Origin of the sequence: Rhodoferax fermentans (assembly GCF_002017865.1) — a bacterium.
Taxonomy (GTDB): Bacteria; Pseudomonadota; Gammaproteobacteria; order Burkholderiales; family Burkholderiaceae_C; genus Rhodoferax; species Rhodoferax fermentans.
Map to the genome: position 1 here is coordinate 2,852,645 of NZ_MTJN01000002.1, position 461,373 is coordinate 3,314,017.

400 protein-coding genes, 11 tRNA genes, 7 pseudogenes and 3 riboswitches (2 of these 421 only partly in view) are annotated in these 461,373 nt (G+C 59.4%); of the genes and pseudogenes, 219 read left to right on the forward strand and 199 right to left on the reverse strand.

Going from position 1 to position 461,373, the window contains the following annotated elements:
- A protein-coding gene (locus RF819_RS13385) for an ABC transporter substrate-binding protein (protein WP_078365454.1) crosses the window boundary here: on the reverse strand, nt 1-951 show its 5' portion. Its footprint begins 240 nt before the window's first position; only the first 951 of its 1,191 coding nucleotides appear in the window; its start codon is at nt 949-951; its stop codon lies off the left edge, out of view.
- A 42-nt stretch (nt 952-993) separates the two neighbouring features.
- A complete protein-coding gene (locus RF819_RS13390) occupies nt 994-3,849 on the reverse strand; it encodes a vitamin B12 dependent-methionine synthase activation domain-containing protein (RefSeq protein ID WP_078365455.1) in 2,856 nt (951 codons plus the stop codon).
- Nucleotides 3,850-3,874: 25 nt separating this feature from the next.
- Nucleotides 3,875-3,945, reverse strand: a riboswitch (S-adenosyl-L-homocysteine riboswitch).
- 313 nt (nt 3,946-4,258) lie between these two features.
- Here RF819_RS13390 and RF819_RS13395 point away from each other — a divergent pair.
- Nucleotides 4,259-5,953 carry a sensor domain-containing diguanylate cyclase gene (locus tag RF819_RS13395; RefSeq protein WP_211276185.1) on the forward strand — a complete coding sequence of 565 codons (1,695 nt, stop codon included), beginning with the start codon at nt 4,259-4,261 and terminating at the stop codon, nt 5,951-5,953.
- 59 nt (nt 5,954-6,012) lie between these two features.
- Here the strand turns inward: RF819_RS13395 and RF819_RS13400 are convergent, their stop codons facing one another.
- Nucleotides 6,013-7,011 carry a Gfo/Idh/MocA family protein gene (locus RF819_RS13400; protein ID WP_078365457.1) on the reverse strand — a complete coding sequence of 333 codons (999 nt, stop codon included), beginning with the start codon at nt 7,009-7,011 and terminating at the stop codon, nt 6,013-6,015.
- A 381-nt stretch (nt 7,012-7,392) separates the two neighbouring features.
- Here RF819_RS13400 and RF819_RS13405 point away from each other — a divergent pair, with 381 nt between their 5' ends.
- The 7 genes from RF819_RS13405 (at nt 7,393) to btsR (RF819_RS13435) (ending at nt 19,390) form a co-directional block, all read left to right on the forward strand.
- A complete protein-coding gene (locus RF819_RS13405) occupies nt 7,393-9,495 on the forward strand; it encodes an EAL domain-containing protein (protein ID WP_158081282.1) in 2,103 nt (700 codons plus the stop codon).
- A gap of 724 nt (nt 9,496-10,219) precedes the next feature.
- Nucleotides 10,220-12,034 carry a carbon starvation CstA family protein gene (locus RF819_RS13410; RefSeq protein WP_078365459.1) on the forward strand — a complete coding sequence of 605 codons (1,815 nt, stop codon included), beginning with the start codon at nt 10,220-10,222 and terminating at the stop codon, nt 12,032-12,034.
- Between the two features lie 114 nt (nt 12,035-12,148).
- Nucleotides 12,149-14,401, forward strand: a complete 2,253-nt coding sequence (gene pflB / locus RF819_RS13415; RefSeq protein WP_078365460.1) for a formate C-acetyltransferase — start codon at nt 12,149-12,151, stop codon at nt 14,399-14,401.
- Nucleotides 14,402-14,615: 214 nt separating this feature from the next.
- The gene (locus RF819_RS13420) at nt 14,616-15,842 is read left to right on the forward strand and encodes an acetate/propionate family kinase (protein ID WP_244899905.1); all 1,227 of its coding nucleotides are present in this window, start codon (nt 14,616-14,618) and stop codon (nt 15,840-15,842) included.
- Between the two features lie 62 nt (nt 15,843-15,904).
- Nucleotides 15,905-16,870: a formate/nitrite transporter family protein gene (locus tag RF819_RS13425; RefSeq protein ID WP_078365461.1), complete on the forward strand. Its 966-nt coding sequence runs from the start codon at nt 15,905-15,907 to the stop codon at nt 16,868-16,870.
- A gap of 82 nt (nt 16,871-16,952) precedes the next feature.
- Nucleotides 16,953-18,680: a sensor histidine kinase gene (locus RF819_RS13430; protein ID WP_078365462.1), complete on the forward strand. Its 1,728-nt coding sequence runs from the start codon at nt 16,953-16,955 to the stop codon at nt 18,678-18,680.
- A complete protein-coding gene (gene btsR, locus RF819_RS13435; protein ID WP_078365463.1) occupies nt 18,677-19,390 on the forward strand; it encodes a two-component system response regulator BtsR in 714 nt (237 codons plus the stop codon). The genes RF819_RS13430 and btsR (RF819_RS13435) overlap by 4 nt, the downstream gene beginning before the upstream one ends.
- 143 nt (nt 19,391-19,533) lie before the next feature.
- On the opposite strand, the gene RF819_RS13440 is transcribed toward btsR (RF819_RS13435), so the two are convergent.
- Both RF819_RS13440 and RF819_RS13445 read right to left on the reverse strand, forming a co-directional pair.
- On the reverse strand, nt 19,534-20,151 hold the full coding sequence (locus RF819_RS13440) for a DUF2325 domain-containing protein (RefSeq protein WP_078365464.1): 618 nt from the start codon (nt 20,149-20,151) through the stop codon (nt 19,534-19,536).
- Nucleotides 20,152-20,188: 37 nt separating this feature from the next.
- The gene (locus tag RF819_RS13445; RefSeq protein WP_078365465.1) at nt 20,189-21,406 is read right to left on the reverse strand and encodes an MFS transporter; all 1,218 of its coding nucleotides are present in this window, start codon (nt 21,404-21,406) and stop codon (nt 20,189-20,191) included.
- A 276-nt stretch (nt 21,407-21,682) separates the two neighbouring features.
- Between RF819_RS13445 and RF819_RS13450 the strand changes: the two genes are divergently transcribed.
- Nucleotides 21,683-23,623: a RecQ family ATP-dependent DNA helicase gene (locus RF819_RS13450; protein WP_078365466.1), complete on the forward strand. Its 1,941-nt coding sequence runs from the start codon at nt 21,683-21,685 to the stop codon at nt 23,621-23,623.
- 96 nt (nt 23,624-23,719) lie between these two features.
- Here the strand turns inward: RF819_RS13450 and RF819_RS21920 are convergent, their stop codons facing one another.
- The 4 genes from RF819_RS21920 to RF819_RS13470 all read right to left on the reverse strand — a co-directional run bounded on the left by RF819_RS21920 (nt 23,720) and on the right by RF819_RS13470 (nt 31,623).
- Nucleotides 23,720-25,288, reverse strand: coding sequence for a methyl-accepting chemotaxis protein (locus RF819_RS21920; RefSeq protein ID WP_078365467.1), 1,569 nt, complete (start codon nt 25,286-25,288; stop codon nt 23,720-23,722).
- A 103-nt stretch (nt 25,289-25,391) separates the two neighbouring features.
- A complete protein-coding gene (locus RF819_RS13460; protein ID WP_078366942.1) occupies nt 25,392-27,134 on the reverse strand; it encodes a methyl-accepting chemotaxis protein in 1,743 nt (580 codons plus the stop codon).
- A 231-nt stretch (nt 27,135-27,365) separates the two neighbouring features.
- Nucleotides 27,366-29,399, reverse strand: a complete 2,034-nt coding sequence (locus RF819_RS21925) for a methyl-accepting chemotaxis protein (RefSeq protein WP_078365468.1) — start codon at nt 29,397-29,399, stop codon at nt 27,366-27,368.
- Between the two features lie 493 nt (nt 29,400-29,892).
- Nucleotides 29,893-31,623: a methyl-accepting chemotaxis protein gene (locus tag RF819_RS13470; RefSeq protein ID WP_078366943.1), complete on the reverse strand. Its 1,731-nt coding sequence runs from the start codon at nt 31,621-31,623 to the stop codon at nt 29,893-29,895.
- Between the two features lie 357 nt (nt 31,624-31,980).
- On the opposite strand from RF819_RS13470, the gene RF819_RS13475 reads away from it, so the two are divergent.
- The 34 genes from RF819_RS13475 (at nt 31,981) to RF819_RS21435 (ending at nt 61,987) form a co-directional block, all read left to right on the forward strand.
- The gene (locus tag RF819_RS13475; RefSeq protein ID WP_078365469.1) at nt 31,981-33,504 is read left to right on the forward strand and encodes an anthranilate synthase component I family protein; all 1,524 of its coding nucleotides are present in this window, start codon (nt 31,981-31,983) and stop codon (nt 33,502-33,504) included.
- A gap of 3 nt (nt 33,505-33,507) precedes the next feature.
- Nucleotides 33,508-34,122 carry an anthranilate synthase component II gene (locus RF819_RS13480; protein WP_242473288.1) on the forward strand — a complete coding sequence of 205 codons (615 nt, stop codon included), beginning with the start codon at nt 33,508-33,510 and terminating at the stop codon, nt 34,120-34,122.
- Between the two features lie 78 nt (nt 34,123-34,200).
- Entirely contained in the window at nt 34,201-35,310 is a 1,110-nt protein-coding gene (locus RF819_RS13485; RefSeq protein ID WP_078366945.1) for a GntG family PLP-dependent aldolase, read from the forward strand.
- A gap of 9 nt (nt 35,311-35,319) precedes the next feature.
- Nucleotides 35,320-35,976, forward strand: coding sequence for a LysE family translocator (locus tag RF819_RS13490; protein ID WP_078365470.1), 657 nt, complete (start codon nt 35,320-35,322; stop codon nt 35,974-35,976).
- A gap of 30 nt (nt 35,977-36,006) precedes the next feature.
- A complete protein-coding gene (gene trpD, locus RF819_RS13495; RefSeq protein ID WP_078365471.1) occupies nt 36,007-37,056 on the forward strand; it encodes an anthranilate phosphoribosyltransferase in 1,050 nt (349 codons plus the stop codon).
- Nucleotides 37,053-37,220 (forward strand): hypothetical protein, encoded by a 168-nt coding sequence (locus tag RF819_RS21430; protein ID WP_169906440.1) that lies wholly within the window; start codon nt 37,053-37,055, stop codon nt 37,218-37,220. The genes trpD and RF819_RS21430 overlap by 4 nt, the downstream gene beginning before the upstream one ends.
- Nucleotides 37,213-38,001, forward strand: a complete 789-nt coding sequence (gene trpC / locus RF819_RS13500) for an indole-3-glycerol phosphate synthase TrpC (RefSeq protein WP_078365472.1) — start codon at nt 37,213-37,215, stop codon at nt 37,999-38,001. Before RF819_RS21430 ends, trpC begins: the two co-directional genes overlap by 8 nt.
- Before the next feature lie 26 nt (nt 38,002-38,027).
- Nucleotides 38,028-38,735 carry a uracil-DNA glycosylase gene (locus tag RF819_RS13505; RefSeq protein WP_078365473.1) on the forward strand — a complete coding sequence of 236 codons (708 nt, stop codon included), beginning with the start codon at nt 38,028-38,030 and terminating at the stop codon, nt 38,733-38,735.
- Between the two features lie 105 nt (nt 38,736-38,840).
- Nucleotides 38,841-38,926: transfer RNA gene (locus tag RF819_RS13510), tRNA-Tyr, on the forward strand.
- 85 nt (nt 38,927-39,011) lie between these two features.
- Nucleotides 39,012-39,085, forward strand: a tRNA-Gly gene (locus RF819_RS13515).
- Between the two features lie 26 nt (nt 39,086-39,111).
- Nucleotides 39,112-39,186, forward strand: a tRNA-Thr gene (locus RF819_RS13520).
- Between the two features lie 42 nt (nt 39,187-39,228).
- Complete coding sequence (gene tuf, locus RF819_RS13525; RefSeq protein ID WP_078364579.1) at nt 39,229-40,419, forward strand: elongation factor Tu; 1,191 nt, start codon at nt 39,229-39,231, stop codon at nt 40,417-40,419.
- Nucleotides 40,420-40,427: 8 nt separating this feature from the next.
- Nucleotides 40,428-40,503 (forward strand) — tRNA-Trp (locus RF819_RS13530).
- A gap of 110 nt (nt 40,504-40,613) precedes the next feature.
- Nucleotides 40,614-40,997 (forward strand): preprotein translocase subunit SecE, encoded by a 384-nt coding sequence (gene secE / locus RF819_RS13535; protein WP_078365474.1) that lies wholly within the window; start codon nt 40,614-40,616, stop codon nt 40,995-40,997.
- On the forward strand, nt 40,997-41,605 hold the full coding sequence (gene nusG / locus RF819_RS13540) for a transcription termination/antitermination protein NusG (RefSeq protein ID WP_078365475.1): 609 nt from the start codon (nt 40,997-40,999) through the stop codon (nt 41,603-41,605). Before secE ends, nusG begins: the two co-directional genes overlap by 1 nt.
- A 163-nt stretch (nt 41,606-41,768) precedes the next feature.
- Entirely contained in the window at nt 41,769-42,200 is a 432-nt protein-coding gene (rplK, locus tag RF819_RS13545; RefSeq protein ID WP_078365476.1) for a 50S ribosomal protein L11, read from the forward strand.
- Nucleotides 42,201-42,896, forward strand: a complete 696-nt coding sequence (rplA, locus tag RF819_RS13550) for a 50S ribosomal protein L1 (RefSeq protein ID WP_078365477.1) — start codon at nt 42,201-42,203, stop codon at nt 42,894-42,896.
- A gap of 260 nt (nt 42,897-43,156) precedes the next feature.
- Nucleotides 43,157-43,678 (forward strand): 50S ribosomal protein L10, encoded by a 522-nt coding sequence (gene rplJ / locus RF819_RS13555; RefSeq protein ID WP_078365478.1) that lies wholly within the window; start codon nt 43,157-43,159, stop codon nt 43,676-43,678.
- Nucleotides 43,679-43,721: 43 nt separating this feature from the next.
- Nucleotides 43,722-44,096 carry a 50S ribosomal protein L7/L12 gene (gene rplL, locus RF819_RS13560; RefSeq protein ID WP_078365479.1) on the forward strand — a complete coding sequence of 125 codons (375 nt, stop codon included), beginning with the start codon at nt 43,722-43,724 and terminating at the stop codon, nt 44,094-44,096.
- A 282-nt stretch (nt 44,097-44,378) separates the two neighbouring features.
- Nucleotides 44,379-48,491: a DNA-directed RNA polymerase subunit beta gene (gene rpoB / locus RF819_RS13565; RefSeq protein ID WP_078365480.1), complete on the forward strand. Its 4,113-nt coding sequence runs from the start codon at nt 44,379-44,381 to the stop codon at nt 48,489-48,491.
- A gap of 86 nt (nt 48,492-48,577) precedes the next feature.
- Nucleotides 48,578-52,792, forward strand: coding sequence for a DNA-directed RNA polymerase subunit beta' (rpoC, locus tag RF819_RS13570; RefSeq protein ID WP_078365481.1), 4,215 nt, complete (start codon nt 48,578-48,580; stop codon nt 52,790-52,792).
- A gap of 77 nt (nt 52,793-52,869) precedes the next feature.
- Nucleotides 52,870-54,192 carry a 16S rRNA (cytosine(967)-C(5))-methyltransferase RsmB gene (rsmB, locus tag RF819_RS13575; protein ID WP_078365482.1) on the forward strand — a complete coding sequence of 441 codons (1,323 nt, stop codon included), beginning with the start codon at nt 52,870-52,872 and terminating at the stop codon, nt 54,190-54,192.
- Between the two features lie 16 nt (nt 54,193-54,208).
- A complete protein-coding gene (locus RF819_RS13580; protein ID WP_158081283.1) occupies nt 54,209-54,802 on the forward strand; it encodes a DUF4390 domain-containing protein in 594 nt (197 codons plus the stop codon).
- Nucleotides 54,799-57,078, forward strand: a complete 2,280-nt coding sequence (locus RF819_RS13585) for a sensor histidine kinase (protein ID WP_244899906.1) — start codon at nt 54,799-54,801, stop codon at nt 57,076-57,078. The genes RF819_RS13580 and RF819_RS13585 overlap by 4 nt, the downstream gene beginning before the upstream one ends.
- A 39-nt stretch (nt 57,079-57,117) precedes the next feature.
- Nucleotides 57,118-57,798: a response regulator gene (locus RF819_RS13590; protein ID WP_078365483.1), complete on the forward strand. Its 681-nt coding sequence runs from the start codon at nt 57,118-57,120 to the stop codon at nt 57,796-57,798.
- A 55-nt stretch (nt 57,799-57,853) separates the two neighbouring features.
- A tRNA-Phe gene (locus RF819_RS13595) sits at nt 57,854-57,929 on the forward strand.
- Nucleotides 57,930-57,980: 51 nt separating this feature from the next.
- Nucleotides 57,981-58,056: transfer RNA gene (locus RF819_RS13600), tRNA-Asn, on the forward strand.
- Nucleotides 58,057-58,086: 30 nt separating this feature from the next.
- A tRNA-Asp gene (locus RF819_RS13605) sits at nt 58,087-58,163 on the forward strand.
- 12 nt (nt 58,164-58,175) lie between these two features.
- Nucleotides 58,176-58,251: transfer RNA gene (locus tag RF819_RS13610), tRNA-Gly, on the forward strand.
- Nucleotides 58,252-58,485: 234 nt separating this feature from the next.
- The gene (locus tag RF819_RS13615; protein ID WP_078365484.1) at nt 58,486-58,716 is read left to right on the forward strand and encodes a hypothetical protein; all 231 of its coding nucleotides are present in this window, start codon (nt 58,486-58,488) and stop codon (nt 58,714-58,716) included.
- A 111-nt stretch (nt 58,717-58,827) separates the two neighbouring features.
- Nucleotides 58,828-59,052, forward strand: coding sequence for an FmdB family zinc ribbon protein (locus RF819_RS13620; protein ID WP_078365485.1), 225 nt, complete (start codon nt 58,828-58,830; stop codon nt 59,050-59,052).
- 83 nt (nt 59,053-59,135) lie between these two features.
- Nucleotides 59,136-60,182, forward strand: coding sequence for a homocysteine S-methyltransferase family protein (locus RF819_RS13625; protein ID WP_078365486.1), 1,047 nt, complete (start codon nt 59,136-59,138; stop codon nt 60,180-60,182).
- Between the two features lie 149 nt (nt 60,183-60,331).
- Nucleotides 60,332-61,693, forward strand: a complete 1,362-nt coding sequence (locus RF819_RS13630; protein WP_078365487.1) for a PTS transporter subunit IIC — start codon at nt 60,332-60,334, stop codon at nt 61,691-61,693.
- A 126-nt stretch (nt 61,694-61,819) separates the two neighbouring features.
- Entirely contained in the window at nt 61,820-61,987 is a 168-nt protein-coding gene (locus tag RF819_RS21435; RefSeq protein WP_169906443.1) for a hypothetical protein, read from the forward strand.
- A 128-nt stretch (nt 61,988-62,115) separates the two neighbouring features.
- Here RF819_RS21435 and icmF read toward each other — a convergent pair whose 3' ends face one another.
- A complete protein-coding gene (gene icmF / locus RF819_RS13635) occupies nt 62,116-65,520 on the reverse strand; it encodes a fused isobutyryl-CoA mutase/GTPase IcmF (RefSeq protein WP_078365488.1) in 3,405 nt (1,134 codons plus the stop codon).
- Nucleotides 65,521-65,699: 179 nt separating this feature from the next.
- Here icmF and RF819_RS21755 point away from each other — a divergent pair.
- From RF819_RS21755 to RF819_RS13645, 3 genes and pseudogenes are all read left to right on the forward strand, one after another.
- Nucleotides 65,700-66,200, forward strand: a pseudogene (locus tag RF819_RS21755) (MBL fold metallo-hydrolase); the annotation flags it as partial.
- A 120-nt stretch (nt 66,201-66,320) separates the two neighbouring features.
- Nucleotides 66,321-66,812, forward strand: coding sequence for a rhodanese-like domain-containing protein (locus tag RF819_RS21760; RefSeq protein ID WP_420853867.1), 492 nt, complete (start codon nt 66,321-66,323; stop codon nt 66,810-66,812).
- Between the two features lie 137 nt (nt 66,813-66,949).
- Complete coding sequence (locus RF819_RS13645) at nt 66,950-67,717, forward strand: type III pantothenate kinase (protein ID WP_078366949.1); 768 nt, start codon at nt 66,950-66,952, stop codon at nt 67,715-67,717.
- A 36-nt stretch (nt 67,718-67,753) separates the two neighbouring features.
- Here the strand turns inward: RF819_RS13645 and RF819_RS13650 are convergent, their stop codons facing one another.
- Nucleotides 67,754-68,959, reverse strand: a complete 1,206-nt coding sequence (locus tag RF819_RS13650) for a M20 aminoacylase family protein (protein WP_078365489.1) — start codon at nt 68,957-68,959, stop codon at nt 67,754-67,756.
- Nucleotides 68,960-69,469: 510 nt separating this feature from the next.
- Between RF819_RS13650 and RF819_RS13655 the strand changes: the two genes are divergently transcribed.
- A complete protein-coding gene (locus tag RF819_RS13655; protein ID WP_078366950.1) occupies nt 69,470-71,536 on the forward strand; it encodes a molybdopterin-containing oxidoreductase family protein in 2,067 nt (688 codons plus the stop codon).
- Nucleotides 71,537-71,539: 3 nt separating this feature from the next.
- On the opposite strand, the gene RF819_RS13660 is transcribed toward RF819_RS13655, so the two are convergent.
- From RF819_RS13660 to RF819_RS13680, 5 genes are all read right to left on the reverse strand, one after another.
- Nucleotides 71,540-72,136: a LysE/ArgO family amino acid transporter gene (locus RF819_RS13660; protein WP_078365490.1), complete on the reverse strand. Its 597-nt coding sequence runs from the start codon at nt 72,134-72,136 to the stop codon at nt 71,540-71,542.
- Between the two features lie 93 nt (nt 72,137-72,229).
- Nucleotides 72,230-72,919 carry a nucleotide-binding protein gene (locus RF819_RS13665; RefSeq protein WP_200223961.1) on the reverse strand — a complete coding sequence of 230 codons (690 nt, stop codon included), beginning with the start codon at nt 72,917-72,919 and terminating at the stop codon, nt 72,230-72,232.
- A gap of 41 nt (nt 72,920-72,960) precedes the next feature.
- Nucleotides 72,961-73,464, reverse strand: a complete 504-nt coding sequence (locus RF819_RS13670; protein WP_078365491.1) for a CinA family protein — start codon at nt 73,462-73,464, stop codon at nt 72,961-72,963.
- Nucleotides 73,457-74,044, reverse strand: coding sequence for a phosphatidylglycerophosphatase A family protein (locus RF819_RS13675; RefSeq protein WP_078365492.1), 588 nt, complete (start codon nt 74,042-74,044; stop codon nt 73,457-73,459). Before RF819_RS13675 ends, RF819_RS13670 begins: the two co-directional genes overlap by 8 nt.
- A 57-nt stretch (nt 74,045-74,101) precedes the next feature.
- Nucleotides 74,102-75,091, reverse strand: a complete 990-nt coding sequence (locus RF819_RS13680; protein WP_078366952.1) for a helix-turn-helix domain-containing protein — start codon at nt 75,089-75,091, stop codon at nt 74,102-74,104.
- Nucleotides 75,092-75,297: 206 nt separating this feature from the next.
- Between RF819_RS13680 and eat the strand changes: the two genes are divergently transcribed.
- Genes eat through eutC form a run of 3 tightly spaced genes read left to right on the forward strand, consistent with a single transcriptional unit; the run spans nt 75,298 to nt 78,952 of the window.
- Nucleotides 75,298-76,701, forward strand: a complete 1,404-nt coding sequence (gene eat, locus RF819_RS13685; RefSeq protein ID WP_078365493.1) for an ethanolamine permease — start codon at nt 75,298-75,300, stop codon at nt 76,699-76,701.
- Between the two features lie 10 nt (nt 76,702-76,711).
- A complete protein-coding gene (locus tag RF819_RS13690; RefSeq protein ID WP_078365494.1) occupies nt 76,712-78,109 on the forward strand; it encodes an ethanolamine ammonia-lyase subunit EutB in 1,398 nt (465 codons plus the stop codon).
- Nucleotides 78,110-78,121: 12 nt separating this feature from the next.
- On the forward strand, nt 78,122-78,952 hold the full coding sequence (gene eutC, locus RF819_RS13695; protein ID WP_078365495.1) for an ethanolamine ammonia-lyase subunit EutC: 831 nt from the start codon (nt 78,122-78,124) through the stop codon (nt 78,950-78,952).
- Between the two features lie 269 nt (nt 78,953-79,221).
- Here eutC and RF819_RS13700 read toward each other — a convergent pair whose 3' ends face one another.
- Genes RF819_RS13700 through RF819_RS13710 form a run of 3 tightly spaced genes read right to left on the reverse strand, consistent with a single transcriptional unit; the run spans nt 79,222 to nt 80,991 of the window.
- Nucleotides 79,222-79,653, reverse strand: a complete 432-nt coding sequence (locus tag RF819_RS13700; RefSeq protein WP_078365496.1) for a DUF488 domain-containing protein — start codon at nt 79,651-79,653, stop codon at nt 79,222-79,224.
- Nucleotides 79,650-80,291, reverse strand: coding sequence for a DUF488 domain-containing protein (locus tag RF819_RS13705; protein WP_078365497.1), 642 nt, complete (start codon nt 80,289-80,291; stop codon nt 79,650-79,652). The genes RF819_RS13700 and RF819_RS13705 overlap by 4 nt, the downstream gene beginning before the upstream one ends.
- Nucleotides 80,281-80,991 (reverse strand): dual OB domain-containing protein, encoded by a 711-nt coding sequence (locus RF819_RS13710; RefSeq protein ID WP_143541709.1) that lies wholly within the window; start codon nt 80,989-80,991, stop codon nt 80,281-80,283. The genes RF819_RS13705 and RF819_RS13710 overlap by 11 nt, the downstream gene beginning before the upstream one ends.
- A 113-nt stretch (nt 80,992-81,104) precedes the next feature.
- Here RF819_RS13710 and RF819_RS21085 point away from each other — a divergent pair, with 113 nt between their 5' ends.
- From RF819_RS21085 to RF819_RS13725, 3 genes are all read left to right on the forward strand, one after another.
- Nucleotides 81,105-81,344, forward strand: a complete 240-nt coding sequence (locus RF819_RS21085) for a hypothetical protein (protein WP_143541710.1) — start codon at nt 81,105-81,107, stop codon at nt 81,342-81,344.
- Between the two features lie 226 nt (nt 81,345-81,570).
- Entirely contained in the window at nt 81,571-82,608 is a 1,038-nt protein-coding gene (gene galM, locus RF819_RS13720) for a galactose-1-epimerase (RefSeq protein ID WP_078365500.1), read from the forward strand.
- Nucleotides 82,609-82,857: 249 nt separating this feature from the next.
- Nucleotides 82,858-83,589, forward strand: coding sequence for a zf-TFIIB domain-containing protein (locus RF819_RS13725; protein ID WP_078365501.1), 732 nt, complete (start codon nt 82,858-82,860; stop codon nt 83,587-83,589).
- Between the two features lie 18 nt (nt 83,590-83,607).
- Here the strand turns inward: RF819_RS13725 and thiL are convergent, their stop codons facing one another.
- From thiL to RF819_RS13745, 4 genes are all read right to left on the reverse strand, one after another.
- Nucleotides 83,608-84,606, reverse strand: a complete 999-nt coding sequence (gene thiL / locus RF819_RS13730; RefSeq protein ID WP_078365502.1) for a thiamine-phosphate kinase — start codon at nt 84,604-84,606, stop codon at nt 83,608-83,610.
- Nucleotides 84,599-86,728, reverse strand: coding sequence for a site-specific recombinase (locus RF819_RS13735; RefSeq protein WP_078365503.1), 2,130 nt, complete (start codon nt 86,726-86,728; stop codon nt 84,599-84,601). The genes thiL and RF819_RS13735 overlap by 8 nt, the downstream gene beginning before the upstream one ends.
- Nucleotides 86,729-86,734: 6 nt before the next feature.
- The gene (gene apaG, locus RF819_RS13740) at nt 86,735-87,136 is read right to left on the reverse strand and encodes a Co2+/Mg2+ efflux protein ApaG (RefSeq protein WP_078365504.1); all 402 of its coding nucleotides are present in this window, start codon (nt 87,134-87,136) and stop codon (nt 86,735-86,737) included.
- Between the two features lie 121 nt (nt 87,137-87,257).
- Nucleotides 87,258-88,424 (reverse strand): phospholipase A, encoded by a 1,167-nt coding sequence (locus RF819_RS13745; RefSeq protein WP_078365505.1) that lies wholly within the window; start codon nt 88,422-88,424, stop codon nt 87,258-87,260.
- 220 nt (nt 88,425-88,644) lie between these two features.
- On the opposite strand from RF819_RS13745, the gene RF819_RS13750 reads away from it, so the two are divergent.
- Entirely contained in the window at nt 88,645-89,457 is an 813-nt protein-coding gene (locus tag RF819_RS13750; protein WP_078365506.1) for a DODA-type extradiol aromatic ring-opening family dioxygenase, read from the forward strand.
- A 32-nt stretch (nt 89,458-89,489) separates the two neighbouring features.
- On the opposite strand, the gene RF819_RS13755 is transcribed toward RF819_RS13750, so the two are convergent.
- The 3 genes from RF819_RS13755 to RF819_RS13765 all read right to left on the reverse strand — a co-directional run bounded on the left by RF819_RS13755 (nt 89,490) and on the right by RF819_RS13765 (nt 93,130).
- On the reverse strand, nt 89,490-89,870 hold the full coding sequence (locus RF819_RS13755) for a hypothetical protein (protein WP_078365507.1): 381 nt from the start codon (nt 89,868-89,870) through the stop codon (nt 89,490-89,492).
- Nucleotides 89,871-89,916: 46 nt separating this feature from the next.
- The gene (locus RF819_RS13760; RefSeq protein ID WP_078366953.1) at nt 89,917-90,729 is read right to left on the reverse strand and encodes a transglutaminase-like domain-containing protein; all 813 of its coding nucleotides are present in this window, start codon (nt 90,727-90,729) and stop codon (nt 89,917-89,919) included.
- Between the two features lie 244 nt (nt 90,730-90,973).
- Nucleotides 90,974-93,130 carry an ATP-dependent helicase gene (locus tag RF819_RS13765; RefSeq protein ID WP_078365508.1) on the reverse strand — a complete coding sequence of 719 codons (2,157 nt, stop codon included), beginning with the start codon at nt 93,128-93,130 and terminating at the stop codon, nt 90,974-90,976.
- A gap of 230 nt (nt 93,131-93,360) precedes the next feature.
- Here RF819_RS13765 and RF819_RS13770 point away from each other — a divergent pair, with 230 nt between their 5' ends.
- Both RF819_RS13770 and RF819_RS13775 read left to right on the forward strand, forming a co-directional pair.
- Nucleotides 93,361-94,155 carry a class I SAM-dependent methyltransferase gene (locus RF819_RS13770; RefSeq protein WP_078365509.1) on the forward strand — a complete coding sequence of 265 codons (795 nt, stop codon included), beginning with the start codon at nt 93,361-93,363 and terminating at the stop codon, nt 94,153-94,155.
- 124 nt (nt 94,156-94,279) lie between these two features.
- On the forward strand, nt 94,280-94,738 hold the full coding sequence (locus RF819_RS13775) for a GyrI-like domain-containing protein (protein ID WP_143541711.1): 459 nt from the start codon (nt 94,280-94,282) through the stop codon (nt 94,736-94,738).
- A 36-nt stretch (nt 94,739-94,774) separates the two neighbouring features.
- Here RF819_RS13775 and priA read toward each other — a convergent pair whose 3' ends face one another.
- From priA to RF819_RS13810, 7 genes are all read right to left on the reverse strand, one after another.
- Complete coding sequence (gene priA, locus RF819_RS13780) at nt 94,775-96,943, reverse strand: replication restart helicase PriA (protein WP_274610629.1); 2,169 nt, start codon at nt 96,941-96,943, stop codon at nt 94,775-94,777.
- A 330-nt stretch (nt 96,944-97,273) separates the two neighbouring features.
- The gene (gene hemE / locus RF819_RS13785) at nt 97,274-98,386 is read right to left on the reverse strand and encodes a uroporphyrinogen decarboxylase (RefSeq protein ID WP_078365511.1); all 1,113 of its coding nucleotides are present in this window, start codon (nt 98,384-98,386) and stop codon (nt 97,274-97,276) included.
- A 45-nt stretch (nt 98,387-98,431) separates the two neighbouring features.
- Nucleotides 98,432-99,844: an ATP-binding protein gene (locus RF819_RS13790; protein ID WP_078365512.1), complete on the reverse strand. Its 1,413-nt coding sequence runs from the start codon at nt 99,842-99,844 to the stop codon at nt 98,432-98,434.
- The gene (locus RF819_RS13795) at nt 99,841-100,527 is read right to left on the reverse strand and encodes a winged helix-turn-helix domain-containing protein (protein WP_078365513.1); all 687 of its coding nucleotides are present in this window, start codon (nt 100,525-100,527) and stop codon (nt 99,841-99,843) included. The genes RF819_RS13790 and RF819_RS13795 overlap by 4 nt, the downstream gene beginning before the upstream one ends.
- Nucleotides 100,528-100,595: 68 nt before the next feature.
- Nucleotides 100,596-101,768 (reverse strand): cytochrome b/b6 domain-containing protein, encoded by a 1,173-nt coding sequence (locus RF819_RS13800; protein ID WP_078365514.1) that lies wholly within the window; start codon nt 101,766-101,768, stop codon nt 100,596-100,598.
- Nucleotides 101,765-102,256, reverse strand: coding sequence for a diheme cytochrome c (locus tag RF819_RS13805; RefSeq protein ID WP_078365515.1), 492 nt, complete (start codon nt 102,254-102,256; stop codon nt 101,765-101,767). The genes RF819_RS13800 and RF819_RS13805 overlap by 4 nt, the downstream gene beginning before the upstream one ends.
- A 16-nt stretch (nt 102,257-102,272) precedes the next feature.
- Nucleotides 102,273-102,680: a DUF1924 domain-containing protein gene (locus tag RF819_RS13810; RefSeq protein WP_078365516.1), complete on the reverse strand. Its 408-nt coding sequence runs from the start codon at nt 102,678-102,680 to the stop codon at nt 102,273-102,275.
- A gap of 424 nt (nt 102,681-103,104) precedes the next feature.
- On the opposite strand from RF819_RS13810, the gene RF819_RS13815 reads away from it, so the two are divergent.
- Nucleotides 103,105-104,511, forward strand: coding sequence for an SIR2 family protein (locus tag RF819_RS13815; protein WP_078365517.1), 1,407 nt, complete (start codon nt 103,105-103,107; stop codon nt 104,509-104,511).
- A gap of 343 nt (nt 104,512-104,854) precedes the next feature.
- On the opposite strand, the gene RF819_RS13820 is transcribed toward RF819_RS13815, so the two are convergent.
- The 6 genes from RF819_RS13820 to RF819_RS13845 all read right to left on the reverse strand — a co-directional run bounded on the left by RF819_RS13820 (nt 104,855) and on the right by RF819_RS13845 (nt 110,997).
- Nucleotides 104,855-106,120: a D-alanyl-D-alanine carboxypeptidase family protein gene (locus RF819_RS13820; RefSeq protein WP_242473357.1), complete on the reverse strand. Its 1,266-nt coding sequence runs from the start codon at nt 106,118-106,120 to the stop codon at nt 104,855-104,857.
- Nucleotides 106,121-106,363: 243 nt separating this feature from the next.
- Nucleotides 106,364-108,526 carry a protein-disulfide reductase DsbD family protein gene (locus RF819_RS13825; protein ID WP_078365519.1) on the reverse strand — a complete coding sequence of 721 codons (2,163 nt, stop codon included), beginning with the start codon at nt 108,524-108,526 and terminating at the stop codon, nt 106,364-106,366.
- 145 nt (nt 108,527-108,671) lie between these two features.
- A complete protein-coding gene (locus RF819_RS13830; RefSeq protein ID WP_078365520.1) occupies nt 108,672-109,073 on the reverse strand; it encodes a type II toxin-antitoxin system MqsA family antitoxin in 402 nt (133 codons plus the stop codon).
- A 2-nt stretch (nt 109,074-109,075) separates the two neighbouring features.
- A complete protein-coding gene (locus RF819_RS13835; protein ID WP_078365521.1) occupies nt 109,076-109,378 on the reverse strand; it encodes a type II toxin-antitoxin system MqsR family toxin in 303 nt (100 codons plus the stop codon).
- 79 nt (nt 109,379-109,457) lie between these two features.
- Nucleotides 109,458-109,901 (reverse strand): rRNA maturation RNase YbeY, encoded by a 444-nt coding sequence (gene ybeY / locus RF819_RS13840; protein WP_078365522.1) that lies wholly within the window; start codon nt 109,899-109,901, stop codon nt 109,458-109,460.
- Nucleotides 109,902-109,989: 88 nt separating this feature from the next.
- The gene (locus tag RF819_RS13845) at nt 109,990-110,997 is read right to left on the reverse strand and encodes a PhoH family protein (RefSeq protein ID WP_200224549.1); all 1,008 of its coding nucleotides are present in this window, start codon (nt 110,995-110,997) and stop codon (nt 109,990-109,992) included.
- Between the two features lie 149 nt (nt 110,998-111,146).
- Here RF819_RS13845 and ruvA point away from each other — a divergent pair, with 149 nt between their 5' ends.
- Nucleotides 111,147-111,719, forward strand: coding sequence for a Holliday junction branch migration protein RuvA (gene ruvA / locus RF819_RS13850; protein WP_078365524.1), 573 nt, complete (start codon nt 111,147-111,149; stop codon nt 111,717-111,719).
- Between the two features lie 15 nt (nt 111,720-111,734).
- On the opposite strand, the gene RF819_RS13855 is transcribed toward ruvA, so the two are convergent.
- Entirely contained in the window at nt 111,735-113,027 is a 1,293-nt protein-coding gene (locus tag RF819_RS13855) for a carbonic anhydrase (protein ID WP_078365525.1), read from the reverse strand.
- Nucleotides 113,028-113,141: 114 nt separating this feature from the next.
- Here RF819_RS13855 and ruvB point away from each other — a divergent pair, with 114 nt between their 5' ends.
- Nucleotides 113,142-114,209 carry a Holliday junction branch migration DNA helicase RuvB gene (ruvB, locus tag RF819_RS13860; protein ID WP_078365526.1) on the forward strand — a complete coding sequence of 356 codons (1,068 nt, stop codon included), beginning with the start codon at nt 113,142-113,144 and terminating at the stop codon, nt 114,207-114,209.
- Between the two features lie 103 nt (nt 114,210-114,312).
- Here ruvB and RF819_RS13865 read toward each other — a convergent pair whose 3' ends face one another.
- On the reverse strand, nt 114,313-114,777 hold the full coding sequence (locus tag RF819_RS13865; protein ID WP_078365527.1) for an OsmC family protein: 465 nt from the start codon (nt 114,775-114,777) through the stop codon (nt 114,313-114,315).
- A 114-nt stretch (nt 114,778-114,891) separates the two neighbouring features.
- Complete coding sequence (locus RF819_RS13870) at nt 114,892-115,398, reverse strand: hypothetical protein (RefSeq protein ID WP_143541713.1); 507 nt, start codon at nt 115,396-115,398, stop codon at nt 114,892-114,894.
- 296 nt (nt 115,399-115,694) lie between these two features.
- Here RF819_RS13870 and RF819_RS13875 point away from each other — a divergent pair, with 296 nt between their 5' ends.
- Nucleotides 115,695-116,312 carry a DUF6198 family protein gene (locus RF819_RS13875; protein ID WP_078365529.1) on the forward strand — a complete coding sequence of 206 codons (618 nt, stop codon included), beginning with the start codon at nt 115,695-115,697 and terminating at the stop codon, nt 116,310-116,312.
- Between the two features lie 22 nt (nt 116,313-116,334).
- On the opposite strand, the gene RF819_RS13880 is transcribed toward RF819_RS13875, so the two are convergent.
- A complete protein-coding gene (locus RF819_RS13880) occupies nt 116,335-116,790 on the reverse strand; it encodes a histidine phosphatase family protein (protein ID WP_078365530.1) in 456 nt (151 codons plus the stop codon).
- The gene (locus RF819_RS13885; RefSeq protein ID WP_078363112.1) at nt 116,759-117,757 is read right to left on the reverse strand and encodes a DNA-binding protein; all 999 of its coding nucleotides are present in this window, start codon (nt 117,755-117,757) and stop codon (nt 116,759-116,761) included. The genes RF819_RS13880 and RF819_RS13885 overlap by 32 nt, the downstream gene beginning before the upstream one ends.
- A gap of 123 nt (nt 117,758-117,880) precedes the next feature.
- Between RF819_RS13885 and RF819_RS13890 the strand changes: the two genes are divergently transcribed.
- A complete protein-coding gene (locus RF819_RS13890; RefSeq protein ID WP_078363111.1) occupies nt 117,881-118,945 on the forward strand; it encodes a tyrosine-type recombinase/integrase in 1,065 nt (354 codons plus the stop codon).
- 63 nt (nt 118,946-119,008) lie between these two features.
- On the opposite strand, the gene RF819_RS21345 is transcribed toward RF819_RS13890, so the two are convergent.
- The 5 genes from RF819_RS21345 to RF819_RS13910 all read right to left on the reverse strand — a co-directional run bounded on the left by RF819_RS21345 (nt 119,009) and on the right by RF819_RS13910 (nt 122,909).
- Nucleotides 119,009-119,185 (reverse strand): hypothetical protein, encoded by a 177-nt coding sequence (locus RF819_RS21345; protein ID WP_158081204.1) that lies wholly within the window; start codon nt 119,183-119,185, stop codon nt 119,009-119,011.
- An 80-nt stretch (nt 119,186-119,265) separates the two neighbouring features.
- The gene (locus RF819_RS13895; RefSeq protein ID WP_078363110.1) at nt 119,266-120,057 is read right to left on the reverse strand and encodes a VWA domain-containing protein; all 792 of its coding nucleotides are present in this window, start codon (nt 120,055-120,057) and stop codon (nt 119,266-119,268) included.
- Nucleotides 120,058-120,070: 13 nt separating this feature from the next.
- Nucleotides 120,071-121,051 carry a hypothetical protein gene (locus RF819_RS13900; protein WP_078363109.1) on the reverse strand — a complete coding sequence of 327 codons (981 nt, stop codon included), beginning with the start codon at nt 121,049-121,051 and terminating at the stop codon, nt 120,071-120,073.
- Between the two features lie 9 nt (nt 121,052-121,060).
- A complete protein-coding gene (locus RF819_RS13905; protein ID WP_078363108.1) occupies nt 121,061-121,717 on the reverse strand; it encodes a TerD family protein in 657 nt (218 codons plus the stop codon).
- Between the two features lie 19 nt (nt 121,718-121,736).
- Nucleotides 121,737-122,909, reverse strand: a complete 1,173-nt coding sequence (locus RF819_RS13910; protein WP_078366685.1) for a hypothetical protein — start codon at nt 122,907-122,909, stop codon at nt 121,737-121,739.
- 333 nt (nt 122,910-123,242) lie between these two features.
- Here RF819_RS13910 and RF819_RS13915 point away from each other — a divergent pair, with 333 nt between their 5' ends.
- Nucleotides 123,243-123,434 carry a copper-binding protein gene (locus RF819_RS13915; RefSeq protein WP_244899938.1) on the forward strand — a complete coding sequence of 64 codons (192 nt, stop codon included), beginning with the start codon at nt 123,243-123,245 and terminating at the stop codon, nt 123,432-123,434.
- 455 nt (nt 123,435-123,889) lie between these two features.
- Here RF819_RS13915 and RF819_RS13925 read toward each other — a convergent pair whose 3' ends face one another.
- The 3 genes from RF819_RS13925 to RF819_RS13935 are packed head-to-tail and all read right to left on the reverse strand — an operon-like array spanning nt 123,890 to nt 128,581.
- On the reverse strand, nt 123,890-125,557 hold the full coding sequence (locus tag RF819_RS13925) for a phosphoethanolamine transferase (protein WP_158081203.1): 1,668 nt from the start codon (nt 125,555-125,557) through the stop codon (nt 123,890-123,892).
- Nucleotides 125,554-126,222 carry an SIS domain-containing protein gene (locus RF819_RS22035; RefSeq protein ID WP_200224234.1) on the reverse strand — a complete coding sequence of 223 codons (669 nt, stop codon included), beginning with the start codon at nt 126,220-126,222 and terminating at the stop codon, nt 125,554-125,556. Before RF819_RS22035 ends, RF819_RS13925 begins: the two co-directional genes overlap by 4 nt.
- Nucleotides 126,212-128,581: a heavy metal translocating P-type ATPase gene (locus RF819_RS13935; protein WP_078365531.1), complete on the reverse strand. Its 2,370-nt coding sequence runs from the start codon at nt 128,579-128,581 to the stop codon at nt 126,212-126,214. Before RF819_RS13935 ends, RF819_RS22035 begins: the two co-directional genes overlap by 11 nt.
- Before the next feature lie 74 nt (nt 128,582-128,655).
- On the opposite strand from RF819_RS13935, the gene cadR (RF819_RS13940) reads away from it, so the two are divergent.
- The 6 genes from cadR (RF819_RS13940) (at nt 128,656) to RF819_RS13965 (ending at nt 133,820) form a co-directional block, all read left to right on the forward strand.
- A complete protein-coding gene (cadR, locus tag RF819_RS13940; RefSeq protein ID WP_078365532.1) occupies nt 128,656-129,087 on the forward strand; it encodes a Cd(II)/Pb(II)-responsive transcriptional regulator in 432 nt (143 codons plus the stop codon).
- Nucleotides 129,088-129,137: 50 nt separating this feature from the next.
- The gene (locus RF819_RS13945; RefSeq protein WP_078365533.1) at nt 129,138-130,199 is read left to right on the forward strand and encodes a DMT family transporter; all 1,062 of its coding nucleotides are present in this window, start codon (nt 129,138-129,140) and stop codon (nt 130,197-130,199) included.
- A gap of 303 nt (nt 130,200-130,502) precedes the next feature.
- Complete coding sequence (locus RF819_RS13950) at nt 130,503-131,039, forward strand: iron transporter (protein WP_078365534.1); 537 nt, start codon at nt 130,503-130,505, stop codon at nt 131,037-131,039.
- Between the two features lie 38 nt (nt 131,040-131,077).
- The gene (locus RF819_RS13955) at nt 131,078-131,410 is read left to right on the forward strand and encodes a cupredoxin domain-containing protein (protein ID WP_078365535.1); all 333 of its coding nucleotides are present in this window, start codon (nt 131,078-131,080) and stop codon (nt 131,408-131,410) included.
- Nucleotides 131,411-131,420: 10 nt separating this feature from the next.
- Nucleotides 131,421-132,251, forward strand: a complete 831-nt coding sequence (locus tag RF819_RS13960; protein WP_078365536.1) for an FTR1 family iron permease — start codon at nt 131,421-131,423, stop codon at nt 132,249-132,251.
- A 120-nt stretch (nt 132,252-132,371) separates the two neighbouring features.
- Complete coding sequence (locus tag RF819_RS13965; RefSeq protein WP_078365537.1) at nt 132,372-133,820, forward strand: 4Fe-4S binding protein; 1,449 nt, start codon at nt 132,372-132,374, stop codon at nt 133,818-133,820.
- Between the two features lie 94 nt (nt 133,821-133,914).
- Here the strand turns inward: RF819_RS13965 and cadR (RF819_RS13970) are convergent, their stop codons facing one another.
- Entirely contained in the window at nt 133,915-134,355 is a 441-nt protein-coding gene (gene cadR / locus RF819_RS13970; RefSeq protein ID WP_078365538.1) for a Cd(II)/Pb(II)-responsive transcriptional regulator, read from the reverse strand.
- 85 nt (nt 134,356-134,440) lie between these two features.
- Here cadR (RF819_RS13970) and RF819_RS13975 point away from each other — a divergent pair, with 85 nt between their 5' ends.
- The 7 genes from RF819_RS13975 to RF819_RS14005 all read left to right on the forward strand — a co-directional run bounded on the left by RF819_RS13975 (nt 134,441) and on the right by RF819_RS14005 (nt 142,151).
- Nucleotides 134,441-136,846 carry a heavy metal translocating P-type ATPase gene (locus RF819_RS13975; RefSeq protein ID WP_078365539.1) on the forward strand — a complete coding sequence of 802 codons (2,406 nt, stop codon included), beginning with the start codon at nt 134,441-134,443 and terminating at the stop codon, nt 136,844-136,846.
- Nucleotides 136,843-137,922: a signal peptidase II gene (lspA, locus tag RF819_RS13980; protein WP_078365540.1), complete on the forward strand. Its 1,080-nt coding sequence runs from the start codon at nt 136,843-136,845 to the stop codon at nt 137,920-137,922. Before RF819_RS13975 ends, lspA (RF819_RS13980) begins: the two co-directional genes overlap by 4 nt.
- 821 nt (nt 137,923-138,743) lie before the next feature.
- Nucleotides 138,744-139,265 carry a signal peptidase II gene (gene lspA / locus RF819_RS13985; protein ID WP_078365541.1) on the forward strand — a complete coding sequence of 174 codons (522 nt, stop codon included), beginning with the start codon at nt 138,744-138,746 and terminating at the stop codon, nt 139,263-139,265.
- Nucleotides 139,262-139,678, forward strand: coding sequence for a disulfide bond formation protein B (locus RF819_RS13990; RefSeq protein WP_078365542.1), 417 nt, complete (start codon nt 139,262-139,264; stop codon nt 139,676-139,678). Before lspA (RF819_RS13985) ends, RF819_RS13990 begins: the two co-directional genes overlap by 4 nt.
- On the forward strand, nt 139,675-140,331 hold the full coding sequence (locus RF819_RS13995) for a DsbA family protein (RefSeq protein WP_078365543.1): 657 nt from the start codon (nt 139,675-139,677) through the stop codon (nt 140,329-140,331). Before RF819_RS13990 ends, RF819_RS13995 begins: the two co-directional genes overlap by 4 nt.
- A gap of 54 nt (nt 140,332-140,385) precedes the next feature.
- A complete protein-coding gene (locus RF819_RS14000; RefSeq protein WP_078365544.1) occupies nt 140,386-141,645 on the forward strand; it encodes a L,D-transpeptidase family protein in 1,260 nt (419 codons plus the stop codon).
- Nucleotides 141,646-141,701: 56 nt separating this feature from the next.
- Complete coding sequence (locus RF819_RS14005; protein ID WP_078366955.1) at nt 141,702-142,151, forward strand: copper chaperone PCu(A)C; 450 nt, start codon at nt 141,702-141,704, stop codon at nt 142,149-142,151.
- Here RF819_RS14005 and cadR (RF819_RS14010) read toward each other — a convergent pair whose 3' ends face one another.
- Entirely contained in the window at nt 142,152-142,631 is a 480-nt protein-coding gene (cadR, locus tag RF819_RS14010; protein ID WP_078366956.1) for a Cd(II)/Pb(II)-responsive transcriptional regulator, read from the reverse strand.
- Nucleotides 142,632-142,703: 72 nt separating this feature from the next.
- On the opposite strand from cadR (RF819_RS14010), the gene RF819_RS14015 reads away from it, so the two are divergent.
- From RF819_RS14015 to RF819_RS14040, 7 genes are all read left to right on the forward strand, one after another.
- Complete coding sequence (locus RF819_RS14015; protein WP_078365545.1) at nt 142,704-144,959, forward strand: heavy metal translocating P-type ATPase; 2,256 nt, start codon at nt 142,704-142,706, stop codon at nt 144,957-144,959.
- A gap of 50 nt (nt 144,960-145,009) precedes the next feature.
- Nucleotides 145,010-145,183 carry a hypothetical protein gene (locus tag RF819_RS21960; protein WP_242473017.1) on the forward strand — a complete coding sequence of 58 codons (174 nt, stop codon included), beginning with the start codon at nt 145,010-145,012 and terminating at the stop codon, nt 145,181-145,183.
- The gene (locus tag RF819_RS21965) at nt 145,180-145,311 is read left to right on the forward strand and encodes a double zinc ribbon domain-containing protein (RefSeq protein ID WP_242473005.1); all 132 of its coding nucleotides are present in this window, start codon (nt 145,180-145,182) and stop codon (nt 145,309-145,311) included. Before RF819_RS21960 ends, RF819_RS21965 begins: the two co-directional genes overlap by 4 nt.
- A 46-nt stretch (nt 145,312-145,357) precedes the next feature.
- Nucleotides 145,358-146,236 carry a tetratricopeptide repeat protein gene (locus RF819_RS14025; RefSeq protein ID WP_078365547.1) on the forward strand — a complete coding sequence of 293 codons (879 nt, stop codon included), beginning with the start codon at nt 145,358-145,360 and terminating at the stop codon, nt 146,234-146,236.
- Nucleotides 146,237-146,385: 149 nt separating this feature from the next.
- Complete coding sequence (locus RF819_RS14030; protein ID WP_158081284.1) at nt 146,386-146,691, forward strand: thioredoxin domain-containing protein; 306 nt, start codon at nt 146,386-146,388, stop codon at nt 146,689-146,691.
- Nucleotides 146,688-146,984: a TFIIB-type zinc ribbon-containing protein gene (locus tag RF819_RS14035; protein WP_078365549.1), complete on the forward strand. Its 297-nt coding sequence runs from the start codon at nt 146,688-146,690 to the stop codon at nt 146,982-146,984. The genes RF819_RS14030 and RF819_RS14035 overlap by 4 nt, the downstream gene beginning before the upstream one ends.
- 6 nt (nt 146,985-146,990) lie before the next feature.
- Complete coding sequence (locus tag RF819_RS14040; RefSeq protein WP_078365550.1) at nt 146,991-148,322, forward strand: M23 family metallopeptidase; 1,332 nt, start codon at nt 146,991-146,993, stop codon at nt 148,320-148,322.
- A 192-nt stretch (nt 148,323-148,514) separates the two neighbouring features.
- Here the strand turns inward: RF819_RS14040 and RF819_RS14045 are convergent, their stop codons facing one another.
- The gene (locus RF819_RS14045; protein ID WP_078365551.1) at nt 148,515-148,847 is read right to left on the reverse strand and encodes a YnfA family protein; all 333 of its coding nucleotides are present in this window, start codon (nt 148,845-148,847) and stop codon (nt 148,515-148,517) included.
- A gap of 135 nt (nt 148,848-148,982) precedes the next feature.
- On the opposite strand from RF819_RS14045, the pseudogene RF819_RS14050 reads away from it, so the two are divergent.
- From RF819_RS14050 to RF819_RS21970, 3 genes and pseudogenes are all read left to right on the forward strand, one after another.
- Nucleotides 148,983-149,546 (forward strand): annotated as a pseudogene (locus RF819_RS14050) (arsenic resistance protein); the annotation flags it as partial.
- Between the two features lie 43 nt (nt 149,547-149,589).
- Nucleotides 149,590-149,664, forward strand: a pseudogene (locus RF819_RS21770) (arsenate reductase); the annotation flags it as partial.
- A 325-nt stretch (nt 149,665-149,989) separates the two neighbouring features.
- The gene (locus RF819_RS21970) at nt 149,990-150,043 is read left to right on the forward strand and encodes a hypothetical protein (protein WP_342351603.1); all 54 of its coding nucleotides are present in this window, start codon (nt 149,990-149,992) and stop codon (nt 150,041-150,043) included.
- A 170-nt stretch (nt 150,044-150,213) separates the two neighbouring features.
- Here the strand turns inward: RF819_RS21970 and RF819_RS14060 are convergent, their stop codons facing one another.
- The gene (locus RF819_RS14060; protein ID WP_078365552.1) at nt 150,214-151,254 is read right to left on the reverse strand and encodes a DMT family transporter; all 1,041 of its coding nucleotides are present in this window, start codon (nt 151,252-151,254) and stop codon (nt 150,214-150,216) included.
- Nucleotides 151,255-151,410: 156 nt separating this feature from the next.
- Between RF819_RS14060 and RF819_RS14065 the strand changes: the two genes are divergently transcribed.
- From RF819_RS14065 to RF819_RS14130, 14 genes are all read left to right on the forward strand, one after another.
- The gene (locus tag RF819_RS14065; RefSeq protein ID WP_078365553.1) at nt 151,411-154,374 is read left to right on the forward strand and encodes a Tn3 family transposase; all 2,964 of its coding nucleotides are present in this window, start codon (nt 151,411-151,413) and stop codon (nt 154,372-154,374) included.
- On the forward strand, nt 154,371-155,285 hold the full coding sequence (locus RF819_RS14070) for a tyrosine-type recombinase/integrase (protein ID WP_420853880.1): 915 nt from the start codon (nt 154,371-154,373) through the stop codon (nt 155,283-155,285). Before RF819_RS14065 ends, RF819_RS14070 begins: the two co-directional genes overlap by 4 nt.
- A gap of 331 nt (nt 155,286-155,616) precedes the next feature.
- Nucleotides 155,617-156,009, forward strand: coding sequence for a hypothetical protein (locus tag RF819_RS14075; protein WP_143541716.1), 393 nt, complete (start codon nt 155,617-155,619; stop codon nt 156,007-156,009).
- A 262-nt stretch (nt 156,010-156,271) separates the two neighbouring features.
- Nucleotides 156,272-156,472, forward strand: a complete 201-nt coding sequence (locus tag RF819_RS21350) for a hypothetical protein (RefSeq protein ID WP_158081285.1) — start codon at nt 156,272-156,274, stop codon at nt 156,470-156,472.
- Nucleotides 156,473-156,815: 343 nt separating this feature from the next.
- Entirely contained in the window at nt 156,816-157,037 is a 222-nt protein-coding gene (locus tag RF819_RS14085) for a hypothetical protein (RefSeq protein WP_078365557.1), read from the forward strand.
- A 113-nt stretch (nt 157,038-157,150) separates the two neighbouring features.
- Nucleotides 157,151-157,690: a JAB domain-containing protein gene (locus RF819_RS14090; protein ID WP_244899907.1), complete on the forward strand. Its 540-nt coding sequence runs from the start codon at nt 157,151-157,153 to the stop codon at nt 157,688-157,690.
- Between the two features lie 87 nt (nt 157,691-157,777).
- Nucleotides 157,778-158,443 (forward strand): hypothetical protein, encoded by a 666-nt coding sequence (locus RF819_RS14095; RefSeq protein WP_078365559.1) that lies wholly within the window; start codon nt 157,778-157,780, stop codon nt 158,441-158,443.
- Between the two features lie 50 nt (nt 158,444-158,493).
- Complete coding sequence (locus RF819_RS14100) at nt 158,494-158,730, forward strand: helix-turn-helix transcriptional regulator (RefSeq protein ID WP_078365560.1); 237 nt, start codon at nt 158,494-158,496, stop codon at nt 158,728-158,730.
- Nucleotides 158,727-159,077 carry a hypothetical protein gene (locus RF819_RS14105; RefSeq protein WP_078365561.1) on the forward strand — a complete coding sequence of 117 codons (351 nt, stop codon included), beginning with the start codon at nt 158,727-158,729 and terminating at the stop codon, nt 159,075-159,077. Before RF819_RS14100 ends, RF819_RS14105 begins: the two co-directional genes overlap by 4 nt.
- A gap of 10 nt (nt 159,078-159,087) precedes the next feature.
- On the forward strand, nt 159,088-159,366 hold the full coding sequence (locus RF819_RS14110; RefSeq protein ID WP_078365562.1) for a hypothetical protein: 279 nt from the start codon (nt 159,088-159,090) through the stop codon (nt 159,364-159,366).
- 34 nt (nt 159,367-159,400) lie between these two features.
- Nucleotides 159,401-161,542, forward strand: a complete 2,142-nt coding sequence (locus tag RF819_RS14115) for a coiled-coil domain-containing protein (RefSeq protein WP_078365563.1) — start codon at nt 159,401-159,403, stop codon at nt 161,540-161,542.
- A gap of 2 nt (nt 161,543-161,544) precedes the next feature.
- A complete protein-coding gene (locus tag RF819_RS14120; protein WP_158081286.1) occupies nt 161,545-161,850 on the forward strand; it encodes a hypothetical protein in 306 nt (101 codons plus the stop codon).
- 24 nt (nt 161,851-161,874) lie between these two features.
- Nucleotides 161,875-164,799, forward strand: a complete 2,925-nt coding sequence (locus tag RF819_RS14125) for a DUF927 domain-containing protein (RefSeq protein ID WP_078365565.1) — start codon at nt 161,875-161,877, stop codon at nt 164,797-164,799.
- 157 nt (nt 164,800-164,956) lie between these two features.
- Entirely contained in the window at nt 164,957-165,262 is a 306-nt protein-coding gene (locus RF819_RS14130) for a hypothetical protein (RefSeq protein ID WP_143541717.1), read from the forward strand.
- 677 nt (nt 165,263-165,939) lie between these two features.
- On the opposite strand, the gene RF819_RS22040 is transcribed toward RF819_RS14130, so the two are convergent.
- From RF819_RS22040 to RF819_RS14155, 5 genes are all read right to left on the reverse strand, one after another.
- Nucleotides 165,940-166,134: a heme-binding protein gene (locus RF819_RS22040; protein ID WP_158081287.1), complete on the reverse strand. Its 195-nt coding sequence runs from the start codon at nt 166,132-166,134 to the stop codon at nt 165,940-165,942.
- A 29-nt stretch (nt 166,135-166,163) separates the two neighbouring features.
- Entirely contained in the window at nt 166,164-166,559 is a 396-nt protein-coding gene (locus RF819_RS14140) for an SOUL family heme-binding protein (RefSeq protein ID WP_158081288.1), read from the reverse strand.
- A gap of 225 nt (nt 166,560-166,784) precedes the next feature.
- On the reverse strand, nt 166,785-167,615 hold the full coding sequence (locus RF819_RS14145; protein ID WP_078365569.1) for a M90 family metallopeptidase: 831 nt from the start codon (nt 167,613-167,615) through the stop codon (nt 166,785-166,787).
- A gap of 410 nt (nt 167,616-168,025) precedes the next feature.
- The gene (bktB, locus tag RF819_RS14150) at nt 168,026-169,213 is read right to left on the reverse strand and encodes a beta-ketothiolase BktB (RefSeq protein ID WP_078365570.1); all 1,188 of its coding nucleotides are present in this window, start codon (nt 169,211-169,213) and stop codon (nt 168,026-168,028) included.
- A gap of 112 nt (nt 169,214-169,325) precedes the next feature.
- The gene (locus RF819_RS14155) at nt 169,326-170,081 is read right to left on the reverse strand and encodes an SDR family NAD(P)-dependent oxidoreductase (protein ID WP_078365571.1); all 756 of its coding nucleotides are present in this window, start codon (nt 170,079-170,081) and stop codon (nt 169,326-169,328) included.
- A gap of 92 nt (nt 170,082-170,173) precedes the next feature.
- Here RF819_RS14155 and RF819_RS14160 point away from each other — a divergent pair, with 92 nt between their 5' ends.
- Complete coding sequence (locus RF819_RS14160; RefSeq protein WP_078366957.1) at nt 170,174-170,491, forward strand: HPF/RaiA family ribosome-associated protein; 318 nt, start codon at nt 170,174-170,176, stop codon at nt 170,489-170,491.
- Between the two features lies 1 nt (nt 170,492).
- On the opposite strand, the gene RF819_RS14165 is transcribed toward RF819_RS14160, so the two are convergent.
- The 8 genes from RF819_RS14165 to lptF all read right to left on the reverse strand — a co-directional run bounded on the left by RF819_RS14165 (nt 170,493) and on the right by lptF (nt 179,638).
- A complete protein-coding gene (locus RF819_RS14165; RefSeq protein ID WP_242472718.1) occupies nt 170,493-171,158 on the reverse strand; it encodes an RluA family pseudouridine synthase in 666 nt (221 codons plus the stop codon).
- Complete coding sequence (locus RF819_RS14170; RefSeq protein WP_242472720.1) at nt 171,148-173,265, reverse strand: PAS domain-containing hybrid sensor histidine kinase/response regulator; 2,118 nt, start codon at nt 173,263-173,265, stop codon at nt 171,148-171,150. The genes RF819_RS14165 and RF819_RS14170 overlap by 11 nt, the downstream gene beginning before the upstream one ends.
- A gap of 108 nt (nt 173,266-173,373) precedes the next feature.
- The gene (locus RF819_RS21445) at nt 173,374-173,520 is read right to left on the reverse strand and encodes a hypothetical protein (RefSeq protein ID WP_169906446.1); all 147 of its coding nucleotides are present in this window, start codon (nt 173,518-173,520) and stop codon (nt 173,374-173,376) included.
- 55 nt (nt 173,521-173,575) lie between these two features.
- Entirely contained in the window at nt 173,576-175,210 is a 1,635-nt protein-coding gene (gene ushA / locus RF819_RS14175; protein ID WP_078365573.1) for a bifunctional UDP-sugar hydrolase/5'-nucleotidase UshA, read from the reverse strand.
- An 88-nt stretch (nt 175,211-175,298) separates the two neighbouring features.
- Nucleotides 175,299-176,456 (reverse strand): pyridoxal phosphate-dependent aminotransferase, encoded by a 1,158-nt coding sequence (locus RF819_RS14180; RefSeq protein ID WP_078365574.1) that lies wholly within the window; start codon nt 176,454-176,456, stop codon nt 175,299-175,301.
- Between the two features lie 2 nt (nt 176,457-176,458).
- On the reverse strand, nt 176,459-177,412 hold the full coding sequence (locus RF819_RS14185) for a CysB family HTH-type transcriptional regulator (protein WP_078365575.1): 954 nt from the start codon (nt 177,410-177,412) through the stop codon (nt 176,459-176,461).
- A gap of 13 nt (nt 177,413-177,425) precedes the next feature.
- The gene (gene lptG / locus RF819_RS14190; RefSeq protein WP_078365576.1) at nt 177,426-178,532 is read right to left on the reverse strand and encodes an LPS export ABC transporter permease LptG; all 1,107 of its coding nucleotides are present in this window, start codon (nt 178,530-178,532) and stop codon (nt 177,426-177,428) included.
- Nucleotides 178,529-179,638, reverse strand: a complete 1,110-nt coding sequence (gene lptF / locus RF819_RS14195; protein ID WP_078365577.1) for an LPS export ABC transporter permease LptF — start codon at nt 179,636-179,638, stop codon at nt 178,529-178,531. The genes lptG and lptF overlap by 4 nt, the downstream gene beginning before the upstream one ends.
- A gap of 23 nt (nt 179,639-179,661) precedes the next feature.
- Between lptF and RF819_RS14200 the strand changes: the two genes are divergently transcribed.
- From RF819_RS14200 to RF819_RS14220, 5 genes are all read left to right on the forward strand, one after another.
- Nucleotides 179,662-181,116: a leucyl aminopeptidase gene (locus RF819_RS14200; protein WP_078365578.1), complete on the forward strand. Its 1,455-nt coding sequence runs from the start codon at nt 179,662-179,664 to the stop codon at nt 181,114-181,116.
- The gene (locus RF819_RS14205; RefSeq protein WP_078365579.1) at nt 181,113-181,547 is read left to right on the forward strand and encodes a DNA polymerase III subunit chi; all 435 of its coding nucleotides are present in this window, start codon (nt 181,113-181,115) and stop codon (nt 181,545-181,547) included. Before RF819_RS14200 ends, RF819_RS14205 begins: the two co-directional genes overlap by 4 nt.
- Nucleotides 181,544-181,855, forward strand: a complete 312-nt coding sequence (locus tag RF819_RS14210; protein ID WP_078365580.1) for a hypothetical protein — start codon at nt 181,544-181,546, stop codon at nt 181,853-181,855. Before RF819_RS14205 ends, RF819_RS14210 begins: the two co-directional genes overlap by 4 nt.
- 129 nt (nt 181,856-181,984) lie before the next feature.
- Nucleotides 181,985-183,112 carry a branched-chain amino acid ABC transporter substrate-binding protein gene (locus RF819_RS14215; RefSeq protein ID WP_078365581.1) on the forward strand — a complete coding sequence of 376 codons (1,128 nt, stop codon included), beginning with the start codon at nt 181,985-181,987 and terminating at the stop codon, nt 183,110-183,112.
- 103 nt (nt 183,113-183,215) lie between these two features.
- Nucleotides 183,216-183,305: transfer RNA gene (locus RF819_RS14220), tRNA-Ser, on the forward strand.
- 46 nt (nt 183,306-183,351) lie between these two features.
- Here the strand turns inward: RF819_RS14220 and RF819_RS14225 are convergent.
- Nucleotides 183,352-184,515 carry a rhomboid family intramembrane serine protease gene (locus RF819_RS14225; protein ID WP_200224056.1) on the reverse strand — a complete coding sequence of 388 codons (1,164 nt, stop codon included), beginning with the start codon at nt 184,513-184,515 and terminating at the stop codon, nt 183,352-183,354.
- A 72-nt stretch (nt 184,516-184,587) separates the two neighbouring features.
- Nucleotides 184,588-185,382 (reverse strand): XrtB/PEP-CTERM-associated transcriptional regulator EpsA, encoded by a 795-nt coding sequence (gene epsA / locus RF819_RS14230; protein WP_200224058.1) that lies wholly within the window; start codon nt 185,380-185,382, stop codon nt 184,588-184,590.
- A gap of 262 nt (nt 185,383-185,644) precedes the next feature.
- Here epsA (RF819_RS14230) and RF819_RS14235 point away from each other — a divergent pair, with 262 nt between their 5' ends.
- The 29 genes and pseudogenes from RF819_RS14235 to RF819_RS14370 all read left to right on the forward strand — a co-directional run bounded on the left by RF819_RS14235 (nt 185,645) and on the right by RF819_RS14370 (nt 215,873).
- Complete coding sequence (locus tag RF819_RS14235) at nt 185,645-186,172, forward strand: cyclic nucleotide-binding domain-containing protein (protein ID WP_158081289.1); 528 nt, start codon at nt 185,645-185,647, stop codon at nt 186,170-186,172.
- Nucleotides 186,173-186,317: 145 nt separating this feature from the next.
- Nucleotides 186,318-186,854: an FxDxF family PEP-CTERM protein gene (locus tag RF819_RS14240; RefSeq protein ID WP_143541718.1), complete on the forward strand. Its 537-nt coding sequence runs from the start codon at nt 186,318-186,320 to the stop codon at nt 186,852-186,854.
- 339 nt (nt 186,855-187,193) lie between these two features.
- Nucleotides 187,194-187,985: an XrtB/PEP-CTERM-associated transcriptional regulator EpsA gene (gene epsA / locus RF819_RS14245; RefSeq protein WP_078365584.1), complete on the forward strand. Its 792-nt coding sequence runs from the start codon at nt 187,194-187,196 to the stop codon at nt 187,983-187,985.
- Entirely contained in the window at nt 187,978-189,399 is a 1,422-nt protein-coding gene (locus RF819_RS14250; RefSeq protein WP_078365585.1) for an undecaprenyl-phosphate glucose phosphotransferase, read from the forward strand. The genes epsA (RF819_RS14245) and RF819_RS14250 overlap by 8 nt, the downstream gene beginning before the upstream one ends.
- Nucleotides 189,400-189,401: 2 nt before the next feature.
- Nucleotides 189,402-190,628, forward strand: a complete 1,227-nt coding sequence (gene epsL, locus RF819_RS14255; protein ID WP_078365586.1) for an XrtB/PEP-CTERM-associated polysaccharide biosynthesis outer membrane protein EpsL — start codon at nt 189,402-189,404, stop codon at nt 190,626-190,628.
- A gap of 12 nt (nt 190,629-190,640) precedes the next feature.
- Nucleotides 190,641-191,588, forward strand: a complete 948-nt coding sequence (locus tag RF819_RS14260; RefSeq protein ID WP_078365587.1) for an EpsD family peptidyl-prolyl cis-trans isomerase — start codon at nt 190,641-190,643, stop codon at nt 191,586-191,588.
- A 53-nt stretch (nt 191,589-191,641) separates the two neighbouring features.
- On the forward strand, nt 191,642-192,484 hold the full coding sequence (gene epsE / locus RF819_RS14265) for a polysaccharide export protein EpsE (protein ID WP_078365588.1): 843 nt from the start codon (nt 191,642-191,644) through the stop codon (nt 192,482-192,484).
- Nucleotides 192,485-192,486: 2 nt separating this feature from the next.
- A complete protein-coding gene (gene epsF, locus RF819_RS14270; RefSeq protein WP_078365589.1) occupies nt 192,487-193,836 on the forward strand; it encodes a chain length determinant protein EpsF in 1,350 nt (449 codons plus the stop codon).
- Complete coding sequence (gene epsG, locus RF819_RS14275; protein WP_078365590.1) at nt 193,833-194,720, forward strand: chain length determinant protein tyrosine kinase EpsG; 888 nt, start codon at nt 193,833-193,835, stop codon at nt 194,718-194,720. The genes epsF and epsG overlap by 4 nt, the downstream gene beginning before the upstream one ends.
- Before the next feature lie 10 nt (nt 194,721-194,730).
- Entirely contained in the window at nt 194,731-195,630 is a 900-nt protein-coding gene (gene xrtB / locus RF819_RS14280) for an exosortase B (RefSeq protein ID WP_078366961.1), read from the forward strand.
- A gap of 63 nt (nt 195,631-195,693) precedes the next feature.
- Nucleotides 195,694-196,392, forward strand: a complete 699-nt coding sequence (gene epsI / locus RF819_RS14285) for an exosortase-associated protein EpsI, B-type (RefSeq protein WP_078365591.1) — start codon at nt 195,694-195,696, stop codon at nt 196,390-196,392.
- Between the two features lie 11 nt (nt 196,393-196,403).
- A complete protein-coding gene (gene gmd / locus RF819_RS14290; RefSeq protein WP_078365592.1) occupies nt 196,404-197,519 on the forward strand; it encodes a GDP-mannose 4,6-dehydratase in 1,116 nt (371 codons plus the stop codon).
- Between the two features lie 12 nt (nt 197,520-197,531).
- Nucleotides 197,532-198,515, forward strand: a complete 984-nt coding sequence (locus tag RF819_RS14295) for a GDP-L-fucose synthase family protein (RefSeq protein ID WP_078365593.1) — start codon at nt 197,532-197,534, stop codon at nt 198,513-198,515.
- 44 nt (nt 198,516-198,559) lie between these two features.
- On the forward strand, nt 198,560-199,714 hold the full coding sequence (locus tag RF819_RS14300; RefSeq protein ID WP_078365594.1) for a glycosyltransferase family 4 protein: 1,155 nt from the start codon (nt 198,560-198,562) through the stop codon (nt 199,712-199,714).
- Nucleotides 199,708-201,216, forward strand: coding sequence for an oligosaccharide flippase family protein (locus RF819_RS14305; protein ID WP_078365595.1), 1,509 nt, complete (start codon nt 199,708-199,710; stop codon nt 201,214-201,216). The genes RF819_RS14300 and RF819_RS14305 overlap by 7 nt, the downstream gene beginning before the upstream one ends.
- Before the next feature lie 122 nt (nt 201,217-201,338).
- On the forward strand, nt 201,339-202,622 hold the full coding sequence (locus RF819_RS14310) for an O-antigen ligase family protein (RefSeq protein WP_158081290.1): 1,284 nt from the start codon (nt 201,339-201,341) through the stop codon (nt 202,620-202,622).
- Complete coding sequence (locus RF819_RS14315) at nt 202,597-203,364, forward strand: glycosyltransferase (protein ID WP_078365597.1); 768 nt, start codon at nt 202,597-202,599, stop codon at nt 203,362-203,364. The genes RF819_RS14310 and RF819_RS14315 overlap by 26 nt, the downstream gene beginning before the upstream one ends.
- Before the next feature lies 1 nt (nt 203,365).
- A complete protein-coding gene (locus tag RF819_RS14320; protein WP_078365598.1) occupies nt 203,366-204,517 on the forward strand; it encodes a glycosyltransferase in 1,152 nt (383 codons plus the stop codon).
- Nucleotides 204,514-206,514 (forward strand): right-handed parallel beta-helix repeat-containing protein, encoded by a 2,001-nt coding sequence (locus RF819_RS14325; protein ID WP_078365599.1) that lies wholly within the window; start codon nt 204,514-204,516, stop codon nt 206,512-206,514. Before RF819_RS14320 ends, RF819_RS14325 begins: the two co-directional genes overlap by 4 nt.
- 258 nt (nt 206,515-206,772) lie before the next feature.
- Nucleotides 206,773-207,690 (forward strand): glycosyltransferase family 4 protein, encoded by a 918-nt coding sequence (locus RF819_RS14330; protein ID WP_158081291.1) that lies wholly within the window; start codon nt 206,773-206,775, stop codon nt 207,688-207,690.
- The gene (locus RF819_RS14335) at nt 207,683-208,441 is read left to right on the forward strand and encodes a WecB/TagA/CpsF family glycosyltransferase (protein ID WP_078365601.1); all 759 of its coding nucleotides are present in this window, start codon (nt 207,683-207,685) and stop codon (nt 208,439-208,441) included. Before RF819_RS14330 ends, RF819_RS14335 begins: the two co-directional genes overlap by 8 nt.
- Nucleotides 208,442-208,544: 103 nt before the next feature.
- A complete protein-coding gene (locus RF819_RS14340; protein ID WP_078365602.1) occupies nt 208,545-209,867 on the forward strand; it encodes a UDP-glucose dehydrogenase family protein in 1,323 nt (440 codons plus the stop codon).
- A 290-nt stretch (nt 209,868-210,157) separates the two neighbouring features.
- The gene (locus RF819_RS14345; RefSeq protein WP_244899910.1) at nt 210,158-210,712 is read left to right on the forward strand and encodes a PEP-CTERM sorting domain-containing protein; all 555 of its coding nucleotides are present in this window, start codon (nt 210,158-210,160) and stop codon (nt 210,710-210,712) included.
- 125 nt (nt 210,713-210,837) lie between these two features.
- Nucleotides 210,838-211,401, forward strand: coding sequence for a PEP-CTERM sorting domain-containing protein (locus tag RF819_RS14350; protein WP_078365604.1), 564 nt, complete (start codon nt 210,838-210,840; stop codon nt 211,399-211,401).
- A 2-nt stretch (nt 211,402-211,403) separates the two neighbouring features.
- Nucleotides 211,404-211,937, forward strand: coding sequence for an FxDxF family PEP-CTERM protein (locus tag RF819_RS14355; protein WP_158081292.1), 534 nt, complete (start codon nt 211,404-211,406; stop codon nt 211,935-211,937).
- A 59-nt stretch (nt 211,938-211,996) separates the two neighbouring features.
- Nucleotides 211,997-213,448, forward strand: a complete 1,452-nt coding sequence (locus tag RF819_RS14360; protein WP_078365606.1) for a phosphomannomutase — start codon at nt 211,997-211,999, stop codon at nt 213,446-213,448.
- Between the two features lie 101 nt (nt 213,449-213,549).
- A pseudogene (locus RF819_RS21775) lies at nt 213,550-214,407 on the forward strand (SdiA-regulated domain-containing protein); the annotation flags it as partial.
- A 63-nt stretch (nt 214,408-214,470) separates the two neighbouring features.
- A pseudogene (locus RF819_RS22045) lies at nt 214,471-214,578 on the forward strand (PEP-CTERM sorting domain-containing protein); the annotation flags it as partial.
- A gap of 191 nt (nt 214,579-214,769) precedes the next feature.
- Nucleotides 214,770-215,873: a nucleotidyltransferase family protein gene (locus RF819_RS14370; RefSeq protein WP_078365608.1), complete on the forward strand. Its 1,104-nt coding sequence runs from the start codon at nt 214,770-214,772 to the stop codon at nt 215,871-215,873.
- A 25-nt stretch (nt 215,874-215,898) separates the two neighbouring features.
- Here RF819_RS14370 and RF819_RS14375 read toward each other — a convergent pair whose 3' ends face one another.
- A complete protein-coding gene (locus tag RF819_RS14375; protein WP_078365609.1) occupies nt 215,899-216,807 on the reverse strand; it encodes an SPFH domain-containing protein in 909 nt (302 codons plus the stop codon).
- 1 nt (nt 216,808) lies between these two features.
- Nucleotides 216,809-217,255, reverse strand: coding sequence for an NfeD family protein (locus RF819_RS14380; protein WP_078366962.1), 447 nt, complete (start codon nt 217,253-217,255; stop codon nt 216,809-216,811).
- 128 nt (nt 217,256-217,383) lie between these two features.
- Between RF819_RS14380 and RF819_RS14385 the strand changes: the two genes are divergently transcribed.
- Nucleotides 217,384-219,672, forward strand: a complete 2,289-nt coding sequence (locus RF819_RS14385) for an arginine/lysine/ornithine decarboxylase (protein WP_078365610.1) — start codon at nt 217,384-217,386, stop codon at nt 219,670-219,672.
- Between the two features lie 72 nt (nt 219,673-219,744).
- Here RF819_RS14385 and fabI read toward each other — a convergent pair whose 3' ends face one another.
- Nucleotides 219,745-220,539 carry an enoyl-ACP reductase FabI gene (gene fabI / locus RF819_RS14390; protein WP_078365611.1) on the reverse strand — a complete coding sequence of 265 codons (795 nt, stop codon included), beginning with the start codon at nt 220,537-220,539 and terminating at the stop codon, nt 219,745-219,747.
- A 99-nt stretch (nt 220,540-220,638) separates the two neighbouring features.
- On the opposite strand from fabI, the gene RF819_RS14395 reads away from it, so the two are divergent.
- The 13 genes and pseudogenes from RF819_RS14395 (at nt 220,639) to RF819_RS14450 (ending at nt 236,833) form a co-directional block, all read left to right on the forward strand.
- Nucleotides 220,639-222,438, forward strand: coding sequence for an extracellular solute-binding protein (locus RF819_RS14395; protein ID WP_078365612.1), 1,800 nt, complete (start codon nt 220,639-220,641; stop codon nt 222,436-222,438).
- A gap of 141 nt (nt 222,439-222,579) precedes the next feature.
- The gene (locus RF819_RS14400; protein ID WP_078365614.1) at nt 222,580-223,614 is read left to right on the forward strand and encodes a microcin C ABC transporter permease YejB; all 1,035 of its coding nucleotides are present in this window, start codon (nt 222,580-222,582) and stop codon (nt 223,612-223,614) included.
- The gene (locus tag RF819_RS14405; RefSeq protein WP_078365615.1) at nt 223,580-224,650 is read left to right on the forward strand and encodes an ABC transporter permease; all 1,071 of its coding nucleotides are present in this window, start codon (nt 223,580-223,582) and stop codon (nt 224,648-224,650) included. Before RF819_RS14400 ends, RF819_RS14405 begins: the two co-directional genes overlap by 35 nt.
- Nucleotides 224,647-226,260, forward strand: a complete 1,614-nt coding sequence (locus RF819_RS14410) for an ABC transporter ATP-binding protein (protein ID WP_078365616.1) — start codon at nt 224,647-224,649, stop codon at nt 226,258-226,260. The genes RF819_RS14405 and RF819_RS14410 overlap by 4 nt, the downstream gene beginning before the upstream one ends.
- Nucleotides 226,261-226,395: 135 nt before the next feature.
- Complete coding sequence (gene rimP, locus RF819_RS14415) at nt 226,396-227,031, forward strand: ribosome maturation factor RimP (RefSeq protein WP_078366963.1); 636 nt, start codon at nt 226,396-226,398, stop codon at nt 227,029-227,031.
- A gap of 17 nt (nt 227,032-227,048) precedes the next feature.
- The gene (gene nusA / locus RF819_RS14420) at nt 227,049-228,548 is read left to right on the forward strand and encodes a transcription termination factor NusA (RefSeq protein WP_078365617.1); all 1,500 of its coding nucleotides are present in this window, start codon (nt 227,049-227,051) and stop codon (nt 228,546-228,548) included.
- A gap of 79 nt (nt 228,549-228,627) precedes the next feature.
- A pseudogene (locus tag RF819_RS22050) lies at nt 228,628-228,928 on the forward strand (translation initiation factor IF-2 associated domain-containing protein); the annotation flags it as partial.
- Between the two features lie 68 nt (nt 228,929-228,996).
- Nucleotides 228,997-231,555, forward strand: a pseudogene (gene infB / locus RF819_RS14425) (translation initiation factor IF-2); the annotation flags it as partial.
- Between the two features lie 18 nt (nt 231,556-231,573).
- Nucleotides 231,574-231,942 carry a 30S ribosome-binding factor RbfA gene (gene rbfA / locus RF819_RS14430; protein WP_078365619.1) on the forward strand — a complete coding sequence of 123 codons (369 nt, stop codon included), beginning with the start codon at nt 231,574-231,576 and terminating at the stop codon, nt 231,940-231,942.
- A gap of 6 nt (nt 231,943-231,948) precedes the next feature.
- Entirely contained in the window at nt 231,949-232,896 is a 948-nt protein-coding gene (gene truB / locus RF819_RS14435; protein WP_078365621.1) for a tRNA pseudouridine(55) synthase TruB, read from the forward strand.
- Between the two features lie 11 nt (nt 232,897-232,907).
- Nucleotides 232,908-234,740: a translational GTPase TypA gene (gene typA, locus RF819_RS14440; protein WP_078365622.1), complete on the forward strand. Its 1,833-nt coding sequence runs from the start codon at nt 232,908-232,910 to the stop codon at nt 234,738-234,740.
- A gap of 114 nt (nt 234,741-234,854) precedes the next feature.
- Nucleotides 234,855-235,730: a DMT family transporter gene (locus tag RF819_RS14445; protein WP_078365623.1), complete on the forward strand. Its 876-nt coding sequence runs from the start codon at nt 234,855-234,857 to the stop codon at nt 235,728-235,730.
- Nucleotides 235,727-236,833, forward strand: a complete 1,107-nt coding sequence (locus tag RF819_RS14450) for an enoyl-CoA hydratase/isomerase family protein (protein WP_078365624.1) — start codon at nt 235,727-235,729, stop codon at nt 236,831-236,833. The genes RF819_RS14445 and RF819_RS14450 overlap by 4 nt, the downstream gene beginning before the upstream one ends.
- 7 nt (nt 236,834-236,840) lie before the next feature.
- On the opposite strand, the gene RF819_RS14455 is transcribed toward RF819_RS14450, so the two are convergent.
- The 3 genes from RF819_RS14455 to smpB form a co-directional block, all read right to left on the reverse strand.
- Nucleotides 236,841-237,266, reverse strand: a complete 426-nt coding sequence (locus RF819_RS14455; protein ID WP_078365625.1) for an organic hydroperoxide resistance protein — start codon at nt 237,264-237,266, stop codon at nt 236,841-236,843.
- Nucleotides 237,267-237,408: 142 nt separating this feature from the next.
- On the reverse strand, nt 237,409-237,876 hold the full coding sequence (locus RF819_RS14460; RefSeq protein ID WP_078365626.1) for a MarR family winged helix-turn-helix transcriptional regulator: 468 nt from the start codon (nt 237,874-237,876) through the stop codon (nt 237,409-237,411).
- A 128-nt stretch (nt 237,877-238,004) separates the two neighbouring features.
- Nucleotides 238,005-238,478 (reverse strand): SsrA-binding protein SmpB, encoded by a 474-nt coding sequence (gene smpB / locus RF819_RS14465; protein WP_078365627.1) that lies wholly within the window; start codon nt 238,476-238,478, stop codon nt 238,005-238,007.
- Nucleotides 238,479-238,546: 68 nt separating this feature from the next.
- Between smpB and RF819_RS14470 the strand changes: the two genes are divergently transcribed.
- Together RF819_RS14470 and RF819_RS14475 are read left to right on the forward strand one after the other, a co-directional pair.
- The gene (locus RF819_RS14470; RefSeq protein ID WP_078365628.1) at nt 238,547-238,984 is read left to right on the forward strand and encodes a type II toxin-antitoxin system RatA family toxin; all 438 of its coding nucleotides are present in this window, start codon (nt 238,547-238,549) and stop codon (nt 238,982-238,984) included.
- 4 nt (nt 238,985-238,988) lie between these two features.
- Complete coding sequence (locus tag RF819_RS14475; RefSeq protein ID WP_078365629.1) at nt 238,989-239,321, forward strand: RnfH family protein; 333 nt, start codon at nt 238,989-238,991, stop codon at nt 239,319-239,321.
- A 24-nt stretch (nt 239,322-239,345) separates the two neighbouring features.
- Here the strand turns inward: RF819_RS14475 and RF819_RS14480 are convergent, their stop codons facing one another.
- A complete protein-coding gene (locus RF819_RS14480; RefSeq protein WP_078365631.1) occupies nt 239,346-239,861 on the reverse strand; it encodes a DUF4124 domain-containing protein in 516 nt (171 codons plus the stop codon).
- 155 nt (nt 239,862-240,016) lie between these two features.
- Between RF819_RS14480 and guaB the strand changes: the two genes are divergently transcribed.
- The 11 genes from guaB (at nt 240,017) to RF819_RS14530 (ending at nt 250,489) form a co-directional block, all read left to right on the forward strand.
- Nucleotides 240,017-241,486: an IMP dehydrogenase gene (gene guaB, locus RF819_RS14485; protein ID WP_078365632.1), complete on the forward strand. Its 1,470-nt coding sequence runs from the start codon at nt 240,017-240,019 to the stop codon at nt 241,484-241,486.
- 129 nt (nt 241,487-241,615) lie between these two features.
- Nucleotides 241,616-243,232 carry a glutamine-hydrolyzing GMP synthase gene (gene guaA, locus RF819_RS14490; RefSeq protein WP_078365633.1) on the forward strand — a complete coding sequence of 539 codons (1,617 nt, stop codon included), beginning with the start codon at nt 241,616-241,618 and terminating at the stop codon, nt 243,230-243,232.
- A gap of 59 nt (nt 243,233-243,291) precedes the next feature.
- Nucleotides 243,292-243,927 (forward strand): FMN-binding negative transcriptional regulator, encoded by a 636-nt coding sequence (locus tag RF819_RS14495; RefSeq protein ID WP_078365635.1) that lies wholly within the window; start codon nt 243,292-243,294, stop codon nt 243,925-243,927.
- 73 nt (nt 243,928-244,000) lie between these two features.
- Nucleotides 244,001-245,071 carry a tRNA adenosine(34) deaminase TadA gene (gene tadA, locus RF819_RS14500; RefSeq protein WP_078365636.1) on the forward strand — a complete coding sequence of 357 codons (1,071 nt, stop codon included), beginning with the start codon at nt 244,001-244,003 and terminating at the stop codon, nt 245,069-245,071.
- A complete protein-coding gene (locus RF819_RS14505; RefSeq protein ID WP_078365637.1) occupies nt 245,068-246,027 on the forward strand; it encodes an LD-carboxypeptidase in 960 nt (319 codons plus the stop codon). Before tadA ends, RF819_RS14505 begins: the two co-directional genes overlap by 4 nt.
- Before the next feature lie 53 nt (nt 246,028-246,080).
- Complete coding sequence (locus RF819_RS14510; RefSeq protein WP_078365638.1) at nt 246,081-246,995, forward strand: adenylate/guanylate cyclase domain-containing protein; 915 nt, start codon at nt 246,081-246,083, stop codon at nt 246,993-246,995.
- Between the two features lie 115 nt (nt 246,996-247,110).
- Complete coding sequence (locus RF819_RS14515) at nt 247,111-247,959, forward strand: ParB N-terminal domain-containing protein (RefSeq protein WP_078366964.1); 849 nt, start codon at nt 247,111-247,113, stop codon at nt 247,957-247,959.
- A gap of 231 nt (nt 247,960-248,190) precedes the next feature.
- Entirely contained in the window at nt 248,191-248,649 is a 459-nt protein-coding gene (locus RF819_RS14520; RefSeq protein ID WP_078365639.1) for a VC1465 family Xer recombination activation factor, read from the forward strand.
- A 119-nt stretch (nt 248,650-248,768) separates the two neighbouring features.
- Complete coding sequence (locus tag RF819_RS21095) at nt 248,769-248,996, forward strand: hypothetical protein (RefSeq protein WP_143541721.1); 228 nt, start codon at nt 248,769-248,771, stop codon at nt 248,994-248,996.
- Between the two features lie 336 nt (nt 248,997-249,332).
- On the forward strand, nt 249,333-249,905 hold the full coding sequence (locus RF819_RS14525; RefSeq protein WP_078365641.1) for a VC1465 family Xer recombination activation factor: 573 nt from the start codon (nt 249,333-249,335) through the stop codon (nt 249,903-249,905).
- Nucleotides 249,906-250,249: 344 nt separating this feature from the next.
- On the forward strand, nt 250,250-250,489 hold the full coding sequence (locus RF819_RS14530) for a hypothetical protein (RefSeq protein ID WP_078365642.1): 240 nt from the start codon (nt 250,250-250,252) through the stop codon (nt 250,487-250,489).
- A gap of 206 nt (nt 250,490-250,695) precedes the next feature.
- Here RF819_RS14530 and RF819_RS14535 read toward each other — a convergent pair whose 3' ends face one another.
- Genes RF819_RS14535 through mltG form a run of 6 tightly spaced genes read right to left on the reverse strand, consistent with a single transcriptional unit; the run spans nt 250,696 to nt 255,255 of the window.
- Nucleotides 250,696-251,376 carry an ankyrin repeat domain-containing protein gene (locus RF819_RS14535; RefSeq protein ID WP_078365643.1) on the reverse strand — a complete coding sequence of 227 codons (681 nt, stop codon included), beginning with the start codon at nt 251,374-251,376 and terminating at the stop codon, nt 250,696-250,698.
- Entirely contained in the window at nt 251,373-252,170 is a 798-nt protein-coding gene (locus tag RF819_RS14540; RefSeq protein ID WP_078365644.1) for a TatD family hydrolase, read from the reverse strand. Before RF819_RS14540 ends, RF819_RS14535 begins: the two co-directional genes overlap by 4 nt.
- Before the next feature lie 52 nt (nt 252,171-252,222).
- The gene (locus RF819_RS14545; RefSeq protein ID WP_078365645.1) at nt 252,223-252,594 is read right to left on the reverse strand and encodes a PilZ domain-containing protein; all 372 of its coding nucleotides are present in this window, start codon (nt 252,592-252,594) and stop codon (nt 252,223-252,225) included.
- A complete protein-coding gene (locus RF819_RS14550) occupies nt 252,591-253,604 on the reverse strand; it encodes a DNA polymerase III subunit delta' (protein WP_078365646.1) in 1,014 nt (337 codons plus the stop codon). Before RF819_RS14550 ends, RF819_RS14545 begins: the two co-directional genes overlap by 4 nt.
- A complete protein-coding gene (tmk, locus tag RF819_RS14555) occupies nt 253,601-254,248 on the reverse strand; it encodes a dTMP kinase (RefSeq protein WP_078366965.1) in 648 nt (215 codons plus the stop codon). Before tmk ends, RF819_RS14550 begins: the two co-directional genes overlap by 4 nt.
- A gap of 23 nt (nt 254,249-254,271) precedes the next feature.
- Nucleotides 254,272-255,255, reverse strand: a complete 984-nt coding sequence (gene mltG / locus RF819_RS14560) for an endolytic transglycosylase MltG (RefSeq protein ID WP_280522501.1) — start codon at nt 255,253-255,255, stop codon at nt 254,272-254,274.
- Nucleotides 255,256-255,302: 47 nt separating this feature from the next.
- On the opposite strand from mltG, the gene ygfZ reads away from it, so the two are divergent.
- The gene (gene ygfZ / locus RF819_RS14565) at nt 255,303-256,232 is read left to right on the forward strand and encodes a CAF17-like 4Fe-4S cluster assembly/insertion protein YgfZ (RefSeq protein WP_078366966.1); all 930 of its coding nucleotides are present in this window, start codon (nt 255,303-255,305) and stop codon (nt 256,230-256,232) included.
- Here the strand turns inward: ygfZ and RF819_RS14570 are convergent.
- The 4 genes from RF819_RS14570 to RF819_RS14585 form a co-directional block, all read right to left on the reverse strand.
- Nucleotides 256,208-257,536, reverse strand: coding sequence for a sensor histidine kinase (locus RF819_RS14570; RefSeq protein WP_078365648.1), 1,329 nt, complete (start codon nt 257,534-257,536; stop codon nt 256,208-256,210). The genes ygfZ and RF819_RS14570 overlap by 25 nt on opposite strands.
- Nucleotides 257,524-258,201, reverse strand: coding sequence for a response regulator (locus tag RF819_RS14575; RefSeq protein WP_078365649.1), 678 nt, complete (start codon nt 258,199-258,201; stop codon nt 257,524-257,526). Before RF819_RS14575 ends, RF819_RS14570 begins: the two co-directional genes overlap by 13 nt.
- A gap of 113 nt (nt 258,202-258,314) precedes the next feature.
- On the reverse strand, nt 258,315-258,527 hold the full coding sequence (locus RF819_RS14580) for a hypothetical protein (RefSeq protein WP_078365650.1): 213 nt from the start codon (nt 258,525-258,527) through the stop codon (nt 258,315-258,317).
- A gap of 269 nt (nt 258,528-258,796) precedes the next feature.
- Complete coding sequence (locus tag RF819_RS14585; RefSeq protein ID WP_143541722.1) at nt 258,797-259,483, reverse strand: ABC transporter ATP-binding protein; 687 nt, start codon at nt 259,481-259,483, stop codon at nt 258,797-258,799.
- Here RF819_RS14585 and RF819_RS14590 point away from each other — a divergent pair.
- Together RF819_RS14590 and mnmH are read left to right on the forward strand one after the other, a co-directional pair.
- Nucleotides 259,482-260,165, forward strand: coding sequence for an arylesterase (locus tag RF819_RS14590; RefSeq protein ID WP_143541723.1), 684 nt, complete (start codon nt 259,482-259,484; stop codon nt 260,163-260,165). The genes RF819_RS14585 and RF819_RS14590 overlap by 2 nt on opposite strands.
- Nucleotides 260,162-261,220 carry a tRNA 2-selenouridine(34) synthase MnmH gene (gene mnmH, locus RF819_RS14595; RefSeq protein ID WP_078365651.1) on the forward strand — a complete coding sequence of 353 codons (1,059 nt, stop codon included), beginning with the start codon at nt 260,162-260,164 and terminating at the stop codon, nt 261,218-261,220. The genes RF819_RS14590 and mnmH overlap by 4 nt, the downstream gene beginning before the upstream one ends.
- Nucleotides 261,221-261,234: 14 nt before the next feature.
- Here mnmH and RF819_RS21450 read toward each other — a convergent pair whose 3' ends face one another.
- The 22 genes from RF819_RS21450 to RF819_RS14700 all read right to left on the reverse strand — a co-directional run bounded on the left by RF819_RS21450 (nt 261,235) and on the right by RF819_RS14700 (nt 282,234).
- Nucleotides 261,235-261,405, reverse strand: a complete 171-nt coding sequence (locus RF819_RS21450) for a hypothetical protein (protein ID WP_169906453.1) — start codon at nt 261,403-261,405, stop codon at nt 261,235-261,237.
- Between the two features lie 42 nt (nt 261,406-261,447).
- Nucleotides 261,448-262,653, reverse strand: coding sequence for a PLP-dependent transferase (locus RF819_RS14600; protein ID WP_078365652.1), 1,206 nt, complete (start codon nt 262,651-262,653; stop codon nt 261,448-261,450).
- Between the two features lie 50 nt (nt 262,654-262,703).
- Entirely contained in the window at nt 262,704-263,228 is a 525-nt protein-coding gene (locus RF819_RS14605; RefSeq protein WP_078365653.1) for a phosphoribosyltransferase, read from the reverse strand.
- A 100-nt stretch (nt 263,229-263,328) separates the two neighbouring features.
- Nucleotides 263,329-264,705, reverse strand: coding sequence for an adenylosuccinate synthase (locus tag RF819_RS14610; protein ID WP_078366969.1), 1,377 nt, complete (start codon nt 264,703-264,705; stop codon nt 263,329-263,331).
- 20 nt (nt 264,706-264,725) lie between these two features.
- Nucleotides 264,726-265,874 carry an ATP phosphoribosyltransferase regulatory subunit gene (locus RF819_RS14615; RefSeq protein ID WP_078365654.1) on the reverse strand — a complete coding sequence of 383 codons (1,149 nt, stop codon included), beginning with the start codon at nt 265,872-265,874 and terminating at the stop codon, nt 264,726-264,728.
- A 59-nt stretch (nt 265,875-265,933) separates the two neighbouring features.
- Nucleotides 265,934-266,134, reverse strand: coding sequence for a DUF2065 domain-containing protein (locus RF819_RS14620; RefSeq protein ID WP_338109557.1), 201 nt, complete (start codon nt 266,132-266,134; stop codon nt 265,934-265,936).
- 2 nt (nt 266,135-266,136) lie between these two features.
- A complete protein-coding gene (gene hflC / locus RF819_RS14625) occupies nt 266,137-267,039 on the reverse strand; it encodes a protease modulator HflC (protein ID WP_078365655.1) in 903 nt (300 codons plus the stop codon).
- 10 nt (nt 267,040-267,049) lie between these two features.
- Nucleotides 267,050-268,447, reverse strand: coding sequence for an FtsH protease activity modulator HflK (gene hflK, locus RF819_RS14630; RefSeq protein WP_078365656.1), 1,398 nt, complete (start codon nt 268,445-268,447; stop codon nt 267,050-267,052).
- A gap of 39 nt (nt 268,448-268,486) precedes the next feature.
- Nucleotides 268,487-269,662: a GTPase HflX gene (gene hflX / locus RF819_RS14635; protein WP_078365657.1), complete on the reverse strand. Its 1,176-nt coding sequence runs from the start codon at nt 269,660-269,662 to the stop codon at nt 268,487-268,489.
- Nucleotides 269,640-269,888, reverse strand: a complete 249-nt coding sequence (hfq, locus tag RF819_RS14640) for an RNA chaperone Hfq (protein WP_078365658.1) — start codon at nt 269,886-269,888, stop codon at nt 269,640-269,642. The genes hflX and hfq overlap by 23 nt, the downstream gene beginning before the upstream one ends.
- Before the next feature lie 123 nt (nt 269,889-270,011).
- Nucleotides 270,012-271,349, reverse strand: coding sequence for a ribosome biogenesis GTPase Der (gene der, locus RF819_RS14645; RefSeq protein WP_078365659.1), 1,338 nt, complete (start codon nt 271,347-271,349; stop codon nt 270,012-270,014).
- Between the two features lie 27 nt (nt 271,350-271,376).
- Nucleotides 271,377-272,516, reverse strand: a complete 1,140-nt coding sequence (gene bamB / locus RF819_RS14650; protein WP_078365660.1) for an outer membrane protein assembly factor BamB — start codon at nt 272,514-272,516, stop codon at nt 271,377-271,379.
- A gap of 3 nt (nt 272,517-272,519) precedes the next feature.
- The gene (locus RF819_RS14655; RefSeq protein WP_078365661.1) at nt 272,520-273,197 is read right to left on the reverse strand and encodes a YfgM family protein; all 678 of its coding nucleotides are present in this window, start codon (nt 273,195-273,197) and stop codon (nt 272,520-272,522) included.
- An 11-nt stretch (nt 273,198-273,208) separates the two neighbouring features.
- Nucleotides 273,209-274,522, reverse strand: a complete 1,314-nt coding sequence (hisS, locus tag RF819_RS14660; protein WP_207160720.1) for a histidine--tRNA ligase — start codon at nt 274,520-274,522, stop codon at nt 273,209-273,211.
- 11 nt (nt 274,523-274,533) lie between these two features.
- Entirely contained in the window at nt 274,534-275,805 is a 1,272-nt protein-coding gene (gene ispG / locus RF819_RS14665; RefSeq protein ID WP_078365663.1) for a flavodoxin-dependent (E)-4-hydroxy-3-methylbut-2-enyl-diphosphate synthase, read from the reverse strand.
- Entirely contained in the window at nt 275,805-276,749 is a 945-nt protein-coding gene (locus RF819_RS14670) for a helix-turn-helix domain-containing protein (RefSeq protein WP_078365664.1), read from the reverse strand. The genes ispG and RF819_RS14670 overlap by 1 nt, the downstream gene beginning before the upstream one ends.
- The gene (pilW, locus tag RF819_RS14675; protein WP_338109558.1) at nt 276,742-277,578 is read right to left on the reverse strand and encodes a type IV pilus biogenesis/stability protein PilW; all 837 of its coding nucleotides are present in this window, start codon (nt 277,576-277,578) and stop codon (nt 276,742-276,744) included. Before pilW ends, RF819_RS14670 begins: the two co-directional genes overlap by 8 nt.
- A gap of 3 nt (nt 277,579-277,581) precedes the next feature.
- Complete coding sequence (gene rlmN / locus RF819_RS14680; RefSeq protein ID WP_078365665.1) at nt 277,582-278,730, reverse strand: dual-specificity RNA methyltransferase RlmN; 1,149 nt, start codon at nt 278,728-278,730, stop codon at nt 277,582-277,584.
- A gap of 7 nt (nt 278,731-278,737) precedes the next feature.
- The gene (ndk, locus tag RF819_RS14685; protein WP_078365666.1) at nt 278,738-279,163 is read right to left on the reverse strand and encodes a nucleoside-diphosphate kinase; all 426 of its coding nucleotides are present in this window, start codon (nt 279,161-279,163) and stop codon (nt 278,738-278,740) included.
- Nucleotides 279,164-279,259: 96 nt separating this feature from the next.
- Complete coding sequence (locus tag RF819_RS14690) at nt 279,260-280,417, reverse strand: pseudouridine synthase (protein WP_078365667.1); 1,158 nt, start codon at nt 280,415-280,417, stop codon at nt 279,260-279,262.
- Entirely contained in the window at nt 280,414-281,103 is a 690-nt protein-coding gene (scpB, locus tag RF819_RS14695) for an SMC-Scp complex subunit ScpB (RefSeq protein ID WP_078365668.1), read from the reverse strand. The genes RF819_RS14690 and scpB overlap by 4 nt, the downstream gene beginning before the upstream one ends.
- A 114-nt stretch (nt 281,104-281,217) precedes the next feature.
- A complete protein-coding gene (locus RF819_RS14700) occupies nt 281,218-282,234 on the reverse strand; it encodes an RluA family pseudouridine synthase (RefSeq protein WP_207160721.1) in 1,017 nt (338 codons plus the stop codon).
- Nucleotides 282,235-282,248: 14 nt separating this feature from the next.
- On the opposite strand from RF819_RS14700, the gene RF819_RS14705 reads away from it, so the two are divergent.
- Both RF819_RS14705 and RF819_RS14710 read left to right on the forward strand, forming a co-directional pair.
- Entirely contained in the window at nt 282,249-283,055 is an 807-nt protein-coding gene (locus RF819_RS14705) for an outer membrane protein assembly factor BamD (protein WP_078365669.1), read from the forward strand.
- Nucleotides 283,056-283,059: 4 nt separating this feature from the next.
- Nucleotides 283,060-283,824: a PP2C family protein-serine/threonine phosphatase gene (locus tag RF819_RS14710; RefSeq protein WP_078365670.1), complete on the forward strand. Its 765-nt coding sequence runs from the start codon at nt 283,060-283,062 to the stop codon at nt 283,822-283,824.
- A gap of 2 nt (nt 283,825-283,826) precedes the next feature.
- Here RF819_RS14710 and RF819_RS14715 read toward each other — a convergent pair whose 3' ends face one another.
- The 7 genes from RF819_RS14715 to RF819_RS14745 form a co-directional block, all read right to left on the reverse strand.
- Complete coding sequence (locus RF819_RS14715) at nt 283,827-284,204, reverse strand: hypothetical protein (protein ID WP_078365671.1); 378 nt, start codon at nt 284,202-284,204, stop codon at nt 283,827-283,829.
- Entirely contained in the window at nt 284,201-285,298 is a 1,098-nt protein-coding gene (gene zapE, locus RF819_RS14720; RefSeq protein WP_078365672.1) for a cell division protein ZapE, read from the reverse strand. The genes RF819_RS14715 and zapE overlap by 4 nt, the downstream gene beginning before the upstream one ends.
- 75 nt (nt 285,299-285,373) lie before the next feature.
- Nucleotides 285,374-286,801, reverse strand: a complete 1,428-nt coding sequence (gene lpdA / locus RF819_RS14725; protein WP_078365673.1) for a dihydrolipoyl dehydrogenase — start codon at nt 286,799-286,801, stop codon at nt 285,374-285,376.
- A gap of 147 nt (nt 286,802-286,948) precedes the next feature.
- On the reverse strand, nt 286,949-288,223 hold the full coding sequence (gene odhB, locus RF819_RS14730; RefSeq protein ID WP_078365674.1) for a 2-oxoglutarate dehydrogenase complex dihydrolipoyllysine-residue succinyltransferase: 1,275 nt from the start codon (nt 288,221-288,223) through the stop codon (nt 286,949-286,951).
- A 55-nt stretch (nt 288,224-288,278) separates the two neighbouring features.
- Nucleotides 288,279-291,149, reverse strand: a complete 2,871-nt coding sequence (locus RF819_RS14735) for a 2-oxoglutarate dehydrogenase E1 component (RefSeq protein WP_078365675.1) — start codon at nt 291,147-291,149, stop codon at nt 288,279-288,281.
- Nucleotides 291,150-291,331: 182 nt separating this feature from the next.
- Nucleotides 291,332-293,227: a propionate--CoA ligase gene (locus tag RF819_RS14740; protein ID WP_078365676.1), complete on the reverse strand. Its 1,896-nt coding sequence runs from the start codon at nt 293,225-293,227 to the stop codon at nt 291,332-291,334.
- A 157-nt stretch (nt 293,228-293,384) separates the two neighbouring features.
- The gene (locus tag RF819_RS14745) at nt 293,385-293,987 is read right to left on the reverse strand and encodes an isochorismatase family protein (RefSeq protein ID WP_078365677.1); all 603 of its coding nucleotides are present in this window, start codon (nt 293,985-293,987) and stop codon (nt 293,385-293,387) included.
- Nucleotides 293,988-294,214: 227 nt separating this feature from the next.
- Between RF819_RS14745 and RF819_RS14750 the strand changes: the two genes are divergently transcribed.
- Entirely contained in the window at nt 294,215-294,793 is a 579-nt protein-coding gene (locus RF819_RS14750; RefSeq protein WP_078365678.1) for a C40 family peptidase, read from the forward strand.
- A 171-nt stretch (nt 294,794-294,964) separates the two neighbouring features.
- Here RF819_RS14750 and RF819_RS14755 read toward each other — a convergent pair whose 3' ends face one another.
- From RF819_RS14755 to RF819_RS14835, 18 genes are all read right to left on the reverse strand, one after another.
- On the reverse strand, nt 294,965-297,040 hold the full coding sequence (locus RF819_RS14755; RefSeq protein WP_158081293.1) for a diguanylate cyclase domain-containing protein: 2,076 nt from the start codon (nt 297,038-297,040) through the stop codon (nt 294,965-294,967).
- Between the two features lie 309 nt (nt 297,041-297,349).
- Nucleotides 297,350-299,518: a YccS family putative transporter gene (yccS, locus tag RF819_RS14760; protein WP_078365680.1), complete on the reverse strand. Its 2,169-nt coding sequence runs from the start codon at nt 299,516-299,518 to the stop codon at nt 297,350-297,352.
- A gap of 85 nt (nt 299,519-299,603) precedes the next feature.
- The gene (locus tag RF819_RS14765; RefSeq protein ID WP_078365681.1) at nt 299,604-299,933 is read right to left on the reverse strand and encodes a nucleotide pyrophosphohydrolase; all 330 of its coding nucleotides are present in this window, start codon (nt 299,931-299,933) and stop codon (nt 299,604-299,606) included.
- A gap of 18 nt (nt 299,934-299,951) precedes the next feature.
- Nucleotides 299,952-300,950: a 2-hydroxyacid dehydrogenase gene (locus RF819_RS14770; RefSeq protein WP_078365682.1), complete on the reverse strand. Its 999-nt coding sequence runs from the start codon at nt 300,948-300,950 to the stop codon at nt 299,952-299,954.
- Nucleotides 300,951-300,953: 3 nt separating this feature from the next.
- Nucleotides 300,954-301,460, reverse strand: a complete 507-nt coding sequence (locus RF819_RS14775; protein WP_078365683.1) for a DUF1993 domain-containing protein — start codon at nt 301,458-301,460, stop codon at nt 300,954-300,956.
- Between the two features lie 129 nt (nt 301,461-301,589).
- A complete protein-coding gene (locus RF819_RS14780; RefSeq protein WP_143541725.1) occupies nt 301,590-302,780 on the reverse strand; it encodes a hypothetical protein in 1,191 nt (396 codons plus the stop codon).
- A 6-nt stretch (nt 302,781-302,786) separates the two neighbouring features.
- On the reverse strand, nt 302,787-305,618 hold the full coding sequence (locus RF819_RS14785; protein ID WP_078365685.1) for an ATP-binding protein: 2,832 nt from the start codon (nt 305,616-305,618) through the stop codon (nt 302,787-302,789).
- 11 nt (nt 305,619-305,629) lie between these two features.
- Entirely contained in the window at nt 305,630-306,331 is a 702-nt protein-coding gene (locus RF819_RS14790) for a hypothetical protein (RefSeq protein ID WP_078365686.1), read from the reverse strand.
- The gene (locus RF819_RS14795) at nt 306,328-307,677 is read right to left on the reverse strand and encodes a hypothetical protein (RefSeq protein WP_078365687.1); all 1,350 of its coding nucleotides are present in this window, start codon (nt 307,675-307,677) and stop codon (nt 306,328-306,330) included. Before RF819_RS14795 ends, RF819_RS14790 begins: the two co-directional genes overlap by 4 nt.
- A gap of 263 nt (nt 307,678-307,940) precedes the next feature.
- Nucleotides 307,941-309,089: a diguanylate cyclase gene (locus RF819_RS14800; RefSeq protein ID WP_078365688.1), complete on the reverse strand. Its 1,149-nt coding sequence runs from the start codon at nt 309,087-309,089 to the stop codon at nt 307,941-307,943.
- Nucleotides 309,090-309,304: 215 nt separating this feature from the next.
- Complete coding sequence (locus RF819_RS14805) at nt 309,305-310,768, reverse strand: sensor domain-containing diguanylate cyclase (RefSeq protein WP_244899914.1); 1,464 nt, start codon at nt 310,766-310,768, stop codon at nt 309,305-309,307.
- Between the two features lie 148 nt (nt 310,769-310,916).
- Nucleotides 310,917-311,441 (reverse strand): hypothetical protein, encoded by a 525-nt coding sequence (locus tag RF819_RS14810; protein WP_078365689.1) that lies wholly within the window; start codon nt 311,439-311,441, stop codon nt 310,917-310,919.
- 36 nt (nt 311,442-311,477) lie between these two features.
- Nucleotides 311,478-311,855 (reverse strand): hypothetical protein, encoded by a 378-nt coding sequence (locus RF819_RS14815; protein WP_078365690.1) that lies wholly within the window; start codon nt 311,853-311,855, stop codon nt 311,478-311,480.
- Entirely contained in the window at nt 311,852-312,322 is a 471-nt protein-coding gene (locus RF819_RS14820; protein ID WP_078365691.1) for a hypothetical protein, read from the reverse strand. The genes RF819_RS14815 and RF819_RS14820 overlap by 4 nt, the downstream gene beginning before the upstream one ends.
- Entirely contained in the window at nt 312,264-312,569 is a 306-nt protein-coding gene (locus RF819_RS21355) for a hypothetical protein (protein WP_158081294.1), read from the reverse strand. The genes RF819_RS14820 and RF819_RS21355 overlap by 59 nt, the downstream gene beginning before the upstream one ends.
- 305 nt (nt 312,570-312,874) lie before the next feature.
- Nucleotides 312,875-313,666 (reverse strand): ABC transporter ATP-binding protein, encoded by a 792-nt coding sequence (locus RF819_RS14825; RefSeq protein WP_078365692.1) that lies wholly within the window; start codon nt 313,664-313,666, stop codon nt 312,875-312,877.
- Entirely contained in the window at nt 313,659-314,726 is a 1,068-nt protein-coding gene (locus RF819_RS14830) for a FecCD family ABC transporter permease (protein WP_078365693.1), read from the reverse strand. Before RF819_RS14830 ends, RF819_RS14825 begins: the two co-directional genes overlap by 8 nt.
- Nucleotides 314,723-315,829: an ABC transporter substrate-binding protein gene (locus tag RF819_RS14835; protein WP_078365694.1), complete on the reverse strand. Its 1,107-nt coding sequence runs from the start codon at nt 315,827-315,829 to the stop codon at nt 314,723-314,725. The genes RF819_RS14830 and RF819_RS14835 overlap by 4 nt, the downstream gene beginning before the upstream one ends.
- Before the next feature lie 325 nt (nt 315,830-316,154).
- On the opposite strand from RF819_RS14835, the gene RF819_RS14840 reads away from it, so the two are divergent.
- The 3 genes from RF819_RS14840 to RF819_RS14850 all read left to right on the forward strand — a co-directional run bounded on the left by RF819_RS14840 (nt 316,155) and on the right by RF819_RS14850 (nt 320,582).
- Nucleotides 316,155-317,867, forward strand: coding sequence for a sensor histidine kinase (locus RF819_RS14840; RefSeq protein WP_078365695.1), 1,713 nt, complete (start codon nt 316,155-316,157; stop codon nt 317,865-317,867).
- The gene (gene btsR, locus RF819_RS14845) at nt 317,861-318,577 is read left to right on the forward strand and encodes a two-component system response regulator BtsR (RefSeq protein ID WP_078365696.1); all 717 of its coding nucleotides are present in this window, start codon (nt 317,861-317,863) and stop codon (nt 318,575-318,577) included. Before RF819_RS14840 ends, btsR (RF819_RS14845) begins: the two co-directional genes overlap by 7 nt.
- Nucleotides 318,578-318,770: 193 nt before the next feature.
- Entirely contained in the window at nt 318,771-320,582 is a 1,812-nt protein-coding gene (locus tag RF819_RS14850; protein ID WP_078365697.1) for a carbon starvation CstA family protein, read from the forward strand.
- 223 nt (nt 320,583-320,805) lie between these two features.
- Here the strand turns inward: RF819_RS14850 and RF819_RS14855 are convergent, their stop codons facing one another.
- On the reverse strand, nt 320,806-322,446 hold the full coding sequence (locus RF819_RS14855; RefSeq protein WP_078365698.1) for a pectate lyase: 1,641 nt from the start codon (nt 322,444-322,446) through the stop codon (nt 320,806-320,808).
- A gap of 376 nt (nt 322,447-322,822) precedes the next feature.
- On the opposite strand from RF819_RS14855, the gene RF819_RS14860 reads away from it, so the two are divergent.
- Nucleotides 322,823-324,010 carry a radical SAM/SPASM domain-containing protein gene (locus tag RF819_RS14860; RefSeq protein WP_078365699.1) on the forward strand — a complete coding sequence of 396 codons (1,188 nt, stop codon included), beginning with the start codon at nt 322,823-322,825 and terminating at the stop codon, nt 324,008-324,010.
- A gap of 346 nt (nt 324,011-324,356) precedes the next feature.
- Nucleotides 324,357-326,243 (forward strand): hypothetical protein, encoded by a 1,887-nt coding sequence (locus RF819_RS21545; protein ID WP_200224064.1) that lies wholly within the window; start codon nt 324,357-324,359, stop codon nt 326,241-326,243.
- A 70-nt stretch (nt 326,244-326,313) separates the two neighbouring features.
- Here RF819_RS21545 and lpdA (RF819_RS14870) read toward each other — a convergent pair whose 3' ends face one another.
- From lpdA (RF819_RS14870) to aceE, 3 genes are all read right to left on the reverse strand, one after another.
- A complete protein-coding gene (gene lpdA, locus RF819_RS14870) occupies nt 326,314-328,176 on the reverse strand; it encodes a dihydrolipoyl dehydrogenase (protein WP_078365700.1) in 1,863 nt (620 codons plus the stop codon).
- A 65-nt stretch (nt 328,177-328,241) separates the two neighbouring features.
- Nucleotides 328,242-329,939: a dihydrolipoyllysine-residue acetyltransferase gene (gene aceF, locus RF819_RS14875; RefSeq protein ID WP_078365701.1), complete on the reverse strand. Its 1,698-nt coding sequence runs from the start codon at nt 329,937-329,939 to the stop codon at nt 328,242-328,244.
- Nucleotides 329,940-329,956: 17 nt separating this feature from the next.
- Nucleotides 329,957-332,659: a pyruvate dehydrogenase (acetyl-transferring), homodimeric type gene (gene aceE, locus RF819_RS14880; protein ID WP_078365702.1), complete on the reverse strand. Its 2,703-nt coding sequence runs from the start codon at nt 332,657-332,659 to the stop codon at nt 329,957-329,959.
- A 164-nt stretch (nt 332,660-332,823) separates the two neighbouring features.
- Between aceE and RF819_RS14885 the strand changes: the two genes are divergently transcribed.
- From RF819_RS14885 to RF819_RS14910, 6 genes are all read left to right on the forward strand, one after another.
- On the forward strand, nt 332,824-335,379 hold the full coding sequence (locus RF819_RS14885; protein WP_169906456.1) for a PAS domain-containing sensor histidine kinase: 2,556 nt from the start codon (nt 332,824-332,826) through the stop codon (nt 335,377-335,379).
- Nucleotides 335,376-336,002, forward strand: coding sequence for a response regulator transcription factor (locus RF819_RS14890; RefSeq protein ID WP_078365703.1), 627 nt, complete (start codon nt 335,376-335,378; stop codon nt 336,000-336,002). The genes RF819_RS14885 and RF819_RS14890 overlap by 4 nt, the downstream gene beginning before the upstream one ends.
- A gap of 91 nt (nt 336,003-336,093) precedes the next feature.
- The gene (gene folD / locus RF819_RS14895; RefSeq protein ID WP_078365704.1) at nt 336,094-336,960 is read left to right on the forward strand and encodes a bifunctional methylenetetrahydrofolate dehydrogenase/methenyltetrahydrofolate cyclohydrolase FolD; all 867 of its coding nucleotides are present in this window, start codon (nt 336,094-336,096) and stop codon (nt 336,958-336,960) included.
- A gap of 5 nt (nt 336,961-336,965) precedes the next feature.
- Nucleotides 336,966-339,029 (forward strand): M3 family metallopeptidase, encoded by a 2,064-nt coding sequence (locus RF819_RS14900; protein ID WP_078365705.1) that lies wholly within the window; start codon nt 336,966-336,968, stop codon nt 339,027-339,029.
- 106 nt (nt 339,030-339,135) lie between these two features.
- A complete protein-coding gene (locus RF819_RS14905) occupies nt 339,136-339,738 on the forward strand; it encodes a glutaredoxin family protein (protein ID WP_242472722.1) in 603 nt (200 codons plus the stop codon).
- A gap of 193 nt (nt 339,739-339,931) precedes the next feature.
- Nucleotides 339,932-342,184: a penicillin-binding protein 1A gene (locus RF819_RS14910; RefSeq protein ID WP_078365707.1), complete on the forward strand. Its 2,253-nt coding sequence runs from the start codon at nt 339,932-339,934 to the stop codon at nt 342,182-342,184.
- Nucleotides 342,185-342,237: 53 nt separating this feature from the next.
- Here RF819_RS14910 and RF819_RS14915 read toward each other — a convergent pair whose 3' ends face one another.
- Nucleotides 342,238-343,488: a nitronate monooxygenase gene (locus RF819_RS14915; protein ID WP_078365708.1), complete on the reverse strand. Its 1,251-nt coding sequence runs from the start codon at nt 343,486-343,488 to the stop codon at nt 342,238-342,240.
- A 287-nt stretch (nt 343,489-343,775) separates the two neighbouring features.
- On the opposite strand from RF819_RS14915, the gene RF819_RS14920 reads away from it, so the two are divergent.
- A complete protein-coding gene (locus RF819_RS14920) occupies nt 343,776-344,696 on the forward strand; it encodes a CoA transferase (protein WP_078365709.1) in 921 nt (306 codons plus the stop codon).
- Nucleotides 344,697-344,772: 76 nt separating this feature from the next.
- On the opposite strand, the gene RF819_RS14925 is transcribed toward RF819_RS14920, so the two are convergent.
- From RF819_RS14925 to ispD, 5 genes are all read right to left on the reverse strand, one after another.
- Complete coding sequence (locus RF819_RS14925; protein ID WP_078365710.1) at nt 344,773-345,132, reverse strand: phosphate-starvation-inducible protein PsiE; 360 nt, start codon at nt 345,130-345,132, stop codon at nt 344,773-344,775.
- A gap of 114 nt (nt 345,133-345,246) precedes the next feature.
- Entirely contained in the window at nt 345,247-346,104 is an 858-nt protein-coding gene (fghA, locus tag RF819_RS14930) for an S-formylglutathione hydrolase (RefSeq protein WP_078365711.1), read from the reverse strand.
- A gap of 58 nt (nt 346,105-346,162) precedes the next feature.
- Nucleotides 346,163-347,269 (reverse strand): S-(hydroxymethyl)glutathione dehydrogenase/class III alcohol dehydrogenase, encoded by a 1,107-nt coding sequence (locus tag RF819_RS14935; RefSeq protein ID WP_078365712.1) that lies wholly within the window; start codon nt 347,267-347,269, stop codon nt 346,163-346,165.
- Between the two features lie 270 nt (nt 347,270-347,539).
- Nucleotides 347,540-348,022, reverse strand: coding sequence for a 2-C-methyl-D-erythritol 2,4-cyclodiphosphate synthase (ispF, locus tag RF819_RS14940; protein WP_078365713.1), 483 nt, complete (start codon nt 348,020-348,022; stop codon nt 347,540-347,542).
- Nucleotides 348,019-348,768 (reverse strand): 2-C-methyl-D-erythritol 4-phosphate cytidylyltransferase, encoded by a 750-nt coding sequence (gene ispD / locus RF819_RS14945; protein WP_078365714.1) that lies wholly within the window; start codon nt 348,766-348,768, stop codon nt 348,019-348,021. The genes ispF and ispD overlap by 4 nt, the downstream gene beginning before the upstream one ends.
- A gap of 87 nt (nt 348,769-348,855) precedes the next feature.
- Between ispD and mfd the strand changes: the two genes are divergently transcribed.
- Nucleotides 348,856-352,428, forward strand: coding sequence for a transcription-repair coupling factor (mfd, locus tag RF819_RS14950; protein ID WP_078365715.1), 3,573 nt, complete (start codon nt 348,856-348,858; stop codon nt 352,426-352,428).
- A 73-nt stretch (nt 352,429-352,501) separates the two neighbouring features.
- On the opposite strand, the gene cphA is transcribed toward mfd, so the two are convergent.
- Nucleotides 352,502-355,072, reverse strand: coding sequence for a cyanophycin synthetase (gene cphA, locus RF819_RS14955; RefSeq protein ID WP_078365716.1), 2,571 nt, complete (start codon nt 355,070-355,072; stop codon nt 352,502-352,504).
- A complete protein-coding gene (locus tag RF819_RS14960) occupies nt 355,069-357,258 on the reverse strand; it encodes a cyanophycin synthetase (protein WP_078365717.1) in 2,190 nt (729 codons plus the stop codon). Before RF819_RS14960 ends, cphA begins: the two co-directional genes overlap by 4 nt.
- A gap of 195 nt (nt 357,259-357,453) precedes the next feature.
- On the opposite strand from RF819_RS14960, the gene RF819_RS14965 reads away from it, so the two are divergent.
- From RF819_RS14965 to serB, 5 genes are all read left to right on the forward strand, one after another.
- Complete coding sequence (locus tag RF819_RS14965) at nt 357,454-359,748, forward strand: cyanophycin metabolism-associated ABC transporter (RefSeq protein WP_078365718.1); 2,295 nt, start codon at nt 357,454-357,456, stop codon at nt 359,746-359,748.
- Nucleotides 359,745-360,218: a cyanophycin metabolism-associated DUF1854 family protein gene (locus RF819_RS14970; protein ID WP_078365719.1), complete on the forward strand. Its 474-nt coding sequence runs from the start codon at nt 359,745-359,747 to the stop codon at nt 360,216-360,218. The genes RF819_RS14965 and RF819_RS14970 overlap by 4 nt, the downstream gene beginning before the upstream one ends.
- Nucleotides 360,219-360,224: 6 nt before the next feature.
- The gene (locus RF819_RS14975; RefSeq protein WP_078365720.1) at nt 360,225-360,989 is read left to right on the forward strand and encodes an NRDE family protein; all 765 of its coding nucleotides are present in this window, start codon (nt 360,225-360,227) and stop codon (nt 360,987-360,989) included.
- 58 nt (nt 360,990-361,047) lie between these two features.
- Entirely contained in the window at nt 361,048-361,674 is a 627-nt protein-coding gene (locus tag RF819_RS14980) for an energy-coupling factor ABC transporter permease (protein ID WP_078365721.1), read from the forward strand.
- Nucleotides 361,675-361,768: 94 nt separating this feature from the next.
- Nucleotides 361,769-362,482: a phosphoserine phosphatase SerB gene (gene serB, locus RF819_RS14985; protein ID WP_078365723.1), complete on the forward strand. Its 714-nt coding sequence runs from the start codon at nt 361,769-361,771 to the stop codon at nt 362,480-362,482.
- Here the strand turns inward: serB and RF819_RS14990 are convergent.
- Together RF819_RS14990 and RF819_RS14995 are read right to left on the reverse strand one after the other, a co-directional pair.
- Nucleotides 362,479-363,849, reverse strand: a complete 1,371-nt coding sequence (locus tag RF819_RS14990; protein ID WP_078365724.1) for a TrpB-like pyridoxal phosphate-dependent enzyme — start codon at nt 363,847-363,849, stop codon at nt 362,479-362,481. The two genes, serB and RF819_RS14990, sit on opposite strands and share 4 nt — an antisense overlap.
- A gap of 97 nt (nt 363,850-363,946) precedes the next feature.
- Nucleotides 363,947-364,984, reverse strand: coding sequence for an extracellular catalytic domain type 1 short-chain-length polyhydroxyalkanoate depolymerase (locus RF819_RS14995; protein WP_200224208.1), 1,038 nt, complete (start codon nt 364,982-364,984; stop codon nt 363,947-363,949).
- 172 nt (nt 364,985-365,156) lie between these two features.
- Between RF819_RS14995 and RF819_RS15000 the strand changes: the two genes are divergently transcribed.
- The 8 genes from RF819_RS15000 (at nt 365,157) to RF819_RS15035 (ending at nt 372,042) form a co-directional block, all read left to right on the forward strand.
- Entirely contained in the window at nt 365,157-365,675 is a 519-nt protein-coding gene (locus RF819_RS15000) for a DUF4405 domain-containing protein (protein WP_158081295.1), read from the forward strand.
- A 107-nt stretch (nt 365,676-365,782) separates the two neighbouring features.
- Complete coding sequence (gene fdxA / locus RF819_RS15005) at nt 365,783-366,112, forward strand: ferredoxin FdxA (RefSeq protein ID WP_078365727.1); 330 nt, start codon at nt 365,783-365,785, stop codon at nt 366,110-366,112.
- A gap of 23 nt (nt 366,113-366,135) precedes the next feature.
- Complete coding sequence (locus RF819_RS15010; protein ID WP_078365728.1) at nt 366,136-367,182, forward strand: NAD(P)/FAD-dependent oxidoreductase; 1,047 nt, start codon at nt 366,136-366,138, stop codon at nt 367,180-367,182.
- Nucleotides 367,183-367,377: 195 nt separating this feature from the next.
- A riboswitch (TPP riboswitch) is annotated at nt 367,378-367,486 on the forward strand.
- A gap of 77 nt (nt 367,487-367,563) precedes the next feature.
- The gene (locus tag RF819_RS15015; RefSeq protein ID WP_078365729.1) at nt 367,564-368,874 is read left to right on the forward strand and encodes a purine-cytosine permease family protein; all 1,311 of its coding nucleotides are present in this window, start codon (nt 367,564-367,566) and stop codon (nt 368,872-368,874) included.
- Nucleotides 368,871-370,037 (forward strand): FAD-dependent oxidoreductase, encoded by a 1,167-nt coding sequence (locus RF819_RS15020; protein WP_078365730.1) that lies wholly within the window; start codon nt 368,871-368,873, stop codon nt 370,035-370,037. The genes RF819_RS15015 and RF819_RS15020 overlap by 4 nt, the downstream gene beginning before the upstream one ends.
- On the forward strand, nt 370,034-370,231 hold the full coding sequence (thiS, locus tag RF819_RS15025; protein WP_078365732.1) for a sulfur carrier protein ThiS: 198 nt from the start codon (nt 370,034-370,036) through the stop codon (nt 370,229-370,231). The genes RF819_RS15020 and thiS overlap by 4 nt, the downstream gene beginning before the upstream one ends.
- Before the next feature lie 16 nt (nt 370,232-370,247).
- Nucleotides 370,248-371,069 carry a thiazole synthase gene (locus RF819_RS15030; protein ID WP_078365733.1) on the forward strand — a complete coding sequence of 274 codons (822 nt, stop codon included), beginning with the start codon at nt 370,248-370,250 and terminating at the stop codon, nt 371,067-371,069.
- A gap of 10 nt (nt 371,070-371,079) precedes the next feature.
- Complete coding sequence (locus RF819_RS15035) at nt 371,080-372,042, forward strand: thiamine phosphate synthase (RefSeq protein WP_078365734.1); 963 nt, start codon at nt 371,080-371,082, stop codon at nt 372,040-372,042.
- 110 nt (nt 372,043-372,152) lie between these two features.
- On the opposite strand, the gene thiD is transcribed toward RF819_RS15035, so the two are convergent.
- The 3 genes from thiD to thiM form a co-directional block, all read right to left on the reverse strand.
- A complete protein-coding gene (thiD, locus tag RF819_RS15040; protein ID WP_078365736.1) occupies nt 372,153-373,109 on the reverse strand; it encodes a bifunctional hydroxymethylpyrimidine kinase/phosphomethylpyrimidine kinase in 957 nt (318 codons plus the stop codon).
- 161 nt (nt 373,110-373,270) lie between these two features.
- On the reverse strand, nt 373,271-373,936 hold the full coding sequence (gene thiE, locus RF819_RS15045; protein WP_242472949.1) for a thiamine phosphate synthase: 666 nt from the start codon (nt 373,934-373,936) through the stop codon (nt 373,271-373,273).
- Nucleotides 373,937-373,939: 3 nt separating this feature from the next.
- The gene (gene thiM / locus RF819_RS15050; protein WP_078365738.1) at nt 373,940-374,788 is read right to left on the reverse strand and encodes a hydroxyethylthiazole kinase; all 849 of its coding nucleotides are present in this window, start codon (nt 374,786-374,788) and stop codon (nt 373,940-373,942) included.
- A 39-nt stretch (nt 374,789-374,827) separates the two neighbouring features.
- Nucleotides 374,828-374,925: riboswitch (TPP riboswitch) on the reverse strand.
- Nucleotides 374,926-375,155: 230 nt separating this feature from the next.
- Between thiM and RF819_RS15055 the strand changes: the two genes are divergently transcribed.
- Complete coding sequence (locus tag RF819_RS15055; RefSeq protein WP_078365739.1) at nt 375,156-375,947, forward strand: toll/interleukin-1 receptor domain-containing protein; 792 nt, start codon at nt 375,156-375,158, stop codon at nt 375,945-375,947.
- 367 nt (nt 375,948-376,314) lie between these two features.
- On the opposite strand, the gene dnaQ is transcribed toward RF819_RS15055, so the two are convergent.
- From dnaQ to uvrB, 9 genes are all read right to left on the reverse strand, one after another.
- The gene (gene dnaQ, locus RF819_RS15060; protein WP_078365740.1) at nt 376,315-377,034 is read right to left on the reverse strand and encodes a DNA polymerase III subunit epsilon; all 720 of its coding nucleotides are present in this window, start codon (nt 377,032-377,034) and stop codon (nt 376,315-376,317) included.
- 210 nt (nt 377,035-377,244) lie between these two features.
- Entirely contained in the window at nt 377,245-377,583 is a 339-nt protein-coding gene (gene fdx / locus RF819_RS15065) for an ISC system 2Fe-2S type ferredoxin (RefSeq protein ID WP_078365741.1), read from the reverse strand.
- Nucleotides 377,584-377,614: 31 nt separating this feature from the next.
- Nucleotides 377,615-379,555 carry a Fe-S protein assembly chaperone HscA gene (gene hscA, locus RF819_RS15070; RefSeq protein WP_078365742.1) on the reverse strand — a complete coding sequence of 647 codons (1,941 nt, stop codon included), beginning with the start codon at nt 379,553-379,555 and terminating at the stop codon, nt 377,615-377,617.
- A 42-nt stretch (nt 379,556-379,597) separates the two neighbouring features.
- Nucleotides 379,598-380,116, reverse strand: coding sequence for a Fe-S protein assembly co-chaperone HscB (hscB, locus tag RF819_RS15075; protein WP_078365743.1), 519 nt, complete (start codon nt 380,114-380,116; stop codon nt 379,598-379,600).
- Nucleotides 380,113-380,436, reverse strand: a complete 324-nt coding sequence (iscA, locus tag RF819_RS15080; protein WP_078365744.1) for an iron-sulfur cluster assembly protein IscA — start codon at nt 380,434-380,436, stop codon at nt 380,113-380,115. Before iscA ends, hscB begins: the two co-directional genes overlap by 4 nt.
- Before the next feature lie 66 nt (nt 380,437-380,502).
- A complete protein-coding gene (gene iscU / locus RF819_RS15085; RefSeq protein WP_078365745.1) occupies nt 380,503-380,901 on the reverse strand; it encodes a Fe-S cluster assembly scaffold IscU in 399 nt (132 codons plus the stop codon).
- Nucleotides 380,902-381,034: 133 nt separating this feature from the next.
- The gene (locus RF819_RS15090; protein WP_078365746.1) at nt 381,035-382,255 is read right to left on the reverse strand and encodes an IscS subfamily cysteine desulfurase; all 1,221 of its coding nucleotides are present in this window, start codon (nt 382,253-382,255) and stop codon (nt 381,035-381,037) included.
- A 31-nt stretch (nt 382,256-382,286) separates the two neighbouring features.
- Nucleotides 382,287-382,823, reverse strand: a complete 537-nt coding sequence (locus tag RF819_RS15095) for a Fe-S cluster assembly transcription factor (protein ID WP_078365747.1) — start codon at nt 382,821-382,823, stop codon at nt 382,287-382,289.
- Nucleotides 382,824-383,015: 192 nt separating this feature from the next.
- The gene (uvrB, locus tag RF819_RS15100) at nt 383,016-385,145 is read right to left on the reverse strand and encodes an excinuclease ABC subunit UvrB (RefSeq protein ID WP_078365748.1); all 2,130 of its coding nucleotides are present in this window, start codon (nt 385,143-385,145) and stop codon (nt 383,016-383,018) included.
- Nucleotides 385,146-385,367: 222 nt separating this feature from the next.
- Here uvrB and RF819_RS21360 point away from each other — a divergent pair, with 222 nt between their 5' ends.
- From RF819_RS21360 to rsxB, 5 genes are all read left to right on the forward strand, one after another.
- A complete protein-coding gene (locus RF819_RS21360; RefSeq protein WP_158081296.1) occupies nt 385,368-385,541 on the forward strand; it encodes a hypothetical protein in 174 nt (57 codons plus the stop codon).
- Nucleotides 385,542-385,732: 191 nt separating this feature from the next.
- Nucleotides 385,733-386,929: an amino acid aminotransferase gene (locus RF819_RS15105; protein WP_078365749.1), complete on the forward strand. Its 1,197-nt coding sequence runs from the start codon at nt 385,733-385,735 to the stop codon at nt 386,927-386,929.
- Between the two features lie 83 nt (nt 386,930-387,012).
- Nucleotides 387,013-387,831 carry a Rossmann-like and DUF2520 domain-containing protein gene (locus RF819_RS15110; protein WP_078365750.1) on the forward strand — a complete coding sequence of 273 codons (819 nt, stop codon included), beginning with the start codon at nt 387,013-387,015 and terminating at the stop codon, nt 387,829-387,831.
- 129 nt (nt 387,832-387,960) lie between these two features.
- Nucleotides 387,961-389,505: a polyhydroxyalkanoate depolymerase gene (locus RF819_RS15115; protein ID WP_078365751.1), complete on the forward strand. Its 1,545-nt coding sequence runs from the start codon at nt 387,961-387,963 to the stop codon at nt 389,503-389,505.
- Complete coding sequence (rsxB, locus tag RF819_RS15120) at nt 389,502-390,158, forward strand: electron transport complex subunit RsxB (protein WP_078365752.1); 657 nt, start codon at nt 389,502-389,504, stop codon at nt 390,156-390,158. The genes RF819_RS15115 and rsxB overlap by 4 nt, the downstream gene beginning before the upstream one ends.
- A 10-nt stretch (nt 390,159-390,168) precedes the next feature.
- On the opposite strand, the gene RF819_RS15125 is transcribed toward rsxB, so the two are convergent.
- The 6 genes from RF819_RS15125 to scpA form a co-directional block, all read right to left on the reverse strand.
- Complete coding sequence (locus RF819_RS15125; RefSeq protein WP_078365753.1) at nt 390,169-390,651, reverse strand: VOC family protein; 483 nt, start codon at nt 390,649-390,651, stop codon at nt 390,169-390,171.
- A 75-nt stretch (nt 390,652-390,726) separates the two neighbouring features.
- Nucleotides 390,727-392,775, reverse strand: coding sequence for an acetyl-CoA carboxylase biotin carboxylase subunit (locus RF819_RS15130; RefSeq protein ID WP_078365754.1), 2,049 nt, complete (start codon nt 392,773-392,775; stop codon nt 390,727-390,729).
- Nucleotides 392,776-392,795: 20 nt separating this feature from the next.
- A complete protein-coding gene (locus RF819_RS15135; RefSeq protein WP_078365755.1) occupies nt 392,796-394,328 on the reverse strand; it encodes an acyl-CoA carboxylase subunit beta in 1,533 nt (510 codons plus the stop codon).
- Between the two features lie 63 nt (nt 394,329-394,391).
- On the reverse strand, nt 394,392-395,384 hold the full coding sequence (gene meaB, locus RF819_RS15140; RefSeq protein WP_078365756.1) for a methylmalonyl Co-A mutase-associated GTPase MeaB: 993 nt from the start codon (nt 395,382-395,384) through the stop codon (nt 394,392-394,394).
- Nucleotides 395,385-395,401: 17 nt separating this feature from the next.
- Complete coding sequence (locus tag RF819_RS15145) at nt 395,402-395,806, reverse strand: GNAT family N-acetyltransferase (RefSeq protein WP_078365757.1); 405 nt, start codon at nt 395,804-395,806, stop codon at nt 395,402-395,404.
- Between the two features lie 50 nt (nt 395,807-395,856).
- A complete protein-coding gene (gene scpA, locus RF819_RS15150) occupies nt 395,857-398,016 on the reverse strand; it encodes a methylmalonyl-CoA mutase (RefSeq protein ID WP_078365758.1) in 2,160 nt (719 codons plus the stop codon).
- A gap of 141 nt (nt 398,017-398,157) precedes the next feature.
- Between scpA and RF819_RS15155 the strand changes: the two genes are divergently transcribed.
- A complete protein-coding gene (locus tag RF819_RS15155) occupies nt 398,158-398,805 on the forward strand; it encodes a GntR family transcriptional regulator (protein WP_078365759.1) in 648 nt (215 codons plus the stop codon).
- A 31-nt stretch (nt 398,806-398,836) separates the two neighbouring features.
- Here the strand turns inward: RF819_RS15155 and RF819_RS15160 are convergent.
- Nucleotides 398,837-398,913 (reverse strand) — tRNA-Arg (locus tag RF819_RS15160).
- Nucleotides 398,914-398,930: 17 nt separating this feature from the next.
- Nucleotides 398,931-399,007: transfer RNA gene (locus tag RF819_RS15165), tRNA-Pro, on the reverse strand.
- 127 nt (nt 399,008-399,134) lie between these two features.
- Between RF819_RS15165 and aat the strand changes: the two genes are divergently transcribed.
- From aat to RF819_RS15180, 3 genes are read left to right on the forward strand one after another with little or no spacing between them, the layout of a single operon-like run.
- Complete coding sequence (gene aat, locus RF819_RS15170; protein ID WP_078366977.1) at nt 399,135-399,899, forward strand: leucyl/phenylalanyl-tRNA--protein transferase; 765 nt, start codon at nt 399,135-399,137, stop codon at nt 399,897-399,899.
- Nucleotides 399,896-400,642, forward strand: coding sequence for an arginyltransferase (locus RF819_RS15175; RefSeq protein WP_078365760.1), 747 nt, complete (start codon nt 399,896-399,898; stop codon nt 400,640-400,642). The genes aat and RF819_RS15175 overlap by 4 nt, the downstream gene beginning before the upstream one ends.
- A 33-nt stretch (nt 400,643-400,675) precedes the next feature.
- The gene (locus RF819_RS15180; protein WP_078365761.1) at nt 400,676-401,455 is read left to right on the forward strand and encodes an IclR family transcriptional regulator; all 780 of its coding nucleotides are present in this window, start codon (nt 400,676-400,678) and stop codon (nt 401,453-401,455) included.
- 1 nt (nt 401,456) lies between these two features.
- On the opposite strand, the gene pbpG is transcribed toward RF819_RS15180, so the two are convergent.
- The 6 genes from pbpG to RF819_RS15210 all read right to left on the reverse strand — a co-directional run bounded on the left by pbpG (nt 401,457) and on the right by RF819_RS15210 (nt 408,750).
- Entirely contained in the window at nt 401,457-402,551 is a 1,095-nt protein-coding gene (gene pbpG / locus RF819_RS15185) for a D-alanyl-D-alanine endopeptidase (RefSeq protein ID WP_078365762.1), read from the reverse strand.
- Between the two features lie 102 nt (nt 402,552-402,653).
- On the reverse strand, nt 402,654-404,192 hold the full coding sequence (locus tag RF819_RS15190; protein ID WP_078365763.1) for a 2-isopropylmalate synthase: 1,539 nt from the start codon (nt 404,190-404,192) through the stop codon (nt 402,654-402,656).
- A gap of 224 nt (nt 404,193-404,416) precedes the next feature.
- Nucleotides 404,417-405,229: a CDP-diacylglycerol--serine O-phosphatidyltransferase gene (pssA, locus tag RF819_RS15195; RefSeq protein WP_078365764.1), complete on the reverse strand. Its 813-nt coding sequence runs from the start codon at nt 405,227-405,229 to the stop codon at nt 404,417-404,419.
- Between the two features lie 75 nt (nt 405,230-405,304).
- Entirely contained in the window at nt 405,305-406,321 is a 1,017-nt protein-coding gene (ilvC, locus tag RF819_RS15200; protein ID WP_078365765.1) for a ketol-acid reductoisomerase, read from the reverse strand.
- Between the two features lie 22 nt (nt 406,322-406,343).
- Nucleotides 406,344-406,835 (reverse strand): acetolactate synthase small subunit, encoded by a 492-nt coding sequence (gene ilvN, locus RF819_RS15205; RefSeq protein ID WP_078365766.1) that lies wholly within the window; start codon nt 406,833-406,835, stop codon nt 406,344-406,346.
- A 112-nt stretch (nt 406,836-406,947) separates the two neighbouring features.
- On the reverse strand, nt 406,948-408,750 hold the full coding sequence (locus RF819_RS15210; RefSeq protein ID WP_078365767.1) for an acetolactate synthase 3 catalytic subunit: 1,803 nt from the start codon (nt 408,748-408,750) through the stop codon (nt 406,948-406,950).
- Between the two features lie 249 nt (nt 408,751-408,999).
- On the opposite strand from RF819_RS15210, the gene RF819_RS15215 reads away from it, so the two are divergent.
- On the forward strand, nt 409,000-409,521 hold the full coding sequence (locus RF819_RS15215; protein WP_078365768.1) for an RDD family protein: 522 nt from the start codon (nt 409,000-409,002) through the stop codon (nt 409,519-409,521).
- Nucleotides 409,522-409,546: 25 nt separating this feature from the next.
- Here the strand turns inward: RF819_RS15215 and RF819_RS15220 are convergent, their stop codons facing one another.
- Together RF819_RS15220 and RF819_RS15225 are read right to left on the reverse strand one after the other, a co-directional pair.
- Nucleotides 409,547-409,885 carry a P-II family nitrogen regulator gene (locus tag RF819_RS15220; RefSeq protein WP_078365769.1) on the reverse strand — a complete coding sequence of 113 codons (339 nt, stop codon included), beginning with the start codon at nt 409,883-409,885 and terminating at the stop codon, nt 409,547-409,549.
- 98 nt (nt 409,886-409,983) lie between these two features.
- A complete protein-coding gene (locus RF819_RS15225) occupies nt 409,984-411,660 on the reverse strand; it encodes an NAD+ synthase (protein WP_078365770.1) in 1,677 nt (558 codons plus the stop codon).
- A 34-nt stretch (nt 411,661-411,694) separates the two neighbouring features.
- Here RF819_RS15225 and RF819_RS15230 point away from each other — a divergent pair, with 34 nt between their 5' ends.
- A complete protein-coding gene (locus RF819_RS15230; RefSeq protein WP_078365771.1) occupies nt 411,695-412,948 on the forward strand; it encodes a GNAT family N-acetyltransferase in 1,254 nt (417 codons plus the stop codon).
- 690 nt (nt 412,949-413,638) lie between these two features.
- Here the strand turns inward: RF819_RS15230 and RF819_RS15240 are convergent.
- Both RF819_RS15240 and RF819_RS21780 read right to left on the reverse strand, forming a co-directional pair.
- A complete protein-coding gene (locus RF819_RS15240) occupies nt 413,639-414,109 on the reverse strand; it encodes a hypothetical protein (RefSeq protein ID WP_078365772.1) in 471 nt (156 codons plus the stop codon).
- A 190-nt stretch (nt 414,110-414,299) separates the two neighbouring features.
- Nucleotides 414,300-414,623, reverse strand: a complete 324-nt coding sequence (locus RF819_RS21780) for a hypothetical protein (RefSeq protein ID WP_242473342.1) — start codon at nt 414,621-414,623, stop codon at nt 414,300-414,302.
- Nucleotides 414,624-414,625: 2 nt separating this feature from the next.
- Here RF819_RS21780 and RF819_RS15250 point away from each other — a divergent pair, with 2 nt between their 5' ends.
- A complete protein-coding gene (locus RF819_RS15250; protein WP_078365774.1) occupies nt 414,626-418,255 on the forward strand; it encodes a transglutaminase family protein in 3,630 nt (1,209 codons plus the stop codon).
- Between the two features lie 484 nt (nt 418,256-418,739).
- A complete protein-coding gene (locus RF819_RS15260) occupies nt 418,740-420,047 on the forward strand; it encodes a phthiocerol/phthiodiolone dimycocerosyl transferase family protein (protein WP_143541726.1) in 1,308 nt (435 codons plus the stop codon).
- A gap of 33 nt (nt 420,048-420,080) precedes the next feature.
- Here RF819_RS15260 and RF819_RS15265 read toward each other — a convergent pair whose 3' ends face one another.
- The 4 genes from RF819_RS15265 to recD all read right to left on the reverse strand — a co-directional run bounded on the left by RF819_RS15265 (nt 420,081) and on the right by recD (nt 425,982).
- The gene (locus RF819_RS15265) at nt 420,081-421,508 is read right to left on the reverse strand and encodes an MFS transporter (RefSeq protein WP_078365777.1); all 1,428 of its coding nucleotides are present in this window, start codon (nt 421,506-421,508) and stop codon (nt 420,081-420,083) included.
- 34 nt (nt 421,509-421,542) lie between these two features.
- Nucleotides 421,543-422,937, reverse strand: coding sequence for a tetratricopeptide repeat protein (locus tag RF819_RS15270; RefSeq protein ID WP_078365778.1), 1,395 nt, complete (start codon nt 422,935-422,937; stop codon nt 421,543-421,545).
- Between the two features lie 85 nt (nt 422,938-423,022).
- Nucleotides 423,023-424,129, reverse strand: coding sequence for a DUF3616 domain-containing protein (locus tag RF819_RS15275; RefSeq protein WP_078365779.1), 1,107 nt, complete (start codon nt 424,127-424,129; stop codon nt 423,023-423,025).
- Nucleotides 424,126-425,982, reverse strand: coding sequence for an exodeoxyribonuclease V subunit alpha (recD, locus tag RF819_RS15280; RefSeq protein ID WP_158081297.1), 1,857 nt, complete (start codon nt 425,980-425,982; stop codon nt 424,126-424,128). The genes RF819_RS15275 and recD overlap by 4 nt, the downstream gene beginning before the upstream one ends.
- A gap of 297 nt (nt 425,983-426,279) precedes the next feature.
- Between recD and RF819_RS15285 the strand changes: the two genes are divergently transcribed.
- Nucleotides 426,280-426,891 (forward strand): IMPACT family protein, encoded by a 612-nt coding sequence (locus RF819_RS15285; RefSeq protein WP_078365781.1) that lies wholly within the window; start codon nt 426,280-426,282, stop codon nt 426,889-426,891.
- A gap of 67 nt (nt 426,892-426,958) precedes the next feature.
- Here RF819_RS15285 and recB read toward each other — a convergent pair whose 3' ends face one another.
- The 4 genes from recB to RF819_RS15305 form a co-directional block, all read right to left on the reverse strand.
- Nucleotides 426,959-430,582 carry an exodeoxyribonuclease V subunit beta gene (recB, locus tag RF819_RS15290; protein WP_078365782.1) on the reverse strand — a complete coding sequence of 1,208 codons (3,624 nt, stop codon included), beginning with the start codon at nt 430,580-430,582 and terminating at the stop codon, nt 426,959-426,961.
- Entirely contained in the window at nt 430,579-434,085 is a 3,507-nt protein-coding gene (gene recC, locus RF819_RS15295) for an exodeoxyribonuclease V subunit gamma (protein WP_158081298.1), read from the reverse strand. The genes recB and recC overlap by 4 nt, the downstream gene beginning before the upstream one ends.
- 510 nt (nt 434,086-434,595) lie before the next feature.
- Complete coding sequence (locus RF819_RS15300; RefSeq protein ID WP_143541727.1) at nt 434,596-436,038, reverse strand: acyltransferase; 1,443 nt, start codon at nt 436,036-436,038, stop codon at nt 434,596-434,598.
- 530 nt (nt 436,039-436,568) lie between these two features.
- Nucleotides 436,569-437,357, reverse strand: coding sequence for an aspartate dehydrogenase domain-containing protein (locus tag RF819_RS15305; protein ID WP_078366979.1), 789 nt, complete (start codon nt 437,355-437,357; stop codon nt 436,569-436,571).
- 139 nt (nt 437,358-437,496) lie between these two features.
- Here RF819_RS15305 and RF819_RS15310 point away from each other — a divergent pair, with 139 nt between their 5' ends.
- Complete coding sequence (locus RF819_RS15310; RefSeq protein ID WP_078365785.1) at nt 437,497-438,168, forward strand: ABC transporter ATP-binding protein; 672 nt, start codon at nt 437,497-437,499, stop codon at nt 438,166-438,168.
- Between the two features lie 57 nt (nt 438,169-438,225).
- On the opposite strand, the gene RF819_RS15315 is transcribed toward RF819_RS15310, so the two are convergent.
- A complete protein-coding gene (locus RF819_RS15315; RefSeq protein ID WP_078365786.1) occupies nt 438,226-438,789 on the reverse strand; it encodes a TetR/AcrR family transcriptional regulator in 564 nt (187 codons plus the stop codon).
- A 54-nt stretch (nt 438,790-438,843) separates the two neighbouring features.
- Between RF819_RS15315 and RF819_RS15320 the strand changes: the two genes are divergently transcribed.
- The 8 genes from RF819_RS15320 (at nt 438,844) to RF819_RS15355 (ending at nt 447,619) form a co-directional block, all read left to right on the forward strand.
- Nucleotides 438,844-440,355, forward strand: coding sequence for an MFS transporter (locus tag RF819_RS15320; RefSeq protein ID WP_078366980.1), 1,512 nt, complete (start codon nt 438,844-438,846; stop codon nt 440,353-440,355).
- Nucleotides 440,356-440,453: 98 nt separating this feature from the next.
- Entirely contained in the window at nt 440,454-441,590 is a 1,137-nt protein-coding gene (locus RF819_RS15325) for an MFS transporter (RefSeq protein ID WP_242473345.1), read from the forward strand.
- Between the two features lie 141 nt (nt 441,591-441,731).
- Nucleotides 441,732-442,778, forward strand: a complete 1,047-nt coding sequence (locus RF819_RS15330) for an ABC transporter ATP-binding protein (protein ID WP_078365788.1) — start codon at nt 441,732-441,734, stop codon at nt 442,776-442,778.
- A 68-nt stretch (nt 442,779-442,846) separates the two neighbouring features.
- Nucleotides 442,847-444,154 carry an ABC transporter substrate-binding protein gene (locus tag RF819_RS15335; RefSeq protein ID WP_078365789.1) on the forward strand — a complete coding sequence of 436 codons (1,308 nt, stop codon included), beginning with the start codon at nt 442,847-442,849 and terminating at the stop codon, nt 444,152-444,154.
- 218 nt (nt 444,155-444,372) lie between these two features.
- Nucleotides 444,373-445,284: an ABC transporter permease gene (locus tag RF819_RS15340; protein ID WP_078365790.1), complete on the forward strand. Its 912-nt coding sequence runs from the start codon at nt 444,373-444,375 to the stop codon at nt 445,282-445,284.
- 2 nt (nt 445,285-445,286) lie between these two features.
- The gene (locus RF819_RS15345) at nt 445,287-446,165 is read left to right on the forward strand and encodes an ABC transporter permease (protein WP_200224526.1); all 879 of its coding nucleotides are present in this window, start codon (nt 445,287-445,289) and stop codon (nt 446,163-446,165) included.
- 2 nt (nt 446,166-446,167) lie between these two features.
- Nucleotides 446,168-446,875 carry a GntR family transcriptional regulator gene (locus RF819_RS15350; RefSeq protein WP_078365792.1) on the forward strand — a complete coding sequence of 236 codons (708 nt, stop codon included), beginning with the start codon at nt 446,168-446,170 and terminating at the stop codon, nt 446,873-446,875.
- A gap of 6 nt (nt 446,876-446,881) precedes the next feature.
- Nucleotides 446,882-447,619 carry an aspartate/glutamate racemase family protein gene (locus tag RF819_RS15355; RefSeq protein WP_078363101.1) on the forward strand — a complete coding sequence of 246 codons (738 nt, stop codon included), beginning with the start codon at nt 446,882-446,884 and terminating at the stop codon, nt 447,617-447,619.
- A 199-nt stretch (nt 447,620-447,818) separates the two neighbouring features.
- Here the strand turns inward: RF819_RS15355 and RF819_RS15360 are convergent, their stop codons facing one another.
- The 6 genes from RF819_RS15360 to RF819_RS15385 all read right to left on the reverse strand — a co-directional run bounded on the left by RF819_RS15360 (nt 447,819) and on the right by RF819_RS15385 (nt 455,516).
- Entirely contained in the window at nt 447,819-448,325 is a 507-nt protein-coding gene (locus RF819_RS15360) for a GNAT family N-acetyltransferase (protein ID WP_078363104.1), read from the reverse strand.
- Between the two features lie 113 nt (nt 448,326-448,438).
- The gene (locus RF819_RS15365) at nt 448,439-448,807 is read right to left on the reverse strand and encodes a VOC family protein (protein WP_078363100.1); all 369 of its coding nucleotides are present in this window, start codon (nt 448,805-448,807) and stop codon (nt 448,439-448,441) included.
- 523 nt (nt 448,808-449,330) lie between these two features.
- Complete coding sequence (locus tag RF819_RS15370; RefSeq protein ID WP_078365793.1) at nt 449,331-450,146, reverse strand: arginase family protein; 816 nt, start codon at nt 450,144-450,146, stop codon at nt 449,331-449,333.
- Between the two features lie 83 nt (nt 450,147-450,229).
- Nucleotides 450,230-450,991: a hypothetical protein gene (locus tag RF819_RS15375; RefSeq protein WP_078365794.1), complete on the reverse strand. Its 762-nt coding sequence runs from the start codon at nt 450,989-450,991 to the stop codon at nt 450,230-450,232.
- Nucleotides 450,992-451,388: 397 nt separating this feature from the next.
- Nucleotides 451,389-454,730 (reverse strand): PAS domain S-box protein, encoded by a 3,342-nt coding sequence (locus RF819_RS15380; RefSeq protein WP_078363096.1) that lies wholly within the window; start codon nt 454,728-454,730, stop codon nt 451,389-451,391.
- A 402-nt stretch (nt 454,731-455,132) separates the two neighbouring features.
- Nucleotides 455,133-455,516 carry a hypothetical protein gene (locus RF819_RS15385; protein WP_078365795.1) on the reverse strand — a complete coding sequence of 128 codons (384 nt, stop codon included), beginning with the start codon at nt 455,514-455,516 and terminating at the stop codon, nt 455,133-455,135.
- 103 nt (nt 455,517-455,619) lie between these two features.
- Here RF819_RS15385 and RF819_RS15390 point away from each other — a divergent pair, with 103 nt between their 5' ends.
- The gene (locus RF819_RS15390; protein ID WP_143541728.1) at nt 455,620-456,825 is read left to right on the forward strand and encodes a multidrug effflux MFS transporter; all 1,206 of its coding nucleotides are present in this window, start codon (nt 455,620-455,622) and stop codon (nt 456,823-456,825) included.
- Here the strand turns inward: RF819_RS15390 and RF819_RS15395 are convergent.
- From RF819_RS15395 to RF819_RS15415, 5 genes are all read right to left on the reverse strand, one after another.
- Nucleotides 456,822-457,727 (reverse strand): alpha/beta hydrolase, encoded by a 906-nt coding sequence (locus RF819_RS15395; RefSeq protein ID WP_244899846.1) that lies wholly within the window; start codon nt 457,725-457,727, stop codon nt 456,822-456,824. The genes RF819_RS15390 and RF819_RS15395 overlap by 4 nt on opposite strands.
- Nucleotides 457,728-457,808: 81 nt before the next feature.
- Nucleotides 457,809-458,159, reverse strand: coding sequence for a carboxymuconolactone decarboxylase family protein (locus RF819_RS15400; protein ID WP_078363095.1), 351 nt, complete (start codon nt 458,157-458,159; stop codon nt 457,809-457,811).
- 109 nt (nt 458,160-458,268) lie between these two features.
- On the reverse strand, nt 458,269-458,673 hold the full coding sequence (locus RF819_RS15405; RefSeq protein ID WP_078363094.1) for a NifB/NifX family molybdenum-iron cluster-binding protein: 405 nt from the start codon (nt 458,671-458,673) through the stop codon (nt 458,269-458,271).
- A gap of 173 nt (nt 458,674-458,846) precedes the next feature.
- On the reverse strand, nt 458,847-460,214 hold the full coding sequence (locus RF819_RS15410) for an ATP-binding protein (protein ID WP_078363102.1): 1,368 nt from the start codon (nt 460,212-460,214) through the stop codon (nt 458,847-458,849).
- The gene (locus RF819_RS15415; protein ID WP_078365796.1) at nt 460,214-460,945 is read right to left on the reverse strand and encodes a response regulator; all 732 of its coding nucleotides are present in this window, start codon (nt 460,943-460,945) and stop codon (nt 460,214-460,216) included. The genes RF819_RS15410 and RF819_RS15415 overlap by 1 nt, the downstream gene beginning before the upstream one ends.
- 232 nt (nt 460,946-461,177) lie before the next feature.
- On the opposite strand from RF819_RS15415, the gene RF819_RS15420 reads away from it, so the two are divergent.
- Nucleotides 461,178-461,373, forward strand: partial view of a hypothetical protein gene (locus tag RF819_RS15420; RefSeq protein ID WP_078363093.1) — the 5' portion only. It continues 158 nt past the right edge of the window; 196 of the gene's 354 nt are visible here — the first part of the coding sequence; its start codon is at nt 461,178-461,180; the stop codon falls past the right edge of the window.

The window sequence follows — 461,373 nt, forward strand, 5'->3', positions numbered from 1 at the left end:
ACCGGCTTTGGCGCGCGCGTTGGACGGGATGGCCAGGAAATGCACATTGCCAATGGTGCCGCGTGTGAAGCCGAAGCTGTAGGCCGTTGGGGGTAACTGGCGGCTGCTGATCAGGTTGGCGGCTTCGTTGGGGTTGAAGGTCAATGACAGCTTGAGTTCACCATCAGCCAGCATCCGGTGCATGGCCGCCGCACTGGCCGGGAAGCTTTTGCCAGCGCGCCAGGCCAAGCTGTGCAACTCGTCCAGATAGGCCCACAACGCGGGGGTGGCGCTGGCAAAGGCCTGAGGTGTCACAGCCTGTTGCAGCAGCGCCGGGTTGGGGGCGAGCTCCAGCAGCAGCTGTTTGACGAAAGTGGTGCCGTGAAAGTCCGGCGGTTTCGGGTAAGTCACCCGGCCCGGGTTGGCCTTGGCAAAACGCAGCCACTCGGTCGCTGAGCGCGGTGGCGTGGGTGTGACTGCCTTGTCGGAGATGAAGGTCAACTGCGCGGTGCCCCAGGGCGTTTCATACCCCTCTGTGGGCACCGAGAAATCACTGCGAACTGGTTTGTTGAGGTCTACCAGCCCCCAGTTGGGCAAACTCTCTGCCCAAGGGCCATACAGCAGGCCAGCTTGTTTGAGGCTGCGGAAATTCTCGCCGTTGACCCACATCAGGTCCACCGAACCATGGTTGTTGCGACCCGCCGCCACCTCGGTCTGAATCCGCTTCACCACCTCGGCCGCGTCGTTGATCTTGACGTGTTTGACGGTGACGCCATAACGGCTCTGCACCTCTTTGGCCGCCCAGTCGATGTAGCTGTTGATGGCCTCACCACCGCCCCAGGCGTTGAAATACACCGTCTGGCCCTTGGCCTGGGCCTCGGTCTGGGACCAGTCGGCTGCCAACACCGGAGCACACCAACCCAAGCCGAGGGCCAGGGTGCTCAGGGTGGTAGCGAGTTTGGCGAGTGTCATTCTGCGCGGTCCTTCACAAGGCTAGGGGTTTGTGGGCGAGGTTTACAGATTGGGCGCCAGCAGGCGCTGCAGGTCTTTGGCCTCCAGGCCACGGCGCTGTGCCATGTCCTGCAACTGGTCGTCACCGATTTTGCCCACGCTGAAATAACTGGCCTGCGGGTGGCCGATGTAGAAGCCGCTGACACTGGCGGCCGGGCTCATGGCCAGGCTTTCGGTCAGGCTCATGCCAATGTCTTCACATTGCAGCAGCGCAAACATCTCTTTTTTGACGCTGTGGTCGGGGCAGGCCGGGTAACCCGGCGCCGGGCGGATGCCGCTGTATTTTTCGGCAATCAGCTCCTGCGGGCTCAGGGCCTCAGACGGCGCATAACCCCACAAATCGGTGCGCACCCGGTGGTGCAGGTACTCGGCAAAAGCCTCGGCCAGCCGGTCGGCCATGGCCTTGAACAGGATCGCGCTGTAGTCGTCATGGGCGGCGATGAACTGCTGCTCTTTTTTCTCGACACCCAGGCCGGCGGTCACCGCAAACACACCGACATAGTCCTGCAGGTGAGGCGATGTAACACCAGACGATGCTGGGTCTTGTAAGCCTTTTGGGCCTGTAGCCCTCGTATCTTCTGGGTTGGATGCTGCGTTGTCAGTAGCAATGTCTTTGGGGGCCACAAAGTCCGCCAGGCAGCGGTTGGGCAGGTAACTGCCATCGTCTTCCTGCTCGCGGGCGGCTTGCTGGCGCAGTCCGTACCAAGTCAGGGCGACAGTGCTGCGGGTTTCGTCGGTGTAGAGCACGATGTCGTCACCCACCGCGTTGGCCGGGTACAGGCCCACCACCGCGTTGGCGCTGAGCCAGCGGCTTTCGATGATTTTCTTGAGCATGGCCTGGCCGTCGGCGTAGACCTTTTTGGCCTCGACCCCGACCACCTCGTCGTCCAGAATCGCCGGGAACGGCCCGGCCAGGTCCCAGGTCTGGAAGAATGGGCCCCAGTCGATGTAACGGGCCAGTTCCGCCAGATCGAAATTCTTGAACTCACGTCGGCCAATGAACTTCGGCTTTGTTGGCTGGTAGGCCGCCCAGTCGATCGGGGTCTTGTTGGCGCGTGCCTTGGCCAAGGGCCACAACGGTGTCTGTTTTTTGTTGGCGTGTTGCTGGCGCACCTTGTCGTAGTCGGTCTGCAACTCGGCCACAAAGGCGCTGGCTTGTTCACCCAGCAGGCTTTGCGCCACACCCACGCTGCGAGAAGCGTCGGGCACATAAACCACCGGGCCTTCGTAATGTGGCGAGATCTTGACGGCGGTGTGTACTCGGCTGGTGGTGGCGCCGCCAATCAGCAGCGGGATCTTTTTGATGCGGAAGTAGTCGTCCTTCTGCATTTCACCGGCCAGGTACTGCATTTCTTCCAGGCTCGGCGTGATCAGGCCCGATAGACCGATGATGTCGGCCCCCTCGGCCTTGGCGCGCGCCAGGATCTCATGGCAGGGCACCATCACGCCCATGTTGACCACATCAAAGTTGTTGCATTGCAAAACCACGGTGACGATGTTTTTGCCGATGTCGTGCACGTCGCCCTTGACGGTGGCAATCACGATCTTGCCCTTGGTTTGCACGTCGCGGCCAGCGGCCTCGTCGCGGCGTTTTTCTTCTTCAATATAAGGAATCAGGTGCGCTACCGCCGACTTCATGACCCGCGCTGACTTGACCACCTGCGGCAGGAACATCTTGCCCTGGCCAAACAGGTCACCGACGATGCTCATGCCCGCCATCAACGGGCCTTCGATCACATGCAACGGGCGGCCACCTTTGGCGACGATGGCCTGGTAAGCCTCTTCGGTGTCTTCGACGATGAAGTCGGTGATGCCGTGCACCATGGCGTGGCTCAGGCGCTGCTCCACCGTGACCGGCTGCTCCGGTGTGCCGCGCCATTCGAGTTTTTTGCTTTCGTCCTTGGCGCCGCTTTTGGCGGTCTCGGCGATCTCGACCAGGCGCTCACCGGCGTCGGCGCGGCGGTTCAGCACCACGTCTTCGACCCGTTCGCGCAGGATAGGCTCAAGATCGTCGTAGACACCGACCATGCCGGCATTGACGATGCCCATGTCCATGCCCGCTTGGATCGCGTGGTAGAGAAACACGGTGTGGATGGCTTCGCGTACCGGGTCGTTACCGCGGAAGGAAAAGCTCACATTCGAGACGCCACCGCTGACCTTGGCGCCCGGCAGGTTCTGTTTGATCCAGCGGGTGGCTTCGATGAAGTCGACCGCGTAGTTGTTGTGCTCCTCGATGCCGGTGGCAATCGCGAAGATGTTTGGGTCAAAAATGATGTCTTCCGGCGGGAAACCCACCTCGTCCACCAGGATGCGGTAAGCGCGTTCACAGATCTCGATCTTGCGCTCATAGGTATCGGCCTGGCCCTGTTCGTCAAAGGCCATTACCACCGCTGCGGCACCATAACGGCGCAGTAATTTGGCGTGGTGTTTGAAGGCGTCGACACCTTCCTTCATGCTGATCGAGTTGACCACCGCTTTGCCCTGCACGCAGCGCAGGCCGGCCTCGATGACACTCCACTTGCTGGAGTCAATCATGACCGGAACCCTTGATATGTCTGGCTCGGACGCTATTAAATTCAGGAACTTCACCATGGCCGCCTGGCTGTCGAGCATGGCCTCGTCCATGTTGATGTCGATGATCTGGGCGCCGTTTTCCACCTGCTGGCGCGCCACACTCAGTGCCTGGTCGAACTCACCGTTGAGGATCATGCGCGCAAAAGCCTTGGAGCCGGTCACATTGGTGCGCTCACCCACGTTGACAAAGGTGGCGCTTGGCGCCGCGTCAGCCGCTGCGGCGATGCCAATGGTCAGAGGCTCCAGGCCGGACAGTTTGAGGGGGGGGACAACAAAATCGGACATGCAACTCACCTGTGAAATTCATAAAGTCAGGTGAGCGTCGTTGTGTATATCCAAGCCTGACGGGTTGTGTGGCCCGCTGCAACGCTCCTTGGAAGGCGCCGATTTTAGCGGCGAGCTCCTTCACATCACACGCAAGGTGTTGCGGCCCCAAGTTCCGCTCCGGGATGGTCGGGGCGCCCGCCTGTGTGATGGTGCATCAACCCTTGCCAGCCATGGCTTGGTTTGGGCGAACTGAACACAATGGTGCCCCAAAGCGGGTTGGCAGGTAAGATGTGCGCCCTGTCAAACTGCCCGTCCTTGCCCTGAGCCGTGGTGTGGTGTGTGAATGTCTTACCCGGACCTGTGTCCGCTTTGAGAGGCTTGTTGGATGAACTTGTATTCGTCGTTGACGTTGCGTCAGTGGCTGACTGTGCCCTTCACTGTCCTGATGGTCGGTGTGGTGGTGCTGACGGGCGCCTTGTCGTACAGCACCGGCAGCCAGGCGGTGAATACGGTCTCGCAACATCTGCTGCAGGAGATGGTGGCCCGCGTGGGCCAGGCTGTTAACAGGCATGTGGTGGGGTCCGCTGCGGTGCTGGAGGCGGCTTTTCCCACAGGCTTGGAGGTGCCCGATACCATTGACGCCGAGTTGGACACCTTGCGCACCCGGTTCTGGATCGCCACCTCTTTACACACCGACCCCAACAACTTTGTCTATTACGGCAACCAACATGGGCAGGCCATTGGTTTGTTGCGGCTGAGTTCCGACGAGGCAGAGCTGCGCTACAAGTTGCGGGCTGATGAGTTTCGTGGTTTCAGCCGTTTCAGCGGGATCAATGGTGCGTTGGGGCCAAAAACGTTCGAAAAAAAGCTTTTTGATCCGCGCGAACGACCCTGGTACAAGGCAGCAGAGCGCAGTCTGTCGTCGGCCTGGAGCGCGATCTACATCGACTTCACCACCGAAGAGCTGGTGGCCACCCGTGCCCGGCGGGTGCTCGATGCCCAGGGTGAATTGCAAGGGGTGGTGGCCACCGACATCTCGTTGCAGCGGCTGAACCTGTTTGTCAGCAACCTGCCCATCAGCAGCCATGGTGTGGCCTTCATCATCGAGCCCGATGGCAAATTGATAGCCTCCTCCAGCGGACCCAATATCAAACGTCTTCCTGGCGGGGGCAGTGAGCGCCTGATGGCCATCGACAGTGTCAATCCCTTGCAACGGGCGGCCTACCAGCAGGTCCGGGATCGGCTTCAGTCGGCCAGTCTGGGTGTTGGTCCGCGTGCGCTGGCTTTTGACGGGCCGAACGGCGAGACGGTTGAAATGGCGTTTGATCGTGTGCTGGACCAGGCAGGCCTGTACTGGTTGATCGTGGTGGCCGTCCCGCGTAGTGATTTCATGCAGGGCATCACTGCCAATATTTTTCGGACCGCCTTGATCGGATTGCTGGGGGTGATCGCTGCGGTGGTTCTGGGTTGGCGCATTGTGGGTTGGGTGGACCGTGACATCAAACGCCTGACCGAGGCGGCAAAGCTGGTGGGCGAGGGGCGCCTGGGGGCACCGCTGGAGGTGTATCGCAATGACGAAATTGGGGTGCTGGCCAGCACCTTCCGCAAGATGCAGTACCGGCTGCGCACCGATGTGCTGACTGGTCTGAGCAACCGTGAGATGTTGTTGCACAGCATCACACAACGCATTGAGCACAAACGTCGCGAGCGGGACGCCTTGTCGTTTGCCCTGTTGTTTGTGGATCTGAATAACTTCAAGCTGATCAATGACCATCTCGGGCATGACGCCGGTGACCGGGTGCTGATGGAGATTGCCACGCGCCTGAGCAAGGTGGTGCGTCCCGGAGATGTGGTGGCGCGTTACGCCGGGGATGAGTTTGTGCTGCTGATCAATGACATTCCGTCGCGCCAGGTGGCGGATCAGGTGCGTAGGAAGCTGGAGGCGACCCTGCTCGAGCCGGTGCAGCAGGTGGATTTGGGCTCGGTCCCCGATGGCGCCGGATTCGGTGGGGCGGTGGGTCTGGCGATGTACCCGATGGACGGTGACACAGCTGAGCTGTTGATCGCACGGGCTGACCAGGAAATGTACGAACGTAAACGGGCCTGGCGGCTGGACGCCTGACCCGTCTGGGATTGGCTGCGTTTGGGCCGCAGCTAAGCGCGACCCGATTGCTCAGGTGTTCAGACCTGTTCCCACTGCCCGCTCTGGTCCGACTTGAACAGTGCGTCGATGATGCGCATGTTGCAGATCGCGTCATCGAGCCCATAGGGCAGGGGAGTCTCACCACGCACCGCTTGTGAAAACGCGTCCCCTTGCAGGGTGTACATGTCACACGCTGGCAGCGTCTCACGCCGCGCCGACACACCACCGATCTGGCTGCCATCGTCGAGCAACAAGTCTGTCGTGCCGCCCAGGGGGGCGTTGAACGGGATCACCAGCTCCAGGCGCTGTTTGGTGCCAATGGCCTGAACACGCTGGAATGGCACCGATTGGGTCGACACGGTGAAGTCGAGCCGCCGCCCGCCGCCAAAGTCAAGCATCGCGCTGGTGGTGCGGTCGGTCTGGAACTCCGGGTCGCGGTCGATCAGCGTGATCACACGCAGTGGCTCGGCCTCAAACAGAAAACGCCCGGCCACGATGGCGTAACAACCAATGTCATAGAGCGCGCCGCCGCCCACATCGGCGCGGTTGCGGATGTTGTCACTCTGGCGGTTGAAGTACGAGAAAAACGCTTGTACCGTGCGCAGCTCTCCCAAGGCGCCGCTGCGCACCAGCTCGCGCGCACGCTGCCATTGCGGGTGAAAACGCACCATGAAGGCTTCCATGATGTGCACCTGGCCCGCCACCTCGCGTAGTTGCTCGGCTTCCTGTGCGTTCATCGAGAAGGGTTTCTCACACAACACATGTTTGCCTGCACGTGCGGCTGCGAGTGTCCAGGGCACATGCTGGTCGTTGGGCAGCGGGTTGTAGATGGCCTCGATCTCGGGATCGGCCAACAGTTCTTCATACGAACCATAGGCCTTGGGGATACCCAGCTCGGTGGCCACTTTTTGCGCGGCATCCAGCGAGCGCGACGCAATGGCGCCGACCTGACTCCACTGACCTTTTTGCATCGCAGGGATGACTTTTTCGCGACCGATCTTGGCGGTGCTGAGCACGCCCCAGGTAACTTTTTTCATGACAAGACTGACCTTGTGTGGTGGTTGTAGATGCCGCTTTATACCAAGTAAAACCGAGCTCAGATGACATCTGGCAGCCAGACCGCAGCTGCCGTCATGGCGTGCGCAGGCGCATGTCAGATGATGCGAGACAAAGCCCGCCAGCTATTGCAACTTAGCGTGACTTTGTTAACGTTATGTGCTTCTAACCCAAGCTCTGTGTGGGGGTGTTGCTACCTAAAATGACTGTCTGTTGGTGCTTGAGTTGAGGTCGTCGCAGCGGCGGGCGGGGTGTCGTGGTGCTGCGCACTGGCCAAACTCAGTCACTTCACGGCGGCCTGAACAGGCATAACAACAAAACTGTCCGGGCGGTTTAAACGCCACTTTTCCTCTATGCAACCCATGAAACTTGAGCGGGCCAAAACACGTGCCCAGTTGTGGCTGTCGGCCAGCCGGGATGGCATGGTCATGCTGCTTCCCCTTACCTTCATCCGCGTCGTCATCACGATTGTCTTGAACTTTCCATGGAACGACTGGCCCCAGTCATGGGGGATGCGGCCGACAGAGTCCTGGCTGCAGGTGGCCGCCCGGCTGGATGCCTCGTTGGGCGTCATCATGGGGCTTGGCATGGCGCTGTGTGTTGGCAATCGGCTCTATGTGGCATTAAAACGTGTGGAAAGCAGCTGGCTGACGCCCATGCTGGTCAATCTCTTGTGTCTGGTGAATTTTTCTGTGGGCATGTTGTTTCTGGTGGGGGGCCTCGAAGACTCGCTGGGCCAAGCACTGCTGTTGGGGATTCTGACGGGCATCCTCACGGTTGAGGTATTTCATGTCTACATTCGGCTGATGCCTGGTTTCACACGCTTGGTGGGACTGGACGGCAGCCTGCTGTTCAGGCGTTCTTTTCACCAGTTGGGCCCGGCTGCGTTCGTCTGTGTTGTGACGACCCTGGTGATTGCGCTGCTGTCGCAGCTGGGTAGTGGATTCACACATACGCTGCAGATGCTTCCAGCGTTTGAGCTCCTCAGGCAGGGTGGGGCTTATGCACTGAATCTGCTGATTGTTTTTGTCAACCAGCTGCTGTGGTTGCTTGGTTTGCATGGTGGCATCCTGGTGGAAGCCTTTGGCAGTGGCTTGTTGGCCAAACCCGATGTGGTGTTTGATGCCCGCTTGGCTTCTGCTAACTTTGTCAACACCTTTGCTTACCTCGGCGGCTCTGGCGCCACTTATGGTCTGCTGCTGGCGATGTGGCTGGTGTGCAAGGACGCCCAGCTGCGGCGGCTTGGCAAGTACTCGGTCGTGCCTGCGGTATTCAATGTCAATGAAATTCTGGTGTTTGGTCTGCCCATCATCTTCAGCCCGATCCTGCTGATGCCCTTCCTCTTGGCGCCGCTGGCCTGTGCCTCGATCGCTTTGGTGGCACACAGTGCTGGCTGGTTGGTGTTGTCCGGGCATGCCGTGAAATGGAGCACGCCTATCTTCATCTCCGGTTATGTGGTGGCTGGTGGGTTGGCTGGCGTGGTCACACAGCTGGTGGGGGTGTTGGTCAGCACCGCCTTGTATTGGCCTTTTGTCAAGCGACTGCAAGCCGAGCGCAGTCGGGTTCAGGCAGACACGGTGACCCAGGCCTTGGTGCAGTTGTGCCATCTGGAGGCGCCCCGGCGCCAGGTTCTCCACCGATTCGATGAACTGGGCGATTTTGCGCGGGCATTACATGTCGATTTTGAGGCCGCCCTGGGCACGCCGCAGGTGTTTCAGGTGTACCAGCCCAAACATGATGTGCGGGGGAGGGTTTGTGGTGTGGAGGCCTTGCTGCGTTGGAATCACCCTGTGCATGGCGCCATCATGCCAGCGGCGATCATCAATGTGGCGGAAGAGACGCGACTCATCAACCGGATTGGCAACTGGAGTCTGGAGACCGCCTGTGCGGCGCTACAGGATTGGAAAGACCAGGGCGTTGACGGCATTTGTATGTCGGTCAACCTGTCGCCAGTGCAGTTGGATGACGCGAGCTATGCGGCCTTTGTGGGGCAGTGTTTGGCGCGGTTTGACCTGAGCCCGTCCGAGCTGGAGCTGGAGGTCACCGAGGGCCGCACCCTGGCCACCTCACCGCAGGCCGATGCCACACTCAGAAAGCTGAGTGCGCTGGGCGTGCATTTGTCTGTGGATGACTTCGGCATGGGCAGCAGTTCGCTGTTGTACATGCAGCGTTTTGAGGTCAGTGCAATCAAGATTGATGGGAGTCTGACCCGGGACGTGATGAGCAACAGCGTTTCATCGGACATCATTCGGAGCATCGGCATGCTGGGCAAGAAGCAGGGGGTGCGGGTGGTGGCCGAGTTTGTTGAGACCGCAGCGCAGCGTGACAAGCTCGCGCAACTGGGTTGTGACGAGTTTCAGGGTTACCTCTACAGCCCGGCCATCAGTTCAAAGGCGTTTTTGGTCTATTGGCACCAGCATGAAGGCCGCAGGCGTCCAGAGATGCGGCCCCTGTTGTCGGAGTGAGGTCGCGCACCAGCGCGAATGGTGGTCAGCTGTGTCAAACAGCGTCCGCACAATGGCCGCCGGGCGTGTCACTCCCTGCGGCATCTTCTTCACCTGTTCTTGGCTCGTCCCCGCAGGGCTCAGGCAGGTCATGGGATCTGCCGGCAGTGGATGTTGCTGAATGTGTTTGCTGCCAAAAATCGGCTTTTGCAACCATCCTGTGTGGTGATCTGGGCGCCTGTGCCATCACCAGATGCAGCAGCGTCACCTCCCACACTTTGACCTGCACCGCCAGCCACAGGCCAGAGGCTTGACCTCTGCAAAAAAGCAGACCCCCGGCCGCAGAGGGTCATTGATTGGGCTGAACGCCTGGCCCTAAAAGCCGCCTGTTGGCGTTGTTGACGGCCATTCCGGCGCGGGAGTTCGGCGGAGTTCTCTATATCAAAAATGGCTGTAGCCCTTTCATGAAAAGGGTTTATAGATATCAATTAGAGAGCATCTGTCGCATCGGGCCGAGTTTCAGAAAAATACTGTCAGCTTGAGGTAAGATAGTCACATTGTGAAACGGAAATAAAGTTTTTTGAAACAATGTACCGAATCGAAATGCAAGCTTCCGTTCACCCTGTTGTTTTGACCGTTCACCCCCGTCTTTTTACCGCTCTCGGGAAAAGCCCCCAAGGCCATTTGACCCCTCCTAACATGCGCCCCGTGATCAAACACTTAAGCATTTATTGAGGAATTGAAAATGGACCAAGCGATATATTTCGTGATCGTTACAGTCTGCGTCCTTGCCATTGCATACCGCTTTTACGGGGTATTCTTTGTCAACAAGGTCCTGGCTGCCGACGACAGGGATGTGACGCCATCGCACCAGCTGCAAGATGGCAAAAACTACGTGCCCACCAAAAAATGGGTCAATGCCGGTCAACACTTTGCCGCCATTGCGGCGGCTGGACCTCTGGTCGGCCCGGTGCTGGCGGCGCAGTTCGGTTATCTGCCGGGCTTCATCTGGCTGCTGGTGGGGGCGGTGATTGGTGGCGCGGTGCACGACACCGTGGTGCTGTTTGCTTCCATGAAGCATCAGGGCAAGTCGCTCTCGGAAGTCGCCAAAGCCGAGCTCGGCCCGGTGGCTGGCTGGAGCACTGGCCTGGCGATGTTGTGCATCATCACCATCACCATGGCGGGTCTGTCGATCGTGGTGGTCCATGCGCTGGAACGCAACGCCTGGGGCACCTTTGCGGTGTTCATGACGGTGCCAATCGCGATTGCGTTGGGCTTGTTTGAGCGCTACTTTGGCTCTTCCAAATGGGCGACATATCTGGGGTTGGCGGCCATTGTGGCTTCCATTGCCTACGGCCCCCATTTGCAAGGCACGATGGTGGGTGACTGGCTGACGCTGCACAAGACCACCGTGAGCTGGATTCTGCCGATTTACGCCTTCTTTGCGACCGCCTTGCCGGTCTGGATGTTGCTGACACCACGTGGTTACCTGTCGAGCTTCATGAAGATTGGTGTGTTTGCGGCTTTGGTGGTGGGCGTGGTGTTCATCAACCCAACCATCCAATTCCCAGCGGTGACTGAGTTCATCAACGGCGGTGGCCCGATCATCAAGGGCTCGGTCTGGCCGTTCATTTCGATCACCATTGCCTGTGGTGCGATCTCTGGTTTCCATGCCTTCATCGGCTCTGGCACCACACCCAAGTTGGTCGACAAATGGAGCGACATCTTGCCTGTGGCCTTTGGCGCCATGCTGGTGGAATGCCTGGTCGCGGTGATGGCCCTGATTGCTGCAACCTCCCTGCACCCGGCTGACTACTTTGCCATCAACTCCACCCCCGAAGTGTTCAAGACCTTGGGTATGACCGTGGTGGACCTGCCTCGTCTGAGCCAGGAAATGGGCCTTGACCTGGTTGGTCGCACCGGTGGTGCGGTGACGTTGGCTGTGGGCATGGCCTATATCTTCACCAAGTTGTCTTGGTTCACCGATCTGGCGGCTTACTTCTTCCAGTTTGTGATCATGTTCGAGGCGGTGTTCATTCTGACCGCTGTCGATTCCGGCACCCGTGTGTCACGTTATTTGATTCAAGACTTGCTGGGTGATGTGTTCCCGGCCATGAAACGCCTGGACTCCATGCCTGCGGCCATCACCGCCAGTGTCATTGCCTGTGTGTTGTGGGGTTACCTGCTGCTCTCGGGTGACATCAGCTCGGTCTGGGCGCTGTTTGGTGTGTCTAACCAGTTGATGGCTTCGGTGGGTCTGATGATCGGTGCCACCATCATCATGCGCATCTCCAAGAAACGCATTTATGCCCTGACCTGCCTGATTCCTCTGGCTTACCTGTTTGTCACGGTGAACTACGCCGGCTACTGGATGATTGCCAATGTTTATCTGAATGCTGCTGTCAAAGGGTACAGCCTGTTCAATGCGGTGATCGCCTCGGCCATGATGGTCCTGGGCATGGTCATCATGTTTGCCTCACTCAAGCGCTGGGCCGAGTTATGGAAAGCCCGGGGTGAATCTAAAGCGATTCCTCCGAGCATGTTGCCGTCCGCCGCTTGATATGCCATCTACGACAAAGGCCCACCCGGCCTTTGTCGCGATAACAGGATGTCTTGATCTACCAGGTTAATGCATCCAATAGCCACAAGCCAACTTAACCTTATAGGAATGTCAATGAACGCGTTAACAAAAATTGCAAGTCGTCAGGATCCCTGGGCTGGTTTTGCGACCGGTGCTTGGACGGAAAGTGTGGATGTTCGGGGCTTTATCCAGGCCAATTACACGCCGTATCTCGGCGATGCCTCTTTCCTCGAGGGGCCAACAGCTCGTACCACCGCCCTCTGGGCCAAGCTGCAGGAACTGCTGAAACAGGAACAGAAAAAAGGGGTTCTCGATGTGTCCCTGAAACCCTCCAGCATCACCGCACATGACGCTGGCTACATCGATCAAGACTTGGAAATCATCGTTGGCCTGCAAACCGATGCGCCGCTCAAACGCGCCATCATGCCCAACGGTGGTCTGCGCATGGTGGAAGGTGGTCTGAACGCTTTTGGCTTCGAGATGGATCCCGCCGTGTCCGAAACCTGGACCAAGTACCGCAAAGACCACAACAGCGGCGTTTTTGATGTGTACTCACCGGAAATCATGAAGGCCCGCAAATCGGCCATCCTGACCGGTCTGCCAGACGCCTATGGCCGTGGCCGCATCATCGGTGACTACCGCCGCGTGGCTCTGTACGGCGTCGACGCCTTGCGCGCTTTCAAGAAGGCCTCCTTCCACGAACTCGACGGTGTCGAGTTCACTGAAAGTGTGATCCGTTTGCGTGAAGAGCTCTCCGAGCAATTCCGCGCCCTCGACGAACTCAAACAAATGGGCGCCAAGTATGGTTTTGACCTCGGTCGCCCGGCAGAAAATGCCCGCGAAGCGGTGCAATGGACGTATCTGGCTTACCTGGCTGCGGTCAAGGAGCAAAACGGCGCCGCGATGTCGATTGGCCGTATCTCGACCTTCCTCGACATCTATTTCGAACGTGACCTGGCGGTTGGCCTGATCAGCGAAAAAGACGTCCAGGAAATGATGGACGACCTGGTGATCAAACTGCGCATCGTGCGTTTCCTGCGTACACCAGAATACGACCAATTGTTCTCTGGCGACCCAACCTGGGTCACCGAATCCATCGGTGGTGTCGGTGAAGATGGCCGCTCTCTGGTCACCAAAACCAGCTTCCGCGTGCTGCACACCTTGTACAACCTGGGACCGGCACCCGAGCCAAACCTGACCGTGTTGTGGTCCGAGAAACTGCCACAAGGCTTCAAGGAATTCTGTGCCAAGACCTCGATCGACACCTGCTCAGTGCAGTACGAAAACGACGACCTGATGCGCCCCTACTGGGGTGATGACTACGGTATCGCCTGCTGCGTTTCCGCCATGCGGATTGGCAAACAGATGCAGTTTTTTGGTGCCCGCGCCAACTTGGCCAAAGCCATGTTGTACGCCATCAACGGTGGTCGTGACGAGCTCAGTGGTGACCAAGTGGGTCCGAAGTTTGAGCCGATCCTCGGTGACGTGCTCAGCTACGACGAGGTGGTGGCCAAGTTCCTGCCGATGATGGAGTGGCTGTCGGGCGTTTACATGAAGTCGCTCAACGCCATCCACTACATGCACGACAAATACGCCTATGAGCGTATCGAGATGGCGCTGCATGACCGCGACATTCTGCGCACCATGGCTTGCGGTATCGCCGGTCTGTCGGTGGTGGCTGACTCCTTGTCTGCCATGCGTTATGCCAAGGTCTCGGTGGTCCGTGATGAACGTGGCCTGGCGACCGACTTCAAGATTGAAGGCGAGTACCCGGCGTTTGGCAACAACGATGAACGTGTTGACAGCATTGCCACCTGGGCTGTTGAAACCTTCATGGGTTACCTGAAGCAACAACGCGCCTACCGCGACGCCACACCCACCATGTCGGTGCTGACTATCACCTCCAACGTGGTGTATGGCAAGAAGACCGGCAACACACCCGATGGTCGCAAGGCCGGTCAACCGTTTGCACCGGGTGCCAACCCGATGCACGGCCGCGACCAAAAGGGTGCACTGGCGTCGATGTCTTCGGTGTGCAAGCTGCCCTACACCTGCTCGCAGGACGGTATCTCCTACACCTTCACCGTGGTGCCGGGCGCCCTGGGCCGCACCGAAGGTGAACGGGTCAAGAACCTGGCAGGTATGCTGGACGGCTACTTCGAGAGCAATGGCCACCACATCAACGTCAACGTGCTGGACCGTGAAACCCTGTTGCATGCGATGGACCACCCTGAGCTGTACCCGCAACTGACCATCCGGGTGTCCGGTTACGCAGTGAACTTCATCAAGCTGACGCGTGAGCAGCAGCTCGATGTGGTGAACCGCACCTTCCACGCCGGCCACTGAGGCTGGTTGGATCTCATCCGCCGCCACCCCTTTGAGGTGGCGGCAAGTCACGGGCGAGGGTGAGGGTGTGCTTATGCCACCTGGTCACCCAACACATACCAAGGTGCCCGTGAACGCCATGACTGGCTGGGCAGCGCCCAGCCATAGTCGCTTGACCTGTCGGCGTTTACTCGTCCCGGCTGGGTCAATCCCTGTTCACTAAGAGGAAAATCACGTGTTAGCTGATACTGTTTCTGCCAAACAAGCCGCTTACCTGGTGCTCAACGCCGGTTCGTCGAGCTTGAAATTTTCGGCCTTCCGCCAAAACGCACAGGGTAACGACCTGGAAACCCTGTTGTCCGGGCAGATTTCCGGCATCGGCAGCGAGGCCCGCTTCGAAGCCAAGAGTGCCGACCGTCGCCCGCTGGGTGCACACACCTGGGATACCAAAGATTCTGACAACCGCGACATCCTGCTCCAGTATGTGCTGGACTGGCTGGGCACCACCCTGGGCGACTATGACATCGTGGCGGTGGGCCACCGCGTGGTCCATGGCGGCATGAACCTGGGCCAGCCGATGCAAGTCACTCCGAACTTGCTCGACGAACTCGACAGCCTGGTGCCATTGGCCCCGCTGCATCAGCCACACAATGTGGCACCGATCCGTATCCTGGCCAAGAACTTCCCTGATCTGAAACAGGTGGCTTGTTTTGACACCGCTTTCCACAGCACCCAGCCAGCCATGGCGCGCCATTTTGGCCTGCCCCAGGCGCTGACCGACGAAGGTGTCTGCAGCTACGGCTTTCACGGCCTGTCCTACGAATACGTGACCAGCCATTTGCGGGAAACCCGTCCCGATTTGGCCCAGGGCCATGTGGTCATCTGCCATCTGGGCAATGGCTCCAGCCTGTGTGCGGTCAAGGGTGGGCAGAGCATGGACACCTCGATGGGTTTCTCGGTGCTCAACGGCGTGCCAATGGGCACCCGCAGCGGCAGCATCGACCCCGGTGTCTTGTTCTACCTGATGCGTGAGAAGAGCATGGGACTCGAAGCGCTCGAAGACCTGTTGTACCGCCAGTCCGGGTTGCTCGGCATTTCCGGCATTTCGAACGACATGAAGGTGCTGCAAGAGTCGAGTGAGCCAGCTGCTCAGAAGGCCGTGGACTTGTTCTGCTTCCGCGTAGCCAAGGAAGTGGCGGCCATGGCTGCGTCCATGGGCGGGCTCGATGCGCTGGTGTTCACCGCCGGCATTGGTGAAAACTCGCCAGAGATCCGTGCCGCTGTGGTTCAACAGCTGGCCTGGCTGGGTGTCAAGGTGGATGCCGCTGCCAATGCCAAAAAGGCCTATGACATCTCGGCCGCTGATGCCAAGGTGCCGGTGTTCATCGTTCCGACCAACGAAGAAAAAATGATTGCCAAACACACCATCCGGGTGCTGGGGCACACCTTGGGCCAAGCCTGAGTTTTCCACCAAAGAACCCAAGGCCGGGCTGATTTGCCCGGCCTTGTCACCACACGACTGTCATGTTCAAAAACACTGAGGACGGATGCTCTCCCAAGCACCATGCCGAGCACGCCAAAAGTTCGGCCACATCCGGCGCAAACGTCGGTTTTTCCATGGACCCCCTGATGCCCGATGCCGTTGCGCTGGCGGCTGAAGAGGTGGGTGTCAAAAAAGCCAAACTGGCACCCTGGGTGTTGTTTGGTCTGGCGGTCCTGGGCGGGGCTTTTGTGGCCCTGGGGGGCTTGTTTGCCACGGTCACCATCTCTGGTGCGTCTGGCCATTTGCCTTACGGCGTGATGCGCCTGCTGATGGGCGCGACTTTTTCACTCGGGCTGATGCTGGTGGTGATTGCCGGCGCTCAGCTGTTCACCAGCGACGCGCTGATGGTCATGGCCTGGGCCAGTGGGCGTCTGAAAACCGGGCGTATGCTGCGGGTCTGGTGCACCGTCTGGCTCGGCAATTTTGTCGGCGCCTTGGGTGTGGCGGCCTTGGTGTTTCTCTCGGGTCAGTACACCTTTGGCCACGGTGAGGTGGGTGCTTCGGCGCTGTACTTGGCCACCGCCAAAAGCACGCTGGCGCCGGACAAGGCGTTTTTCCTGGGCATTCTCTGTAACGTGTTGGTCTGTCTGGCGGCCTGGGTGGCCATGGCGGCGCGCAGCATCGGCGACAAGATCCTGGCGATGTTTTTCCCGATCGCGGCCTTTGTCGCGGCCGGGTTTGAGCACTGTGTGGCCAACATGTATTTCATTCCACTGGGCCTATTCATCGAATGGTGGGCACCCGAGTCGTTCTGGACGGAGCTGGCCCACAACGGCGTGGCACGGCCAACCATCCCGGTGGACCAGTTTGCCATCAACCTGGCTGCCGTCACCCTGGGCAACTGGGTAGGTGGTGCCTTGCTGGTCGGTGCGGTGTATTGGCTGATCTTCCGCCACGGCCAACCCACCAAGGCCGCAGCAGAAAAAAGCAGCTTCAAGGACGCCTGATCACCGAGCTTGACCAGCACCATCCGGTTGCTGGTCAAGTCGGCCTGGGCGAAGTCAGGCATCTGCCAGTAAAGTTAAGCCCATGAGCCTTGCTTCCATCGAACTGATCCTGACCCTGCTGCAGCAGACCTGTGTTTACCTGGTCATTGCCTACCTGCTGAGTCGCACCCGCATTTTTATCCCGCTGATGCACGTCACCATCCGGCTGCCGCACCGGGTGACCTGTTATGTGGTGTTCTCGCTGTTTTGCATCATGGGCACCTATCTCGGTCACAAGATCGACGATTCGATTGCCAACACGCGCGCCATCGGCGCCGTTCTCGGTGGGGTTTTGGGCGGGCCTTCTGTGGGGTTGATGGTGGGGTTCACCGGTGGCCTGCACCGGTATTCTCTGGGCGGGTCGTCGGCGTTTGCCTGCATGGTCTCTACCGTGGTCGAAGGGCTGATTGGTGGTCTGTTTCACCTGTACATGATCCGGCGCGGGCGCTTTGGCACCCTGTTTCGGCCGGTGCCGATTGCCTTGGTGACCTTGTGTGCCGAAGTGGCGCAGATGCTGATCCTGCTGTGGCTGGTGGAGCCTCCCGAAGTCGCCAGACATCTGGTTGAGCAGATTGCGGTGCCGATGCTGCTGGCCAACTCACTCGGTGCGGGCCTGTTCATGCGTATCTTGCTGGACCGGCGCCAGCTCTACGAGCGCCAGTCGAGCGTGTTTTCGACCAAGGCGCTGGCGATTGCAGCGCGGGTGGAGGGGCTGCTGCGCTCGGGCTTCAACAGCGACACCAGCCACCAGGTGGCCCGCATCATTTACGAAGAAACCGGGGTGGGTGCGGTGGCCATCACCGACACCCAGAACCTGCTGGCCTTCATTGGCATCGGCAGTGACCACCATCTGCCGGGCACACCGATCAATTCGGCGCTGACACAACGGGCCATCGCCAACAACGAGGTGGTCTACGCTGATGGCAACGAAGTGGCCTACCGCTGCTCGATCAACCCCAAATGCCCGCTGGCTGCCTCGCTGATCATCCCGCTGCTCGGTGAGGAAAACCATGTGATTGGCACCGTCAAGCTGTACGAGCCCCGCACCCGCCTGTTTTCCACCATCAACCGCGCCTTGGGTGAAGGCATTGCACGGCTGCTCTCGAACCAGATTCTGGCCGGTCATTACATGCGCCAGCGCGAGTTGCTGGCGCAGTCTGAGATCAAGTTGCTGCACGCCCAGGTCAACCCGCATTTTTTGTTCAACGCGCTCAACACCTTGTCGGCCGTGATCCGGCGTGACTCGGAGCGGGCCTGCCACTTGGTGCTGAACCTTTCGACCTTTTTTCGCAACAACCTCAAACGCCCCAGCGAAGAGGCCAGCCTGAGTGAGGAAGTCCAGCATGTGACCGCTTACCTCGAAATCGAGCAGGCACGCTTTCTCGGCCAGCTGGTGCTGGACTTTGACATACCGGACGGTTTGCGCCATGTTCGTATGCCCGCTTTTTCTCTGCAGCCGATTGTCGAAAACGCCATCAAACACGGCACCTCGCAGTTGCTGGGCATTGGCCGCATCCGCATCTCGGCGCGGGCGCAGGACGAGATGCTGCTGCTCAGTGTCGAGGACAACGCGGGCCTGTATGTGGAGCCCGCGCCAGGCACCGGCAGCGGCCTGGGTATGCACTTGGTGCGTCGGCGGATTGCCACCCGTTATGGCCCGGCCTTCGGGCTGGAGGTGACTTGTGAGCGCGAGGTGTTCACCCGCGTCACCCTGCAACTGCCGTTGGCACCCAGCGAGGTTTCAACCACCATGGAGGTGTACCCGGCATGAAAGTCCTGATCATTGACGACGAGTTGCCCGCGCGCGAGGAAATTGCCCGCCTGTTGGGTCAGGAGACTGACATCGAGATCCTGGGCCAGTGCAGCAACGCCATCGAAGGCATCTCTGCCATCCACCGGCTCAACCCCGAGGTCATCTTCCTCGACATCCAGATGCCGCGCATCAGCGGGCTGGAGATGCTGGGCATGCTGGACCCCGAGAAAATGCCCAGCGTGGTGTTTCTGACCGCGTTCAACGAGTACGCCTTGCAGGCCTTTGACAAAAACGCCTTTGACTACCTGCTCAAACCGATTGACCCGGCGCGCCTGGCGCTCACCTTGCAACGCCTGCGACGTGACCGCAAGCCCAGCGCCGCCCTGTTTACCGCAGCGGCACCGCTCAAACAGATCCCGTGTCCGGGGCATCAGCGGGTGTTGCTGATCAAGATCGACGACATCGAATACGCCACCTCTCGCACCGCCGGTGTGTATGTCACCACGAACGAAGGCACGGAACACTTCACCGAACTGACCCTGCGCACGCTCGAGGAAAAAACCCCGTTTCTGCGCTGCCACCGGCAGTACCTGGTCAACCCAGAGCAGATCCAGGAAATCAGTTTTCTGGAAACTGGCGCGGTCGAAATCCTGACCCGCCACAAACGGCGCATCCCGGTCAGCCGCCGCTTGCTCGGAGAACTCAAGGAAAAACTGGGCCTGCCTTGAGCCGAAGCGGGTGTTGGGGCGCAGACTTTGAGTTATTTTGGCTTATGGCCCTTATTCCGTAAGGGCACATAGCTATCAATTTCTTCAGCAGCCAGGCGTGCCGTTGCCTCCCATGGACGGTCCCTGGTGTGTGGCAGCCTGCGTCATGACGGGCCCATGTCCTGCGAAGACGCTGTGTCGGCTGCCGCTTCGTGCGTCTGCGGGTGGTGGATGTGGACGATGCGCACAGCATCGGGCTGTGCGACCAGCACGCAGGTTTTGCCGGTGCGTTGGCAATGGTCCTGCACGCGCCAGTACGCGCCGTGGCTGAGGCAGCCGGTCTGGCAGATCACCAGATCAGCGGCAACCAGGCTGCTCTCGAGGCTGGCCAAGTCGTCGACGGGTGCGACATCTTCGGGGCGGCCAAGGGCGCTGGCCGCCAAGCGTTGCGCCGGACCTGCTTGCTGCCAGTGAAACCGCTCACGCATCACATCCTGAAGCCGTGCGAGCAGTGTCTCTACCCGCCGGGCCAGAACGACCCGTTTGGGCAGACCGGGAATGCTGGCCTCCAGTTCGGCGCGATCCTCGCGTGCCCATGCCAGCGCGGTGTCGCGCACGATGACTGCCGCGCGCAGACGCATCACTTGGGCCTGCAGCTGCTGGATCGTGGTGGCCTGTGTCTGCACCAGATCGCTGCAGCGTGCCTGAATCTGGCCGCAGTGGCGCAACAGCGCATGGTGTTCGCCAATCACATGGTCCATGTCGCGCGGTGACAAATTCATGGGTAAACAAGGTGTTGGGTCGATGGCATGGTGTTTCTCAAACAGCTACCACAGGTTTGTGGCTGGCGGGACTCGGCCACAGTGCCACACCCATCAACATCAAGGCCACCAGGAGGTAGGGAACCCCAGGGCCGAAGCCATACAACAAAGTGCCGACCAGCGGCCCCAGCACAATGCCCAGCCCTTGGGCCGCACCGACGGAGCCAGCCGCTGCGCCTTGCTCATGGCTGCCCACTGCATTGGCCGCCAACGCGGCAAATGCCGGGAAGATCCAGCCCATGCCCGCCGCCGCGACGAAATAACAAGCCGCCAGCAGGCCCGTCGTGTCCACTGTGGCGGTGGCACCAAACCCTGCCGCTGCCACCACCGCACCGGTGCGGATCAGTCGCATCGGCGGCCAGCTGAGTTTGCGCACCAGCAGTTGCGAGGCAATCAGCCCAATACCAACCGCCGTCAGTGCGAAACCCGCCGCACGTGCAGCCAGTTCGGGCGCCAACTGCAGCCGGTCGATGGCGAAAAAACCCACGGTGATCTGCGCAATGGCCACACAAAACATGGCGATGAAGGCCACGGCCATGGGGCGGCGCAGACGTACATCGTGCAAATGCAAGCTGGATGGTTGGGACTGCACAGGGTGTTCCTGCCGGGGCAGGGCCTTCCAGAGCACCAGCCAGGCGATCACAGGAAGGATCGCCGTGACATACAGCGGCAGGCTCAGGCTATGTTGCGCCAGCATCGCTGCCATGGCTGGCCCGATCACCACCCCCACCGCATTGGCCGCCCCCAAGGACGCCATGGCGCCGGCGCGCCGATCTGCCGCAATGAAGTCCGCCACCAGCGCCTGGCCGGTGGCCGGAATGGCCGCGTAAAACGCACCGATGGCCCCCCGCGTGACCAGCAATCCGACAAACACCCACGTCGCCGCGGGCATGGTTTGCAAGGACAGCACCAACACCGCACACATCGCCCAGTAGGACAGTGCGAAACCACCCACACCAGTCAGCAACACTGCCCGCCGCCCCCGCCGATCACTGGCAACACCCCAAGGGCGTGAGAGCAGCATCCACAACACACCGCCAACCGTGATGGCGGCACCGGCCTGCCATGCAGGCAAGTGCAATTGCCGCGCGATGGGGCCGATGATGGCCACAAACGCCATCATCGCCATGGTGCTGGCCATGTTGGCGACCAGCAGTGGTTTCAGGTTAAAGGTGGCGCTGCTCGGGATCAGATCGGGTGGGGTGGCGTGGGTCATGTTTCGATTCTAAATGACAACAGTTCTCATTTGAAAACATGTTGACCCACCGAGCGAAAGGGTGACTGATCGGCTGTACGCAGCCAACATCGGCGGCGTGATCAGCGGTAAACGGGATGCCCAGGGTTGCGTATGGCGCTGCCGAGCGCGGCAGATGGGACAATAGTGCCGCTCGCCTGCGCTGCACCGGCTGCCGGGATCAAAGTGATAAGCTTTTTTGGTCTCTAGCCCTTGTTTTATAAGGGTGAGTAGCTATCAAAATATAAGCATACCACCTTGTCCATCACCTCCATTCTCCAAGACGTCTTTGGTTACCAGGCGTTCCGTGGGCCCCAACACGAGATCATTGAACACGTCACGCGCGGCGGCGACGCGCTGGTGCTGATGCCCACGGGCGGCGGCAAAAGCCTGTGTTACCAGATCCCGGCGATTGCGCGCCAGCAGGCCGGGCAGGGCATCACGGTGGTGATCTCGCCGCTGATTGCGCTCATGCACGACCAGGTCGGCGCCTTGCACGAGGCCGGTGTCAAGGCTGAGTTTTTGAACTCCACCCTCACGTTTGAGCAGGCCAGCCAGGTCGAGCGCCGTTTGATGCAGGGCGACATCACCTTGCTGTACGCGGCTCCCGAGCGGGTCACCACGCCGCGTTTCCTGGCGCAGCTCGACGCCTTACAAGAGCGCGGGCACTTGAGTCTGTTTGCGATCGACGAGGCGCATTGTGTGAGCCAGTGGGGCCACGACTTCCGGCCCGAATACCGGGCGCTCACCGTGCTGCACGAGCGCTACGCCAGCGTGCCGCGCATTGCCTTGACCGCCACCGCCGACGCGTTGACCCGTGCCGACATCATCGAACGGCTGCAATTGCAGGAAGCCCGCCTGTTCATCAGCAGTTTTGACCGCCCCAACATCCGCTACACCATTGTGGAGAAGCGTGAGGCCAGCCAGCAGCTGCTGCGCTTCATTCGCGACGAACACATGGGTGACGCCGGTGTGGTGTATTGCCAGTCGCGCAAGAAGGTCGAGGACACCGCCGAGCTGTTGTGTGACAACGGCATCGCCGCCTTGCCCTACCACGCCGGGCTGGATGCCAAGGTGCGCCAGGCGAATCAAGACCGGTTTTTGCGGTCTGAGGGCATTGTGATGGTGGCGACCATCGCCTTTGGCATGGGCATCGACAAACCCGATGTGCGTTTTGTGGCGCACCTGGACATGCCCAAAAACATCGAAGGCTACTACCAGGAAACCGGCCGCGCCGGGCGCGACGGTGAGGCGGCAGATGCCTGGATGTGTTACGGCTTGCAGGACGTGGTGAACCAGCGCCGCATGATCGACGAGAGCCCGGCCGAGGAAGAATTCAAACAAGGCCTGCGCGGCAAGCTGGATGCACTCTTGGGCCTGGCCGAAGCCACCGACTGCCGTCGGGTGCGGCTTCTGGCGTACTTTGGGGAGACTTATGCCAAACACGCCGACGCGCCGGGCCGCCCCAAGCTAGGCACGGCTCCCTCGGGGGGCAGCGCAGCACACGAAGTGGCAAGCGTGGGGGCTGGGTGTGGCAACTGCGACAACTGCCTGCAGGCGCCCGAGGTGTGGGATGCCACGGACGCGGCACGCAAACTGCTGTCCACCATCTACCGGGTGCAGCAGATGAGTGGTTTTGGGTTTGGCGCCGGGCACATCATCGACATCCTGCGTGGCAAAGCCACTGAGAAGGTGGTCCAGCGTGGGCATGAAGGCTTGAGCACCTTTGGCATCGGCCTCGACTTGTCCGAGACGCAGTGGCGCGGCGTCTTGCGCCAGCTGTTGGCGATCGGTGCGGTGGCGGTGGACGCGCAGGCCTTCAACACCTTGGCGCTCACCGAAACCTCACGCGCGGTGCTCAAGGGTGAGGTGCCGATCCGCCTGCGCCAGGCGCTGGCGAAGCCTGAGCGCAAGTCGCGCCGCAGCGCCAGCCCCAGCAGCACCGCCAAAACACCCGCGGTGCTGGACGCTGCTCAGCAACAGCGTTATGCCGCACTCAAAACCTGGCGCGCCGAAGTCGCCAAAGAACACAACCTGCCCGCTTATGTGATTTTTCACGATGCCACGCTGGTGGCGATTGCCCAGAGTGCGCCACAGTCGCTGGAACAGTTGCAAGGCATCAGTGGCCTGGGTGTGCGCAAGCTGGAAGCCTATGGCGAGGCGGTGCTGGCGGTGATCGAGGCCCTGGAGGTGGGTTGACCCGGGTTGGGCATCAAAATGCACGCCAGCCCTTTATCTATAAGGGATGGTTACTATCAATAAGGATGCAATCGGTGTGCTCGCTCGGCCCAGAGGTCAGCTGGCAGCGGTGGACAAGGTGAGGCGCGCCGTGGCTGGGGCACTGTCTCCCAAGCGGAAGACCGACACTGTTCTGACCAGATCCTGCGCCTGATTCTTCAGGCTGCCAGCGGCGGCGGCAATTTCCTCCACCATGGCCGCATTTTGCTGGGTGACCTGGTCCATCTGCGCCACAGCTTCACCCACCTGGGACACGCCCAGGCTTTGTTCATCACTGGCTGCGCTGATCTCGCCCATGATCGCGGTCACACGCTGGATGGCGTTGACCACCTCGGCCATGGTGCTGCCCGCCTGGTCCACCAGCGTGGTACCCAGCTCCACCCGTTCGACACTGGCATTGATCAGGGTCTTGATTTCTTTGGCGGCTTCGGCGCTGCGACCCGCCAGGCTGCGCACCTCGCTGGCCACCACCGCAAAACCGCGCCCTTGTTCACCGGCCCGAGCGGCTTCCACCGCGGCGTTCAAAGCGAGGATGTTGGTCTGAAAGGCGATGCCATCGATCACGCTGATGATGTCGCTGATCTTGCGTGAGGCTTCGTTGATGCCGCGCATGGTGTCCACCACCCGGGACACCACCTCCCCACCTTGCTGCGCCACCGAACTGGCGTTGCGTGCGAGCTGGTTGGCTTGGCTGGCATGCTGGGCGTTTTGTTTCACGGTGTCACTGAGTTGATCCATGCTGGTCGAGGTTTGCGCCAGCGCGGTCGCCTGGCTTTCGGTGCGGGCCGACAGGTCGGCATCTCCCTGGGCAATTTCGGAGCTGGCGGTGGCAATGCTGGACGCCGAATCACGCACCTCACTGACCAGTTTTTTTAATGACGCGTCCATCTGGATCATCACCCCCATCAGGCTGTCTTGGCCGCCCTGGTTGTGAATGGGGGTGGACAGATCACCTTTGGCAATCGACTGCAAGGCGCCGCGTGCTGCCGCTGGGTCGCCACCGAGCTCCTGGCGCAAGGTGCTCACCATGCGCAGGCTGAGCACCAAACTCACCAATGTGGCCAGTACGGCCAGTCCGATGGAGACCAACACAGCGCGGCTGACGGTGGCGCTGACGCGGCCATAGGTGTCCTGCGAGGTCTGGGTTGCCGCCTTGCCCTGCTGGAGCAACTCGGCCTTGAGTGCGCGCCAGGCGGGGGTTTCTTCCTTGTTGACGACGTCCTTGGCATCGGCTTGTGCCGCCACCAGTGCCAGCACTTTGTCCTGCGCTTGTTTTTGGGTGGCTCGCAGTGCGGGCAGTTTGGCCAGTGCCGCTTCCAGCTCGCTGGCCTTGGCACTTTGCTGAGCGCGGGCAAAGGCGCTGTCGTAGTCTTTCTCTGCCGCTTTCAGATTGTCAAAAGCCTTGGGGTTCTGCGGGTCCAGAAGGATATTGCGCATGGCTTGCCCCATTTGCAGACCCTGGGCATACATCTCTGCCAGGGATTGCTCCACTGCCTGTTCGGTGCGGATGTAGCGGTCAAATTCACGCTGGGCATTCATCAGTGCGGCAATGCTGCTGATCAGCGCGACAATGAAAATAAAGGCGGGCGTCAGCCCAAATGCCACGATGCGGGAACTGAACTTCATAAGCCTCTCCTGCAACAAGGCCTAAATTCTAGGTCTCATGCTCGGAGCACGCCAGCCTCTTCGGCCTGCAAGTTTGCAGCTCCCGCGCTTGCTGAGGGCTCGTTTAAAAGCTTTCCCAGTCCGAGTCCGATGTGCCGCTGGCGGAGGAGGGCGCCGGTTTTGCCGGGGATGGCACAGCAGAGGATGGGGCCGCAGTCAATCTGGCCGGTGCCGCAGTGTGCGTTGCCAACTTCTTGGGCTCACCGCTGGGCGCTGCTTTCGCCCGCGCCGGGGCGGTGGAGAGGCCGCTCAGACGGCCTTCCCCGTCCCTCAGTTTGAACACGGCAACGGTTTGCACCAGATCCTGCGCCTGGCTCTTGAGGCTGCTGGCCGCCGCCGCCATTTCCTCCACCAGGGCCGCGTTCTGCTGGGTGGCCTGGTCCATTTGTGTCACCGCATCTCCCACCTGGCTCACACCCTGGCTTTGTTCGGTGCTGGCGGCGCTGATCTCGCCCATGATGTCGTTGACCCGGCGAATGGAGGCCACCACCTCGGTCATGGTGGCTCCGGCCTGATCGACCAGGGTCGTGCCTTGTTCGACCCGCTCGACACTGTTGTTGATCAGGGTCTTGATTTCCTTAGCGGCTTCGGCACTGCGGCTGGCCAAGGAGCGCACCTCACTGGCCACCACTGCAAAGCCACGCCCTTGTTCGCCAGCACGGGCTGCTTCGACCGCAGCGTTCAAAGCCAGGATGTTGGTCTGGAAGGCGATGCCATCGATCACACTGATGATGTCGCTGATCTTGCGGGAGGCTTCGTTGATGCCTTTCATGGTATCGACCACCTGGGCGACGACTTCTCCGCCTTTGATGGCCACAGAGCTGGCGCTTTGGGCCAGCTGGTTGGCCTGGCGCGCGTTGTCGGCGTTTTGTCTGACGGTGGAGGAGAGTTCTTCCATGGAGGCTGCGGTTTCCTCCAGGGCACTGGCTTGGGACTCGGTGCGGCTGGAGAGGTCCTGGTTGCCCTGGGCGATCTCGGCACTGGCGGTGGCGACACTATCTGAGCCCTGGCGCACGCGCTGGACCACTGTGGACAAGCTGCTTTGCATGTTCGTGACAGCCCGCAACAAAGCCGAGAGTTCATCTTTGCCAGAGGTGTCGACGGTTTGTGTCAAATCCCCTTGTGCAACAGCTTCGGTCATCACCACCGCGCGACGCAGCGGTACGGTGATGCCGCGCAACAAACTCAGACCAAAGCCGACGGCAAACAGCAAGCCCAGCACTATGGCTGCTATCGACAGAGCTCGGATCGTCTGAAAACTGGCACTGGCTTGATCGAAAGCCTTCTTGGCTTCGTCCACCTGGAGCCTGATCAACGCCCCCGACTGCTCAATCGCGGCATTGAACAAGGGCACGGTTTTCTCGATCCCAATACGTCGAGCACCCTCATAGTCGGCGGCGCGCGCTGCGGCCAGGGACGCGTGCAAACCATCCTTCAGAAGTAGACCGTTGGCCTCCTCAAACTTTTTGGCGATCTGTGACTCTTCGGCCGTCAGGTAGGTGGCCATATAGGCCTGCCACAGCTTGGCGATTTTTTCGGTATTGGCATCGACCAGTTGCGCGTTGCTGTTGGTGGCCTCGGGCGTCTGGACGATCAGCGCGTTGGCCACTGCCAAGCGGTTGCTGACGATCAGGTATTGCACATCGCCCAACTGCTGCATCGGCACCGTGCGGTCCTTGTAAACGCTTTCGAGCGAGGCATTGGTCTGTGTGATGCCATACAGACCAATACCGCCGACGAGCAGCAGCAAGAGTCCCATTGCGGCAATCAGGATGGACAGGCGAGTCGATATCGTCAATCTGTTCATGGTGTTCTCCGCAGTTGGGTTTTTGCAGATTTCATCATAAGTGCGGCTCGTTTTGGCGCCACTGCCGCAGCGTGTGCCTGGTGCGGCCAAAGATCATCCAGCGACCAATTTTCACAGGGCGCTGCGCCTGGGCAGGCTGGTCCCGTCGGGCGCGGGGCACAGCCTCAACCCACCCAAGGTCTTCGGCGTCAGGCCTCGCCACATCGGCGTTGGCAGTTGTTCAAAATAACGCTAGAACGTTTCCCAGTCCGAGTCGGATGTGCCGCTGGTAGCAGAAGGTGCCGGTTTGGCAGGGGCGGCCACGGTAGGTGTTGGGGGCGCCGTCAATCTGGCCGGTGCCGCAGCACGCGGTGCCAACTTCTTGGGTGCACCTGAGTTGGGTCGATCCAGTCGCTTGGGCTGACCGCTGGGCGCTTTCTGCGCGAGCATCGGCGAGGTGTGGATACCCCCATCACCCGCCCCCAGCTTGAACACTGCCACCGTTTGCACCAGATCCTGTGCTTGGCTTTTGAGGCTGCTCGCCGCTGCTGCCATCTCTTCGACCAAAGCAGCGTTTTGCTGGGTGGCCCGATCCATCTGTGTCACCGCCTCACCGACCTGACTCACTCCCAGGCTTTGTTCGTTGCTGGCGGCACTGATCTCGCCCATGATGTCGGTCACCCGTTTGATCGAGTTGACCACTTCGGTCATCGTGCTGCCAGCCTTGTCGACCAAGGCTGTGCCTTGCTCCACACGCTCCACACTGTTGTTGATCAGCAGTTTGATTTCCTTGGCGGCTTCGGCTGAACGGCCTGCCAGGCTGCGCACCTCACTGGCCACCACCGCAAAACCCCGGCCTTGTTCACCGGCACGGGCTGCTTCCACCGCAGCGTTCAAAGCCAGGATGTTGGTCTGGAAGGCGATGCCGTCGATCACGCTGATGATGTCGCTGATCTTGCGTGATGCTTCGTTGATGCCTTTCATGGTGTCCACCACCTGGGCCACGACTTCACCACCTTGCACGGCCACCGTGGAGGCGCTCAAGGCCAGTTGGTTGGCTTGGCGCGCGTTGTCGGCGTTTTGTTTGACGGTGGAGCTGAGTTGCTCCATGCTGGCAGCGGTTTCTTCCAGCGCGCTGGCTTGGGACTCGGTGCGGCTGGAGAGATCCTGGTTGCCTTGCGCGATCTCCGAGCTGGCGGTGGCCACGCCTTCGGCATGTTGGCGCACACTGATGAGCACCGTTTGCACCTTTTCAGCGAACTGGTTGAAGCCTGCGCCGATGGCCGCGAGTTCGTCGTTGCCGCTGACGGGCACGCGGTGTGTCAAGTCCCCATGGCCTGCACCCACGTCGTCCATTGCATCACGCAGGATAGGCAGGCGTTTGAGCAGGCTGCTCAGCAGGGCCGCAATGATCAGCACGGTAACCACGGCCAGCACCAGGCTGCTGACGATGGACGACCACATCATGGTGTTGACACCCGCCAGCGCTTCGCTGGGCTTCAAGGCCACCATCAGAACCCAGTCGGTGCCCGGAATGGCTTGTGCCTGGATCAGCCGCATCTCGTGGTTGATCTCCAGTTCTTGCAAGCCCTCATTCTGGATGAGTGATTCCACGTTCCGGCTGGTCAGCGCTGGCGCCAAATCAGCCAGCGGTTTGAGCAGCAAAGCGCGGTCCTCATGCACCACAATGCGCCCGTCTTTGGACACCACCATGCCGTAGGTGCCCGGTGTCGGGCGAATCGAGGCGATGTTGTGAACCACCGCGTCCATCAGCACATCTGCTGCCGTCACAGCCTGCAACTGGCCGCCAGACTGGATGGCTGATGCAAAGGTGATCAGCAGTTTTTTGCTGGTGGCGCCAATGTAGGGATCGGTCACCACCGGGCCGGTGGCGGCGGATGCTTTTTTATACCAGGGCCGGGCGGTTGGGTCGTATTCAGGGGACTGGACCCGTGAATCAGAAAAAACATAACGTTTGTCGGGGTAGCCGATGTACACCGTGTCCACGTCACCGGCAATTTTGGCGTCTTGCAAGAAGGGAACGGGGTCGGCCTCGGCCACCCGGCCAGCGACAGATTTGACCACCTGGTGCTTGCTTGTTATCCAGTCCGCTACCCCCGCCGCATGGGCATGGGCCAGGGCCCGGGTCTGGTCCGCCAAGGAAGTCAGGGCGTTTTGCCGGGCCATCCACAGATTGCTTGCCGTCAGGACCAGCAGCCCCAAAAGCACCAGGGCGCCAGTGACACCCACCACTTTGCCGCGCAGGGTACGAAAAAAAGAAAACATGTGCTAAACCTCTCCAACTGAGTAAGCCGTCAATGGCGCCGATTGTCCCAAGCCCACATGGCTGTTTTGTTGCAATGCATCAAGGCTTGTTGTCATAAGTGCTTGGTTTCATCTGCAATACCCAGATAACGCAGCGTTATCTGGGTGGAATTGCCCAAGCATCACCCGTGCCAATCAAGTGCCTGGCTGGACTTGGTCCGAGTTCTGCCGTGTGACCACCCGCGCGAGTCTCACCGAAAAGGCCAAACGCGGCCAAGGAGCGGAATGCCGGGTGCGGCCATATTTCTGCGCAACAGCGGTGGATGGAACGAGCCGCTTCAAAGACATATTGGAACCTGCTGTGCTGCCAGAACAGCTTCCACGTAGCGTCGCTGACCGACGCCTCGATTCAATAGACTACCCAGTGTTGCACTTGGATTTGAGAGCGCCCTTATTAAACAAGGGCATTGACGCTATTTATATAGAAGCAATATGGCGTCCCGGGCACCGTGCATCAAAACGTTTCCCAGTCCGAGTCGGAGGTGCTGCTGGCGGCTGTGGCAGGTGCCGAGACCGTGCTGGTGGGGGGGGCAGCATGGCGTATTGCCACGCCAATGGGCTCAACGGGGGCGCGTTGGATCGAAGCCTGTGGCCTGGGCCGCACTGGCGCCGCAGGCCTGCCGCCCAAGTGGCTGCTGTCAGCCGCCCCGAGCTTGAACACCGCCACCGTCTGCACCAGATCCTGCGCCTGGGATTTCAGGCTGCTGGCGGCTGCCGCCATTTCTTCGACCAAGGCCGCATTCTGTTGGGTGACTTGGTCCATCTGCGTCACAGCTTCTCCCACTTGGCCAACCCCCAGGCTTTGCTCATGGCTGGCAGCGCTGATCTCGCCCATGATGTCAGTCACCCGCTTGATCGAGTTGACCACTTCGGTCATCGTGGTGCCCGCCTGGTCGACCAGGGCGGTGCCTTGTTCCACACGCTCCACACTGTTGTTGATCAGGGTCTTGATTTCTTTGGCGGCTTCGGCACTGCGTCCGGCCAGGGAGCGCACCTCGCTGGCCACCACCGCAAAACCGCGTCCCTGCTCACCAGCACGGGCTGCTTCCACGGCGGCGTTGAGCGCCAGGATGTTGGTTTGGAAGGCAATGCCGTCGATCACACTGATGATGTCGCTGATCTTTCTTGAGGCTTCGTTGATACCTTTCATGGTGTCCACCACTTGGGCCACCACCTCGCCACCTTGTACCGCAACGGTGGAGGCGCTAATGGCCAGTTGGTTGGCCTGGCGGGCGTTGTCGGCGTTTTGTTTGACGGTGGAAGATAACTCTTCCATGCTCGCGGCGGTTTGTTCGAGCGCGCTGGCTTGGGATTCGGTGCGGCTGGAGAGGTCGTGGTTGCCTTGCGAGATTTCAGAGCTGGCGGTGGCGACACTATCGCTGCCCAAGCGGACACGCTGCACCACTTTTGACAGGCTGCCTTGCATGTTGGTGACGCCCCGCAGCAGCGCGGCGATTTCATCTTTGCCAGAGGTGTCCACCGTTTGTGTTAAGTCCCCTTGTGCGACGGCTTCGGTCATCTCCACCGCGCGGCGCAGTGGCTTGGTGATGCCTCGCAGCAAGCTCAGGCCAAAGCCAACTGCAAACAGCAGGCCCAGAACCATGGCGGCAACCGACACGGCGCGGATGGTGTGAAAACTGGCGCTGGCGTGATCGAATTCCTTTTTGGCTTCGTTCACCTGGAGTTTGATCAAGGCCGCTGATTGCTCACGGGCGGCATTGAACAGCGGCACGTTTTTTTCAATCACGATGCGCTTCGCACCCTCAAAATCACTCGCTGCAAGTGCAGCCATGGAAGGTCTCAAGCCTTCCTGCAGGAGCTGGTTGCTCACTTGTTCAAACTTTTTGGCAATTTGGGCTTCTTCCGCCGTTGTGCCGGTGGATAGAACCGCTTGCAACAGTTTGGCCATTTTTTCAACGTTGGCTTCAATCAACTGCGAGTTTTGGGTGGTTGTCTCGGGGGTTTGTGTGATCAACGAGTTGGCAACCGCCAATCGGTTGCTGATCATCAAATATTGGACTTCGCTCAACTGCTCCATCGGAACCGCGCGGTTTTTGTACACACCTTCGAGCGCAGCGTCAGTTTGTGTCATGCCGTAGAGACCAATGCCACCGACCAGCAGCAGCACTACCGCCATGGCGCCAATCAGAATGGCCAGGCGAGTCGATATCGTCAACTTGTTCAAAGAGTCCTCCGGGTTCATGTTGTATGCGGGGTACCATCATAAGTAGCCCAGAAGGCCGTTTTGTTGTGCCAGGACGACATTTCAGTTTGATACACTGGCTCGATGTTCATTCACCGCATCTTCCTCACAGGTTGTAGCGACCGGGGAGCCTGGCCCTGGCGTCACTGTGCATGCCTGTCGGCTCTGGCCTGACATTCCCCGGCTGAATGAATCGCAGCGTTCCCGCTGCTTGCTGAATCTCCACTGACTTTCACGGTTTTGCCTTTGGCCTCCAGGCTGTCCTGTGGTGCATGATTTGCCCGACAGCCACCGCCAAAATGTCGCAGGATTCGGCCCTGAATTGAAGGAATCTTCCCCATGATCTCAGACATTGAATTCAATGAGCTCCATGCCCAAGGCTACACCCGTATCCCATTGCAGGCGCAAGCCTTTGCGGACCTGGAGACGCCGCTGTCGCTCTACCTCAAGCTGACCCAGAACCGCCCCTGCAGCTTTTTGCTGGAGTCGGTGGTGGGGGGTGAGCGGTTTGGCCGCTACAGCTTCATTGGTCTGCCCGCACGCACCCTGCTGCGCGCCAGTGGTTTTGGTGCACACGCCCGCACCGAGGTGGTGACCGACGGTGTGGTGGTGGAAACGTCCAACGCCAACCCGCTGGACTTCATTGCCGACTACCAGAAGCGCTTCAAGGTGGCGCTACAGCCCGGCATGCCGCGTTTTTGTGGCGGTTTGGCGGGGTATTTCGGTTATGACGCGGTGCGTTACATCGAGAAAAAGCTGCAGGCGACGTGCCCGCCCGACGAGCTCGGCACCCCCGACATCTTGCTGCTGCAGTGTGAGGAGCTGGCCGTCATCGACAACCTGTCGGGCACCCTGCATTTGATGGTCTATGCCGACCCAGCCCAGGCGGGTGCTTACGAGAAAGCTACAAAAAGGTTAGCGGAATTAAAAATCTTGCTGCGTGGCAGCGTCCAGGCGCCCGAGATTCTGCCCAGTACCAGCCAGAGCGCCGTGCGCGACTTTGCCAAAGCCGACTACATCGCCGCCGTGGAGCGCGCCAAGGAGCTGATTGCTGGTGGCGACTTCATGCAGGTGCAGGTGGGCCAGCGCATCAAAAAGCGTTATACCCAGAGCCCATTGAGCCTGTACCGCGCCCTGCGTTCGCTCAACCCCAGCCCCTATATGTACTACTACAACTTCAGCGGCGCTATCGACGGCGGCGCGGATTTCCATGTGGTGGGGGCCAGCCCGGAGATTCTGGTGCGCCAGGAGCAGGTCACGGTAGGCGGCAAAACCGCCCAGAAAATCACCATTCGCCCGCTGGCGGGCACACGCCCACGCGGTGCCACCCCCGAGCTGGACAAAGCCGCCGAGGTGGAACTCATCAACGACCCCAAAGAACGCGCTGAACACGTCATGCTGATTGACCTGGCGCGCAACGACATTGGCCGCATCGCCCAGATTGGCAGCGTCAAGGTCACCGACGCGTTTTGTGTCGAGCGTTATAGCCATGTGATGCACATCGTCAGCAATGTGGAGGGCACCTTGCTCGACGGCATGAGCAGCATGGACGTGCTCAAGGCCACCTTCCCGGCAGGCACCCTGACCGGCGCGCCCAAGGTGCATGCGATGGAGTTGATCGACCAGCTGGAGCCGATCAAACGCGGCATCTACGGCGGCGCTTGTGGTTACCTGAGTTACGCGGGCGACATGGACGTGGCGATTGCGATTCGCACCGGCATCATCAAGGACCAGATGCTTTATGTGCAGGCGGCAGCCGGTGTGGTCGCCGACTCGGTGCCTGAGCTCGAATGGAAAGAAACCGAAGCCAAGGCGCGCGCCTTGTTACGGGCGGCAGAACTGGTTGAAGAAGGTCTGGAGTAAATCATGAGCAAACCTATCCAACTCCTGATGATCGACAACTACGACAGCTTCACCTACAACATCGTCCAGTACCTGGGCGAGCTGGGGGCGCAGGTGACTGTGGCGCGCAACGACGAGATCACGATCAACGAAATCGACGCGCTGCTGGCGGCGGGCAAACTCGACCGCTTGGTGATCTCGCCCGGCCCATGTTCACCAGCTGAGGCCGGCATCTCGGTCGCGGCGATCCAGCACTTTGCTGGCAAGCTGCCGATTCTGGGCGTCTGCCTGGGCCACCAGGCGATTGGCGCGGCCTTTGGCGGCACCATTATCCGGGCGCAGCAGCTCATGCACGGCAAAACTTCAACGATCAGCACCACGCAGCAAGGTGTGTTTGCAGGCTTGCCCGCGCAGTTCACCGTGAACCGTTACCACTCGCTGGCGATCAAGCGCGACAACTGCCCGGCCTGCCTGACAGTCACCGCCTGGACCGATGACGGCGAAATCATGGGTGTCAAACACAGCACGCTCGACATCGAAGGCGTGCAATTCCACCCGGAAAGCATCCTGACCGAACACGGCCACGCGATGCTGAAGAACTTCCTGGCCCCCCGTCCCGCCGACAGCCAGCGCGCTTGATGCGCGAGCTGCTTCGGTAACCATAGCTTCTAGCCCTTATTGAATAAGGGCTAGAGGCCAAAAAGGCTTGTAAACATGATGAAAACCGTTGACCTCCGCAGTGACACTGTGACCCAGCCCACCGCAGCCATGCGTGCCGCCATGGCCGCCGCACCCGTCGGTGACGATGTGTTTGGTGATGATCCCAGCATCAATAGCCTGCAAGACAAACTGGCAGCGATGCTGGGTTTTGAGGCCGCGTTATTTGTGCCGACCGGCACACAAAGCAACCTGTGTGGCCTGATGGCGCACTGCCAGCGCGGAGACGAATACATCGTGGGCCAGATGGCGCACACCTACCGCTGGGAGGGTGGTGGCGCGGCGGTGCTGGGCAGCATCCAGCCCCAGCCGTTGGAACACCAAGCTGACGGTACATTGGCGCTGGCCGATATCGAAGCGGCCATCAAGCCCGACGACGCCCACTTTGCCAAGACCCGGCTGCTCACGCTGGAGAACACCTTTGGCGGCAAGTTGCTGCCCTTGGACTATGTGCAAGCCGCGACCGACTTGGCCAAAAGCCACGGGCTGTCCCGGCACCTGGATGGTGCACGCCTGTTCAACGCAGCGGTGGCGCAGGCCACGCAGTTGGCCGGAAACAATGTGCCAAATCTGCCTCAGTCCCTTACAGATCAAGGGCAAGCAGCTATCACTTATGAAGCCATTGTCAAAGAGGCATGCCGCATCGCCCAGTGTTTTGACAGTGTGTCGGTGTGTCTGAGCAAAGGCCTGGGTGCACCGATCGGCTCCATCCTGTGCGGCAGCGCCGACTTCATCGCCCGTGCGCACCGCATCCGCAAGATGGTGGGCGGCGGCATGCGTCAGGCTGGCATTCTGGCCGCAGCGGGTAGTCACGCGCTGGACCACCATGTGGCGCGGCTGGCCGACGACCATGGACTGGCACGCCGTCTGGCCGATGGGCTGCAGGGGCTGCCTGGGGTGGTGGTGGAGCCGCCGCAGACCAACATCGTGTTTGTGGATTTGGTGGATGGCGCCAAGGCGCGTGGGGCTGGGCTGATACCGCACCTCAAGTCGCACGGGGTGCTGGCCACCGGCCTGTACCGGTTGCGTTTTGTCACCCACCTGGATGTGGATGCCGCGGGCATCGACCACGCGGTGTCGGTGATACGTGCCTATTTTGAACACCACTGAGCGCGCGCCATGCCCGATACCCACCAACTTCTGCTGTTCATCGCCGCCGGTTGGTTGCTGAACCTGACGCCCGGCCCCGATGTCCTGTACATCGTGACCCATTCGCTGCGCAGTGGTGCGCGCGCGGGGATCGTGGCCGGGCTGGGCATCACCACCGGCTGTTTTGTGCATATCTTTGCCGCAGCGCTGGGGGTGGGGGCCTTGCTGGCGGCCTCGGCCACCGCGTTTAACCTGCTCAAGTGGGCGGGTGCGGCCTACCTGTTGTATGTGGGTGTTCGGCTGCTGTTCTCGCGTGCTCAGGGGAACGTGTTGCCCAGTGCCAGCATCAATGCCGGTGCCCCGCTGTCCGTCGATTTGTGGCGGGTGTACAGCGGTGGTTTCTGGACCAATGTGCTTAACCCCAAGGTGGCGATCTTCTTTCTGGCCTTTGTGCCGCAGTTCATTTCGCCCGGCACGACACAAACCACCTGGGTGTTTCTGGCGCTTGGTGTCTTGTTCAATGTCAACGCCATTCCGGTCAACATCGGCTGGGCACTGGCAGCGGCCTGGATGGCGCGCCGGGCCAGTCTGGTGCAGCGTGGCATGCACTGGCTGGACCGCGTCGCCGGCGCCCTGTTCATCACCTTCGGCCTCAAACTGGCCCTGACCGACAATCCCGTCTCGTAGATTTTTGTATCGACCGCACCAGGAGCGCGTATGACACACACCATCAAAATCACCCCGCAGGAAGCGCTGTTGCGCACCATTGAGCACCGTGAGATTTTTCACGACGAGATGCTCTACATCATGCGCCAGATCATGGCTGGGGAATGGTCCCCGGTGATGCTGGCGGCCTTCATCACCGGCTTGCGTGTCAAGAAAGAAACCATCGGTGAAATCACCGCCGCCGCGCAGGTGATGCGCGAGTTCGCCACCAAGGTCGATGTCACCGACAAAACCCATCTGGTGGACATCGTGGGCACCGGCGGCGACAGCTCTCACACCTTCAACATCTCGACCTGCGCCATGTTTGTGGCGGCAGCCGCAGGTGCCAAGGTCAGCAAACACGGCGGGCGCAGTGTCAGCAGCAAGAGTGGCAGCGCTGACGTGATGGAGTCGCTCGGTGTCAACATCAACCTCAAGCCCGAAGCGATTGCCCAGTGCATCGCGCAGGTGGGGGTGGGCTTCATGTTTGCGCCAAACCACCACCCGGCCATGAAAAACGTGGCGCCGGTGCGTCGCGAGATGGGTGTCAAGACAATTTTTAACCTGCTCGGGCCATTGACCAACCCGGCGGGTGCACCCAATATTTTGATGGGCGTGTTTCACCCTGATCTGGTTGGTATCCAGGTGCGTGCGCTGGAGCGCCTGGGCACCGAACACGCGGTGGTGGTCTACGGCAAGGACGGCCTGGACGAAGTGTCACTGGGCGCCGCCACCTTGGTGGGTGAACTCAAAGACGGCAAGGTCACCGAGTATGAAATCCATCCCGAAGACTTTGGCCTGACCATGGCCAGCACCCGCGCCTTCAAGGTCGAGACACCCGAGCAGTCTCGCGCCATGTTGTTGGGGGTGCTGGACAATGTGGACGGGCCGGCCAAGGAGATTGTGATCTTCAACGCCGGTGTTGCACTGTACGCCGCCAATGTGGTCGATTCGATGGCAGCCGGTATCCAGAAAGCACGGCTTGCTCTTGAATCAGGCGCTGCCAAAGCCAAGCTTGATCAACTGGTGACGGTAGCCCACAGCTTGAGCACTGCCGGATGATGCAGCTGCTCCATACCGACGGCGCCTGGATTGCTATCGGCATTTCGGTCTTTTTCATCGTGGTCGGGGTGCTGATGAAACGTGTATTTGTCAACGTCCTGAAACAGGGTGCCACCCCTGCCGACTCTTTTTCTGCCACCCCTGAGGCTTCCAAACATGACTGATATCCTGAACAACATTGTGGCGGTGAAACACGAAGAAGTGGCCGCCGCCAAAAATCGCAAACCACTCGACGTGGTGCGCGCCGACGCAGAGAGCCGGGTGCTGACCCGTGATTTTGTGGGTGCCCTGCGTACCAAGATCGCCGCAGGCCAGCCGGCGGTGATTGCCGAAATCAAAAAAGCCAGTCCGTCCAAAGGCGTTATCCGTGCCGACTTCATCCCGGCCGACATCGCCCAGAGTTATGCCGAATTTGGCGCCGCCTGCCTGTCGGTGCTGACCGACCAGCAGTTCTTCCAGGGCAGCGTGGACTACCTGAAACAGGCCCGCGCCTCTTGTCAGCTGCCGGTGTTGCGCAAAGACTTTATGGTGGACGCCTACCAAATCTACGAGTCCCGCGCCATGGGGGCCGATGCGGTGTTGCTGATTGCCGCCTGTCTGGACGACGCGCAGATGAAAGAGTTTGAAGCCATCGCTCGTGGCCTGGACATGGCGGTGCTGGTGGAGGTGCATGACGCAGTTGAGTTGCAGCGCGCCCTCAAGCTCAAGACGCCATTGATTGGTGTGAATAACCGCAACCTGAAAACCTTTGAGGTGTCGCTTGACACCACGCTGGCGCTGATCAAAGACATCCCGTCGGATCGCCTACTGGTGTGTGAAAGCGGCATCCACACCCGCGACGATGTGTTGCGCATGGGTGCGGCGGGTGTCAACGCTTTCTTGGTCGGTGAAGCCTTCATGCGGGTGCCTGAGCCGGGTGAGGCACTGGCGGCGTTGTTTGCTTGACCTGATCTCGGGGAGTCTCAGGCGCCATGGTTGAAACGACGCAACTGACATCAGCTGATGCAGAAAATTGGCCTGTAGCCCCCGGTTGGAAAGGGTTGGTAGCTCACTTTTTTGAATCTGACAAGGGCGCGGCTTTGTTGGCGTTTCTGCGTCAGCGCCTGGACAGCGGTGCGGTCGTCTTTCCCCCTGCGCCGCTGCGTGCCCTGGATTTAACCCCGCCCGACGCAGTGCGTGTGGTCATCCTGGGCCAGGACCCGTACCATGGCCGGGGCCAGGCCGAGGGATTGGCGTTCTCTGTTGCCCCTGGCGTGGCCTTGCCGCCATCGCTGCGCAACATCTTCAAGGAGTTGCAGCGTGATCTGGGTGAGCCGCCACCGGCATTTCCCAGTCCAGGGGGCAGTCTGGTGCGCTGGGCGCGCCATGGTGTGTTATTGCTCAACACCTGCCTGACGGTGGAGGAGGGGCAGCCCGCCAGCCATTCGGGCAAAGGCTGGGAGGTGTTGACCGACAGCATCATCCAGGCGGTCTCGCAAAATGCGGCGCCTGTTGTCTTCATGTTGTGGGGCAGCCACGCGCAAAGCAAGCGGGCCTTGATTGATGCCAGGCGCCATCTGGTGTTGTGCGCCAACCACCCCTCACCCTTGTCAGCGCTGCGCCCGCCGGTGCCGTTTATCGGGTGTGGGCATTTTTCGCAAGCCAGGGCCTGGCGTGAAAAGCACCATGGCCTCAAATGAAGACTTGCATCAGTCTTTCCAATGTAATTTTTGAGATTGATGTTAAAAACATTGCAACGTTCGCGACAAAAGCCAAACTACATGGCATAATCTTGTGCTCACCCTGGAGAGGTGGCCGAGTGGTTAATGGCAGCAGACTGTAAATCTGCCCTCTTACGAGTACGATGGTTCGAATCCATCCCTCTCCACCAGTGATAAATTGATTGTTGTGTAGCCGATTGGGGCGCGTGCTCAAGGCAAGGGGTTCTGCAGAAGTTGTTTGTAGGGCTGATTTGTGCGGGGTTCGTATAGTGGTAATACCTTAGCCTTCCAAGCTAAAGCGAGGAGTTCGATTCTCCTACCCCGCTCCACAGTTTGATCGATTTGACAAGATTTCGCCCATTTGGCTCAGTGGCAGAGCACTCCCTTGGTAAGGGAGAGGTCCCGGGTCCGATTCCCGGAATGGGCACCAGATTTTTTAGTTCGACGGTTTTTTACTTTTCGGAGTCACAAAATGGCAAAAGAAAAATTCACACGTACCAAGCCCCACGTCAACGTGGGCACCATTGGTCACGTTGACCACGGCAAAACCACCCTGACTGCGGCCATCACCACCGTGCTGGCGGCTAAATTTGGCGGTCAAGCCAAGGCTTACGACCAGATCGATGCAGCGCCCGAAGAAAAGGCCCGTGGTATCACCATCAACACCGCTCACGTTGAGTACGAAACCGCTGCACGTCACTACGCCCACGTGGATTGCCCTGGACACGCTGACTATGTGAAAAACATGATCACCGGTGCAGCCCAAATGGACGGCGCCATTCTGGTGTGTTCCGCTGCTGACGGTCCCATGCCCCAGACCCGTGAGCACATCCTGCTGGCTCGCCAGGTGGGTGTGCCTTACATCATCGTCTACTTGAACAAGTGCGACATGGTGGATGACGCTGAACTGCTTGAACTCGTTGAAATGGAAGTGCGCGAACTCCTGGACAAGTATGACTTCCCGGGCGACGACACCCCCATCATCCATGGTTCTGCCAAGCTCGCCATGGAAGGCGACAAGGGTGACCTCGGTGAAGGCTCCATCTTCAAGCTCGCTGACGCACTGGACAGCTACATCCCCACGCCTGAGCGCGCTGTGGACGGTGCCTTCCTGATGCCCGTGGAAGACGTGTTCTCCATTTCGGGTCGTGGTACTGTGGTGACCGGTCGTATTGAGCGCGGCATCATCAAAGTCGGCGAAGAAATCGAAATCGTCGGTATCCATGACACCCAGAAGACCACCTGCACCGGTGTTGAAATGTTCCGCAAACTGCTCGACCAAGGTCAAGCGGGCGATAACGTTGGCATCTTGCTGCGCGGTACCAAGCGCGAAGACGTGCAGCGTGGTCAAGTGCTGTGCAAGCCGGGTTCGATCAAGCCGCACACCCACTTCACGGGTGAGGTCTATGTGTTGTCCAAGGATGAAGGTGGCCGTCACACCCCGTTCTTCAGCAACTACCGTCCTCAGTTCTACTTCCGTACGACCGACGTGACTGGTGCCATCGAACTGCCAGAAGGCAAAGAAATGGTGATGCCTGGTGACAACGTGTCGATCACTGTGAAGCTGATTGCCCCGATCGCCATGGAAGAAGGTCTGCGCTTTGCTATCCGTGAAGGTGGCAAGACCGTTGGTGCCGGTGTGGTTGCCAAGATTCTTGCTTGATTGTCTGTAGGGGTATAGCTCAATTGGCAGAGCGTCGGTCTCCAAAACCGAAGGTTGTAGGTTCGATTCCTACTGCCCCTGCCACCTGAATTGGCCAAGAGGTGGCTAAAAAGCCCGCTGTGCAAACGGCGGGCTTGTGCGTCTGGAAAGCACCCGAAAATATGGCTAATTAACATGCTCGACATCAACTGACAATGGCTACTCCTCAAGTTCAAACCGTCAATACCACTGCAGACAAAGCCAAATTGGCGGCGGCTGTTGTCTTGGTAGTTTTGTCGCTGGTTGCTTATTACGTCTTGGCCAAGCAGGGTCCTTTGTTTCAGTGGTTGGGTCTGCTGGCAGGTTTGGCTGTAGCGGTGGTTGTCTTTTTGGCATCTGAGTCTGGCAAGGCCCTGACTGCTTTTGGGCAAGACTCGGTGCGTGAAATCAAGAAGGTGGTTTGGCCGACACGACGTGAAGCCATTCAGATGACCTTGTATGTGTTTGGGTTTGTTTTTGTCATGGCCCTGTTTTTGTGGCTGACAGACAAAACGCTTGAATGGGTGTTTTACGACCTGATCCTTGGATGGAAAAAATAATGAACGATGTTGTAGCAGAACCTGTTCCGGGTTTGCCCACTGCGGCGCAGACCCTGGCTACCGCACCTACCAATCCAGATTTGCGTTGGTATGTTGTTCATGCGTATTCCGGCATGGAAAAGGCTGTTGAGCGCAACATCCTTGAGCGCATCAACCGTGCGGGCATGCAGTCCAAGTTTGGACGCATTCTGGTCCCCATGGAAGAAGTGGTTGAAATCAAGAATGGTCAGAAAAAAACCACCGAGCGCAAATTTTTCCCTGGCTATGTTTTGGTGGAAATGGTCATGGATGATGACACCTGGCACTTGGTGAAGCACACCAACAAGGTGACAGGTTTTGTGGGTGGTGGCAAGACCCGTCCTTCTCCAATTTCTGAAGCTGAGGTTTTGAAAATCGTCAGTCAGATGCAGGAAGGTACAGACAAGCCGCGTCACAAAATTGAATTTGTGGTGGGTGAATTTGTGCGTGTCAAGGAAGGTCCTTTTGCTGACTTCAATGGTTCAGTGGAAGAGGTCAATTACGACAAGAGCAAAGTTCGTGTTGCTGTGACTATTTTTGGCCGGCCGACGCCTGTCGAGCTGGAGTTTTCGCAGGTCGAAAAAACCTGAGTTGAATTGTTGCTGGGCGGATGAGGGGGTTCCTTTGTCTGCTTGGTTGAGGCATTCGCATCTTCCGACTCGGTGCGAATAGTTAAAAGTCGAGTCGTTAATACCGGGGAGCCAGTGTTTGTCAACAACAAACCTCGGCGTTAGTACCCGTCAGGAGTAAACCATGGCGAAAAAAATCGTCGGTTTTGTCAAACTGCAAGTCCCAGCAGGCAAAGCCAATCCTTCCCCTCCCATTGGCCCCGCATTGGGTCAGCGTGGTCTGAACATCATGGAGTTTTGCAAGGCATTTAATGCGCAAACTCAAGGCGTCGAGCCCGGTCTGCCTTTGCCTGTGGTGATTACTGCGTTTGCTGACAAGAGTTTCACTTTTGTCATCAAGTCGCCCCCATCATCCATTTTGATCAAGAAAGCAGTGAAGATCGACAAGGGTTCGGCCAATGCTCTCAAGACCAAGGTCGGCAAGATTACGCGTGCCCAGCTCGAAGAAATCGCCAAGACCAAGATGAAGGACCTTACTGCTGCTGACATGGATGCAGCGGTTCGGACGATTGCTGGCTCAGCTCGCTCGATGGGCGTGAATGTGGAGGGTGTCTAAATGTCACGCTTGACGAAAAAACAAAAGGCCTTCCAAGGTAAGGTTGACAGCAGCAAGCTGTACGCCCTCGGTGATGCGCTTGGTCTGGTGAAAGAATGCGCCAATGCCAAGTTCGACGAATCGATCGACGTGGCCGTTCAACTCGGTATCGACGCTAAGAAGTCTGACCAAGTTGTGCGCGGTGCTGTGGTGCTCCCGAATGGGACCGGTAAAACAAAGCGTGTGGCTGTGTTCGCCCAAGGTGCCAAGGCTGAAGAAGCCAAGGCTGCTGGTGCTGACATCGTGGGTATGGACGATCTGGCCGCCATGGTCAAGGCCGGTGACATGCCGTTTGATGTTGTGATTGCCGCGCCTGACGCCATGCGTATTGTCGGTACTCTGGGGCAGATTCTGGGCCCACGTGGTTTGATGCCTAACCCCAAAGTTGGCACAGTGACGCCTGATGTGGCAACCGCTGTTCGCAACGCCAAGGCAGGTCAGGTGCAGTTCCGTGTGGACAAAGCAGGTATTGTGCATTCCACCATTGGCCGTCGTTCTTTTGACAATGACAAGCTGCAAGGTAACTTGGCAGCATTGGTTGATGCGTTGGCCAAAGCCAAACCTGCAACAAGCAAGGGTCTGTATTTGCGCAAAGTTGCCGTGTCCAGCACGATGGGTGTCGGTGTTCGCGTTGATTTGCAAACAATCACCGCTTGATGTGAAAAATTGGGTGTCTTGAAAAGGATGCCTGGTGTGGTGGGTTGCTGATGTCGCAAGCTGTCAGCAGGCCATCCAAGACCGTTGGTGTGCACAACGTACTTTGTGATGTTTGCGCTTAATGAATAGATCGCCAACGCAGATGGCGACCCCGCTGCTAAAGATTCGTTGGGTTTCTTAACAGTTGGTCGCTGAAATATGGCGTGTCGGGTGGCAATGAGTTGATCTTTGTCCAAAGACACAATTTGAAGGAGTAGACCTTGAGTTTAAATCGCAGTGAGAAAGAAGCGGTCATCAGTGATGTGACTGGCCTCGCCGCTAAAGCTCAAACGCTCGTGATGGCGGAATACCGGGGTATCACGGTTGCCGACATGACCAAATTGCGCTCAACTGCGCGCAGCAATGGCGTTAGCCTGAGTGTGTTGAAAAACACCTTGGCTCGCCGGGCTGTTGCCGGAAGTGGCTTTGAAGTTGTGTCTGACCAGATGACTGGTCCGCTGATCTATGGCTTTTCTGAAGATGCAGTTGCTGCCGCGAAAGTGGTGGCTGATTTCGCGAAGACCAACGCCAAGTTGGTGATTCGTGGTGGTGCATACGGCGGTAAAGCTCTGGACGTCGAGGGTGTGAAGCAGTTGGCCAGTATCCCTTCCAAGGAAGTGTTGTTGGCGCAGTTGTTGGGCTTGATGCAGTCGCCTATTTCGCGCACCGCGCGTGTGTTGGCGGCTCTGGCAGAGCAAAAAGGCGGCGGTGCAGAAGCGCCCGCCGAAGCCGTGGCAGCCTGATCCGCTTTCGGCATTTAGTAATCAATATTGTTAGGAAATCAAAATGGCATTCGATAAAGACGCATTTTTGACCGCGCTCGACAGCATGACGGTCATGGAACTCAACGATCTGGTGAAAGCCATCGAAGAGAAATTTGGTGTGAGCGCAGCCGCTATGGCTGCCCCCGCCGCTGGCGGTGGTGCTGCTGCCGCAGTCGCCGAAGAAAAGACCGAGTTCAACGTTGTTCTGCTGGATGCAGGCGCCCAGAAGGTGTCGGTCATCAAGGCTGTGCGTGAAATCACTGGTCTGGGCCTCAAAGAAGCGAAAGACCTGGTTGACGGCGCTCCGAAGAACGTCAAGGAAGGCGTGGCCAAGGCTGATGCTGATGCCGCTCTGAAGAAATTGATCGAAGCAGGTGCCAAGGCTGAACTCAAGTAATTGAGTTAGGTCAAAGGGCTGGAGTGCTGTCAAAGGCCTCCAGCCTTTGGTGTTTCTAAAGAACACACCGTAAAGCAGTTTTTTGACACATTGGCTAGCTGGAAAGTTAGCTCCAAACCAGGCAAAAAATTGTTTTTCAGTGTCTTCTCATTCCGACAGAAGAAGATGCCTTGGTTCGGGTTGCATGCAAGGTGCAACCGTCCGCCATAGATTGGTAGCGGCCAATCGCCAAGAAAAAAGTCGTCCAGGACCCGCCAGGTTCCTCAGTTGCCCGGAGATTTCATGGCTTACTCATACACCGAACGCAAACGAATTCGTAAAAATTTTGGCAATCGCGACAGCGTGCTTGAAATTCCTTACCTGTTGCAGATGCAAAAGGACGCGTATACCGCGTTCCTGCAAGCTGATGTTGCTCCCAAAAAGCGTTCGACCGAAGGCCTGCAGGCTGCCTTCAGTGCTGCCTTCCCGATCGTCTCGCACAATGGTTTTGTCGAGATGAAGTACCTCGAATACAACCTGGCGAAACCTGCTTTTGATGTGCGCGAGTGCCAAACCCGTGGTTTGACCTACGCATCGGCCGTTCGCGCCAAGGTGCAGTTGATCATTTATGACCGTGAGTCTTCCACGACACAGAACAAGGTCGTTAAAGAGGTCAAGGAGCAAGAGGTGTACATGGGCGAGGTGCCCTTGATGACTGAAAAGGGCTCTTTCGTCATCAATGGAACCGAACGCGTCATCGTGTCGCAGTTGCATCGTTCTCCCGGCGTGTTTTTTGAGCATGACAAGGGCAAAACCCACAGCTCCGGCAAGTTGCTGTTCTCGGCACGCATCATTCCCTACCGCGGTTCCTGGCTGGACTTTGAGTTTGACCCGAAAGACATTCTGTACTTCCGGGTGGACCGTCGCCGCAAGATGCCGGTGACGATCCTGTTGAAAGCCATCGGCTTGAACCACGAATCCATCCTGGCCAACTTCTTCGTCAACGACAACTTCCGCCTGATGGACAGTGGCGCGCAGATGGAGTTCGTGGCCGAACGCCTGCGCGGTGAGGTGGCACGTTTTGACATCACCGACAAAAACGGCAAGGTGGTTGTTGCCAAGGACAAGCGCATCACCGCGCGCCATACACGTGAGATGGAGCAATCTGCTACCACCCATGTGTCCGTGCCTGAGGATTTCCTCATTGGCCGTGTTGTGGCCCGCAATGTGGTGGATGGCGACACCGGTGAAATTCTGGCCAAAGCCAATGAAGAATTGACCGAAGCCTTGCTCAAGAAACTGCGCACCTCTGGTGTGCAGGATCTGGCGTGTATCTACACCAATGAGTTGGATCAAGGCGCATATATCTCTCAGACCTTGCGCACCGACGAAACCGTTGACGAGTTCGCCGCGCGTGTGGCGATCTACCGCATGATGCGCCCTGGCGAGCCGCCAACAGAGGACGCTGTGCAAGCCTTGTTCCAGCGCTTGTTCTACAACCCCGACACCTATGACCTGTCGCGTGTTGGCCGTATGAAGTTCAACGCCAAGATGGGGCGCCCTGAGTCCACCGGCCCGATGGTCTTGACCAATGAAGACATTTTGGCTGTGGTCAAGATCTTGGTCGACTTGCGTAACGGCCATGGCGAAGTGGACGATATCGACCACTTGGGTAACCGCCGTGTGCGTTGTGTGGGTGAGTTGGCCGAAAACCAGTACCGCATGGGCCTGGCCCGTATTGAAAAGGCCGTGAAAGAACGTCTGGGTCAGGCGGAGCAAGAGCCTCTGATGCCGCACGATCTGATCAACAGCAAGCCGATTTCAGCTGCTTTGAAAGAGTTCTTTGGTGCGTCGCAGTTGTCGCAATTCATGGACCAGACCAACCCGCTGTCGGAAATCACCCACAAGCGTCGTGTCTCTGCTCTTGGCCCAGGTGGTTTGACCCGCGAACGTGCAGGTTTTGAAGTGCGTGACGTGCACGTGACCCATTACGGTCGCGTCTGCCCGATTGAAACGCCCGAAGGTCCGAACATCGGTCTGATCAACTCCCTGGCTTTGTACGCACGTCTGAACGAGTATGGGTTCATCGAAACACCTTATCGCCGCGTGGTTGAGGGCAAGGTAACGCTGGACATTGACTATTTGTCGGCCATCGAAGAAGGCAAGTACGTGATCGCCCAGGCCAATGCCGCGCTGGACAAAGAAGGCCGCCTCTCGGGTGACCTGATTTCGGCACGTGAAGCCGGTGAATCCATTTTGGTCGGTGCCGAACGTGTGCAGTACATGGACGTGTCGCCCGCACAGATCGTGTCGGTGGCTGCATCCTTGGTGCCGTTCCTTGAGCACGATGATGCGAACCGCGCTTTGATGGGCGCCAACATGTCGCGTCAGGCTGTGCCGGTGCTGCGTCCGGAAAAACCCATGGTGGGTACCGGTATTGAACGTGTGGCTGCCATTGACTCCGGCACCGTCGTGACAGCAACCCGTGGTGGTGTGGTGGACTATGTCGACGCAACCCGTGTGGTGGTGCGTGTCAACGACGCCGAAGCACAAGCTGGCGAAGTTGGTGTCGACATCTACAACCTGATCAAGTACCAACGCTCCAACCAGAACACCAACATCCACCAGCGTCCGATTGTGAAAAAAGGCGACCGGCTGGCCAAGGGTGACGTGATTGCGGATGGTGCCTCCACCGATCTGGGTGAGTTGGCGCTGGGTCAGAACATGCTGATCGGCTTCATGACCTGGAACGGTTACAACTTCGAAGATTCGATTTTGATCAGCGAACGTGTCGTGGCTGAAGACCGCTACACCTCGATCCACATCGAGGAATTGGTGGTCATGGCGCGCGACACCAAACTGGGTGCCGAAGAAATCACACGCGACATTCCGAACCTGAGTGAGCAACAGCTCAACCGTCTGGACGAATCCGGCATCATCTACGTGGGTGCTGAAGTGCAACCTGGCGATGTGCTGGTGGGCAAGGTCACACCCAAGGGTGAAACCACGCTGACGCCTGAAGAAAAACTGTTGCGCGCCATCTTCGGTGAAAAAGCCAGCGATGTGAAGGACACTTCGCTGCGTGTCGACCAGGGCTCACAAGGCACCGTGATCGACGTGCAGGTCTTCACCCGCGAAGGCATTGTGCGCGACCGTCGTGCCCAGCAGATCATTGACGACGAGCTGAAACGCTTCCGCCTGGACTTGAACGATCAGTTGCGGATTGTGGAAAACGATGCGTTTGACCGGATTGAGAAGCTGCTGGTTGGCAGAGTCGCCAATGGCGGCCCACAGAAGCTGGCCAAAGGCACCAAGATCGACAAAGCGTACTTGGCCTCGGTGGACCGTTACCACTGGTTTGACATCCGTCCGGCTGAAGATGATGTGTCGGTGCAACTGGAGAGCATCAAGAACTCCAACGAACAAACCCGCCACAGTTTTGACCTGGCTTTTGAAGAAAAGCGCAAAAAACTCACCCAGGGCGACGATTTGCCCGCAGGTGTGTTGAAGATGGTCAAGGTGTATGTGGCGGTCAAACGCCACCTGCAACCGGGTGACAAGATGGCCGGCCGTCACGGTAACAAGGGTGTGGTCTCGAAGATCGTTCCGGTGGAAGACATGCCGCACATGGCCGATGGCACCCCGTGTGACATCGTGCTGAACCCGTTGGGTGTGCCGTCACGGATGAACGTGGGGCAGGTGTTGGAAGTTCACTTGGGTTGGGCAGGCAAGGGTATTGGTCAACGCATCGGTGACATGTTGCAAGCCGAGTCGCGTGTGGCCGAACTGCGCACGTTCCTCGAAGAGATCTACAACACAACCGGCCGCAAGGAAGACCTGAGCCAACTCAACGACGACCAGTTGTTGGAGATGGCGCAGAACCTCACCACCGGTATGCCATTCGCCACACCCGTGTTCGACGGTGCAACGGAAGACGAAATCCGTGCCATGTTGAAGCTGGCGTTCCCGGATGACATCGCCAAGCTCAAGGGCTTGACCGAGACCCGTACCCAGGCTTACCTGTACGACGGCCGCACTGGTGACCGCTTTGAGCGGCCCACCACGGTCGGGTACATGCACTACCTGAAGCTGCACCACTTGGTGGATGACAAGATGCACGCCCGTTCGACTGGTCCGTACAGCTTGGTCACGCAACAACCTCTGGGTGGTAAAGCCCAGTTTGGTGGTCAGCGCTTCGGTGAAATGGAAGTGTGGGCACTGGAGGCTTATGGCGCGTCTTACACCTTGCAGGAAATGCTGACGGTCAAGTCGGATGACGTGCAGGGCCGGACCAAGGTCTACGAGAGCATCGTCAAGGGTGAACACTCGATCGAAGCGGGCATGCCCGAGTCGTTCAACGTGCTGGTCAAGGAAATCCGCTCCTTGGGCCTGGATATTGAGCTTGAACGCTCTTAATTGAATAGCGAAAAGTATTGCTGGGCAGCCTCCGCTCCGCTCTGTGAGCGGGAGCTGCTTTCCACCGATTAAAAGGAATTTGTCTCATGAAATCATTACTCGACCTGTTCAAGCAATTCACGCCCGACGAACACTTTGATGCGATCAAGATCGGTATGGCTTCGCCTGAAAAGATCCGCTCCTGGTCTTTTGGCGAGGTGAAAAAGCCCGAAACCATCAACTACCGCACCTTCAAGCCTGAGCGTGATGGTCTGTTTTGCGCCAAGATCTTTGGCCCCATCAAAGACTACGAATGCCTGTGCGGCAAGTACAAACGCCTGAAACATCGCGGTGTGATCTGTGAAAAGTGCGGCGTTGAAGTCACCCAGACCAAGGTGCGTCGTGAACGCATGGGTCACATCGACCTGGCCGCTCCTTGCGCCCACATCTGGTTCCTGAAGTCCCTGCCCAGCCGTTTGGGCTTGGTGCTGGACATGACCCTGCGTGACATCGAACGTGTGTTGTACTTTGAAGCATACGTGGTGACCGACCCCGGCATGACCCCGCTGAAGAAATTCAGCATCATGAGTGAGGACGACTTCGACGCCAAGTTCAAGGAATACGGCGACGAATTCCAGGCCAAGATGGGTGCCGAAGGCGTCAAGGAATTGCTGCAAAACCTCGACATCGAAAGCGAAATCGAGAAGCTGCGCAACGACCCCAGCGGCTCAGAGCTCAAGATCAAGAAGAACACCAAGCGCCTCAAGTTGCTCGAAGCGTTCAAAAAGTCGGGCATCAAGCCCGAGTGGATGGTGCTCGACGTGTTGCCGGTGCTGCCACCCGACCTGCGCCCACTCGTGCCGCTGGACGGTGGCCGCTTCGCCACGTCTGACTTGAACGATCTGTACCGTCGCGTGATCAACCGCAACAGCCGTCTGCGCCGTTTGCTGGAACTCAAAGCACCGGAAATCATTGCCCGCAATGAAAAGCGCATGTTGCAAGAGTCGGTGGACAGCTTGCTGGACAACGGCCGTCGCGGCAAAGCCATGACCGGTGCCAACAAACGTGCCCTGAAGTCGCTGGCCGACATGATCAAGGGCAAGGGTGGTCGTTTCCGTCAGAACTTGCTGGGTAAACGCGTCGACTACTCCGGCCGTTCGGTGATTACCGTGGGCCCGACACTCAAGCTGCACCAGTGTGGTCTGCCCAAGCTGATGGCGCTGGAACTGTTCAAGCCCTTCATCTTCGCGCGCCTGGAAGCCATGGGCATTGCCACCACCATCAAGGCGGCCAAGAAGGAAGTCGAAACCGGTACGCCGGTGGTTTGGGATATTCTGGAAGAGGTCATCAAAGAACACCCGGTGATGTTGAACCGTGCGCCAACCCTGCACCGTTTGGGCATTCAGGCCTTTGAACCTATCCTGATCGAAGGCAAGGCGATCCAGCTGCACCCGCTGGTGTGCGCGGCCTTCAATGCCGACTTTGACGGTGACCAGATGGCTGTCCACGTGCCTTTGTCGGTCGAAGCCCAGATGGAAGCCCGCACCCTGATGCTGGCCTCCAACAACGTGCTGTTCCCGTCCAATGGCGAGCCGTCCATCGTGCCGTCTCAAGACGTGGTGCTGGGTCTGTACTACACCACCCGTGACCGCATCAACGGTAAGGGTGAAGGCCTGATCTTCTCGGACGTGAGCGAAGTCCAACGCGCTTTTGATGCGGGTGAAGTCGAGATGAGTGCACGTATCAATGTGCGCCTGACCGAGTACACCAAGAACAAGGAAACCGGCGAACTGGTGCCTTCGACCAAGCTCTGGGAAACCACCGCTGGCCGTGCCCTGTTGTCCGAAATCCTGCCCAAGGGCTTGCCGTTTGAGTTCATCAACAAGGCGCTCAAGAAGAAGGAAATTTCCCGACTCATCAATGCCTCGTTCCGCAAGTGTGGTCTGAAGGAAACGGTGATTTTTGCCGACAAGCTGTTGCAATACGGCTTCCGTCTGGCAACCCGTGCCGGTATCTCGATCTCGATCGAAGACATGTTGGTGCCCACTGAGAAGCCGGGCATCATCGAACGTGCTGAAGCTGAGGTTAAGGAAATCGCCCAGCAATACACCTCCGGTCTGGTGACTGCTGGTGAGCGCTACAACAAGGTGGTGGACATCTGGGGCAAAGCCGGTGACGAAGTGTCCAAGGTGATGATGGGTCAACTCTCCAAAGAGACCGTCATTGACCGTCATGGCAACAAGGTGCCACAAGAGTCGTTCAACTCCATCTACATGATGGCCGACTCCGGCGCCCGCGGTTCTGCGGCGCAGATTCGCCAGGTGGCCGGTATGCGGGGTCTGATGGCCAAGCCCGATGGCTCGATCATTGAAACGCCCATCACCGCGAACTTCCGCGAAGGTCTGAACGTGTTGGAGTACTTCATCTCCACCCACGGTGCACGTAAGGGTCTGGCCGATACCGCTTTGAAAACCGCCAACTCGGGTTACCTGACCCGTCGTCTGGTGGATGTGACGCAGGATCTGGTGGTGACCGAGCAGGATTGCGGCACCCACGCCGGTTACCTGATGCGCGCCATCGTCGAAGGTGGTGAAACCATCGAGTCTTTGCGTGACCGTATCCTGGGCCGTACCGCTGCCGACGACATCCTGCATCCGGAAAACCGCTCGGTGCTGGCACCTGCGGGCACCATGCTCGATGAAGACATGATCGAGATGCTCGAAGCCGCTGGCGTCGACGAGGTCAAGGTCCGCACCGCGCTGACCTGCGAAACCCGCTTTGGTATTTGCGCCAAGTGCTACGGCCGCGATCTGGGCCGTGGTGGTCTGGTCAACGGCGGTGAAGCCGTGGGCGTGATTGCGGCGCAGTCGATCGGTGAGCCCGGTACCCAGCTGACCATGCGGACTTTCCACATCGGGGGTGCGGCTTCGCGTGCGGCCATCGCGTCCAGCGTGGAAGCAAAGTCCAACGGCAACATCGGTTTCAACGCCACCATGCGTTATGTGACCAACGGCAAGGGCGACCTGGTGGTGATTTCCCGTTCCGGCGAAATCATCATCCAAGACGAACATGGTCGTGAGCGCGAACGTCACAAAGTGCCTTACGGCGCCATTTTGACGATCAAGGCCGACCAGACCATCAAGGCTGGCACGATCCTGGCTAACTGGGACCCGCTGACCCGCCCCATCATCACCGAATTCGCCGGTAAAGCGCACTTCGAGAATGTGGAAGAAGGTCTGACGGTGGCCAAGCAGGTCGATGAAGTGACCGGTTTGTCCACCCTGGTGGTGATCGACCCGAAACGCCGTGGTTCTGCCAAGGTGGTGCGTCCGCAGGTCAAGCTGATCGACGCCAATGGCAACGAAGTCAAGATCCCCGGCACCGACCACTCTGTAACCATCGGTTTCCCGATTGGTGCCCTGGTGCAAGTGCGTGACGGTCAAGACGTGGGTCCCGGCGAAGTGCTGGCACGTATCCCGGTCGAAGGTCAGAAGACCCGCGACATTACCGGCGGTCTGCCGCGTGTGGCTGAGTTGTTTGAAGCCCGTTCACCCAAGGACAAGGGTGTGTTGGCCGAGATGACCGGTACCATTTCTTTCGGCAAGGAAACCAAGGGCAAGATCCGCCTGCAGATCACCGACCCAGAAGGCAAGGTCTGGGAGGAACTCGTGCCCAAGGAAAAGAACATCCTGGTGCACGAAGGTCAGATCGTCAACAAGGGCGAGTCCGTGGTGGACGGCCCAGCCGATCCGCAGGACATCCTGCGCCTGCTGGGTGCCGAAGAACTGGCGCGCTACATCGTCGACGAAGTGCAGGACGTGTACCGCTTGCAGGGCGTGAAGATCAACGACAAACACATTGAAGTGATTGTTCGTCAGATGCTGCGCCGTGTGGTGGTCGAGAGTGCAGGCGACTCCACCTACATCGTGGGTGAGCAAGTTGAGCGTTCTGAGATGCTAAACACCAACGATGCTTTGCGTGCCGAGGGCAAGGTGCCAGCAACCTACACCAACCTGTTGCTGGGTATCACCAAGGCCTCTTTGTCCACCGACTCGTTCATCTCTGCGGCTTCCTTCCAGGAAACCACCCGGGTGTTGACCGAAGCTGCGATCATGGGCAAACGCGACGAGTTGCGTGGCTTGAAGGAAAACGTGATCGTGGGTCGTCTGATCCCGGCCGGTACCGGTATGGCTTACCACGAAGCGCGCAATGTGCGTGAAAACATGGATGATGCCGAGCGTCGTGCCATTGCCGAAGCCGAAGCCGCTGAACTGGCCGGTGAAAGTGAAGCCGAGCTGGGAGAGGGCGCTGCAGCCGAATAAGCTGTTTGCTCTATAAAAATATAGCGCCTCACGCCCGATATATAAGGGCCTGAGGCGTTTTTTATACCTGAAATGTGATGAACGATGAACAGCGATTGCCTTTGTGGCGCCAGTTACAAGCGGTCACCCAGGTGCTGCAGGCCATCCGGCAGGGGCAGTCGGGGACGACTGCTTTGGCCGCGGTGGCGCCTGCGCTGCGGCCCGGTGTCCAGGCGCTGAGTTTTGAGGTGCTGCGCTCTCTGGGGCGCGCTCAGGCGCTGCGCAAGCTGCTGGCATCCCGTACCCCTCCGCCTGCCGTGGATGCCCTGTTGTGTACAGCGCTGGCCTTGTTGTGGCGCCCCCAAAACGCGTCCTACGATGCCTTCACACTGGTCAACCAGACGGTGGAGTGCGCCAAACGCACGCCTGCCCTCAAGGCCCAGGCCTCTTTTGTGAATGCCTGCCTGAGGCGTTTTGTGCGTGAACGTGAGGTCTTGGTGGCGCAGACGGACCAAGACCCGGTGGCGCACTGGAACCATCCGGCCTGGTGGATCAAGCAACTGCAATCCGATTGGCCTGAGCAGTGGCAAGCCATCCTGGCTGCGGCCGACCAGCACGCACCCATGGTGCTGCGTGTGAATGCCCGCCTGGGCACACCGGCCCAGTATCTTGAAAAGCTGTCTGAGGTTGGCATCCCGGGCCGCCTGATCGGGGACTATGGTGTGGTGCTGGCCAGTGCCTGTGCAGTGCAGCACTTGCCCGGTTTTGAGCAAGGCTGGGTGTCGGTGCAGGACAGCGCGGCACAGCTGGCGGCCCCCTTGTTGTTGTCTGGTCTGACGCCGGTGGACGGACTGCGGGTGCTCGATGCCTGCGCCGCACCCGGTGGCAAAACCGCCCATCTGCTGGAGCTGAGCCAGGCCCAGGTCACCGCACTGGACGTGGACCCGCTACGTTGTGAACGTATCCACCAGACCCTGGCCCGCCTAGGCCTGCAGGCTGAGGTAGTCGCGGCAGACGCCGCCGATGTGTCAGCCTGGTGGGATGGCACCCCGTTTGATGCGATTTTGCTGGACGCCCCTTGCTCGGCCGCAGGCATTGTGCGCAGGCATCCGGACATCCGCTGGCTGCGGCGCCAGACCGACATTGCCCAACTGGCCGCCATCCAGGCGCGTTTGCTGCACACGCTGTGGCCCCTGGTGAAACCGGGTGGCCGACTGCTGTATTGCACCTGCTCGGTGTTTCGCCAGGAAGGCGCGCAGCAGGTGGCCGCGTTTCTTGCCAACCACAGTGACGCCAAAATGCTGAGCTCCCCGGGGCATTTGTTGCCTCACGGTGCGCCACAGGGGGCAACACCCGCCGACAATCCCATCGGTGACCATGATGGCTTTTATTACGCGTTATTCGACAAACAAGCGGCCTAGCGGCTGGGCTGGGCTGTTGGCGGCTGTTCTGCTGTGTTGGCTGCAGGCGTGGACGCCTGCGGCCGCTGCAAGCGCCAGTGCCGCAGAGTCAGGCAGTCGACCGTCTTTGACGCTGGAGCGCTCGGACAGCAGCTTGTTGTTGTCGGTCCAGCTCAAGTTTGAGCTGCCTGTGGTGGTGGAAGACGCACTGTACAAAGGGATTCCCATCTACTTTGTGGCGCAGTCCGAACTGCTGCGCGAGCGCTGGTACTGGACCAGCAAGACCATCGCCACGGCGCAGCGGCGCATGCGTTTGGCCTACCATCCCCTGACACGGCGCTGGCGACTCACCATCGGTGCCGCCGACATGAACGAGACCACCCAAGGGCTCACGCTGGGTCAAAGTTTTGAGAGTCTGGACGATGCCATGGCGGTGGTGCGCCGTATCTCGCGTTGGAAGATCGCCGAGGTGCAAGACCTCCCGTCTGGCAACAAATATCTGGTGGATTTCAGCTTTGAACTGGACACCTCACAACTGCCCCGGCCGCTGCAGATTGGCACCCTGGGGCAGTCAGATTGGATGATCGAACTGCGGCAGTCGCAGCCACTTGACCTGGAGCGTGTCAAGTGAGTGCCACTGGCGCTGAGGTCTCCAGAAAATCCAAGGCGCTGCGCTGGACCATTGGCGTTGGCCTGACGGCCATGGTGGCTGTGGGTTTGGTGCTCATGTTTTTATTGACGCAAGCCACCAGCAACCGGGTCTTGTACGAGCGCAACTACCAGGTGCTGTTTGCCGTCAATGTAGTGGTGGCTGTGTTGCTGCTGCTGGCGATTGCCTGGATTGCCTGGCGGCTGGTGAAGCGCTTGCGGCAGAAGAAATTCGGTAGCCGTTTGCTGGTCAAGCTGGCCGCCGTGTTTGCACTGGCCGGGTTTGCGCCGGGTGTGCTGATTTATGTGGTGTCTTACCAGTTTGTGTCGCGTTCCATCGAGAGCTGGTTTGACGTGGAAGTTGAAGGCGCGCTGGCTGCGGGCTTGAATCTGGGGCGCACCACGCTGGAGGCTTTGTCTGCCGACTTGGAGGGTAAAACCCGCACCGCAGCAGCCCAGCTGGCTGACAAGGCTGACGTCACGGTGGCGCTGCCGCTGGAGCGTGCACGCGATGCCATGGGGGCCGATGATCTGCAACTCTGGCGTGCCTCGGGACGTCTGGTGGCTGCGGCGGGTGAATCGCGCTACCAGTTGACCCCGGAGATGCCCACACCCCAGCAGTTTCGAGCCGCACGCAGTCAACGTGCCATCACCTGGATCGAAGGCCTGGATGAGGGCTTGGTGCCCGGTGCAACACCCGCACGGATCAAGGTCCTGGCGCTGGTCAACAGTGCGGCGGTGGGCACACTGGGCGAAGCGCGGTATTTGCTGGCGGGCAAGGTCTTGCCAACCACGCTGGTAGAGAATGCTTTGGCTGTGACCCAGGCCAACCGCGAATACCAGGAGCGGGCCCTGGCGCGTGAAGGCCTGCGTCGTATGTACATCGGCACCTTGACGCTGAGCCTGTTCATGGCGGTTTTTGGGGGGGTGTTGCTGGCGGTGGTGATGGGTAACCAGATTGCCCGACCGCTGCTGGTGCTGGCTGATGGGGTGCGTGAGGTGGCTGCGGGTGACCTCTCGCCCAAGGCCTCCTTGCGCGGCAAGGACGAGCTCGACGGCCTGACCCGCTCTTTTGCCGACATGACCCAGCAGCTGCTGGAAGCACGCCAGGCGGTGCACACCAGCATGGCGCAAACCAACGCCGCACGAGCCCATTTGCAAACCATCCTGGACAACCTGACCACCGGGGTGTTGGTGTTGGCGCCGGACGGTACCATCATCTCGTCCAACCCCGGCGCCACCCGCATTCTGAAGCTGCCGCTGGCGGTTTACGAAGGACGGCGCCTGGTTGACATCGAAGAGCTGGCAGCATTCGGTCAAGCGGTGCAGCAACAGTTCGAAGCTTTTCTGGCCTATGGCCGCGAGCGCAATCTGGACCACTGGCAACAGTCGTTCGAGCTGGGCAACACCAGTCTGGACCCGACGGGCCGCCCCAGCAACACCACTATCACCCTGATTGCGCGTGGTGCCGAACTGCCCAGCAACCAGAATCTGTTGGTATTTGACGACATTTCTGAGGTGGTGTCTGCCCAACGCGCCCAGGCCTGGGGTGAGGTGGCACGGCGCCTGGCCCATGAAATCAAGAACCCCTTGACCCCCATTCAGCTCTCGGCAGAACGCCTGGAGATGAAGCTGACCGGCAAGCTGGCCGCCACAGAACAGACCCTGTTGGCCAAGTCTGTCAAAACCATTGTTGACCAGGTGGAGGCCATGAAACGACTGGTCAACGAGTTTCGCGACTACGCCCGTTTGCCTGCGGCCGAACTCAGAGCTCTTGACCTCAATGCGCTGGTGCAAGAGGTGCTCAACCTGTATGCCCCTGACCATGCCCAGGTTCCCATTCTTGCCGAGCTGGACCCTGCCTGCCTTCCTGTGCTGGGCGACCCTCAGCAGCTGCGCCAGGTGTTGCACAACCTGTTGCAAAACGCGCAGGACGCCACCGTCAGTGCTGGCCGGGCCAGCCCGGAGCACCCGGTCCTGCTCAAAACCCGATGGTTGCCAGGCACGCAACGTGTGCGTCTGAGTGTGCAGGACAGTGGCACCGGTTTTCCCGATCACATCCTCAAACGTGCCTTCGAGCCCTATGTCACCACCAAGGACAAAGGCACCGGTCTGGGGCTGGCTGTCGTGAAAAAGATAGCAGACGAGCACGGCACCCGGGTCGAAATCACCAATCGGCTGCAGGATGGTCAGGTGCTAGGTGCCCAGGTGTCGTTATCATTCAGTGTGGAACGCGCACAGACGCATCAGACGACGTAAGGCTGCAAAAGCAGGCACATTTAAGGGAAACGGCACAACATGGCAAACATTTTGGTGGTGGATGACGAACTGGGGATTCGTGATTTGTTGTGTGACATCCTCAACGACGAGGGCCATACCGTCGAATTGGCTGAAAACGCCGCACAGGCGCGTGCTGCCCGGCACCGTGAGCGACCTGACTTGGTGCTGCTGGACATCTGGATGCCTGATACCGACGGCGTCACCTTGCTCAAGGAGTGGTCTGCCACCGGTGCGCTGACCATGCCGGTGATCATGATGAGTGGTCACGCCACCATCGACACGGCAGTGGAAGCCACACGCATTGGCGCGCTGGCGTTTCTTGAAAAACCCATCACCCTGCAAAAATTGCTCAAAGCGGTGGAGCAGGGCCTGGCGCGCGGCTCTCCACGCAAGCAAGCTGCGCCACTGCCCGGTCTGATGAGCCCACGTGTCGACAGCCTGATCAAGGTCAGCGAGATCGTGGGTGTCAATCATGAGGCGGTGGCTGATCTCGGTCCGCAGTCAACGCAGAACTTCATGCTCGACAAACCCTTGCGCGAAGGCCGAGACGAGTACGAGAAAGCCTACTTTGAGTTCCATCTGACCAAGGAAAACGGCTCCATGACACGTGTCGCGGAAAAGACCGGTCTGGAGCGCACGCACCTGTACCGCAAGCTCAAACAGCTGGGTGTGAATCTGTCGCGCACCAAACGCAACTGAAAATCTGAGTCTTGCCCCAGAACTGCGCATTCAAACTGCTATACTATGAGGCTTAGGCCCGGTAGCTCAGTCGGTAGAGCAGAGGATTGAAAATCCTTGTGTCGGTGGTTCGATTCCGCCCCAGGCCACCAGAAATGGTAAAAGCCCATCCCTGTGATGGGCTTTTCTTTGTGTTGGTTTGTTCCTCGATAGCTCAGTTGGTAGAGCGCCGGACTGTTAATCCGTAGGTCCCTGGTTCGAGCCCAGGTCGAGGAGCCATATTTTTGCGTGATGCAAAAGAAACCGAGTGGAGTGGTAGTTCAGTTGGTTAGAATACCGGCCTGTCACGCCGGGGGTCGCGGGTTCGAGTCCCGTCCACTCCGCCAAAAGTGATAAATGCGGGAATAGCTCAGTTGGTAGAGCGATACCTTGCCAAGGTATAGGTCGAGAGTTCGAACCTCTTTTCCCGCTCCATATGTTTAAAAGCCCGTCTTCATGACGGGCTTTTTGCTTTCTGGCGCCAGACTTCAAAAAGACCCGGCACGGTGTTCGGGCTTGACCCCCTCGCGCGGCCATGCTCAGGGGGTATCTGGAGGGAGACCCGAAGCCGGTCTATCGGCCAAGGCTGTGATCGTGTGTGTGGTGGCGCACTGTTAACCCCAAAACCTCACTCTACGATGGTCTTTTGACCTGTCCTGGAGTGTGCACATGAGCTACGCAGACACAAACGTTCCCCCGGTGTCCATCGTGACCCCGCAGTTTCTCCACCGTGAAGCGGCCGTACAACTGGAAAAAGCCGTCAAGCACCATCGTCAGGCGGCCCTGCTGCACGAAGCCGGAGATGCCAGGCAAGCCGAAACACACGGCAGCATCGCCTACAACCACACGGCGCAGGCGCTGGAGGTGAGTGGACGGGCGCTGAACGTTTTGCTGTGGTAGACCTGCCTGCGCCGTCGCGCACGGTTTGAGCATGTCTTGAATCGGTGTCTGGCTTGGGTGCTCGATGGGCTTTCGGCAGATCGATAATTCCGCACCACACAAGGAGTTGTCATGCCCATCTACGAATATGCCTGCAGCGACTGCGGCCACCAATTTGAAACCCTGGTGCGTTCAGACACCGTGCCTGAATGCCCGAATTGCCAATCCAAAGCGCTCGAGAAACAGCTGTCGGTGTTTGCCACCACAGCCTCCGGCCCAGACATGGCGGCTATGCCGCCGGGCCCGTGTGGTGGCTGCCCGAACGCGGCCGGACCGGGTGGCTGTTCGCTGCATTGAGTCCGCGTCCGCACGTCCATGGGCCAAACGGGGTGAACCACCAGCGCGGAGCCAGATAGCAGACGGCTTTCTACAATAGCGTTATGACACGCCTGACCTATACCCGCGCCCAACAGCTGCCAGCCCTGCTTGAACAACGTATCCTGGTGCTTGATGGCGCCATGGGCACCATGATCCAGCGTTTCAAGCTTGACGAAACCCAATACAGGGGTGCGCGTTTCAAAGACTTCCACAAGGATGTCAAAGGCAACAACGAGCTGTTGAGCCTGACCCGCCCGGACGTGATCACCGACATCCATGAGCGTTATCTCGCCGCAGGGGCCGACATGATCGAGACCAACACCTTTGGCGCCACCCGTATTGCCCAGGCTGACTACGACATGGCGGATCTGGCCTACGAGATGAATTTGGCGTCTGCCAAACTGGCGCGCGCCGCTTGCGACAAATTCTCCACCCCCGAGAAACCGCGTTTTGTGCTGGGTGCGCTCGGCCCCACACCCAAAACCGCGAGCATCAGCCCCGATGTGAACGACCCCGGCGCACGCAATGTGACGTTTGAGGAGCTGCGCGCCTCGTATTACGAACAGGTGGAAGCGCTTGTGCAGGGTGGGGCGGACGTGTTGCTGGTTGAAACCATTTTTGACACCCTCAACGCCAAGGCCGCCCTGTTTGCGATTGACGAGTATTTTGAAGCCAGTGGTGAACGCCTGCCGATCATGATCAGTGGTACCGCGACCGATGCCTCGGGGCGGATTCTGAGCGGCCAGACGGTGACTGCCTTCTGGCACAGCGTGCGCCACGCGCAGCCCCTGGCCATTGGCCTGAACTGTGCCCTGGGTGCCACGCTGATGCGTCCCTATATTCAAGAGCTGAACAAGGCCGCACCCGACACCTTCATCAGCTGCTACCCCAATGCCGGTTTGCCCAACCCGATGAGCGACACCGGCTTTGATGAAACCCCGGATGTGACCAGCCGCCTGGTGGGTGAATTTGCCGCAGAGGGGCTGGTCAACATTGTGGGCGGTTGCTGCGGCACCACACCCGCCCACATTGGCGCCATCCACGACAAGGTGGCGCCCATGGCTGGGCGCACGCTGCAAAAAAACGTGTTTTACAAGGAAGCGGCGTAACACGAATGGCCGCAGGCGGCCACCCCGAAACGCCTTGCTGACATCAATGCTCCCCTGTGGCGAGCTGGGCCAAAGACTCTCTGGTCTGGCCGCCGGTCTGACCAGGCCTGCGCCCGCTCTTTATTTACCTGATTGAACCCAAGCACACCATGCAGTCTCTCCAAGCGTTTTTGACGGCCTTTTTCAGTTTCAAGGCCTATGTGATGCTGCCCATCATCATCTTCTTCATTGCGCTGGCGGTCCGGCTGCCGCTGCGCCAGGTAGTGCTCAGCACGGTCAGCTTGGCGGCCGGGTTTGCCGGGGTGTTCATCGCCTTCAACTTCTTTGTGTCCAACATCAGCCCGGCGGTGCAGCAGCTCACCAGCGTGCGCGGGCTCAATTTCCCGGTGCTGGACGTGGGCTGGCCACCCTTGGCCGCCATCACCTGGGCCTCGCCGCTGGCGGCTATTTCGATCCCGCTGGTGCTGGTGGCCAATCTGCTGATGCTGGCTTTGGGCTGGACCCGCACCATTTACATTGACATCTGGAACTACTGGCACTTTGCGTTGATGGGTGCGCTGGTGATGGCGGTCACTGGCAGCATGGCGCTGGGCTTGTCAGCCGTGTTGGTGATTGCGGTGTTTTGTTTCAAGATGACCGAATGGACCGCGCCCGATGTGGAGCGCGAAACTGGTCTGGTGGGTATTTCGGCCTCCCCTGTCTCGGTCAACGGATTGGTGCCTTACGCCGTGTGTGTGGACTGGCTGCTGGACCGTATTCCGGTGATCAAGCGCTTGAACTACAACCCCCACAGCAAAGGCGATGAGCCGTCGGTGGGCAGTGGTTTTGACCTGCTGGGCGAGCCGATGATCATTGGTGCCGTGATGGGCCTGGTTTTGGCCATGGCTGCGGGTTATGACTTGGGTGCCACGCTGGAATTGGCGGTGCACATTTCAGCGGTGATGTTCTTGCTGCCCAAGAGTGCCGGGCTGATTGGTGACGCGATGATGCCGGTAACCGTGGCCTTGCGCGATCAGGTGACGCGGTTTTTTCCGCATCGCAAAAATCTGATTGTGGCGATGGACACCGGTTTTCTGATGCACCACAAGTCGGTGATGGTCACCGGGCTGATCCTGATGATGCTGGCGGTGCTGATTGCGCTGGTGCTGCCTGGCAACAAAGTCTTGCCGCTGGGCGATTTGCCGAACCTGTTCTCGGTGATGTCTTTGTCTGTGCTGATTTTTCGTGGCAATGTGTTTCGCGCGGTGGTGGCCGGTGTGCCGGTCATCATCACGTTCTTGCTGATTGCTTCCAATATGGCGCCGCTCTACACCAAACTGGCCAGAGAGACACCGTCTTTCGATTCTGCCGGACTGGGCCTGATCACCGCGTTTACCGACGGTGGGCACCAGGTGCGTTTCCTGATTTATTCAATCTACCGGGGCGAGTTGTGGGCGATGCTGTCGCTGCCTTTGTTGTTGGCGGCGATTTATATGGTGTGGTGGCGTTTTCAAAGCAGCACCCCCAAGTAAGGCGCTGATCACGCACCAATCGCCCGCTTTTGGGCGCTTGAGAGGTCTTCGTCTTTGGCTTGGGAACAGCCAATCTAAAAAATAGGATAATCGTCCCTTTTACCAACCTGCCGGAGCCCATTCATCATGGCCAAAGAATTTCGTACAGAAGCTGACCGCAAAGCGACGCCCCGTCCTGTTGCCCCCAAGGGCGTGTGCTACACCGCTGGCCACGGCCAGATGCGCAGCCTGGAGCGCGGCGTTGCCACCAACAACAAGAAAAACCCCGGCAAGCGTTGCAAAAAAGGCGGCTAATCCCTGCTATAGCCGCTTCATGCGGCGCCAAAAAAACGGCCCAAATCGGGCCGTTTTTTTATGCATTTTTAGCCTCTAGCCCTCGTATCAAAAGGGCATCAAGCTATCAAATCCAGAGTGGACTCGCTTCACATGTTACGCCGGTACTGCCCACCTACCTCAAACAAGGCGTTGGTGATCTGACCCAGGGAGCAGCAGCGCACCGCGTCCATCAGCACCTCAAACACATTCTGGTTGTCGATCACGGCTTGTTGCAGTTTCTTCAGCATGGCCGGTGCCTCGGCCGCATGGCGGGTGTGGAAGTCGGCCAGGCGCTGCAACTGGCTTTGTTTTTCTTCGTCGGTGGAGCGTGCCAGTTCCAGCTTGTCATTGACCGGGTCACCATGCGGGTTGCGGAAGGTGTTGACACCGATGATGGGCAACTCACCGGTGTGTTTGAGCATCTCATACGTCATCGACTCGTCCTGGATCTTGCCGCGCTGGTAGCCGGTTTCCATGGCGCCCAGCACACCACCACGCTCGGTGATGCGCTCAAACTCCAGCAACACCGCTTCTTCCACCAGCTCGGTCAGCTCCTCGATGATGAAGGCGCCTTGTGACGGGTTCTCGTTCTTGGCCAGGCCCCATTCGCGGTTGATGATGAGCTGGATGGCCATCGCTCGGCGCACTGAGTCTTCGGTTGGGGTGGTGATGGCCTCGTCGAACGCGTTGGTGTGTAAGCTGTTGCAGTTGTCGTAGACGGCAATCAGTGCCTGCAAGGTGGTGCGGATGTCGTTGAACTGGATCTCCTGCGCGTGCAGGCTGCGCCCGCTGGTCTGGATGTGGTATTTGAGCTTCTGGCTGCGTTCGTTGGCGCCATAGCGCTCTTTCATCGCTACCGCCCAGATGCGCCGCGCCACCCGGCCCATCACGGTGTATTCGGGGTCCATGCCGTTGCTGAAGAAAAAACTCAGATTCGGCGCGAAGTCGTCAATGTGCATGCCGCGCGCCAAATAAGCTTCTACATAGGTGAAACCGTTGGAGAGTGTGAACGCCAGCTGGCTGATCGGGTTGGCACCGGCTTCGGCGATGTGGTAGCCGCTGATGCTCACGCTGTAGAAGTTGCGCACGTTGTGGTGCACAAAATAGCTGGCGATGTCACCCATGACTTTCAGGCTGAACTCGGTGCTGAAGATGCAGGTGTTCTGTCCCTGGTCTTCCTTGAGGATGTCTGCCTGCACCGTGCCGCGCACATTGGCCAGCACCCATTCGCGAATTTTGGCGGCTTCGGTATCGGTGGGTTCACGGCCGTTGTCAGAGGCGAACTTCTCCAGGTTCTGGTCGATGGCTGCGTTCATGAACATGGCCAGGATGCTCGGCGCCGGGCCGTTGATGGTCATGCTCACGCTGGTGTTGGGGCTGCACAAGTCAAAACCGCTGTACAGCACTTTCAGGTCGTCAATCGTTGCAATGCTCACCCCGCTGTTGCCGACCTTGCCATAGATGTCCGGGCGCGGGTCGGGGTCGTTGCCGTAGAGGGTGACGGAGTCAAAAGCGGTCGACAGACGTTTGGCCGCCATGCCTGAGCTGAGCAACTTGAAGCGTTTGTTGGTGCGAAACGGGTCGCCTTCCCCGGCGAACATACGCGTCGGGTCTTCGTTCTCGCGCTTGAAGGCAAAGGTGCCGGCGGTGTAGGGGTAGCTGCCGGGCACGTTGTCGAGCATCAGCCATTTGAGGATCTCGCCATGGTCCTCGTACTGCGGCAGGCAGACCTTGCGGATGGGGGTGCCACTTAGGCTTCTGGTGGTGAGGCTGGTGCGGATTTCCTTGTCGCGGATCTTCACCACATACTCGTCACCCGCGTAGGCGCGCTGCATCTCCGGCCACTGGGCCAGCAGCTTGTGGGCCGCGTGGTCTTGGGTCTGTTCGCGTTGCTGGGCCAGTGTGCTGGCGGCATCGGCAGCCGCGCTGGTGCCGTTGTCTTGCAGCATAGCGGCAGCGGCGCGCAACTGCTGGATCTCCCTCGCCAGCCTGGCTTGGGTACGGGCTTTTTGTTTGTAAGCACGCACCGTGCCGGCAATGTCGGCCAGGTAGCGGGTGCGCGCGGCGGGCACCACCGGGCTCTGGTTGGTGCTGTGGCGCACCATGACCACGGGCAGGTGCGATTCACCCAGTGGCAGACCGAGTTCAGCCAGCCGCACTTTCAAGGCCTGGTACAGCGCGGTCACACCGTCGTCGTTGAAGCGGGCGGCCATGGTGCCAAACACAGGCATCTGATCGGGCGGCACGGTAAAGGTTTCGCGGTTGCGCTGCACCTGTTTGGCCACATCGCGCAGTGCATCCACGGCGCCCTTGCGGTCAAACTTGTTGATCGCCACAAACTCGGCAAAGTCCAGCATGTCGATTTTTTCCAACTGGCTGGCGGCGCCAAACTCGGGCGTCATCACATACAGCGGCACATCCACATGCGGCACGATGGCCGCGTCACCCTGACCAATGCCCGAGGTTTCCACAATGATCAGGTCGAAGCCAGCCACCTTGCAGGCCGCCAGCACATCGGGCAGGGCAGCGCTGATCTCGGAGCCAAAGTCACGGGTGGCCAAGGACCGCATGAAGACCCGGGCGCCGGTATCGCCGCCGGGCCGCCCCAAGGCGATACCAGCCCCCTCGGGGGGCAGCGAACCACACGTCGTGGGGAGCGTGGGGGCATGTGTTGTCCAAGGACTGATGGCGTTCATACGAATGCGGTCACCCAGCAACGCGCCACCACTCTTGCGGCGGCTCGGGTCGATGCTGATCACCGCCACGCGCAAGCTGTCGTTCTGGTCAAGCCGCAGGCGGCGGATCAGCTCGTCGGTCAGGCTCGATTTGCCTGCACCGCCGGTGCCGGTGATGCCCAGGACAGGTATCTTTTTAGTAGCTGCTAGCCCTTGTAAATCGATGGCTAGCGCCTTAAAAGGCACTGAAAACTCGCCTTTGCCTACCCCCGAGGCGTTTTCATTCTCCAGCGCGGTGATGAGCTGCGCCAGCGCGCGCCAGCTCGCGTCGGTGTGGCCCTGGATGGCCTGGATGTCCGTGGGCGCGTAGCCGTAAAGGTCCTGGTCGCAGGACTTCACCATCTCTCCGATCATGCCGGCCAGGCCCATGCGCTGGCCGTCTTCGGGGCTGAAGATGTGTTGCACACCGTAGGCATGCAACTCGGCGATCTCGCTGGGCACTATCACACCGCCACCACCGCCAAACACCTGGATGTGGGCGCCGCCCCGGCTACGGAGCAGATCCACCATGTACTTGAAGTACTCCACATGGCCACCCTGGTAGGAGCTGATGGCAATGCCTTGCACGTCTTCCTGCAGCGCGGCGGTCACCACCTCGTCCACACTGCGGTTGTGGCCCAGGTGGATCACCTCGGCGCCCATGCTCTGCAGGATGCGGCGCATGATGTTGATCGAGGCGTCATGCCCGTCAAACAGGCTGGCCGCAGTGACAAAACGCACTTTGTGGGTCGGGCGGTAGTGGGCCAGGGCCTTGAGGTCGGTGGACAGGTCGGTCATGGTTGTCTCCAGTCGGGTACTTATCGTTGTAAGGTTCAAACCGCGATTTCATCGGTTTGAACTGACTTGACGTTGACGTCAACGTCAATCTGGTGCGCATGGTACTTGAAACGGTGCTTTCGCGTTACATTGCCGTGTGGTCGCCAGCCACTGCCTTGAACACCCTCGGACCTGATGCCATGACACCCATCCAGCTTTTTGACACCGCCTCCAGCACCTACACCTACGTCCTGTTTGACCCGGCCAGCCGTGATGCCGTGATCATCGACCCGGTGGACACCCAGATCGCGCGCGACTTGCAGGTGTTGCGCGAACATGGTCTCAAACTCATCTGGGCACTCGAAACCCATGCCCATGCCGACCACATCACCAGCGCGGGCCAGTTGGCCGAACTGGCTGGCGCCAAAACCACTGCACCGGCAGGCTGTGGTATCAGCACGGCCTCAGTGCAGCTCAAGGACGGTGATGTGCTGGACTTTGGCGCTGAACAAATCCGCGCCCTGCACACGCCGGGCCACACCGCAGGCAGTATGAGTTTTGTCTGGCGCAGCCATGTGTTCACGGGTGACACCTTGCTGATCAACGGCTGTGGCCGCACCGATTTCCAGTCCGGCAGCGCAGTCCAGCTCTACCACAGCCTCACCGAGGTCTTGTTCAAACTGCCCGACGACACCATCGTCTGGCCAGGACATGACTACCAGGGCAAAACCCAGTCCAGCATCGGCCAGGAAAAGGCCAGCAATGCCCGGGTGGCGGGCAAGAGCCAGGCCGAGTTTGTCGCCATCATGGACGCGCTGAAACTGCCGCCGCCCCAACGCATCCAGGAGGCGGTGCCTGCCAACCTGCGCTCTGGTCTGCGCCACGACACCCCAGCGCCCGAGAGCCTGCTGCCGCGCCCGGTCGACGGTTACGCCGGTGACGTGTCGCCCACCCTGGCCTGGCAGTGGTTTGAGGCGGGTGAAGCGGTGCTGGTGGATGTGCGCACCGATGCCGAGCGCGCCTGGGTCGGTTTTGTGCCCGGCGCCATCGCCGTGGCCTGGAAACAATGGCCCGGCATGGCGATGAACCCCGACTTTGATGCGCAGTTGCAAGCCGCTGTGCCCGAAGGCCAAAAAGTGCTATTGTTGTGCCGCAGCGGGGTGCGCTCGGTTGCAGCGGCCCAGCGTGCCACCGAGTTGGGGCTGCAGGCCTACAACATCCTCGAAGGTTTTGAAGGTGACCCGGACGAGCACGCCCAGCGCAACCGGCGCGGTGGCTGGCGCTTTCATGGCCTGCCCTGGCGCCAGGGTTGAGGCCTGCTCACGCCCAGCCATCTGCTCGATGCCCACGGACGCTGTTTTATTGAGCTAGCTCAACTGACACGATGTCAGGGCCTGCTGGCCTGGCTGTCGTGCCGATGGACGGCGGGTTTGTGCTGATAATCCCCGGCATGACTTTTTTGGCAATGGACGTGGGCAATACCCGCCTGAAATGGGCCCTGCATGCTGCACCCAGGCGCGACGCGCCGGTGCTGGCCCAGGGGGTGCAATTCCTCGACAACATCGAAACACTGGCTGAAGGTGACTGGTCACGCATCCCGCCGCCGCAGCATGTGTTGGGTTGCCTGGTGGCCGGTGAGGCGGTCAAACGCCGGGTCGAAGAACAGATGGAGCTGTGGGACGTGTCGGCCCAGTGGGTGGTGGCCAGCAGCGAAGAGGCCGGTGTCACCAACGGCTACGACTACCCGGCGCGCCTGGGGGCCGACCGCTGGGTGGCGATGATCGGCGCCTGGCACCGCGCCCTCAAGTTGGGCCCGGCGCGACCGCTGGTGGTGGTGATGGTCGGCACGGCCGTCACGGTGGATGCGCTGGACGCCACCGGCCGTTTTCTGGGCGGCCTGATCCTGCCCGGCCACGGCATCATGTTGCGCGCCATGGAGTCCGGCACCGCTGGCCTGAGTGTGCCGACCGGCAATGTGGTCGATTTCCCCACCAACACCAGTGACGCCCTCACCAGCGGCGGTACCTACGCGATTGTGGGTGCGGTGGACCGTATGTTGCAGCATGTGCGCCAGCACTGTGGCGCCGAGCCGCTGTGCCTGATGACCGGTGGCGCCGGCTGGAAGGTGGCACCCAGCATGACCAGCACATTCGAGCTGGTCGACAACCTGCTGTTTGACGGCCTGCTGGAGATGGCCAGTCGCCGGTTTGCACAATAAATCAGGATCTGGCCCTTATAAAATAAGGGCTGGTAGCTATTCTTTTTGCTTTGACAACCAGGTCTGTGCCAGCCGCACCCAGTAGGTCGCACCCAGCGGCAGCAGCGCGTCGTTGAAGTCGTAACTGGCGTTGTGCAACACACAGGGGCCCGCACCGTGGCCCAGCTCGCGGTGGCTGCCGTCGCCGTTGGCGATGAAGGCATAACAGCCCGGTTTTTCTTGCAGCATGTACGAGAAATCTTCCGCGCCCATGGTGGGCTCCTGGGTGTGCACCTTGTCGGGGCCCACGATCTCGGCCATCACCTGGCGGCAAAACTCGGCCTCGGCCGCGCTGTTGATGGTGGGCGGGTAGTTGCGGTGGAAGTCAAAGTCCGCACTCAGGCCAAACGCGGCGCACAGCTGCTCGGTCATGTCCTTCATGCGCTGCTCGATCAGGTCCAGCACCTCAAAGGAGAAAGTGCGCACCGTGCCTTGTAATTCACAGCTGTTGGGGATGACGTTGGTGGCTTCACCAGCGTGGATCATGGTGACCGAGATCACGCCGGCATCGATCGGTTTGAGGTTGCGGCTGATGATGCTCTGAAAACCCTGCACCAGTTGACAGGCCACCGGCACCGGGTCGAGCGTGTTGTGCGGGATTGCCGCGTGGCCGCCCTTGCCGCGCACGGTGATCTTGAACTCGTTGCTGGATGCCATCACCGGCCCCGGGCTGGCGGCAAATGTGCCGCTCTCATAACCGGGCCAGTTGTGCAGGCCAAACACGGCCTGCATCGGGAATTGCTTAAACAGGCCGTCCTTGATCATCTCGCGTGCGCCGCCGCCGCCTTCTTCGGCCGGTTGGAAGATCAGGTAGACGGTGCCGTCAAAGTCGCGGTGGCTGCTGAGGTACTGGGCTGCCGCCAGCAGCATCGCGGTGTGGCCGTCGTGGCCGCAGGCGTGCATCTTGCCGGGGTGGGTGCTGGCGTGGGCAAAGGTGTTGAGCTCTTGCATCGGCAGCGCGTCCATGTCGGCACGCAGGCCCAGCGCATGGCCACAGGCGCCGCCGTCGCGCCCGTTCAGGATGCCGACCACACCGGTGGTGCCCAGGCCACGGTGCACCGGGATGCCCCATTCGCTGAGTTTGTTTGCCACCAGCTCGGCGGTGCGGACTTCTTTGAAACACAGCTCGGGGTGGGCGTGGATGTCGCGTCGCAGGGCGGCGATGGCGGGGCTGTTTTGGGTGAGGGTCTCGATGAGTTTCATGTCGGGCAGGGCAGGTTGCGTGTGGGCTGAAGGGCAGTGATGGCATTATGAAGCGGGTGCTGAGTCCTTCTTGCGGGTGATGCTGTTGGTGCTTGTTCCGTTGGTTCTGTTCATCCAGCGGTGTTGGTTGTTCAGCGTGTTGGTGCGCCGGGGCGGGTATGGCCAGGGGCCTCATACTGGGGTACCAGAAATCGGCCCCTGGCCATACCCACCCCGGCTTGAACGGCGGCTTGTGAGCGCCGAGCTGGAAATACAGACAACCACAAAGTCCGTATCGCGCCCGTGTTGCCTCCAGTATGGTCTTGCAACCTTTTGCACACCACCAACGTTTGCAGCATGGAGGTGGACCGGGCTGGGCGCCGATTTCTGGTACCCCAGTATGAGGCGCCCGGCCCGGTCTGCCTCCATGCTACCCACCGCAGCAGGCGCTGGATGGAAGCCGCTTTTTCGGAAGAGGCTTTCCAAAGCCGGATATGCTCTTTCACCCATTTCGCCATTCAGAAGCCTGCCATGCCCCACAGCACCACCGCCCCCCATTCCTTCCAAGTCAGAGGCGCCTGCCCCCACGATTGCCCCGACACCTGTTCCCTGCTGACCACGGTGGAAAATGGTGTGGCGATCAAGGTCCAGGGCAACCCGGCGCACCCGCACACCGGCGGCAGCCTGTGCACCAAGGTGTCGCGTTACACCGAACGCACCTACCACCCGGATCGGCTGCTGCAGCCGATGAAGCGGACCGGTCCCAAAGGCTCGGGCCAGTTTGCGCCGGTGAGCTGGGATGAAGCGCTGGACGACATCGCGGCGCGCCTCAACGTCATTGCCGCGCGTGACCCGCAGGCCATCCTGCCCTACAGCTACGCGGGCACCATGGGTCTGGTGCAGGGCGAGAGCATCGCCGGGCGTTTTTTCAACAAACTCGGCGCGTCCCAGTTGGAGCGCACCATCTGCGCCGCCGCCGGTGGTGTTGGGCTGGTGCACACGCTGGGTGGCAAGGTCGGCATGCGGGTCGAGTTTTTTGCCGAGTCCAAACTGATCCTGATCTGGGGCAGCAACTCGATCACCAGCAACTTGCATTTCTGGCGCTATGCCAGCCAGGCCAAACGCGATGGCGCCAAGCTCATTTGCATTGACCCGCGCAAAAGTGAAACCGCCGACAAATGCCATGAGCATATTGCCCTCTTGCCCGGAACCGACGGGGCTTTGGCGCTAGCCATCATGCAGCAGTTGATTGTTCATGACTGGCTCGACCACAACTACCTGGCGCGTTACACCCTGGGCTGGGAACAGATGCGTGAGCGCGCCCTGCAGTGGCCGCCTGAGCGCGCCGCTGCGGTATGTGGCATCGATGCTTCGCAGATCGAATCGCTGGCGCGGGACTATGGTGCGTTTGCCAACAGCAACCAGGCCGCCGCCATCCGTATGAACTACGGCCTGCAGCGGGTGCATGGTGGTGGCAACGCGGTGCGCCTGATTGCCCTGTTGCCGGCGCTGATTGGTGCCTGGCGCCACCGCGCTGGGGGTGTGTTGCTGAGCAACTCGGGCGCTTTCCCGGTGCAACGCGCGGCGCTGGAGCGGCCTGACCTGCGCGCCGGGCGCGCCTCACGCACCATCAACATGGCGACCATCGGCAACGATTTATTGCGCCCCACCAGCCCCGAATTCGGCCCGGCGGTGGAGGCGCTGATCGTCTACAACAGCAACCCGGTGGCGATTGCACCCGATTCGGCCAAGGTCGTGGCCGGTTTTGCGCGTGAGGATCTGTTCACCGTGGTGCTGGAGCATTTCCAGACCGACACCGCCGACTACGCCGACTATGTCTTGCCCGCCACCACCCAGCTCGAACACTGGGACGTGCATTCCGCCTACGGCCACACCGACGCACTGCTCAATCGCCCGGCAATTGCGCCGGTGGGCCAGGCCTGGCCCAACACCCAGATCTTTCGCGAACTCAGCCGCCGTATGGGTTTCGCCGAGCCCTGTTTCAGTGACAGCGACGAGGACCTGTGCCGCCAAGCCTATGGCGACAAAGTGGACTTCAACACTTTGCTGGACCAGGGTTTTGCCACGCTGCCTGGCCCTGAGGCTCCCTTTGCCCAGGGTGGTTTTCCCACACCGTCGGGCCAATGTGAATTTTTCAGCCAGCGCCTGGCCGATTTGGGCCTGGACGGTCTGCCTGACCATGTGCCCAACCACGAGTCAGCGGGCAGTTCTCAGACCTACCCGCTGGCGATGATCTCGCCGCCAGCGCGCAACTTCCTGAACTCCAGCTTTGTCAACGTGGGCAGCCTGCGCCAAAGTGAAGGGGAGCCGCTGCTGGAAATGCACCCGGCAGATGCCGCAGCACGCCAGCTGCAAGACGGTGCGCTGGTGCGGGTGTTCAACCCGCGCGGTGAACACCGCTGCCGCCTGAGTCTGAACGACCGTGCACGCCCCGGTGTGGTGGTGGGCCTGGGTGTCTGGTGGCGCAAGTTCGGGCTCGATGGCCACAACGTCAACCAGCTCACCAGCCAAGCGCTCACCGATCTGGGCAACGCGCCAACCTTTTACGACTGTCTGGTCGACGTGCAGGCCGCCTGAGCCTTACCCAAGCAGCAGCGTCAGCGCCAGCGTCCCCATCACCAGCGCAATCAGGCCGTCGAGTACACGCCAGGCCAGGGTGGTCTGGAACAGTGGCGCCAGGTAACGCGCGCCAAAACCCAGCGCGGAAAACCAGCAAAAGCTGGCGCTGATGGCCCCGGCGCCAAACCACCAGCGCCCCGGGTCGGGCCGCTGGTTGGCAATCGCACCGAGTAACACCACCGTGTCCAGGTAGACATGTGGGTTCAAAAAGGTGAAACCAAAACAGGCCAGCAGCGCGGTGGCCAGGGTCACTGGCGCGGCGTTGTCCAGGTGCATCTGGCTGCCCAACCAGCTGCGCCGCGCGGCCAGCGCGCCATAACTGGCCAGAAACAACGCGCCGCCATACCGCGCCCCATCCATCAGCAGGGTGTTGCCGCGAATTAACACCCCGGCGCCGCCAATGCCGGCAACGATCAGCAGCGCGTCTGAGAGCGCACAAAACAGCACCAGGGCCAGCACATGCTGGCGCCGGATGCCGCAGCGCAGCACATAGGCATTCTGGGAACCGATGGCCACAATCAGCGCCAGACCGGTGGCAAAACCGCTTACAAAGTCCATGGGAAGAGGGGGCCGAGATGCCCAGGTGTTTTCAATGAAATCAGCATGTAGCCCTTGTATATTGAGGGCTGATAGCTGCTGATAATATAGCAATCAAGGCTTGACCAGCAGCGCGTCTTCCAGCATCACCTTGTAGCTGTAACCCGCAGCAAAGTCCTTGTTGGTGCGCACCGTGCCCGAGACCGTGACCACATCACCGACCTGGGCCGTGGCGCGGCTGGTGACCAGCAGGTCGTGGGTCTGGGCGGCCGCGCTGCCACTGCCGTCCTGCAGGTGAATCCAGTTCTTGCCCATGATCTCGGGGTTGAACTTGACCACCTGGCCACGCAGGGTGACCGCTTTGTCCTTGAGGCTGTTGGCCTGGCTGATCAGCTCGGCCACGGTGTAGGTATTGGCGCCGCTGGCTTTGGCCACCTTGATCGGGCTCAGATTCACGGTGGGCGCGGGCGCCATGTGCATGATGCTGGGGATCTGGACCAGGTTGCCAAACACGATGGTCTTGAAGGTTTTGTGCAGCGCCTTGCTCTCAAAGTTGGCCATCACCATCGGGTTTTCGATGCGCACCTGGCTGCCGGTTTTGACAGCGGCTTTGCCCACGGCCGCCCAGGTTTCACCGTCCTGGGTCTTGAGGCGCAGGTAGGTGTAACTCTCCACGTCTTTCACCTCCAGCACCTCACCGGTCAACAGGTTGGTCGCCGCCGGGCCGGGGCCAGCGGCCCAGGTGGGGCAGAGGGCTGAGGTTGTTATCAGGGTCCACAGGCTCAGGGTTTGGAGGGGTGTCATGGCAGGTTTCCAACAACAAAAAGTGTGAGGTCGAGGGGGCTTTATGTCAGCAGCGCCAGCAGCCGGGTCAGCGCATGCTGCACCGTGGCGGCACGCACGGCGGCGCGGTCACCTGCAAAGTGTTGGCAATCGCTGAACAGCCCGGTGGGTGTGGCCCAGCCAAACCACACGGTGCCGACCGGTTTGTCGGCACTGCCACCACTGGGCCCGGCCACACCGGTCACGGCCACCGCCACTTGGGCGTGTGCATGGGCCAGCGCACCACTGGCCATGGCGCGCGCTACGGGTTCACTCACGGCGCCATGTTGTTCAATCAGCTCGGCAGGCACTCCCAGCAACTCGGTTTTGGCCGCGTTGGAGTAGGTCACAAAACCACGCTCAAACCACAGGCTGGAGCCCGCCAGGTCGGTGCAGGCAGCGGCAATCAAACCACCGGTACAGCTCTCGGCGGTGGCCAGCATCCATTGCTTTTGAGATAAGAAATTGGACACCAGTCCGCATACATGCTGGGCAGATAGCTCTTGATTTGAGAGTAAGTCAGACATACCACACCCGCCACAAAGCAATCACCAGCAGCGTACAACAGGCCGCCACCAGATCGTCGAGCATGATGCCCCAGCCGGCTTTGCGCCAGGCGCCCGGGTCGGTGGCCGGGTCCACGTCATGAAACAGCTGGTCGGCCCAGGCCACCGGGCCGGGTTTGACCGCATCAAAAAACCGGAACAGGGCAAACGCCGCCACCTGCGCCCACCAGCCCATCGGGCTGGCCAGCCACAGCACCAGCCAGAAGGCGACCACCTCGTCCCAGACGATGCTGCCAGGGTCCAGCACCCGCATGTTGCGGGCGGTCACGCTGCAGGCCCACCAGCCCACCAGAGTCCCCAGGCCAATCAGCAGACCCCATTGGGGATCGGTCAGGCGGTTGTGCAGCAGCGCAAAACTGAGCCAGGCCCACAAGGTGCCCGCGGTGCCGGGCGCCTTGGGGCTTAACCCCGAGCCAAAACCGAGCGCCAGCACATGGGCCGGGTGCGCCATCATGAAACGTGCGCTGGGGGCCACGGGTGCACGCGGCGCGGTGTGGTCGCGCCAGGGCGTGTCCTGGGTGTCATCCGGGGTGATCTGCATCACGCGATTATCCCGCGTGTGTTTGGCCCCCGGCCATCACGCAGGCGGGTGTGTCGGTCAATGCATTTGCCGGGACTGCGAGGGTGTCTGCCCAAACAGTTTGCGGTAATCGCAGGAGAACTGGCTGACGTGCCAGAAGCCCAGATCGGTCGCCACATCTTGCACGCTGACGGGCTGGGTATTGCTTTGCCGCAGCCTGCGGCGTGCGGTGTTGAGGCGGACCAGGCGCAGGTACTGCATCGGGCTCATGCCCAACACATCCTCAAAGCAGTATTGCAAGGTGCGGCGGCTGACAAACAGGCGCTCACACAGCTCTGGCACCGTCAGCGTCTCGTCGTGTTGCGACAGCACCAGATCGCGCGCCTTGGCCACGATGCGCTGGCGGCGCTGAAAGCTGTTGCTGACGGCGGGGTCCACCTTGCTGGTGTCCAGCAGTGCCAGCAGCGCGTTGAGCAGAAGCTGCTGGCGCCAGGCCGGGTCCGTGTAGGGGCCGTTCTGCTGCAGCAGCCCGGCCAGCCTTTGCAGCAGGCGCTGGTGAGGGTGGGGCGCCACCTGCATCACTTCGGCCTGGGCCAGCTTGGCCCAGTCGATCAAGCAGCCACCCCGCTCGGCGGCATGCTGCAAGTTGTCCTGGCGCATGACGATGCCGTAGATGACATAGTCAGACGGCGTCTGTAACTCAAACTCGCAGTGGCCCGGGCGCACCATGATGCTATGTGGACCGACCAGTCGGCCATTGATGCGGGTCTGACCCGTCTGCACCGGCAGGCCAAACCAGAAGGTGTCGGGCCAGACACAGCAGGACTGGTGCACCGCCTGGCTGGTGTCCTCACGAAACACCTGCATCTGGGGCAGTTGCAGCTCGGTCAGGCAGCCATGAAAGTGGCCCGGCGTGATCTGGTCGTAACTTTGTTCCCAGTCGGTCAGGTTGTGGGCGTGTTCGTCGGCATCAAAAGCCTGGATGGTGCGAATCTGGTGCGTTTTGCCCGCAATTGGCGCATCAGCGGCCAGGGGGCTGGTGCTTACACAGGAAGAGGCTGAAACCATGGTGTGTGCGTCCTCATGAGTCGGATGGTTGGGGGGCATCCCGGCGCACCGCTGCTGGCAAGACGTGTGAAGTGCATCAAGGCAACTTTGCCGAATTTCGATAACGCCAAAAAGCGGGTCTGGATAAAGATCACCACAAGCAAACCCCATGCCCAAACCCGTCTTCTTCCTGCAAGCACTTTGAACCTGATAGGAGTACCCCAAAAATGAATCCGTTGGACCCGTCTCACCACAGTGGCACCCATGTGCTCAAACCGGTGCTCAGCACCCTGCAACTCTGGGGCATCGCCGTGGGCCTGGTGATCTCTGGCGAGTACTTCGGCTGGAGCTTTGGCTGGGCCTCGGCCGGCACGCTGGGCTTCACCGTGACCTCGCTGTTCATCGCGGCGATGTACGCCACCTTCATCTTCAGTTTCACCGAGCTGACCACCTCGATCCCCCACGCTGGTGGGCCGTTTGCCTACAGCAAACGCGCTTTTGGCCCGGTGGGTGGTTACCTGGCCGGTGCCGCCACGCTGATCGAGTTTGTGTTTGCGCCACCGGCCATTTCACTGGCGATTGGGGCCTACCTGAATGTGCAGTTCCCGGCGCTGGACCCCAAGCTCGCCGCGCTCGGGGCGTATGTGGTGTTCATGACGCTCAACATCATCGGGGTGCAGATTGCCGCCACCTTTGAGCTGGCGGTGACCCTGCTCGCCATTTTTGAGCTGCTGGTGTTCATGGGCGTGGTGTCGCCGGGCTTCTCGATGGCCAACTTCACCAAGGGAGGCTGGTCCGGGCAGGACGGCTTCAGCCTGGCGGCCATTCCCGGCATGTTTGCCGCGATCCCGTTTGCCATCTGGTTCTTCCTGGCGATTGAAGGGGTGGCCATGGCCGCAGAAGAAGCCAAAGACCCCAAGCGCTCGATCCCCATCGCCTACATCGCGGGCATCCTGACCCTGGTGGTGCTGGCCATTGGTGTGATGGTGTTTGCCGGTGGTGCCGGTGACTGGACCAAACTCTCCAATATCAACGACCCACTGCCGCAGGCCATGAAGATGATTGTGGGTGAAAACAGTGGCTGGTTGCACATGCTGGTGTGGCTCGGCCTGTTTGGTCTGGTGGCCTCGTTCCACGGCATCATTCTGGGGTATTCACGCCAGATTTATGCTTTGTCGCGTGAAGGCTATTTGCCACCGTTTTTTGCCAAGTTGCACCCGCGCTTCAAGACACCACACCGCGCCATCCTGGCTGGCGGTGTGATCGGGATTGCCGCCATCTACAGCGACGAGTTGATCAAGATTGGTGGCAACACTTTGACCGCCAACATCGTCACCATGTCGGTGTTTGGCGCGATCCTGATGTACATCATCAGCATGCTGAGCCTGTTCCAACTGCGCCGCAGCGCACCTGACATGGTTCGCCCGTTCAAGGCACCGTTTTACCCGTATTTCCCGGCGTTTGCGTTGCTGGGTGCCGGGGTGTGCATGGCTACAATGATTTATTACAACCCCTTGATTTTTGGTCTTTTTCTGGGCTTTTTGGCCATCGGTTACGGCTATTTCCTGATGACCAGCCACCACCGCAGCAAGGCCATCGCCCTGAACAACCTGGCCGCAGATCCAACCTGAGCTTGTGACCGTGCCAAACCATCAGTACAACCACATCGTCGGAGCCAAAACCTACCGCTTTCGCGATTTGAAGGACCTGATGGCCAAGGCCACACCAGCACGCTCGGGCGACCTGCTGGCCGGTGTGGCCGCCAGCAGTGCGCAGGAGCGGGTCGTGGCCCAAATGGTCCTGGCCGATGTTCCGCTCAAGGCTTTCTTGACCGACGTTCTGGTGCCATATGAAGCCGACGAGATCACGCGCCTGATCATTGACAGCCACGATGCCCAGGCCTTTGCCCCCGTCAGCCACCTGACGGTGGGTGACTTTCGCAACTGGCTGCTGGGTGACGAGGTCGACAGTGCGGTGCTTTCGGCGCTGGCGCCAGGCATCACCCCCGAAATGGCGGCGTCCGTTTCCAAGATCATGCGCAACCAGGACCTGATCCTGGTCGCCAAAAAATGCCGTGTGGTCACCCAATTCCGCAACACCATCGGCCTGCCCGGTCGCATGGCCACGCGTTTGCAACCGAATCACCCGACCGACGACGCCACCGGCATCGCCGCGAGCCTGCTTGACGGTCTGCTGTACGGCAGCGGCGACGCGGTGATTGGCATCAACCCGGCCACCGACAATGTGCCGCAAGTCATCAAGCTGGTGACGATGATGAGCGACATCATTGCGCAGTACCAGATTCCGACCCAGTCCTGCGTGCTCACCCACGTGACCAACACCATCGAGGCGATCCGCCGGGGTGCGCCGGTGGACCTGGTGTTTCAGTCGATTGGTGGCACCGAGGCCACCAACCGCAGTTTTGGTGTGAACCTGGATGTGTTGGCCGAGGCGCGCAGCGCCGCCTTGTCGCTGAATCGCGGTACGGTCGGTGACAACGTGATGTATTTCGAGACCGGCCAGGGCAGTGCCCTGTCGGCCAACGCCCACCATGGTCTGGACCAGCAAACCTGCGAGGCGCGTGCCTATGCGGTGGCGCGGCACTTCAAGCCGCTCTTGGTCAACACCGTGGTCGGCTTCATCGGGCCGGAGTATTTGTTTGACGGCAAACAGATCATGCGCGCCGGGCTCGAAGACCACTTCTGCGCCAAGCTGCTGGGCCTGCCGATGGGTTGTGACGTCTGTTACACCAACCACGCCGAGGCTGACCAGAACGACATGGACGTGTTACTGACCTTGCTGGGTGTGGCCGGCTGCAACTTTGTCATGGGCATTCCCGGCTCGGACGACATCATGCTCAATTACCAGACCACCTCGTTCCACGACGCGCTCTATGTGCGCCGGGTGCTCGGTCTCCAACCCGCGCCCGAGTTCGAGGCCTGGTTGCAGAAGATGCAGATCTTCAGCGCAGATGAGCAGTTTCGGCTCAACGCGACCCTGCCTGCTGCGTTCCAGAAGGCGTTGCTGCGCCTGAACTGAAGCGACCTGACGATGGACGATCCGAAACCACCTGTCACGGCCAACCCCTGGGCCGCACTGCGCCAGTTCACCGATGCGCGTATTGCGCTCGGGCGCGCCGGTGTCAGCCTGCCCACGGCCGCCCACCTAGACTTTCAACTGGCCCACGCCCAGGCCCGTGACGCGGTGCATTTGGCGCTCGATGTGAGCACGCTGGCGCAGACGCTGGATGCCGCGCTGCCTGATCTGCCCGCACCGTGCCTTGCGCTGCACAGCGCCGCCGGTGATCGCAGCGTTTATTTGCAACGCCCCGACCTGGGACGCAGGCTGGATGTGGCCTCGCGCGAGCGCCTGAGCGCCTTGCCACGACCGGCATCCGTGTCACCCGCCGAGCGCCCCTATGACCTCGCGGTGGTGGTGGTGGATGGTTTGTCGGCGCTGGCCATCAGCCAGAACGCTGCGCCTTTTCTGACCCAGTTGTTTGAGCGCCTTGTGCCCCAGCAGCTGACCATCGCCCCGGTGTGTCTCGTCGAGCAGGGCCGCGTCGCAATTGGCGACGAGGTGGGTGAGCTGCTGGGGGCGCAAGCCGTGCTGGTGCTGATTGGTGAACGCCCGGGCCTGAGTTCACCCGACAGCCTGGGTCTGTACCTGACCTGGGCGCCACGCGTCGGCCTGACCGACGCCAACCGCAACTGCATCTCCAACGTGCGCCCGGCTGGTCTGGGTTATGCCGAGGCGGCTCACAAGCTGGTGTATCTGCTGACGCAGGCGCGCCATCGCCAGTTGTCCGGGGTGGACCTCAAGGATGAGACGGGCGGTGGGACGGAGTTGCTGGCTGGGGCTGCCAAGAACTTCTTGCTGTGAGGGGTGGTGTTGTCGATCCGATACCATGGCATCGGATGTGGTGTGCTATGTATGATATAGCAACCTGCCTAGGTACTACATTGGCTACAGGCCAGAAACACTGATGAAAAGAAGAAGAGGGGTATGGCCCCAATGGCACTGCACTGGCTGAACTTGATGCCTTTGAAAGTGGCCCAAGGGACAAGAAATTTCCCACTGTGATGAGTGCATGGCGCCTTGTCTCGGTTACACAATTGCCGACCGTTGCCCGAAACCAATTTGTCAAAACGTCACAAATGAACAATTTCAACATCTGACCATTTGTTGCGAAGATATTCGGCAACAAGTCGCCGATGGCAGTGGTGAGGCTTATCCTCGCTGCAGAGCAGACAGCCGCCATCAAGTTGCTGCCGATCAATATCCTCAATGCGACGTTTGGCCATCAGATCAAGAAATTTATTCTCGTAGATGTCCCACGCACCGCCATTCTTCTTGTACTCATCCAAGATATCCTGAGTCGGCGCCAATTTAGATACATGCTCATAGCCCAGGCCGCAGATCTGCTTGGTGAAATATCGTAAATCGTCCCTTTTCGCAAAACCAGCGAGCTGAGAAATATTGTTGAGACGAACATCAACCAGCTTTGTGGCTCCCGACTTCATTAATCGCGTGAAGAAGCCCTCCGCTGAGGTTTTAGTGAACCCAATCGTATAGATTTTCACTGTTCGTCCTCTTCGTTGTACGCGATTTCAGCGCTCTTTGTTGGCGTTCCGCGATTTGCTTTTCGATCGTAAGCAATCCGCTCAGCTTGTTTTTCATAGGCATCATCGACGGTGAGCTCTTCTGAACGAAACATGTCGGCTTCGCCTAACCCCATTTTTACAATCAATCTGGCGATTGCGTCCCGATGCGCTTCGGTTGAACCATCCTGAAGAATGTGAGTGACATTTGCGCCGCGACTTACAAGTTCTCGGGCAACGAGGATTGTCCGATGGCAATCTAGTGGATCTTTCTCAGCGCACATTAGTGCGATTTTGTGAGTCGCCGCACCCTCGATAACACGAGTGAGACCAGATTGAAAGAGAGGTGTCCGGGCTAGCAATTTAAATTGAACCTTGCCGTCAACGTAACAGCACTCATCATCACTCCTTGCACCCAATTCCTTGCCAAGAAAAGCGTACCGTATTCCGTGCACTTTCAACGCATTGCGGAGTTCTTCCCGATTGAACTGCGGGTTGAACCGACTGTATGGAGCAGACCGAACATCGGCAATGGCAGTCACTCCCTGCTTCTGAAGCAAGCTGAGGAATTTCTCAAATGATTGGGTCGAATGTCCGACCGTGTATATCTCAATGACCATTTATTTGTGCACATCTTTGCGGGGTAATAAGCGAAGCAACTACGCGAAATGCAAAGCCGTTCCATATTTCGACCAAGCTCACGCAAAGCGCTGCTACTCCGATAGGGTACTTTCCATCGCCTCTCACCAAATACGCCTGCTCAATTTCAGGATCTGTAATCGACATGAAATAGGGCGTGTGATTCAACGTAAATCGGGCACGCACGCGTCGTCTTGCTTGGTTCCCTTGAAAACCGTCTTCAACTTGAACCACGACCTCCAAGTCAGAAACTGAAATCAACTTCAGCGAACCTCCTGCCCTCACCACATTCGCCTCGGCAACCTTGTCATTCTGTCCGTGCTGGGTGCATTGCGAATTGGCCCAGAAGGCCGGATCAAACGCATCCACACAGGAAACAACTTGATTCCAATTGGCAGTACCAGTCTTCGTCCAATAAAACTTGTCATCCAAAACGTGGTTTTCAACCTGATGATCAAACGGGGCGACCTGAATCAACGGCACAGACACGATATCAAGGAGCTGCGCTTTGATACCGTTTTCATAACGTCGCTCTTCTTCAGAAACCTCATGACTAGGTCTTGCGCTGACAGGTCGAAGCCACTTGCCTACCTTGTTGCCCTCGAATTCCTTCCCGGCGATGCATCTGCCAGACGGTGGTTTACGTGAGTTTGCAAGGCAAAGAATGGTCTTAAGGTACATCTGGGCTCCTTGAGTAGAATTTTTTTTTAGGTGCTGGTCTTGGATATTGCTCGACTTTATGCACCAGAATTCGTGTCTCACATGGTATCCCAAGCCTCGAGTTAGAAGCGTCAATGACTGTATTGGATGCATTCAACAACAACAGAAAAATGGGCCAGGCTCAAATTAAACTCAGGCCTTCTGGCCACCGATTGCCGGGGGTTGATGAGGTGTATGAGAAACCGGCCGCTACCCCAAGTGATATGGCGGCTATTAGCTATCAAAATGCAAGCTATCAATCTGACCGCTTTGAGCGCGCATTTAAATGGGCCCCGGCCCTATTCGCCGGTATGAAGACGCAGCCTGCAAGCTGAACGAAAACGGGTCCAGACTCGAATTAAAACAACAGCCATTTTTTCAACCCTCGGCAGTAATCTGGCGCAACGCCTGGGCAACCACGGCCACCGGTTGCCAGAAAAAAGGGGCTAAGTCGAATAAGCTGGCCGCCCAAACGGCACAGGTCAACGGCATTTGAATGCACCCAACCCGTGCCATACTTCCCCTCGTCCCAAGCAACACCCCTGTGATCGAGGTCAACCCATGACAAACGCCGACATCCTTTGCCCGGACGGGCAGCCGCTCAAATTGATCCAACTGTCACACGCCTCGGGGCTCAAATTGGACTTGATCGACTGGGGCGCAACCTGGGTTTCCTGCCGGATGCCGGTGGCAGGCGTGGAGCGCGAGACGCTGCTTGGCCATGCCACGCTGGCAGACTACTTCTCTGCGCAAGGCTACCTGGGCGCGACCGTCGGCCGCTTCGCCAACCGGATTGGCAACGCCAGAATCGAGCGTGATGGCCGCGTGTTTAAGCTGACCCCCAACCAGGGTGTTCACCAGCTGCATGGCGGGCCGGACGGGTTTGACCGTCGTCGCTGGAACATCCTCGAACAAAGTGCGGAGCACGTGCTGCTTGGCATCGACTCGCCCGATGGCGACCAAGGCTACCCCGGTAATCTGGCGGCCACGGTGTGTTACCGGCTGGAAGACGGGCTGCGCGTGAGCATGGTCTACACCGCCACCGTGGATGCACCTTGCCCGGTTAACTTGACCAATCACGCCTACTTCAATCTGGATGGCGCGGCCACCGATGTTCGCCAACACGTGTTGACGATTGCCGCGCACGAGTACCTGCCAATCGACAAGGATTCGATTCCTCTGGGCCAGCTGGCACCGGTGGCTGGCACGGGCTTCGATTTCAATGTGCCCAAAAAGATCGGTACCGATTTCCTCGTTGATGCGCAACAGAAGACCGCGCTCGGTTACGACCATGCGTTCCAGCTCAATCCATCCTGCCGGGGCTTGAAAGCGGTGGCCGCGACGCTTGTGTCAGGCGATGGACAGCTGGCCATGGACCTGCTGACCACCAAGCCCGCTGTGCAGTTCTACAGCGGCAATTACCTGGCCGGGATTTCGGCACGAGACGGAGGAACCTATTCGGCGCAACAAGGATTGGCGCTGGAGACCGAGTTTTTGCCGGATTGCCCCAATCATCCCGAGTGGCCGGAAGCCAATAGCTGGCTTCTGCCCGGTGAAACCTACCGCCAAACGACTGTGCTGGTGTTCAGACCAGCTTGACCCTCAAGCTGGGCCGTGGGGTGATGGGCGGCGAGGTGTCCGAATGGCAGGCCGGGTCGCCAATAACGTCCTGCTGTGAGGCGTTGTTCCGCCAGCCCAATGTCACGGTACTGAGAATGACATGCTATTTTTTTCGTAGCTGTTTGCCCAGTTAATACAAGGGCTGCAGGATGATTTGGCAAAGAAGACGCGATCAGGCCCCTGCGAGCGATTAGGATGGCGTGTTTGCCACAGCATTTGCCCTGCACCATGCCCATTTCGCGCGCCTGCCCTTCATGCCACGACCCGATGCACACCCACACTTTGGCCAGTCTGGCCGGTGGTCAGCTGGAGCTGGACCTGTGTTTTGCCTGCCGTGGCCTCTGGTTTGACCCGCAGGAGAACCTCAAACTCAGCCCGGCTGCGGTGGTGGATCTGTTCAAGCTGTTGCACGCGCACCGCCATGAAGGCGCCAAGGCGCTGCCACATCAGCTGAGTTGCCCGCACTGTCGCCGCGCCCTGGTGCAGGGGTTTGATGTGGTCAAAAGTGGCCGCTACATCACCCACCGCTGCCCACAGCGGCATGGCCGCTTCAGCAGCTTTGCAGCGTTCATGATCGAAAAAGGTTTTGTGCGGCAACTCAGCACCGCTGAAATCAATGACATGGCGCAGCGCCTGAAGGTGATCAACTGCAGTAACTGCGGCGCGCCGGTGGACCTGCGCAACGACCACGCCTGCCCGTATTGCCGAAGTGCGTTGTCGCTGCTGGACCCGCAGGCGGTAGAGCGGGCGCTGGTCGGGTATGAATCAGCGGCCCGGGCGCAAGGCGGTATCCAACTGCCGCAGCTGGCCGATGCGCTGGTGATGCTGGAGCGCGACCGCCAGCAGGCCGCACGCGAGGCCAAAGCCAATCAGAGTGGCCGCCTAGTGTTGGGGGAAGACGGCCCATCGCTGGACTTGTGGGCCGCCGGGCTGGCGCTGGTGTGGGCGGTGGTGAACTGACTGAGGCCGGTTGGCCGCTCAGGCAAAGTGGTCAAACGAGGCGTAGTGGTTGGGCAGGGTCTGGCCTTGGCTGTCCACCAGCAGCAAACCCGGCTCTGCACGGATCTGGCCAATGCGGGTCACCGGCGTCTGGCTGGCTTGTCCGGCTTGGGCCACGGCCGCGCGTTGGGAGGCAGGGGCGGTGAACAACAGCTCGTAATCGTCGCCGCCTGCCAGCGCCAAGCTGCGCCATTGTTCTGTCGATAGTTTGAGATCAAATTGGCCTGTAGCCCCTTTGTTATAAGGGTAGGCAGCTACCAATTTGATGGCGGTGTCGGCCTCGATACATGCGCCAACACCAGAGTTTTCCAGGATATGGCCCAGGTCACCAAGCAGGCCGTCGCTGACATCGATGGCAGCGGTGGCCACACCACGCAGCGCCTGGCCCAGCGCCACCCGGGGTGTGGGCGTTTCCAGCCGTTGGCGGCATGACGCCAGCAGCTCGGGTGGCAGGTCAATCTGGCCCAGCAAGGTATTGAGCGCCAGCCGCGCGTCACCCAGGTTGCCGCTCACATAAATGTCGTCACCGGGCTGGGCACCTGAGCGCAGCAGCGCCTGCGAGCGTCCGTTGACCACTGGCACCTCACCAAACACGGTGATGCAGATGTTGAGCGGCCCGGCGGTGGTGTCGCCGCCAACCAGCTCGCAGCCGTGGGTCTCGGCCAGCGCCAACAGGCCTTCGGCAAACGCGGCCAGCCAGGGCTCGTTGACCTCGGGCAAAGACAACGCCAGGGTGAATGCCAGGGGGCGGGCGCCGCAGGCGGCCAGGTCGCTCAGGTTCACCGCCAGGGATTTGTGGCCCAGGGTGCGCGGGTCGACATCGGCAAAAAAGTGGCGGCCTGACACCAGCATGTCACTCGATATCGCCATCTGGGTGCCGGGGCGCGGTTGCAGCAGGGCGCAGTCGTCACCGACACCGAGCACAGCCTGGCGCACCGGGCGCTTGAAATAACGTGCAATCAGGTCGAACTCACCCATGGGCGGAGTCCTGTCCGGATATTTGGGGCGCAGCATGCCCGGGCGACGCGGCTGCAGGCGTCGTGGGCTCGGATGGCGTGCTGGCCACTGGCTCGGGCACGGGCAGGAAAAAACTGCGCAGCTGGTGGCGCAATCTGTGGCGCAGGGCCGCGTAAATGGCGCTGCGTTGCACACCGCTGACGTTGTGTGCCCGCAAGGCCAGCAAAAAGGCCAGGTAAAAACTCACCGCCACATTGAGCACACCGGTACAGGCCACTGCCGCCAGGCACCACCAAAAAGCGGGCATGTAGAAAATGTCCGCGCCCAGGCTGGAGGCCGCAGCGGCCAACTGCCCGGTGGACAGGGTCACGTGGCGCACCTCCAGGCCCAGACCAACAAAGCCAGCAAAGGCCGGCACCAGGCCCAGCATCAGCCCCAACGAGATGTTGGCGGTCAGGCCCGAGATGTTGTTGCGCATGAAACTGGCCCAGCGGTCGGCGCGGGCCACACCCAGCACCGACGTGATGCGGGGGTTGTAACGCAGGGCCGAGTCCAGCCTTTGCAGCACAAACCAGTTCTCGGTCCAGCCCGCGATGATGCTCGACGCAAACAGCAGCACCCCGGTACCCGCCGCAAACAGCGCGGTTGGGCCCAGCAGGGTCAGGTCGTGCAAGACATGTTGGGCGGTGGCCGCATCGATCATCGGTCGGCCCAGGGTGAGCCACAACACGGTGCTGATCAGCAGCACATAAGGTGTCACCATGGCCAGATTGCCCACAATGGCGGCGACCTGTGAGCGCATCAAATGCGCCACCTCGTCAATAAATCGATCAATGGCACCGGGGTGGCCCAGGTCCTTGAGTTTGGCGGCCATGGCAGGTGCCGTCATGGCGGGTTGTTTGGTGGCCACCGTCCAATGCATCAGCTGGATCAGCACAAAACTCAGGGCGTAGTTCATACCCGCAAAAAAGCCACCCCAGAAGGCCGAGAGCCCCATGGAGAGCACCACAAACTTCATCATCGTGGTGATCGACATCACCGCACCGCCACCGGCCGCGTCACGCAGCATTTGGGTGTATTCGGCGCGGGTGCGCGTGATGTAGTGTTCCCCGGTTTCCGAGCTGCGTTCGGCCACCTTGGACGCCAGCATCGAGGAGTTGGCGGCAATCAGCGCGCGCACACTCAGGCGGTCTTGCCCCACACTGACCAGATGCCCCAGCAGCTGGGCCGTGTGTTGTTGGGGTGTGGCTGAAAACAGGCAGTCCAGCAGGGCGCGGATGCGTAGCGCACGTTCGCGCAGCTGGCGCAGCTGGAACACCAGGTTGACCGAGATGCCGTGGGCATCCAGATGGGTGTAGACCGAGGCCGCCGCATGGCGGCATTCATCGAGCTGTTTCTGGAAATGTTGCAGGGCCTGCTGGCAGTTGGCCGTGGCCTGCTGCGGGTTCTGGCGCCAGGTGACTTCCAGTGCCTCCAGGTCGGCGGCCAGGGCGTGGAACGGGCCAGACTGGCGCGCCAGCGCACTCATGCGCAGGCGCAGCTCGGGCGAAAAACCGGTGGCGCGGATTTGCCCGGTGCAAAAATGCAGCGCCTCCATCAGGGTGGCTTGCCAAGCCGTGGGTGCCGGGCTACCGGGCTCCGGGTTGGCAAACAGCGGGTGTTGCCAGGCCGTGCGTTTGGGGGCCGGCTCGGGCCCGGTTTGCAACAGATCGGCCAGGCGCGCCAGCAGATGGGCATCCAGGCTGCTGATCCACTCGGCATCAAAGGGGTGGTGCAGCACCAGTGCAAACAGGGTCGAGGCGTCATTGGTCTCGGGGGTGCCCGGCAGCAACTTCAGGCGCAGGCGCTCGGCCAGTTCGCTGGCAAAAGCGCTGCGGGTGGCAAAGCCGTGGTCGGCCAGCAAGGCGGTGGCGTCGACCGTCTCGAGCAGGGTCTGCCACCACTGTTGCAGCAGCGTCCGCGTGCCCTGGCGCTGTTGCAGCGCATCGAGCAGCAGCGCCAGTCTGGCGTGGGTGGTGGCCACCGAGCTGGCGTCACCCCGCAGCCATTCTGCCAGGCGGATCAGCCACAGGTGGCGTTGGACCAGGGGAACGTTCGGGTCGAGTTGCGCCAGCAGTTCGGGCAGGTCAATCGGGCGTTTCATGGGTGGTCAGTGCAAGGTGCGGCTGTCACCACCCGCACTCAGGGCATCGAGCACAAACATCGGCACGTCCACCTCAAACTTTTCACCATCCTCGGCCACACAAAAAAAGCTGCCGTGCATGGTGCCGGTGGGTGTGTTCAGGCGGGTGCCACTGGTGTATTCAAAAGCCTCACCGGGCTGCAGCAGCGGTTGGCGGCCGACCACCCCCAGGCCTTTGACCTTTTCGTGGTGACCATCGGCGTCGTTCACATTCCAGGTGCGCGAGATCAGCTGCGCGGCCACTGTGCCGGTGTTGCGCACCGCGATGCTGTAGGCAAAAAAGTACAGCCCCTGCTCAGGGTCGGACTGTTCGGGCAGGTAACGTGGCTTGACCTGGACGTGAAACTGGTAGGTGGGTGTGCTGGACATGGTGGGATGCTATCGTGAAATCCAGGCCCCAGCCTGCGGGCCAGGGCTTTCCTCTGTAACGGATTGAAAAACGGGCCTCCAGCCCAATTCAATAAAGGGTGAGTAGCTATTCATTCAGGAGCTACCAGTCGACCAGACTCAAGCCCACACTGAGCACCGTGCGGCGGCGGTTGTAGTCGATCAGCGAGTCGCCGTACCCCGAGAACAGCTGGGTGTGGAAGCGCAGGCCATTGGGCTGGCTGCTGTTGCCGGAGCTGCCTCCCAGGCGGCGCAGCCACTCCAGCTTGACCGAGCCGTTGGCCTGCTCACGCAGCGAGTGGCGCAGTGTCAGTCCAAAGCTGTTGGTCTGATCCGGGCTCCAAAGACCCGTCAATTCAGCGCGGCCAATGGTGTCGCTGATCTCCGGGTTGTCGTCGGAGCTGGCGCTCTCCGGCAGCCGGTACCAGAGTTTGCCCAGCAGCTGGAACTCCGAGCCTTGTTCCAGTCCGGCCATCACAATCGCGCGGTTCCAGCTGCGAGAGAGTGGCAGTGGCTGGCCGTTGGACTGGTGGTTGAGCGACAGCCCGGTGTAACGCAGTCGCCAGCCGCCCGGCAGGTTCAGGTCGGTCGGGTAGATGTAGATCAGCTCGGGCTCGTGGTCGGTGGTGCGAAACGGGCGCGACAGGGTGCCGCTGAAGATCTGCCAGTTGGACTGCTGGCTGTAACCAAACCACAGCGAGTCGCGTTTGAGCGGCTGGTCGTGGGTCAGCAGGCCCTGGGCAATCTTGGTACGGACCGACAGGCTGATGCGCGCTTCGGTGGTGTTGTAGTCGGTGGCGGTGGTGGCGCGGTGGTTGGCCAGCGAGGAATCGGGCTGGGTGTTGACGCTGTTGGCGCCAACCACCGACAGGCTGATGGGTTTGTACCCGCGGATGCCAAAGGTGCCGCAGTCGCTGCCAGTCTCCAGCTCCCAGAAACGCGACAGTTCCGAAAAACGCGTGTTTTTGCAGTTGTGCTCCTCTGGCGCGGTCATGGTGATCTGGACCGTTGGCACGGCTGGTGTGGGTGTGGCGGGCAAGCCGCTGTCTGCCGCCAGCTTGTTGGCGGATGCGGCCTCACTCTGGGGTGTCGGCCCGCTGCCTTGCTGGGCCGCCCAGGTGTCAAAACACTGCAGGCGGGCCGTGCTGTCATCCCGCAGCGCAAGGCAGTGCTGCCAGTCGCGTGCCGGGGGTGGGGCTGCAGTCTGGGCTGTTGCCAGCGTGGAGAGAGCGCTTAACGCGATGAAAGTTGACTTGAACAGAGGGGACATGGCAGACGGCGCTAGGGTTGCTGCGGCAAGGTTGACCACGCGCAGGGGAGGAGAGGAGCAGCCATTTTGCCTTGTGGGGCAAAGCTTGGGTGTGGGGGCGCCCACTTCGCGTGCGCCGCTGCCCCCATCTGTGGCGGCGCCCCAGCTGCTGACTGCGGCCGACACGGCTTTGGCGTAACCTTGACCCCAGCCGACAGGCCCCCATTTCAGGTACACCCTCATGACACATAGCCGACGTTTACCCACTTATTTCATCTCCCACGGCGGTGGCCCCTGGCCGTGGATGGCCGAGCAGCTGCAGGGCCCTTACGGCACGTTGGCGGCATCGCTGCAGGCCATGCCGGGCCAGGTCGGTGTGACACCGAAGGCGGTGCTGGTGATCTCCGGCCACTGGGAAGAGCCCGAGTTCACCCTCATGAGCAGCCCCAGGCCGCCGATGGTGTACGACTACTATGGTTTTCCGCCCCACACCTACCAGATCCAGTACCCGGCACCGGGCGCGCCCGAGCTGGCGCTGCAGGTGCAGGCGCTGATCCAGGGGGCTGGGTTCACCGCCCGGCTGGACCCGCAGCGCGGTTTTGACCACGGCACCTTCACCCCGCTGGCGGTGATCTACCCGAACGCCGATGTGCCGGTGCTGCAGCTGTCGATGCGTGTGGGCTACGACCCGCAGCAACACATCACGCTGGGGCGCGCGCTGGCGCCGCTGCGCGACGAAGGGGTGCTGATCCTGGGCAGTGGCCTGAGCTACCACAACCTGCGTGAGTTGGGGCCGGTGGGCCGGGCACCGTCTGCCACGTTTGACCAGTGGCTGCAGCAGACGCTGGTGGCATCCACCCCGCAAGAGCGTATCCATTGCCTGCTGGACTGGGCGGCTGCGCCCGCAGCGCGCCGGGCCCACCCGCAGGAAGACCACCTGATCCCGCTGATGGTGGCTGTGGGCGCCGCAGGTGACGAGGCGGGCCGCTGCGTCTACCACCAGGATGATTTTTTTGGAGCCATCACCGCATCGAGCTTCATGTTTGGCGGCTGACCCACCGGGCACAGGTGGGCAAGCGGTGCGGATCAGCTGGGCATGGGCGTTTCACCCATGCCATCCGCTTGGACAAAGTATTTGCGCGCAATCACCACCAGCTCGTTTTCAGAGGGATGGCCCACCACCTCGTAACCCGCGATGTGTTGGGCGGTCTGGGGCCGGTGTTTTTCCACAAAATGGCGAAACCCCGCCAGACCCTGGTGGCCACCAGTGATCAGCACCTGGCTGACGCCTTCCAGCGCATCACAGACATCGCCAAAAAACTCGTGCTCCGAGCGCACACCGCTGGCATGCTGGCGTGTCAGGTGCTGATGCTCGTGAATTTTTTGCAGCTGGGTTTGCTCGGCGTCAAACTGCAGCACCTGGGCGTGGTGGTGGTCGACAAAAACCACGGCGTGAAAAAGGCTCATAAACAGGGTGTCCGATCTGGGTAGGTGGGTGGGTATTTGGCAGTGTTCATTGGGGTCTGACCTCGTCGGCCCAGACGGTGAACTTGCTCAAGGTGTTGAGGCCAAAGGTGCTGGCCAGCGCCACATCACAGGCGTCGCGCCCGCGCGCCATCAGCACCCGGCCAATACGTGGTGTGTTGTTGCGGGCATCAAAGGTGTACCACTGGTCCCCCAGGTAGGCCTCGAACCAGCCCGCAAAATCCATCGGGCAGGGAATCGGTGGGATACGGATGTCACCCAGGTAACCGGTGCAATACCTCGCCGGGATGTTCATACAGCGGCAAAAAGTGATGGCCAGGTGGGCATAGTCGCGGCACACGCCCTGGCCTTCGTTGTAGGCCTCCCAGGCGGTGCGGGTGCGCCGGGCGTGGTGGTAGCCAAACTCGATGTGCTGGTGCACAAAGTCACAAATCGCCTGCACCCGCGCCCAGCCCGTGGGGCCATGGCCAAACAGCTGCCAGGCGGTCTCGGACAGTTGATCGGTCTCGCAGTAGCGGCTGCCCAGCAAATACACCAGGGTGGACTCGGGCAACAGCTCCACGGGCGTTTGTATGGCCCACGGGGCCACGATGTCGGGCAGGCCGCTGTCGTTGACAAGGGCGTCGGTGCTCAGCACAAAACGTCCGGGTGGTGCCACGATGCGGCTGCACCAGTTTCCAAACAGGTCGTGGTAGGCGGTGATCGGCACCGCCGGGCTGGTGACCAACAGGTCGGGGCGCACCAGGTCAGGCGCGCGCGAATGGTGGATATTGAGCGCCAGGATCATCGGTGTGGGCGCCGGGCAGTCGTAGACCATTTCAAAACCCACCCGCAACTGCAAAGGGGCCTGGGCAGCGGGTGTTGGGGGGGCGGGCAGCAGGGTGTCAAACGGGGGGTGCTGTTCGTCGGTCATGGGCGTCTTTGCTCAAAGGATGTCGGAAAGGTGAGCCGTGAGCTCAGGATGACACACTGTAAAAAGACCGCAGCTTGCCGTCTGTACGCTGGCGAACAGTGCCAAGACCAGGCTGATCACGCCTTGAAGCTGTTGCTGGGGGCTGGGCCGCCAGCGCCAGCCTGCAACGGAGTTAGCGCGTCTGCGCGCGCGCCGCCGCGCCGTCGGCGGCCTTTTGGGCAAATTCGGCGCGCAGGGCCTTGAGTTTGGCGCGTGGGTCTTCTTTGACGGTGGCCTGGTCCAAGCCCATTTCTTCAATAAACCGGCTGGGTTGGGCCTGCACCATCTCGCGGCCCTTTTTGCGTTTGCGGGTCCAGCTCACCGCCAGGCTGCGCTGGGCGCGGGTGATGCCCACGTACATCAAGCGGCGTTCCTCTTGCAGGTGGGTGGTCAGCGACGCGTTGGCGGCCTCCATCGCCTGGGCTTTCTGCAGCGCGCTGGTTGGCCCGGCCGATTCGGCGTCGGGGTTGTCGCGTAACTTGAAGGGCAACATGCCCTCGGTCACACCCACCAGCATCACATGCGGCCACTCCAGCCCCTTGGAGGCGTGCAGGGTCGAGAGGGTGACCACGTTCTGGTCTTTTTCCTGCTCGGAAATGGTCGACAGCAGTGACACCGTTTGTGCCACCTCCAGCAGCGACTTGACCTCACCGACCGCGTTCACACCTGAGGCGTCGTCAATCTGGCCACCACAACGCCCACTCATCCAGTCGATGAAGTCCAGCACATTGCTCCAGCGTGCGTTGGCCACCTGTTCGCTGTCTTCCCCGTCGTACAGGTATTGCTCGTAACCGATGTCTTTGAGCCAGTCCATCAAAAAGGTTTTGGCGGCCTCGGCACCTAGCGTGTGGCGCGCGCGGAACTCCAGGTCGTTGACCTCGCGGCCAAACTCGTGCAGGCTGCCCAGCGCCTTGCCCGAGATCACGCTGCTCAGGCTCGACGAGAACAAGGCACCAAACATGCTGAGTTTGTAGCGCGACGCAAAGTCGCCCAGGTGCCCCAGCGTCTGGTGGCCAATGCCGCGTTTGGGCGTGGTCACCGCGCGCAAAAAAGCCGGGTCGTCGTTGTTGTTGATCCACAGCCGAAACCAGGCGCACAGGTCTTTCACCTCGGCGCGGTCGAAGAAGCTGGTGCCACCCGACACCTTGTACGGGATCTGTGCTTTGCGCAGTGCTTTCTCGAAGGGTTTGGCCTGGTGGTTGGCGCGGTAGAGCACCGCAAAGTCGCGCCATTCCTTGAACTGCGGCCCGGCCTGGTTCAGGCCGCTTGTGCGCAGGCTCTGGATACGCGCCACCGCGCGTTCGGCCTCGTGTTCTTCGCTGTCGGCATCGACCACCCGCACCGGCTCACCTTCGCCGAGCTCGCTGAACAGCGTCTTGGGGAAGAGCTTGGGGTTGGGGCCGATCACGTTGTTGGCCGCGCGCAGGATGGCGCTGGTAGAGCGGTAGTTTTGCTCCAGCTTGATGACCTTGAGGTTCGGGAAGTCGATCGGCAGTTTTTTGAGGTTGTCCAGCGTGGCACCGCGCCAGCCGTAGATCGACTGGTCATCGTCGCCCACAGCGGTGAAGCGGGCCTGCTCGGGGCCGTTGCCACCCACCAGCAGTTTGAGCATCTCGTACTGCGTGGCATTGGTGTCCTGGTACTCGTCCACCAGAAAATGCCCTGCCAGCCCTTGCCACTTCTGCCTGACCTGCTCGTGTTGTTGTAGCAGTTTGAGCGGCATGCCAATCAGGTCGTCAAAGTCCACCGCCTGAAACGCGGTGAGCCGTTCTTCGTAGTGCGCCATCACACGGGCAATGATGCGCTCGTTGTCGTTGTTGGCGGCGGCCAAGGCACTGGCCGAGTTCATGCCCTGGTTCTTCCACAGGCTGATGGTCCATTGCCAGCTGCGGGCGGTGGCCGCGTCAACACTGCCACCGGCGTCCTTGAGGATGCTGGTGACGTCGTCGCTGTCCAGGATCGAAAAATGCGGCTTGAGGCCCAGCGCCGCACCGTCCTCACGCAGCAGCCGCACACCCAGCGCGTGAAAGGTGCAGATCACCACATCTTTGGCCGCGCGGCCAATCAACCCCTTGGCGCGTTCGCGCATTTCGGCTGCGGCCTTGTTGGTGAAGGTGATCGCAAAAATGCGTTTGGCAGGAATGCCGGACTGGATCAGCCGACCAATCTTGTGGGTGATCACCCGCGTTTTGCCCGAGCCCGCCCCCGCCAGCACCAGGCAGGGGCCGTGCAGGTAGTTCACCGCTTCTTGCTGGGCGAGGTTGAGACCGCTGGGGGTGGGGCTGGACATGGAGGAGGAGATACGCGCAAAGGGGGCGAATCATACCCAGCCGAGGCATGCCCCCGGGTTTTTGGGCCTGTTTGGCCCCGCTGTCAACCGTGTTGGCAGCCAGAGGACGGGTCAGGCGCGTTTTTTTACAGAAGCCTGACAAAGCTCAATTGCGAGTGGCTATCAACCAGCTACCCTTGGCCCTCGATATTTTGAAAAACACACGATCCTTGTGATCGCAAAGGAAAAGCATGCACCCCTGGTTGACGTATACCGTGTTTGGCGTGGTGGCCGCCTTGGCCAGTATTGCGCTGTTCTTTTTCACGCTGACACGAGGGGCGTTGCTGGTGCGGGGTGCCTTGGGGCGCTTGCAACAGGAAGCCGCCCATGTCTACCCGATCTACTCCAACATGCGCCTGATCCGGCTGGTGGACTACCAGCCCATCATTGCTGGCATCCTGCTGTTCCAGTACAGCCGCCTGGTGTCCATCATCACGCACAGCCTCAAACGCACGGATTTGACCGGCCAGCAGGTGCTGATCACCTCCTGCGCCTTTGGCAATGTGATGCCGCGTGTGGTCAAGGCCGCGGTGCAGGCCGGGGCGTCCAAGGTGCTGGTGGCTGACATCATCCAGAACGAACTTGACCACGCCAAAAGCAAGTTGTTGGACTACACCGGCAAGATCACGTACCAGAAGGACGACGCCATCGCCATGAATCAGGCCGACGCCTCGGTCAGCGCCAATGTCATGTTTTTCCTGTTACACGAGCTGCCGCACCACCTCAAGATCGAGGCCTTGGCCGAGGCGATGCGGGTGCTCACCCCTGGTGGCAAGCTCTACCTGGCCGAGTTCCACCGCCCGCGCCCCTGGCTGCTGCGCGCCCTGAGCTGGACCTATTTCAAGGTGTTTGAGCCCTATGGCCTGGCGCTGTGGAGCACCCACGACCCGGTGAACCTGCTGCACGAGATGCCTGGCGTCAGCTGCGAGCGGCATGTGGTGTTTTTTGGCAACTTCCAGGTGATTGTGGCCACCAAAGCCGCCTGAGTCGGGTGCCCATGGGTCTGCTGCCAAGCAGGCCCGTGTTCTTCAGATCGACCCTCCGCAAGGCCTGTTTTTTTGGGGGGACGCCGTCGCGGCGCAGTCCTCATGCCAAAACTAGGAGTTGTGAATGGACAGAAAAACGGTCGAACCCATGACGGTGTTGTACGCAACACAGGAACTCACGATTCCGGAGGTCGGGCGTTACGCAGAGAAGTATCTGCCAGAGCTCATGGCCCAAGCCAAGCAGCGGGATTTGAAGGTTGTGGGGCCGTGGGTGTTCATTTCTTACCAGCTGCCCAAAAACGGCAAGGACCGCTACCGGGTGGAGTTTTGTCTTCCAATTGCACCGGCCGACAACCCGGTGGCGGGTGCGTTTCCCATCAAGTCACTGGGGCAATTTTCTTGCGCCTTTGTCCCTTACCACGGCGGGCTGCGGCAACTGTTTAGCCAAGGCTATCAGCCTTTGGTGCGCGACATGGTGGCGGCGAAGATGGCTTTCACCGGGGAGAGCAGAGAGGTTTATCACGCATGGAACGGACCGAACTCCCCTGACAACCGCGTTGAAATCCAGTTTGGTGTTGCCTGACATCTTTGCTGCGTTATTCCGTTCCCGTCTCTTCTTTTAAATCAGCAGCGGATCGACATCAATCGCCCAGCGCAGCAGGCCTTTGCACTGCGGCTGGCTGCGCATGGCGTGCAGGGTCGGTTGCCAGGCGTTCAAGAAGCGTTGCAAGGCCGCACGCGAGGGGCTCTCCAGCAGCATCTGGGCGCGCTCCACATTGGCCACACGCTGGATACTCATCGGCACCGCCGGGTAGAGCGTGATGTGTTCGCGCCAGGGCGCCAGCTCCGCCAGGCCGTCACAAGCGCTGCTGGCGCTGTTCAAAAAGGCCTGGGCGGCTTCCTGGGTGCGGGCATCTGCGCGCACCAGCGCCTGGAAGCTGAACGGTGGCATACCGGCCTGTTGGCGCTCCACCAGCTGTGAGGCGGCAAAAGCCGGGTAGTCGTGTTGTTTCAGCGTTTCATACAGCGGGTGCGTCGGGTGGAAGGTTTGCACCCACATCTCGCTGCGGCTGGTGTTGCTGGCGTCGCGCCCGGCGCGGCCCGCCGCCTGCATCAGCAGGCCAAACAGGCGCTCGGGCGAGCGGAAGTCGCTCGAGAACAAGGCGCCGTCGGGGTTGATCGCCGCCACCAGGGTGATGCGGCGAAAGTCGTGGCCCTTGGCAATCATCTGGGTGCCCACCAGCACATCGACTTCGCCCGAATGCACCTGCGCCAACTGGCTCTCGAGCGAACCTTTGAGTTTGGTGGTGTCGGCGTCGATGCGGGCAATGCGTACCGCGCTGCCGTCGGGGCGGCTCATGCTGCTAAGCAACAGAGCGAGTTGTTCCTCGAGTCGCTCGGTGCCGCGCCCCACTGGCGCGATGTCCAGGCTGCCGCAGTCCGGGCAGGCGCGTGGCACCCGTTCGGTGAAGCCGCAGTGGTGGCAGCGCAGCGTGCGGTCGATCTTGTGAAAGACGCGAAAGGCGCTGCAGTGTGGGCAATTGCTTTTCCAGTCGCAGTCGGCGCAGCTCAGCACCGGGGCGTAACCGCGCCGGTTCAAGAACACCATGCTTTGTTCACCACGTGTGATGCGCTGGCCAATCGCGTCAAGCAGCGGCGGCGAGATCACTGAGCCCTTGGGCTGGTGGTTCATGTCCACACGCCGCACCAGGGGAAGGATGGCATTGGCACCCACCCGGCTCGGCATCTCCAGCCGCATGTAACGCCCACCCTCGGCCGCCGGGCGGCTGTGGTACCAGCTCTCGAGCGAGGGTGTGGCCGAACCCAGCAGCACCTTGGCGCCCTCCAGCTTGCCGCGGTAGACCGCCAGGTCACGCGCTGAATAGCGGGCACCGTCCTGGCTTTTGTAACTCGGGTCATGTTCCTCGTCGACCACGATCAGTGCCAGATGTGGCATCGAGGCAAACACCGCCATGCGGGTGCCCAGCACAATGCGCGCGTTGCCGCTGTGCGCCGCCAGCCAGCTCGCCAGGCGCTGCGCCGGGGTCAGGCCGCTGTGCATCGACACCACCGCCTCCAAACCGTACTGGGCGCAAAAGCGGGCTTTGAAACGTTCTTCGAGCTGCGGCGTCAGGTTGATTTCGGGCACCATCACCAGCACCTGGCTGCTGTCCGAGCTTGCCAGCACATCGGCGGCGCAGCGCATGAACACCTCGGTCTTGCCACTGCCGGTGGCGCCAAACAGCAAAAACGGCCCAGGATTGTCATCAAATTGGCCGATAGCCCTTGTCTGCTCTGGGGTCAGTGCTACCAATTCAGGAATATCCTGAGGCGGCGTGGCGTCTGTGGCGGGTGCGGCCTGCGCCTTGAGCTGGCTCTTGGCTTTCTTTTTGAGTTTGCGCGCCAGCTGCAGGCTGCTGATGTCACGCAACTGCGGCGGCAGGGCGGCCAGCGCCACCTCTCCGGCCGAGCGCTGGTAATAACTCGCGGCAAAGTGGATCAGGGTGCGCCAGTGGACACTCAAGGGCGCCAGCGCGTCCAGCACCGCGGCCACCGGCCGCAGTTTGCTGGGGTCCATCGGCGGCGTGTCGTCGCTGATGGGCTGCTGCTCCCACACCACCCCAAGCAGCTCACGCTGGCCCAGCGGCACCCGCACCAAGGTGCCCGGGGGCAGGGCATGCTCACTGGTGTAACTCAGGGTACCGGCCATCTGGCTGTGTGCCGGGGTGTGGACCAGCACCGACACCAGGGTGGCGGCGACTGGCTCAGCTTGGGAGGGGGTGTTCAAGTGAACTTGCGAAATTCGCCTTAAGTCGTTGATTCTGCGAGGGTTTGAAGTTCATCCAAGTTTTCTGTGGATAACTTTGTTGATAGCTCGTCGATAGAGGCTGCCGGGCCTTGTAAATCAAGGGTTTTGTTAGCCTGCCCAAAAAACATGCAAAATTCAAAACCCTTTAAAATCAACCACTTACAACTGCTATGCGTTTGATAGTGTACTTGATAGGTGGGCTCGTGACCCGCACTGTGGTTCACCAATTTTGTGCATAAGTGGCAATTTTTTTTGCTGGAAACTGCCAAAAACAGGCCAAAAAGTGCTAGCCAGCCGCCAGCGCCTTAACTAGCAGGCGCCACGCATCAGGCGGGAATGTTTGTGCACCGCTTCAACCAAGGCCGCCACATGTTCGGGCGGGGTGTGCTGGCTGATGCCATGACCCAGGTTGAAGATGTGGGTCGGGCCAAAGCCGGGTCCGCTGTGCGGTGTGCCAAAGGCGTTGAGCACCTTGATGACCTCGGCCTCAATCGTTTCGGGTGGCGCAAACAACACGTTCGGGTCCAGATTGCCTTGCAAGGCCTTGCTGCCACCCGCAATGATGCGGGCCTTGGTCAGGTTGGCGGTCCAGTCCAGGCCAAGTGCGTTGCAGTCCAGCTGTTCCATCTCGTCGAGCCACAGGGCGCCGCCCTTGGTGAACACAATGCTCGGGATGGTGGCGCCCAGCCAGGTTTTGTGTAATTTGGCCAGCACACGGCGGGTATAGGCCAGGCTGAACTCCTGGAACGCGCCGTCGGCCAGCACACCACCCCAACTGTCAAACACCATCACCGCTTGCGCACCGGCTTCGATCTGGGTGTTGAGGTACAGCGCCACTGCGTCGGCGTTGATTTCCAGAATCTTGTGCATCAGGTCCGGGCGGCTGTACATCATGGTCTTGACCAGGCGGTAGTCGTCGCTGCCAGCGCCTTCGACCATGTAACAGGCCAGGGTCCAGGGGCTGCCGGAGAAGCCGATCAGCGGCACCCGGCCGTTGAGCGCCTTGCGGATCGAGGTGACCGCGTCAAACACATACTGCAGCTTGGCCATGTCGGGCACTTCAAGCTTGGCCACGGCGGCTTCGTCACGCACCGAGTGAGCAAACTTGGGGCCTTCACCCATCGCAAACGACAGGCCCAGGCCCATCGCGTCGGGCACGGTCAGGATGTCGCTGAACAAGATGGCCGCATCAATCGGGAACCGGTCGAGCGGCTGCAGCGTGACCTCGGTGGCGTAGTCCACGTTGGTGGCCAGGCCCATGAAACTGCCGGCCTTGGCGCGGGTGGCACGGTATTCCGGCAGGAAACGCCCGGCCTGACGCATCATCCACATGGGCGTGTAGTCAGTCGCCTGGCGCAAACAGGCACGCAAAAAAGTGTCGTTCTGGAGGGGGGCGAAGGAGGGTGTGGATGTGGTAGTCATGCTCGAATTGTCGCATTGTGTCGTGGCAGGTTGACACATGTAAACTCAAATTTGCCTTGATTCTTGATCTGGCGCAAGTGGCCAGCTCACCGTGACACACAGGCCACCCAGGCTCGAGGGCGCGGCCAGAACCTGCGCGCGGTAGACCTCTGCAATCCGCCGCACGATGGACCAGCCCAGCCCGCTGCCCTGTTGTCCGCTGCCCAGCCCCCGGAAAAACCGTTCGCCCAGGCGCGCCAGATCTGCGGGTGGCAGGCCCGGGCCGCTGTCGTTGACTTCCAGGTGCACCTGGCCCGCGCTGGTGTGCACACGCAGGCGGACCTGGGCGCCATCGGGGCTGTAACGCAGCGCGTTGTCGAGCAGGTTGCGGATCAGCACACCGGTGAGCATCTCGTCGGCGCTGATCGGGCCGGTGGCGCTGGTGTCCAGCGTCAGCACCTGCCTGCGGGCCAGTGCGCCGGGGGCCAGATCGGCGGCCACCCGCTGGGCAATCTGGCACACATCCACCCGAACACCCTGCGGCGGGTGGCCGGCGGTTTCCAGGCGGGACAGTGTCAACAACTGGGTCACCAGGTGGGTGGCGCGGTCACACCCGGCCAGTGTCTGGCGCAGCGCCTGGTCCCGCTCGGCCACGTTGGACCCGGCGCCCAGCGCCACCTGGGCCTGGGCGCGGATCGCGGCAATCGGTGTGCGCAACTCATGGGCGGCATCGGCGGTGAAGCGTCGTTCAGCCACCATCATCTGACCAATACGCGCCAGCAAGCTGTTGAGTGAGGACACCACCGGCGCCATCTCGCTGGGGGTGTCGGTGATGACCAGCGGCGCCACGCTCTGCGGCTGGCGCTGGGCGAGCGCCTGGCTCAGGGTGCGCAAGGGGGTCAGGCTGCGGCGTACCGCCAGCCAGCCCAGCAGCGCAAGCACCGGCAGGGCGACCAGCAAGGGCATCAGCAGCGACTGCATCATCGCCCACAGGATCGACCGGCGCGAGCGCAACTGCTCGCCCACAAACACCTGCACATCGCCCTCCTTGCCCTGGGCGCCAAACACGCGCCAAGTGCCCCTGTCGGGCAGTTCCACCGTGGCAAAACCACGCAGCTGCGGCGACATCGGTGTGTCGGGGGCGGTGCCGGAGTGCAGCGTTAACTTGCCATCGTGAAACACCTGGAACGCCACCCGGGTGGCGTATTTGTGCAAGGTGGGGGCGTCCGGGTGCTCGTCATCGCCCAATGTGTGGCGGCGATGGGGTCTGTGGCTGCGCTCAACGGCATCGGCGTCGGTCTGCTGGGCCACCAGCAGCGCGGCTGATTGCGCCAGGTGGGCGTCGAGCAACTCGTCGAGTTCATGGCGGGTATCCACCCAGGTCAACACCGCCGCCGACACCCACACCCCAAAAATCAGCAGCAGCAACAGCACCAGCAGGCGCGCCTGCAAGGAGGCCAGCCGCTTGAACAGGCTCATGCTGCGGGCGCCACCGGCGTGTCTTTGGGGGGCATCAGGGTGTAGCCGACACCACGCACGGTCTGGATCAGGTCGGCCTGCAGCTTCTTGCGCAGGTGGTGGATGTGCACCTCCACCGCGTTGCTTTCCACCTCATAACCCCAGCTGTAGAGCTGCTGCTCCAGCTGTTCGCGCGACATGACCCGTTCGGCGTTGAGCATCAACACATGCAAGAGGTCAAACTCACGCATCGACAAACCCACAGCCTGCCCGGACAACGTGACGGTACGCGCTGCCAGATTCACCTGGAGCGCACCACAGCTCAGCAGGTCTTGTGTGTGGCCGTGGGCGCGGCGCACCAGCGAGCGCAGGCGTGCGCCCAGCTCAAACAGGTCCACCGGTTTGACCACATAGTCGTCGGCGCCGCCGTCCAGCCCCTTGATGCGGTCGGGCACCGCGTCACGCGCGGTCAGGATCAGGATCGGCAGGGTGATCTTCTGGCGCCGCACCGACTGCAGCACCTCCATGCCGTCTTTGAGCGGCAGGCCCAGGTCCAGCACCGCGGCCTGGTGTTTGTCGTAGCCGATCTCGCGCTCGGCGGCCAAGCCGTCACGCACCCAGTCCACCAGAAAACCCTGCTGGCGCAGCCCGGTGCGCAGGCCGTCGCCCAACAGGGGGTCGTCTTCAGCAAGCAGGATACGCATGGTGTGGGTCGGACGTTTGTGGGGCCCCCATCGTAGCCGCTGGGCGTGCAGACGCGGGGGCCTGGTTTTCATGACGGGCGGCTCTTGGTGCTGGGCTGGGGCACTTGCATGGCACCGTCTTCAAACGTGCCTGCGTCGGCATCACTGTGGCAGGCGGCGCAATTGGCTTTGCTTTTGACCAGCGGGTTGGCCCAGTCGGCGGCTGACATCTCACGGTGTTTTCTGATCCAGTAAGGCGTTTCGGTGATGCGCTGCGGGGCTGCCTCGGGCGGGATGGATTGCCCGATCTTGTAGGCGGCTTCGGTTGCCTGCTGCTCGGCGGCGTTGTCCACCATAAATGCCAGCACCGCGCTGATGGTGGCTTCATCCAGCGCCAGGTCGGAGCCAAAGTGCTGGTCCTGCTCGGTCATCATCTTCTGCCAAGAGCGTGCGGGCAAGAGCGAGGGGTGAAACACCTCATGGCAACTGCCACATTCCTCGCGCCACACAGCGTTGTCGGCCAGGGTGGGGCCCACAAACGGCACCTGGCGCACCACGGTCTGGCCGGTCAGTGCCGCCCACTGGTTGTGTAGCGCATACGCAAACCACCAGCCACCAAAACCCAGCACCAGCAGCAACATCACCCAGGCCACCCGCTTGTGTGGCTGGCCCTCCGGGGTGTCCGGGCTGGCCAGCTTGTGGCCGTCGACCATGGATCGCGCCAGGTTCTCCTTGTGCACCCGGCTTTCCATCAGCACACCGGTGATGTGCACACCCACCAGCACCAGCATCACGGTGGCGGCCAGCTCATGCAGTTGCTGGAAACCATCCCCCTGCGCAAACGTGAACCAGCCCGCCGCCGGGCCATGGCGCTCTTGCGCGCCCAGCAGCAAGATGCCGGTCACACCAATCACCAAGGTGAGCGCCAGAAACAGGTAGACCGCCAGGCTGCCGGTCGGGTTGTGGCCCACATAACGGGCCGCGCGGCCCGCCATCACCTCTTTCAGATAGGCCAAGCCACGCGAGGGGCTCAGCGCAAAACTGGCAAAACGTGAAAAGTGCGAACCGGCAAACCCCCACAGCACCCGAAAAGCCACCAGCCCCAGCATCAGGTAACCACAAAACACGTGCACCGCCAGCCAGGGGTCTGACTCGGCGGTGAGCCAGGCCACCGCAAAACTGCCAGCCAGCGTCCAGTGGAACAAACGGGTGGGAAAGTCCCAGATCAGCGTGGGCTGCAAAGGTTTATCAATAGGGCTCATTTGGGAATACGGACGGTGTCCTCGTCAAACTCGCCTTTGTCAGCGTCACGGTGGCAGGCGATGCAGTTGGACCGGCTTTTGACCGAAGCCCGTTTCCACACGGCCGGGTCAATTTCTTTGGCGCGGTGTTTGGAGGTGTACCAGCCGCTCTCTGTGATCTTGAGCGGCGCGGTGTTGGCCGTCCAGCGGTTGGAGGCGTGTTTGACCAGGTAATTGGTGATCTCGGTGGTGTCAGCGGCAGACAACGAGGCGTCGGTGCCAAAGTGTTGGTCCAGCTCGCCCATCATCTTTTGCCAGGACGCTGCGGGCAACAAACCGGGCGGGAACGCCAGGTGGCAGCTGCTGCATTCAGCCTGCCATTTGGCGTTGTTTTGCGCCGGCATCACCGGGCGGCCCCGGTCTTCACCGTTGTATTTGGCCTGGGCGCTCAAGCTGCCAAGCGCCAGCGTGAAGATCGTGGCGAGGGTCCATAGTGGGTGGTGTGACATCGTGCGCCCTTCCTTCTTATTTGACCGACAACACATAACTCATGAAGTCGCCTTTTTCCTGCGTGGTGCAGGCCCGGCCCAGCGCGTCATTGCAGTTGCGTTTGAACCACTTTTCGACCTTGGCCGCGTCGGTGAAACGCTGCGGGTTCACGCTGGGTGCCATCGGTTCGATGACCTTGTTGGACTTGGCGTGTTGACCAGCGTTTTTGGGGGAATCGGAGTGGCAGGACGAACACGCCAACTGGTTCGGCCCTTGTGTTGTGTAGAGCTTTTGCCCGGCAGCGGCGCTGAAGTCCTTGAACGCGGGGTTCTCGGTTTTTGCCTGGGCTTTGTAGCTGTCCAGGATCGGGTTGGCGTTGGCCAGCAGCGGCAGGGCAACTGCCAGGCTGGTGAACAGCGTGCGGAAGTGGTGTTGGAATTTCATGCTTGACCCTCAGTGATGAACTGGGGACAAGCTTAAAAAGGGCGTCTTAAGAAAGTCTTATCGGGCGGGGCGCTGATCGGATCAGGAACATGTAGGAGATATAAAAATCATAGCTGCATTCCCTTTTGATATGAGGGCTGCAGGCTGATTTCTTATGATTGGCGTGATGTGTGCCTGTGCGGCGGCTTGCGATCCAAACAGCGGCTGTCCGTGGGTGTCCTGTCCAAAGCGCGCCAGCAGTTTTGATTCAAATAACTTGGTGTTGAAACAGAGCAGGTATCAACACCTGCAAAATGCTAGTAGCGGCCATTCGTGGCAGGCCTTATGTCTTGTCATTTCTCTACAGAGATGAACGAGCTTAACCTACGTTCCGGGGAAAAATCCGTAGTTCATCGATACTTCGCTTAACAGGAGGAAACGTGCTATGTCAATGGATTACAAGCAGTATCAGGAAGAAGTAACAGCCGACGTTGCGAAGATCATCGCCGATGCGAGTTGCCAACCAATCCTTTTCATCGGTTCCGGGTTCACGAAGCGCTATGCGAAAGGACCAAGCTGGGAAGAGCTTCTTGGAATACTTGCAAAGAAGTGCCCGCAGATCGACAAAGATTTTGCGTACTACAAGCAGTCCCACGGCAACGATCTGATGAAGATTGGTTCAGTGTTCTCACAGCTCTATCACGAATGGGGTTGGAACGCTGGAAAGAAGCATTTCCCACCACAGTACTTCGTAGCAAACGCTCCAAGAGATATTTTCATCAAACACGTGATTGGAGAAATCCTCGCTGGCCTCGGCCCCGACGCCAAAGGTTCGTATGGCTCTGCTGAGCTTGATGCAGAAATTGCCGCTCTTAAGGCGATCAGCGCTCATGCCATCGTGACCACCAACTATGACGAAGTAATCGAACCACTATTTCCCGACTATGAGCGAGTCATCAGCCAACAGATTCTCCGAAAGCCTTTCCTTTCCATCGGCGAGATCTTCAAAATTCACGGCTGCATTTCAGATCCCGAAAGTATCGTTATTAATGAAGCGGACTACGCGCGCTTTGAGGATGACCACAAGTACCTGAGTGCAAAGCTGCTCACCTACTTCATTGAACACCCGTTGGTGTTCATCGGTTATCGAGCCAACGACCCAAACATCAAAAAGATTCTTTCGGACGTGGACAGGATGATCCGGGCACAGGAGTATGAGCTCGTCCCGAATATCTATATTTTGGAATGGGATCCGACTCAGAACGAAGCCTCATACCCACCACGTGACAAGGTCTTGGCTGTCACCGCCGAACGCAACATCCGAATCAAGAGCATCACCGCGAACTCGTTCGAATGGGTCTTCAAAGCGTTCGGTCAGGCTGGCAACCTCGCCAAGATCGACACGAAGCTTTTGCGGGCGTTAATGGCTCGTGCAGTTGATCTGGTCCGATCAGATATCCCGAAAAAGCACGTCGAGATCGACTTCAAGATGCTTGAGCACGCCGTCGAGACAGGTGAAAACTTCGCAAATTTATTTGGGGTCACGTCTGTTGGTGATTCATCAAAGATCAACCTGACACACAAATATGTCATTAGCGAGGTTTACAAAATGCTTGACTTACCAAGCTGGAAACGTGTCAATGATCTCATCAAGAAGATCGAAGACGAGACGGGCATGAATATCAAGAGCTATGACAACAAGTACCATGTGAATGTGAAGTTCGGCGTCGCTGAAACCAGTAAGTCGCATAAATACTCAGATGCCTTCATCGACCTGCTCAGAAAAGTGATTGCGAACCAGCCGTACAAAGTTGATGCCGACGAAATCACGGTCGCTTCTTCCAAAAAGTAGTGACAACAGATGACTGTTAAAGCTGCAATCCCGGCACCCGTTTCAGGCCAACTCTCTTTTTCACTCAATGGGGTTGAATAGGAAAAAACGACAACCCCAGCGGAGCTTTGCATGGTTGGTACATCGCGTACACCGGCACGCCGCTGCGCCTCAGCTCGGTCAACAGTTTGCCCTGCTTGCCGAGTGCCTAGGCTAACCGCCAGCTGTTAGCGTTGGTGCCAACACTAGCGTAGCTGGGCTCTAAAGAGTGCAGCACATTTTGGCCAATAGCCCTCACCAGTAAAGGCGAGATAGCTATGGATAGTGCAGCATGGGGCGGCAGGCTTTCCGCCCCATGCTGGGTTTATTTTCCAAACAACTGGGTAACGTGTTGCCACAAACGCAGCAGCAGGCCCGCGCGTTCCACATCGGTCAGAGCGGTGAGTGGGGCTTCACCGATCGGCTTGCCGTTGGCGGTGGCGACCACCTTACCGACCACAGCGCCCTTGGTCAGCGGTGCCTCCAGGTCCGACTTGAGTTCCACCGCGGTCTGCACTTGCTGGCCGCGCGGCACGGTCAACAGCCACGGTGTGGCCAGGCCTGCGTCGACCGTGTCTGCCTTGCCGAAGCTGAGCTTGGCCTTGGTGACCACGGTGTTGGGTTGAATCGGGGTGGCCTTCTCAAACGTGCTGTAGCCCCAACCCAGCAGCGTGCGCGTCTGATCAGCCCGTGCCTGGGCGCTTTGGGTGTTGAGGATGACCGATATCAGGCGCATGTTGTTGCGCTTGGCTGAGGTGACCAGGCAGTAGCCGGCGGCGTCCGTGTGGCCCGTCTTCAGCCCGTCAACGGACGGGTCGGTGTAGAGCAGGGCGTTGCGGTTGCCTTGTTTGATGCCGTTGTACTTGAACTCGCGTTCCGCGTAGATCGGGTAGTAGTCCACGCTGTCGCGGATGATGGCGCGTGCCAGGATGGCCAGGTCACGCGCCGACGACTTGTGGTCCGGGTCGGGCAGGCCGGTGGGGTTCATGAAATGGGTGTGCGTCATGCCCAGGCGCTGGGCTTCGGCATTCATCAGCTTGGCAAAACCCTCTTCGGAGCCAGCCATGTGCTCGGCAATCGCTTTGGAGGCGTCGTTGCCCGACTGGATGATGATGCCGCGCAGGAGGTCGATCACCGTGGCCTGGCTGTTGAGTGGCAGGTACATACACGACTCGGCGCTGGAGCCTCGGCACCAGGCGTTTTCGCTCACCGAAACCAGGTCGTTTGCTTTGAGTTTGCCGGTGCGTAATGCCTGCTCGACGATGTAGCTGGTCATCATCTTGGTCAGCGAGGCGGGTGGCAGTGCTTCGTCAGCGTTGGCCGAGGCAAGCACCTCGCCGGAGTCGAAGTCCATCAACAGCCAGGCTTTGGCGGGCAGTGCGGGCGGCGTACCTGCCAAGCTGTTGTCTGCAGCCAGTGGCGGCAGGGCGTTGGCGGCAGCGGCGACCTTTTTGGTGGCGGTGGCTTTGGTGGCGTGATGCGCAGGTTTGGTCGCTTTGTGTGTTGCCGCGAAGCTGGCGGAGCCAGGAAACATGGAGCCAGCAGCGATGGCGAGAACGATAGGGAGAAGGGAAAAAGTCTTGTTTTTCATGGTGTTTTCAGGAGGAGCGAGCATTGTCGCGGATCAATGTGAAGCGTTGAGGGGGCACAACGGCCCTCAGGACGGAGGTTTTTGGGGGCTGATCACGGCAAAACAGCAGGGAGAAGGCGCCTGTGAGCGCTGCGCGTGGGGACGAGGGCAGTGCTCAAGCAGGCAGTGTAAAAATTCGTAACATGGGTGTTGTCGTCAAGCGGGCGCTTTCCACAGCTCGGCTGGCGCGTGTGCAGGGGGAGATCACAAGCCCACCATCGCGCCCCGCACATCGGCCACCGACAAGATCTCTGACAGCACCACCGGTGCTTTGCCGGGCTGGTACATCACATACACCGGCACGCCGTTGCGCCCCAGTGCAGCCAGCGCGGTGGTGATGGCCGGGTCGCGGCGGGTCCAGTCGGCGCGTAACAGCACGACTTTTTTGGCGTCCAAGTCGGCCAGTAAGTCGGTGTTGGCCAGGGTGGTTTTTTTGTTGTACTGGCAGGTCACACACCAGGCGGCGGTGAAGTCCACAAACACCGGGGAGCCACTGGCCAGCAGCTCGTCCACCTTGCCGGGCGCCCAAGCCTGCCACCGGCTGTTGGTGCTGGTGCTGGCGGTGCTGTTGGGCTCCGCAAAATGCACAACATTTTTGCCGATAGCCCAGGTCAGTGTTAGCAGGATAGCTATGGATACTGCAGCAACCGGCAGGCGTGTCGCACCACGCAGCGTGAACGCCCAGATCACCAGCGCCAGGCTTACCAGCAGCGCCAGCAGGGCGCCTGCGCCGTCGATGCCAGTTTGTTGACCCAGCACCCACACCAGCCAGACCACGGTGGCAAACATCGGGAAGGCCATGGCGCGGCGGAAGGTGTCCATCCAGGGGCCGGGGCGGGGCAGTTTGCGCGCCAACGCCGGTGACCAGCTTGCCGCCAGATACGGCAGCGCCATACCGACACCCAGCGCCGCAAACAGCAGCAGCGCCTGTAACGGCGGCAAGGCCAGCGCCAGCCCAAGTGATGCACCCATGAATGGCGCGGTGCAGGGCGAAGCAATCGCCACCGCGAGCACGCCCGACAGAAAGGCGTTGACGGCAGGGTTGCTGGACTGCAGCGTGGCCAGGCGGCTGGGCAGCAGCTGGCCAAACTCAAACAGCCCGGCCAGGTTCAGACCGATCAGCGTGAATAGCGCTGCCAGCGCCGCTACCACGGCGGGTGATTGCAGCTGAAAACCCCAGCCCAGTTGTTCACCCGCGCTGCGCAGCACCAGCATCAGTGCACCCAGCGCCAGAAACGACAGCACCACCCCGGCGCTGTAGGCCAGGCCGCTCATACGGTGGCCGTGCCGGTCGTCGGCATGGCGGGTGAAGCCCACCACCTTGATCGCCAGCACCGGGAACACACAGGGCATCAGGTTCAGCAACAGGCCGCCCAGCAGCGCACCAAACAGCGCCAGCCAGAAGCTTGTTGGCACGGCGGGTGCGGCTGGGATGGGTTTCAGTGCCGGATTGAGCTGGGGCTGCGCCACCTCAGCCTGGCCGGGCGGTGGGTTGGCGGGCCAACTGCCGGTGATGGGCGCGGTGGTGACGAAGCCATTGCGTTGCCCGGCCACGTCAGACACCAGCACCACCGGCAGCGCCGTGGGGCTGTCGCTGCGATGCGGTGAGATCGGCAGGCTGGCGGTCCATACCGCGCCTGACCAGGCTTGGGTCCAGGGCGCGCCCGCGTCCACCAGCTCGGTGACTTCTGGGAACAGCTCCAGCTTCTGGCCCTGCAGGGTGGTCGGCAGGCCGCTCACGGTCAGTTTCAGTTGCTGGCCTTCGATGTTGATCTGGCTTTGGCCAGCCAATGGTTTGGGGCTGGCCTGGAAACTGGCCTCAAACACACCTGCGTTAAGCGCTGTAGAGCTTTTGGTGGGCAGACGCAGCACAAATTCACCGTCCTGCGGCACACATTCGAGTTTGCAGACCAGCCAGCTGGCCTGTAACTTGACCTCCAACTCAGAAGACAGCGGTGAGGGTTTGAAGTCGGGCGTGATCGTGAGCGGCACCGGCAGCAGCACCGTGCCGTTGAAGCCATAGGTCACCAGGTTGCCGGTGGGCAGGATCTTGGGCGTGGGCCAGGCAATGTCACCCGCCAACACACCGGTGGGCAAGGTCCAGCTCAGGCTGGTGGGCTGGCCCGAGTCGCCCGAGTTTTTCCAATAGGTGTGCCAGTGTGGCTGGTGGGCCAGTTGCAAGCCAACCCAGACGGTTTTGCCAGGGTCGATGCCGTCTGGCGCGTAGGCCATCAGTTCGGCGCGCACCTGTTCGGTGGTGACCACGTTTGTGATGCTTTTTGGCGCCTGAGCCCAGCTGGATAAAGGGCTGATAGCTATGAATAAAGCAGCAATCAGCCAGCGGGTCAGGTTCTGTGGAAACGTCATAAGACTCTCAGAGTCGGGTGGCGGCGCAGAGTTCCGGGGGGCGTGGTTCTCGCCAACGAAGGTGGGCTGCCAGGTGCCACGCCAGGGGAGTGATCGCGACAACGTTCTCGCTCAGTGCGCCGAGGAAATGTGATTTTCGAGAAGGTCACGCGGCTTTGACCTCGCTCAGCAGATCTGGGTGACGATCCAGTAGCTTGAACAGTTTGACCAATGCCAGCGGCGGCTTGGTTTTGCCGTTCTCATAGCGCGAGAAGGCATTGACACCACCGCCGAATAGTTCGGCGGCCTGCCGTTGGTCAAGGTTGAGTTTTCGGCGTACCTGGGCGATATAGCCGGGATCAATGTAGGCGGCATTCACCTGACGTTGAAACAGGCCGACCAACTCGCTGTAGCGGTCGCCGTGCTCACGGTTCAAGACGACTTCGCCGCACGCGGGGCAATAGTCGCCCGTCACCGCAGGGATCGTGCTTGTTTCACCCTTGTAGATGTAGGGTAGGTCGCGTGTGTCGTGGATGAGTTCCGCCGCACCGCAGCATGGGCATTTCATGGTCACAGCTCCTTAAAAGAAACGATCAACACGTCATCAATGACGGTCAGCTTCAGGTACACCTCAGCGCCGCTTGTTGCCTTGGCGTGGTACACATCCTGCCAAACCGTGTGATCGGCATGGGTGGTCATGCTCTTGTAGAAGTTGGCGGGATGGAGCGCCAAGACAATGGCACACATCCCGGCCAGGTCGTTGATGCCAAGCTCACGCGCCCCGTTGTAGGCGCTGGCTGTCGCCCTGACTTGCCCTGCTTCTACAAAGGCTTTAACAACTGGCAGTTTGCAGTGTGGGGTGCCTTTTTCCATGTGAGCATGATAACCTAATAGGTTAATTTATCCGGTGGCTCAATTCGAACTCCGGCGGTGGATGCGGCAGGGTGCCGGCTCAATACGGGTTCTCAAACCCCAGGCGCGCCATGATTTCGCTTTCGCGCAGCTCCATCACCTGCGCGTCCTCGTCCTCGTCGTGGTCCCAGCCCTGGGCGTGCAAGGTGCCGTGCACCAGCAGGTGGGCGTAGTGTTCTTCCAAGGTTTTGTTTTGCTCTTTGGCCTCTTTGGCGACGACCGGTGCGCACAACACCAGGTCGGCGGTGACGATGGGTTCCTGGGTGTAGTCAAAGGTCAGCACGTTGGTGGCGTAGTCCTTTTGCCGGTAGTCGCGGTTCAGGGCTTGGCCTTCTTCCGCGTCAACGATGCGCACGGTGATTTCGGCGTCGTCCTGCAGCGCGTGGCGAATCCATTTGATGACTTTGTGGCGCGGCAGCGCGGCGCGGTGTAATTCGGCATCTGGCAGTTTGCCAAATTGCAGGGAAAGGGTGAGTTGGTTCATGGTGCGGTCAGACGGGTGTGTATAAGAAATGGGCCTCTAGCCCTCGATTCATAAGGGCTGATAGCTATGAATAATGAAGTGTCCGGGTTCAAGGCGTGGCCTTGCGGCTGCGTACACGTGGCGCCACCGGTGTGGGCATCGGGTCGGCATCCAGGCGCGGGTGCGGGTTGAAGCGGCCCGGCGCGTCGTAGGCGTCCACAATGCGGGCCACCAGCGGGTGGCGCACCACGTCGGCGCTGGTCAGGCGGCACATGGCGATGCCGTCCACACTGCGCAAGACGCGTTCGGCGTCGATCAGGCCGCTGAGCTGGTCGGCGGGCAGGTCGATCTGGCTCACGTCGCCCGTCACCACCGCCTTGGAGCCAAAACCGATACGCGTCAGAAACATCTTCATCTGCTCAGGTGTGGTGTTTTGCGCCTCGTCCAGGATCACAAACGCGGTGTTGAGCGTGCGCCCGCGCATGAAGGCCAGCGGCGCAATCTCAATCGTCTGGCGCTCAAAGGCTTTTTGCACTGCTTCAAAACCCATCAGGTCATAGAGTGCGTCGTAGAGCGGGCGCAGGTAGGGGTCGATCTTTTGCGCCAGGTCACCGGGCAGGTAGCCCAGGCGTTCTCCGGCCTCGACCGCCGGGCGCGTCAGCACAATGCGCTGCACCGTGCTGCGTTGCAGGGCGTCCACGGCCATGGCGACGGCCAAATAGGTTTTGCCAGTGCCAGCCGGGCCAATGCCAAAGGTGATGTCGCAGCTGGCGATGCAGTCCAGGTAATGCGCCTGGTTCATCGAGCGCGGTTTCAGGTCAGCACGACGCGTTTTAAGGGATGGGCCATCGGCGCCATTGACATCACCGTCACCCGAGAGCATCAGCTGCACCGTGCGGGGCTCAATCGGGCGCGCCGCCATCTCGTACAGCGCCTGCAGCATTTCCATGGCGCGCTGGGCGTGGATCTTGAGGCCTTCCACCTTGAATTGCTCGTGCCGGTGTGCAATGCGGACCTGCAGCGCGGTCTCGATGGTGCGCAAATGTGCGTCCATCGGGCCACACAGGTGGCTCAGGCGGGTGTTGTTGGGTGGCGAAAACAGGTGGCGAAGGATCACGTTGATAATTCTCTGAGTAGGGGCGGCGGTTTCACCGTCCAGTGGGGTTGGGCCAACATGCCGTGGCTGGCAGCTGGGTTGTTGGGCCTGCCTGCCTGGGCCGATTTTCCGTCAGACCCAATGACTTCTTGATTGAATAGGTAATAAAGATGATTGGCAAGCTCACCGGTACGCTGGACAACAAAAACCCGCCCGAGGTCATCATCGACTGCCACGGCGTCGGTTACGAGGTGCTGGTGCCAATGAGCACCTTCTACAACCTGCCCGAGATCGGCACCAAGGTCACGCTGTTGACGCACTTTGTGGTGCGTGAAGATGCACAGATTCTGTACGGCTTTGCCAATACGGCCGAGCGTGAGGCGTTCCGCCAGCTGATCAAGATCAGCGGTGTCGGGCCACGCACCGCACTCTCGGTGTTGTCGGGCATGAGTGTGACCGAACTCTCACAAGCCATCACCCTGCAAGAGGCGGGTCGCTTGATCAAGGTGCCCGGCATCGGCAAAAAAACCGCCGAACGCCTGCTGCTCGAACTCAAAGGCAAACTTGGGCCAGACATTGGTGTGGTGGCCAGCGTGGCCAGCGACGCCCAGGCCGACATCCTGCAGGCCCTGCTGGCGCTGGGCTACAGCGACCGCGAAGCCGCCGCCGCCCTCAAAGCCCTGCCGCAGGACGTGGGCGTGAGCGACGGCATCAAGCTGGCCCTTAAGAGCCTGGCGAAATAAACCCGTCAGCCCGCGCTACTGTGCGCTGCGCACCGGCCGGTTGTTGAGCGGCTGCACCGGGCGGGCGTTGTTGGGGTAGAGCTGCTGGAACAGGCGCAGCTGCGCCTGACTGATCTGGGTGGGTTGTTTGAGCACCATCCACAACACGCCTTCGGTACACGGTGGCGTGGTCAGTGAGCCCATGAACTGGTAATAACGCTGGTCTTTGGGCAGCAGCTCACTCAGGTCGATCAGCCCGGCCGGGGTGCGCACCGTGTCATTCACATCCAGCGGCATGTAGGTCCAGACCTTGTCGATCAGGGTATTGGCCACGCCCGGCTCCAGCAGCACCGCCACCACCGCCAGTTGGCCTTCGGCATTGCGGTGCACCAGGTGGGCCACCATCGCAAAGTTGCGGTAGTTGACCTGTTCTTCAGACGGGGTGTGGAAGTGGAACTGCAGCAGCGCATAGGTGCTGCCGCGCACGGTGAGGGTGTTGTTGCCCTGCAGATTGACCTGGATGGTGTGGCCGTTGTTGACCACCACACCGTTGGAGGGTTGGTAGTTGAATTGCAGGGCCTCGGCCGGGCCTTGCAGCGTGGTGGTGTCGTCGATGTTGATCGGTGACTGGCGCTGGCCCGCCGCGCAGGTGCTGAACTCTGGCTGCAGCTTGCTCCAGGCCTGTGGCCCGGTGGTGCCCGAATAACTCCAGTGCACCTCACCATGGCCGCTGTCAGCTTTGTCGTGTGCAGCTGCTGGCGCTGTGTGGCCGGTCATCGCGGCGGCCTTGGCCCGGATGTACTCGCGGCTGTCGCGTGGGTTGATCACCGGCCCGTGCGCGACCGGGGCGGGGCGTCCGACCACAGCGGGTGGGCGCACCACGGCAGCTGGTGCGGCGGCGGGCTCGGGCATGACCACTTCTTCTGCTTTGGCGCGGCTGCTGGCCGGAGCAGGTGTTGTTGATCGGCTGGGGCTGCTGGTTTTGGGCGCGGGTTCGGGTTTGTCCGAGATCACCAGGGTGAGTTTTTTGCGGTCGATCAGTTTGTCGCGCAGGGCTTTTTTGATGTCCTGTCCCAGGTCAACCGGTTCGGCCTCGGTGGCTGCTTCCACCGGGGCCGAGGCTTTTTTGGCCGGGGGCTTGGCAGCGGTGCTTGGTTTGGCGCTGTGGTCAGCGGTATCGGCCGCGTGGCTTACCGACCAGCCACCGGCACACATCAAGCCACCGAGCATCAGCGCCCAGGCCAGGCGCGACCCACGGGCGTGAAACCGGCTGGCGGCCAACACCAGGCTGTGTGGTCTGGGCTGCTGCAGGGTGGGGGGTGTGTTCATGTCAAGTCCCGGGCTGATTGACGGCGGTGAAAAGGGGGCATGGCATGTTATCGGCAAAACTGGCCGGTGTATTGAGCGCTATAGTGCCTGTTTTGCCCAGAAACCGAGCCCGCAGTGAGTATCCAAACCGACGATTTTGCCCCGGCGCCCGCCAAACGGGTGGTGTCCAACGCACCCGCCTCGCCCAACGAGGAGGCGATTGAGCGCGCCCTGCGCCCCAAGTTGCTGGACGACTATGTGGGCCAGGTCAAGGCACGCGAGCAGCTGGAGATTTTCATCAGCGCCGCCAAAAAACGCGACGAAGCGCTGGACCATGTGCTGCTGTTTGGCCCGCCCGGTCTGGGCAAAACCACGCTGAGCCACATCATCGCCGCCGAACTTGGCGTGAATTTGCGCCAGACCAGCGGCCCGGTGTTGGAGAAACCCAAGGATCTGGCGGCACTGCTGACCAATCTGGAAAAAAACGATGTGTTGTTCATCGACGAAATCCACCGCCTGAGCCCGGTGGTGGAGGAAATCCTCTACCCCGCGCTGGAGGACTACAAGATCGACATCATGATTGGGGAAGGCCCGGCGGCGCGTTCCATCAAGCTTGATTTGCAGCCTTTCACCCTGGTGGGCGCCACTACCCGTGCGGGCATGTTGACCAACCCGCTACGCGACCGTTTTGGCATCGTGGCGCGTCTGGAGTTCTACACGCCCGAGGAGCTGGCGCGCATTGTCAAACGCAGCGCCGGTCTGCTGAATGTGCCGACCAACCCCGAAGGCGGTTTCGAGATCGCCCGGCGCAGCCGTGGCACACCACGCATCGCCAACCGGCTGCTGCGTCGGGTGCGCGACTATGCGGATGTCAAAGGCATCGGTGAAATCACGCTGGACATCGCCAACCGCGCACTGGCCATGCTCGACGTGGACCCGCAAGGCTTCGATTTGATGGACCGAAAGTTGTTGGAGGCCGTGATCCACCGCTTTGACGGCGGCCCGGTTGGCCTGGACAACATCGCCGCCAGCATCGGTGAAGAGCGTGAAACGATTGAGGACGTGATCGAACCCTACCTGATCCAGCAGGGTTACCTGCAACGCACCCCGCGCGGCCGTATTGCCACCCTGGCCGCCTACCGGCACCTAGGTGTGACGCCGCCCGCGAACCAGGCCGGTGGGGTGGACCTGTTCAGTGTCTGAGTTGGGCTGGTTTGTCTGCGGGTTTTATAGAAGAAATGGGCCTCTAGCCCTTTTGGAACATGGGCTGGCAGCTATTGATTGAATAGTTTCTGTGGTGTCCGGTTCAGACCACGGGCTCACAACGGACCTCGGTCTTCACCGAGTTGGCGATGTAACAAGCCTCGTGTGCCTCATGGTGCAAGGCTTCAATCTGCGCGCGGGTTGGTTGTTTCTCGCCAGAAAAGCTGACGGCCGGGCGCAAGGTCACCACCGTCATGGCCAACTTGCCTTGGTCGTTTTTGGCCATGACACCCACGGCTGAGTCCTGGTAGCGGTCCACACAGAAGCGCTGTTTGGCCGCGATCGACAGAAACCACAACATGTGGCAGCTCGCCAGCGAGGCGACAAAAGCCTCTTCCGGGTCGATGGCCGCTGCATCCGACATCGGTAGTGGCACCACATGGGGCGAGGATGACCCCGCTACTTCCACGCCGCCATCAAAACGCAGCAGGTGTTTGCGGCTGTAGCGGTTGTCCAGGAAGTCCTGGCCCTCGCGCTGCCACACGATCTCGGCGGTGTACTGTGCCATGTGAGATTCTCCTGGTGCTGCTGAAAAAAGGTGTCCAAAAAGCCGGTGAGATTGTCCACAACGGGTGCACAACGTCAGCGTGCCGTGGCCGGTGGGGCGCACCAACCACGGGGCTCAATGCTGATGCATCGCCTCCTTGGGCATCTCCGAGTGGTCCGACGTCTTGTGGCCTGCCACCACCGGCTTGGCCTGTAGACGTGTGAATCGGGTCTGCACCCCGGTTTGTCCGGGCACCGGGGTAATCGATACCACCGCCTGTGTGCCCGGTTTGGGGCGCTGCGCCAGGCTGCCTGCCAGGGCGTTGTCGCCCTGGGGGCTCAGGCTGACCTGGGTGCGGTGGGTGCCGCTCACGAAGCTGACCGAGCCGCTGGCCTGAGCGGTGTTGATCTTCTGGCCCAGGTGGTCGGTCACATACACCTGAACCGGCACCCCCTGGCCAGCCACGGCGGCAGGCGCTACCACCAGTTCAAAGTGGTAGATGCCTGCCATGCGCAACTGGCCACCGTGGGCAGAGACCATCGCGTCCAGCGTGGCCTCGTCATGGGCCCAGGCGGGGCTGACAAGGGTGCTGGCGGCCCACACCGCCGCGACGCACAAGGGGGCAAATCTGGAAAGCTGCATGGTCGGGTCCTTGGTTCACAAAGAAGGGTGGAGTCTGGCCAGGTTCAATGAGTTCCGTGTCAGCCTGTTGCTGGGCCAGGCTGCTTTGCCGGTTTGTATCAGGATTTGGCCTTCAGCCCAGATCCTTCCTGGGGTTGCAGCTATGGTTTTAGTGGTTTTCAGGTGGCGCCGTTGTGGCGTTTGGTGTGGGTTGCCGCGCTGCCTCATGTTCACGTTCAGGTTCCGGGCCGCCCCTTGGCAGGTTTTCGCACCGACACTATCCCCCTTTTTGGCACAAATCATGCAAGACCTCACCCATGGACACGCCCCACCCACAACCCCCTGAGCGCCACACTGTGTTTGATGACACACAAGGCATTTTTACCGGCACCCTGTTTGTGTCACTCGCCTTGTTGATGTTCAACCAGGCCGGTTTGCTGACCGGTGGCACGGCCGGTCTGGCCTTTGTGCTGCATTACGCCACCGGCGTGAGTTTTGGCAAACTGTTTTTTGTGGTGAACCTGCCTTTTTACTGGTTTTCCTGGACGCGGATGGGGCGTGAGTTCACGCTCAAGACCTTTCTGGCGATTACCCTGTTGTCGCTGATGACCGAGTGGTCGCCCCAGGTGTTTGAGATTAGCCAGATCCACCCTTTGTACGCGGCCATTGTGGGTGGTTTGCTGCTGGGCTCGGGCTGCCTGTTTCTGGCGCGCCACCGGGCCAGTCTGGGTGGCGCCACCATCGTCACGCTGTACCTGCAAAAAGCTCATGGCATCCGCGCGGGCAAGGTGCAAATGATCGTGGACTCGGTGGTGGTGCTGCTGGCGCTGTTGGTGGTGACGCCGCAGCGGGTGGCCTACTCCATCCTGGCGGCGGTGCTGATGAGCCTGTTTTTATGGGTCAACCACAAGCCGGGGCGCTATTCGGTGACCTGAGCGCAATCACCTTGGGGGGAGGTCAGCTGATGCTTTCGTCACGCACGGCCTGATCCAGGTGGCTGGTGTCGGCCCAGCCCACCAGGGTGAGCCCGTCGGGTGTCCACAGCAGTCGGTTGATGGCGGCGTTGCCCAGTTCCCAGGCGCGCGGGGCTTGCAGGCCCTGCCCGGTGGCCAGCCGGTACAACATGTCCATCACCCCGCCGTGTGCCACCACAATGATCTGCCCGCCGATGTGTTGTGCTGCCAGGCCGCTGACCGTGGCCACCACCCGCTCGCGCAGCGCCACCAGGGATTCACCGCCGGGGGGTGCCCACAGCGGTTCGCGTTGGCGCCATTGCCGCGACATGTCGGGCCAGCTGGCCTCGATCTCGGCATAGGTCAGACCTTCAAACTGGCCAAACCGAGGGTCGGCCGTGATTCCTGAAAAGTTCGCAGAATCACACCTAACTGCTTGTTTTATATGATTTTCTCTGATCTTTGGCTTGGCTTTTGATTCGGTGCTTGAACTGAGTGGTTGCTGGCGGCCTGGTTTGAGCTGCCATCATGGCTTGCAACTGCTTCAAGACATCGGCATTTGCGTCTACCTGGGCATTGAGCAAGGTACGCAGTTCGTCGGCACGTTCATTGGCCGTAGCCAAAGCTTGATGCGCGATGCGCAGTTCTTCGTCGGCATTTCGCAACCTTTGCGTTAACTCGTTTGTCCTCGTCTCCAAAGCGTTGGTGGCGTCTAGGGCACGCTGCTGCAACTCAGTTGCCTGAGCCTTTGCCCGTTTTACATCCTGTCGCTCTCGGTCGATCTCCGCCATCAGACGACGCTCATTGGCGAGCGCCCGCTCGTCAGAACGCAAGCGTTCCTCTGCGTGATGTTTGGATTTTTCGTCAAATGCCTGGCGCTCGGCTTCCCGTTGTTGCTCGACGGTCGACAGCCTGGCTTGGACTTCTAAGATCTTGTTGTCTCGCTCTGCAAGTGCCGTTTGCAAATGCCGCAACTGGTTCTCCAGCGCACTGATTTGCTTTTGAGAAACCTCGTGCGCCCGATCAGCCGCTGCCAGGCGCTCCACCAGGACGGCTTCCTGTTGTGTGAGTGCTGAAGCCTGAATCTCGACAGCGGCGCGTTCAGCCGCCAATGCCTCACGGTCCTTCGTAAATGAACTTTCAGCATCCTGGCGGGCTTGAGAAAGTGCTATTTCCCAGAGCTTTGCGGCGCTTGACTGTACTGCCACAGGTAGCCCCGGCATGTCCTTTTTTGCCCCACTTACGCCGAGGCGCGGCCCCAAAGTGGCGAACCAAGCCTCCAGCATCGGGCTGACGGTGTTGGGAGAGCCGCTTCCAATTTTCTGGCGAACCCGCTCAATCGTCGGGCGCAGACCTTCGGCGATCAAAGCATCTGCCGCCGCCCACACATCGTCTTGCTGGACACCTCGCGTACTTTTCATTTGCATCGCTCTACTCCGACTGTTATATTTACCGACGATAAGAGATTGTTATCGTGATCTATTGTGTATTTGCGTAACACATCATACATAACATGTATGAATTAGTCATAACTCTGCCTGGATTCAACCATGCGTTTGCCTGCTCTTCAGAAAATTCCGGCTTTACAGCCCACCGAGCTCAGCGATGTGACCCAACGCGCCGTCGAAGAGTTGCTGCGCGAAGGTGAGTCGCAAAACACCCTGATGAGCTATCGCAGTGCTTTGCGTTACTGGGCCGCCTGGTACGGCCTGCGTTATGGCGTGATGGTTCAGTTGCCGGTGGCCACGCCCTGCGTGCTGCAATTCATCGTCGACCATGCCGAGCGCACCACGCCCAAAGGGCTGGTTTCGGAATTGCCCGCCGAGATTGACCAGGCGCTGGTCCAGGGTGGCTACAAAGGCAAGCTCGGTGCCATGGCGCACAACACCCTCGTGCACCGCATCGCCGTGCTGTCAAAGGCCCATCAACTGCGACAGCTCAAAAATCCATGCCATGACCCCAAGGTGCGCGAATTGCTGTCGCGTACTCGCAAGGCTTACGCCAAGCGTGGGGCTATGCCGCAACGCAAAGACGCCCTGACAAAGGAGCCGTTGCAGGCGCTGCTGGCTACCTGCGACGATACTTTGCGCGGTAAGCGTGACCGCGCCTTGCTGCTTTTTGCCTGGGCCAGCGGTGGACGCAGGCGTTCGGAGGTGACAAGTGCCGAAATTCAGTTTTTGAAGCGCGTGGGACCGACCGACTTCATCTACACCTTAGCCTATTCCAAGACCAATCAATCCGGTACAGATTTGCCGGAAAACAGCAAACCGATAGTAGGAGCTGCGGGCAAAGCGCTTGACGACTGGCTGCAGACCAGCAAGATTGCAGAAGGTTTTATTTTCAGGAGAATCCGAAAAGGCGGACACCTTGGTGAAGCGCTCTCCCCGGCTGCAGTGCGCGCCGTCGTCAAGGATCGATGTGCCTTGGCGGGGATTGAAGGTGACTTCTCTGCCCACTCGTTACGATCTGGCTTTGTGACAGAAGCTGGACGCCAGAACATACCACTGGCTGAAACCATGACGATGACAGGTCATCACAGTGTGACCACTGTGTTGAGCTATTTCAGGGCACAGTCGACTCTATTGAGTGATGCGGCCAATTTGCTTGATCTGTGACCGAACAATCTGAGCACATTGGGGTCAATCACGGTCTGAAAGTGCGCAAAGATGGTTGTTGAGTCAGAGTCCTGTGAACGCGACAACAGCCATCAAGATAGGAAGCAGTGCCCCAGCAAAATGCTCCCCCGCGTCAATCGATTCATCCGCAAAGCCTGTGTAGTCGTCCTGAGGCTGGGCAGTAGCGGCGCCGACGAGTTGAACCGTTATGCCTAAGGCAAGCGCCTGTAGTAGTTCCATGAGGCTCCATCCTGCAGGCGACGGTCGGGACTCTGGTCTTGCGCGCACTCGAAAAAGCAAACCGGTGCGAGCCCTGCGGCCTACGACTTGAGCCATTCGACAAGCTCCGGGCCGAGCAGCGTGGCGTTGAGTTCCTCGTCCGACTGCGCCACGAAGGCTTCAAGATCGCGGATCACCACCACGCCGGTGTTCCTGAACCGGCGCGCGATCTTCTGCACAAATTCGAACGTCACGCCCTTGTCTTCGCAGGCGCCGATAAACAGGAAGTAGACTTGGTCGCCGCGCTGCTGCGATTCCTCGAGGACGCGCATGGTGCGCCCCTCGTCGCTGCCGTCGTTTTCGCCATCGGTGATGAAGAGCACGAGCGAGCGCCTCTTCTCGTGCATGTGCTGGGTGCCGTGCTCGTGCCCGCTAGGCGACCAACCGAACAGGCGGCTAAGAAAGCCGGCGCCCTGGGATGAGCGGTGTGCCTCCTCGCACGCCTTCCATCCGAAGTGCTCGAGCGCGCGCTCGAGCACGAAGCTGTAGGTCGTGCCGCCATTCCAGCCCGGTACCTGATCGACGATGTTGCGCGTGACGTAGTCGCGTGCGTCGTCCGGCGTCACCGCGCCCACGTAGTGGGCGTTGCGTTCGCCAGCGCTGAAGGTGAAGACATCCATCTTGCGGTCCGGGTCGAGCACCATGCAGTAGGGTACGAGCCGCTCGATCAGGATGCTGGTCGTGCCCTCCTCGTGTTCGTGCTCGAACGAGCCGGAGACGTCGATGATCGCGGCGGTTTCCGCCTTCACGTTCGCCACCACGCCAGCCTTGTCGAGCGCGAGGCGCAGCGCGTTGGCCGACTTGTCCAGATTCAGTGTGAGTTTGCTGTTCATGTTTGCTCCTGGTTCAGGGTTTCAACTGGCTGATGATGTCCCGCAGCCGATAGGCCAGTTCGCCGGCTTCGGTCGGCGAGATCGTTGTCTTGCTGGCGCTGAGGGTGGCGATGGACGCGATGCTGCCGATGAACGCCGGCATCACGACCAGCGCAACGTTCTGGATGGCGCCGATCAGGCGGATCGGCTGCTCGATCTGTATTTCTCGCGTGGAGCCGGCTTGCCGCATTTGCACCAGGGTCTGCGTCAGACTCGTGCTGCGCTCCACGAAGCACTGCGCCAGTGCGGCGTCGCCCTGACGAAGGCGCTCCGACAGGAACAGGGTGCCGATGGCGGAAGCTTCGACCTGTGCCGCGGTCCCCTCCATCGACCTGGACAGGCGCAGCAGCCGGTCCTTCAGATCCAGCAGGGGGTCGAGTGCGCCACCCATGAGTGCCAGCAACTGCTCCAGCTCGGCCTGGGCCTGGGCAAGTTCGCCCGGCGTGTCGATCCGGCTGTTGATGCCTTGGAACAGCCGGCCCACGAGACTGTCGCCGCCATGTCCGCAGACGGCCATGATGTCGATCGATCCCAGAATGTCCATCATTCGCGCGAGGTAGCCTTCCACATGACGCAGCACAGGGCTGCGCGCAAGGGCAAGCATCTCGGTGACGAGGTCGCCGTGCACCTGCTGCAGGTTGTGGCCCCACAGGATCGCCTTGCGCTGCGAAGCCTTGTCGACGACGAATGCGCCGACCAGTGCTCGCGCCTGCTCGTATACCCCGGCAGCTGCGCCTGGCGACAACGCTTGAAAATCCGACACAGCCACTTCGATCCGCTTTCGTTCGGCACCCGGGATGGCCGTCGGTTGCCGCACCACCGGCGTGGCAGCGGGGACACGACGCGCCGGCGACAGGACGTCCTGCGCTTCGCTGCGCACCCCTGCGGGGGTGCGCAGCGAAGCGCCCGGGGCGCCGATGACCGTCGGGCGCAACTTGTCCTTCGTGGGCGGCACAGCAGGCCTTCAGGAGAAGTGGCCCAGAACGTCGTTGAACGTTCCCGTAAAGCCGCGGCCGACAGGCGCGTACTCCCAGCCGTTGTCGCCGTGCATGATGCTGCCCAACTGCACCACGTTGAACTCGCCGAATTCCTTGGACAGCTGGTAGGCGCCCAGCTCGCGCCCGCTCTCGTCGGCGATGGTGACGGTGCAGACCTCAATGTCAGCGAAGGCCGCCTCGTCCTCGGCCGCGGAGCCCTCGTCGTGCCCCGCGGTGTGTTCGGCCTTGTGGACGGTGGCGAAGAGGGGGATCTCGTTCACGTCCGCAGGAAGTTTCGAGCCATCGATGACGATGTTTTCGGTGTTGCCCTGGACTCGGACGTCGCCAGAGTGCCGCAGCCCGCCCGTGGGCGTGGCGAAGGAGCCGTCGGCCGCGGTTGGCAGCACGCCGGTCTTCGGGCTCATCTTCGTCGTGTTGTAGGTAGACAGGATCTCTTCGAGCACCGTGACCTTCGCGCCATTGCCGCCGTTGCATGCCTCGAGCGCATGGATGTCGATGTCATCCTGATGGCGGGCGTCGCACTGCCATGCGATGGTCACCTTGAACGCAGCGCCCTTGTTGAGCGAGAGTTGCAGCTTGCGGGCCGGCGCGGCACCGGGCTTGTCAAGGGTTAGTGTGAGCATGGGTTTCTCCGGGTTGTTGTCATGCCTTGCGCAGCGCCGCGAGCTCGGCTCGCGACTGCTCGAACATCTGCTGCGCCGCCTCGAACTTCGCTTCAGTTTCCTGCTTTGCGGTTTCGACCAGCTCGTGGATCTCGCGCGTCTGCGTGATGATCGCGGCGATTTGCTGCGCCTGCGCGACACGGTTGTCACCGGGTGCCTTGGCCGCGGCGATTGCCACGTCCTTGGTGGCCTGGCCGCGCAGTTGCGTCAATTGCTGGTCGAGGCGTGCTTGTCGCTCGGCGATCTGCTGCACCGACTTGACCGCGAATGCACCGTGGATAGCCAGCAAGGTCATCTTGATCGACGCGAAGCGCGAGGACACCGTTGTGGCGGTCTCCTGCAGCGTCGCGATTCCGGCGGCCTCGATCTGTTGGATCACCATCTGGTCGGCCGGCAGGCGCGTATAGGTGCCTTCGAGCGCAAGGGCCCGACTTTCCAGCAGGCCGAGCTTGTCCTGCAGCTCACGCAACCGTGCCTGGGCGGACACGTCGGCAGGGTCCGCTGCCACAGTCTGCTGCGCTACGTACTGCCGGGCCTTTTCGAGAAACGCCCGCGCCACTGCAGCATCGACGGTGAAGCTGGCGAAGTGCGTGCCGTACGATTGCTTGAGGCTCTCCAGCGCCTGCAGTTCGCCGAACAGCGTCTTCATTTCCTTGGACAGTTCGCCCTCCAGGCGGACCATCTTGTCGGCCAGCGTCTGCGTCCGGATCGAGATCAACTCGCCGATCTCCTGCATGAACTCGCGAAAGGCTTCCTCGGGCTTGCGGCCGGTGAGCTTGGCGAACAGGCCGGCGAAGAACCCCGGGGCTTCACCCTGTTGGATCCTCTCCAGGATTTCAGGCAGCTTGGCGTCATCGACACCTTTTTCCAGGCGCTCGAAGAGGGCGAACACCTTGGACGCCGTCTTCTTGTCGAGCCGCGCGAGAAAGCCGTCAAGCGTCTTCTGCAACGCCTGTTCCGCACCGAGACCGATCTTGATGATGTCGCCGGATGGAACGTCCGCGAAGTCCAGCGCGGCAAGTGCCTGCTCGGCTTGCGGCACCTGCTCCGGCCGGAGCACGATGGATCCGGTCTCCAAGGAATCTTGCACGAGCGAGGCCTGCGCTGGCGAGGGCGCGGGCACTACTACTGTCGGGAAAATGCTGCGTTCCATTAGTTTCTCCTCTGCGGTTTGATCGGGATGTCGCCGCCCCGCCCGCAGGGTACGATTGTGTGGTATCCGGGACCCGTTCGCTGAGGCAAGCCGCTGCAAGGTGCCATCCTTGGCTGTCGGGCCGATACCGGAAGCGTGCGTCGCATCATCAGCAAGGGGAATGACACTCCGCAATGCGCTGCAAGCAGACATTGCGATTCTACGATACCTGCATTTCGAGAATGCTGCGCCCAAGACAACATAAGGGGTATTTACATGAACTGCGATTCAAGCTCCGCTTGCAGGCCGTCAAGATGCTCCCGCTGGGCACTGCTTGTCGCCGCGTCCTTGCTCGTGCCCGGCACATGCCTGTTCGCGCAGCCTTCGGCAAATGACTTCATTGCTGGCCGGATCGTCAACATCGACGCCGAAGGCGGCAGAATCACCTTGCGGCATGACCATATTCCCCATCTCCACCTCCCCGCCGGGACAACGACCTTCCGTTATGTGGAAGCGCGCTGGATCATTGGCCGTGCGCCAGGTTGAAAGGGCCTCTGCGCATCTCACTGTCAAGAAGGGGACGTCGCATGATGACTGCTACCTGCCGGGTGTTGCTGGTCTTGCTGTGCGGCGTCGCCTAGGGCGCCGCAGCCAATGAGCAAATCGTGCACCGGTCGATAATGCCGGTACCTTGAAGCGGATGAACCCCGGAATCGCCTCGAATGACCTCACGACCTACACCTTGGCGGAGAAGGGTCGCAGCCTGAAAGTGATATGGAACTCCATGTTGAAACTGCCTACGCTGGGGGAATCCACAGTCGGAACTTCCCAACGCCATACCGTGATCCAAGTGCAGGGAATCTCGCCATCACGTCCCTGGGATGGATTACAGCGGTTCGCGCAGAAAGAGTACTCAGACTACCTGGACTGAAAGCGCATCCGCGCTCATCTGGATGACGAGAAAGCCACGGCAGGTAGACGTCGGGCGTCGAACCCGCCGCTCATGGCGTGCCGGCCCCCTGCGTGGCGGCGCGCCGAGCCATCGCCGTCAGGTCGAGCGCAGACCGGACGGCGCTCGTGCGCACGCCGAACAGTCCGAGCAGAGTGGGCGACAGATTGTCGTGCGAGAGCGGCTGCGCGGCGAGCTGCCGCAGCGCGGCCTCGTTCACGCCCAGACGTTGCCAGGCACCGGGCGACAGCCAGGCCAGCATCGGCACCTGCGTCTGCTCGCGCGGCGCGAGCACCTTGGGCAGGCCGTGCAGATAGATGTTGCGCTCACCGAGCGACTCGCCGTGATCCGAGATGTAGAGCAACACGCTGTCGACGCGCCCGGCTTGTGCGGCCAGCAGGTCGATCTGCTTCGCCAGCACCTCGCTGGTGTAGGCGATGCCGTTGTCGTAGGTGTTGCGCAGCGCCTCGACGCTGCAGCGCTGGATATCGTTGGTGTCGCAGGTCGGCTCGAAGCGCCGGCTCACCGCCGGGTACCGCTTGTAGTAGGCCGGTCCGTGGCTGCCCATCAAGTGCAGCACCATCAGGTTGTCCGACGTCGCCGCAGCCAGGCCGTCACGCAGCCCCTGCAGCAGCACGCCATCGAGGCATTCGCCGCCGGCGCACAGCGCCGGATCGTTGGTGCGAGACAGGTCCGACCACAGGATGCGGTCGCACACACCCTTGCAGCCAGAGTTGTTGTTCAGCCAGCGCACCCCGACGCCGGCACGGGCGAGGATGTCGAGCACGTTCTCGCGGGCACCCGCCTCGGCGGCCTCGAACTTGCCGGCGCCGAGATCCGAGAACATGCACGGCAGCGAGGTCGCGGTGTCGGTGCCACAGGAGGTCACGTCGCCGAAGTAGACGACGCCCTTGCCGGCCAGGGCCTGGTTGGTCGGGCGGGCGTAGCCGCCGAGCGAGAAGTTGGCCGCACGCGCGGTCTCGCCGACGACCAGCACCACCAGCAGCGGCTTCGCTCCGGCGTTGGCCGGATCGCGACGTGCATCCTCGCCGACGCGGACCAGCTGACGGTTGGCACGCGAGTGCTCCTTCCAGAGGCCCGCCAGGCCGTTGAACACGTTGGTCGGTGTCAGCAGGTGGCGGAGCTCGCGGTGGTTGCGGGCCGCCGAGGCATAGTCGGCGTAGAAGACCGTGAGGCAACTAACGGCCAGGACCGCGAACAGCAGCGCGCTACGGGCAATGCCGGCCAGAGCCTGGCGCCAGCCCGGATGGGCCACGCGCACGCTCAGCACCAGCGCCGCCGGCAGCAGACCGCGCCACGCGAAGTCCAGCAACAGCGGCAGCGACAGCAGGTCGGCCGTCTCCCGCAAGTCGGTCTGCAGCACGTTGCGCATCATCCCCCTGTCGATGAGGATGCCGTAGCTGCCGATGAAGTAGGCGGCCAGCGCAGCCACCGCCAACAGCAGGGCGATCATCGGTTTGCCCACGCGCGGCCAGCACAGCAACCGCGCCAGCAGGGTGAACAGCGACCACAGCACCAAGGCCAAGCCGGCAACGGCCAGCGCGGCGCGCAGTGAGGAAGGGTCGCGAGCCGCCCACAGGTCGCGCCAAAACGCGAGGTTGTCGAAGGCGATCAGCCACAAGCCCGACGCGCACGCCATCGCGGCGGGCGAAGCGGCCTGTGATCGAAACGCTGCAAACAGATGCTTCACGCCGTTCATGCGCTCGTGCTCGGCGGTCTCGCGTCTGCAGTGCTGGCTGCGGGGTCGCAGCCTCCGCATGTGTTGTCGCAAGGTGATCGGCCGTTGTCTTCTGAAGGTAAAGCGTGGCTGTGGGACGCGCTCATGTGGGCTTGGCCGACCCGGCGGGAGTCGCGTCGTAGTGCTCCGGGAAGACGTGGCGCTCGATCAGCTCGATGAGGATATGGATGACCTTGATGTGAAGTTCCGGGGCACGATCGGCGAACGCGCAGCCGGGGGTGGCGATGCAGACATCGGACAGCGTGGGCAGCGGAGGTGCTGGGCCGACCCGTCAGGCCGAGCACTGTCATCTGCAGCTCTTTGCAGTAACCGCCGCGTTGATGACGTTGGCGCTGGTGCTGATGGCGAGCAGACAGTCGCCCGGGCCTGCGCGGGCAATCCGGCCGGTTCTGCCTGAACCGTCCGGTCAATTCCTCGGCGAAGTGCATTGCATTGCTCATGGAGCCACCGTTGCCGCAGGCATAGACGCGACCGCCTTGCTCAAACGTATGGATCAGCATCGTCGCGCCATATTCTGTCGCTTCCACCACGGATGAATCCTGACCCAACTGGTCCAGGGCCCGCCGCGCATCGGCCAGCGCTTCGCCGATATGCCGGCGGGGTGAGTTGGGCGTCTCAGTGGGCATGAGCGTGAACGGTTTTGGGTTGCGAGGCCGGCTTCACCGAGGGCTCGAATTTGGTCCCCCGCAGCAGACGCAGCCCATTGCCGACCACCAGCAAGCTCGCCCCCACATCCGCAAAAACGGCCATCCACATCGTGCCCGCCCCTGTGAGGGTCAGGACCAGAAACACAGCCTTGATGCCGAGTGCCAGAACGATGTTCTGTACTAGAAGCGCATGGGTGCTACGGGAGAGGCGCACAAAACGGGGAAGTTTGCGCAGGTCGTCGTCCATCAAGGCCACATCGGCAGTTTCAATGGCGGTGCCCGTACCGGCGGCGCCCATGGCAAAGCCGATGTCCGCACGGGCCAGGGCGGGTGCATCGTTGATGCCATCGCCCACCATACCAACCGCGCCCCCTTGACCGATCTTGCTTTCGATCACCTTGAGCTTGTCCTCTGGCAGCAGGTCACCACGTGCCTCGTCGATGCCCACCTGGGTCGCTATGGCTTTGGCAGTGTGCGCGTTGTCTCCGGTCAGCATGACCGTCTTGATACCCAAGGCATGCAATTCGGCAATGGCTTGCCGGCTGCTGTCTTTGACCGTATCGGCCACAGCAAACATTCCGTGCACCTCCTGGTCATCAGCCAGAAGAATGACCGTTTTGCCTTGCACTTCCAGGGCCGACAAGCGGGCTTCCAGGGCGTCGGAGCAGCGACCTTGCTCGTGAATCAGGCGGTGATTGCCCAAATAGAAGGGCTTTCCGTCGATGACGCCCTTGGTGCCACGTCCAGGCAGGGCTTCAAATGCATCAACATTGCGCAGGGCAACGTTGTCGCGCTTGGCAGCCTCTGTCAGCGCCTTGGACACGGGGTGATCCGAGCGACCGGCCAGACTGGCTGCAAGACTGCGCAATTCGGTCTCATTCATCCCACTGAGCACCACAAAGTCCGTCTGCGCAGGCTTGCCGTGCGTGATGGTTCCAGTCTTGTCGAGTGCCAGCCACTTCAGCTTGCGTCCTTCTTCGAGATAGACGCCACCTTTCACGAGAATGCCCTGGCGTGCCGCGGCAGCCAGACCGCTGACGATGGTGACCGGGGTGGAGATGACCAGGGCGCAGGGGCAAGCGATCACCAGCAAAACCAGCGCCTTATAAATCCAGGTGAACCAATCTCCCCCCATCAGCAGTGGCGGCAAGATGGCGACAGCCAAGGCAATGGCGAATACCACTGGTGTGTAGATTCGGGCGAATTGATCGACAAAGCGCTGCGTCGGCGCACGCGCGCCTTGCGCCTCTTCCACTGCGTGGATGATGCGGGCCAGCGTGCTGTCATTGGCAGCAGCAGTCACTTTGTACTCAAACGAACCCGATTCGTTGATGGTGCCGGCAAACACCGGGTCACCCTCGGCTTTTTCTACAGGGAGGCTTTCACCGGTAATAGGGGCTTGGTTGATCGCCGAGCGACCACTGACGATTTTTCCATCCAAGGCGATACGCTCACCAGGTTTGATCCGGACCCGTGTGTCGACGGTGACTGATTTGGCCTCCACATCCTGCCAAGTGCCATCTGCCTGCAGGACGGTTGCGCGCTCGGGGGCGAGTTGCATCAGCCCGCGAATTGCATTGCGCGCCCGATCCAGCGATTTCGCTTCGATCAACTCGGCAATCGTGAACAACACCATCACCATGGCCGCCTCGGGCCACTGCCCCAGCAAAAGTGCACCTGTTACAGCGATGCTCATGAGTGCGTTGATATTGAGATTGCCATTGCGAATGGCAATCCAGCCTTTCTTGTAGGTGGTGATTCCGCAGGCCAGAACAGCCACCAGAGCCAAAGCGGCCGCCATCCATGTGGGCATGCCGGTCCATTCAACCGCCTCAGAGGCAATTGCTGCAGCCCCTGCAAGCGCCAAGGGCCACCACGGTTTGGCAGGTTCGGGCGTGGGCTCCTCCTGGGATGCCTCGCTGTTGGCTATCTCGGGAGCGAAGCCCAGCGATCGCACAGCGGCCAGAATCGATTCAATTTCCTTGGGAGCATGGGTCACCGTCAGTACGCGTTGCATCAGGTTGAACTCCAGCCCTGTCACACCTGGCATGCCACCCAGCTTCTTGCGCAACAGTCCCTCTTCCGTGGGGCAGTCCATTTGCATGATGCGAATGGGCGTCTGAACACCATCAGTACTAGTGGTGGGTCTAGCGAGTTGCTCCGAAGGTTGAATGTCCGGCACAGTATGCGTGCCGCAACAAGCTGCGGCAGGGGCTACCGATTGCGCGGGTTCAGCGGGCGCACAGCAGGAATCATTTGCATGCGCGTGGCTATGGGAATGGTCGTGGTCGTGGTCGTGGTTGTGACCATGGGAATCGTGTTTGTGGGCGTCTGACATGGGCTATTCCAATGAAGTTGCCCAATTACACAACCTGAAGTTACTATAGAGTCAAGACATTTCTGGAGTTCGTCATGAAAATCGGTGAATTAGCCTTGGTGGCGCAGTGCACGGTGGAAACGGTGCGCTATTACGAGAAAGCCGGCCTGCTTCCCGAGCCGGCACGCACGTCGGGGAACTTCCGGGTGTATGGGCCCAAACACGTTGAACGCCTCCGTTTCATACGCAATTGCCGTGCACTGGACATGAGCCAGGAAGAGATCCATACGCTGCTCGATCTGGCGGACCAACCTGCAGAAGGTTGTGGTGCCATCAATGCGGTCTTTGACCAACACATTGCCCACGTCGATGAACGTATTCGAGAACTCACTCATCTCAAAAAACAATTGGGAGCGCTTCGGCAGCGGTGTGTTTCGGAGCAGGCGGTCGATGCCTGCGGAATCATGCAAAGTCTGGCTACCATGGAGACGGAAGCCAAAGTCGAACGTCACACCCATCTCGGTTGAGACGACGCCTTCCGAAGAAGGTCGAATCACACGCATCGAAAAATACACGAATGAACTATCTACACCGTGCGGCGCTACCTGCCTTGGGTGCCGCAATTTTGTTCGGGGCCAGCACACCGTTTGCAAAACAGCTGATCGGTGAGGGATTTTCCGCTTTCTCGCCGTTTCTATTGGCTGGACTGCTGTATTTGGGAAGTGGATCGGGTCTGTCCATGATCCGCTTGATTCGCGATCGTGGATGGAAATCCAGCGGTCTACCTAGGCAGGAGTGGCCTTGGTTGTTGGGTGCAATCACATTTGGAGGTGTAGTTGGCCCATTGCTACTGATGGTGGGGCTCACGCACACTGCCGCAGCAACCACCTCACTCTTCTTAAATCTGGAATCCGTGCTCACCGCAGTACTTGCGTGGGTGGCGTTTCGGGAGCAAACGGATCGTCGCATTGTGTTTGGCATGCTGCTGATCGTTCTAGGTGGTGTGGTACTGGCCTGGTCCGGCAGCGAAAGCGCGACCTCTGTCATTGGACCGCTGGCCTTGGTCGGTGCCTGCATGGCATGGGCGATTGACAACAACCTCACGCGCAAAGTCTCGGCGTCCGATGCGCTTTTTATTGCGGGCAGCAAAGGCCTAGTAGCGGGCTGCGTCAACATCGTCCTGGGCGTGTCGTTGGGAGCAGCGTTTCCCTCAGCAGGCCATATTTCAGCGGCCATGGTGATCGGCTTTTTTGGCTATGGCCTGAGCCTGGTGCTATTCGTCTTAGCCCTGCGCGGGTTGGGAACCGCTCGCACAGGCGCTTACTTTTCGACGGCACCTTTTGTGGGCGCAGCGCTCTCTATTGCGATGCTTGGTGAGCCCACCAGTTTTGCGTTTTGGCTGGCAACAGGACTGATGGCTGCGGGGGTCTGGTTACACCTCACCGAACGCCACGTCCATGAGCATCAGCACACCTCGCTGAACCACGGGCACAAGCATCGGAACGATGAACACCACCAGCACAACCACGATTTCGAGTGGGATGGGGTGGAGCCCCATTCGCATGAGCATCAACATACTGAAATCCGGCACAGTCACGGGCATTTTCCGGATATTCACCACCGCCACGCGCATCGCTAATTTCAGTTGCCGTGTTCGGAGGATTGCCGGTTTCGAATGTGATCGAGTCGATCCGCTATTTGAAAGCCCGGGCCAAATGTATGCAGGCCCGAATTTGGACGAAAGTCATTGAGGCTGAGTCTCTGCAGCATGCCACCCTGTCGACCGAGACGGTACTGCATGCGAAGTTCCTTCACCGGAGAAATTTCGACTCTAACTCTTATCCTAATTCATCAATTTAGTTGATAATAGTTAGCATTCGCAATAAAGATAATTCTGGTTGCGAGGCATCAATTCAAACTCACACTTCCAAGGAAAGTAGACATGTACACCCGTCATTTCGTAATGGCCACGGCCTTCCTCGCGTCCTCTGTTCTGGTTCAAGCGGCAGAAACACCCATTGGCAAACATCAGATCATGAATAACATGGAAATCGGTGCGGTGTATTTGCAGCCGATCAAAATGGAGCCAGCAGGGATGATGCTGGATGCCGCAGCGGCTGACATTCATCTGGAAGCTGATATTCACGCTACCAAGGGCAACAAGAACGGTTTTGCTGAAGGCGACTGGATTCCTGATCTGGTTGTGAAATACGAACTTGAGAAGGTCGGCGGACAAAAAGTCGCCGGTGACATGATGCCGATGGTGGCCAGCGATGGTCCGCACTACGGCGATAACGTCAAGCTCACAGGCCCCGGAAAATACAAACTCAAACTCTCAGTCTTCCCGCAATCGTCCAACAAGGGCGCCATGTTCGGCCGCCATACGGATAAGGAAACCGGCGTGGGTCCGTGGTTTCAGCAGTTCGACCTCAACTATGAATTCTCTTATGTCGGTACGGGCAAAAAGGGTGGCTACTAGTCACGCATGATCTGCCGCTGTCTCGATAAGGAATTGCCATGCGACCAGCCACTCTCTGGGGATTGTTTTTTGCAGGGTTGCTGACCCTGCCTGCGTATGGCGTGGAGGAAACCACCGTGCAACTCGTTGCACGTGATGGGAAGTTCTTCCCGGCTGAGCTCATTGTCCCGCAAGGACGAAAAATTCGTATCGAGATTCGTAACGAAGGTAAAGATCCCGTCGAATTCGAGAGCATGGAACTGCGCAAAGAAAAAGTGCTGGCACCTGACTCGAAATCCGTTGTTGTGATCGTGCCCCAGCAACCGGGCAGTTATAAATTCTTTGATGATTTTCATCCGAAAACGGGGCAAGGCGTGCTGGTCGTGAAATAAGGAAAGACAAATGCAAGGTCAGGTACTCTTTATTGTCTGGCGTGAAAGTGTCGAAGCCCTGTTGGTGGTTGGCATCATTGCCGCGTGGCTGCGCGCTCATCCCGAGGCAGTCACTGGTCGGAAATACATGTGGGCCGGCATTGCGATCGGTTTGTTGGCGGCGTTTGGGCTCGGCGCGGCCATCCTTGGTCTATCTGAGTATTTTGAAGGTGAGCAGCAGGACTACTTCCAACTGGCAATGACCAGCATGGCCGCTGCATTGATCGTGCAGATGGTGTTCTGGATGCGTAAACACGGTCGGACACTGAAGCGCGATATAGAGAATGGACTTTCTTCAAACGCCTCCCAGGCGAATTGGTTGGGCATGTTGGTGCTGATTGCTGTGGCTATTGCGCGCGAAGGTAGTGAAACAGTCGTATTTCTTTACGGTCTCGGCCTTTCACAACAAGGCGAACACCTCGTTTCATTTTTCCTTTCAGCCTCGCTGGGTTTCGCTCTGGCCTTTGCGACGTTCGGGCTTCTTCAACTCGGGGGGCGACTATTTTCGTGGCGCGCGTTTTTCAGGTTTACCGAAATTCTGTTGCTGTTACTGGCTGGGGCCATGTTGATCTCCACTGTGGAAAAGCTGATTGGCCTTGGGTGGCTACCGCCGTTACTGGATCCTGTCTGGAATAGCTCGGCCCTGCTCGACGATTCAGCGACCGCAGGAAGTTTGGTGGCGTCTCTGACGGGATACCGCGCGCACCCGGCGCTGACGATGGTTCTGGCATTTGTTCTCTATTGGCTGGGAATCATGTATGGCCTTAGAAGAGCCTCGCCTGTTCCGAAACCAGTCGCGTAATTGTTGGAGTGAGGGAGCATCTCCCGATGCAAACTCAGGGCCGCTTCTCGAACACCAATGTTGCACTGAATCTCCTTGCCATAGGTTTGTCTCGTTTCTTGCATTGCCGAAAGTACCTCCATGTCTCAGAGTCAGCACGTCATCATCCCGATTCTGCCCATCGCTGATCACGCCGCCGAGGACCGACCCAAACCGGTTAAACCGATTCGCGATGCTGTCGAAGGGTTTTTCGTGCGCCACCGCCATCAATTGGTCTGGGTGCACACCGCGGCCTTCGTGGCTTTTGTGGCAATCATCGTTCTTCCCCTGTTTCTTTCCGAGGCCCCGGACACGGCGACTCCGTTCACCCATTTCACTACGTTCGCGAATTATGTGATGTGGGGACTTTGGTTTCCGCTTGTGTTTCTGTCTGTCATTTTTACCGGTCGCTCTTGGTGTGGACTGTTTTGTCCTATGGGGGCCGCTTCCGAGTGGTTGAACAAGATTGGGCCGCAACGCCCAATCCCGGCCTGGCTACGCTGGGAAGGCACGCCTGCGGTCAGCTTTGTGTTGACCACAATACTTGGGCAGACCGTCGGCGTGCGTGACCATCCGGAAGCGGCCGCAGAAATCTTCGGCGGCACGATGTTGGCGGCCTTACTGATTGGCTTTTTCTTTGGCCGCAATAAGCGCGCTTGGTGCCGACACCTTTGCCCTATCGGTCGCCTGCTTGGCCTGTATTCGCGGCTCGGCGCCATTGAGTTTGCCCCGCAGGTAAGGCGCCCGGGTCGAGATGCCTACAGTCAAAAGGGCGCTTGTCCGACCATGATCGATCTCGTGGGGAAAAACGAATCGCGTCACTGCATTGAGTGCTTCCGCTGCGTCAATCCGACGGCCAAGGGAAGCATTCGCATGGAATTTCGCCGTCCGGGCGTAGAGATCGAAAACATTCGCGACAATCGTGCCAACCCGGCCGAAGCCTGGTTCCTCTTCCTCGACACCGGTGTGGCGCTCGGCGCTTTCCTGTGGCTGGTGCTGCCTCAGTATCAGTTCCTACGCCAGCGTCTTGGAACCTGGGCGCTGGAACACGACTGGACTTGGTTACTTGAAACGGGTCCATCCTGGCTGGTCAGCGTCCATCCGCAACGTAGCGAGGTGTTCCTGTGGCTCGATTTCTTCACCATCAGCGGCTTCATGGTCACCTGGATGATAGCCGTGACCGCGTTACTGGCCGCGACCACGAGTGCCGCCGCACATCTGTCCGGACGGGTCGGCGGCGACGGCAGGTTTGGACGACGCTTCAGTGAACTGGGTTATCAATACGCGCCGGTCGCGATGGTTTCTCTGGTCATCGGTCTGGGGGCCATGCTGTTCGACCCCATTAAATTTACGCCACTTGGCCCCGTAGGAGTGCAACTGATCAAGGGCGGGTTGTACCTGATGGGCGTTGCGTGGAGTGTCTGGCTTAGCCAGAAAATTTTGGCTCGCCAGGGCGTGCCAGCATCAAAGCGCTGGCTACCCATTCTTCCCGGAATCGCGGGAAGCATTGTCATCGGAGCGTGCTGGTGGCCGGTAATCTTTGGTGCATAGCCGAGGTCTTAGGGCGCGAATGTCGCTGAAAGTTACTAGGTAACTTTTGGGGGTCGCCTCAGAAAACGGAAAATAAAGCACGCGAAGCCCTTACTTACCCAGATGTTTGACTGTTCGTGGCACTTTCATCATGGCAATTGCAATTGCCCAACCCTTGCAAAATGCCGCACGCCTCTACAGATCGAGAGCCAGAACACTTCTCGCGCAAATCAACCAAGTGCCGCTTTAACTGCAACAGCGCGGACACACGCATTTCCACCTGTTGAATATGGGCCTCCAGCAGCGTGTTGACCTCCCCACAGTCCTGCATCGGGTTGTCTCTCAGACCTAACAATGCCCGAATCTCGCTCAACGTCATGTCGAGCGAACGGCAATGACGGATGAATTGCAAACGCTCGATGTGAGCATCACCGTACAGCCGGAAGTTGCCGCCGCTGCGCGCTGGTTTCGGTAATAGTCCTTCCTTCTCGTAGTAGCGGATGGTCACGACCTCGCACTCAGCGCGCTTGGCGAGATCACCAATTCTGATTTCCATGCCTCAATCTCCATTTATTACTTGACTCTATAGTTACTATAGGGTTTTTAATGGAGGTTGTACAGACGATTTAAAGGAGTTATCCATGAGCGAATGCGCTTCAAAAGGGTGTGGCTGCTCGGCTGGGCCGATCATCCAACCCCCGACACAAGCCCCGCAGACAACCGAATCGGCTCAAGCGGTGTACCGCATCGAGAACATGGATTGCCCCACGGAAGAGGCGCTGATCCGAAGCAAGCTGGCCGGGCTGGCGGGTGTGGCAGGTCTTGAATTCAACCTGATGCAGCGTACTTTGGCCGTTCGGCACGAACTGCCTTCGCTGTCACCCGTTGAGCAGGCGCTAGCCGCCATCGGCATGCAAGCCGTGCGCATGGATCAAGCATCGACCGAAAAAACGACCAAGCTGTCCATTGCCAAGATGGATTGCCCGACCGAAGAGGCGTTGATCCGCAACAAGCTCGGCACAGTCGCCGGGGTTGCCGATCTCGATTTCAACCTGATGCAACGCACGCTGTCGGTGCGTCATGCCGATCAGGTTCTGCCCAACGTGCTCGCGGCATTGCAAGCGCTTGGATTTGAGGCGCAGGTGATGGACACCGCAGAGTCCGCATCGCCATCCGCTTCCCCCGTGATCACGCCGACCAACTGGTGGCCGCTAGGCATCTCCTTGCTCACTGCATTGGCAGCCGAGGCGGTCTACTGGCTCCACAACGGCAATCATTGGTCGGTTGTCGTTCTGGCGCTCGTTTCGGTCTTCACAGGTGGCCTCTCCACCTACAAAAAGGGTTGGATCGCGCTCAAGAACCTTAATCTCAACATGAACGCCCTGATGTCGATTGCCGTCACGGGTGCCATGTTGATCGGTCACTGGCCCGAAGCGGCGATGGTGATGGTGCTCTTCGCGCTGGCCGAAGTGATCGAAGCCAAGTCGCTGGATCGCGCTCGCAACGCAATCCGTGGCCTGCTCGACATGACCCCGGAACAGGCCACAGTGCAACAGGCTGACGGCACATGGCGCGAGGTGAGCGCAAAGCAAATCGCCATTGGCAGCCGCGTCCGGGTCAAACCGGGTGAGCGCATCGCGCTCGATGGTGAGGTGCTTGAAGGCCGTTCTACCGTCAACCAAGCCCCGATCACGGGCGAAAGCCTCCCGGTCGAAAAATCCCCCGGTGACCCGGTGTTCGCAGGCACCATCAACGAATCCGGGTCATTCGAGTATCGCGTCACCGCCGTGGCCAGCAACTCCACACTGGCCCGCATCATTCACGCCGTAGAGGCTGCTCAGGGGAGCCGTGCGCCGACTCAGCGTTTTGTCGATCAGTTCGCCCGCTGGTACACACCCATCGTGTTCGCCCTAGCCATCGCCGTCGCGTTGTTGCCGCCGCTGTTCATGGGTGCGGCATGGCTCGACTGGATCTACCGTGCATTGGTTCTGCTGGTGGTCGCCTGTCCCTGCGCGCTGGTGATCTCTACGCCGGTCAGTATCGTCAGCGGCTTGGCCGCCGCCGCCCGCCACGGCATCCTCATCAAGGGCGGCGTCTATCTGGAAGAAGGCCGCAAGCTGCGTTGGCTGGCTCTGGACAAGACCGGCACGATCACGCACGGCAAGCCCGCACAGACCGATTTTGTCACCTGGGGCAATGCACTCGCCTCAGACAGCCGCAGCATCGCTGCCAGTCTGGCGGCCCGCTCGGACCATCCTGTATCCAAGGCGGTGGCACAGGCCGCGCAGACGGACGGGGTTGCCTTGCTCGACGTGGCCGAATTCAACGCGCTGCCCGGTCGGGGTGTGCAAGGCCAAATCAACGGTGCGACCTACCATCTGGGCAACCACCGGATGCTCGAAGAGCTGGGGCAGTGCACACCAGAGCTGGAGCAGCGCATCGCTGCGCTGGAAACCGCTGGCAAGACCGTCGTGATGTTGGTAGGCGCAAAGGCGGTACATGCCTTATTCGCCGTAGCGGACACCATCAAGGAAAGCAGCAGGAACGCCATCGCCGAACTGCACGCACTGGGCATCAACACCATGATGCTGACCGGCGACAACTCCCATACGGCACAGGCCATTGCCGCACAAGCCGGGATCGACCGTGCGCAAGGCAATCTGCTCCCAGACGACAAACTGCGCGAAGTTGAAAAACTGGCCCAAAGCGGCAAGGTCGGCATGGTCGGTGATGGCATCAACGATGCCCCGGCCTTGGCGCGTGCGGACATCGGCTTTGCCATGGGAGCGGCTGGCACAGATACCGCCATCGAGACCGCTGACGTGGCCCTGATGGACGACAACCTGGGCAAGATTCCGACCTTCGTGCGCCTGTCGCGTGCGACGGCGCAGGTGCTGATGCAAAACATTGTGCTGGCCCTTGGCATCAAGGCAGTATTTCTGGTGCTGACCTTCACGGGTCAAGCGACCATGTGGATGGCGGTGTTTGCTGATATGGGGGCCAGCTTGCTCGTCGTTGGCAATGGCTTGAGGCTGTTGCGCAAATGAGCTGGAAATTCTTTCTCTACGACTGGGGTGGTCTGAACATCGCGTTGTTCCAAGCCATCAACATGAGCACACCTGCAGCGCTGGAACCGCTGGCATCGTTCTTCAACCTTGTGATAGGCAACTACTGGACTGCACCACTGATGCTCTTGGCGATGTGGGGATGGTCAAAGTCGGCACCTGACCCAACGCGGGCCGATGCCATCCGGTACAGACTCAGAGTCTTTAGCGTGGCCTTTGCGTTGGCATTTCTCGTCGCCACCATCTTGAAGCTATGGATCGACTTTCCACGCCCGCCTGCCGTTTTTGGCGACATGGTGCGCGTTATCGGGGGCATCGAACGACACTACAGCCTGCCCAGCGGGCATGCCACCTATGCCGCGCTGGTGGTCGGCGCGCTCTGGCCTTTGATAGGCCGTCGTGGCCGCATCGGCTTGGTGTTGTACGCCGCATTGGTCGGTTGGTCACGCATCGCAGCCGGAATGCACTTTCCTGCCGATGTGCTGGCGGGGTGGGTACTTGGATTGAGTTGCACGGCGCTCGCCGGGTGGCTGATGCCGCTGGCCGCCCCTGTGTGGCAATCGGCTCGCCGCACATCGACTTGGGTCTGGTTCGCAGTGGCCGCCAGTGCTGTCATGACCGATCAGCTCGCGAAGTTCGCCATCACCCGCACGTTTGCCTACGGTGAACAGGTCGAAGTCAGCACCTTCTTCAACATTGTCCATGTCCTGAATCCCGGCGCGGCATTCAGCTTTCTGGCGAACGCTGGCGGCTGGCAACGTTACTTTTTCATCACGCTGGGCCTGGTCGTTTCTGCTTGGCTGGGACGCATGCTGTGCCAGCAGCGGCCACGCCTCGAAGCGGTGGGCTACAGCCTGATCCTTGGTGGTGCGCTCGGCAATGTCGTGGATCGTGTGCTGCGTGGATCGGTTGTCGATTTCCTCGACTTCCATTGGCAGCTTGTGCACTGGCCCGCCTTCAACCTCGCTGATGTGGCGATAACTATCGGAGCGCTCTGCCTGTTCTTGACGGTTGTACCGAAAAGCAGTAAAGGCACAGCGGCCGAGGTGTCCGGTTAAGCTATACATCAACCTGACCGGCGACTACCTCTGGCGCAACAGCGCCAAGATCGGCGCGGGCAAGTTCAGGCCGCTACGACCATTGCAACCGGCTTAGCGTGCTTTATTTTCCGTTTTCTGAGACGACCTCTTTTGGAAATCGGAAGATTTCTCAATCAGAGTGGCTTGTGAAACCACTGGAGTTGGCCAAGCGGGGAAAGTCGGATCTCCACACCCTTCATAAACCAATCCAGTAGTGCGTTCAATTTCTAAGCGTGACATTGCACCGCAATCAACTGCAAAATCCACCCTTTCATGGATTACCAGAGGTTTTTGGTGGACGCGTAAGTCTTAACGCTAAAGCTACTACAATGTTGAGATGCGTTTTTGGTGGATCGTCCTTTTAACTATTTTGATGCCGTTGCAGCTATCCTGGGCCGCAACTGGGCGATATTGTCAGCACGCAAGCGATGTTTCAAGCAAGCACGTTGGCCATCATATACACCAACATCAAACCACTGAACGCACAGAGTCCGGTGGCGATTTTGCAAAGGCGATGACAGTCGATATGGATTGCGGCACCTGCCATGCTGGCTGTTCGATGGCTATCCAAGAATCCAGTGTCGTCAAGAACGTTACGCTGACTTTGATGTTTTCGTCACGACTCAGCGTGCAGTCAAGCCCTGGCCTCGTAGATCGTCCAGAACGGCCACAGTGGGTTGCCCTGACCTGATCAGGGCATCGATCTACGCAAAAGCTTTAAACGCTTCGAGAAATCGAACCCTGTCAATCGCGTCAGCACTCAATGCTGATTTGATCAACAGTTTTCGGGATTTCTCTTCATGATTCTTTTCCACTGGCGCCAACGCCCGCGCGTACTTTGGGTCATTTTGGTCGGGGCACTTATTTGTCTGGATCAACTGGCCAAGACTTACTTTGCAAACACGATTGCACTGGGTAAAGCAGTTGTTGTAACGGATTGGTTCAATTTCGTTCACGTGCTAAACAGAGGTGCAGCCTTTTCATTTCTCGCTAACGCTGATGGCTGGCAACGACCATTGTTGATTGGCGTGAGCCTCCTCGTTGTAGTACCTGTAACCCTGGTCTGCATGTACAAAAACATGGAACCAGTTGAGCGTTGGTTGGGTGGCTTGGTTGTGGCTGGCGGCGCAAGCAATCTGATTGATCGAATCCAAGCTGGTGCAGTAGTGGACTTCCTCGATGTCCATTGGCGTGAATGGCATTGGCCAGCGTTCAACTTAGCTGACAGCTACATTGTCTGTGCCGTATGTGTATGGATCTTGCTCTACAGGAACAGCTCACCTGCGCATTCAACGTCAACAAAAGCCGACGCTAAAGTATGAAGCGCAATTGGAACTTGCTTGTTTTCGCTTGGCTGATTGCAGCCACTGCAACGGCCAGCGCTCTGTTCATTGGCGAGGTCATGGGAATGGCACCGTGTGTGCTGTGTTGGTACCAACGAATTTTCATGTTCCCCTTAGCTGTCGTGCTGGGCCTTGCCTGCTACAGCAACGATCGACGCGGAGCAATTTACGGGCTGGCTCTGGCGTTGGGTGGGGTCATGGTGGCTGGATACCACACCCTATTGATTGCCGGTTTTGTATCAAAGGCCTGGATTCCCTGCGGTTTAGGCGTGTCTTGTACTGAACAAAAGCTGGAAATCCTCAATGGATTGCAGATTCCCTGGCTTTCGCTGACCGCCTTTCTCACCGTCACCTTATTGCTTTTTCTATACATCAAGAGGACTTCAAAATGAATTCAAAAAAAATGACTGTCGCAGTTCTGCTAGGCATTGTGGTTGCGGTATTTTTATTGGGAATGAATTTCTATCAAAAACGTGTCCAAAATTCCCAGACGGAAAAGGTCAGTAAGGCCGAAAACCGAATGGTTCGTTTCCATTCCCCATCATTGGGGCCAAGTGACGCACCAGTGACTATCGTTGAGTTCTTTGATCCAGCATGTGAAACCTGTCGGGACTTCTATCCAATTGTCAAAAATTTGATGAAGCAGTACCCCAAGGATGTTCGCTTGGTTCTCAGATATGCCCCATTCCATGCTGGCTCAGACAAAGTTGTTAAGTTGTTGGAGGCATCCAAGAGACAGGATAAATATTGGCAAACGCTTGAGACAATTCTGGCTGCACAGCCGTCGTGGGCCAGTCATGGCTCGCCCAACCTTGATGTAGCCTATCAAGCTGCTGCCCAGACAGGTCTGGATATAAAGAAAGCGTTGGATGATGCGCAAGCAGCAGAAGTCGAGGCTGTGTTGAAACAAGACGTTGAGGACTTGACTGCGCTGGAAGTGAAAAAGACCCCAACATTTTTTGTCAACGGCCGAGGACTACCCAGCTTCGGTCCCGATCAACTTGCCTCTTTGGTCGCTGAAGAAGTCGCCAAAAACAAGAAATGACTAACCAGTCTTGCAATTCGGATTGCCAACGACAACCACTGCAATCAACCGGCCATGTCGTTTAAACAAGCAAAAAATTGTCTCTGGGCAACTGTATTGGCGATTTTCTTGGGTGTTTCCGCTGATTTTTCGATCAGTGCAACTCAGGAGGCCAATCCCAAGTCCAAGCTTAAGTTGAAGGAAAAGGCACGTACAACAAGCCGTGTTGACGGTGAGGCTGAGGCACGGCTAATTGAAGTCTATCGAATGATCGGCGCGGCAAACAGTCGGGATGCCTTACGCAAAGCGGAGAAGTTGGTTGAAGACTATCCAAATTTTCAGCTGGCACAACTTGTGTACGGCGACTTACTTGCAGCCCGTTCGAGGCCGCTTCAGACTATCGGAGACGTCCCTTCTGATATGGCGAAGATTGGAGCGCAGAATTTGATGAATCTGCGTGCGGAATCACAACTACGTCTTGCTGCGATCAAACAAATTCCGCCACCAGATGCTATACCGTCCCAATTCGTTTCACTTTCCAGCCGCAACAAACACGCCATCGCAGTGGACACAGAAAAGGCCCGTCTTTATCTTTTTGAAAATACAACGACAGGGACGCGTCTTCTTGCCAACTACTATATTTCAGTCGGAAAAGCCGGGGTTGGAAAAACAGTGGAGGGCGACCGGCGAACACCGCTGGGTGTCTACTTCATCACCAGTAACCTTGACCCCAAGACCCTGAAGGACTTGTATGGATCAGGCGCATTGCCCGTCAATTACCCCAACGTTCTAGATCAGCGGCGTGGGAAAACTGGCGGTGGCATATGGTTGCACGGCACACCTTCGAGTCAATTTACCAGGGCCCCGCAGGCTACAGACGGTTGTGTGGCTGTTGCCAATCCTGATCTGGAAAGAATCCTCAGGACAGTAGAGGTTCGGACAACACCAGTGCTTATTGAGAAAAATCTGAACTGGGTTCGCCCTGACAAATTGGCGAGTCAAAGGCAGCAATTTTCAGAGACTCTGCAGACTTGGGCCAATGCCAAAAGAAACGGTCGTGAAAGCGAACTTTTGCAGTTCTATGCCAATGACTTCAGCGCAGAAGGCAAGGATTTAACGTCATTCAGCATGAGTCTGCGTGCAGAACTAAAAAAGTTGGGCAACAAGCCAGCGAGCCTCAAAGACATCTCCCTGATTCTATGGTCGGACGAAGCAGAAACCATGGTTGCGACCTTTGGTGAAGTCCTGGACGGCGAAAAGGTAGGGCGCACCGTCCGTCAATATTGGCAGCACCGCCCTGGCGGCTGGAAGATCATCTTTGAAGGATTGGTTTGATGACAACGTAGTCTTGGAACACCAGGCAAATTTAACTCCACTTAGAAAGTATGTATATGAAAAATCACCAAATCCCCCTTGCACTTTTAGCCGCGTGTTTAACCATGGCAACATCAGTCAGTCACGCTGAAGTTGTCGTCACCGGAGCGTGGGTTCGGGCTACAGTACCCAATCAACAGGCGACAGGAGCCTTCATGCAACTGTTATCAAAGACGGACACGACGCTGGTCTCTGCGCGTTCCGACATTGCTGGTGTTGTGGAAGTCCATGAGATGAAAATGGAAAACGATGTCATGCGGATGCGCGCAGTTGACGGGCTAAAGCTGCCTGCAAATCAGCCAGTGGAACTCAAGTCGGGCGGATACCACTTAATGATGATGGACCTCAAGAAACAGCTGAAGGCCGGCAGAGAAGCGCAAATAACATTGACTTTCAAAAATGCCAATGGCGAAAGTGAAACTACCTATGTTCATGCACCTGTGGCATTAACAAAGCCAAAACGATGATCAATCCAGGGGTTTGCGAGTCCTCACACCTGGATGTGCACCCTGCACATGACCCGACATATCAACCGAAGAAGTCGTTTGTTTTTGCGCCATGACGTTGAGTTCATTGAGAATTCCACAGTGCTCAGCATCCTGCGCGCTACGGCACGTCTCACGAAGCCCCTTGAGCTGCGTTTCCAATTGCCGCAGTTCTTTGACCCGAAGCGCAACGTGTCCTATGTGTTCGTCCAAAAGCGCGTTGACTTCGCCGCAATTTCCAGTGGGTGCGTCCCTGAAACGGAGCAAGACACGGATTTCATCCAAGGTCATGTCCAGGCTGCGGCAGTGGCGGATGAACGACAGGCGCTGTCCATGTGATTCGTCATAGACGCGGTAGTTTCCTTCAGATCGCTTGGTGTGCGGCAACAAACCCTCGCGCTCGTAGTGCCGAATAGTCTCCACTTGTACACCCGTCAGATTGGCTAGTTCACCGATTTTCATGTCCGCAATCATAACTGCTTGACTCTTTAGTGGCTACAGGGTTTCTAATTGCCGCTCAACTAGGAATTGACAATGATCACGACACCTCCAAAACCATCATCAACGCCGACATGCGGATGTAGCAGTGCATGTGCAACCTCAATTTCTGATTCGTCTCAGGCATTGCCGCAAAGTAAAAAAGCAGGCGTTCCTGTTTTTCGAATCCCAACCATGGATTGCTCCTCTGAGGAGGGGGAAATTCGCCATGCAGTGGCCAATATTCCCGGTGTGCGCAGCCTTCAATTCCAACTTGCAGTTCGGACGCTTTCGATTGATGCCGAGGCTGAATCATTGCCACTCGTTTTGGCTGCGATTCGCAAAGCTGGATTCAAGCCTACGCCACTAAGCAGCAATGCGTCTGAGAAGGATTCAGATGGCCACGACCACGGACACGAGGGACATGATCATGACCATAACAATGCCAGCTTTCCAAGCGGAATTCAAAAATATGTGCTGGCCCTAGCGCTGGCAGTAGGTGCAGAGTCCATTGCATTCTTTGCTCCAGATACACGCATTTTCCAAGGACTGGGAATGGTGCTTTCTGTGGGTGCAATTGCACTTGCTGGTTTCTCCACTTACGTCAAGGGCTTGGCCGCCCTGCGCAATTTTCGACTCAATATCAACGCGTTGATGACCGTCGCGGTCACCGGTGCATTTGTGATCGGTCAGTGGCCAGAGGCTGCCATGGTTATGGCACTCTATGCCATCGCTGAGTTGATTGAAGCGCGTGCAGTGGACAGGGCCAGAGGTGCCATCAAGAGCCTGCTGGATCTGACCCCTGAGACTGCGGAGATTCGTCAGTCCGATGGATCGTGGCAAATGTTTCCGGTGGGTAGTGTTGTGCTGGATGCCGTTGTGCGCATCAAACCTGGCGCACGCATTCCTGTTGACGGGGTTATTGCCATTGGCAGCACATCCGTAGATCAAGCGTCTGTGACGGGTGAGAGCATTCCAGTGGACAAGGCTCCAGGTGATGCTGTATTCGCCGGGACGATCAATGCCACAGCCACTATTGAAGTGCGCGTAACCGCCTTACCCAGTAACTCAGTGCTTTCCCGCATCATCCACGCAGTAGAACAGGCGCAAGGTTCACGAGCACCCACACAGCAGTTTGTTGACAAATTTGCCGCCATCTACACACCCGCTGTGTTCGTCCTGGCTCTGGGGGTCGCTTTACTTACACCCTGGCTCATGGATTGGACCTGGACTCAAGCAGTCTACAAAGCGTTGGTTCTGCTGGTGATTGCATGCCCGTGTGCTTTGGTGATTTCTACGCCAGTCACGGTGGTCAGTGGTCTGGCTGCCGCTGCCAGACGCGGCATTTTGATTAAAGGTGGTGTTCACCTCGAAGGCGCCCGAAAAATCAAGGCACTTGCGCTGGACAAGACGGGAACAATCACCGAGGGCAAGCCTGTTTTGGTGGATTCCGAGTTTGTTAAATCAGAAGTACCTGAGTGGCAGGTTTTACGTTGGGCAGGCGATCTTTCAGCGCATTCTGATCACCCGGTATCTAAAGCCATCGCGAAAAGTCTCAACCATGGAAATAGTGTTCTCCAAGACTTCAAGGTGGTTGCAGGAAGGGGGGTAGAAGCCCTTGTTGATGGGCAATTATTGATACTCGGCAATCACCGCTTGATGGAAGATCGAAAACTATGTAGCAGCAGCATCGAAGCACGATTGGCGGAACATGAAGCGCTGGGGCGCACGGTCACCATGCTGGCATCGCAAACCCAGGTGCTGGCCATTTTTGCAGTAGCCGACACCATTAAAGAAACGTCACGAGAAGCTTTGGCCCAATTGCACGCACTGGGTGTCACTTCCGTCATGTTAACGGGTGACAACGAGGCAACCGCAAAGACCATTGCCAAGCAGGCTGGCATTGATGATGCGCGTGGAAACTTGCTGCCAGAAGACAAACTGACTGCTATCGAAGAGCTTCAAAAACGATACGGTTTGACTGCAATGACCGGCGACGGTATCAACGATGCGCCTGCATTGGCGCGTTCAGACATTGGTTTTGCCATGGGTGTTGCGGGCACGGATACGGCCATGGAGGCCGCCGATGTTGTCATCATGAATGATGACTTGCGGCGTATCCCAGAAACCATTGTGTTATCGCGCAAAACGCAAGCCATTCTTTGGCAAAACATTACTCTGGCTCTTGGTATCAAGGCAGTTTTTCTGATGCTGGCATTGTTCAATGGCGCATCGATGTGGATGGCGGTGTTTGCGGATATGGGGGCAAGTTTATTGGTCGTTGGTAACGGCCTGCGTTTACTGAAGAAGTAACTCAAGGCGGCAAAAAGTTTTTAAATGAAAGAGTGAAATCATGAGCATTTTTGACAATCTATTTGGACGTCACGGCGGTGGACATGGTGGTGGACATGGTGGTCACCATGATGATCACCATGGGGGCCACTATCGAGGCCCGACCGGTGGAGGTTACGGACCATCAAGTCCGTCCGGACCGGCAAATCCAGTTGGCGCGAGTTGCCCTGGCTGCAATGCATTGAACCCGATAGCGGCAAGATTCTGCGTTCAATGCGGCGGATCAATGCAACCAGCGCGATGCACTCAATGTGGGACGACGCTTGCTGCCGCTGCCAAGTTCTGTGGTCAATGCGGTAAACAATCCGTTTGAAACGCGAATTAAAACTGACCTGGAAGACTTTTAACAAGGAACTTAAATGCTGTCGATTTTCAAAATTTACACAAAGCTGGTCATTGTGGTATCGATCATGTTTGCGGGCCTGGCTATGGCGCAAACAGGTCCCAGTATGAGTGAAATTTATGCGAAGGCACAGGCAGGGAAACTGGATGAAGCGCAAGTAATGGTGCAGCAGGTGTTGATCTCTCATCCCAGCAGCGCCAAAGCCTTCTTTGTCCAAGCAGAACTGTACTCTCGTCAAGGCCAGCTTGACCGCGCTCGGGAATCATTGGCAACCGCTGAAAAATATGCGCCTGGACTCCCATTTATAAAACCTGAAGCATTGCGGACACTGCGCGCGCAGCTTGCTGCCAAACCACCATTGAAATCTACATCCAGCTTGCCCACAAACTTCAAGGCACAACAAACACAGACACCTGCAGCTTGGCTCATGCCTCTGCTTCTCACCGGTGGTGTGATTGCTGCTGCTTTTTTCTTTTTCCGCAGGCGCAAGGTCAACACTTGCACTCAACAATCTGCACTCATCCAACAAAGTGGATTAAGCGGACCACAGATGTTCGGTTCAGGCGGTGGTGTCATGCAACCCGCATATCCGCAGCCCGGATACCAACCCGGCTACCCACAACCGCATTCTGAACCCGGTTTGGGAAGTCGAATTGCAGGCGGAGTTGCTACAGGGCTGGCAGTGGGTGCTGGGGTTATGGCAGCTCAAGCAATCGGTCGTAACCTCATGGGTGATCAAAGTCGTTCGTCCGTTCAATCTGACTCGTTAAGCGATAACAAGTTTGAACCAATACCCACAAACTCAGATATGGGTGGGACGAACTTCGGAATGAACGACACCACTTGGGATGATGGCGGTGCAGGAATCGGAAGTGGTGGCGAGTGGGAAAACTGATATTGACAAGAAAGTCGTAAAAAGTTGGATTTACCCGTACTCCGATTTCCCTCCAAGATTTAACACAATTGCATCAATGTCAATTCGATATCGGCAGTCTTGTCTTATCAACATAAAAATCGATGCAAATGCATCTTTATCAAAGAACTTTGAATAATGAAAAAATCGCTGATCGGTCAAATTTGCCAAAACAAAAACAATCCCCATCGTTAGGACTGGACTACAAGGATAAAGAAGCCGACGGCCTGAAGTTGCTAGCAAGTTACGGATATTCCTATGACATGACAATCTCCGACAAAGACGGACGCACCGGTATTGACTTTGGGGTGTATGGTGTACCCGAGAGCCTTTTAATCCACAAAGGAGGGATTATTCGATACAAGAAAATTGGACCAATCACTAATGAAGCACTGCGCGACGAAATAATCCCTTTAATAGGAGAATTGCAAAAATGAAATGTCCTCAATGTACGGAAACCACGCTAGTCATGACTGAGCGCCAGGGTATCGAGATTGACTACTGTCCATCATGCCGAGGGGTGTGGCTGGACCGTGGTGAACTTGACAAGCTGATTGAGCGCAGCGCTCAGGCCATGCCAACTCAGCCCCCCCTATCAGCTCAACCAGTTCAGTCGCACTACGAGCCAACGACTCGCCGACCGGACTTTGTGGACTCGGACTATAAACACAATTCTGGCCACGGCGGTTATCGCAAACGCAAGTCGTGGTTAAGTGAGTTGTTTGACTAAATTGTCATGAGACGATTTTTCAGTCCACTTTCCTCTGCATTGAATGACAACCCGCATCATCGTCGCCTGACGATAGGGCTGGTAGTATTGTTATTGGCATCAGGAGTCACGGCTTACAGCATTGCACCGCTGTCACCTGCTGACTCAACATTGCCCGTTCGACAGCTAATCGAAGCTGTAACCCCCACCGCAACAACTGCACCAATTGACCAAGAAGCAGTTGTACCGATGGTGCTTTACCGCAGCGAATTCACTCGTACTTCAGATTCAGCTAACACCCTGTTGCAGCGATTGGGGGTCAGCGATAACGCGGCAACAAAATTTCTGGTCAACGATAAGGCATCGCGTACGCTGCTGGCAGGCACCCCAGGGAAATTTGTCTCGATTGAGGCAGACGGTCAGCAGCGACTGCTGCGATTGAAAGCCCTCTGGCCAAATGCGGATGGAGTTCAATTTTCTCGTCTGGTGGTCGAGCGGGGTGCCAATGGATACACCTCCCGGGTGGAAATGGAGCAACTACAAAGCTCGGTGCGACTCGCCAGCGCTACTGTACGCAATTCGTTGAACGCTGCAGCGGCGCAAGCCAAGCTGCCCGGTACCATTGCTACGCAACTAGTCAGTGTTTATTCAAGAGTGGCCGACTTTCGAGATGTATTGAGGGCCGGTGATAGCTTTCGCGTCGTCTATGAGATCCTAGAGGCTGATGGCGAAGTGTTGCGCGTTGGCAAGTTGTTGGGAGCTGAATTTGTCAAAAAGGATAGGCGATACCAAGTTATGTGGTTCGAGCAGGCCGGTCAAAAAGGCGGTTTTTATACACTGGACGGGCAAAGCATTGATCGCAAGGCAATGAAGCTACCACTGGATGCATCTGTAAGTAGTGATTACGGGATGCGAATCCACCCTGTCTTTGGTAAACCCAAGACTCATGAGGGGATTGACTTTGCTGTAGCTTCGGGCACGCCGATACGCAGTGCAGCCGATGGCATTGTGTCATTTGCTGGCTGGCAAAAGGGCTACGGAAAATTTGTACTTGTGAAACACCGCGACCAAAAGGCCACGGCTTACGCTCACTTGAGCCGCATTCAAGTCCGAAAGGGCCAGCGCGTGGTCTTGGGTGAGTTGCTGGGGTCAGTGGGGCAAACCGGCACAGCCACTGGACCGAACCTGCACTTTGAATATTTAGTGAAAGACCGCCCGCAAGACCCAGACAACATTGCGCGCCAACCGGCTGATATATCGATATCTTCAACGAATAGCAGCGAATTCAAACGCATGGCGTTGGCCATGCGTCGGCACCTTGAGGTGGCCCCGCTTGTGGCAATGACTACTGTTGAATAAGGGGATGACTAAGTGGGTTATGACTCAGCGCTACCAGCAAATCGACTTATGCAACGTGAATAGCAAACCATTTGAGTACGACGACATCGGTGGGCTCGATACGTTTGCTGTGCTACGCCAGCGCATGAACGGGCACAAACACTCATCGGCACATGCAGCAACTACTCATCTCGGTTGAAATGGAGCTCGCTGTTAGGAGTTGGCGGGTTGCAAAACAATAACGGCCATTCCCACCAACGCAATGCCAGCTCCAGCAATGTCCCATCGAGTCAGCCTCACACCGTCTACCAGGTAGAGCCACACCAGGGCCACCGCAATGTAAACCCCCCCGTAAGCGGCATACGTTCTTCCAGCCGCACTGGGATGGAGCGTCAACAGCCAGGCGAATAGTCCCAGCGATAACGCTGCAGGAGCCAGCAGCCACGCGGTTTTGTCCTGTTTGAGAACCAGCCATGGCAGGTAGCACCCCACGATTTCAGCAAGAGCGGCGGCCACGAAGAGCAAAACGATTTTTGCGAGATCCACGATGTTTCTACCGGAAGTGAGGGGGGATCATATTGGCATACTGCTGGAACACCCAAACGGATGGCCCTGTGCATCGTGGTGGGTATTGCGCTGGGCCAGTGGCTACCCGATGTGTTCCAGGCCATTGGCCGACTGGAGGTGGCGCTCAACGACAGCATCATGGTTGTTGCCTTTGCCCCGTTGGTGGCGTTTTTGCAGGGCCTGTCCAGCATCACCATGCCGTGGGACACGCTGCTGATCTCGGTGGCGCTGTACATCGTGATCCCGGTGATCCTGGCGCAGCTATTGCGCAAGTCTCTGCTGCAAAAAGGTCAGGCCGCTTTTGATGCCACCATGGAAAAGATCGACCCCTGGTCTATCACCGCACTGCTGGCTACTCTGGTGCTTTTGTTTGCGTTTCAAGGTGAGGCCATCCTCAAACAACCGCTGGTGTTTGCACTATTGGCGGTACCGATTTTGGTTCAAGTGGCTTTCAACTCGGGCCTGGCCTATTTTTTGAACCGCGCAGTGGGCGAAAAACACGCCATTGCCTGCCCGTCGGCGCTAATCGGTGCCAGCAACTTTTTCGAACTGGCTGTTGCGGCGGCCATCAGCCTGTTTGGCTTCAACTCCGGCGCCGCCCTGGCCACGGTGGTGGGGGTGTTGATCGAGGTGCCAGTGATGCTGCTGGTGGTCAACATCGTGAACCGCTCCAAGGGGGGTACGAGCAAGGTGCAGTTACCAACGACGCAGGAGCAAAAATATGACCAACATTACGATCTATCACAACCCCGCTTGCGGCACCTCCCGCAACACCCTGGCCCTGATGCAACGGTCCAAAGTGTCAGGGTGCTCAAGGAGACGCAGGAAGAGCCCCTCGGCTAATTTTTACATTTTCGGGGGTTGGGCAAAAATAGCCATGTTGCGTTTGTCGGTCGGCCTGGAAGATGCCGACGATTTGATCGCTGATCTGGAGCAGGCCCTGGGTTAGGCGATTCGAGCAGGGTCTGCTTTGAGTCCTGCCGATTCATGCATGGTATGACAGCCCCCGTGGGGGCTGGATCGGCGGCACTGAATATCGCCTGTTGTCGAGAGAACTGGCTCTTCCATCGAAGGGCCGGATACTCGATGTTGGATGCGGAACCTGTTGGTTTACCAGGCAGTTGGCAAGTCTTCCGGGCCAACACGTAACCGGTATTGATCTCAACGCGGAGTGAAGTGTCGCTGTAGCTCCAAAACCAGGTCAAGGCGGTCCGGGTCGGCTTTGATGGTATGCAGCAGCAGGGCTGCTTTCACCATGTCTGTGGTTTGCCGGTCAAGCATGCCGTCCTCCTATTCGTGTTGATCCGATGATTCCCAATCTCGCCTGGGGCACGCCTGATTGCAATCAGTGTCCATGCCGATGGTGAATGTCCGGGAAGTGCCCATGGCTGTGGCGGATGACAACATGCTTGTGGGGGTGTACATGGGCACCTTCACCATTCCAATCAGAATCGTGGGTGTGTTGATGGTGCGCGTCATGGTTATGCGGGTGCACATGCTCCAGCGGTTCATGGTCATGCTCGTGTTCATGGGTCTCCGTCAGGTGCAGCCAAACCCCTAGACCCATGAGCGCTGCCGCCACCCAAAACGCCAGCCCGGTGGATTCCCCAAACACCAGCAATGCAATGGCGGCTCCGATGAATGGTGCGGTCGAAAAATACGCGCCTGTGCGTGCCGTCCCCAGACCTCGCAATGCCAGGACGAACATCACCAAGCTGAACCCGTAGCCCAGCAGGCCTACAGCCATCGTCGCGGTGACGGTTGCCATGCTTGGTAGTTGCGCTCCCAGCGCTACGGCCAATGTACTGTTGACCAGTCCCGCCACAATGCCCTTGCTACCGGCAATAAACAATGCATCCGATGCTGAAACCTTGCGGGTCAGGTTGTTGTCAATTGCCCAGCACAGGCATGCCACGCCCACCAGAACGGGACCCACCCAGTCCGCTGAGCTGGTACTTTGGCTAGGCCAAGACAGCACCACACCCCCGGCCACGATGGCCACCATACCCAACACAATGCGCTTGTCGGCGTTCTCCTTGAACACCAGCCAGGCAATGGCGGCAGTCAATACAGCTTCCAGGTTCAGCAGCAGTGAGGCACTCGATCCGCTGGTACTTGTCAATCCAAACATCAGGGCAAGGGGACCCAAGACACCACCAAATAGGATGGCCCCCAGCAACCAGGGCCATTCCGCCCGGGGCAATCCAGATGCGTGCCAACCGCGATCCCGTACCAAGCGGATCAGGGTCAGGCCCACACCACTACCCAGGTAGAGTAGACCGGCGAGCAGAACTGGGGACATGTCACCGACTAGCAGCTTGGCAAACGGTGTGCTCGCGCCAAATAAGGCAGCGGCAGACAGTGCAAAGAGGACATTACGGTTCATGTGCTGATTGTCCAGCACATATTTGGCTAAAGTTCGGCAATTCAAATGACTAAAGTTCGGTATGAAATTCGTTATGACGGCATTTACGAACTGCCGCAGGAGCCGCAGCTCAGCCGCAGCGCCCCCACGTAACAGGCCAATCAGATATCAAGTCCGATGAGCAGCATCAACGAAACGGCCTACCCCCAACTGAGTTCGGAGATTGTCGAGAAAGAGCTGCTCGCTTTTTTTACGCCGACGCAGCAGGAACTTGGCTTCATTGCTGACGCATACCGCAGGACCACGACCCAGGCATTGATCGCCATCCAGCTCAAGGTGCTGCAGCGACTGGGCTATTTCATCACGCTCGTCAATGTCCCCAGGAACATCATTGAGCATGTCTGCAAGCACCTGCGCATCCCGGCGTTCCAGTCTCATTTATTGCGGAACTACGATTCGTCTGGCAGTAAGTCGATCCACCAGCGCCTGCTGCGGGAATATGTTGGGGTTCGTACTTTGGGTTCTGAGGGGCAGGCCTGGCTGGATGAGCAAGCATCCAAGGCAGCCAAGACCAAACAGGAGTTGCCAGACATCATCAATGTGCTTCTGGAGGAATTGCTCCATCACCGTTACGAATTGCCCGGCTTCGTGACATTGTCGCGCGCTGCAAACCGAGCCAGAACCAAGGTAAACGATGACATACACCGCCAAATCACGTCCACGCTGAATGACCAGCAACGTGGGCAAATTGATCGTCTGTTCATGACGCAAGCAGGGCGCAGCCAATGGGAACAGCTCAAACGCGAGCCCAAGCAACCAAATGTTCGAGAGGTTGTGAGCTTTCTGACGCATATTGAAGCCGTCCGCAAATTGGCCGACAGTCTGCCCAAGCCCGAGGATATCCCGGTCTCCAAGAGAACACAGTTCGTGCTCGAAGCCAGGGCCCTGAATGTGCGCGAGATGATGGCACTCAAGCCAATAAAGCGCTATGCACTGGCCGTCTTGCTCATTCACGCTCAGCTGCAAAAAGCCGTTGATGACATCGCGGATATCTTTATTCGATCCGTACGCAATATGCACAACGTTTCGCGGGAGCGTCTGAAAGAGTATCAGCTGGAACATGTCGCACAAGGGGAGTTGTTGATTGCACAGTTTCGCGACATGCTGACGGTCTTTGACGATGAAGCAGATGAGCCTGAATGCATTCAAAAAATGCGCACCGTGCTGGGCGATGATCCGGTCAAATGGATTGAGCGCTGCGATGAGCACATTGCTTTTGCTGGCAACAATTACTACCCCTTCATGCTCCAGCCATACCGCAGCAAACGGGCCTTGCTGTTCCAGTGCCTGGATGCGATGAAACTGAAGTCTTCGTCGACGGACGATAGTCTGTTAAGGGCCATCGCATGGGTTGCGCAATTTCGCTCCAGTCACAAGGAACACATACCTGCAAGCGTCGGGGCAGATTCAGTCAACCTTGATTGGCTGGTTGACAAGAAGTGGCGAACCTTAATTGAGGGCAAAGGTGCCCAACTCGGTCTGATGCATCGCAAGTATCTTGAGCTGTGCATATTTTCCCATGTGATGGAGGAACTGAAATCTGGTGACTTATATGTCCAAAACAGTGACCAGTTCGACGACTACCGGGAACACCTGGTGAGCTGGACGCAGTTCGAGGCGGAGGTGGCTGATTACGCAAGCATGGTTGGGCTACCGGTCGAGGGCGATGCACTTGTGACACAGCTCAAACAGCAGATGCTCGATGTCTCACAACGAGTGGATGATCGTTTCCCAGACAATGACCATGTTGCAATCACAGAGGCGGGCCTGCTTATTCGACGCACCGAAAGAGCGCCACCCCCAGAAGGCTTGCCCGAGATCGACCACGCCATCACGAATTCGATGGCCACCGCCAGCATCTTGGATGTCCTGACCGAGACAGAACGCTGGCTGGACTTACATAAACTTTTCGGGCCACTCTCTGGTTTCGAGGGCAAGGTGGATGATCCACGCAAGCGTTTTCTAACCACCTTGTTTTGCTATGGCTGCAACCTCGGGCCGACGCAGACGGCTCTATCTGTGAAGGGCCTTTCCAGAAAACAGGTTGCCTGGCTAAACCTGCACCACGTCACAGAAGAGCGGCTGGATAAGGCCATCTTCAAGGTGGTCAATGCCTACAACCGCTTTTCTCTGCCTCAGTATTGGGGAACAGGCAAAAGCGCATCGGCGGACGGCACCAAATGGAATGTTTATGAGCAAAACCTCATGTCCGAATACCATTTGCGCTATGGCGGCTACGGTGGGATTGGCTATTACCACGTGTCTGACATGTACATTGCGCTGTTTGGCAACTTCATCCCTTGTGGGGTATATGAGGCTGTCTACATTCTTGATGGTCTGGTCAAGAATGAGTCAGATATCCAGCCGGACATTTTGCACGGTGATACTCAGGCGCAGAGTGCGCCCGTGTTTGGGCTATCGCATTTGCTTGGCATAAAACTCATGCCCCGCATTCGCAACATCAAAGAATTGGTTTTCTTCAAGGCAGAGCCGACGATCCAATACCAGCACATTCAAAGCTTGTTTCGTGGCAACATCGACTGGGATTTGATCGCAGTTCACTACCGGGATATGTTGCGGGTGGCGGTGTCAATCAAGCTGGGCAAAATCACGCCGTCCATGATCCTGCGTAGATTGGGAACCTTCAGTCGGAAAAATAAGCTGTATTTCGCTTTCCGAGAACTTGGCCGGGCCATCCGTACAGTTTTCCTGCTCAATTACATCAACGACTTGGAGTTGCGACGCTCAATACACGCGGCAACCAATAAGAGCGAAGAGTTCAATCACTTCCTGAAATGGTTGTTCTTCGGTGGAGAAGGGGTGATTGCTGAAAACCTGAGACACGAGCAGCGCAAAGTCATCAAATACAGCCAGTTGGTGGCCAACATGGTCATTCTTCACAACGTGCAATGGATGTCGCGCAAACTCAAGGAGCTGCAGGCAGACGGCTACGAGGTGGGTGAGCCGATTCTCAAATCATTGTCACCATACCGCACAACGCATATCAACCGCTTTGGTGACTACACATTGGATTTGTCCAGGCCGATAGAACCTATCGACTACAAGATCAAATTCTCTTGAAAAACAATGGGTTAAGCCCATTTCTGCGAAATTTTCAGGAATCACGGCCGACCCTCGATCTGTTCCCCTGGATCGGTGATCGGCCCATTGCCGGAATTCATGCGATGGAGCTGCTGGCCGTGCTGCAAAAGGTAGAGGAACGCGGCGCAATAGAAACCGCTGACAGGGTTTTGATGCTGGCCCGCCAGATATGGGACTACTGGTTACCCGCTGCCAAAGTCCAGCAGCGCAACATCACTGAAGGCCTGAAGCGCCGATTGACCCCATACCGTGGCAAGACCTTTGCGGCCATTGTTGATCCGGTGCGTTTTGGTGACCTGCTGCGGGCCATCACTGGCTACAAAGGCGGGGGAATCGTGCGCACCGCCCTGCAGCTTGCGCCGCTGCTGTACCAACGCCCCGGCAATCTGCGCGAAATGGAATGGGCAGAGCTTGACCTAGAGGCGGCACTGTGGACCATCCCCAGCGCAAAGATGAAGCGCACCAAGCTGGAAAAAGAGCAGGGCGAGGCCCACACCGTGCCGCTGCCCACCCAGGCGGTTGACCTGTTGCGCAGCCTGCAGCCAGTCACCGGCCACGGGCGCTACGTGTTCCCCGGTGAGCGCAGCCACGACCGCCCCATATCTGACAACTCGGTGCGTAGCGCCTTGTATGCGCTGGGCTTTGGCAAGGACCAGACCTGGCACGGCCTGCGGGCCAGCGCTCGCACGATGATGGTCGACCAGTTGAACCTGGACCCCTTGGCCATTGAAGCCAACCTGGCGCACGCGGTCAAAGATGCCAACGGGCGCAGCTACAACCGCACCCAGTACCTCAAACAACGGTTCGAGCAGATCCAGGCCTGGGCCGACTACCTCGACAAGCTGCGCAAGGGGGCGGACGTGATCCCACTGCCCCAGCGGGCCGCCTGATACCCACACCCCGCACGTTTTGCCACGTTTCCAGGCTGCTACCCGCTGGAAAAGTGGGGACAGTGGGGGCAAACTGGCGAAACCCAACAACCATGCGGGTTTGCGGCGCTTTTGGCAGTGGGGACAAAGTGGGGTCAGAGTGGGGGCAAAGTGGGGACGTTTTTAGATGATGAAAGTGATTCAATCACTCTATCTATTCCCTTGCCCCCATGCCCAGCACCCACCCCGGCCCGCTGCGCACTTTGCCGGGCTATTGCAAACGCTACCGGATTTGAGCGCAAAGGGTTTTCCCCTTGGAACCAACCACCGGGCCGCGTTTTGTTGTGTGACTGTGCACAACCTCGATCAGCTGCGCACCGCCCGCCTTGAGCTGGTGGCCAGCGCCAGCACAGTGACCGCCCGCCTTGAGCTGGTGGCCAGCGCCAGCACAGTGACCGCCCGCCTTGAGCTGGTGGCCAGCGCCAGCACAGTGACCGCCCGCCTTGAGCTGGTGGCCAGCGCCAGCACAGTGACCGCCCGCCTTGAGCTGGTGGCCAGCGCCAGCACAGTGACCGCCCGCCTTGAGCTGGTGGCCAGCGCCAGCACAGTGACCGCCCGCCTTGAGCTGGTGGCCAGCGCCAGCACAGTGACCGCCCGCCTTGAGCTGGTGGCCAGCGCCAGCACAGTGACCGCCCGGCGCTGTGGCAGCACCTCGACCGGCGGCGCAGCGCCTGGCGTGAGCTGATGCCCCAGCGACAGCCCGTGAGCACCCGGCACTGATGCCCCAGCGACAGCCCGTGAGAGCCTGGCACTGATGCCCCCAACATGAGCGCACCAGGCACACCACACCGACCGCCCGGCGTGCCGTGGCACGGCGGCACCACTTCGACACGCTGCGCAGCGCCTGGCGTGAGCTGGTGGCCAGCGCCAGCCCCGTGAGCACCCGGCACTGATGCCCCCAGCGTCAGCACTGATGCCACCGGCACCGTGGCACCAGTGCCCGCATCTTGACCGCCCGGCGCTGTGGCAGCACCTCGACCGGCAGCGCAGCGCCTGGCGTGATCTGGTGGCCAGCGACAGCCCGTGAGCATCCGACACTGATGCCCCGCAGCGAGCGCACCAGGCGCAACACCGCGACCGCCCGGCCTGATCTGGAACACGCCTGCACCGTGGCACCACCCCGACACACAGCGCAGTGCCTGGCGTGATCTGGTGGCCAGCGCCAGCCCATGAGCACCCGGCACTGATGCCACAGCGCCAGCGATTTGACCGCCTGGCACCGTGGAACTGCGGCCCCGCTATCTGTCAAATCTGCCCCTGTGGATAACTTTTGCAGCGCCAGCATTCTGCCAACTGCTGAAAAAATAGGCATTGTGGATAAGGTTTACAAGTGCTTGAATTCATTGAATATTCCGTTAATTCGTACGAAAGTTATCATTTTGTATGATAGATACGACGGGTGTTATGTTAAGTAATTCGTACGTTATTAATATAAACGTACGAAATAGCGGATTTGTGCCACAATAAAACCCATCAAAAGGAACGCACAAAATGACACCTGAAGAATTTTCTGCGGCCCTGGCTGCGCTGCATTGGAAACAAACCGACTTTTGCCGCAAAACGGGCCTGAACAAGTCAACGCCTAGCAATTGGATGGTGCTGAAAACACCTATTCCGCCTTGGGTGGGTGCTTACCTTGGTGCCATGCTGGATTTGGCAGCCCTGCACCGCAAGTATCTGGAAACCCCCAAGGGTGGCACCGCCAGCGAGTGAAAACGCGAAGCCCCGGCGCGATTTGACCGGGGCAAAAAGGCGGCGGGGCGTGTGGTAGTGACACCCGCCCCGCCTGACCACCAACAATCGAGAGGCGATTGAAAATGGCTGCTGTGAACTCTACCGTAAAACCCCGCCGGGCCCGTCTTACCCGTGCCAAACTGGCTTCGTATGGCATTGATGCTGGCGCTGTGTCGTTCCGGCATGGCCTGAGCGTGTGCGAGCGTGGCGTGATCGATGAAGCGGTGAGCATCATTGAACGGTGCATCAAATCCAGCCCGGCGTTTGACACCCCGGACGCGGTTAAAGAATACCTTCAGCTCCAACTGGGAGCCGAACCGCATGAAATTTTTGGGGTGTTGTTCCTTGACGTGCAAAACCGCTTTATTGCTTTTGACCGCATGTTTCCAGGCACCCTGACACAAACCAGCGTTTACCCCCGCGAAGTCGTGTTGGCAGCGCTGGCGCATAAGGCATCCGGCGTGGTGCTGACCCACAATCACCCGAGCGGCAACGTAATGCCCAGCCGGGCCGATGAAATGCTGACGCGTACCCTTAAAACCACGCTGGCGCTGATTGATGTGCGTGTGTTGGATCACATAATTGTTGCGCCCGGCGAAGCCCTGAGCATGGCCGAGCGGGGGATGATGTAACGCTTGCAAGTTTTGCCCCGCCTACCCTGCGCCTGATCAGCAAGGGGGAAAAGTCGGACACCTTCACCGACCTGGCGGCGGCACCCAATGAAGGCTGTACCTGAAGGGGTGGCGATGATCCCGTACTTTGGCGATGATCCAAATCGCCGCTACAACGACGAAGAAAAAGAATTGAACATCCTTGACAGTGGTTGGGCTAAGTTTGCGCTTGGGTTGCGGATAGGCATACGTTATGGCCACAAGCAAGGGCAAGTCCATCTTCGGTCGCTGGCTGATATGAAGTCTGCTTTGGATGTTTGGCGTGTCCGTTTTGAGGGTGGCGATACGCTGGCGCTATTGCAGGCGATTCAGGTATGCGCTGAAGAAAATCTACCCTTACCAAGCTGGCTCGCTGTTGCCTTTTCTGAGGCAATGAATGATTTTTTGAAGCCTGGCGGCAAGCATTCATTGGATCTTGTTTTTTGCAGTCCAACCCTTCCGACCAATACCCCATCAAAGGCAGCAGCGGCAAAGCAAGACTGGGTGCTTGGGGGCCAACTTTGGCATGATTGTTGGCAATATGCCATCGATCATGAGGAAGTATTCAGCCTTGATGCAGTGCTTGATAGTGTTTTGGCGTCAAAAAGCTGGGGGGTGAAAAAGCGGAAAGCCCGAGACTTGGTTACAAGAGTTGACGAAAGCCAAGCACAACACTTACACAAACGCGAAAAACAACCCCTTGCACGGTTTTTAGAGAAACGGCGCAAAGCGTAGTCACAGCGGACCGCCGCGCATGAAATCGGGTTCCCAACGAAAGGAAACCCATGCAAACCCAAGCAAACACCCCCGCACCTTCACCAGAAACACTGCTGCGCCTTCCCGCTGTGGTGGCACGTGTTGGGCTTCAAAAGTCCGCGATTTACGAGATGATGAATCGCAAACCGCCCGCGTTTCCGCGTGCGTTGAAAATTTCCCGTAGAGCGGTAGTCTGGCCTGCATCGTCCATTGAAAAATGGATCGGTGAGCGCATCGCTGCGGCGGGGACCGAGGCTCAATCATGAGCCACGGCCCCGACTACCTCAAGGCCCAAGCCCTGAAGCTGGAGGCCCGGCAGCTCAAAAATGCCGCACAGCATCTTTACGCTGATTTTGAAGCCGCCGACGACTATTCAACTGAGGTCTACCTCAAGGTTTTTGATCATCTGGATATTGCGCTGCGTTTCGTGGCTGGCTTTGCCAAGGCCAACCGTTGTATGACAGCCGCGCAAGTCAAAAACTTGGATGAAATGCTGGCGTCTTTCCTTGATTTACACAGAGCGGCGGGGCGGTCTGAATCCATAAAAGACAGTCTGGTTTATCGCTTGGCTGACACGCTGGGGATATCAAGCAGCGAGCCACAGACACCTTGAGGCGGTGACCATGACGACACCACCCACAACCGACACCCGCCCGGCCCAAGCGGCCCGCGTTGCTGATTTTCTGGAGCTGAACCCCAACAGCACCGCCAAACAGATCGACGCCGCGTGCGATACGGGGTGCATCACAAAGGTGCTCTCTGAAATGCCCCGCCTGGGGTACGGCCTGGGCAAAGACTGGCAGTGCGTGACTTGCGCCAATGGCCAGAGCACACGGGATGTGCGCACGTACGTGCTCACTCACCGCCCAACAGCCCAGCCCGACCTATTCACAAACGCTTGAAGCGCCCGTTTCACCTATTTCCAAAGGACTCACCATGGCACTCGCCACCCTATCCATTGATCTTGTTGCCAAGATCGCCAAATTTGAAGACGACATGGGCAAGGCCGCCCGCGCTGGCGAGAAAACCGCACAGCGTATCAACGCAGCAATGAGCACCATGCAGGCCACACTTGCCCCCCTGGCGGCCGGTATCTCAGTGGCTGGCTTGGTCAACCTGGCTAAGTCCGCTATCGATAGCGTCGACGCCCTGAACGACCTCAAAGACGCCACAGGGGCCAGCATCGAGAACATCAGCGCCCTGGAGGATGTGGCCGCCCGCACCGGCACCAGCTGGGACACCGCCAGCGCTGGACTGATCAAGTTCAACAGCATTTTGAACAATGCAAAACCCGGAAGCGCCGCCGCCAAGTCGTTGGAGCAACTGGGCTTGAGTGTGGAAGACCTCAAGCGCCTTGACCCTGCAGAAGCCATGCGCCAGACCGCCGTGGCGCTATCTGGATTGAGCGACGAGGTTGCCTGGGGCCGCGTGGTGGAAGATCTATTCGGCAAATCCACCCGCGAGGTGGCAGCGTTTTTGAAAGATCTGGGAGAGCAAGGCAAACTGGTGGCCACCGTCACTACCCAACAGGCAGAAGAAGCTGAGAAGTTCAATAAACAACTCCTTTCGCTGCAAAAAAACGCGCAAGACGCGAGCCGATCTTTGGCGACATCTTTGCTTCCGACGTTGATTGAAACTAGCAGGGAAATGGCGGCAGGCTTGAAAGTCAGCGGTGGGTTATTTGATGCCACTTTGGCAATCGGCACAAGCAATCCATTCGCCACCGCCCACCAAAATTTGATTGACTACAAGCAGGATCTGGCAGACCTGCAAGAACAGCGTAAAAACATGACCGCCGTCGAGGCGGCGGTGCTTGGCAAGGCAACTGATTTGGCCATTGAACAGGCCCGCAAGCGGGTGGCCTACTACAAAGAACTTGACGACATGACCGCGCCCTATGTTGGCAACGCCGGACGGGGAAAGGTTAACCCAGACCTGCGTTTGACCAGCAATGCAGAGTTTGAGAAGTACCTTGAAAACCTGCAAAAGCAGATCGAAAAAACTCAAGAGCTGACGGCTGTGCAGCAGATCGGCATGGACATCAACGCGGGCCGCCTGGGGGCGCTGACCACCCAACAGCAGCAAAGCCTGATTGATGCGGCGATGCGGCTGGACAAGTTGAAAAAGGCCAACGAAAAGCCGCTGGAGGCCCCACAGTCTGATTTCAGTAAGTACCTCGAAAACTTGCAAAAGGCACTTGAAAAAAACCAAGAGTTGACCACCGTTCAACAGCTGGGCTACGACATCAACGCCGGGCGCCTGGGCAAGATGTCCACCGCCCAGCAAAACGAGCTGGTCAGCCTGGCGCAAAAGGTCGATATCACCAAGGCCCAGACAGAGGCCGAAAAAGAGCTGTCCAAAGCCTTGGCAGAGCGTCTGATGGCTGAGCAAGACACACTCAAGCAGCTTGACGATGAATTCGCCGCCATCATCAGCCAACTGACCGCCAACACCCCCACGGTCAAATTCAAGCAGCAACAAGATGACTTGGCCGCCCTGCAAGAAGCCTACGCACAGGGCCAGATCAGCGAACAGGTCTACGCTGAGGCGGTGGCAGAACGCTTTGACCTGAACAATGAAAAGATCAAAGAAACCAAGTCACTGGCGGAAGAGCTGGGCCTGACCTTCACCAGTGCCGCAGAAGATGCCATCGTGAATTGGAAAGGGTTAAGCGACGTCCTGGCGGGCCTTGAACAAGACATCTTGAGAATTGTCACCCGCAAAGTTATCACCGAGCCGCTCGGTAACTACATCAGCAGCAGCCTGGGCAGCTTGGGTAAGGCCGTTGGTTTGTCCAGCTTGTTCAGTTTTGACGGCGGCGGTTACACCGGGTCGGGCTCGCGCTCTGGCGGGCTGGATGGCAAGGGCGGGTTTTTGGCTGTGATGCATCCGCAAGAAACCGTCACTGACCACACCAAAGGCCAAAGCGCTGGCGGCGGCACCAGTGTTGTCAACAACTACAACTACAACTTCACCGTTGGTGATGTCGCCAGCGTCACCACAGTCAAGCAGGCCATTGCGGCCTCAGAGCGCCGGATAGCGGCCACCTACAACCGATCCAACACATACGGTGGCTAACCATGTCGACCAATTCAGACCAAAGCGGGGCGCAATCTATGAGTGCGCCCGCGTCGAACCACGCCCCGCTGTGTGTTGGCACCCTGCTATTTCTGGCGGGTGAGTTGTACGCAGTCCCTTGCAAGCTTTCCGAGCTCGACCAGGGGCGCATTCGGTGGGCGATAGCCTCACTGTTGAAGGCCGCCTATGCTGGCGGCTTCACGCAAGGCGACATTCTGGCCACGCTGCTGGCCCGCAAAGACACATCAAACCGTGTCATTGACCTGGCCACACAAGCCTTTCAAGCGGCTGATAGGTCTTTGAAGTGACCCGCCCCACCAGTTCACAACCCCATGAAAACAACAATAACCCCCGACCTGATCCGGGCCGCCCTGCAACACATCCCCGCGAACCTGCCCCGCGACGAATGGGCACGCGTGGGCATGGCCATCAAAAGCGAATTCCCAGATGAAACAGGCCGCGACCTGTTCACCGACTGGAGCGCTACAGCTGACGGCTTCGACCTCAAGGCCGCCCGGTCCACTTGGCAGAGCATCAAAGCAGGCGGCGGTGTGGCCATTGGCACACTGTTGCACCTGGCCAAGTCAAATGGCTTCACCCTGCCCAAGCCTGACCAGGCGCCAGCCCAGCCCGACCCCGCCACGGTGGCACGCCTGGCCAGCGAGCGAGTTGCCAGACAACAAGCCGACCAGGCACAGCAGCAGGCCGCCCACGAACACGCCGCCAGTGAAGCCGCGTTACTGTGGGAACAGGCCAGCGAGACAGGCGAAAGCGCCTACCTGACTCGCAAGGGCGTGAAGCCCTACGGCGTGCGCTTTGCGCCCGATGGCTGGCTGCTGGTGCCCTTGCGTGACAGCGCTGGCAAGTTGTGGAACCTGCAACGCATTGCACCCACCCGCCCGGCGGGCGGTGGCACTGACAAACTGTTTTTGAAGGGTGGCCGCAAGGCTGGACTGTTTCACTGGTGCGGTGATCCGACCGGGGCCGCTGCGCTGCTGATTTGCGAGGGTGTCGCTACTGGGTTAAGTATTTTTGAATGCACAGGCCGCCCCTGCGTTGTGGCTTTTGACGCGGGCAATTTGCTGCACGTGGCCAAATCCGTGCACCAGGCACACCCGGCGGCGCTGATCGTGATCTGTGGTGATGATGATGCAGCCACCCACGCCCGCACCGGGCGTAACCCGGGCCGCGAGAAAGCGACAGCGGCGGCCCGTGCGGTGGCTGGCCTGGCGGTGTTTCCAGAGCCGCTGCCTGATGGTGGCAGCGACTTCAACGACTTACACCAGGCCGCCGGATATGACGCGGTGGCCACCATCGTGAACCAGGCGATTGACTTCTACGAGCCGCCCCAGCCACCAGCCAAAATGCCCGCACAGTCAACGACCGCGCCCAAGCCTGCCAACGGTGCCCAGCGCAGCCAAGACAAGCCCAGCGGGGCGAATGCTGGCCCCGGTGCCACCCCTGGCGATGCTGACCGGGTTTATGACCCCTTCGTCATTGATGAAACGGGCGTGTGGTTCTGTGGTGCTGACCAGGACGGCAAACGCAAGCCGCCCGAATGGATCTGCAGCCCGTTGACGGTAGAGGCTTTCACTCGCGACCAGGACGGCGGCGGGTGGGGTTATTACCTGGCCTTCAATGACCCTCTGGGTGTGCAAAAGCACTGGGCCATGCCCGCCCGCATGTTGTCGGCAGACGGTGGCGAGTACCGCGCCACGCTGTTGAACATGGGTTTGCGCATTGGCACTACACCCCGCGCCCGTAACCTGTTGACCCAGTACCTGCAGAGCCGCCAGCCTGAAGAATTCGCCAGCTGTACCGACCGCATCGGCTGGCACGGTGCCGCCTTTGTGCTGCCCCGTGAAACAGTCACCAGTGGCACGGATGCCGAGCGCATTGTTTTCCAGTCAGACGCCCCGATTGAAAACACCTTCAAAGCCAAGGGCCCGCCCGAGCAATGGCGCGACAAGGTGGGGGCGCTGTGCGCTGGCAATTCCCGGCTGGTGTTTGCCGTAGCCTGCGCTTTTGCTGGGCCGCTGTTGCGCCCGGCGGGTATGGAGTCGGGCGGGTTCCACTACCGGGGCGACAGCTCCAGCGGAAAAACCACCGCCTTGAAGCTGGCCGCCAGCGTGTACGGCGGTGCCAACTACCTGCAACGCTGGCGAGCCACTGACAACGCCCTGGAGGCCATAGCCGCCCAACACTGTGACGGCCTGCTGATCCTGGATGAACTGGCACAGATCGACCCCAAGACGGCGGGCGAATGCGCCTACATGCTGGCCAACGAATCGGGCAAGGCCCGTGCTACCCGCACCGGCACACCCCGCGCCCGCCAGGCCTGGCGGTTGTTGTTCCTGTCCGCTGGTGAGTTGGGCCTGGCCGACCACATGGCAGAGGGCCAAAAGCGAACCCGCGTGGGGCAGGAAGTGCGCATGGTCGACATTGCCGCCGATGCAGGCGCTGGCCTGGGTGCGTTCGAGCAACTGCACAGCATGGCAGGCGGCGCCGCCTTTGCCAAACACATCACCGGGCAGGCCCAAAGCGTTTACGGCGCCCCGGGCCGTGCCTGGCTGCAATGGCTGGTGGACCATGCCGACACCCTCAAGGCCAGCATTCGCACCGCATCCAACACCCTGGCGGCGGCCATGATGCCAGCCAACGCCAGCGGGCAAGTGGAACGCGTGGGGGCACGCTTTGCGCTGGTGGGGGCAGCCGGTGAGCTGGCCACGGCGGCGGGGCTGACTGGCTGGCCAGCCGGTGAGAGCGAACGGGCCGCCCGTGCCTGCTTTGAATCCTGGCTATTGGGCCGGGGTGGCAGTGGTAACGGTGAGATCGTGGCCATGTTGCGACAGGTGCGCCGCTTTCTGGAAACGCACGGTGAGGGCCGCTTTGCCATGTGGCACCGGGGCAGCGATGACCACGCCCCCAAGACCCTGCAGCGTGCCGGTGTGCGGCGCATGTTGGACGCCGATGGCAACCCCATCAAGACCGACAGCGACCATCAGCGAGAGTACGGCGAACGGATGCCACCTGCCCTGGGTGAAGGCGTGTCGTTTGAATACTTCATCCTTGCTGAAAGCTTCAGGGGTGAGGTGTGCCAAGGCTTCGACTACAAGGCCGTTTCCCGCGTGCTGCTGGATAACGGCTGCCTGGCACCCGACAAGGGCCGGGCGTTTGACTGCAAGGCCCGCCTTCCTGGGCTGGGCAATTCCTGGTGCTACCGGGTGACACCCGCAATCTTTGAGCTTGATCTGTGAGCCGCAACAGCCCCGCGTGAGCGGGTGCCGGGCCGCCCAAAGGGGGCGGGCGGGTGAGCTTCCTCCGCGCTACAAAAGCCGCTGCGATGTAGGCACCAGGCACCAAACCAACAAGCCACCGGACGTTAACGGACGTTCACAGCCTCGACTGCCCCCAGTGCCCCCACTCAAAAACGATCTGCCCCCACTTGGTTCGGGGGCAGATTTATTCAATGGTGACAACGACTTACAAGTGTTCTTGTTGTTTGCCCCCAGTGCCCCCACTTTTTTAGGTCGACACCCCGAAGAAAGACCAGCCCAAAGCCTGGCCAAATCAGCTTGGCGGGTGGGGGTGGGTGGCCGCTTGCGGCATCACCTCGACATGTTGCGCACCGCTTGGTGTGAGCTGGTGGCCAGCACCGCGACCACCTGGCACCGTGACACCGATGCGCCCAGCGCTGGCGCACCAACTGCCACAGACTGACCGCCCGGCCCGACGCGGCACACGCCTGCACGGTGGCGCCAGCCTGCCACGGTGCGCAGCGCCTGGGCTGATCTGGGCCGCGTGTGGGTGGCCGGGGGGTGGTCAAAAGTCTGGGCGACATAGGCCCTAGACCGATCGGTTACTTTTGTGCGCAACGCCGCGTAATGGGCAGGGGGAGGGGTTCGCCCTGCTGCCTTGGTGGCTGGTGATCCAGTCCAAGGGGTGGGGCGGGTCAAAAGTCCAGCGATTGCCCGCCGGAAACCGACCGGTTAGGATGATTTTTATGGAAACACGAAACTACCCCCTGGGGGTTTGATGCTGGTCAGTCTGATGAAGCATGGCCAGCGTCAAAACCGGGGTAGCAAATACAAAGCGGGGGAACAGGTGGGGGAACAAAACGAAAATCAAAAATGATAGCGCAAGCATTCATGCGGGTTTCAAGGCATCTTTCAATTGACCCCAGCCCATATAAGGCTCCACATAGGACCACAAACGACGAAAAACCTCTAAGCAATCAACGGCTTAGGGGTTTTTTTATTGTGCATGCGGGACAACATGAGCTGACTTTGCTGTCCAAACCCGACATCTGGTGATGGCGTGCGGCTGCGCCAGGGTGCTTCATTCACCATCGGCATATTTGAGACAAGTTTGTTTATCAGCTCTTCGTGTCAACACGCTCATGGCGAATTTTCCAGGTGCAGCCAAATTTCATTTCGCCGCAAAAACCATGGCGTGAACGGGGCGTTGTAACGGGAATACACGGCTTCGCCCACCCAAACCAGGTCAGCCACGCGCAAAGCAGTCTGTAGTTGGCTCAGATGTTCCTCATAGTTGGCATCTGACCAAAACCCTGAGTAGCGGATGACCGCCACGCGACTGGGCGCGATGTCTTGCAGCGTGATTAGCGGATGACCGCCACGCGACTGGGCGCGATGTCTTGCAGCGTGATCCGCGCATCCAAAGGCTCAGGCGCGCTGGCCATGGTGACGCCTTTGGGCAGAACGAACTGCACCCGAAAACCACCGGGTGCCGCTGTCTGGGTCACGGGCGCGGTCATATCCAATTTGACCGGTTCAGCCGCCTGCGTCACTGGCGCGGTCATTGCCAATTTGCGCTCGCCCTTGTTTTTGCCAAAGATGTAGCCAGCCAGAACAGGAAAGGCCTGACCGCCAGCGTCCGCTGCAGGCCCGGGTACCACGATCTCGGCGACGGTGTAGGCGTCGTAGTCGCGTACTTCGATGCCTTCAAACTTCCGGACGACCTTGTAGCTGGGTTCTTCGGTCGCGTGACTTGCCACGGGGATTGCAAACGCGACGAGGCCACACAGTACAGCCCCGGCAGCAACACCGTACCTCAGGCCTTGACAGGTTCGTACGCCGCATCGCAGTTGGCTGTTGATCTTCATGTGCGATGGTCCTCAGGGTTGTGGGATGTCAGTATGGGCTATTCATGGACGACAAGACGTGCGCCAGCGCACCAGACGCACACGATGCGTGAGACCAGATGAATGGCAGGGGCCAGCTCAATGCCAACTTGCGGGGTCCACCTTGTAGTAGCCCTTGAGCTCGTCGTACAGCGCGGGGTATTGCTCAGCCATCTCTGTGGCCTGCTCAAAAAAGGTTTCTGTGGCCACTGCAAAAAACTCTGCCGGGCTCTGGACGCCGTAGTGGTTGAACAGCCCCTGTTCGCCGCGCTGCACTTGGCTTTGCAGTTGGGCATAGGCTTGGCTGAACACCTGTTTCCAGCGCTGCGGGTTGTGCTGCGTATCGCCTGCCGCTGGCGGTGGCGCGCCCTGGGCGGCGCCGTTTTCCTGGTCCAACTGGTGAGCAAATTCGTGCAGCACCACATTGCGGCCATCATCGACCACCGCTGCACCCTCCAGAGTGTCTTGCCACGACAAGACCACCTGTCCTTGTTCCCACGATTCACCAGACAAGGCTTGGCGCTGGTCTTGCTGCACACCGATACCGTCGGTGACCGTGCGCTGAACGACAAACGCACCGGGGTACACCAGAATCTGCCGCACATGAGCGAGATGCGCCATGGAGCGATTCAAAACCAGCAAACAGGCTTGCGCCGCAATCACGACGCGCATTTCTTCAGTCACTTGCAAGCCATCACACCCGATGAAGGCTTTTTCTGCAATGAAGACTTGGATGCGCTTTTTCAGTTGCAGCTGCAAGTCCACCGGCAGACGCCGCAGCATGGGCACACGGCGCCGCAATACCTTGCGCCAATGCGCCGGAAAAGGATGTGTCAGCACCCTCCGCTGACGGTAGGCGCGAAGCCACGGTTGTCCCAGAAGCACAAGGACAAAACCCAAGGCCAAGGCACACAACAAGTAAAAGGCCACGTGTATCCCTTCTGGTCCAGTCCTAGACCAGACCGGTAGCTGGGATTGTTTCTGCGCTTTTCAATACAGACGTACTGTTTGATGCGTTGGAGCAGGCTTTGTTTGGCCGTCAGCCCGAGCGCTTAGGCGCCTTGACTCACCGGCGTACCTCTTGGAAAAGCACGGTGTCTCTGAACTGGTCACCCTCAGGCATAGAGCAGGTAGAACTTGGCCATGGCACAAATGGACCAGTCCACCCGTCAGAGTGCTACATTGGTCGAGCAGGCTGCCGCAGTCGCACATCAGCAGCCAATCAGCTAGCCGATGTTGTGCGCATCTTCTGCTTAAACGAGCTGGGTATGGGTCAACGCCGTCGTGGCTTGTTGGTCTTGACCACGGAAGTGTCGGGTCGTTAGAACTACCTGCCCGTATCAGCCTTGCCGCTCAAAAATGGCCGCAATTCCCTGGCCGCCGCCAATACACATGGTGACCAAGGCGTAGCGACCGCCAATACGTTCCAGTTCGTACAGCGCTTTGACCGTGATCAGTGCACCGGTGGCGCCGATAGGGTGACCGAGCGAAATGCCGGAACCGTTCGGGTTGACCTTGGCGGGGTCCAGGCCGAGGTCGCGGCTCACGGCGCAGGCTTGTGCGGCAAAGGCTTCATTGGCTTCGATCACATCCATGTCCTTGATGCTTAGACCGGCTTTTTTCAGGGCCATCTGGCTGGCGGGCACCGGGCCGATGCCCATGTATTTGGGGTCAACACCCGCATGGGCGTAAGCTACCAGGCGCGCCAGGGGTGTGAGACCACGCGCCTTGGCGGTGGCGGCCTCCATCACCACCACGGCGGCGGCGGCATCGTTGATACCCGACGCGTTGCCAGCGGTCACGGTTCCGCCTTCTTTCATGAAAGCTGGTTTGAGTTTGGCCAGTTCCGCCAAACTGCAGTTGGGGCGGAAATGTTCGTCGGCATCGAAGGCGACATCTCCTTTGCGGCTTTTTAAGATCACCGGCACGATCTGGCTCTTGAAACGACCTTCTTCGATGGCTCTTTGGGCGCGGTTGTGGCTTTCGACGGCCAGGGCGTCCTGGTCTTCGCGGCTGATGCCCCATTTGGCAGCGATGTTCTCGGCGGTCAGACCCATGTGGATGGTCTCAAACGGATCGTGCAGCGCACCCACCATCATGTCGATCATTTTGCTGTCGCCCATGCGCACACCCCAGCGCATGTTCAGGCTGGCGTAGGGCGCACGGCTCATGTTTTCGGCACCACCGCCAATGGCAATGTCTGTGTCACCCAGCAGGATCGACTGGCTGGCCGACACAATGGCTTGCAGGCCAGAGCCACACAGGCGGTTGACGTTAAAAGCCGGTGTGGTGTCGGGACAACCTCCGTAAATCGCCGCCACACGTGACAGGTACATGTCTTTGGGCTCGGTATTGACCACATGGCCAAACACCACATGGCCCACATCCTTGCCTTCCACCTGGGCACGCGACAGGACGTCGCGCACCACGTGAGCAGCCAAATCTGTCGGGGCAATGTCCTTGAGGCTGCCCCCGTAGGTACCGATGGCAGTGCGAACTGCGCTCACAACAACAACGTCTCGACTCATTCTTTGCTCCTCTGTGGTTTAAAAACATATCGTCGATTCATCTTAGCCGTTCACCCTGACAGGTGGCTACCCAGACAGACCCTAAATTCGGCCATATTCCTTGAAACAGTGGTTAATTGCGAACATCCGCCACCGGCAGCTCGCCAAAGTCCTTGCGATTCAGAAAAGCCAAGACCCGTGCCGCTGCGTCCTCGGCGCTGGTGAGTAGCTTGTTGGTTTTGAGCTGTGCAAAGTTGGCCTGGTCGGGGAACAGGACCGGGCTGGCGCTGCGCAGTTGGACCTGCATGTCGGTGTCAATCACACCCGGGGCCAGTGAACAGACTTTGGCGCCGTTGGGCAAGCCGGCTTCATCCAGGGCCAGGCAGCGGGTGAAATGGTCCAACCCCGCCTTGGCAGCGCAATACGCAGACTGCGAGGCCATGGGCCGGCGCCCCAGGCCCGAGGAGATGTTGAGCACCCGACGAGGTGTTTGCCAGGAACGGGTGCTGCTCAGAAAAGCCGCGGTCAATACCATCGGTGCTTCCAGCCCAACACGCAGAGCCTGAACCAGGTCAACCGGCTCGGAGTCGCACAGTGGCACCAAGGGGGGGATCACACCCGCGTTGTTGATCAGGGTGGCACCAGCGATGGCATCGGGATCGTGGGCCGCCAACCAAAGTTTGAGTTGTTCTGCAGCGGGCAATGGGTCTGCCAGGTCAGCCACATACTGGGTCAATGCTGCGCCGCGTTGCTGGGCCGTCTCAGCCAGATGGGCAGACCTGCTGCGGGAGATGCACAACAAGTCATGTTGCGGTACCAACAATTGTTCTGCCAGGCAATAGCCCATGCCGCGTGAGGCTCCGGTAATGATGAAAAGATGGCTTGTCATAGGTCGATGTGTTGATAGGTGTCAATGGACAGCTTGTCCCGCTGCCTATCATTGACGATAACCCAGCCCTTTGTTTTGACCAGGAGAAAAAAATGCTCGTCCAGATTCATACCGACAACCACATCGAAGGCACAGACGCTTTGGCGCAGTGGGCCAGCAGCAGCATCCAGGCTGCTTTGGCACGGTTCAGTGGCCAGATCACACGGGTGGAAGTCCATCTGAGTGATGAAAACGCGGGCAAGAAAAATACACAGGGAAGTATCCAATGCACCTTGGAGACCCGTCTGGAAGGCCATCAACCGCTGGTGTTGAAACACCAGGGTGCCAATTTGAACCAGGCCATCGAAGGGGCCACAGAAAAAATGGGCCGTCTGATCGACAGCACCCTGGGTAAAACCGCTCGCAGCTGAGCTAAAAAGGCGCCGGGCTCAGCCACCGCATCGGTTGATGGCTGACGGGGTGGATCAGGCCCAGTTCGGTGGCGTGTAAGAGCAAGCGTGGTGCTTTGGCTTGCACGTTGGGCGGGGCGTACAGCGTGTCGCCCAAGATCGGGTGCCCAATGGCTTTCAGGTGAACCCGCAGTTGGTGGGACCGCCCGGTGAGGGGTTCCAGCCGCAAACGACTGGTGCCAGAGGTTTCGTCCAGCGACACCACTTGCCAACGTGTCTGGCTGGGTTTGCCCAATTGGGCATCAATCACCCGCAGCGGGCGATGGGGCCAGTCCAGTGCGATGGGCAGATTGATCTCCTGCCACAGCCCGTCATCTTGCTGCTCCTGCGGTCGCAAGAGCCCGTCCACCACCGCCTCATACCGTTTGTGCACTGCGCGATTGGCAAAAGCGTCATTGAGCAGGCGCTGCGCAGCGGCACCCCGCGCCATCAGCATCAAGCCCGATGTCGCCATATCCAGTCGATGAACAATGCTGGCATCCGGATAACAAGCTTGTACACGCGAGGACAGGCAGTCCTGCTTGTCTTCCCCCCGACCTGGCACGCTCAGCAAACCCGAGGGTTTGTTGAGCACCAACAAGCTGTTGTCCTCGTACACCAGCGACAGCTCAGCCAACTCAGGCGCCAAAACGAGCTTCAGTCAAAAGTTTTTGAACCGTGTCGCACAGTTCCTCGATGTCATTGGGCTTGTGGATCAAGGCTCTGGCGCCAGCGGCCAGCGCATCACGCTCAATGTCCGGCGTCACGTAGCCTGATGCGAGAGCCATGGGCAACTTGGGCAAGAGCAAAGCAACATCCCGAATCAGGTCCACACCGCTGTAACCAGGCATGTTGTAGTCCGTCACCAGCAAGTCGGCATGGTTTGGGTCTGAGCGCAAGGTTTCCAGCGCGATTCTGGGATTGGTGAAGGTGCTCACCACATAACCGCGACGGGTGAGCAAACGGCGAACCAGAAAGACCAGGGCCTCATCGTCATCCACATACATGACCTTTTGACCGGTGCCCGCTGTGGCATTGGACGCTGTGGGTGGCGCGGCCAAGGCCACGGCCTTGAGCTGGGCCGTCTCCGGGGGAACCGGAAAATAAAGGGTGAAGGAACTGCCGCTGCCAGGGGTGCTTTGTACACGCACGCTGCCCTGATGTGCACGCATGATGCCGTGTACCACAGAAAGCCCCAGACCCGTGCCTTGGCCCACCGGTTTTGTGGTGAAAAATGGTTCAAAAACACGTTGCAAAATGGCCTCGGACATGCCCGCGCCGGTGTCGCTGACGGTGAGTTTGATGTGTTGCCCACGCAGGCCGCTGCGACGCTCGGACGGGTCGGTCAGGCTGCGCAGGCTGTAACCCAACTCCACCCTTATCGTGCCTTTGCGTTTGCCAATGGCATAGATGGCGTTGGTGCACAGGTTGAGCAACACCTGTTCAATCTGCGTGGCGTCTGCCATCACCGCCGGGGTGTCGGGGTCGATGTCCATGATCAGATCGACCTGCGGCGGCAGCGTGACCTTCAGCAGCCTGGCCGTTTCCACCACCACCTCGGCCAGTTGCAAGGGCACACGGTGGGGCGGCTCATTGCGGCTGAAGGTCAGAATCTGCCTGACCAGATCGCGTGCGCGCCGACCCGCTTTGTCGATTTCCATCAGGCTGGTGCTGACCGACGCATCCACCTGTGCATCCTCTCGCGCCAGTTCCACATTGCCCAAAATGGCACTGATGATGTTGTTGAAATCGTGGGCAATACCACCCGCCATGGTGCCGATGGCCTGCATTTTTTGGGATTCGCGCAGTTGTGATTCCAGCGCCGTGCGGTGCGCCTCCATCTTTTTCTGTGCGGTCAGGTCTCGGGCGAACAGGGTGACGATGTCGCCATCGGGCTGGTGGTCAAACGACAGGCTGATGTCCAGCGGAACGGTGTCGCCTTCTGTCGTGACACCTGACATCTCACCCAGCTGGGCATGGCTGGTGATGTCGCTGTAAGACAGGGCGCGCACCGCATCCGGCAAAAACTCCACCAAAAGCCTGCCAATCGCTTGCTCCGCCGGGCAATGAAACAGCGTGGCTGCGGTCGGGTTAAAAACGATGATGCGCTGGTTGCGGTCCACACAAATGATGGCGTCCAGCGACGAATTGATGATGGCCGCCAGGTGCGTCTTGCTCTGCAGCAACTCGGTGTTGCGCTGCTGCAAGGTGGCCGCACTGGCCTGCAAGGCGCTGCGCTGCGCCAGCAGGGGGCCCTGGTCAATGATGGCGCAGATAAAAACAGTGCGTTCGTCCTGGTTGGTGTCAATGCGTGAGATATGCAGGTCACCGGTGATGGTGCCATTGGAGCCACCCTCAAATTTCAGCTCGTTGAGTTCACAGGCCCCGTCGATCCTGGCAGTGGCAAAGCCTTTTTGCATCAGGTCCAGGTCATTGGCAGACACCAGGGGCTGAAAATAAGTCAGCGGTGGATCACTCTCGACCGGGCGCAGCAAGGCCAACGCACGGGCGTTGTTCTCCAGAATCTGGCCACTGTCATCCACCACCATCAAAGCCAGTGGCACATTGGAAAACAGCGAAACAAAACGCTCGTAGGCGTCTTCGGCGGCACTCTGACTGAAGCGCAAAGCCCGATTCTGGATCTCGAGCTCTGACTGGTAGTGGCGCAAGTCGTCGACCAGGCGCGCGGTGGACACACTGGCGCCCGCTGGAACCAGTCGCCGCTCAGGGCCACCCAGCCGTTTTTTGATCGGCAACAGATCACTTGTCGAGCGCCACCGCCCTCGCAAAGGTTTTCTCATAAGTCCTCAGATGTTGACAGCCCGTGCATTCTGTCAGCCATCGATCACAAGCTCATGACACGATCAACGTGGGGCGTTTTTGAGTTTGCCCCGCACCGGCACCACCGTGACCACGGTGGGGCGCACCGCATCGGCGGACACCGGTTTGGGGGGGGAGGTGTCTTTTTTGGGCTTTTTGACCATCTTGTTGTTTTGTTGACCTTTGGCCATGATTGTTCTCCTGGGTAAAAAAGCCTAAGCGCCGGTGTGGCGCGAAGTGTTTGGATTATCGGCGTACCACCGCGTTGCCCGGTTCAAAGTCGGCGACTTTCATGGGGCTGCTTTTGCTGATGAAGGCGCGCAATACGTCGGCATCCACAAAGCCGGTGTTGACAAAACTCGGGTGAGCACTGAGTTTGGGGTAACCGTCACCGCCACTGGCCTGGAAGTTATTGATCGCCAAGCGGTAGGTTTTGCCTGGCTGCAAAGCCTGGCCTGCCACACGCACCTTGCTGGCCTGGCCAGCCGCTATTTCCAGTTCAACGCCTGCAAACTGAGGGAAAGCACCAGAGCCGGGTGTCATTTTGGCTGCGGCATGCAGGTAGTCAGTCAATTCCTGGCCCGTCAGGTCCACGGTGCACACGGTATTGCCAAAAGGCTGGACTTTGAGCACGTCCTTGTAACTGATGGGTCCCGCGGCAATGGCGTCACGCACACCACCGGCGTTGACGATGGCCAGATCGGCCCGAGTTTTGTCCATCATGGCGCGGCCAACCAACACCCCCAGGTTGGTGGGCTGGCTGCGCACCAGCTTGCGGTCACCCTCGAGTCGCGCGTCGCTGGCACCGATCTGGACCTCGAGCTTGTCTTGGCCAAATTTCTGGTAGGGCGTCAGCAAGGCCAGCATCTCAGGGTTTTCGGCGATGACGCTGGTGTAAGGCACCAGGGCGGTCTTGCCGTCGGCGGCTTTCACCGGCTTTTTCAGGTTGACCGGGATCAGTGTGTAGTTCACCAGTTTGAACTCACCGTTGTGATATTCAAAGTCGGCCCGGCCCACGTACTTGCCCCATTCATGGGCTTGCACAATCCAGGCGCCGTTCTGGCGGTCTGGCTGACAGGCGGTGCCCGGCACATAGGCACGGTCAAGCACGTTTTCAGCCTTCATACAGGCCGGATTCTGGGTGTGGCCACCCACCACCAGATCAATGCCCGACACTGCGCGCGCCATTTCCACATCGCCTGCGGCTTGGTTGCCGTGTTGGCCGTTTTCATAGTGGCCCATGTGGGTGGCAGCAATCACCACGTCGGCCTGGCGGCGCAGCTCCGGCACCACTTTGCCTGCCTCGGTGATCGGGTTGCGGAAATCCAGGCGCGCCACGTTCTCGGGCAGCACCATCTTGCGGGTGTCTTCTGTGGTCAGGCCCATCACCCCAACGCGCAGGCCACCCAGGTTGAACACCTTGTAGGGCTCAAACATGCGCTGGCCGTTTTCATAAATGTTGGCCGAGAGCATCGGGAACTGCGCCAGATCGCGTTGCATCTTGAGCACCGACAGGGGTTTGTCAAATTCGTGGTTGCCCACCGCCATGGCCTGGTAACCCAACAGGTTCATGCCTTTGAAATCGGGCACCGCGTCTTGCAAATCAGATTCAGGAACACCTGTGTTGACGTCGCCACCGTCAAGCAGCAAGGTGTAGCCGCCTTGGGCCGCGACCTCACGGCGGATCTGATCCACCACGGTTTTGCGCGCCGCCATGCCGTATTCACCATCGCTGTTGTGCCAGAAGTGGCCGTGGTGGTCGTTGGTGTGCATCACCGTCAGACGGTAGGTTTTGTCGCGATCGGGCGCTTGTGATGCGCAGCCCGACAAAGCCAGCACAAGGGCCACAGACAGATAAACCGGGTGTAATTTCAGAGACATACAACAACTCCTTGGGTCGGTGAGGTGGGTGCAAAAATGGGCTCTAGCCCTTATTCATAAAGGGCAATTAGGTATATAAAAGATAGCGTCAACATCCAATGGCCTGGAGCTTTTCCAGCGCCAGTTCCAGCGTCTCTGTCTTCTTGGCAAAGCAGAAGCGGACCACCCGCTGGTCAAATCCGTCGCCATAAAACGCCGACAGCGGAATCGCCGCCACACCCACTTCAGAGGTGAGCCATTTGCAAAAGTCTGCTTCAGGCAAGTCGTTGATGGCCGAGGTTTCCACAGACTGAAAGTAGGTGCCTTCACATGGCAGCAGTTTGAAGCGGGTGTTGGCCAGACCAGCGCGAAACAGGTCGCGTTTTTGCTGGTAGAAGTCTGACAAACCCAGGTAAGGCGCCGGGTCGGCCATGTAGTGGGCCAGCGCGTATTGCACCGGGGTGTTCACCGTGAACACATTGAACTGGTGCACCTTGCGAAATTCGGCCATCAGCGCTGCAGGTGCCGCCACATAACCCACCTTCCAGCCGGTCACGTGGTAGGTTTTGCCAAAACTGGAGATCACAAACGCACGCTCAGCCAGGCCTGCAAACCGGGCTGCACTTTGGTGTACCTGGCCGTCAAACACCATGTGTTCATAGACCTCGTCGCTGATCAGCAGCACATCGGTGGGCGCCAGCAGAGCTTCGAGCTGCTGCATCTCCTGCGCTGTCCAGGTGGTGCCGCTCGGGTTGTGCGGGCTGTTGATCAGGATGGCGCGGGTGCGTGGTGTCAGGGCTGCGGCAATCCGTTCAAAGTCGGGGCGAAACGTGCCCGGTTTCAAAGGCACGCGCACGACCACACCACCAGCGAGTTCGATGTTGGGCACATAACTGTCGTAACAGGGCTCCAGCACAATCACCTCATCACCCGGGTGAACCACCGCGAGGATGCTGGTAAGAATCGCCTGTGTGGCCCCGGCTGTGATGGTGATTTCGCTTGCAGCCGAATAATCACGGGCGTAAAGTGCTTTCAACTTTGTAGCGACGGCTTCACGCAGCACAGGCACACCGGCCATCGGCGGGTACTGGTTCAGGCCCTGCTGCATGGCGTGGGTCACGGCGTCCACCAGTTGGGGGTCACAGGCAAAGTCCGGGAAACCCTGGCCCAGGTTGACGGCATTTTTCTCAGAGGCCAGCGCCGACATGACGGTAAAGATGGTGGTGCCGACGTTCGGCAATCTGGAGATCAGGGTAGGGCAGGGCATGCTCAGAGTTCGTAGTCGTTGATGTGGCCGGTCATGGCGCGTGCCACCAGGTGGCGATCAAGCCGGTTGCTCAGCAATTCGGCAAATTGGTAGACATATTGGCGCAGGTAGGCTCCCCGTTTGAAGGCCACCCGTGCCACGTTCTGGCCAAACAGGTGGCCAGCGGGTTTGATCACCAGTGCGCTGCTGCTGCCTTCTTCCAGCACGTCGCGCACCGACAGCTCGGCGGCAATGCCCACCCCCAGACCCAGGCGCACGTAGGTCTTGATCACGTCAGAGTCAATCGCTTCCAGCGCAATGCGGGGCTCCAGCTTGCGTGTGGCAAAAGCCCGGTCGATGCGGGTGCGCCCGCTGTACGAGGGGTGGTAGGTCACCAGGGGTTCCTTGGCCACGTCTTCCAAGGTGATGTGCTCCTTGGCGGCCAAGGGGTGGCCTGCTGGCAGCACCAACACGTGTTGCCATTCATAACAGGGCAGGGTGACCAGCTCGTCGTGGTTCGCCAGTGACTCGGTGGCAATGCCGATCTCGGCCACCTCGTCAATCACCATCCGTGCCACCTGGTCGGGGGAACCCTGGTGCAGGCTGATGTTGACCTTGGGAAAGTTCTGGCGCAGCTTGGCCACCGGCTCGGGCAGGAAATACCGTGCCTGGGTGTGGGTGGTGGCAATCGACAAGGTGCCACTGTCACCAAGGCAGTGCTGTTCCCCAATACGCTTGAGGTTGCCCACCTCACGCAGGATGATCTCGATGCTTTTGAGCACCTGCTGACCGGGCTCGGTAACCCGTTTGAGTCGTTTGCCGTGGCGCGCAAAAATCTCGATGCCAAGCTCATCTTCGAGCTCGATGATGGCTTTGGACACACCGGGCTGTGAGGTGTGCAGGGCTTTGGCGGCCTCGGTGAGGTTGAGGTTACGCCGGACAGCCTCTTGGACAAATCGGAATTGGTGCAGGTTCATGGTGAGTTGTCCACTATCGTCGCAGTACCAGCCAGGCAAATGCCGTCAGCGACAGCACCGAGTAGATGATGCCCGGCACTGCCGCCGCCAGCCAGGGTTCCCAGTTTTGCAGGTTGCCAATGAAGCCAAACACATTGTTGAGCAAAAAGAAGCTGATGCCTGCCATCACACCACCAAAAACATAGGTCGCAATGCCGCCCGAGCGGAAGTGAAGGTAGGCAAATGGCAAAGCCAGCACCACCATCACCAGGCAGCTCAGGGGGTAAAACACCTTGCGCCAGAACTCGATCTCATATCGCTGCGCGGTTTGCTGGTTGGCTTGTAAATGCTGGATGTATTGAAACAGGTCATAGGTGTTCATGTGCTCGGGCTTGAGCAGGGCGGCCGACACCATTTCGGCACTGATGCTGTTGGGCCAGCGCATGGAGGGCAAGCTCAGGCGCGCGATCTCGCCCCGGTCGGTGTCGCCGATGGTGAACTCGGTGCGGCTCACCTCATCGAGCATCCAGGCTTCGTCATCTTGAATGCGGGCAGATTTGCCCTGCGTCATCGAGGCCAGCATGCCGCGGTTGTTGAACTCAAAAATCCGCACCGACAGCAGGCTGCCGTCCGAGGCCAGCTTGCCGACATTCACCGCATAAGTGCCATAGGCTTGTCTTTCCTTGAGCCAGGCACCGGTCTGACCCACGGTGATGTGGCCGGTGTAACGCGCTTTCAGGAGCTGGGCGGCCCGGTCGGCCGCTGGGGAGGCGTAGTCGCCGATCGCAAAAGTCAGCAGCACAAAAGCCATGCCCAGCGTCAACAGCGCTTTCAAGGCCCGCCACGGGTCGAGCCCGCTGGTGCGCAAAATGGTGTACTCGGAGCTCTGCGCCAGCCGCGCCATCACAAAAATGGTGCCGATCAGCACCGCAATCGGCATCAACTCATACAGATGGTTGGGAATCATCAGCACCACATAGGTCAAGCCACGCAGCAGCGTGTAACCTTTGTCGGCGTACTGTGTCACCGCCTTGACTTCGGCAATGAAGTCGAAGAAAAAAAACAGCGACATAAAACCCAGCACCACGATGGATACGGCGCGGATCACCTCGTTGTAAAGAAGCCGTCGTAAGGTTTTCACCGGGCCACCTCCGTGCTGGTTGGGCGGCGTGGCAACAGGTTTTTCCAGTGCCAGTTGTTGTGACCTTTGGCCAGCCACAGTGTGGCCATCACAAACACACCGCCGTGCAGCAGCAAGAGGTAGCTTGTGAACGACAGCAGGCCCGCCGCGATCCAGCTTTGCCCCAGTTTCAACAGGTTGAAATACACCACAAAGGTAAACAGGGCCAGCACCACGTTGGCACTTTTATTGGCCCGAGGGTTCACGCTGGAGATCGCTACACCAATGATGACCAGGTTGATCGCAGCCAACATCAGCCCCAGGCGCCACGACAACTCGCCCAAATGCAAAGGCGTCAGCTTCTCCAGCAGTTCCAAGGTGGTCAGCGTGTCCACGGCGGTGATGGCGTCGTAACCTGTCACATTGCTGCTGATTTTGGCGCCGTACAGCTCGAAATCACTGACTTTCAGATTCTGGGCACCTACCGTGCTCTCCAGCCGTTGGCCGTTGCTGAGCATCAAAAACGGCCCTTGCGGCAGCAACTCGATGCGACCGCTGCGCGCCGAGGTCACGGTTTCTTTGCCACGCTCGGTCGACGCAATAAACACATTCGAGCCCGTCACCTGTCCTTCGGTGGTCTTTTCCACAAAAAAGACCCGGTTCCCGTTGCCAGACTCCTGAAACTGCCCGGGCTCCACACGGTCCAGATCACCACGCTGCTCATATTGGTCCCGCAGGTTCTCAATGCGCTGGTTGGACCACGGCAACACCAACAATGCCAATGCTGCCACCAACGCAAACACCGGCCAGGAAAAGCGCATCAAGGGTGACAGCAAGGTGCTCAGGCCTTTGCCGCTGCAAAACCAGATCACCATCTCGCTCTCTCGGTACATGCGCGACAGTGTCGCAATGATGGCAATGAACAGACTCATGGTCAGCAGGGTGGGCATATAAGCCAACACCGTGTAACCCATGACCAAGGTCACATCAGACGGGTTGAAGTTGCCGCGCGACGCCTGACCCAGCGTGCGGATCAGGGTCATGGTCGTCACCACCGTGACCAGCACAACCAGCGTTGCGCCAAAACTGCGGGACAACTCTTTGCGTAAAGAGGAATGGAATAACATGGCGCTAAAGGAAACCTGCGATTATGAACTTTGCTCTCAAAACTCTGGACCCAGCTCGCCTCATCAGCGAAAAAACAGATGCATTATTGGTTCTTTTGACCAAGGACTTCAAACCCGGCAAAGACGCCTTGTCTGTTCTGGTGGCCCGCGTGCTCAAAGCGGGTGATCTGAGCCCCAAAGCCGGGCAAATGCTCGACATCTACCGCCCCCAGGGCCTGGCCTGCGCACGGCTGCTGTTGTTGCATGTGGGGGAGGGCGCTGCCACCGAAGTGCGCAAAGCCGTGTCTGCAGCCTTTGGACTGCTCAAGCCCTCTAAACCAAAGGGTGTCACGCTATTGTTTTTAAATCAACCTGCAGCCCAGGCCCTGCGGGTGGCGGTCACCACACTGGCCGATGCCAGTTATGCCTACACCGCCACCAAAACCAAGGCAGAGCCGCGAAGCCTGGAAAAAGTGGATGTTGTTGTGCCCGATGAGTCCGCCCTGCGTACCGACTTCGAGCGCGCAGCGGCCGCAATTGCAGGGATTGAGCTGGCCAAAGAGTGGGGCAACCGCCCCGCCAATTACGCCACACCCACGCATCTGGCCGGGGTGGCGCAGGCGCTGGCCGAACTGCCCAAAATCAAATGTGATGTGCTTGGCCCCAAAGAAGTAGCCAAATTGGGCATGGGCGCCTTCCAGGCCGTGGCCCAGGGCTCTGACGAACCCTTGCGTTTCATCGTTTTGCGCTACAACGGTGCATCCAAGTCCACCGCACCGGTGGTGCTCGTCGGCAAGGGCATCACCTTTGACAGCGGTGGCATCTCCATCAAGCCTGCGGCCGAGATGGATGAGATGAAATTTGACATGTGTGGCGCCGCCAGCGTGTTGGGCGTGTTCCGTGCCCTGGCTGAGTTGCAACCCGGCATCAATGTTGTTGGCTTGATCCCTGCCTGTGAAAACCTGCCCAGCGGGCGCTCGGTCAAACCAGGTGACGTGGTCACCAGCATGGGGGGCCAAACCATCGAAATCCTCAACACCGACGCCGAAGGTCGGCTGGTTTTGTGTGACGCCCTCACCTATGCCGAGCGTTTTAAACCGCAAGCGGTTGTTGACATTGCCACCTTGACCGGTGCTTGTGTGATTGCACTGGGCGCTGTGCGCAGCGGCATGTTCACCGCCAACCAGGCCCTGTCTGCCGCCCTGGTGCAGGCGGGTGAGTCTTCTCAAGACCTGTGCTGGTCAATGCCGCTGGACGACGACTACGCCGAAGGCCTCAAAACCAGTTTTGCCGACGTGGCCAATGTGGGTGGACGCCCGGGCGGTGCCATCACCGCCGCCAAGTTCTTGCAACGCTTCACCGACAAGTTCCCGTGGGCGCACCTGGATATTGCTGGCACCGCGTGGAAAAGTGGTGCCGCCAAAGGTGCCACAGGTCGCCCGGTGGGTTTGCTGGTGGACTACCTCATGGCGCTTGACACGCGAGGCAAGCTGGCGTGAGCACTGCCGCCTTCCACTTCAACGTGGACAACCGCTTGCACTACACCTGCCGGTTGGTGCGCAAAGCGGTTGCGGCGGGCAATCGGCTGGTGGTGACCGGATCGCAGGACACCCTGGCACAACTTGACCGTGATCTGTGGGCCCTGTCTGCCACCGAGTTCCTGCCCCATTGCCACAGCTCTGACCCGGCACCGCTGGCACACCGCTCACTGGTGTTGCTGTGTGAGTCGCTGGACGGTGTGGCTGTGCGGGATGTGCTGATCAACCTTGCCGAGTCGGTACCGCAGGGGGCCCAAGAGTTTGAGCGCGTGATCGAGGTGGTGACGGTCGACCCTCTCGAGCGAAGCCAGGCGCGTCTGCGCTGGAAACACTACACCCAGGCCGGTTTAAAACTGGTACAGCACGATCTGGGCCACGGGGCTGCATCGTGACGACTCCCTCACGACCGCTGCCGCGTTTTATCCCGACCCTGACCGAGGTGGTTGACCCGGCCAGCCTCAACAGCACCGCGCGTCTGGCCAAACCCGAGGTCGAGACGCTCATTGATCAGGTGCAACGCCAAGTGCAACCGATTTTCGAGCGCAGGCTCCAAGAAGAGTTCGAGCGCCTGGTGCGCAGCCTGGTGGCCAAACAATGGGATGACGTGCGCGCCAGATTACAAAACGAGATGGACATGATGGTCCGCCAATCGGTGCTCGACGCCTTAGACAAGCAAGCTTCCCCAGACGCCACCAAGTGAGTTGGATCAAGACCGCCAATTTATCTTGAGGATCTTGGTGTCTACCCTATGAAGCTGGCGCAAATATTGCTGTATGGTTGATGTTGCTGAATTATTCAATTCACAATTATTTTTAACCTGGAGTTGTCTATGCAAATGAAATTGAAGTTGACTGTTGCCGCAGCCATTGCTGCTGTTGCTGGTGTTGCTCTTGCTCAAGAAGTGGTCAAAATTGGTCACGTGGCTCCCATGTCCGGTAGCCAAGCCCACTACGGCAAAGACAATGAAAATGGCGTGCGTATGGCCATTGAAGACCTGAATGCACAAAAAGTGGTCATCGGTGGCAAAACCATCAAGTTCGAAATTGCAGCTGAAGACGACGCAGCTGACCCAAAACAGGGCACAGCTGTTGCACAAAAACTGTGCGACGCCAAAGTCGCTGGTGTGGTGGGTCACTTGAACTCCGGCACAACCATCCCGGCAGCAAAAATTTATAACGACTGTGGCATCCCTCATGTCACTGGCGCTGCAACCAACCCCAACCTGACCAAACCAGGTTACAAAACCACCTACCGCATCATTGCCAATGACAACGCTTTGGGCGCTGGCTTGGCGTTTTACGCGGCAGACACCCTGAAACTCAAGAAAATCGCCGTGATCGATGACCGTACAGCCTACGGCCAAGGCGTTGCTGAAGTGTTTGCAAAAATTGCAAAGACCAAAGGCATCGAAATTGTTGATCAGCAATTCACTACCGACAAAGCCACCGACTTCATGGCCATTTTGACCGCCATCAAGTCCAAGAAACCTGACGGCATCTTCTACGGCGGTATGGACGCCCAAGCCGGTGCCATGTTGCGCCAGATGGACCAACTGGGTCTGTCCAGCGTCAAATTCTTTGGTGGTGACGGCATCTGCACCACCGAAATCGTCAAGATCGCTTCGGGTGCCAAGAGCCTCGAGGGTGTGATCTGTGCTGAAGGTGGTTCGTCCATCGCCAAAATGCCAGGCGGCACCGCCTGGAAGGCCAAGTACGACGCCAAGTTCCCAGGTCAGTTCCAGATCTACAGCCCGTACACCTACGACGCGGCTTTCGTTTTGGTAGATGCTATGAAGCGTGCCAACTCGACCGACCCCAAAGTGTATGTGCCGAAAATCATCGAAACCAATTACAAGGGTGTGACCGCCAACATCGCGTTTGAACCTTCTGGTGAGATGAAGAACCCCTCCATGACCTTGTCCACTTACAAGGACGGCAAGAAAATTGCCCTGAACTGATCAGTCAGACCTCTAAAAAAGCCACCTTCGGGTGGCTTTTTTGTTGTCTGCTTTTCTGCTGAAAGCAAAAACAGGGCTTTGCGTCGGCTAAAATAGCGGGCTCGGAGCGGTGGATGAGTGGTTTAAGTCACACGCCTGGAAAGCGTGCGGGGAGTAAAATCCCCCGGGGGTTCGAATCCCCCCTGCTCCGCCAGACAGTCAGATAAAAAAGCGCCTTTTGACAGGCGCTTTTTTTTATGTCAATCACTCTGTCCCTGAGTTTTGCGGGCTGGAGCTTGCCTCAAAGGTGGCTGGCGTGGCACGGCCGGTGGCTTGGTCAGTGCCTTGTTGATCCTTCCAAAATTCTTGCTACGCAGATCTTGTGCCACCTCATGTGAGGCCTGCGCACGGGCCGACGCGTAATCCTGCAGGGCTTCCAGGGTTCGGGCCGACGGTGCCTGGGGCCCCGGGTCGGCCGCCATCAGCTGCTCAAAACTGTCCACATAAAGACGCGTCACCCGCTCGTCAATCTTGCCCGCCAACTCGTCAAACGACACACCTTGTTGCCGACCCTTCGCCAGAATCGATCCCCATTGGGCCGTTGCCATCCGGTCAGCATTCAAAAACTGCTGTATCGCGGCACGTGCCCGCATCTCATTGCCCATCAGGTAACGTGGTTCGGGCAGTCGCTGCAGCAAAACGGTTACCCCCACAAGCAGACAAACAGCCGCCCACCAGCGTCTTGGCACTGGGCTGCTTGCTGACAGGGGGCGCGCCAGCAAACTGCCAAAAAGCGCCCCGCCAGCCAGCCCCCCCAGATGCGCTGCATTGTCAATACCACGCACCACCTGGCCCATCACCAGCGTCAGCACGGTAAAAATCACCGCTGCACCAAACACCCATCTGAACTCGCGCCGCTCCACCTGCCTGCGCTCGCGCACCAAAAACACCAGCAGCGCCCCGTACAGCCCAAAAATGGCCCCCGACGCCCCGCCCGATACGGCCTGATTGCCCTGTACCACCAAAGACAGCAGGTTGCCCAGCACACCGCCGCCCAGGTACAGCAGCAAGAACCGCCACCGCCCAAACAGGCGTTCCACCAGCCGGCCCACCTCCCACAGCGCCAGCATGTTCAGGCCCAGGTGCAACACCCCAAAGTGCACAAACATTGCTGTGACCAGTCGCCACCACTGTCCGTCCTGCGTGGCCGGGCCAAAGTTGGCCCCCCAAGCCAGCGGCACCGTGGTCGAGGTCTGCCACACACTGCCCCCAAAAGCCAGCATCAGGGCAAACACGCCCAGATTCAACAGCTGCAAGCAGGTCGTCACCGGCACCTGCCCGGGGCGGCTCGCCATCAGCGCAGACAAATCCACGTGGGTTGCGCTGGCATACGGTGCGGCCGGTCGAGGTGCTTGGTCAGTCATATCAGTCCGAATTACAACGCATCGCTGCCAAATGCCTGCGGGGCAGGGCGCCTATTGCCCTTTGGCAGGTAGCTAAGTGCACAACGCCTTGAACTTGCTTACCGCCTGCGCCCGGTTGATCACATCAAGCTTCTTGAACACCCGCTGCATGTGGTTCTTCACGGTAAATTCGCTGATGTTCAGGATGCGGCCAATGTCGGAGCTGGTCTTGCCCAGCGCTACCCAGAACATGATCTCCACCTCACGGGTAGACATGTTGTGTCCCGGCTTGAGCGTGTTCTCCAACTGCGCATGGTTCAAAGGCCCTGAAGCCAGTGGCTGCTCCGGCAGATGGCTTACCTGGCGCAAAGCCACGTCAATGTGCGGCAGCATCACCCCCACATTGGTTTTGTCTGCCTCGCTGTAGGTTGGTCGGGTGCTGAAGGTGACATACAGACACTCAATCCCATTGCGTTCATCGCAAAGTCCATGCACCAGCGCACTGCGCATGGACTTCAGGGCGCCCCCCAACAAGGCCTGAAGCAATTTCTCCTTGGGCAAAAAACCGTTTTCCCCCACTCTCAAGGCGCAGGGGTTCCTGCCATAGTCCACCCAGTGGCGGTAAATCCACATCAACATCGGCTTCAGCGAGTCCACATCCGCATGCTGCGTGCGCGCACCCGCCATGGGCGAAATCACGTCATGCTGGATGACACCATCCGTGAAATTTCCCCACGCAGCAACCATCACCTCATGTGGCAGGTAATACTGCATCTCACCCTGCAGCCAGATCAACAAATCGAAATGGGTGCGAACGTCTCCCGCTTGTGACACGATTCTGTGGAAGTGGAGCACATCCGCCGGGGTAGAGAGTTGAAACTGTTTCAAAATTTGAGGCAGATCCGTGTCAGATTGCGCCAGCCCATCTGGCGCCAAAATCCGCAATGCATGCAAAATTTTAGGTGCTCCCCAAAAGACAAAACCCGCCAATCAGCCCGACGTGAAACTTAAACAACACTGGTTGTTGCCCATCCTCATGGGCAAAACCGGTTTATTCAGCCTCAATAGCCCATTAAGACTATTGTTACCTCTTCCGAGATCACGCCACAATTGATCCTTTGTCATGTTGTTTGCAGGGAGTGCTCCGGTTATGAATTCACAGTTTGCAGAGTTCCAGCCCGACGTTGAGCCTCTGGGCACAGTGACAGACCATGTCAACGAATTCATCAACGCCGTCCAATCCAGTACCCTGATCGAGGGCCTGACCCGCGAAGAAACCGGTGTGCTTGGGGAATACCTGGCGTGTTTTGGTGTGCCGCGCCACTCCACCGTGTTGCGTGAGGGCGATGGTGGCGACTTTCTCGCCATTCTGATCACTGGCAGTGCAGTCATCACCAAGCGGCATGGCGACGTTGAAAAAATGGTGGCCACACTGCGTCCTGGCGACATGGTTGGCGAGATGTCCATGATCGACGGCCAGACACGTTTTGCCAGCTGCGTCACCACCTTGCCCAGCGACTTTGCCGTACTCACCCACGACAAGTTCAAAGCCCTGCTGGCAGACCACCCGGCGCTGGGCAACAAACTCCTTCTCGCGCTGCTGCGCACCGCCACGGTTCGCCTGCGCCATGCCACGCAGACCATGTTGCCGAACCTCACAGACGTTGGTTTTGTCTGAAACCACCTTTCAAGCTACTTTTATCCGCATTTCTTGTGGCTCAGACTGCCAAATTAGTCCGAATGGACTATTGGCACGGGTTTACCCGGCCTTTACTATCACCCCGAAGCCTGTTATTTCGACGGGCACCATTCAAGGAGTTGCCATGAAAACGACCCAGTTGCTCAAAAGCATTGCCGTAGCGACAGCGCTTGTTGGCGCCAGTTTGAGCGCCAGTGCTGCTACCCAGTCCTTGGGGCCACTTGTTGCTGGTCAAGCAAAAGCGTTCAGCGGTTACGCACCGGTTGGTGCGTTTGCAGACACCATTACCTTTAGCTTGCCCACCAATTCTGGTTCAGGGTACAGCGTGATCGACTTTGCAACACCCAACAATGTCTTGCATACAGTTTTTACTGCGATCAGCCTTTTTTACAACCCAGATGGTGTCATTGGTGGCAATGATTCATTGGTAGCGTCCTCCGTGAGTACTAACAACGAACTCAGTTTGACTCTTGGTTCCCTCGCAGCGGGTTCTTACTATCTGAATATCTATGGGTCAACCGTTGGCACCCTTGGTGGTGGTTACTCTGGTGCTATCAGCGTCACCCCCTTTACAGCTCCCGTCCCCGAACCCGAAACATTCGCCATGCTGCTGGCAGGTCTGGGTGTGATGGGTGCCATTGCACGCCGCCGCAAGATCTGATCTGACCGGTCAGAGCCCCGGCTCAAACTGGCTGCTGTCCCCAGCGGCCTTTTTTTTGCGTGTAAACAACAGATGTCAGAATTGTTTCAATTTTTGACATCTGTTTTTTGTGACTTGATTTGGCTCAAGTTAGAGTTTTTCGTCGCATAATCATAAATTTTATTGATTTATGTCAAATAGTTGAGGGAAAGTCGCTATTTGAGTCATAGGGCTGCCACAAAGTGGTCACGGCGCTTGCATAGACTCCGGTCAAGCTTGTGTCGGCTCCAGCCTGAGGTCTACTTTTTTAGATGCTTTGCCGCGCAATGCTTGTTCGAAAGCGCGTCAAAGGTTGTCTCCATGGGATATTTGCAGTCACTGTCACCGGATGAAATCCACCATTACCACCGCATGCTCACACGGTCTGTCGAAGTGCGCAGCCACTACGACATGCTTGTCTGGCTCCAGGGCGACATGCAGCACTACATTGCGCACGACATCATGATCACCGCATGGGGCGACTTCAGCAGCCAGAGCATTCAGCACAACATCATTTCCAGAATGGCGGGCGTGCGCTCCCAAAGCATTGATTCCGTGGCGATCAGTCCCTTATTGCTGCAACTGTTTGCTCGCTGGGCCGAATTCGGCAGAAAACCCTTTTCCATCAACGTGGGTGACACCGGCTTCGAAATCAATCAATCTGGTGCAAAAAATGCTTTGAAGGATGCACTTCAAACCATGCGCTGTGCTTTGGTGCACGGCATCAAAGACCATCGCAGCAAACACGATTGCCTTTATGTTGCCTTCAGTGTCAAACCGTCTTTCAGCGAAACCGAGCGCAGCATCATGGCGCTGGTGTTACCCCACCTCGACTCTGCATTGCGACAGGTGGCCCACCTGCCGCACCAGACCCAGCCCATCGATGCCAGCCCGGTCGAAGCCCAGCTGCAACACGACTTTGGCCTGTCTGAGCGCGAGGCCGAAGTCCTGCACTGGGTTGCTGCTGGCAAAACCAACCCGGAGATCGGCATGATCCTCGACATCAGCGCCTACACCGTCAAAAACCACCTGCAGCGCGTGTTCAAGAAACTCGACGTGACCAACCGCGCCCAGGCGGTCAACAAAATCAAGACCCTGCTCGGCGATGTTTAAAGCCAACCCGTCCCTGTCAGCCGCCTCGTATTTCAAGCGAACCGACCCTCAATACATGGGGCGCGACAGCCTGCTGCGCCTGCTGGAGGCCACGCTTGAGCCTGCCGCCATCGTTCTGTCGCTGTGGGCTGCCGCCTGGTATGTAGACGGTGCCATAGATCCGCCCTACATGATCCTGTCGCTGCTGGTGTTTGCGCTGACCTTCCCGGGCCAGTCGCGGCTGCACGAGTCCCTGTTTGCCATCACCGCCAACACCCTCATCAACTGGGCGGTGGTAGCCGGTTTGCTGCTGCTGGTGGGCTGGGCCACTCGTTATTACCGAGAGTTCTCCACCGACGCCATCTACCACTGGTTGTGGATGGCACCGGTTGCCGAACTGGGCGCCTGCCTGACACTGCGCCGCCTGGCACCCAGCCTGCTCAAACTGCAGGGCCCACCCGAGCGCGCCATCATCGTAGGCATGAACGACCAGGGCTTGGCCCTGGCCAACAACATCAAGGCCGCCCGTTTCTCGCGCATGGAGCTCACCGGTTTTGTCGACAGCCGCGACACCAGCCGCCTCAACGTCACCAACGCGCCGCCCCTGTTGGGCAAGATCGACCAGCTGGCCGACATCGTCAAGGCCCGCCAGATCAACCTGATCTATCTCTCCTTGCCCATGGCCTCGCAGCCGCGCATTCTGCAAATCCTGGACGACCTCAAAGACACCACCGCCTCGGTCTACTTTGTGCCCGACATGTTTGTCACCGACCTCATCCAGGGCCAGCAAAGCACCGTGTGTGGCATGCCGGTGATCTCGGTCTGCGAATCCCCGTTTCAGGGCAAAAACGGCTTTGTCAAACGCGCCAGCGACATCGTTTTGTCCATCCTCATCCTGCTGCTGATTCACCCCGTGCTGATTGGTATTGCGCTGGCGGTCAAGCTCACTTCCCCCGGGCCGGTCATCTTCAAACAACGCCGCTACGGGCTGGATGGTGAAGAAATCCTGGTCTACAAGTTCCGCTCCATGACGGTCACCGAAGACGGCGGCACCATCAAACAGGCACAAAAGAACGACTCCCGCATCACCCCGCTGGGCGCCGTCCTGCGCCGCACCTCGCTTGACGAACTGCCCCAGTTTGTCAACGTGCTGCAAGGGCGCATGAGCATCGTCGGGCCGCGCCCACACGCCGTAGCCCACAACGAGCTGTACCGCAAACTCATCAAAGGCTACATGGTGCGCCACAAAGTCAAACCCGGCATCACTGGCTGGGCGCAGGTCAACGGTTTCCGTGGCGAGACCGACACCCTCGAGAAAATGCAGGGCCGCATCGACTACGACCTGGACTACCTGCGCAACTGGTCCCTGCAGCTTGATCTGCACATCATCCTCAAAACCGTGCGCCTGGTCTCCAAAGACCAAAAGGCCTACTGATCATGGTGGCGCGATTGACCTTGCCCCGTGTCTTGCTGCTGCCCGCTTTTTGCGCGGGCCTGGCCGGTGCCGCCTGGGCGCAGCAGGCTGAGCCCGGCCTGCACCTGCGCGCCAGCGAAACCCTCATGCGCGACGACAACCTGTTTCGCCTGCCTGACAACGCCAACGTCAAAGCCAGCACCGGCAAAGACAGTGCCTCTGAGAACATTGGTGTCACCACATTGGGGCTGAGCTACAACAAGGCCTACAGCCTGCAGCGCATCGAGCTTGACCTGAGCCTGGTCGACTACCGCTACCAGAACTTTGACTACCTCAGCTTCACCGCCCGCAACTACGCAGCCGCCTGGCGCTGGAGCGTCACACCCCGCCTGCACGGCAGCCTCAGCGCCAACCGCCAGGAAACCCTCAACAGCTTTTCTGACAACCAAGACAACACCGTGCGCACTCGGCGCAACCTGCGCACCGACACCAGCACCGGCTTTGATGCGCTCTACGAACTCAGTGGCGCCTGGCGCCTGCTGGGCGGCGTCTCGCAGCGCAAACAGGTCAACGAACAGGCCTTGCTGGCCGACAGCGACTACAACGTCCGCTCTGCCAATGTAGGTGCACGTTACGACTACCCATCTGGCAGCAGCCTGAGCTACCGCGCCACCGCCTCCAATGGCCGCTACCTCAACCGCAGCCTGGGCGCCACCAATCTGGTGGACGACCGCTACGACCAGACCGAGTCCGAGCTGCGCCTGCGCTGGGTGATCAGCGGCAAACTCACCGCCAATGCCAACGTCGGTTATGTGCAGCGCAGCCACCCGCACGTTGCACAGCGCGACTTCAGCGGCACGCAGGCGGGCGCCAGCCTCAACTGGTCCCTCAGCGGCAAAACCAGCCTCACAGCCGATATCTCGCGCAGGTTAGGTGCCTACCAGACCAGCTACGCCAACTACAGCCAGACCGACAAACTCTCGGTTGGCCCCAGCTGGCAGATCAGCCCTAAAACCGCGCTCAGCCTGCGCTACGACCTGTCTCACATCGAGTACCTTGACGCCCCCACCGGTGCCTCGGCAATCAGCCGCCAAGACACCGTGCGCGACACCACCCTCAGTCTGGCCTGGCAGCCCACCCAGTCTGCCACCCTCAACGCCTCTTTCACCAACGCCACCCGAACCTCCACGCTGCCTGGCATTGACTACCGTAGCCAAATGGCCAGCTTTTCAGCCAACTACAGTTTTTAAAACCATCACGCCATGACATTCACGCCCCGACTGTGTCTTACCCTGACCCTCACCGCCCTGGCCCTGAGCCTGGCCGCCTGTGGCAACAAAGACGACAAACCCGCCGCCACCCAAGTGGCCGCCAAAGTAGGCTCCGAAGAAATCTCGGTGCACCAGATCAACCAGGTGTTACAGCGCACCAACACCGCCGGTGCCACGCCCGAAGCCGTCAAGAACCTCAGCCGCGAGGTGCTTGAGAAACTCATCGACCAGCAGCTCGCGGTTGACCAGGCCAACGAATCCAAATTGCACCGCTCGCCCGAGGTGGTGGCCCAGATCGAAGCCGCCCGGCGCGACATCCTGGCGCGTGCCTACTTGCAAAAACTCGCCGCCGGTCTGCCCAAACCCACCCCCGAAGAGGCCAAAACCTACATCACCGAACACCCACAACTGTTTGCCGAACGCCGCATCTACAACTTGCAAGAAATTGTGCTGCCACCCCGTGCGGGCGCAGACGCTGTGGCCAACCAAATGCGCAGCCTGCTGGCCGCTGGCAAATCCATGGAAGAGATTGCGACCACCCTCAAAACCCAGGGTGTGGCCTTCAACGCGGGCAGCGCCACCCGCTCTGCCGAGCAGATCCCGCTGGAAGTGCTGGCCAAGTTGCACACCGTCAAAGACGGCCAGAGCCTGGTGATCGAAGCGCCCCGGTCTGCCACCCTGGTGCACGTGGTGTCCTCACAGCTGTCGCCAGTGACGGAAGCCGCAGCCCTGCCGCGGGTAGAGCAGTTCCTGGCCAACCAGCGCGCCAACGAAGCCATTGCGGCCGACATCAAACGCCTGCGCAGCGCCACCACCATCACCTACATGGGTGAGTTTGCCAACACACCTGCCCCCGCCAGTCCTGAGCAAAATCAGGCCCCAGCCCCCGCTGCGTCTGAGCCTACAGCTATAGATAAGGGAGTTGCCGGGCTCAAGTAAGCTCTGCCAACAACTGCATCACCACCCCCATTGACCTCACCCTACCGCCACCCATGTCCAATCGACTCTCCCGCCTGACCCCTGTTTTGCTGGCCACCTTGCTTGCGCTGGGCGGCATTTGCCCGCTGGCCCAGGCCCAGCCAGCCGCCGCGCCCAGCAGCCAAACCAAGCCCGACTACCCGCTGGGCGCCGGTGACGCGATCAAGATCCAGGTCTTTCAAAACCCCGACCTCACCATCGAGACCCGCGTCTCTGAAAACGGCTCCATCACCTACCCGCTGATTGGTGCGGTGCAGCTCGGTGGCCTGGGCATTGCCGCCGCCGAGAAGAAGATTGCCGACGCCTTGCAAACGGGCGGCTTCATCAAAGCGCCCCAAGTCAACATCGTGCTGCTGCAGATTCGTGGCAACCAGGTGTCGGTGCTGGGCCAGGTCAACCGCCCCGGGCGTTTTCCGCTGGAGACTGCCAACACCCGCCTGAGCGACATGCTCGCCAACGCCGGTGGTGCCACCGCCACCGGTGACGACGTGGCCATTGTGGTGGGCGTGCGCAACGGCCAGACATTCCGCAAACAGATCGACATTGCCTCCATCTTCCTGGCCGAAAAACTGCAGGACGACATCGTGCTGCAAGGTGGTGACAGCATCTACGTGCACCGCGCCCCGGTGTTCTACATCTACGGTGAGGCCCAGCGCCCCGGCTCGTTTCGTATCGAGCGCGGCATGACCGTGATGCAGGCGCTGGCCCTGGGTGGCGGCCCCACCGTGCGTGGCTCCGAAAAACGCCTGCGCCTGCACCGCAAGGCCGCAGACGGCAGCATTGAGCAAATCAGCCCCAACCTGACCGACCCGGTGTTGCCCAACGACGTGATTTACGTGAACGAAAGCCTGTTCTGACCATGACACTCCAACAATTCCTGCTCATCCTTCGGGCCCGCTACAAAGCCGCGCTGCTGGTGTTTCTGATCACCGTGGCCACCACGGTGGTGGTCAGCCTGCTGCTGCCCAAGCAATACACCGCCAGCGCCACCGTGGTGGTCGACGTCAAGTCCCCCGACCCGGTCACCGGCCAGATGCTGCAAGGCATGATGGCCCCGGGCTACATGGCCACACAAATCGACATCATCAACAGCGACCGCGTGGCCAAAGACGTGATCAAGCTGCTCAAGCTCGACAGCAATGCCGTGGTGCAACAGCAGTGGCGCGACGACACGGATGGCAAAGGCCAGCTCATCGACTGGCTGGCCACCCTGCTGCAAAAGAAGCTTGAGGTGAAACCCAGCCGCGAAAGCAATGTCATCAACGTCAACTTCAGCGGCACCGACCCCGACTTTGCTGCGGCTGTGGCCAACGCCTTTGCCCAGGCGTACATCAACGTCAATTTGGACCTGCGCCTTGCGCCGGCTCGTCAGTACGCTACGTTTTTTGAAGAGCAGACCAAGGCCGCCCGCACCAAGCTCGAGGCCGCCCAAAAAGCCCTGTCTGACTACCAGCAGCAAAACGGCATCACCTCGGTGGACGAGCGGGTCGACTTTGAGACTGCCAAGTTGAATGAGACCAGCAGCCAGCTCACCGGTGTTCAGGCCCTGACCACCGACAGCCAGAGCAAACGCGGCAGCGCCAAGGCCGACACCATTGCCGAGGTCATGCAAAGCCCGTTGATCAACGGCCTCAAAGCCGACATTGCCCGTCTGGAAGCCAAGCTGGTGGAGAGCAGTGGCAACCTGGGCAAAAACCACCCGCAAACCCAGCGCGCCGAGTCCGAGCTGGCCACCCTGAAAGCCCAGCTGGAGTCTGAAACCCGCAAGATCACCAGCAGCATTGAAACCACCTACCAGGTGGGCAAACAGCGCGAGGCTCAGCTCCAAGGCGCCTTGTCCAGCCAAAAAGCCCGCGTGCTGGCCCTGAACAAACAGCGCGACGAACTCAATGTGCTGCGCCGTGATGTCGAGTCTGCCCAACGCGCCTTTGAGGTGGTCAGCCAACGCGCCTCTCAAACCAACCTTGAGAGCCAAACTACCCAAACCAACATCGCTGTGCTCAACGCCGCCACCGCGCCGGCCGACCCGTCGAAGCCGAAGGTGTTTTTGAACATCCTGGTGTCCATCTTCTTGGGTACGCTGCTGGCCGTGGGCCTGGCGCTGATGCTTGAGCTGGCCAACCGCCGCGTGCGCAGCGCCGACGACCTGGCCGATGCCCTTAACCTGCCCGTGCTGGGCAGCATTGCACACACCGGAGCCGCCGCATGAACGCCGCCGACAGCATCACCACCCTGAACACACGCAGCACCCCCCGCAGCATGGGCGACATTTTGGTGGCCAGTGGCCGCCTGCGCCCGGCCGACCTGCAGCGCATTCTGGACAGCCAGGCCAAAAACAACACGCCGTTTGGCGAAACCGCCATCAGCCTGCAGCTGCTCACCAAAGACGACATCGACCAGGCCTTGAGCCAGCAGTTCAACTACGCCTACCTCAGCCCCAGCGACACCCGCCTGAGCCCCGAGCTGGTGGCCGCCTACCAACCCTTTGGTGTGGCCAGCGAAAACCTGCGCGCGGTGCGCAGCCAGCTGGTGCTGCGCTGGTTCAACGGCGACCCGGCGCGCAAGGTGCTGGCTGTGGTGAGTGCGGGGGAGGGTGAAGGCCGCAGTTTTGTCACCGCCAACCTGGCGATCGTGTTTGCCCAGCAAGGCCAGCGCACCCTGCTGATCGATGCCGACCTGCGCGCCAAACCAGAGCGTGGCCAGCAACACCTGTTCAAGCTGGAGCGTGGCCATGGCTTATCGGCCGTGCTGGCCGGGCGCGCCAGCCTGGGCGAGGCCGCGCACACGGTGCCCGGTCTTGACAGCCTGATGGTGCTGCCCGCAGGCGCCGTGCCACCCAACCCACAAGAATTGCTGGGCCAGGCCAGCTTTGGCCAGCTACTTCACAGCGCCGCCCAGCAGTTTGACGTGATCCTGATCGACACGCCCGCAGGTGGCAGCTTTGCCGACGCCGAGCTGGTGGCCGCCCGCGCCGGTGCGGCCCTGATCGTGGCGCGCAAAAACGCCACGCTGCTGCCCGCCACCACCCAGCTGGCCAAACGCCTGCAAGACGGTGGTGTGGCGCTGGTCGGCTCGGTCTTGAACGACGCCTGAGCCACGCTTGATGCGCGCGCTGATGCCCACCAACTCCACCAGTCGGCCCGAGCAGCTGGTCGCGCTGCTGGCCTGGCTGCCGGTGATGATCGGGCTGGCGGTGCTGTATGTGCCCAGCCTGTACGACCTGTTGACTGGCATCTGGGCCAGTGACGAGCAAATGCACGGCCCCATTGTGCTGGGCATCAGTGTCTGGTTGTTGTACCGCAACTGGGGGGCCATGCAGCTTGCCGCGCAGGGTCAAAAGACAAGTGCCTGGGGCTGGCCCATCTTCGTTATTGGGCTGCTGTTGTATGCGCTGGGCCGTTCACAAGACATCTTGATGTTCGAGATCGGCTCGGTGATCTGGCTGCTGGTGGGTATTGCTCTGCTAAACCTGGGCAGCAAGGCGCTCAAGGCGCAATGGTTTGCGCTGTTTTTTATGCTGTTCATGGTGCCGCTGCCTGGTGCGGTGGTTGACGCGGTGACCATGCCCATGAAAATGGCCGTGTCTTTTGTGGCGGAAAACATCCTGTACTGGGTGGGTTACCCCATATCTCGCACCGGGGTCACGCTGCAAATCGGCCAATACATGCTGTTGGTGGCCGACGCCTGCGCTGGCTTACATACCCTGCTGACGCTGGAGGCCCTGGGCCTGCTGTACTTGAACCTGGTGCGGCGCGACTCGGCCGTGCGCAACATTGGCCTGGCCATCTTGATTGTGCCGATCTCGTTCACCGCCAACGTGATCCGGGTGATGAGCCTCACACTCATCACCTACCACTGGGGCGACGCGGCGGGGCAGGGCTTTTTGCACGGCTTTGCGGGCATGGTGCTGTTTATCAGTGCGCTGCTGCTGATCATCGGGTTTGACACCGTGCTGCAAGGTTTTGAGGCCTACCGCCGCCGTGCCAAGGGGGTCAATGCATGAGCAAATGTGCCTCTGGCCCTTATTTATCAAGCGCTTGTAGCTAAACAATTCATAGCACTTGTGATGAAACTTTCAAGCAAATCCATCCTTCTGCTGGTGTTGATGCTGCTGTCTGCGGCCTTGGGCGCCGCGCTGCGGCCCACCATCAGCCTGGCTGACGAACGCGCGCCCATGGACCTTGACGCCATGGTGCCCACCAGTTTTGGCGACTGGCGCGAAGACGTCAACCGGATGGCCCAGGTGGTCAACCCCCAGCAAAAAAGTGTGATTGACCAGCTCTACAGCCAGACGCTGAGCCGCAGCTACATCAACACTCAGGGTTACCGCATCATGCTGTCAATTGCTTATGGCAAAAACCAGAGTGATGCGCTGCAATTGCACAAACCCGAAGTTTGTTACCCGGCGCAGGGCTTCATGTTGCTAAGCAAACAAGCCGGGGCGCTGGACCTGCTGGGCAAACCGATTGCCGCCACCCGCCTGGCCACCAGCCTGGGCCAGCGGCTTGAACCCATCACCTACTGGACGATGGTGGGTGACCACAACGTGACCAGCGGTATCGACAAAAAACTGACCGAAATGCGCTACGCCCTGGACAAACGTATTCCAGACGGCATGTTGGTGCGGGTGTCTTCTATCGACCCAGACACTGCACGTGCCTACGCCGTGCAAAACCAGTTTGCCAACGCCATGGTTGAAGCCATCAGCCCTGCCAACCGCACCCGGTTTGCAGGCAAGCTCAACACATTCCAACCCTTGAACTAAACCGTAAACATATGAAAAAAGTAGCACTGATCACAGGCGTAACCGGGCAAGACGGATCTTATTTGGCTGAGCTGTTGCTCCAAAAAGGATATGAAGTCCACGGCATCAAACGCCGTGCCTCCAGCTTCAACACCGACCGCATTGATCACCTGTACCAGGACCCGCATGAGTCCAACCACAGCTTTACGCTGCACTATGGCGACTTGACCGACAGCAGCAACCTGATACGCATCATTCAACAGGTGCAACCAGACGAAATCTACAACCTGGGTGCTATGAGCCACGTGGCTGTGAGCTTTGAGAGCCCCGAGTACACCGCCGATGCCGATGGCATGGGTGCACTGCGCATCTTGGAGGCCATCCGCATCCTGGGGCTGGAGAAAAAAACCCGCTTTTACCAAGCCAGTACCAGTGAGCTGTATGGCCTGGTGCAGGAAATTCCGCAAAAGGAAACCACCCCGTTTTACCCACGCAGCCCCTATGCCGTGGCCAAGATGTATGCCTACTGGATCACGGTGAACTACCGCGAGGCCTATGGCATTTATGCGTGCAACGGCATCTTGTTCAACCACGAAAGCCCGCTGCGTGGTGAAACATTCGTTACCCGCAAGATCACCCGCGCCATCAGCCGCATTGCGCTGGGCCTGCAAGACTGCCTGTACCTGGGCAACATGAGCGCGCTGCGCGACTGGGGCCACGCCCGCGACTATGTCGAGATGCAGTGGCTGATGCTGCAGCAAGACAAACCGGAGGACTTTGTCATTGCCACCGGCGTGCAATACAGCGTGCGCCAGTTTGTGGAGTTTGCTGCACAAGAGCTGGGCATCAGCCTGGCCTGGAGCGGCGAGGGCGCTGACGAGATTGGCACCGTGAGCGAAGTCACTGGCAAAGAAGCCAAATGCAAGGTGGGCGACGTGATCGTCAAGGTAGACCCGCGTTACTACCGCCCCACCGAGGTGGAAACCCTGCTGGGCGACCCCACCAAGGCCAAAGAAAAACTGGGCTGGGTGCCCAAAACCAGCTTGAAAGAACTGGTGGCCGAGATGGTGCAGGCCGACTTCACCAGTGCCAAGCGTGATGCGCTGGTCAAACTGGCCGGCTTCCAAACCTTTGACCACCACGAATAAGGCACAAGCGCCATGGATAAAAACGCCAAGATTTACGTTGCAGGCCACCGCGGCCTGGTGGGCGGCGCCATTGTGCGCAACCTGCAAGCCGCTGGCTACACCAACTTGCTGCTGCGCACCCATGCCGAGCTGGACCTGACCAACCAGGCCGCCACCGCGGCCTTTTTTGAAGCAGAGAAGCCAGACTACGTGTTTTTGGCTGCCGCCAAAGTGGGCGGCATTCTGGCCAACAACATCTACCCGGCCGAGTTCATCCGCGACAACCTGGCGATACAAAGCAACATCATCCACGCCGCGTATGTGAACCAGGTCAAGCGCCTGCTGTTTTTGGGCTCCAGCTGCATCTACCCCAAGCTGGCACCCCAGCCCATGAAAGAAGAACACTTGTTGACCGGCCCGTTGGAGCCGACCAACCGCCCCTATGCCTTGGCCAAGATTGCAGGTGTGGAAATGTGCTGGAGCTACAACCGCCAGTACGGCACCCAATACCTGGCGGCCATGCCCACCAACCTGTATGGCCCCGGTGACAACTACCACCCCGACAACAGCCACGTTATTCCCGCGCTGATCCGCAAGTTTCATGAGGCCAAGGTGGCCAACGCCCCCACGGTGACGGTGTGGGGCACTGGCACACCACGGCGCGAATTTTTGTACAACGAAGACATGGCTGATGCCTGCGTCTACCTGATGAACCTGCCAGATGAGCCATACACCCGCCTGCTGGGCAGCGACGAGTCAAAAACTGGCAAATTCGAGCCACCGCTGATCAACATCGGTGTGGGTCATGACGTGACGATCAAAGAGCTGGCCGAAACCATTCAGCGTGTGGTGGGTTACACGGGTGACATCGTGTTTGATGCCAGCAAGCCGGATGGGACGCCGCGCAAGCTCATGGACGTGTCACGACTGAACGGTATTGGCTGGAGCGCGCAGACTGCTTTTGAAGCAGGACTGACCTCTGCATACATCGAATTTGCAGCTCAAGTTGAATCCTGATACATCGCCCAGCTTTCGATGATCAAGAAAGTTAGAACCAGCCAATGAAAATTGCCTTTGTATCGCAATTGGATTCAAAAAATGTCCAATCATGGTCTGGCACGCCCTTTTTCATGGTGCAAGGGCTTCGGCAGGCAGGCCACAGCGTCAAGGAAATTGGTCCCTTGCATCCGCCATTTCCTCGATTTTTCAAGCTGCTTCAAAAGGCTTATCAAGTCCTGACGGGAAAATGCTACGACTTCAGTCGTCACCCATTGCTCGCAAAAACCTTGTCCAAACAAGCTGCTGCGCAAATGGCGGGTGAGGATTTTGATGCCGTTTTGTGCCCATCCAGCCTGGTGTGCGCGGGCCTAGATACCGCTGTGCCTATAGTGACCTGGGAAGATGCCACCTTTGCAGGCATGGTGGGTTACTACCCAGGCAAATGGCAGAACTTCGCTAACGCAACCATCCGGCATGGCAACCAGATCCAACAGGCGTCACTCAGCAAGGCAGCTCTGTCGGTCTTTTCATCCGATTGGGCGGCGCAAAGTGCACTGAGCAACTACAAAGTTGAAGCAAAGAACGTTGTGGTTGTGCCGCTGGGTGCCAATCTGACCGAAGTCCCTAGCGAAGAAGAGGTGAGAGCAGCAATCCATGCACGCACCCAAGTGGGGGAATGTCGCCTTTTGTTCATTGGTGTGGAATGGCACAGAAAAGGGGGCGACTTGGTCGTGCAAACTGCCCTGGCCTTACGCGAAAAAGGGATCAACGCGACTGTAGATGTGGTGGGCTGCCAACCTGTTGGCGCCATGCCTGACTGCGTTCGGCCCCATGGGTTTGTATCAAAGTCAACAACAGAAGGACGTGAAAAACTGCGTTTGCTTTTACTCAACTCCCACTATCTCTTTGTACCGAGTATTGCTGAGTGCTATGGCCTGGTTTTTGCCGAGGCATCGGCCTTTGGTGTTCCTTCCATTGCCCGAGCAACGGGGGGCATTCCAACCGCAGTGCAGAATGGTCTCAACGGTTGGACTTTGGGTGTGGACGAGTCGGCACAAGCCTATGCAGAACTGATTGCAAGCCAGTTGGAAAGCAACGAGACCTATATAAAAACTGCGTTGCGAGCAAGGAAGTTCTATGAAGAACGACTTAACTGGCGCGTTGCAGTAGCTTCGTTGGAGTCTTTGTTGGAACCTTTGGTACCCCAGAAATGCTGATCAAGAAGCGGCTCCTGAACAATGCGGCTTTCTCGGCTCTTCAAACCGTGCTTTCAGCAGCTTTACTATTTTTTTTATATCGTTTTCTGCTGAAACAGTTAGGAGCGGAACAACTAGGTATTTGGGCCATCGTTCTGGCTAGTACATCCGTGGGACGGCTAACCGACATGGGACTTGCGGGTGCTATTGTCAAGTTCGTGGCTAATAGCAATGCAGAAGGTCAACTGGAGAAATCTGCGCGACTGGTTCAAACCGCTGCATTAACCATCAGCGCCGCACTTTTAACGCTGGCATTGCTGGCATTGCCTGTATTGCACTTATTGCTGCAATGGGTCTTGCCACCGACTGCGATTTCACCAGCGCTCGAAATACTCCCTTATGCTGTCGCATCGTTATTATTTGCGATGATTTCAGGTATTTTTCAATCGGGAATAGATGCCTGCCACCGGATGGATGTGAAAAACATTGTTCTGGTTAGTTGTAATCTTCTTTATATTGTTATCACTGTTATTCTGGTTCCTAAGTTTGGACTTTTAGGTATAGCTATTGCACAAACAATACAAAGTCTGACTTTGGTTTGCAGCACTTGGATAATCTTGCGAAGATTTATACCAACACTGCCACTCATTCCATGCCGTTGGTACAAAACTGACTTTAGGGAAATGCTTGGGTATGCCACAAACTTTCAGATTGGTATGCTGGCAGGTATGTTCTTTGACCCAGTTACCAAGTTCTTGCTTGCTAAGTATGGTGGTTTGTCACAAACAGCTTTCTACGAAATGGCAAATCAGTTGCTCCAAAAGGCACGATCGGTCATTGTTTCTGCACAGCAAGCACTTGTTCCAGAAATAGCTGGTGGAAACTTTGCTGATAAAGATGATCTGCTTGCACTCTACAAGAAGGCGTATGGATTCTCCTTTTTACTGGTGCTTCCATATTACATTGGTATTATATTGTCGCTGCCACTCATTTCTTTTTTGTGGATTGGTCATTATGAATCATATTTTGTTGTGTATGGTGCGATTGTCTCTTTTGGTTGGCTGGCAACGAATTTGAGTGCTGTGCCATATTTTTTTAATATTGGAACAGGCGCACTAACTTGGAATACGATTAATCATGTTTTTAATGGGCTTATTAATCTTGTCTTAGGATCTATTCTTGGTTATTATTTTTCTGGGGTTGGTGTGATATTGGCTGCCTCTTGCGCATTAATAATGCCTAATATAATGCTGATACAAATTGTAAATCGGCGATTGGGTTTTGGGGTGATGGATATTGTTCCGTGTGGTCAGCGTGTTTATTTGTTATTGATTGTGCTTGGTGCTGCCATTTCAATACTCGGTGGTGTGTTTTTAAATCGATATGCTTCGATGGATATGGTGGCGGCACTTATTATGCCTGGCATTTTTTTGGCGATCACTTTATTGGCATTGAAATTTAATTCAATGGGAAAAGCTGTTGTTTTAAAAATTTTCAAGAAAAACATCAATAACGATATTTGATATCAAATTAATTCAAATTAATGTCAGAGTGAATATGTGTAATGCTTAAGTATCTAGTTCTGATTGTTTTTATTGGTATTTTTGCGATCTTGATAAGGCGAGATCGCGTTTATATCATTCCAATGATTTTAATCATCTACTCCAATATTAATGGATTGTTGGGGTGGGAAGATTTTGCCATGCAAGGTTTTATCAAGTTTCAGGATTACGGTCTTTTAATAACTTTTGCACTATTATTTTTGGGACTGTTTGCCTTGAATAAGACCGACGAAGGTTATGAATCTGTTGTAAGAAAAATGCCTCTATACAATATGATCAATATTTATTGGGCATATTATTTTGCATTGTTTATATTTTCTATTTTTGCCATGGGCAGTGTAATATGGCCTGTAAAAATGGGGCGTGTATTTTTTTATGGAATTATCTTTTACCTTGTATATCGGGAGTTGCGATCTGATCCTATTGTTAGATTTGAAAAGATTTTAAATTGTTTGATGTATGCAACGATTTTATTTGGTTTATGCTATATCGCTTACAACACATTAGGCTTGGATATATATCCCAAAGGGGCCTATGAGTCTTTGGAGATTGGTGGTGCTGCAGATGACGTGAAGCGAAACTTCTCGGGTTTTCCGATGTTTGCGTATTACTTCATTTTTGTTTTTACAAATCGTCTTATTGAAGGTATTGGCAACAAATTCATCAACGCCGCTGGTTTGGCCACACTTATGCTTTGTGTGCTTCTGATGTTGACGCGTGGCACCTTGATTCTCACCGTTTTGATGGTCATTTTTTTGGTGATGTACCGTAGGCCAACTTTGAAGAATATCAAGAGATTGGGTTTACTGATTGTCTTGCTCGCAATCGTCATAGTTCTAATTCCCTATGTGGCAGAAGGTCACTATCTGGCAATGGTTCGTCGATTTGAGGAGTTTTCTGGAACTGGCCTCACTGGAGCTAGAAATTTTGATGTTCGGACGCGCGAGTTTTCACAGATTCTCAAGAATGTACTTGATTTTGATCCGCTGTTCGGTTTTGGATTTACTCTAGCAAGTGCGTTTGGTTATACCTCGTTCCAGTATCACGGCGGATCTGCGGATAATGGTTATTCAAACTTACTTGGCGTAACAGGATTTGTAGGTTTGGGCATATTTTTGATGGTCATTACGACTTGGTTTATTGTAAATATCAGGCTTCAAGCATTGAAGGTTGAGGAGTTTTCAAAGGTCAATTTTGTTTTCATCATATTTATGCTTGGGGCGTTCATGAACGGTGCGAGTATGAGTTATATGCATACATATGTTTTGTTTATGACGTATGATCTTTTAGCGTATTCGTTTTATATGCATAAAAGCAAGATTAATTCGACTTTATCCTTTAATGCAAATTCTTCGAATTTTGCTTGAAAACTACGCGCAGATTAAATATATATATATGCTTATTTCAGTCATAACTGCTACTTTTAATTCAAAGGAATTTATACATATCCTTGCAAATAGTTTGCAGTCTCAGTCGGATCATGATTTTGAATGGGTGGTTGCTGATGGGGGGTCTTCAGATGGAACCATTGAAGTGCTCAAAGATTACCCACAATTGAACATACAGATAGTTCAAAGGAGTGACTTTGGCATCTATGACGCAATTAACGGCGCGATCAAGAAGTGCAAGGGTATGTACTATGTGGTGGCCGGATCAGATGACTACTTCTATCCTGATGCAATTGCAAACTTCAAGCGGGAAATCTCTTCTAGTCATGCGGATATGGTGACCTCACGCCTCAAATTTTGTGGCGTAGAGCGGGGCGTCTTGGGCGGCAATCCTGCTGTCAATCGCCAGTTTGCGTTTGTATCTGGTCATGCTGTCTCTACTGCTTTCCGCACTGCATTGCATGAGAAGTTTGGTTATTACTCCAACAAGTTTCCCATTGCTGCAGATCAAGACTTTATTCTTAAGGTGGCTCATTCGGGTGCCTCCATTCACCGCGCAGACTTTGTTTCTGGTTCTTTTGAACCGGGTGGTGTTAGTGGTCGTGATTTTCTTGGCACTCTTACAGAGAGCTTCAGAATACAAGTGAAGTATCACAACAAGTTTCAGCAAATGGTTTTGTTTTTTTATAAAGTTCTTCGGTATTACCGAACTTGGAGATAAATTGAAAAAACACCTAAAAGTTGGGGTTTTTAGAACCACTTATCCTTTGCCGTCTGAGGTTTTTATTACAGAGCAGGTTAAAGCTCTGAATGGCTTTGAGCCTTTGTTTGTTTGCCGTGATTATTTTGGTAAAGCCGAAGGTTCAAAGGTCGTCTATCTTCACGAAAAGTTCTCAAAGTGGTGGTGGACATTTACTCGCTCTGCTTCCATTTTTGATTTATCTCAACTGAAGTCTTTGTCCTTGTTGCATGTTCACTTTGGTCCAGACGCGGTGATGGCCATGCCGTTGGCTAAGAAGCTGAATGTACCTATGCTGGCTACATTTCACGGCATGGATATCACACGCAATAAGTTGGATTTATTAACCAGCAAACGCCCCACCGACTTGCATTACGCAATTCATCTAAACGCATTAAAGCGGCATGGTTCTGGGTTTATTGCGGTTTCAGATTTTGTAAAAAATCTTCTGCTGAAAGCAGGTTTTTCCAAAGACAAGATTCGCCGCATCTATATCGGGGTTGACACTTCTCGTTTCTGCCCAGTACCAAAAATTTCGCATCAGCGTTACATTCTTTCTGTAGGCAGACACACGCCTGTGAAGGGACTTGTAACCTTGTTAAAAGCTTGGGGACGTATTGAAAAGCAGTACCCAGATGTGAAGTTGCTGCAGATTGGCTCTGGGCCACAAACTGCCGAACTTGTCCAACTTATTGGCGAATTGGCAATTGCGGGACGGGTCGAACTGTTGGGTAGAAAATCTTCAGAAGAAGTGCGCTCCTATATGCAACAAGCAGATATCTTTGCACTACCGAGTCAGACAGCACCCAATGGTGCCTCAGAGGCACTTGGCATAGTATTTAATGAAGCATCAGCCTGTGGCATACCCATTGTGTCGACCTTGCATGGCGGTATACCTGAAGCCGTGTTGGATGGCGAAACTGGCTTGCTTGTACCAGAAGGTGATGACGTTGCGCTGGCACGTGCACTGGTAACTCTGTTGAGTAACGCAGATCTTCGTGCGCAGATGGGCAAACGTGGCCGCGAGTTTGTTTTGGAATCATTTGATATTGCGAAACAAACCAAGATATTGGAATCGTTTTATGGCGATGTCATCACAAAACATACGGCGTCAGCCGGTAGGCAATCAGCATGAGTTGCTCACCCTCTGTCTGCTTGCAGGGGCTGGCGCTTTCCTTGTCGCTTGTTGCCACAGGCTGTTTGGGTTCGGACCTGAAGATCGCCGTTTTCCTCCCTTCTGCGTTGGCTTCCTCCTCACTGCCGTCATGTGATGTAAATGCTGTGCAAGCCTGCAAGACCACGCTGGCTGACGCTATTCAAGTCATCAAAACTTCGCAGTGGCAGAACGCACTTGTTGGCCGCTATTCAAAAGTACGGTTGGACATTGCGCCTGGTGTCTACCGCTTGAGTACAGCACTGGATTTGCAGTGGGGTAAAGGACCAACTCATGGCATTCCGCTAGAAATCCAGGGCTCCGCCCGGAGCACGGTCATTAGCGGTGCAACCCCCCTTGATAACTGGGCCGCTGCCACTGTGGGCAATACCCCTGCTCGCGTGCCCGAATCCATACGTAGCAGGTTGAAAGTCGCAGATATTTCTGCACTCGATTTGCCGCTTCAAATCATTCCACATGCTTGGGGTTATGGTCTACCTATCCGACCAGTGTTAACGGAACTGTTCGTGTCTGGCTCGGCTCAGCCGCTCGCAGGATGGCCCAACGCAGGATATGGCAAGCTGGCTCGCCCTGGCGGTTTGGCTCCTGAAGACAAAAAGACATTTTCAATCGAAGGACGAAACGTTAGCGACTGGTTGGCTGAACCTAGCCTGCAGATTCATGCGTTCTGGGGCAACAACTGGTCAGCACAAAGTTACCTGGTTTCTTCCAAAGACCCGAGCACCAATACCTTGACTTTGCTCGGCAATGGATCGCCGTATGGCATTTTGTCAGGCCAACGCGCTCGTGTTGAAAATGCCTTGGTCGAACTGGACTCACCCGGCGAATGGTATGTGGATCGAGGCGCGGCCAAGTTGTTTTATTTGCCGGGTAGCAGCTTCACAGGGAAGGACACCGAACTCTCTATTGCCGCGCAGCTTTTGAACATCAGAGACTCAGAGCAGGTTACTGTGAAAGGCCTGATTTTTGAAAAAACCACTGGTGATGCGGTGCATGTATCGAGGAGCAGCGGCATTGTTTTTGCCGACCTTGTTATACGGCTCACGGGAAACCGAGGACTAGTGATAGCTGATTCAGCTGACTCCGGCATTCGCAACAGCTTGATTGAAGACAACGGCGAAGGTGGCGTCTATTTGTCTGGTGGCAACCGCACTACATTGCGTGCGGCCGGCAATTTTGTCGACGCCTGCATCATCCGGCGTTACAGCCGTTTGGTGAAGACGTATCGCTACGCCGTAGAGTTCGATGGCGTTGGGCAGCGCGTCAAGGGCAGCACCATTTCTGATGCACCTCATGCAGCCATCTTCTTCAAAGGCAATGACCATGTCATCTCAAACAATGAGATATTCAACGTGGTTCGAGAAACTGGCGACTCGGGCGCGATCTATGTAGGCAGGGACTACACGGTGCAAGGCACTGTCATAGAAAACAACTTCTTGCATGACATCACAGCGCAGTCCAAAGAGTTGGACGTCAAAGGTGTTTATGTTGATGACCAGGCGTCTGGCATCACGATTCGAGGGAACATCTTTGCTCGCGTGCAACAACCTGTCTTTTTGGGTGGCGGTCGAGATAACGTTGTTGAGAAGAATCTATTCTTCCAAAGCTCACCAGCCTTGCATCTGGACGCTAGGGGGCTTACCTCTCAGCGTCCAGCTACCTTAGATCCAAATGGAACACTGCAACGTGGTCTTGATGCAGTACCTTACCGAGATTCTGTCTACAAAATGCGCTTCCCCAATCTGGCCAAAATACGCGAAGATGATTTAGGCGCTCCTAAATATAACGTGTTTCGAAACAACACCATTATTGAAGGTCAAATGGCAAATGTGCTAGTGAGTGCTCGCTCAGGTATAGAAATATTAAACAATAAAGAGGTAGGTGTTAGTATTTTTGAGAAAAGTATGCCGGATTATTTGCGAGTTACTCGCGAAGATTTTCGAACTAAAGAATATTGAATATCAATTTCAAGGTGATTTTCTCTCCTTCATTCAGAATTCAAGATGAAAAAAGTCGTTTTATTCCAATATCGGTTACTTCACTACCGAACCAAGCTATTTGAGTTATTGCGCAGTGCATGTGCATCAAGGGGGGTGCAGCTTGAACTGGTACATGGGCAAGCTTCTCGCCGAGAGTCGGTCAAAAAGGACGAGGGTTCGCTCCCTTGGGCACAGAAGGTAACCAACATCTTTTGGGAGGTTGGGTCGCGTGACTTGGTGTGGCAACCCTTCCCCTCAAAGCTCAAAGATGCCGATCTGGTCGTCGTGATGCAAGAAAACCGCATCTTGTCCAACTACCCGCTGCTTATTAGCCGCTTGTGGTCTGCGCGCAAAGTGGCTTACTGGGGACATGGCAAAAACTTTCAGAGTGATGCGCCCACCGGTCTGCGTGAGCAGTGGAAGAACTTTTTGCTGCGGCGTGTGGACTGGTGGTTTGCCTATACCGGCATGACGGTCGACATTCTGACCAAGGCGGGTTATCCCGCGGCCCAGATCACTTGCCTGGACAACGCCATTGATACAAGCAGTTTCAAGGCTGATTTGGCGTCGTGGTCAGCAGACGACGTGTTGGCGGCCAAAAGCCAGCTGGGTATAGACGCTGATGCGGCTGTGGGGGTGTTTTGCGGTTCGTTGTACCCAGACAAGAAGCTGGACTTGTTGGTGGCCTCGGCGGATGTGATTCGCCAGCACATGCCCAATTTTGCTTTGGTGGTCATTGGTGATGGCCCGTCCATGCCAGAGATGAAGGCCGCCGCCGCTACCCGGCCGTGGATGCATTTGCTGGGGGTGCGCAAGGGGCGCGAAAAGGCCTTGTATTTCCGCATGGGTGACGTGATGCTGAACCCCGGCTTGGTGGGTTTGCACATCGTGGATGCTTTTTGTGCGGGCATGGTGATGATGACCACGCGTACAGCACGGCATTCACCTGAGGTGGCTTACCTGCGTGATGGCGAAAACGGTGTGTACAGCGACGACACGCCGCAAGCCTATGGCCAGGCTGTGCTGGATGTGATTCAAAACACGGGCCGTTTGGCACGCATGAAAGCCAGCGCCTTGGCCGACAGCGAGCACTACACGCTGGAGAACATGGTGCAACGGTTTGCCGATGGCATTGAGGCAGCTGTCCATGGCTAGGTTAGGGCACAAGGTGTTGAGCGCCTTTATTGATGCGGTGGATTGGTCCACGGCGCTGTCTCGCATCGGCACCTGGGCGGCCCAGAACCAGAGCCGTTATGTCTGCATCTGCAACGCCCATTCGGTGGTCACGGCGGGGCAAGACCCGGCTTTTGGCACGGTGGTGGCGCAGGCGGACATGGCCACGCCAGACGGTGCGCCAGTGGCCTGGATGATGCGCAAGCTGGGTTTTCCGAACCAGCAGCGTATCAACGGGCCAGACCTGATGTGGAAATACTGCGCCCAGGCGGCGCAGCGCAACGAGTCAATCTACCTGTACGGCGGTGCTGAAGACACGCTCACCATTCTGCAAGCCAGGTTGGCACAGGCTTTTCCAACGCTGCGGGTGGCGGGGGCGTATTCGCCACCGTTCAGGCCATTGACGGTGGCCGAAGACGCAGCGGTGGTGGAGCGTATCAACGCATCGGGCGCGGGCACGGTGTGGGTCAGCCTGGGCTGCCCCAAGCAAGAGTTGTGGATGGCGGCGCACCGGGGGCGCATCAACGCGGTGATGGTGGGGGTGGGGGCGGCGTTTGACTACCACGCAGGCACCATCCAGCGTGCGCCGCTGTGGATGCAACACGCAGGTTTGGAGTGGCTGCACCGCCTGGTGTCTGAGCCTCGCCGTTTGTGGAAGCGTTATTTGGTGACCAACACGCTGTTTGTTGCAGGTGCGGTGCGCCAGCTGCTGACACGCCGCCGTGTTGTGTAGCCGCTGTTTTGCTATTGATAGAGCAGCTATAAGCCCTTTATGTATAAGGGCTAGAGGCACATTTTGTATTTAAAACTGTGTGTATATGTAGGGGGTTAAACAGATGAAGATCACCGTGATTGGCACTGGTTATGTGGGTTTGGTGTCGGGCGCATGCCTGGCCGACATTGGCAACGATGTGTTGTGCCTGGATCTGGACCCGGCCAAGATCCAGATTCTGGAGGAGGGCGGTATCCCCATTTTTGAGCCCGGCCTGCAAGACCTGGTGCGCCGCAATGTGGCCGCTGGCCGCCTGCACTTCACCACCGACGTGGTGCGCGCCGCGCACTTTGGCACCGTGCAGTTCATCGCGGTGGGCACACCGCCCGATGAAGATGGCTCGGCCGACATGAAATATGTGATTGCCGCCGCCCGCAACATTGGCAAACACATGACCGATTACAAGGTGGTGGTAGACAAGAGCACGGTGCCGGTGGGCACCGCAGACCGGGTGAAGGCGGCCATTGCCCAAGAGCTGGCCCAGCGCGGGGCAAACATTCCGTTCAGCGTGGTGAGCAACCCCGAGTTTTTGAAAGAGGGCGCGGCCATTGAAGATTTCATGCGGCCAGACCGCATTGTGGTGGGCTGTGATGACGAGCAGGCCGCCCACAACATGCGTGCTTTGTACGCACCCCTGCAGCGCAACCACGACCGCATGATCGTGATGGACATCCGCAGTGCCGAGCTGACCAAATACGCCGCCAACGCCATGCTGGCCACCCGCATCAGTTTCATGAACGAGCTGGCCAACCTGGCCGAGAAGCTGGGTGCCGACATTGAACATGTGCGTCGGGGCATTGGCTCAGACCCGCGCATTGGCTACGACTTTTTGTACGCCGGGGCGGGTTACGGTGGCTCGTGTTTTCCGAAAGACGTGCAGGCCTTGGTCAAGACCGCGCAAGACGACGCGGGCATGTGCCTGAAGGTGTTGACCGCCGTCGAAGCCGCCAACGACGCACAAAAGCGTGTGCTGGGCCAGAAGGTGCTGGCACGTTTTGGGGCCGATTTGTCCGGCAAACACTTTGCGCTGTGGGGTCTGGCCTTCAAGGCCAACACCGACGACATGCGTAAAGCCACCAGCCGCGAGGTGATAGCCGACCTGCTGGCCGCAGGCGCCACCGTCACCGCCTACGACCCGGTGGCCATGGCCGAGGCCAAACACTGTTTCCCCAATGAGCCGCGCCTGACTTATGCCGACAGCCAGAGCGCTGCGCTGGACGGTGCCGACGCGTTGATCATCGTCACCGAGTGGCGCGAGTTCCGCAGCCCAGACTTTGACACCATCAAAGCCAAGCTCAAAACCCCGGTGATCTTCGACGGCCGCAACCTGTACGACCCGGCCCAGGTGCGGGGTATGGGCTTTGAGTATTTGGCCATTGGGCGATAGGGCACGGGGCAGATGCCTGGCAGGCCTGCCCGTTGCTGGAGTGCACCGCAGTTGTTGTGCGGTATTGCTATTTGGATGATAGCTGCAGGCCCTTTATAAATAAGGGCTATCTGCCAATTTGAACCGCTTTCCTACGTTGGCATGGTTTGCCGTGGGCCAGCGCCGGGCCTTAGTCCAAACGAACTAATTTGAGGGGCTGGGGCGGGCTCTAAAATCAAGGGACACCAATCACCACATTTTTCTGTGGGCCTGAGCGGGTGGTTCAAAAACAAGAAGCGCGTCGCCATACTGTGAAAAATAGATTTCGTTGGGTCATTGCCGCCTTGCTGTTGATGGGCTTTGTCTGGGCTTCTGCCGCGACCTTGAGCTACGGCTTCAACTTGGGTTCGGATTCGGCGGGTGGTTCTGGCGGCGGTTTCCAGATGCCAGCCAGCCCGGCTGCGGCGGTGCGCGCTATCAGGAACGCGCTTCTGGATGGGTATGACAACAAGGTGACCAGCTCCAATCAGAGTCTGTTGTTGTCCAGTCCGTCTTACACGCCGATCAAGGTGGCGATTGACACCAATCCCATGGTTGGCAGAGACATCAGTTTTAACGACTGGGCAGAAACGACTGAGCCCTCGCTGATTTCAGCCGCTGCCCAGCCGACTTACGCGCTGTTGCCGACCCAGTTTGTGGCAATAGGTGGCAGTGCGCCCCCTGGCAACAGTTTGGGCATCAGCGACCCGACAGTGGTGATTGATCCAACCATCCCTACACCCGTGCCTGAGCCTGAAACCTGGGCCATGCTGCTGGCAGGTTTGCTGGTGATGGTGTTTGTGAGCCGCCGCCGCGCACCCCGTTGAGCATGCGTTTGCTTGACTTCACCCCAAACTGCCGGTTTATGGTGTCTGCGTTAGTCCGAACGAACTAACGGACCAGTCTAGGGGCCAACCTAGAATTTGTTCAACAGCTCATAAACCGTATTCCATTGTTTCAACAGGCACTTGCCACCAAGATCATGATGACTTCTCTCTTCAAAAAAATAACAGTTGCTCTGGCACTGGTCGGCGCGTTGGGCGCGGCAAGTGCTTCCGTTGTGCCGGTGAATCTGGGCAAGCTGAACGACTCGTTGACTTACAGCGCAGACATCAGCGGCCCGTTTGAAGAGGTACTGAGCTTTCAGGCCGACAAGTTGCTGGGTGCTGATGCCAGACTCGTGATATTTGACTTCGCGGGGGGTATCGGGGGCTCTTACAGCTTTGGGTTTGGCAGCAGTCTGGATTCTGCGACCTGGCTGGACGCTTTGGGCGGTGAGTTGGTTGCAGTGGATGAGGTCGTATCCGCCTATTCGCTGGCGCTACCTACTTTGTCTGCCGGTGAGACCTATTGGTTCAGGCTTGTTGGCGAGGCGTCTGACGCGTCTTACACGTTCAAGGTGGCGCCTTACAGCATTCCAGAACCCGGTTCCATGGCTTTGGTGTTGTTGGCCGCTGGTGGTATGGCCTTTGTTGCGCGTCGGTGGTCTAACCTGACTGACAAAAAGGGAGCATGAATATGAAGAAAACACTACGTCAGGTGTTGGCCGCTGGTTTGTTGGTGTCGGCTGGATGGGCCTCTGCAGCAGCGCCTTCGCCCGTGTCGAGCACCTTCGATTTTTCTACCGCCTCGGGCACATCTTTTCTTAATTCGTTTTTGGTCACGCCAACGCTTGACAACACCTTGTTTGTGTCAGTGTATGGGGGTGATACCCAGTTCAGCAGCCTGAGTTTTCAGATTGCAGGCGGTCAGACGGTGTCGGCAACAAACTTGGACGGCAACCTGATTGCCAGCTTCAACGACAAGGCCAATAGCGCTTTGGGCAATGCCTACACGCTGTTGGCAGGTCAGTCTTATGTATTGACGGTGACAGGTGTCACCAAGGCATTGACCAGTGGTGTGAATGGCAGCCTCAGTATCAAGGTCAGAAGCGGCAGCGTGAGCTTCATGCCTGCTGTGACACCCGTGCCCGAGCCCGAATCCTGGGCCATGTTGTTGGCTGGTTTGGGTTTTGTGGGGTTTGTTGCCCGTCGCCGGGCCCGCAAGGTCTGATTCACTTCACCTGTTTTCCACTCCCGAACAAACCCTGCTGATGCAGGGTTTTTTTTGATATGAATTCAAACAATTTTGCAGACAGAGTCGCCCGCTCTGGCGTAGCTTTTGGCACCAGTGGTGCCCGTGGCCTGGTGGCCGACATGACCGACGAGCTGTGTTATGCCTATGCCAGCGCTTTTCTGCAAACGGTGGCGCGTGGTGCCAGCACGCTGGTGCTGGGCCACGATTTGCGGCCAAGCAGCCCGCGCATGGCGGCGGCGTGTGCGGCGGCTGCGGCGGCACATGGCGCCCGGGTGATCTACGCCGGGGCTTTGCCCACACCGGCGCTGGCGTATTACGCGGCGCAGTTGCGGGTGCCTGCGCTGGTCATCACCGGCAGCCATATTCCGTTTGACCGCAACGGCATCAAGTTTTACCGGGCTGACGGCGAGATCAGCAAGGCCGACGAACAAGCCATGCTGGCGGCCACGGTCGAGCTGCCAACCAGCTTGGGCCTGGCTGCGTTGCCCGAGCCGGATGCGCAGGTGGCCCAGGCCTATGTGCAGCGTTACACCCAGTTTTTTGGCAGTCAGGCGCTGGCCGGGATGCGGGTGGCGGTGTATGAACACTCCAGCGTGGGGCGAGACATCATTGGCCAGATCTTGCAGGCACTGGGCGCGCAGGTGCTGCCGCTGGGCCGCACCGATGTGTTTGTGCCGATTGACACCGAGGCGGTGCGCCCCGAGGACATTGCCCAGGCAAGGGCGTGGGCGGCCGAGCATCGCTTTGACGCGATTTTGTCGACCGACGGTGACGCCGACCGCCCGCTGCTGGGCGATGAGCGTGGCCAGTGGCTGCGTGGTGATGTGGTGGGTATCTTGTGTGCGCAGTTTTTGCGGGCGCAGGTGGTGGTGACGCCGGTGAGCAGCAATACCGCGCTGGAGAAGAGTGGTGCTTTTGCCCAGGTGCTGCGCACACGTATTGGTTCGCCCTATGTGATTGCGGGCATGGACACGGCGCTGGCCGCGCAGGCGCAAAACGCTGCATTACAAGCGGGGCCGGTGGTGGGGTTTGAGGCCAATGGCGGCTTTTTGCTGGCCAGCGATGTGATGCAACACGGGCGCCAGCTGGCCGCCTTGCCTACGCGTGACGCGGTGCTGCCGATGTTGGCTTTGCTGAGCCTGGCGCGCCAACGCGGCTGCCAGTTGTCTGATTTGTCCGTCGATTTGCCCAAGCGTTTTACCGCCAGCGACCGCCTGCAGGCTTTTGCCACCGACAAGAGCCGCACGCTGATTCAGAACCTGCTGGCTGATGTGGTGCAGATGGCCGCCACGCTGGCCCCCGGCGCTGGTGCGGTGGCTGAGGTGGACCAGACCGATGGCTTGCGTGTGACTTTTGCCAACCAGGACATCGTGCACCTGCGCCCCAGCGGCAACGCCCCCGAGCTGCGCTGTTATGCTGAGTCCGCCACCGAAGCTGCCGCCAAGGCGCTGTGTGATGACTGCCTGGCGCGCATCGGGCAACTGTAGGAGAACTGGCCAGCCATAGTCCGAACGGACTAATCCGGCGTCACGGTTTCGTCATACCCGCTGTTGAGACTTATACCTGTGTTTTTAACTAGGTACAAGCCATGAAATTTGTCAGGAAATCTGTTGTGGTTGCCGCGGCTGTTGTGCTGTCGGCAGGGGTCAGTTTGGCGCAGGCGGCCAGTTCGCTCAACTTGGGCAGTTACAAGGTGACGGGCACCTATGCGCTGGACATCGAGCCCAGCGGCAGCGTTTCTGGCCTGGAGGCCTCGGCGGTGACGTATGCGCGTGACCGTGGCACGCTGTTTTATGTGGGTGACGAGGGCACGGGGGTGGTCGAGGTCTCGCTCACCGGCCAGACGCTGGGCAGCATGGCCTTTAACTGGACCGGCACCGACAGCAAAAATCACGACACCGAGGGTTTGACGTATCTGGGCAACGGCCAGTTGGTGGTGACCGAAGAGCGTTTGTTTGACGCCTACAGCTTTGCATACTCGGCGGGTGGCACGGCCAACCTGGCGGCCAACTCGGTGTCGATCAGCAATGCCAAGGTGGGCAACAGCGGCTTGGAGGGCATCAGCTACGACGCGCGTAATGGCGGCTTTGTGGCCGTTCAAGAGGGTAACAGTGACGTGACCAAACCCCAACCGCAGGACGTTCTGGCTGGCAAGCTGACTTTTTCAGCGGGCACAGTGGGTACAACGGGCACATCGACGATGGCCAATCTGTTCAACCCGGCGTCTCTGGGTGTGAGCAGTTTGTCAGACGTGCAGACGTTGTCGTCGGTGGACTCGTTTGCTGGCACTGCGGCGGCAGACCATCTGCTGGTGCTGAGCCTGGGCTCGCGCACCTTGCTGGAGGTGAACCGTGCAGGCCAGGTCATCAGCAGCCTGGACCTGAGCGGTGTGCTGGCCAACAACGGCATTGAAGGTGTGACGGTGGACGAGAAGGGCACGATTTACCTGGTGGCCGAGCAGTGGCAAAAAAATGTTCCCGCTGGCATGACCAATCCCCAGTCACAACTGATTGTGTTGACCGCCCCGGTACCCGAGCCCGAAACCTTTGCCATGCTGCTGGCTGGCCTGGGTGTGCTGGGCGCTGTGGCACGACGCCGCAAGCAGAAACGGGGCTGATCCAGTCGCGCTTTGACAAGCCTGCACAAGGGAGCCTCGGCTCCCTTTTTGTTATGAACAGGTGACTGTTTGAGTCTGGCTGCTGGTGGCACCGAATTTGCTGATGAATAAGTAGCGATTGATGTAGGCAGTAAGCGGGCCAGAGGCATCCTTGGCTTATATTGGACAGCACGTTTCAAAGGGAGTTGAGCATGGCAAAAGGCATGATTTTGGCGGCGGGGCAGGGCACACGGGTGCGGCCTTTGACCACGGATTTACCCAAACCCATGGTGCCGATTCTGGGCAAGCCGCTGATGGAGTACCAGATTGAGCATCTGGCGCGCCACGGCATCAAACAGATCATGGTGAATGTGGCCTACAACCACCAGAAGATTGAGCGCTATTTTGGCGACGGCCACCGCTGGGGGGTGGAGCTGGGCTACTCCTACGAAGGGGTGCTGGAGCATGGTGAGGTGGTGCCGCGCCCGCTGGGTTCGGCCGGGGGCATGCGGCGCATTCAGGACTTCAGCGGCTTTTTCGACGAGACCACGCTGGTGCTGTGTGGTGATGCGCTGATTGACCTGGACATTGGCTCGGCCCTGCATGAGCACAAAACCAAGGGGGCGATGGCCAGCCTGGTGGCGCTGGAGGTGCCCTTGGCCGAGGTCGAGTCTTACGGCATTGTGGTGGCAGAGCCGGGCGGCAAGATTGTGTCGTTTCAGGAAAAGCCCAAGCCCGCTGAGGCCAAGTCCAAGCTGGCCAGCACCGGGATTTACATCTTTGAGCCGTCGGTGCTGGAGCTGGTGCCGCCAGACCAGGCCTATGACATTGGCTCGCAGCTGTTTCCCCAGCTGGTGGCCGACAAGCTGCCGTTTTTTGCGCAGAAGCGCTTTTTTAACTGGATCGACATTGGCCGGGTAAGTGACTACTGGCTGGTGCTGCAGCGGGTGCTGCGCGGCGCCATTGCCGGGGTGGAGATGCCGGGGGTCGAGGTGAGGCCAGGTGTGTGGGTGGGGCTGAACACATCCATCCCGTGGGACCAGGTGACGATCCAGGGGCCGGTGTACATTGGCTCGGGGGTGCGTATTGAGCCGGGTGCCAGCATTGTGGGCCCGGCCTGGATTGGCCACGGCAGCCACCTGCGCACCGGTGCCAAGGTGGTGCGCAGTGTCTTGTTTGGCTACACACGTATTGCCGCCGACATGCGCTTTTACGAAATGATTGTGTCACCCGACTACTGCGTAGACCGCCATGGCGACACCCTGTACCGCGGCGACGAAACCGCCCAACTGCGCTGGGGCGACGCCCGGGCCTGAGGGGCCGGGCGGCCTTGGCGTTGAATTATTTGTTGGTCTGGATCATCTTCATGGCCGAGGCCACCAGCGCAGACACTTCGCTCATGTTGCTGGGGATGATCAGGGTGGTGGTGGCGTCGGTGGCGACTTTGCCGTAGGCGTCGACCGCTTTTTCGGCCACTTTGAGCTGCACCGCCTGTTCACCACCGGGCAGGCGGATGGCCGCGGCCACGCGTTCAATGGCCTGGGCATTGGCTTCTGCCACGGCCAGAATGGCGGCGGCCTCACCTTGAGCGTTGTTGATGGCGGCCTGTTTTTCACCTTCGGAGCGCGCAATGAAGGCCTCACGCTCACCGGTGGCGATGTTGATCTGCTCTTGGCGGCGGCCTTCTGAGGCGGCGATCAGTGCGCGTTTTTCGCGCTCGGCGGTGATTTGTTGCTGCATGGCATGCAGGATTTCCTTGGGCGGGGTCAGGTCCTTGATCTCGTAACGCAGCACTTTCACGCCCCAATTGAGGGCGGCTTCGTCAATGGCCTGCACCACCTGGGCGTTGATGATGTCGCGCTCCTCAAAGGTTTTGTCGAGTTCGAGCTTGCCAATCACCGAGCGCAGGGTGGTTTGGGCCAGTTGCGATATGGCGGTGATGTAGTTGCTGGAGCCATAACTGGCGCGCATCGCGTCGGTCACCTGAAAGTACAGGATGCCATCGACCTGCAGCTGGGTGTTGTCGCGGGTGATACAGACCTGGCTGGGGATATCGAGCGGGATTTCTTTGAGCACGTGTTTGTAGGCCACCTTGTCGATGAAGGGCATCAGAAAGTTGAGCCCCGGTGTCAGTGTGCCGTTGTATTTGCCCAGGCGTTCCACCACCCAGGCATGCTGCTGCGGCACTACTTTGATGGATTGCCAGACAAAGATGGCGGCGATGACAAACAAGATAACAGCGATTTCCATATCAGGCTCCAGAGGTAGATGTTCGGGTTGTTTTGAGGATCAGTCGGCTGCCCACCACCTCAACAATGGTGTAGCGGCCTGGGGTGGTGGCCTCACCCGGCGCAAGGGTGGCGTCCCAGCGGGCGCCACGGTAGATCACGCTGCAGCTGCCGTCGGCGTGGAAGCTGTCCACCTGCACCGTTTCGCCGATGTCGAGGTTGACATCGTGGTTGGCGTTGGCTGGGGCAGCGGCGGGTTGTGACTTCTTGAGCAGCCGCCAGATCAGCACCGAGCCACCACCGGCCAGCGCGGCGGTCACCCATTGCCCGGTGAGGGCCAGGCCCAGGTGGGCAGACACAGCCGCAGCCGCCAGACCCAGCGCCATCATCAGTAAATAAAACGTGCCCGTGACCAGCTCCAAGGCGACAAGTGCGCCTGCAGCCAGCCACCAAAGCGTCGAATCAGCCATCTGGGTTTCCTGTAGTGTTGTGACCACGCCATTTTCAGTTGAAAGCGTGGGTGGGTCATCAAATCCTGGGTTTTAGTCCTTACACTTCGCGCCAATTTGTTCAATTACGCCAGTCGCTGGAGCCCGCTATGAAGTTTCGCTTTCCCATCGTCATCATCGACGAAGACTACCGCTCAGAAAACACCTCCGGACTGGGTATCCGCGCCTTGGCCCAGGCCATCGAGTCCGAAGGGTTTGAGGTGCTGGGTGTCACCAGTTATGGTGACCTGAGCCAGTTTGCCCAGCAACAAAGCCGCGCCAGCACTTTCATCCTGTCGATCGATGACGAAGAGTTCACTCCCGGCCCGGATCTGGACCCGGCGGTGCTCAACCTGCGCCACTTCATCGAGGAAGTGCGCCGCAAGAACCTGGATGTGCCGATCTACATCTATGGCGAAACCAAGACCAGCCGCCACCTGCCCAACGACATCCTGCGTGAGCTGCATGGTTTCATCCACATGTTTGAGGACACGCCCGAGTTTGTCGCGCGCCACATCATCCGTGAGGCCAAGAGTTATCTTGAAGGGGTGCAGCCGCCGTTTTTCAAGGCCCTGCTCGATTACGCTGAAGATGGTTCCTACTCCTGGCACTGCCCGGGGCATTCGGGTGGCGTGGCCTTCCTGAAAAGCCCGGTGGGCCAGATGTACCACCAGTTTTATGGTGAAAACATGTTGCGCGCCGACGTTTGCAACGCGGTGGAAGAGCTGGGTCAGCTGCTGGATCACGATGGCGCCATTGGCAAGAGTGAACGTAATGCCGCGCGCATCTTCAACGCCGACCACTGCTTTTTTGTCACCAATGGCACCAGCACCAGCAACAAGATGGTCTGGCACCACACGGTGGCGCCCAATGATGTGGTGGTGGTGGACCGCAACTGCCACAAGTCGATCCTGCACGCGATCATCATGACCGGTGCCATTCCGGTGTTTTTGAAGCCCACGCGCAACCACTTTGGCATCATCGGCCCGATCCCCAAGAGTGAGTTTGAGCCGGCCACCATCAAGGCCAAGATCAAGGCCAACCCGCTGGTCAAGGAGCACCTGCCCGAGGTGGATGTGGACCAGATCAAGCCGCGTGTGCTGACGCTGACCCAGTCCACCTACGACGGTGTGCTCTACAACACCCAGACCGTCAAGGGCATGCTCGATGGTTATGTGGAAAACATCCACTTTGATGAGGCCTGGTTACCCCACGCGGCGTTCCACCCGTTTTATGGCTCTTACCACGCCATGGGCAAACACCGGCCCCGGCCCAAACACGCCATGGTGTACGCCACGCAGTCGATCCACAAGCTGCTGGCAGGTATCAGCCAGGCCAGCCATGTGCTGGTGCAGGATTCGCAAACGGTCAAGCTGGACAAACACCTGTTCAACGAGGCCTACCTGATGCACACCAGTACCAGCCCGCAGTACAGCATCATCGCCAGCTGCGACGTGGCCGCCGCCATGATGGAACCACCCGGTGGCACTGCGCTGGTGGAGGAAAGCATTGCCGAGGCGCTGGACTTCCGCCGCGCCATGCGCAAGATCGATGAAGAGTACGGTGACGACTGGTGGTTCAAGGTCTGGGGTCCGGACAAGCTGACCGAAGAAGGCATTGGCCGCGCTGACGACTGGATCATCAAAGGCGAATCTCGCACCAACAAGAACGGTGTCCACTGGCACGGCTTTGGCAAGATGGCGGCCGGTTTCAACATGCTCGACCCGATCAAGTCGACCATCGTCACCCCGGGCATGGACCTGAACGGCAAATTTGCCAAAACCGGCATCCCGGCCAGCATCGTCACCAAATTCCTGGCTGAGCACGGTGTGGTGGTGGAAAAAACCGGGCTCTACAGCTTCTTCATCATGTTCACCATCGGCATCACCAAGGGCCGCTGGAACAGCATGCTGACCGCGCTGCAGCAGTTCAAGGACGACTACGCCAAGAACCAGCCAATGTGGCGCATCCTGCCCGAGTTTTGCCAGAAACACCCCAAGTACGAAAACATGGGTCTGGCCGACCTGTGCCAGCACATCCACCAGCTGTATGCCAAGTACGACATCGCCCGCCTGACCACCGACATGTATTTGAGCGACCTGACGCCAGCCATGAAACCGAGCGACGCCTACGCCCACATTGCGCTGCGCAAGACCGAGCGGGTTGAGATTGACCACTTGGAAGGCCGCATCACCGTGGGCCTGGTGACACCGTACCCACCGGGCATCCCGCTGCTGATCCCGGGCGAGGTGTTCAACAAGAAGATCGTGGACTACCTGAAGTTCTCACGTGAGTTCAACGCGCAGTGCCCAGGTTTTGAGACCGACATCCACGGCTTGGTGGAAGACGTTGGGGCGGATGGCCAAGTGCGCTATTTTGCGGACTGTGTGAAGTCCTGAGCTGCGGCCGAGAGAATCTGAAATTGATAGCTGCTAGCCCTTATGACATAAGGGCTAGCGCCTGATTTGGCTTTAAGCCCCGGGGGTCTCGACCACGGCCACGGCGGTCTGGCTGACGCCGCAGTCCACGTACGAGATCTGTCCGGTCATGCCTGAGGACAAGTCGCTGAGCAGGAAGGCGGCGACGTTGCCAACTTCGTCAATCGTCACATTGCGCTTGAGTGGCGAGGCCGAGGCAGAAATACCCAGCAGCTTGCCAAAGTCCTTGATGCCGCTGGCGGCCAGCGTCTTGATGGCGCCTGCGCTCAAGCCGTTGACACGGATGCCTTTGGCACCCACCGCATCGGCCAGGTAACGCACCGAGGATTCGAGCGAGGCTTTGGCCAGACCCATGGTGTTGTAGCTGGGCACCACACGCACACCACCCAGGTAGGTCAGGGTCAGCAAAGACGAGGTGTCGTTCAGGTAGGGCAGGGCCGCCTTGGCCATGGCCGGGAAGCTGTAGGCGCTGATGTCGTGGGCGATGCGGAAATTCTCACGCGTCAGGCCATCGAGAAAGTTGCCTGCGATGGCTTCGCGCGGGGCGTAACCAATGCTGTGGACAAAACCGTCGAACTTGGGCCAGTGGACGGCCAGGTCGGTGAACAGCTTCTCGATTTGGGCATCGTCAGCCACATCGCAATCAAAAATCAGTTTGGAGTCAAAGTCTGCCGCAAACTCGGTGATGCGGTCTTTGAAACGTTCACCCACGTAGCTGAACGCCAGCTCGGCGCCTTGTGCGTGGCAGGCCTTGGCGATGCCATAGGCGATGGAGCGGTTGGACAACACACCGGTGATCAACAATTTTTTGCCTGTCAGGAATCCCATTTCGACCTCTTCAATTTTTCTTGCTGCTGGAAAACACTGCAAACCGCACCCTTGAATGGGCCGACGAAACTGCAGTGACAGATGATGCAGAATTGTCGCATGCGTTGCCTTCTGTTTTTTGTGTGCCTGACTTGGATCAACCCGCTCTGGGCCGCGCATGGATACGCCCTGTGGGGCGATTTGAAATATCCGGCGGGTTTTACCCACTTCGACTATGTCAACCCGGACGCGCCCAAAGGCGGAGAGCTGCGGCTGGTCAGCAATTTGCGCGTCTCCACCTTTGACAAGTACAACCCGTTCACCATCAAGGGCAATGCCCCGGCCTATCTGTCAGACCTGATGTTTGACAGCCTGCTGGCCGGTTCTTCCGACGAAACCGGCTCGGGTTATGGACTCCTGGCCCAGGACGTGTCGGTAGCAGCCGACGGCTTGAGTGCCACTTTCAAGCTGCGACCGCAGGCACGTTTTCACAATGGTGACCCGGTGCTGGCACGCGATGTGGCCTTCAGTTTTGAGGCGCTGATGGGGCCCTACACCTCGCCCGCGTACAAAACGGTGCTGAGCGATGTGGCGGGTCTCGATGTGTTGGACGAGTCCACCGTGCGTTACCGCTTCAAAAAACCCAACCGCGAATTGCCGCTGACGGTGGGCAGCCTGCCGGTGTTCAGCCACGCCTGGGGCATGGCGGGCGGCAAGGCCAAACGCTTTGACGAGATCGTGACCGACACACCCATTGGCAGCGGCCCCTACAAAATCGGCCCGGTGCGTTTTGGCAAAGACATCACCTATGTGCGTGACCCCAACTACTGGGCCAAAGACCTCAATGTGCGCCGCGGCACCGCCAACTTTGACCGCATCACCGTCAAAATTTACAAGGACAGCACGGCGCGGCTGGAGGCGCTCAAGGCGGGCGAGTTTGATTTGATGCGTTTTTTCTCGGCGGGAGACTGGGCGCGCCGTCTTTACGGCAAACGTTTTGATACCGGTGAACTGGTCAAGAAGGAATACCCGCATCACTTGCCCACCGGCTTTCAGAGTTATGTGCTCAACACCCGGCGCGATCTGTTCAAGGATGTGCGGGTGCGCCAGGCGCTGGGGCTGGCGATGGACTTTGAATGGATGAGCCGACAGCTGTTTTACGGCGCTTACCAGCGGGTCAACGGCCTGTTTGGCAACACCGACTGCGCCGCCAGTGGCCTGCCCAGCCCCGAGGAGCTGGCTTTGTTGACGCCCTGGCGCCAGCAGGTACCCGAAGCGGTGTTTGGCCCGATGGCTCAGCCACCGAACACCGACCCGCCATCTTCGCTGCGTGCCAACCTGCGCCAGGCGCAAGCTTTGTTGAAGGCGGCGGGCTGGGAATACCGCGACGGTGCTTTGCGCAACGCCCAGGGCCGGGCCTTTGAGATGGAGTTTCTGGACAGCAACGAAGGCAGTGTGCGGGTGGTGTCACCCTGGGCGCGTAACCTCGAAAAACTTGGCATCACACTCAAATTCCGGTCAGTGGACTTTGCGCTGTACCAGCAGCGGCTGCAGAAGTTCGAGTTCGACATGAGCTCCATCGCTTATGCCGGCACCAACAACCCTGGGCAGGAGTTTGCTGACATGTTTGGCTCCAAGGCGGCGGACCAGGAAGACTCTGGCAACATGACGGGCATGAAAAGCCCCGCCGTGGACGCCCTGATCAGCCAGATGACCGCCGCCAAGACCAAGGCGCAGCTGTTGCCCGCCTGCCGTGCGCTGGAGCGGGTGATCACCCACAGCCATGTCTTGATCCCGCAGTGGTCGGCCAACACCCACCGCATGGTGTTCAACAGCTGGCGGCTGGCTCAGCCTGCCACGATGCCGCCTTATGCCCAAGGCGAGGGCTGGGCGATTGACACTTGGTGGAAGAAACAATGAACACCCCCCGGCTTGCCCACTGTGTGTGGCCGCTTTCCCCCTTGCAGGGGGCAACACCAGTGGCCCGGCTAAGCCGGTTCCACGGTGTTTCTCGCTTTGACGTAGTAGCTTGCTTATGCCAACTTAGGGCACGGTACTGATATGTGGCTCTACATCCTCAAACGCCTGCTGTTGATGGTTCCCACGCTGTTGGGGGTGCTGTTGATCACTTTTGTGGTGATCCAGTTTGTGCCCGGTGGACCGGTGGAGCAGTACCTGGCCGAGGCCAAAGCTGGCGTGGGCAAAGGTGCTGTGGCCGAAGGCGGCGGCCTGAGTTACCGTGGCGCGCAGGGGGTGGATCCCAAACGTGTTGAGCAGATCAAGGCGTTGTACGGCTTTGACAAACCTGCACACGAGCGCTTCGTTCAGATGCTGGGCCAATTTGCCCGTTTTGATCTGGGGCGCAGCTTTTTTCAGAACAAAAGTGTGGCCGACCTGATTTGGGAGAAGTTGCCGGTGTCGATCAGCTTGGGGTTGTGGACGTTTTTCATCAGTTACCTGATTGCGGTGCCGCTGGGTGTGGCCAAGGCGGTGCGTGCAGGGTCCAAGTTTGACCTGGTCACCACGCTGCTGGTGCTGGTGGGCTACGCGATACCCGGCTTTGTGCTGGGTGTGGCGCTGCTGGTGATTTTTGGTGGCCAGTTGCAATGGTTCCCCCTGCGTGGCCTGACCAGCAGCAATTGGGATGAACTGAGCTGGGGCGCCCGGGTGGTGGACTACCTGTGGCACATCGCGCTGCCGGTCACCGCGATGGTGCTGGGCAGTTTTGCGGTGACCACCATGCTGACCAAAAACGCCTTTCTGGAAGAAATCCGCAAGCAGTACGTGATCACCGCCCGCGCCAAAGGCCTGAGCGAGCGCCAGGTGTTGTGGAAACACGTGTTCCGCAACGCGCTGATCCCGATCGTGACCGGTTTTCCGGCGGCCTTCATCGGCGCGTTTTTTACTGGCTCGCTGTTGATCGAAACCCTGTTCTCGCTGGATGGCCTGGGCCTGCTGAGTTACGAGAGTGTCATCCGGCGTGATTACCCGGTGGTGCTGGGCACGCTGTATTTCTTCACGCTGATTGGTCTGGTGACCAAGCTGATTTCAGACCTCTCTTATGTTTGGGTGGACCCACGTGTCAAGTTTGACTGATCCCGTGCCCAGATCCCCCAGTCCCGGCAGACGCGCTTGGCAACGTTTCAAGCGCAATCGACTGGGCTTCTGGAGTCTGATCCTTTTTTGTGCGCTGGTGCTGCTGAGCCTGATGGCCGAAGTGATCAGCAACGACCGGCCGCTGCTGGTGCGCTACCAGGGTGAGTTGTATGTGCCGGTGCTCAAGGACTACTCCGAGAAGACTTTTGGGGGTGACTTTGAGGCCAGCACCGACTATCTGGACCCGTTCATCCGCGAGCGCCTGAGTTCCAACGGCAACTGGGCGCTGTTTGCCCTCAACCCGTATGGCCCCAAAACGCTGAATTACTTTGCCAAAGCGCCCAACCCGTCCGGGCCAACGCGCGAAAACTGGCTGGGCACCGACGACCGGGGCCGTGATTTGCTGGCGCAGCTGATCTACGGTTTTCGGGTCAGTGTGTTATTTGCACTGGCCCTCACGGCGATTGGCACCGTGCTGGGCATCATTACCGGGGCGATTCAGGGGTTTTTTGGTGGCAAGACCGACCTGGCTTTTCAGCGTTTTATCGAGATCTGGGGCTCCATGCCCGAGCTGTACCTGCTGATCATCTTCAGCGCGGTGTTTGCGCCCAGCCTGGCGCTGCTGCTGGTGCTGCTGAGTCTGTTTGGCTGGATGGGCCTCTCCGACTATGTGCGCGCCGAGTTTTTGCGCAACCGCCAGCTTGACTACGTGCGTGCCGCGCGTTCGCTGGGGGTGAGCAACTGGCACATCATCACCCGGCACCTGCTGCCCAACAGCATGACACCGGTGGTGACGTTTTTGCCGTTTCGCATGAGCGGCGCGATCCTGGCGCTGACCTCGCTCGACTTCCTGGGCCTGGGTGTGCCGCCGGGCACACCGTCGTTGGGTGAACTGCTGTCACAGGGCAAGAACAACATCGACGCTTGGTGGATTTCGCTGTTCACCTTTGTCGTGCTGGTGGTCACGCTGCTGCTGCTGACTTTCATGGGCGACGCACTGCGTGACGCGCTGGACCCGCGCAAGGCAGACGTATGAGCAGCAACACCACACCCTTGCTCAGCGTGCACGACCTGTCGGTGTCGTTTGGCAGCCACACGGTGGTGCACAACATCAGTTTTCACATCAACGCTGGTGAAAAGCTGGCTTTGGTGGGTGAGTCCGGCTCGGGCAAGACGGTGTCGGCGCTGAGCCTGCTGCGACTGGTGGCCAATGCCAAAATCACCGGCCGGGCCTTGTTCAATGCGGGTGATCTGCTCTCATTACCAGAGCGCGAGTTGCGGATCATCCGAGGCCAGGACATCGCCATGATTTTTCAGGAGCCGATGACGGCGCTGAACCCGCTGATGAGTGTGGGCGACCAGATTGCCGAGGTCATTGCCCTCAAACAGGGGCTAGCCCAGGTGAAATGTGCGCAGCTAGCTATTGATTTGTTAGCAGAAACCGGCATCGAGGAGCCGCAGCGGCGTTACCTGGCCTACCCACACCAGCTCAGCGGCGGGCAGCGTCAGCGCGCCATGATTGCGATGGCGCTGGCCTGTCAGCCGAAATTGCTGTTGGCCGATGAGCCCACCACCGCGCTCGATGTGAGTCTGCGCGGCCAGATTCTGGACCTGCTGGACCGCCTGCAACGTGAGCGTGGCATGGCGGTGCTGATGATCACGCATGACCTGAACCTGGTGCGTCGGTTTGCCGACCGCGTGGTGGTGATGGAGCAGGGGCACATCGTGGAGCAGGGCGGCACAGCAGCCTTGTTTGCGCAGCCGCAACACCCTTATACGCAACGCCTGATGGCGAGCCGCCCAGAGCGTGACCCGCTGGCCAGCAACTCGGTGCCCAGCGACGCAGCCCCCGTCATGGTGGCCCAGGGCCTGCGTGTGACTTACCCGACACACTTGCCGGGCCTGAGAGGCTGGTTCAAGCGCGGCGAGTTTGTGGCGGTGCAGGGGGCCGATTTCAGCTTGTTGCCTGGCCAGACACTGGGGGTGATGGGGGAGTCGGGATCGGGCAAGTCCACGCTGGCCTTGGCGGTGCTGGGTTTGCTGCCCAGCCAGGGCCAGTTGCGTGTGGCGGGTGGCCGTTGGGGCACCACTGGCGCGGGTGACAAAGCCTTGCGTCGGCAGATTCAGGTGGTGTTTCAGGACCCGTTTTCGTCCCTGTCTCCCCGTATGACGGTGGAAGACATCGTGGGTGAAGGTTTGGGTGTGTTTGAACCCCTGATGTCGCCAGAGCAACGCCGTGCACGTGTTGTGCAGGCGCTACACGATGTGGGGCTGGATCGGGACACCACGGGCTCGCTCAGCACCTTGCTGGGGCGTTACCCGCATGAGTTCTCGGGTGGCCAACGTCAGCGCCTGGCGATTGCACGTGCGCTGATCATCCAGCCGCAGGTTCTGGTGCTGGATGAGCCCACCAGTGCCCTCGATGTGACAGTGCAAAAGCAGGTGCTGCAATTGCTGCAGCGACTGCAACGCGAGCGCGGTTTGAGCTACCTGCTGATCACCCACGATGTCGCGGTGATCCGCGCCATGGCGCACACGGTGTTGGTCATGAAAACAGGGCAGGTGCTGGAATCGGGGCCGGTGGAGACCGTGCTGAGCCAGCCAAACCACGCCTACACCCGGATTTTGGTGCGTGCAGCGGATTAAAGCGTTAAAAATCAAAGCTTTTCAGACATTTTTCAGGTACAATCCGTCGCTTCACGACCAAACGGGCGAGTCACTTCCGCCCGTTTTTTTTGGTCGATTGTTTTTGGGTGCATTGCGGCTTTATCTGGGGTTTTGGTGGCGCTAAAAGAAATCGTTGAACAAACTGTCATTGGCTTGGGTTATGACCTGGTGGAGATTGACCGCTCTGCCGGTGGTTTGCTGCGCGTCACGATCGATTTGCCCTGGGTGCCGCCGGTTGATGGTGTGACTGCTTCAGAGCAGTTCGTCACGGTGGAAGATTGTGAAAAAGTCACCCGCCAACTGCAGTTTGCGCTGGAGGTGGATGCCATTGAGTACAAGCGGTTGGAGGTCTCCTCGCCGGGGATTGATCGGCCGCTGCGGCATCAGCAGGATTTTGAGCGTTTTGTGGGGCAGGTGATCGACATCACCCTCAAGGTGCCCTTGGGTGTGGCTGCTGCTGGACAGGTGAGTGCCAATCGCAAAAAATTTCGGGGTGTGCTGGAGTTGGCTGAGCAAATGCCGGGTGCCGAAGCGCCGGGTTTGGGGTGCTGGCAGATTGTCTGGCGTGATGAGCCCGAGGTGAAGCCGGGAGCCAAAGTCAGCAAAAAGCGGCCATTGGCGCCGCTGCAAGCTCTGGGTTTTACGCTGGATGAGTTGCGGGATGCCCGTTTGGCGCCCATCGTCAGCTTCAAGGGCCGAGGACACGCTGGTGGTGCTGGGGTTGGTGGCGAAGAATTTGAATCGAATTGAAACAGGAGACTCATGGCATGAATCGCGAAATGTTAATGTTGGTGGACGCCATTTCACGTGAGAAAAACGTGGAGCGTGACGTGGTGTTTGGCGCGGTTGAGGCGGCGCTGGCCCAGGCCACAAAGAAGCTTTACGCGGGTGACGTGGATATTCGTGTGTCCCTGAATCGTGATACCGGTGTCTATGAGACCTTCCGGCGCTGGCACGTGGTGCCTGATGAGGCAGGTTTGCAATTGCCTGACCAGGAAATTCTGCTGTTTGAGGCGCTTGAGCAGATTCCTGACATCGAGGTGGATGAGTACATTGAAGAGACCATCGAGTCGGTGCCGATTGGCCGCATTGGCGCGATGGCTGCCAAGCAGGTCATTCTGCAAAAAATCCGTGATGCCGAGCGCGAAATGTTGCTCAACGACTTCATGTCGCGTGGTGACAAGATTTTTGTGGGCACGGTCAAACGCATGGACAAGGGCGACCTGATTGTGGAATCGGGTCGAGTGGAAGGCCGTTTGCGACGTGGCGAGATGATCCCCAAGGAAAACTTCCGTACTGGCGACCGTGTGCGCGCCATGATCATGGAAGTGGATCTGACCCTGCGCGGTGCGCCCATTGTGCTGTCGCGTTCGGCGCCTGAGTTCATGGTTGAACTGTTCCGCAACGAAGTGCCTGAGATTGAGCAGGGCCTGCTGGAGATCAAATCCTGCGCCCGTGACGCTGGTTCACGCGCCAAGATTGCGGTGCTCTCGCATGACAAACGTGTGGATCCCATTGGCACCTGTGTGGGTGTGCGTGGTACCCGTGTCAATGGTGTGACCAATGAGCTCGCTGGTGAACGTGTGGACATCGTGCTGTGGAGTGAAGACCCGGCCCAGTTTGTGATTGGTGCCCTGGCGCCTGCCAATGTGACCAGCATCGTGGTGGACGAAGAGCGTCACGCCATGGATGTGGTGGTGGACGAAGAAAACCTGGCGATTGCCATTGGTCGGGGTGGTCAGAACGTGCGCTTGGCGTCCGAGTTGACCGGCTGGAAGATCAACATCCTCGACGCCGCTGAGTCGGCTGAAAAGCAAGCCCATGAAGTGGACGCTAGCCGTGCATTGTTCATGGAAAAGCTCGATGTGGACGAGGAAATTGCCGACTTGCTGATTGCCGAAGGTTTCATCAGCCTGGAACAGGTGGCTTATGTGCCGCTTGAAGAAATGCTGGAAATTGAGAGCTTTGACGAAGACACCGTCAACGAGTTGCGTACCCGCGCCAAAGATGCTTTGTTGACGATGGAAATCGCCAACGAGGAAAATGTCGAGAAGGTGGCAACCGAGCTGGCTGATCTGGAAGGGCTCTCTGCGGAACACATCAGCAAGCTGGCCGACAATGGCATCCATACGCTGGATGACTTTGCCGACCTGGCGGTCGATGAACTCACTGACATCACGGGGCAATCTGAAGAGGCTGCGACCGCGATGATTATGAAAGCACGCGCGCACTGGTTCTCCGGTGATGCAGCGTCTCAAGCGTCTTGAATCATGAATACAAAGTTTCAGTAAAGGCTGGCTGCCGCCCTTCGGGTGGCTTCAGCCGAAACTAAAGGTTACCCCACAAATGTCCAGTATGACCGTCGCCGAGTTCGCAAACGAACTCAAAAAATCTCCCGACACCTTGCTCGAGCAACTGAAGTCGGCTGGCGTGGCTAAAGCAGCCCCGACTGACACCCTCACAGAGGCTGACAAACAACGCCTGTTGGGGTTTCTTCAAACCGCCCACGGGACAGCATCGGCTGAGCGCAAAAAGATTACCCTGGTCAAAAAATCGACCACCGAAATCAAGCAAGCTGATGCCACCGGCAAGGCGCGCACCATCCAGGTGGAGGTGCGCAAGAAGCGGACCTTTGTGCGTCGTGACGAGCCACTGGAGACGACGGGAGTCGCTGCGCCACGTGAGGAACAAGACGACACACCGGACAACACCGAACCATTGATTGACCAGGCCGAATTGGCCCGCCGCGAAGAAGAGGCACGCCGTCAGGCAGAACTGATTCGCCGCCAGGAAGAAGAGCTGGCAGAACGCCGCCGTCAACGTGAGGCGCAGGAAGCTGCTGCCCGTGAAGCGGCTGAAAAGGCAGCAGCACAAGCTGCTCTGGAACTGGCTGCGCGTCAGAAGGCGCAGGCTGAACAGGCCGCCAAGGCGGCTGCGCCCACGGCAACACCTGTTGAGGCCGCCAATGCGCAGTCCAAAGCTGTGGCCGTTGAAAAAGCCGCTGCCGAACAACACTTGCAAGCCCAGGCTCAGGCCAAAGAAAAGGCCGCTGCCGAGTCGCAGACCCGCGCTGCCGAAGAGGCCGCGCGTGCTGTTGATCTGAACGAACGTCGTCGCAAGGCCGAAGCCGAGGCCGCTGCCATCCGTTTGATGATGTCGCAGCCTGGCAAGAAACTGCCACCCAAAAAGGAAGAACCACCCAAGCCTGCGCCCGAAGCGGCCAAAGCCGGTATCAAAGGTACCCTGCACAAACCTGCGGGCAGCCCTGCGGCCAAACCCGCCACACCGGCTGCGCCAGGCGCAGCTGCTGCTGGTGCAGGCAAAGAAGTGAAGTCGGCCAAGCTCTCAAGCAGCTGGGCTGGCGATCCGGCCAAGAAAAAAGGCATCCCGACCCGTGGAGACACCGGTGCTGGCGCCGGGCGCAGCAGCAACTGGCGCGGAGGTCCACGTGGCCGCCGTGGTAGCAATGACCGCGACCGTGATGATCACCAGAACCAGGCAGCGCCCGTTGAAGCACGCGTGCTCGAAGTGCATGTGCCTGAAACCATCACCGTGGCCGAGTTGGCGCACAAGATGGCGGTCAAGGCCTCAGAGGTGATCAAACACCTGATGAAGCTGGGTCAGATGGTCACCATCAATCAGCCGCTGGATCAGGACACCGCGATGATCGTGGTCGAAGAAATGGGCCACAAAGCCATTGTGGCGGCGCTGGATGATCCGGAAGCCTTCACCGATGATGAAGTCTCCCTGCAACAAGCCGAGTCCCTGCCGCGTGCACCCGTGGTGACCGTCATGGGCCACGTTGACCACGGCAAGACCTCCTTGCTGGATTACATCCGCCGCACCAAGGTCGCCTCGGGTGAAGCCGGTGGCATCACCCAGCACATTGGTGCCTACCATGTGCAAACCGCCCGCGGTGTGGTGTCCTTCCTCGATACCCCGGGTCACGAGGCGTTTACCGCCATGCGTGCCCGTGGTGCACAGGCTACCGACATCGTGATTCTGGTGGTGGCTGCGGACGACGGTGTCATGCCGCAAACCAAGGAAGCCATCAAACACGCCAAAGCCGCAGGTGTGCCGATTGTGGTGGCGATCACCAAGGCCGATAAACCCGATGCCAACCCGGAACGTGTCAAAAACGAGCTGGTGGTGGAAGATGTGATCCCCGAAGATTTTGGTGGTAGTTCGCCGTTTGTGGCGGTCTCGTCCAAAACCGGCATGGGCATTGACGAGTTGCTGGAACAAGTGCTGTTGCAAGCCGAAGTGCTGGAGCTCAAGGCCCCGGTGGATGCCATGGCCAAGGGCCTGGTCATCGAAGCGCAGTTGGACAAGGGCCGCGGCCCGGTGGCCACTGTGTTGGTGCAAAGCGGTACGCTCAAAACCGGCGATGTGGTGTTGGCTGGCCAGACCTTTGGCCGCGTGCGGGCCATGCTGGACGAAAACGGCAAAACCATCAAGACGGCCGGTCCGTCGATCCCGGTTGAAATCCAGGGTCTGACCGAAGTGCCTCAAGCGGGTGATGAATTCATGGTGTTGTCGGACGAGCGCCGTGCCCGTGAAATTGCCACCTACCGTGCTGGCAAGTTCCGCCACACCAAACTGGCCAAACAACAAGCCGCCAAGCTGGAGAACATGTTCTCTGACATGACAGCTGGTGAGGTCAAGATGGTGCCGATCATCGTCAAGGCCGACGTACAAGGTTCGCAGGAAGCTTTGGCGCAGTCGCTGCTCAAGCTCTCCACCGACGAAATCAAGGTGCAGCTGGTGTACGCCGCTGTGGGTGGCATCAGCGAGTCCGACGTCAATCTGGCAATTGCGGCCAAGGCCGTCATCATCGGGTTCAACACACGTGCTGACGCCGGTGCGCGCAAGTTGGCCGAGAACAACGGCGTCGACATCCGTTACTACGACATCATTTACGACGCCGTGGACGACCTGAAACTGGCCATGTCGGGCATGCTGACACCGGACAAGAAGGAAGAAATCATTGGTACCGCCGAAATTCGCCAGATTTTCAAGGTCTCCAAGATTGGTTCCATCGCGGGTTGTATGGTTACCTCCGGTATTGTTCGCCGCAGCGCGCGTTTGCGCCTGTTGCGTCAGAACACGGTCATTTACACCGGCGAACTCGAATCGCTCAAGCGTTTCAAGGACGATGCCAAGGAAGTGCGCGAAGGCTTCGATTGCGGCTTGAACATCAAGAACTACAACGACATCCAAGAGGGTGACGTGCTGGAGTTCTTTGAGATCCGCGAAGTGGCGCGTACGCTGTAAAACTGACAAGAGATCAACGTGCGTCAAAAAGCAGCTGCTCCCAACCGCGCCTTCAAGGTGGCCGACCAGATCCAGCGGGATCTGACCGAACTGATCGCGCGCGAGTTGAAAGACCCACGTGTGGGCATGGTGACCTTGCAAGGTGTTGAGGTCACGCCCGACTACGCCCACGCCAAGGTGTTTTTCAGCCTGCTGGCAGGCGATGTGAAGGCATGTACCGAGGGTTTGAACCAGGCGGCGGGCTTTCTGCGTGCCGGTCTGTTCAAACGCCTGCATATCCACACGGTGCCCACGCTGCACTTTGTTTATGACCAGACCCCTGAGCGTGCTGCGGACATGAACGCGCTGATTGCGCGCGCGGTGGCTTCCCGGGTCAAGGACGACTGAGCTCATATGAATGCGCCACGAGCACGGGTTGCCAGGCGCCCCGTGCATGGGGTGCTGCTGCTGGACAAGCCATTGGGCTGGTCCAGCAACGATATTTTGCAGAAGGTGAAATGGCTGTTGCGCGCCGAAAAGGCGGGCCACACCGGCACGCTGGACCCTTTGGCCAGCGGGGTGTTGCCCCTGTGTTTTGGTGCAGCCACCAAGTTCAGCCAATTACAGCTGGATGCGGACAAGACCTATGAAGCGGTGATGTGCCTGGGTGTCAAAACCAGCACGGCCGATGCGGAAGGGGATGTGATCGAAACCCGACCTGTGGCGGTGTCGCCAGAGGATGTGGTGCGGGTCGCGGCGCAGTTCACCGGCCCCATCAGCCAGGTGCCGCCGATGCACAGTGCGTTAAAGAAAGATGGCAAGGCGCTGTACGAGTATGCCCGCGCCGGGATCGAGATTGAACGGGCGCCGCGCCAGGTGCAGATTTATAAGCTAAATATGGCTCTAGCCCTTTCAGATAAAGGGCAGAGTGCTATTAATCTGGAAGTGAAGTGCAGCAAAGGCACCTATATCCGGACCCTCGGTGAAGATCTGGGTGAGGCCCTGGGTTGTGGTGCCCATCTGAGCGCCTTGCGCCGGGTGGCAACCGGTGGCTACACCTCTGCCCAGTGTGTCACGCTGGCGGCGCTGGAGGCCATGCCAGAAGAGGATCGCCTGAAATGCCTGCTGCCGGTGTCGTCCTTGTTGCCGGATCACACCGTGGTCATGTTGGACGACGAGAATGCGGCCAGATTTTTGAGTGGATTGCGGCGTCGGGGCTCTTGGCCGGATGCAGCGCAGGTGGCGGTTTATGCAGAAAATGGCCAGGTGTTGCTGGGGACAGCACAGGTGGTGGCCGGTGAATTGATCCCCGGGCGCTTGTTGAGCCCGATTGAAATTGAACAGATGACTCAAGCTATTTAAGAAAGTGAACCATGGCTCATAAACAAATCCGAAACATTGCGATCATCGCCCACGTTGACCATGGCAAAACCACCATGGTTGACCAGTTGCTGCGCCAAAGCGGCACCTTTGCCGAGCACGAGAAAGTGGTCGACACGGTGATGGACAACAACGCGATTGAAAAAGAGCGTGGTATCACGATTCTGGCCAAGAACTGCGCGGTGACCTGGCAAGGCACCCACATCAACATCGTTGACACCCCCGGACACGCCGACTTCGGTGGTGAAGTAGAACGTGCGCTCTCGATGGTGGACGGTGTGGTGCTGCTGATTGACGCGCAAGAGGGCCCGATGCCCCAGACTCGTTTTGTGACCAAAAAGGCGCTGGCCTTGGGTTTGAAGCCGATTCTGGTGGTCAACAAGGTCGACAAACCCGGTTCGCGCCCTGACTTTGTGGTCAACGCCGCATTTGATCTGTTCGACAAACTCGGTGCCACCGATGAACAGCTGGATTTCCCGGTGGTGTACGCCTCGGGCATCAACGGCTGGTCGTCGTTGGAAGAGGGCGGTCAAGGTGAGCAGTGGGGTCCCGACATGTCGGCCCTGTTCGACACCATCTTGAAACACGTGCCGCACCAGCTGGGTGATCCCAATGCCCCGCTGCAATTGCAAATCTCCGCACTGGACTATTCGACCTTTGTCGGTCGCATTGGTGTGGGCCGCATCAGCCAGGGCACACTGCGTCCGATGATGGATGTGGTGGTCATGGAAGGCCCGGACGGCAAGGCCGTTAAAGGCCGTGTCAACCAGGTGTTGACCTTCCAGGGTCTGGAGCGGGTACAGACCAGCGACGCCGGTCCCGGCGAGATTGTGCTGATCAACGGCCTGCCGGAAATCGGTATTGGTGTCACCATCACCGACCCGGCCAACCCGGCACCGCTGCCGATGTTGAAGGTCGATGAACCCACGTTGACCATGAACTTCTGCGTCAACACCAGCCCCTTGGCTGGCCGCGAAGGCAAATACGTCACCAGCCGCCAGATCTGGGACCGCCTGCAAAAAGAACTGCAGCACAACGTGGCCCTGCGCGTGAACGAGACCGACGAAGAAGGTATCTTCGAAGTCATGGGTCGGGGCGAATTGCACCTGACCATCTTGCTGGAAAACATGCGCCGTGAAGGCTACGAAATGGCTGTGAGCAAGCCACGCGTGGTCTTCAAGACCATCAACGGCGAAAAACACGAGCCGATCGAGCTGGTCACTGCCGACATCGAAGAGCAGCACCAGGGTGGTGTGATGCAGGCCCTGGGTGAGCGCAAGGGTGAACTCTTCAACATGGACCCGGACGGTCGTGGCCGCGTTCGTCTGGAATACCGCATCCCGGCACGCGGCTTGATCGGTTTCACCAACGAGTTCCTGAACTTGACCCGTGGTACCGGCCTGATCTCCAATATTTTTGACTGCTACGAGCCGCACAAGGGTGACATTGGCGGCCGCAAGAACGGTGTGCTGATCTCGATGGACGACGGTGAAATCTTCACCTACGCGCTGGGCAAGCTCGACGATCGTGGCCGCATGTTTGTGCGCGCCAATGACCCGGTCTACGAAGGCATGATTGTGGGTATCCACAACCGTGACAACGACCTGGTGGTGAACGCAACCCGCACCAAGCAGCTGACCAACTTCCGCGTCTCTGGCAAGGAAGACGCGATCAAGATCACACCACCGATTGAACTCACGCTGGAATACGGCGTGGAATTCATCGAGGACGACGAGTTGGTGGAAATCACGCCGAAGTCGATCCGTCTGCGCAAGCGTTACCTCAAGGAACACGAACGCAAAAGGGCCGGCCGCGACGGCCAATAAAACTGGTCACCCCACGCTGACCCCTGGTGTACAGGGGTGACCCTGGATGGCCGTGTTTGACGGCCTGAGGGGGCAAGCTGTCGAGGTGCAGCGTGGTGGGCAACACACTTTGCCATGAAACTCAGCCACAACCGGGCCGTTTTGTTGATGGTGGCGGTGACCCTGATGTGGTCTATCGCCGGTGTGGTCACACGCCATCTGGAGCACGCCCAGAAATTTGAAGTCACTTTCTGGCGCAGCCTGTTCACAGCGCTGTGCCTGCTGCTGCTGCTGCCCCTGCTGCAAGGGCGTGTTGTGTTTGCACGCATGCGCCATGGCGGTACCGCACTGTGGGTGTCGGGCCTTTGCTGGTGCGGCATGTTCACCTTCTTCATGCTGGCCATCATGCTGACCACGGTGGCCAATGTGCTGGTGACGATGTCGCTGACACCGCTGCTGACCGCGCTGGCCGCGCGTCTGTTCATCGGGCACCGCATCCCGGCGCGTACCTGGTTGGCCATTGCTGTGGCGGGTTTTGGCATTGCCTACATGTACGCCAGCCAGTTGGGGCAGGGCATGAGCCTGGCGGGCACGCTGGTGGCGCTGTGTGTGCCGATCTCGGGTGCGGCCAACTGGACCGTCACCCAACATTCCCACGCCCAGGGGCATGATGTGGACCTGATTCCTGCGGTGCTGATTGGCGCGACGTTGTCGGCGCTGATCACGCTGCCGCTGGCTTGGCCGTTTCAGGCCTCGGCCCATGACCTGGGTTTGCTGGCCGGGCTCGGGCTGGTGCAACTGGCGATCCCGTGTACGCTGGCGGTGGTCTGCACCAAGGTGTTAAAAGCCCCTGAGGTGGCGCTGCTGGGTTTGCTGGAAGTGATTTTTGGCATCTTGCTGGCCTGGTTTGGCGCGGGCGAGGTGCCAGGGCATGATGTGTTTGTCGGCGGCGCACTGGTGATTGGGGCCCTGGTGGCCAATGAAATCGTGGCTTGGCGGGGCAGGGCATGAGTGCGCTTGCCAGCGAGGTTCTGGCAGAAGTGCGTGGCCAGGTGGGGTTCATCACACTGAACCGCCCCGCCGCACTCAATGCCTTGACGTTGCAGATGATCCGAGACTTGACCGTCTGCCTGCTGGCCTGGCGCGACAACCATCAGGTGCAAGGCGTGGCGATTCGCGGCAGCAACAAAGCAGGGCCGTTCGGCGCTTTTTGTGCGGGCGGTGACATTCGCTTTTTTTACCAGGCGCTGTTGTCGGGCGACCCCAGTCCTGAGGATTTTTTCACCGAGGAATACACCCTCAACCACCTGATCCACACCTACCCCAAGCCCTACATCGCGTTCATGGACGGTGTGGTCATGGGTGGTGGCATGGGCATAAGCCAAGGCGCATCACACCGTCTGGTGACCCCGCGTACAAAAATGGCCATGCCCGAGACCAGCATTGGCCTGTTTCCGGATGTAGCAGGCGGCTATTTCTTGAGCCGTTGTCCTGGGCATGTGGGGGAATGGCTGGCCCTCACCGGCAACACGCTGACAGCGGACGAGGCCGTGGCGCTGGGCTTGGCCGACCAAAATATTGGGGAGGCGCAACAGGCCGATGTTTGGCACGCGTTGGCCCAGCTTGAGTCGCTGGATCATGCGAGCCTGGATGCTTTGATAGCTACATATTCAGTAGCTGTTAGCCCTTTTGATACAAGGGCTAGAGACCAAATTGACCAATATTTCGGCAAAGCGTCCGTGCTGAGCATCGTGCAAGCGCTGGAGGCTGACCCTGGCGACTGGGCACAACACACATCCCAGCAGTTGCGCCAGCGCTCACCCTTGATGCTGCATGTGACGCTGGAACAGATCCGCCGGGCCCGTCAGATGGCGCTGGCTGATGAATTGCGCATGGAGCGCGACATGGTGCGCCATTGTTTCTTCCCGGCGCACCTGGGCCGCTCTGCCGCCCAGACCGAGACCGCCGAGGGCGTTCGCGCTCTGGTGATTGACAAAGACAAGCAGCCCAAGTGGCATCCCGCGCGCATTGAAGATGTCACGCCTGAAATGGTGCAGCCTTTTTTTGACAGCCCCTGGGCGCGACACAGCCATCCGCTGCGAGATTTGACCTGAGATCGGCTCAGGCCAGGGTCAGACGAACGTCGATATTGCCGCGCGTTGCGTTGGAGTAAGGGCAAACAATGTGGGCTTTGTCAACCAGCGCCTGGGCGGCGTCGCGCGCCATACCTGGCAATGAAATCTTCAGGTCAACCTCGATACCAAAACCGTTGGGAATCGCCCCAATACCAACGCTGCTCTCGATCGACACATCGGCGGGCAGGGCAATCTTGTCACGCGCGGCGACGAACTTGATGGCACCGATAAAACACGCGCTGTAGCCTGCAGCAAACAACTGTTCAGGATTGGCGCCTTCACCACCCGCACCACCCAACTCTTTGGGTGTGGTCAGTTTGAGATCCAGCTTGGCATCAGGAACAACGGTTCGGCCATCACGGCCTCCGGTGGATGTGGCATGTGCGCGATAGAGAACTTGTGCGATGGACATGGTGAAACTCCAGTAAAAATTTAGCAACTCGGCGACTTTTGGGTCTGTTGATGCGCCACGTCAACAGAAATAGATTGCTATTAAATAGCGTGCTATATACAAACTTCAAAAACTCTGTTCTTTGATGCAGTGCTCACTGTGATCATGCATTTTTGAACAGCCTTTTTCGCAAAATCAGCAAACTGTCGCGCAGGGCGATCAGTTCATCAGGGGTGCTTTCAGTGGCACAGAACACACCCAAAGCCATTGTTTTGGCGGGCTCCTGGAGCTCACGACCTTTGGACGTCAGGCTGATGATCACCTGGCGTTCGTCGGCTTTGGCACGAACCCGTTGCAACAGTTCCTGCTTTTCCATGCGTTTGAGCAACGGTGTCAAGGTCGCCGAATCCAGGAAAAGGCGCTCACCAATTTCGGAGACCGTCATGGCATCACGCTCCCACAACACCATCAGTACAAGGTACTGCGGATAGGTGATACCCAAGGGTTGCAAGGACTTGCGGTAGACCTTGTTCATCCCCAACATCGTCGAATACAAGGCAAAACACAACTGCTCACTCAGAAGCAGCGACGGCTCAGGCTGAATTGGTAAAGGCGGTGTATGTGAAGGCATGGCTGAATTATACATAGCGTACGATTTATTTGCAAGCGACTTCATCAAAATAATGAAAATGAACACCGCTGATCCAACAGCAGATCTTCGATGGCTCAGCGACGGTTAAAACCATCGCTCACCCGCGTTCAGCGCTGGCGTGACTTCATGGCGCGTTCCACTTCGCGCTTGCCTTCGCGGTCCTTGATGGTGTCGCGCTTGTCGTGCTCGGCCTTGCCCTTGGCCAGTGCCACTTCACACTTGATCTTGCCCGCTTTCCAGTGCAGGTTGATCGGCACCAGGGTGTAGCCTTTTTGCTCGACCTTGCCAATCAGGCGTTTGATCTCTTCCCGGTGCATCAGCAGTTTGCGGGTGCGCTGTTTGTCCGGCGTGATGTGGGTGGATGCGGTGCCCAAAGGCTGGATCTGCAGGCCGATGATGAACAACTCACCATTGCGGATGACGACATAGCCGTCGGTCAGTTGCACCTTGCCTTCACGCAGGGATTTGACCTCCCAGCCTTCGAGCACGATGCCGGCTTCAAAGCGTTCCTCAAAAAAGTAATTGAATGCCGCTTTTTTGTTGTCAGCAATGCGGGTTGCGGTGTCGGGTTTTTTGGCCATGGGGGAGAGCTTGAGTGGGAATGAATGCGAACCAGGCTTGACTACAATCCCGCGCAAAGCTCCATTCTATGAAAACTGTCAAAAAGTCCGTTTTAATTTGGTACAGCCCTGCAGAAATGTACCGACTGGTGGTGGATGTGGACGCCTACCCCCAATTCTTACCCTGGTGTGACAAGGCCCGGGTGGTCAACCACGAAGAAAACGGCATGCTGGCCGAAATTGGTATCGCGTTTGGTGGCATTCACCAAACCTTCACCACCAGAAACACCCATGTCGTGGACCGGCAGGTGATCATCAAACTGGTCAACGGCCCTTTTTCCAAACTGGAAGGTGACTGGAACTTTGTGCCGCTGGGCGTGGATCAACGTGCCTGCCGAGTGGAGCTGGTCTTGCAGTACGGTTTTGACAGCACCCTGGGCAAACTCATCAGTCCGGTGTTTGACAAGATTGCCAGCAACATGGTCGACGCCTTCATCAACCGTGCCAAACAGGTCTACGGCGAGTGAGTCAGTGATACGGGTGTGTGTCGTGTATGCGCCAGCGGCGCGTGAAGTCCACGAAGTGGCTCTGAGCTTGGCTGAAGCCAGTTGTGTGGGCGATGCCTTGCAGCTCAGTGGCCTGCTTCAGAGTTTTCCCGAGCTGAACCCCCACAAGATACGGATGGGGGTCTGGGGTCGCCAGGTAGGTTTAACACACACACTCTGTGATCAGGACCGCGTGGAGATCTACCGTCCGCTTCGGGTGGATCCCAAAGTGGCGCGTCGTGAACGTTTTGTGAAGCAGGGGGCACGCGCCGCGGGCCTGTTTGTCAAAAAACGCCCTGGCGCCAAAGCGGGTTATTAAATCCAGTGCTGTTGCGCTGCCAGATCACTTGCAATCGGCATCAATGATGGCCTGAATACGTTTGGACTCAGCCGCCCGGGTGGCATCGTCGATGATCTCGCGTTCACCCTGTTTGTTGACATGTGCGATGCGCACGCCTGAGTCGTAACTGGTCTTGGCCTGTTTGGCGCGGGTGCAGTTCTCAGCCTTGGCTTTGGCCAGTTTGTCTTCTTCGGCCTTGCGTTTGGCTGCTTCTTCCTGCTCGGCTTTTTTCTTCTTGTCAGCCAGCTCTTTGTCGACACCGCTGATTTTGGGTGCGCTGCTGGTGGCAGCTGCTGGCGCGCCAGCGGTGGCCTCCGGACTGTCCTGGTTGGCCAGTGTTGGCGCGACCCGCGCTCCGCCGGGGCGTTTTAGGATGTTTTTGTCGGGGATGCTGGGTGGTGGTGCGCGGTCGCTGAACACCTTGCGGCCATCCGTGTCCAGCCATTGCCATTGCGCCATGGCCGCTGTGGAAAGCAACAGGGCTGCAACAACTGTGAAAGAGCGGATCAATGGGTTCATGGGGCGCAAGTTTATGCCACTCGGTCTTGGGCGCTGTGTTTTCGTGCGGTTTTGTCGCAACAGTGTCGTCTTGGACAGGGCTGCACACGTTGCTCGTGTGGCGGGGGACTCCTACTGATCAGGCCAGATACAATTGACGATTTGGAGCTTAAACCATGCGCCTGATTGGCAAAGCGCTCACCTTCGACGATGTTTTGTTGGTGCCTGCGTACTCCCAAGTCCTTCCCAAGGACACCTCGCTTTCCACCCTGTTTACCCGCAATATCGCTTTGAACCTGCCCCTGGTGTCGGCCGCCATGGACACGGTGACCGAGTCGCGCCTGGCGATTGCCATCGCGCAAGAAGGCGGCATCGGTGTGGTGCACAAAAACATGACCGCTCAGCAACAGGCTGCCAAGGTGTCCAAGGTCAAGCGTTACGAGTCCGGCGTGTTGCGCGATCCGGTGGTAATCACACCTGAACACACGGTGCGCCAGGTGATGGCTCTGTCTGAACAACTGGGTGTGTCGGGTTTCCCGGTGATCGATGGCGGCAAGGTGGCGGGCATTGTCACCGGGCGTGACCTGCGCTTTGAGACACGATATGACCTGCCGGTCAGCCACATCATGACACCGCGTGACAAGCTGGTCACCGTGCCCGACGGCACCACGCTGGCCCAGGCCAAGGTGCTGCTGAACCAGCACAAGATCGAGCGTTTGCTGGTGGTCAATGATGCGTTTGAGCTCAAGGGTCTGATCACCGTCAAGGACATCACCAAACAGACCAGCTTTCCGAATGCCGCCCGTGACGCGCATGGCAAACTGCGTGTGGCAGCCGCTGTGGGCGTGGGTGAGGGCACCGAAGAACGCGTGGAGCTGCTGGCCCGCGCCGGCGTGGACGCGATTGTGGTGGACACTGCACACGGCCACAGCAAAGGCGTGATTGACCGGGTGCGCTGGGTCAAACAGAATTTTCCGCAAGTCGAAGTGATCGGCGGCAACATCGCCACCGGTGCTGCGGCATTGGCCTTGGTTGAGGCTGGTGCGGATGCAGTCAAGGTCGGCATTGGTCCCGGCTCCATCTGCACCACACGCATTGTGGCGGGTGTGGGTGTGCCACAAATCATGGCCATCGACAGTGTGGCTACCGCGCTCAAAGGCACCGGTGTGCCCCTGATTGCCGACGGTGGCATCCGTTTCAGCGGTGATATAGCCAAAGCCATCGCGGCCGGCGCTGGCACGGTGATGATGGGGGGCATGTTTGCCGGTACCGAAGAAGCACCTGGTGAAGTGATCCTGTTCCAAGGCCGCAGCTACAAGAGCTACCGTGGCATGGGTTCGATTGGCGCCATGCAACAGGGCAGTGCTGACCGTTATTTCCAGGAGTCCAGCAGCGGCAACCCCAATGCCGACAAGCTGGTGCCCGAAGGCATTGAAGGCCGCGTGCCGTACAAGGGCTCGATGGTCGCCATCGTGTTCCAGATGGCCGGTGGCTTGCGTGCCAGCATGGGTTACTGTGGCTGTGCCACCATCGAAGAGATGCAGAACAAGGCCGAGTTTGTCGAAATCACCTCAGCCGGTATCCGCGAAAGCCATGTGCACGATGTGCAGATCACCAAAGAAGCGCCTAACTACAGGGCGGACTAGGCACACCCCCAGGCTGCGCGCACTTCGTGTCGCTGCGCCACCCCCCTTGCAGGGGGCAACACCAGTTGCCCGGCGAAGCCGGTTCCACGGTGTTTCTGGCTACTGTCAACCATTTTCCGGAGCTATTGAATGCATCAAAAAATTCTCATCCTTGACTTCGGCTCTCAAGTCACCCAGCTGATTGCGCGGCGCATCCGTGAAGCGCATGTGTTTTGTGAGGTCCACCCGTGTGATGTGAGTGACGAGTGGATTCGTGACTATGCGCGCGACGGCAGCCTCAAAGGCATCATCCTGTCGGGCAGCCACGCCAGCATCTACGAAGAAACCACCGACAAGGCACCCCAAGTGGTGTTTGAGTTGGGCTTGCCAGTGCTGGGCATTTGTTATGGCATGCAAGCCATGGCACACCAGCTCGGTGGTGTGGTGACCAGTGGTCACCAGCGCGAGTTTGGCCACGCCGATGTGCGGGCTCATGGCCACACCGCTTTGCTGAGCGGCATTCAGGACTACAGAACCCCCATGGGGCACGGCATGTTGCAGGTCTGGATGAGCCATGGCGACAAGGTCACCGAACTGCCTCCTGGCTTCAAGCTGATGGCCAGCACCGACAGCTGCCCGATCGCTGGCATGGCCGACGAGGAACGACGTTTTTACGCGGTGCAATTCCACCCCGAAGTCACCCACACCAAACGTGGCGCGGCGATTCTGGAGCGTTTTGTGCTGGACATCTGCGGCACACGTGCCGACTGGATCATGGGTGACTACATCAGCGAAGCGGTCGAGAAAATCCGCGCCCAGGTCGGTGACGAGGAAGTCATTCTGGGCCTGTCCGGCGGTGTTGATTCTTCGGTGGCTGCTGCCCTGATCCACCGCGCCATTGGTGACCAGCTCACCTGCGTGTTTGTCGATCACGGCTTGCTGCGCCTGAACGAAGGCGACATGGTGATGGACATGTTTGTTGGCAAGTTACACGCCAAAGTGGTGCGTGTAGACGCTGCCGACCAGTTCCTGGGCCATCTGGCCGGGGTCAGCGAGCCGGAAGCCAAACGCAAGATCATTGGCCGTGAGTTTGTAGAGGTTTTTAAGGCGCAAGCCCTTGCACTAAAAGCATCAGATGCTTCAAAAAAAGGAGCAAAGTGGTTGGCCCAAGGCACCATTTATCCGGATGTGATCGAGTCCGGTGGCGCCAAGAACAAGAAGGCCGTGGTGATCAAGAGCCACCACAACGTGGGTGGCCTGCCCGAGCAACTGGGTCTGAAGCTGCTGGAGCCCCTGCGCGAGTTGTTCAAGGACGAGGTGCGCGAACTCGGTGTGGCGCTGGGCCTGCCCTACAACATGGTCTACCGCCATCCGTTCCCCGGCCCGGGCCTGGGTGTGCGGATTCTGGGCGAGGTCAAAAAAGAATATGCCGACCTGTTGCGCCGCGCCGATGCGATCTTCATCGAAGAGTTACACAACTTTGTGGATGAGGCCACCGGCAAAACTTGGTACCAGCTCACCAGTCAGGCCTTCACCGTGTTCTTACCGGTGAAAAGCGTCGGTGTCATGGGTGACGGCCGCACCTATGACTATGTGGTGGCGCTGCGTGCGGTGCAAACCAGCGACTTCATGACCGCCGACTGGGCCGAGTTGCCCTACGCGCTGCTCAAAAAGGTGTCCAGCCGCATCATCAACGAAGTGCGTGGCATCAACCGCGTCACCTACGATGTGAGCAGCAAGCCACCGGCCACCATCGAGTGGGAATAAGCAGCCTGGCCTAGTGCATGTGGCGTGTTGCGGCGGGGGTGAGCTGCAATAATCGCCGCATGTATGTGCCACCGCAGTTCGCTTCCACCGACCCCTCGCATGCCAGCGAGCTGATCCGCAGCTACCCGTTCGCCAGCCTGATTTCGGTGGATGACAAGGGCCTGCCTTACATCACGCCGCTGCCGCTGCATTTGCTTGAAGAGGAGGGGCGTTGGCTGTTGCTCGGCCATTGCGCCAGACCCAACCCGCACTGGCGTTACCTGCAGGCACGCCCTCAAGCGGTGGTCAGCTTCATGGGGCCACAGGCCTACATGAGCCCGAGTGTCTACCCGGACCTCGCACGGGTGCCCACTTGGAGTTATCTGACCGTGCAGTGCACCGTTCAGGCGCGACTGATCGAGCACTTTGATGACAAGGACCGCTTGCTCAAACACCTGATCCATGAACACGACCCCGCTTACGCGCAGCAATGGCGCGGCTTGGGTGAGGACTTCCAGCACAAGATGATGGCAGGCATGGTGGCGTTTGAGCTGGAGGTGCTGGATTGGCAATGCAAGCTCAAACTCAACCAACACCGGCCTGAATCACACCAGGCACTCTACAGCACCTATGCCGCAGGCACGGCAGACCAGCGTGTGCTGGCGGACTGGATGGTGCGTCTGGGGCTGGTGGGTGCGATCCGGGAGGAAGCCTGATGCCTTGCATGCCCCTCTTTGGCGCGGGTGGACGCCGCCTATCCCTTGCGCCGTGATAACACCTGGATCAAACGTGTCTGAGACAGCCGACATGGCCTGGATGGAGGCTGCGCTGGCCCAGGCACAGGCAGCCGGGGCTGCGGGTGAAGTGCCGGTGGGTGCGGTGGTGGTGCGTGACGGCCACATCATCGGTGTGGGGCGCAATGCCCCGATCGCGTCGCACGACCCCACAGCCCATGCCGAGATCGCCGCCCTGCGTGCGGCCGCACAACACCTGGGCAATTACCGACTCGATGACTGTGAGTTATTTGTCACGCTGGAGCCTTGCACCATGTGCGCGGGTGCCATGTTGCACGCCCGCCTCAAGCGGGTGGTGTTTGGTGCCCCCGACCCCAAAACCGGTGCAGCGGGCTCGGTCAGCAATGTGTTCGCGCAGCCACAGCTCAACCACCACACCCAGGTTCAGGGCGGTGTGCTGCAGGAGGCGTGTGCCAGGTTGTTGCAAGATTTTTTCAAACACCAGCGATCCCGTCAGCAATTACAAGCGGCTCAGGCGGGCAGGGCCTTGCGTGAGGATGCCTTGCGCACGCCAGAGCGTTGTTTTGCCTCACTGGCGGCCTGTCCTGCCCCGTCGTTCTATCTCAGCGACCTGCCCAGTCTGGCGGGCTTGCGCTTGCATTTTCTGGACACGGGCGCTGCTCAGGCCAGTGGTAACCAGCTGTGCCTGCACGGGGTGCAGGAATGGAGTTACGCCTGGTGCAGCCACATTCAACAAGCCTCTGCTGCCGCGCAACGTGTCATCTGCCCGGACCTGATTGGTTTTGGCAAGAGTGATAAACCCAAAAAGAAAGCTTTTCACACCCTGGGTTGGCACGCCCAGGTGCTGTTGGAGTTGATCCAACGGCTGGGTCTGACTACCGTGCAGTTGGTGGTGGCCGAGTCGGCCTTGCCGCTGGCGCACAAACTCCAGATGATGGCGCCCCAGAGTGTGGCTGGCATCGTGGTCGCACAAACCGATGCACTCGGAAACGAGGCTTTGTACGCACCTTATCCAGATAAAGGCCATCTCGCCGGTCCACAGGCGTTTTCTTCGCTGAAAATCCTGCCAAGCCCATGTGGGTCGAGCCCAAGCCACTCCGTATGAAAAAACACATCTATATTTACTCTCCCTCTGGCGCTGTGCGCGACAAGGCGGCCTTCAAACGCGGCATCAAGCGGCTGCAAAGCCTGGGCCACGAGGTGGAGGTGGATGAGTCCGCCCTGGCCAGCCACCAGCGTTTTGCGGGCGACGATGCCACCCGCCTGGCCGCCATCCACCGTGCCGCAGACAGCGGTGCCGACGTGGCGCTGATGTCTCGTGGTGGTTACGGCTTGACGCGCCTGCTGCCCGATATCCGCTACAAAAAGATTGCCAAAGCCATCGACAAAGGCATGCAGTTTGTCGGCATCAGCGACTTCACCGCGTTTCAGAGCGCGGTGCTGGCCAAAACCGGCGCTGTCACCTGGGCCGGCCCGGCACTCGGTGAGGGTTTCGGCGCGCAGGACGGGCCAGACGACATCATGGAAGCCTGTTTTGACGACCTGTTGTGTGGCCAAGGGGAGGGCACCGGCTGGCGTCAGCTGCGTCAAGAGCCTCAGTCTGATGCAGAAATGGTAGCTATCAGCCCTGATTCCAAAAGGGCTGGAGGCACATTTGACATAGAAGAAGGTATATTGTGGGGTGGCAATCTGACGATGCTGGCATCCTTGCTGGGCACGCCTTATTTTCCCAAGGTCAAAGGCGGCATCCTGTTTCTGGAGGATGTGGCCGAGCACCCCTACCGCATAGAACGCCTGTTGGCCCAACTGCTGTATGCGGGTGTGTTGAAGCGCCAAAAAGCCATTCTGCTCGGCCAGTTCACCGATTTCAAGCTCACCTCACATGACCGGGGTTTCAAGCTCGCCAGTGTGGTGCAGTGGCTGTCGCAGCAGGTGAGTTGCCCGATCCTGACCAACTTGCCGTATGGGCATGTCCAGACCAAGGTGCTGTTGCCGGTGGGCGCCAAAGCCGATCTGAGTGCCGATGGGCGTGATGTGCTGCTGGTGTGGGGCCATGTTTGATCGGTCATGCACATGACCTAAACTCTCTGCCTAGCCACCGGAATTCAACAGGTATGAGTGTCCAATCCACCGTCGTTTTTGCTGACCTGTTTGGTAGCACAGGCGTTTTCGAGGCCTTGGGTAACGCCAAGGCCACCGAATTGGTCACCCAGGCCACCGCGTGGGTGGCGCAGCGCTGCAGCGCCCAGGGGGGCAGGGTTGTCAAGTTTCTGGGTGATGGTGTGTTGATCATTTTCACCGACAGCACCAAGGCCGTGCTGGCGGTGATGGACCTGCAGCGCTCCTACCAGCAGTTGCTGGGTCGTATGCCACCCAAAGCCTACATGCCGCTGCGTATTGGTGTGGCCCGTGGTGGTGTGGAAATTGTGGACGACGACTGTTACGGCGACGCTGTCAACATTGCTGCGCGCTTGAGTGAGCTGACCGGTCCTCACCAGATCTGGGTCAACAGTGACGCCATCGAAGACGGTTTTGATGTGCCAGACGAGCGTTTTCGCATGCTCGGGCCCATCCACATCCGTGGTCGGGCCGAGTCCTGCAAGGTGTACCAGGTCGAGTGGCAAGAGAACCAGGGCTCGGAGTTGTTGACCATTGCCGCCGGTGAGGCCTTGTCCAGCCGCTTTGCTGGCCGGGATGCTCTGGGTGCGCACATCGAGTTGTTCTGGCTCGACAAAAAGAGGGTGTTCAACGCCTTTGACCTGCCGATCCACATCGGCCGAACCCACCAGGTCGAGTTTGTCGTGAGTGATGCTCGTGTGTCCCGCACCCATGCACGCCTGGACTGGCGCAATGGCAATGTGGTGCTGGTGGACCTCAGTTCTTACGGCTGCTGGATCCGGTTTGCCGGTGGTGGTGCCGACCTGTTGCTACGCCGCGAGGAGTGCGTCCTGCATGGCCGTGGTGAAGTGGCCTTGGGAACGCCGTTCAGCGACCCCAGCGCGCCGGTGCTTGGTTTTCTGGTGATCTGAGGGCGCCAACGCCCGGGTGTTTGCCGGGTTTGTGCAAACGGCCCCAAACGCAGCGGGCACTGCCTACAATGCGCGCCCCTTATCCAACAAAGAACCTGGCCCAGACGCCCCACCCATGAACATCATCGTCAACGAAGAACTCAAAGCCTATATCGACCCCTTGACCCCGGAGGAATACACCTCGCTGGAGCGCAGCATTCTGGCCGAAGGCTGCCGGGATGCCCTGGTGCTGTGGGGTGAGGTGCTGGTGGACGGCCACAACCGCTATGCCATCTGCCAGGCGCATGGCCTGCCGTTTCAGACCATCCAAAACACACTGTTCAAAAGCATGGAAGACGTCCATCTTTGGATGATTGACCAGCATCTGGGGCGGCGCAGTGTGTCTGACTTCCAGCGTGGTGTTCTGGCACTGCGCAAACGCGAGATCATTGCGGAGCGACGTGCACGCACCCAAGCCCCCGCACCAGCAACGGCTGATGCGGATGACACCAGCAGCCCACCTTGGGATGACACAGGATCTGCACCGGAGCTCGCAACGGTGCCACCCCTGGCCAGCCGGGACGACATCGCCAAAGCGGCGCGCCTGAGCAGCAACCAGGTGGTATTGATCGAAAAAATCCGCAACCAAGCCACACCTGAGGTGGTGGCAGCACTGAAATCCGGCGCCATCTCCCTCAATGCGGCGGCTGCCGTGGCTAGTTTGCCTGCGCAAGAACAGGTAGCGGCAGCGGTTGGCGGTGCCGATGAACTCAAACAGGCCGCCAAACGCGTGCGCGAAGCCAAGCGCCCACCACGCGCGGTTTCTGCCGATGCAACGGATCAGTCAGAGGGAACAGCACATGACGCAATCCCAGGCGACGACGTGCCAGCGCTAAAAAAGCGCATCGCCCAGTTGGAGAAAGAAAACGATGCCTTGCGCAAGCAGGTGCTGAACCTGCTGGAAAAAAGCAGTCGCAGCGCTTGATGGGTCGGAGCTCAGTCAGCTGGAAACACCTGGGACGGCTCAAGGGTTTGCGCCAAAGAGTCGCTGGCGAGCTTTGAACAGGGTGGCCAAGAGTTTGTCTTCAGTCAAAGCCTGCCGACAACCCTCGGCGGGCTTTGTTTACAAAATTAGAAGCACTCATTCATAACTTAACATAATGCACATCGTATCTACTACGATGCCAAGAAGGTAGGCCCCCGTAACGCCCAGAAAATGCGCGCCACGCTGGGGGAACGCTTCAAAATCCTGCTGCTCGATGCGGGTCTAACCCCCGAAGACGCCGGGAAAATCCTTCACGTCACACCCCGGGCCATCAGGTACTGGATTTCCGGCAAGGTGCTGGTGCCGTATGCGGCTTACAAGCTCATCCGCATCATGCGGCTTTTTGAGCTGCCGTGTGATGGCTGGGACGGCTGGCACATGCACTCCGGTCGGCTGTGGTCACCTGAGGGGTTCAGCTTCCAACCCCACGATGCCAACTGGTGGCATCTGCTGGTGCGTCGGGCTGATGGCTTTGGTCGTCAGTACACGCGAGCCCAACAACTCAACATTGCTTTGCAGCGGCTCCAGGGGCCGGCTGACGTGTCGGGGACGCCGTCCGGGGTTGCGCTAGCGTCCCCGGGCGGGGGCGCCGCCACGTCACCGACCGCCGTAGGCGGGCGGGCGGCGTAGCCGACCGGCCTATATTTATCTATACAACACTTTGGCACACACACACACACCAGCGATTTAAGGCTTTGGCGCTATTTTAACGATAGCAAATCCTCAAACCCCTCTAAAAATTCCACAATATGAAAAACAAAAACCCCTCAAAACCCGTCACTCAGGACCTGCCTGATGTCGATGAAGACGATGGCTTCTTTGAAGTCGGGGATGCTGACTTTGATGAACCTCGCCGCTTGCCAGACCCTGCCGGGTCGTCCCTGCTGCATCAGCTGATGGGCCGTTACGCCGTCCTGCAGGTCAAGCCTGTACCAAAACGGGGCCGGGGTAGACCACGCAAGGTGGTCAAGCCATGAGCCGCCTCAACCGGATAGCCGCCGTCCTGGTGCGCTGGGTCTATCCAGCCGACCGCCCTAGCCTGCTGCCCTTCCCCGTACGCCATGCAGCCTCGAATACGGCCCTCTGGTGCCTCGTGAGGGTCTACTGGCTAGGGAGGTGGCTTGAAAGGGGTATCGGGGCGGTACGCCCTGATAAAAGCGAAGCGAAACGGTTTTGAAGGGGGTAACGAATGCTGAAACAAATCTTTCGAAGAAAGTTTGTCCAAGACGCGGGTGTTATGTGGACAACTCACGGGACAGTATCTCGTCGCCCTGAAAAACAGTATCTGTTTATACTCAAATGAAAGGATTTCCGTGAATATCTCTCAAACAGAACATGCACATCGTATCTACTACGATGCCAAGAATGTAGGCCCCAAGCGCGCCAAACAAATGCGCGCCACGCTGGGTGAGCGCTTCAAAATCCTGCTGGCTGATGCTGGCCTGACACCTGAGCAAGCCGGGAAAGAATTGCACGTCACACCCAGGACGATCAGGTACTGGATTTCCGGCAAGGTGCTGGTGCCATACGCCGCCTTCCGGCTGATCCGCATCCTGCGCATGTACGAGCTGCCGCAGCCCGGCTGGGACGGATGGCGCATGCACTCCGGTTGGCTGTGGTCGCCTGAGGGCTTCAGCTTCAAGCCTGATGACGCCAATTGGTGGTACCTGCTGGTGCGCCGGGCTGAAGGTTTCACGCGCCAATACAACCGAGCCAATGAGCTTCAACGCGCCCTCCAGCGTGGCGCGGATGGCGTGGTGGCGCAGCCGGTTGCGACCAGCAACGCGGACGCGGCCGGCTGCGCCGCCACGTCACCGACCGCCGCAGGCGGGCGGGCGGCGCAGCCGCCCCGCCTAGATTTATCTTTAGAACACTTTGGCACATAAATAAAACGCAGAGGCCCTGATCGTGGCCTTCTCCATTGGGAAAACCGCCATCAGGTCAACTTCAAAAAGCATAGCAAGTCACCTCAAAAAACATAGCAAGGATTCCACATCATGAAACTAATCAGAGTCAGGACCCTCCCCCATGGCACCCTCGGGGGGTCGTCACCTCTCCAAACTATCCGTCTTGAGAAGGACGCATCTGGAGAGTTTGTGGCCAGTCGTGCCCCAACGCTGCTTGAAAAGCTGCTCGCTCGGCCAGCTGGCCAGACCCTCCCCGCGCCAAAACGGGGCAGGGGCAGGCCACGCAAAACCGACCTAGCGGGTTCTGTAAAGGCGGGCAAGCAATGAGCGCCCTCCTTCGGGCCGTCGATGTCCTCAATGATCGACTGATTGCAGCTGCGTCCATTGGTGACGCCTTTGACCTCGCAGGCGGCGAAACACCTCCGGCATGGGTGCATGTCTATCAAAGCCAAGTAGAGGCCATCAGAGAGGCTTCTGAGTCCCTGGAAACCCTGGTACGGGGTATCGGGGTCGTAGACCCTGATAAAGCGAAGCGTAGCGGTATTGAGGGGGTGGAACTGTGAAACAAATCTCACGCAGTGAGTTTGTCCATGGCGCGGGTGTTATGTGGACAACTCACGGGACAGTATCTCGTCGCCCTGAAAAACAATTTCTCTATATACTCAATTGAAAGGATTTCCGTGAATATCTCGAAAACTCCCTGTGCACATCGTATCTACTAGAAGGTAAGAAAAGCTAACCCCGATATCAGGCGCAAGACCTGCGGCAATCACCAGGTTCCCTTGGATTGACTGCGGCGCACGAAGTTTGAGAGCAACTGTGCCGAATCTGTGCGGTTGGCCTGGGTGGCGAAGTCCAGTGCGCTCAAGCCAAGCTCGTTGACCAATGACGGGTCTGCGCCAGCCTCCAGCAGCAACTTGACGGCCTCCGGCGTGCCGTAACGTGCGGCCATCATCAGCGGTGTGCTGCCATTGGGTGAGCCTGCATCGATGTATGCGTTTTCTTCAAGCAACAGGTTCATCACCTCCAGATGCCCATGGGTGGCGGCGTAATGCAAGGGTGTCCAGCCGGTTTTGTTGACGTCGGCATCCTTCTCGATCAGCATCCGGCACATCCGCACATCGCCTGCCAGGGCTGCGAGCATCAGCGGGCTCTCGTCGGCGGCATTGCGCACTTCGACCTTGGTGCTGGGCCAACGGATCAGCGCCTCGGCCACCTTCAATGACTCCGCCTGGATGGCCAGAATCAGGCCAGGCTGACCTTTGGGGTCTACTGTGTTGGGGTCGAACCCTCTTTGCAGCAAGGCCGTGATGGTCCCCACGTCGTTTTGCCTGACGGCGGTAAAAAAGTCGTCGTAAGAACCAGCTTGAACTGATGAAAATCCAATAAAAACAATTAAATAAAAGATGTTTCTAAAGCAATTTCTGATGTTTGAAATGTGGGTATTCATGTCGTTATCACCCCGTTAAAGAGTTGCTCGAAGTTCCGGCTGGTCAGTCTGGCGATCTCGTCCGTGGTGACACCACACACCTGTGCCAGCTGCTGCGCCACATACGGCACATAAGACGGGTTGTTGGTTTTACCGCGGTACGGCACGGGGGCCAGATAGGGGCTGTCGGTCTCGATCAACAAACGGTCCAGTGGCACCTTGGCTGCCACGTCACGGATGCTCTGGGCACTCTTGAACGTCAGGATGCCTGAAAACGAGATGTAAAAACCCAGGTCGAGCGCCGCCTTGGCCACGACCCAGTCCTCGGTAAAACAGTGAAACACACCACCGGCACAGCCCGCCGAGCCGTCTTCGCCCTCCTCTCGCAGGATGGCCAGCGTGTCATCGGAGGAGCTGCGTGTGTGGATGACCAGGGGTTTGTGCAACTGGCGAGCGGCGCAGATGTGCAGACGAAAGCGTTCACGTTGCCAGTGCATGTCGGCCAGCGTGCGACCGTTCAGTCGGTAGTAGTCCAGCCCGGTTTCCCCGATACCCACCACGCGCGGCAAGCTGCCCAAGCGGATCAGGTCGTCCAGAGAGGGCTCCTGAACACCTTCGTTGTCCGGATGCACACCCACGGTTGCCCATAGGTTTTTGTGTTGCAGCGCCAGTTGGTGCAAGTTCGCAAACTCTTCGAGTGTGGTGCTGATACACAGCGCCCGCGTCACCTGGGCCTGTGACATGGCGTCCAAGATGGCGGGCAGGTTCGACACCAGCTCGGGGAAATTCAAATGGCAATGGGAATCCGTGAACATGCGTCTGTCAATCGGTCAAGGTGGGATCTGCCCGCAATGTGGGGCAGACAGCTCAGATGGTTTGTGTCTGGCGGTCAGAGGCCAGTTGCGCGCCCAAAATCTCTTCGATCTTGAGCTTGAGGGCTTGTGCGTTGTCGTCTTTGGGAAAGCGGACACCCACGCCCTGGGTGCGGTTGTAAGCCGCCTTGGCCGGTGTCACCCAGGCGACTTTGCCAGCAATCGGGTAACGCTGGGGTTCGTCAGGCAGGGAAATCAGCACATACACCGCGTCGCCCAACACATAGTCGCGGGTGGTGGGAATGAACATGCCGCCCTCGGTGAACAGTGGAATGTAGGCTGCATACAGCGCAGACTTTTCCTTGATGGCCAGCTGGATCACACTGGGACGTGGTGTGCCCGGGGCATGGGTGGTGGTGGCGTTCATGGTTTGGAGTTTAGAGCCAATTGCGCCTGGCTGACCAGTGCTTCCAACATCAGCCCGGGGTTAAACGGATGCTCCACCGTGCGGCGCGTTTGTGCCAGCGACTTGGCCCAGTCGCTCAGGCTGTGCCAGGAACCCGGTGTGGGCAGGTCAGCCACCTCAAAATAACGTGGCTGGGCACCACTTTTGAGCGCCAGCAGGTCGTGGCACAACTTGTGCAGCGCATCAACCGTCTGCGCTGGCGTCCAGTCCTTGAACACCGCCACCTCGCCGCGCAACACCGCTTTGGGCAGCAGTCGCCAGCGATCACTCACCGGCGCCATCAACAAGGCGTCGGTCGGTCGGCCACCCGAGGCTCGCAACATCACGGCGGCCTGGGGTGCAGGCACACCTTGGGCCTGCAGCCAGCGCAGGGCGGTGTCGTGATCGGGCCAGACCATGGTGTGGCCCAGGCAGCGGCTGCGGATGGTGGGCAACAGCAAGTGGGCAGCGTCGGTGGCCAGCACAAATTTCACATCCCCGACAGGCTCCTCCAAGGTCTTGAGCAAGGCGTTGGCGGTGAACACGTTCATGCGTTCGGCCGGAAACACCAGCACCGCCTTGCCCCGGCCACGCGCGCTGGTGCGTTGTGCAAACTCCACCGCGTCGCGCATGGCCTCCACGCGGATCTCCTTGCTGGGCTTGCGTTTTTTGCTGTCAATCTCGGACTGTGCTTTTTCTCCCAGGGGCCAGCCCATGTCCAGCAGCACGGTCTCAGGGCACAACACACAGAGGTCGGCATGGGCGTGCACATTGATGGCGTGGCAGCTGGCGCAGACGCCACAGGCACCAGCTGGCCCGGCTTGGTCACACAGCCAGGCACGCACCAGGGCCATCGCCAGCTCGTACTGGCCCAGGCCCGAAGGACCGGCCAGCAGCCAGGCGTGGCCACGCTGTGTCAGCAGGCTGTGCAACTGGGCCGTGATCCAGGGTGCCACGGTCTGACTGGGTGTTGTCTGGTCTGCAGACGTCATGCCAGCCAGCCTTGGTGTTGCATCACTTGCCGCACTTCTTGCCAGACGGCGTCACGCGCCTGGTCGGCGTTGATGCGGGCAAAACGCTGCGGGTCGGCCTGCAGGCGCTGGGCGTAGCCATCGCTGACACGTTTGAAAAACGCGGCGTTCTGTGACTCGAACTTGTCGGGCACACGGGCTCCGGCCAGGCGCTGGGCGGCAATCTCAGGGTCCAGCTCAAACCACAGCGTGACATCGGGTTGACGCACAAAAATACCCTCTGGCCCTTGTGTAGTCTGGATCATCCGCTCCAGATTCAGGAGTGTTTCCCAGTCGTAGCCGCGACCACCGCCCTGGTAGGCGAAGGTGGCGTCGGTGAAGCGGTCGCTGATCACCACCTCGCCGCGTGCCAGGGCGGGCTCGATGCGTTGTTGCAGATGGTCGCGCCGGGCGGCAAACACCAGCAGCGCCTCGGTCAACGCGTCCATGGGGTCGTTGAGGATCAGAGTGCGCAGTTTCTCGGCAAGCGGTGTGCCACCGGGCTCACGTGTCAGGGTGACCACCCTGCCCTGCGCCTCAAACGCGCGTGCCAAGGCATCGATGTGGGTTGATTTGCCCGCGCCGTCGATGCCTTCAAAAGTGATGAACAGTCCGTGATGTGTCATGAAAAAAAGAATGTTGGCGCGCTTCAACGCCCAAGCTGGTATTTGGCCACCGCGCGGTTGTGCGCGTCGAGTGTCTCGCTGAACTGGCTGCTGCCGTCGCCCTTGGCGACAAAGTACAGCGCCTTGCTGGTGGCGGGTTGCGCGGCCGCCAACAGCGCAGCTTTGCCGGGCATGGCAATCGGTGTGGGTGGCAGGCCAGCGCGGGTGTAGGTGTTCCAGGGGGTGTCGGCCAGCAGGTCACGGCGGCGCAGGTTGCCATCAAATTTGTCACCCAGACCGTAAATCACGGTGGGGTCGGTCTGCAGCATCATGCCGATGCGCAAGCGGTTGGTGAAGACCGAGGCAATCATTGGCCGGTCACTGGCCAGGCCGGTTTCTTTCTCGATGATGCTGGCCAAGGTCAGCAACTCGTCCGGACTTTTCAGCGGTGAGTTGCTCGAACGGGTTTGCCAAGCGGACGCCAGGTGTTTGTCCATCGCGTGCAACGCGCGCTTGAGCACCGCCAGGTCACTGCTGCCCTTGGTGTAGGTGTAGGTGTCGGGGTAAAAACGTCCCTCGGGCGCGAGACCCGGACGCTCCAGCTTCTGCATGATCACATCAGCCCCTAGCCCTTGTGTATCCTGGGTAAGCTGCTCTGCTTTCTGGAGTACTTGGCGGAATTGTTTGAAGCTCAGGCCCTCGACCAGGGTCACCGCACGCAGGGCTTCTTCACCACGCACCAGCTTGGACAACAGGCTGCGCGGGCTGACTTCACCCTGCAACTCGTAGCTGCCTGCCTTGATCTGGCGCGATTCACCAGACAGGCGAAACCACCAGTACAGCAGCTGCGGCGAGGTGGCCACACCAGCGTCGACCGCGTCTTGCGCAACACCACGCGCACTGGTACCGGGCTCGATCGACAAGTCCACCACCGGCGCGCGCAAGGCCAGCGGCTGGTTGATCCACCACACCCCCAGGCCTGCTGCGCCCAGAATCACCATCACTACGAAACCGATTAGTCGCTGCACAACCCCGCTGCCTTCCCCACATTGAACACCGCATCATAATGCGCGGCATGCAACAACAACTTGACGGCGTGGCCCGGCTGACACATTCAGGGCTGATACGTGCACAGGGCGAAGATGCTGCCAAATTTCTGCATGGCCAGTTCACCCACGACTTTGTGCTGCTGGGTCAGAACCAGGCCCGGCTGGCGGCATTTTGCAACGCCAAAGGGCGTGTGCAGGCCAGTTTCATCGGCTTCAAACGCAGCAACAGCGACATCCTGCTGGTGTGCAGCCGCGATTTGCTGGCGACCACCCTCAAGCGCCTGTCGATGTTCATCCTGCGGGCCAAGGTCAAGTTGACCGATGCCAGTGAGGACTTTGCGCTCTACGGCTTGGCGGGCTCAGCGCTGCAACATGCTACGTCACAGATAGCAAACTACCCAGACAACACCTGGGCCAAGACCGATTTGGACGAGGTATCTCTGATCAACCTCTACCCCGCCGACGGTGTGCCACGTGCTTTGTGGTTGGCTCCTGTGGCTCAGCCAGCACCCGCAGGCGAGGCCTTGACTGAGGCACTGTGGGACTGGAGCGAGGTGCGCAGCGGCATCGTCACCTCAAGCCAACCCATTTTTGAAGCCTTTGTGCCGCAGATGCTCAACTACGAGTCGGTCGGTGGTGTGAATTTCAAAAAAGGCTGTTACCCGGGCCAAGAGGTGGTGGCGCGCAGCCAGTTCCGTGGCACGCTCAAACGCCGCGCTTACCTGGCTCATGCAGAGGCGCCGCTCCAAGCCGGTGACGAGGTGTTTTTGCCCGCTGACGAAGGCCAGCCCTGCGGCACCGTAGCGCAAGCAGCCGCAGCGCCAACAGGCGGGTTTGACGCCATCGTCTCGATGCAGATCAGCGCCTTTGAGGCCGGTGGTGTGCGTCTGGGCACGGTGGACGGGCCGACGTTGACCCTGGCAGCGCCGCCCTACCCTTTGCTGGCCGACATCTGAGCCGGAAAAGTCACCCGCACCAACAAGCCCGGCCCTGAAGCCGGGTCTTCCAACACCAGGCTGGCCCCGTGCTTTTGCACCACCTCCAGCACAATCGCCAGGCCCAGGCCCGCGCCGTCCACGGCGGCGTTCACCCGCACAAACGGCAGCAGCATGCGCGCACGCAGCTCCGGCGCGATGCCGGGGCCGTGGTCACGCACCAGCAAAGTCACACCTTGTTCATCACCCCGCAGGTTGACCTCGACCACCGCATCGGGCGGTGAGAACTTCAGCGCATTGCCCAGCAGGTTGTCCAGCAGCAGCCGCATGTCGTCCGGATCACCCTGCACCACGGTAACGCCGTGGGTTTCCAGCGCAAACTCGATGCCGCGCTGGCTGGCCAGGGTGGACAGACCCACCAGCGCGTCCTGAGCCAGTGACTGCAGATCAACTACCACGCTGGGCCGGGGTTTGGCTCGGGCTTCCAGCCGGGCCAGGGTCAGCATCTGTTGCAACAGGTGCTGGCTGCGTTGTGCGCCCAGTTTGAGGCGGCTGGCCGCCTGGCGCATCTGGGCCGTGTCCTGGCTGCCCAGCAGGTTATCCACTTCCAGGCTGATCGCGGTGATCGGGGTGCGCAGTTCGTGCGCTGCGTTGGCAATAAAACGTTTGTGGGCCTGCAAACTGGCGTCGAGTTGCTGCAGCAGCCGGTTGAGGGTGTCCACCACGCTGGCCAGTTCGGTCGGCGCCTCGGGTATCTCCAGCGGTGCCAGCGAACTGGCGTCGCGTCGGCTCAGCTCGTCGTCAAGCTGGCGGATCGGTGCCAGGCCACGCCTGAGGGTGAAGTTCACCAGCAGCGCACCCACCAGCACCACCAGCATCGACGGCAGCAGCACCTCCAGCACCGCGTTCCAGCGCAACTCGTCACGCAGGGACTTGGCATGCATCACCTGCACCGTGCGTTGGCCGTTGCTGATGGTGAAGACTTTCAGCGTCACCGCGTCCGCCTGGTGGCCACTGCGCACCAGGGACAGGCCCGGCGGTGTGTCCAGGTCCACGTCGATCTGCTCGCTGGAGCGGTACAGCAGCGAGCCCACGGCGTCCCACACCTGCACATCCAGGTGCAAGGCCGGGTCATCGTCCCAGGTTTGCCGGGTGCCTTGCAGGTCGCTCAGGATCAAGGCGCGCGCCACCTGTTCCAGCTGGTAGTCCAGCATGTCGCCCTGTTGGCGGTGGACCTGCATACGTACCACCAGGCCCAGCACCAGGCCCACCAGTAACATGCCCAGCAGCAGGCGGACTTTGAGGCGTTTTTCTAAAGAGAACATGCGGGTTCGTCGCGCGGCACAAAGTAGCCCACGCCGCGGATGTTGAGGATGCTCTGGGCACCCAGCTTGCGGCGCAGGTTGTGGATGTTGACCTCCAGCGCATTGCTGGCCACCTCTTCGCCCCAACCCAGCAAGCGTTCTTCGAGCTGGGCGCGTGACATCGGCATACCCGGGCGGCGCATCAGCAGCTCCAGCAAGGCAAATTCACGCGCAGACAGGCTCACCACCGTGCCGTCTTGGGTGACCAGTTTGCTGTCCGGGTGCAAGGCCAGCGTACCGCTGCGCAGCACCGGATCGGCCCGGCCCGAGCGGCTGCGGATGGCTGAGCGCAGGCGCGCGGCCAGCTCGTCGATGTCAAAAGGTTTGAGGATGTAGTCATCGGCCCCCGCGTCCAGCCCCGCCACCCGTTCGCTCAAGGCATCCCGGGCGGTCACGATCAGGATCGGCAGGCCATGGCCACCGCTGCGCAGATCACGCAGCACCTGCATGCCGTCGCGCTTGGGCAGGCCCAGGTCCAGCACCACCGCATCAAAGGGTTCTGTGCGGGCGCATTGCAGACCCAAGTCACCGTCGCGCACCCAGTCAATCGTGATGCCCAGGCGATGCAGCCCCACACGCACCGCTTCTCCAATCAGGGGATCGTCTTCCACCAGCAACACACGCATCGGTTTTTCCAGAACAAAGAACTGATTTTCAGCTTAGCACGCCCACACGCAACAAAGCCGCGCAAAAGCGCGGCTTTGTTGTGAGGCGGATAGGCCACCTCCGGTCAAGCGGTTTAGCTGGCGACCGCTTCTTTCTTGACGGCCTTCTTGGCAGCGTGTTTTTTCACGACCTTCTTGGCCGGTGGGGTCACCGCTGCGGGTTCGGCAGCGGTCGCGGTGGCGGCCGGAGCTGCCGGCGCTGCGGGAGCCTCAGGGGTGGCGGCAAAAGACAGGCTGGCGCCCAGAAGACCAGCGGCAAGGCACAAAGCAGAGAGACTTGATTTCATGATGTTTCCTTGACAGATTGAGGTTGTTTACTCAGGGGTTGGTTGCTCACCAACTGAGGGGAACTGTAGAACCCGCAACTTAGTCTGGCCTTAGGCTTGGCTTAGCCAAAACTTAAGGTGGAGGTCCGGCCAGCACAGCGCGGTTGAAACGCTTCCAGTCCAAGCATTCACCGTCGCCCTTCGTTGTTCAAGCCACACCCGCAGAGCCAGCAAGAAAATATCAAAATGATAGCGATATACCCTTTTTGCAAAAGGGCTGGAGGCCAAAACTAAGCAGATTCAGCATCCAGGTGAACCCGACCCGCCTCGATCGTGATCACGCGCTGGCAACGTGCCGCCAGCGCCTTGTCATGCGTCACCAACACCAGGGTGGTGCCGAGTTCGCGGTTCAGGGTCAGCATCAGCTCCATCACTGTCTCGCCGGTGGCGAAGTCCAGACTGCCCGTGGGTTCGTCCGCCAGCAGCACCGCCGGTTGCACCACAAAAGCGCGGGCCAGCGCCACGCGCTGTTGTTCACCGCCCGAGAGCACCTTGGGGTAGTGCCCCAGGCGCTGTGACAGCCCCACCCGCGCCAACAACTCGGTGGCGGTCTGGCGGGCGTGGCGGTGTTTGGCCAGTTCCAGCGGCAGCATCACGTTTTCTAAGGCGGTCAAGTTGCCCAACAGCTGAAAGCTTTGGAACACAAAACCCACTTTCTGGGCACGCAGTGCGGCACGTGCGTCTTCGTCCATGGCAAAGATATCCTGGCCTGCCAGACGGACGGTACCTTGGCTGGGCACATCGAGGCCAGCCATGATCGACAACAGCGTGCTTTTGCCCGAGCCGGAAGCACCGACAATGGCCACGGTTTCCTTCTGCTTCAACTGGAAATCGATATCACGCAGAATGTCGAGTGTGCCGGTCGAGTCGGTGACAGACTTGAACACGTGGTCGACCGAAATAATGCAATCTGACATGGGGCTTTTTTTGAATGTAATCAACTTGAATCGTCGTCACTGTATCGCGTTGGCCAGTGCACTGGCTTTGGCAGGGATTAACAGCGGCGCAGCACAGGCCCAAACCATGAGCTCACCACCCGCAGGACCCACCATCGTGGTGCTGGGCGACTCGCTGAGCGCCGAATACGGCATCAAACGCGGCAGCGGCTGGGTGGCCTTGCTGGAGAAAAAACTGACCACCGAAAAAATCGCCGCCAATGTGGTCAACGCCAGCATCAGCGGCGACACCACCAGTGGCGGGCGTGCACGTCTGGGCGCGTTGTTGGACAAGCACCAGCCCAACCTGGTGGTGATTGAACTGGGTGCCAATGACGCCTTGCAGGGGTTGCCACTGGCCCTGACGCAGGGCAACCTGAGTGCCATGGTGCAGTCGGTGCAGGCCACCGGGGCCAAGGTGCTGCTGGTAGGCATCCAGGTGCCGCCCAACTACGGGCGCGACTACGGTGAGCGTTTTGCTCGGATGTATGGGCAGGTGGCCAAAGCCAACAAGGTCGCTCTGGTGCCGTTCATGCTCAAAGGGGTGGCCGATGTACCTGACAGCCTGAAGTGGTTCCAGGCAGACCGCATCCACCCGCTGGAGGCAGCGCACCCGATCATCCTGGCCAACATCTGGCCCGAACTCAAAAAGGTGCTGCGATGAGTCTGACCCTGGTGGCGGCCAGCGAGGTGATAACACGGCTGGGCGACTTTGACACGCTGATTGACGCGCGCAGCGAAGATGAATTTGCGCTGGACCACCTGCCCCATGCGCTGAACTGGCCCACGCTGAACAATGCCGAACGCATCCAGATTGGCACCTTGTACAAACAGGTCAACCCGTTTGAGGCGCGTAAACGCGGTGCTGCCATTGCCGCACGCAATATCGCGGCGCATATTGAGCGCGAGGTGATTGATAAGCCGAAGGACTGGAAACCGCTGGCCTACTGCTGGCGGGGCGGCCAGCGCAGCGGCGCCTTGTCGCTGATCCTGAGCCAGATCGGTTTTCGGGTGACGCTGATCGAGGGCGGCTACAAGGCCTTTCGCGCGGCCCTGTTGCAGGACATTGACCAGATCGTGCCCAGACTGCGCTTCACCGTGGTGTGTGGTCCCACCGGCTCGGGCAAAACCCGTTTGTTACAGGCCTTGTCGACACAAGGGGCGCAGGTGTTGGATCTGGAAGCCCTGGCCAACCACCGCAGTTCGGTGCTGGGCGCCATCCCTGGGCAGGCGCAGCCCACCCAGAAGCGTTTTGACACCCTGATCTGGGACGCGCTGCGTCAGTTTGACCCGCTCAAGCCCGTGTTTGTCGAGAGTGAAAGCAAAAAGGTGGGCAATGTGTCGGTGCCAGCCAGTCTGGTTGAGGCCATGCGCCAAAGCCCCTGTCTGAACCTGCAGCTGACGGACAGTGAACGGGTGGCCTTGCTGATGGAGGACTACGACCACCTGGTGCGTGATGTGGACTTTTTGTGTGACCGGCTGTCGGTGCTGATCCCGTTGCGGGGTCGCGCGGTGGTGGCAGGCTGGATGGCGCAGGCACGTTCAGGCCAGTTGGCGCAGGTGGTGCAGGATCTGCTCACCCAGCATTACGACCCGGCTTACCTGCAATCGATGCAGCGCAATTTTGTACAGTTTGAAGATTCAACAACCATAGCACCCGAGGACCGCTCCATGAGGGCTATGGCTGATTTGAGCAGACAGATCCTGCAGTCGGGCTGAAGCCCTGAGCCCGGTTAGCCGGGCTGGCCAGACGCGTCGTTGGGTGTGGACGGCGCGCCCGCGTCATCGTCTGGCAGCGGATCACCGGCCTTGCGCTGGGCTTTTTCCTTCAGCTTTTCTTCTTTTTTCTTCTTTTTGGCCAGTTCTTTCTGACGCTTCTCGTAGCCGTAATTTGGTGTTGCCAATGTAGTCTTTCAGTGTTGAAGGCCCGATTTTAACTGCAGGCCTCACACCAGCCGACGCAAGGCCTGCGCCAGATCAGCCTGCAAATCTTCCACCGCCTCCAAGCCAATCGACAAGCGCACCAGCGTACCGCGCGCCAAGTGGGCGGGCCAACTGGGACGCATGCTGGCCAGGTCATACGGCACCACCAGGCTGACGGGGCCACCCCAGCTGTAACCAATTTCAAACAGTGCCAGTGCGTCACAAAACGCATCCACCTGCGCCTGGCTGTACTCGGGTTTGAACATCACACTGAGCAGGCCCGCCGCGCGGCCTAGGTCACCCTGACACACTTGCAGCCAGTGGGCGTGACCCGGTGAATTGGCCAGGGCCGGGTGCAACACCTGGGCAAACTCAGGCCGGGTCTGGCACCACTGGGCCAAAGTCCGGGTGGCCTGGTCATGGGCGGTGTAACGCAATTGGATGCTGGGCAGGCCACGCAGCACCGCCTCCACATCATTGGCCGCCACACCCAGACCCAGACGCATGTGGCACAGCTTGAGCCGCATGTGCAAGCCCGGGTCACGGGTGATGACACTGCCCATCAGCACATCCCCGCCGCCGCTGGGGTATTTGGTCAGGGCATGGACCGAGATGTCGACTGCGAGCGGCTGGGCTGCGCCGGGCAACAAGTCAAAGGGCGCAAACGCCAGACCCGCACCCCAGGTGTTGTCGAGTGCACACAGCACCTTGGCCGCTTGGCAGATGCGCACCTGTTCGATCAGGTCCGGGAACTCTAGCGTGACCGAACCTGCCGCTTCCAGCCACACCAGCCTGGTGTTGGGGCCAATCTTGCCGGCCAGGTCCTGCGGGTTCAGGGCGTCATAAAACTGGTGGCTGATGCCCCAGTGGCGCAACTCGGCTTCGGCCAGCGCCTTGCTGGGGCCGTAGGCGTTGTCCGGGATCAGCACCTCATCGCCCGTTTTCAGCAGCGCCAGGGACACCGTCGCAATCGCTGCCAGACCGCTGGGCACCAAGAGGCACTGCTGACCACCTTCCAGCGTACACAGCCGTTCTTCCAGCGTGTAGCTGGTGGGGGTGCCGTGTAAGCCATAGGTGTAGGCCGTTTTGTCTTTCCACTCAAAGTGCCGCATCGCCGCCACATTGGGAAAAAACACCGTGGAGGCCTTGAACACACCGGGTTGGGGTGCCCCAAAACCTGCGGGAGGCACATAGCCGTGGTGGATCAGGTCGGTGCTGGAGACTGTCATGTGCGTGGTGCTTTAAAACCCAAAAACGCTTACCAATCAATGGATTGTGATCAAACGCTCCACTTCTGGATGAGCTGTTCTGGGCGCATGTTGTCGTAGCCCTCGAAGGGCTGGTGGATCCACGGGTTGGTCGGCAGATAGTCCACGCAGTAGTCCGGGGTGAAGATCGAGATCGCCTTGGTCCAGATCACCGCGCTGCGCAGCTCGGTGATCGGTTTGTAGTTGTTCTTGAGCTCTTCAATCACCTTGTTCAGGGTGTGGCCGGAGTCGGCCAGGTCGTCCACCAGCAAGACCTTGCCGGCAATCTGGCCCTTGGGGGTGGTGATGTAGTGCGCGATGTCGAGCTTGCCCTGCACCGTGCCCGCTTCGGAGCGGTAAGAACTGGTGGACATGATGGCCAAGGGTTTGTCAAACACGCGCGAGAGCACGTCGCCCGGGCGCATGCCACCGCGTGCCAGGCACAGGATGGTGTCAAACTGCCAGCCCGACTGAAACACCTTGATGGCGAGTTTTTCGATCAGATTGTTGTATTCGTCGTAGCTCACATACAGGTGTTTGCCGTCTTCTGTCAACATGGATATGCTCCTGTAAAAATAGCTGCTTACGCAACAGGTATAAGGGCCAGAGGCCGATTACTTATATAAATTGAAAATTTGGTGATCAACGACTGGCCGCTCAATCGGCCAAGAACGGGTGACGCATCATGATGGTGTGGTCGCGGTCCGGGCTGGTCGACACCACATGGATCGGCACACCGGTGACCTGCTCGATACGCTGCAGGTACAGCCGCGCGGCGGTGGGCAACTGGTCGTACTGCGTGATGCCCACGGTGCTGTCGCTCCAGCCTTCCAGGGTTTCATACACCGGCTCGCAGCGGGCGATGTCGTCAGCACCCATCGGCAGGATGTCGGTGAGTTCACCGTCAAGCATGTAGCCGGTGCAGAGTTTCAACTCCTTGAGGCCATCGAGCACGTCGAGCTTGGTGATACACAGCCCGGTCAGGCCGTTGACCTGGGCCGAGCGTTTGAGCAGCGCGGCATCAAACCAGCCGCAACGGCGGCTGCGCCCGGTGGTCACGCCTTTTTCAGCACCCACGGTGCTCATGTGGTAACCCGGTGTGCCCTCCACTTCCCACTCCAGCTCGGTCGGGAACGGGCCGCCACCCACACGGGTGCAGTACGCCTTGGTGATGCCCAGCACGTAATGCAACATGCCCGGGCCCACACCGGAACCTGCGGCCGCATTGCCGGCCACGCAGTTGCTCGATGTCACGAATGGATAGGTGCCATGGTCGATGTCCAGCAGCGTGCCTTGGGCACCTTCAAACAGCAGGTTTTCACCATTGAGGTGGGCGTCGTTGAGCTCGCGCGACACGTCAGCCATCATCGGCCTGAGCAGTTCAGCGTGGCGCATGGCTTCGTCATACACCGGCTGGAACTGCACCTCACCGTCTTTCATGTACGGAGACAGCACCGGGCCGAAGTCGAAGCTGCGTGAATTCAAGTAGGTGGTCAACACATGGTTGTGCAGGTCCAGCAGTTCACGCAGTTTGCGGGCAAAACGCTCGGGAAACTTCATGTCCTGCACACGCAGGGCACGGCGGGCGATCTTGTCCTCATAAGCTGGGCCAATGCCGCGGCCGGTGGTGCCGATCTTCTCCACCCCACCCTGCTCGCGTGCGGCCTCACGGGCCACGTCGAGGGCTGCGTGGAATGGCAGGATCAGCGGGCAGGCTTCGCTGACGCGCAGGCGGGAGCGCAGCTCGACACCAACCTTTTCCAACCCGGCGATTTCGTCAAACAGCTTGGCTGCTGAGAGCACCACACCGTTGCCGATGTAACACTTGATGCCCGGGCGCATGATGCCGCTGGGAATCAGGTGCAAGGCGGTCTTGATGCCATTGATCACCAGCGTGTGGCCAGCGTTGTGGCCGCCCTGGAAACGCACCACGCCCTGGGCGCTTTCGGTGAGCCAGTCCACCAGTTTGCCTTTGCCCTCGTCGCCCCACTGGGTGCCGACGACCACCACATTACGTCCTTTGATTGCAGTCATGTTGTTCCGCTTGGTTTCACTCAAATTGTTTGCACAAGCCATTGCCCGGCGGACTCGACGAGTACGCGGTCGCAATGGAATTCATCTACTTCACTCTCATGGCCCGGTAACACACAGACCACCACCTCACCCTGCGCACGCAGTGTGGTGATGGCTGCCGCCAACCTGGGCTCCTGGCGCCACGGCGCACGAATGGCCGCCTGCAGGGGGCGCGCTGCCACCGCAGACACCAAGGTTTTGATGTCCAGGCTGAAGCCCGCTGCCGGACGGTTGCGGCCAAACACCGCACCCACTTGGTCGTAACGCCCACCACGCGCCAGAGCACCACTGCCACCCGGCGCATAAATGGCAAACCGGGCACCGGTGTAATAGGCATAACCCTGCAAATCCGCCAAGTCAAACGTGACCTGAACGCCTGACAGTTGGCCAGCGAGTTGCTTCAAATTTTGAAGCGCCTCAGCCACACCGGGTAAGGGCGGAAGGGCTTTTTGGGCCTCATCAAGCACGGAAGCGTCACCATACAGCTGCACCAGAGTCAACAGACCCTGGCGAATGTGGGCGGGCAAATCACGTGTCAGTGCTGTCAACTCGGGGCTGTCTTTGGCCGCCAGCGCAGCGTACAAAGCGGCAAGTTGAGCCGACCCCAGCGACAGGCCCGACAACATGGACTTGACCAGACGCGCGTCAGCCAGGTCAACACTCGGGTTCTCCAACTTGGCAGCCTTGAGGCAGTCCAGTGCCAGCGTCAGAATCTCGATGTCGGCTTCCAGACCGGCATGGCCATAAATTTCGGCACCAAACTGCAAAGGTTCACGCGTGGCATGTGGTGCACCTGGCAAGGTGTGCAACACCGGGCCGCAGTAACACAGACGTGTGACACCGCTGCGGTTGAGCAAATGGGCATCGATACGAGCGACCTGGGGTGTGCTGTCAGCACGCAGGCCCATCATGCGCCCCGAGAGCTGGTCAACCAACTTGAAGGTCTGCAGATCAAGCGCCACACCGGCACCGGTCAACAGGGATTCAAGATGCTCCAGCAACGGCGGCATGACCAGCTCGTAGCCATAACAACGCGCCGCATCCAGCAGGTCACGACGCAGTTCTTCGATGTGCCGTGCTTCAGACGGCAATACATCGGCAATGTGATCCGGCAGGACCCAAGCAGACATGGATAAAAAAGGGAGGCTGTTAAAACCTGAATTCTACCGGGCGAATGCCGGACCCTGGCTCAGGCCAGCCACCAAATCAGCGTCAGACCGAGCAACAGGCTCAGCAAACCGAAGAAGCGCAGCTGGCCGTCGCTGAATTTGAGGATCTGCAGGAAGGTTTGCCGCCAGGTTGCCGGTGAGACAAAAGGCATGAAACCCTCCACCAGCAAGACCAAGGCAATGGCCAGCCAGAACGTGCTGCTGTTCAGGCCGGATTCCATGGCTACTTTTTGCCGCTGGCAGCGGGCGCAGCACCGCCACGCATGGTTTTGAAGAAATCAGAGCTGTTGGGGTCCAGCACCATCACGTCGCTCTTCTTGGCGAACGTCGCTTTATAGGCATCCAGACTGCGGTAAAACTGGGCAAATTGCGGGTCACGACCAAAGGCTTCGGTGTAGGTGCGCGCTGCCTCGGCATCGCCTTCACCCTTGATTTTCTGGGCATCGCGGTAGGCATTGGCCACCGTCACTTCGCGTTGGCGATCCGCATCGGCGCGGATTTTTTCACCCTCGGCCGCACCGGTGGATCGCAATTCGTTGGCGACGCGCTGGCGCTCAGCTTCCATACGCCGGTAGACCGACTCGGTGATGGCATCCACATAGTCAACCCGGGTGATACGCACATCCACCACGTCAATCCCCCAGGGTTTGGCGCCACGCACCTGGCTCAGCACCTCGCCCTTGACGTCGTCCATCAACTGCTCGCGCTTGGCTGACAACAGTTCTTTGACGGTGCGTTTGTTGATTTCTTCCTGAAACGCATTGCGTACCACGCGGTTGAGCTGGCTGGCACCCGCTGCCTCGGTGGTACCGACATTGCGGATGTATTCGGTGGGCTCAGAAATGCGCCAACGCACATACCAGTCGATCACCACCCGCTGCTTTTCAGCGGTCAGCACCGGTTCATTGTCGGTGCTGTCCAAGGTCAGCAAACGTTTGTCAATGTAGGAGACATTCTGAAACGGGGGCGGCAACTTGAAGTTCAAGCCCGGTTCGGTGATGACGTCCTTGATCTGCCCCAAGGCAAACACCACACCAAATTGGCGCTGATCCACCACAAACAAGGTCGAACTGGCCAATGCCAGCAGCAGCAAGACGGTTGAGAATAAAAAACCTAAGCGATTCATCAGGGAACTCCTAGCGGGTTTCGCGCGTGCGGTCACGAGCGGCGTCGCGGGTACGGGTATCGGTCGCCGCAGCGGTGCCTACAGCCGGGGTACTTGGCGCGGTAGCCGGTACAGCGGTGACGTCTTGCGAGACCTGTCCGGTCATTTGAATGATTTTGTCCAACGGCAAATACAGCAGGTTGGAACCCTGTTTGGTGTCCACCAAAACCTTGGTCACATTGCTGTAAATCTGCTGCATGGTGTCGATGTACATGCGGTCACGGGTGACCTGAGGCGCCTTCTGGTACTCAGCCAGCACCGATTTGAAGCGCTGAGAATCACCCTGGGCTTGTGCCACGATACGTGCCTTGTAGGCATCAGCTTCCTCTTTCAGCCGGGAGGCTGCACCCACGGCACGCGGAATCACATCATTGGCATAGGCCTGGGCTTCGTTCTTGGCGCGTTCACGCTCCTGTCCGGCCTTGAGCACATCGTCAAACGCCGCCTGTACTTGCTCAGGTGGGCGAACCCCCCCCTGCTGCAGGTTGATACCAACAACTTCAATACCCACCTTGTAGCGGTCCAGGATTTTTTGCATCAGGTCACGCACGCGTGGCGCAATCTGGTCGCGTTCATCTGACAAGGCGCTGTCCATACGCATTTTGCCAACCACCTCGCGCACGGCAGTTTCGGCGGCCTGGACCACGGCATCGGCTGGGTTTCGGCTTTCAAACAAAAACGCCCGCGCGTCGTTCAAACGGTACTGCACCGCGAATTTGATTTCGACGATGTTTTCGTCTTCTGTCAGCATGGCAGATTCACGCAGGCCGGTGGCCTTGATGATCACATCACGCCCAACATCCACAGATCGGATCTGGGTCACAAAGACCAGCTCATGACGCTGAATGGGGTAAGGCAGACGCCAGTTAAAACCGGCACCCACAGTGGAGTTGTATTTGCCAAACTGGGTGATGACCGCCTGCTGCCCTTCTTGCACGATGAAAAAACCGGTGCCAAGCCAAATCAATACGGCCACACCTGCTATCAAACCTGCACCAATGCCGGCTGTCTTCATATCGGGCTGGAAACCGTTGGGACCACCCTTGCCCCCCCTGCCGCCACCAAAATCACCGCCATTGGGCCCACGGCCACCCGGTTTGGCGTTGCCAAACAGGCCACCCAATTTGCGGTTGAAGTCACGCCACAACTCGTCCAGATCCGGTGGACCCTGGTTGCCTGAGCCCTGTGGTTTACGGTCTTCGTTTTTTGGGGGCTCCGATGCCGCCGGTGGCGGCCGGTCTGCATCTCCACGCGTACTCTCATCGGGCTTGTCATCACTGCGGCCCCAGCGCGGATCATTGAGATTGAACATGCCTTGGAGGCGTCGCGGTAACAGCGCCAAACTCAAAGTGGGTAATTGGAATTTCATCGCATCAGCTCTTATCTAATAAGTATTGATTGTGCCGAATCAAAAGGCAGCCTCATGACCTGGAGGGAAATCTGTGGCCACCAAGCTGGGACGCTGGGCAATCACTGCTTGTGTGAGAAGCTCCCGCAACCCAGCGACACCCTCGCCGCTCTGAGCACTCAAGAATATCCGTGGTGTTGGTGTGCCGTCGAGTTCGTAGCTGTCTTGCAACACAGGGGGGCGACGGTCGGGCGCTACCGCATCCAGTTTGTTGAAGATCAGAATTTGGGGAATGTCGTGTGCACCAATGTCCTTCAGAACACGTTGCACCTCAGTGATTTGGTTGAGGTAGTTGTCGTTGGAAAAGTCAACCACATGCAACAACAAATCGGCATCGACCGCCTCTTGCAAGGTGGCCTGAAACGCATCGATCAGCCCGTGCGGCAAATCACGGATAAATCCCACGGTGTCAGACAAAGACACCATGCGTCCGACATCCCCTAGGTACAACTGACGGGTGGTGGTGTCGAGTGTGGCAAACAATTGGTCGGCGGCATAGGTGCGGGCCTTCACCAATGTGTTGAACACCGTTGATTTGCCGGCGTTGGTGTAGCCGACCAGTGAGATGTTGAAAGCCTCGCGTCGATCACGCTGGCGGCGCTGGGTGTTTCGTTGGCGTTTGACTTTGCTCAACCGTTCCTTGATGCGCTTGATGTTGTCACCGATCATTCGGCGGTCAAGCTCAATCTGGGTTTCACCAGGGCCCCCTCGCATACCAATGCCACCGCTTTGGCGCTCCAAGTGGGACCAACGACGCACCAAGCGGGTGCTCAAATACTGCAGTCGGGCCAGTTCCACCTGCAATTTGCCCTCATGACTGCGTGCACGCTGGCCAAAAATCTCCAGGATCAACAAGGTGCGGTCATTTACCGGCAACTCCAGATGCCGCTCCAGATTACGCTGTTGGGCCGGACTGAGGCTTTGGTCAAACAGGATTTCCTGTACACCCAGTTGCTGGGCCAACATTTTGATTTCGTCAGCTTTGCCGCTGCCGATGAACAGGGCCGCATCGGGCGCACGCCGTTTACAGGTGACGCGTGCAACCGGATTCAACCCGGCTGTCTGGGCCAGCAAACCGAGCTCTTGAAGCTCGGCATCAAAATGGGGTAGTCCAAAATCAACACCCACCAACAAGGTGGGTGCCTGATTGAGATCAAGCGGCGGCAGGTTGGTCACCCTCAGTGGCAGAGAAGTTGACGGCGCGCCCGGGGACGATGGTCGAAATGGCGTGTTTGTAAACCATTTGGGTGACGGTGTTGCGCAACAACACAACATACTGGTCAAACGATTCGATTTGACCTTGAAGCTTGATGCCGTTGACCAAGTAAATCGATACAGGAACATGTTCTCGACGCAAAGTGTTGAGAAACGGGTCTTGCAAAAGTTGGCCTTTGTTGTTCACGATATTCTCCGTGTTCGGATAATGAAAGAAAAAGAAAGAGTCACGATACCACAGCCATCTGTTGCAGCGGCTTCAGAGTGGACAAATCCACCACAAAAATGTGGAAGGGATGGCTTGATTCACTCAGTCGGTCTTGTCGGCAAATGGATTTGCTGACGTTTTCAGCTCGATGCGCAAAGGCGTACCCACCAGATCAAACGCTTGCCGGAAGCGACCTTCCAGAAACCGCTTGTAGGCGTCGGTGACATGCTCAAGCGAATTGCCGTGAATCACGATGATCGGCGGATTCATGCCACCTTGGTGGGCGTAACGCAGTTTGGGCCTGTACATGCCAGAGCGTTTCGGGCTTTGGAACTGCACAGACTCCAGCAACAAACGTGTCAGCACTGGGGTGGACATCTTGCAGTTGGCGGCCTTGTAAGCCTGGATGATGGATGCCCACAAAGGACCCAGACCCTGACGTTTTTGGGCAGAAATCAGATGCATGTTGGCAAACTTCAAGAACGCCAAACGAGTTTCAATGGAGCGCTTCACCAACTCGCGCTGGTAGTCGTCCACCGCATCCCACTTGTTGACAGCCAGCACCACTGCCCGGCCATTTTCAAGGATGTAACCCGCGATGTGTGCATCCTGGTCGGTGACGCCTTGGGTGGCATCGATCAACAACAAAACCACATTCGCCGACTCGATGGCTTGCAGGGTTTTGACCACCGAGAATTTTTCGATGGCTTCGAACACCTTGCCACGCCTGCGCAAACCAGCCGTATCAATCAGCTCAAACTTCTGGCCTTCACGCTCAAATGGCACGGAAATGGCGTCGCGCGTGGTTCCAGGCAAGTCAAAAGCGACCAGGCGTTCTTCACCCAACCACACATTGATGAGGGTTGACTTTCCCACGTTGGGGCGACCCGCCACAGCGAGTTTGATCACGCCTGGCACGGTTTCCTCATCATCTGGGCTGTCCGGCAGGTTCAGCGGTTTGAGCGCCAGATCCAGCAAAGAACGGATGCCCTGCCCATGTGCTGCAGACACCGGCAACACCTCGCCCAGCCCTAACTCGTAGAACTCGACCAAATGAGCGCCTTCCAACATGCCTTCGGCTTTGTTGGCGACCAGCAAACAGGGCTTGCCCAAACGCCTGAGGTAGTTGGCAATGTCATGGTCTTGTGCAGAGACACCTCCTCGTGCATCCACCACAAAAACAATGACATCGGCCTCTGCCACGGCTTGGCGCGTTTGTTTGGCCATTTCTTTGTAGATGCCGCTGGTGGCATCTGGCTCAAAACCGCCGGTATCGATGACGATGAATTCTTGGCCGCTGTGTTTTGCGTTGCCATAGTGACGGTCACGTGTGAGACCGGAGTAATCCGCCACGATGGCGTCACGTGACTTGGTTAGTCGGTTGAACAGAGTGGATTTGCCCACATTCGGGCGGCCCACGAGGGCCAATACGGGCTTCATGTTGATTGATCAGTCGGTGGTGACGTGCTACTCGGGCTGAAAGCCAAAGACCGTGCCATTGCGGGTAACAGCAACCAAAGTGGTTCCTGCAACCACCGGGGTCGCCACAATGGCAGAACCATCCGTGGACAAACGTGTGAGTGGTGTGCCGTCGGTACGTGCTACAAAATGGAGGATCCCGGTGTTGTCACCGACCACCACAGAGCGTCCTAGCACCAAGGGTGTGCCAAGTTGCCGGTAACGCAGGCGCTCTGAGGTCCAGGTACGGACGCCGTCGCTGAGTCGCCATGCCATCAGCTTCCCGTCAGCTTCAGCGCCATAGACCTGTTTCTCATCCCCGCTCAAACCAACCCCACCCGAAGCGGGCTGTTTCCAGATGACATTGCCCTGGTTTGTGTTGACGCAACCTACCGCAGCCTGGAACGCACGCGCACAAACCACATTTCCTTCACGGCTGACGCCCGCAACCAGGTCCACCAAACGCTCGATATCGTTGGTGCCACGTGGCGTCGCCAAAGGTGCATCCCACACCACATTGCCAGTGAGCGGGTTCAGACCAACCAGTCTGCCACTCAATCCCACGACCAGTGTGTTGTTGACCGCCAGGAGCGCACCGGCCTGGCGCAGCACCAGAGCTTCCCCAGGCCGTTGGTTGGACCACAATTTTTTGCCGCTGCGTGCATCAAATGCAGAGACGACTCGGTCTGCACCCAGCACAAAAACACGCTCGCCCGCTACCAAAGGTGCAGTAAACACTTGGCTTGACAGCCGCACACGCCAAAGCTCACCCTCGGCAACCATGGTGACCAGCTGGTTGTCTCGGGTAACCACTGAGGCGTACGTGCCGTCGCTGCCGACCCCCGCCGAAATCTGGGTGTCTAACTTGATTCGCCACAGGGAAGCGCCAGTTTGTGCGTCCAGCGAGCTCACGTTGCCGTCCGAACTGGCCAGCGTCACAGCATTGGCGGAGGTATTTACAGCCAGCGGGAAATCCACTTTGCCGATTTGGGCTTTCCAGACGGTTCGAACGCCCAGCAAGGCAGGGTCGGCGCCTAATTCGGCTGGTTTGGGTGCCTTTGATCCACTGGCACAGGCTGCCAGCAGACCAACCAGGACCACACTCACGCCGACTTTGAAGAAGCGATCAACTGTGAATTGGTTCAACATGGACTATTTCCCTTGTGCGGCGTCGGCCGGGGCAGTGTTTTGCACATTGACGCCCAAGGCGCCAAGCTTGATTTCGACCAAACGCCGGTATTCTGTCAAGGGGTCAAACAGGCGGTAGGCCTTTTGATACTCTTCAACCGCTTTGGACCTATTGCCTTGCAGCGCAAGAATGTCGCCTTTTCGATCCGCGACCAAGGCCTCAAAACCCGCAGGAAAACTGCTCCCCAATTGGCTCATTGCGCCATCCAAATCCTTGGCATCCATCAGAATCCCCGCTAGGCGTAGTTTGGCCACAGCTTGGTAACCCGCATCGGAAGATTTTTCGGCCACCCAGAGTAGCGTCGATTTGGCAACATCAGCTTTGCCAGTTGTTGCATAGTGTCCAGCAACCAGCAAGCCTGACTGCTGGGCGTAGGCCGTGGATGCAAAGCGATCTTTCATATCTGAAAAAACACGGTCAATCTTGGCTGAGTCGCCAGACTGAATGGATCGCTCGACCTCATCAAACAGCGCCGCAGCCTGATTGGCTTGGCTACGTTGCCAATAGTTGTAAAAATTCCAGCTGGCGAAAGCTGCCAGCACAACAATCAATACCCAGGTGATCAGATTGCCGTATTGCTTCCAGAAATGCTTGATCTGGTCAAGCTGTTCCTGTTCTTCAAGATCCAATTGGTTTGCCATGACGTGATTCGCTAAACGGTTGATTGTAGAGTTGGGGCCCATGTGGCCAGATCGGCCAAGGCTTGTGAGGTTTGAGCAACGGCAGCATCACGCAACGGTTTGATCGTGACCTGTTTTGCCTTGATCTCATCGGGTCCAAAAACCAAGGCGTAGCGTGCGCCACTGGCATCTGCACGTTTGAACTGGCTTTTCATACTGCCCATCCCCTCTAAGGAGCTGGTATGCATTTGTACGCTGATGCCCGCAGCGCGCAAAGACTGCAGCGTTGACAGAACCAAAGGCATGGCAGATGTCTCTGTCACGATGGCATAGGCGTCGAGTGGCGCCCCGGTACCGGTCAGTCCAGCGGTCTTGGCCAACTCCAGTACCCGGTCAACACCCAGTGCCCAACCAACGGCAGGCGTTGACTTCCCACCCAATTGTTCAAACAAATAGTCGTAGCGTCCACCTGCACAAACGGTGCCTTGTGAACCCAGACGATCGGTGGTGAACTCAAAAACCGTCAGGTTGTAATAGTCCATGCCACGCACCAGCCGCGGGTTCACGGTGTAGGCCACGTTGTTGGCCTCCAGGATGGTCTTCAAACTGTTGAAGTGGGACAGAGAAGCCTCACCCAAAAAATCCAGCAGTTGGGGCGCAGCGTTCACCAGCCCCTGCATTTGTGGATTCTTGGTGTCCAAAATGCGCAAAGGGTTGCTGTGCAAGCGTCGGCGTGCATCCTCATCCAGCACATCGGCGTGTTGCTCAAAGTAGGCAATCAGCGCCTGCCGATGGGCCAAACGTTCGGGTGGTTGACCCAGACTATTGAGTTCAAGGCGGACATCTGTCAAACCAATTTCAGCCCACAGTGCTGTGGCCATCAAAATCAGTTCGGCGTCAACTTCGGCCCCAGAAAAACCCAAGGCTTCGGCGCCAATTTGGTCAAACTGCCTGTAGCGACCTTTCTGCGGCCGCTCATGTCGGAACATGGGCCCCATGTAATACAGGCGTTTGCCACCGTCATACAAGAGGCTGTGTTCCAGCGCAGCACGCACCACACCAGCGGTTGCTTCCGGGCGAAGGGTCAGAGGGTCGCCGTTGAGGCGGTCCTCAAAACAGTACATTTCCTTCTCAACAATATCCGTCACCTCGCCCAAACCACGGACGAACAAGGGTGTGCGCTCAACAATGGGGGTACGGATGTTGCGGTAGGCAAAACGTGACATCAAGTCACGAACCTTGGCTTCAAACCATTCGACAACGGCTGAATCAGGGGGAAGCAAGTCATTCATGCCTTTCACGGCTGTCAACTTGCCCACAGGAGAGGGGGATACTTTTTCTGTCATGGAAGGCGGGGTCACATCTGGGAAACGGTTGTTGCACCAAAGCGTTTTTCAACATAGTTTTCAACAACAGCCTGGAATTCTTCGGCAATCGCATCACCGCGCAGGGTCATGCGTTTTTCGCCATCGATAAAAACTGGCGCAGCAGGTGCCTCACCGGTGCCGGGCAAGCTGATGCCAATGTCTGCGTGTTTGCTCTCGCCTGGGCCATTCACAATGCAGCCCATCACGGCAACCTTCATTTTTTCGACACCAGGGTATTTGCTGCGCCATAGGGGCATCTGCGCACGCAAAAAAGCCTCGATACGCTGGGTCAACTCCTGAAAGGTGGTGCTGGTGGTTCGGCCACAACCAGGACATGCGGTCACGCTGGGGACAAAAGAACGCATGCCAAGTGCCTGCAAAATTTCGGCGGCAATCACCACCTCTTGTGTTCTGGACTCACCAGGCTGTGGCGTCAAAGACACCCGAATGGTGTCTCCGATACCTTCTTGCAACAGCACAGACAGCGCTGCGGCAGAGGCCACGGCGCCTTTTGTGCCCATACCAGCTTCTGTTAAACCCAAATGCAATGCGTAGTTGCAACGTTTGGCAAGTTCTCGGTATACCGAAATCAGATCCTGAACGCCACTCACTTTGCAAGACAGGATGATCTGGTTCGGATCCAGCCCCATCTCAACAGCTTGTTGCGCGGAATCCAGCGCCGAAGTGACCAAGGCCTCATACATCACCGACTTGGCACCCCATGGCGAGTCCCGGCGGCTGTTTTGGTCCATCAGGTCGGCCAGCAGAGCCTGGTCCAGGCTACCCCAATTCACCCCAATGCGTACGGCCTTGTTCCACTTCACAGCGGCTTCGATCATCAGGCCGAATTGCTTGTCCCGCTTGTCCCCCTTTCCCACATTGCCTGGGTTGATCCGGTATTTGGACAAGGCCTGCGCACATTCCGGGTAGTCTGTCAGCAAACGATGTCCGTTGTAATGGAAGTCACCAATCAGTGGTACATCGATGCCCATGCGGTCAAGTTGATCTCGAATGTGCGGCACGGCCTGTGCTGCCTCGGGCGTATTCACCGTCAAACGCACCATCTCTGAGCCGGCCACAGCCAGTTCCTTGATCTGGATAGCAGATCCAATCACATCCACCGTGTCCGTGTTGGTCATGGACTGGATCCGTACCGGAGCTCCACCTCCAACCGTGACAATTCGACCGCCCCAGACAACTTTGGCCTGCCTGGATGCGCTGGTTTGTGCTGTCGCTTCTGCAATAGGCTTGGCTGTATTCATCACTTCACCTCAAATCGCGCAACATTTTCGCGAGCCAGAGGCGTCAGATCCAGCGGCTTTCCGCGAACAACCACCGACACCATATCTGCACGCCCCACCACAACCGACAAAGGCAGCTGGCCTGCCAAGCGAATCACTTCGCCACTCTGCATCAACTTGCGCAACTTGGACTGCCCTGCACTGTCAGTGACTTCAACCCATGATTCACCATGGCCACTCAGCTCAAGCACGCTTGCAGAACTCATCACCTCTGCGCTGGCTACATTCACTGGCGTACTGACCGGAAGTGGGAAAGCAGCATTCACCGCTTTGCTTGCTGATGCAGCTGGTACCTCCGCAGCAACGGGAGCTTCTGCCTGAATGCCAGACGGGGGCTGTGTCAAAACAACCGCTTCCTCAACCCCATTGGCAGACACCTGCGGACTTGGGGCGGGTTGCTCCGTGACCAGCATGGGTTCAGCGGCCTCTTTGGATACGAGGGAAGTGTCCTCAAACAAAGGAGCGACCGGCCAAGCCAGGATCACCACAATCGCAACGATCAAAACCAAGACGCCGAGACCAAGGGGGCTGGAAAGCTGCGCCAACACACCTTGGCGCGATGCCCCAGTGGAATCTTTGAAACTCGTGTTCAAGCCAGCCTCATTGATTTTGAACTGGTTGAACTGAGGTTCCGGCAAACTGGCCATGATCGGCGCAGGATCAACTTTCAAGGCGCGACAAACACTCAGAGCCAGTGAACGCACAAAAACCATGTCGGGCAATTGGTCAAAGCGACCAGCCTCCAGAGCTTCGAGTTTCTTGACCGGCACTTTCAAGGCGACGGCCAAGGCGGCAATATGCAGCCCCTGCACCTCACGTGCCTCTCTGAGCAGAGCCGCTGCCTGCATCGGCGCAGACTGGACTGCAACATCCGTCACATCGCCCTCAAGACCCAGATCATTCATCAAAAGCTCCACGCTGGAAAAAGGCAGCCTGCGGCGACTCGGGAAAACGCTTGATCAACTGTTCACCAAGCTGGTTCATCGCTTCAAGATTGGCCATACGTTTTTCTATCTTGATACCGAGCCACAACGTCTCTGCGTTGGCCAAATCGGTGTTGTTCAATCGACGGATGTAGAACTGCGCCCGGACATACTCTTTTCTTTGAAAAAGAACATTGGCCAGGTTGTACCCTGTGACAGGGTTGGCAGCGTCATATTCGTATGACTTCATCAGACTGACCTCTGCCTCTGGCAATTGGCCCGCTTTGAACTGGCACACACCCTGCGCCATATGCGTTTTAGCGCGCTCGTTGTACAGCGGGTTGGCCAGGGCCTGACTGAAATAGTTCATCGATTGGGCAAATTGCCCGTTCTGGCACTTCAACCACCCCATGTTGTGCAACACGTGGCTGTCCCGAGGTTTGAGCGACAGAGCTTTGTTGAAACTGTCTTCAGCAATGGTGTAGTCATTCAAGCGCATGTAAATCAGTCCGCGCAGGCTGAAAGCGTCTGAATAACTTGGATCGACCGCAATGGCCTGCTTGATTTCGTCCAAAGCGACGGTGGTCTTGCCTTCTTCAAGGTACCCCAGCGCCAACTCCATCCGGATACGTGCCCGCTTGCGCTCAGCACTCACATCCGACTCGGTGACGATGTCCTCGTGCACCTCACCCACTCGGCTTGAGCCTGTCGGACCAGCACAGCCGCTGAGTGTCAACCCATTGCACAAGACGCAAGCCGCCAAAAGCAACTCTAGACGACTTGTCGATGTGATTTTCATCGTGACTTTCATGGTTCAGATTTTCGCATCGCTTGGGACATCCAAAGGACTTGAATTCAACTCAGAACTACGTTGACGGGCAATTCGCACAGTCACCCGGGTCCGGTCAACCACATCACCTGCAAGCTGACCACAGGCCGCATCAATATCATCACCACGGGTCTTTCGCACGGTGGTTGTGATGCCTGCTTCGCTCAGGATTTTTGCAAATCCTTGGACTCGCTCCGGCTTGGACCGATGCAGGCCGGAGGCCGGAAAAGGATTAAAGGGGATCAGATTGAATTTGCACCACGACACCGAGTTCCTGTATTTCTTTACCAACTGGACCAGTTCCTGCGCCTGCGCATCGCTGTCATTAACCGCGTCGAGCATGCAGTATTCAAAGGTAATGAAATCCCTTGGGGCATGTTCGAGGTAGTTAACACACGCTGGCATCAACTCTTCAAGCGGATGTTTGATGTTGAGTGGCACCAGGTAATCACGCAATGCATTGTTGGGCGCATGCAGAGAAACAGCCAAGGCCACTGGGCATTCAACGCCCAACAAGTCCATTTTCTTGACCAAACCAGACGTCGACACCGTGACACGACGACGTGACAAGCCATATCCGTGGTCGTCCAACATCATTCGGAGAGCCGGAATCAGTGCTGAATAGTTCTGCAAGGGCTCACCCATGCCCATCATCACGGTGTTGGAGATCACCCGCTCATCGCGTTTGAGATGCTTGCGCAAAAAATGCTCGGCAAACCAAAGTTGCGCGATGATTTCACCCGTGGTCAGGTTGCGACTGAAACCTTGATGCCCGGTTGAGCAAAATCGACAACCCATGGCGCATCCGGCCTGGGTCGATAGACACAGCGTCCCTCGGTCATCCTCCGGGATAAAGACCGTCTCCACGGCGTTGCCACCGCCTACATCGAAGAGCCATTTGATGGTGCCATCCGCAGAAATATGCTGGGAGATGACATCCATCGCCTTGACATGGGCAACACCCTTGAGTTTTTCGCGCAAGGATTTCGCCAGATCGCTCATGTCCTCAAAACGAGAACATCCTCTTTGGTGGATCCAGCGAAACAGCTGAACAGCGCGAAAGCGCTTCTCGCCCAGCCGCTCGCAAAAAGCGGCCAAACTCTCGAGGTCGTGTTCGAGCAGGTTGACCGTCATACTGTCTTCAGCGTGAAAAAACGTTCATGCCAGGGAAAAAGAAGCTCACTTCGACAGCGGCTGTCTCGGCGGCGTCAGAGCCGTGCACTGCATTGGCATCAATGCTGTCAGCAAAATCAGCGCGGATGGTGCCAGGTGCGGCTTTTTTAGGGTCTGTTGCACCCATCAGTTCACGGTTCTTGAGGATGGCGTTTTCACCTTCCAGTGCCTGGATCATGACCGGACCGGAAATCATGAATTCGACCAGATCCTTGAAGAAAGGACGCTCTTTATGTACTGCATAAAAAGCTTCGGCCTCGCGGCGTGACAAATGCGCCATCTTGGAGGCCACAATTTTCAGGCCAGCAGCTTCAAAGCGGGCATAAATCTGACCGATCACGTTTTTGGCAACAGCGTCAGGCTTGATGATGGAGAGAGTGCGTTCGATAGCCATATGATTTCCTCGTGAATTAAAAATTTCTGATCTTTGGACCAAAGCCCTTGATCTTAACCTGCGCCCAATTGGCATGAACGCCAACGGGTTGCTTTCTTATCTGCTGCGCCCACCTGGCCTGCGTCCAGCACCTGGTACGTTTCCGCGTTTTTTGCCAGCTTCCTGACGCTGCTTGGAAAAACTGTCAGCTCCAATGTAGCCCAATGATGTTTTTAAGGGATCAGGTTGTGAAGCTGCAGCTTTACCAGCAGCCGGGGATCGTGCAGGACCTCGACCCGGTGTGTTGCGGTTGCGTACCGCGCCACCTGCACCACGCCCGTTGGGTGTCCGCTTGCCCGCCGGCGCGGTCTCAGCAGAGTCGCGCACAGGTGCGCCTGGCGTTTGTGATGCCCGCGTTAACAAGCGGATATCTGCGTCGTCCAATTCAACCCAGGCACCCCGCTTCAAGCCTCTCGGCAACACCATGGAGCCATAACGGATACGGATCAGACGGCTCACGGCATGGCCGACCGACTCCAACATGCGCCGCACCTCGCGGTTGCGCCCTTCGGAGATCGTCACCCGATACCAGCAATTCGACCCCTCCCCACCCCCCTCTTCGATGGAGCCGAACTGCGCCATGCCATCATCGAGCCGGACACCGTCGAGCAGTTTGTGTTTTTCTTCCAAAGTCAGCGCACCCAGCACCCGCACCGCATACTCGCGCTCCAACCCAAACCGCGGATGCATCAAATTGTTGGCCAGCTCACCTGAGCTGGTGAACAACAGCAAACCCTCGGTGTTGAGATCAAGGCGGCCCACCGACTGCCATTTGCCCTGAAACAACTTGGGCAGTTTGCGAAACACCGTGGGACGGTTTTGCGGGTCATCGTGGCTGACCACTTCGCCTGCAGGTTTGTGATAGGCCAAGACGCGTGCTGGCGGCGGCGCAATCTTGAAGCGAATCGGCTTGCCATTGACTTTGACATTGTCGCCAAACTGAACACGCTGCCCAATGTGCGCAGGTTCATTGTTGACGGTGATACGCCCCTCCAAGATGAGCTGCTCCATCTCCAGACGCGAGCCCATGCCAGCCTGCGCCAACACTTTGTGCAACTTGGGTGATTCCGGCTGAGGCGGCAGAACCCGCTTGAGCGCAGCAGGATTTACTTCGTTTTCTGCAGCATCGAACACACCGGAGACAACGTCTTCAAAACGAATGGCATCATCCATGTCAGTGGCAGGCGTGGTCGGCTCTGTAGGGAGTTCGGTCATGGTGTGTCCTCAGGTACGGGTTCAATCGGGCTCGTGCCCGGATCGGGATCGTTCGACCAGTTCAATTCGCCATTGCGTGAACTGGCGTCGGTTGAAACGAAAGAGGCTGCTTTCAGCGAGTCAGCCAAGGGCAACTCCTGCCCCAACATCGATTCGAGAGCATCGGTGGCTTGGGGTGGCGATGTCAACAGCGGCAGTTGATCCAGGGAGTTGAGCCCCAGATCGTCCAAAAAATGACGGGTTGTGGCGAACAGCGCAGGCCTGCCCACGGTATCACGGTGCCCAATCGTCTCAATCCAGCCCCGGTCTTCGAGCTGTTTGAGGGTCAGCGAGTTCACCGTTACCCCGCGAACTGTCTCGATATCACCTCGCGTGACAGGTTGCTTGTACGCAATGATGGCCAAGGTCTCCAAGGTCGCACGGGTATACCTGGGCGGCTTCTCCGGATGCAAGCGCTCCAGATACACCTGCATGTCAGGGCGACTCTGAAAACGCCAACCTGTAGACACCGACACCAGCTCCAGACCGCGTTCGGACCAGTCTGCCTGCAACTCGAACAACAGCGCATCAATCCCGGACGTCGCCCAGTCATCACCCAACAAGATCCGCATGTCCTTGACGGGCATGGGTTGTTGCGCACAAAGCAATGCAGTTTCCAGGATGCGTTTGGCATCCGCCGTGTTCATGGTTGGCAAATTCCGGTCAAAACACCCCCATGGGTGCGGTACTCAAAGATATGGAAGACGTGATCAGGACCGACAAGTCATCGGTGGCACGTTGAATCGCATGGCATGGCCGTGCTAAAAGATGTCGCTATTGTAATTGAGGCCCCAGCTGCTAAGCGCCGTTGAAAAGTCCGATGGCAAAGGCGCCTTAAAAACCAGCGATTGCCCCGTCACGGGGTGGACAAACGCCAGCTTGGTGGCATGCAAAGCCTGTCGTTGCAATCCCGCGGCTGCCGCACCACCGTAGGTCTGGTCTGACACCAAAGCATGCCCTATCGACGCCAGATGCACCCTGATCTGGTGCGTCCGACCGGTGTGCAAAGTGCACTTGATCAGACAGCCCTGCACACCGTTTGCCAGGCATTCAAAGTCGGTCTGTGCCACCTTGCCCGCATGCAGTGCCAGATCCACCACCGCCATGCGCAAACGATTGCCAGGGTCGCGACCAATGGGGGCATCCACATGCCGCACAGCCGCACCGCGCCAAACACCGTGTGCCAGAGCCAGGTATTGCCGTTTCACCGTACGCGCAGCAATCGCCTGGACCAGCGCGTCCATGGTCTGGCGGGTACGCGCCACCACCATCAGGCCGCTGGTGTCCTTGTCCAACCGGTGAACGATACCGGCACGTGGCAGATGAAAAGCCTGACTGTCGTGACCTAACAGACGATTCATCAGCGTGCCACTCCAGTTGCCTGGTGCCGGATGCACTACCAGAGGGGCGGGTTTGTTGATGACCAGCAAGTGTTCATCTTCAAAAACAATGTCCAAGGGCAGGTTTTCAGCCTTGAAGGCCTGGCTTTGGGGTGTTGGTCGCAAAGCAATTTGGCCCATATCGCCAGCTTTAACCTTGGATGCGGCCTTCTTGACCACTTTCCCGTTCACCCAGACACTGCCCAGGTCAACCAGCTGCTGCAGGTAACTTCGTGAGAACTCAGGCACGAGGTCAGTCAATGCCAGATCCAAACGCAAGCCGTGATGCTCTGGCTTGAACGTCAATGCGCGCAGCTCCACTTCTGGCCCGGCGTCTTCGGTAGCCTCGCCGTCATAAGTCCCAAGGTCGGTCGATATAATTTGTGGAGTGTTTTTCAAGAAAGCTGTCCTACATGCCTGATGCCAAATTATCTGCTGCCCGCACCTGGGCCCTCGCGTGTGGCGTTGCGCTGCTGGGCGCTTGTTCCTCCACTCCCAAAGATCCGACAGCGGGTTGGAGTCCGAACAAGATTTATGCTGAGGCCAAGGATGAGTTAAAAGCCGGCGCCTATGACAAGGCTGGCCCCCTGTTTGACAAGCTCGAAGGCCGTGCTGCCGGTACACCCTTGGCGCAACAGGCCCAACTGGACAAAGCCTACGCACAATACAAAAACGGTGAACCGGTGCTGGCAGTGGCCACACTCGACCGATTCATGAAGTTACATCCGGCCAGTCCGGCGCTTGATTACGCGCTGTACCTCAAAGGCTTGATCAATTTCAACGACGATCTGGGTTTGTTTGGATCCATCACCCGGCAGGATCTGTCAGAGCGTGACCAGAAAGCTGCCAAGGAGTCGTTTGAATCTTTCAAGGAACTGATCACACGTTTTCCTGACTCCAAATACGCGGCAGATGCCAGTGCGCGCATGCATTACGTGGTGAACTCGCTGGCCGAGTCTGAGGTGCACGTGGCGCGTTACTACTACCAACGTGGCGCTTACCTGGCCTCTATCAACCGAGCCCAAACCGCGATTGCAGACTACCAGGGCGCGCCCGCCTTGGAAGAAGCGCTGTTCCTGATGGTGCAGTCTTACGATGCATTGAACCTGCCCGAGTTGCGTGACGATGCGCGTCGCGTGCTGGAAAAGAACTATCCCCAAACCACCTATCTGACACAAGGGTTCAAAACCAAGACGCAGCCCTGGTGGAAGCTCTGGTGAGGGAATGAGTATCAAGGCTTGTCGGGTCACAGCTTCGACCGGTATTCACAAGGGTGATCGGGATTACCAGCAAGATCAGGTGAGCTTGATCAGCCACCACCATGTCAAAGGCTGTGTGATGGCGGTGTTGGCAGACGGCATGGGCGGCCGCAGTGGGGGGCGCAAAGCCTCGGATCAGGTCATGATGACAGCCCGACAACTGTTTGAGCGTTATGCACCGTCGGTCGATGACCCGATCAGTATGCTGAGCCAATTGGTGCTGGAAGCGCACACGGTGATCAAACTCACCGCAATTTCCACCGAAGAAGAGCCGCACAGCACCATTGCGGTGTTTGTCCTCAACCCGGATGGCAGTTGCCACTGGGCTCATGCTGGTGATTCACGGATTTACCACTTTCACGGCAAACAGCTGGTGTCCCGCACACGCGACCATTCCTACGTTCAATCACTGGTGAACAAGGGTGAACTCACCGAAGAACAGGCCAGTTTTCACCCGCAATCCAATATCTTGATGGGCTGCCTGGGCACCGAGAAAGAGCCGCCGATTGACACCCACAGCATCAGCAAACTGCAAGCATCAGACACACTGATGGTCTGCAGCGATGGCTTGTGGCACTATTTCACCGAGGCTGAGCTGGGCTCCGTACTGGCAACACTGTCGCCAAGGGAGGCCAGTGAGTTTCTGATTGACAAAGCGCGTTTGCGTGCCAAAGGCAGTGGTGACAACCTGTCGCTGGCCATCGTCAAGGTGGAAGCGGCCAGCAGCTAGGCTCAGGGACGGGTTTCGGGCGCAGCTGATTTTTCCAGCTGTTCTTGTTGTGCCGCGATATTGGCTTCGATGCGTTTGAGGGCTTCCACCGCCTTGGCTTGGCGCTCCAAATCGTTCAACACCAATTCCTGTCGACGCAACTCGTCGGTCGTTTGACGCTTCACCTTGCGCGCATCACTCAGACAGTCGGACACCGCAAAACGGCTGTAGCAGACACGCTCCGACGCAGCATACGTGACTTCGCTGGCCGCGCGTTCCTGGGTGATACGTGCCCGCTCTGCCCCCACATCCAGCACTTGAGCCGATGGTTCCGCCGTTTGTGCCGTGGCGGCCAACTGGGCCAGGGTCAAGATCAGTCCGGTCAAAATTTTGAATGTCATGTCAGCCGTGTGTCCACATTGCGGCGCTCAAGCGCCAAAAATTCGCCAGTTTGCATTTCCTTGATGCGCGACACCGTACGCGCAAATTCATTGGCCAACTGCCCTTCGGTGTACAACTGCTCGGCCGGCACAGCGGCCGACATGATCAGATTGACCCGCCGATCGTAAAGCACATCAACCAGCCAGGTAAAGCGTCGCGCCTCGGCCGCCATGCGAGGTGGCAACTGGGGCACGTCGCTGAGCAGGACGGTGTGAAACTGTGTGGCCAATTCCAGATAGTCATTTTGGGAGCGAGGCCCACCACACAGAGTTTTGAAGTCAAACCAGACCACGCCACCGGCACGTCGGCGTGCCTGGATCACACGTGACTCGATCTGTAACACCGGGTCCTGGTCCTGCTGCTCGGCCAGTCGCTCGAACGCACTGGTCATGGCCACCTCAGCTTCTGGCCCCAGAGGTGTGTGGTAGAGCTCCAGCTGTTCCATCGTGAGGCCACGGTAATCCGTCCCATTGTCGACATTGATCACCTGCAACTCGTGCTTGAGCATCTCGATGGCGGGCAACAGACGATCACGGTTCAAACCATTGGGGTACAACTCGTCGGGTTTGAAGTTGGAGGTGGTCACCATGCCCACACCGTTGTCAAACAAGGCCTTGAGCAGGCGGTGCAAGATCATCGCGTCGGTGATGTCCGACACATGGAACTCATCAAAACAGATCAGGCGGTATTTTTCGGCAATCTGCTTGGCCAGTTGGTCCAGCGGGTTCACCGTGCCCTGCAAGGCGGCGAGTTCACGGTGCACTTCGCGCATGAACTCATGAAAATGCAGCCGGGTTTTGCGCTTGAGCGGCACCGCGGAGTAAAAGCAGTCCATCAGAAAACTTTTTCCACGCCCCACACCGCCGTACATGTACACACCGCGCGGAATCGGTGGGTGGTTGATCAGCTTCTTGAATGCGTTGGAGCGCTTCTCCTTGAAATGGCGCCACTCGCGCGCGCAGGTTTCCAGTGCCTGCACCGCACGCAGCTGCGCCGGGTCACTCGTGAAACCACGCGCAGCCAGTTCATTCAGGTAGATTTTCTTAACGGTCACAAGCCAACCACAAACTATAAAAAATAGAGCTAATAGCCCTTATTTTATAAGGGCTAGAGGCCAATTTTCTATCAATCAGAAGTTCAGAGTGCGTTTATCCACCGCCAGCGCCGCTTCCTTGGTCGACTCACTCAAGGACGGGTGGGCATGGCAGATGCGGGCAATGTCTTCGCTGCTGGCGCGGAATTCCATGGCCATCACACACTCTGCGATCAACTCGCTGGCCATCGGGCCGACGATGTGCACGCCCAGGATTTCATCGGTGGTGGCATCTGCCAGCATCTTGACCATGCCGGTGGTGTCCCCAAGCGCCCGCGCACGACCATTGGCCAGGAACGGGAAGGTGCCCGCCTTGTAAGCTACGCCATCGGCCTTGAGCTGCTGCTCAGTACGACCGACCCAGGCAATTTCGGGGCTGGTGTAAATCACCCACGGGATCGTCTGGAAGTTGACATGCCCATGTTGACCGGCAATGCGCTCGGCCACGGCCACGCCCTCTTCTTCTGCTTTGTGCGCCAACATCGGGCCCCGCACCACATCACCCACCGCCCAGACGCCAGGCAGGTTGGTCTTGCAGTCGGCATCCACCTCAATCGCACCACGTTCATTGAGCTTCAGGCCCACGGCCTCGACGTTCAGTCCGATGGTATTGGGCGAGCGGCCGATCGAGACAATGAGTTTGTCCACCTCCAGCGTCTTGGCTTCACCCTTGGCACTGGTGTAGGCCACCGTCACGCCCTTTTTACTGGTCTTGATCTCACCGACATTCACGCCGAGCTCGATTTTCAGGCCCTGCTTGTCAAAGGCTTTCTTGGCTTCTTTGGCAATCTGATCGTCCACCACCCCCAGCAGGGTTGGCAAACCTTCCAGAATCGTGACATCGGTACCCAGGCGGCGCCAGACCGAGCCCATCTCCAGGCCAATCACACCCGCACCAATCAGCCCGAGCTTCTTCGGCGCGGCATTGATGCGCAGAGCCCCGTCGTTGGACAGGATCAGCTCTTCGTCAAACGGTGTGCCCGGCAGTGCGCGAGCGTTCGAGCCGGTGGCCACAATGATGTGGCGACCCACGATGGTTTCTTCGGTGGCACCGGCCACCTTGATCTCATACCCGTCGGCACTGGCTTTGACAAAGGAGCCACGACCATGGAAGAAGCTGACCTTGTTCTTCTTGAACAGGTACTGGATGCCATCGTTGTTCTGTTTGACCACCGTGTCTTTGCGCGCCACCATCTTAGCGACATCCATGCTCAGACCTTTGACGGTGATGCCATGGTCAGAAAAGTGATGGCTGGCCTGCTCATAGTGCTCTGAAGATTGAAGCAGTGCCTTGCTCGGGATACAGCCCACATTGGTGCAGGTACCGCCCAGCGCCGGACCACCCTGGCTGTTTTTCCACTCATCCACACAGGCCACGTTTTGGCCCAACTGGGCGGCACGGATGGCCGCAATGTAGCCACCAGGGCCGCCACCAATCACGATCACATCAAATTGTTTGCTCATAAAAATTCCTTTTTGCGTTCATGAGGCATCCATTCACAGCGAGCCCTCAGCCAAAAACACCGCGAAACCGGCTTGGCCGGGCCGCTGGTGTTGCCCCTGCAAGGGGCAGGCGTTGCGACACGTAATGCGCGAAGCCTGGGGTGTGCTTTAAATATCAAACAACAGGCGGGCTGGATCTTCCAGCGCCTCTTTCATTGCCACCAGGCCCAGCACGGCTTCACGGCCGTCGATGATGCGGTGGTCATACGACATGGCAAAGTAGTTCATCGGGCGCACCACCACCTGGCCGTTCTCCACCATGGCGCGGTCCTTGGTGGCGTGTACACCCAGAATCGCACTTTGGGGCGGGTTGATGATGGGGGTGGACATCATCGAGCCGAAGGTGCCGCCATTGCTGATGGAGAAGGTGCCACCAGTCATTTCTTCCATGCCCAGTTTGCCATCCCTGGCCTTTTGGCCGAACTCGGCAATCTTCTTCTCGATGTCGGCAAAACTCATCTGGTCAGCGTCACGCAGGATCGGCACCACCAGGCCACGTGGTGAACCCACGGCAATACCGATGTCAAAGTAGCCGTGGTAAACGATGTCGGTGCCGTCCACCGAGGCATTGAGCACCGGAAACTTCTTCAAGGCGTGCACTGCGGCCTTGACAAAAAAGCTCATGAAACCCAGCTTGACGCCGTGCTCTTTCTCGAAACGCTCCTGCATGCGCTTGCGCATGTCCATCACCGGGGCCATGTTGATCTCGTTGAACGTGGTCAGGATCGCGTTGGTGCTTTGTGACTGGATCAGACGCTCGGCAACACGGGCGCGTAGGCGACTCATCGGTACACGTTGCTCGGGGCGACCTGCCAGCTGCGCTGCCAGGTTGCTGGCCGGCGCCGCCACTTGAGGCAACAAGGGCGCTGCAGCCTTGGCTGGTGCAGGCACAGCAGCTACAACTTTAGGTGCAGCCACCGCCGCCAGGACATCGCCCTTGGTGACACGGCCATCCTTGCCCGTGCCAGCCACCGACCCGGCAGCGAGTTGGTTGTCCGCCATCAGCTTGGCCGCAGCGGGCATCGCCACACCCGCCTTCGCGGTTCCGGCTGGCACCGCAGCTGCGGGCGCAGCCGCAGCTGCCGCAGCCGACACCGCAGCCATGGCCAGGGTCACCGGTGCCACCACCGCACCTGCAACACCTTCGGTGTCGATACGGGCAATCAGCTGATCCGCCGCCACGGTGCTGCCATCAGCTTGCACGATCTCGACAATCACCCCCGCCGAAGGTGCTGGCACTTCCAGCACCACCTTGTCGGTTTCAACGTCGATCAGGATTTCGTCCACGGTGACACTGTCACCGACTTTTTTCTTCCACTGCAACAAGGTGGCTTCGGCCACGGATTCGGACAGTTGCGGGACTTTGACTTCTACGATTGCCATGACAATTCTTTCAAAAAATACTTGAGGATTGCGCTTGTGACTGTGTCAGGCGCGTTTATTTGGACAGGACAAAGCCCTTGAGCTTGCCAAACGCACCTTCCACCAGCGCTTTTTGCTGCTCCTGGTGCAAATGGGCGTAACCGACAGCCGGTGAGGCCGAGGCAGCCCGTCCGGAGTAGCCGAGCTTTTGCCCCTCAAGCATGTTTTCGTGAATGTAGTGCTGCACGTAGAACCAGGCACCCTGGTTTTGCGGTTCGTCCTGTGTCCACACCACCTCGGTGGCATTGGGATACTTCTTGAGTTCGGCGCCAAACACCTTGTGCGGGAACGGGTAGAGCTGCTCAACACGGATGATGGCCACATCATCGGCACCCTTTTCTTCACGCTTCTTGGCCAGGTCGAAATAGACCTTGCCCGAACACACCACCACCCGTTTGACCTTCTCGGCCTTGAGGGCCTTTTGGTCAGGAATGATGGTCTGGAAGCTGCCCTTGGTAAATTCTGACAAGGGAGATGCGGCATCCTTGTTGCGCAGCAACGACTTGGGCGTGAAGATCACCAGCGGTTTGCGCAGGGTGCGGATCATCTGGCGGCGCAGCACGTGGAAAATCTGGCTCGCGGTGGTCGGCTGCACCAACTGCATGTTGGTGTCGGCCGCCAGTTGCATGAAACGCTCGACCCGCGCTGAGGAGTGCTCCGGCCCCTGCCCTTCATAACCATGCGGCAGCATCAGGGTGATGCCATTGACACGACCCCATTTCACCTCGCCCGACGCAATGAACTGGTCAATCACCACTTGCGCGCCATTGGCAAAGTCGCCAAACTGGGCTTCCCAGATCACCAGCGTGTTGGGGTCATTGGAGGCATAACCGTATTCAAACCCCAGCACCGCTTCTTCGGACAGGATGGAGTCGATGACATTGAACTGGGCCTGGTTCTCGGCCACGTTTTGCAGGGGCACATAGGTGCCGGTGTCCCATTTTTCACGGCTTTGGTCGTGAATCACGGCATGGCGGTGGGTGAAGGTTCCGCGGCCACAGTCTTCACCCGACAAGCGCACCGGGTAACCGCTGGCCACCAACGAGGCAAAAGCCATGTGTTCACCCATGCCCCAGTCCACCGGAATATCGCCACGACCCATGGCCGCGCGGTCGTCATAGACCTTTTTGACCAAGGGATGGGGGTTGACACTGGCGGGGATCACGGTGATTTTTTCAGCCAGACGTTTCCACTCTGTCAGCGGGATGGCGGTGTCGCAGACATCGGTCCACTTTTTGTTCAGGTAGGGCGCCCAGTCGACCGCAAACTTGCTCTTGAAATTGGTCAACACCGGATCCACCGTGTGACGGCCAATGTCCATGGCCGCGCGGTAGGCCTTGGCCATCTGGTCGCCCAGATCGGCCCCGAGGCCTTGCGCAGCGAGTTTGTCGGCGTAAAGTTTGCGGGTGCCAGGATGCTGGGCGATCTTTTTGTACATCAGCGGCTGGGTCAGCGCCGGGGTGTCCTGCTCGTTGTGGCCCAGTTTGCGGAAACAAATGATGTCCAGCACCACATCCTTGCGGAACTCCATGCGGTAGTCCAACGCCCACTGCATGGCCATCACCACCGCTTCAGGGTCATCACCGTTGACGTGCATCACCGGAGCTTCCACGCCCTTGACGATGTCGGTGCAATACAGCGTGGAGCGGTAGTCGCGCGGGTCCGAGGTGGTAAAGCCAATCTGGTTGTTGATGATCAGGTGCACCGTGCCAGCGGTGGTGTAACCACGGGTTTGCGCCAGCGCCAGGGTTTCCTGGTTGACACCTTGGCCCGCAAAAGCAGCATCACCGTGCACCAGCACCGGCAACACTTGGCGACCCGTCGGGTCAGCACGGCGGTCCATACGGGCCCGCACCGAACCTTCCACCACCGGGTTGACAATCTCCAAGTGAGACGGGTTAAACGCCAGACTCAAATGCACCGGGCCGCCAGGGGTGGTGACGTCGGAACTGAAGCCCTGGTGGTATTTCACATCGCCAGCGGGCAACTCTTCCGGGGCGGTGTGGTCAAACTCAGCAAACAAACCACCGGGCATCTTGCCCAGGGTGTTCACCAGCACGTTCAGACGGCCGCGGTGGGCCATACCAATCACAATTTCCTGCACGCCACGCGCACCAGCCTGCTGGATCAGCTCATCCATGGCAGCAATGAAGCTCTCGCCACCTTCGAGCGAGAAACGTTTCTGGCCCACGTACTTGGTGTGCAGGAAACGCTCCAGACCCTCGGCGGCAGTCAGACGGTCCAGGATGTGTTTTTTCTTGTCGGCATCAAACTGGGGTTTGCTGCGGACACTCTCGAGCTTTTGCTGCCACCAGCGTTTTTGTGCCTGGTCGGTCAGGTACATGTATTCAGCGCCAATGCTGCTGCAATAAGTCTCGCGCAATGCATTCAGAAGATCACGCAAGGTCATGACTTCTTTACCAAAAAACGTATTGCTGGTATTGAAGACTGTTTCGTGGTCGGCGTCGGTAAAGCCATAAAACGCCGGGTCAAGCTCAGGAATGTGCTCCCGCTCGGTGCGCTTTAAGGGGTCCAGATCAGCCCAGCGGGCACCCACATTGCGGTAGGCAGCGATCAATTGCTGAACAGCCACCCGCTTGCGACCCATGTCAGAGTCTGCGCCGCTGGCCACCACGACCCGGCTGACGCCTTGTTTGGCGCGTTCGGCAAAGGCATTGATGACCGGTTGGTGCGGCACGTCGCGGGCGTTGCTGCCATCTACCGCAGGCACATGCTGCAAAGCGTCGAAATAATCGCGCCAGGTGTCAGGGACACTGCCGGGGTTGGCGAGGTAGTTTTCGTACATCTCTTCGACGTACGGGGCGTTCCCACCGAAAAGGTAGGTGTTGGCCTGGTAGGCTTGGTAAACCGAGTTGGTCTCACTCATATTCGCTGACTTTCACTCCCCTTCAGGGAGCTTTAGCTGGTTAAAGCTGGGTTAGTTAACCTTCCGCGTCACGGCTTGACCGTTTGGCGGATGCGACAGTGGCGTTGGAAGGGCCTGCAATCAGTGCGGCATTGTGCCACTGAAAACTGGCACAAGGCGAACACTATTTGATTTACATCACTTCAGGCCGAGATCAAGTCTTTGATTTGCTGTAGGGCGGCGGGGTCGTCCATGGTGGTCAGGTCACCGGGGTCGCGGCCTTCACACACCGCCGCGATGGCCCGGCGCAAGCACTTGCCGCTGCGGGTCTTGGGTAACACGGTCACAAAACGTACCCGCGCCGGGCGCGCCACCGCACCCAAATCCCGATCGACCAGCTTGAAGACTTCGGCCTCCAGCGCGAGGGCACTGGCCTCGTCAGTGATCAGGCTGGCATTCTTCAACACGGCAAAGGCCATCGCCACCTGACCCTTGAGTTGGTCTGCCACACCCACCACCGCCACCTCGGCAATGTTCGGGTGGGCAGAGATGCTCTCTTCGATCTCGCGGGTGCCCAGGCGGTGCCCGGCCACGTTGATCACGTCGTCGGTGCGCCCCAGGATAAAGTAATACCCGTCGGCGTCACGAATCCCCCAGTCAAAGGTGCTGTAGACCAGTCGCCCCGGCACACTCTTCCAGTAAGTATTGACAAAACGCTCGTCATCGCGCCACACGGTCTGCATACAACCCGGTGGCAAGGGGCCTTCCACCGCCACCACACCCTTCTGGTTGGCGCCTTTGAGTTCCTCACCGGTCTGGTCGTCAAGCAGCTTGACGTCGTAGCCGTACACCGCTTTGCCGGGCGAGCCAAACTTGGAAACCGCTTTTTCCACACCGTTGCACAAAGAGAGGATCGGCCAACCGGTCTCGGTCTGCCAGTAGTTGTCGATGATGGGTTTGCCCAGGCCGGTGCTGATCCACTGCGCGGTGGGTTCGTCCAGCGGTTCACCCGCGAGGAACAACGCCCGCAAAGAAGACAGGTCGTATTTGGTCAGCAGGGCCGGATCCTGCTTCTTGAGCACGCGCACCGCAGTGGGCGCGCTGAACATCACGGTGACCTTGTATTTCTCGACCAGGCTCCACCAGATGCCGCCGTCTGGACGCGTGGGCAGGCCCTCGTACATGATGGTGGCCATGCCAGCGATCAGCGGGCCATAAATGATGTAGCTGTGACCCACCACCCAGCCGATGTCGCTGGTGGAAAAGTAGGTTTCACCCGCATTGCCTGCGTAAATATGTTTCATGCTGGCGGCCAGGGCCACACAGTAGCCACCGGTGTCGCGTTGCACCCCCTTGGGTTTGCCAGTGGTGCCGCTGGTATAGAGGGTATAACTCGGATGGGTGGCGTCGACCCATTCACATTCCACCACGGTGTTGAGGTTCTTTTCGCGCAGAGCCCCCCATAAATGGTCACGACCAGCTACCAAGTCCATAGCAGCCATGCCACGATCCACCAGCAAAACAGCTTCCGGTTTGTACTTGGACAGACGCAGCGCCTCGTCCAGCAAGGGTTTGTAGGGCACCGGTTTGCCACCGCGCGAACCAGCGTCGGCACTGACCACCACCTTGGGTTCGGCATCTTCAATACGTGAGGCCAGCGAACCCGAGGCAAAACCGCCAAACACCACCGAGTGGATGGCGCCGATGCGGGTACAGGCCAACATGGCAAACGCGGCCTCGGGGATCATCGGCATGTAGATCAGCACCCGGTCGCCTTTTTGCACCCCCAGGTCTTTCAGAACCGCCGCCATGCGTTGCACTTCTGCGTGCAACTCCCTGAAGGAATAGACTATTTCCTGGTTGGTTTCGGTCGAGACAAAAATCAATGCAGCCTGGTCGGGACGGGTGGCCAGATGCCGATCCACCGCGTTGTGGCACAGGTTGGTGATGCCACCGACAAACCATTTGGCAAAAGGTGGGTTGCTGTAGTCACAGATCTGCTGTGGCGGCACCTTCCAGTCCACCAACTGCGCTTGTTCGCCCCAAAAACCGTCGCGATCGGTCAAAGAGCGCTGATGAAAGTCGGCATAGGTGCTCATGGTTTGTCTCCGGTGGTGGTATTTGTAGTCAATTCACAATTATGTTGAATGAACTTGCAGCATGCTGACTGCATACCACATCAAAGTCACACCAGAGAGCAGCGAGTGGCCTCAAAAACCGATAGCATTCATCCCTTGAAATACAAGGGCCAGAGGGCTATTTGATCAATGCTTGAACCGCTTTGAATTGGGGGTGCTCGGCAGAGCGCAGCCACTCGAACAGCACCATCTCAGTGGTCACCAACTCGGCACCGGCACCTGCCAATCGGTCAAAGGCGGCGTCACGGTTGCGCTCGGTTCGAGAACTGCAGGCATCGGTCACCACCCACACCTCAAACTCGTCTTCCAGCAGATGCAGCGCGGTTTGCAACAGGCACACATGGGCTTCACACCCCCCGATCACGATGGTGCTGCGTTCGGTCGGTGTGTTCGACGGCTTTTGCAGGTGTTTGGGCAGGCTACGTGCGTTGCCTGCGGGTGGTTTGACCGGCGGGCGCAACCATTCGCCCAGGCCTTCTTCGACACCGCTGAACTGCATCTTGGCCAAGGTGCGCTGGCACAGGGCCTTGATCTCCGGGGCGTTTTCACCCAACTTGGACGGGTTCTGTTCCGTGCCGAGCACCGGCACCTGCAGCAACTGGGCGGCTTGCGCCAAGCGCAACGCATTGGCCAACACCAGCGGCGCTTCAAAAATGGCGGGCATCAGCCGTGCCTGGTAATCCACCAGCACGAGTTGGGACAGTTCAGCTTCAAGCAACATGGGCGTCTTTCAACAATCGGTGACTGCAATATTAGACCGCAGGATTCACACCCTGCGCGACTGCCAACAACTGTCAGCCGCCAGAAATTTTGTCAAAGGAATGACAGGTGAAACTGGCCAAATAACAAAAATTCTTTGATATTCATATTGTTACATCGCATTTCTATCATCAACTTTCATTGAAATTGATTTGACACAAATGCATTTTTGCCAGTAAGCTACCGCCCATGCGTTTTTTTGTCCTCGTCTCCAGCCTCCTGATCACCGGTGCCGTCCATGCGGCGCCAGCTGAAGCTCCCGACGACATCAGCAAATTCCTGGCAGACAAACCTGTTCTGCAGCATATCCAGCAAGCCGGACAAACTGTATCCACCAAGGCGTCGTCACTGGTGGTCAACGCGCTGGGCTTCCTGGGTGTCCCTTACCGCCGTGGCGGAACATCTGCTGATACCGGCTTTGACTGCAGTGGATTTGTCAAAACCGTGTACGAGGAAACGGTGGGTCTGGTACTGCCACGGGTGGCGGCCCAACAAGCGGCCCAGACCGAAAAAGTCGCTCGCGCTGATCTCAAGCCAGGGGACCTGGTGTTCTTCAACACCATGCGCCGCACCTTCAGCCATGTGGGTATCTACATTGGGGACGGCAAATTTGTGCATTCACCCAAACCCGGTGAAGAAGTTCGCGTCGAGAGCATGAGCATGGCCTACTGGAAGCGTCGTTTTACCGGTGCGCGCCGCGTCTTGACTGGTGCAGACGACACGCCAGAGACACCGACAGCGGTGGTCGCAGAGCCTGCTTTGCGCTGAAAAGCGCCCCCTCCTCCTTCTTGTCCGTGTGGCTCCTGGCCTATCAGGTGCTTGGCATGGCTTTTTTGTGTGTGTGAAATTAGCCGGTAGCCCTTTTTAAATAAGGGTCGACAGCTATGTATTTGATGGCAAACCCATCCGGATTGTGCCGCCACACCAGCCAATAAGCCTTCAAAGAGGCACAGTGGCTGCGCCCACCTGCAGGTCATCACTGCGACGCTTTTTCATCAAGGCCTTGGCCTGGTACATACGTTGATCGGCCTCGGCGATGCAGCCAGCCAGCGGCACCTCGGCGCTGTTGCGGATGGCATAACCCATGGCCGCATTGGGTTGGGCTGATTCCCCGTGTGCAACAAGGTAGCTGGTTTGTTGGCAGCGTGCTGACAGGGCCGCGATGTCAGCTTGGGCCCGGGTAGCGTCAGTGCCTGGCAACATGATCAGGAATTCATCACCCCCCAGGCGGAAAAAATGCCCTTGTGGCCACTGCTGTCGCACCAGACTGGTGAATGACACCAGCAAGGCATCACCGGCCGCGTGGCCGTAGCTGTCGTTGATCTGTTTGAGATTGTTCACATCGGCCACCACCAGGGCTTGTGGGTAAGCCCCTGCCACACCGTGGCTGGCCTTCTGGCTCAGGTAGTTGCGGTTGAAAAATCCGGTCAGAGCGTCGGTGTAGAGCAGGTTTTCGCGCTCCGTCAGAAACTGGGCCCGGCTTTTTTGCTCAGCCAGATTGCGCACCACCTTGATCACCAGCAACAGAATACCAAGCAAGGCCACAACCAGCACCAGAACCAGCATCAAGAGCCGCCGGTTGGCCTCGTTATCGAGGGCAGGCACACTTTGTATGCCTGCGTATTTGGCATCCTCAAAATCAATCAGCGGAATCACCTTGTCCATGATGGAAGCCAGCTCGGGTTGACGCCGAGTCACCCCAAAATACACAAACGAGTCCTTGGAGGTGTTGCCTCGTTTGACAACATCGGTGTAGCCCAGGCCATTGATGTAAAACTCCACCACCGTCGGGTTCTCGATCACATAGTCCACATTAGCTTCGCGCACCAGCTGCAGTGAGGCCATGATGTCTGGCGTTTTCACAATCTGGGCGTTTTTGAGGTTCTTGCGCAGGTACTCCTCGTGCCAGAAACCATCAATCACCGCCACCCGTTTGCCTTCCAGGCCGTACACATCCTGCACCGGGGCACTGGTTTTTAGACCCACGATGATGTCGCGCTCGGTGCTGATGGCATGGGGAAAGAAGAAATCCTTGAGCCGGTCTTCCGTTTTGGCCATGTTGACCACGTCCACACCACCCCGTCTGGCCTGGTCCATGATCTCGGAGAAGCTGCCGCTGACCACCTTGAAACGGATGCCCACGCTGTCACCAATACGCTTGAGCATTTCCCCGGCAATACCTCGGTATTCCCCCTGGCTGTAGTGGTCAAACGGCAGGTAATCCTCTGCCACACCGACCGCGGCTGTGCCTTTTTGCTCCAGCCAGCGCAACTCTGCCTCGTTGAGCCGCAAGGTTTTGCGGTTGTAGAGACTCTCTGCATTGCGCTTCATGACCCGGATGGCTGTGCTCCTCTGATCGATGTAGCGGTCCAGAACACGTCCCAACAGCTCACGGTCTCTGGCAACGGCCATGGTCATGTCCGAGGTGATGGAGCGGATCTGCGCCACCAGGGCCACCTTGGGACGGGTGTAGATAAAGTCATACTCCACCCCGGCACCAGCCGTCACAAAACCGTCGATCAGACCCGCCTCCAGGGCCTGCAAACCCAACTCCTGGGAGTCGAACTCAAGGCTCTGAAGATGGATGTTCGGAAACTCCCGGTACAGCTGCTGAACCACAAAGTCATTGCGGATGAAGCCCACCTGCTTGCCATCCAGGTCACCCAGTGTCTGCACTGACGAGGCCTTGAGTGCATACATGTTGTAGGGGTACTTCCACACCGGGCGGGTGAACCACATGATGCGTGAGCGCTCCGGGGTCGCGTTGACACCATACAGAATGTCAATTTGGCCCGCCACAAAGCGCGTGTAGGCGTCGTCCCACGCTTTGCTCATGACGGGCACCAGCTTGAGCCCGAGTTGTGCTTCGATGTCTTCGATCAAAGCGGGCAGCAACCCGTTGGGTTGGCCACGAAACTCGAAATAGTCCAGTCCGGCAAAAGGATCAAACCCCACGGAAAAGGCCTTGCCACGGTTGGCATCCAGCCAGGCCTGCTCGTCAGAATTGAGTTGCACCTGCGACGGCTCTGCGGCACTCGCAACACCTGCCAACGCACAAACCCACACCAGCAGCACAAGCCAACCAACATAAGCCCTGCCGCGCCTGCACATCTGATCCCAAACCACAGTCAACCTCCAGAGTCGCGACCCATCTTCGAGTTTCTTATTCGACACATGCTAACCCAATGATGCACAGGCATTTTTGCCAGACGCAGCAAAGAATTGCGTTGGATCAAAAGCCTGCCGATCTTCGGCAAGCTGTATCTGCTTCTTGGCGAAGCTGGCTGGCAAACCGTTAGAAACCGCCGAACAACACCCGCTTCGCTAAGCTTGTCCCGTTTGGGTGTCGACTGCAAAACCGCTGGCCAGCTCGGCAAGTTCAGGCAGCAGGCCCTCAATCAGGCTAAGCTGGCGCATCACCCGCTGCGCGGTCTCACTGATGGCAAGTTCCGGCGCTTGATCTGACGCAGTTGACCCTGGTCCGGGCACGATCACCGCACTGCGTGTGGCCAGTGCATTGGCAATCTGTGCCAAACCTTGCTGGATGCGCGCTTCAGGCGTGGTGATTTCGGCAAGTTGCAGCCCGCTCGTGTCCTGCTCGCGGTGCGCACCCAGCGCCGAGATGTAACCGAGCAGGGTGTGGCTGGCACACAAAAAACGGTAGGCCGCGTCGGGTGGCAAGCTGTAGCGATCGGGTTCGGTGAGCATGCTGGCCAGGGTGCTGGACAACTCGGCATCGGCATTGTGCGCATCACGCCGGGCAACACGGTAAGGCAGGTCATCACGTGGGCCGCTGCGGTACTGCGAGAGGATTTCACTCAGGTAGGTGGCACTCAGGCTCAAACTGCGAGCCATGGCATGGTGCACCCGTTTGCCATGCCATTCGGGCAGGATAAAGGCCACCGCAGCAATCGCCAGCAGGCTGCCCAGCAAGGTGTCAAGCAAACGCGGCCAGACCAGTGCATAACTGCTGCCAAACTGGTTAAAACACACCATCACCAGCACTGTGATGCAGGCGGTGGCCAGGCTGTAGCGCTCGGCACGAAAGTTAAAAAAAGCCACCCCCGAAGCCACCACCAACGCCAGTTGCGCCAGAGGATGGGGAAAGGACGAAACAAACAGCGTGGCAGCAAGCAAACCAGCCACCGTACCGCCCACACGTTGCCCCAGGCGAAGCCAGGTGCTGCTGAAATTGGGCTGGCAGACAAATACCGTGGTCAACAACACCCAGTAACCTTGCGGCAGATCCAGCAGATTGAGCAGGGCGTAACCGGCAGTCAATGCCGCCGACAGGCGCAGGCCGTGGCGAAAACGCCGGGACGAGGGCCTGAACTGCTGGCGCAGACGCCGCCACATCTCCGCCAGGGTTTGCGGATCGGCATCGCGCAAAGTACTGTCAGAGATGACCTCCAATGCATCGGGTTGGCCCGCGTGGGACAGGCGCAGCTCGATGGTACGCAGGTTGCGGCACAGATCCGACAGCGCGTTCACCAAGGCTTTGTCCTGCGGCCCGGTGGTCAGGACATGGCTTAACGCAGCATCCAGCTCTTGCAATGCGAGGGCACCGTCATTGCCGTAGTCGAAGACATCTCCTTGCGCAATGGCTTGGCCGAGTCGCGTGCAAGCTGCAGCCTGCAAGGACATCAATCGCTGACAACGAAACAACACATCGCTGCGGGAGAAAGCCTCACTCAAAGCTTCATACGGGTGATGCGCCGAACTGGCCCGCTCATGCACCTCCTGCGCCAGAAAATACCATTGCAAAAAAGGGCGAGCGCCGTGTGCCGGACGCGGAGACTGGGCCCACAACAGCAGAATCTGGCGCGCCCGGTTCATCTGCCCCACCAGCCGCCCGTTCTGGGCTGCCAGCGCCAGGCGCAAGGCCTTCACATCGCGCCCGCGCACCGGCTCCAGCAAGGAGGCTTTGAGCGCCAGATACCGCCCCAGTGCCACAAACACCTGCGACACCACCTGACTGGCAGGCCGATTGGCAAAAATGGCGGCGGCCACCAGTGAAATGGCGCCGTACCAGCAAGTGCCTGCCAGCAGCAGCAGAGGGTCATGCAGGAACGGCACCGTGTTGTCTGCATGTTGTGCCACACCCAGCATGGTGTAGATCGCCAGGATCACCGAGGCCGTTGCAATCGTGGCATAACGCTCTCCCAGGGCACCTAGCATCACATAGGTGAAGGTGGACAGAGCCAGGCCAACAGCGAACAACCATGGGTAAGGGAACAACAGCCGCACCGACACCGACGTCACGCCAAAACACAGCAGGGTGACCAGCAGCGCTTTCATCCGCCCTGCCACCCGGTCGGGCGACTCAGCCAGCGCAGCAGCGATGACCCCGAGGATCAGGCCAATCAGCCAGTCCTCACGACCGGTGCCAAAACAAAAGGCCACAACACCGGCAAACGCCAGTGCGACTTTGAGACTGTCAAGGGTCTTGTCGTGCGACCACAGGCGGCGCAGGTAGACCAGATCATTCAACATGTTGGAGACAGGTAAAACAAGAGTCAGGCGGTTGCCGGGTCAGCCCTGACCCGGCATGTGGCTTCAAAGCACAATCTGCGCCAGACTAGGATTTGGTCGGCGGGTACTTGACCGCGTTGAGTGCGATTTTGGAGGCCACCGCTGCATTGATGTCGATGCCCAGCACCATCACTAAACGCATCAGGTAAAGCAGCACGTCAGAGACTTCCTGGCGCACATGTTCGGCCTTGTCGCTTTGCATGATCTGCTCGGCCTGTTCGTCGGTCAGCCACTGAAAGATCTCGGCCAGTTCACCCACCTCACCGGTCAGGGCGAGGATCAGGTTGCGGGGCGTGTGAAATTGGTCCCAGTCGCGCTGGTCGGCAATTTCCTGCAAAGCCGCCTCCAGGGCGGCGGTTTCAAGCAGTTTGGTCATGACAGTTCCGCGCGTGCTTCAGCTTGTTTTGACCTGGTTGAGCATCGGTTCACCGCGCTCGAACGCACTGGCGTTGCCCAGTGTGGTGCTGGCAATCGCGTGCAAGGCCTCACGCGTGAGAAAACCCTGGTGCGAGGTGATCAGCACATTCGGAAAAATCATCAGCCGCGCCAAGGTGTCGTCCTGCAGCGGCCGGTCTGACAGGTCGTGGAAGAACACCCCCTCCTCCATCTCGTACACATCCAGCCCCACACCGCCCACCTGACCGGTCTTGAGCGCGTCGATCAGCGCCTGTGAGTCGACCAGACCACCGCGGCTGGTGTTGATGAGGATGACACCGCGCTTGGTGCGCGCCAGTGCCGCTGCATCGATGATGTGGTGGCTTTGTTCACTCAAAGGCAGATGCAGGGAAATCACATCGGACTCTTCCAGCAGACGCTCCAGCGTGACGTACTCAAAACCGACCTGCTGCGCGATCTGTGCGTTCTCATAGGGGTCATAGGCCACAACCTTGCAACCAAAACCTTTGGCAATGCGCATGGCACACTGGCCGATACGCCCGGCACCCAGCGCACCAAAGGTCTTGCCGTGCAAGTTGAAGCCTTCCAGGCCGTCGAGTGAAAAGTTCTGCTCGCGCACCCGGTTGTAGGCACGATGGGTCTTGCGCACCAGCGTCAGCAGCAAGGCAAAACAGTGCTCGGCCACCGCGTCGGGTGAGTATGCGGGCACCCGCGCCACACAAATGCCCAGCCGCTCGGCGGCCACAATGTCGATGCCGTTGAAACCCGCTGCACGCAGCAGGACCAGCTTCACACCGAGCTGCTGCAGGCGATGCAGCACCGGGTCGGTCAGGCGACAGTTGACAAAAGGGCAAACCGCATCAAAACCATGGGCCAGCTCAACGGTCTTGTCATACAGACGCTCTTCAAAAAATTCCAGCGTATGGGCACCATCGGCATTGGCGGCGTTCAGCGCCTGCTCGTCATACGCATGGGTGTCAAAAACGGCGATGCGCATGGTCTACACCTGGCCCAAAAAATCACGTTTGCCCAACTCAACACCGTTGCTGCGGGCAATGGCGTAGGCGGTGGTCACGTGGAAATACAGGTTGGGCAACACATAGGTCGTGAGGTAGTCCTGACCCTTGAAGTGCAGCTCGCCGCTGCGCATGGCCAGTGTGATGGCCTTGTCTTCGCTGCCGTCGATCTGCTCAGACGTGAAGCTCTGCAGGTAGTCGATGGTTTTCTGGATACGGGCTTGCAGCTCCGGAAAACTCGTTTCGTTGTCCTCGAATCTGGGCGCCTCCTGCCCGGCCAGACGGGCGGCACCGCCCTTGACCGTGTCCGAGGCAATCTGGACCTGCTTGACCAAAGGCAGCATGTCGGGGAACAAACGTGCCGAAACAAACACCGCAGGATCGATCTTGCGGGTCTCGGCGTGGGTGGCGATTTTGTCGAGGAAAGCGGCCAGGTTGCTCAGCGCGCGGATAGCGGGCGGAATAAACGCTTGGTACATGGACATGCTCATGGTGAAATTCCTTGGTTGGCGGATTGTCCGGCATGGGTGAAAACAACTGGCAGCGGGTCAACTGCCTTTGGCAGCTATTGTCGGTCAAGCCCCATGGGTGAAGGTGCAAGGCAGCCAAGCCGGTGCCAACTACAGCCAGCCCTCTTGTTCGGCCTTGGTTCCCGAGGAGAGCAGGTCATCGCGCAATGAGGCCAGACCAGGCGGCAACCCGGGGGTGGCCTGCAGCTCGGCCAAGACGCGGCGGTCATAGTCGTTCAAAGGCAAGGTGGTGCCCGCACGCCAAATCTCGGAGGCCATATGGGCTGCCTGCCAAGGGATGCCCGCCGCATCCCACAACGCCCCGGCGGTCAAGGCAATCTGAATACCTGCCGGGTCCGGGTCACAGCTGATGTCCGCCGGTGCAGGTGCCAGTGTCAGCAAGCAGCGCATGGCCTGCAGCCAGGCGCTGCTGGGGCGACCCGGCAGCCACACCAGGCAGGTACCCGGCGGCAAACGGCTGGCCTGGCGCTCGAAACTGGCCCGGTTTTCAATGAGCCAGTAGCTTTGGGGCGCCCGCGCCACCCGCAGCGAGGCATCCAAGCAGCGACACGGCACACCAACAAACCCCAAAGCTGCCCACGAGGTGGGTGGCCCGATGGACTCGGTAGCCGCACACAGCGCGATGCTGCCTGCCAGCCAGATCAGCGGCTCAAACCGACCAATGCCCAGCGTCTCCAACGGCACGGTGGCCTCCAGCCAATCCCATTCGGTGCCGCTGATCGCTTTGGTGTGGCCCCTGGCGGCCAAGGCAAAGTCCTGGCGCATGCCCTGGCGTTGGGCCTGTTGCCACACCACCAGGGCCTGCAGCAACTCCGCACGTGCCGTCTTGCTGGCAACCGTCAACACATCATTCAACAGACTGTGCACCGCAACTGAAAGCCAAGGATGCGCCTGGGCCAGCGCCTGCAAGTCCATACTCAGGCTGGCCTTGTCGGCGTCACGCTGGCTGCGGGTTGACACACCGGCCAGGGTCTGCAAACCTTCCAGATCGGTCCAGACCACACGCCACGGTCGCCACTGGCCATGGTGCAGTTCCTCCTTGAGCGCAACGCCGCCACACAACAACAAGGTCTGCAACAAAGCATCGGCCACTTCCAGCTGGCTGCTGCCGGCTGCTTGTAACAGGCTTTGCCAACTGCGCTCTTGGGCATCGGACTTGAGCCACTTCAACAGCAGAGCTTGCTGTGCACTGCTCAGCGCAGGCAGCGCTGTCAAGGGGCCTGGCAACTGGCGTGTGCGTTTGCCCCGGCTGCCCGGTGTGGTCTGAAGCAGCTGCGGCACCACGCCCTACTGTCCTGCGGTCAAATTGGGCTTGCCACGGCGTTTGGCCACCGCAATCGGGGGGGCCCAGCGTTGGTCACGCGGCTTCTTGCTGGTCACCAGCGTGATCTCGGCGGGCTCGAACACCTCGAGGTTATGGGTGATCGGGGTGGTCAGCACATACTGCGCTTGGGTTGAGCGCAGGAAGTGGCCCACCAACTGGATGTTGCGCACATCCAGGTGGGCAAAGGGCTCGTCGATGAACACAAAACCACCCGAGGCACTGTCTTCGTCCTTCAACAAACCCACCAGCAGGATCAGCGACTTGATCACCTGTTGCCCGCCCGAGGCCTCACCGTCGTTCAAGCCGATGCTGCCCTTGCCGTCGAAATTGAAGTTCACCCGTAAACCAGCCTGTGCCAGCACGGTGTCGTCGTTTTCGAGCACCGGCAGATCGGCAGCCACGTCCACACCCGCCAGCGCGCCCAGTTCGCGGATGTTGTTGCGGTAGCGGCGCACGGTGCTGCGTAACACCTCGATGTAACTCTCACGCGCGTTGAACACGGCCGTGGCCGCCTGCAGGTTTTTGATCTTGTGGTCGTCCAGACTGGCGCCCTGCTCTCGCACGGTGGCTTCCATGCGTTGGTAGCGCTCCTGCACCGTGCTGTCTTTTTCCCAGGTGTCTTCCGCCAGGTCGACATCCACCGCCTCCAGCCGCAATCGGGCCTGGGTGTCGTTGTTGTATTTGGTCACCAGCTCTTGCAATACCACAGGCGTGCGCCACGCGGCAGGAATCTGGCGGCGGCGCTGTTGAGAGCCGTCCACCTCGGCGGTGAGTTGTTTGCGCCGTTGCAGCAGTTCAGCGGCCAGACGGTCAGCCTCGGCAAAACGTTGGCGCAGCGTAACTTCCAGGCTACGGTACTGGCTGTCGGTGCGCTGGTGGAACGCCTTGGCCTCCACATAAGCCTTGTCCAGGGTTTGCCAGCGCAGGGCCGCAGAGATACGCGCTTGTTTGGCACCGGGCAGCGCCTGGCGCGCAGTGGCGAACTCATCACTGCGCCGGGCCAGCTCTTCGGCAGCGCTGTGGCCTTGCAGGGCACGTTTGCAATCGTCGATCTGGCGTTTGAGTCTCAGCAGGGTCTGGGTGATCGGGCCCAGCTCATCGTCCAGTCGGCGCAGATCCCTCTCCAGCGCGTCGCGCTGGGTTTGCAAAGCGGCCGCACCAAACTGGTGTTCACGCGGCTCAACCCACATCGAGCGCGCACCGCGACCGTCAAAGCTGTAGGCCTGTGGGGTGATCCAGTTGCCAGGGGTTTGCCGCCCGGCAGCTGGGGTTTCCACACAGCGCAGGTTCTGCAACTGCTGGATCAGCCAACGCGGCAACTTGGCATCAAAACGCACCTGGGCCAGCAGGCTGTTTGGTTCGGCAGCGGGCACGACCTCACCCGGCGCCACGGTGTAGTGGCGATAACGCTCGGCAGAGGCGATGTCGTCGGCTTTACCCAGATCACTGGCTTTGTCCAACAACACCATCCAGCGCAGTGGGCGCAGCACACCCTCGATCGCCGCACGCCAGTGCTCGTTGCTGACCTCCACCACCTCGGCCAGAAAGTGATGGCCCACCCCGGCAACTTGCAGGCGCTGGCGCAGGCGGCGGGCATCTTCTGGAAAAGGAGGTGCCTTTTGACCCTCTAGCCCTTTTATTTCCTGGGCTAGATGCTTTCTTTTTTGAAGCAACTCGTGGTGTTTGTCCTGCTGCACCTCTTCCTGGGCACGCAGCTCGCTCAGGTGCTGGTTGAGTTGATCAGCATCGGTGCCCTTGTCCACCAGGGCCAACAGCTCGGTCTCACGCTTGGCCAGGTCTTCCAGCGGGCGCTCGACATCGCGGGTGCTGTCGCGTTGGGTGGCGGCGCTGTCACGCTCTTGCAGCAGGCGGGCCTCTTCGGTTTCAGCGCGGCTGCGGGCCTCCAGCAGGGCCAGCAGTTCGGCGTTTTTCTGGGCACGTTCGGCTTTGGCCACAACACTTTGGTGGCGTTGGCGGTGGTGTTCGCGCAGTTGCTGGGTGAGTTTCTGGCGCTGGCCGTGCCAGGCCAGTACCGGCAGCACCTCGGTGGCCAGGCGTTCCCGCTCTTGCACCAGATGTTGCCAGCGCTGGTAGTTGCTGACCTTGTTTTGTAATTCGGCCAGTTGCGCCTTGCTGTGGTCGAGCTCTTTTTCGGCCTGCTGCATTTCGCGGCCGAGTTGCTGCTGATGCTCGCGGGCGCTGTCGTAGTGGTTGAGCACCTCCTGGTCACCAAACACGTCAAACACCAGGCGCAACAGTTCGCGCGGGCTGTATTCACACAGGCGGTCGGTTTGGCCTTGTTCGAGCGATAACACCTTGGCAATCGCGGGGGACAGCCCGGCGTCCGAGAGCATACGGCCCCAGGCTTCGACGCCCATGACCTGCAGCTCTTTGTCGGGGCGCTCGCTCAACTGTTCGATGCTGACATCGCCCTCCACCGCCATGTAGCGGCGTTGCCAGTCGCCGCCGTTGCGGTCGATGCGGCAGGCCAGCGTGACCTGATCGCTGTAGAGCAAGCGCCGGGCAAAGGGGCGACTCGACGTCTGGCGCGTGTGTGGGCTGTTGTCGACCACAGCGCGCAGCCAGGCCACATTGGCACCGGCGTGGCGGGCGTAGGTTTTGAAGTCACGCGGTTGTGAGCATTTGAGGCCCAGCAGGGTGCGCATCGCATCGAGCAGCGTGGTTTTGCCCGAGCCATTCGGTCCGGCGATGGTGATGATGGACGCATCCAGCGGCAGATTCACGCGCTGGCAGTAGTCCCAGTGCACGAGTTCCAGGGTTTGAAGGTGAAACATACAGAGGTGATTTAAGGAATATCGGCTGTCGGAGTGTCGGCCTGGGCACTGGCCGCAGCCAGAGCGGCTTGTTCGCGTTGCGCCTGTTCACGGGCCAGCACATCGGACAAGGCCCCATTGAGGATGCGCGGGGCCAGCAGGTCATAGTCCAGCAACACATCGAGTAGCGGCCCCTCCAGGATGTCGTCCTGCTTACGCAGAATGAAGCCATGGCGCTCCAGCAGTTTGAGGTTGGCATCAAGTCGTGTCTTTTTGCCCAACTGGTTGCCATAGTCCTCCAACAGCGCTTTGTAAGACAGCACCGGACTGACGCTGCGTGCGCTGGGCAGCGGTTTGGCACCGGCAAACATGTCGTTTTGGGGTGCGTCGGGTTCCACCCGGCTGGCTTGGCGTTCGCGTTTGGGCAAGACAATGAGCGCCCACACCACCACCAGCAGCGAGACGGCGTCGCGCGGCAGATCCAGGTTGTTGTTGGCGTTGAGCACACCTTCACCCAGCACCCGGGTGGCCGGTGCGCTCAGCAAGGTCAGGGTGACGTGGTCGGCATACACGTTGTCCACCCAGCGCAGGCCGACCTGGGCCAGGCGTTGCTCCACACTCTGAAACAGCTCGGCATCGGCGAGCGCCTGTTTAACACGGGGGTGGGTTCGCGGCAGGTACTTGCGGGCCAGCAGTTCGGCAATCAGGTGGGTGGCTTCGTTGTCTTGGGTCATGATGAATGGGTCGGGTGGGTGGTGCTGACATGCGCCAACTGGCCGCTACTCAAATGGGTGACCGCCGGGTGCTCCTGCGCAGCCAGATCGGTGTGCCACTGCACACGCCAGGGCTGGCGCGCTAACTCACCGGTGGCACCGGGTAAATCCTGCGCCTGGGCGTCACCGAGCAGCGGCAAAAGCTGCGCCTTGTAGGCCACCTGGGCGTAACGCGCGGCCAAACCACCTACATCGGCCAGCAAGGCTTCTTGCACGGCGCGGGCTGCGGCAGAGTTGTCCGTGCTGGTGTCACTGGCCCATTGCGCCAGCAAACCGGAGAGTGCCGCCAACTCCTGTGGCAAGGCCACCGCCGTGAGGTCGCACACGGGTGCGGCCTGCGCCACAGGCAGCGGCTCATCTCGCAAGGCTTGCGGGCGATCGCGCTCGAACTCGGCCTCGGCAACATCCAACATGTCATGCGGCGAGAGTGCGGCCAGAGCCACCGGGTGATGCAACACATCGGCACCAAGGCGATCCAGCTGGGTCTGGGTTTGCAGCCAGCGCTTGACATCGGTGCTGGTGATGCCCGTCGTGCCCAGCGTGACACGCTGGCGGTCCACCTGCTGCAAGGCGCGGTTGAACTGCGCCGCCATGGCCAGCAACCGCGATTGCGCCAGGCCCAGCGCTCGCGCCGCCTGCTCCAGCGCGCGCTCGCCATGGGCGTGGCTGATGATGGTGGTGATGGTGCTGGAGGCGCGGTCAATCAGGCGTGCGGCCCGGTCATACCGTTCACGCGCTGCACGCAGGCGAAACTCTGATCCACTGGCAATGGCGTCTGAGAACTCATGGTGCAAGCGCACCAATTGAGCCTGCAACATGTGGACCTGGTTGCCCTGCAGCAAGCCCAACTGATCGGCCCCCACCACCTGGCTCAACAAACCCGCAAGTTCATCCTCGACCGGTTCGGCAAGGCGACCCAGCAGATCCGCTACCTGTTGAGCCAGCGCCGTGACACCGTACTGGCGTTGTGATTCGTCCCAGCTCAACAGCCCCGCATCGCGAAAACGCTTGATCACGGCGTCGGCTGCTTCAGGCCGCAGGGCGTAGAACAGCTGGGTCAACTCATCACGTCCCAGAAACGCCCGCCCCTGCCCGACCAGGACCAACAAGGCCCACAGACGCAAACGTGCCAGAGCACTGCTGCCCTGCAGCAGCAGGCGCACAGCCTCCAGCAACGTGGCATTGCTCTCCAGTTGCCAGGCCAACGGAGAGTCGGCCAAAGCATCTGCATCCTGGAAATAGTCGTCAAAGGCGGTATCTGCCTCGGGCAGCAGCAAAAGTTTGGACGGCTCTTCTTGTACGGTCATACGGGGGGGCCACGGCGGGGTGGCGAGCTAAATCAGGCACATTCGGTAATGATAGGGCCAGCCAAAGGTGGGCTGCGAAACGCTGCATCTACCAAAGAAAGCTGGGCCAGCAGACCCGAACGCCAAGGGTCAAGACGGCAAAAACTGTGACCCCACTGGTTTGACAGGCGTGTGAGGCTACCAAACACCCTGCGTGCGACCTTGCCACGGCAAAGGCATAACACAGGAAATAGAAGAGGCGGACACCCGCCTAAGACTCTGCATCACGGCGCAGGCTGATAACGCAGAACCCGGTTGCGCCCGGCTGCCTTGGCCTGGTACATGGCCCGGTCAGCATCTCGCAACAAGGTCGTGAGGTCATAACAACCCGATGCCACACCGATGCTGACGGTGATCTTGAGCGGTTGTGCCAGGGTGGGAATGGCTATTGCCGCCAAGGACTGGCCCAACTGTTGAGCCACATATTCAGCCGCATCCAGGTCGGTATCCGCCAGCAACACGGCAAACTCCTCGCCACCGATGCGGCCACACACGTCTGAACCACGAAAGCGGTTGGCCATCAAGGTGCTGAGGTGCTGGAGCACCATATCCCCCACATGGTGACCATGCTGGTCATTGATCTGCTTGAAGTGGTCAACATCGATCAGCAGTGCGCTGACCGGGGAAGCGTTGCGCAGGCCGTGGCGGATGATCTGCTCACTCAGCTCCACAAACGACCGGCGGTTGTGGATGCCCGTGAGCGGATCGGTGCGAGCCATATGCTCGGCCTCCTGGTGCGCATGGTGCAGCTCATATCGCATCTGCAGGCTGCGTTGCATGGCATCGGCCATGATTTTGGTGGCCTTGATGGAAATCACCATGAAAAGTGTGGCAGACAAGGCCATACCCAGCGCCGTGCGGTCCTCCTGGGCATACAGCCAGATGGTGCTGGGCAGCAACACCGCCAACATGGCCAGGATGTTGATGAGCCGGTGGGCGGAATAGGTCACCATGGCACCCGCTGCCATACCCACCAGGTGGTAGAGCACCACACCACGTTCAACACCGTAGTCCATGGGTGTGATCCAGGCTGTGCCAACACCCCAGACCAAGGATGACAGCAGAAGCGTGAAGGTAAAGGGCAGCTCCCAACGCAAGATGTCCTCACCGCGGGGTTTCACGCGGAAATACTGCAAGAAGAACAACAAGCGGATCAAGGTGCTGCCAGCCAGCGCAGCCATCCACCACTGCAGCAAGGTGGTATCCACCTGTCCCCACAAGGTCCAGCTCAGCACCAGGGCCACGACGGCACTGTAAAACACCGCAGGAAAAGACTGCCTGAACAGCAGGACCAGGGTCTCCGCACGAATCTGGGTGGCATAGGACACTGGCACCGTTGCAGGAGGTTCGGGCAATGACTCTGGTACACGCATGTTGAACAGATAGGTAGAAAGCCCCGATGCTCGGGCGCCATAAAAAAGATGCACCCGCCAGCCTGGCGGCTCAGCAGTCTAACAGCATGGAAACCCCAAAAAAGAACGAGCTTACCCACATTGAATCAGACCTTCTTTTATAAACAAAATGCAAGTACAGCCCTTATTCAATAAGGGCTAAACACTACAAAATAAGCAGCGCCCCAGTATCCCTCCTAGGACTGCAGGCGCCGCTCGATCTGACTCTCGTGGTAGTAGCGGTTTTTGGCTTCGTACATGGCGCGATCGGCCCGGTGCAGCGTGACTTCCAGCTGGTCTCCAGCATGGCAGGTGGCGGCGCCGATGGCCATGCTCAGCTTGTGACCCGAGTAGAACTGGTTGTTGAGCTCCAGAATCGACAGGATGCGCTCCACAATGGCCTGTGCGCCACGCTCATCGGCCCCGGGCAGCAACATGGCAAATTCGTCACCACCAGTACGGGCAACACAGGCGTTGGGGCTGTTGACCTTGCTCAGAACCTCGCCAGCGCGGCGCAGCAAAGCGTCCCCCGCGATGTGGCCCGCTTCGTCGTTGACCCGCTTGAGGCCATTGAGGTCGATCACCAGCACACTCAGCGGCCACGGGCCCTTGCGGGACAAGCGGTTCAACTCGTCCATGTAGAAAGCGCGGTTGCGCAGCTGGGTCAGAGAGTCATGTTTGCCCAGGTACTCCAGATAGGCCTCAGCCTTCTTGCGGGCGGTGATGTCCACCAGCGACACCAGCACCAGGTCCCAGTTCGCCAGATGGTCGGGCAGCACCGCAAATTGCATATGGATGTTGATCAGGTCCCCACTGAGCCGGTAGTTGACCACCTCGCGCATGAGTGTGGTCTTGCCCTGCCACAGCTCGATCAGTTGCTCGGCAAACGAATCCCGCATTTCACCCTGGAAGACATCGCCCAGACGGGCCAGCAGTTCGGACTTGCTCTGTGCACCAAACATGCTCAGCGTTTGTTTGTTCACATCAATGACGCGGATCTCCTGCATACAGCGCGATACAAACTCGGGATGCACATTGATGAAGGTGCGAAAGTCCTCAATACCGCGCTGACGCAGTTCGTCGAGCAGCAGTTTGACCGCGCTGAAATCCTCGACCCACAGGGAGACCGGGGAGTAGTCGAACAGGTCGCGGGCATGCTGTTCGCTGGCCTTGAGCAAACGGGCACGCTCAAGCTCTTGGGTGATGTCTTCCAGGGACACCATGACGCGCGCCCAGCTGTTTTCATGGCCCTGGAGCACGCGGGCGTGGACCTTCACATCCAGCCGCCGCCCGTCCAGGCTGTAGTTCACCGTTTGCACCGAAAAACCTAAAGCCCCCTCCCACATGGGCAGGAGCTGCTCCATCAGTTTGCCCAGCATGTCGCCCCGGAACACCTTGTCCAGATTCGCCAGCAGCTCATCCTGACTGCGTGCGCCAAAAATCTCCAGACTGCGCTGGTTCACCTGCAGCACCAGCAAACAGGCCGCACACTCGGCCAGGCTGCCCGGATGCGCCTGGACATGTGCCTGCAGATCGGTCACACCCTGGCTGCGCCAGTTGTCAAACAGTTGTTTGAGTGCGCTGAAATCTTCCAGCCACAAGGAAACGGGAGCCAGATCAAACAGTTGCGCGTAATCGGCCGGAACGGAAACATGGGACACAGCAAAAACCTCCAGACGGGTATTGTGCAGGGTCCCATCGGCCGACACCGGCAGGTGCGGCGTGCTGGTGAAAAACCCCGGCTACCCTGAAGCACCGCAGCAAGAACCGTGCGCAACGCCAGCGCCAGGTCGCGAACCAGCCACCCACTCAGGCCGCAGGTGGCGCCGTGTCCTGGCCAGTCTGGGGGCCAGCCGCAGGCTGTGCGGAGTCGAGTTGTAAAAAGCGGTCTTCGATAAAGGCTTTTTCAGTTCTTTGCCGCTGAAACTCCAACTCCATCTGCTCAATCTTGGCCAGCAGCGACTTTTCACGGCCAGCCAACACGTCGATCTGGTCCTGCTGGTCCTGGATCAGCGCAGCCTGATCCATCGGTGCCAAGTCGCCCCCCTCGACCGATGAATCTGGCAAGCGAGGAGTGGCAAAGTTCTGGGCGTTGACCTGGGCGCGGATTTCGTCAAGCTGAAGAGTGTTCTCTTCAGCCAGTTTTTCCGCCGCACGTGTGCGCTCACGCGCTTTTTGCAGTTCGGCTTCCAGGTCTGCGGTTTGCTGCATCAGGCTGTCCACCACCGACTGCTTGACACCCTGCACTTCGCTGATCTCGCTGCGCAACTGATCGTTGCTGGTCGAGTCTTCTTTGAGGTGAAACTGGATCTCTTCGACCTGCTCCTGCAGCATGTGATTTTTGGACAGCGCGGTGTTGAGTTCAGCCTGCTACTTGGCACGGATGTCTTCCACGTGGGTCTTCTCTTCGGCCGCTGTTGCAGCAGCCCCGGCAGCGGCGGTTACATCGCCTTGCGCCAAGTTGTCGATCAGGTTTTGCAGCTTGAACGACAACGCACTGATGACACGACCACTTGCGTTATCACGCGTCTGGTGCGCTTGGCTGACACGCTCAAGCTCCATGCTTGTGCGATTGGCGGCAATCTTGAGGTGTTTGCTGGCCTCCACCGTCAGGCTGGCGGCCTTGAGCAGATCTACCCGGCTTTGCGTGATGGTGTTGAGAATGCGGTAGAGCAGATAACCCGCTGCGGCCATAAAGAGCAGGTTGGAAAAGAATAAAAACCCGTAGGCGATGTTCAGCCAGTTCATGATGTCATCACAAAAAATGCCATCCGCCCCTCACCATATCCTGGAATCGCCAGCCGGAAATCAGAGCGTTGCCCCGGCTGGGCCAGTACCGTGGCCAGCTTGGCAAAGGAGTTTTTGACCACACTGGCCTTGGCCATGGTGACCTTGGTGACCGGCGACGCTGCCGATTCACTCAGGCCCACCGCAGCGGCACGCAAAAACTCATGGGCCTTGTCCATCATCACAGCACTGAGCTGTCCGCTGGCCATCAGGGCCCGCACCTCGTTGGGTAACATACGCGCCGCGCCACCACCCACCATACACACGGCATTGGTGTCCATGACCCCGATGGCATAGACACCTTTGACCTCATTCGCAGAGTAGAGGCCCAGCAAATTCTGGGCGGTCAGTGCCTCCAGCGTCATTTTTTCATGGGGAGTCAGGCGAAACGGAATGCTGCCCAAGCGGTCCAGCAGCAGCAGTTGCATGGCGGCATGGCATGTTGGTTGCCACGCCAAGGGCGTCCAGCCGCTCAATGAGCACACCCATGCCGCCTGTGCGCTGGTCCGGCGACAGCCTCAGCGGCATGAAGTAGCTGAATTCGGTAAAGTTCAACTCTGCCTGCTCGCTCTCACACAGACCAAAACCACGTTCCTGGCCGGACAGAAATTCCCATGCCTTGGCCAAGCCAGCGCACACTTGCTGGATGTTGTTGCAGGGGTAGGAGCGGGGCATTGAGCCAGTATCCGGCAATCAGGCGAGGTGCGTCAAATCTCGGCCTGGATCCAGCCTCAAATCAATAGCACACGCAGCAACCCTGGCCCGCACCGTGCTCCAGATGGCCACACCGGTTTGCCCTTTTGTAGGATCACATGATGCACACCGTGCAAGGTCGTCAAACGCTTGGCATCAACCGCCATCCCCCCGATACGGTCACCCGCATCGAGGGGGGATGTGTTCCTCGTGCTGGCAGAAAACAATGAGGACCTGTCTGACGCCTATGCGCAATCACTCACAGCAGTGATCGGAATCTTGGTCTCTCAGGCCATCAGGTACTCACGTGGGGGTGATGCGCGCAAGGTGCGTACGTAGGGTTGGCCGTCCTGGTCGTGGTGAACATCCACCGGGACGTGGTAGAGGTGGTGGATGAGTTCGCTACTCAGCACCTGGGCCGGCGGGCCAAAGGCCTGCAGGCGACCGTCGCCGAGCACGATCAACTGATCGGCAAACTGCGCTGCCAGGTTCAGGTCGTGCAGCACAGCCACGCTGATCCAGCCCTGGGCTGCAGTCTGCATTTGCAGATGCTCCATCAGCTGCATCTGGTGCTTCAGATCCAGAGCGCTGACGGGTTCGTCCAGCAGCATCAGCTTGGGCTGACGCAGCAGCACTTGCGCAAACAACACCATCTGGCGCTGCCCACCGCTGAGGGTGTGCACCGGCCGGTCGGCCAGATGGGCGATGTCCAGCGCCTGCAAAGCCTCCAGCGCTGCACCCAGATCGTCGTCCGACAGCCGCATCGACAGGCGCTGCAGGCGACCCAGCACCACGACTTCGAGGGCACTCAGGTCCAGGTCAAGCTGGGTGTTTTGGGGCATGTAGCCAATGCCCTGGCGCCAGCTTGGCAAGCTGTGCGGCGTCATCGGTGTGCCATGCAGACGCACAGATCCCTGCGTCAACGGCAACTCGCCAAACAGCGCACGCAGCAGGCTGGTCTTGCCGGTGCCGTTGGGGCCAATGATCACGTGCAGCTGCCCGGCAGACAGTTGCAGGTTCAACCCTTGGACCAGGGTCAAGTCACCGATTCTCAGGGTCAGGTCAGAAATTTCAAGCACGGCGACGCTTTCGGTTGCCCAGAATGAGCCAGATCATGAAAGGAACCCCGATCAGCGCCGTCACGATACCGATCGGAAACAGCGCGCCGGGCACAATGGATTTGGACAGCACCGAGGCCACCGAGAGCATCAGTGCGCCACACAGCGCCGATTGCGGAATCAGGAAGCGCTGGTCTTCGCCAACCTGCATGCGCGCAACATGCGGCGACACCAGACCGATGAAACCAATGACACCGACGAAGCTGATGGCGGTCGCGGTCATCAACGCCACCAGCACCAGAGTCTTCAGGCGCAAGCGCGTGACGTTCACCCCCAGGCTGCGCGCACGCGCCTCACCCAGGCGCAGGCAGGTCAGCTGCCAGGCGTCTCGGTGCAACAACAGCGCACACACCAGCGTCACGCCTGCGGTGATCCACAACATCGGCCAGGTGGTGCGCATGAGGCTACCAAACAACCAAAAAATGATCTGCTGGTTCAATTCAGGAGAAGCCAGAAACTGCAGCAGCGACAAGAGCGACTGGAACAGAAACAACAGTGCGATGCCGGCCAGAATGATGGTCTGGCTGTTGACATGGCGCATCAGCGCCAGCCCGAACAACAGGCTGGCCGCCAGCATACAAAAGACAAAGGCACCGATCGGGATGGCCACCAGGGGCGGCAAGCCCATGCCACCGGTCACCAGGGCCAGCGCGGCGCCAAAACCGGCGGCAGCTGCCAGCCCCAGCGTGTAAGGACTGGCCAAGGGGTTGTCCAGCAGGGTTTGCATCTGCACCCCACCCAATCCCAAGGCAGCTCCCACCACCAGCGCCATGAGCGCAATTGGCAGACGCATGTCCATCACGATGGCGCGCGTCATGGGGTCGGCCGCTGCTGGCGCCAGCAGTGTGCGTACCACGTCACCCAGCGCCAGCAAAGAGGGGCCGGTGGCCACATCCAGCATCAAGCTGAACAGGCTCAGGCCCACAAACAGGGCGAGCCAACGCCAGCGCAGCGTCTCGCGTCGACGCTGACGCTGCAAGACCAGGACGCCCATGTCGGGCGCAGCAGTGATATCTGTCATTTCCAGCTCAACACAAAGGTGCCCTGTGGCTGGATCGGCAGGTAGTGGCGATAAAAGTCTTGGTAGGTGGCTTCCGGATGGATGTCGGTGAACAAGGTCGGGTACAAGGCTTTGGCCAGGTACTGCAACTGCGCCGCATCCAGCAGACTGCGCGTGGCGCCGTGGTAGACCCCGTACAGACGAGCCTCCTGCAGCGCTGGGAGATCAACCCAGCCCTTGCGTTGTGCGAAGCCTTGCAGACGTCGGCGCGCTTCACCTGCAGGCACACCCACCCCCATCTGCATGGCATCGGGGCTGCTAACACTCTCATACCCTGCGATGAACACCACCTGCGGCCTCGTGACCAGCAACTGCTCGGGGTTGATCGGCCCCCAGTCCTTGACAAAAGGTACAGCCACGTTGTCACCACCGACCAGATCGACCATGGCACCCCACATGTTTTTACCGTAGGTGTAACTGTGTTCGGCTGGCCCTTTGTCACCCAGCTCAATGTACACACGCGGGCGCGGCAGCTTGGCTTTGGCGATGCGCTGCTGGATCGTCTCCACCACTTGGCGGTACTCATCGGCAATGCGTTGTGCGCGTGCCGTCTCCCCGGTGAGCTGGCCCAGCACCTTGGTGCTGGCCAGATGGCGCTCCAGCGTCTGCGCGTTGTAGTCCACCACCACCACCGGGATGCCAGCTGCCTCCAGGCGGGGGACTTCGGACGCCAAGGCCTTGAACTGCCAGTCGGCCAGGATCACCACATCGGGTTTGGTGGCCAACGCCTTTTCAAGCGAAAAGCTCTGGTCCTGCACATTGCCCACATCGGGCACGTCGCGCAGTGTGGGCCGTGCGGCGACATACTGAGCCCATACCGCTGGCCGCGACTTGACGAACCAGCCGCGCGACAGTCCCACCAGTCGGTCAAATGCCTTGTCACCACCTACGGCGAAATAGTCCTCAATGTAGAAGCCCAGCAGCACCCGCTTGGCAGGCAGGTCGACGCGCACGGATCGACCTATCACGTCTTTGATTACCTCGGGGGCCGCCTGCACGGTCTGGATCAGGCCGACTGTCAGGCCCAGGATGCACAGCCAGCGTGCGGTGGTGGCAAATCGCATGAACACTCCTTCAAAAGGCCGGGCTTCCCGGCGAAGGTCGGCATTCTATATGCGAATGATTCTCAAATTAACTTGCGGATATTGGATTTCATGCAAGTACTCCCAGCAATCCATGACTATCTTGGACCTCGCAAGCCTCTCTGTCACTGCCTTAGCCGACAGCGGGTCAGAATCGGCGCTAAAGCTATGCTGTCGCCTGCAGGGTGTTGCTGCCTCTCGGCGGCGGCTTATCAGGCTCCCAGGTTTTGGCAATCAAAGGAAGTCTTGGCGCGTCGAACCGGTGCCATACTTTGCCCCATTCGTTTGAATTCCTTATCCGTCACCCATGCTTGAGCTTCAGAACATCAATCACCTGGCGTTGGTCGGCAGCCTGCTGCAGCAAATGTGCGTCTATCTGGTGATCGCCTACCTGCTTTCCAAGACGCCGCTGTTTGCGCCCCTGATGCAGGTCACCGTGCGTCTGCCCGACAAGCTCGTGTGTTATTTGGTTTTTTCGGCCTTCTGCATCATGGGTACCTACCTCGGTTTCCAGATCGAGGGCGCGATTGCCAACACACGCGCCATTGGCGCGGTTATCGGCGGCATTCTGGGCGGGCCGCTGGTGGGTTTTGCCGTTGGCCTGACCGGCGGCATGCACCGCTACTCACTGGGCGGCTACACCGATGCCGCCTGCGCGGTATCTACCACCGTCGAGGGCCTGATCGGCGGTTATCTGCACCTGTTGCTGCTCAAACGCCATCGCGCCGACCGGCTGCTGAGCCCGATGATTGCGCTTGGCGCCACACTTGTGGCCGAGATCTCGCAGATGGCCATCATCCTGCTGATGGCCCAGCCCTTTGACCAAGCCGCGCGGCTGGTGGCGCACATCGCACTGCCGATGATCGTCACCAACTCGGTGGGTGCCGCACTCTTCATGCGCCTAATTCTGGACCGCCGAGAAACGCGCGAGAAGTACTCGATTGCCTTTTCGGCCAAGGCGCTGCGCATCGCCGAACGCTCGGTCGGTGTGTTGATGCAGGGCTTCAACGAGCAAAACTGCACACGCATGGCGAGCATCATCCGCGAGGAAACCGGTGTTGGTGCGGTGGCTATCACCGATTGCGAAAAACTGCTGGGTTTTGTTGGCATCGGCGCCGACCACCATTTGCCGGGAACACCGATCTCGTCACCACACACCTTCTACGCCATCGCGCACAACGAAGTGGTGTATGCCGACGGCGCCACCCTCACCTACCACTGCTCGCTGTCCAAGGACTGCAAACTCGGCTCCTCGCTGGTCATCCCGCTGCGCGGTGAAGGCAACCGCGTATTCGGCACGATCAAACTCTACGAGCCCAAGAGCAAATTTTTCTCGTCGCTCAATCGCACACTCGGTGAAGGCATCGCGCGCCTGCTCTCCAACCAGGTGCTGGCGGGAACCATCGAGGAACAAAAGCGCCTGCTGGCGCAATCGGAAGTCAAGCTGCTGCAGGCCCAGATCAACCCACATTTCCTGTTCAACGCGCTCAACACCTTGGCTGCAGTCATCCGCCGCAACCCCGAAGGCGCGCGCCAGATTGTTCAATACCTGTCGACTTTTTTCCGCAAGAGCCTCAAGCGCGCCAGCGATGAGTCAACGCTCAAGGACGAGATCGAACACGTTGATGCCTATTTGCACATCGAGTTGGCACGCCTTGCCGGGCGGCTCGACGTCGAGTTTCTGGTGGCCGAAGACTTGATGCACCTGCGCCTGCCGACTTTCTCCTTGCAGCCTATCGTCGAAAACGCCATCAAATACGGTATTTCCCAGATGCTTGATCCAGGCAAGATCACCATCAGCGCGCAGCGTAGCGATGATGAGCTGACGATCGTCATCGAAGACAGCGCCGGCCTCTACAAACCCATGCCCAACGGTGACGGTCTGGGCATGAATCTGGTGGATCGGCGCATCAAGATCCGTTACGGCGCCGCCTACGGCATCGAGGTGTGTTGCGAACCCGAACACTGGACACGGGTAAGCATACGGGTGCCGGTCGAGAAGGAACTTGTCACATGCTGAGCGCGCTGATCATTGACGACGAGGCGCCCGCGCGCGAAGAACTCAAAGCCTTGCTCGCCGAAGCAAGCGACGTGGAGGTGATTGGCGAATGCAGCAACGCCATCGAAGGGCTGGCGGCGATCCACCGTTTGCGCCCCGACGTCGTTTTTCTGGACATCCAGATGCCACGTGTCTCCGGCTTGGAGATGGTCGGCATGATCGAGCCATCGGCGCTGCCACACATCGTTTTTGTGACCGCCTACGATGAACATGCCCTCAAAGCCTTCGAAGAACACGCCGCCGACTACCTCTTGAAACCAGTCGACGCGCAGCGCTTAGCCAGAACGCTGGACTGGTTGCGCTCCGGCAAGCGCACACCGGCGACGGCTTTTCCTGGCGCCGACAGCCCCCTGCGGCAAATTCCGTGCACACTGCGCAACCGCATCCTGCTGATCGCGCTCGAAGACGTCGAATATGTCAACACCACCCTTTGCGGCGTTCAGGTCGTCGCCTTGAGCAAACAGGGTGTGACCGAACTGACGCTCAAGATCTTGCAGGAGCGCACCGCATTGCTCCGCTGCCACCGGCAATACCTCATCAATCTCGACCACATCGCCGAGATCGAACTGCTGGACAACGGCGCGGCGGAAATCATCACCCACAGCGGCAAACGCGTTCCGGCGAGCCGCCGTTATCTGCGTGACATCAAGGACAAACTGCTCATCGGCTGAATCCGGCTGGCACCGCTCGATGTCGCTGGCGACCTCTGGATCGCTACCCGGACCTCTCGCCAGATAGTCCCTCCAGGCCGGGCCCAAACCCACTACATTGCGCCCTGCCCCCGTGCAGGAGCGGTCAATTTCCGCACGCTTGTGCACGTGCAGGAAGCAGTCTGGGGCTGCATACCAACAAACGGAGAAACAGATGAATTCATTGACGCTGATATTTGTGGCGGCACTGGTCTTTGCCATTGCCTACCGCTTCTACGGCATTTTCCTGGCCCAAAAGGTCATGAATCTGCGCGCAGAGCGGGAAACGCCGGCGGTAACCATGGAAGACGGTCACGACTATGTCAAGACCAACAAGTACGTGCTGTTCGGTCACCACTTTGCGGCCATCGCCGCTGCCGGGCCACTGCTCGGGCCGGTGCTGGCTGCGCAGTTCGGCTATATGCCAGGTGCGCTCTGGATACTGATTGGCTGCGTGTTGGCCGGTGGCGTGCACGACATGGTGGTGTTGTTCGCCTCGGTCCGCCACAAAGGCCGCAGCCTGTCGGTGATCGCAGAAACCGAGATCGGCAAAGCCGCCGGCAAAGTGGCGTCGGTGGCCATCCTGTTCATTCTGATCCTGACACTGGCCGGGCTCTCGATTGCGGTTGTGAACGCCATGTTCAACAGCCCATGGGGCACCTTCACGGTCTTCGCCACGCTGCCGATTGCGATGATCATGGGCGTTTACATGCACTACATTCGCCCCGGTGACATCAAGGGCATGAGCATCATCGGCGTGGTTCTGCTACTGATCTCGCTGTGGGTTGGCCCTTACGTCGCTGCCGATCCGGAATTGGCCAAGATGTTCACCTTCACCAAGAAAGAACTCTCGGTGATCATCCCGGCGTATGGCTTCATCGCCTCGGTGCTGCCGGTCTGGTTCCTGTTGGTGCCACGTGACTACCTGTCGACCTACCTCAAGATCGGTACCATCGCCGCTCTGGCAATGGGCATCGTGTTTGTCCATCCCGAGCTGCACATGCCAGCGGTCACACCACATTTCTTCGGCGGCGGCCCGGTCATTCCAGGCGCAGCCTTCCCGTTCCTGTTCATCACCATCGCCTGCGGTGCACTGTCTGGTTTCCACGCCATCATTGGCTCAGGCACCACACCCAAGATGATTGCCAACGAGAAGGACATTCTCTTCGTTGGTTACGGCGCGATGCTGACCGAAGGCTTCGTCGCCATCATGGCGCTGATTGCAGCCTGCGTTCTGGTGCCAGCCGACTACTTCGCGATCAATGCAGCACCCGCAGCGTTTGCCAAACTGGGCATCGCCACGGTCAACCTGCCCGAACTCGCAGCCCAGGTCGGTGAACAGGTTCAGGGTCGCCCGGGCGGCGCCGTGTCGCTGGCGGTTGGCATGGCCTACATCTTCTCGGCGGTGCCTTTCATGAAAGGCATGATGGCCTACTGGTACCACTTCGCCATCATGTTTGAAGCGGTTTTCATCCTGACCGCCGTGGACGCCGGTACCCGCGTTGGCCGTTATCTGCTGCAAGAAATGATGGGCAAGGTCTACGCACCGTTTTCCGATAACTCCTGGACACCAGGCATCATTGTGACCAGCGCACTGTTTACAGGCTCATGGGGTTACCTGGTCTACACCGGTGACATTTCGACCATCTGGCCGCTGTTCGGCATGGCCAACCAGCTGCTGGCTGCCACCGCGCTGATCATCGGCACCACCATGCTGATCCGTCTGGGCAAGGCCAAATACGCCTGGGTGACTGCTGTGCCCGGCTTGCTGGTGTTCCCCATCGTGATGTGGGCTGGTTACCTCAACATCACCGGCAACTACCTGCCCAAACAGCTGTACCTGCTGACCACCATGTCGGGCATCCTGATGGTCTTGATCAGCATTGTTTTTGTCGCCGCCTTCAGACGCTGGTATGAACTGCTCCAGATCGAGAAACGTGTGACCGACAAGTTCGGTGACCAGGTGCTTGACCTCGTAGCCGACTAAACCAGCCAAACGTCTGGACTCGCAACAACGGCGAGTCTCAACAGGCCAGCGCCCCTCGGGGTCGCTGGCCTTTTTTGTATCGTGTCGGGTACCACCCACGAGCTTGCCGCGACCACAGGCTTCGAGGGAATCGTCAAGCCGACGTTGGGCAACTCCATCACCCCGGACCGTGGCCACAGTCATTGCCATGGCGCGGGAGCAGGCCCAGAGGGCCGAAATGGACTCAGGCCATCGTCAGCGGGTAGATGTCCTTGATGTCCAGGATGTTTTTCTTGCTGCCATCGTCGATCTGGATGTCGCCGTGGATGTAGCCACCCTGCGAGCGAAAGCCCGGCACCAGCTCGGGGCAGCCACGCTCAGTAGCGATCAGGGTCAACAGGGCGAGTGCATCGGTGTCGTCAAAACGGCAATGGACATGTTTCTCGCTCGGCACAAACATGCCGCGGTGGGCATGTTGCGCCATGATCTGCTCACCAATGCTCTTGGCCAACGCCAGGTAGGCCGGGGCCTGCGTTGCGCGGGCAACTTCCAGCGCTGCAAACAGCAGGATGGCGTCTGCCTGGCTGGCCACCAGAGGTGCCTTGGATGCAGCAGGGTCCGTGGCATGCCATTCACCCAGCCCAAAATGGCGCGCCATCGCTACCACATGCTGCCAGAGTGAGGCACGCCCGGTCATGGCCCAGGCTGTCACGGTGGACAGGAAAACGATGGTGTTGATCGGCTTGCGCTCGAAAACCCAGCCCTTTTTGCCGTAGAAGCCCCGACGTGGGAACACTTGCCCGGTCAGGTCCTTGCCATCAGCAAACATCGGCTTGATCTCGTTGGTTTCTGGCACATAGGCGTAACGCAACCAGGCTTCCAGGCCGTCGACAGCCCATTGTTTGAGTTGCTCACCCTTGGCACCGAGCTGGCGGGCCAGTGTGAGCTGGGCCAGGGTGGCGTCACCGTAGATGCCTTCCGGGCCGTTCATGGCGTCCGGGTCCATCTTGAACAGCACCCAGGCTTCCTGGGCCACGTCGCCATACTCCGGGCCAAACTGGCGCTGGGCGCGATCACCGTAGAAGGAGTAGGTGAACTGTGGGTGGTTCTCGTCGGTTGGCGCCTCCTCACGCTTGACCGGGCGGTTGAACTGGTAACACCCCAGACCGGTCGCAGGGTAACGGCTGCGCACATACTGCCAGGCCAAAAACTCGGCCCAGTCGAGCGCTTTCTCCTCCCCCGGCACCCGCTGGCCGAGCAAACCGGCGCCGTAGATCAGGTCATTGCCGATGTTCACAAAGGAGAGCCCCTTGGCTTCGCGCAGGATCTCCAGATCGCGATGCATCGGTTTGTCCCAGAAGCCTGTTGCGGGCAAGGGCCTGCCGTAGCTGCCGTGGCGCGTGAGTTCGAGGGTGTCCCAGTTGTCGATGTGGCAGTTCCACTCGGCCTTGATGAGTTTTGCGGTGGCCTGCGGGTCAACCTCGAACATCAGCTCGTAGAACGGGTAATGGTGCTTGATCTCATGCACCTTGTTTTTGCCTTCGGGGCCGACGGTATCGAGCGTCTTCAGGTCCAGAAAACAATGCCCACCCCAGGTCAGCAGCCCCGAAGCGTCCGCGTGGTCAAAATGCCAGCGGATCGCGTCCATCGCCGCTTGTTTGTACTTGCCATCACCGCTCAAAGCCGAGAGTGCTGACAAAGTGCGAAACAGGTTCTGCTGGGAGGCCAGGTTGGAAGGCTCCCAGTCGGTGCCTTCCATGTTGCGCCACTTCACCGGCTCACCGGTGAAGGTGTTCATGCCGTCAAAAAACAAGGGTGTGCCGTGATAAGGATCGCGGTAAGTGTTGAGGATGGTGTCAGCGTAGCGGCGGATGTAGTCAAGCATGGTATTCGTGGCGGTTTTCCTGGAACTGAAATACCGACGAAACGACGGACAGGAATTTCAACCGCATTGGCTGAAGTATGGCATGGGTCTCAGGTATGAAATCAGTGTGGGTAGCCAGTGTTCGGGCTGGCCTAACCGTGAAGACAACACATAGATCCAGGTCAAGTCTGAAGAATGTCGCGAGCCCGCCAAACCTCGACTAGATCAAACAAAGTGCATTCACTGCCCAAAGCGCGGCAAAAACCGCATCAAACCACCCTGTTTTGACACGCCCCGCGATTACCATCGGCGCCCCGCAAACGGCGGCAGGCCTGTTGCTGTGCGCCAATTTTTAGCCTTTGATCGCCCCGCTTACCGGAGCCCCCACCACCACACTATGCACACCGAGACACCGATCCACTTCGTCCCCCAGACCGCCACAACAGAGGTTTCCCAGTCCGACGCCAACCCGATTGTGGGCGGCCGGGTGGAACTGCAATTGCTCACCACCCTCAAATGCAACCTCAAATGCAGCTATTGTTCGCTGGGGGTTGGCGACATGTTGGGCTCACAAGTCCATGTGGAGTACGACATAAAGCAGCTCAGCGCCTTTGTGGATCGGCACCTGAAGGGCAAAGAAATTTATGTCACCTTCTACGGCGGTGAACCCACGCTGAACAAGAAGCTGATGCTGGAGGTGATGCAGCGTTTCCCGAGCTTTCGCTTCCAGTTGCAGACCAATGCCACACTGATCGACAACCTGCCCGAGTGGGCGCTGAACCGCCTGTCCAATGTGCTGGCCTCGATCGACGGTGGCGAGTCCACCACCGACGGCTACCGTGGCAAAGGCATCTACCGCCAGGTGGTGAAGAACCTCAAAGAAGTGCGCGACCACATCGGTGGCACGGTCACCGCCCGCGTCACCTGGGGCAACCCCGACACCTGCTTCGAAGAACTCGACCAGCTGGTGGTCGAGGGCTCCCCGTTTGACTACCTGTACTGGCAGTTTGTGGCCGACGAGATGTACGCCGGTGACTCGGTGGCCAAGCGCAAGGCGGTGCTGGTGCAGTTGATCGACAAATTTTTCTCGCGCACCGATGTGCTTTACCCGCTGATCCCGCTGATGGGCATGGTGCGCAACAAGCTCTTCCCCACACGGGCGCTGGAGCTGTACGCTGGTGCCAGCCAGTGCCGCGTCTCCACCCACTTGCTCAACGTCATGCCCAACGGCGAGATCTACCCCTGCCCCGACATGATGTACGACCCGGCCATGAAGATGGGCGACATCAAGGGCAACTGGCTCAAGAAAAGCCCGCTGCAACAAGACCCGGCCATGCCTTGCCACGACTGCGAGGCCTATGCCTGGTGCCGCGGCAACTGCATGAAAAACATGCACCGGGGTTATGTGACGAACGACCTGCAGTACCGCAACAACGTGGTCGAACCCATTTGTGAGCTGATCCGTTTCATGGGCCAGGAAATCGACAAGCGCAACCCGCAAGCCTGGTTCGAGCAACTCAGCCTGCCCGTGCGCAAGCAGATCATGGACTGCGAGGTCTACGAGTACGTTGAGGTCATGCCGTAACGGACGACTCTTCGCGGGTGTGGGTTCGGCGTCACTAGCCTGAGAAGGCGAATGCCGAACCTGCACACCACATTGGCAACAAATAAGCCGCGCAGACCTTACGGAATATGCGCGGCTTGCTACCGAGTCAGTAGCGTTTTCAGGCGATCAACTCACTTGTCGCTGGCGGCACATCGGTGCAGCGGCCATGCGCCATCTCCGCCACGCGAATGCTCTGTCGCCATAAGTTCAACTCGCATTGAACTTGGCCGCCTACAGCACTTTCCTGATCTGATAATCCAAGACAGCGTTCGCATTTTGCACAGACAAAAGCGATGTCAGACGGCAACTCAATCAGGGATTCACGATGAAAAAATTGCCCAAAGGCCGAACTTTTGCCGAGTTTCAGCCGCTGAAGCCAGGCGAATCAAAGCTGCTAAGCGCCTGTGCCAATGGCGAGGTGGCTGTGCTGGGGTCTGAACGACCCACCGCTAAGTCTGATACCAACACGGTTCGAGCCAGTTTTATTCGTTTTCTGGCCTTGGGTGGTGATGACGAGGTACCGGTACATGAACACGGTGTTCAACTTGTAGGGGCATGGATTGAGGGTCCGCTGATTTTGAGCGGCACAGTCACGCCCACCAACCTGTCACTGCGCCGTTCCCACTTTGATTCCATTCCTGTGTTCAACGGTGCAGAAATCCAGGGAAGCCTCAACCTGTCAGGCAGTTTGTTACCTGGACTGCTGGCGGATAACGCAGTGATCAAAGAGGATGTTTTCCTGAAAGACGGATTCACTGCTACCAGCGAAGTCCGGCTGCTGGGGGCGCAGATTGGCGGTGATTTGGCGTGCAGAGGTGCCAAGCTGGATGGCCAAGATAGCAACGCTTTGTCAGCAGATGGCGCGATGATTAAGGGCAGTGTTTTCCTTTCCGCTGGGTTCACTGCCTCCGGCAAGGTCCGGCTGTTGGGGGTACAGATTGGCCGCAATTTGGAATGCCAAGGTGCCAAACTGGACGGCAAAGATGGGGATGCGCTGTCGGCGGATCGCGCGCTGATCAAGGGCGACGTTTACCTGGGCAACGGGTTCACTGCTACCGGCGAAGTCCGGCTGCTGGGGGCGCAGATTGGCCGTGATTTGGCATGCAATGGTGCCAAGCTGGATGGCAAAGATGGCGACGCTCTGTCGGCGGATGGCGCGATCATTAAAGGAGGTGTTTTCCTGTCTAATGGGTTCACATCTACCGGCGAAGTCAGACTGCTGGGAGCGCAGATTGGCCTTGATTTGACATGCACAGGTGCCAAGCTGGACGGCAAAGATGGCGAGTCTCTGTCTGCCGAAGGCATGAAGGTGAACGGTTCATTTTTCTTTCGTAACCTGGCAACTCCCGCGAAGGGCGTCAATCTCACGTCCGCGAGCGTGGGCCGTTTGGTGGACGATGAAGCCTCGTGGGGAGATCAACTGACTTTGAATGGATTTGTTTATGGTCACCTGGCCGGTGGCGCACCCACCGATGCGCAGACACGGCTAAGCTGGCTCAACAAGCAACATGCAAAGTTCACAGGTGCTGAGAGTTTTAGGCCACAACCCTGGAAACAGCTGCAGTCGGTGCTGCGCAACATGGGCCATGTAGAAGACGCTAGGCAGGTGGCGATTGCGTTTGAAGACCGATTGCGCTCATCCAACCTTGTCGGGCAAACACCAGCAACCTGGCCAACATTAATGCGTGCGGCTTACCGCTATCCTTCCATAGTCTTGCATTTCTCCTTCAAGGCGCTGATGGGTTATGGCTACCGACCCATGCGTTTGGGCATCTGGATGGTGGCCGTCTGGCTGGTCTGCGCAGGGGTTTATTGGTGGGCGGCCTTGCAAGGTGTGATGGCACCTAGCAACCCGCTGGTGTTCCAGAACCTGCCGACCTACCAATCTTGCAAAAACAGCCAAGCAAAACCCGAGACCAAGAACGAAACCAACTGGTATCTGTGTAAAACGTTGCCGGAAGAGTACACGGGCTTCAGCCCATTGGCCTATTCACTCGATGTGCTACTACCGCTGGTGAACCTGCAGCAAGAGACGGACTGGGCGCCGCTGATCCCCACCCCCAAGGGCAGTTGGTATCAGGAGCTATTTGCACACTGGACGTTCAATCACTTCGTTCGTTTTGTCGTTTGGTTTGAAATCCTGTTTGGCTGGGTGGCCAGTTTGTTGCTGGTGGCGGTGGTGTCTGGTCTGACCAAGCGCAGCGACGAATAAAAAAGCCGCGCAGCCCTTTCGGAATCTGCGCAGCTTGCTACTGAGTCAGTAGCATTCTCAGGTGGTCAACTCACTTGCGCGCTGGCGGCACATCGGTGCACGAACCGTGTGCAATCTCGGCAGCCATCCCAATGGATTCACCCAGTGTGGGATGCGGGTGAATCGTTTTGCCGATGTCCACGGCGTCTGCTCCCATCTCGATCGCCAGGGCGATTTCGCCAATCATGTCACCGGCGTGGGTGCCGACCATGCCGCCGCCCAGTATCTTGCCGTGGCCGTGGGCTTCGGGGCTGTCGTCAAACAGCAGTTTGGTGACACCTTCGTCGCGGCCGTTGGCAATGGCGCGGCCAGAGGCTGTCCAGGGGAACAAGCCCTTCTTGACCTTGATACCCTGCGCCTTGGCCTGGTCTTCGGTCAGGCCAACCCAGGCCACTTCGGGGTCGGTGTAGGCCACGCTGGGGATCACGCGGGCGTTGAAGGCGGCAGCTGCCAGTTCCTTGTTGCCTTGCAATTCACCGGCAATGACTTCAGCGGCCACATGCGCTTCATGCACCGCTTTGTGTGCCAGCATCGGCTGGCCGACGATGTCACCGATGGCGAAGATGTGCGGCACGTTGGTGCGCATCTGGATGTCGACGTTGATGAACCCACGGTCGGTGACAGCCACACCGGCTTTCTCGGCGCTGAGCTTTTTGCCATTCGGCGTGCGGCCCACGGCTTGCAGAACCAGGTCGTAGGTTTGTGGCTCGGGCACTTTCACGCCCTCCTCTGCGGGTGCGAAGCTAACCTTGATGCCTTCTGGGGTTGCCTCGGCAGCGACGGTTTTTGTCTTCAACATGATGTTGTCAAACCGTGGCGCATTCATCTTTTGCCAGATCTTGACCAGGTCACGGTCAGCGCCCTGCATCAGGCCGTCCAACATTTCAACCACGTCCAGGCGGGCGCCCAGGGTGCTGTAGACGGTACCCATCTCCAGGCCGATGATGCCGCCGCCCAGGATCAACATGCGTTTGGGCACGTCTTTCAAAGCCAACGCGCCGGTGGAGTCCACCACGCGTGGGTCTTTAGGCATGAAGGGCAGGTGCACGGCCTGGCTGCCTGCGGCGATGATGGCGTTTTTGAACGCGACCACTTTTTTGCTACCGGTTTTTTCCTGGCCGCTGCCGGTGGTTTCTTCCACTTCGAGGTGGTTGGGGCCGACAAAGTTGCCGTAACCGCGAACAATGGTCACCTTGCGCATCTTGGCCATGGCGGCCAGCCCGCCGGTGAGTTTGCCAATGACCTTTTCCTTGTGGCCACGTAACTTGTCGATGTTGACCACCGGCTTGCCAAACTCCACGCCCAGGTCGCCCAGGTGGCTCACCTCGTCCATCACCGCCGCCACGTGCAGCAGGGCTTTGGACGGGATACAACCGACGTTCAGGCAAACGCCACCCAAGGTGGTGTAACGCTCAACCAGAATGACTTTGAGGCCCAAGTCAGCCGCACGGAAGGCTGCCGAGTAGCCACCAGGGCCACCACCAAGCACCAGCACATCGCAGTCCAGATCGGCGTTGCCCGCAAAATTGGCGGCTGCGGGTGGGTCCACAGATGCTGCAGCTGCTACCGTTTGCGTAGCTGCTGGCCCTTGTGTTACCTGGGCTACAGGTGGATTGGGCTTGGATTCTGCGACTGGAGCCGGTGCAGCGCCCTCGCCTGCAGCTTCCAGCGTCAGCAGCAATGAACCCATGGCGACCTTGTCGCCAAGTTTGATCTTGAGTTCTTTCACCACGCCAGCGTGGCTGCTGGGGATTTCCATTGAGGCTTTGTCAGACTCGACGGTGATCAGGCTTTGGTCCGCCTTGATGCTGTCGCCGGGTTTGACCAGCAGTTCAATCACGGTGACTTCCGCGAAGTCGCCGATGTCAGGAACATGGATGTCAATGAGTGCCATGTTGTTCTTTCTATTTAGTTGGGGTCAGAGCACATGTGCTTCGCAAAGTGGTCTGACCCACAAAGTTATAACAATACGCGGCGGAAGTCGCCCAGGATCTGGGCCAGATAGACGTTGAAACGCGCGGCAGCGGCGCCGTCGATCACGCGGTGGTCCCAGGTCAAACTCAGCGGCAACATCAGACGCGGCTGGAAAGCCTTGCCGTCCCAGACCGGCTCCATGGTGGAGCGGCACACGCCCAAAATCGCCACTTCAGGCGCATTGATGATCGGGGTGAAATACCGCCCGCCAATGCCACCCAGTGACGAAATCGTGAAAGTGGCGCCAGACATTTCGGCTGGGCTCAGTTTGCCGTCACGTGCTTTCTTGGCCAGCTCGCTCATCTCTTGGCTGATCTGGAAGATGCCCTTTTTGTCGGCGTCCTTGATCACCGGCACCATCAGGCCGTTGGGCGTGTCAGCAGCAAAACCGATGTGGTAATACTGCTTGTAGACCAGCGCGTCGCCGTCCAGGCTGCTGTTGAAGTCGGGGAATTTCTTGAGCGCGGCCACGCAGGCCTTGATCAAAAACGCCAGCATGGTGACCTTGACACCACTCTTCTCGTTTTCCTTGTTGGTGGATACGCGGAAGGCTTCCAGGTCGGTGATGTCGGCATCGTCGTGGTTGGTGACAGCCGGGATCATGATGGCGTTGCGCAGCAGGTTGGCGCCGCTGATCTTCTTGATACGGCTCATCTCCTTGCGCTCGATCGGGCCAAACTTGGCAAAGTCGACCTTCGGCCAGGGGATCAGGCCCAGGCCTTCGCCACCACCAGCGGCTGCGGGTTTTGCGGATTGCTGCGCAGCAATCGCAGCGGTTTGCACCGCGCCACTCATGACCGAGCGGGTGAAGGATTCGATGTCAGCATCGGTGATGCGGCCTTTGAGGCCGGTGCCTTTGACTTCAGCCAGCGGCACACCGAGCTCACGCGCGAACTTGCGCACGGACGGAGAGGCATGCGGCAGACCCAGCGCCAGGGCGGTCGGGTTGTGCGCGGGCAGCGCAGGTGCTACTGCCACGGCGGCGGGTGATGCTACAGCAACAGGAGCTGCTGACGCTTGTGCTGCGGGGGCTGCAGGCACATTTGGCGTTGCAGCCACGGCAGCAGCAGGTGCGGCACCTGCGGCGCTGCCTTGCAAGATCAGCAACAGGTCACCGATGTTGACGGTGTCACCGAGCTTGACCTTGAGTTCTTGCACCACACCGGCGGCGCCAGAGGGAATTTCCATCGACGCTTTGTCCGACTCGACGGTGACCAGGCTTTGCTCGAGCTTGACGCTGTCACCGACTTGGACCATGACCTCGATCACGGTCACGTCCTTGAAGTCGCCAATGTCGGGCACGCGCACTTCGACCGGGCCAGCGGCGGCGGCCACCGGTGCAGCCGGTGTTGGGATAGCAGGTGCGGCGGCAGGTGCGACAGAAGCTGCAGCAGCAGGCGCTTGTTCCACGGGGGCTTGGGGCTGATTTGGTGCAGAAGCCTCACCCGCCACTTCGAGCAGCAGCACCAGCGAGCCTTGTTTGACCTTGTCGCCCAGCGCCACCTTGAGTTCCTTGACCACACCGGCGTGGCTCGAAGGGATTTCCATGGAGGCCTTGTCGGACTCCACCGTCAGCAGGGATTGGTCAGCGCGCACGGTGTCGCCAGGTTTGACCAGCAGCTCGATCACGGTGACTTCGTCGAAGTCGCCAATGTCGGGCACTTTGATGTCCAGAATTGCCATGTTGTGTCTCCGCTCGCTCAGGCGTAAAGGGGGTTGACTTTGTTGGTATCGATGCCGTATTTGGCGATGGCTTCCACCACCTTGGCGACGGGCACCTTGCCCTCTTCACTCAATGCCTTGAGCGCCGCCACCACGATGTAGTAGCGGTTGATCTCGAAGTGTTCACGCAGCTTGCTGCGGAAATCGCTGCGGCCAAAACCGTCGGTGCCCAGCACCTTGTAGGTGCGGCCCTTGGGGATGTAGGGGCGAATCTGCTCGGCATAGGCCTTGATGTAGTCGGTCGACGCCACCACCGGGCCTTCGCTGCCTTGCAGCTGCTGCGCCACAAAGGACACCACCGGGGTGTCGGCCGGGTGCAGCAGGTTCTGGCGTTCGGCTTCCTGGCCATCACGCGCCAGTTCATTGAAGCTCGGGCAGCTCCAGACGTCGGCGGTCACGCCCCAGTCCTGGGCCAGTAGTTTTTGCGCGACAAAACTCTCGCGCAGGATGGTGCCCGAGCCGAGCAACTGCACACGCGGGTTGTTGACACCTTCGACACCAGGTTTGCACAGGTACATGCCCTTGATGATCTGCTCTTCGGTGCCCGGGGTCAGACCCGGCATCGCGTAGTTTTCGTTGAGCAAAGTCAGGTAGTAGAAGACGTTGTCTTGCTTCTCGACCATGCGTTTGAGGCCATGGTGCAGGATCACACCGACTTCATGCGCAAAGGTCGGGTCGTAGCTGATGCAGTTCGGAATGGTGCCCGCCAGGATGTGGCTGTGGCCGTCTTCGTGCTGCAGGCCTTCGCCATTTAGCGTGGTGCGCCCGGAGGTGCCACCCAACAAGAAGCCGCGCGCTTGCATGTCACCCGCAGCCCAAGCCAAGTCGCCAATGCGCTGGAAGCCGAACATCGAGTAGTACACGTAGAACGGCACCATGATGCGGTTGCTGGTGGAGTAGCTGGTGGCTGCGGCAATCCAGCTGCTCATACCGCCGGCTTCGTTGATGCCTTCTTGCAGGATCTGGCCCTTGGTGTCTTCCTTGTAATACATCACCTGGTCTTTGTCGACCGGGGTGTACTGCTGACCTGCCGGGTTGTAGATACCAATCTGACGGAACAGGCCTTCCATACCAAAGGTACGAGCCTCATCGACCAAGATCGGCACCACACGCGGGCCCAGCGCCTGGTCACGCAGCAGCTGGGTGAGGAAGCGCACATAGGCTTGGGTCGTCGAAATTTCGCGGCCCGGCGCGGTGGGTTCCATCACCGACTTGAAAGTCTCGATGGACGGCACGGTGAAGGACTCATCGGCCTTGGTGCGACGGTGCGGCAGGTAGCCACCGAGCGCCTGACGGCGCGCGTGCAGGTACTGCATCTCGGGGGTGTCGTCGGCCGGTTTGTAGAACGGCAGGTCAGCCAGCTGGCTGTCGGGAATCGGGATATTGAAGCGGTCACGGAAGGCACGGATGTCGTCATCACCAAGCTTTTTGGTCTGGTGCACGTTGTTCTTGCCCTCACCGATCTTGCCCATGCCATAACCTTTGACGGTCTTGATCAGCAGAACCGAAGGCTGGCCGGTGTGGTTGACGGCCTTGTGGTAAGCCGCGTAGACCTTTTGCGGGTCGTGACCGCCGCGCTGCAGGCCGAAGATCTCTTCATCACTCATCTTCTCGACCATCTTCGCGGTCTCGGGTGAGCGGCCGAAGAAGTGTTTGCGCACAAACGCGCCGTCGTTGGCCTTGAAGGCCTGGTAGTCGCCGTCAAGCGTGTCCATCATGACCTTGCGCAGGGCGCCGTCCTTGTCGCGCGCCAGCAGCGGGTCCCAGTTGCCACCCCAGATCAGCTTGATCACATTCCAGCCCGCACCGCGGAAGGTGCCTTCCAGTTCCTGGATGATCTTGCCGTTGCCACGCACCGGGCCGTCCAGGCGCTGCAGGTTGCAATTGATGACAAACACCAGGTTGTCGAGTTTTTCACGGGCAGCCAAGCCAATCGCGCCCAGGCTTTCGACCTCGTCCATTTCGCCGTCGCCACAGAACACCCAGACCTTGCGCTTGCTGGTGTCGGCAATGCCACGGGCATGCAGGTACTTCAGGAAACGCGCCTGGTAAATCGCCATCAGCGGGCCCAGACCCATCGACACCGTGGGGAACTGCCAGAACTCGGGCATCAGCTTCGGATGCGGGTAGCTCGACAAGCCCTTGCCAGCGGTTTCTTGACGGAAATTGAGCAGTTGCTCTTCGGTCAAGCGACCTTCCAAAAAGGCGCGGGCATACACACCAGGCGCCACGTGGCCCTGGACATACAGGCAGTCACCGCCGTGGTCTTGGCTCTCGGCATGCCAGAAATGGTTGAAGCCCGCACCAAACAGGCTGGCCAATGAGGCAAAGGAGCCGATGTGGCCACCCAAGTCCCCACCGTCTTCAGGGTGATGGCGGTTGGCTTTGACCACCATGGCCATGGCGTTCCAGCGCATGTAGGCGCGCAGGCGCTCTTCGATCTCGATGTTGCCCGGGCAGCGTTCTTCCTGGTCGGGCTCGATGGTGTTGACGTAACCGGTGTTGGCCGAAAACGGCATGTCCAGGCTGTTTTGCCGGGCGTGTTCCAGCAGTTGCTCTAATAGATAGTGCGCGCGCTCTGGGCCTTCTTTTTCAATAACGGCGCTCAGTGCGTCCATCCACTCGCGGGTTTCCTGGGCATCCGCATCAATGGCGGTATGGTTATCGGGTGCTACTGACATGCATGTCTCCTGTGTGGTGGCCGGGAATGGTAGTGGGTTTGGCCATTTTTGTCGCGAGCGGGATTCTAGGGGCATTTCAAAATATTTCAAATTGCGTAGGGTCAATTCGCATTATGAAATATGACAAGCAACAACAAGGCCTCAAGCCGCCTACACTTCAAGCCATGTCTCTGCCCCTTTCCTCGCCTGCCGACAGCCCGGATACGCTCAACCCACGCGCCAGATTGCGCCGCTGGTGGAAGGGTCAAACGGCCCACCGCCAGGACCGGCTGGCCATGCTGGCACCGCTGGCGGCGGTGCTGCTGTTTCTGGCCGCCATCCTGTCGGCGTTTGCCTACCTGCGTTTTGAAGAAATCGCGCGCGAGCGCGAGGCCATCCACCGCGATGTCGAGTACTCCCAGCAGCGGGTACGCCTGCGCCTGCTCGAGCAGCAGGAGCAGCTGATGCGTTTCGCCCGCGAAATGGCCGGGCGCGAGGTCTCAGAGGACAGTTTTCTCAGCCGTGCAGAAGCCTTCAGCAACCAGTTTCCAGAGATCCAAAGCATGACCTGGATGGACGACGGCTTTCGGGAACGTGGCAGTTTTGACGCCAGCGGTGTGCTGGCGCGCTCCTCCAAACAAAGCGCCCAGATCCGCCGCCGGGTGGAGGAAACCGTGCAGAACTACCTGCTGGTGCGCGACGTGTTGTTGCCGGTGTATTCCACCCCGCGCAAGCAGGACAACGGCCCCACCCTGGTGCAATTGCACCTGCCCCTGATCGACAAAACCCGCTTCAAGGGCGACCTGATCGTGACCTACTCGGTCGATGCGATCTTCCGCTACGGTGTGCCGTCCGAGGTCACCTCCAAATACGCCATCGCTTTTCTGGACGCCGACAGCAAGGTTCTGGCAGGCACCAGCCTGGTCGAGAAAACCCTTACCCGCAGCATCTTGCCCTGGGCCAATCCGGTCAACGCTTACCAGCTGCCGGTGTCACCCATCGGCAATGGGTTGTCGCTGCGTGGCCAGGCCTACCGCACCTCGCTGGGAGTGATCGGCAGTGGCCTGTTTTGGCTGGTGATGGTGCTCAGTGCGGTGACGGCCTGGCTGCTGCTGGCCAATTGGCGCCACACCCGAAGGCGCATCCAGGCGCAAGAGGCACTGATCCGCGAAACCGCTTTTCGCCGGGCCATGGAGAACTCGATGCTCACCGGCATGCGCGCGCTCGATATGCACGGGCGCATCACCTATGTGAACACCGCTTTTTGCCAGATGACAGGCTGGAGCGAGGCGGAACTGGTGAACCAGACCGCGCCCTTCCCCTATTGGCCTGAGAGTGACCACGAAGCGCTGCGGGCCAGGCTGCGCGAGGAACTCGCTGGCCTGATCCAGCCCAGCGGTATCCAGTTCCGGGTCAAACGCAAAAACGGTGAGATCTTTGAGGCGCACCTGTATGTCTCGCCGCTGATTGATGCCTTTGGCCAGCAAACCGGCTGGATGACCTCGATGACCGACATCACCGAGCCGACCCGGGTGCGTGAACAACTCGCCGCCTCGCACGAGCGTTTCACCGCCGTGCTTGAAGCGTTGGATGCGTCCATTTCGGTGGCGCCGCTGGGCAGCCACGAGCTGCTGTTTGCCAACAAGTTGTACCGCCTGTGGTTTGGCACCGAGGCTCAGGGACACCTGCAACTGGTGGCCGAGGCCGGTGTACCAGCGCTGAACCACAGTGACGAGGCGCAGGACATGGTGGACGCCTTTGCCGGTCTGCCCACCAGCCAGCTCTCTGACAAGGAGGCTGAGAGCGCCGAGGTGTATCTGGGCAGCCTGGGCCGCTGGCTGGAGGTGCGCACCCGCTACCTGAGCTGGGTGGATGGTCGCCTGGCGCAGATGGTGATTGCCACCGACATCACCGCACGCCGTATGGCCGAAGAGCAGGCCGAGATCCAGGCCGAACGCGCCCAGGCGTCGAGTCGTTTGATCACCATGGGCGAGATGGCCTCCAGCGTGGCGCATGAACTCAACCAGCCACTCACCGCGATCAACAACTACTGCAACGGCATGCTCTCGCGCATCAAAGGCAACCAGATCACCCAAAACGAGCTGCTCGGCGCGTTGGAGAAAACCGGTCGCCAGGCGCACCGGGCCGGGCAGATCATCCAGCGCATCCGCTCGTTTGTGCGGCGCAGTGAGCCCAACCGCAGCATTGCCAATGTGAGCACCCTGGTGTCCGAAGCGGTGGAACTGGCCGAAATCGAGCTGCGTCGGCGCAACGTCAAGCTCAACCAGTACGTCGCCCCCAACCTGCCCAACATCCTGGTGGACCCGATCCTGATCGAACAGGTGCTGCTGAACCTGCTGAAAAACGCCGCCGAATCCATCGACACCGCCCAGAAGCCCACCGCACAGCGTCTGGTGAAACTACGGGTGGCCACGACCTGGGTCGATGACAAGTCGGTGGTCGAGTTCAAGGTGTCCGACTCGGGCCAGGGCATTGCGCCGGAAGTCATGGCGCGGCTGTACGAGGCCTTCTACTCGACCAAGCCCGAAGGCATGGGCATTGGCCTGTCTTTGTGCCGCTCAATTGTTGAATCCCATCTGGGCAGAATGAAAGCGGAGAACCTCTACAATGGCGAGGCTGTCGTTGGTTGCTGTTTCACGTTCTGGATACCCAACCCGGACCCCCTCTCAGCGCCGCCCGCGAAGCGTTCTGAACAACCAGGATTTCAGGTACCGTCATGAGTTTGATCCCCAAAAAAGGCACCGTGTATGTCGTTGATGACGATGAAGCCGTGCGAGATTCCTTGCAGTGGATGTTGGAGGGCAAAGATTACCGGGTCAGGTGTTTCGACTCCGCCGAATCCTTCTTGAGCCGCTACGACCCGCGCGAAGTGGCCTGCCTGATCATCGACATCCGTATGCCGGGCATGACCGGCCTGGAACTGCAGTCCCGTCTGATGGAAGCCCATTCCCCCCTGCCCCTGTCTTTCATCACCGGCCACGGTGATGTGCCGATGGCGGTGGACACCATGAAAAAGGGCGCAATGGACTTCATCCAGAAGCCATTCCAGGAAGAACAACTGGTGCCGCTGGTGGAGCGCATGCTGGAGCAGGCCAAAGGGGCTTTTGCCGAATACCAAAGCACCGCCGCCCGCGACGCCCTGATGGCACGCCTGACCCTGCGCGAATCCCAGGTGCTGGAACGCATTGTGGCGGGCCGTTTAAATAAGCAGATCGCCGACGACCTGGGCATCAGCATCAAGACGGTGGAGGCGCACCGCGCCAACATCATGGAAAAGCTCAACGCCAACACCGTGGCCGACCTGCTGAAAGTGGCCCTGGGACCCAATGCGGTCAAAGCCTGAGCCAAAACCTGCTTCTTTTGCGCTATTTTTAGAATAGCTATCAACGCCCGCCCCGTAAGGATTAGCGGGCTTTTTTTATGATGGATTTGCGATGAACACACCCACCCCCAGCGCCCAACTCATTGACGGCGTGGCACTGTCCAAACAATTGCGCCTGGATGTGACCGAGCGCGCCCGCGCCCTCAAGGCCCGTGGCATCACCCCCGGCCTGGCGGTGATCCTGGTCGGTGACAACCCGGCCAGCCAGGTCTATGTGCGCAACAAGGTCAAGGGTTGTGAAGACTGCGGTTTTCACTCGGTGCTCGAAAAATACGAGGCCAGCCTCAGTGAAGTCGAGTTGCTGGCCCACATTGCCCGGCTCAATGCCGACCCGAGCATCCACGGCATCCTGGTGCAGCTGCCGGTGCCCAAACACATCGACGCCAGCAAGGTGATCGAGGCGATTTCGCCCCTCAAGGATGTCGATGGTTTCCACATCGCCAGCGCCGGTGCGTTGATGACCGGTATGCCGGGTTTCTGGCCCTGCACCCCTTATGGCTGCATGAAGATGCTGGAGTCCATTGGTTACGACCTGCGTGGCAAACACGCGGTGGTGATTGGCCGCTCCAACATCGTGGGCAAACCCATGGCCATGATGCTGCTGCAGAAAAACGCCACCGTCACCATCTGCCACAGTGCCACGGCTGATCTCAAGGCCATGACGCTGCAGGCCGATGTGATCGTGGCGGCGGTGGGCAAACGCAATGTATTGACCGCCGACATGGTCAAACCCGGTGCGGTGGTGCTCGATGTGGGCATGAACCGCAACGATGAGGGCAAGCTTTGCGGTGATGTTGATTTTGATGGCGTGCGCCAGGTCGCAGGCTTCATTACCCCGGTACCGGGTGGTGTTGGCCCGATGACCATTACCATGTTGCTGGTCAACACCCTTGAAGCCGCCGAACGCAGCACCATCTGAACACCATGACCAATCCCCTACTCTCTTTTGACGACCTGCCCGCGTTTGACCAGATTCGCCCGGAGCATATCGAACCGGCGCTCGAACAACTGCTGACCCAGGCCAACCAGGCGCTGGATGCCGTCACCGCACCAGCTTTCGAGGCCAAGTGGGACAACATGGCCCGTGTGCTCGATGTGGCCACCGAGCAGTTGTCACGCGCCTGGGGCGCCGTCAGTCACCTCAACAGCGTGGCCGACAGCCCCGAGTTACGCGCCGCCTTCAATGCCGCCCTGCCCAAGGTCACCGAGTTCTACACCCGCCTGGGCGCCGATGAACGCCTCTACGCCAAGTACAAAGCCATTGACCCCAGCACCCTGACAGCCGAGCAGCGCCAGGCGCACAAAAACGCCTTGCGCAACTTTGTGCTCGGTGGTGCGGAGTTGCAAGGTGCAGCGCGCGAACGTTTTGCCGCCATCCAGGAGTTGCAGGCCGCAGCCAGCCAGAAATTCAGCGAAAACGCGCTCGACGCGACCGACGCCTTTGCCTACTACGCCACGCTGGACGAGCTAAACGGTGTGCCCCACGACATTCTGCAAGCCGCCCAATCGGCCGCACAGGCAGATGGCAAAGAGGGCTACAAACTCACGCTCAAAATGCCGTGTTACCTGCCCATCATGCAGTTTGCCAAAAGCAGCGCACTGCGTGAAAAGCTGTACCGCGCCTATGTGACGCGCGCTTCCAACCAGGCCGATGAGGCCAGCCAGAAGTTTGACAACTCCGAGCTGATCAAAGAGTTGCTGGCGCTGCGCCTCGAAGAAGCCCAGCTGCTGGGCTACGCCAACTTTGCCACCCTCTCGGTGGTGCCCAAGATGGCTGAGTCGCCCGACAAAGTCATCCACTTCCTGCGTGACCTGGCAACACGTGCCAAACCCTTTGCCGAACAAGACCTGGCCGACATGCGCAGCTTTGCTGCGGAGCAGCTGGGCCTGAGTGACCCGCAAGCCTGGGACTGGCCTTATGTCAGTGAAAAACTCAAGGAAGCCCGTTACGCCTTCAACGAGCAGGAAGTCAAACAGTACTTCCCGCTGCCCAAGGTGCTGGCCGGTCTGTTCCAGATTGTGGAGACCTTGTTTGAAGTGCAGATCCGCGAGGACCATGCCCCGGTCTGGCACGAAGATGTGCGCTTTTACCGCATCGAGCGCCCCGCCACACAGGCTGGTGACACGGCCAACACCCTGGTCGGCCAGTTTTACCTGGACCCGACCGCTCGCAACGGCAAACGCGGCGGCGCCTGGATGGACGATGTGCGTGCCCGCTGGTTGCGCCCCGACACCCACACCCTGCAAACCCCGGTGGCGCACTTGGTGTGCAACTTTGCCGCCAGTGTGGCAGGCCGCCCGGCCTTGCTGACACACGACGATGTCACCACCCTGTTCCACGAGTTTGGCCACGGCCTGCACCACCTGCTGACCCAGGTGAACGAGCGCGATGTGTCGGGCATCAGCGGTGTGGAATGGGATGCGGTGGAGTTGCCCAGCCAGTTCATGGAGAACTTCTGCTGGGAGTGGGAGGTGCTCAAGAACATGACCTCGCATGTCGACACCGACGAGCCGCTGCCGCGCGCCCTGTTCGACAAAATGCTGGCGGCCAAGAACTTCCAGAGTGGTATGCAGACCCTGCGCCAGATCGAGTTTTCGCTGTTTGACATGTTGTTGCACAGCGCCCACGACCCGGCCCAGGACATCATGCCCTTGCTACAGCAGGTGCGTGATGAAGTGGCCGTGTTGCAGCCCCCGAGCTGGAGCCGCACCGCCCACACCTTCAGCCACATCTTTGCCGGTGGGTATGCGGCGGGTTATTACAGCTACAAATGGGCCGAGGTGCTCAGTGCGGATGCCTATGCCGCCTTTGAGGAAACCATGGGCGCTGAAGGCCAGCCCAGTCTGGACACCGGTCGGCGTTACCGCCAGGCAATCCTGGAGGCGGGCGGTAGCCGCCCGGCGATAGAGTCTTTCAAGGCGTTTCGCGGTCGCGAGCCGCTGCTGGACGCCTTGTTGCGGCACCAGGGCATGGTCCAAACGCGTTAAAGGAGGTCTGCAAATGGCACATCGTCAGCTTCATATTCGTGCTATCAGAGCACGCAAGCCCTTATCTATATTGGGTGGGCTGCTATGTTTTTGCACGGTTGCCATCTTGACCCAGCCCTTGGCACAAGCACAGACGCTCTACCGCATCGTCGGGCCGGACGGGCGTGTCACCTTTTCAGACAAACCGCCAGCCGCTGCGGCCAAAGTCACACCCCTGAGTGCAGATGGCAAAGACGCTGGCGGCGCAGCCAGCGCGCTGCCCTACGAGTTGCGCCAGGTGGCCGCGAAATACCCGGTGACTCTTTTCAGCGCCAAGGAATGTATGCCCTGTGACGAGGGCCGCACCTTGCTGCGCAGCCGTGGCATCCCTTTCACGGAGAAAACCGTCGAGAGCAATGACGACGCCGAATCGCTCAAACGCCTGGCCAACACCAGCTCGGTGCCGCTGCTCACCGTGGGTGGCCAGCAAATCAAGGGTTATTCCGCGCCCGAATGGACACAGTACCTCAACGCCGCTGGTTACCCTGAAAAAAACAAGCTGCCCGCTGGCTACCGTTATGCCGAGCCCAGCCCACTGGTGGCGGCCAAACCCACGGAGTTGGCCCCCAGTGCGGCCAAGGCGCCCGAAGCACCCGCCAGAACCAGCGCACCAGCTCCCGCTGCGGCAACGCGGGTGTCACCCAGCAATCCGGCGGGCATCCAGTTCTGAATTTGCATCTGCTTACAAAAGACCGTGTCAGGTTCACATAGCTGACACACGAGCCCAGGCGGCAAGCTGGACAATCAGCGGCTGTTTCAAACACATGCAGACCGACCTCAGCCACCTGCCCAGCGCACCACGCGGCGCCTTGGCACCAATCCCCACCCCATCAGCCGTTCTGGCCACCTGATCTAACTTGAAGATGTCCATTTCACACATTTCCCGTGCGCTGTTGTTGCTGTGGGTGCTGGTCGGGCCCGGTGTCTATGCCGCCTCTCCCCTGGATTTGCCCAGCCTGGAGTCCATGACCGACTACCGGCCCAAGATCCCCCTGCGCGTATACACCAGCGACAACGTGTTGATTGGCGAGTTTGGCCAGGAGCGGCGGGACTTTGTTGCTATCAAAGACATCCCTCTGGTGCAAAAGCAGGCACTGTTGGCAATCGAAGATTCGCGCTTCTACGAACACGGTGGGGTGGACTACAAAGGTGTGGTGCGTGCGGTGTTGGCGGACCTGAGCGGCGGGCTCAAACAAGGGGCCTCCACCATCACCATGCAGGTCGCGCGCGACTTTTACCTGACCAAGGAGAAGCTGTTCTCGCGCAAACTCACCGAGGTGATGTTGGCCTACAAGATCGAGGCGGAACTCAGCAAGGACCAGATCCTGGAGCTCTACATGAACCAGGTCTACCTGGGTCAACGTGCCTACGGTTTCAGCAGTGCAGCACGCATCTATTTTGGCAAGCCGCTCAAGGACCTGAGCCTGGCCCAAGCCGCGATGCTGGCCGGTCTGCCACAGGCGCCGTCCAGCATCAACCCGATCACCAACCCGCAGCGGGCTAAAGCACGCCAACAATTGGTGCTCAAACGCATGCTCGACCTGAAGTACGTCACCGAAGCGCAGTACCAGGCCGCACTCAAAGAGAACATCCATGTGCTGGCCGAGGGCCAGTCCATCAACAACCACGCACCCTACGCCGCCGAAATGGTGCGCCAGGCGATTTTTGGCCAGTTCAAGGACGAAACCTACACCCGCGGCATCAACGTCTACACCACCCTGGTCAGCACCGACCAGGACGCCGCCTACGCCGCGGTGCGCCGCTCGGTGCTGGCCTATGACCAACGGCGCGGATACCGGGGTCCACAAGCCCAGATCGACCTGCCACGAGACGCCACCGAGCGCCAAAAGTTGATAGAGGCCACGCTGCAAAAGTACCCGGCCAGCGACACACTGCTGTCTGCCGTGGTGCTGTCGGCCACACCCAAAAGTGTGCGGGCGGTCCTGGCCAACGGCAACAGCATCGAGTTGTTGCCTGAAGGTTTGCGTTTTGCGGGCAATGCTTTGAAAGACAAAGCCCCGGCGGCACTCAAGATCAAGCCCGGCTCGGTGATCCGCGTCGAGCAGGACAACAAAGGCCGCTGGCGCATCAGCCAGATACCCAATGTGGGTGCAGCCCTGGTGGCGCTGAACAACCAGACCGGTGCCATGCGCGCCCTGGTGGGTGGTTTTGACTTCTACAGCAGCGAGTTCAACCACGTCACCCAGGCCTGGCGCCAACCCGGCTCGGCGATGAAACCCTTCATCTATTCCGCTGCGCTCGACAAAGGTTACACACCGGGCACCCTGGTCAACGACGCACCATTGACACTCACCAGCGAAGAAACCGGCGGCCAGCCCTGGCAGCCGCAGAACGACGACAACCAGTTTGACGGTGCCATCACCCTGCGCACCGCGCTGGCCAAGTCCAAAAACGTGGCCGCAGTGCGTTTGCTGCGCGCCATCACACCGGCCTATGCCCACGATTTTTTGCCCCGTTTTGGCCTGGACCCCAGCAAACAGCCGGTGAACTACACGCTGGCCCTGGGCACCGGTGCGGTCACCCCCTTGCAGCTGGCCGGGGCCTATTCGGTGTTTGCCAATGGCGGCTTTCAGGTCAACCCCTACCTGATCCAGAAAATCACCGACATCCGGGGCAATGTCTTGTTTGAAGCCGCCCCGGTGCTGCCCGCACAGGAAGCCAACCGGGTGCTCGATGCCCGCAACGCCTTCATCACCGACAGTTTGTTGCGCGAAGTCACCAGCTCGGGCACCGCAGCCAGCGCCTCACAAAAACTGGCGCGGCACGACCTGGCCGGCAAAACCGGCACCAGCAGTGACGCGGTGGACGGCTGGTTTGCGGGCTACAGCGGCAGCACGACCGCGGTGGCCTGGATGGGTTTTGATGAACCGCGCAGCCTGGGCAGCCATGAGTTTGGCGCCACCGTGGCGCTGCCCATCTGGATCGACTACATGCGTGTGAACCTGGCCAAACAACCCGTCAGCATGCCAACACCTCCGGCGGGTGTGTCGATGTCACAAGGTGACTGGGTCATGGATGCGCTCTCAGACAACACGGCAACCCGCTCGATTGACCTGGACCCGCTGCAAAAACTCATCGATCTGTTCAGCTTTTAGCGCTGACAGCGAGGTCCCCCAACCAGGGCAGACGCCTGGTCAGGACCGAACTGTCAAACCCCGGGTGGCAGCGCAATCTGGTGGTCAACGCTGTAGAGGTAGTCGTTGAAGATATGTTCTGCTGTCAACAGCTGGTATTTGCCGTCCGGCCCACGGCGTGTGGTGTCTTTCAGGCGGTAGGTGTAGTGCCCACAGGTCCACAGCTTGAAGTTGCGCATCTGGGTGCACAAACAGGTTTTGTCCATCACCGAGATGTTTTTGCCACTCGGGTGCAGCGCCAGTTCACGGTTGTACGAGGTGATGTAGGCGCAGTTGCCATTGCCATCAAGCAGGTAACCATAAGACTCGCAATTGGGCCGGATGCCGTCACCAATCGCCGGGGAGCCCTTGAGCATACGCATCGGGTAACCGGTGGGCGAAATGGTGTTGACCACGATGTCTTCTTCGTTGGCCATGTAGTAATCCTGCTTGACGTCGGCAGGCAGACCACACTCCTCGGCCACGGTGAAACGGGTGGCCACCTGCACAGCGGCCGAGCCACCCTCCAGGAACGAGACCGCATCGCTGCCGGTGAAGATGCCACCTGCGGCAATCACCGGGATGTTGAGCTCCTCGTCCTTCACAAACTTGATCACCTCGGCAATGATGGTGGCCAGGTCGTACTGCGCCCAGTCCAGGCCAAAACCCAGGTGACCACCGGCCAGCGGGCCTTCGACCACCACAAAGTCGGGCTTGCGGTCCAGCCGCGCGTTTTTGCGCAAAAACAGCTGCAACGCACGCACGCTGCTGACAATGATGCCGAGCTTGGCATCGCGAAAACGTGGGTGATCAGCAATCAGGCCAAAGGAACCCAAGTGCAAACCCGCGCTGAGCGTGATGCCATCAATGCCCGCGTCCAGCGCGGACGCCATACGCACCTGCAGGGTTTCGCGCGGACCGTTCATGGTCAGCTTTTCCATGCAGTTCACAAAAATCAGGCCATCCCCCTTTTTGGCTTCCATGGTGGCGCCCACGTGGCGGCGCGTGGCCTCGGCCAGAATGTCCAGGTCAAATTTGACGTCGGACTTGTCGGCATTGAGGATGTTGTGTTTGTAGAGTTTGGTTTTGTCTTTGACAAAACTGGTGTCAAAACGGCGGTCAGACACATCGTTGACCATGGCATCCGAGATGTGACCAATGCCACCCAAGCGGGCGGTCTCCAATGCCAGTTCTGCTGTCGAAATATCGACGCCCATACCACCCACCATGATCGGCACATACTCTTTTTGGCCGAATTTCAGGCGAAAGTCATCAACACGTTTCATGAAAATCCTTGAGGCAACGGGCGTCTTCGGCGAGGAAACATCCTGGCAGACAAACGAGGAAGAGGCCCAAAATAACAGCTGGGTGAGATGACCCAAGCGACTCCCGAATTCTACCCGCCCACCCTGGCCCCTCCAGCGCCAGCCCAATACCCATGATGCGTTTATATGCTTGCCCGCCGTCATGTGAATGACACTTTGCTGCGCTTGGCACAGGAGGCATGCAGACCATGTGCTGGTCCTGAGCCACTGCGTCAAAATGGGCCATCTAAGCGCCCTCCCCCATATCCATGCTAACCACACCCACCCACATGCCCCAGGCCCTGACGGGGGTTCAGATCCTGAGCCTGAGCCTCAATTTGCCAGGACCTGCGGCGCTGCAACGCTGCCGCCAGATGGGCGCACGTTGTCGCAAACTGGAGCCACCCGCGCCACAGTCCAAAGATGACACCGATGTAGCGACCGGCCTCACCGGCGACCCGATGAGCCACTACAGCCCGGCTGCCTACCGGGACTTGCATGAGGGCATTGAGGTTCAGGTGGTCAACCTCAAAACCGAGCTTGGCCAGGCGGCCCTGCACACCGAGCTGGCGCAGGCTGATGTGCTGCTGACCTCGTTTCGCCCGAGCGCCCTGCGCAAACTGGGTCTGGACTGGACCAGCCTGCAACCGCGTTACCCAAAACTGTCCATGGTCAGCATCGTCGGTGCACCCGGTGTGAACGCCGACCTGCCGGGCCATGATCTGACCTACCTGGCCGATAACGGCCTGATCACCGGTCTGGACCTGCCAACCACCCTCTACGCCGACATGGGTGGTGCGCTGATGGCCAGCGAGGCGGTGTTACAGGCTGTGCTGTTGCAGCGCCAAAGCGGCGCGGGTAGCTGGATCGAAGTGGCCTTGTCCGACGCCGCCGCTCACCTGGCCCTGCCCCGCCGATGGGGCGCCACCGGGCCCGGCACCCTGCTGGGTGGAGGCCATGCCGGTTACCAGGTTTACCCCTGCCTGGACGGCCGCGTGGCCCTGGCCGCGCTGGAACCGCACTTTGCCCAGACCCTGTGTATGGCAGTTGGCCTGCCCTGGCGCGGCCAAGCCATGATGCAGGATGTCAGCACCCACCAGACCATTGCCAGTTTTGTCGCCGGACTCAGCCGTGAGGCGCTGGAGGCACTGGCGGCTGAGCATGATATCCCTCTGAAAACGCTCTGCTAATCAGAGCTACCAACCCTTGTAGATAAAGGGCTTGAGGCCAATTTTCCTCAAAAGGAAAACTTCTGGCGGAGACCGATCACTCCTCGCTGCGCATCCGGCTGGTGATCCAGCAGGCCACGGCAATCAGCAAAATCGCGCCAGCCTCGTACAACAGAACAATCGGGTCGGAATCTTTGCCCTGCAACACAATCAGGCGGCTCAGCGCCGTCATCGCGATGAACAGGGGCAAGATGATCAGGTTGCGCTGGCGCACATAAAACGCGCCGAGCATGCCCAGCACCTCGGCGTAGATGAACATCAGCAGAAGGTCCTGCAAGGCCACCCGGCGGTTTTCGATCAGCACCCAGATCTCCTGGCCCATCGCCACCACGGTGAAACAGGCGATCAAAGCCAGGAAAATTTTCTCAACCGCATCGATCAAACGTTTGATGCTCATGGCTCTCCCATCACTTGGGTTGTCAGAACGGGCTGTGGAATGACCCACACTCCCAGTGGGTCGGGATCCAATTATTGAAGCAAGTGACAAACCCTCAAAACCTGTGGCGCATTCTCAGCTCAGCGCCTGTGCGTGGTGCGCCAGATGGTCGGCCATGAAGCTGGCAATGAAGTAGTAACCATGGTCATACCCCGCGTGGCGGCGCAAGGTGAGCGGCTGGCCCACACGGGCGCAGGCGGCCTCAAACAGCTCGGGGTGGAGTTGGTCTGCCAGGAATTTGTCGGCCAGTCCCTGGTCGATCAGGATGCCATCGGGGAAAGGCGCTGTGCTCAGGCTGTTCATCAGCACGCTGGCATCGTGCGCGGCCCAGGTGGCCTGGTCGGCACCAAGGTAATTGCCAAAGGCTTTCTGGCCCCACGGGCACAGGCTGGGCGCACAGATCGGCGCAAAGGCTGACAGCGATTTGAAGCGCTCCGGGTATTTAAGCGCCAGTGTCAACGCACCGTGCCCGCCCATGGAGTGGCCGGTGATGCCCAGGCGTTGCATATCCAGCGGCAAGCTCTGGCCCAGCAAGGGCAACAGCTCTTGCATCAGGTAACTCTCCATGCGCCAGTTTGTGGCCCAAGGCGCTTGTGTGGCATCCAGGTAAAAACCAGCGCCCACACCCAAGTCCCAGGCATCAGCCTCACCCGGCACACCGGCGCCGCGTGGGCTGGTGTCGGGCGCAATCAGGGCCAGCCCCAGTTCGGCCGCCACACGCTGGGCACCGGCTTTGACCATGAAGGTTTCTTCGGTGCAGGTCAGGCCTGCCAGGTACAACACCGCAGGCACCGTGCCACGTGCTGCCTGCGGCGGCAGGTAGACCGATAACTTCATGGGCAAGCCGATTTCACGCGAGTCATGCTGGTAAAAGCACTGCAGACCACCAAAGCAGCCATGTTCACTAAGGAGTTGCAAGGGAGACAGGTTCATTTGATATCTGATTGATAGCTGCTCGCCCTTGATGGATAAGGGTGAGCGCCTGTTTTGATCAATAAATCACGACACCGCGGATGGACTCGCCGCTTTTCATCAAGTCGAAGCCTTTGTTGATGTCTTTGAGCGGCATGGTGTGGGTGATCAGGTCGTCGATGTTGATCTTGCCTTCCATGTACCAGTCGACAATTTTGGGCACGTCGGTGCGGCCACGGGCACCACCAAAGGCCGAGCCCTCCCATTTGCGACCAGTCACCAGCTGGAACGGGCGGGTGCTGATTTCGGCCCCGGCTTCTGCCACACCAATGATGATGCTGCGGCCCCAACCCTTGTGGGTGCACTCCAGCGCCTGGCGCATGACCTGGGTGTTGCCGATGCACTCAAAGCTGTAGTCGGCGCCGCCATCGGTGAGCTGCACGATGGCATCCACCACGTTGGCAACTTCCTTGGGGTTGATGAAATGGGTCATGCCAAACTTGCGCGCCATCTCCTGGCGGGCCGGGTTGATGTCCACGCCAATGATTTTGTCGGCCCCGACCATCTTGGCGCCCTGGATCACGTTCAGGCCAATACCACCCAGGCCAAAAACAACCACGTTGGCACCGGCTTCCACCTTGGCGGTGAAGATCACCGCGCCAATGCCGGTGGTCACGCCGCAGCCGATGTAACAGACCTTGTCAAACGGCGCGTCTTCGCGGATTTTGGCCAGCGAAATTTCGGGGGCGACGGTGTAGTTGCTGAAGGTGGACGTGCCCATGTAGTGGAAGATCGGCTCACCGTCCAGGCTGAAACGGCTGGTGGCGTCGGGCATCAGGCCCTTACCCTGGGTGCCACGAATTAACTGGCACAAATTGGTTTTGCGCGACAGGCAAAACTTGCACTGGCGGCATTCGGGGGTGTAGAGCGGGATGACGTGGTCGCCCTTTTTGAGCGTGGTCACGCCCGGGCCAACGTCTACCACAATGCCCGCGCCTTCGTGACCCAGGATGGCCGGAAAGATGCCTTCGGGGTCGGCGCCGCTCAAGGTGTAGTAATCGGTGTGGCAGATGCCGGTGGCTTTGATTTCGACCAGCACTTCGCCGAATTTGGGGCCTTGCAGGTCCACGGTTTCAATGGTCAGAGGCTGGCCTGCTTTCCAGGCGACGGCGGCTTGTGTTTTCATGGGGGGACTCTTGGTGGTTGAGCAGGATCAGACAGCGCCTGAGCGTAGCGGAATGTCCGGCCCGGTGTCGGGATGGGGGCATCGTGCCAGGCATGTGGATGCCTGACGACCCGGCCCGGCAACTGACCCAGCGCATGCTTGTTGAACCCTGCCGCAGAGGACGGTGCGCAAGGATCTGAGGTTGCAGATGCTCTATTAAAAAGAGCTGTAAACCCTTGTAATCTAAGGTCTAGAGGCTGATTTGTTGCACAAGGCAGCGTGTGAGCAGCGTCAGGCTGTCTTGTAGAGCAGCGCCACCGCCCGCGCTTCCATCGCGTGCCCCAGGCCGACCGGTCCCATTTTTTCAGCGGTTTTGGCTTTGACGTTGACCTGATCGGGCTGCAGTCCCAAGGTCTGCGCGATGTGGGCGCGCATGGCCGGAATGAATGGCATCAGCTTGGGCGCCTGGGCGATCACGGTGCTGTCGATGTTGCCAATCTCCAAGCCTGTGGCACGCACCCGGCGCGCCGCCTCGGCCAGCAGCACACTGGAATCCGCGCCTTTGAAAGCCGCGTCGGTGTCGGGAAAATGCGTGCCAATGTCACCCAGAGCGGCAGCGCCCAAGAGCGCATCGGTGATCGCATGCAAGAGCGCATCGGCATCCGAGTGGCCCCACAAACCGAGGTGAAACGGCACCTCCACCCCACCCAGGATCAGTTTGCGCCCAGCCACCAGGGCATGGGTGTCCCAGCCTTCGCCAATTCTGAAATTCATTGTGTTGACCTTGTTTGTGTATCAGGGGTGCGCGACAACAGCACCGCCTGCGCCAGCGCAAAGTCTTCCGGGTAGGTCACCTTGAAGTTCTGGGCGCTGCCCGGCACCAGCTTGGGGGCCATCCCCATGGCTTCAATCGCGCTGGATTCGTCGGTGACGGCGTCACCTGCCAGCTCCAGCGCTTCGAGCAGGCTGCCAATGCGGAACATCTGCGGCGTTTGCGCCAGCCATTTGTCGACGCGTGGCAAGGTGCTGGCAACCCGGCCAGCTTGGCCAGATTTGAGGGTGTCGGGCAGCGGCAGGGCCAGCAGACCACCCACTTCGTCGCTCAGGCAAGCATCGAGCAACTGGTTGATCTGCGCCGGGGTGATCAGGCAGCGTGCCGCGTCATGCACCAGCACCCAGTCGTGTGGGACTGCACCCTCTGCCAGCAGCGCATTCAAACCATTAAATACGCTTGAAGCCCTTGTAGAACCTCCGCAAGACGCTATCAAAAAAGATGAATCCTTCCACTGCGGTGTCTGAAAAAACGCGTCATCTGAAGACACCACCACCAGCGTCTGGTCAATACGCGGCACCTCGGCAAACGCCGCCAGGGTGTGCATCACCATCGGTTGGCCCGCCAGCACCTGGTACTGCTTGGGGCCAGCGGCGCCCGCACGTGAGCCGTTGCCAGCGCAGGGAATCAGGGCCCAGCAGCGTGGCGTGGTGCTGGGTGTAAGGGTGATATCGGTGAGTTCAGTCATGGTGTGGGCTGCATTCTAGAATCCGTCACAACACACCCTGCCAATCTTTGCGCAGGGTTTTGGCGTTTCTACCTGACACACTTTCGCATGGAATTACCCAAACTCAACCCCGGCAAGCGCTACACCCTGCCCCGCCCCACCGGTTCGGCCGACGCGCTGCTGCTGGCCCAACTGGCCTTGCGCGACAAGGCCAGCGGCAAGGTGACCGCCATCGTCACCGCCGATGCACCCGACGCTCAGCGCCTGATCGACGAGATGGCGTTTTTTGCACCCGAGCTGCGTTGTGTGTTGTTCCCGGACTGGGAGACGCTGCCGTTTGACACCTTCTCACCGCACCAGGATTTGATCAGTGAACGCTTGGCCACCCTGTGGCGCATCAGCCAGCACGACAAGGACACCGGCGCCGATGTGGTGGTGGTGCCAGCCACCACCGCGCTGTACCGCTTGGCGCCGCCAAGTTTTCTGGCGGGCACCACCTTTCACTTCAAGGTCAAACAAAAGCTCAACGAATCCAAACTCAAGGCGCAGCTCACCCTGGCCGGGTACAGCCATGTGACGCAGGTCGTCAGCCCCGGTGAATATGCAGTGCGCGGCGGCTTGATCGACTTGTTTCCGATGGGCAGCCCGGTGCCGTTCCGGGTGGATTTGTTTGACGATGAGATCGACTCGATCCGCACCTTTGACCCCGACAGCCAGCGCAGCCTGTACCCGGTACCCGAGGTGCGCCTCTTGCCCGGGCGCGAGTTTCCGATGGACGAGGACGCACGTGCACGGTTTCGCAGCCGCTGGCGTGAGCTGCTCGAAGGCGACCCCACGCGCAGCCGCATTTACAAGGACATCGGCAATGGTGTGGCCACCGCAGGCATCGAGTACTACCTGCCGCTGTTTTTTGAGGACACCGCCACCGTGTTTGACTACCTCGGTGACGCTGCCACCGTGGTCCTGCATGGTGACCTGGAGCCCGCGTTTGCCCACTTCTGGCAAGACACCCGCGAACGTTACCGCCTGGTGCAAGGTGACCCGGAACACCCGGTCTTGCCGCCCGAAACACTGTTCCTGAGCGCCGAGCAGTTTTACGGCCGGGTCAACCAGCATGCCCAGCTGGCCATCAAAGCCCGCCCTCACCCTAGCCCTCTCCCTGGGGGAGAGGGAACTGATGCACCAAACGCCCTGGTTTTGCCCCCTCTCCCCCCGGGAGAGGGCGGGGGTGAGGGCCAGTCGCCTTACGCCGAATTTGAAGCCCTGCCACCCATGACCGTGGTGCGGGGCGCCGAAGACCCCTTGGCCCGTCTCAAGAGCCACATCCGCAACACCCAACAGCGCGTGCTGGTGCTGGCCGAGAGTGAAGGTCGACGCGCCAGCCTGCTCGACTTTTTGCATGCCAGCAGCTTTGACCCGCCTGCGTTTGACTCGCTGCAGGAGTTCCTGGCCAGTGACGAAAAGATCGGCATCGCCACCAGCAGCCTGGCCACCGGTTTCAGCTGGCTGGAAAGTGGTGTCGACTTTGTCACCGAGACCGAGCTGTTTGCCGCCAGCCCAACCACCCGCAAACGCAAAAAACAGGAGCAGGTCAGCGATGTCGAAGCGCTGATCAAGGACCTGAGTGAACTCAAGGTGGGTGACCCGGTGGTGCACAGCGCCCACGGCATTGGCCGTTACCGGGGTCTGATCAATCTGGACCTGGGCAACAAATTACCCAATGGTGATGCGGAGATACAAGAGTTTCTTCATCTGGAATATGCCGACAAGGCCACCCTTTATGTGCCGGTGAGCCAGCTGCAGCTGATCAGCCGTTACACCGGCGTGAGCCCGGACGAGGCGCCCTTGCACAAACTCGGCAGCGGCCAGTGGGACAAAGCCAAACGCCGCGCCGCCGAGCAGGTGCGCGACAGCGCCGCCGAGTTGCTCAACATCTACGCCCGCCGCGCCGCACGTGAAGGCCATGCCTTCCGTTACAGCCCCAACGACTACGAGACCTTTGCCAATGACTTTGGTTTTGAGGAAACCGCTGACCAGAAAGCCGCCATCCATGCGGTGATCCAGGACATGATCAGCCCGCGCCCGATGGACCGGCTGGTGTGTGGTGACGTGGGTTTCGGCAAGACCGAGGTGGCACTGCGCGCCGCCTTCATTGCCATCACAGGTGGCAAACAGGTGGCCTTTCTGGCACCCACCACGCTGCTGGCCGAACAGCATTACCAGACCCTGGTCGACCGATTTGCCAAATGGCCGGTGAAAGTGGCCGAGATGAGCCGATTCCGCTCGACCAAGGAAATCACCGCCGCACTCAAAGGTGTAGCGGACGGAACCATCGACATCGTGGTCGGCACCCACAAGCTGCTGTCAGAGTCCACCAAGTTCAAGGACCTGGGCCTGCTGATCATCGACGAGGAACACCGCTTTGGGGTGCGCCACAAGGAACAGATGAAAGCCCTGCGTGCCGAGGTGGACGTGCTCACCCTCACCGCGACACCCATCCCGCGTACCCTCGGCATGGCACTTGAAGGCCTGCGTGATTTGAGTGTGATCGCCACCGCACCACAACGTCGGCTGGCGATCAAAACCTTTGTGCGCACCGAAGGCGCAGGCGTGATCCGTGAGGCGGTGCTGCGTGAACTCAAACGTGGCGGCCAGGTCTACTTCCTGCACAACGAGGTCGAAACGATTGAAAACCGCCGCGCCAAGCTCGAAGAGTTGCTGCCCGAGGCGCGTATCAGCGTGGCCCACGGCCAGATGCCCGAGCGCCAACTGGAGGCGGTGATGCGTGACTTTGTGGCACAACGCAGCAATCTGTTGTTGTGCTCCACCATCATCGAGACCGGCATCGACGTGCCCACCGCCAACACCATCGTGATGGCCCGCGCCGACAAGTTTGGTCTGGCCCAGTTGCACCAGCTGCGTGGCCGGGTTGGCCGCAGCCACCACCAGGCCTACGCGTACCTGATGGTGCCCGATCTGGAAGGCCTGACCAAACAGGCGCAACAACGCCTGGACGCGATCCAGGCCATGGAAGAACTGGGCAGCGGTTTTTACCTGGCGATGCACGACCTGGAAATCCGGGGTGCCGGCGAGGTGCTCGGTGAAAACCAGAGCGGCAACATGCTCGAAGTGGGTTTTCAACTCTACAACGAGATGCTGTCAGAGGCCGTGCGCTGCCTCAAGGCCGGTATCGAGCCCGATCTGCTCAACCCGCTGAACGTGGCCACCGACATCAACTTACACGCCCCGGCGCTGTTGCCAGACGACTATTGTGGCGACGTGCACCTGCGCCTGTCGTTCTACAAAAAGTTGGCCACCGCCAAAACCACGAACCAGATTGATGGCCTGCTGGAGGAAATCATCGACAGGTTTGGCAAACTGCCAACACAGGCGCAAACCCTGATCGACGTGCACCGGCTACGGGTGCTGAGCCAGCCCTATGGTGTGACCAAGGTGGATGCCGCGCCCGGTGTGATCAGCATCACCTTCAAGAAAAACCCGCCGATTGACTCGATGAAGATCATTGCCATGATCCAGAAAAACAAACACATCAAACTGGCGGGCAATGAAAAATTACGCATCGAGCGCGAACTGCCCGAGGCCAAGGACCGGGCCCAGATGGTGCGTGACATTCTCAAGAATTTGGGACAACCGATGGCGCAGGAGAAAGCCACTGCGTGAGTGTTAGCCACCAAAACACTGCGCCCCTGGGTTTGAAGCCAGGGGCGCAGTCTCTGAACACACCGAAAAAGCTTTAGCCTGCCGCGATCTTGGCGCGAATGTGCGCCAATGCTTCTTCCACCTGGTCCACCAGGATCAGGCACAAATCGCCCTCACCGAGCTTGTCCATGGCAGTGTCAATCGCCAGAAACTCACCGGTGATCTCCTGCACCAAGCGTGTGCGGGCGGCGCCGTTGAGGCCTTCACGCAGCAGCGCAATCACCTCACCGTCAGCGCGGCCGCGTTGGCATTGGTCCTGGTACAACACCACGTCATCAAACGCCTGACCCAGGATCTGGGTCTGCTGGCGGATGTCTTCGTCGCGCCGGTCACCCGCACCACTGATCACCACCGAACGCTTACGGGCAGGCATGGACTGGACCGCCTGGACCAAGGCCGACATGGCATCAGGGTTGTGGCCGTAGTCCGCAATCACGGTGGCACCGCGGTAGGAGAACAGGTTAAAGCGCCCCAAGGCGTTGTCACTGTCATTGGAAAAACTGGCCAAACCGGCGCGGACCACGTCCCAATCCAGACCCAGTCCCCAGGCTGCAGCCACTGCGGCCATGACGTTTTCAACCTGGAAATCGATGCTGCCATTGAGGGTGATGGGCACCTCGGACAAGGCCAGCCTGTGCTGGACCTCACCTTGGCAAGCCACCAGCCAGCCGTCTTCCACAAACACCGACCGGTTGCCTTGTGCCAGATGGGTGGCCATCACCGGGTGATCCCGGTCGGCGGCAAAAAAGGTGACCGAGCCAGAACAGTGTTTGGCCATGCCCGCCACGATCGGGTCGGCCGCGTTCAACACCGCCACACCGTGGGTGCCGATGTTTTGCACAATCACCCGTTTGAGCACCGCCAGGTCTTCCACCGTGGTGATGTAGTTCAAACCGAGGTGGTCACCACTGCCCACATTGGTGACCACGGCCACGTCGCAGCGGTCAAAAGCCAGACCTTCACGCAGCATGCCACCCCGCGCTGTCTCCAGCACGGCAGCATCCACATCGGGGTGAGCCAGCACATTGCGGGCGCTCTTGGGGCCGCTGCAATCACCGGTGTCGATACGCTGACCAGCCACAAACACACCATCGGTATTGGTCATGCCCACACGCAGGCCACTTTGGGCCAGCAGATGCGAGATCAGGCGCACGGTGGTGGTTTTGCCATTGGTGCCGGTCACCGCCACCAGCGGGATCCGACCGTTGTCATGGGGACCAAACATGTGGTTGATGACCGCCTCACCAACCGGGCGGCCTTTGCCAAACGAGGGCGACACATGCATACGCAAACCGGGTGCGGCATTGACCTCCACCACACCACCGCCTTTTTCCTCCAGGCTGTGGTGGATGCTCTCGGTCATCATGTCCACACCACAGATGTCCAGACCAACCATCTGCGCTGCCGCCACAGCGCGCGCAGCGACTTCCGGATGGACATCGTCGGTGACATCGGTCGCGGAGCCACCGGTGGACAGGTTGGCATTGCGTCGCAACACAACACGTTGCCCGTTGGTCGGCACCGAGTCCGCCTGCAGGCCCTGCCCGGCCAGGCACGCCAGGGCGATGTCGTCAAAACGGATTTTGGTCAGCGAGGTGGCGTGGCCTGAACCACGGCGCGGGTCCTTGTTGACCTCGTCGACCAGCGCCCGCACGCTGTGGATGCCGTCACCCACCACATGGGGGGCTTCACGTCGAGCTGCGGCCACCAGCTTGTCACCCACCACCAACAGGCGAAAGTCGTGGCCCGGCAAAAACTTTTCCACCAAAATTTTGCGGCTGAACTCGGCGGCCGTCTGGTAGGCGGCCAGCAACTGCTCTTTGGAGGCGATGTTGACAGTGACACCTTTGCCCTGGTTGCCATCTTTGGGCTTGACCACCACCGGCAAACCAATCTCCAGCGCGGCGGTCCAGGCATCATCGGTGTTGCTGACCTCACGCCCCTGCGGCACCGGCACACCTGCCGCATGCAAGAGCTTCTTGGTGAGCTGTTTATCCTGCGCAATCGCCTCGGCAATGGCACTGGTGCGGTCCACCTCGGCGGCCTGAATGCGGCGCTGCCGACTGCCCCAGCCAAACATGATCATGCTGCCCTCGGTCATGCGCCGAAACGGGATCTGTCTGGCCACCGCCGCATCCACAATGGTGCCGGTGCTGGGGCCCAGGCGCACGTCTTCGTCGAGATCACGCAGCTGCGCCAAGGCCTGCTGCAAATCAAAAGACCGCCCCTCCAGCACCGCCAGACACAGCTCCTGCGCCAACTCCAGTGCCAGTCGCCCCACCTCTTCCTGGGTGTACTCCACGATGACCTGGAACACACCGGTCTCCAGCGTCTGTGTGGTGCGCCGGTAGGTCACCGGGCAACCCGCCTGGGCCTGCAAACCAAGTGCAGCCACGCCCAGCACATGGGCCAGGCTCAGTGGGCTGTCCTGTCCGCCCGTATGCACCACACCAATGGCCGGAAAACAGGCATGGAGTCGGGCATCAAAACCGGGGTCTGCGGTCACTGTGCACTCGGCAGGGGTGCAGCTGACCACCACCTCAATGGCGGTGCGGTGCGTCCAAAGGTTGGGGCCGCGAAGGGCTCGAATACGGGATAACTTCATGGCTCAATGTGTTTTTTGGTGGGTGTCAACCCGAAGGTGCGCAAACCGGCACCAATCAATTCTGCGGTGATGCCCAGCGCCCAGGCAGCCGCAGTGGCGGCCAGCACCGCACCTGGCAAAGCCTGGATGTCGGCACCCAACGCATTCAGTGCAATACGCGCCACGGTGGTCTGGCCTTTGGCCAGCACCAGCTGCCCCCCCTCGACAAACACCACCGCCTCACCTCTGTCGCGGTGTGCAATAAGCACCTCCGACGCTGGGTCGAGGGCATAAAAAATGACTTTGCCGTCGCACAAAGCCGCCAGATCCACGACCTGGGCGTCATCTGCGTTGAGCACGGCTGTGCCGTGTGACAGGATCACATCAACCTGGGTGCGCACGACGTTGAACAGTTTGTCCTGGTCATCGATGTAGAACTCAGCCAGTGCAGCGATGTCACCGATGTCGGTCACCACACCCACATCACATCGGTCGTAGGCCAAGCCTTCACTGAGGATACGGTGGCTGTTGTGTTCAAAGACGGCTGTGTCCAGAGAACGGTTGATCAGCAGGTTCTGGCCAGCATCCCAGCTCGTGCTGTCACCCGCATGGACACGACGTGCGCCCAGGTAAAAACCATCACGACAGGCCAGGCCCACCTTGTGGCCCTTGTTGTGCAGCAGCCAGGCGATCAAACGCGCCACGGGGGTGGCATGGCTGCGGCCAGTGACACCGACCACCGAGATGCGACCCAGCTTGTCGGTGTTGTGTGCCACACCAAACAGATGGTCCATGATGGCGGCCCCAATCGGGCGCGGCTGGCCACTGGCCGGTTTCAGATGGGCTAACAAGCCCGGGCTGGCATTGACCTCGATCACCGCGCCGCGTTGCTCGGACAGAGGGCGCGAAGCATCCTCCAGCACCATGTCCACACCGGCAATGTCGAGCCCGACCACGCGTGCGGCCAAGGCCGCCACAGCAGCGACGCTGGGATGCACATCGTCCGTCACATCAAAGGCCACATTGCCATTGCGTTGAATCAGCACCTTGACGCCCGCAGCAGGCACCGAGTAGGCTGTAAAGCCCTGGCGTTCGAGCTCCAGAATGATCTCGCCAGACTCATGCGGTTTCACCACACCGAGCGGAAAGTCCTCTGTTTCACCACGCCGAGGGTCGGTGTTGAGCTGCTGGTTCACCAAGGTCAGGATGTTGGAGACACCGTCACCGGTGACCCAGGCGGTTTCACCCCGAGCGGCCGCCACCACACGCCGCCCCACCACCAGCAAACGGTGTTCGTTGCCTGGAATGAACTGCTCCACAATCACTTTGCTCTCGCCCCGTTGCAGCGCCAGCACAAAAGCGGTTTCAACATCTGCTTGTGTGCTCAGGTCCAGCGAGACCCCACGCCCGTGGTTGCCGTTGTAAGGTTTCACCGCCACCGGTAACCCCACATCCTGGGCGGCCTCCCAGGCTTCTTGCACGGTAGTGACCACCCGGCCTTCGGGCACCGGGACACCACTGCACTGCAGCAAGGCCTTGGTCATGTCTTTGTCACTGGCAATTTCTTCAGCGATGGCCGAAGTCTGGTCAGTCTCAGCGGTCCATATGCGCCGTTGCGCAGCCCCAAAACCGAGCTGCACCAGATTGCCCTCGTTGAGCCGCAGGTGGGGAATGCCCCGGTCGGTGGCCGCCTCGACAATGTGTGAGGTGCTGGGCCCCAGGCAATGCCTGTCCACCAGTTCACGCAGCTGGGTCAGCACCGCAGCCAGGTCAAACGGGGTGTCATGAATAGCGGCATGGACCAGCTCCAGCCCGCTGGCCAGCGCCGCGCGTCCCACCAGCTCCTGCCGGGTACGAAACGCCATCTTGTAGATGCCACGCTGCGAGGTTTGCCGGGTTTTGCCGAAACCGGTGCGCATGCCAGCCAGGTTTTGCAACTCCAGCACCACATGTTCCAGGATATGTCCAGCCCAGGTGCCTTCACGCAGCCGCTGCAGGAATCCGCCGGGTTCACCAATGCCGCAGCGGTGCACGATCAGACCGGGCAGCATGGCCGTTAAACGCTCATAAAATCCGGGCAAGGTGTTGGAGGGGTAGTCTTCCAGATCGCCAAGATCAATCCAGGCTTCGATGACGGGACGGTAGGTCCAGATGTTGGGGCCCCTCAGGTGGGTTACCCGAAGCAATTGCATGGTCTTCGTCGTCATGAATTTTTAAAGGTGTTCATTTAAGCAACAGCCCCGAATTTTCAGTTCATTTGGTCCCCTGCCATCATCCGCAAGGTACAAAAGTTACAAATATTTGTAACAAACCAGCCTGCCCGGACTATCCTCAGGCCATTCATAGGCCCCAAACCGACCCGATCCGGCCTTGGGCTGCCACACCGCTAACCTCTGTTTCCCATGACCCACGACCCCTCTTTTTCTGATCTTTCTGCACAAAACATACCGGCGGATTGGCGGGCCGATGTGTCGGCGCAACTTCAAAATGGCGAGGCCATTCTGGCCGAACTGGTGTTTGACCTGGACCACCAACTGCATTTTGTCCAAGGCCTGGTGCTGGTGACCAACCGCCGGGTGTTGAGCCGCGCGCCTGATGCCAGCTGGCGTTCCTGGGCCTACCAGCCCGGCCTGGCCATGCACCTGTACGACCACGCCGGTGTGGGTCATCTGGAGTTGCTCGACAGCCAGGGACGCCTGGCCCACTGGTGCTTTACCCTGGCGTGTAACCTGCATGCGATCCGCGTTGTTGACCAGTTCCAGATCCACCAGACCAGTTGTGTCAGCGGCGAGCCACCGGTGCTGCCCGAAGGCCATGTCTGCCCAAGCTGCAAAGCACCGCTGGCGCCCGACCAGGACGAATGCCCGATCTGCACCAAGGTGATCCACACCCCGCCTTCGACCTGGACCCTGTTCAGGTTGTGGCGTTTTGCCAAGCCCTACCGGGGCCAGTTGTTCGCGGGTCTGGTGCTGACCCTGCTGGGCACGGCCGCCAGCTTGGTGCCGCCTTACCTGGCCATGCCGCTGATGGACGAGGTGCTGATCCCGTTCCAGAACGGCCAACACATCGAACCCATGGTGGTTGCGGGTTATCTGGCCGGATTGTTTGGTGCCGCTTTGCTGGCCTGGGGCCTGTCCTGGGCCAAAACCTACATCCTGGCGCTGGTGTCCGAACGGATTGGTGCGGATTTGCGCACCACCACCTACGACCACCTGCTGCGCATGTCGCTCGAGTACTTTGGTGGCAAACGCACGGGTGACCTGATGTCGCGTATTGGCAGCGAGAGTGACCGCATCTGTGTGTTCTTGTCATTGCACCTGCTGGACTTTGCCTCGGATGTGCTGATGCTGGTCATGACGGCGGTGATCCTGATCTCGATCAACCCCTGGCTGGCCCTGGTCACCCTGGTGCCGCTGCCTTTTATTGTGTGGATGATCCGCTCGGTGCGCTTTCGCTTGCAAACCGGCTTTGAGAAGATCGACCGGGTCTGGTCGGCGGTGACCAGTGTGCTGGCCGACACCATTCCGGGTGTGCGGGTGGTCAAGGCCTTTGCCCAGGAAGACCGCGAATCGGCCCGTTTTCGCGAGGCCAACAAACAAAACCTGGCGGTCAACGACCGCATCAACAAAATCTGGTCGGTGTTTGCACCCAGCATCTCGCTGATGACCGAACTCGGCCTGCTGGTGGTCTGGGGTTTTGGCATCTGGCTGGTGTCCAAGTCCGAAATCACCGTCGGTGTGCTGATGGCCTTCATCTCCTACATCAGCCGCTTTTATGGCCGACTGGACTCGATGAGCCGCATTGTCTCAGTGACCGAAAAATCAGCCTCGGCGGCCAAACGCATTTTTGACATCCTGGACCATGTCTCGAGCGTGCCGGAACCCACCCAGCCGGTGAAACTGACCCATGTGCAGGGCCGCATCGAACTCAGCGACGTGAGCTTCCGCTACGGCAACCGCGAGGTCAACAAAGGCATCAACCTGACGATCAACCCGGGTGAAATGATTGGCCTGGTCGGCCACAGCGGCTCGGGCAAAAGCACTTTGGTCAACTTGATCTGCCGCTTCTATGACGTGTCCGAAGGTTCGATCAAGGTCGACGGTGTGGACGTGCGCGCCTTGCCGGTGGCCGACTACCGGCGACACATCGGGCTGGTGTTACAGGAGCCCTTCCTGTTTTTTGGCACGATTGCCGAAAACATTGCCTACGGCAAACCGCATGCCACCCGGGCCGAAATCATTGCCGCTGCCCGCGCCGCCCATGCGCATGAGTTCATCCTGCGCCTGGCACAAGGTTACGACTCGATGGTGGGTGAACGCGGCCAAGGCCTGTCGGGCGGTGAACGCCAGCGCATCTCGATTGCACGCGCGTTACTGATCGACCCACGCATCCTGATCCTGGACGAAGCCACCTCCTCGGTGGACTCCGAGACCGAAAAGGAAATCCAGAACGCGCTGGAAAACTTGGTCAAAGGCCGCACCACCATCGCGATTGCGCACCGGCTCTCGACCCTGCACCGCGCCGACCGTCTGGTGGTGCTGGACCGCGGCCAGGTGGTCGAGGTCGGCACCCACGACGCCCTGATGGCAGCACAAGGTGCCTACTTCAACCTCTACGAAGCCCAGGCGCGCAACATGGATGTCGACATGGATGACCGCTCGCAAGTCCGCTTGAACGACAGGAAGAACGACAAATGACCACCAGCCCCCCTTTTACCCTGGTCCGCAACCCTTTTGGGCGGCTGACTCTGACGACCTCTATGGGTGAGGTTGTCGAAGCTGTGGTGCCTGTGCGCGCGTTTCCGATCCAGTCGCCCGAGGTCGGTATTTCGCTGGTGCACACCGATGGCCACGAGGTGGCCTGGATTGAGCAACTGGCCGATGTGCCGGAGCCCGCACAAAGCCTGATCCGCGAGGAGCTGCAACTCCGCGAGTTCATGCCCACCATCCTGAGCATCGAGAGCGTCACGAGTTTTTCCACCCCCTGCACCTGGCGTGTCAAAACCGACCGTGGCCACACCAGTTTTGTGCTGCGCGGGGACGAAGACATCCGCCGTGTCGGCACCAGCATGTTGCTGGTGACCGATTCACACGGCATCCAGTTCCTGATCCGTGATGCCAGCGACCTGGGCCGCGACAGCCGCAAGATCCTGGACCGGTTCTTGTAGGCAAAAATGTGCCTGATCGCCTGGCACTGGCAGCCAAACAGCGCCAACAAGCTGCTGCTGGTAGCCAACCGTGACGAGTTTTACGCCCGCCCCACTGCCGCGCTGCGCTGGTGGGAGGACGCGGACATCCTGGCCGGGCGTGATCTACAGGCCGGTGGCACCTGGCTGGGGGTCAGCCGCTCTGGCCGGCTGGCCGCACTGACCAACCACCGCGACCCGACCCAACAACGCGCTGACGCCCCCTCACGGGGTGAACTGGTCAGCGGTTTTTTGCGCAGTGATCTCAGCGCCGAGGCTTATCTGAGCGAACTGCGTCCACACGCCAACAACTACAACCCGTTCAACCTGCTGGTCTACGACGGCAGCAATTTGATGGGATTGGAGAGCCGCCACGCCCGGGTGCTGGACCTGCCCGACGGTATGGGCGCGGTATCCAACGCCGATTTTCAAACGCCCTGGCCCAAGCTGAACGGTTTGACCAAGAGCCTGCAACAACAGCTCACACAAGGCCAGACCAGCGACGCCGCATTGCTGGCACTGTTGCAGGACCGGCGCACCGCCGCCGATGCCGATTTGCCCACCACCGGTGTGCCGCTGCCGCTGGAGCGCGCCCTGTCCGCCGTTTTTGTGGCCCTGCCCGACTACGGCACGCGCGCTTGCAGTGTGGTGCGTCTGGGCGTCGACCACGTCGACTTCACCGAACAGGGTTTTGACGCCAAGGGGCCACTGCAGGTGCGACACCTGCGAGCGAAACTCGCACCCAGAGTCTGATAACAAATGTGGCTCCAGCCCTTATTCAATAAGCCCAAGTCGCTACAACGTCTGTAGTATGTCGGCCACATCCATCAACCTTGTCCTGTTGTTGCTGTGCCTGAGCGCTGCGCTGCTGCTGCGCCCATGGCAGCTGCTCAAAGGCGCCACCCGCTTGACACCAATGCTCGCGGCATTCACCCTGCTGCCCTGGCTATGGGCGCTGCCCAGCCTGCACCAGATGCCGCTGCAGTTGCAGGGCTCGGGCGCCTGCCTGCTGGTGCTGATGCTGGGTTGGCCGCTGGCAGTGCCGGTCTTGTGTGGTGTGGGTGTGCTGGCTGCGCTGATCTCACCGATGGGCTGGGACACCGCGCTGGACCTGATCGTCTGGCTGGGCCTGGTGCCGGCCACGCTGGCCTTGGGCCTGGGTCTGGCCGTGCGCCGCTGGATCGGGCACCACCTGTTTGTCTACATTCTGGGGCGGGCGTTTCTGGGCACAGTGGTGAGTGTGTTTATCGCCGGTGTGCTGGGCCAGTGGGCGGGTCACAGCCTGCCGGGTGTGGACAACGACCTGAGCCTGGTGGCGCATTGGCTCATTGCCTGGGGTGACGCGTTTTTGACCGGCCTAGTCACCGCGATCCTGGTCGCTTACAAACCCGATTGGCTGGCCACCTGGTCGGACCGGCTCTACCTGAAAAAGCCGTGACACACACGACGCTGCGTTATTTCAAGGAAAATCGGTACCTAACCCTTTGATACACGGCGCTGTTAGCTACTTTATTCATAGTATTTTCCATTCCATGACCTCCACCGAATTTGCTCCTGGCCTGCGCATCGCAGGTATCACCCCGCCGCTGCGCCTGACTGACTACAAGCTCATTGCTTTTGACATGGACTCGACCCTGATCAACATCGAGTGTGTTGACGAAATCGCCGACGCGGTCGGCCGCAAGGCTGAGGTGGCCGCCATCACCGAGGCCGCCATGCAAGGCCATATCAGCGACTACAAGGAGAGCCTGCGCCAGCGCGTGGCCCTGCTCAAGGGCGTGACGTTGGCGCAGATGGACCAGATTTACCAGGAGCGCTTGCGCCTGAACCCCGGCGCGGCCGAGCTGGTGGCCGCCTGCAAGGCCGCTGGGCTCAAGGTGCTGCTGGTCTCAGGCGGCTTCACCCATTTCACTGACCGCATCCGCGACCGCCTGGGCATCGACTTCACCCGTGCCAACCAGCTGGAGGTGGCCAACGGCGCCCTCACCGGTCGCATGGTGGACCAGGCCTGGGGCGACATCTGCGACGGCGCAGAAAAACGCACCATGCTGTTGCACACCTGCGCCCAGCTCGGGATCGACCCGAGCCAGGCGATTGCCATGGGCGACGGTGCCAACGACCTGCCGATGATGGGTGTGGCTGGCCTGTCGGTGGCTTACCACGCCAAACCCGCCGTGCGGGAGCAGGCCAAGGTCTCGATCGAGTCCGGCGGACTCGACCGGCTGCTGGAGGTGATGCAGGCTTAAGCGGGTTCGGGCACGCTGGGCAAACCGGCCAGTGCCATGGCCAGCTCGGCCTCGTCGTAACTCTCGTCGCTGAGTTGCCCGGCAAAGTACTTCTGGTAGGACGCCATGTCAAAGTGGCCATGGCCCGACAGGCAAAACAAAATCGTCTCAGCCTTGCCTTCACGCTTGCAGCGCAATGCCTCCACAATGGCGCCGCGCACCGCGTGGTTGGCCTCGGGCGCCGGCACGATCCCTTCGGTGCGGGCAAACAACACCCCGGCCTCAAAACACTCCACCTGTTTGTAGGCCACCGCTTCAAGCAGACCCAGCTCCCTGGCGTGCGACACCATCGGTGCCATGCCGTGGTAACGCAGACCACCGGCGTGGAAACCTGGCGGTGTGAACTGGCTGCCCAGGGTGTGCATCTTGGTCAGCGGCGTCATGCCCGCCGTGTCGCCAAAGTCATAGGCGTATTTGCCACGTGTGAGCGACGGGCAAGCGGCCGGTTCCACCGCCACGATGCGTGGTTTGGGTCCACCACGCAGACCATGGCCAATGAACGGAAAAACCATCCCGGCAAAGTTGGAGCCGCCGCCGGTGCAGCCCACCACCACATCGGGCCAGGTGTCGGCCATCTCCATCTGCTGCATGGCTTCCAGGCCAATGACGGTCTGGTGCAACAACACATGATTGAGCACCGAACCGAGTGCGTATTTGGTGTCGTCACGCTGCACCGCCAGTTCCACCGCTTCAGAGATCGCAATACCCAGGCTGCCCGGATGGTCCGGGTGTTTGGCCAGGACTGATCGGCCATAAACCGTTTCATTCGAGGGTGAGGCCACACAACGTGCGCCGTAGGTCTCCATCACCGCGCGGCGGTAGGGTTTCTGGTCAAAGGACACGCGCACCTGGAACACCTCGACCTGCAAGCCGTAGTGCCCGCCCGCAAAAGCCAGCGAGGTACCCCACTGCCCGGCGCCGGTTTCGGTCACCAGGCGTTTGACTCCAGCCTCTTTGTTGAAAAAGGCCTGCGGCACCGCGGTGTTGGGTTTGTGGCTGCCCGCCGGGCTCACACCTTCGTACTTGTAATAAATTTTGGCGCAGGTGCCCAGGGCTTTTTCCAGCCCATGGGCGCGGTACAGCGGCGCCGGGCGCCACAAGCGGTACACCTCACGCACCGGTTCGGGGATCTCGATCTCGCGCTCGGTGCTGACCTCTTGCAGGATCAAGGACATCGGAAACAGCGGCGCCAAGTCGTCCGGACCCACCGGCTGCATCGTGCCGGGGTGCAGCACCACAGGCAGCGGCTTGGGCAGATCCGCCTGCAGGTTGTACCAGGCCTTGGGCATCTGGTCTTCGTTGAGGAGAAACTTGGTCTGCTTGCTCATGACGGGTCCTTCAGGTTCAGAGGGTGACAAAAAGGCGCTGGACAACAGGGTCCGAATCGCACAAATTGTGCCCCAGCCTGGGGCAGAAACCCTTGACTCAAAGGGGTTGTCGGTTGAAATAGTCCCACATCACCTCATTGGCCGACAAGGCTTGAGAAGGTGGCTCACCACCACGTGGCTTGTGACCTCCAGGCCAGGAGTGCCCACCGGTGTCGGTCACACACAGCTGCACCTGTGCGCCACCTTGGCACGGTGCATAAGACTCACACAGGGCACCGGCCTGCTCCAGCATCCGCTTCGGGGCCTGGCTACAAGCATTGAGTCCGGTCCACTTGCTTACTGTGGCTGGCACCGATGTGTATTCGGTCTCGGCCGATTTGATGGCTGCAGCGGGCCCGACACCGCCATGGAACAAGACATGGTCATCATTTTTGGCATGGATGTGCAACACCGACACCGGCTTGCCCGGCTGGCACACACGGGTGTTGTCGGTGCCCGCCACAGCGGCAATCGCGCTGAACACATCGGGCGCCTCACAGGCCAGGCGGTAAGCCATCATGGCACCGTTGGACATGCCGGTGGCATACACACGGCGTGGATTGATCGGCAGCTGGGCGCTGATCTGGCTGACCATCTGGCGGATGAAACCCACATCGTCCACCTGCCCGTCACGGGCCGCACCACAGCAGTTGCCAGCGTTCCATGTCGCCAGCTTGCCCCCCGCAAACCGGCTGTACCCGTTGGGGAACGCCACCACAAAACCTTCACGTTCCGAGGCACTGATCAGCCCGTAACGGCTGTCGTCTGCCTGGAAGTCCATGTTGCCACCACCACCATGCATCGCCACCAGCAGCGGCAGCGCTTGGCTGGTCAGATCACGTTGGGGCACATGCACCAGGTAACTGCGCAACAGGCCCTGATGCACCAGGCTCAGGCGGTAGTCACCCGGCTGGGTGATGGTGGTCGGGCTGGTCGGCGCGGGGGCACGCTCGGCCTGGCGTTGCTGCAGCCGCTCTTTGAGGCGCTGGCGCAGCACGCCGTCCTGTGCCACGGCGGATGAGGACAACAACACACTGGCGCACAGCAACCAGAACATCCGCTTGAGCGGCGACAGCTTGGGCGGGCAGCAAAACATGGGCAAACCTCCACAGCGGCATAAAAGCCGCATTCTGCCCATCACCTGCTGACAGATGGCCCTGTTTTGAGCGGCTTTACCGCAGGTTCACACGCACTTGATGCAACTTCAAACCCGGCTTGGACAATCCTTCCCAAGCCCTCTTGACCCTTTTTACACACAAGGAAATACCATGACTCTGAACGCACAACGCCCCTGGATCACCCCGCTGGTGACCGGCATTTTTCTGCTCATGGCTGTCACGGGCAGCCTGATGTTTTTCCACATAGACATCGGCCTTAACAAAACCGCGCACGAATGGCTGGGCTGGGCCATGGTGGTGGGGGTGTTGTTGCACGTGGCGCTGAACATCAATGCCTTCAAGCGGCACCTGGCCAACACCACCGGTCGCTGGGTGCTGGGGGCCAGTGCTCTGCTGCTGGTACTGAGTTTTGTGCCACTGGGAGGAGCTGCCGGTGGCAAACCACCCTTTGTGGCACCGGTGCAGGCCTTGGCCAGAAGCTCCCTGACCACGGTGGCCGACGTGGCGGGCATCCCCGTGACCGAGCTGCGCGCACGCCTCGCCGCTGCCGGTGTGGCCAGCCAGAGCGACGAACAAAGCATCCAGGACCTGGTGGGCAAGGACATGGGTCAGCAGATGCGTACCCTGGGCCAGGTGTTCGCCAGCAACACCAACGGGGCCGCGCGTTGACTTGATACATCTCAATGTGTCTTGGCGGCATAACTTCTATGCTTGCGGCAGGCCTTGCGCAAGCATTTAAAATCCCGTCCTTTTAATACAACCGTAGACCACTCAACATGACCCATGTCGTCACCGAAGCCTGTATCAAGTGCAAATACACCGATTGCGTCGACGTGTGCCCCGTGGACTGTTTCCGCGAAGGCCCGAACTTTTTGACGATCGACCCGGACGAGTGCATCGACTGTGCTGTCTGTATCCCGGAATGCCCAGCCAACGCCATCTACGCCGAAGAAGATGTGCCCAAAGACCAGCGCCACATGACCCAGCTCAACGCTGAGCTGGCGCAATTGCCCAGCTGGAAAACCATCACCAAGCGCAAGGCACCACTGCCTGACGCTGACGATTGGAAAAACAAGACCGGCAAGCTCTCCGAGCTGCAACGCTGATTCTTCACGTCTGACACCCCACCGTGATCCAAACCGACGCACTGGTCATCGGCGCCGGACCCGTTGGTTTGTTCACGGTGTTTCAACTGGGGCTGCAAGGCCTCCAGGCCCAGGTGGTGGACGTGCTCGACGCGCCGGGTGGCCAATGTGCCGCGTTGTACCCGGACAAACCCATTTACGACATCCCCGGTGTGCCGGTGTGCAGCGGGCGTGAGCTGACGCAAAACCTGCTGCGGCAGATCGCACCGTTTTCACCCGGTTGTCATTGGGACCAGCTTGTGAGCAGTCTGGAAGTACAAGCCGACGGCCGCTGGCTGGTGAGCACCGAGCGCAAGCACCAACCTTGCCAGCAGTTCCTGGCGCGCACCGTGGTGGTGGCAGCCGGTGTGGGTGCGTTTGTGCCCAAAGAGCTCAAGCTCGACGGCCTGGGTCCGTTTCTGGGCCAGCAGCTGTTTTACAAAGCGCCCCCGCCCGAGCTGGTCAGCGACAAAGACATCGTGATAGTGGGTGGTGAAGACGAGGCCGTGGCCCAGGCTGTCCATCTGGCCCAAGCTTGCCAAGCACGCAGCATCACCCTGGTCTACCGGCGTGAGGTCTTGCAGGCCAGCGAAGACACCCTGGCTGAATTTGCCGTTTTGCGCGACGCTGGTCGCATCCACTTTCAAGCCGGGCAAATCACCGGTATCCAGACAAACGACCAGCGATTGACCGGTGTGACGGTGAGCACCCCGGACGACCAGACCCTGAACCTGCCGCTGGACTTGTTGCTGGTGTTCCAGGGCATCAGCCCCAAACTCGGCCCGGTGGCGCAATGGGGTCTGGCCATGGAGCGCAAACAGCTCACCGTGGACACCGCCAGCTTTGCCACCAGCGCACCGGGGATTTTTGCGGTGGGGGATGTGATCACCTACCCTGGCAAAAAGAAGCTGATCGTCTGCGGTTTCCATGAGGCCACCTTGGCCGCGTTTGGCGCGGCCGCGCTGGTCCACCCGGAAGCCTCGACGGTGCTGCAGTACACCACCAGCAGCGCACTGCTGCAGCAGCGGCTTGGGGTTTTGCCAGCGCCCTGAGAACGGCTCGGGCACCACCCAGCTGGATGCCCAACACCCTCGAGTCAACACAGCGGCCCTTGGCCAGAGTTATCACTTTTGATAGCTATCTGCCCAGATACCATAAGGGCAAGAGGCCAATTTGGCATCCAACACGGGATGTCAGCCTGGTGCAGGGTCACGCAGGCTAGAATCCGCCACGCGCCAGTCACCTGGTGCACACGCTAGGGGTGTTGGCCCGCAGCACACGCTGTGGGCCGACTGAGAGAGTCCCTTTGAACCTGATTGAGGTAATCCTCGCGCAGGGAAGCTGGTCCAAGCACGGGGGTTGCCGCCTTCTCAGACAACGTTTACCCGTCACGATCTACGCTGACCTGCCAACTTTTTGCATGGAGCAAACGGATGGCAAACAAACCTATTTCACCCAACCCGGCGTCGAATTCGGCGCTCTCACCCATCGCCGTCAGCGAGCGGGTTTTCAGCTGGAGTGACCACACCGCCCTGTGGTTCAGCCTGGGTGTGGGCCTGCTGGTGATGCAGATCGGCGCCTACCTGGTGCCTGCCGTGGGCAGCCGCGACGCGGCGGTGGCCATTGTGCTGGGCTCGCTGGTCGGCGCCGGCCTGCTGGCCTGGACCGCGCGGCTGGGCTGCAGCACCGGCCTGTCGAGTGCGGGCCTGATGCACGCCGGCTTTGGCAGCCAGTTTGCACGCCTGCCGGTACTTTTGAACATGGTGCAGCTGATCGGCTGGACCACGTTTGAGCTGGTGATCATGCGCGACGGCACCCGCGCGATCAGCCTGCAGTCCTTCGGGCTGGACCTGGGTGACACCTCAGGCCTGCTTGTCAGCACCCTGCTCTGGGGGAGCGTGCTGGTGGCGCTGCTGGCGGGTTCCATGACCCGTTTGGTGCGCCAACTCATCAGCCACATCGCCTTGCCGCTGGTGATTGCCTCGCTGCTGTGGCTGAGCTGGCAGTTTGGCAGCCAGTTGCAGGCGCAAGGGCTCGCCGCATTCTGGGCACGCCAGGGTGACGGCAGCATGGGCCTGTTGTCAGCGATGGATCTGGTGATTGCGATGCCGGTGTCCTGGTTGCCGCTGGTGGCCGACTACGCGCGCCACGGCAAAAACGGCCGTAGCGCGATGAGTGGCACCTGGCTCGGTTACGCGCTGGCCAACATCTGGTGTTACGCCTTGGGGGTGATGGTGGTGAGTGTGGCGCAGCCGGGCACCGACCTGGTCACCGCGCTGCTGCTGGCACAAGGGGGTTTGCTCGCGTTGAGCCTGATTCTGGTGGACGAAATCGACAACGCTTATGGCGATGTGTACTCCGCTTCGGTGTCGGGCCAAAGCCTGCGCGGCAGCTGGAGCATCCGCCAATGGGGCCTGGTGCTGGCGGTGCTGTGTACCGCACTGGCGCTGGTGTTGCCAATGCACAGTCTGGAGCCGTTTTTGCTGCTGCTCAGCTCGGTGTTCGTACCGCTGTATGGGGTGATTCTGGGGCGGCTGGCGCTGGGTTCACCCAGCCTGGCCGTCTCCAACAAAGCCGTGGACTGGATGGCCGCTGGCCTGTGGCTGCTGGGCATTGTTTGTTATCACCTGTTGGCCAACTACGCGCCGCAGTGGGGTTCTGCCCTGCCCACGCTGGCCCTGACCTTCACCCTGGCCTGGCTGACACGCCCCACGACCGCTGCCTTGCGTGAGGTGCACGCATGAACATCACGATTTTGGGTGCCGGCCTGATGGGCCGACTGCTGGCGTGTTCACTGGCACGCGCAGGCCACACACTGACTGTTTTTGAGGAACGTGCGGCCGATTCGCGCGGTGCCGCCGCGTTTGCCGCGGCCGCCATGCTGGCGCCACTGGCCGAGTCGGCGGTAGCCGAGGACGAGGTGGTGCGCCTGGGCCAACACAGCCTGACGCGCTGGCCCGAGCTGATCGCCGCACTCGACACCCCGGTGTTTTTCCAGCGCGAAGGCACACTGGTGGTCTGGCACCGCCAAGACGCGCCCGATGCCCAACGATTTGGCCAGCTGCTGGCCGCCACCGGCGCACGCCTGCCCGATCTGCCGCAGCCACAAACGCTGGACTCAGCAGCGCTAGAGGTGTTGGAACCCGGCATGGGCAGCCGTTTTGCCCACGGCCTGTACCTGCCCGGTGAAGGCCAGCTCGACAACCACCAACTGATGGACGCGCTGCTGTTCCAGATGCTGCGCCTGGGTGTGGACTTGCACTGGGCCAGCCCGCGTAGCCCGCTCGACTTCAGCCCTGGCCAAGCCGGTGAGCCCGACTGGCTGCTCGATTGCCGTGGCCTGGGTGCGCAGCCGCAGTGGCCTGAGTTACGCGGTGTGCGTGGCGAGATCGTCACCTTGCACGCGCCCCAGGTGCGCCTGTCGCGCCCGACCCGGCTGATCCACCCGCGTTACCCGATCTACATCGCGCCTAAACAAGAGGGCTACTTTTTGGTCGGCGCCACCGAAATCGAGTCGGACGACACCTCACCGATGAGCCTGCGCTCGGCACTTGAGCTGCTCAGCGCTGCCTACACCGTGGACAGCGGTTTTGGCGAGGCCCGCATTGTGGAGCTGGTGGCGCAGTGCCGCCCGGCCCTGCCCAACAACCTGCCCACGGTGCGCTGGCTCGGCACACGTTGTTTGCAGGTCAACGGCTTCTACCGGCACGGCTATTTGATCGCCCCCGCGATGCACGATGTGGTGCTGGAGCTGATGGCCAGCGGCAGCTCGCCCCTGGCACAAGGCCTGGGGCTAACCGGTTTGGTCCAAACCAGTGCCCCCTCACCCCGGCCCTCTCCCGAGGCGGGAGAGGGTGACAACAGTCGCGGCGCGATGCTCTCGGCCTGCCTGGAGGCCGCGCCATGAAGGTGTTCCTCAACCAACAACCCTGTGAGTTGCCCGCCGGGGCCACACTGGCCCAGGCGGTGGCAACCAGCCAGTTAACACCGCCTTTTGCGGCCGCGCTGAACCGGCAATTTGTGCCCAACACCCAGTATGCACAGACCCCGCTGCAAGAGGGTGACCAGATTGAATTGATCGCCCCAGTGGTGGGCGGCTGAACCCATCGTTACATCCATGAACACAGATCACATCTCCCCTGACACCCCACCGAACGACCCGCTGATTTTGTACGGTGAGTCCTTCGCCAGCCGCCTGATGCTGGGCACCGCGCGTTACCCGTCTCCCGGCATCCTGCAGGCGGCGGTGCAACGCGCCCAACCCGCGATGTTGACCGCCTCGCTGCGTCGGCAAAACCTGGACAGCAGCCAAAGCCCCAACCGCTTCTGGCAACTGCTGGCCGAGCTGGGTGTGCCGGTGTTGCCCAACACCGCCGGTTGCCACACGGTGGCCGAACTGATCACCACCGCGCAGATGGCGCGTGAGGTGTTTAACACCCCGTGGCTCAAGCTCGAACTCATTGGCGACGACTACACGCTGCAGCCCGACACGCTGAACATGGTCGACGCCGCCCGCCAGCTGATCCAGGACGGCTTCAAGGTGCTGCCCTACTGCACCGACGACCTGGTGTTATGCCAGCGGCTGGTCGATGTGGGTTGCCAGGCGCTGATGCCCTGGGCCGCGCCGATTGGCACCGGCAAAGGCCCGATCAACCCGTATGCCTTGAAGACCCTGCGCGCCCGCCTGAAAGTGCCGATGCTGGTGGACGCGGGCCTGGGCCGACCGTCACACGCGGCGCAGGTGATGGAATGGGGCTTTGACGGCGTCTTGCTCAACACCGCGGTGGCGCTGGCCAACGACCCGGTGCGTATGGCTGGTGCTTTTGCCGCCGCCACCCAGGCCGGGCGTGATGCTTTTCTGGCCGGCACCATGGCCGAAAAAGCCTCCGCCGTGCCCAGCACACCGGTGTTAGGCACCCCGTTCTGGCACCAGACCTGATACCCGCTCTATGACCCACACCGTGAGCCACCTGGCGCAAGCCATAGTTAATGCCCATGCCGCGCTGGCACTTGGCGCCTCCAAGACTTCTAAGCTTTTTGAGCCTCCAGCCCTTATCCATCAAGGGCCAACAGCTATCAAAGATGAGGCAAGCACCGAGGTTTACCAGGCCGCCCACCAAGCCTGCCTGGCGCTGGACTTTGACGAGGCCGACGCCCAGTTAATAGCCCGCGCCTGGCAAGCCCAAACCCAGCGCACCGGCCAGTTTGACACCGACCAGTGGCCCACCGAGCCCGAGGACTTTGGCCTGCGCCCCCGGACGGACACCGAGGTCTTTGCCCCCTGCCCGCAGAAATTGGGCCTGTACGCGGTGTTGCCTAACGCGGCATGGGTGGGTCGAATGGCGCGCGCCGGGGTGCCCACGGTACAACTGCGTTTTAAATCCGACGACGCACAAACCATCACCCAGGAGGTGCGTGCAGCGGTCGAGGCGGTGCGCGGCACCGAGGCGCTGCTGTTCATCAACGACCATTGGCAGGCCGCCATCGAGGCCGGGGCTTACGGTGTGCATCTGGGGCAGGAAGACCTGGACAGCCTGAGCGAGGCCGACCTGGGCGCCGTCCGCAGCGCCGGGCTGCGCCTGGGCATCAGCAGCCACGGATATGCCGAGATGCTGCGCGCCGCCCACCATGGCCCCAGCTACATCGCGATGGGCGCGGTGTTTGCCACCACCCTCAAACGCATGGCCACCCCACCCCAAGGTCTGGCGCGTCTGCAGGTCTACAGCCGCTTGCTGCGCCACTACCCCACCGTGGCCATTGGCGGCATCGACCTGGATCGCTTGGGCGCTGTGCTGGCGTGTGGGGTCGGGTCTGTAGGGGTGGTGCGGGCGCTGGTGGCGGCAGACCAGCCAGAGGCGGCGGCAAATGCATTGCTGGCGCGAATGGAACAACTCGGTCCGCCAGCCTATTGATCTGGCCTCATCAAGTCAGAACCTTTCGCCCTGAACTTGTCGAAGGGCTTCGACAGGCTCAGCCTGAATGACAACAGTAACGGATGGCGCAATAACTAATGACGGCCTTGTCAGTGCTCGTTGGGCCGCCCAAGGTCCCGCAAGCGCGGAGTCTCACCATCAAGACCATCCGTGTCTGGCATCACCAGCAAATCGGCAATCTTTGCGCGTGGTGCAGGCGAACTCTCTGAGCACGGACAGACCCGCATCACCACCGGCGCAAAGCCGTGGTTCAGCGGGCCGCTGCCTTGGCCGGTTTTGACGGTGGCGCCGGCGGCCATGGCTTGGCGCACAAATTCTCGGGCCTGTTGCACCGCGTCTGGCAGGGTGTGGCCCAGCGCCAGATAGGCGGCCACGGCGCTCGACAAGGTGCAGCCGGTGCCGTGGGTGTTGGGGCTGTGGATGCGTGGGCCATGCATCCAGACGGGTTCGGCGCCCGATGCCAGCAGCAGGTCCACCACCTCTTCGCCGGGCAAATGGCCACCTTTGAGCAACACCGCCCGCGCGCCCTGGCCCAGCAACGCCTGGGCGGCGGGCAACATGTCTTGCACGCTGCTGAGCGGTTTGCCCACCAGCAAACCGGCCTCGTCCAGGTTGGGGGTGATCAGCGCCACCCGGGCAAACAGCTCGGCCACCAGCACATGGATGGCCTCCGCGTCGATCAGTACCGCGCCGCTGGTGGCCACCATCACCGGGTCAAACACCACATGCGGTGGCTGGTGTTTGTCCAGCGCCTGGGCCACGGTGCGCACAATGTCTGGCGCGTGCAACATGCCGATCTTGACCGCGTCCACGCCAATGTCTTCCATCACCGCGTCGATCTGGTCACGCAGTATGTCGGGCGGCACACCGTGGATGCTGCGCACCCCACAGGTGTTTTGTGCGGTGAGTGCGGTGATAGCCGTCATGCCAAAACAACCCAAAGCGGCAAAGGTCTTCAAATCCGCCTGGATGCCCGCGCCACCACCGCTGTCCGAACCCGCAATCGACAAAACATGGGGGTAACGCTGTGTCAGTTCAAAAGTCATAACAAACTGTCCTTATGCCACAAGTGCTAGAGGCCAAAAAGGCTTGAAAAAATAGAAGAAGCCTGGGCTTCACTCCCTCTCCCTCTGGGAGAGGGCTGGGGTGAGGGGAAACTGGTCTAGACACTTTTTGCTTGAGAGTGGCATTTACCAAACCAGTCGGCTCAAAACAGCGCCCGAAAAGCCCGTGCCGCCGCTGCCGGGTCGTCTGCCGAACATAACGCACTGACCACCGCCAGCCCGTTGGCCCCGGCGGCCAACACCTCAGCCGCATTGCTCAGATGGATGCCACCAATCGCCACCAGCGGCAAATCGGTCACAGCCCGCACGGCAGACAAACCAGCCAGCCCCCAAGGCGGCGCGGTGTCCGTTTTGGTGGGGGTCGGGAACACCGGGCTGACACCCAGGTAATCCACTGGCCAACTGGCAGCGCGGTGCACGTCGTCGAGTGACTCGACTGACAGGCCGATGAACACCTGCGCTGGCAGCAGTTGGCGCGCCAACTCCACCGGCATGTCCGACTGACCCAGGTGCACACCTTGCGCACCACAGGCCAAGGCCACGTCAATGCGGTCATTGATCACCAGCGGCACACCCAGCGGTGTCAACAAATCATTAAGCGCACACGCCAGCGCGACAAAGTCGCGCGTGTTGCTGGTTTTTTCACGCAGCTGCACACAGGTGGCGCCGCCCTGCACCGCCGCCATCACCACGTCCGTCAGGTTGCGACCGCGTAGCGCCTGCTGGTCGGTCACCAGATAAAGCCGCACCAGATCGGCCACCGCCGCGCGGTTTGGGCGCGCCATATCACTCACAAAATCGGAGTGCATGGCTCAGGCAGTGATTGGACTAGAGGCCATTTTGAGCACAGACTCAAAGGTCACCCGGTCCAGCAGCTGCAACTGGTCCAGCAAAGCAATTTGCAAGCTGCCCACACCCAAACCCTGGGCCTGCACCTGCTGTGTGGCCACCTGCCCCACCACACCCAGATACGCCATGGCCGAGACCGTGGCGCGCCAGGCATCGGGCTGCACCGCACAAAACGCCCCCACCAGCGCGGTGGCAGAACAGCCCACGCCAGTGATACGCGTCATCCACTCATGGCCGTTGGACAGACTCACGTGGCGGCCGCTGGCGTCCAGCACATGGTCCACCTCACCACTGACACACACCACACCGCCGGTGCTCTTTGCCAGGTCACGTGCGGCTTGCAGGGCGTCGCTGACGGCAGCGCCGCTGTCCACCCCGCGCGTCTGCACCGCCACACCCGCCACACTCATGATCTCGGACGCATTGCCCCGAATCACCGAGGGGCTGGCCTGGGCCAGCAAGGCAGAAATGCTCTGGTTACGATAGCTTGTAGCCCCCGCACCCACTGGATCCAGCACGGTTTTGATGCCACGTTGAGCGGCAATAGCCAGCGCCTGGCGCATGCTCTCGATCCAATAGGGCTCCAAGGTGCCGATGTTGAGCACCAGCGCCTGCGCGATGGCCGCCATGTCGCGCACCTCTTCGTGTGCGTGCGCCATCACCGGTGAGGCGCCCATGGCCAGCAGGAAGTTGGCGTTGTAGTTCATCACCACCAGGTTGGTGATGGAATGCACCAGCGGGCGCTGCGTGCGCACCGCGAGCACGTCAGCCCAGATGTCAGAAGGTGTTAAAGCGTTGGAAAAAGTCGTCATGGCCGTCACAGGTTAAAGACCCGAAGTCGCACGACGCTAAGCAAGTTTTTGACGCTTTCCTACGCTGGCACGACCCAGATCAGGTTCTAAGAGTATTTCTCAGCCACCGAAAACGGGTGGCACCTCTAGCAGGGGGAATTATGACGGATGCGGGGAGTGTCCGGCGATAGCGGTCTGACGAAACTTTCAGATGTCGCTGATGCAGTGGTCGCAATGTCTGCGTCTCACATTTTGGGGATAGTCAAATCCACAAAAGTCGTTTATCATGAACTTTTGTTTCTTGCACTTTTAATCACTGCTGCTGCAGTAGCTATGATTCTCGTCAGCCAAAACACTTCACAACTACACAAAAGTTCGGAAAACTCAAATGAAAGTATTTATCAGCTGGTCAGGGGCGCGGAGTAAAGCTGTCGCCGAATTATTGAGCGATTGGATTAAATGTGTTCTTCAGGCCGCGAGGCCATGGATATCCACACGTGATATTGATCGTGGTGCACTTTGGTTCTCAGAAATCAGCGATCAGCTAAAAGACACAACCGTTGGTGTAATTTGTCTAACACAAGAGAACAAAAATAGACCATGGATTCTATTCGAAGCTGGTGCACTTGCAAAAGGTTTGTCTTCAAACAGAGTTTGTACGCTTCTGGTCGACCTAAAAACTACTGACATAGAGGATCCTCTAGCACAATTTAATCACACCTTACCCGACAGAGATGGACTTTGGCAGCTAGTAAAAACCTTAAATGCTTCTTTAGGAATTATTGGTTTAGATGAGCGAATTCTTGACCAAGTATTTGCAACATATTGGCCTCAATTCGAGAAAAAGTTTACAGAAGTCCTAACAACAATACCAATTGGTCAAAAAACTGAACAACGCTCAGAAAAGAATCTCTTAACAGAGATACTTGAAAACACCAGATTTTTAAATCAAAAAGTTAGAAATCTTGAATTAAATATAGAGCAAAAAGATAATTATTCTGATTATGTAAGAATAAAACAGAGTAATTTATATAATAATGGCTCAACAAAATTTTCCGATTCAACTGAAAACGACGAGGATCTTAAAACACTCAAAAAATTAGTTATTAATACTTTAGCAAAAAATAAGAATATACATAATTCCGACAAACACAATGATATCGAAAGGCCGCTGAAGTGAGAAAACAATCCTTTAAGCGGAAGATTTTGCAGCAGTTTCCCCCACCCCAAAGAGCTGGGAGTTAGATCCGCTTCGGTTTGAAACGGTATTTATGACAACGACTGATCTTGTGTTCCCGGAACTGAAGCACACTGAACCCAGTCGGGGTACGGAGGGCAAGTACACGAAACAATTTGTTGAATGAGGCAATACCGTGGTGTTTCAGCCCGAATTTCAGAACGCTTTTCCGATTTCTGAAGCCGCCAACAAGGCATTGGCAACGCATCTTCACCTTTGCGCAATAAAACACAGAATTTGACTGTTCGCACAAACCGGACGCCATGTAAGCGCGACTTCATGCAGCTTTGGCCAACTGCTCGCCAGAGGATCACTCCGCCGCCACCGGCTCCAGCACCCGCCAAACCGTTTTTCCCTTGCTGTCCTTGTCGATCTGTTTCAGAACAGTTTCGTGGGCGGCCAGTTCCTGTTCGTTGGCGCTTAACACCGGCAGGTTGAACACCCGCAGGTCCATCAGCGGCGCGCCGTTGCCCGACGCTTCGTTGGCCGAGCTGTCGTCCATCAGCAGCACGTCCTGACCTCGGGTCAGGTTGATGAACACGTCGGCCAGCAGTTCGGCGTCCAGCAGCGCGCCGTGCAAGGTGCGGCCCGAGTTGTCGACCTCCAGGCGGTCACACAGGGCGTCGAGTGAGTTGCGTTTGCCCGGGTACAGCTCCTTGGCCATGACCAAGGTGTCGGTCACGCTGGCGACAATCTCGCGCACCTTGGGGTGGCCGAGTTTGCCAAACTCCATGTCCAGAAAACCCAGGTCAAACGGCGCGTTGTGGATGATCACCTCGGCACCGCGCAGGTAGGCCAGCAGGTCGTCGGCAATCTCCTCGAACTTGGGTTTGTCCTTGAGGAACTCGGTGGTGATGCCGTGCACCTTGAGCGCTTCTTCGTGGCTGTCACGCCCCGGGTTCACATAGATGTGGCGGTTGTTGCCGGTGAGTTTGCGGTTGACCATCTCCACACAGCCGATTTCGATGATGCGGTCGCCGTTGTCGGCAGACAGGCCAGTGGTTTCGGTGTCGAGGAAGATTTGGCGCATAGGTTCGGATCAAAAAAACAAGTCTAACTCTCTGAGACTGCCGTCAGCCAATCTGCCAAAAGAGGCTAGCAGCGTGCGTTGGGTGTCTGACAAAGCGGCATAAAGGAGGAGGCTGAAGGCGCAGCCGCAAGCCGGGGGACAGTCGCGGAGTCAGATACCCAGCGTGCGCTGCGGGTTAACGCAAGATGCTGGTCAAGGCCCCGCCAAACCTCAGTGGTTTTCCTTGGCGTGGTTGATCGAGTACTTGGGTATCTCAATCACCAGGTCTTTTTGCGCCAGGATCGCCTGGCAGCTCAGGCGCGATTGGGGTTGCAGACCCCAGGCGCGGTCCAGCAGGTCGTCCTCTTCTTCTTCGGACGGTGCCAGCGACTCAAAGCCCTCGCGCACCACCACATGGCAGGTGGTGCAGGCACAGCTCATCTCGCAGGCGTGCTCGATGTTGATGTGGTTTTCCAGCAGCGCCTCACAGATCGAGGTGCCGGCCGGAGCGGTCACCTCGGCGCCTTGTGGGCAGTATTCGGCGTGGGGCAGGATTTTGATGGTGGGCATGGTGGTGGCAGTCCGGGAGGAAAAAGCGGGCTCAGACGGTGGCGATGTTTTTGCCCGAGAGCGCGTTCTGGATGCCCCGGTTCATGCGCAGGGCGGCAAAAGCTTCGGTGCCTTTGGCCAGCATCGCGGTGATGGCCTCGATGGCGGGCGCGTCGTCCAGGTCACAGGCGGCACGCACCTGGCGCATCAGTTGTTCGATCTCGGCACGCTGGGCCTCAGTCAGCAGGTCACCATCGGCGGCCAGGGCGCTTTGGGCGGCCAGGATCATGCGGTCGGCATCGACGCGGGCTTCGACAATCGCACGCACATACATGTCGCGCTCGGCCGAGGCAAAACTGTCTTGCAGCATGCGGGTGATCAACTCGTCACCCAGGCCGTAAGACGGCTTGACGGTGATGTGGGCTTCGACCCCGCTGGTCTGCTCCAGCGCGGACACACTCAGCAAGCCATCGGCGTCGACCGTGAAGGTAACGCGGATACGTGCCGCACCGGCGGTCATCGGCGGGATGCCGCGCAGGGTGAAACGTGCCAAGCTACGGCAGTCAGACACCAAATCGCGCTCGCCTTGCACCACGTGCAATGCCAGCGCGGTCTGGCCGTCGACGTAAGTGGTGAAGTCTTGCGCCTTGGCGGTGGGGATGGTTTCGTTGCGCAGCACAATGCGCTCGACCAGGCCACCCATGGTTTCCACACCCAGGCTCAGCGGGATCACGTCCAGCAGCAGCAAATCACCGCCCGGGTTGTTGCCAGCGAGCTGGTTGGCCTGGATGGCGGCGCCGAGCGCCACGACTTCATCAGGGTTCAGGTTGTTGAGTGGCGGCTGGCCAAAGAAGTTGCCCACGGCTTGCTGGATCTGCGGCATGCGGGTGGAGCCACCGACCATGACCACACCTTTGACTTCTTCGGCTGTGAGTTTGGCGTCACGCAGCACCTTGCGCACCGCACTCAGGGTGCGTGCGGTGAGTGCGCTGGTGGCGGCATCAAAGTCAGCACGTGTCACGTTCAATGTGACCTGAGCCCCCGTCAATACAGCGCTGAATGTTACGGAATCTGTAGCGGTGAGGGCTTCTTTGCAGGCACGGGCGGCAGCTTTCAGGGCGGCTTTGTCGGCCGGGCTGCGGCTGTTGGTGCTGCCGAAGTTGGCACAGGTGCTGGCGCATTGGGGCTCGGCGCCCAGGTTGCTGCACACATTGGCCACGCTGCCCGATTGCGCTGCCAGCTGGGCCAGCACCCAGTCGGCCAGGGCGTGGTCGTAATCGTCACCACCCAGGGCCGAGTCGCCGCCGGTAGCCACCACCTCAAACACACCTTGGGTCAGGCGCAGGATCGAGATGTCAAAGGTGCCGCCACCCAGGTCGTAAATCGCGTAAACACCTTCACTGGCGTTGTCCAGCCCGTAGGCAATGGCCGCAGCGGTAGGTTCGTTGATCAGACGCAGCACGTTGATGCCAGCCAGTTGCGCGGCGTCTTTGGTGGCCTGGCGCTGGGCGTCGTCAAAATACGCGGGCACGGTGATCACCGCGCCAAACAGATCGGTATTGAAAGTGTCTTCGGCGCGGTAACGCAGGGTGGCCAGAATCTCGCCGCTGACCTCGACTGGCGACTTCTCGCCGTGGGCCGTCATCAGGCCCAGCATGCCGGGGTGATCCACAAACTGGTACGGCAGTTTGGCCGCCAGCGCCACGTCCTTGAGGCCACGGCCCATAAAACGTTTGACCGAGCTGATGGTGTTGACCGGGTCATCGACCCCAGCCTGCACCGCATCCCAACCAATCTGACGGCCACCACCAGCGAGGTAACGCACCACCGAGGGCAGGATCACCCTACCCTGGTCGTCGGGCAGGCATTCGGCCACACCGTGGCGCACCGAGGCCACCAGCGAATGGGTGGTGCCCAGGTCAATGCCCACGGCAATACGGCGTTGGTGCGGGTCAGGCGTCTGGCCTGGTTCTGAGATTTGGAGTAACGCCATGGTGTCTAGAGGGTGACAGGCCGCGTGACGGCCTGGGGAAACTTAAAGTTCAAGTTGGTCAAGCCGCTTGTCCACATCGGCCGCAAAACGCTCAACAAACATCAGCGCCCGGACCTGGCCCACGGCCTCGGTGTAAGCTTGGCTGCCGTCGATCAGCTGCTCTATTTTTTGCAGCACCTCACGGCTGGCTTGCTGGACCTGCTGACTGATTTGCTCAAGGTCTTCGGGACTTTCGGCCTCGTCCAGCGCTTCGCGCCAGGCCATTTGCAGCATCAGAAAGGCAGGTGGCATGGCGGTGTTGTTTTCGGCATTGACCGGCGCACCGTGCAACTCACAAAGGTAGGCCGCGCGTTTGAGCGGGTCTTTGAGGCGCTGGTAGGCCTCGTTGATACGCACAGACCACTGCATGGCGATGCGTTGCGCCGCTGCGCCCTGGTCGGCAAACTTGTCCGGGTGGGCCTGGCGCTGCAGGTCTTTCCAGCGCGCATCGATCTGCGTTTTGTCCTGGGCATAGGTCTGCGCGAGGCCAAACAGCTCAAAGTCGTTGGATTGGAGATTCACACCCGAAAAGACTCGCCGCATCCGCAACGGTCTCTCTCATTGGGGTTGTTGAACTTGAAGCCTTCGTTCAAGCCTTCACGCGCAAAGTCGAGTTCGGTGCCATCGAGGTACACATAACTCTTGGGGTCGATCATGATCTTGACGCCGGGTGCGTCGAGCACCATGTCGTCCTCCCCCACGGAGTCCACATATTCCAGCGTGTAGGCCATGCCTGAGCAGCCGGTGGTTTTGACACCCAGGCGCACACCCACCCCCTGGCCACGCTTGGTCAGGTAGCGGGCAAGCTGCGCGAGCGCCTTGTCAGTGAGCGTAATTGCCATGATGTCTTAAGAGGTCTGTTCAGGCTGACACCGCTGCCGGGTCAGGCCGGGTGTCGCCAGGAAGAATTAAGCCGCTTGTGTTTCTGTGTGTTTTTGGCGGTAGTCATTGACGGCCGCCTTGATGGCGTCTTCCGCCAAGATCGAACAGTGGATTTTGACAGGTGGCAGGGCCAATTCTTCGGCAATCTCGCTATTTTTCAGCGCAGCGGCTTGGTCCAGCGTTTTGCCCTTGACCCATTCGGTGACCAAAGAGCTTGACGCGATGGCCGAACCACAGCCGTAGGTCTTGAAACGGGCGTCTTCGATCACGCCGGTTTCGGCATTGACCTTGATCTGCAACTTCATCACATCACCACAGGCCGGCGCACCGACCATGCCGGTGCCCACCGAGTCATCACCCTTGTCAAACGAGCCAACATTGCGGGGGTTTTCGTAGTGGTCGACTACTTTTTCAGAATATGCCATGGTGTTTCTCCTACTTAAATCTGTCTCAAAAACGCGGCCTAAACCAGAGATGCCGTGGAACCGGCTTTGCCGGGCCGCTGGCATCGCCCCCTTGAGGGGGAGGCGGCGCCAGCCGACACAGGGGTGCTCTTTTTTAGTGAGCTGCCCACTGAATCGTGGAAATATCGATGCCTTCTTTGTACATGTCCCACAAGGGGCTGAGTTCGCGCAGCTTGGCCACATTGACCTTGATGGTTTCCACCGCAAAGTCGATGTCGGCCTCGGTGGTCCAGCGGCCAATCGTCATACGCAGGCTGCTGTGGGCCAGCTCGTCACTGCGGCCCAGGGCGCGCAGCACATAACTGGGTTCCAGGCTGGCCGAGGTACAGGCTGAACCGCTTGACACGGCCAGGCCCTTGATGCCCATGATCAGCGACTCGCCTTCGACGTAGTTGAAGCTCATGTTGAGGTTGTGCGGCACACGCTGGGTCAGGTGGCCGTTGATGAACACCTGTTCAATGCCTTGCAGGCCCGCCAGCATGCGGTCATGCAAGGCCTGAATGCGCTTGTTTTCCTCGGCCATTTCTTCCTTGGCAATGCGGTAAGCCTCGCCCATGCCCACGATCTGGTGGGTTGGTAAGGTGCCGCTGCGCATGCCGCGTTCATGGCCACCACCATGCATCTGCGCTTCGATGCGGATGCGTGGTTTACGACGCACAAACAGGGCACCAATGCCTTTGGGGCCATAGGTCTTGTGGGAGGTCAGGCTCATCAAGTCGACCGGCATCTGGCTGATGTCAAAGGCCACACGGCCGGTGGCCTGGGCTGCATCCACATGGAACACCACACCCTTGCCGCGGCAAATCGCGCCGATGGCAGCGATGTCCTGGATCACACCAATTTCGTTGTTGACAAACATCACGCTGGCCAGGATGGTGTCAGGGCGGATGGCGGCGGTGAAGGCATCCAGATTGACCAAACCGTCCGACTGAACGTCGAGGTAAGTCACCTCAAAACCCTGGCGCTCCAGCTCGCGGCAGGTGTCGAGCACAGCCTTGTGCTCGGTTTTCACCGTGATGATGTGCTTGCCCTTGGTCTGGTAGAAGTGCGCGGCACCTTTGAGGGCCAAGTTGTTGGATTCGGTGGCGCCCGAGGTCCAGACAATTTCGCGCGGGTCAGCACCAATCAGCGCGGCCACATGGCCACGGGCTTGTTCAACGGCGGCTTCTGCCTCCCAGCCCCAGGCGTGGCTACGCGAGGCCGGGTTACCAAAATGCTCACGCAACCAGGGGATCATCGCGTCCACCACCCGCTGGTCGCAGGGGTTGGTGGCGCTGTAGTCCATATAAATCGGGAAATGTGGGGTGCTGTCCATGGGTGACTCTCTTTCAGGTTGAAGAGACAACTTACATTTTTGAGAAGGCGTTGCCCAGGGCAAACACCGAATTGGGCGCGTTGACACGCATCGGCTTGATCACCGGCAGGCTGGAGATGGCGCGTTTGAGCGAGGGTTTTTCTTCCATCTGGAAACCCTTGGCCAACTGGTCGTCCACCAGTTTTTGCAGGCTGACCGAGTCCAGAAACTCAACCATCTTGACGTTGAGCGAGTCCCACAGATCATGGGTCATACAACGGTGACCTTCGCCCAGGCAGTTGCTTTTGCCGCCGCACTGGGTGGCATCCATGGGCTCGTCGACCGAGCTGATGATCTCGGCCACAGTGATGTTGTTGGCGGGTTTGGCCAAGGTGTAACCACCGCCGGGGCCGCGGGTGGACTCCACCAGGGCATGGCGGCGCAGCTTGCCAAACAGCTGCTCCAGATACGACAGGGAAATTTGTTGGCGCTGGCTGATGGCCGCCAGGGTGACCGGTCCATTGGCCTGACGCAGGCCCAGATCAATCATCGCGGTAACCGCAAAACGGCCTTTGGTGGTGAGACGCATGGCAAACTCCTGACATTCGGTTAAAAACCAGCCGACTGGGTTGTCGACTAACGGAGTCAAGTATAGCAAAAACCCAGCGCCGCAGTCGGATAAATAGACTGAATGGTAATTTAATAAGGTTATTCCGCAGACAGGTACAAATTCAATAGCGTTCAGCCCTTGTAATCAAAGGGCCAGAGGCCAATTCGGCACTTATTTGCCAGCAGGCACCAGCAGCGCGATGTTGTCGCTGCCTGGCGCACCAAAGGCCTGTTCTTTCAGAATCGCCAGTTGGTCGCGCACCCGTGCGGCCTTCTCGAACTCCAGGTTGCGGGCGTGTTCCATCATGAGTTTTTCCAGGCGTTTGATCTCGCGTGAGATGTCTTTTTCGCTCATCTCTTCGACCTGGGCACGCTGCATTGCATCGCGCTCGAGCTTCTCGGCCTCTTTGCCCGCTTTTTCGCTGTAGACGCCGTCGATCAGATCACGGATCTGTTTGACGATGGAGCGCGGCGTGATGCCGTTCTTGAGGTTGTGCGCCACCTGTTTGGCGCGACGGCGCTGGGTTTCACCGATGGCGCGTTCCATCGAGTCGGTGATCTTGTCGGCGTAGAGGATCGCCCTGCCCTCCAGGTTACGTGCGGCGCGGCCAATGGTCTGGATCAGCGAACGTTCGGAGCGCAAAAAACCTTCCTTGTCCGCATCCAAAATCGCCACCAGCGAGACTTCGGGGATGTCCAGGCCTTCACGCAACAGGTTGATACCCACCAGCACATCAAACGCACCCAGGCGCAGGTCACGCAGAATTTCGACCCGCTCCACGGTATCGATGTCGCTGTGTAAATAACGCACCTTGACACCGTTGTCGGTCAGGTAGTCGGTGAGCTGCTCGGCCATGCGTTTGGTCAGCGTGGTGATCAACACCCGCTCGTTTTTCTCGACGCGGATGCGGATTTCCTGCAACACATCGTCCACCTGGCTGCTGGCCGGGCGCACTTCGACCTCGGGGTCAACCAGACCTGTCGGGCGCACCAGCTGCTCCACCACCTGCCCGGCGTGGTCTTTTTCCCACTGCGCGGGAGTGGCCGAGACAAAAATAGCCTGGCGCATGCGGGTCTCGAACTCTTCAAATTTGAGCGGCCGGTTGTCCAGCGCACTGGGCAGGCGAAAACCGTACTCCACCAGCGTGGTCTTGCGCGAGCGGTCGCCATTGAACATGCCGCCAAACTGGCCGATCAACACGTGCGACTCGTCGAGGAACATCACCGCGTCTTTGGGCAGGTAGTCGGTCAGGGTGGCGGGAGGTTCACCGGGTGCGGCGCCACTCAGATGGCGCGAGTAGTTCTCGATGCCCTTGCAGTGGCCAACCTCGGACAACATTTCCAGATCGAACCGGGTGCGTTGCTCCAGGCGCTGGGCTTCCACCAGCTTGCCTTGGCCCACGAACTCCTTGACGCGGTCCGCCAGCTCGATCTTGATCGCCTCCACCGCAGACAACACCTGCTCTCTGGGCGTGACGTAATGGCTGCTCGGGTAAACGGTGAAGCGCGGAATCTTTTGCCGGATGCGCCCGGTGAGCGGGTCAAACAGCTGCAGGCTCTCAATCTCATCGTCAAACAGCTCAACGCGGATCGCCATCTCGGAATGTTCTGCCGGAAAGATGTCGATGGTGTCACCACGCACCCGGAACGCACCCCGGCTGAAGTCCATGTCGTTGCGCTGGTACTGCATCCGCACCAGCTGCGCAATCATGTCGCGCTGGCCCATTTTGTCGCCCGCGCGCAGCGTCATCACCATCTTGTGGTACGCCTCGGGCTGGCCGATACCGTAGATGGCAGAGACGGTGGCCACAATCACCACGTCGCGCCGCTCCAACACACTCTTGGTGCAAGACAGGCGCATTTGTTCGATGTGTTCGTTGATCGCCGAGTCTTTTTCGATGAACAAATCGCGCTGCGGCACGTAGGCCTCGGGCTGGTAGTAGTCGTAATAACTCACGAAGTACTCCACCGCATTCTTCGGAAAAAACTCGCGGAACTCGCTGTACAGCTGTGCTGCCAGGGTTTTGTTCGGTGCAAACACAATCGCCGGACGCCCCAGGCGCGCGATCACATTGGCCATGGTGAAGGTTTTGCCCGAGCCGGTCACACCCAGCAAGGTTTGAAACACCTCACCGTCTTCGACACCTTCCACCAATTGCCTGATGGCTTCGGGCTGGTCGCCAGCAGGCGGGTACGGCTGGTACAGCTCAAACGGTGAGCCAGGAAAGCTGACGAACTGGCCGCTGCGCGCGGGCTCGGCATCGTCAGGGGAAACCAGGTTCAGCGGGCTCGGTGCGGACATCTTGGGGTTTTCACTCGGTCAATAACAGGCGGCCATGTTATCCAATCCTGAGCTCAGACCCCAGTGAAACTCTGCTGAACCACAGCGTGTGGCGCTCCATAACCCTGATCACAGCAGGTATTTGCTGAGGCCAACACAGGATGCAGCGTTCATTGGGCGTACTGTTCGGTCTGACAGATGACTGTTGCGTTCACGGTTTTTCCATCCTTTTGTGAGGTGACTATGCGCTCTGATCTGAACGAGTTTCTGACCAAGTACTTGGCCATCGTGGGGGCTGCGGTGATGCTGGTGGGTTTTGTGGCCTTTGTGGTCACCGCCTACGACGCAGACCGCGTGGACAACCAGTACTCGGCCCTGCAAGACATCAGCACACCAAGCAGCAGCACCGGGTCCTGAGCCGCTGCCCGCGCGGCAGCAGGCCACGTGACACCTGTGGGTTCTTTGTGGGGCCACTGGGCAGTTGGCTGAATTGATGGAGGCTGGGGGTGCAAAAAGCGGCTTGGGGCGCCTCTCCTTGTCAGTAAAATGCATGGCTGGCCGGTCACAAGCTGAACGCGCCACCTCACCCCACTCCACAGGACTTTTCCATGTCACTCTTTTCCGCTGTCGAAATGGCCCCCCGCGACCCGATTCTGGGTCTCAACGAGCAATTCAACGCCGATACCAACCCCGCCAAGGTCAACCTGGGTGTGGGTGTCTACTTTGATGACAACGGCAAGCTGCCGCTGCTGCAATGTGTGCAAGCTTTTGAGAAAACCATGATGGACAAACCCACCGCGCGTGGTTACCTGCCCATCGACGGTATTGCCGCTTACGACGCAGCGGTCAAAAGCCTGGTGTTTGGCACCGACAGCGAGCCCGTCAAGAGTGGCCGTGTGGCCACCATCCAGGCCCTGGGCGGCACCGGTGGCCTGAAGATTGGCGCTGACTTCCTGAAAAAGCTCAACCCAACAGCCAAGGTGCTGATCTCTGACCCCAGCTGGGAAAACCACCGCGCGCTGTTCACCAACGCCGGTTTCACGGTGGAGAGTTACCGCTACTACGACGCCAGCACCCGTGGTCTGAACTTTGCCGGCATGCTGGCCGACCTGAACGCTGCCGCCGCTGGCACCGTGGTGGTCTTGCACGCCTGCTGCCACAACCCGACCGGCTACGACATCACCGCCGCCCAATGGGACGAGGTGATTGCGGTGGTCAAGGCCAAGGGTTTGACCCCTTTCCTGGACATGGCCTACCAAGGTTTTGGTTACGGCATTCTTGAGGACGGCGCGGTGATTGGCAAGTTTGTCGACGCGGGCCTGGACTTCTTTGTGTCGACCTCTTTCAGCAAAAGTTTCAGCCTGTACGGCGAACGTGTGGGCGCCCTGTCGGTGTTGTGCGCCAACAAGGAAGAAGCCAGCCGCGTGCTGAGCCAGCTCAAGATCGTGATCCGCACCAACTACAGCAACCCGCCCACCCATGGCGGCGCGATTGTGGCCGGTGTGTTGGGCAACCCCGAGTTGCGCGCCCTGTGGGAAGCTGAACTCGGCGAAATGCGTGTGCGCATCAAGGCCATGCGCCAAAAACTGGTCGACGGCCTGAAAGCCGCTGGTGTCAAACAGGACATGAGTTTCATCACCCAGCAAATCGGCATGTTCAGCTACTCTGGCCTGAGCAAGGACCAGATGGTGCGCCTGCGCAGCGAGTTTGGTGTGTACGGCACCGACACCGGTCGCATGTGTGTGGCCGCTCTCAACAGCAAAAACATCGACTACGTCTGCGCCAGCATCGCCAAAGTGGTCTGATTCACACATTTAAGTAACAAATCGCTGCCTAGCCCTTATGTATTAAGGGCAGGCAGCTATTTTTTTATGAGTCAACAACTGCCATGACCAGCCTCAACATCGTCGGCGCGGGCCGTGTGGGCCAGACGCTGGGGCGGCTGTGGGCGAGCTCTGGTGTGTTCCAGATCCAGGGCGTGCTGGCCCGCTCGATGGCCAGCGCTCAACAGGCGCGGGACTTCATTGGCACAGGCCAGCCAGTTGCCAACCTAGGCACCTTGCCGCCCGCCGATGTCTGGGTGTTGTCGGTGCCCGACAGCCAAATCACGCCGGTAGCCCAGGCTTTGGCGGCCCTGGACAGGCCCCCTGCCCTGGTGTGCCATTGCAGCGGTGCACTGGGGTCAAACGAACTGGCGCCACTGGGCCAACTCGGCTGGCAATTGGCCAGTGCCCACCCCTTGCTGAGTTTTGCCCAGCCCGAACGGGCGCTGGCCCAATTTGCCGGCACACCCTGTGCGCTGGAAGGCGATGCGACCGCGCTGGCCGTGCTGGAGGACGCCTTCAGCCGGATCGGTGGGCGCTGTTTTGCCCTGTCTGCGCAGAACAAACTGCTCTACCACGCCGGTGCGGTGTTGGCCACCAACTTTTTGCCGGTGCTGCAGGACCTGGCCGAACAGCTGTGGCAGCACAGCGGCATGCCCGAAGATCTGGCGCAGCAGATGCGCCGCACGCTGCTGCAGAACGCGGTCAACAACATCGTGGCACTGGGCCCGCAGGCGGCGCTGACCGGCCCGGCCGCGCGTGGTGACACAGCCCTGGTGGCTCGGCAACAGCAGGCACTGGCGGACTGGCAGCCGCAGGTCGGTGAGGCGTATGCCGCCCTGAGCCAGCTGGCAACCCGGCTGTCCCGGCGTTCAAACCCCTGAAAGGTCTGGACAGACGCACCCTGCCTCGCTGGTCTGCCTTTCTTTGGCCGCTTGGTGATTCAACCGATGTACTTTTTGGCCAGGACTGCTATATTGCACTGCAACATAAATTAACCCAAAGGTGACGCCGTGCTCTACAAACTTTATGAAACCCAGCGCTCGCTGATGGAGCCACTGACCGACCTGGCCGCGTCGGCTGCCAAGCTGTACGCCAACCCGCGCTCGATCTGGGGCATGCACCCGATGTCGCAACGTATTTCTGCGGGTTATGACCTCTTGCACCGCCTGGGCAAGGACTATGAAAAGCCCGAGTTTGGTCTGCGCACCGCCGATGTGGACGGTGTCGATGTGGCGATCCATGAACGGGTCGAGCTCAAGAAACCGTTTTGTGAACTGCGCCGATTCAAACGCTTCACCGACGACCAGGCCACGCTGACCAAACTCAAGGACCAGCCTGCGGTGCTGATTGTGGCGCCGCTGTCTGGCCACTACGCCACCTTGCTGCGCGACACGGTGAAAACCATGCTCAAGGACCACAAGGTCTACATCACCGACTGGACCAACGCACGCCTGGTGCCGCTGTCCGAGGGGGACTTCCACCTCGACGACTACGTCAACTATGTGCAGGAGTTCATCCGCCACGTGCAGGCCCGCTACGGCAACTGCCATGTGATGAGTGTCTGCCAGCCCACGGTGCCGGTGCTCGCAGCGGTCTCGCTGATGGCCAGCCGGGGCGAACTCACGCCCTTGAGCATGGTCATGATGGGCGGCCCGATTGACGCCAGCAAGTCACCGACCAAGGTCAACAACCTGGCGATGAACAAGCCACTGAGCTGGTTCGAGAACCATGTGATCTACCGTGTGCCCAGCCGCTTTCCTGGCGCCGGGCGCAAGGTTTACCCGGGCTTTTTACAACATTCGGGCTTTGTCGCGATGAACCCGAGCAACCACGCCCGCAGCCACTACGACTATTTTCAGGACCTGATCAAGGGTGACCGCTCCAGCGCCGAAACCCACCGCAAGTTCTACGACGAGTACAACGCGGTGCTCGACATGGACGCGCATTACTACCTGCAAACCATCCAGACCGTGTTTCAGGACCTCAAGCTGGTCAACGGCACCTGGCACGTGCGGGGTGTGGACGGCCAGATCGAACATGTGCGCCCGCAGGACATCACCAAGACCGCGCTGCTCAGTGTGGAAGGTGAACTCGACGATATTTCCGGCTCGGGCCAGACCGAGGCGGTGCACGGCATCTGCAGCGGTGTGCCCAAAAGCATGCAGGAACACTATGAGGTGGAAGGTGCCGGCCACTACGGCATTTTTGCCGGGCGGCGCTGGCGCGAAATGGTCTACCCGAAGGTCAAGGCCTTTATCCTGCGTTACCAGCCACCGGTGGCGAGCAGTGTGCCCGCGCTGAGCACCAGCCCTGCGGTGGCGGCGACACAGACCGAGCTGCCATCGAGCACAGCGGAGCTTGTGGCTGCCACCGCGCCCCAACAAGCAGACGCAGCAACATCTGTTGCACCAACATCCGCCCCCAAACCAGCGGCCAAGGCCAAAACTGTCAAAGCCAAACCTGTCGCACCCGTCGTCAAAACACCGGCTGCCGACTTGGCACCAGCTGCAAGCAAACCCGCCGCCCGAAAAAAGGCAATACCCCGTACCGCATGACCCCTCTGGCACAAGACATCCTGGCGGCCCTGCCGCAAACCCAATGCACCCGCTGCGGCTACCCTGACTGCGCCGCCTACGCGCAAGCGGTGGCCAACAACGAGGCCGACGTCAACCAATGCCCCCCGGGTGGCCAGGAGGGCGTGGCGCGCCTGGCGGCCCTGACCGGTCAGACGGCCAAGCCACTGAACCCGGTACATGGTGTGGAAGGCCCGCGCAGCACGGTGTTCATTGATGAGGACTGGTGTATTGGCTGCACCCTGTGTATCAAGGCCTGCCCGGTGGACGCGATTGTGGGCGCCAACAAACTGATGCACACGGTGATCGAGGCCCACTGCACAGGCTGTGAGCTGTGCTTACCGGTGTGTCCGGTGGACTGCATCCGGGTCGAGAACACCAGCGGCACAGCCACCGGCTGGGCCGCCTGGTCACAGGCGGATGCCGACAAGGCCCGAGACCGCTACGCCTTTCATAGCTATAGGCTCAAGCAGGACGAGGGCCTCACTGAGAAAGAGCTTGAAATCGCGCATCAAGAGAACCGGACGCATCCGGCACCCGCCAGCGAACCCGTGGTACTCGACAAAAAACGCGCCGTGATCGAAGCGGCGCTGGCCCGCGCCCGGGCTAAACGCGAAGCCAGCCCGGCGCCTTGACGCTTACGGCTTAAGCCGCCAGCTTGGCGAATGCCTCAATCACTTCGGTAGGCGCCTGCACCATTTCGATCAGCACACCTTCACCCGAGATCGGAAACTCGTCGTTGCCCTTGGGGTGCAGGAAGCAGATGTCAAAACCGGCCGCACCCTTGCGGATGCCACCTGGGGCAAAACGCACACCTTGGGCGGTGAGCCATTCCACGGCTTTGGGCAGATCGTCGATCCAGATGCCGACATGGTTGAGCGGTGTGGCGTGTACGGCGGGCTTTTTCTCAATGTCGACGGGTTGCATCAGATCCACCTCGACCTTGAACGGGCCTTTGCCCATGGCGCAGATGTCTTCGTCAACGTTTTCGCGCTCACTCTTGAATGTACCGGTCAATTCCAGCCCCAACATGTCGACCCACAGTTTTTGCAGGCGGGTTTTGTCTGTGGCGCCAATGGCGATTTGCTGGATGCCCAGCACCTTGAATGGACGAACGACTTCAGTCATGTGATTACCTTCTCAAAAAAACTATCAAAAACAGAGCTACCTGCCCTTTTTATATAAGGGCCGGAGCCCTATTTTTTATGCAAACTCCACAATCGGCTGGTCCACCGCGAGGCTGTCACCTTTGAGAGCCAGCACCTTGCCGACCACACCGTCGGCGGTGGCAAACAAGACGTTTTCCATCTTCATGGCCTCGATCACCGCCACGCGCTCACCCGCCACCACCTTCTGGCCGGGCTGCACCGCCACATCCACCAACAGGCCAGGCATGGGCGACAACACATAACGGCTCATGTCTGGCGGCGCCTTGTAGGGCATCAGCGCGTGCAACTGGGCGGCATACGGCAGCAACACCATCATGTCGACCTGGGTGCCATTGTGGATGACCCGGATGGCCAGCGGCTTTTTGGCGGTGCCGCGCTCAACCTGGGCAACAAAGGGCTTGTCATTGCAGGTGCCCACCATGCGAACATGGCCAAACTTGGTCTCGCTGTGAATGCGGTAACTGTTATTGCCCACCTGGATCGTGCCGGTGCGGGTGCGGTCGTTGAACTCAGGGATATGCGCCTTGTAGGACTGGCCGTTGCCGTTTTCACCCAAGGTGACCGCCACAAAATCTGCGCCGGTGCGCAACTCGTGGCCTTCCATCTGCCCGGTGATCGAAGCCGCGCGGTTGAGGTAACGGCGGTTCACAAACACCGCCAGCGCCACCAGAAACTCGACGTTGCTGTGTGGCACATCTTCGGCGCGGAAGCCTTTGCCGTAGTTTTCGGCAATGAACCCGGTGTTGAAGTCGCCCGCTACAAATTTCGGATGCGCCAGCAACGCGGCCTGGAACGGGATATTGCTGGACACCCCACGGATCACAAAACCATTGAGTGCCTCGCGCATCTTGGCAATGGCTTCCAGGCGGTCCTTGCCGTGCACAATCAGTTTGGCGATCATCGAGTCGTAAAACATCGGGATCTCGCCACCCTCTTGCACACCGGTGTCGACGCGCACACCCTGCCATTTCGTCACGTCAGAGGCAAACATGCTCTCTTGTGGCGGCTGGAACTTGACCAGGCGACCGGTGCTGGGCAGGAAGCCGCGGAACGGGTCTTCGGCATTGATGCGGCACTCCATGGCCCAGCCGTCACGTTTGACCTCGGCCTGGGTCAGGGGCAAGGCCTCACCAGCGGCGACACGGATCATCAGCTCGACCAGGTCCAGCCCGGTGATGCACTCGGTGACCGGGTGCTCCACCTGCAGCCGGGTGTTCATCTCGAGGAAATAAAAACTCTGGTCCTTGCCGACCACAAACTCGACCGTGCCGGCGCTCTGGTACTTGACCGCCTTGGCCAGCGCCACTGCCTGCTCACCCATGGCTTGGCGGGTGGCATCAGAGATGAAGGGGCTGGGCGCTTCTTCGATGACCTTCTGGTGGCGACGTTGGATAGAACATTCACGCTCATTGAGGTAGACCACATTGCCCTGGCTGTCACCAATCAGCTGGATTTCGATGTGGCGCGGCTCTTCAACAAACTTCTCGATGAAAACGCGGTCGTCACCAAAGCTGTTGCGGGCTTCGTTTTTGCAACTGGTGAAACCCTCGAACGCTTCCTTGTCGTTGAACGCCACACGCAGGCCCTTGCCACCACCACCGGCGCTGGCCTTGATCATCACCGGGTAGCCGATGCCCTTGGCGATCTCGACCGCCTGCTCAGGTGTGTCGATGGCGTCGTTGACACCCGGAATGCAATTGACACCGGCCAGATCGGCCAGCTTCTTCGACTCGATCTTGTCGCCCATGGCTGCAATCGAATAGTGCTTGGGGCCGATGAAGACAATGCCTTCTTCTTCAACCCGCTTGGCGAATTCGGCGTTTTCACTCAGGAAACCGTAGCCCGGGTGAATGGCCTGGGCGCCGGTCTGTTTGCAGGCCGCAATGATCTTGTCGGCCAGCAGGTAACTCTCGCGGCTGGGCGCCGGGCCAATCAGCACCGACTCGTCGGCCAGCGCCACATGGCGGGCGTCGCGGTCAGCTTCAGAAAACACAGCCACGGTTTTAATGCCCATCTTGCGGGCAGTGAGGATGACGCGGCAAGCGATCTCGCCACGGTTGGCGATCAGGATTTTTGTAAACATGTTCTTGTGCTCCTCAGGCCTTACAGGGGGATGTTGCCGTGTTTGCGCCACGGGTTCTCGATCTTTTTCTCGCGCAACATCACCAGGCTGCGGCAGATGCGTTTGCGCGTTTCGTGAGGCTGGATCACATCGTCGATGAAGCCACGTGCACCGGCCACAAACGGGTTGGCAAAACGGGCTTTGTATTCGGCTTCTTTGGCGGCGATTTTTTCCGGGTCACCCTTGTCTTCGCGGAAGATGATCTCCACCGCGCCCTTTGCACCCATCACCGCAATCTCGGCATTGGGCCAGGCAAAGTTGACATCACCACGCAGGTGTTTGGAGCTCATCACGTCGTAGGCGCCACCGTAGGCCTTGCGGGTGATCAGCGTGATCTTGGGCACGGTGCATTCGGCATAAGCGTAGAGCAGCTTGGCGCCGTGTTTGATGATGCCGCCGTATTCCTGGGCGGTGCCGGGCATGAAGCCAGGCACGTCAACAAAGGTGATCACCGGGATGTTGAATGCATCACAGAAGCGCACAAAACGCGCGGCCTTGACCGAGCTCTTGATGTCCAGGCAGCCCGCCAGCACCAGCGGCTGGTTGGCGACAAAACCCACGGTCTGGCCTTGCATGCGACCAAAACCGATGATCATGTTTTTGGCGTATTCGGGTTGTAACTCGAAGAAGTCGCCGTCATCCACCGTTTTGGTGATCAGCTCCTTCATGTCGTAGGCTTTGTTGGGGTTGTCTGGGATCAAAGTGTCCAGGCTGAACTCCTGGCGGTCGGCCGGGTCGCCACTCTTGCGCACCGGGGGTTTTTCGCGGTTGTTGAGCGGCAGGTAGTTGTAGAGGCGGCGCATCAGCAGCAGCGCCTCCACATCGTTCTCAAAGGCCATGTCCGCCACACCACTCTTGGTGGAATGGCTGATCGCTCCGCCCAACTCTTCAGCGGTCACGTCCTCGTGCGTGACGGTCTTGACCACTTCAGGGCCGGTGACGAACATGTAGCTCGAATCTTTGACCATGAAGATGAAGTCGGTCATGGCCGGTGAATACACCGCGCCGCCAGCGCAGGGACCCATGATCAGGCTGAGCTGCGGAATCACACCGCTGGCCATCACATTGCGCTGGAACACATCGGCATAACCACCCAGCGAAGCCACACCTTCCTGGATACGCGCACCGCCCGAATCGTTCAGGCCAATCACTGGCGCGCCGACCTTCATGGCCTGGTCCATGATCTTGCAGATTTTTTCGGCATGGGCTTCAGACAGCGCGCCACCAAACACGGTGAAATCCTGGCTGAACACAAACACCAGGCGGCCGCTGATCATGCCGTAGCCGGTGACCACCCCGTCACCCGGGATCTTGTTGTTCTCCATGCCGAAGTCGATGCAACGGTGTTCGACAAACATGTCCCACTCTTCAAACGTGCCTTCATCGAGCAGCATTTCAATGCGTTCACGGGCGGTGAGTTTGCCTTTTTTATGCTGGGCGTCGATGCGTTTTTGGCCGCCTCCCAGGCGGGCCAGTTCGCGCTTTTTGTCGAGAAGTTCAATGATGTCGTGCATGGTGTGGTATCTCTGAGGTCAGTAACATTGACAGGAAGCAAACAATTTGATAGCAACCAGCCCTTATTTTGTCTGGGCTGCGAGCATATTCCGCGCTGCAGTCGAAGCAGCCATCCGGCCCTCTAGCACCTCGTGGGTCAGCTTGGGCAACAGAGTTTGTACATCCGGATGCTGTCGGAAAGCTTGCTTGAGCCCCGCATCGATACGTTCCCACATCCAGGCCAGCGCCTGGTTCTGGCGGCGGGTGACCTGTTTGCCGCTGCTGACTTGCAATTTTTTGAACTCCAGCACCTTGGCCCAGAACGCGTCCACACCCAGACCTTGCAGAGCGCTGAGCTGGATCACCTGCGGGTGCCAGACCAATTCGTTGTGGTGGGCGTTGTCCGGGTTGCCATGCAGGCCCAGCAAACGCAGGCTGGAGGTGATCTGCGCCTGCGCCCGGGTGGCAGCAATGGCATCCAGATCGGCCTTGTTGATGACCACCAGGTCGGCGATTTCCATCACGCCTTTTTTGATCGCCTGCAAATCGTCGCCCGCATTGGGCAACTGCATCAGCACAAACATGTCGGTCATGTTGGCCACCGTGGTCTCGCTTTGACCGACACCCACGGTTTCCACAATCACCACGTCGTAACCCGCTGCCTCACACACCAGCATGGCCTCGCGGGTTTTCTCGGCCACACCACCGAGCGTGCCACTGCTAGGGCTGGGGCGGATGTAAGCGCGCTCATGGACCGACAAATGTTCCATGCGCGTCTTGTCACCCAGGATGGAGCCACCCGAGACACTGCTGCTGGGGTCGACCGCCAGTACCGCCACCCGGTGCCCCTGGCCAATCAGGTGCAGGCCCAGCGCCTCAATAAACGTGGATTTGCCGACACCCGGCACGCCGCTGATGCCGAGCCGAAAGGCCCGCCCGGTGTGTGGTAGCAGCGCCGTCAGCAGCTCATCGGCCTGCTGACGATGGTCGGCCCGGGTGGATTCGAGCAGGGTGATGGCCTTGGCCATGGCACGGCGCTGAACCGGGGCAGAACCATGAAGAATCGCTTCAAACATACTCAAACTGACACTCCCTAAGACTGGGACCAACGGTAATCCAGGTCAAAGTCAGACTCCCCCACCTGGACGAAGCCTTGGCGCAGGTAAAAACGGTTGGCATCACTGTGTTTCAGGGCCGACAAGCGGATGTCACAAGCCTGCGCCACAGCCTGGGCTTTGGCCCAAGCCATCACCCAAGCACCCACACCCTGCCCCTGCCAGGCGGGGCGAAGGTACAAATGGTCCAGGTGCAAGGCGGGTGGCCCGGCGGCAGGGTCCGGGCGCAAGGTGACAAAACCGATACGCTCACCATCGCACATGATGTGTTGCATGAACTCGGGTTTGAACCCGGCCATCAGACGTTCGCGTGCCCGAGCTGGGTCGAAGCGCCCGAGACGCTCCAGGCTGTCGCGCAAAGCCTCCACGCGAATCGCCAGCATGGCCTCGAAGTCTCCCCAGACAACGGGAGCAAACGACAGCACGGCAATACTCAGGCTGGCAGGGACTTCTTGATCTGTTCCAGCACGTCCTTGGCGCTCACCGGGATGGGTGTACCCGGGCCGTAAATGCCCTTGACACCCGCTGCGTACAACATGTCGTAGTCCTGGTGCGGAATCACCCCACCCACAAACACCACGATGTCGTCGCCGCCCTGCTTCTTCAACTCGGCCATGATGGCCGGCACCAGGGTCTTGTGCCCGGCGGCCAGGGTCGACACACCCACGGCGTGCACGTCGTTTTCAATCGCCTGGCGCGCGCACTCTTCGGGGGTCTGGAACAGCGGCCCAATGTCCACGTCATACCCGAGGTCGGCAAACGCGGTCGAGACCACCTTGGCGCCACGGTCGTGGCCATCCTGGCCCAGCTTGGCGATCATCACGCGCGGGCGGCGGCCTTGGGCAGTGGCGAAATCGGCGATTTCACCCTTGAGTTTGTCCCAACCTTCGGCACTGTCGTAAGCGGCTGCGTACACACCGGTCACCTTTTGGGTATCGGCGCGATGGCGACCGAATGTTTTTTCCATGGCGGCGCTGACTTCACCCACGGTGGCACGTGCCCGCATCGCCTGGATTGTCAGGTCGAGCAGGTTGCCGGTGCCGCTGGCCGCTGCACTTTCGAGAGCAGCTAGCGCTTGTTGTACCAGGGCTGGATCGCGTTTTTGCTTGATGTCGTTGAGGCGGGCGATTTGGGAGTCACGCACCGCAACGTTATCGATGTCGCGCGCTTCAATCGCGTCTTCGGTCTTGAGCTTGTACTTGTTAACCCCCACGATCACGTCTTTGCCCGAGTCGATACACGCCTGTTTTTGCGCTGCGGCGGCTTCAATCTTGAGCTTGGCCCAGCCGGAATCCACGGCCTTGGTCATGCCACCCATGGCTTCGACTTCCTCGATGATGGCCCAGGCGGCGTCCGCCATGTCCTGGGTGAGCTTTTCCATCATGTAGCTGCCAGCCCAGGGGTCGATCACGCTGGTGATGTGGGTTTCTTCCTGGATGATCAGTTGGGTGTTGCGGGCGATGCGTGCGCTGAACTCGGTGGGCAAGGCAATCGCCTCGTCAAAGGAGTTGGTGTGCAGCGACTGGGTGCCGCCAAACACCGCGGCCATGGCCTCGATGGTGGTGCGCACCACATTGTTGTAGGGGTCCTGCTCGGTCAGGCTCCAGCCACTGGTCTGGCTGTGGGTGCGCAGCATGAGCGACTTGGGCTTCTTGGCGTTGAAGCCTTTCATGATACGGCACCACAACAGACGCGCGGCACGCATCTTGGCCACTTCCAGGTAGAAGTTCATGCCCACCGCCCAGAAGAAACTCAGGCGCCCGGCAAAGTCGTCCACATCCATGCCCTTGGCAATCGCGGTCTTGACATATTCCTTGCCGTCTGCCAGCGTGAAGGCCAGTTCCAGCGCCTGGTTGGCACCGGCTTCCTGCATGTGGTAACCGCTGATCGAGATCGAGTTGAACTTGGGCATGTTCTTGGCCGTGTACTCGATGATGTCGCCAATGATCTTCATCGACGGCTCAGGCGGGTAGATGTAGGTGTTGCGCACCATGAACTCTTTCAGAATGTCGTTCTGGATCGTTCCGGAGAGTTTGTCCTGGGTCACACCTTGTTCTTCTGCGGCCACCACATAACCAGCCAGCACCGGCAACACAGCGCCATTCATGGTCATGGACACACTGATCTTGTCCAGCGGAATCTGGTCAAACAGGATCTTCATGTCCTCGACCGAATCGATCGCCACACCAGCCTTGCCAACGTCGCCGGTCACGCGCGGGTGGTCCGAGTCGTAACCGCGGTGGGTGGCCAAGTCAAACGCCACGGAGACACCCTGGCCACCGGCGGCAAGCGCCTTGCGGTAGAACGCATTGGACTCTTCGGCGGTAGAGAAACCGGCGTACTGGCGGATGGTCCAGGGACGCACTGCGTACATGGTGGCCTGTGGACCACGCAGGTAGGGCTCAAAACCCGGCAGGGTGTTGGTGTAAGGCAGGGCTTGTGTGTCTTCGGCGGTGTACAGCGGCTTGACCGTGATGCCATCGGGTGTCAGCCAATTGAGGGCATCCACATCACCATTGGGAGCCGACTTGGCGGCGGCTTTGGCCCAAGCCTGCATATCAGCGGCTTGAAATTCAGGGTATTTTTGTGTCATGAGTCATGGCTCCAGTCGGCGATTCAAACAGTACACCTGCACTGCCCAACGTACAGTGACGAGGTTTGCTAAAAAGCCCCTTGAGTTTACGTTATTTATAATTATTGATACAAAAAAATCCACCCAGCTTACAATTTCCACATGACTGCAAACGCTTTGGCCCCCCGTGCACTCTACGAAGAGGTAGCGGAACTCCTGCGCCAGCGTATTTTTGAACACGATCTCAAACCTGGCAGCTGGATCGACGAATTGAAGATCGCTGAAGCCTATGGCATCAGCCGCACGCCTTTGCGCGAGGCACTCAAGGTGCTGGCTGCCGAAGGTCTGGTGACTATGAAGGTACGCCGTGGCGCCTATGTGACAGAAGTCTCAGAGAATGATCTGGAAGATGTTTACCACTTGCTGGGTCTGCTGGAATCAGACGCAGCAGCGGCCGTGGCCAGCAAAGCCAGCGATGAACAAATGCAAAGGTTGCAGACGCTTCACGAAACGCTGGAACAATCGGTGCAACCTGAACACGTCAACCGCGAGCAGTTCTTTGTGATCAATGAACAGTTCCATATGCTGATGCTGGAAATTGCCAACAACCGCTGGCGCAACCAGGTGGTGTCCGACTTGCGCAAGGTGATGAAGTTACACCGCCACGACTCCCTGTTGAAGTCCGGCCGGGTGGAGGCCTCGTTGCAAGAGCACCGTGGCCTGATGGCCGCCTTGCTGGCACGTGATCCCGCTTTGAGCCAGCAGCGTATGCTGGATCACTTCAAAAACGGCCTGAAAGCCGCTAGCTGATACTGTGGGATGTTGGGGGCAACTGCGTTGATGGCCTGCCCGGAGGGGATCGAACCCCCGACCCACAGCTTAGAAGGCTGTTGCTCTATCCAACTGAGCTACGGGCAGAGATCACGAGAGATGAATGGTCGGGGCGAAAGGATTCGAACCTTCGACCCTCTGGTCCCAAACCAGATGCGCTACCAGGCTGCGCTACGCCCCGACCTCGCCATTGTAATGGCTCGAGAGCGGCTTTTTGCCCAAAACCCGGTCAGTTACCTCCTTGACCCAGACTTTTTTGTCGATGAACTGATGTGTTTGACACCCAGGGCATCCCAATCCGACACCGCATGAGTGAAAACGCACTGAGCTTGGCATGGCTGGAACCGGGTGACGCCTTCCCGCCCGTCCACCACGCCTGGGGGCATAACTCGGACGCTCCCGGCTTGTTGTGTGCCGGTGGTGATTTGTCCGTGGACAGCTTGGTACGTGCTTATCGGACTGGCATTTTTCCGTGGTTCAGCCCGGGGCAACCCATTTTGTGGTGGAGCCCTGACCCCAGAATGGTGCTCAAGCCCGCCGCATTTCGTCTACACACATCTCTGAAAAAACAGCTCAAGAAATTTGCCAATTCACCCCATTGCGAGATCCGGGTGGATAGCGCCTTTGAAACCGTCATCCAAGCATGTGCAGACAGCGGGCGTGGTGGGCAATCTGGGACCTGGATCGTGCCAACCATGGTGCAAGCCTATGTGGCACTACATCGGGCGGGTCTGGCACACAGCGTGGAAACCTGGGTACACGGCGAACTGGTTGGAGGTTTGTACTTTGTGGCGATCGGGCGTGCCGTGTTTGGCGAGTCCATGTTTCACCGGGTGACCGATGCCTCCAAAATTGCCCTGGCTGCGCTGGTCGCGCTGTGTCGCCATGGCGGTGTGCATCAGATAGATTGCCAACAAAATACGCAGCACCTGGCCTCCTTCGGCGCGGCGGAAACACCCCGGGCGACTTTTGTGCAGGCTGTCACTGAGACCTTGCAGCAACCTGCGCCCGATTGGCGGTTCTCGCCCCTATACTGGAATTGTCTTCTGACCCCTGCGGCTGCCAACACGTGACCCATTCCCAGCGATTTGTCTCAGACATTCAGTACTACTCGACTGCGGTTTACCCCTGCAGTTATATGGAAGGCCGTCTGGCCAGATCCCAGGTGGCCGCGCCCAGTGAAGCCATCGACGCTGCAAAATACGATGTGTTGATCCAAGCTGGTTTCCGGCGCAGTGGCTCTTTTGTGTACCGACCACAGTGTGACAACTGCAAGGCTTGTTTGTCCATCCGCTTGCCTGTTTCAGATTTCAAGCCTAACCGAAGCCAGAAACGGGCCTGGGCGAAACACCAGACACTGACGTGCACGGTGATGAAACCCACTTTTTTGCCTGACCATTACGCCTTGTACAAGCGTTACCAAAAATCCCGACATCCGGGGGGTGGCATGGACATTGATGATGAAGCGCAGTACACCGATTTTCTTGTGCGCTCCAATGTCCGGTCCTGGATGGTGGAGTTCCGCGAAACCGTTCCAGGGCAGTCTGCGACAGAGCTCAAGATGGTGTCCATCATTGACCAGTTGAAAGACGGGCTGTCGGCGGTCTACACCTTCTACTCGCCCGAGCCGGGGCAAAACTATGGCACGTTCAATGTGCTTTGGCAGATTCAGCAGGCAAGGTCTTTGGGTTTGAACTACCTCTATCTGGGCTACTGGATCGAAGGCTGCCAGAAAATGAACTACAAATCCTGTTTCAAACCCTATGAACTGATGCAAAACGGGCTCTGGTTGCCCGCGCATCCTGAAATTTCATAGGATAAAATGTTCTGTTCATTTGTAGGAAGTCTCATGCAAAAAACAGACTCGGGGATACCCTCCGTACCCACCGTGCAAGTCATTGAGAGAATGTTCACATTGATTGACATTCTGGCGTCCCGGGAAGACGCGATGTCCCTCAAGGAAATCAGCGAAAAAGCTGGTCTACACGCCTCAACGGCGCACCGCATCCTCAATGATCTGGCCACCGGACGTTTTGTAGACCGGCCACAAGCGGGCAATTACCGCTTGGGCATGCGTCTGCTGGAACTCGGCAACCTGGTCAAAAATCGGCTCAATGTGCGTGATGCCGCCCTGGAGCCGATGCGGGAATTGCATCGCGTCACCCAGCAAACGATCAACTTAAGCATGCGACAGGGTGATGAAATTGTGTATGTGGAGCGGGCCTACAGCGAACGCTCAGGCATGCAGGTGATCCGCGCCATTGGCGGCAGAGCGCCCCTACACCTGACCTCGGTGGGCAAACTTTTTCTGGCGTCGGACGAGCCACAGAGAATTCGGGCGTATGCCACCCGCACTGGTTTGAGTGGCCACACCAAAAACAGCTTAACCCAACTGCCTGCACTTGAAAAAGAGCTGGCCAAGGTCCGTCGCGACAACTACGCAACTGACAACGAAGAACTTGAGTTAGGTGTGCGCTGTATGGCTGCCGGGATCTTCGATGACCAGAGAAAATTGCTCGCCGGCCTGTCCATTTCGGCACCTGCCGGGAGAATGGACGAAGCGTGGCTACCCAAACTGATGGCCACCGCCGCAGAGATATCCAGAAACCTGGGCTATCACTCGACCTGAGTTAGCCTCCGACGACGGGCACAGCCGCTTTGGCGGAGACCCGCCGTTCACCCGATTCAAGCCAATGCCGCACACGTTCAGCATCACCGAGACGGCTGAGCTTGCCTGCTGAGTCCAAAAACACCATGATGAGTTTGCGCCCCGCCACACTGGCTTGCATCACGAGACAGCGACCGGCCTCAGAGATATAACCCGTCTTTTGCAGTCCAATATCCCAAGTGGGGTTCTTCACCAGTCGGTTGGTGTTGTTGTACTGCAGAGTGCGCCGACCCACATCCACCTCAAAACCGGGTGACGTGGTCAACTCCCGAAGCAAGGGGTGCTGGTGTGCCATGTCTACCAGTTTGACCAAATCATGGGCACTGGATCGGTTGCTGCTGGACAGGCCGGTGGGTTCAACATAAACAGTGTCAGTCATCCCCAAAGCCCGCGCCTTGGCATTCATATGCGCCACAAACGTGGCCAAGCCGCCGGGTGACGTTCTTGCCAAGGCATGTGCAGCACGGTTTTCACTGGACATCAAAGCCAGGTGCAGCAACTCACCTCGCGTCAAGACACTGCCCACTTGCAGGCGAGAGCTGCTGTGTTTTTCGGTATCCACATCTTCTGAGGTGATGGCAATGGATTCATCCATCGGCAAATGTGCCTCACTGATCAGCAAGCCAGTCATGAGTTTGGTCAAAGAGGCAATCGGCAACACAGCCTTATCGTTCTTGCTGTAAAGAATTTCATTGGTCTGCTGGTCAACCACCAAGGCCACGCTGGATTTCAGATTGAGTTGATCTGACGCGGAATGCAAACCGGCGATTTGACCGAAGGATGCCCGATCAACCACCGCCAGTGGCTTGGCTTGCACCCGCTTCCTGGCGATAACCACAGCCACACGCCGCTTGCTCTGCGCAACAACTTTTTTGGAGTTGCCCGCCTTCGCCTTGGCCACATGTGCTTTACTGACATGTGCTTTGGTTGCGTTGGCCTTGTTGGTTGCAGCGTGTGAGAGAGACAGCGGTGCCAATGCAAAAGCAACACAAAGGCCGATCAGGCAGACCAATCTCCGTGTTTTTCTGCCCAATAAACGCTGCTGATAAATTGTCATGACCTTGGCTCCTCACCGCGCTAAACCGAAGGCCGCAGTTTAATCTGAAAAATCTCGCAGTGACAAGTACTTGCGAGACTTTCTTAAACCAATGTACGGTACCTAACCTTGCGCGGCGACCCGTTCGGCCTGACTGCTCAATTTGTTCAAGGCACTCAGGTAAGCTTTGGCCGATGCCACCACGATGTCCGGGTCCGCACCCACCCCATTGACCACACGGCCACTGTTTTGCAAACGCACGGTCACCTCGCCCTGACTCTCCGTGGAACCACTGATGGCATTGACCGAATACAGCACCATGTCCGCACCACTCTTGACATGGGTTTCAATGGCTTTGAGTGATGCGTCCACTGGGCCATTGCCATCCGACTCACCTGTCACCTCTTTGCCATCCACCGTCATCACCACCTTGGCATGTGGCCTCTCGCCAGTTTCACTGTGCTGCACCAGAGACACAAAGCCGTAGCGGTCATGGCTTTGCGCCACATTTTCCTCACTGACCAGGGCCAGGATGTCTTCGTCAAAAATCTCGCTCTTGCGATCGGCCAGATCCTTGAACTTGATGAACGCGTTGTTGATCTCCGCTTCACTGTCCATCGTGACACCCAGTTCCTGCAGGCGCAACTTGAACGCATTGCGACCACTCAACTTGCCCATAACAATCTTGTTAGCGCTCCAGCCCACGTCTTCAGCTCGCATGATTTCGTAGGTATCCCGCGCTTTCAGAACTCCATCCTGATGGATGCCCGATGCATGGGCAAAAGCATTGGCGCCCACCACAGCCTTGTTGGGCTGGACCACAAAACCGGTGGTCTGGCTGACCAGGCGGCTGGCCGCAACGATGTGTTTGGTATCAATGCCCAGATCCAGACCAAAATAGTCCTTGCGGGTTTTGACCGCCATGACGATCTCTTCGAGTGAACAGTTGCCGGCACGTTCACCGAGGCCGTTGATGGTGCACTCGACCTGGCGGGCGCCACCGATCTTGACCCCAGCCAGGGAGTTGGCAACCGCCATGCCGAGATCGTTATGACAATGCACCGACCAGACCGCCTTGTCACTGTTGGGAATACGTTCGCGCAGATCCTTGATGAAGTTGCCATACAGCTCCGGTATGGCGTAACCCACCGTATCAGGCACATTGATGGTGGTAGCACCTTCGTTGATCACAGCCTCAAAAACACGACACAAAAAATCAGGGTCTGACCGGTACGCATCCTCTGCACTGAACTCAATGTCGGCTATCAGGTTGCGGGCAAAACGAACCGCCAGTTTGGATTGTTCAAACACCTGGTCCGGCGTCATGCGCAACTTCTTTTCCATGTGCAGTGGACTGGTGGCAAGAAACAGGTGCAAACGACCGGAGTTGGCCGGTTTCAGAGCCTCTGCGGCCCGTGCGATATCACGGTCACTGGCGCGTGCCAACGAGCACACGGTGGAGTCCTTGATGACTTCGGCAATCGCCTTGATACATTCAAAGTCACCATTGGAACTGGCGGCAAAACCGGCTTCAATCACGTCCACCTTCAGGCGTTCCAATTGACGTGCAATGCGCAGCTTCTCGTCACGGGTCATGGAAGCGCCTGGAGACTGCTCGCCATCGCGCAAGGTTGTGTCAAAAATCACTAACTTATCTGCCATGTTGTCACTCCTAAGTTCTCAATGAATTCGCAACTTCAATGTGTTCAAGCCAACAAAAAAGCCCGTTGCGAATGGCATACGGGCTTTTCAGGGTTGATGCAATCAAGCGCTAACAACTCCACCCGTCAGGTGACCGTAGTAGAGCCAGAGATAGCTTGTGCATGGAAACAATGTACCACAGGCCAACAGACCATCCAGCAGAAAGAGTGTCTCTGCAAAGGAGTCTAGTGGTGCAAACCACGCTCTTCAGGTTCTTGGGTTGAGGTGCTGATAACGCTGGTCGGGATACCTTTGGTCTTGCGCCAAAAGTAGATGACATAACCACTCAAGCCGTAAACCACAAAAATACCAAACAACACGGTAGGTGGATCGATATTGATGAGCGCAATCGCAATGGCAATCAGCACAATCACCACAAAGGGCACACTACGTTTCATGCGCACATCCTTGAAACTGTAAAACGGCACGTTGGTCACCATGGTCAAACCGGCATACAGCGATACCGCAAACATAGGCCATGCCAGGCTGCTGCCAGAAACCCCCAGATCGGTCGCCACCCAAATCAAGCCAGCCACCAAGGCAGCTGCTGCCGGTGACGGCAAGCCCTGAAAGTAACGCTTGTCAACCACAGCGGTATTCACATTAAAACGGGCCAAACGCAAGGCGGCGCAGGCGCAATACACAAAAGCTGCCAGCCAACCCCAGCGCCCCAGCCCTTTGAGCGCCCAGACATAACTGATCAACGCCGGAGCCGCACCAAAAGACACCATGTCTGACAAGGAGTCCATTTGCTCACCAAAAGCACTTTGGGTGTTGGTCATGCGGGCCACCCGACCATCGAGGCTGTCCAGAATCATGGCGCAAAACACACCGATAGCAGCCAAGTCAAAACGCCCGTTGATGGCCATCACAATGGCATAGAAGCCACCAAATAACGCGGCCAGCGTGAACAGATTGGGCAAAACGTAAATACCCTTGCGACGCTTTTTGGGCGGCACGTCGAGTTCGGCAAAGTCAGAGGTAGTCACATCATCCATTCAAGCGGCCTTTTGAGGGAGTCCATAATAACAAAAGGCCACCAAGGTGGCCTTTTGACAGGTCGGCTTACGCCCTTAATTGCGGGACTGATCCACCAACTTGTTTTTGGCAATCCAGGGCATCATGGCACGCAATTGTGCACCCACCACTTCGATCTGGTGATCGGCGGTGTTGCGGCGACGTGCGGTCATGCTGGGGTAGCCGGTGCGGCCTTCCAGAATGAACATCTTGGCGTAGTCACCATTCTGGATGCGCTTCAAAGCGTTGCGCATGGCTTCACGGCTCTGGGCATTGATGACTTCGGGACCGGTCACGTACTCGCCGTATTCGGCATTGTTCGAGATCGAGTAGTTCATGTTGGCGATGCCGCCTTCATAAATCAGATCAACGATCAGTTTCAGTTCATGCAAGCACTCGAAATAAGCCATTTCGGGGGCGTAACCGGCTTCGACCAGGGTCTCATAACCCATCTTGATCAATTCCACAGCGCCACCACACAACACGGCCTGTTCGCCGAACAGATCGGTTTCGGTTTCTTCTTTGAAGTTGGTCTCGATGATGCCAGCCTTGCCACCACCATTGGCCATGGCATAAGACAGGGCCAAGTCACGGGCCTTGCCGCTCTTGTCCTGGTGCACAGCGATCAGGTGGGGCACGCCGCCGCCCTGGGTGTAGGTGTTGCGCACAGTGTGGCCAGGCGCCTTAGGCGCAACCATCCAGACATCCAGATCAGCACGAGGCACAACTTGGTTGTAGTGCACATTGAAACCGTGGGCAAACACCAGCGACGCACCAACCTTGATGTTGGGAGCCACATTGTTGGTGTAGACCTCGGCGATTTGCTCATCAGGCAACAGGATCATGACCACATCAGCAATCTTGACCGCGTCATTCACTTCCATGACGTTCAGGCCAGCCTTGCCAACCTTGTCCCAAGAAGCACCACCCTTACGCAGACCAACCACGACCTTCACGCCGCTGTCGTTCAAATTCTGGGCGTGGGCATGACCTTGGCTGCCGTAGCCAATGATGGCAACGGTTTTGCCCTTGATCAGGCTCAGATCACAATCTTTGTCGTAAAAAACTTTCATCTATCTCTCCGTTGTAAAAAATTCAAACTCGCAAAATCCGCTCACCGCGACCAATGCCACTCGCGCCAGTGCGCACGGTTTCCAAAATCGCACCACTTTCAATGGCACTCAGAAATGCATCGTTTTTGGACTGATCACCCGTCAGTTCAATGGTGTAACTTTTTTCGGTCACATCAATGATACGACCCCGGAAAATGTCGGCCATACGCTTCATCTCCTCACGCTCCTTGCCCACAGCGCGCACCTTGACCATCATCAACTCGCGCTCCGTGTAAGCCCCCTCGGTCAGGTCAACCACCTTGACCACTTCAATCAAGCGGTTCAGATGTTTGGTGATTTGTTCAATCACCTCTTCGGAACCCGCCGTCTGAATGGTCATGCGCGACAGGCTGGGGTCTTCTGTCGGCGCCACCGTGAGGGATTCGATGTTATAGCCGCGGGCAGAAAACAGCCCAACCACGCGGGACAAGGCCCCGGCTTCGTTTTCCAGCAAAACTGCAATGATATGTTTCATGTGAATGACTCCTCTTTTCGCCAACGCGACAGCTTGCACTGTCGCCGCCCTCATCCACACACGGTAATGCGCGGACCTGGCGAGCAATAGATTTGTTCAGGTTGGGTTGAAATTAAAGATCTTCGGAGCCCATCAGCATCTCGGTGATGCCGTGGCCTGCGCGCACCATCGGGAACACGTTTTCGGTCGGATCGGTGCGGAAATCCATGAACACCGTGCGGTCCTTGAGCTTGCGGGCCTCGCGTAATGCGGGCTCCACGTCTTCGGCGCGCTCAATCAGCATACCAACGTGGCCATAGGCCTCCGCCAGCTTGACAAAATTGGGCAAGGCGTCCATGTAGCTGTGGCTGTAGCGACCGGAGTATTCGATCTCCTGCCACTGGCGCACCATACCCAGATAACGGTTGTTCAGCGAGCAGATCTTGATCGGTGTGTTGTATTGCAGGCAGGTCGAGAGTTCCTGAATACACATCTGCACCGAACCTTCACCGGTGATGCAGAACACCTCGCTCTCAGGCTTGGCCAATTTGATGCCCATGGCGTAGGGAATACCGACACCCATGGTGCCCAGGCCACCTGAGTTGATCCAGCGCCGGGGCTCGTCAAAGCGGTAATACTGCGCAGCCCACATTTGGTGCTGCCCCACATCCGAGGTGATGTAGGTGTCGGCATCCTTGGTCATGTTCCACAGGGTTTCCACCACATACTGCGGTTTGATCACACCGTTGCTGCCACGGTCGTACTTGAGGCATTCGCGTTTACGCCAGCCATCAATCGTGTCCCACCAGGCACCCAGGGCGTGGGCGTCGGGCTTGAGGGTGCTTTCCTTGATCATGGCGATCAGCTCGGTCAACACCTCTTTCACGTCACCCACAATCGGGATGTCCACACGCACCCGTTTGGAGATGCTCGACGGGTCAATGTCCACGTGGATGATCTTGCGCTCGTTTTGCGCAAAATGTTTGGGGTTGCCAATCACCCGGTCATCGAACCGCGCACCCACGGCGAGCAGCACGTCGCAGTTCTGCATCGCGCTGTTGGCCTCGAGTGTGCCATGCATGCCCAGCATGCCCAGGAACTTGCGGTCACTCGCCGGGTAAGCACCCAAGCCCATCAGCGTATGGGTCACCGGGTAACCCAGCATGTCCACCAACTGGCGCAGTTCGTTGGAGGCATTACTCAGCAACACACCGCCACCGGTGTAGATGTAAGGCCGCTTGGCCGTCAGCAACAGTTGCAAGGCCTTGCGGATCTGGCCGCCATGGCCTTTGCGCACTGGGTTGTAGGAGCGCATCTCCACCTTGTCGGGATACCCGTGGTAAGGCACCTTCTTGAAGGACACGTCTTTCGGGATGTCCACCACCACCGGGCCGGGACGGCCGCTGCGTGCAATGTGGAAAGCCTTTTTCAGGGTCATCGCCAGATCACGCGCGTCTTTCACCAGGAAGTTGTGTTTGACCACCGGGCGGGTGATGCCTACCGTGTCGCACTCCTGGAAGGCATCCATGCCAATCGCCGCTGTGGGCACCTGGCCGCTGATGATCACCATCGGGATGCTGTCCATGTAGGCGGTGGCAATGCCGGTAACCGCGTTGGTGGCACCCGGGCCGGAGGTCACCAACGCCACACCCACATCGCCAGTCGCACGGGCATAACCATCGGCGGCATGCACTGCAGCTTGTTCGTGGCGAACCAGGATGTGCTGGACAGTGTCCTGCTTGAATACCGCGTCATAAATGTGCAGTACCGCGCCACCGGGGTAACCCCAGATGTACTTGACGTTTTCGGCCTGCAGTGCCTTGATCAGAATTTCTGCGCCACGAAGCTCTTGCACACCCGAGTCATGGGCAGCTTTGCTGGAGGTTGCGGCTGATGAGTTTGACACCGAAGTGGTTTCGGCTTTTGATATTTCCATGATGAACCTTTGTGAATTTCTCTGACGAAAAACCTTGGGTGCTTCTTTGCAAACACTTGTGGCGTTGCATCGAAACTTAAGACCAAAGCCACAAGCGTTATGAATAATTCGCCAGACTTTGATCCGTTTGCTTTAATTTGCAATGCGGATTATGGCACCGCGCCGATCAATAAGCCGAAAGCTCAGCAAAATCAAGTAAAGTCATCGGCTTGCGGAACACCTTCCGCGTCTAGTCCGCCTACGCCAGCCATGTCTTTGCCATCCCCCCAATCCCCTGAATCAGCCCCCCTCTGCACCCCCAGCCTGCGCCGACGCATGGCGTGCTGGCTGTATGAGGGCATGTTGCTGTTTGGTGTGGTGTTTATTGCCGGTTATCTGTTCAGCGCCCTGAGCCAGACCAAAAACGCGATGGACAACCGCCATGCATTGCAGGCCTTCATTTTTGTGGTGTTTGGCATCTACTTTGGCTGGTTGTGGTCCAAAGGGCAGACCCTGGCCATGAAAACCTGGCACATCCGTGTGGTCGATCGGATGGGCCAGCCCTTGACGCAGGGCCGCGCTTTGATTCGCTACCTGTGCTGCTGGTTGTGGGTGCTGCCGCCGCTGCTGGTGGCCTGGATGTTTGATCTGCCTGGCACTGAGGCCACGGTGATCACGCTGGGCTGGGTGGCGGTGTGGGCCATTCTGAGCCGCTTTCACCCGCGCCAGCAGTTCTGGCACGATGCGCTGGCAGGCACCCAGTTGGTGACCGCCCTGCCCCGCAAAAAATAAGGCGGGGCCTGCCCAGACAAACGCGTCAGATCGCGGACTGGTCCAGTTCACCGGTGCGGATACGCACCACCCGCTCCACCGGGGTGATGAAAATCTTGCCATCACCAATCTTGCCGGTGTGGGCGGCCTTGACGATGGCATCCACACAACGCTCCACGTCCTGGCTGTTCACCACCACCTCGATCTTCACCTTGGGCAAAAAGTCGACCACATACTCCGCCCCACGGTACAGCTCGGTGTGGCCTTTTTGACGGCCAAAACCTTTCACTTCGGTCACGGTCAGGCCGGTCACGCCACATTCGGCCAAACCTTCACGCACCTCTTCGAGTTTGAAGGGTTTGATGATGGCGGTAATTTGTTTCATGGATGTCCTCGTTGATGGTTAGATACGCAAGTTCCTGGTGCAACCGGCCGGGCGTCGGCGGCTGACATGCACCTTGATTGTGCATGAGAGCTGCTCTCTCAGGCCCGAAAGCGGTTGGTGATGGGGTAACGCCAGTCTTTGCCAAAACTGCGGTGGGTCACCCGGATGCCCACCGGCGACTGGCGCCGTTTGTACTCGTTGATCTTGATCAGGCGGGTGACCCGCTCCACATCGGCACGCTCGAACCCGGCGGCAATGATCTCTTCAATGCTCTGGTCGTTTTCCATGTAACGCTCCAGGATCGCGTCCAGCACCTCATAAGGCGGCAAGCTGTCCTGGTCGGTCTGATCCGGGCGCAACTCGGCACTCGGCGGGCGGATGATGATGCGCTCGGGGATCGGTTCAGCACCTGTGCCATACGGGTCATGCGCATTGCGCCAGCGCGCCAGACGGAACACCGTGGTTTTGGCCAAATCCTTGATCACCGCAAAACCACCGGCCATGTCGCCGTACAGGGTGCAGTAACCGGTGGCCATCTCGCTCTTGTTGCCAGTGGTCAACACGATGCTGCCAAACTTGTTGCTCAAAGCCATCAGCAGCGTGCCGCGGATGCGGGCCTGGATGTTTTCTTCGGTGGTGTCTTCTGCCAGCCCCTTGAACTCACCCGCCAGCGTCGCCTTGAAGGCCTCGAACTCGGGCACGATCGACAGCTCGTCGTAACGCACACCCAGGCGCTTGGCCATCTCACGTGCGTCGATCCAGCTGATGTCGGCGGTATAGGGCGAGGGCATCATCAGCGCACGCACCCGGTCCTTGCCCAGCGCGTCCACCGCAATCGCCAGCACCAGCGCCGAGTCGATGCCGCCCGACAAGCCCAGCAACACCGACGGAAAGCCGTTTTTGGTGATGTAGTCACGCACACCCAGCACCAGCGCGTCCCACAGGTCTTCGTCGGGGGTCCGGTCGGGTGCGATGCTTGATATGATATTCATAGCTGTCTGCCCTTTATCTATAAGGGCCAGAAGGCTATTTTCTACAAAACTCGGGGCACGCCCGGCCAATGAGCCGTCGGCGTTCAGGATGAACGAGTGGCCCTCAAACACCACCTCGTCCTGCCCACCAACCAGGTGGGCGTAGACCAGCGGCAGACCACACTCCAGCGCACGTTGACGCATCATCAACTCGCGCTCCTGCCCTTTGCCCACATGGAACGGTGAGGCGTTGATCACCGCCAGCAGCTCGGCACCGGCATCACGCGTCTGGCGTGCAGGCTCGGCAAACCAGGCGTCTTCACAAATCAGCAGGCCCACCTTGACGGTGTGGCCCACCTCCCCGGCCTCAAACACACACACGTCCTGCCCAGGCGAGAAATAACGGCGCTCGTCAAACACCTGGTAATTGGGCAACTGGCGCTTGGCGTAACTCGCCACCACCTGCCCCTCGCGCAGCACACTGGCGGTGTTAAAACGCTGCTGCACCGCCACCGACTTGGTGCGGCTGTCGCCCCCTGTGGGGTGGCCCACCACCACAGAGAGGTCTTTCAACGGGGCCAACGCCGCAGCCACGGCTTTCACGGCATCATCACAGGCAGCAATAAAAGCGGCGCGCAAAAACAGGTCTTCGGCGGCATAACCACAAATCGAGAGTTCGGGTGTCAGCACCAGGCGGGCACCATCTTGGTAGGCCTGTTGGGCGGCCTGGATGATTTTTTGCGAATTACCGGCCAGATCACCCACCACCAGGTTGAGTTGGGCAATGCAGAGTTTGAGCGTCATGGAAAGCTTGGTGCAATGAAGGAAAAAAGAACAGATGTCCGAGTCAAATGATTATGTCATCCGGGTGCTGGATTCACCTCTGGAGGTGGACGCCCAGGCCTGGGATGGGCTGCTATTCGCCCAGAGCCAGCCCACCCCCTTCATGCGCCACGCTTTCTTGAGCGCCCTGCACAGCACCGGCTGCGCCACCACGGCCACCGGCTGGACACCGCGCTTCTTTCTGCTGGAGCGCCAGGGCCAGTTGCACGCCGCCTGCGCGATCTACATCAAGTCCCACTCGCAGGGTGAGTTTGTGTTTGACTGGGGCTGGGCGCGCGCCTACCACCAGCATGGTTTGTCCTACCACCCGAAAGCGGTGTGTGCCGTGCCCTTCATCCCGGTGCCCGGTAGCCGCTTACTGGCACACACGCCAGAAGACCGCCTGGCATTGGTCCATGCGGTGCTGGACTGGTGCTCCGCCGAGCAACTCACCGGCTTGCACGCGCTGTTTGCCAGCGACGAGGATGTGACGGCACTCAGCCAGGCCGGCCTGTTGCTGCGCCACACCATCCAGTTTCACTGGTCCAACAGCCAACCCGGCTACACCAGCTTCGACGCATTTTTGACCAGCCTGTCACAAGAAAAACGCAAGAAGATCCGCCAGGAGCGGCGCAAGGTGATGGAGGCTGGTGTGACTTTTCGGGTGCTGGAAGGCGCGGCCATCACGCCGACCGACTGGGACTTTTTCTACCACTGCTACGAGCGCACCTACCTGGAGCACGGCAACCCGCCCTACTTCAACCGCGCCTTCTACCGCCACATGGCGAGCGACATGCCCGAGGATTGGGTGCTGTTCATCGCTGAGCGTGATGGGCGGCCCATTGCTGCAAGTTTGCTAGCTATCAACGCAAGCAGCATCAGGGCTAAAGGCCAAAATAGCTCAGAACTCTCCACAGATCAGGAAGTCACTGTCGCGACTGGCACCACACGCCCGACCGAGCGTGTGGCTTATGGCCGTTACTGGGGCGCTCTGGAGCGCGTGGATTGCCTGCATTTTGAGGCGTGCTACTACCAGCCGCTGCAATGGTGCATCGAACACGGCTACCAGCGTTTTGAAGGCGGCGCCCAGGGCGAACACAAACTCGCCCGAGCCCTGCTGCCCGTCACCACCACCAGCGCCCACTGGCTGGCGCACCCGCAGTTTTTTGCGGCGGTGGACAACTTCCTGACGCAGGAGCGCGAAGGCATTGGCGAGTACGTCGATGAGCTGGTGCGGCACAGCCCGTTCAAGGCGGGTGCGGCTGGCTGAAGTGTTGAGATTATTGGGGTGTTGGGTGGCGGAAGGTGAGGCAGCTATAGGTGATAAGCGGTCAGATACAGCGCTTCATATCGCTCGTTCAACGTTTGACGTCAGTGGCAGCCGCAACGGCGAAGCTGCGAAGGGTACCCAAAAGCGCAGCTTGTGGGTGGTCCCTTTCGACGGAAGGTTTGGTTTCTACCGCTTCTTGGTAGGCGGCTTTTGTGCGAGTGCAGACCCTGCGGCAGCCTTCGAGGCTGCGCTCGTGCGGCCATCGCGAAGAACTTTGGATGCCGCTGTCGCTGCAGGAGCAGAGGTAACTCTCTTTGGAACTACTTGTGCTAAAGAACTGGCCGCAGCCGATTTTGATGATGCTCCTGTTGATGGGCTCTTCAAAACGGCCGAGGCTTTTTGCGCTGTTGGCTGACTAGTCACCTTTACAGGTGCAGTGTTTTTAGCTGCTGCTGATTGAGAGCGCGCCGCAAAACTACCTTTTGAGACTGTGCCCCCCGTAGATTTTGCCGTCGCACTCTGAATGCGAGCAGATGCCTTTGGTGACATCGGCGTACTTCCTTTTCCATTCCCTTTAGTTACCACAACAACCTCCTTTTTAGTTAATGATGCAAATGAGCTCAGACCGGATCAGCGAAACCTAACATTGGAGTTCAGCGGCTGCTGAAAACAGTCCGCTGCAATGACGAGTCAGAGCGCATTCTTGGTTGTACTAGCTTCTTCTTTGTCTTGGCGCGACTTCATCTCCGCAATGCTTTCTTTGAAGCGTTGACGACGCTCCGCGATTGGGCCAAGGCTCGCAGTGTGAGGAACGAAAGCAAGCGCTCGGAAGAAAAAGTAGGTTGCGATTAAGTAACCCACCGCCGCAAAAATATCTAGCAAGGGAGAAACCGCCCACGAAAGGACGGTAACAACCAGACCTTTGAGAACATAGTGCATAGCACCATACAGGCAGAAGAAGCGCGCCTGCGCGCCAACTTCGCCGGAAGTCTCGTGCGCGGCCAAAGCAAACCAATTCGCGGTCTTCTTATCGCTGCCCAGGCGAGCAGCAAATTTGCGGACGCCTCGCTGGCCGATTTCGAGGATTGCCCAAAATAATGCGGAGCCCAATGCTCCTTGCACGATTACCGGCCAATCGGTGATGGTCTTCACAATGTCCATGATGTGACTATTGATGCGCTCTAACTCAATATATGGAGACAGAAGCCTGTCTCCCTAAAACGGCAATCGTCGCCCAAAAATCGCCGAGCGACTCCGTAACAAACCCGCTTGCAATAAGGCTTGCGGCCGATTTCTTGTATAAACAGACAGCCATAACAACTCCAGACAAACCAGTAAACCGGTTCCCAAGTCAACCCAGCTTGTGGATCAATAACGCAAGCAAACACCTTGCTTTCACTGTAGCCGCAGTACAGAAGAGGCTTGGTTGTCTTGGATCAATAACTTCACCCGTTTTCATGGCTTGAGGCATCCGCGCGACATGAGGCAAATCGACATTGAATCGTTTTTGACTTTTCTGGCCATCACCCCTGTCATCTTCTCGTAGGTTATTCATGAGAGGATCAGCCCGAGCGCACACCGCGTCTGGCACCAAGATTGCTTGTTCAACGCGGTATGAACGCACCCATTGCCGCGCCCGATCGCTGCCCGATTCCTCAGCCAACTTGAGATCCACGCATGTCCATCCACGCCGCGCTGAACCACGTTACCCACTACTCGTATGACCGGCTGGTCGCCCTGGGGCCGCAGGTGGTCCGCCTGCGCCCTGCCCCGCATTGCCGCAGCAAGATCATCTCGTACTCGCTCAAGATCGAGCCCGAAGGCCATTTCATCAACTGGCAGCAGGACCCGTTTGCCAACTACCAGGCGCGCCTGGTGTTCCCCGAGAAAACGCGGGAGTTCAAGGTCACCGTCGACGTGGTTCTGGACATGGCGGTCTACAACCCGTTTGACTTTTTCCTGGAGCCTGAGGCCGAAGAGTTTCCGTTCAACTACGCGGCCGACCTCAAGCAGGAGCTTGCCCCGTACCTGACCGCCGACCCGGTGACGCCGCTGGTGCAGGCCTACCTGGACAAAATCGACCGCACCAAACGCCGCAGTGTGTTGTTCCTGGTGGACCTGAACCAGTCGGTGCACCGCGCCATCAACTACACCATCCGTATGGAGCCGGGGGTGCAAACGCCTGAGGAAACCCTCACGCTGGGTTCGGGCTCGTGCCGCGACTCGGCTTGGCTGATGGTGCAGCTGCTGCGCAACTGTGGTCTGGCGGCGCGTTTTGTCTCGGGTTACCTGATCCAGCTCAAACCCGATGTCAAGTCACTCGACGGCCCCAGCGGCACCGAGGTTGACTTCACCGATTTACACGCCTGGTGTGAGGTGTACCTGCCTGGCGCAGGCTGGGTCGGCTTGGATGCCACTTCCGGACTGCTGGCCGGTGAAGGCCATATTCCGCTGGCTTGCACACCCCAGCCGTCCGGTGCCGCACCCATCGAAGGTGGCGTGGACGAGTCCGAGGTGGAATTTGCCCACCACATGCAGGTGACGCGTATTTACGAGTCGCCCCGTGTCACCAAACCCTATACCGAAGCCCAGTGGGACAACATCATGGCCCTGGGCCACGCGGTGGATGCCGACCTGCAAACCAACGATGTGCGGCTGACCATGGGCGGTGAGCCCACCTTTGTGGCGGTCAACGACCGTGATGCACCGGAATGGAATACCGACGCGCTGGGCCCGACCAAACGCGGCTTCGCCACCGAATTGGTGCACAAGTTGCGCAAGGAATACGGTGAAGGCGGCTTTTTGCACTACGGCCAGGGCAAGTGGTACCCCGGTGAACAACTGCCACGCTGGGCCTTGAACATCTACTGGCGCGCCGATGGCCAGCCGGTTTGGGCTAACCCGGCGCTGTTTGCGGATGAGAGGGTGCCCACCCACTACACCAGCCAGGACGCACAACGCTTCACCCACACGCTGGCGACCAAACTGGGCGTCACCGACAAGTTTGCCCAGACCGCGTATGAGGACAGCTGGTACTACCTGTGGCGCGAACGCCGCCTGCCGGTCAATGTGGACCCATTCAATTCCAAGTTGGACGACGAGATGGAACGTGCCCGCCTACGCCGTGTGTTCACCCAAAAACTCGACACGCCAGTGGGTTATGTGCTGCCGATCAAGGTGGCGGGTTATGACGACACCTATGGCGCCGCCTGGACCACCGGCCCCTGGTTCCTGCGTGATGAACGCATGTACCTGATGCCGGGCGACTCCCCCATGGGCCTGCGCCTGCCGCTGGATTCCCTGCCCTGGGTCAGCGAGGCTGACTTCCCCTACCTGATCGAGCAAGACCCGTCCACCTTGCGTGGTGAGTTGCCGCTGCATGCCAGCGTGGCTGGGCGTTACGCCAATGCGGCGTCTGACACTGCCAGCGCGCGCAGCAGCGTGAGCCCGGGTGTATCCGATGTGCCCAGCGGCCACGCCCCCGGCAAGGCCGGTCTGGCACTCGGTGCGGCGCGCCGTGCCGCCGCCGCCGTGGCTTCGGCCATGACCGGCAACACCAGCGCGGCTGCCGCTTATCTGGCCGGCACCGGCCCGCAGTCGGAGGCCAGCCGACTGATGCAAAGCCCCACCGGCCCGGCCAGCAGCACCGCCAGCCACGCGCAAAGCAACTTCCAGCCTGAGCCCGCCAACTTTGCCCGCGTGCCGGATCGTCAGGAATCCGCCCACTGGATCACCCGCACCGCGCTGTGTGTGGAGGTACGCGACCCGCGCCGTGCCAATGGCCCCAAAGCCGAGGCAGTGGGCACGGCCTCCGGTGTGCTCTACATCTTCATGCCGCCGCTGGAGCGGCTGGAACACTACCTGGACCTGCTCGCCGCCGTGGAAGCCACTGCAGAAGAACTGGGCGTGCAGATCGTCATCGAAGGTTACCCACCGCCGCGTGACCCGCGTCTGAAATTGCTCAGCGTCACCCCCGACCCCGGTGTGATCGAGGTCAACATCCACCCGGCCAACAACTGGAAGGAGCTGGTCTACAACACCGAGTTCCTGTACCAGGCAGCGTTTGAGTCACGCCTGAGCGCAGAAAAGTTCATGACCGATGGCCGCCACACCGGCACCGGTGGTGGCAACCACTTTGTGATGGGTGGCGCCACACCGGCCGACAGCCCGTTCCTGCGCAAACCCGAGTTGCTGGCCAGCCTGCTGCTGTATTGGCACAACCACCCATCGCTCAGCTACCTGTTCAGCGGCATGTTTGTTGGCCCCACCAGCCAGGCACCGCGTGTGGACGAGGCGCGCAACGACCAGCTCTACGAGCTGGAAATTGCCATCGAACAAATCTATAAAAACCGCGAGATCCACGGCCAGTCCATGCCACCCTGGCTGATTGACCGCACGCTGCGCAACATCCTGATCGACGCCACCGGCAACACCCACCGCAGCGAAATCTCGATCGACAAGATGTACTCGCCCGACTCGGCCACTGGCCGCCTGGGCCTGTTGGAGCTGCGTGCGTTCGAGATGCCGCCGCACCCGCACATGAGCAGTGTGCAGCAGCTGCTGTTGCGCGCCCTGATCGCCCGCTTCTGGAAAACACCGTACAAGGCCCCGGCCACGCGCTGGGGCACCGAATTGCACGACCGCTTTATGTTGCCCAAATTCATTGAGATGGATTTCCTGGACGTGATGAGCGAAATGCGTGCGGCCGGTTACGCCTTTGACGACAGCTGGTTTGCGCCGCATGTGGAGTTCCGCTTCCCGCTGATTGGCTCGATCTGCACCGCAGGCATCCAGCTCACGCTGCGCAACGCGCTGGAGCCCTGGCATGTGATGGGTGAAGAAGGTGCACCGGGCGGCACCGCACGTTATGTGGACTCCTCACTGGAACGCATCGAGGTGCGGGTCACCGGCCTCAACGAGAGCCGGTATGTGGTCACCTGCAATGGCCGCGCGATGGCCTTGCAGCCCACCGGTGTTCAGGGTGAGTATGTGGGCGGTGTGCGCTACAAAGCCTGGAACCCACCCAGCAGCCTGCACCCCAGCATTGGTGTTCACGCACCGCTGGTGTTTGACGTGATCGACACCTGGATGAAACGCTCGTTGGGCGGTTGCCAATACCATGTGGCGCACCCAGGTGGCCTGAGTTACCAAAGCCTGCCGGTCAACGCCAACGAGGCCGAGAGCCGCCGCCTGTCACGCTTCACCGCCATGGGCCACACGCCGGGGGTTGTGAATGTGCCACCCGCCACCATCAACCAGCCCGGCAGCCGCGAGTTTCCGTTCACGCTGGATTTACGCCGGGGATAAACGGCCAACACATCCACGGATGTGCTGGTGCCTTGGGTAGGCCATGTGGGCCAAAGCGGCAGGCCTCATACGCGCTGCGCTTTGCGAAATCGGCCCACCGCTTTGGCCCACATGGCCTGAGACGCCTGTGGCGCTCGATGCCTTTGAGGACGCCTTTGGCGTCCGGCTATTGGATGCAAGCGAACTTGTGACGCACGTCGCAGTGGGTGGGGTGCTGGGGACCACCGATTTCGCAAAGCGCAGCGCGTATGAGGTGGGCCCCAATACCCCGCCCACTGCCACCCACAGCCTGCGATTCCACAGGTAAACATTTCTTTTTCGATAGCTATCAGCCCTTGATCTATAAGGGCTAGAGGCTATTTTTTTGCAAAACCGGAAAACGTCAGCCAAACCACCCACTGACCAGCTAACATGCCCCGCTGAGCAGCACCCTGCAAGCCTCTGCCACCCCGTTGCACAACCGACTCAGACAGGAGCATGAACCGTGATCTCGCGCCCTCTCGACCCCGGTGAAGCGTTTTTCTTCCTGTCTGACCAGCTCTCGTGCATGAACTTTGTGGTGCTGGCCGAGCGCAGCGGCACGCTGGCACCTGCGGCGATCCACCGCGCACTCGACACGGTGCAACAGGAACACGCGCTGCTGCAAACCCACATCAGCTGGACCGAGGCCAACGGCCTGCGTTTTGAACCCGCCCCCGGCAAAAAGATTGACCTGGTGTGCCACACGGTCACAGGCCAACACTGGCAGCGCCTGATTGAGCAAGAACTCTCCCACACGTTCCCGCCAGACAGCGCACCGCTGATGCGCTGCCACTACATCGCTCTGCCTGCCACCAAGACCTGTGTGCTGGCGCTGACCTTTCACCACTCGGTGGCCGATGGCCGTTCTGGCACCGCCATCCTGCGTCGCCTGCTGAGCCTGATAGCCCAGGAAGCCGCGCCGACCACTGGCACCAGCCCCACCCACCTGCCACCGATGGCCGAGCTGATGCCCAAACCCTACCGCTGGGCCGAGCAGCCCGACGCCGCCAAACAATTGCGCAACACCCTGGTGGCCGACTACCGCCGCCACGGCCTGCTGCCAAGCATCCCCTGGCTGGCTGCAGACGCCAAGCACCGCGAGCCCCGGCTGATGCGTGTGTTGCTCGATACCGCCACCACCTCCCGCCTGATTCAACAGGCACACGCCCAAGGCTGCACCGTGCATGGCGCCTTGTGTGCCGCCCAGCTGCTGGCGCAATGGCAGCTGCAACCCACGGCCGAGCCGGTGGCGTCTTTTCTGTGCTGCCCGGTGGACCTGCGCCCGCACCTGGAGGGCACACCTGCCACCTCACCCACGGGCTTTTTCACCTCTCTGATTTCAGGCAGCTTTTTGACCGGCCCGGACACCGAGACCTGGGCCCTGGCGCGCGAGATCGTGGCCCAGACTCGCAAACAAATCGCGCGGGGTGAAGGCCACCTGCTCTACCACCTGTACGGGCTGGACGACTCGCCCCTGCCGCCGCAGGCGCTGGAGGGTTTTCGCAAAAAAACCATGGCGTCACTTCCTAACACCATGGTCAGCAACATCGGGGGGGTCGAACCTGTGGCAGATGACCCGGCGGTGCAGGCGATCTCGTTTGCGCTGTGCCCGATGCCGTACCAGACGCTGTTCACCGCCGCCAGTTGTTACCAGGGCCAGCTGATCCTGAACATTGGCTATGACGCAGCGCGCATCACAAGCGACACCGCGCAGGCACTGGCCACCGGGCTACAAAACAGACTGGTATTGATGGCTCAAAACCCGTCTTAGCCCTTATTTAACAAGGCGATACAGCTATCTTTTTTAAGACTCACCCCGGCTCACGCTGTCGCCGTCGTTGGGGCGCAGGGTCCAGAACAACAGGGACGAGAGCAAGGTCAAGCCACCCAGGGTGAGAAACGCGTGGTGGATGGCGCTGGTCACCGCTGGGGCATTGGTCTGGGGCAGGCCCGCCAGGTAAAAACCGGTCACCAGCGAACCACAGGCCAGGCCAAAACTCAAGGACATCTGCTGCAAGGTGCTGGCCAGCGTGCTGGCCATGGCGGTGTCCTTGTCATCAATGTCGGCATAGGCCATGGTGTTCATGCTGGAAAACTGCAAGGAATTGAACAGCCCCATCATCAGGCCCAGCAGCACAATCAAAGCGATGGGTGTGCCCACCCCCACCAGGCTGTAGCAGGCAATGGTGCAGCCCACCAGCACGGTGTTCACAATCAGCACCTGACGGTAACCAAAACGCCGCAGCATCCAGGCGGCAAGCATCTTCATACCCATGGCCGCTGCAGCGGCGGGCATCATCAGCAGACCCGACTGCCAGGCCGGCAGGCCCAAGCCCACCTGGTACAACAGCGGCAACAAAAACGGCATGCCGCCCACACCCAGCCGGGTCACAAAACCACCCAGCACCGACACCCGAAAGGTGCGTACCAACAGCAAGGACAGGCGCAGCAGCGGGTGTGGCCAGCCCAGCGCGTGCCAAACGTAGGCGGCCAGCAGGCTCAGGGACAGCAACAACACCCCCAGCGCCTCGGTGGTGCTCAGGGTGTGTTCACCAAACACCTCCAGCAGCCACGACAACAGCGCCACACCGCTGCCAAACAGCAGCAGCCCCCGCACATCGAGCGGGGTGCGGGTGTCACTGCGGTAGTCGGGCATGTAACGGTGGCCAAACCACAGCGCGGCCAGCCCCACCGGCACATTGACAAAAAAGATGTCGCGCCAACTCAGCCAGTGCACGATCAGCCCTCCCACCGTGGGGCCCAGCAAAGGCCCCAGCAGCGCGGGGATGATGACAAAGTTCATCGCCCGAAGCAGCTCCCCCTTGGGAAAGGTGCGCACAACGGCCATGCGCCCGACCGGCATCATCATCGCGGCCGCAATGCCTTGCGGCACCCGCGCGGCCACCAGCATCGGCGCATTGACCGCCAGGCCACAGGCCACCGACGACAAAATGAACAGCATCAAAGCCGACATGAACACCCGGCGGCTGCCATAACGCTCGGCCAGCCAACCACTCACCGGGATACTCACCGCCAGACTCAGGATGTAACTGGTCACCACCGCCTTGAGGCTCAGCGGTGTCACGCCCAGGCTGACCGCCATGGCGGGAATGCCGGTGTTGACGATGGTGGCGTCGAGCTGCTCCATGAACAGCGCGGTGGCTACCACCCAGGGCAGGTAACGTTTGGTGGTGGCCTGCGCCACGCCCGGCTCTGGCACACCGGTGCTCATGGCTCACACCGGTAAAAACCGGGGCGCAACAGCCTCAGCAAGCCCGCTGACCCGCGGTGTTTTGCAAAGCCTCACGCACCGCCTGGATCACCGGCGCCCAACCGCCTTCCTGTGGCTGGCGAAACAGTTGCAAGGCGCCGGGGTACCAGGGGGAGTCGCTGCGTTGCTCCAGCCAGCGCCAATCGGTCATGAAGGCGGGCAACAGCACCCAGCAGGGTTTGCCCAGCGCACCGGCCAGATGCGCCACCGCGGTGTCCACACTGATCACCAGGTCCAGCTGCGCAATGATGGCGGCGGTGTCGGCGAAATTGCCCAGCTCTGGGGCCAGGTTGATCAGCGGCTGCGCCAGCTGCAACCGGCGCACCTCTTGTTCACCCTGGCCTTTTTGCAGGCTGAAAAACTGCACGCCGGGCACCTCCCACAAGGGTGCCAGTGTCTGCAGACCCGGCAGCGAGCGCTGGCTGTCGTTGCCAAAAGCCGGGTTACCCTGCCAGACCAGCCCCACCCGCAAGGCAGGTGGCAAATTCAGGCGTTTGACCTGCTGGCTCCAGCGCTCGGCTTTGGCGGGCGGCACCGCCAGATAAGGCAGCTTGGCAGGAATGGTGTCGAGCTGGGTGCCCACATAGTGCGGCAGGCTCATCACCGGCACCCAATAGTCCCAGTCGCTGGCCGACACATCGTCGTTGAAACCAAATACCTCACCCACCCCGTCCAGCGTCTGCAGCAGCTCTTTGAGCTCGGGGTGGCACAACATGTCGACATGGTCGGCGCCCAGGCGCCGCAGTTCTGCAACATACCGGCAAAACTGGATCATGTCGCCAAAACCAGCCTCGTACACCACCAGCACCGCACGGTTGGCCAGCGACTGGCCTTTCCAGCGGCGGCAGCGCAGGCGCATCTCAATCGGCTGGTACCAGTCGCGGAATTCCAGGTGGAACCAGCCCTCGGTGTAACGGCCTTTGCGCAGCAGCAGGCAGGCCAGGTTGAAATGGGCGCTGGCATGTTGCGGGTCAAGCTGCAGCGCGGTGTGCAAGCATTTTTCGGCCTCTTCGTCGCGGTGGTTCTGGGCCAACAAGGCACCCAGGTTGCACCAGGTGCCTGGCAAAGACGGGTCCACATCAAGTGCCCGGCGGTAAGCGGCCTCGGCGGCATGGAAGAACTTGAGCTCGGCCAGCAAGGCGCCAAAGTTCAGGTGGATACGGGCGTTGTCGGGCTGCAGCTCAATGGCCAGCTCGTAGTGGCGCACCGCCTCACTCATGCTGCCACGCCGATCCAGCAGCCAGGCCAGGTTGGCATGGGCTTCAGCCAGCCCGGGGGCCAGGTCCAGCGCGTTCATCAGAAGCGCCTCGGCGGCGTCATATTGGTCAGACCTGAGGGCGGTGCTGCTTTGTGCAAACAACTCTTCAGCCTGTTCTAGCGATGTGTTCATGATGGTGCGTATAACCCTTCAGTTCATCCAACGGCAAGCCAAGTCTGGGGCTCGACTGTTGTCGACGTGCAGTAGCTATTTTCCATCATTTCTGTAGGGTTAAAGCCAATGGACCACCGTCACACAGGCCATCTGACAGCATCAACAGCTGGTAGCTGCCTGTGGTTTCCTGCAACACCGTGAGCGCCTCGGGTTTGATTTCGGCATCACACCAGCGCAGTTTGACCGCCCCCAGGTCCAGCCGGGCCAGCAGCCGGGGCTGCACCAAAGCCTGGCTGGCCTTGCCATCCCAGTGAAAAATGGCCCAGCCGACGGCCTCGCTGTCGCCATCATCGTCAGGGCCGGCCAGCACCAAAACACCGTCAGACACCGCCACCATGTCGCGAATGCCACGGTGAGCCCCCAGGGCCAGCCGGGTCACCTGTGGCCGGGCATCACCCCCCTCAAACAGCGCCTTGGCGTCCACCGCCAAGGTGAAAGCGGCACCATGGATCACCGGCCCGCGAAAACCAAACATCAATCGCCCATCCCGCACCGCCAAACCTTCGATGTTGATTCCCTGCTGGCCGCTCAGGCCAGGCGCCTTGGGCGGTGGCTCGGTGCCCAGGCATTTGCGCTCACCCACATACGCCGCCAACTCGGGCTGAGCCTGCATCAGCGACCAGAGCCGACTGCTCTGCACCAGGCTGGTGTGCATCGCGCGGCCCGTGGCCGGGTCCAGCCGCAGGCGCAGCACAAAACGGCTGCCGGGGTTGCTGGCACAGTCAGCACGTTTGGCCGAGTGAGAACCGGTGATGTACACGTCCTGGCCATCGGTGGCGGCTGCTTCGGCATCCAGCTCACCTTGTAAACCGGTCAAGGACAGAACCTGCGGGTCGGGCACCAGAGCACGCTCTGTCAAGGTGGCAAAACCGGCCTGCGTGCCCTCGTCAAAAGCCACCAGGCAAACCCGCTGCTGGCTGGCATTCACGGTGCAGGCGATGCCACTGGCCGACTGCCGCGTTTTCTGCAGTTTTTTGGCCTTGACGTCAAAGGCAAAACCGTCGCCACTGTCTAGGATTGGGCCGCTGGGCGCCACCACAGGCGCCTGCGCCGGAGATGGGGTCTGGGCTAGCGTCAAACCACAACACACCAGCAGCGACATGCCCACAGCTACGGCAACGTGATGTACACAGGATCGGTTCCGTTTCATGTTTTGGCCTCCATGTTCAAACCACCACTGCGCAGGATTTTCGCCGCCACCGCCTGGCGCAGCACACCGGCCTGTGGCACCACCAAGGTCAGCTGGCTTTTGGCACGCGTGATGCCGGTGTAGAGCAGCTCACGGGTCAACACCGGGGTCATACGCTCGGGCAGCACAAGTGCCACCTGGTCAAACTCGGAGCCCTGCGACTTGTGCACCGTCATGGCCAGCACCGTCTCGATCGCGTCCAGGCGGCTGGGCAGCACCCAGCGTACACCCATCACCCCGTCCGGGCCAGCAGCCGCAAAAGCCACGCGCAGGCCACGGGTGCTGGGCAGGCACAGGCCCACGTCGCCGTTCATGAGGCCCAGGTTGTAGTCGTTGCGTGTCACCATCACCGGGCGGCCCGGATACCAACCCTCCAGCGGGAAAGCCAGCGCACGCGCCAGGCTGCGGTTGAGCGCCAGCACACCGGCCGGGCCCTCGCGCAGCGCACACAAGACCTGAAAACGCCCCAGCGCCTTGAGCAGCAGCAAGGCTTGTTCATCGTCACACACCTTTGATTCGGCTTGCAGCGCCAACAGGCTGGCCAGCGTGGGCTGCCAGGCGGCCAGGACCAGCGCCGCCAGACCGGCATCACTGCCAGAAGCGGGTTGCAGCCGGGTCACACTCGTCTCTTGTGTGTTGGACCAGCGCGGCGTGGCCTCCCACAACGCCGCCACGGCCTGTCTGTCGCCCGCATTGACGGCGCTGGCCCACTGGCCAATCAAGCTGTTGGCCGCAAAACGATGGCTGTGGCGCAGCATCACCGTCTGTTGCGCCAGTACCGAGCCCGCGCCAGCCCAGAGACGCACATCCTGGCCGGTGTGGCGCTGCAACCATTGCACCGTCTCTGCGCTGTAGCCACCGGCCTGGGCACCCGCACAGAGCTGGCCCATCACCGCACCAGCCTCGACCGAGGCCAGCTGGTCCTTGTCACCGAGCAGGATCAGGCTGGCGCTCAAGGGCACGGCGGCAATCAGCCGCGCCATGAGTTCCTGGTCAATCATCGAGGCCTCGTCCACCACCACCACATCCAGCGCCAGCTGCGGTGCGGCGCTGGCCAGCACGGCAGCGCGCACCTGCAACAGCTTGTGCAGGGTCTGCGCCTGGGTCGGGATGTGGGCCTGCATGGCCAGCGGCAGGCGCTGGATCGCCTGGGAAATCGACTCACCCAGGCGCGCCGCCGCCTTGCCGGTGGGCGCCGCCAGCGCGATGCGTAAGGGCCGACTGGCCTGCGACTGCAGCAGCGCCAACAGCCGCACCACGGTGGTAGTTTTGCCGGTGCCCGGGCCTCCTGTGATCAGCGTGAATCGGCCTCGTGCCGCCAAGGCGCAGGCGACCTTTTGCCAGTCTGGTGCCACGCTGGTCTCGGCGCTGGCCGTTGGCGGTCGGTCAAACAGGCTGTCGAGCGCCTGCGCCAGCCCATCAGGCACCACACAAGGCTGGGCCAGCCGCGCCAGGATCGAGGCACGAATGGCTTGTTCGGCCAACCAGTTGCGTCGCAAATAGAGGCGCTCACCATCGAGCACCAGTGGGCTAGCCTCGCCCTGACACCAGGGCAGGCTGCTCGCCGCATCGGCCAGATCAGGCGGCAGAATTGTTTGCCAGCGGGCTTCCCAGCCCAGGGCCAACACGCCGTTCTGGCGCAACAGGTCCAAGTCCAGGCAAGCATGGCCACGACCAAACTGGTGGCTGGTCAGCGCGGCCAGCCAGATGTGGCGCACATCCTCACTGGGTTGGGCCTGTTGCAGGTAACGCGCAAAAGCGAGGTCAAGCGCAGTGAGCGGCAGCTCGGGCTCGTTCATTGAGCCGTCTGGCATCCCGAAAGGGCTGGATGCTGGAGCTTGGGAAAGACAAGAGGTTTGCATCCCTCAGAGGATAACTTTTGAACCGGCCCTTACTCGGCCAATCTTTCAGTCTTTGGCGAATTACCCGCCAAACTCGATCAGCTGCGTTTTCGTCGGATTTCCCCCCAGCCCAAGCCTGCGCTTGGCTTCACGGCGCAAGCACTGGCACCGAGCATTCATATTTGGCCAGAGCCTGCTAACACCCAGTTACAGTGCACCCCTCAATAAGGGAACCAACTGCCCCAAAAAAAGCAAAAAGTTTGATGCCCCATGCCCCAATCCCTCACCACCCCCAGCACCAGCGAACTGGTGATCAAAAAGAGCCGTTTCATCGGATGCGTGCAGCCCGTTGCGGATCGGGCAGCGGCGCAGCAGGTGGTGGCTGCGCTGCGTTCAGAGCACCCGGCGGCGTCGCATGTGTGCTGGGCGCTGCTGGCGGGCGGGCACTCGGCGGCGGTGGACGATGGCGAGCCCAGCGGCACGGCCGGGCGGCCCATGCTGGAAGTCTTGCGCCACCAGGATCTGGACGGCGTGCTGGCCACGGTGGTGCGCTACTACGGCGGCGTGAACCTGGGTGCCGGTGGCCTGGTGCGCGCCTACACCGATTGCGTTGCCCAGGCGTTGCTGGGCGCTGAAAAAGCCCCCATCGTGCGCCTGCTCACCCTGCGCTGCGCCCTGCCCTATGCGCTGGAAGGTTTGGCCCGCCGTGAGTTGCAAGCCGCAGGTGGCACGCTGGGCCAGGTGCAGCACACCGCGCAGGTGGAAATGACCTTCACCCTGCCCGAGCCTGCGGCGGCCCCGCTGGTCGCCAAGCTCAACGAGGCAAGCCATGGGCAGATGCGTTGGCTGGGGTTGGACGAAGCGGCTGAGGGACTGTGGTGACATGAACTCAAAACGCCTGAAGCACCTGCCTTTTGCCGATCACCGCACCATGTCCCCTCACAGCGAATCAATCCTGCCGATCTAGCAACGGTGATCGCGAAAACACCTCATCCAGCGCCTCAATCAAAGCCACAGGCGGGCTCACATGCAGCAGGCCGCAGCCCGGCTGGTCGATGCCGCGCAGGAACAGGTACAGGGCGCCGCCCAGGTGCTGGGCGGGGTTGTAGTCGGGCAGGCGGCTTTTGAGCAGCCGGTGCAGCGCCAGCAGGTACAGCGCGGCTTGCACGTCGTAGCGGTGGTTCAGCATGGCCTGCTGCAAGGCCTCGGGCAGGTAGGCCGTCAGGCGGTTGGACTTGTAGTCGAGCACGTAGTAGCGCCCCTGGTGCAGCAGCACCAGGTCCATGAAGCCGGTCAACATGCCTTGTAACTGGCGGTGTTGCAAGGCTGGTCGGGGCTGGCCGGGCCAGATCTGGCGCGTAATCAAGGCATCCAGCTCCTCACTGGCCAGGTGGTGCACCGGCAGACTAAAGCCCATCTCGGGCCACATGTCCTGTACCTGGATGTCACTTAAATTGATAGCTGTCTGCCCTTGATTCATAAGGGATAGAGTCAGATTTGACTTCACAATCAAACGCACCCAGTCGTCCAGCAGTGCGCTGTGTGTGGGGCTCAGGTGGTGGCGCTGGCTTAAGCGTGCCAGCAGGGTTTGCCATGGCTGAGTCAGCTGGGACGGGTAAGCGTCTGTGGCCTTGGCAGCAGGCCAGTCGTGCACCGCCTGCCACTCCAGCAGGTCGTGCAACAAGGTGCCGTAACGGCTGCCCGCCGGGAAGTCGTTGAAGCGGGGAACCTCACTCAGCAAGTCGACCCCTGTTGGGTTCGCGATGCCTTGGTCCTCGTCGAGCAGCAAACTGTCTGTCTGGGCGTCCAGCAGGCGTTCATCACGTTCGCTGGGCAGCATGGCAGACGCGCCGTGCGCCAAGTCGCGGGTGAGTGCGCTGAAACTGGCAGTCCACCAGCGGTTGTAGATCAGGCGCTGCGGTACCCGTGCGCTCTGGGGTGTTTTGACCTCCAGCACCGGCTGGTAAACGGCGTCATCGGGTTCGGGCGCGGTCAGCACCGCAATGTCAGCGCTCGCCCAGGCTTGCAATTTGTCCCACAGGTCGTCCGGCGCGCTGCGGCCCAGCAGGCAAGAGACCGCACTTTTGACCTGGGGCGATTTGCCATCCACGTCCCCTTTGACCTGGGCCACGCCGAGCCAGAGCGCCTGTTTGGCACGCGTGAGCGCCACATACAGCAGGCGGATGTCTTCACTGAGGCGCTCAGCATCATCGCGGCCACTGTCCTTGTCTTCGGCGCGGTAGAGCGAGATGAAGGGCAAAAACACCAGCGGGTACTCCAGCCCTTTGGATTTGTGCAGCGTCACCACCTGCACCAGGTTGGCGTCGCTCTCCAGCCGCAGTTGCGCGGCCTCACCACTGGCTTGCGGGCGGCGCAGCTGCTCTTCCAGGTAACGGATCAAAGCACCCTCCCCTTGCACCTGCAGGCTGGCCGCTTGCAACAGCTCACCCAGATGTAACAGGTTGGTCAGCGCACGTTCACCCTGCGCCGGGTCTTGTAACAGGCGTTGGGCCAGACCCTGGTCGTGCAACAAGCGGTACAACATCGGCAAAAAGCCCTGGCTGCGCCAGACACGTTGCCATTGCAGAAACTGCTCCACCAGGGCGTCCCAGGCCGCCTCATCAGCCAGCAGCGCGTCCAGTTGCGCCCAGCCCAGCGACCAGGTGGGGGTGGCCAAGGCGGCACGCACCAGCCGGTTGGAACCCGGACTGGCCACCGCACGTAACAAGCGCCACAAGTCCTTGGCCTGCTGGCTGTCAAACACACTGTTGCGCTCGGACAGGTACACACTGCGCACACCACGCTGCGTCAGCGCCTGGCGAATCGCGTCGGCCTCGCTCCAGTTGCGCACCAACACGGCCATGTCACCACTCTGCGCGGCGCCACCTTGCAACAGCGCCACCATCTGGCTGGCAAACACCGCTGCCATCTGGCTCAGAAAATCGTCCTTGGTCGGGGTTTTGGCAAAAGGCAGGTGCCAAACCGTCATTGCCACCTGCGGTTGGCCTGACACCTGGAGCGGCTGGATGTGGGGGTTGCGGGCGTCCACCTTCACAAAAGGTACGCTGCCGAAGGGCTGCTGCGCTTGGCAAAACACCCGGTTCACCGCGGCCACGACACCCATCGTGGAGCGGAAATTGCCCGGCAGGTTGTAGATGCCCTGGGCTTGCTCACGCGCGAGCAGGTAGGTGGCCAGGTCGGCACCGCGAAAGCTGTAGATAGCCTGTTTGGGGTCACCAATCATGATCAGGCCGGTGTCCTGTGACTTCCGTTCATCTTCAGAAGAAATCGGGCTGTAGCCCTCATCTTGATTCGGCATATCGCTATAAATTTTGCGCAAGCTGCCAAACTGCCAGGGGTCGGTGTCCTGGAACTCATCGACCAGCGCCACCGGGTACTGGGCGCGAATGGCCGCTGCCAGCCGACCGTCAGGCGCTTGCAGCGCGTGGTAGAGGTTCTGCAGCAGGTCAGAAAAGTCAAACTGCGCGGCCTGGGCTTTGGCGCGCTGGTAACTCCGTTGCACCTCTTGCGCGGCATGCTGCAGCAAATCCGTCACCACATCGGGCTCGGTGCTCAGGTGGTCGGCCAGGGTTTCCAATTTGGCAAACACCGGCCACTGGTCAGCTGCGGCCCAGCCTTTGGCCACCAGGGTACGGGTGGTGAAACGCTCCAGCGTGGTTGTGTCAATCTCGCCGCCCTGCACCCAATCGGACATCTGGGCCACCCAGCCGCCCAGCCAGTCTGGGCGGTAGTTCTTGAGCGTCTTGGCAGCAGCGACATCACTCACGGCCTGAGCAACTTCGGGCGTCCAGGCTAAACGCGCCGGGCTTTCCAGTTCCACACGGTGCTGTTGCCAAGCCGCCCAGCGCGCCAGCAACACATCGGGAGGTGTGGGCGCGGAAACACCGGTCTGCGGGGCGCGATCGGCATCACGCCACAAGGCCTTGAGTTTGTCGAGCAGCGCCTGCGGGGTGTCACCCACGGCCTTGAGTGCGGCCAGGGTCTGGGTATCCAGCGCGTAAAACCAGCGGCGCCAATAGTCTTGGGTGGCCACAAGCTGCAGGCGTTCACCGTCCTCGACCCGGTTCTGGGTGAACAGGCTGGCGCTGTCAAACGCATGGGTTTTGAGCATACGGCTGCTCCAGCCGTGGATGGTGAAAATGGCCGCGTCGTCCATCCACTGCGCCGCCATGTCGAGCCGCTGGGCGCACACCGGCCAGTGTTCGGGCGCGATGCTTGCGCGCAAATCTTGCAAAAAGCCGTCCACCTTGGTCTCATCACCGGTCAGGAAAAACCGGGCAGACAGCGCCAGCCGCTCGCGGATGCGTTCACGTAATTCGGCGGTGGCGGCTTCAGTGAAGGTCATCACCAGGATTTGTGGCGGGTACAGGCCCACACCGGGCTGGTCTGAGTCAGCGGTGTGGCCCAGCACCAGTCGCACATACAGCGCGGCCAGTGTCCAGGTTTTGCCGGTGCCCGCTGATGCCTCAATTAGCTGCAGGCCATGCAGCGGCAGGGTCAGCGGGTTGAGGGTGTGTGTCACCGGCGATGTGGTGCTGGGGATGCTGCTCATGCGGCCACCCCCGTGCTCACTTCGGCCTGGGCCAGCAGATCACCATAGAGCTGCTGCGCCCAGTGCGGCAGTGCTTCCGCCAGGTCGTCATAACTTACAAAAGCGCGCTGCAGGTAGGCTGACTCGGCGCGTTCACCGCCGCGCTGGCCGCCTTCAAAAGCGTCGCGGGTGGCCTCATGCGGGTCTTTGGTCACTTTGCCTGCGGCCAGCAGCGCCTGGTTTTGGCGCTCGGCCAGCAGGTAAGCCCAGGCGGTTTTGCAGGCGACTGGCAGCGGCTGTGCCCAGGCTTGGGTATAGGCTTGCCCCAGGTCGCCCAGTGTGGCCAAGGCCGCGTCAGACGACAGCGGGCGAAACACCACCTGGCCGTCGACCCCCAGCTGCACGCTGGTGATCTGCAACCCACTGGCACAGGCCACCAAATGCCGCAGCCACAGGCCCACCAACACATGGTGGCGCGCGGCCAGATTGGCGCCCCGACCCTGCAACACCGCGCCGGTGCGTTCGGCCAGTTGCAGACAAGGTGCCTCCCCGCCCTGCCCCTGCGACCACAGGCCGTTGAGCGTGCCGATCAGGGTCTGGCCCAAAGGCAAGCTCAGCTCAATCGGAACCGCCGCCATCACCACCGGGTAAGCCTGGAGCCAAGTGGCGCGGGACAGCAGCACGGTCTGCGCCTTGTCCATCAGCTCAGCCGCCACCCGGTTGCCAAAGCCAGCCAGCGGCAACTGGCCAGCGGCGTAGAGGCTGCGCAAGGCTAAAGCGCTGCCATCGGCTTGTAACAGCGCGGCACCAGCCTGGTACTGCTGCAGGTGGTTCAGGGCAAACGGTTCGTCTTCTTGCTCCAGCTCGTCCAGTTCGTCAAACTCCACCTGCAGCCGCTGGCGAAAAAACACCTCGACCGGCTGGCGCAGCAGGCGTTGTAAATCGGCCAGCGTCAATGCGCTGGGGACCGCACTGCCCGTTGCTGCTTCAGTCACTTCACTCTTCATAGCAATCTGCCCTTTATTTATAAGGGCTAGAGGCCGAATCTTTTCCCAATCGGCGTCAAAGGTCTCAAAGCCTGAACCCTGCTCAAAGTAGGCCTCAGAAAACGGTTGCAGCGGCTGCGCCTGCGGCACCCGTTCAGGCGACCAACTGGCATTGACCACATCGAGCAACTGAGCCACCAGCACCGAGGGCGGCCGGCTGCTGTTGTCGGCCGCGCTGTGGCCCTGCCAGCTGATGTAGAGCCGGTGGCGCGCTGAGAGCAGCGCCTCCAGAAACAGGTAACGGTCGTCCTCGCGGCGCGAGCGGTCACCGGCGCGCCAGCTGCTGGCCATCAAATCGAAATCGCGCGCGGCCTGCACACGCGGGTAGGCGCCGTCGTTCATGCCCAAGAGGCCAATCACCTTGAACGGGATGGCGCGCATCGGCATCAAGGTGCCAAACTGCACACCACCACCAAAAAAGCGCTGCTGCAGACCCGCCTCGGTGATGTTGGCCAGCCAGTGTTCACGCACCACCTCCAGCGGCAGGGGGGTGTCCAGCGCCGCGTCCTCACAGGCTTGTTGCCAGTCGGCCAGGGGCGTGAGCAAGCGCTCGATGGCGCGCTCGTCCGCGTCGTCAGCCGGGGCAAAAAAGCGCTCGACCAGGGCTTGCAAAAGTTGACCCCACTGCGCGGGCGTGTGTTCCAGCTGCAAGATGGGCAGCGTCTGTTCAATGGCATCCAGCCAGTCCAGCAGGCCGGCTGCCAGCGGTGCGTCCAGGCCACTCAGTGCAGGCTGCGCCAAGGTGTCGCACCAGATCGCGCCGCTGGCCGCGTCTTGCTCTGGCTGCGCCCCACTGCTGCCCAAGGCGTAACCCAGCAGCAGGCGGCGCAGGCCAAAGGCCCAGGTGTTTTGCGCCAAACCCTGTGCGCCCGCAGGCAGACCCCAGGCCAGGCGGTGATTGGCGTCCAGCCCCCAGCGCACACCGGCGGTGGCCAGCCACTGCTGCACCTGGCGCACTGCAGCTTCGTCCAGGCCAAAACGCTCACGCACTGCGGCCACCTCAAACAGGCCCAGCCAATCGGCCAGCGAAAGGCGGCTGGTGGGCAAATTCAGCAACTGCTCCAGCGCCTGCACCAGCGGGCTCAAACGGGGGGTGCTGTCGGCCACCGAATACGGGATGTAACGCGGCTGGCCGGGTGTGAAGCGGCCAAACACCGCGTGGATGTGCGGCGCAAAAGCGGCCATGTCGGGCACCATCACCATCACCTCACGCGGCTGCAAAGCGGTGTCAGCCTCCAGCCAGGCCAGCAGCTGGTCGTGCAAGACTTCGAGCTCACGCTGGGCGCTGTGGCTGGTGACAAACAGCAGCGAGCCGTCGTCCGGCTGGGCCTGAGGCTCGGTGGGTGGTGGTGTCAGGTTAAAGATGGCCGACTGCAGCTGCGCCAGTTGGGTGGCGGGTGTTTCCCTGTCAGCCGGGTCCATAAACACATCAACCCGGCTCCAGTGCGCGCGGTAAGACTCGGGCTCGTCAAAGCCGTCGAGCAAATGCAAATAGTCACGCCCCTGTTTGCCCCAGGAGGCCAGCATCGGCTGCGCGCTAGCGGCAGGCAACGCGGTGCTGTTGACCTGTTGCGGCTTGCCCAACTGCCTGCGGCGCACCTGGGCGCGCAGGGCAGCGTGGCCCTCGACCACATCACCCCAGAAATACTGACACGGGTTTTGCACCAGCAGCATCACCTGGCACACCTGCCCCAGCGCTGCCAGCGCTTGCACCGCCTGCATCGGCAGGGAAGAAATACCAAACACCATCAAGCGGCGCGGCACACCGGGCGGGCGCTGACCGCTGTTCCCGCTGCTGACCCACTGCGTCAGCGCCGCCAAAAAACGTTCGTGCACACTGGCGCGAGAGGCTTCCATCAACTCCGGCCCCACATCAGCGCGGATGTCGCGCCACAGCAGGGCCTGCCAGGTATGTTCGGGCGGCAGCGGCTGTGCCTTGTCCAACGGCCCGCGCAACTTGTCCAGGCCATCGGCCCAGTCGGCCAGCCAGTCGGCACGGTAACTTTGGTAGGCGTCCAGCACGTCGGCCAGTTGTTCGGCCAGCTGGTAGAGCTTGCGCGCCGGGTTGTCACCTGAGAGATAACGCTGCAAGGGTGCGTACACCGGGTTGGCAGAACACAGCGCGGGCAGCAGGCGCACCAGGCGCCAGAGCAGCGCGCTTTTGTCAAACGGCATGTGTTCGGGCACCGCGTCTGCCCCCAGCACAGCGCGGTACATCTGCCACAGGTAGCTGCTGGGCAGCTCCATGCGGGTGGCGGCACAAATGCCCAGGGCAGCGTCCTGGGCCAACGCCAGCTCCAGCCAATGTTTCATGCCGTTGCTTTGTAACAGGATGACCTCGGGCTCCAGGGGCGCCAGCGGGTGCGCCGCCACATAACTCACCAGCAGGTCGCGCAGGTCTTCCAGCCGGTTGCCGTGCAAGACCATGAAGCCGCGTGGGCTGCTGGGGTCGGAGGCTGGGTTGGCGGGAGGGTTCACATCAGGATTCAACATGTTGGCGATACGGTCGGGTGGCGACAACGAGTGTAGTGAGGTGGGCTGCTGGTTCACGCTCTTGGAGGCGCGAGTTTCTGTGTTTTGGAGCCTGGGTTCACGTGGGTTCATTGAACCTTTGGTTCGCGTGGCGCCAGGCGGGCGGCGGGCTTACCGTTCTCCGGCCCCCTCGCGGGAGACCGTCTAGGTTAGTTGGTCAAATGAGTGTCGCCCCTGGTGGTGGTGCGCCACCTATCTCATCACGCGAATGGGTTCTGCGACCGGCAAGCCCACCACCCGCCTTCTGTGGGTTGGGAAGCAACGCAGGGGAGCTTCAGGCTGATAGCGGAATCCCAACCAAACAAACTGAATGCCTCAGAACAGACATTTATTGCTCGGAATCCGACTTGCATACGCCGTGACGTGTGCGATGCTTAGAGATAGCTTGCTTACAACTTCACTCGAATAGTTCTTCTAATGCTGCAAGCGCTAGCACACTTAAATGACTGCGATGAACTAGTATTTCCGCTTGACTAATGCGACACCTGCCGCCGTGTCGACAGATACCTTGTCGTTTTCAATTCGAACACGACTAATACTTTCTGGCTGGACGTATTCATTGCAACTCACCCCATAGACACATTCGTCTCTGTCACTGAATTTAGCCAATGGCCGCAGTGTTATACGGTCATACAAATAAACATCCGATCCCAACTTACTTGACCTTGATGGGGTAGACCAAACAAATATGAGCCCAACGTAGCTTTTCGAACATAGTGCAGCAAAATTGTGGTATCGATCGAGAATTACGTACCTTCCGTCCAAGTTATCGAAGGAATCAGGGCTCTTAAAGTAAGTGCGCTTTTCTTCGCACGGTATAGCCGCTTCCTCAGCCAGTTTCATTTGCGTCTTATTTTTACCAATGTTTCTTGAAGCAGGTGAAATTTCAGAAGGTACAACAACGGGATTCAACGCGATCTTCAATGCGTCGTAGTAGCCCCTGGACAGACCGCTCCATTCGATTGAGTCTGATGTTGGAAAAACGTGCGTCCTATTATTTTTTGCGACTATTAATCGCAAATGTTGCTCATAGAGGGCTGTATTGCTAGCTCTATTCAGAATCCTGATGACTGCGCCTTCGGGAGTTCTCTTAACCTGCAAAGCAATATTTTTGGGCTTCACTGTGGACCGTACGGTCAACGTTGGCATATCGGCCAATTCAAACTTCTGCCAGTCGTAGCCAAAACGCTCATAACTCAAAAGTTCGGGGACTCGAATCGACACATAGGGCGTGACATCAGACCGTAGCGATCCGTCAATTTCAACTGCAACAGAGTCACCTGCATCGACAACTGGACCCGTTGGCCAAACAAACGGGATGCCATAGAAGTCCGCGACGCTAAACGCCATAGATTTCGGTAGATAAATCTCTCGCTCTTGATCGTTCGCGTTTTTCCATTGGTACATGCGATACGCGCCAATCGCAATCAACAATGATGCAAAAAGAACGGGCACAATTTTGAGCGTTGATTCCGGCAGAATCCCTGAGCGAATTCCGGTTGCGGCGGCAAGAACTCCAATGGAAATCACCCACAGAATCGCCCCCCAACCCCAACTAACCACTGACGCTGTTTCCATAGTGGCTTCACTAAGAATCGGACCTTCAAATAGTGGAATGGTTGCCGTCAGTGCAACCATAGCAATGGTCGTAGCGATGGGAGTGGAGTCAGATTTCTTTAGCAGCCTGAATGCAACGATTGTGAAAAAGATATTGGCGTAGACAGCCCATCCGTTCACCATCCAACCAAGCAGGACGCCAGAAAATAAGATATGAACGCCGTACCAAGGTTCTGCCCGATAGGCAGCAGAAAAACCTGGCAGCGTCAAAGAAATGATCCAGAGACTGATTGCAGTTTTGGTCAATATTGTCGAAGCGTGGGTACTCTTTGACTCGTCCATTTTTCCTCCCTGATACGCTCAAATGGTAATCCCAACTTAGAACCTATTGCAGAGGCACCGAGTTAAGGGGCTGACATATTGGGAATCCGTTGCACTTTCGTGTGCTGACGCATGACTGGCTCAACCGCATTAGTATTGTCGCCAAGCAGTCATAGACGGATGACCGCTCCCGCTGCATTGGCGACCTACTGAATTTGTTTCCCCGGTTCGAGTCCCAATAGACGCTCGCCAGCAGGGGATGGGTCGGGGTGGCGGCCGATTTCTGCGCATTTGGCAGTATGAGGCCGCCGCCCCTACCCATCTCCTGCCAACCAGTAGCGCAGCCTTTCAGTAACCCACCAGCGCAATGGCATGGTCAGCCCCGGCGGGGTTTGTGATGATCAGAGGCGTTTCTTCCGAGGATGTTGGCGAAAATGGCCTCTAGCCCTTTTTTCTTAAGGGTTTGTAGCTATCGTTTGTGAAGTGATTGGTGTTTTGGGTGAGGGTGACGCCAGCCGGCAGGCAGGCCTGCCGTTCTCCGCCCCTCTTGCTCAGCCGAAAGCGATTGGCGCAGCCAGGTTGCGCATCAAGGCCACGACGCTCCAACCGGCAATGGCGCTGGTGCGGGAATAAGTGTCGACAACAACATGAACCTCTTCACCACGAACCTCAATGCGGTGATCGTCACCCAGAAAGCCCGGCACACTGTTGATACTGACCTGCGTGGCAGCCACACCTGCCGTGGCAAGCGCCGTGGCCACAGACACGTTGACCTTGGTCGGGAACAGGCCGATTGCGTCACGGGCATTGCCCGAGAACACCTCGCTTGGCGCGCTGGCCGTCAGCAACTCCTCATTGAAGATGGGCGTACCGCGCAGTGACGCAGGCCCTTTTTCGGTGCGGATACCGGCGTCAATGGCACTCATCAGCGCGGCAGTGCGCAGCACGTCGAAGCCACCGATCGCACCCGACGCAAGGTGCACCCGCCGTCCCGTTGTGCGCGCAAGCGTTTCGATTTGAGAGAGAAAGTCTGCGTCGGCGAAGGCGCCGATGGACAGCACAATCAGGTTGGCTCCTGCGCTTAACGTGGGTTGGGCAATGTCACGCAGCAAACCGGGTGACGCCGCCTCCACCACATAGTCAGGTCGCAGCGCGAGCAACTCGTCGAGGGTTGCGCAAGGCTGGCAGGCGTTCTTGTCGGCCAGTGCTGCTGTGGATGCCGCGTTGCGACCAAAACAACCGACCAGTTCATAGTCCGCCAGCAACCCCTGCCGCCAGGCGTCCGCCACGATGTTGCCGAGAAAACCGCAACCGGCGATGGCAAACTTCAATTTGTGCATGTTTTTATCCTCTGTTTTTTTGAGGTGACGATTTTCACATTCAGGTGGTGACACCCGTGACGCGGCACAAATCGCACCCCATGGCTCGCCAGCAGCCCTTTTAAAATAAGGGCTTATTGCTATGAAACTTGGATAGTCTATGTCCGTTCCCACGCCGCTTGTCACCGTCCCCTGCAGCCCGCAAAACACGCTCCTGCGGGTGGACGGGCTGGCGTTTTCTTACCCGCAGCGTGTGCTGTTTGACGGCTGGTCGGCCTGTATTGGCCCGGGTGTGATGCTGGTGCTGGGGGGTGAGAGCAGCGGCAAAACCAGCTTGTTGCGCCTGCTGGCCGGTGACCTGGCGGCGCAGGCGGGCAGCTTGCAGATCAAGGGGGTGTCTTTGCAGGCGCAGCCTTTGGCTTACCGGCAGCAGGTGTTCTGGATCGACCCGCGCACGGAAGCTTTTGACGCCATCAGCGTCAACCAGTTTTTCGGCCAGCAGCGCGCCAAGTGGCCGGGCTTTATTCCCGCCGAGGCACCAGCCTGGGGTGAGTTGCTGGCGGGCTTGTCGCTGGTTGAGCATCTGGACAAGCCGCTGTACATGTTGTCCACCGGCAGCAAACGCAAGGTCTGGCTGGCGGCGGCGTTTGCGGCGGGGGCTGCGGTGACTTTGCTGGATGACCCGCTGGCAGCGCTGGACCGGGCCTCGATTCGTTATGTGTTGCAGCAGTTGGTGGTTGCTTCACAGCAAGCTGATCGCGCTCTGGTGCTGGCGCAGTACGAAGCCCCGGCGGGTGTGGCCCTGGCGCGGGTGATTGACCTGGGCGACTGACGCTGGTTAGCAAGCTGCTGCACGGGGGCTGCATTGCTGGCCCACACAGAGCAGCGCTTACTGGTTGAGCTTGCCGCTGTTGTCTGGCATCAGCTCGCGGCGGATGTCGTCCAGGATGTCGTGCCATTCCGGCTCGTCCATCTTCAAGAGGCCAAAACAACGCAAAAAGAAGGCGCCTTCGGTGGCCAGAAACGCAATGCGCGCCCGGCGGCCCTGCGGGGTGGAGAGGTCCGCCAAGTCCAGGCGGCCGCGGTACCAGTCATTGGACTTCTGGCGCTGATCGGCGGTGCTCAACAGCACGGTCAGCAGCCCGGCGGCACGGTGGGCTTCGGCCTCGTCGATGTCGCGGGTGAGGTCGATGTGAGCCCCCAGCGCCTGCAGCGGGCTGGGTGTGGGGCCAACCTTGGCCGTCAGCTCGCTGTCGTATTCACCGACCCAGCGCGCAAAGAGTGCGTCCATCAGCTGGTCTTTGGTGCCAAAAATGGCCTGCACGCCGCCTTTGGACACCCCGGCGGCTAGGGCCAAGGCCCCCAAGGTGAGCCGCGCCACACCCTCATGGCGGGCGATGTCTTCGGCCATGTCAAGCAAGCGTTCACGGTCAATAACCCGCGGTCTACCCATGGTTGGAGCTTTCTAATTAAAATACGGTCATATTTTAATTGTGTGGTGGTGGTGATGTCTTCTTCTTACGCCAAGCGCTGGATCATATTGGCGATCCTCTCAAGCGCCTTGTTCCTCATCGTGACGGACATGACGGTGCTCTACACCGCCTTGCCGACCCTGACCCAGGCCCTGGGCGCTACCGCGTCGCAGAAGTTGTGGATCGTGAACACCTACGCGCTGGTCGCCGCAGGCCTGTTGCTGGGTGCCGGTACGCTGGGCGACAGGCTGGGCCACAAGCGTCTGTTTGTCAGCGGGCTGGTCGTGTTTGGCCTGGCATCGTTGCTGGCGGCTTTTTCGCCCACGCCCGAGGTGCTGATCCTGGCGCGCGCCCTGTTGGCGGTGGGCGCTGCCTTGATGATGCCGTCCACACTGTCCATCGTTCGCCTGATTTTCACGGACGAGCAAGAGCGTGCTGTGGCCATTGGGGTGTGGGCCTCGGTGGCTTCTGGCGGTGCCGCATTTGGCCCGGTGCTGGGCGGCTTTTTGCTAGAGCATTTCTGGTGGGGCTCGGTGTTTTTGATCAACGTGCCGATTGTGTTGGTGGCTTTGGTGCTGGCCTGGCTGCTGATTCCCCGCATGGCGGGGGATGCCTCCCGGCATTGGGACGGTGTGGGGTCACTCCAGGTGATGGTGGGTTTGATTGCTCTGGCCTATGCCATCAAGTCCATGGGGCTGCAGGCGTCGTCGTGGTCAGAGGTGGGCTTGGCCACCGCGCTGGGCGTGGCTTGTCTGGTGGTGTTCACACGCCGGCAGCGTCGTTTGGCCCAGCCCATGCTGGACTTCGCGATTTTTCGCACGCCCGGGTTTTTGGCCTCGGTCTTGGCGGCCGTGGTGGCTGCGGCGACCCTGATGGGGCTGCAACTGGTGCTGAGCCAGCGCCTGCAGTTGGTGCAGGCCATGTCACCCCTGCAAACCAGTTTGTTCATGCTGCCTTTGCCACTGGCTTCCCTGGTGGTGGGGCCGCTGGCAGGGGCTTGCCTGCACCGTGTTGGCGCCATGCGTATGCTGATCGGGTCTTTGTTGTTGGCGGCCGTGGGCATCGGCGGTTTGCTGCTCTGGCGTGATGCCAGCACCTGGGTGCAAGGCAGCTGTCTGGTGGTGTTGGGCCTGGGCGTAGGGGCGGTGATCAGTGCCGCCTCCACCACCTTGATGAACAGCATTGCCGAACAACAGGCGGGCATGGCGGCCTCGGTGGAGGAGGTGTCCTACGAGTTGGGCGGTGCCTTGGGTGTCACGGTGGTGGGCAGTGTGATGTCTGCGGTGTATGGCAGCCACATGGCGGCGCAGGCCGGGTTGTCGCCGGACGCGCAGGTGGCAGACAGCCTGGAGGCCGCAGTACGTGTGGCCCAAACGCTGCCCGGGTCTGCCCAGGCCAGCCTGGTGGCGGTGGCCCATGCCGCGTTTGAATCGGCCTACGCAGCCAGTCTGGGGCTGTTGGTGGCTCTGTTGGTGGCCGTGGCCGCCTGGGTGTACTGGAAGAACGGTGTGGGTGCCGCCAGCGCAGCACAGGTGCGGGAATGTTAGGCGCTACGGCATCTGACAGCGACCCTCTGACGCAGTCAACGCCAAGCCCTTGGAAATGGCGCTTTGGTCTGATTTATGGTGGCCAGGCCTTGTCGCTGATGGGGTCGGCGCTGACGCAGTTTGTGTTGTTGTGGTGGATCACAGACACCACGGGTGACATGTCTTCCCTGGCGTTTGCCGGCATGGTGGCGCTGCTGCCGCAGGCACTGCTGAGCCCCTTGGCCGACCGCTACAGCCGCCGCGTCCTGATGATCGCGGCAGATGCTGTGAGCGCGCTGTGTATGCTGGTGTTGATGCTGCTGTTTGTCACAGAACAGGTGGCGCTGTGGCATGTCTACGTCATGATGGGTATTCGCAGTGCGATGCAGGCGTTTCAGATGCCTGCCGCCGAGGCCAGTGTGGCCATGCTGGTGCCCACCAGCTTTTTGCCACGCGCCGCTGGCTTGAACCAAACCCTGCAAAGCCTGACCATGGTGGCCGCAGCTCCGCTGGGGGCGCTGGCCATCAGCGTTTTGCCGATGGGCTGGGCTTTGGGCATCGATGTCATCACCGCTTTGCTGGGCATCGTGCCGCTGCTGGTGCTGCGTATACCGCAGACTTTTGCGCGCCAGACGGGCAAACATGCGATGTGGGGCGAGTTTGTCGAAGGGGTGCACCTGGTGTGGCGCATTCCGGGCTTGCGCCGCCTCTATGGTTTGCTGGCGGCTGTGGTGCTGGTGGTGATGCCGACCTTCACCCTGGTGCCCTTGCTGGTGAAAACCCATTTTGGGGGCGGCGCGCCCGAGGTGGCCCTGATGGAGGGGCTGGAGGGCATCGGCATGATCCTGGGTGGCTTGTTGGTGACGGCTTTGGCGCCGCAGCGCAAAGTGCCTTGGGTTCTGGCTGGTTTGGCGGCCTCGTGTCTGTCCATGGCGCTGACCAGCCTGATGCCCAGCGGCTGGTTCCAGGCGGCGGTGGTTTGCTGGATCATCAGCGGGGTCACGTTTGCGCTGGGTAATGCGCCGCTGGTGGCGCTGTTGCAAACCAGCATTCCAAACTATCTGCAGGGCCGGGCGCTGTCCTTGCTCAACGCCGTCATGGGGCTGGCGGCGCCCGTGGGCTTGTTGTTCGGAATGCCACTGGGTGAATGGATTGGTGTGCGCTGGATGTTTGTGCTGCTTGGGCTGGTGGGGGCGGTTGTGGCGCTTCTTGGGTTCACCGCCAAGTCCATCCAGGCATTGGATGACGGCTTGTAAAACCCGTGCCCCAATTCCCGCCGCCCGCACCGGAATTGGGTGGGTGGGGCAGCATTGCGCACCAAGCGCGTGCAATTTTGTATGCAATCTGTGATTTGAACCGTACACAATCCTGGCACAGCTTTTGCTGATGTGTTTGGCATGAACGCCAAAACGCCTGTGACCCCCCGCGACGCCGTTGAACTGGTGGCGCTGACCAAAAGTTATGCCGCCGGTGCCAAACCCGCCGTGGATGGCATCAACCTGCGCATTGCCAGCGGCAGTTACTGCTGTTTACTGGGGCCCTCGGGTTGCGGCAAAAGCACCACGCTGCGCATGATTGCCGGGCACGAGTCGGTGACGGCGGGTGACATCCTGCTGGAAAACCGCAACATCACCGATTTGCCCGCCGCCGCGCGGGGCACCGCGATGATGTTCCAGAGTTTTGCGCTGTTCCCGCACCTGAGTGCGCTGGACAACGTGGCCTTCAGCCTCAAGATGAAAGGTGTGGACAAGGCCACGCGCCACAAACAGGCCGCAGATTTGCTCGAACGTGTGGCCATGGGCCACCTGAGCGCGCGCAAACCTGGTGAACTCTCAGGTGGCCAGCAGCAGCGTGTGGCGCTGGCACGGGCCTTGATCACCCAGCCGCGTGTGTTGTTGCTGGACGAGCCGCTGTCGGCGCTGGACCCGTTTTTGCGCATCCAGATGCGTGCCGAGTTGCGCCGCTGGCAAAAAGAGCTGGGCCTGACCTTCATCCACGTCACCCACTCGCAAGAAGAGGCCATGGCCCTGGCCGACACCATGGTGGTGATGAACCACGGTGTGATCGAACAGATGGGCAGCCCGCATGAGATCTACAACCGCCCGGTCAGTGAATTTGTGGCGCGTTTTATGGGTGGCCACAACGTGCTGGCCACGCCCACGGGCAAGATCAGTGTGCGCACCGACCACATGCAGCTGGCCCCCGATGTACCCGGCCTGGCGGATGGCGCGGGCAACCAGCGTGCGGTGATCACCGACATCGAGTACCAGGGCACCTATGTGCTGGTGGGCCTGCAACACCCCGGCGAGGACCGCTCTGCCAGTGCCACCGCCGAGATCTCGGTGATGGTGCCCGAGGCTGCTTTTGCGGCGCGCCCGTTCCAGCTGGGTGAGAGTGTGCAGCTCCACTGGTCACCCGAAGCCGCCCACGTGCTGGCCCATTAACCCCCAACCGTTCTTCTCCCCCCCACCACTTCGCAAGAAGATTTTTCAGCCCTCCAGGAGTTTTTGCCATGACTGACATCACCAAAACCATCACCGACATCGCCAGCGGTGTTGCCACCGGGGCGTTGAACGCTTCTGTGCCACGCCGCAGCCTGCTCAAAGGCACGGCCGGCATTCTGGCCGCCGGCATGTTCCCGGCTGTGCACTCGGCCGAGCCGATCGTGCTGCGTTACCTGGGCACCGCCGTGAACCAGGACAAGGCCATTGGTGAAAAGTTTGAAAAAGACACCGGCATCAAGATCCAGTACGTGGCCGTGACCACCGACGACGTGACCAAACGCGCTGTGACCGCACCCAACAGCTTCGACTTGATCGACACCGAATACTTCTCTTTGAAGAAGATCGTGCCCACCGGCAACTTGAAGGGCATTGACGTCAAGCGCATCAAGAATGCCGACAAGATCACCACGCTGTTCACCACCGGCACCGTGGCTGGCAAGGCTGTGGGTGAGCAGGGCACCGCGCCCAAGAAGGTGATTTATTTGGAGGGTGAAAAGAGCAAGGTGTTCTCCAAAACACCAACCCAGTTCATGAGCCTGATCCCCACCGTGTACAACGCCGACACGCTGGGCATTCGCCCCGACCTGATCAAGCGCCCGATCAACTCCTGGGCCGAGTTGTTGAACCCCGAATTCAAGGGCAAAGCCGCCATCCTGAACATCCCGTCCATCGGCATCATGGACGCCGCCATGGTGGTCGAAGCCATGGGCATCTACAAGTACCCCGACAAGGGCAACATGACCAAGAAGGAAATTGACCTGACCATCAAGACCCTGATCGAGGCGAAGAAGGCCGGCCAGTTCCGCAGCCTGTGGAAAGACTTCAACGAATCCGTGAATTTGATGGCTTCTGGTGAGGTGGTGATCCAGTCGATGTGGTCACCCGCCGTGACCGCTGTGCGCACCAAGGGCATTGCCTGCAACTTCCAGCCTTTGAAAGAAGGTTACCGCGCCTGGGCTGCCGGGTTTGGTCTGCCCGCCACCTTGTCTGGCCGCAAGCTCGACGGTGCTTATGAGTTCATCAACTGGTTCCTCGACGGCTGGGCCGGTGCTTACCTGAACCGCCAGGGCTATTACAGCGCCGTGCTCGACACCGCCAAGTCCAAGATGGAAGCCTACGAGTGGGCCTACTGGATGGAGGGCAAGGCCGCCACCCAAGACATCAAGAGCCCCAACGGCGACGTGTTGGCCAAGGCCGGTGCGGTGCGCGACGGCGGCAGCTACGAAGCGCGTATGGGTGGCATCGCCTGCTGGAATGCGGTGATGGACGAGAACAACTACATGGTTCAGAAATGGAATGAGTTCGTCGCGGCCTGACCTTGACCGCTCCCTCTCCCGCCTGCGGGAGAGGGCAGGGGTGAGGGCAGGTGGTGCAGCCATCGGTTAGGTATTTATTTGATAGCTATATCCCCTTGCAAATAAAGGGCTAGAAGCCAATTTCTCTTATACAAGCTGCTAGATCAGATGAGCGCCACAGCCCCTCACCCCATCCCTCTCCCCCAAGGGGCGAGGGTGCAAGACATGAAACACACACCATGAGCACATCCCCCACAACCCTCCCAGCCTCTACCCAGGCACCCGGTCGCAGCATTGCGGCCTGGTGGCAGGCGATGCCGCTTTCCCTGGTGTTTGTGCTGTTTTTCCTGATTCCGCTGGCGCTGATTGGCATGGTCAGCTTCTGGGACTTCAATGAATACGAGCTGTTGCCTGACTTCACCTTCAAAAACTATGTGTCGGTGTTTGACGGCTGCAGCAACATGGACGAGATGTGTGTCACCTTCAAGACCTATCTGTCCACCTTCAAATTCAGTTTTCTGGTCTGGCTGATCACGCTGGTGATTGGTTTCACCGTGTCTTACTTTTTGGCGTTTTATGTGCGCTCCAGCGGGGTGCAGACGCTGCTGTTTGTGTTGTGCACCATCCCGTTTTGGACCAGCAATGTGATTCGCATGATCTCGTGGGTGCCGCTGCTGGGGCGCAACGGGCTGGTGAACCAGAGCCTGCAGGGCATTGGGCTGATCAACACGCCCATCGAGTGGTTGTTGTTCTCGGATTTTTCGGTGGTGCTGGCCTTTGTGCACCTGTACACCATGTTCATGATCGTGCCGATTTTCAACAGCATGATGCGCATCGACCGCAGCCTGATCGAGGCCGCCAACGACAGCGGCGCCAGTGCCTGGCAAACGCTGTGGAATGTGATCGTGCCGCTGAGCCGCACCGGCATCATCATCGGCTCGATTTTTGTCATCACCATCGTCATGGGCGACTTTGTGACGATTGGGGTCATGGGCGGCCAGCAGATCGCGTCGATTGGCAAGATCATCCAGGTGCAAACCTCTTACCTGCAGTTTCCGCTGGCAGCGGCCAATGCGGTGATCCTGCTTAGCATTGTGCTGATGATCATTTGGGCGCTGACCCGACTCGTTGATATTCGCAAGGAGCTGTGAGCATGAACAAAGACCAACGCTCCGCAGGCTTCTGGTTGCTGGCTGCTTTTTTTGCCGCCTTTGTGTTTTTCCTCTATGGCCCGATGCTGGTCATTGTGGTGCTCAGTTTTCAGGGGCCAGAAGGTGGGCTGACCTTTCCGCTGCGGGGTTTCTCCTTGCACTGGTTCGGCAAGCTGGCCGAGGGCCTGGGCGTGGTCGACATTGGTGCCGCGCTCAAACGCTCGCTGGCGTTGGGTGCGGCGGTGATGGCACTCACGGTCTTGTTCTCGGTGCTGGCCGGGCTGGCGTTTCGCAAAAAGCTAGCCGGTGGCAACACCTTGTTTTATGTGGTGGTGGCCAGCTTGATCATGCCCTCGATCATTGTGTCGCTGGGCATCGGGCTGGAGTTCCGATTGATTGACTCGGGCCTGAAATGGCTGCTCGAAGCCTTGGGCATGACCAGCACGCTTGAAGAATACGGCAGCTCGCTGGGTCTGTTCACCTCGGCCCTCGGTGCGCACCTGACCTGGACGCTGCCGTTTGGCCTGCTGATCATGTTTGCGGTGTTCAACCGTTTTAACCCGGCCTATGAAGAAGCCGCGCGCGACCTGGGCGCCACCCCTTGGCAAGGGTTCAGGCATGTGGTGCTGCCGCTGATTGCGCCGTCCATCGTGGGCATTGGCATGTTTGGTTTCACCCTGAGCTGGGACGAGATTGCCCGCACCTCACAAGCCATTGGGGACGTCAACACCTTGCCACTCGAATTACAGGGCTTGACCACCACTGTGACCACCCCATCGATTTACGCCCTGGGCACCGTCACCACCGTCATATCATTGCTGGTGATGGCCCTGGCGATTGGCCTGGCCTGGTGGCTCAAGCAAAGACAAAACAAGGGTTGAGAATGAGTGAGTTAGCCGCGCCGCTGTCCGATGCCGAGATGTACGAGCGGGTGATTTCGGCCATCCTGGACCACAAGCTGCCACCTGGCACCAAGCTGGTGGAAGACAAGCTGGCCAGCGCGTTTGGCGTGTCGCGCACACGCATCCGCCCGGTGCTGGTGCGCCTGGCCAACGAGCAGGTGGTCACCCTCACACCCAACCGGGGCGCCACCATTGCCCAGCCCACAGAACAAGAGGCGCGTGAGGTGTTTGAGGTGCGCCGCCTGATTGAGCCGTCCTTGGTGGAGCGTTTTATCGCTCAGGCCACCGATGCCGACATGGCGCAGCTCAAACAATGTATTGACGACGAAGAAGCCGCCCGCCAGGCCGGTGACATGCGCCGCGCCATCCGCCTGTCGGGTGAATTCCACTCGCTGATTGCCGAGGGCGCCAAACACGACACGCTGGCGCGCATCCTGCGCGAGTTAACTTCACGCACCTCGCTGGTGCTCATGACTTACAGCCCGGCGCACGAGTTTGAGCGTATGGACGCCACCTCGTGCGGCTGCAACGAACACCGCGCCTTGCTCGACGCGATCCGCCTGCGTGATACCAAGGAAGCCGCCAAACGTATGCGTGAACACCTGGCCCGGCTCGAAGCCCAGCTGCAGTTCAACGCCGCAGACGACACCCCGCCCGATCTCAACGCGCTGTTTGGCGCACCGGCCTAACTCCCCATGCGTCAACTCCTGGTCATCAACCCCAACACCTCGGCCAACGTCACCACGCTGTTGCAGCAGCATGTGCAAAGCGCCGTCGGCTCCCATGTGACCGTACGCTCGGTCACCGCACGTTTTGGCGCGCCCTATATTTCGGATGAGGCCAGCTACGCGGTGGCAGCCCATGCCGCACTCGACGCCTGGGCTGCTGCACTGACGGCGCCCGAGGGGCGGCCCGACGCGGTGTTGATCGGCTGTTTTGGCGACCCCGGATTACAAGCCCTGCGCGAAAGCAGCCCGGTGCCAGTCACCGGCCTGGCCGAAGCAGCATTCATCGAGGCCGCGCGCCATGGCCGGTTTGCGGTGGTCACCGGAGGTGAACGCTGGGCGCCGATCCTGCAACGGCTGGCGCAGTCGCTGGGCCACGCCCAGGCGCTGGCCGGTATCCACACCGTGGCACCCACCGGCGCCCAACTGGCCGCCGACCCGGTGGCCGCGCGCCAGCTGCTGACCGAGGCTTGCCTCAACGCGGTGCGCCAACTCGGTGTGCAAACCGTGATCCTGGGCGGCGCCGGCCTGGCTGGCATGGCCGCGCAGATCCAGCCCTTTGTGAATGTGCCGATTGTGGACAGCGTGATTGCCGGCGCCACCTGGGCGCTGCGCAACTCACCCTTGCCACCGCAGCGGGCCACGCCCGGTTTTGATGTGCCTTGGGTGGGTCTGTCGCCCGAACTGATGCAGTTGGGTTTGCGTTGAAGTCTTAGCGTCAAATTGGCTTCTGGCCCTTTTAAATCAAGGGCTGGTAGCTATGGTTATTGAAATGGTTTAGGCCGTTGTTGGGTGTCACGCCAGGTGGGTAAAGGCTGGAGGCGGCCAAACGCATCATGACGCAGCAACTACTTGACATGCAGGTTCAGCGTCCGAATTGAGGCGGTTTGCCGTTGGACCTCACCTGTTAGACCGCAGTGCGGGGGATGATGAACACATCACGTTCCTTCCCGTCGGGAAAGCCCTGCCGCCTCGCTTTCTGGCCACCCAGGCTCAGTACCAGTGCCCGGGCTTGGGTGTTCTGGTCGTTCATGTACGTCTCGACCGCTGACCAGCCCAGAACCTCGTATGCGTGATGTACTGCGGCCAACGATGCCTCCTTGGCAAAGCCATGACCTCTGTACTGCGGCAGGAGCCACCAAGTGAGTTCGCGTGGCCAGTCTCTCCCTTGCCAGAAGCCGCAGGTTCCTAGGAACTCACCATCCGACTTCTCCTGCATTGCCCAGACACCGAAGCCTTGCAAGTACCAGGAACCCAGGTCGGATGAGAGTCGCGTCCAAGCCGCGGCGGCCGTGATGGGGCCGCCGTACATTCGCGAAGCCTCGGCGTCCGTATAGAACAACTCGTAGGCTTTCGCACATGCCAGGCTTGGCGGCACAAGGCGTAGCCTGGGTGTTTCGAGTGTTTGAATCACGTTGGCCTCCTGCTTCGCATGTCTGCGGTCCAACAATTGAATTCAATGGGCACCAAAGGCTGTCCGCTGGAACGATGGCGTATACATCGACAGCATGGCTTTCCCCCTGGTGTTCAGTCGATATTCTGGCCAATGCGCCACAGAACACCCGACGGATCGTAGAGGCAGAAGTCGCGCATGCCCCACGGCTGATCTTCCAGCGCTGTCACACGGCCCCCGTACTTCTCAAGCACGCCACTGTGTTGGACCTGCTCCCACCACGCCTGCACATCCGCGACCAGGATGTGCATCATGAAATTCTCGGCAAACGACTCCGCGCAGAAGTCCTGAAGCAGGAAACTGACCTGGCCAAAATGAAAGTAGGCGATGCCGCCACCTTCAGAGGCCATCGTGAATCCAAGATCTTTGTAGAACTGTTTGGACAGCTCGAAATCCTTGGATGGAACGAACGCTTTGATTTCTGTGATTGTGAGGTTTGACATCTCGGGCTCCAGGCTACAAGGCCGAACTTGGATGTGTCCCGCAGATGTGTGGGGCAAGCAAGCAGCCGGTTTAATGAAGTGTGTTGTTGTTCACAACAAAAATAGTGGCTACTCCCGTCTTGCGTTCTGTTGAGCTGCTTGCCCAGCGCCGCAAGCGTATTGGCTGTCTGCACTATAGCCTAGCCGCCGAGTTCAAAAGGCTTGCCTCTGTACCTCAAATCGGCCTGTCGCCCTTGTGGAATAAGGGCGGGCAGCTATGGTTAATGGTGTTCTTTTGAGCCCTTGTTTTGTGTGACGCCAGGCGGGCGGCGGGGTTACCGTTCTCCGGCCCCCTCGCGGGAGACGGCTTGGGTTGGCTGCAAGCTGGGGTGTTGCTGCTGAGGGTGGTGCGCCGCTTGTCTCATCACGCGAATGGGTTCTGCGCCCGGTAACCCCGTCCCCCGCCTTCAACGGTTTTAAGAAGTTTTGATGGCAGGCTGGTTAAGGCTGTAAGCGGTCAGATGAATCGCTCCCAAGCAGTCGCTCACAATGCAGGTTTAATAATGGGATGGACTCCCCCGTTTTTTGTACGACCTTCCGCCTTCTCGATTTCTAGTGCCTCTGCGTGAAGATGAGGGAGGCTCTCTACAAGCCACTTCTTTACAGGCTTTGCCTGCTCAAAGCACTCGTGGTACTCCTGAAAGTACGCTCCATCAACTGGGCCAATTGACGCGCGGTAAAAGTAGCTGACTGTCGCCGCAAACCAGTGCCATAGCTCAAGGTGCTTGGAGCAGTAGTCGACCACGAAGAAGAGTTCGGGTTTTCCGATCAACCCGAGGACAAACTCGTTGCCTTCACCAAGCATGCGATGCGGTATGAGGCTGCGGTTTGGATGTGCTGCCTCTGAGAAGAACTTGTAGAGTTCGCGCATCTCTGCCTCGGGCTCGCCCATCGGGTGTGCGCCAAGTGCCCTACGAACCTCTGCGTTTCCAATTTGCTTTCCTGCCTGCCATTTCGTTGCCCATTTCGGGTCGACAGCACAGAGATGTAGAAGCGACAGTGATTCGTAGGCGCGCCGTGCCAAGGGAAAGGCAACAGATAGATTCCCACCCAAAATGAGTGGTCGCGCCTCGTAGAGAAAGTCGAACACGTCGGCGAGCAAATCTCGAATCACTCTGTCCTGTTCATCCTTGGGTGGTACATGACCCAAGAAGCTGACCAAGCGTGCGACGAGCCGAGCGTATCGGTCCGTGCTCTCGATGTACGGTCCTAACATGCCCGCGATCTCGCGCTGGCGCGTAGCGGCGAACTCCGGCAACTGATCGAACAGTGAGTGTGCTTCAGCGACAGAGTAGGGCATGGTGGCTTTGGTGACGCCTAACGAATCGAGCTAAGCGGGCCAGGCGGCCTGCCGTTAGCGCCACTTGAGCGAGGGGTTAGACCTCACTCGCGCTCAATGTTGCGAAGTTCCGACAACATGCTCAAACCCATTGATAGTGCTTCGTGGGCAGAACCCTGAGGTACGAATTGACCGTGAATCGCTGCGTTGCAGATGCGAAGAACGTAGTCAAAGGACTTGGAAAGTCCCTCGTACCGCGGGTATAGGCGCGCAAACTGAGTGAACAGAGACCTTGCCGAAAGGAATCGAGGCTCGTGATCAGGAGTTGCCGCAATGTTCTGACGCTTTCCCAGGACTCTTCTAAGCTCCCGCTCCAGCTGCATACGAAGCTTGGCAAGTGCGTAGCTAAGGTCATTGGCCTCTGCCTCCAGGAACTCGTCTATCTGACTTTCAAGCTCCGACTTCGGGGGCTGATGCTTCAGGGTCGCATCCAAGTCCTCGCGCGCTTCGGTGGCTTCGGCTCTACCCGGTAGATTGACTGTGATGTTCTGGCTTACGGTGTTGCTGATAGCTGAAACAAGGCTTGTGTATGCAGACAGGGTTGCGCGGGTTTCCTCCTTGAACTGCTTCACGTCGTCCTTGATCTCTTTGACCTTGGCTTCGTACTCAAAGAGTTGGCCAAGCTTCAAGCGCTTCGCCTCTGGCAACATAAACATGAAAAGCGCGAGCGCGAGGTAGGTGCCAGCTGTCGCGTCGAGGTCCTTGATCGGCGGGAAGTCAACGCGGAGGAAGAACGCATACACAAAGAACGCGGCGATGACATAGCAGATCGTCGGGAAGACGTTTGCAGCGAGAAGTGTTTTCACCGAGGACCACATAAATTTGGATTATGAGGTCTAACGTGATGTCCAGAGCGTATAAAAGTGCTCTATAAGTTGGTAGCTGCTCCATAGGTTGGCCATCAAGTCCTCCTGAAAGTGGCTTGCAGCCACACTTTTACTGATATTCGGCTTTGTTAAATGGATATCGATATTCTGGCAGGCCCGGCGTGGCATCCGGGCGTCTATTCACGGCTACAGCGCAAATTGGATGAACACGCTCAATACCCGCTCCCGCTGCACACCTGCCATCCAACATCCAAATCAACTATCTCCCCAAAAATAGAGAAATATGCCAACAGCCCTTATCCATAAAGTGCTATCCGCTATCAAAATAGTTTGCTGTTGCGGGTGCAGCTCAGCCATGTACAGCAGCAGCCACCCATCAGCCCCGCCTCTCCAAATAGGTCAGCAATGACGAAAACAGCAGCCCTGGCGCCACCGGTTTGATCAGAACGTCGTCCATGCCGGCCTCCAGGCAGCGTGCGCGGTCCTCGTTGAAGGCGTTGGCGGTCATCGCCAGGATGGGGATGTGCTGGTAGTTGGGAAGCATTCGGATCTGGCGTGTGGCCTCCAGGCCGTCAAGGATGGGCATCTGCATGTCCATCAGAACCAGGGCGTAGGTCGAGACCGTGGCCCGCTCGATGGCCTGCATCCCGTCTTCGGCGGTGTCCACGAGCAGGCCGACAGACTCCAGCAGGTAACGCGCCAACTCCAGGTTGATCGGCTCGTCGTCAACAATCAGGATGCGTGCACCTTGGAAATGCTCGCGGATCAAGGTTTCGGGGTCGCCAGCGGCTGCGGGTACGGCCAGGGTCTTGCGACGCTCCTGGCGCAGCAGGCGGGCGGTGAACCAGAAGCTGCTGCCAGCACCGGGCACACTCTGCACCCCCGCATCACCCCCCATCAGTTCAGCCAGCCGTTTGGTGATCACCAGCCCAAGCCCGGTGCCGCCGTATTTGCGGGTGGTCGAGTTGTCAGCCTGCTCAAAGGGGCTGAACAGCCGGGGCAGTGCCTCGGGTGTGATGCCAATACCGGTGTCTGTGACCTCAAAACGCACCTGCACCCACTGGGTTGTCTCTTCGAGATTGATGGCCCGGATGCTGACTGAGCCGTTGTCTGAAAACTTGATGGCGTTGCTGACGTAGTTGAGCACCGCCTGCTGCAAACGTGTTGGGTCGCCGTGCAAGTCGTTCGGGAAAGCATCGGCGCTCACCTCGAGCTTGAGTTTCTTTTCCTGCGCGGAGGCATGGGTGATCGACACCACGTTCGACAACAGGCCGGGAATGGTGAGCGGGACGTTTTCGAGGACAAAACTGCCCGCATCAATTTTGGAGAGGTCGAGAATGTCGTTGATGACATTGAGCAGGTGGTCGCCGGCGATGTCGATCTTGTCGAGCCGGTCCGCCTGTTCGGCGGTCAGGCCACCGCGGCGCAGCAGGTTGGCCATGCCCAGTATGGCGTTCATCGGGGTGCGGATTTCGTGGCTCATGTTGGCCAGGAAGCTGCTCTTGGCAAGGTTGGCCGCTTGTGCCGCGTCCCTGGCCAGCACCAGTGAGCGGTTGGCCTGGTCCAGGTCGGCGGTGCGGGAGGTCACCAGCTCTTCCAGATGGTGGCGATAGCGCTCCAGTTCTGCGTCGTTGAGCCTGCGCTGTGTGATGTCGCGGTAAGCACCGTAACTTGTGCCATCGGGCAGCAAGATGGCATTGATCTCTACCGGCACCAGGCTGCCATCCTGGCGTTTGAGCAGGAGTTCGGTGGTCACACGCCCGGTGTGTCTCAGTGTCACAAAGGTGTTCGCCGAATGTTCTGCGTCCTCGTCTGGCGTGATGTCGGCCACCGACATGTGAAGCAGTTCGTCGTTGGTATAGGCCAGCAGCTGGCGGGCTTGTTCGTTGACGTAGAGGAACTGGCCCTGCGCGTTGGAGATGAAGATGGCGTCGGCGGCATGGTCCAGCACACTCTGGTAGCGCGACTCACTGGAGCGCAGGGCCGCTTCAGCGGCTTTTTGATCGGTGATGTCCTGGATGGCGCCATGCACCCAGACCACCTTGCCTTTTTCCACCACCGGTTCACCGATGGTACGGACCCATTTGCGCCGGCCTTTGGCGGTGAGCATCTCCAGCTCCAGGTCATAAGGCTCGGCTTTGTCGATGAGGTTTTGGATGGCAGCCTGGAGCCGTTCGCGATCCTCAGCGCCGTAGTAGCTGAGGCCTTTGCTCACATCCGCCTGTGCGTCTTCAGGCACATCGTGGATGCGGGCTGTCTCAGGCGTCCAGTTGCCCTGCCCCGTTACCGGGTCAAAGGCCCAGCCGCCGGTGTGCGACATGCGACTGGTGGCGTTGAGCAGGGCTTCGCGCTCGGCCAGCGCACTCTCAGCAAGCTGACGCTCGGTCAGGTCGATGAAGGTGGTGGCCAAAGCGTGGTGGCCATCCACTTGCAGGTGGGTGCAAGCCATGTCGATGTGAACCAGGTGGCCGTCTTGATGGAGCACAGGCAGGTCGCGGACAAAGTCTTTGTGGTGTTCGATGGCCAGCGCAAACTGCGCCATGGCGTGCGCCTGGTCTTCGGGGCGAAACAGGTCCGCAAAATTCTTGGCCAGAAACACACTGCGGCTGTAACCCAGCAAGGTCGACGCCACCGGGTTGACATCGGTGAGCCGCAGCGCTTGCGGGTCAACCAGAAGGATGGCGTTGGGCGAGTCCTCAAACAGCGCACGAAAGCGTGACTCACTCTGTGACAGCGCCATGCTGGCGGCCAGACGCCGCTTGAACTCTTTGCCAAAGGCCAGAGCCAGCACCACAAAGAGGGCATAAAGAATCAACTTGGTGGCCACAGCGGGGTACCACTTCGTCAACAGGCTGTCGTATCGGGCCGTGATGACGATGTCCAGGCTGCTGCCTGCGACCTTGCGAAAAACCGCAACGCGCTTGACGTTGTCTGTGACCGCAATGCCGAGATAACGCGTGGTCGGGCTGTCGGAGCGCAGGTAGAGCTGAAAAGCCTCGCCGTGGGCGATATTCCTGCCAATGTGTTTGTCGGGGTCAGGCAGGCGATAGAGGATGTCGCCCTGCAGCGTATGGACGGCCACCGAGTCGACCACGTCGTTGGTCAGGACATCCTGAAATATCGGGGCGAAGAAGTTGGGAATCAAGGTCGCCACCACCGCGCCCTGAAACTCCCCCTTCGGGCCACGGATGGCCCGCGACGCCACGATGATCCAGCGTTTCGAGACCCCGATGAATGGCCGCGAGATGTACATCCGGTCAAAGTCTTTGGGCTGGGCATTCTGGTGGAACTGGAAGTACTCGCGTTGGGAATTGTTGAACGCACGTATGGTCGCGACATCTTGCGGCGTTTGCAGGCTCTCTGCGGCCAGAACGCGGCCCGTTTTGTCGGCTGCGGTGATGGTCCTGACTTCGGGAAACTCTTTCAGGAAAGCGAGCTGGTGTTGCGAGATGGCTTGTGCGGGCAGCTGTGGCCAGGCTTCCTGGTCTGCCGCCAGACTGCGCAGGCCCACATTCAATCCGCGCAGCACACCCCCCACCTGGTACTCGGCCAGGCGCGCCTGGCGTTCGAGCACCTGGTACTCCGTTGCCAACAGCTCCTCGAAGTCTTGACGAATGGAGACAGCAGCGAACAACCCGGCCAAAGCAAGCACCAGCGCCAGGCTCTTCCACGAGGAAAGGAACCGGGTTACCGCGCGTGATTCGCTGATTGCCTGCATCCGCCTGCTCCCTAGAGATCAAGGAAATAACACGGTGCCCTGGTGAACAACCCACCTGGCCCACAAGCCGCCTATTTCCAACCCAGTCCATGCCTGAAGGGCTGCCCACCGTGCAGCGTCAACATCAGATGGTGTGGGACAACGCCCACTTTTTTGACTGCTATCCAGCGTGATGCGCATCCGCTGTCAAGCCCGCCCCATGTTAGAGGATCACCCCCCGAAAAACAATCCACTCAACCTTACTTGTTGGCAGCCAGAACAGGCTCTTGCGGCCCATTTAGCGAGAACGCCCAGACACATCAACAAGTCCGCCCCCTGATCGGCAACACCTGTGTCAGCTGGCTTTCATGAAAAAAGCAACAAATCAGGCGGTAGCCCTTATGGATAAAGGGCAAACAGCTATCAAAACAATTTGCTACCCAACACCCCCGCCAGCACAACCACCACCACCGCCAGGGCCAGCACCCGTTTGCGGTTGACCTCCACACGGGCGATCAGCTGGGTGTTTTGTTCGGCCAGCGAGCCGATCAGTGCGCTGGAGGCCAGCATTTGCTGGTGCAGCTCGGCCACCGACACCTGCAACTGGGTCACCTGGGCCTGCAAGGCGGCCAGTGTGGGCTCGGGCTGGCCCGGGGTGGCGGTGGCCACCGTGGCGCTGGTGCTGGCGGCGGGCTTCTTGCCGACCGTGTCCCACAGCTTTTTGGCGCCCTGCGCCACCTTGGGCGCGGACTCGATCACGTCGCCCCAGGGCACCATCTTCAACACCGAGAGCCATCCTATTGCCATGCCACCACCCCTTCCACAATGTCTGATTCAAGCAGTGGCCATCTTCGCACAGACGCGGTTTTCCAGACACAGTGGGCTGGTACTGATCTGATACCCTCAAAACATGCCTGCCAACGCCACCCATTCCTCCAAAATGCCGCCCGGTCTGATCGTTTTGCTGCTGTCCCTGTTGCTGGGACTGCAGCCGATCACCACCGACCTGTACCTGCCCGCCCTGCCCGAGTTGACCGCCCAGTTGTCTGCCCCGATGGCTCAGGCGCAGCTGACACTCACCGCGCTGCTGCTGGCTTTTGGGGGCTCGCAGCTGGTGTGGGGGCCGCTGTCAGACCGCTTTGGTCGTCGGCCGATTCTGCTGATCGGGCTGGTGGCTTATGTGCTGGCCTCCATTGCCAGCAGCCTGGCGCCGAGCATGGGCTGGCTGATTGTCTGGCGCACGCTGCAGGGCGCGGCCATGGGTGCAGGGGTGATGTGTGCGCGCGCCATCGTGCGTGACCTGTACGCCCCCACCCAGGGTGCACGGGTGATGAGCAAGGGCCTGAGTGGCCTGGGTGTGATTGCCTGTCTGAGTGCGCCGCTGGGCGGCCTGCTGACGCAGTGGCTGAACTGGCGTTTTGCGCTGCTGGCACTCGGTGTGTTTGCGGCGGTGACGCTGGTGGTGGTGGCGCTGCGGTTTGAGGAAACCGTGCAGCACAAAAACCCGCAGGCGCTGCAGCTCGGCACCCTGCTGGCCACCTGGCGCCATATCCTGGGGCACCCGACCTTTCTGGCGTTCTCCGCCTTGACGGCGTGTTCTTACAGCGGGCTGTTCACCTTTTTGGCGGCCTCGTCTTTTGTGTTCACCGGGGTGCTGGGTCTGAGCAAGATGCAGTACGGCCTGGTGATGTTTGTCAACTCGCTGGCCTACATCGGCGGCACCTTTTTATGCCGCCACTGGCTGCCACGTTTTGGGGTGCGTCGTGCGGTGGCTTTTGCCGGGGTGTTGTCGCTGACCGGCGGCACGCTGATGGCCTTGTTGACCTTGAGCGGCTGGATCAGCCTCTGGAGCATCTTGTTGCCGCAGCTGATTTTTATGGTGGGCCATGGCATCCACCAGCCCTGTGGGCAGAGTGGTTCGGTTGGGCCGTTCCCGCAGGCGGCGGGTGCGGCCTCGGCGATGAACGGCATCCTGATGATGGTGTGTGCTTTTGCCATGGGTGGCTGGCTCGGTGGCCATATGGACGGCACAGTGCTGCCGCTGACCCTGGGCGTCTGGTTCTGGAGCGCGCTGATTGCGCTGTCAGCCTGGACGCTGGTGCAAAAACACGGCTAGTTCGCCGCCCCAGCAACGGGCTGTCTGGCAGGTGTGGCAAGCGCCTGCTGTAAGAAGTGGATCAGTTGTGGCACATAGGCTGGGGCAGCCTCGCTCGGGTCGTGCCCACCGGGGATTTCAATCCACGTCACCTGGCCCGGCCTGCCAGCCGCCTGCAGGCGCTGCGCATCCCCCACCGGCACCACCTCGTCCTCGCTGCCGTGCACCAGCAACACCGGGCAGTGCACCCGCGCCATGCTGTGGATGGGCGCAATCTCGTCAAAACGAGCCCCAATGACGTGTTGCACATGGCGCAGCAGGTACCAGCCGATCACCAGGTAAGGCAGATGCACTTCGGCCAACCAGCGCCGCATCACCTCTTGCGGATGGGCAAACGCACCCAGGCACACCACCGCTTTCACATCCTGCCGATGGGTGGCGCACAACAACGCGGCACCGGCACCCACCGAGTGGCCCAGCACCACCAGGCGCTGGTCGTCCACCTCGGGTTGCCAACGCAGCCAGTCCAGGCCAGCTTCAATGTCCTGGGCAAACCGGGGCAGCGAGGTGAAAGCCTCGTCATCACTGTTGCCGTGGCAACGCGCGTCCAGCAGCATCACCGAATAACCGGCGGCATGTAACGGGGCCAGAGCGGGCAGCATCAGGCTGGCATTGGCGCCCCAGCCATGCATCAGCAGCACGGCGGGGGCCTGCCGCGCACCCGGCACCGGCACAAACCAGGCAAACAGGGACTTGCCATGGGCCACCGGCAGACGCAGTGCATGCGCCTGAAAACCCAGATCTGCCGGGGTGCGCAGGTGCGCCACCCGGGGGGCGCGCAGGCTGCGCAGGATGGCCCGGTGAACAACCTGGCGCAACACCACCACCAGGGCCACCCCTGCCAGCAGAAACAGCCAGATCACCACCCTGCCCCCAGTTCAGCAGGGGTCAACGCACAGCGTCTGAATGCATACGGCCAGTGAGCTTGGCGGCCTTCAGCCGACTCATGCAGGGGCGGTCATGCTGTCCCAGGCGCTCAGGGCTTCGGCGCTGTACATCAGGGCGGGGCCGCCGCCCATGTACACACAAATGCTGAGCATTTCTTCGAGTTCCTGGCGGGTGCATTGCAGCTTGATCAGTGCCTTGACATGAAAGCCGATGCAGCCCGAGCAATGCTGGGTGATGCCAATGGCCAGAGCGATCAGCTCCTTGTGTTTGGCGCTGACGGCGCCCTCGGTCATGGCGGCGCGGGCCAGTTGCCCGAAAGCCTGCATGGCCTCAGGCTGGGTTTTGCGCAGGGGCACCAGGTTGTCGTTGATGTTCTGGATCAGGCCAATATGGTCAAACGTGCTCATGGAGACTTGTCTTTCAAAGGTGTTAAAACGAGGCGGGGGAATAATACCCCACTGGGTATAAATATGGCCGTGTGAACCGGCTTCTGCCGGGCGTCTGCCGCAGGCTCACTCAAGCCGAATGGCCGTGTGTGTGGTCATGGTTGTGGCCACAGTCGCAGTCCTGGGGTGCACTGGCCACCTCTGGCAGCGTGCCTTGGAGCCAGGCCGCCACCGCTTGATCGGGGTTGGTTTCGCTGGTGACACACACGGTCATGCCTTTTTGGCGCAGACGTGCCTTGAGGCCATCTCCAGCGCTGGCGGTGATCAGGAGTGAGACACCCTCCAGCGGATGGGGTGCCTGCGGCTCAGGCGCGTGGGCACTTTCGTGAAAACTTTGGGCCAAAGGCAGTTCCAGCAGCTGCTTGCCGCTGACCTGGCGGTTGGCCACCTCGTAAACCCAGAACTTGCGGCATTTGCCAGCGTGTTCGGTGATGCTGGTGCGGTTCTGGCTGGTGACGGCGATTTTCATGATCATGGGGAAGGGGTCAGTGGATGGACTGACAAAAAAAGTTGACGACCCCCTGTCCACCGCAACCGCCGTGCCAGCCCCAGCCAATCCGCTAAGTCATTGATTCATCTGTTCAGACAGACGCACAAGCGGGCTTGCACAACCGGCGACACAACCAGCCATGCCAAAACTGGCAGTGCTCATGACAGTGTGGGTGTGACAGCGCGTGGCAGCAGCAGTGTGGCAGCCAGGCCTCCTTGGGGCCGGTTGGTCAGGATCAGTTCACCGTTGTGCAACAGGGCCACGTCTTTCACGATGGACAGGCCCAGCCCGACACCGTCACCTGTAGCACTGCGTGCGCTGTCAACACGGTAATAGGGCTCGGTGACCTTGCTGAGTTCCGCAGCTGCCAGACCGGGCCCGCTGTCTTCCACCGTGACTTTCAGCATGGCCGGGCTGTCTTCCACACGGATGCTGGCGCCCTGGCCGTATTTGAAGGCGTTGTCGATCAGGTTTTGCAGTGCCCGGCGCAAAGCGGTCAGCCGACCTTGAAAAGCCTGTTGCGCCTGCCCGTGGATCTGGATGCTGCGCCCCAGTACCCGGGCATCATCGGCCATGCTCTCTAGCAGCGCATTGATGTCCAAGCTGCGCACCTGCTCATTGGCCTGCAGGCCACGCAGGTAGGCCAGCGTGCCGTCAATCATGGCGGCCATGGCCTCCAGGTCCTTGCTCATCTGCTCGCGCAAGCGCTCGTCGTCGATCAGTTCGGTGCGCAAACGCAGGCGGGTGAGCGGCGTGCGTAAATCGTGTGAAACCGCCGCCAGCGCCCGGGCTCGTTCGTTGACCAGGCGTTTGATTCTGGCCTGCATACGGTTGAACGCCTGGGCCGCGTGCCGGGTCTCGGTGGGACCGTCTTCGGGCAGGGGTGGGGCGTCCAGGTCACTGCCAAGGGTGTCCGCCGCCTGGGCCAGCTGGCGCAGTGGCCGGGTGGCCTGTTGTACGGCCAGCACCACCACCGCCATCACCAGGCCCAGGGTGATGAGCAGCTCGGAGAGCAAACTGGTGGGCAAGGCCGGTGCCTGGGCGTCCAGCTCGGGCGCCAGACTGACACGGACCCACTGGCCATCCATGAGCTGCAGGTCCAGCCGGTGGGCCAGACCAGCACGCGCTTGACCGGAACCCGGACCACGGCCCTGGCCATCAGTGCGGATGTCGACCGACCGGCCCAGTCGCGCACTGAGCATGCCCGGCAAAGCGCCGCGTGGCACAAGCGCAAAAACCTGGTCGGCAGTGACCATCTCGAACTGAACGCCACCACCCTGCAAAGCAGCCAGGGCCAAAGCGCGCTGGGCTGACGGGCTGGCTTCCAGCACCCGCACCGCCGGGGCGAGGCGGTCTGCCAAATTGACCCCGCGGACCTGGTTGACCGCCACAGACCGCTCTTGCCACTGCAGCCAGAAACTCACCCCCTGGGCCACCAGCAGGCCCACCAGCACAATCAGCGCCAGCCGGGCCGCCAGGGTCGAGCGCAGGCGGCGCCAGTTCGGGCGCACAGGGGCTTGCAACATCAGGGACATGTGTCAGACGCCTGCACTGAGGCGGCCAGAACATAACCTTCACCACGCACCGTCTTGATCAGTTGGGGTTCACGGCTGTCATCACGCAGGCGCTGGCGCAGACGGCTGACCTGCACATCGATGGCGCGGTCATAGGCCTCGGCCTCGTGACCGTGGATCAGCTCGGTCAGCTGGTCGCGGGTCAGCACCCGGTTGGGGTGCTCCAGCAAGATGCGCAGCAGCCGGAACTCGGCGCCCGACAAGGGTGTGGCCACGCCGTCCGGCGCGGTCAGCAGGCGCTCGGCGGTGTCCAGACACCAGCCGCCAAACAGCAGACAGCGCACCGGCTCGGGCTTGAGGTTGGGTGGCAAGGCACGGGTGCGGCGCAGGATGGACTTGATACGGGCCAGCAGTTCACGCGGGTTGAAGGGTTTGACCAGGTAGTCGTCGGCCCCCATCTCGATGCCCACAATGCGGTCGGCCTCCTCTCCCCGCGCGGTGAGCATGATCACCGGCAGGCTGGAGCTGGCGCGCAGGTCGCGGCACAGGGTTAGGCCATCGGTGTCGGGCAGCATCAGGTCCAACACCAGCAGGTCTACCGCATGACGCGCCAGCAGTTGCCACATCTCGCGCCCGTCGCGCGCGGCCAGCGCCTCAAAGCCGTTGCGCACCAGATAGTCCACCAGCAGGCGGCGGATGTCGGGTTCGTCATCAACGATCAGAATGCAGTCGCGTTTTTCCATGATGGGGGGCCAAAGCCTGGTTTTGGCAAGCCTACATCCAATCCTGGCGGCTGCACCAAGCGCTGTTGCAAGAAGTTTTGTAACGCACTGTATCGCGGGTCAGCCACGCAACACAGCGATGCAATTTGGCACTTGCGGCCACACTTTAGCTTGACATGATGGGCCTCAAATAACACCCAGGGATGCAGGCCAGAGACACATCCCACAACCGTTCAACCCAAGGAGTTCCATCATGACAACCGCAACCACATTCAAAAACATCACCCTCGCAACACTGCTGGCAGCCGCCTTGTCGACAGCGGCCCTGGCCCAAATGGGGCCGGGCGGTGGCGGCATGGGGCCTGGCGGCGGGGGTGGCATGCGTTTTAGCCAAAGCAACACCCCTGGCTGGACCCTGATGACCCAACAGGAACGCGCCGATCACATGG

Bases quoted from the DNA above. Each gene is read 5' to 3' on its own strand.
- RF819_RS13390 (WP_078365455.1), bottom strand. From the start codon at position 3,849: ATGTCCGATTTTGTTGTCCCCCCCCTCAAACTGTCCGGCCTGGAGCCT.
- RF819_RS13400 (WP_078365457.1), bottom strand. From the start codon at position 7,011: ATGAAAAAAGTTACCTGGGGCGTGCTCAGCACCGCCAAGATCGGTCGC.
- RF819_RS13405 (WP_158081282.1), top strand. From the start codon at position 7,393: ATGAAACTTGAGCGGGCCAAAACACGTGCCCAGTTGTGGCTGTCGGCC.
- RF819_RS13410 (WP_078365459.1), top strand. From the start codon at position 10,220: ATGGACCAAGCGATATATTTCGTGATCGTTACAGTCTGCGTCCTTGCC.
- pflB (WP_078365460.1), top strand. From the start codon at position 12,149: ATGAACGCGTTAACAAAAATTGCAAGTCGTCAGGATCCCTGGGCTGGT.
- RF819_RS13425 (WP_078365461.1), top strand. From the start codon at position 15,905: ATGTTCAAAAACACTGAGGACGGATGCTCTCCCAAGCACCATGCCGAG.
- RF819_RS13430 (WP_078365462.1), top strand. From the start codon at position 16,953: ATGAGCCTTGCTTCCATCGAACTGATCCTGACCCTGCTGCAGCAGACC.
- btsR (WP_078365463.1), top strand. From the start codon at position 18,677: ATGAAAGTCCTGATCATTGACGACGAGTTGCCCGCGCGCGAGGAAATT.
- RF819_RS13440 (WP_078365464.1), bottom strand. From the start codon at position 20,151: ATGAATTTGTCACCGCGCGACATGGACCATGTGATTGGCGAACACCAT.
- RF819_RS13445 (WP_078365465.1), bottom strand. From the start codon at position 21,406: ATGACCCACGCCACCCCACCCGATCTGATCCCGAGCAGCGCCACCTTT.
- RF819_RS21920 (WP_078365467.1), bottom strand. From the start codon at position 25,288: ATGAAGTTCAGTTCCCGCATCGTGGCATTTGGGCTGACGCCCGCCTTT.
- RF819_RS13460 (WP_078366942.1), bottom strand. From the start codon at position 27,134: ATGAACAGATTGACGATATCGACTCGCCTGTCCATCCTGATTGCCGCA.
- RF819_RS21925 (WP_078365468.1), bottom strand. From the start codon at position 29,399: ATGTTTTCTTTTTTTCGTACCCTGCGCGGCAAAGTGGTGGGTGTCACT.
- RF819_RS13475 (WP_078365469.1), top strand. From the start codon at position 31,981: ATGATCTCAGACATTGAATTCAATGAGCTCCATGCCCAAGGCTACACC.
- RF819_RS13480 (WP_242473288.1), top strand. From the start codon at position 33,508: ATGAGCAAACCTATCCAACTCCTGATGATCGACAACTACGACAGCTTC.
- RF819_RS13485 (WP_078366945.1), top strand. From the start codon at position 34,201: ATGAAAACCGTTGACCTCCGCAGTGACACTGTGACCCAGCCCACCGCA.
- RF819_RS13490 (WP_078365470.1), top strand. From the start codon at position 35,320: ATGCCCGATACCCACCAACTTCTGCTGTTCATCGCCGCCGGTTGGTTG.
- trpD (WP_078365471.1), top strand. From the start codon at position 36,007: ATGACACACACCATCAAAATCACCCCGCAGGAAGCGCTGTTGCGCACC.
- RF819_RS21430 (WP_169906440.1), top strand. From the start codon at position 37,053: ATGATGCAGCTGCTCCATACCGACGGCGCCTGGATTGCTATCGGCATT.
- trpC (WP_078365472.1), top strand. From the start codon at position 37,213: ATGACTGATATCCTGAACAACATTGTGGCGGTGAAACACGAAGAAGTG.
- RF819_RS13505 (WP_078365473.1), top strand. From the start codon at position 38,028: ATGGTTGAAACGACGCAACTGACATCAGCTGATGCAGAAAATTGGCCT.
- tuf (WP_078364579.1), top strand. From the start codon at position 39,229: ATGGCAAAAGAAAAATTCACACGTACCAAGCCCCACGTCAACGTGGGC.
- secE (WP_078365474.1), top strand. From the start codon at position 40,614: ATGGCTACTCCTCAAGTTCAAACCGTCAATACCACTGCAGACAAAGCC.
- nusG (WP_078365475.1), top strand. From the start codon at position 40,997: ATGAACGATGTTGTAGCAGAACCTGTTCCGGGTTTGCCCACTGCGGCG.
- rplK (WP_078365476.1), top strand. From the start codon at position 41,769: ATGGCGAAAAAAATCGTCGGTTTTGTCAAACTGCAAGTCCCAGCAGGC.
- rplA (WP_078365477.1), top strand. From the start codon at position 42,201: ATGTCACGCTTGACGAAAAAACAAAAGGCCTTCCAAGGTAAGGTTGAC.
- rplL (WP_078365479.1), top strand. From the start codon at position 43,722: ATGGCATTCGATAAAGACGCATTTTTGACCGCGCTCGACAGCATGACG.
- rpoB (WP_078365480.1), top strand. From the start codon at position 44,379: ATGGCTTACTCATACACCGAACGCAAACGAATTCGTAAAAATTTTGGC.
- rpoC (WP_078365481.1), top strand. From the start codon at position 48,578: ATGAAATCATTACTCGACCTGTTCAAGCAATTCACGCCCGACGAACAC.
- rsmB (WP_078365482.1), top strand. From the start codon at position 52,870: ATGAACGATGAACAGCGATTGCCTTTGTGGCGCCAGTTACAAGCGGTC.
- RF819_RS13590 (WP_078365483.1), top strand. From the start codon at position 57,118: ATGGCAAACATTTTGGTGGTGGATGACGAACTGGGGATTCGTGATTTG.
- RF819_RS13615 (WP_078365484.1), top strand. From the start codon at position 58,486: ATGAGCTACGCAGACACAAACGTTCCCCCGGTGTCCATCGTGACCCCG.
- RF819_RS13620 (WP_078365485.1), top strand. From the start codon at position 58,828: ATGCCCATCTACGAATATGCCTGCAGCGACTGCGGCCACCAATTTGAA.
- RF819_RS13625 (WP_078365486.1), top strand. From the start codon at position 59,136: ATGACACGCCTGACCTATACCCGCGCCCAACAGCTGCCAGCCCTGCTT.
- RF819_RS13630 (WP_078365487.1), top strand. From the start codon at position 60,332: ATGCAGTCTCTCCAAGCGTTTTTGACGGCCTTTTTCAGTTTCAAGGCC.
- RF819_RS21435 (WP_169906443.1), top strand. From the start codon at position 61,820: ATGGCCAAAGAATTTCGTACAGAAGCTGACCGCAAAGCGACGCCCCGT.
- icmF (WP_078365488.1), bottom strand. From the start codon at position 65,520: ATGACCGACCTGTCCACCGACCTCAAGGCCCTGGCCCACTACCGCCCG.
- RF819_RS13645 (WP_078366949.1), top strand. From the start codon at position 66,950: ATGACTTTTTTGGCAATGGACGTGGGCAATACCCGCCTGAAATGGGCC.
- RF819_RS13650 (WP_078365489.1), bottom strand. From the start codon at position 68,959: ATGAAACTCATCGAGACCCTCACCCAAAACAGCCCCGCCATCGCCGCC.
- RF819_RS13655 (WP_078366950.1), top strand. From the start codon at position 69,470: ATGCCCCACAGCACCACCGCCCCCCATTCCTTCCAAGTCAGAGGCGCC.
- RF819_RS13660 (WP_078365490.1), bottom strand. From the start codon at position 72,136: ATGGACTTTGTAAGCGGTTTTGCCACCGGTCTGGCGCTGATTGTGGCC.
- RF819_RS13665 (WP_200223961.1), bottom strand. From the start codon at position 72,919: ATGACACCCCTCCAAACCCTGAGCCTGTGGACCCTGATAACAACCTCA.
- RF819_RS13670 (WP_078365491.1), bottom strand. From the start codon at position 73,464: ATGTCTGACTTACTCTCAAATCAAGAGCTATCTGCCCAGCATGTATGC.
- RF819_RS13675 (WP_078365492.1), bottom strand. From the start codon at position 74,044: ATGCAGATCACCCCGGATGACACCCAGGACACGCCCTGGCGCGACCAC.
- RF819_RS13680 (WP_078366952.1), bottom strand. From the start codon at position 75,091: ATGGTTTCAGCCTCTTCCTGTGTAAGCACCAGCCCCCTGGCCGCTGAT.
- eat (WP_078365493.1), top strand. From the start codon at position 75,298: ATGAATCCGTTGGACCCGTCTCACCACAGTGGCACCCATGTGCTCAAA.
- eutC (WP_078365495.1), top strand. From the start codon at position 78,122: ATGGACGATCCGAAACCACCTGTCACGGCCAACCCCTGGGCCGCACTG.
- RF819_RS13705 (WP_078365497.1), bottom strand. From the start codon at position 80,291: ATGGTCATTGAGATATACACGGTCGGACATTCGACCCAATCATTTGAG.
- RF819_RS13710 (WP_143541709.1), bottom strand. From the start codon at position 80,991: ATGTACCTTAAGACCATTCTTTGCCTTGCAAACTCACGTAAACCACCG.
- RF819_RS21085 (WP_143541710.1), top strand. From the start codon at position 81,105: ATGACTGTATTGGATGCATTCAACAACAACAGAAAAATGGGCCAGGCT.
- galM (WP_078365500.1), top strand. From the start codon at position 81,571: ATGACAAACGCCGACATCCTTTGCCCGGACGGGCAGCCGCTCAAATTG.
- RF819_RS13725 (WP_078365501.1), top strand. From the start codon at position 82,858: ATGCCCATTTCGCGCGCCTGCCCTTCATGCCACGACCCGATGCACACC.
- thiL (WP_078365502.1), bottom strand. From the start codon at position 84,606: ATGGGTGAGTTCGACCTGATTGCACGTTATTTCAAGCGCCCGGTGCGC.
- RF819_RS13735 (WP_078365503.1), bottom strand. From the start codon at position 86,728: ATGAAACGCCCGATTGACCTGCCCGAACTGCTGGCGCAACTCGACCCG.
- apaG (WP_078365504.1), bottom strand. From the start codon at position 87,136: ATGTCCAGCACACCCACCTACCAGTTTCACGTCCAGGTCAAGCCACGT.
- RF819_RS13745 (WP_078365505.1), bottom strand. From the start codon at position 88,424: ATGTCCCCTCTGTTCAAGTCAACTTTCATCGCGTTAAGCGCTCTCTCC.
- RF819_RS13750 (WP_078365506.1), top strand. From the start codon at position 88,645: ATGACACATAGCCGACGTTTACCCACTTATTTCATCTCCCACGGCGGT.
- RF819_RS13755 (WP_078365507.1), bottom strand. From the start codon at position 89,870: ATGAGCCTTTTTCACGCCGTGGTTTTTGTCGACCACCACCACGCCCAG.
- RF819_RS13765 (WP_078365508.1), bottom strand. From the start codon at position 93,130: ATGTCCAGCCCCACCCCCAGCGGTCTCAACCTCGCCCAGCAAGAAGCG.
- RF819_RS13770 (WP_078365509.1), top strand. From the start codon at position 93,361: ATGCACCCCTGGTTGACGTATACCGTGTTTGGCGTGGTGGCCGCCTTG.
- RF819_RS13775 (WP_143541711.1), top strand. From the start codon at position 94,280: ATGGACAGAAAAACGGTCGAACCCATGACGGTGTTGTACGCAACACAG.
- hemE (WP_078365511.1), bottom strand. From the start codon at position 98,386: ATGACTACCACATCCACACCCTCCTTCGCCCCCCTCCAGAACGACACT.
- RF819_RS13790 (WP_078365512.1), bottom strand. From the start codon at position 99,844: ATGAGCCTGTTCAAGCGGCTGGCCTCCTTGCAGGCGCGCCTGCTGGTG.
- RF819_RS13795 (WP_078365513.1), bottom strand. From the start codon at position 100,527: ATGCGTATCCTGCTTGCTGAAGACGACCCCCTGTTGGGCGACGGCCTG.
- RF819_RS13800 (WP_078365514.1), bottom strand. From the start codon at position 101,768: ATGAGCCCTATTGATAAACCTTTGCAGCCCACGCTGATCTGGGACTTT.
- RF819_RS13805 (WP_078365515.1), bottom strand. From the start codon at position 102,256: ATGTCACACCACCCACTATGGACCCTCGCCACGATCTTCACGCTGGCG.
- RF819_RS13810 (WP_078365516.1), bottom strand. From the start codon at position 102,680: ATGAAATTCCAACACCACTTCCGCACGCTGTTCACCAGCCTGGCAGTT.
- RF819_RS13815 (WP_078365517.1), top strand. From the start codon at position 103,105: ATGTCAATGGATTACAAGCAGTATCAGGAAGAAGTAACAGCCGACGTT.
- RF819_RS13820 (WP_242473357.1), bottom strand. From the start codon at position 106,120: ATGAAAAACAAGACTTTTTCCCTTCTCCCTATCGTTCTCGCCATCGCT.
- RF819_RS13825 (WP_078365519.1), bottom strand. From the start codon at position 108,526: ATGACGTTTCCACAGAACCTGACCCGCTGGCTGATTGCTGCTTTATTC.
- RF819_RS13830 (WP_078365520.1), bottom strand. From the start codon at position 109,073: ATGAAATGCCCATGCTGCGGTGCGGCGGAACTCATCCACGACACACGC.
- RF819_RS13835 (WP_078365521.1), bottom strand. From the start codon at position 109,378: ATGGAAAAAGGCACCCCACACTGCAAACTGCCAGTTGTTAAAGCCTTT.
- ybeY (WP_078365522.1), bottom strand. From the start codon at position 109,901: ATGAACCAACTCACCCTTTCCCTGCAATTTGGCAAACTGCCAGATGCC.
- ruvA (WP_078365524.1), top strand. From the start codon at position 111,147: ATGATTGGCAAGCTCACCGGTACGCTGGACAACAAAAACCCGCCCGAG.
- RF819_RS13855 (WP_078365525.1), bottom strand. From the start codon at position 113,027: ATGAACACACCCCCCACCCTGCAGCAGCCCAGACCACACAGCCTGGTG.
- RF819_RS13865 (WP_078365527.1), bottom strand. From the start codon at position 114,777: ATGGCACAGTACACCGCCGAGATCGTGTGGCAGCGCGAGGGCCAGGAC.
- RF819_RS13870 (WP_143541713.1), bottom strand. From the start codon at position 115,398: ATGCAGCTTTCCAGATTTGCCCCCTTGTGCGTCGCGGCGGTGTGGGCC.
- RF819_RS13875 (WP_078365529.1), top strand. From the start codon at position 115,695: ATGGACACGCCCCACCCACAACCCCCTGAGCGCCACACTGTGTTTGAT.
- RF819_RS13885 (WP_078363112.1), bottom strand. From the start codon at position 117,757: ATGCAAATGAAAAGTACGCGAGGTGTCCAGCAAGACGATGTGTGGGCG.
- RF819_RS13890 (WP_078363111.1), top strand. From the start codon at position 117,881: ATGCGTTTGCCTGCTCTTCAGAAAATTCCGGCTTTACAGCCCACCGAG.
- RF819_RS21345 (WP_158081204.1), bottom strand. From the start codon at position 119,185: ATGGAACTACTACAGGCGCTTGCCTTAGGCATAACGGTTCAACTCGTC.
- RF819_RS13895 (WP_078363110.1), bottom strand. From the start codon at position 120,057: ATGAACAGCAAACTCACACTGAATCTGGACAAGTCGGCCAACGCGCTG.
- RF819_RS13905 (WP_078363108.1), bottom strand. From the start codon at position 121,717: ATGCTCACACTAACCCTTGACAAGCCCGGTGCCGCGCCGGCCCGCAAG.
- RF819_RS13910 (WP_078366685.1), bottom strand. From the start codon at position 122,909: ATGGAACGCAGCATTTTCCCGACAGTAGTAGTGCCCGCGCCCTCGCCA.
- RF819_RS13925 (WP_158081203.1), bottom strand. From the start codon at position 125,557: ATGAACGGCGTGAAGCATCTGTTTGCAGCGTTTCGATCACAGGCCGCT.
- RF819_RS22035 (WP_200224234.1), bottom strand. From the start codon at position 126,222: ATGCCCACTGAGACGCCCAACTCACCCCGCCGGCATATCGGCGAAGCG.
- RF819_RS13935 (WP_078365531.1), bottom strand. From the start codon at position 128,581: ATGTCAGACGCCCACAAACACGATTCCCATGGTCACAACCACGACCAC.
- cadR (WP_078365532.1), top strand. From the start codon at position 128,656: ATGAAAATCGGTGAATTAGCCTTGGTGGCGCAGTGCACGGTGGAAACG.
- RF819_RS13945 (WP_078365533.1), top strand. From the start codon at position 129,138: ATGAACTATCTACACCGTGCGGCGCTACCTGCCTTGGGTGCCGCAATT.
- RF819_RS13950 (WP_078365534.1), top strand. From the start codon at position 130,503: ATGTACACCCGTCATTTCGTAATGGCCACGGCCTTCCTCGCGTCCTCT.
- RF819_RS13955 (WP_078365535.1), top strand. From the start codon at position 131,078: ATGCGACCAGCCACTCTCTGGGGATTGTTTTTTGCAGGGTTGCTGACC.
- RF819_RS13960 (WP_078365536.1), top strand. From the start codon at position 131,421: ATGCAAGGTCAGGTACTCTTTATTGTCTGGCGTGAAAGTGTCGAAGCC.
- RF819_RS13965 (WP_078365537.1), top strand. From the start codon at position 132,372: ATGTCTCAGAGTCAGCACGTCATCATCCCGATTCTGCCCATCGCTGAT.
- cadR (WP_078365538.1), bottom strand. From the start codon at position 134,355: ATGGAAATCAGAATTGGTGATCTCGCCAAGCGCGCTGAGTGCGAGGTC.
- RF819_RS13975 (WP_078365539.1), top strand. From the start codon at position 134,441: ATGAGCGAATGCGCTTCAAAAGGGTGTGGCTGCTCGGCTGGGCCGATC.
- lspA (WP_078365540.1), top strand. From the start codon at position 136,843: ATGAGCTGGAAATTCTTTCTCTACGACTGGGGTGGTCTGAACATCGCG.
- lspA (WP_078365541.1), top strand. From the start codon at position 138,744: ATGATTCTTTTCCACTGGCGCCAACGCCCGCGCGTACTTTGGGTCATT.
- RF819_RS13990 (WP_078365542.1), top strand. From the start codon at position 139,262: ATGAAGCGCAATTGGAACTTGCTTGTTTTCGCTTGGCTGATTGCAGCC.
- RF819_RS13995 (WP_078365543.1), top strand. From the start codon at position 139,675: ATGAATTCAAAAAAAATGACTGTCGCAGTTCTGCTAGGCATTGTGGTT.
- RF819_RS14000 (WP_078365544.1), top strand. From the start codon at position 140,386: ATGTCGTTTAAACAAGCAAAAAATTGTCTCTGGGCAACTGTATTGGCG.
- RF819_RS14005 (WP_078366955.1), top strand. From the start codon at position 141,702: ATGAAAAATCACCAAATCCCCCTTGCACTTTTAGCCGCGTGTTTAACC.
- cadR (WP_078366956.1), bottom strand. From the start codon at position 142,631: ATGAAAATCGGTGAACTAGCCAATCTGACGGGTGTACAAGTGGAGACT.
- RF819_RS14015 (WP_078365545.1), top strand. From the start codon at position 142,704: ATGATCACGACACCTCCAAAACCATCATCAACGCCGACATGCGGATGT.
- RF819_RS14025 (WP_078365547.1), top strand. From the start codon at position 145,358: ATGCTGTCGATTTTCAAAATTTACACAAAGCTGGTCATTGTGGTATCG.
- RF819_RS14035 (WP_078365549.1), top strand. From the start codon at position 146,688: ATGAAATGTCCTCAATGTACGGAAACCACGCTAGTCATGACTGAGCGC.
- RF819_RS14040 (WP_078365550.1), top strand. From the start codon at position 146,991: ATGAGACGATTTTTCAGTCCACTTTCCTCTGCATTGAATGACAACCCG.
- RF819_RS14060 (WP_078365552.1), bottom strand. From the start codon at position 151,254: ATGAACCGTAATGTCCTCTTTGCACTGTCTGCCGCTGCCTTATTTGGC.
- RF819_RS14065 (WP_078365553.1), top strand. From the start codon at position 151,411: ATGAGCAGCATCAACGAAACGGCCTACCCCCAACTGAGTTCGGAGATT.
- RF819_RS14085 (WP_078365557.1), top strand. From the start codon at position 156,816: ATGACACCTGAAGAATTTTCTGCGGCCCTGGCTGCGCTGCATTGGAAA.
- RF819_RS14095 (WP_078365559.1), top strand. From the start codon at position 157,778: ATGAAGGCTGTACCTGAAGGGGTGGCGATGATCCCGTACTTTGGCGAT.
- RF819_RS14100 (WP_078365560.1), top strand. From the start codon at position 158,494: ATGCAAACCCAAGCAAACACCCCCGCACCTTCACCAGAAACACTGCTG.
- RF819_RS14105 (WP_078365561.1), top strand. From the start codon at position 158,727: ATGAGCCACGGCCCCGACTACCTCAAGGCCCAAGCCCTGAAGCTGGAG.
- RF819_RS14110 (WP_078365562.1), top strand. From the start codon at position 159,088: ATGACGACACCACCCACAACCGACACCCGCCCGGCCCAAGCGGCCCGC.
- RF819_RS14115 (WP_078365563.1), top strand. From the start codon at position 159,401: ATGGCACTCGCCACCCTATCCATTGATCTTGTTGCCAAGATCGCCAAA.
- RF819_RS14120 (WP_158081286.1), top strand. From the start codon at position 161,545: ATGTCGACCAATTCAGACCAAAGCGGGGCGCAATCTATGAGTGCGCCC.
- RF819_RS14125 (WP_078365565.1), top strand. From the start codon at position 161,875: ATGAAAACAACAATAACCCCCGACCTGATCCGGGCCGCCCTGCAACAC.
- bktB (WP_078365570.1), bottom strand. From the start codon at position 169,213: ATGAGTCGAGACGTTGTTGTTGTGAGCGCAGTTCGCACTGCCATCGGT.
- RF819_RS14155 (WP_078365571.1), bottom strand. From the start codon at position 170,081: ATGACAAGCCATCTTTTCATCATTACCGGAGCCTCACGCGGCATGGGC.
- RF819_RS14160 (WP_078366957.1), top strand. From the start codon at position 170,174: ATGCTCGTCCAGATTCATACCGACAACCACATCGAAGGCACAGACGCT.
- RF819_RS21445 (WP_169906446.1), bottom strand. From the start codon at position 173,520: ATGGCCAAAGGTCAACAAAACAACAAGATGGTCAAAAAGCCCAAAAAA.
- ushA (WP_078365573.1), bottom strand. From the start codon at position 175,210: ATGTCTCTGAAATTACACCCGGTTTATCTGTCTGTGGCCCTTGTGCTG.
- RF819_RS14180 (WP_078365574.1), bottom strand. From the start codon at position 176,456: ATGCCCTGCCCTACCCTGATCTCCAGATTGCCGAACGTCGGCACCACC.
- RF819_RS14185 (WP_078365575.1), bottom strand. From the start codon at position 177,412: ATGAACCTGCACCAATTCCGATTTGTCCAAGAGGCTGTCCGGCGTAAC.
- lptF (WP_078365577.1), bottom strand. From the start codon at position 179,638: ATGTTATTCCATTCCTCTTTACGCAAAGAGTTGTCCCGCAGTTTTGGC.
- RF819_RS14200 (WP_078365578.1), top strand. From the start codon at position 179,662: ATGAACTTTGCTCTCAAAACTCTGGACCCAGCTCGCCTCATCAGCGAA.
- RF819_RS14215 (WP_078365581.1), top strand. From the start codon at position 181,985: ATGCAAATGAAATTGAAGTTGACTGTTGCCGCAGCCATTGCTGCTGTT.
- RF819_RS14225 (WP_200224056.1), bottom strand. From the start codon at position 184,515: ATGACTGACCAAGCACCTCGACCGGCCGCACCGTATGCCAGCGCAACC.
- RF819_RS14235 (WP_158081289.1), top strand. From the start codon at position 185,645: ATGAATTCACAGTTTGCAGAGTTCCAGCCCGACGTTGAGCCTCTGGGC.
- RF819_RS14240 (WP_143541718.1), top strand. From the start codon at position 186,318: ATGAAAACGACCCAGTTGCTCAAAAGCATTGCCGTAGCGACAGCGCTT.
- epsA (WP_078365584.1), top strand. From the start codon at position 187,194: ATGGGATATTTGCAGTCACTGTCACCGGATGAAATCCACCATTACCAC.
- RF819_RS14250 (WP_078365585.1), top strand. From the start codon at position 187,978: ATGTTTAAAGCCAACCCGTCCCTGTCAGCCGCCTCGTATTTCAAGCGA.
- epsL (WP_078365586.1), top strand. From the start codon at position 189,402: ATGGTGGCGCGATTGACCTTGCCCCGTGTCTTGCTGCTGCCCGCTTTT.
- RF819_RS14260 (WP_078365587.1), top strand. From the start codon at position 190,641: ATGACATTCACGCCCCGACTGTGTCTTACCCTGACCCTCACCGCCCTG.
- epsE (WP_078365588.1), top strand. From the start codon at position 191,642: ATGTCCAATCGACTCTCCCGCCTGACCCCTGTTTTGCTGGCCACCTTG.
- epsF (WP_078365589.1), top strand. From the start codon at position 192,487: ATGACACTCCAACAATTCCTGCTCATCCTTCGGGCCCGCTACAAAGCC.
- epsG (WP_078365590.1), top strand. From the start codon at position 193,833: ATGAACGCCGCCGACAGCATCACCACCCTGAACACACGCAGCACCCCC.
- xrtB (WP_078366961.1), top strand. From the start codon at position 194,731: ATGCGCGCGCTGATGCCCACCAACTCCACCAGTCGGCCCGAGCAGCTG.
- epsI (WP_078365591.1), top strand. From the start codon at position 195,694: ATGAAACTTTCAAGCAAATCCATCCTTCTGCTGGTGTTGATGCTGCTG.
- gmd (WP_078365592.1), top strand. From the start codon at position 196,404: ATGAAAAAAGTAGCACTGATCACAGGCGTAACCGGGCAAGACGGATCT.
- RF819_RS14295 (WP_078365593.1), top strand. From the start codon at position 197,532: ATGGATAAAAACGCCAAGATTTACGTTGCAGGCCACCGCGGCCTGGTG.
- RF819_RS14300 (WP_078365594.1), top strand. From the start codon at position 198,560: ATGAAAATTGCCTTTGTATCGCAATTGGATTCAAAAAATGTCCAATCA.
- RF819_RS14305 (WP_078365595.1), top strand. From the start codon at position 199,708: ATGCTGATCAAGAAGCGGCTCCTGAACAATGCGGCTTTCTCGGCTCTT.
- RF819_RS14310 (WP_158081290.1), top strand. From the start codon at position 201,339: ATGATTTTAATCATCTACTCCAATATTAATGGATTGTTGGGGTGGGAA.
- RF819_RS14315 (WP_078365597.1), top strand. From the start codon at position 202,597: ATGCAAATTCTTCGAATTTTGCTTGAAAACTACGCGCAGATTAAATAT.
- RF819_RS14325 (WP_078365599.1), top strand. From the start codon at position 204,514: ATGAGTTGCTCACCCTCTGTCTGCTTGCAGGGGCTGGCGCTTTCCTTG.
- RF819_RS14335 (WP_078365601.1), top strand. From the start codon at position 207,683: ATGGCTAGGTTAGGGCACAAGGTGTTGAGCGCCTTTATTGATGCGGTG.
- RF819_RS14340 (WP_078365602.1), top strand. From the start codon at position 208,545: ATGAAGATCACCGTGATTGGCACTGGTTATGTGGGTTTGGTGTCGGGC.
- RF819_RS14355 (WP_158081292.1), top strand. From the start codon at position 211,404: ATGAAGAAAACACTACGTCAGGTGTTGGCCGCTGGTTTGTTGGTGTCG.
- RF819_RS14360 (WP_078365606.1), top strand. From the start codon at position 211,997: ATGAATTCAAACAATTTTGCAGACAGAGTCGCCCGCTCTGGCGTAGCT.
- RF819_RS14370 (WP_078365608.1), top strand. From the start codon at position 214,770: ATGGCAAAAGGCATGATTTTGGCGGCGGGGCAGGGCACACGGGTGCGG.
- RF819_RS14375 (WP_078365609.1), bottom strand. From the start codon at position 216,807: ATGGAAATCGCTGTTATCTTGTTTGTCATCGCCGCCATCTTTGTCTGG.
- RF819_RS14380 (WP_078366962.1), bottom strand. From the start codon at position 217,255: ATGGCTGATTCGACGCTTTGGTGGCTGGCTGCAGGCGCACTTGTCGCC.
- RF819_RS14385 (WP_078365610.1), top strand. From the start codon at position 217,384: ATGAAGTTTCGCTTTCCCATCGTCATCATCGACGAAGACTACCGCTCA.
- fabI (WP_078365611.1), bottom strand. From the start codon at position 220,539: ATGGGATTCCTGACAGGCAAAAAATTGTTGATCACCGGTGTGTTGTCC.
- RF819_RS14395 (WP_078365612.1), top strand. From the start codon at position 220,639: ATGCGTTGCCTTCTGTTTTTTGTGTGCCTGACTTGGATCAACCCGCTC.
- RF819_RS14400 (WP_078365614.1), top strand. From the start codon at position 222,580: ATGTGGCTCTACATCCTCAAACGCCTGCTGTTGATGGTTCCCACGCTG.
- RF819_RS14405 (WP_078365615.1), top strand. From the start codon at position 223,580: ATGTTTGGGTGGACCCACGTGTCAAGTTTGACTGATCCCGTGCCCAGA.
- RF819_RS14410 (WP_078365616.1), top strand. From the start codon at position 224,647: ATGAGCAGCAACACCACACCCTTGCTCAGCGTGCACGACCTGTCGGTG.
- nusA (WP_078365617.1), top strand. From the start codon at position 227,049: ATGAATCGCGAAATGTTAATGTTGGTGGACGCCATTTCACGTGAGAAA.
- truB (WP_078365621.1), top strand. From the start codon at position 231,949: ATGAATGCGCCACGAGCACGGGTTGCCAGGCGCCCCGTGCATGGGGTG.
- typA (WP_078365622.1), top strand. From the start codon at position 232,908: ATGGCTCATAAACAAATCCGAAACATTGCGATCATCGCCCACGTTGAC.
- RF819_RS14445 (WP_078365623.1), top strand. From the start codon at position 234,855: ATGAAACTCAGCCACAACCGGGCCGTTTTGTTGATGGTGGCGGTGACC.
- RF819_RS14450 (WP_078365624.1), top strand. From the start codon at position 235,727: ATGAGTGCGCTTGCCAGCGAGGTTCTGGCAGAAGTGCGTGGCCAGGTG.
- RF819_RS14455 (WP_078365625.1), bottom strand. From the start codon at position 237,266: ATGTCCATCGCACAAGTTCTCTATCGCGCACATGCCACATCCACCGGA.
- RF819_RS14460 (WP_078365626.1), bottom strand. From the start codon at position 237,876: ATGCCTTCACATACACCGCCTTTACCAATTCAGCCTGAGCCGTCGCTG.
- smpB (WP_078365627.1), bottom strand. From the start codon at position 238,478: ATGGCCAAAAAACCCGACACCGCAACCCGCATTGCTGACAACAAAAAA.
- RF819_RS14470 (WP_078365628.1), top strand. From the start codon at position 238,547: ATGAAAACTGTCAAAAAGTCCGTTTTAATTTGGTACAGCCCTGCAGAA.
- RF819_RS14480 (WP_078365631.1), bottom strand. From the start codon at position 239,861: ATGAACCCATTGATCCGCTCTTTCACAGTTGTTGCAGCCCTGTTGCTT.
- guaB (WP_078365632.1), top strand. From the start codon at position 240,017: ATGCGCCTGATTGGCAAAGCGCTCACCTTCGACGATGTTTTGTTGGTG.
- guaA (WP_078365633.1), top strand. From the start codon at position 241,616: ATGCATCAAAAAATTCTCATCCTTGACTTCGGCTCTCAAGTCACCCAG.
- RF819_RS14495 (WP_078365635.1), top strand. From the start codon at position 243,292: ATGTATGTGCCACCGCAGTTCGCTTCCACCGACCCCTCGCATGCCAGC.
- RF819_RS14505 (WP_078365637.1), top strand. From the start codon at position 245,068: ATGAAAAAACACATCTATATTTACTCTCCCTCTGGCGCTGTGCGCGAC.
- RF819_RS14510 (WP_078365638.1), top strand. From the start codon at position 246,081: ATGAGTGTCCAATCCACCGTCGTTTTTGCTGACCTGTTTGGTAGCACA.
- RF819_RS14515 (WP_078366964.1), top strand. From the start codon at position 247,111: ATGAACATCATCGTCAACGAAGAACTCAAAGCCTATATCGACCCCTTG.
- RF819_RS14520 (WP_078365639.1), top strand. From the start codon at position 248,191: ATGCGCGCCACGCTGGGGGAACGCTTCAAAATCCTGCTGCTCGATGCG.
- RF819_RS21095 (WP_143541721.1), top strand. From the start codon at position 248,769: ATGAAAAACAAAAACCCCTCAAAACCCGTCACTCAGGACCTGCCTGAT.
- RF819_RS14530 (WP_078365642.1), top strand. From the start codon at position 250,250: ATGAGCGCCCTCCTTCGGGCCGTCGATGTCCTCAATGATCGACTGATT.
- RF819_RS14535 (WP_078365643.1), bottom strand. From the start codon at position 251,376: ATGAATACCCACATTTCAAACATCAGAAATTGCTTTAGAAACATCTTT.
- RF819_RS14540 (WP_078365644.1), bottom strand. From the start codon at position 252,170: ATGTTCACGGATTCCCATTGCCATTTGAATTTCCCCGAGCTGGTGTCG.
- RF819_RS14545 (WP_078365645.1), bottom strand. From the start codon at position 252,594: ATGAACGCCACCACCACCCATGCCCCGGGCACACCACGTCCCAGTGTG.
- RF819_RS14550 (WP_078365646.1), bottom strand. From the start codon at position 253,604: ATGACGTCTGCAGACCAGACAACACCCAGTCAGACCGTGGCACCCTGG.
- tmk (WP_078366965.1), bottom strand. From the start codon at position 254,248: ATGACACATCACGGACTGTTCATCACTTTTGAAGGCATCGACGGCGCG.
- ygfZ (WP_078366966.1), top strand. From the start codon at position 255,303: ATGCAACAACAACTTGACGGCGTGGCCCGGCTGACACATTCAGGGCTG.
- RF819_RS14570 (WP_078365648.1), bottom strand. From the start codon at position 257,536: ATGTTCTCTTTAGAAAAACGCCTCAAAGTCCGCCTGCTGCTGGGCATG.
- RF819_RS14575 (WP_078365649.1), bottom strand. From the start codon at position 258,201: ATGCGTGTGTTGCTGGTGGAAGACGATCCCCTGATTGGAGAAGCGGTG.
- RF819_RS14580 (WP_078365650.1), bottom strand. From the start codon at position 258,527: ATGAAATCAAGTCTCTCTGCTTTGTGCCTTGCCGCTGGTCTTCTGGGC.
- RF819_RS14590 (WP_143541723.1), top strand. From the start codon at position 259,482: ATGGGGCTTTTTTTGAATGTAATCAACTTGAATCGTCGTCACTGTATC.
- RF819_RS14585 (WP_143541722.1), bottom strand. From the start codon at position 259,483: ATGTCAGATTGCATTATTTCGGTCGACCACGTGTTCAAGTCTGTCACC.
- mnmH (WP_078365651.1), top strand. From the start codon at position 260,162: ATGAGTCTGACCCTGGTGGCGGCCAGCGAGGTGATAACACGGCTGGGC.
- RF819_RS14600 (WP_078365652.1), bottom strand. From the start codon at position 262,653: ATGACAGTCTCCAGCACCGACCTGATCCACCACGGCTATGTGCCTCCC.
- RF819_RS14605 (WP_078365653.1), bottom strand. From the start codon at position 263,228: ATGTTGACAGAAGACGGCAAACACCTGTATGTGAGCTACGACGAATAC.
- RF819_RS14610 (WP_078366969.1), bottom strand. From the start codon at position 264,705: ATGACTGCAATCAAAGGACGTAATGTGGTGGTCGTCGGCACCCAGTGG.
- RF819_RS14615 (WP_078365654.1), bottom strand. From the start codon at position 265,874: ATGTCTGCTTGGGTCCTGCCGGATCACATTGCCGATGTATTGCCGTCT.
- RF819_RS14620 (WP_338109557.1), bottom strand. From the start codon at position 266,134: ATGGAATCCGGCCTGAACAGCAGCACGTTCTGGCTGGCCATTGCCTTG.
- hflC (WP_078365655.1), bottom strand. From the start codon at position 267,039: ATGAATCGCTTAGGTTTTTTATTCTCAACCGTCTTGCTGCTGCTGGCA.
- hflK (WP_078365656.1), bottom strand. From the start codon at position 268,447: ATGAAATTCCAATTACCCACTTTGAGTTTGGCGCTGTTACCGCGACGC.
- der (WP_078365659.1), bottom strand. From the start codon at position 271,349: ATGAAGCCCGTATTGGCCCTCGTGGGCCGCCCGAATGTGGGCAAATCC.
- bamB (WP_078365660.1), bottom strand. From the start codon at position 272,516: ATGTTGAACCAATTCACAGTTGATCGCTTCTTCAAAGTCGGCGTGAGT.
- RF819_RS14655 (WP_078365661.1), bottom strand. From the start codon at position 273,197: ATGGCAAACCAATTGGATCTTGAAGAACAGGAACAGCTTGACCAGATC.
- hisS (WP_207160720.1), bottom strand. From the start codon at position 274,522: ATGACAGAAAAAGTATCCCCCTCTCCTGTGGGCAAGTTGACAGCCGTG.
- ispG (WP_078365663.1), bottom strand. From the start codon at position 275,805: ATGAATACAGCCAAGCCTATTGCAGAAGCGACAGCACAAACCAGCGCA.
- RF819_RS14670 (WP_078365664.1), bottom strand. From the start codon at position 276,749: ATGAATGATCTGGGTCTTGAGGGCGATGTGACGGATGTTGCAGTCCAG.
- pilW (WP_338109558.1), bottom strand. From the start codon at position 277,578: ATGAAAGTCACGATGAAAATCACATCGACAAGTCGTCTAGAGTTGCTT.
- rlmN (WP_078365665.1), bottom strand. From the start codon at position 278,730: ATGACGGTCAACCTGCTCGAACACGACCTCGAGAGTTTGGCCGCTTTT.
- ndk (WP_078365666.1), bottom strand. From the start codon at position 279,163: ATGGCTATCGAACGCACTCTCTCCATCATCAAGCCTGACGCTGTTGCC.
- RF819_RS14690 (WP_078365667.1), bottom strand. From the start codon at position 280,417: ATGACCGAACTCCCTACAGAGCCGACCACGCCTGCCACTGACATGGAT.
- scpB (WP_078365668.1), bottom strand. From the start codon at position 281,103: ATGAACACGGCGGATGCCAAACGCATCCTGGAAACTGCATTGCTTTGT.
- RF819_RS14705 (WP_078365669.1), top strand. From the start codon at position 282,249: ATGCCTGATGCCAAATTATCTGCTGCCCGCACCTGGGCCCTCGCGTGT.
- RF819_RS14710 (WP_078365670.1), top strand. From the start codon at position 283,060: ATGAGTATCAAGGCTTGTCGGGTCACAGCTTCGACCGGTATTCACAAG.
- RF819_RS14715 (WP_078365671.1), bottom strand. From the start codon at position 284,204: ATGACATTCAAAATTTTGACCGGACTGATCTTGACCCTGGCCCAGTTG.
- lpdA (WP_078365673.1), bottom strand. From the start codon at position 286,801: ATGAGCAAACAATTTGATGTGATCGTGATTGGTGGCGGCCCTGGTGGC.
- odhB (WP_078365674.1), bottom strand. From the start codon at position 288,223: ATGGCAATCGTAGAAGTCAAAGTCCCGCAACTGTCCGAATCCGTGGCC.
- RF819_RS14735 (WP_078365675.1), bottom strand. From the start codon at position 291,149: ATGAGTGAGACCAACTCGGTTTACCAAGCCTACCAGGCCAACACCTAC.
- RF819_RS14740 (WP_078365676.1), bottom strand. From the start codon at position 293,227: ATGAGCACCTATGCCGACTTTCATCAGCGCTCTTTGACCGATCGCGAC.
- RF819_RS14745 (WP_078365677.1), bottom strand. From the start codon at position 293,987: ATGTTGCTTGAAGCTGAACTGTCCCAACTCGTGCTGGTGGATTACCAG.
- RF819_RS14750 (WP_078365678.1), top strand. From the start codon at position 294,215: ATGCGTTTTTTTGTCCTCGTCTCCAGCCTCCTGATCACCGGTGCCGTC.
- yccS (WP_078365680.1), bottom strand. From the start codon at position 299,518: ATGTTGAATGATCTGGTCTACCTGCGCCGCCTGTGGTCGCACGACAAG.
- RF819_RS14765 (WP_078365681.1), bottom strand. From the start codon at position 299,933: ATGACCAAACTGCTTGAAACCGCCGCCCTGGAGGCGGCTTTGCAGGAA.
- RF819_RS14770 (WP_078365682.1), bottom strand. From the start codon at position 300,950: ATGCGCATCGCCGTTTTTGACACCCATGCGTATGACGAGCAGGCGCTG.
- RF819_RS14775 (WP_078365683.1), bottom strand. From the start codon at position 301,460: ATGAGCATGTCCATGTACCAAGCGTTTATTCCGCCCGCTATCCGCGCG.
- RF819_RS14785 (WP_078365685.1), bottom strand. From the start codon at position 305,618: ATGTTTCACCTTCAAACCCTGGAACTCGTGCACTGGGACTACTGCCAG.
- RF819_RS14790 (WP_078365686.1), bottom strand. From the start codon at position 306,331: ATGACCCAAGACAACGAAGCCACCCACCTGATTGCCGAACTGCTGGCC.
- RF819_RS14795 (WP_078365687.1), bottom strand. From the start codon at position 307,677: ATGACCGTACAAGAAGAGCCGTCCAAACTTTTGCTGCTGCCCGAGGCA.
- RF819_RS14800 (WP_078365688.1), bottom strand. From the start codon at position 309,089: ATGCGTGTACCAGAGTCATTGCCCGAACCTCCTGCAACGGTGCCAGTG.
- RF819_RS14810 (WP_078365689.1), bottom strand. From the start codon at position 311,441: ATGCTGCAGGAGCAGGTCGAAGAGATCCAGTTTCACCTCAAAGAAGAC.
- RF819_RS14815 (WP_078365690.1), bottom strand. From the start codon at position 311,855: ATGAACTGGCTGAACATCGCCTACGGGTTTTTATTCTTTTCCAACCTG.
- RF819_RS14820 (WP_078365691.1), bottom strand. From the start codon at position 312,322: ATGCAACTGCTGCTGCTGGACCGCTTGGGCAGCATTCCGTTTCGCCTG.
- RF819_RS21355 (WP_158081294.1), bottom strand. From the start codon at position 312,569: ATGCCCCGCTCCTACCCCTGCAACAACATCCAGCAAGTGTGCGCTGGC.
- RF819_RS14830 (WP_078365693.1), bottom strand. From the start codon at position 314,726: ATGACAGATATCACTGCTGCGCCCGACATGGGCGTCCTGGTCTTGCAG.
- RF819_RS14835 (WP_078365694.1), bottom strand. From the start codon at position 315,829: ATGCGATTTGCCACCACCGCACGCTGGCTGTGCATCCTGGGCCTGACA.
- RF819_RS14840 (WP_078365695.1), top strand. From the start codon at position 316,155: ATGCTTGAGCTTCAGAACATCAATCACCTGGCGTTGGTCGGCAGCCTG.
- btsR (WP_078365696.1), top strand. From the start codon at position 317,861: ATGCTGAGCGCGCTGATCATTGACGACGAGGCGCCCGCGCGCGAAGAA.
- RF819_RS14850 (WP_078365697.1), top strand. From the start codon at position 318,771: ATGAATTCATTGACGCTGATATTTGTGGCGGCACTGGTCTTTGCCATT.
- RF819_RS14855 (WP_078365698.1), bottom strand. From the start codon at position 322,446: ATGCTTGACTACATCCGCCGCTACGCTGACACCATCCTCAACACTTAC.
- RF819_RS14860 (WP_078365699.1), top strand. From the start codon at position 322,823: ATGCACACCGAGACACCGATCCACTTCGTCCCCCAGACCGCCACAACA.
- RF819_RS21545 (WP_200224064.1), top strand. From the start codon at position 324,357: ATGAAAAAATTGCCCAAAGGCCGAACTTTTGCCGAGTTTCAGCCGCTG.
- lpdA (WP_078365700.1), bottom strand. From the start codon at position 328,176: ATGGCACTCATTGACATCCATGTTCCTGACATCGGCGACTTCGCGGAA.
- aceF (WP_078365701.1), bottom strand. From the start codon at position 329,939: ATGGCAATTCTGGACATCAAAGTGCCCGACATTGGCGACTTCGACGAA.
- aceE (WP_078365702.1), bottom strand. From the start codon at position 332,659: ATGTCAGTAGCACCCGATAACCATACCGCCATTGATGCGGATGCCCAG.
- RF819_RS14885 (WP_169906456.1), top strand. From the start codon at position 332,824: ATGTCTCTGCCCCTTTCCTCGCCTGCCGACAGCCCGGATACGCTCAAC.
- RF819_RS14890 (WP_078365703.1), top strand. From the start codon at position 335,376: ATGAGTTTGATCCCCAAAAAAGGCACCGTGTATGTCGTTGATGACGAT.
- folD (WP_078365704.1), top strand. From the start codon at position 336,094: ATGAACACACCCACCCCCAGCGCCCAACTCATTGACGGCGTGGCACTG.
- RF819_RS14900 (WP_078365705.1), top strand. From the start codon at position 336,966: ATGACCAATCCCCTACTCTCTTTTGACGACCTGCCCGCGTTTGACCAG.
- RF819_RS14910 (WP_078365707.1), top strand. From the start codon at position 339,932: ATGTCCATTTCACACATTTCCCGTGCGCTGTTGTTGCTGTGGGTGCTG.
- RF819_RS14915 (WP_078365708.1), bottom strand. From the start codon at position 343,488: ATGAAACGTGTTGATGACTTTCGCCTGAAATTCGGCCAAAAAGAGTAT.
- RF819_RS14920 (WP_078365709.1), top strand. From the start codon at position 343,776: ATGCTAACCACACCCACCCACATGCCCCAGGCCCTGACGGGGGTTCAG.
- RF819_RS14925 (WP_078365710.1), bottom strand. From the start codon at position 345,132: ATGAGCATCAAACGTTTGATCGATGCGGTTGAGAAAATTTTCCTGGCT.
- fghA (WP_078365711.1), bottom strand. From the start codon at position 346,104: ATGAACCTGTCTCCCTTGCAACTCCTTAGTGAACATGGCTGCTTTGGT.
- RF819_RS14935 (WP_078365712.1), bottom strand. From the start codon at position 347,269: ATGAAAACACAAGCCGCCGTCGCCTGGAAAGCAGGCCAGCCTCTGACC.
- ispF (WP_078365713.1), bottom strand. From the start codon at position 348,022: ATGAATTTCAGAATTGGCGAAGGCTGGGACACCCATGCCCTGGTGGCT.
- ispD (WP_078365714.1), bottom strand. From the start codon at position 348,768: ATGACTGAACTCACCGATATCACCCTTACACCCAGCACCACGCCACGC.
- mfd (WP_078365715.1), top strand. From the start codon at position 348,856: ATGGAATTACCCAAACTCAACCCCGGCAAGCGCTACACCCTGCCCCGC.
- cphA (WP_078365716.1), bottom strand. From the start codon at position 355,072: ATGAAGTTATCCCGTATTCGAGCCCTTCGCGGCCCCAACCTTTGGACG.
- RF819_RS14960 (WP_078365717.1), bottom strand. From the start codon at position 357,258: ATGACGACGAAGACCATGCAATTGCTTCGGGTAACCCACCTGAGGGGC.
- RF819_RS14965 (WP_078365718.1), top strand. From the start codon at position 357,454: ATGACCCACGACCCCTCTTTTTCTGATCTTTCTGCACAAAACATACCG.
- RF819_RS14970 (WP_078365719.1), top strand. From the start codon at position 359,745: ATGACCACCAGCCCCCCTTTTACCCTGGTCCGCAACCCTTTTGGGCGG.
- RF819_RS14975 (WP_078365720.1), top strand. From the start codon at position 360,225: ATGTGCCTGATCGCCTGGCACTGGCAGCCAAACAGCGCCAACAAGCTG.
- RF819_RS14980 (WP_078365721.1), top strand. From the start codon at position 361,048: ATGTCGGCCACATCCATCAACCTTGTCCTGTTGTTGCTGTGCCTGAGC.
- serB (WP_078365723.1), top strand. From the start codon at position 361,769: ATGACCTCCACCGAATTTGCTCCTGGCCTGCGCATCGCAGGTATCACC.
- RF819_RS14990 (WP_078365724.1), bottom strand. From the start codon at position 363,849: ATGAGCAAGCAGACCAAGTTTCTCCTCAACGAAGACCAGATGCCCAAG.
- RF819_RS14995 (WP_200224208.1), bottom strand. From the start codon at position 364,984: ATGTTTTGCTGCCCGCCCAAGCTGTCGCCGCTCAAGCGGATGTTCTGG.
- RF819_RS15000 (WP_158081295.1), top strand. From the start codon at position 365,157: ATGACTCTGAACGCACAACGCCCCTGGATCACCCCGCTGGTGACCGGC.
- fdxA (WP_078365727.1), top strand. From the start codon at position 365,783: ATGACCCATGTCGTCACCGAAGCCTGTATCAAGTGCAAATACACCGAT.
- RF819_RS15015 (WP_078365729.1), top strand. From the start codon at position 367,564: ATGGCAAACAAACCTATTTCACCCAACCCGGCGTCGAATTCGGCGCTC.
- RF819_RS15020 (WP_078365730.1), top strand. From the start codon at position 368,871: ATGAACATCACGATTTTGGGTGCCGGCCTGATGGGCCGACTGCTGGCG.
- thiS (WP_078365732.1), top strand. From the start codon at position 370,034: ATGAAGGTGTTCCTCAACCAACAACCCTGTGAGTTGCCCGCCGGGGCC.
- RF819_RS15030 (WP_078365733.1), top strand. From the start codon at position 370,248: ATGAACACAGATCACATCTCCCCTGACACCCCACCGAACGACCCGCTG.
- RF819_RS15035 (WP_078365734.1), top strand. From the start codon at position 371,080: ATGACCCACACCGTGAGCCACCTGGCGCAAGCCATAGTTAATGCCCAT.
- thiD (WP_078365736.1), bottom strand. From the start codon at position 373,109: ATGACTTTTGAACTGACACAGCGTTACCCCCATGTTTTGTCGATTGCG.
- thiE (WP_242472949.1), bottom strand. From the start codon at position 373,936: ATGCACTCCGATTTTGTGAGTGATATGGCGCGCCCAAACCGCGCGGCG.
- thiM (WP_078365738.1), bottom strand. From the start codon at position 374,788: ATGACGACTTTTTCCAACGCTTTAACACCTTCTGACATCTGGGCTGAC.
- RF819_RS15055 (WP_078365739.1), top strand. From the start codon at position 375,156: ATGAAAGTATTTATCAGCTGGTCAGGGGCGCGGAGTAAAGCTGTCGCC.
- dnaQ (WP_078365740.1), bottom strand. From the start codon at position 377,034: ATGCGCCAAATCTTCCTCGACACCGAAACCACTGGCCTGTCTGCCGAC.
- fdx (WP_078365741.1), bottom strand. From the start codon at position 377,583: ATGCCCACCATCAAAATCCTGCCCCACGCCGAATACTGCCCACAAGGC.
- hscA (WP_078365742.1), bottom strand. From the start codon at position 379,555: ATGGCGTTACTCCAAATCTCAGAACCAGGCCAGACGCCTGACCCGCAC.
- iscA (WP_078365744.1), bottom strand. From the start codon at position 380,436: ATGGCAATTACGCTCACTGACAAGGCGCTCGCGCAGCTTGCCCGCTAC.
- iscU (WP_078365745.1), bottom strand. From the start codon at position 380,901: ATGGCATATTCTGAAAAAGTAGTCGACCACTACGAAAACCCCCGCAAT.
- RF819_RS15090 (WP_078365746.1), bottom strand. From the start codon at position 382,255: ATGGACAGCACCCCACATTTCCCGATTTATATGGACTACAGCGCCACC.
- RF819_RS15095 (WP_078365747.1), bottom strand. From the start codon at position 382,823: ATGCGTCTCACCACCAAAGGCCGTTTTGCGGTTACCGCGATGATTGAT.
- uvrB (WP_078365748.1), bottom strand. From the start codon at position 385,145: ATGTCCGCACCGAGCCCGCTGAACCTGGTTTCCCCTGACGATGCCGAG.
- RF819_RS21360 (WP_158081296.1), top strand. From the start codon at position 385,368: ATGCGCTCTGATCTGAACGAGTTTCTGACCAAGTACTTGGCCATCGTG.
- RF819_RS15105 (WP_078365749.1), top strand. From the start codon at position 385,733: ATGTCACTCTTTTCCGCTGTCGAAATGGCCCCCCGCGACCCGATTCTG.
- RF819_RS15110 (WP_078365750.1), top strand. From the start codon at position 387,013: ATGACCAGCCTCAACATCGTCGGCGCGGGCCGTGTGGGCCAGACGCTG.
- rsxB (WP_078365752.1), top strand. From the start codon at position 389,502: ATGACCCCTCTGGCACAAGACATCCTGGCGGCCCTGCCGCAAACCCAA.
- RF819_RS15125 (WP_078365753.1), bottom strand. From the start codon at position 390,651: ATGACTGAAGTCGTTCGTCCATTCAAGGTGCTGGGCATCCAGCAAATC.
- RF819_RS15130 (WP_078365754.1), bottom strand. From the start codon at position 392,775: ATGTTTACAAAAATCCTGATCGCCAACCGTGGCGAGATCGCTTGCCGC.
- RF819_RS15135 (WP_078365755.1), bottom strand. From the start codon at position 394,328: ATGCACGACATCATTGAACTTCTCGACAAAAAGCGCGAACTGGCCCGC.
- meaB (WP_078365756.1), bottom strand. From the start codon at position 395,384: ATGTTTGAAGCGATTCTTCATGGTTCTGCCCCGGTTCAGCGCCGTGCC.
- RF819_RS15145 (WP_078365757.1), bottom strand. From the start codon at position 395,806: ATGCTGGCGATTCGCGTGGAGGCTTTGCGCGACAGCCTGGAGCGTCTC.
- scpA (WP_078365758.1), bottom strand. From the start codon at position 398,016: ATGACACAAAAATACCCTGAATTTCAAGCCGCTGATATGCAGGCTTGG.
- RF819_RS15155 (WP_078365759.1), top strand. From the start codon at position 398,158: ATGACTGCAAACGCTTTGGCCCCCCGTGCACTCTACGAAGAGGTAGCG.
- aat (WP_078366977.1), top strand. From the start codon at position 399,135: ATGAGTGAAAACGCACTGAGCTTGGCATGGCTGGAACCGGGTGACGCC.
- RF819_RS15180 (WP_078365761.1), top strand. From the start codon at position 400,676: ATGCAAAAAACAGACTCGGGGATACCCTCCGTACCCACCGTGCAAGTC.
- pbpG (WP_078365762.1), bottom strand. From the start codon at position 402,551: ATGACAATTTATCAGCAGCGTTTATTGGGCAGAAAAACACGGAGATTG.
- RF819_RS15190 (WP_078365763.1), bottom strand. From the start codon at position 404,192: ATGGCAGATAAGTTAGTGATTTTTGACACAACCTTGCGCGATGGCGAG.
- pssA (WP_078365764.1), bottom strand. From the start codon at position 405,229: ATGGATGATGTGACTACCTCTGACTTTGCCGAACTCGACGTGCCGCCC.
- ilvC (WP_078365765.1), bottom strand. From the start codon at position 406,321: ATGAAAGTTTTTTACGACAAAGATTGTGATCTGAGCCTGATCAAGGGC.
- ilvN (WP_078365766.1), bottom strand. From the start codon at position 406,835: ATGAAACATATCATTGCAGTTTTGCTGGAAAACGAAGCCGGGGCCTTG.
- RF819_RS15210 (WP_078365767.1), bottom strand. From the start codon at position 408,750: ATGGAAATATCAAAAGCCGAAACCACTTCGGTGTCAAACTCATCAGCC.
- RF819_RS15215 (WP_078365768.1), top strand. From the start codon at position 409,000: ATGTCTTTGCCATCCCCCCAATCCCCTGAATCAGCCCCCCTCTGCACC.
- RF819_RS15220 (WP_078365769.1), bottom strand. From the start codon at position 409,885: ATGAAACAAATTACCGCCATCATCAAACCCTTCAAACTCGAAGAGGTG.
- RF819_RS15225 (WP_078365770.1), bottom strand. From the start codon at position 411,660: ATGACGCTCAAACTCTGCATTGCCCAACTCAACCTGGTGGTGGGTGAT.
- RF819_RS15230 (WP_078365771.1), top strand. From the start codon at position 411,695: ATGTCCGAGTCAAATGATTATGTCATCCGGGTGCTGGATTCACCTCTG.
- RF819_RS15240 (WP_078365772.1), bottom strand. From the start codon at position 414,109: ATGGACATTGTGAAGACCATCACCGATTGGCCGGTAATCGTGCAAGGA.
- RF819_RS15250 (WP_078365774.1), top strand. From the start codon at position 414,626: ATGTCCATCCACGCCGCGCTGAACCACGTTACCCACTACTCGTATGAC.
- RF819_RS15265 (WP_078365777.1), bottom strand. From the start codon at position 421,508: ATGAGCACCGGTGTGCCAGAGCCGGGCGTGGCGCAGGCCACCACCAAA.
- RF819_RS15270 (WP_078365778.1), bottom strand. From the start codon at position 422,937: ATGAACACATCGCTAGAACAGGCTGAAGAGTTGTTTGCACAAAGCAGC.
- RF819_RS15275 (WP_078365779.1), bottom strand. From the start codon at position 424,129: ATGAAACGGAACCGATCCTGTGTACATCACGTTGCCGTAGCTGTGGGC.
- recD (WP_158081297.1), bottom strand. From the start codon at position 425,982: ATGCCAGACGGCTCAATGAACGAGCCCGAGCTGCCGCTCACTGCGCTT.
- RF819_RS15285 (WP_078365781.1), top strand. From the start codon at position 426,280: ATGCCCCAATCCCTCACCACCCCCAGCACCAGCGAACTGGTGATCAAA.
- recB (WP_078365782.1), bottom strand. From the start codon at position 430,582: ATGAGCAGCATCCCCAGCACCACATCGCCGGTGACACACACCCTCAAC.
- RF819_RS15300 (WP_143541727.1), bottom strand. From the start codon at position 436,038: ATGGACGAGTCAAAGAGTACCCACGCTTCGACAATATTGACCAAAACT.
- RF819_RS15305 (WP_078366979.1), bottom strand. From the start codon at position 437,357: ATGCACAAATTGAAGTTTGCCATCGCCGGTTGCGGTTTTCTCGGCAAC.
- RF819_RS15310 (WP_078365785.1), top strand. From the start codon at position 437,497: ATGTCCGTTCCCACGCCGCTTGTCACCGTCCCCTGCAGCCCGCAAAAC.
- RF819_RS15315 (WP_078365786.1), bottom strand. From the start codon at position 438,789: ATGGGTAGACCGCGGGTTATTGACCGTGAACGCTTGCTTGACATGGCC.
- RF819_RS15320 (WP_078366980.1), top strand. From the start codon at position 438,844: ATGTCTTCTTCTTACGCCAAGCGCTGGATCATATTGGCGATCCTCTCA.
- RF819_RS15325 (WP_242473345.1), top strand. From the start codon at position 440,454: ATGGGGTCGGCGCTGACGCAGTTTGTGTTGTTGTGGTGGATCACAGAC.
- RF819_RS15330 (WP_078365788.1), top strand. From the start codon at position 441,732: ATGAACGCCAAAACGCCTGTGACCCCCCGCGACGCCGTTGAACTGGTG.
- RF819_RS15335 (WP_078365789.1), top strand. From the start codon at position 442,847: ATGACTGACATCACCAAAACCATCACCGACATCGCCAGCGGTGTTGCC.
- RF819_RS15340 (WP_078365790.1), top strand. From the start codon at position 444,373: ATGAGCACATCCCCCACAACCCTCCCAGCCTCTACCCAGGCACCCGGT.
- RF819_RS15345 (WP_200224526.1), top strand. From the start codon at position 445,287: ATGAACAAAGACCAACGCTCCGCAGGCTTCTGGTTGCTGGCTGCTTTT.
- RF819_RS15350 (WP_078365792.1), top strand. From the start codon at position 446,168: ATGAGTGAGTTAGCCGCGCCGCTGTCCGATGCCGAGATGTACGAGCGG.
- RF819_RS15355 (WP_078363101.1), top strand. From the start codon at position 446,882: ATGCGTCAACTCCTGGTCATCAACCCCAACACCTCGGCCAACGTCACC.
- RF819_RS15365 (WP_078363100.1), bottom strand. From the start codon at position 448,807: ATGTCAAACCTCACAATCACAGAAATCAAAGCGTTCGTTCCATCCAAG.
- RF819_RS15370 (WP_078365793.1), bottom strand. From the start codon at position 450,146: ATGCCCTACTCTGTCGCTGAAGCACACTCACTGTTCGATCAGTTGCCG.
- RF819_RS15380 (WP_078363096.1), bottom strand. From the start codon at position 454,730: ATGCAGGCAATCAGCGAATCACGCGCGGTAACCCGGTTCCTTTCCTCG.
- RF819_RS15385 (WP_078365795.1), bottom strand. From the start codon at position 455,516: ATGGCAATAGGATGGCTCTCGGTGTTGAAGATGGTGCCCTGGGGCGAC.
- RF819_RS15390 (WP_143541728.1), top strand. From the start codon at position 455,620: ATGCCTGCCAACGCCACCCATTCCTCCAAAATGCCGCCCGGTCTGATC.
- RF819_RS15400 (WP_078363095.1), bottom strand. From the start codon at position 458,159: ATGAGCACGTTTGACCATATTGGCCTGATCCAGAACATCAACGACAAC.
- RF819_RS15405 (WP_078363094.1), bottom strand. From the start codon at position 458,673: ATGATCATGAAAATCGCCGTCACCAGCCAGAACCGCACCAGCATCACC.
- RF819_RS15410 (WP_078363102.1), bottom strand. From the start codon at position 460,214: ATGTTGCAAGCCCCTGTGCGCCCGAACTGGCGCCGCCTGCGCTCGACC.
- RF819_RS15415 (WP_078365796.1), bottom strand. From the start codon at position 460,945: ATGGAAAAACGCGACTGCATTCTGATCGTTGATGACGAACCCGACATC.